The organism is Myroides fluvii (assembly GCF_009792295.1).
Classification (GTDB): Bacteria; Bacteroidota; Bacteroidia; order Flavobacteriales; family Flavobacteriaceae; genus Flavobacterium; species Flavobacterium fluvii_A.
In genome coordinates this window covers 2,641,690-3,103,062 of the sequence record NZ_CP039934.1, presented here as the reverse complement: position 1 = coordinate 3,103,062, position 461,373 = coordinate 2,641,690, and the positions used below count along the sequence as shown (strand labels likewise).

Here is a 461,373-nt window from a genome sequence, read left to right as displayed (position 1 = left end):
TTATGGGATTTGAGGATCGCAAAAGAGCCTTCCGCCCGCTCCTACCCGATGTAGATTTCATTCATTTCAACAGCGTAGAAGATTTAGATAAAATCACAACACGCACAGCGGGAATCATTTTAGAAACGATACAAGGAGGAGCTGGATTTGTTGAGCCCTTTGACGGTTTCTTAACGAAAGTGAGAAAGCGATGTGACGAAGTAGGTGCTTTGATGATTGTCGATGAAATTCAACCGGGATTTGGTCGTACAGGAACACTATTTGGCTTCCAGAACTACGATGTTGTTCCCGACGTAATTGTCATGGGGAAAGGGATGGCTGGAGGAATGCCCTGCGGAGCCTTCACTGCTAGTGATGCACACATGGACTTACTCTACGACAATCCCAAATTTGGCCATATCACAACCTTTGGAGGACATCCTGTAATTGCTGCTGCGAGTTTAGCTACGCTAAAAGAACTCGTAGAAACAGACCTGATGAAACAAACATTGGAAAAAGAAAAACTATTTAGAAGCCTACTTGTTCACCCATTGATTACAGAAATTAGAGGAAGAGGATTAATGATTGCTCCCATGACATTGAGCAGTGAGATTACCAACCGCGTAATCTTAAAATGTCAAGAAAAAGGACTAATTTTGTTCTGGCTCCTTTTCGAAGGAAAAGCAATTCGCATCACCCCACCGTTAACCGTTAGCGAAACGGAAATAAAAGAAGGATGTGCGATGATTCTAGAAGCTTTAGATGAGGTTCAAAAAGAGTTAGGCTTATAACTTTTTCATTAACGCACTAATAAAAGGCAATGGATTTCAATAAAAACGAAGAAGAAGAAAACAACTTATCACTAGCTCGTTTTGAGTCAATGCTCAAGACAAATAAGATCTTGTTTTTTGATTCGGAAGAGTTTGAGAATATCATACTTCATTACCTGGATTCAGGTAAGATTAACTTGGCCAAAAAAGCACTAAAATTAGCTTTGGACCAACACCCTACCTCTATTGGCTTAAAGCTTGTGGAAGTAGAAATATTAATTTTTCAAAATAAATTAGAAGCAGCCGATCGACTGCTTGACGAAATAGAACATGTAGAACCTCACAACGACGAAGTTTACATTCACCGAGCGAGTATTTGCTCCAAGAAAGGCAACCACATAGAGGCCATCAAAGCCCTAGAAAAAGCGTTGACCATCACAGAAGATTTAGCAGATATCTATTCGCTTTTAGGTATGGAATTTTTGTTTATTGACGAAATCGAAAAGGCTAAACAAAGCTTTATTCAGTGTTTAGAAAACGACGACGAAGATCAATCTACTCTTTACAACATCATCTATTGCTTTGATTTCTTAAATGAAAATGAAGAGGCTATTACCTATTTGAATTCCTTTATTGATAAGAATCCCTATAGTGAGATTGCATGGCATCAATTGGGAAGACAATATTACGCACAAAAGAATTACGAAAAAGCCGTTTGGGCCTTTAACTATGCCACGTTAATTGACGAGCAATTCTTAGGTGCATATCTAGAAAAAGGAAAATCATTAGAAAAGCTAAACCAATACCAGGAAGCAATTGATAATTACATGATTACGCTTGAGTTAGACGCTCCTTCTTCTTATGTATTGTTGCGTATTGGCATTTGCTATGAAGCGTTAAACAACTTCCCATTAGCTATTCAGTACTACAAAAAAACGGTACACGAAGACCCTATGTTGGACAAAGGATGGATTGCCTTAACGGATATATACATCAAAGAAAGTCAATTTGACAAAGCCTTGGTTACGCTTCAAAAAGCCATTAATATTGATGAGCTAAACGAAAGATACTGGATTAGATATGCCGTGTTAAACCGCAATTTACTGCAGTTTAAAGAAGCTGAAGTTGGTTATCGAAAAGCCACGGAACTAGGAGAATACATCCTGGATTACTGGATGGATTGGGCTGATATACTCTATCTATTAGAAGAATATGACAGCGCCATAGATAAATTGTTGCAAATCGAAGAAACACATCCTCATGCCGTGGAGATTTACTATCGTTTAGCCGTGTATCACTTGGCTTCTCATCAAAGCGAAGAAGCGCTAGTTTGGTTGGAAAAAGGATTTGCTGCGGATTTTGACAAAGTGTCTATCATTGCGTCCTTATTCCCCGCACAATGGGAGAATCCCATCTTACAACAAGCCATAAAGAATCACCCCTCATAAGCAAATAGCTATTCATTCCATTGAATAGCTGTTTCATTTTAATATCCATGCTATGATCAAGAAACAATACGGATTAATTGGAAAAGATATCGCTTATTCCTTTTCAAAAAATTACTTTACAGATAAATTCAAACAATTGCATCTCACGGATAGCGATTATAGCAACTTTGACTTGGCGAAAATTAGCGAGTTTAACGACGTTTTAGAGCGCTTTGACAACCTAAAGGGACTCAATGTTACCATTCCCTACAAACAGGCAATTATCCCCTATTTAGATAGCTTATCTAAAAAAGCGATCGCTATTGGCGCGGTAAACACGATTCGAATTACGAAAAAAAACAAGCTCAAAGGATACAATACAGATTGGTATGGCTTTTATCACTCCCTTAAGCCGTTGGTAAAAAAACACCATACCCAGGCTTTAATTTTAGGTACAGGAGGGGCAAGTAAAGCGATTGAATATGCCTTAAGTAAATTGGGGCTATCGTATAAATTTGTCAGTCGAACCAAACAAGATAATGAATTTACCTATGAGGAATTGACTTCTGAAATAATAAAGCAATACACCCTGATCATCAACACAACTCCCCTAGGCACATATCCAAACGTAGCTGAAAAACCAGCTATCCCCTACCATGACTTAACTGCTGAACATTTGGTGTATGACTTAATTTACAATCCAGAGAAAACGACTTTTCTACATTTAGCTGAACAACAAGGTGCAACCATCAAAAATGGACATGAAATGTTAGTTCTACAAGCCGAAAAGGCATACAAAATATGGTCTAAGCGATTTCAGCAAGACTAAAAGGGTGAAAACAAGATTATTTATTGCGTATTAATCCTGCCATTTCCTTTTACTTTAGATATTTTTTACTAAATTTGAGAATATTAGAAATATCCTTAGCGAGGATTATTGTTGTTAATTATAAGATTTTTTTACCTATGTTAGAACAAAAGAATGAAAACCTGCACGAGCTAGCAGATGGACAAAATCCGGAATCAACTACGCCTAATTCTGCAGATCTTGCTGAAAGAGAAAAAGCTCTAGATTCCATTACTGCATCAAATGCCGAAGAAGGTGAAGACAATGATGTCCATGAAAAAAATGACATCACAATCCTTGACTATGAAAAGCTGGATATGGAACAACTCACTACTGAGTTGCAAAAGCTTACTCAAAGCTATAAAATCACAACGATTAAGGATATTGTAGAAGATATTAAAAAAGAATTCTACAGAAAGTACAGCGATTTAATAGACGAAAAAAGAGAAGCCTTCTTAGAAGAGAATCCCGATGCCAACCCAGGTGACTTTGACTATAATCTTCCGTTAAAGGCAACTTTTGATTCTTTTTACAATGATTTTAAAGCAAAGAAAAATGCTTACTTCAAGGAATTACAAAACAACTTAACTGCAAATCTAAACAAACGCATCAACATCATTGATCGTATCAAAGATCTTGTAGACACAAGTGAAAATAAAGCGGATGCACTTAAATTATTAGGGGATCTAAGAGACGAGTGGAAAAATGCAGGAGCTATTCCAAAGGACAAATACAACCACGTTTGGAATAACTATCACTTTCACATCGAGCGCTTTTACGATCAACTACACTTAGATAGAGAATCAAGAGATTTAGATTTTAAACACAATTTAGATCAAAAGCAAAAGATAATTACCCGCGCCCAAGAATTACTGCACGAAGATGATGTTATCAAGGCCTTTAGAGAACTTCAAACCTTACACCGTATTTGGAGAGAAGAAATTGGCCCTGTAGATCGTGAAATACGAGAGGAAATCTGGGAGAAATTCAGTGAATTAACCAAGCAACTCCACGATAAACGCGAATTGTTATTCGAAAATTTACGCGAAGGTGAAAAAGAGAATTTAGGCTTAAAAGTACAAGTAATTAGTCAAATCGACATCTTGTCTAGACAAGAAATTACTTCGCATAGCCAATGGCAAAAAGAAATTAAAAAAGTAGAAGAACTTCGCAATCACTTCTTTTCTATTGGAAAAGTACCCCAAGAGAATAATGAAGAAGTGTGGGGCTTATTTAAATTGGCAACGCGAAACTTCAATGCCAACAAAAATAGATTTTACAAGGATCTGAAAAAGGTTCAGCAGAAAAATTATAACGACAAGCTCGCTCTTATCGAGAAAGCTCTTAAGTACAAGGATAGTGAGGATTTCGATAAGATAACTCCTATCATGAAGCAAATCCAAGAGGATTGGAAAAAAATTGGCCATGTACCAAGAAAGTATTCTGATCAATTGTGGAAAGATTTTAAAGATGCTTGTAACTACTACTTCGATCGTTTACATACCGTTCGAAATAGCGAAAACCAAGAAGGCAATGAAAACTACAACAAGAAAAAAGAATTCTTAGAAGAGTTAAAATCATTCACTTTGGTTGGAGAACACAAAGCGGATTTAGAAGCAATCAAGGAAAAAATTAATACGTGGAAAAGCCTTGGAAATGTACCACACAATAAACGCTTTATTGAAGGAAAATTCAATAAAATCTTGGATGTATTATTCGATAAACTTAGCTTGAGTAAAAGAGAAACTGAAGCAATGAAATTCTCTACTAAGTTGGATGATTTATTAGAATCAAATGACAAGCGAAAATTACAACAAGAGGCTATCTTCATCCAACGTAAGATTGAGGAGATTTCAAGTGGAATTTTACAATTAGAAAACAACTTAGCGTATGTTACTAATGCCACAAAAGACAATCCACTCGTTAAAGAAGTGAATAAAAACATTGAAAAATACAGAGATGAGTTGAAAATTTGGCAAGATAAACTACAACAAATTAGAAGTCTCAATGCATAATACAAAGAGGGGATCCTAAAAGATTCCCTCTTTCTTTTTTTATTATTTTTACTCCTAAACTCTCACAAAAAGAACTTCAAATATTCAATTCTCAAACGACTCTTCTTTCTTTTTAGACAGCCCCTTTTTTGTTTGTGTTGGGTGGTGAAATGTTCATTACAGAGGAAAAAACTACCTTCTCTTCTTTCTAATTCCATTTACGGTTCATCAAAAAACAAACGACACTTACGGGTAAAAAAACAGAAAACCAAAACAACAACTGCAGTATGCTATAAGCATCAAGCCAGGATACCCTTAAAAATTGTTGAGCACCTTGTATACCGAGTAACCCCTCTGTAAGTATAAATCCTAAACATAGACAAACACATCCTATTTTCGTCCAAAAGGTCAAGGAGATCTTTCCTGTTTGAATTAAAATCCACACGCCTAAAGCCGTAAAAATACCCAACATATTCAAATGAATGAATCCGACAACCCAGCCTCTTACTCCCTTTAGTGCTAACACTAACGGTTCGGCTAAGGTAAGTAATTGAAGGAAGAGACGAATAGCGATACAACTGATTGCCAATAAGAACAGGATATTTTTCCAGATAGAAGTTATGGATTGCTCTTTTATATGCCTCAATAGTAGCGGTTTCATGAGCATATACAAGGCTATCGCTTGCAACAATACGCCCCCTGCATTGAGGTAGTACCATAGCGAAGCTTCCGAAAACCAACCCACGGGTAATGCATAAGTTAATACAACAGAAACAATCCACAGTCCATACCAACTATTCAACGAATTTTGCTTTAGAGGTTCTGGAAAAGCATAGGCATAAAGCAACGCTATAAAGGCGGTAAAAAACCAGCCATCGAATTGAAAATGAAGAAAAAACTGAATACACAGTTGAAAAAAGGGACTAGCCTTCCCCATCATTCCAATAGCAGGGCCTAAAAACCAAACGCCAATAGTTGAGAATACCATAAAAAACAAAGCCGTTTTCATCCAAAGCGTTTGTTGCCTATCTCGCTCAAGGTAATTTCGTCCTAAGCGGTATACAAAGAGATAGGAGCAAATAATATGCAAGGTTGAAAAGAAAATAGAGGGAGCAGCATACCCTTGAAAAGGAAAAGTCAGTGCCATTCCAATAACAGCGCCTTGTGTCACCCAATACAACCGACGATAAAAACGCTCTTCTTCTGGTGTTTTTACAGCAAATTGATCCACCAATAGCACATACACCAATAAATACAACCACCCCAGCAAGGCCACATGGGAGTGTCCATGTAAGACATATAAAAACGTCATCCCTTCTATGGGAAAAACAAAAGCACCTCTCAACAAAAGCCCTAATAAAGCTGCGAGTAAAAGATTAAAAAAGGGAATACGGTAATAGATGGGCTTCATGGATCAAACATAAATACGACTAACGACTAAGGTAAGATTCTTCCGTTGGATGTAAAAGCTTTCTAAGTGTTTTTTGCACTTGTTTCCGATTTCTTTACACAAAAAAAGAGGCTGCAAATGCAGCCTCTTTAACAACTTAAAATCTAACGTCTCAACTTACAATTGGATTTTACTCACAATATCACCATTGGTATCCACTTGAGGTTCTTTTCCGTCCTCTTTTGGCATACGCTTTGTTTTATTTGTTATGTAAACTGTTCCTGTTTTTACATTTACGGCAACAGTATTAGGATGGGAGCCTGTTTCTAATTCCTTCACAACCTCATACGACTTACCGTCAACGATCGCAGTTTTACCGCTCTCTCTGTTTGCTAATACGATTTTATTCGCTGTTGGCGCATATTTCACCCCCAAAGATCCCCCTTTGAACTTCACTACTTTTAATAACTCACCTGAATCAGCATGTAAAATAGTCAATCCTGTAGAAGAATTTGTCACGAATAAACGGCGTCCTTCTTCATCAATAGCCACATTAATAGGACTTTCTCCTCCAGAAGCAAATTTCTTGATTACTTTTTTTGTTTTTGGATCGATGATGGCTACTTCATTTGTGCCCATATTCGTAGCATACAATTTATTTGTTTTAGTATCGAAAGCTAAACCTGCAGTAAAAACACCCGTATTTTCGATATAGCCTTCTAAAGTATCTTTATCTCCGTTGATTATCCAGATTCGCCCTTCTTCCTGTGTATCTGAGGCGTAAATGGTATTTGTGCTTGTATCAATAGCAATTTCTCTATTGTGCCCTTTTTCATGCGTACCCGGAATAACTTTAACCTCTCCTGTTTTTAAATGTACCACGGTCATTGCATTGGTAATCGTATTGGTTCCGTACAACTTTTGCGTCTTTTCATTAACCGCTATACCAAATACAGGATTTCCTTGTACATTAATCTCCTTTTCGACCGCTAAAGTATTGCCATCTAATTTGTAAATGATTCCTTCTTTATTTTTAAAATCGACAACTGACGCAACGTATACTCCGTTATCTCCGCTGTTGTACGCCAATTCATATAATCCTTTTCCAACGGCTTGGCTCTTGTCAATTGTTTGAGCAACAGCTGTTGTGGACAAAGCCAATATGCAGGCTCCTACTAAAGTAATTTGGTTGGTGTATTTCATTGTGTTTTGCTATTAAATTGATTATTTTCTATTATCATCCAAGAAAACGCTTGTTGCCAATACCAGGCTCCGTGTTTACCCATTGGATCTATTTTTATATTTTGTTGCAGTTGAAAGCGTTTTTTTAACTGCTGGGTGAGCGCTAGAACATCTTGATCCATGTGAACCACTTGCCCTTCCCCTATCTTGCGATTTTCTCTTCCACCAGCATAGAAGAAATAGTACTGTTGTTGTACCAATTGAATTTGCGCTGATGTAAAACCATCCATATAAGCTTGTAGCTGTTGTTGATCTTGCCAAAGCGAAGGAGAGAAAACCCCTACTTTACCAAATACTGCTGGATAGGTCAACCCTGCATACAAAGAAATCAATCCCCCTAAGGATCCCCCTGCAATACCTGTATTTTCCTTGTCTTTCAAAGTGCGGTAATTGGCATCGATATAAGGTTTGAGCGTATCGACAATAAAAGCTAAATACTGTTTGCCCTCCGCAATAGGAGTTTGACTCGTGGGGAAAAAGGCATATTCACTTTCTCTTCGATTCTTTTCATATTCGTGATCTATTCCTACAATTATATACTGATCGCCCAAGCGCTCAATGGTTTCATCTATTCCCCATTCTACAGGTCCTAGACGTCCCTCTGAACTCGCTTCGTCAAATAAATCTTGTCCATCGTGTAGATACCACACGGGATATACTGCTTGAGTTGTTTTATACTTCCTAGGTAGATAAATGCGAATCGTCCTTGTTCGATGAAGTTCGGGCATGATAAAATTCTCCAATACAATAAGGTCTTCTGGTGCTGTTGAGGCAGGATACGCATCACGCCAAGCAAAAATTGTGTTTTGAAGGGTTTTATCTTGTTGAATCACATCATCATGTACATTCATTAGTCGTCCCGTTGGAGAGCATTCTAACGTTTGCCAAGAACCACGGGAGAATTTATACTCCAATACCCCTTGCGGAATATCGCTTAATGTAATATGATACTCCCCAGTTTCTACCTTGGGTTCTAATTTATAACGTTCCTCTTTGGGATTCCATTGATTGAAATTTCCTGTTATATAAATTGCCTCCTTGGTCTCGGCTTGTTCCTTGACGTGAAGGCGAATTGCTACTGTATATCTTTTTTGAGCCTGTACATTCATGGTTATCATTCCTACTAGCATTACGACTAATACGCTTAGCTTCATTTTTTACTTTCTAATCACTTTAAATAATCCCTGCGGTTTTCCACCCTTTCCGATTGCAATTGATGGTTTCGCAGTCAGGAAATCACTAGACAATTCATAAAATCCCAATTTATTTTCACTTACCACGCGGATGAAGTGCTTATTGTCAATCTTAGAAACTCCCAATGCTGCGGCTGGTGTTTCTACTAAAGTTACTCCTTCAATAGCGATGGGTGTAACCGATTTTGTCTGAACGTCAATCACTACGTATTTCCATATAGGCGTTAAGTTAATCGACTGAGGGTCAGCCAAGGTTATTTCATTCACTAGCGTAATAATCTTTCCTTTTTCAACAAAGATTGTTGCGAATTTTCCTGAAGCTACTTGACTAAACAAGGTGTTAAAATCTAATTCCCAAGATGGATCCACTTGATTTGCACCATTTCTAATTCGCGCAATCTTCGAATGATCCCCCAATCCACCTGTTTTGATTCCTTGAGTGATTAGGTATAAGTCTCTATTTTCGTCAAAATAATACAGGGGATTCTCATCTACGAATGCGATATTACCTGTATTTTCTACAGCAGTATTCGCAATCCAAGCACCTGTTTTTAAGTCAATAACCGCTAGGTGAACATCGGGAGCCACTCCGTCAAACATTCCACCTTGAGCCCCTTGATTCTTACCGAAAGTAATATCCGCGTAGAGCTTATCTCCATTTACTGCCAAAAAATGCTGTCCTATTGCACGAAAATTCACTCCCCTCAACTGTAAGTCTGTTTCTAATTTTTGAATTTGAGCCGTATAATCTCCCAATTGACCTTTCTTGGTCATGGCAATTGGATCAAAAATCTGAATTGCTGTAGGGGAAGCTCCTTCAAAATAGTATCCTGTTTGATTGTCATTGGTCAAGGTAAAATTCCCTGAACCTGCAATTTTTGGTTCAACAGCTATTGATTTCGTTGAGTAAAATCCTTTCTCATCGAAGACGAATTGCCCTAAACTTCTCGCATTATTATCATCAAACATACGATACACGCGATCCCCATACTGGCGATATCCCCCCATTCCACCTGCAGCCGTGGTATTTCCTGTTGCATTGTCAATGGTTCCTGCTGGAAGTTGAGCATAGCTTTTAAGAAAACCATTTTTAACAGGCCCCTTTCCTTCTGCCAACGTCATCACAAAATAATGTGCTTCCTTATCAAGGGGTGGAAAAGGAGGCTCAGGAGTACCTTTATTATCATCAGATGAACATCCTGTCAAGACTAAAGGCAATATAAAAGCCAAGGATAGTATTCGTTTCATTGTTTGCATAGATTAATTGAGTTTATAATTGAATTTCAGATAGAAGCTCCTACCTGCTTTTTGAATTTTGTAATAATCATATAAATCTTGATTCAGTAAATTTCTTCCCTCCAGTCCTATAGACCACCCACTAGAAGGCCATTCATACACAATACCCGCAATTAAAGCAGTTTGATCGGGAACAATATTTTTCACATCCCCTTTACTCCGACCAAAGAGCCCGAGAAACCCACTAGGTTCCATCGATTTATCAATGGGTTGAATATAGAATTCGCGCACGAAGTTCGCCTGTGCGTACAGCGTTAATACGTCTTGTGTAGTCAAGAGCTGCTTCCATTTTCGTTCTCCTCCTAGATTGGCAAAGAAATACGGAATATTAGGCACTCGATTTCCCTTAAGCCATTGATCTGCTATGTTTTCAAAACGACCATAGCGAATACTTTGCCAAGTGAAATTACCGTAAATTTTAGTTGTTGGTGTAAATTGAAACGACAAATCTCCTTCAAAACCATACCCTACTGCTCGTTCTTTATTAATGAAAAGCGATAAAGGGGGGCTTCCTGCTGTTAGAACAATTATATCCTTGGTATGACGATAAAAGGAAGTAAAACTGTATTTCAATCGCCCCAGTTCATGTTCGATTCCCAAATTAAAATTCAAACTCTGTTCAGGTTTCAGGTCAAAATTAGATGCAATAAATAGATAATCCCCAAAGAGTTCGCTATAACCAGGTAATCGACGGGCATGTTCAATAGAAAAGCGAAGATTGATCTTTTCCTTTACTTGGTACTTGGACGCCATGGCCCATCCCCAGGCATTATTGGAAGTAGTATGCAGATCCTTTGTTCTCCAATCCACTTGATAGGCGGTATTGAGTCCTTCACTGGTATAGTTATACTTTTTCAACAAAAGTGTTGTTTCCAATTGGGCGTTCAACCATTGACTGGTCCATCCTAAAGCGATGACATTTTTCTTGTAATACGAAGGAACCTCCATAATTGGTTGTTGAGTTTCTTCTATTCTCTTGCCATAATCATCCGTACCGATTCTCTTGGCATAAGTATAGGTAGTGTTGAACCACAACTGTTGATTCTTATTCCACTGATAGCCCACCAACGTACGACTGGTAAAAAAAGTCATATCAATTTTCGCTTGCGTGGGATGGTCCCCTTCTCCTCTGAATCCTCTCGGAACAAATTCTCCTAACCAAGTATAGCGCCCTTGTAACGTATCTATCGTTTTGCTTTTCACGACGTTATAAGCGACAAATTGATCGATAGACAGTCGGTCTTGTACGAGTTTCTTTTTGTAGCGCAAAGTAGGTACCCAACTGTGTTGGCGCTCTTCAATTCCACCAAATGGAGTAAGCATCGTTGTGGGACTATGCTGAATTTGTTTATCTAACGCATAATAACTCAGATCAAATTGTAAAACATCAGCAATTTTTAAATGCTTTGCTCCTACATATGCATTGGTGTAATATTGTCTGTAGCGATTGTGAAATAAACGCACTTGAGCGACGTCTTGTGCTAGTTCTGGATTAGGCGTCTTAATTTTATAATCATTATCCGAATAGTTAGAGAAAAATTCCCCGCCAACGTAGATGTTATCATTGAGGTTGAAATGTCCGCGTACTGCGGTACGCCAAGTATTGAAAGAACCATATACTGTCGAAACTCTAAGTGTATTGGTCTGGTTCGTACTAGAAACAAAATTAACTGCCCCTCCTAAGACGTCACCTGCTAGATATGCAGGAATCACGCCTTTGTAAACTTCTACTTTGTTTAACACATCCAAAGGAATCGTAGCGAGTGTATAAGCACTTCCGAGATAATTAAGCGGAATTCCATCCTTAAAATAGCGAATGGCATGTCCTTGAAAGCCGTTGAGGTTGACATTTGTTTCTCCCCCTAGGCCTCCACTTTCTCTAACGCGTATTCCGGTTGTTCGATTCATCAAATCACTCAAAGATGCAGGTCGAAGTACTTGGCTTTTAGCATCAACTTCCAAAGCGCGTATAATACCGCGATTAACCTCCTTCTCTTCCGCTGCCTTAGCGATTTGAATATTGTCTAAAAGCGTCACTTCTTTGGTTAATTTGAGGGTATAAGCGCTGCCGTTGTATAGTTTCACTTCTTGTTGTAAGGGTAGATACCCTTCAGCATATACCATTACGCTTGCTTTTTGCTCTTCTTTTAATTCAAGATGAATACGCCCAGATAGATCCGCAGTATAGGTCGTTTGGTTGAGATAAAGTACAGCAGCTCGAATCGATTGCTGTTCTTGATCTTCAATCAAAAAAGAAATCTTATGTTGAGCCACTATAGCACTATAGGAAAGAAACACGCTATATAAAATAAGTTTACGCAACACTTTGTTTATTTATATTTAGTTTAAATAAAAACAAAAGTAGGGTAAAAAAGCTTACTAACAAGAATAATTCTAAATAAAGTAAAGATCACTTTCGATGGTTAAAGTGGGGTGCGCAATTTTTTTTGATTAAAAATAGTGGATTAGTCCAGTGTTTTTTATATTTTTGGGCCTCGAAAATTCGCTATAAACCATGATTTTACAGCGAATCTAGGACAGTTACAGCATGTAGACATCAAAAAAACAAAAACAAAACATCAAAAAAACAGAAAAAACAGAAAAAAACTCTACCTTTGCTCTGATTTTGGCAATTAAACAAAATTGTATAGCCTAGTAAATTTTATCACAGCTCTAAAACTGTGTTTATTTTTTCAAACCTTTACTACTGTTTTTGCATTTATCAAAAGGATAAATATTTTTTTATTTTCATTCGTAGTAAGTAGGTTTTTCAAAACAACTTTGCAACACACCGACGTTTCTCACAACAGGAGCGTTTAAAATGATGACTACTAATTTAATAATAAAGTGTTCTTCTGTATCGTGTAAACGATAACTATTTACAAACAAAAAAACACACAATAGTGTATTGATTCACTTATAATTCAATTAATGGCAGATTCATTTTTTAAGAAAGAGAACAACAAAAAAAAGAAGCAAAAACAAGACGAAAAATTAAAACGCAGAGAGGAGCGCAAACAAAACAACAACAAAGGAAAGGAGTTAGAGGATTTATTTGTTTACGTGAACAAGATGGGACAATTGACTCACCTTACACCTGAAGAACAAGCGGCTCAAGAGAAGAAGGAAACGCTGAAAATGGAAAAGATCACTCAAGAAGATCACGAAGGCATTATCAGCTACGTAACGGACAAAGGATATGCTTTTGTTATTGATTCAAAAACAAGAGAAAGCATCTTCCTTCACCAGAATGAACTGAACGTTCCCTTAGAAAAGGGACTACAAATAAGCTTTAAGCTAGAACAAAGTAAAAACGGAATACGCGCGGTGAATGCCGCTAAAAAAGAATAATTAATTTTTATACATTATGCAACAAGGAACAGTAAAGTTTTTTAATGAAACTAAAGGATTTGGTTTTATCACACCAGACGATAACGGAGCAGATATTTTCGTTCACACTTCAGGGTTAGTTGACCGTATTCGTGAAAACGACGTAGTTACTTACGAAGTTGAAAAAGGAAAAAAAGGATTAAACGCAGTTGAAGTTAGACGAGTTAGATAGTTTAAATTCTCTGTTTGCGGTTTTGCCGTAAATAATCTTAAAAAACCAATTCTCGCTGTAGAATTGGTTTTTTTTATTTTAAAAAATGATGGTTTATTCTAGCAACTCGATGAGAACATTCGAAAAAGTCAGACGTAACCATGGCGCATCAGCTTTCTTCTTATGCATCCAAGTGAAACTTCATAAGCATATTCTTTAAATTTGGCTAAAGCCTTGTTTTTAACCCTTTTTGCGGTATTAAGTACAAGTTCTCCACAGCGTATAAAAAAATGTTTTACTTCATACTAGTAAATCCTTTACACTTATTTTATATCCAATTAAAATCCTTTAAAATTAACAGTAGTAGAATTGGAGCGAATAGTATGGCCATCACAAAAGATTTAAGGGAATACAAATTAGGGTAAAGCGCTTTGTTTTTATTCCACAACTGCCCTTTTATACATGTATGGACGATCGTATACAGGCACAACAATACTAATACATAGACTAAAAATCGACTTATCATAGGTAGGGTAAAATAGCAAGGCATTCACTTTGTATTATCTACGCTTTGGTAAAAGCTCAGAAACAAATGCTAAAGGTACACATTACTCTTTCGTTAATCATGTAGATTTTTTTATTTAAAATAGGGTTTTTTTTTTACAGGAGATGATTTTGATTTGAAGAGCGGATCATCTTCAATCAGAAAATAAAATAGTAAATCGCTAAGGAGTTGAAGGGAGTAAAATTACGTAACAAGCGCAAAAGTTGAGGACTAAAAATATAGCTTTTGCGCTAAACGTAACATATATGATTTTTTCTAAATCAAGGAGATTCTTGTTTTAAAAACTACTAAAGTCAGTCGTTTTAAAAATAATAGAGAGTGCCTCAAAAAGGCACTCTCTGATTTATAGTATCTTTGTACATGTTATTTCCCATTTGAAATAGAACAACAAAACAACAAAACCAAATTCCTTACAAGTAGCCGCTCAAAAGAAATCTTAAAAATAAATCTATTTCAAAAACAAACATCCAAAGAACCATTTATTCTTTTCGAAGCATCCTAAAAAATGCCTCTCTTTCTTATTGAATCAAAGATACTGATTAATTCAGTGAAACCCAACATCAACATCTTCGCTTTTAACAATTATTATCCCAAAAAGATACTCTTTAGTCGCAATGAGTATATTAATTACACTATAAAAACTAAATTTAGTCAGATATAGTAGATAAATATACTAAAAAAACGTTAAGCCACTTGTCTTTTATCTACTTTTGCTTACATTAGCTTTCTATAAAGAAAGTTACTTTCTTAAAAGAAACCAAAAATGACAACGTTAGATCTTCATGCGATTCAACATACGCTTCATTCCATCAATGGAAAATGGAGAGTTCCTATCTTGGTAACCTTGTTTCATATCGATCGGGGGCGTTACTCCACCATACAGCAATGTTTACCTAAAATTGGAAGCAAGATGCTTACCTCTGAGTTAAAAATGTTAGAGCAATTGAATCTCATTGAGCGCATCATTACGGAAACACCTATAACAATAGAATATCAATTGAGTTCCAAGGGAAAATCACTTTATGCTATTTTAGAAGCACTTTCTGCTTGGGGTGAAAAAGAAGCTCCGAGTAGAGCGACACAATTAACAGATGAAAACAAACACGAAATCAATCATTCCTTAACCTTCAACATCTAATATCGAATGGATTTTATTCAAGAATTACTATATAAAAACGAAAGCACTACCGCTTTTTTAGACAAAAAAAGAATGGAGCAATTTACAGATACGCTATTCCATTTTTTATTTCAATTAGAAGACAAGCGATATCATTCTGAGCAAGCGATTAACATCCGATTAAACACGCTAAAGAATGAGATGGTCTCTATTTTATTTAGCATTAATAATTTAGAAAATCGCTCGCATCAAATTGCGACTGATTTTTTTGATGCACTCCCTTCTATTTATACTTTATTAAATACTGATGCCACTGCTATTTTAGAAAATGACCCTGCAGCTACATGCCTTCAGGAGGTACACATTGCTTACCCTGGTTTTTATGCAATTGCTATTTATCGCTTTGCTCATCAATTGCAGCAGCAGCAAGTGCGATTACTACCCCGTATTTGGACGGAATATGCACACAATAAAACGGGAATAGACATTCACCCTGCCGCTAGTATTGGTTCTCATTTTTGCATCGATCACGGAACGGGAATTGTAATTGGCGAAACTTGTGTGATTGGCGCCAATGTTAAGATATACCAAGGTGTTACCTTAGGTGCTATTTCTGTTTCTAAAGACAAAGCCAATACGCGTCGCCACCCTTACATTGAGGACAATGTTGTTATTTACTCAGGGGCTACGATTTTAGGAGGAGACACGGTTATTGGTCACGACTCTGTCATTGGGGGTAACGTATGGTTGACCAAAAGTGTAGATCCCAACTCTATTATTTACAGTAAAAGTAAGGTATATTCCAAGTATACAGACAAATATCCAGAACCTATCAATTTTATTATATAACGACACAAAAAAATATGTTTATGAAAGCACAGACAATTTTAGAAACTATAGGGCGTACCCCTCACGTAAAAATTAACAAGCTTTTTCCAGAAAATATCAATGTATGGATAAAGTTAGAAAAACAAAACCCAGGAGGAAGTTTAAAGGATCGCATTGCTTTAGCTATGATTGAAGATGCGGAGGCAAAAGGAATAATCAATAAAAACACGACTATTATTGAGCCTACTTCAGGAAATACTGGAGTTGGATTGGCCATGGTTTGTGCGGTTAAGGGCTATCAGTTAATTTTGGTTATGCCGGAATCCATGAGTATCGAAAGAAGAAAACTCATGGCTGCATTTGGAGCAAAATTCGTGTTAACCCCAAGAGAATTAGGCACAGCAGGTTCTGTTGCCAAAGCTACAGAACTAGCAGAACAAATGGAAAATGCATGGGTACCTCAACAGTTCAACAATTTTTCAAACCCAGAAATTCACCGTAAAACCACTGCTTTAGAAATCATCAACGATTTTCCAGAAGGAATTGACTACCTCATTACCGGAGTGGGAACTGGTGGACATATTACAGGTGTGGCTGAGGTGTTAAAAGAAAAATTCCCTAAGCTAAAGGTATTTGCAGTTGAGCCGAAAAACTCACCTGTATTAAGTGGTGGGCAACCAGGCCCTCACCCCCTACAAGGTATTGGCGCTGGATTCATACCAAAAGTAGTTAATACGGCTATTTTCGATGGGATTATTACCATTGATAAAGACGAGGCGTTTGCGTATACCAATCGCATCGCTAAAGAAGAGGGTATTTTAGCTGGAATCTCAACTGGAACATCACTTGCTGCTATTGCGAAAAAATTGCCTGAAATCGAAGCTGGCGCTACGATATTAACCTTTAACTATGATACAGGAGAACGCTATTGGTCTGTAGATGATCTATTTGATGAAAAAGCAGCCGAATACAAAGAATAAGTTCTCGTAATACACATCCATACTAAAACCTTTCTATCCTAAAATAGAAAGGTTTTTTATTGGTCCTCCCCTACCTTCTTTCACATAATTCATCCTATTCGAATTTTATATTGTACTTTTGTCTTTTAATAAATAGTAAATTCAGCCTATGTTAAAAAGAACTTTTCTTCTTGCAGGACTTCTAGTTTTATCTGCATGTAAAACAATCCCTTCAAGTCAAGTTACTTCAACAACCGATCCTTTACACAACATTGAAGTAAATGGTAAATTATACGCAGCCGTATTTCAACAGAATGCCGCTGAATATCAAGCCTTAGCTGCACAAGCCTTCAATATAGCTACGTTGAGAGTAGACGAAATCTTAACGCAACAATTTGACAAGCCTTTGGCTATTGTAACCGATATTGACGAAACATTTTTAGACAATTCACCCTATGCTGTTGAAATGGCACGCCAGGGTAAAGTATTCAGCGAAGAGACATGGAATACTTGGACTGCTAAAGGAGAAGCACTGCCTTTATTAGGGAGCTTAGCATTTTTCAATTACGCTGCTTCTAAGGGAATCGAAGTGTATTATATTACCAACCGCACGCAAAATGACAAGGCGGGTACCCTAAAGAATTTAAAGAAGTACAATTATCCTTTTGCCGATGAGCATCATGTGATTGTGCGCACCACAGAATCTAGCAAAGAAACAAGAAGACAAAAGTTAAGTGAAACTCACGAAATCGTTATGCTACTTGGCGATAACCTTTCTGATTTTTCTACTGCTTTTGACAAAAAAACACAAGAAGAGCGCTTGCAAAATGTAAAGCATAATCAAGCTTTATTTGGCAAGAGATTCATTGTTTTACCCAATACAGGATATGGAGATTGGGAATCAGCTTTGTTAGAATACAAACGCAATCTGACAACAGAAGAAAAAGACGAGCTTTACAATAAAAGTGTAAAGGGCTTTTAAACCGACAAAAATAAAAATTAATAACTCGACAAAATGAAAAAATTAGTAGCTATTTGCGCTTTTTTGGCTTTGCCATTTGCAATCAGTAGTTGTTCAAGCGATGACAATTCTGTTATTCGCAAAAAAAGTGATTACGAAGGAACATGGGTAACGGATAGTTTGTTTTATTCAATCCCTAATGGACCATCGATGAAACATAAATTTAAAGAATTCCCAGGAGAAGACGCTGTTGAAGAAGATGTATTAGTTTTAACTAGTGACAAAGCAGTACTAGTTGAAAAAAGAAAACAAAGTGGTGTTCAACCTGATGTAAAAGGGGAAATCAACGCGATGGTTATTACCTTCAATTCGGATGATGCTAGACTTACACCGAGAACGATACAAGCAGTTACAGCATCACAATTAACGGTGCTATACGATATCAATATGAGAGGATTCAATCTTCCTGTTAGAGTTACTTATAAAAGACAATAAGATCACATTAAAAAAAGCCTTCAAAATTGAAGGCTTTTTTTATGTCTTTGTTTATGCGTTGGTTTCTTAGACTTGAGCTAACGTACAGAATTCCTGTAAGGATATCGCTTTTGCATCGCAAATTTTTATTAAGGTGGTTAAGCTAATAGTATAGGTGCTATCATCTCTAATCAAGCGGACCATTTTCTCATCAATGTCGTGATCTCGAGCAAATTGACTGTTGTTGGTGTATTGGCTTAACCACTCATCTCGGATAAACTCCACAATTCTTCTATTCTTATTGGGCATAATAATTTTTTTATTTTTTTTCGGAAAAAAATCCGAGTTTTATTTTTTTTTCCTATCTTAGCAAAAGGATGATCACTACCGACTAATTATTTTAGTTCTCCGCGTATTGATTACCTAAAAGTAGCCAACGCTACATATGTTGCAGGAGGGGATCATTTCCTCGTGCAAACACCTCTAAACACAATACGTTATGTTTTTTTGGAGGAAGTATTTATTTTACGCGATTTTACACCCTAAAAGTAAATATTTTATCATTTTATTCCAAGTAAAAACAACGAATACAACGGGTTTTGTGCGAGGGAAATGCATTGTGATAGTTCGGTTTAAAACGAAAGATTCAAGCGCAAAATAGTCATAATAGTATCGCTATTGTGCTTCAACTATAACTTAGTTACACACTCCCAAACGACTAGGTCATAAAATACAGCATACAAAAGTCTAGGTTATTTGTATGTCTTTGATACTTCATCTTAACGTTTTTTTGTGTTTTCGTCACTTGTTCTAATCTTTGACCTGAGAATTATAATTACATAGCTATAAGGTAAGGCAAACTCTCTATCTGGATTGCACTTGTAGGCATGAATGCAAGAGATGATTATCTCGTTTTTTGTTTGTTTATCCTGCTCTGAGCACTGCTTATGAGCAGGTGAAACAACAGATCAGTATAAGTGTAAGTGTAAAATAAAAGTAATATCAACCCTATTAATTTTAAATTAAAATCATACACTATCTCAATCCCACAATACCTAAAAATCTCAACGTTTTAGCTATAGAACTGCAGTAAAGCGCTTGAGAAAAACCTTGTAAGGATTTACATAAAAGATTATATACCCGAGATAGTAGAAACAGTTTTTTCATCAACCTACGCCAATGCTACGGGATGCAGCAAGCGTGCAGACTTTAAACCTATTTCTCCGTATACGTGGAATATTGTTTTGGGAGACGCAATTTTTTATGGAAGCTGAGAAATAGTTTTTTGTTTTTTTATTTCAATTATAATTACCCCATATATCGCTCTAAATGCGCACTATTTTCATCGTGATTGTTGGATAGCATCCAATTGATTTTACTTGAATGTAGCACCTAAATTATCGTCAAACAACTTCGTTGTCATCTTGGAATACGTCAATGATATTTTGACTGTTCCCTAGATATCCGGCGAATAAAAGTGCCCCTAGATATAAAAACTTCATCCTTTTTTCGTTACTTGATTGACGATTTCCTTCAAGAGTGCTTTGCGTTTTTCTGCGGCTTCTTGCTCTTTCTGTTTTTTTTTCGCAATTTTATCTTTGACAATTTTGCGATTTGAAGCGGTGTTTCTACTCATTTTAGATCAAAAATTCACTTTTACCAAGGCCAAAGGTAGTAAAGTAATCTCAAATCCCCATGAGTATGCTATATTCTTCTAAGACAAAATCGAAGCGATTTACTTTCGAAAATCACCTTTTGAAGCTAGATGAAAACACACGATGCTAAAAGGTTTAATTCGAGGCAATACCATCCGTTTGATCCCCATCGACTGAATAAAACAGCCTGTCTTTATTGCTTTCAAAGCGGGTGAACTAGCCAAAAGTTTACTATATTTGTTTTCAAACACCGAAGACAACATGGATAATTACCTTATTGGTATTGGCAAGCGAATCAAAGAAATTAGGAAGCGAAATAAATATACAATTACTCAGGTTGCGACCAAAGCAGAAGTGAGTAATGGATTAATTTCCAAAATTGAAAACGGCAGAACAATACCCTCTTTACCTGTACTATTAAATTTAATACAAGCCCTTGATGTTGAGGTTGGCGAATTTTTTCAACATATCACATTAGCCGAGAAAGGGAATTATATATTGTGTAAGAAAGAGGATTATACCGTGATTGAAAAAGAAGAAATGGCGGTTGGTTTTGAGTATCGCTCTATTTTTTCTAAGCAACTGAATACTTGCGGATTTGAGACTGTGCTCTTAGAGGTTAAGCCAAATTCAAAAAGAGACAAAGTTGAAACGGATGCCTTTGAGTTTAAATATATGATCACAGGCGAATGCACGTATGTAATTGGAGAAGACGAGGTTGTTGTTCTAGCGGGAGATTCGATTCTATTTGATGGTAGAATCCCACATGTCCCCATCAATCGAACACAAGAAAGCTGTCTGATGTTGGTGGTTTACTTTTTTTATGATAAAAACGATTAAATACAATCAAAAAGGGATAGCTTTACTTCAAATGCCATCCCTTTTTTTGCTATAATCACTTTCTACACTAACAAATCTTGTAACTCCACGAGTGCATTAACAATGAGAGTTGGCTCGGCCGTTTCAAGTAAAGCTCTATTTTGAGCCCCTGTTAAAACACCCACTACCATTCCGCAGTTTGCATTTTTCCCTTCTTCAATATCAATGATGGAGTCACCCGCTTTGAGTACCTTTTGAGCATCAACGATATCAAACTGCTTCATCGCCAGTTGTATCATTTCTGGAGATGGTCTTCCCACCTTTACATCATCGGACGTAATTAAACCATCTATGGTAGTTCCTACTCGCCAATTCAACTTATCCAACAGTTTATTGGCTGTTTTGGCATCATACCCCGTGTTTAAAACCACTTTGATATTCTGCGCTCTTAACACTTTAAAAAAGTCCTCCATTCCATCAAACGTCTTGACTGGAAAAATAGTGTAGGCATCTTCCAATTGTTTTTTAAAATTTCTAAAAATCAAATTCGCTTGTTGCTCTACCTCTTTTTCGTCTGTACAGGCATGGAGAATATCTTTAATCGCTTGTAACTTTTCTTTTCCAGCTCCATGGATTAAGGTTTGCTCCAAATTCACTTCATACCCCTCCTCTCGAATTACCTTACACACGGTTTTGTAAACTAAATTATCTTCGTCAACCGTAGTTCCTGCCATATCAAAAACCACTAATGCTATATTTTTCATTTTTATTTAAATAACGTATTAATATTCTCTTTTGCATATCCTGCACTTCCTGTCATTCCTTTTCCCCCTATTCCCGTTACAAGGTGTATATTTTGACCGATGGTTTGATTAAAGATATCTGCATTTTTACATTGCGCATATACTCCAAACCAAGTGTCTCTAATTTCGTAACGAGGTAAATCAAATATTTTCTTGGCTTCTTCCTGCATAAAATCGTTGATTTCCTGTTTGATATCGAAGCCTAGTTCATCCATATGAGCAGCATCGGCGTATTCATGTGAATCTCCGATGATGATTGATCCATCTGTCGCTTGTTTAAACAAAATATGCACCCCCCATTTTTTCTCTAAACTATCTTTAGGCTCTCTTGCTTTAATTGCTTCAAAAGAAGGACATTCATAAAAAGCTTCGTATCGACGAATGGATAACCCTGTCAATATGGATCCCTTTAACTGATAGTTATTTGGTTGTGCAACCGTTTGCATCATTTGCAGTTTAGTCACCTCCATATCACTTTGTTCAAATACGCTGGGAAATAGCGTTTTAAACTCCGAACCACAACAAATAATTACTTTCGTTGCTTGGAGCACTTGCCCCTTTGCCGTTGTTATGGTTACTTGATCGGGTTGTTCCTCACAGTGAATCACTTGCATTTGATACGCGAAAGCAACACTTAAACGCTCTTGCATATAGCCGTGCAAACGATGAATCATGGTACGCGGTTCTACCGTCACCTCTTGTGGAAAGAACAAACCTCCTTTTACATAAGATGCTTTTACACCTTCATATCGCTGCAAACACGCTTGTTTCGTCAATAAGGTTGATTCATAATCATTTGCTTTATTTATTGCATGCAGCTCTTCTAACAAGGTTAATTCCTCTTCATTCGAAGCTAAATATACAGAGCCATTGTTGCGGACTGACAAATCAAATTGACCTTGTAGCTCTTTGTATAGTTGCAAGCTTTCTCTTCCATAATTTTGCCATTTGGTATTCATACCTGATGGAACCACTTGTCCAAAATTTCGAACCGTCGCGCTCATCGGTTGTTTATCTTTTTCAATCACCAATACACGCAATCCTTTTTGTGCTGCGTGGTAAGCGTGAAAGGTTCCTAAAACCCCTCCACCCACGACGATTAGATCGTATTTACTATTCATATCTACTGTATTATTACGCTGTTTAAACGGTTATATTATTTAAGATTGGTTTTTTTTCTATTTGCTTTTTAAAGAACCATACCACACCTAGTGCCACAATTAAAATCGCTAGAGCCGATTCGATATTCAATCGGATAAAGAAATCCGTCCATCGTTGTTCAAAACCGACTATTTCTTTCAGCAATAGGACAATTACACTGCCAAAATAGCCCAAGGAATCTGCGAAATAGAATAAAAACCCCACATTTCCTTTAAAGCTCAACAAGGCCACTAATCGCTCAAAAATCAAACAGTGGAACAAAATATAAGGCAGATAGACCCCAATGCCCGAAACAATCATCCACACAATTGCCGATACTTGTCCTTCTTTAAAGAGTATCGTTGTACTTACCATGGCTAAAGCCCCGGCTACCGTCAGGTAAATTCCAATATTAAACGCCCTTCTATTGTCTTTAATTAACACACAACAAGCCGCTATGACAAGTACAATGAGTGCCACGGGAATTTCCGTTAACGTAATCAGGTTAGGAGCCCCTGCTGCGCCTTGTTCTTCCCAGAATTCTACCACGAAATTATCTCTAAAATCTCGAACGATGGTTAGAATGACATAAATCAATACCAAACCCAAATACCCCAAACCATTGGCTTTCAAAAAAGCTTTGCGATCTTTTTTGTACATGGGTTTTCGCTCACTTCGAGCCTCAATATCATGTTGTGAAGGACCTTTACATTGATTCATAATAAAAGAACACAAGAGAAAGAGTGGAAAAAACAATAAACCCGTTAGAAAAGGCATATCATATTCATTTACCTCAAAATTGGCGATGAGCAATAAACCCACCGTTTTCACAAATCCTGTTGAAAAAATAAAAGTAGCACTTAAAGCAGCTGCTAAAAGCTCTGTATTCTTGCGTCCTTCAATATAGGAGAAAACGATTCCGAAAATCATTCCCAAGGGCAAGCCATTTAAAAACAAGGCTATAAACTTCCACTGAGAAGGCAAAATAGCAAAGAGCCCCAACATCGCTAAACCAAAAGTTGTTGCACCAATCAGCCAATATAATCGACTGCTTTTTGACATTTCGGAGACAATCTTAATTCCTACAAACTTGGAAATCATATACCCCAATACTTGGCTGATAACAAGTAAAATCTTAGGATCTATATTCAAAAACACATGCATATCTTCATATTGTCCTGCTAAGAAAGACTTGCGAACCGCATACATACCGGTATAACAAATAAAAACAGAAATCAATAAGAACCAGGTTTCCATATTTTTACTATTTGTAAACTTAAATAACTTCATCAGGCTATTATTTTATTATTTGTAAACAAATGTAATAGAAAGAATAGAAGCGAATATTACCGAATCGTAAACTTTAGGTTACCATTAAAAACCTCAACAACAACCTAAAAACAAAGTAATTACCTTTACAAAACCAATATACACAACAAAACAAGAGAGGATATTCCGGTTGTATTAAGGCAAAAATAAGCCGTTGTCCCCTCTTTATCACAAAACACAAATAGTTACAAATAGTAAAAATATGACAGTAAAAAATGCAACAGCATTTGTTTTTGATAGCAGCACAAAAACATTTGAATCCAAAACAATCACACTAGGCTCTACAGCAGAAGGAGAAACAGTTGTTGAAATCCTCTATACAACAATCTGCACAAGTGATTTACACACCTATTGTGGCAGGAGACCGTTGGACTCTCCCACCATATTAGGACACGAAATTGTAGGGAGAATTACACATCTTCCTACAAATACCACTCGTGATTACACCAATCAACCTTTAGCCCTTGGCGACCTCATCACTTGGTGTGTTTACACCTATGATGAGCATGATCCATTCGCTCAAAAAGGCTATCCACAAAAATCCATTTCTCTTTATAAATATGGGCATCATCCTTTTAAGAACAAGGAATTAAACGGAGGATTTGCCACGCACTGCATTTTAAAGCAAGGAACAGCCCTTTTCAAGCTGAATTCCAAATTAAGCCTAAAAGAAGCCGCTCCCCTTAATTGCACCCATGCTACCATTGCCGGTGGTATCCGACTAGCAGGTCCTCTCCGAGATAAAACCGTGCTGATTTATGGCGCAGGGATGTTGGGACTTTCAGCGGCGGCCCAAACATCAACCGCAGGAGCTAAGCAGGTTATCCTTTGTGACATCAATGCCGAACGCCTTGCTATAGCGAAAAAATTTGGCGCTCATTTAAGTTTAGACAGTACCTTACCGACAGAGGAAAAGAAAAAAATACTCGCTGATTTACAGCTAAGTATTGATATCGTGCTAGATACAACAGGAATTCCCGCGGTGATGCAAGAAAGCATTGAGCTTCTTGATATTGGAGGGATAAGCATATGGATTGGCGCTGTATTTCATCAGGACGCCACCCCCATTAATGCAGAACAACTTGTTCGAAAATTACTAACCATCAAAGGGTTGCACAATTATATCCCAGAAGATCTTGCTACAGCCATTCAATTTCTAGAAGAACACCATACTCATTTTCCCTTTGGAGCATTAGTTCATTCCGAATTTCACCTCAAAGACTTAGCTGATGCTTTTCAAACCGCTTCCACTGGACAACATTTTCGGGTAGGCATTACTCCAAATACGAAATAAAAAAAAGACCTGATTTCATGTAAAATCAGGTCTTCTTTTTTTTCTACTTTTCTTTTATAATTCCCACTTCAATCCTAGCATTCCCTTGATTCCGTAGTATTCTACTTGTAAAGGGCGACTAGAATCACCATAGTAATATTCTAATTTTGAGTTCAGTAAGTTATTTGCCTCAACGAAGAGGGTAAAGTTTTTACTCAACTTATAGGTAATATTTACATCTAAAGAGGCATAATTCCCATAATACACATCATCTCTTGACAAACCACTTGCTCCGTGTTCGGTAATATATTTTCCTTTGAAATTATAGGCCGCACGCACATTCAATCCCCCTTTTTCATAATACAATTGCGCATTAAACAAGTGTTTCGCCTGACGTGGCAGAGACGTAACCCCTGCTCTGGAAGGAATTTTCATTTCGGATTTGGTAAACGTATAGTTCGCCTGCATTCCAAATCCACTCCAAAAACCAGGTAAAAAGTCAAACTTCTTATTTCCGCTAATTTCCGCACCCAACAACCAAGCATTATCCCCATTTCTAGGTTGAGCCATTTCAACTCCGCTGATTCCATTATATGTCCCTTGTTCAGCATTAACAAAGATAGGGTCTGTAATTTTCTTATAAAACAATCCTCCTGAAATCACATCCAATTCGCCAAAATAATGCTCTGCCATTAGGTCAAAATTATAGGCATAAGTTGGGTTAACCGATGGATTTCCACCGATATATTGATTATCCGCCGCCAAATACGTTCCACCTGGGGCTAAATACCCAAAATCTGGGCGCGTAAATGTTCTCGTCATTGCCAGGCGAAGATTGGTATTGTCATCCATTGTATATTTCAAGTGCAACATGGGCAATAGAGACAAATAATCTTTTCTATCCTTTACCTTGGTTAGTTTCCCTTCCGTTTGCCCTTCGTCTTGTTGGTAATTATACCCTTCAATAGTCGTATTGGTATGCGTCGCTCTTAATCCTCCCAAGAACGTCAATTGGTCATTGATTTTATAAGTCAGCATTCCATATGCAGACGAATGTTGTTCTCTCACCTTAAAGTTGCGTCCTAGTCCACGTCCTTCTGCTAAAATTTCTGAATCGCCTTTCAACAAAGCCAAATCCCCATTAAAAAAGTGATTGTAGTAAAAATCTTGCATCCCTTCTTTTGACAATACTGGTCCAAAACTGTTGCCAATCGTTGTATTCAATGGTTTTAAATAATCCGAAGCCCCAGGTTGCCCCACCAAATAGGGTTGCTGATCAGCCAACACCGGAGCACTTTGCGCACCTGCCCATCCATAAAACTCGTCAGCAAACTCAGCCGATCGCTCTTTATCAACGAATTTAGCTCCAAATTTCCATTTCAATCGATTCGAAGATTCCCATTCGTAATTTACAGAAGCTACAATATTATCTCTTTCTTTTACCTCTACTTTATAAAGCTGAAAGTTCGTAAACTTCATTTTAGCTGGATCTTCCACAAAAGCAGCATCTCCCAAATAATCGAAGATATTATCCTGATTCAGAGCCCCTTGATCCGTTCCCCAATATGCGCGCATCCCCTTCCCTCTATCTTCTAAAAGAGCAGCATTAAAAGGAACTTGATCTTGAGTGTACATCATCGCTAAATAACTGTGATTGGCCTTATCTGGAATATTGCCATAATAAAACGCTGTTCGATAATGCCCCAAGCTCCAATCCAACTTTCCTTTAGTCAATTGATGTTCTCCACCTACTTCACCACCATAGAAATCAAAGTTCAAATCATTGACGATATTTTGCAATTCAATTCGCCCCGTATTCGTTGTTGCATTAAATTTATCAAATCGGATACGTCTTTTATAGTGTAATTCTTTATCCAATAGTTTCCCATAATTCAACCGGGCAAACAATTTAGAATTTTCACTCCATTTATATTCCAATCCTGTGTTTACCCCTGTTGTTTGACGTTCTCCCGTATAATCTCTCAACTCCAATCGATAGACACCTTCATCACCTGAACGCCTTGCTTCAAAGTTATCTGTAGCCCAGTTTCGATTCCATCGCGATGCGTTGACGATATAGCCAAATTTGCCATTCTTTGAACGATCACCCACTGTAAAACTACCGCTGTACACCCCTTTATTTGAAAGTTGATTGTACCCCATTCCTACAGCAGCATTTAATACAAAATCTGCAGGAGCCGTTTTGGTGATAAAATTCACACTACCCCCTAAAGCATCCCCATCAATATCAGGTGTTAATGCCTTAAAAACCTCCACATAACCGATTATTTCTGTTGGGAAGAAATCGAAAGCCGTTGCTCTACTCGCTCCTTCATCCGCAGCTGTAGGCAATCGATGACCATTCATTGTTGTGGAATTCCACTCAGCAGGTAAACCGCGAACAGCAACATAACGTCCTTCACCTTGATCGCGCTCAATAGAAACTCCTGGAATGCGCTGCACCGTTTCTGCTGCATTTCGATCGGGTAATTTACCAATCCCATCCGAGGCAATAACATTCACCAAGCTAATCGAATTCTTCTGCATATTAATTGCTTTAGCCTCACTCAATCGCTTCGCAGACGTAATGACAATCTCATCCAAATTACTTCCAGCAGCATTCATCTGAAAAGTATAGTTGTCTTGTTGAGTCAAATCCACCACTTCCTGCTTGTCGTTGTAACTGAAATATTTAAGCCGAATTTCATACTGTTTTTCATCCAAGTCCTGAAACAAAAAATAGCCATTCAAATCTGTTGCCGTGTGTTTATTCTCTTTCACAAGGGCTACAACAACGCCAGGTAAGGGCTCTGCTCCGTCTAATACTCTTCCTTTTAAGACTTTATTTTGAGCGATCATGGACACAAAACTCAAAGATAAAATTAGACATAGGGTAAACTTTGTATTCATAGTACCGTTTTATTTTTAGTATTTAACGATACAAAACTGAAAATAATTTTTACTATTTGTCACTATTTTAGATTAACAAAATTTTATATCTATATGAATAAAGCACAGTAAAAAATACATTACTATTACCAAATAGTTAATCTAAAGCTACTTAAATATTAATTTGAGCTAAATCGAAAGGAACGCTATTTTTACAAGGAGTAAAACAAACTCTTTTATTTTAAAAAGTTTACTATTTGTAAAAAATCAATAAAAGATGGCTTGGTTTAGAGTCCTCGATTATTGATTGATTTTTTAGCTTAGAAAAAGCGTATACCTATTCCTCGCGGGATTTAGTTTTATTACAACCAATAACTAGACAATGTATTCCAACAATTTTTATAATTCCCATCTTGTTATCAAACACAATATCCCTAATTCTATTTTCTGTTCAGCATTTTACAAGCCCCATCCGAAATAAGCAATAGCCCACCCGCAAGCATGATGCAATCTTTTAATACCAATCGGCCTGCGCCTGATAAATACGGAAAGTCATAATTTGGGGTAGGAAAATCCCCTCCTAAGTTGGGAACGTACACCTCTGGCGTAGTGAGCAAAAAACTCAGTGTAACCAAAGACATGCCCACTGTAAGCAGTCCCCCTACTACTCCAATCTTGGGAAACCAGATGCCTAGTAGTACCAAAACTCCAATCACACAAATTACGAAGCCTAAACCATAGGAAAAAAGATAGGTTCCATTGTGCGTATGCCAGTCTACGTTTTGTTTGACTGTTTTTCCCTCTGGGTTTTTATATAAATTGTAAGCCGCTACTTCTTTTCCATCGTCTGCCAACACGCGATCATTGGCGTGCTTATAGAAGAAGCTCATTAGAGGACTATTGGCTACAAAGGGTACGATGCCATCCGCTTCGTATTGAAATACTTTTAAACCGCCAATCCACACCATAACTAGGCAGATGGAAATGCGTAATCCGTTGAAAAAATTGTTTTGTAAATTGGCGGCCAGTTGAAGAAATTTCGTCATGTTTTTAATTCAAAAATACGCAGGTACCTCCAACAAAAACATGGACAAAATGGGGTATTACCTAGACTTTTTTGCCACAATAGAAATCCCAACCTCTTTTCGAAATTGGCTAGGTGATACGCCCGTTGCCTTTTTAAAGTAACGGCTAAAGTAAAACTCATCTTCAAATCCTAGAGCGGTAGCAATTTCCTTCATGGGTTTGGTTGTCAAATGCAGTAGTTTTTTAGCTTCCAACACCAAGCGTTCTTGAATGAGTTGAGTAGGCGTTTTTCCATATATTTTTTTGATCTTCTTGCTAAAACTAGCTAGGGCAATCCCATTTAATTCAGCGTAATACACCACGGATTTATGTTGAGCAAAGGACTGCTCCAACTGATGTTTAAACTGGAGGCAATCCTCTTCTAAGTTGTAGTCCCACTGGTGGATTTCTCGTTGCTTTTCTCTGTTAACTAAAGCCAAGATCAATTGCAAATAAGATTTTAGAATCGAAACATTATAGGCTAGATTAGTTTCCTCAACTTCCGCAATTTTAGTGAATAACGACTGAATTTCCTCGTAAAAAGTAGCTGAAACACCAATAAAAGGTGCATGGTAGATGTTATTGAATAAAATTCCATTGCAAGCGACTTCCTTTTTATGGTATTCAATGCAGTAAAAATCTCCGTGAAAACACAATATTGTTGTGCTCTTGCCCTTGACTTCTAACCATTCTAACTGTTGAAAAGGCGACATGAATAAGATGGTCTTTCCTTGACAGTGATAATTCTTTTGATCTAGCGAAAAAGCAAAGCCCCCATCCAATAAGAGGATGTAGTAATAGGGGGCTTGTATGTTTTCTACTTCACTTGTAGAGAAATAGTGGGAGATTTTAATTGTGCTGTTCAACGTGTTTTACTTTTATAATGGGCATCTGTTTTTAGAATTCTAGGATAAACTCTTCTTTTGGAACCCTCACCTTTTTCATCGGTGCAATCCAATCGTTTTCAGCATCTGCATACCCTACATACATTAAAGATACACTTTTTAAGCCGTATTGCTGTAAATCTAACACTTGATCAACCACTGCATTACTGAATCCCTCCGCTGGTGTAGAATCAACTTTTAATTCTGCCGCTTGTGCTAAAGCTAACCCCAATGCAATATAGGTCTGACGCGCTGCATGTGCAAAGTTGACTTCGTCGGGTTGATTTAAATAGATCTCTTTTAACTTCGTGGTATAACTCTCAAATCGCCCTCTTGGCAATCCTCTCTGATCAGTTGTAAAGTCATACACCGTATCAATCCTTTCTTGTGTATACGTATCCCAGGCTGCAAAAATTAATACATGAGAACAATCCCTCATACATTCAGGATTCAAAGCTCCTTCTGCCAACTTATCTTTTATCGCTTGATCTCTCACAACCAGCAATTTAAACGGCTGAAGTCCCGAAGACGTAGGCGCTAATCTCGCTGCCTCAATAATTTTATCGATCTGTTCTTCACTTACTCTTTTGGTTGCATCATACGCTTTTACGGCATGGCGCCATTTTAAATTTTCTAGTAATGACATAGTTTTATTATTTTAAAATTAGTAAACACAGTAGGGATAAAGAAATGGCTTGTCGTATTCTAGCCGAGATCTTTACTCCATACCTCCTTTTCATTTTTGTTTATTTAGAATTTTGGATACGATATTTTTTAATTCTAGGAGCTCACTTTCTGTCACTTGCATAGACTCCATTAGTTTTTGTGGGATATCTTTAGCCTTTTCTTTTAGCGCCTTTCCCTTTTCTGTTAAGGATAATTTTACCACACGCTCATCCTCCGGCCCTCTGGTTCTGATGACCAGTCCCTTTTGTTCCATTCTCTTGAGCAAAGGCGTTAGTGTACCACTATCTAGAAACACTTTTTCTCCCAACTGACCCACCGTTTGCTCTTTTTCCTTCCACAAAACCAGTAGTACAAGGTATTGCGGATAAGTAAGATCCAAGCATTCTAAGTGGGGACGGTACTGACTGACGATCTCCTTAGCTAACGCATATATCGGAAAACAAACCTGGTTTTCAAGCTCTAACGCATCTTTCATCTGTTTGAAATTATAAACTGTTAGACAAAGGTATACTTATTATATTGTGCACAATATAGTTTTACAAAACATTAATAGTTCTGCCTTTTTCCTATGCCCTTATACTATAAAAAAAAATCTCTCGTATTCCCTTGCTACTCTACCATTCGGATTGCTTATGTTCTGCTTTCTCCATCCAACATAGGAAAACCCCCAATTTTAGGGATAGGGTATCCTCCAATAAAAAGTTACCTTTACTCTTGAATAAGACTCAAAAGAAAATAAGGAGCCCTGACAACATGGAACGCAATCAAAACAGCACTGAATATCCAACGATGAGGATGAAAAAAAAGCATAGCCTACAACTAGCGTTAACTGCCCTGTGTATATTTCTGGGGGGTACAGCAAAAATTAACGCCCAAGAATCCCTTTTTGGACCTTCAATCAGCTATCAATACCAAAACAGAAGTATGTTCAAAGCGGGGCTTTACTATGCTACAGAACTCAATTCGAGTCATATCGTCAAAGTAGATGCTACGGCTAATTTGACGTGGGTTGAGGGTAAATTTGTTGTTATTCCTGAAGTAGCGGGAACTTACTATTCTGAAATGTACTATATCGGTTTATTCGGACGTGCGGAACTAACGCCCTATACCGTAACCCCGAAAGTGGGATTGTCCTTTGCGACCTTTGTTGAACTGGACTTTGGTTACGGAATATCGATCGCCAAAAAAGGCAACCTCCACCCCATCGAAGGATTTACTACGTCTGTGCGTTTTAATTTTCCAATCAACACCAAATTGTAATTGTACGGTATATAAAATCCATAATTCAACTGATCGCAAGGTACACTTTTGAATTCGATCAATCGTACGAGATACTTTATTACCTCCAAGTCCTGAAACAACAAGCAGTCATCCCCGCCTGTTGTTGTTTGTTTATTCTTTTAAAGAAACTAACTATTTTTCAATAACATCAACTTATATTCGCGTTTGTTGCTCTTTGGATTTCTATCTAGGAACTCGTAGTTTTCAAAGTCCGCTAATACCGCTTTAAATCTAGTCGTTGCTTCTTCTATACTCCAAGAGGTCGGAAAGTAAAAACCTTCAAAAACAGCATCAGTAATATGAGCTTGAAACTCGTGTATATACTCGTAAAATCCTCCATAAGCTAAAGCGATATTCCCCTCCCACTTGATATCCCAAGTACCCTGATCAAGCGGTGTAAAGACAAGTCGATGGTTCGCACATAAATCATGCCCCAACAAATAAATTCCAAAGGCTAAATCACTTTCTATTTTATCATCGGACAAGGGAAGCGCATCCAGCGAAAATACCTTATTATGCAAAGCATCAAAACGAAAAGATTCGCCTTTATCGCAAAGTAAAATCCCCTTTTCATCTGACCAATACACAGACGATAAGATACACTGGTGGTAGTTGTCCCAAACACTTTTAGATTGCCATTCCACTAGGCTTGTATAAGGAGTATCATCCTCTAGTTCTTCTTCTTCCTCTTCACTATATTCTTCTCCTTCACTTCGATAATAATCTTGTGTTTTAAGATGAAGGTCAAACCACAATTTTCCCGATTCATCCAATCGACCTGACCAAGTAAACGCTTCGATTTGATGCTCTTTCGGGTAGGCGCTAGCTATAAATTTTATTGTTCTCATTGTTATGCTGCATTACATTCCATTACCATATGGTTTGAATTCTTACACAAAAGTAAAGCTTTACAAGAAAAAAGAACAATTTGTTTTCGTATAAAAACGGAGGTATCTCTACTGCATCACGCCATGTTTCCAAGCTAGCAAAACGAAAAATCCCTGTGAATTTTGCACGAAGCTTCTGAATTTCACCTCTACACTAGGGAGTGTTGATTTGATAATCCACAATTACAAAGCTGAATCGAAGATGGAATGGAAGTATAATGCAATATAAAATTTTAAACAATGTGATATAAATTGCTTTTTTTACTACACTAATAATCAGCCTATTTTTAGCTGGTTTAAACTAATTATCTTTAATTTTACTACAACCAAAAAATAATCTCTTTTTGCAATTATGAATAAACAATCGCTAAAATATGCGCTTTATTCCACCTTCTATGCTTGGATAGCTATTTTCTTGTTCTTGTATTTTATTTATGGGGTTAAACTGCCACATACCCTCTCAAATGTAATGTATTCCATTCCCCTATTGAGTACTTTTTTAGCTGGCCTCTATCTCTTCAAAAGAATTAAAGAACCTTGGCTATTGGGAATTGCCCATTATTTACTCGCCCATGCATTTGTGTTTTTCTTGTTTGTTATGCTAACATTTTTGGAGGATTTTACAGAACAAGGTTTTTCTAAACACAACATAATAAACTCCTATCAAACTGGAGCTAAAGCTGTAACTTTTAGTTTATTTGGCATCCAACTTGTTTTACCTACTTTTGTACTTGGTGGCTATTTTTCTAAAAAGAAGATTAAGTAAAACAAGGCGCATTTACCTCAATCAAGGTTATAGCGACTGCTGAACGGCTTTTCTGGTTTAAGACTAATTTAGTAAATGCAAAGATTCTTATACAGACAAAGTAATTAATTGCTATTTTCACTGCCAATCATCCAGGAACCCCACCTTGTACCAAGGGCATTAACTTTCATCAATTCGACAAATTCATGCGACAATTCCTTCGAAAAAAAGACATTCAAATTTCAAGTAAGCGATACTTTATTGATGCTATGGGGGCTATGGCCTATGGCTTATTTGCCACTTTACTCGTGGGAACCATTCTCAAAACAATTGGAGAAGAATTTAATCTTTCTTTTTTAAAAGAGGTGGTTTGGCCTTTTGCGAATCAGGCGACTGGTCCGGTACTCGCCTTGGCTATTGCCTATAGCTTACGAGCGCCTCAATTGGTTTTATTTTCTTCTGCGGTTGTGGGAGTAGCCGCGTATCAATTGGGTGGTCCCTTAGGTGTTTTTGTTGCAAGTATTATCGCTGTAGAAGTAGGAAAAGCAGTGGCGGGAGAAACGAGACTAGATATTGTAATAACGCCCATCGTTACGGTTTTAGTGGGTGTAGCCTTGGCGCAATTAATCGGACCGAGTGTCAATCAACTGATGTTATGGATTGGACAAGTGATTATACTAGCAACGGCATCTAACCCCCTCATTATGGGCATGGTGATAGCCGTAGTCGTAGGTATGGTGCTGACCTTACCCATTTCCTCGGCCGCCTTGTGTTTGATGTTGCAATTGGATGGTTTAGCAGCCGGAGCCGCTACCATAGGGTGTTGCGCTCAAATGATCGGATTTGCTACCATTAGCTACAAAGACAATGGCATCAAAGGAGTACTAGCCCAAGGACTGGGTACCAGTATGCTACAAGTGCCCAATATTTACAAGAATTGGAAGATCTGGATTCCACCAACCCTAGCATCAGCTATACTAGGTCCCCTTGCCATTTTGTTTTTTGACATGCAAAATACAGCCTTAGAATCGGGCATGGGAAACTGCGGACTAGTGGGTCAAATCGGAACTTTTAACGCCATGAAAGACTCCTATTCCTCTTCTTATATTATCCTCACTATAGTAGGCCTACAGTTTATAGGCCCTGCGATTTTATCTTACCTGATTTACTATGTCATGAAAAAGAAACAGTGGATCAAAGAGGGAGATATGAAATTGTTTTAGTGCATGGAGGTGTCTCTATCTTCGATTAAAAGAAGTGTAATAATCAAAATAAAAAAGAAATAATACATTGATTTACACTATAATAAACCTATATTTGTATAATAAATACACAAGGTTTATTATATTGTTTTTAAGTTTATTATTAGTATGAAAAATCTACAAGAATACATCCATAGGGTCTTAGGAATCCAAATAGACCTACGTAAACTACCTGAGGAAACGCGAAGTAAACTACCGTTTTTTTTCAAAAGTAAGTATGAATTCTATATAACTAAACTGTTTGATCGCGAACTACTATTCCTAAAACTACCGGAAGAAGATCCATTTAATGCGAAGCAAGTAAGAAACCAAATTGAGGTAATTCGAAGCATACTTGATAATCCCGTTGTAGTAATTACAGAAGAGATTACAGCGGTAAATAGAAAAAGATTAGTTGACTATAAAATCAGTTTTATTTGTCCAGGAAAACAGCTATTTCTTGCTGAATTATTAATCGATTTTCAAAACATAAAGAAACAAGAAGGGGTTAGAAAAAAAGCTCAATTATTGCCCTCAGCTCAAGTAATTGTTCTTTATCATATTTTACATAGAGAAGATAACTTAAGTCAATACACCTTTAAGGAACTCGCAGAAAAATTTCAATATACCCAAATGGGCATTACAAAGGCTGTAAAAAATCTAAAAAATCTAGCCTTAATTGAAGTTGTAGGTACAAAAGAAAAGAGCATTGTATTTGATTCAGATGGTAAAGCATTATGGAAACAAGCAGAAGATTTTTTTGTCAATCCAATTTTTAAAACGGTTTATACGGATAACAAACCTGCACATTTCTTGCGTTCAAACCATACTGCTTTAGAAGAATATACCGATATGAATCCAAGTCATCAAGAGCATTTCGCAATCGATAGAACCCATTTTCATGAACTTGAAAAGAAAAATAAATTTATAAACCTCAATCAAGAAGATGGGAATTATATGATCGAAATATGGAAATATAATCCAGAAATAGTAGCAAAAGGCATTACACAACAGAACAATATAGATCCTTTATCCTTATATTTAAGTTTAAAAGACGGATTTATTGATGAAAGAACGGATATGGCACTAGGCCAAATAATAGAAAAATATATATGGTAAGAGGTTTAGAAATTTTCAGAAAGCAGTTCAAAGATTATTCAGATCATTATATAATTATAGGCGGAACAGCCTGTGACATTGCCTTGGACTCCTTTGGTTTAATTCCAAGAGCAACAAAAGACATTGATCTTATTTTAGTAGTAGAAGCCTTAACCCCTGCTTTTGTGGAGCATTTTTGGGATTTTATAAAAGAAGGTAATTATGAAGTAAAAGAGAAAAGTGCAGCAGATAGAAAATACTACCGCTTTCTAAATCCTCAAAATCAAGAATTCCCTTTTCAAATTGAATTGTTTTCAAGAACTCCAGACCTAATCGATTTAAGAGAAAATTCACATTTAACTCCAATCCCTATTAATGCAGAAATTTCAAGTCTTTCAGCTATTTTAATGGACGATGATTATTATACCTTTACCTTAGAAAACAGCAAATTAAATGAAGCCATTCACCTCGCTAATACAGAAACATTAATATGCCTGAAAGCAAAAGCATTTTTAGATTATACAACGCGCAAAAAAAATGGAGAAAGCATAGACGAACGTCAATTAAAAAAACACAAGACTGATATTTTTAGATTATTACTCCTGCTAAATTCAGAAGATCGATTTTCTATACCTCCTGTTATTAAAAAAGATCTCGAGGATTTTAATAAGGCTGTACATGGAGATTTACCTGACAAGCAAATCTTTAAAACAATGGGTGCAGGAAATGTAAATGTGGAAGACCTTTATCAATTGTTTCTAAAGACATTCAATTTGTAAAAAAGAATACCCCCACCCCCGAATCATCCAATTAAAAATCGACAGACACAACCTCATCCAGGATAATATAATCGCTCAAATCAGCAGCGTTAATTATTACTTTTTGTTGTTTATTTTGCCCACTTTTGTAGTTCACCTTTTCTACTAAGCTCCAATAAAACTTATTTTTATAAACAATTAAATCTAAATCCGCAGTAGGAAGGTTTAAATATTTTGCACCTAAATCATATAGCGCACAAACCGTCGTATTTTGAAAGGGTTTTATCTGTCCTTTGGGAAAATTATCCGTACTGATTATTTTCATTTTATCGTCTAAGGCAAAGCCAACACAGTATTTTACATTTTCAAGAGGCTCAAAATAATAATGAACCACATACTTAGCAGGACACTGTGTTAGATCCATTGTTGGAACGCGATATTTAAAATCCTCTACTCGATCCAAGTCAACGATTTCTAGCGTATAAAAATTCAAATGCGCTAAAAAGTACGCATTGGTTTTGCTCAAAACGCGATCTTTAATACGGGCTTCTACAGTCAAGTATTCGCTCTTTACTAAATTGATGTCGTTATGATCTAAAATATTTAAAACTTCAGTTGTATTATGGGGTGAAAAAGAATATTGATAAGCAGGGCAACGCAAAGAAAAAACAGTAGTATCAAAAGAACCCGTCAATATTTTTTGATCACATTGGGAAAATGAAGAGATAGAAAAAAAAATACTGATGAATAGGATACTGTATTGCATTGTCAATTGGGATTTGCTAGATAAGCTTTTGTTTGATTGCATGTCTTTTCGTTTTGATCAGTTAACTGATAAACTGCAAGATAAATTATAAATTAATATGTATCGGCTTTCAAACACCTTTTTTGACAAAATGCATCTTGTACTGCTATACTCCCCATTCGATGTCTTTTATAAAATCGGCGGTTTTAAAGTTGTACAAGCTTTATTTTAGCAACTCCATCTAAATTAAGTATTTAAATTTACAATCTCTTTTCTTCTTCGTATTTGAATCCTCTTACTTATCATAGCTATAGTCAGCGATATCTCTTCGCAATACTTCAATCAGTTTCATTTTTAAACTACCATTTTTCAGCGCTTCTAGACGATAGGTTGAAACGCTGTGAAAATTGAAATCAAGTGCATATTTTCCATCAAAAGTTAGCTCGTAAATTCCAGCCTCATTTACCTTCCATGCTCCTTTTTGTATGGATAAGACTCCATTACCACAATCATAGAATTCAGTCAAATCATCAAAAATAATTTCACCTGTATTTTTAAATTCCATTGCATAAAGTATGAAATAGTCTTTTGGCTTTTCAATTAACAACTCAAATCCATCAGATAAAAAATTTGAAAAATATACAACATAATACTTTCCAACTATCCGATCAGACACTCCCACTTCTACTGCTGTAGTTTTGATGGGTTCTGATTGGATTTCAATCTTTTCTTCTTCAACTGCGATATGGGTATTGGACTCTCTCTTAGTGCAACTGTAGAAGAGCATCATACCTGTACATGCTATTATTTTTAGGTACGCTTTCATATTCAAAAAGGCATTTTACTACGTTAGAGATGGACTGAAATAACTCCAGCTACAACTAGGCCTGTTTTGCATTTGAAATCCCCCATTGATTCATATTGGCGTATTCAAAGTCTTGTTTATATCGCTCTGGAATATTTCCTGCAAGCAAAGTTCCAACCGCTACAGAAGGAAAAATCTCTTCATACGTCAACATATCGTTCAATGAAACGCGTCTATAAATATGCGAGCGCGTGATATTTTTCATATCATCCAGTCCTGAAGCACCTAATAATTCTACAAAACTCTCGATTGTACCTTTATGATAATTGGCCATTCGCGTTTTTTTATCTGCAACATCCAAGCCTATCGTCAGTTTAGGATTCTGGGTGGCAATTCCGGTCGGACATTGGTTGGTATTACACAACAGCGCTTGAATACAGCCAATGGCAATCATCATCGCGCGAGCGGCATTACAGGTATCTGCACCTAAAGCCATGGCACGTGCTATATGAAACGAAGACGTTACTTTTCCAGAAGCGATAATCTTAATGTGTTGACGAATCCCCATTCCGGTTAAAATATTATGTACAAACGCCAATCCGTCCAACATCGGGGCTCCTATATAATTTGAAAACTCTTGAGGTGCTGCTCCTGTTCCTCCTTCTCCCCCGTCTACCGTGATAAAATCAGGATAGGTATCCAAATGAACCATCGCCTTACAAATCGATATAAATTCTGCTTTGTGTCCGATACACAATTTAAACCCTACAGGTTTGCCTTCTGACAAATCACGTAATTCCTTGATAAACGCAACTAATTCCAACGGTGAACTAAACGCCGAGTGATACGGTGGAGAAGCTACAATTGTATGGGGTTGCACATGTCTGATTTGCGCAATTTCTACTGTGTTTTTAGAGGCAGGAAGTATTCCTCCGTGACCAGGTTTTGCTCCTTGTGAAATTTTTAATTCGATCATTTTAACGTTAGACAATTTCGCCTTTTCAGCAAATAACTTCCCGTCAAATTTTCCTTTTTCATCTCTACAGCCAAAATATCCCGTACCAATTTGCCAAATCAAATCTCCGCCGCCTTTTAAGTGATACGGGCTTATTCCCCCTTCTCCTGTATTATGCGCAAAATTACCCAATTTAGCACCACCATTCATGGCTTCTACTGCTTGCGCACTTAAAGAACCAAAACTCATGGCCGAAATATTGAGAATACTGGCTGAATACGGTTGTTTACAGTCTTTATTACCAAACAATACGCGAGGATTGTGATCTAACGTATCAAATGCTTTGGGAGCAATCGAGTGACACATCCATTCATATCCTTCCGCATAAACGTCTAATTGTGTTCCAAATGGAATCGTTTCCAATTCTTTTTTAGCGCGTTGATAAATAGTCGCACGGTCAATACGACTAATCGGTTTACCGTCTGTATCGGATTCAATAAAATACTGATACATTTTTGGTCGAAGCTCTTCCATCACATAGCGAAGTCGACCAAAAACCGGATAAATACGCCTCAGGGTATGTTTCTTTTGATACATATCCTGATACCCCATAATCACAAATATTAAAACAATTACAAAAAAAATGCTCCAATTCTTATTTAAAAATACAGAAAGTAGAAGCAGGACAACCAAAAGTAAAGTTGAAAAAATAACGAATTGTTTGCGCATAGTTTACTTGTTTTTTTAATTCTAATAATAACAAATCAGCTAAAGAATGAAACTGATTCAAAATAAAAATAATACTAATTATTTAACCCTAAATTTAAAGATTAAAAACAAATAATAAAATAATATTAACCATTTGTCGTATAATTATTAATACGCAAACCTAAATCAAAAACTAGTTGCTATTCCGGTACGTTGTATAGGCTTCTTTAAAAATCACCCTTTTGACAAAAAAAATACACTTTAAAAAGAAATTCAAAAAGTATTCAAAATTACCCTCTAGTTTTGACTATCATTATTCCTCTTTTCAACAAAATAAGTTATGAAAAAACGCAGTTACCGAATCACCGTTTTTGTTTTTCTATTCTGCATATGCACCGCTTGCAAAAACGATGATGACAATCCGATTTGCAACATGCAGCATGCTGATTTTCAAATATATCCAACTGATAAACACCACAGAGCGGTTGATGGTTACTCCGTTTCTTGCAGGCACGTTTATTTTTTAGCGCTGTAGTTTTCATTAAACATTACTCTACTTCGCTTTGGATGATTTTCTTTGCATCAAAAAATTTCAACGCCTTCATTTTTTGCGCAAGCGTTTGCACTCCCTTATCATCTAAAGCATACAAAATAACAATAGGTCTATTCCCTTTATCGTAAAAACTCAAAAGTGTATGATCCGTTAGATCAGTAGGTGCTATTTTTGACAATTGCGGAAATAACTCCTTTAAAGCACTCAAAGTCTCTTGGTGATTTTTATTGATGACAATGACTTGTGTTTGGGTGCTATTTTTTAGAGATTCCAAGCTTTGTGGGTCTAAAATTGGAGACGATAAACTGATATGAGTCATTTGAAAATGGCTACCGAGTGCTGTTCTAATCTCCATTCGCTCCGTATTCGTTGCGGCATCACTATAAATAGAAACTCGATTGAGCAGGACGCCATAATCAGTTCGTGTATCGGGAAATTTCGCTGCAAATAAAGCAATGGCCTGATCAATAAAAGATTGATCTATTTGTTGTTGTTTGGCCATGTACTCCTCAACGGATGGATAGAGTTCTTTTGCAAATCCATTGATATATTCATTGTGGTACCAATCTGTTGTAGGTAGGCTCCCACTGATGTTTTTATGCACCCAACCGTTTCCTATTGCTGTGGCTAAGGCTTCATCAAAAAAGGTGTAAGCATAGTGTTTGTATGGAGAGGTACTCGCTTCAAACCACTGTTCTATTTGCTGTTGAAACTCTGGCGTTTGCTCATTAAATAGTGTATGACACATTTCGTGAAAAACAACCCCCATTCGTTCAATCCCTCGTGTATCATCCGTCAAAACACCAATACAAAGGCTATTGGCATGAGGCGTAGCTGTTGAAATTCCCCTTTGCCCAGGAATCGGATAAATACTCACAAGAAACGGAATATCTGCCGTCCAAGTTGAGCGATAAAAATGTCGAATCTTATCGAATAGTTCCGTTGACTGCGGGACGTAAGCCTCTAATTTTTCTCGTTGTTCCTCTAGTTTTTCTGCATGATCCTTCCAGATTAAAACATCGTAATAAGCAGCGGCTTGTTCAAGAAGAGTTACTAATTTCTGCTGCTCACTATGGGGTAAAATTCCGATCGACTTCTGCTTAAATTCAGCTATCGTATTTGCGTTTACTAAAGCAATAATCAGTAAGTCTTTCGTTGATCGGTAGGAATTTCTATTTGCTGGATAGCCCTCTAATTGATAGTGATAATCGAGTTTTAAATTTTTAAAATCAACACAAAGTTGTCTAAAAACACTATCCTTTGTGACGCTTGGCACGATGTATTCTCTCAAGGTTGGAGAAACTCCTTGTTGCGTCGTCATTGTTTCCATGAAATTAAACACACAATAGGGTTTACTCACTTTAAACTGCATGACTTCCTGTGCAATTGACAGTTGTACAAAAGCCAATAGGCACAATAAAAATAGTCGTTTTTTCATTTATCCTTTTTTAGAATAGAGCTGTATTGATGTAGATTAAACTAATATTAGTTCCAATTATAATCAAAAAGTTTACACAGTATCGGAAAAGTTTGAGAAATTTTATCTTCCTCCCACGGAGTTCCCGTCAATTTACTTGTCTTCATTCTCCCAATCCAAGTGTGGGAGATTATTTGTCCGTATCCACGTTGTGTATATACCAGCTTCTTTCTGAAATTTTGCGTAACTCATTGGCGTTTTTTTAAGTGCTCCACTAACAGAACTTATGATCGATAGCAAAAACAATTAGCTAATCAAACATAGGTAATTGTTTTTGCTTTTTGTGAAAATTCTGTAAAATAAACGCAAAGAAAAAGGATTCGTCTCTTTTACTTCATATGCTTTATCCATAGGGAGGTTCATTTTTTAATAGAGGTGAGCATCTAATTCAGAAAGTTTAAAACTTATGAACTATGACTGGAATATTTTGATTCTGAATCAAATATACTGTTTAATGATTTATTTTAAGGGGAAAGAGAATTTCTCAGTCTATCCATAAAATATACATTTTATCAATACGATTGATATTAATGTATAGGCCACTTATTCACGCTCTAGTTCTTTGTCAATTGTCCAATAGATTTTGGCTTCAAATTGAATTTGAACAAGACTCTCTTTTTTATCAAAAAAAGTCAAAGCACTGTCATAATGAAAACCAATACTGAATTTGTCATTTATTGGTGTTAAGTCAAAGGTAAAACTATTAGAACCGGTCGGAATATTACAATCTATGCCTTTAAAATAAAACCAGCCTCCCTAATGATGAAGCCCGTCATCTTGTCGACAATAATGACAAATTCTTGCAGTTTCAGTTTCACTTTCAGTTAACCCTCCTATTTATTGGAATTAAAAACGGCTTGTATTGTGCCCTTTACCGACGATTTTAAGTTGAGGAAGTTCCTGCTGTAGGCTGTGGAGCTCCTCCTCTGCTAGGTAGTTTGAGATAATATTCAATTCCTCCAACGTGTACATTTTAAAAATAGTAGGCGGTAAATAATCTAACTTCATCCACGTGATATACAATTTCTTGAGCTTGGGGAAGCTCGCAAAAATATCGGGCAGGGAATTTTTCTTTCCCTCGAAAGCAATTCGCTCCTTTTGGTTCTTTGGATACCAATTTCCGATATCTAACGTTTCCAGTTCTCCAAGTTGACATACCTGCTCTAAAATTTTTGAAAAAAGCGCAAACTTGGGTCTCAATTGCCCTTGTACTGTTTCACCATTCACTACGAGATGGCGCAAGTTAATTAAACCCGATAACGAAGGGAAATCTTCCAAATAAGTCATGGAGCATTTCAATTCCAATACGCTCAATTGGGTTAGATTATTAATTTCTTCACTGAGTACTGAAAAATTACACAACGTCAATTCCAACTGCTCTAGCTTGGTCATTTGATACACAAAAGCAGGCATTGGAATGGGAGGATCTCCTTTTTGATAGTAGTGAAGGGTCAAGCAAGTAACGGATGAATCTTTAAGGTCTTTTGGCACGCATAACAGCGCTTGATCACTTAGTGTTAGCTTCTTTAACTGCTTCATTTTCTTTGTGTTTTCAGGTAAGAAACAATTGGTATTTAGTTCTTCTAACTGTTGTAAATGAACAAGGTCCTCAATGGTATAAGGATCTTTCGAAGCAATAAAAAGTCTTTTTACTTGAGGAAATTTCGTTAAATCAACCTGAAAAGCAAAAGCATTATCAATAGACAACTCTTCTATTTCATTCAAATAAGGCTCATCGTACAAATCTGCCGTTGGTTTGCTAAAGATAACTAGTGCTTTACAACGTGCTGTATAAGTATACGTATGTTTTTTCATGTCTTATGCTCTTTTTTTAAGTTAAATAGATGCTAACAACTCCTTTACCTTTTGTGTATTGGGATTATTGATAGCAAGCGCTGAATTGTACGTTACTTCTGGTTCACTTATATAAGTTGCTAGCGCTTTCTGTTGTTCTTCCTGTGTTTTGTTTTTCCTTGGATCCGCATGATAGGCTCTTATTTTGTCTACAGATTGTACAAATTGATCTAGAGAAGCAATAATCTGTAAGGCTTCTGCTCCAGTTAACCTGATTTCCTTATTCTTTGGATTCATGTTGTATCTTTTTCCCTTTTTTTTCTAGAAGATTTACTGCCTGCAAAGTAAGGATAAAAACAACGGTTTTACCTCCCTGATTCTATTGATTTTTGGTGGTTGTATGGTAAAACAACGGTTCGCCTATGTTGTACAACCCTATCAACAATCTCTCTCTTTTACTTCACTTGTAAAAACCGAAATAAGCTTTAAAAGGTGTAATACAGCTCTCCATAAGGAACAAATCCTTATTTTCGTAAAGAAAACAAGAATACAGATGGACAAAAAGGCCAAAAACATACTTTTCAAAACGTATTGGAAAAGCGGATGGATCGACAAAAAAGATAGACACACGCCCCCGGCTGACCTTGCCTATGCCAAGGAAAAAGGACTAATGTTTGATCCCCGAACAATTTCGCATGACGCATGTTTGGCTCTGATACTCGACATACTTCCCAATATTTCCACACAGCACGTTGCCAAAGCTTTTCTGAGTAGTTTATCTACCCGACGATTAGATAGGCGTTCTGGTTTATCTTCTTATTTCATTGCCAAGCAACTAACGCCACACCAATACACCAAAGTGGTAAGTGGACAAAGTTTGGATCCACACGGAAATGTAACACACATCAGCTACACCTGTGGCGTATGTAGAGATTCGAAATATGGCATTATAGGAAATGAATGCTACGATAAGGTAGATCTAAATGTATTAAACTTTGAAAGAATAAAATGGGGAGGTGTCAGACACGGAGATCTGATCTACACCTTATTTGACTTAGAACAACTACAAGCAGCAGCTATTCCAGACCCCACAACAGAAGACATCGAGATTTTCAACAACATACTAACCGTTATCGAAAATTCTCAGCCGGATGACTATCCTAGTGCATTAGAGAAAAACCTCGCAGCCGTTATTAAATCAACAAAAGAGGAACGTCAGGTACTAATCGAAATACTAGCTTGCATCGACCTCCTAAAACCTACTTCCTATGACAGACCTACAAGGGGAAAACACGATTGGACTTTTGTTACCTACTGGCGTGGAGAAGATAAGTACAATAAGGAAGCTTTACAGCAGTATTTTGGTACGTATATGCTTTAATCTACAGGATCCAACAAAGGGAATATCAAATGCTGTAGGCCCTGCTCCTACGCTAAACTTGTCTTTGTTCAGCTTATTACTACGTAAAAAAATACAACATAGTTAGGCTGTTGTATTTTATCCTATGACTTAAAAGGGAGTAAAGTTCCTATTTGGGGTAAATAAAGAAAACCGATAACGCTCGTTATCGGTTTTCTTTACGGAGAAAGAGGGTTAGCCTCTTTTATGCCGTATGCTTTATAAATAGGGCTGTTCACTTTTTTGGATTGGAGTGAGCACCTTATTACGAAAGTTTTATGCTATGATGGAATCGTTTCGATTCTAAATACTAAAATACAAAAAATATTATAATTCTTCTGTCCAAAGCTATTTGATTATAATAATAAATATTTTACAACTATTGTCTACTTTTTAAATTTTCGTAAAGGTTTGAGCTTCTCTCCTGTTTTAATAGAAACATTTACATTATCAATAATTTTTTGTCCATCTAAAAACCTCAATCGTTGTTCAAATTTTTTAATTGATTTTCTACGCTTATCTTCTTTTGTTAATTCTTTTAATTTATTGTTAGAATCAGAATCAATAAGTCCTTGAACAATGTAGTTATCCTTTTCTATTAAATTTATTAGTTTATTAAATTTCTCAAAATCATCAAACTCGATATTTTGAAGAGTAGAAGCAACTAGATAAGTTGAGTATTCAAGATTTTTTTTCTCGTTTTTGTCATTAAATTCATTTTTTTGTAATAATGATATCATCTCATTGAATAAGCTTTCTAAAGGTTCTTTTAATGTTATAGAAGAATGATGAAATTCATACCAATGAGCTAAAATTTTATTCGCTCCATACGATGTATGAAGAAAAGATTTAATTTCAAGATATTTTTCCTCATTTGTATCTATAATAAATCTAAGAGCTTTATTAATATTTTCAAGATTAGTTTCAATTACTTTTAATCTATCGTTCATTGGAGTATTATACAGAGCTTGTATAAGGTAACCTAAACCAGCAGTATTAATTAAATATTCATGAAACTCTTGAGGAATTGAATTAGTTAAAATTTCATCAATCAATTCTGGTGAATCTTTAGTCATTCCTGCATAAAAAATTGCTACATTTTGCCACCAAATATCATTGAAGTTGTTTACAAAATTTGATTTTCCATTTGGTGTGGTACTATAATATTGGTAGGCAGTAAAATATTCTTGAAATGATAAGTGTTTAAATTCAATCTCACCTCTATCATTTTCGACCAAAATATTAATATTTTGCACTAGATCATCTATTAATTCATTAACATTATATTTATGTCCTCTTTCTTTTGCAAAAGAACTAATTTTTATAACTAAATCATGCTTACTTAAGCTTTTTAATTTATTAGAATGTAAATCTTCTGCTATATATGATAAAATACTTCTATGAATTCCTACTTTAAGTAGATCCAGATGACTTTCTTTGATATTCTTATTAAGAATTATTTCAATGAAATACTTATAGAGATCTGAAATAGTTGCTGGAATTTCATATCCATTTTCATCAAACAAGGATGTCAACAGAGTTAATGTTAAAGGTGTTTTTGGTAGTTTATCTAAAATTCTAGAATCTTTCAAAGACTTCACTAATCTTTTACATTTAGCTGAATCTTCTTCAAAGTATCTTCCCAAAAAACTTTCAGCTTGATTCATTGAGATTCCATTAATTTCAAAGTATTTAAATCCAAGTTCACGGCATACTCCAAGTAATGAATCAGAGTTTCTTGAAGAACATATAATTTGTAATTCAGGATTTTTTATGTTGAATGCTTTTACAACCTCTAAAGCCTTTTCTTTTGAAGGTTTATCTCCAATTTCATCTAAAGCATCAATAAATAATATATAATTTTTTTTAATTAATAATTCGTCAACATCAATTAATAAGGATTTAAAAGTATGTTTCTGAAAATAGTTCTTAATTGCAGTTTCTATATTAAAATTGGAAGATTTTAAATCGATAAACTTTAATATAATTGGAAAAAACTCATAATTATTTCTAATTGAATTTTCAAAAATAATATTATTTGATATTTGTTTAAAAAGAGTTGTTTTACCAGAGCCTGATTCACCGACTATTAGCTTACATTCTGTCACTTTATTTAAGTCTTCTACGTCAAACCATTTTCGTTTAAATTTCCCGTCAGTTTCGTCATAATAGAATTCAATCAGTTTTTGTTTAATAGTATTATCTAGAATTTTTTTAATATTTTTATCAGTAGTGGCTACTACTTTTGTAAAATCATCATGTTTATTATTTTGTTGAAAGATTTCAATATAGTGTTTATAAGTATTAGATCCTTCTAACCAAAATCTAGGATAGTATTTATCAATAAATTCTAACAAATTATCACCTGTCCAAAAAGAAATATTAGGTTTTTTATAAAACTCATCTTTATTAAATTTTTGTAATGCTCCAGAATTTATTTTTCCATTCGTTACAATTTTAACTTTAGAAATATTTATTCTATCATGTTTTAATGAATCAAAATGATAATCAAAGCATTCTTGAACTTGTGCTTTTATTTCCATATTTGTTTGAGAAGAACCTGTTAGGTCTCCTTTTTTAACAACAAATGCAGTCCATTCGAATTTATCTTCGATATCATCATATCTTGACGCAATTAAATCTTTTCCATATTCAGGTACATTTCCATTTTCATGAGTAATTAGGACATTTTTATATTTCATTTCATTCAGAAGTTCATAAAGCAAAGTATGAATATCTGTTTCTTTAGGTATCTCTTTTAATTTTTGAAGTTTATCTTTATCTAGCATATCGTTAGTTATAAGTTTAAATAAGGTTCTATAGTTTATTGACGTTATTGATAAATATATATATATTTTCTAAATTCCGAGTTTAATATAAAATTAAATTACAAATCGATACAAACAATTAGAATTAATACTTATTATAAATACCATAATAAATTCATATTAGGAGGTAAAAACATTAAGAAGTTAATTTAAGTTGTCTTCAAAGACATTTCGAATACATGCCAAACTATAAATAGAATCATTCCTCCATAGAATAAATAACCTTGGCTTGAAAAATACCTTTTCATACTTATTTGATTGATACTTGTTGCCTCCTTAAATGCTTTAATGGCAATCTGTATATATTCTGCATTGTTGCCAATATCATCATATCTTCCATTAATAATATCAAAATAACTATTATTATTATATAATGAACTGATAACATATTTTAAAAATTTCAAACCGCAAAAAATGCTAAAGACCCAACATACCACAGCAATTGCTAGTGGAATTTGATAAAAACTCAAATTCTGATTACTTGTTTTATGAATTGAGAAACCAATTGCTGAAACTGATAATGCAATTAAATAATATACATATCTCTCTTGTTTCTCTCGAAATTCCTTTTGAATGTTAAATTGTATTTCACTCATCTTATCAAATTTTTATATCTTAAGGAGTTTTTATTTCAAATTATCAGATTTTAAATATCTAATAATAAAAATGAGCATAATAATTGGTAATGATACTATCTTTAGATATATATCTTGTTTAGTATTATAATACAAAAAAGGTGTTACAATTATAAGAAACAGTATAACTAATGTGAAATACCATAATTGATTATACTTATTGATCTTCTTTTTCAAAAAAATCATTTCATTATTAAATTCACTATCATTATTTAATATTAAATTAATATCTTCTATAGTCAATAATGAAATAAATCGGTTTTTTATCTTAATGTATCGGTCATTTATTCTTTCTACATCTTCAATAGAAATTTTATTAGAGTACCAAAAATAAATATATCCAAGTAATAGTATAAAGAGACCAACTATAGTAGTTTTACTATTGAAAAGCAATTTCAAATTTTCTGATTTTGAAAATTCAAATATATAGTTAGTGATAAAAAAAGTTATAAAAATAAAAATAGTTTTTTCGAATTTCTTCTGATATTCTATTATAGCATTATTTATTAAAGAAATAATATTTTCTAATTCTTCATGTATTTTATTTCTTACATTTATAAAGTTCTCAACGTTTTCTTTGATGTAAATATTATTAGCAGTAATAATAGAATCAAATACATCTATAGCTATATTAGGAGTTTTTTCATTTAAATAATATATTAAAACATTCTTTACAATTCCAATCCTATCATTTTCTTTTGATGAATCTAAATAGATCCAATCTACTATTTTTTTATATACTAGATAGTTATCAAGATTTATATCTTTCCAGTCTAAAGTATACTTGATTGTCTTTTGATTACTTATTAATAAAGTTATTTTATTTTTACTAATGCTTGTTCTATCAAAAATAAACCCTAAACATAATACAAAATTTATTTTTGAATAAAAGTTTAAGACATGATCAGAACAATTATCAATATAGAAATCTAAATTCTCAGGAGATATTTTAAATTTACTATGATTAGAAAAATTATTTTGAAAATTTAAGTCATATCTATTTTGCTTAAAATCCAAAATACTATTATAGGCAATTTTATTAGAACTTAATTTTGCTTCTGAATCAATATTTTGAATATTGAGACCTTTCTGAATCCTAGGACTTAAATAGTCTAAATTGTCTTCTAAAGTAATACTATTAATATGTTGAAGAAACAGATCGCTATTTATTATAACTAAACTGTTCTTATTTTTAAAAAGTTCAAAATAAAAAGTTATTTCATTATCATCATTATCCTCTAGAGACTCTATGTTGAAATCACTATAATCAATATGATTTATTATATAATTGAACCCAATTTTTATTAACCATTCACACTCTAAAAGTTTTATTTTATTAGCAATTATATCATATTCACTTTTAGTTATTAAAAATTTTTTGATATTTTTCTTTTCAATAACTGCTTCTAATGAATACTTTTGAAAATTTTCGTTTTCTATTATACTAATAACTTCTTTTTTTGAATTGAAATTATTCAATAACTCTGTCATCATTAATTCTGTTAACCTCTATTAATTTTTGAATTTCATCATAACCCTGATCCGTATAAATCTTTAGTATCTTTGAACCTTCATCAATAAAAGGAACAATATGATTACTTAATGTGTTTATTGGGGCATTTTTAATAGAAATTGAGATATCCTCATTTACCTTAATTTTTCTATTTGTAGTTTTAGTAACTTTATCTTGTTTAATATTGAAATGGGTATCAAATTTCCCTCTTTTAGTAAGATTTTCAATTCTATCACTTATACTCGAAATAGGAAAAGATTTATTATGCGGTTTATACTCCTTGAAGCTTTTTAATAATTCATCAAATTTAAAAATTGTATTTGTTTTATAATAGGCTAATAAATGTTCTCGTAATGTTACAATATCAGTGTGATATGTATCATTTTGATTTAATAATATAGAATCAATAGCCTGATATGAGTTTTTTGTATTATCATCATCAGAAATTATTGGTTTTAATTCTAAGAAATCATCCCACCAAAACTTACTTAAGTTATTATCAAATATTTGCAATTCATTTACTTCTGGGCAATAAATAAAGGCTTTATAAATTTTATTGTTTGTATTTAATCCTTTTTCTTTTGTCAAGTATCTTTCAGTTAAAATTTCATCAAATTCAACCTTGGTTAGTATTACAAAGGTTTTGCTATCTAATTCTAATTGAATATGTATTAAACTTCCTTTTTGTACTTCTCTTTTTAATCTAGCTATTCTTTCTTGTGCTTTTGTTTCCTTCTCAAGTAGCCTTTTTGAGTTCTCATAAGTCAATGTAGCCTTATCAACTCCATTCAATATTTTAAGTATATTTGCAACTACTTGGGTACTATTAGACTTTATTTCAAAAAATCTATGATTTGTTTTAGAATCAAATAACTTAAGTAATATATTGTTAATATATTCATTAAAGTTATTTTCTAGTGCAACATTTTCAAATTCTTTTATTTCTTGTTTATCAATATCAATATGGTGAAGTGATACTTGGTTAATATGAAATTCCATGATATATGTTTGTGTGTAAGATATTAAAACACAAACATATGAAACCATTTTCAAAATAAGATACGGAATTCCGTAAACCCTCCAATATTTTGAGTCTATCTACTATTTCAACAAAAAACTAGCAACTTCGGAGTAGTTTTCTAGCCCTCTGCAAGAGCAAGTCGTTTTGAAAGCTCGAATCTCAATTTTGAGTGCCTCAAAACATAACTTGCTGTTACCTTTTCGGTAACTTTTTTAACTTATTTACAATATGTTTTTTCTAATGTAAATACTGTGTATAAACATATTAGTTAACGCCAAGTACGCCACTCAAATACCTTTTTTTCATTCTTTGTCTATATCTCTAGTTATTTGTCTAATCAATGTTTTGGTTGGACAAACGCAATATCGTAGCTATGACTTTACATAGTCCCCAACGATTAAACACACAAATAGATTGTTGATAAAATCTTTACACAGTTTAATGTCTGAAACACTGGAATTGCAACTAAAAGGACAGCATAATATTTAACTAACTACATAAATAGACAAAACTATAAACAGCTAAAAAACTAGAAATTATGAACGAAGAATTTAAAAAGAAACCTAGAATTGACGAAGAAGCGATGATGGCACTAATGGTTGACGGCGTAAGACTTAAGGGATTTACAGAGGCTGAACTGAATGCTCCTGGTATAAGAGATGAGCAAGAAGAAACAAAAGAAGAACCTAAGAAACAAAAGCGTGTAAAAAAAGCCCTCCCACTTACTAAAGAATATGATATCACGGAGTATGAAGACCTCTTTTTTAAAGATGTAAAAAGCATAGCACGTCATGGAAAATCGGTTTATATTGATCCTGAGCATCACAAGATACTTTCTCGAATTGTTCAGGTCATCGCAGATAATAAACTAACTATCTATGCTTATTTATACAATTTATTAGAGCATCATTTCAATGAGTTTGAACAGCAGATAACTACAAGTTTTAATGATAAGAATAAGCCTATATTTTAAATGCTGTATTTAAAACTAATTATGGATGAAGTTACAACTAAGAAAAAAAATTAAAGTTTTAGTCAAGTATTTATAAAGAAGACTCTCTTATTATCTAACGATTAAATATTACCTATCTTTAATCTCGGAAATTGAGATTTACTAAAATTTGTATCTTTGTATAAAATAGAAAAATGAATAAAGAGTTTTATATTCAGCACCTTACAGATAATATCAATAACAATATTGATAGATATTTTCCATATATTGATTCAAGAGATTTATATTCATTTTGTAGTTTGAAAACTCTTATAAATGAGAACATTAATTGTCTTCTTTTAAACAATTATATAGCAAGTATATGTGTTACAAATCATATACTTGAAAGATTTGTAAAGTTGTCAATAATTGAGCATGGAACAACGGGGTTAAATTATTCAGATGATAACCTTTACAACATTAAGTTATTAGAATCATATGATTTTGATAATGAAATTTTAAATAATACTTTAGCTAAGTTGAAAAATATTAATTTAATTAGTGATGTAGAATATAAGTGTTTAAAGGACTTTAAAAATAATTACAGAAATCCATATTCTCATTCAGAAACAAAAAAAATTATTAAGAATACAGCAAATTTTTTTTCAGGTAGAATGTACTCAATTAATGACATTTTAAATAATAATGGATTAGAGAATATACCATATGAAGAAAAAACTATTTCAACATTAAGTCCAGCTATAGCTCAATTACACATACAAGACCACGCTATTGATAATGCTTTTAACTATTTCAAAGAAGTATTTGATATTATTGTTATTGTAGATAAAAGACTTCAAGATATTAATTCCAATAAATAACAATTACTCCATTGAATAATGTTTAAAGAAAATATTACCACAATCTAGGTAGGGGTACCTTTTGGATTATTTTTACTTTAATTAATTACAAGAAAATATTAATAAAAAAATACTATAAATTATTTAACTGCTCATCTAATAGGTTTTTAACATCTAAGTTGTCTTGCTCTGAAACTTTTTCTTGTTTTGACTTTCCAAATGGATTATACCAATAAGATACTTCTTTAATTGGATATCCAACTCTGTTTATTAAATAACTGCTATTTAATGTTATTTTAGATAGATTTTTTTCAAAATGTACATCAAATATTAAAACTCTATTTTCTCTTAAATATTGTGAAGAACCATTAACCATAGCAGAATAGTTTACAATAATAGGAATATTAATATTTCCTATAACAGCTATGGAATCAGATATTTGAATTTTTGATTCTATATAACCTTTTACTTTACTACTTAAAATGTATTGATTTATACTATAAGGTTTAGTTTTTAAATCTAAAAAATTTGAAGTTACTTTATCTGGAAAAACAATTCTTAAACCTTGTAAAACTGCTTGATTAGTTAAATCAAATTTTACATCTATAGTATCACACTCTACTAATAATCCTGGGGTTAATTTAAATGCTTCTATTGTTTTGGCATAATTAAGAGCGTCTTTTGAAATATCACATGATCTTATACTAATAATTAAAGCAAAAATAGAAAAAACTAATGTTAGGATTGAGTTTGTGTTTTTATTTAGGTTCATGTTACTTTCAATTTGTTATCTTAAAAAAGTTTATAAGAACTTTTTTACAGAAATCTAGATATAAGGCTAAATGTTACATTTCATTTTTTAAGTTTTATTTTTTCTCTTCTATTAACCGTTCTAATTTTTCTATCATTTCTTTTTGTTGTTGTAACATGCGTTCATATAACTCTATCACCTTATCAATTGGATTAAAATTAGGTTGATAATTAAAAAAAGAGGGGTGTTGACAGTTCTCAAATGATACGGAATTAGATATCAAATTAATCGCCTGTTCTTCATCAAAACTCTCAATCGCTTCAACAGGTATTTTTAGCACCTTTGATATTTGCTGTAACAGTGAATGATCAATGACTTCTTTCTGTTCAAGTAAAGAAATTTTCTTTTGATTCCAATCTTCTCCTAAATCAAAAGCAAGAACCTCTTGTTTGATTCCAAGCATTTCTCTAAAACGCTTTACATTTCTTCCTTGATGTATTTTATGTTCCATAATGAATAACTGAGTTAAGAAGGCTCAAAGATAAAGCCAATGATTTAAAAAGATTGAATGGTAAAGTTAGAAAATTATCTTGTAAAATATCCCCTAATGAGAATATTATACTTCTTGATAGCATAGTTTACTCAATGAGTTCTATTGAATTTTAATCAAATCAAAAAAATAAATAATTATGAAAACAACTATTTTTCCTATCAACGACTTTTTAAGTAATCAGCTTAAAGAGATTATTACAGAGTTTCCTTCTGTATTAGAAATTTACTATTGTAGTAATACTATAGAGATGACTTCCTATTTACTTATACACCTAAATAATAGAAGTGATATTGACATTATTGCCAATCGCAAAGGAATTAAGAAACTATTTAAGAACTACGGTATCATCGTATTGTTATTTGATTATAATGCTTTGATATACAAGTTTAAACATGGTTATCCTCTAATAGAGCTTATCTACCAAGAAGAGCATCTAGTTTATCAGCAAGAAGGAATTGATTTTACTAAACTTGCTACAAGAAGCTTCAAAGAGTTTAATGATCAATACAGTATTTATAAAAAGAGATATTTCCAAGATCACGACCTTTTAAGTTCTGAACTTAATACACATAAGTCTTTAGACGCTGTTTCAAGCGTGTTTCTTCTTTACGAGCGTTTATTTGAATTACATCTACAGTATTTAGAAGAACTCTATATCGGACATACAACCTCCATCAATAACTTACATCAACGAATTAAAGCGATAAGCAAGTTTAATCCAGAGATTGAAAGTTTATTTCTTAAAAGAAACGAAGAGGAATACTACCTTATTGCTTTAATAAACAGAGTAAAAGAAGCAATAGAAGAGGACAGAGAAGTTTATTATCATGAGTGCTTTGAGGCTTTTAATACTATTGAAAACGTACTTCATAATTTTATTCAAGACCGCTTTCAGTCTTTAAAACGTTTAATCAAACACCCAACAACCATTCCTGCGATTGCAGAGGTAACTATAGAACTAAATAAACAAGATACTTTTCATGATATCATCATTGAAAGATGCTTAAATCAAAATCAGTGTATAGAAGAAATTTATCTGTACAAGACGTTAATTCTTTGTAACCAAACTATTTACTATCTTTTTATCATAGGAGATAAGTTTGAAAACGAACAGATTAAGAACTTGGAGTCACGTTTACAAGATAAGTTTAATAAGCAAACGAACTTTGTTATTATAGCCCATACGAAAATATGGATTCAAACAGAATTATACAGCTCACAAGATTTCTTTGCTAATATTATAAAAAAGGAGAACAAGATTTATTCATCTAGTAAATACAATGCATCACTACATTGGTTAGTCCCTCACACATCCTTATATACGGATCTATACTACTATAATTCAGTCACTAATAATACGGCTAAAGAACTCCTCAAGAATCTACAGAAACTAAAAAAGAACCAACAATGCAAGCCAAGTATTCCTTATCTACTATCACTTTATTTTATGTCATTTTGTAGAACATATATATTAGCTCATTTATCATACTTACCTAATTACTTATCTAGTTACTCTTTATGGTTACTTTGTGTAAATGTGAATACTGACTTAAATAAGTATCAATACTTATTTGATAAATTCGGTAGCAAGTTTTTTTCTTTATTAGATTTCTATAGAGTACTACATCAACGACTTATTAATTTTGATACAGAAAAAACAGAAGTACTGATAGAAATCATTACTCAATTACAAGCTGAGTTAAAAACAATAGTAGATCAAAGGAGCTAATAATCTTTTACGAACTACTAAGTTCTATACATGCACATTTAAAGCCCAGTATACTCTTTACCTTCCTACTACACTAATCTTATTATATCCATTTACCTTAGTTGTTTAACCTAAAAAACAACGATCATAGACAATCAAATCACCAAAGAAGATTTAAGATTGTTTGCTCAAACAATTATTGGAGAGCTCAAACAATTATTAGCTAAACAAAACAAAGTTCTCTTGAATGGGTAAAGGCTAAAGTAGCAAGACAATTACTCAGTATTTCGCCAGCTTAGAAACCATGATTAATAGCGAAAGCCAATAAATCAGATGAATTCTTTTGTAAGACCCAAGCAAGCTTTCCCTAACTTGGGTTAATCCTTATTCTTTATGCTTTTTAAGCTTGTTTAAAGTATCCTCAATCATCTCCATGCGTTTTTTTACTTTGTCTGCTGAAGCATCTAAAGTGTATCCCTCTTCCATTAGTTCTTTAATCAACAACATTTTTTTGATATTCTCGTAATTGTATCTTCTGTTTTTTCCTTCTTCTTCCGTTAAACTTGTAACGATTCCTTTCTCTTCCCAATATCTAATTTGACGTGTCGGAATCCCCGTAATTTGGGCAACCTCCCCTATTCCAACCACCAGCTTATCTAGAAAATCAAAGTCAAAAGACAAATCAGTCGTATCCTTACTTTTCTTCATTTTGTAATTTATTTACAATTAATGTTGTAAATATAAAATATAAGTCCTTCATTTGCAATTGTAAATTACTTACAATTAAAGTCACATATAAACATCTAATGTATGATACGAACATTTTTTATTCTAGTACTCGTAGTAACCACACTAAAAACAGCTAGCATGTCAGCACAAAATTCACCTTCACAACACACAAAAAACGAACTCATTAGTCTAGTGGAACGAACCTTCGCTCAAGGGGCTTTAAACCAATTGAATGTGGAACAAATGAGACAAGGCTTCCATCCTGCCTTTCATATTTTAGTTCCCCAAGGAAACGAAGTGTTTAAACTCTCTTTAGATCAGTGGATCGAGATTGTTCAAGCCTATAAAAACTCTGCTGAGAAAATGAGCTCAGGTATTCGGAATCTCAACTATACAATAGCAGTATTGGATCTAACGGATTGTACAGCTGTTGTTAAAACAGAATTTTTCAGAGACAAGGAACTAATTATAACCGATTATTTATCCTACATCAAATTTGACGATTCCTGGATGGCGGTATCTAAAATATCGAAAGAATATAGTACGAACCCTTTACATCTTGATTTATAATGAAAAAAGCATTTTTATTACTTCTAAATCTATTATTTATGAATACAATTCTAGCTCAAACTGCTGCAAAGTCTGCTTTAATTTTAATTGAAACGCAAAATGAATGGATGCATCCAGAAGGGAAGCTGAACAAAGCTTTAATTCAAGACACTCAAATGATGCTAAACGCTATTACTAACATTGAAAAGGTACTTCAGTACGCCCGAGAGAACAAAATGGAAGTCATTCACGTAGGATTGCGCTTTAAAAAAGGATATCCAGAGATGGGTAAAGCTGAAGCAGGGCTTCGCAAGGCTATTCCAAATGCAGGAACCTTTCAAGAAAATGAATTTGGTACAGCTTTTTTTGAAACAGTAAAACCTTTAGCACACGAGTTTGTAGTAACAGGTCGCACTGGAGCTAGTGGATTTACTGGTTCTAATTTAGATGTTTATCTAAGAAACAATAAAATAGATAACCTCTACCTTGTTGGATATGCAACACAGGTTTGTATTGAAAGTACCTTTAGAGATGCACATGAAAAAGGATATAATACGTTTGTCATCTCAGATGCTACCTCAGCTTTTAACCAAATGCAACAAGATTACTTTTTAAATGAAATTGTACATCACTTTGGCCAAAAACTAACTACAGATGAATTTAGGGGGTTAAGCTTTGAATAAAGCCCCCTAGATTACAAAGTCAAGTAGGCAAAAGTATTTCAACTCAGGCCTCTCACAGAACCGTACGTGAAACTCTCGTTTCATACGGCTCTTGTCATAAAAATCATATCGTTTTAAAAAGTTGCCAATGATAAAACAGTGTCGGATAGCAGATTTGTTCTATAACTAAAATAAAAATGTAAAATGATAAAAACAGAAACATTCAGTTAGCCGTAAATTCACTCTCCATTTTGCAATAATTTTATTGCTCAATATTTCGAATTTTTTTAGCCGGATTTCCTGCAAAAATTGAATTCTCAGGAACATCTTTAGTTACTACTGAACCTGCTGCAATAATTGAGTTATCTCCAATTTTAACTCCCCCAATTATTACACAATGACCTCCAATCCATACATTATTTCCAATTGTTATTGGTTTGGCATAACCCGTTTTATATCGGTCAACTGGATTAATATTATGACCTGCTGTATAAATCCCTACATTTGGTGCTATCAAGCAATTATCTCCAATTCTAACTTCCGCCATGTCAAGAATTGTGCAATTAAATCCTGCATAAAAATTATCTCCCACATGTATATTTTCACCTAAATCGCAATGAAAATTATGTTCAACAGAAATCCCCTCTCCTATTGTTCCTAAAAGTTCCTTTAAAACACCTATTTTATCTACAACGTTTTCATAATCTATTGAATTAAAAATCTGAAGAAGTTTGCCTGCTTTAATGAAACTTTCTTTTAAATTTTCATCATTTCTTACATATTCAATTTTATCTGTCTTCATATGACTAACTTGTTTTAGTTTGGAAAAAATTACAGTTAACTCTCAAATTTGGTGAAAGCTATTCGTTTATATTTGTTGTAAAATGTTTATTATTTTAATCAACAGCTAAATTAAAAATAAAGCCAATATTTCTAACATTGATTTTCTTTAATCTCTTTATTGGTGGCAATCAGTCGGTATATTCTCTTCAGGCTATCTATCATTATACATACTGTATTTGATTGTACGAAAAACACCTTTTCTTCCTTTGAAAATTCCACCTATTATTTCAAATCATTTTCGGAATATCCAAAAGTTGTTACTTAGTACTTTCATATCTGAATAAGAAAAACCTGTAAAACAACTGAAAACAAAGAGGTTTTCAAAATAAACAACACTAATATCTTGGATTTATTCACTTTTTTAGGCGTAAGCTATTAGGTAAGTTGTTTCTTATCAACAAGAAATTTAATTGATTTAAAGACATTTACAAGAAGCAGATCGAATCCTGCCACAACTAAAAATTAATGTTGATTTGTAATTCATTCTCAAACTTAAAACAAGTTATATTTTCCTTACCCTCTTTATCACTACCATAAGCTTTTACAGCACCATGGGCAATACATCCAATATAGCGACAGATTTCATTCTCCTGAATAAAAAAATCACCTTTTTTTAAGGATACAGCTTCAAAGAATTGGGAGGTGATCTTAATCTCTTCAACTTGCAATCCTCCAATTGAAAATAGATAATTTTCAAATATATCCATCTGCTCCATATGCTCCATTACTCCTATTTTTATTAGTACTCTTTGATCAACGCTATCCAAAATTCAAAGCTAAAAAATATTTTTAATTAACTCAGTCTTCTTAGGTTTATACTGCACAAAGGGATTAAAAGGAATAATTTGACCTCATAACCAATTCCGAGTGTCAAAAAAGACGAAATAAGCGTAAAATGAAATCGAAACGTAGTGTAGATTCATCGACCTCTCCTACGTCGAGGTGATTACGAACCGAAAATTGGACTATAATAAGACAAAACAAAATCCAAAAGAGCAGATCAAAGTTTTAATTACAACGAATATTTCAATAGCAAGACAATTTCCTTTGACATCATAACCAATTCCGAGTGTCAAAAAAGACGAAATAAGCGTAAAAAGGAAAAGCTGTTTGAGCGAAGTGAGTCCTTTTCCTTTAGCTTAGAAGTCTCCTTTTGACCGGTATTTGTTATTCGTCTTGATTTTTTGTTTCTTTTGTATCAAGACAAAAGAAAATATCATTTGAAAGAATAATTACGCTTGATACCTCGTTTCACTCGGTATGACAGTTGATACTTTCATTTTTATTGAAGAGAGGGATTGCATATCCCAAAGGGGGTAAATAGACACAAAGAAAACAGATACTTCGTTGCATTGGGTCTAACGAAAACATTTACGGGTTATACACAAGGGATTGCATATCCCAAAGGGGGTAAATAGACACAAAGAAAACAGATACTTCGTTGCATTGGGTCTAACGAAAACATTTACGGGTTATACAAAAGGGATTACATATCCCAAAGGGGGTTAATTGACACAAAGAAAACAGATACTTCGTTGCATTGGATCTAACGAAAACATTTACGGTTTATACAAAAGGGATTACATATCCCAAAGGGGGTAAATAGACACAAAGAAAACAGATAAGCTACGCTTATCCACTTTTTTATTTTGTAAAAAGAACGCAGAAAGCGAGCTTTCCGTTCTTTTTACAAAATAAAAAAACCGATAGTTACACTATCGGTTTTCTTTGCGGAGAAAGAGGGAATAACACGTATAGGTTTACTAAATCCTTTAATGTGTTATTTTACTACATATCAATAAGTTAAAGTTTTGGTCGTTCGTGTAAATGTAGTTAAATAGTATATGATGGTATAAAAATTGGGTGTATATTTGGGTGTAATACTTTTAGCCATGACTATAAAAAGAAAAATAACTTTCGCTATTGAAAAAAGAAAAAAGGACAATATTCTTGTAGTTGAGAATGTCCCTATCCGTGCTCGTGTTGTTTATAACGGTGGACGAGTTGAACTCTTTACAGGTTATCGCATCGATGCTTCTAAGTGGGATGAAGATAAGGAAAAAGTACGCAACGGTTCTACTAACAAACTTAAGCAAAGTTCCTCAGAAATAAACACCGCTCTTAGTGAACTTACTACCATTGTGGATAGAATATTTAAAGAGTTTGAACTAAAGAATGAAATGCCTTCTTTCGAACTCTTCAAAGATGAAGTAAAACGCTACTCTGACAAAGAGATAAAGTCAGCAACAGAAAAGAATCTCTTCACTGCTTTTGACGAGTTTGTAAAAAGTAGTGGTAAACGCAACGATTGGACGGATGCTACTTACACCAAGTTTAAAACAGTTCGCTCGCACCTTAGTACTTTTAAGAGTGATTTTCAATTTGCGGATCTTAATGAAAAGACACTCTTAGATTATGTTACTTTTCTTAGAGAAAAGAAACAAATGCGCAATAGTACCATTGAAAAGCAAATCAGCTTTGTAAAGTGGTTTCTTAAATGGTGTAGAAGTAATAACTATACTATCCCCTATAGCTTTGAGAGTTTTAAGCCCAAGCTTAAAGAAACCTCTAAGCGTATTATCTTTTTGACTCAGGAGGAATTAGATAAAATCAAAGCAAAAGATTTAAGCGATAAGCCTTACCTTGATAGAGTGCGTGATGTACTTCTGTTTTGTTGTTATACAGGGCTTAGATACTCTGATGCTTATAACCTGACTAAACAAGATATCAATAACGAGGTTATTGAGTTTGTAACCAAGAAAACAAATGATTACTTACGTGTAGAGCTAAACAAACACAGTAGAGCTATTTTAGAGAAGTATAAAGAAGTTCCTTTTGAAGATGATAAAGCACTACCTGTTATCTCTAATCAAAAGATGAATGAGTTTCTTAAGACTCTTGGAGAAGTAACAGAAATCAATGAGCCTATTAGAGAAACATACTATCAAGGAAATAAGCGAATTGAAGAGGTTAAACCCAAGTATGAACATCTTAGTACTCACGTAGGGCGAAGAACGTTTATCTGTACTGCTTTATCGTTGGGAATACCTGTACAAGTGGTTATGAAATGGACAGGGCATTCTGATTATAAATCTATGAAACCCTACATTGATATAGCGGATTCAATCAAGGCTAATGCAATGACTAAATTTGATACGATATGAGCGATACCATTTCAACTACTTTAAAGCTGAGTCAGTATTCTAAGACATTAGACAAACTCTTAGATGAGTTTAAATCTGATGAGTTTACCTATGATATTTGGCAATGTTACAAGCAAGAGTCTTATGCTACAGTTTCTAAAGAACTTGACGCAATAGACCTTGAAGCCTTGCTGATTGAAATAAGAAATAGCAACTTTTCTAAGGGAGCTTTAAACAATATCGCTTTACTTCTTGAACAGCTAAGTTTGTTATTTGACCAGCATAATACTAAGATGCAAAACCTTGATTTCTATAAGCTGTACCACAGAGTATATATTGTGCACCTATTTAACGATAAGATTGCGCTTGCTACAGAGGATCTAAAGCACGTTAAAGAAAGAGAGCTTCCCTTAGAAGCACCAAAGGATCTAAATGATGCTGATATTGAGTATTTCAGAAAAGAACTTTCTGACCTTTATACCGAAAAGGAAGTCTTTGAAAAAGAGAATACTTACCTACTAACCAATTATTACAACTCATTTAAAACACATATCACCAAAGCGAAAGATTGGATTACAACTTATTTCCCTGAGGAACGGTTAAACTTAGACGATGATCTTTTTACAAGTATGCAAGTTAATCTTCTATACGAAGAGTGTATCTTGATGCAGTGTTTTAGTACTGAGGATATAAGCTTTGAGGATTTCTACCTGATTTTAAACAGGAGAAAGCCCAAAGCTAAATTTACACAGCCTTTTAAGCAAGTGACCAAGTTTGCTAAAGAACTAAAGCCTTATACTGATAAAGTTGACAAACAAATTAAAGACCAGTGGCGAGAATTTGTTTGTACTGAGCTGAATTTGAACGTGAATACGATTAAGTCTTATGGGCATAATTAATATCGTAAAAATCTGTTTTTAAGTTTTTTAAAGGAATTTATTTTTTATAAAAGTAACTTTCTTCTTTTTTAATGCTTTAAAATTTTCTGATAATTCAGTATGTGGTAATGTCTCATAGATAAATAACCAATACCTATCAAAATCATCTGTTTTCAAGGACTTAGAAAGATCTTTATATTCTTTTAGATATGCATTCTTGTTATGCTTCTTATCATATAAGTAAGCTATCATTAAATAGATACAATCTAAAGAATCAATAGCGTCATTTTTAATCGTTGGAATTTCAAGTTTAAAATCATATTTAATAGCCCAATAAATAGCATAGGAACAAGCCTCATATATTTTCTTTTTACTTCCATACAGGTATAGGTCGTGAGCCATATTCTTAATAATATCCTTACTTATATCGTGAGGTTCAAATACCTTACTTTCTAATATATGTACTAAATAAGGATACAATAAAACCAAATGATGAATTTGCTTTATGTAATAATTTTTTGCGTTTTTATCTAAATGTTTATTAGAAATAATCTTGATTGCATAATTTAAAATTGAAACATCAGAATCTTCATCTAGCATTAATTCAATCGCAAAATCAATGAATCCTTTTAGCTCTTTAACTCTAATCGCTTCGACACTATTAACTTGATAGGTATTAGTAAAATTAAAATGATTTAATTTAGTAACCCATTTTTTAACACTTGCTTGAGGAAGAGGGATTATTTTTGATTTTTTACTATTTAAAGCTAGCTCATACTTCTTCAACTCTTCAGATAAACAAAGAAAAAACCTATCAGCTTCTTCATATGAATTTACATAACAAGTATAGTCATCAATATTTCTAATATAGTTGAATTTTTGTTTACTAAGCTCATTGTCAACTGAGACAAGTAATATTTCAGATATCAAATTAGAGGAATGCGGACCTATTAAAACACCATTAGTTTCTCCGTGCTTTAAGTTACGTGTATTAAAATCAATTGTATTAAACCATTCACTTTGGTCACTTGGTTTTGACTTAGACTTAGCAATACTTTTTCCCACTAACGCCCAAGATATTGAATGGCTATATATGCTTGGAAAGCAATTTGATATATCTGCTAATGCAACATACTTACTTTTTATAACAATATCTTGTTCTGGATCACCATCTTTTGAGAAATTCTTATAATTCATTTCAAACAATTCTGATCTATTTTCTAATTTACGTAGATGAATACGACTAATTTTAAATGCATTATCTTTAGTTTTTTCAAAGAAATAGTCCTGTAATTTATTCCAATTATTGGCTAAATATTTAGCTTGATTAGCGTAAGCAAAGGGTTCTGGAATTGCCATAGGTCTAAGTATATTGATATTTCTCATGCTTGAATATCTAATAAAATCCTTAGGTTTATTGTTAATTGGAAAAGTCATTGAATTAGTAAAATCTAAAAATTCAATGCTAGTCAAGAAATCAGGTATCTTTTCTGCAAAAAGACCATATCCTACCAAACCTTCATATAAATCAATGTCGGAAATTTCTTCTATATAACTACTATAATCTCTCATTTTGATAAGCCTTAAATTAATTATCTTCAATTGTTTCAATTATAGTTTGTAAAAAACTATTTGCTGTTATAAAATTTTTTTCTTGTTGATCAATATGTTGAATGTTTTTTATTCCGTGAAAAAGATTATTACGAAACCTATATACAATTATTGATATCGCTAAAACTACTTCATATTGAGTGTTAGTTTCTGTATAATTAGATATGTCTTCTCTATTTAATAGCACCCTTGCGACAAAATCTTTTCTATCATTTGGTCTAAGTTGTAAAAAATTGAACCGTTCGTTAATCGTGTTATCTTCTTGATTAACATAGCGGTTCTTGAAATAATCTAAATATGGTAGAAAGCAATCAATATCAATAACAAAATCTACATCTGTTAATATTCTTTCTAGTTTAATAATGCTAAAACTTGTTCCAAAAAACTTACCTTCAAATAGATTCCATATTAATGAAAAGTCTTTAATGCTTTGTATATTATTTTCTGTAAAAGAAGTGCCATATCTCTTATTTAACCAATTTATCATCTATAACTATTTAAAAAATTATAATTACTTGATTTTTATTATTTCAAAATCAGGTGAATTTAATCATTTCCTAACTATTAAGAGAATAAAGAATCTCTAAAACCAAAGTTTGCTAATATTTGTACTTATTTCAACATGAATTATGACTTTACAGTTTATTTTGGTGCAATAAATTTATAATACAACTTTAATCACACATTAAAACGCTTAATTAAACACAAATCATTAATTATTAGTGTTTTATGTTTTAATATATTTCCATTTATCACATACTATCACAGAGTTTGATAGGTAGTTTTACAATGTTCGAACGAAGCAATTGTACAACCTAAAAAACTTTATAGTATGTATTTAAACGAATTAAAAGAAAAGCCTGTTTGGCAAATGACAGGACAAGAGCTATTAGACTTACTAAAGGAAATAGCGATGAATGAATCTACTCATTCAAAAAAGCAATCCAATGAATTACCTACCAAACGCTACGTGTATGGTATTGCTGGTATAGCCAAATTATTTAGTTGCAGTATATCTACTGCTAACAAAATAAAGAAAGACGGTAAAATCAAACGTGCTATTTTGCAGTATGGTAGAAAGATCATTGTCGATGCTGATTTAGCATTAGAACTCTTTGCAAAGAAGTAAAAGGATAACCACTACAAATCATCCTTTGTAAGAATCACATTCAATTAATTAAAATCAAAAAGTATTATGTCCTTAGATATACCTTATATCCGAGTAGGGACTTCCTATTTTAAAATTATCGAAAAACCCTTAATATCAGGTGATAAAGTTAAAGTAAGAGTTCGTTGGAATCGTGAAACCATTGTATCGGATCACGGAAAGTCCTACTTGGAAAACGTTTTAAAACTCGATGGGTTCTGCTGTATTCCAGATCATCTAAACTATCAGCTCTTGGTAGATAACTTTTACAATACCTACCACGAGCTCACGATAAGACCAAGTGAAGATAATCTGAGTTTACAACAGTTAGAGAACAACATACCCAATTCTTTACACTTTGTAAAGCACATCTTCGGTGAGCAGTATCTCTATGGTTTAGACTACCTAAAGCTGTTATATGAACAGCCAACACAGCCCTTGCCTATACTTTGTTTGGTCAGCAAAGAAAGGGCAACAGGGAAGAGCTCCTTTATCAAGTGGCTTAAAACAATCTTTGGGCTTAATATGACCTACATCAAAGGAGATTCCTTTAGCTCTCAGTTCAATGCCGATTGGGCAAATATGCTACTTGTAGCTATAGACGAGGTCTTCTTTGATAGAAAGGAAATCACAGAACGCCTAAAGTATCTCTCCACCACCGATAAAGACAAAGTGGAGGCCAAGGGAAAAGACAGACAAGAGATTGAGTTCTTTGCCAAGTTTATCCTGTGCTCAAACAACGAGGACAACTTTATTCAAATAGATGAAGAAGAAATCAGGTTTTGGATCCGAAAGATTAAGCCCATTGAATCCGAAGATGTCTTTTTTGTAAATAAGCTCAAAAAGGAGATACCACACTTCATTGCGTTTTTGCTTCTAAGACCTTTAGAGTCGAAGCAAAAAACACGAATGTGGTTTACACCCAAACAGATACTCACCGAGTCATTGTTAAAGCTAATCAGTAAAAACAAAGTTGAAGTAGCGATGATAGAGCTAATACACCTTTGTTTTGAGAAGATAGACGAACAATTACTTTGTATTGCCCCAAATGATATACTGCTTTTGCTTCGAAAAATAAACCCAAAGCTTTTTATCTCTGCTAGTGAAATAAGAAAGACTTTAAAAAAGTGGGATTTCACTCCAGAGGATAACACCAAATCTTATCAAGGGATAGAACTTCTATCACACGGAGAGTTTGTAAAAGTAGAACGCAGAGGACGGTATTATACCATAGAAAAACCTTTTTTCTATAAAACATTTGATGCTTTGATGCAAGAATAGATTAAACAACTGATAAACAATACCTTGGCTTGCATCAAACTCTGCATCAAACTTAAAAAAGACCTTATTTGATGCAAGAGTGATGCAGAAAACAAAATCAGTTTGATGCAGTGATGCAAGATTGATGCAGATTACTTAATTGAATTTCAGATACATACACTCTTTCTGCATCATTGCATCAAATAAAACACACTTTTAACCCTTTAATCAAAAACTATGAATTGCGATACAGCCAAACAAATAAGAATAATTGACCTACTTGAAAAGTTAGGTTATAGCCCCAAGAGAATAGCTAGTGAAAGTTGGTGGTATATCAGTCCGTTTAGACAGGAAAAAACACCTTCGTTTAAAGTCAACTTAGCCAAAAACCTCTATTATGATTTTGGAGAAGGTACTGGCGGAACAACGCTCGATTTTGTGATGCGTTATAATAATTGTAATCTAAAATCTGCTTTGAGCATTTTAGACAACAATGTTTTTTCATTTGTTCAGCCGACTGTTTTAAATATCACCGCTCAAAGTGAAAAGAATTATGAAATAACAACCGTTACAGAGATAGTTAACCTTCATCTTATACAATATGCCAAAAGCAGAAAACTATGCCTTAAAGCGGTTAAGAAGTATTGCAAACAGATACACTATACGCTGAATGATAAATCGTATTACGCCATTGGTTTTAAAAATGATGTGGACGGATATGAACTTAGAAATAAGTATGTAAAAATGTGTTTAGGCTCTAAAGCAGTTTCTTATATCTGTAATAATTCTAAGAAGGTAATCCTCTTAGAATCTTGGAGTGATTTTATAAGCTTTCTGACTCTTTATCCAAATGTAGAATACCGATTTGATTATATCATACTGAATTCTGTTACTACGCTAAATAGTACATTACTGAATGAGTTTAATAAAATTAAATATAAATCAATCGTTTGTCTTTTTGACAATGATAAGGCAGGTGATTTAGCCACCGAAAAAGTGCTTGATACTTATGGAAATAATGCTGTTGATGGACGCTTATTGTATCAAGAGTACAAAGATTTAAACGATTATTTAAGAACTATTAATCCAAACAATTCGGTGTGAGAAGTACAGGATGTTATTTGACTTGTGGACTCTTGCAAAGGTGATTTGACCTGTGGATTTTACACTGTGATTTGACGTCCTAATTATCGAGATGTGTCTTTGTCCTTACAAATTGGAAATTTGACAGCCAAAGACCACTCGTTTTTCTCCCGAAGGTCGCAAAATGGGTAAGACGATGAAAAAAACAAAGAAGATAGAATTTAGAGTTACCCTTACAGAAGCTCTAATCATAAAAAACAAGGCAGAAAAAGTGGGTTGTAGCGTGTCGGAATACATCCGAAACACAGCACTTGACTATTCTTTAGCGTATAAATTAACTCCTGATGAAGTTGAAGTTTACAAACTGCTCAACAAATACGCTGATAATTTTAGGCGAATAAGCAACCTATTTAAGCTTGGCGATACAACAGGAGTTAAAGAACACTCCATTGAAACAGCTAATCTAATTCGTACTCACTTACAAAAACTACTGTAACTATGATAGCTAAAGCAAAATCTTGTGTTGGTGGTACAGCATTATTCAATTATGTAATTGATGCTAAAAAGGGATATGAACTATTGAGAAATAATCTTTCGGGGGAAACTCCGAAAGATATGTTTCAAACAATGCAGATATTACAAAATCAGAACAGCAAATGTAAAAACAACACAATATCAGCTGTTATATCTCCAACAATTACAGATAGTCAAAAGATGAGTGATAGAGATTTAAGAGCATTAGCAGTTGAGTTTTTACTTGGTTTACAAATCGATCCTACCAAAGCTCAATACATTGCTTTTGTTCATACAGAAAAAGAGCACAAGCATATTCACATCATCGCCAATCGCATAGATGAAAACGGAAAGGCTTTAAAAGATAATTATATTGGGTTTGAAGCTCAAAGAGTAGCTCACGAGATAGTACTTAAATACGGATGGACTTCTATAAGGCAAGAAAATGAGAACAAGAAGCAAAGAGCTGACAACACAAACTTAATAGCTAAAAACGCTATTAAATCAGCTCACAGGGAAGTTTTAGGACAGAAACCTAAAGATTTACAACAATACATTCGCTTAATGCTAGAAAAACAGATTGAGGTTAAGCCTACGATTAATAAACAGGGAAATATACAAGGGTATCGATTTATTCATTTACCAACAGGTACAAACCTAAAAGCAAGTGAAATTGACCGAAACATGAAACTCAATGACTTATTTAAAAATACCACAAGTGCAGAGTCTAAGGATGAAGTAAACAAACTATTTACTAATCAAGAAACATCCGAACCACAAATGCAGAATTGGAAAACAGATGTATCTGTTTTGTTTAGTATGCTATCTACTTTTCAGTTTGGCGGTAATGATGAAGACGATGAACAGAAAAAACGAAAACGAAGAATATTAAAAAGATAAACTATGGCAAAGAACCAACCAAAACTCACTGATATGACTGAAATATTACTTCAGCAAGTCATACAATTAGAACAAACGATAAAGCGAAGCGAAAAAGTTCATTTAAATACTATCAAAGAATTGAGCAATATCAAAGTAACAGTCAATGTTGCTGAACTCCGACAGATAGAAAAAGAACAACAGCAACGATTACAAGATGACTTCGAGCAATTTCATCGAAAGATAACAAAAAACAATGAGGAGCTTTTAAAGGTTCATAAGGCTGTTAGTTCTAAAAGATTGTTTTACTTTATTTTATTGAACATCTTCTTTATTTTAACAATAGGGTTTTCTATGTATGTAACATTTAAGAATACTATTGATAAATCGGAGTACCAGATACTAGTTAATGAGAAAGACGAATTAATCAATCAATTAGAAAATGTAAATCAGTTTTTCATTGAAAATCCTAAAACAACCAAGCTTTTCAAAGAGTGAAAAAAAAAGACTAAAATGTTAAGCAAAGTTATTTCCGTAAAATTTTTAGAGCTGTGAGTGCTCAAAATTTTACAGAATAACTTTGTTGGAATATTTTATGCTATTTTAAAAGAATTGCTAACGTTTTGCGTGTATGTGCAGTAGCGGATTAGAAGCACTTTCTTGTCCGTTTAGCACAAGGTTTCTTAGAAGCACAGACCTTCGATTTAGCACTTCAACCGCTATTGCTACATACACGCTGTTGGCTGCTGGCTTTCTTGTTTCAAAATGGTAAATCATCTTCATTATCGTCTATAATTTTTGAGCCTGTTTCTTCTGTAAACGCAAAATTAGGTTCAAATTCAACTTTGTTTGAGTTCAAATCATACGGCAAAATTACACTATTGAAGTTACCCGTTTTATGGTTACAATATGAAATCACACTGCAACTTAGACATTTGTTTGGGAAGGATATCCTATCTCCATCAATTTCAATTTGATTGTTTTTTTTAAAGTTATTGACTAGAGAAATAGCACGATTCAATTTATTTGAATTTATTTGACTGCTTTCAATCTTAGTCAATCTATAAGAACTGACAATAATTTTCTTTTTTATGCTTCCGTTGTCAGTCTCTATGTCTATTAATTGCCAATACCAAGTAATTAAATAACCAAATTTGACATTCGAATTTTTAAGTTCGTCAATAAAGGCATAATGCTTTACTAAGTCGCTTTCAAAAGGTGTCTGAGAATCCGCTAAATATTTGCTTGAAAATTTTTCGGTTATTGCAAATTTAATCCCTGAGCCATCTTCCAATATATAATCGGGCGCACCTTTTAAATCATTTGTTTTGTTAGAATAAATCGTAGGTTTTGGATTCGTGGCATTATTGACCCGAATCAATGAGTTGAACAAATAATCAAAATTGGATTTTAGGTCAGAATTAATGCTGATTTTACTGTCTTCAAAAGTTTCTTCGTAGCTTTTCGTTCTTTTAAAAATATTATGTCTATCAATGAAAAGCTTTTTCTCTCCTAGCCATTCATCTTTCTCCCAAGTCGTATTTGCTTCTATTTGAAAAGTTTCATTTATAGCAAAGGAAACAGGGCAAAATAAATAGTGGCTTAAATCGCTAACTAATGTTATTTTATCCTTTTTATAAATTTTACTAGGTGCTTTCTTAAGTCTTAGGTGAAACTCTTCTTGAAAGTTCTTTATATGTTTCGCTAATTTTACTCTAGAAATATAGTCATCAAAGGTAATGTCATCTAATATATGCTTTTTAAACTCCGATATTTTTGACTGCTTGAAATTCAATGATTTTAAACTAGCTTCTATGTAATCTGTGTATATATGAAGTTGGATTAATACATCTGCGTACCTGATAAAGTATACTTTCCTGTCGGCTGGGAAAGTTTGACCTTGATAATTGAAAACAGAATTACTAATAATCGATTGGTCTAATTTTAACAACCATTTGTAAGCATCGTAATAATTGTTTTCATAGCACAAATGCTTAACAACATTTAAAACGGTTTTGGTGTAAACGCTTGAAGTATACTGGTCATATTTATCAGCCCTTGATAATATATCTTCTGCGTCCTTGACTAAATCTGGATTCTGCCAATCCTTTATTTTTTCGCTATAGTCAAGCCATAATTTGTCGTTTTGTAAAGGTTTAAAATTTGGATATACCTTTTCTAACTCATTGTGAAGTTTTCTTGCTTCAGTATAATTGTCAGATTTACGTAGGCATTGAGCAAGAAAAAAACCATTCCATTCGTTTTTCTCCAATTCCCAAAGCTGTTTAAACAGGTTCAAGGCTTCATCAATGTAGCCTTCCTGCTTTTTCTTCTTGGCTAATGTTTTTATTTCGTCTGTTGTCATTTTCTTAAGCTTGCAGCCAACGGGAAACGCATTGGCGAAGTGGCGGATAAATTGGACGAAAAGTTCAATTTAGCAGTAACGTAGCCGATGTGTTTCCACAGAAGCTAAATTATTAAAAAAAAGCTGAATGTGGAACACATTCGGCGGAATAAAAAGCACAAAAGTTGAAGTTTGCACTTAACCCGCCATTTTGCCAATGCGATGTTACCAGCAGTTTTTGTTAAAAGTTCCACATATCATTTTGTTCTGTTTCGTCAGTATATTCAAAATGGTTTTTAGCAATTACTTCGTGAATTTTGCTTTGTATATCTTGTGGTAAATCAAGTAAATGTTGACTTATTTCTTCTTTAATTTTTAATTCTTTTGGATTGTTTGAGCTTGTAACTGCTGAAACTTCAGTAAAATTTCTTAATTCTAATCTCTTTAAAACAGAACTGTAATTTTTAGATAACTTATTTTCAATTTCATTAATTTTTTCCCATTCCACAATATTATCAATTTCTTGACTTTCTTGCCAACCTGTCATCAATTTAAATCTTCCTGTTTCAATTATATAATGAATAAGTATTAATTCATCATCTTTTAATTTTCCTTGAAGTATTAAATCTGTAAACTTTGAAAATAAATCAGTTTTATTTGATGTTTGATTAGTTGTAGGATTTTCTATGACTTTTCGTTCTTCAACTTTTTCATTTTTTTTAATAGGTTCTTTTATGTCAAGAATAGTGGACGTTGGTAGAGATGTTATAAAAGTTTTAATGTTACTAATATCAGCTAAAAACTTTTTAACACTTTGAGAAATGAGTAAATGATTTTTAGTTATATCGAAATCTTCTGATAATAATTGAATAAATGAAAGAACTCTGTCTTCATCATTTATATAAAAGCCAATTTCTCGTGGATCTAAAGCTCCATTTTGAAATTCTTTACTGGAAAGATTAAAATTTGGAGTAAAAATAGCTGCATGTTTATTCTCAATAATCCAAGCAGCTCCCATTTCATTTAAACAAGCAATACTTTGATAGTATTCTTCTGATAATAAATAAATTACAAACGGATTCTCGGTAATTTGCGACTTTAACCAATTGAAAATATTTTGTCCAATAGGAATTCCATAAGCAGTGTTACTTGTGTAGATTATTTCACTTTCTTTTATTCCAATATTTCTTAAAAGTTCAACAAGTTTTTCACCAAAATTTTTATTTTTTGATGAGTGGGAAATAAATATTTTCATTCTTAGTACGCTCTCTGTTAAAATTGCTGGTAACGGAAAAAGTATTGGCGAAGGACGGGCTACTTTGCAGACAATTTCAAAGGAAAACCGACCTGAGCAAAATGCTTTTTCAGATTTCTAAATTACAAAAAAAAAGGAATATGAAAAGCATTTTTGCGGATACTTTAGCTGAATTCTCAAAGACAATATTCACCCCGTCTTTTGCCAATACTATGTTGTAGGCAGTGCTTTTAATATACGACTGGTTCCATTCCCATTTTTTCTCTAATATAGTTTACTTTGTTAGTTTCAGATTCATTTTCTATTAAATCTTCAGGTGCAAAGATTATCTCATTTGAATCTGTGTCATAAATGAAAAATTCTTGTTTTTCATAATCATAACACATTGCTTTACCATCAATAAAATTCCTAATTTCCGAACCACTAATTGCAGGAACAATGATGTTACCTGCAAAATCCATTATTCCGTGTTTTATTAACTTATTTTCCCTTACAATAGTAAAATTGACCCCCGAATCGTAAGATTCAACAGTAACTTCACTTAATTCTGCGAAGTTGAGATAGTCGCCATTGATATTTAATAAATCGTAATTAAAAGGCAAAACAGTTTTGTTTGTAAAATCTACCAAACCATATTTCAGTTTGTCAAATGAAACAGTCAAATATTTCTCGTTACAAGATGATATATCTTTGTAAATAAATGGGAATAGAATTTCATTTTTATTGTTAATTAATCCTATTTTTCTGTTTTTGCAGACAAAAACTTTGTTTCCACGGAAATCATCAGCAATTCCTAAAATTGAATCATTTTTCATCCAATATTCACCATTCTCAAATTTATAATCTGCAATATTGTCGTATTCAAAAGGTATTACAATTTCGTGATTTGTGTCAATATAACCCCATTTGTTATTTTTTTTGACTCCAAGTAGACCTTCCGAAAATTTGATCATAGCGTAATCATAAACAAGCGGAATTACGATTTCCGCTTGTCTATTAATCGCACCATAAATTCCGTCAACAGAAACTACGGCTAAATTCGTTTCTTCGTCAAACAACGCAACTTGTTCCCAATCTATTGGATATTCACCTGTGTTCTCGAAATAGGTGAATAAATCATCATCGATTTCTCTCGGCTCAATTTTTCTCATAAAAATTTGCAAATTTTTCCAAGGTCGGTAGATATTTTTCTCTTTTGGACGGTTTGTTTAAGAATTGAGGATGATAAAAATGATTTTTATGATAATATTGTTCGTCAATTAAGAAGTCATCTTCCAAGTAATCAAATGCACTTTTTTTTACAAATTCGAAAATTTTAACTGCTGAATTCTTAAGAAAAGCAATATTTTTTGATTTTTTATTTGTGTAGAAGTCACCAAATCCAATGTATACGGGTTTCTTCTTGAAATCTAAAATCATTGCATCTACATCAGGTAGAAGAAATGGAGATTGTGTTTCATTACCTTTTTTATGTGCAAAATCTACATTGGGTGAACAAATATTGTATAAATTAAAAATTTGAATAACGCCATCAAGTTTAAAATTTTTGTTCACATAATTACCATTGAAAATTGGTAAAATATCTCTCATCGTCGGGTCACCATCGGAAACGAACCAACATTCTGAATTTATTTTTTCATTATAATATTTTGACAACTTTTCAGCAATTACATTATCGATTCCTTTTCCTGGCTTTGCACTTCCTGGATTTTTCATAACAATCGAACCAATTAAATCCCAAGAATCACCAAATTGCAGTAAAGTTCTTGTGCGAAATATTAACGATTCATCATTTATAAACTCTGCATAAACCTTCATATTACATTTTTTTCCAATCGTGCTGTCCTCCTGAAATACAACCATTAGATTTTGGCATTTTGTCCGTTTGTATTAAAGTTGAGCATTTTTTACATAAATAATTTGTATTTCCAACTTCTCCTAATTTATTCCAATCGTGTTGACCACCTCTTGGACATCCGTTAGATTTTGGCTGAGTTGAATTCTTAATCAAAGTTTCACATTTTTTACATTGATACCAATCTATTGACATATTTTAGAGTTTTAGTTATTTTACAAATTTACGTATTAAAGCGGTCAAATTGTGGCGGTATGCTGGTAGCATTGCCTACAACGTTTTGGGGCTTGGCGAAGTGGGGGAATTAGAAGCACAAATGTTCAATTTACCACAAATGTACAATAGAATTCCAAATGATCAATGTAGCACTTCTGCCCCCATTTTGGCAAACCACTGTTGTATGCTGTTTTTTTTATGGTCATAAATCAAATTCATAATCTCTTAATGATACAAATTTGTATGTATAGGATTTTAATATTTCAAGTTATGTCATTACATTATTTTTGAGATTTCTTTTCTTAATGTTGGCAATACCTCTTCTTGAAACCATTTATTTTTTGCCATCCATATATTATTTCTTGGTGATGGATGTGGCAATACAAAAAAATTGGGTAAATATTCGATTTAATTTTTTACCGTTTCGGTAAGTGTAGATTTAGCGTTGTCTTTCAAATAGTATTGTTGTGCATATTGTCCAATTAAAATGACCAGTTCAACAGCGTTGAACTGGTCAAAAATTGGTTGATGCCATAAAGGGGCACATTCTACTCTTGGTGGCAAATCGCCAGATTTTCCTGTACCAGGATAACAAAATCCCATGGGCATAATTCCAAAAATATTGGTATCATAAAATTGACTTTCGTCAACAGCTAACCACTCTCTTAAATTATCGCCACTTTTATCATTCCAAGGAATGCCAGTTTTGTGTACAATTCTGCCAGGTGCTTGCCCAATAATAATAATTTTACTTGTTGTACTTACAGAAATGATAGGATTAGGTTCGATAAATTTTTCACAAACCCTACTACACAGGATATATCGAGAAAATTCTCATATATCCTGTTTTTATTTTTAGCCAATTCATTGTTAATCTGAAAGATACACTTCACTAAAGTATTAATTCGTGTGGTTCGATAAATTTTTCCGTCAAACTCTAATTTTTCTGGAAATATCGAACCAATAATTTCTCTTTTGGTTTGAATACCTCCCTCAGCGTAGAGTACACCAAGGTTTACGACTTTATCTAATGCTCTATCAAGCATACTTTTTATATCTATCTTTTTATTTCCTTCTTCCTCAATTAATTGCTTTTCAAATTTTTCTATATCAATTTTACACTCCTTCTTTATTGCTAAATAATCATCATCCTCTAAAGTTCCTTCTAACAATTTATTTCGAGCTATTGACAGTTTATGATTAATCTTATCAATGTTTTCTAATATACTTTTCTTCTGACTTACTGGATTTCCAAAGACTTGATTATAACTATCTATAAGTAGCTTCTTCATAAAATTTTGCACAACTTTATTAATCTGAAGTTGTTTTAATCCATTTTCAAAAATCTCATTTGCTACACCAGCTTTTTGTCTAAAACCACAACTTGCTAAACAGTGATAGTAATAATACCTATTATTTCTTCCTGTAGAAGCACTACCTGTCAAATTCCTATTACATTTTGGGCAAACTAAAAAACCTCTAAGTGGGAGGTTTTCATCCGAAAGAATCTTTGTATTAGGTCTTTCTTTACGAACATTTCCATCTAATATCATTTGCACCTTATCAAATAAAGCTTCACTTATTAAAGCCTCATGTAATCCAGTTACAAAATATGCCTCCTCGTCTTTATATTTTGGAATAAAGATTTTACCACAATAAATTGGATTTCGTATCGCTACATGAAACGCTGTGCTACTTAATTTTCCTGCATTCATTCTATTCATCTCTAATCTTATTTGATTAGCAGAGAGAATACCTTTAGCTAATTCAGTAAATGCCCATTTCATTGCTTTACTCTGTTCTGGAATTAAAGCGATATACTTCTTTCCATCTTCTTTACTTTTATTTGCATAACCAAAAGGTGCATTCCCCATAACTCTGCCTTCTTTTTTAGCTCTACGCATTCCATAAAAAGTATTAAGAGCTCTTCTGTCATTTTCAACCTCTGGAGCAGCTAAATAAATAGCTAACATCATCTTGTTCTCTGGGATAGTTAAATCTAATGGTTGTTCAATAGCCTGAGGGTTAACACCAAGTTTGGTTAACATATTTATCATTTGATAAGCATCCCCAGCATTACGGCTAAAACGATCCCATTTAGTAAATAATACCAAATGAGTTTTTCCTTTATTTTTCTTTAAATTTTGAAGTAAACTATTCCAAGCAGGACGATTAAATGTTTTTGCAGAATGATCTTCATAAATCACATTTCCTACTTTAAAATTATATTGGGAACAATAACGACGTAAGCGTTCTTCTTGATCTCTTTGTGAGTATCCTTTGTCTGCTTGCTCATCAGTAGACACACGAATATACAAATCAGCTGTTTTCATAAGCTAACCATTTAATTATTAGACGATAAATTAAATTGGGAGATAACACAAAGATAGAAATAAGTTACTCTCTATCAAAGTATTCGCGAAAAACTATAGTAATTAATATATAGAGAAAATCGAGGATTTCAGATGCTTCCTCTTTAGTAACATCTAATCCATTTTTCTGAAAATAGTCTAATGACTCTTCTATACTAATTCGTTTTATATTTCTACGTTTCATAATATCCCTCTTTAGTTATTGACTAAACTAAAGAGGGATACTCATTTATTTTCTGAAATGTCTTTTTATGGTATATCTTGTCGTATATCAGTTATAAAGAAAGATTACACTATACTTTTATATCTATTAATTTTTCCATCTCTAATAACCTCTATACCTTTCTCTTTTTCAATGTTCCTAAGAACATTTGATATCTCTCCACTTTTAAGTGAAATATCAATTAACTTTTTTTCTAATAATTCTTCCTTTATATCAGCTACAGTTTTTGGGGTGTTGAAAAAATTCTCTGATATTAAGTTCCTTATCTTCATTGTTAACTTTATAGCTTTAGATCTTGTTTCTGTCAATTTTCTTTTAGGTGCTAAATCAATTTTCACATCTAATAATGATTGTAGTGATAATTCTACTGTCACAGCATAAAGGAAATAAAAGTCCATATTGGTAGTTTTTCCATTTTCTATCTTTATAATAGAACTTTTAGATATCTTAGTCATATATACAATATCTCCTTGTGTATAACCTAACTCTTCTCTTTTTTTCTTTAGTTTTTGTCCAATCTCTAATTTGTATGGCATAAAGCTTATATTTTTAATAAACACAAAAAGTGTTTATTTTAAAACTTTTTGTGTTTATTGATTATTTGTTTATATTTGTATCTAATAATAGACTGATTAAGCTATACGCTTAACAAACGATGTTATCTCGCGCCGTGAAGTCCTAAATTTGCTTGCGAGAGTAACCGTGCAGTCGCTCCATGCAAAAAAGTTTCATACTTTTGTCTTTGCATGTGAGCGGTACTCACGTATACTTTCAAAAGCATTGAGTTAAACTCAATAGGGTTTAGGACCCCTACGGCTTGAAAGTACGCGACCGCTCCTTGCTTTTTTACAAGGTTTGATCTATCATACTTAAACATCGTTCATATAATTTATGTGAGCGATTTTTTTGTTTTTACACTAAAAGCAATTATCTCTCTCATTAATAGTAGCAAAACAGGGATTCCCCTTTTTTACACTACTATTACCTTTACGTAATAGATAACTTTTAAGCTATTTAGGTTTTTTCTTTTTTGATTCGCACTCTAAAAGTAAATCCTTTCTTACAGTTCTCCAAAAGTAAAGGTCAGAAGATGTGATAGTCTGGTATGTATATACTGGACTATCCAAGGAACTAAAGCAAAAGAATTAATTATTCTTTGCTTAAAAATACAATAGACCTTTTATGTATGCTGTCTCCCAAACAAGCTCTAAAAGGTTTAAAAAACAAGGTTATATTGTTTTACATTCTATCATAGAAGATTAACAATACCTCTTCCTTAATGGACTTATCGAATGTTCTATTCGAGATTTTTTCAATTATTACATTTTATTACAAACAACAAAAATTAGTAACTAAACTCACATTTAGCTTATGATTAAACTTTAGTTTAACTAAATCTTATCGATGTAGATTAATTTGACATTAACGCTTTAATGTTAGATAGCTACACTATTACCTATTTAGTTAGAATAAACACACATTTTACGCAAAGTCTAAGTTAGTTTTTTAGATGCGTACAGGACTTCTATTGTCTACTAATTTGAAACGTATTGTTATCAATATATTCACTTTTAAGCCAATAGAGCAAATTGATTAGTTAGTAAGTAAAAAGCTATGAAGAGAATTTATTTACTGTTCTATTTATTAATCACACTTTAAAACTATTACACTATGGAGAAAAACGCTTACTACTTAGTTTATTCTAAATTGGTTAATGTAGAATTAAGCTATTAGTGAGCACTTAAACACACAACACAAAATATGGCTTAAAGGGATTTTAAGACATATAAAAGTCCATGACTATCTCCTTGCTCTATATCGCATTTTGGGAGACATGCTTTAGAGTAAAGGAGATGGTTTTAAAACTCAATTAACTAACCCCTTGATATAACAGACTTATCTAATACTACGGCAATAATAATCTTAATGATTTAAAGCTCTCTTATATCACTTCAATTATAAATATTATGAAAACTCAAATTTTAACCAATTATGGTTACAGGATAACTATGCTTTTAAGTTTCTTAATCTGTTATCCAAACTATGCCGTATCAAATAATTATTACTTATTTTTTACAATGCCAAATACCTTACCTGATAATAAGCAAAAAATTAAATTAATTGGAATTGTAAAAGACAGTCAAGGTGTTCTTGGTGGTGTACACATATCTACCAGTGACAATAAAGTCGCAGCAACTGATTTAAGCGGGAAATACACTATTGAGATAAGCGCAGGTGATAAAATTACTTTTTCAATGATAGGGTATAAACAGCAGACTATTACTTATTCAGATTATCACGGTTCTATATTAAATATTACTCTTTTAGAAGATAGTAGTACACTGGATGAAATTGTGGTTAATGCAGGATATTACAACGTTAAAGATCGTGAACGTACAGGAAGTATTGCTCGTGTAACTGCAAAAGACATTGAATTTCAACCTGTAGTTAATCCATTGCAGGCTATACAAGGAAGAGTTGCAGGGGTTGACATAACCCAAAGTAGTGGTGTCGCAGGAGGTGGAATGAATATAGAAATACGAGGACGTAACTTTTTAGATAGTTCTAATTCTGGAAGGAATAACCCAATGTATATTATTGATGGGGTACCGTTTATTTCGGAAAATTTAGGTAAGAACAATGGAAATTATGCAACGGAAATACTACCCAATAACATCTCTCCTTTAAATGCCATTAATCCATCAGATATTCTAAGTATAGAAATACTAAAAGATGCTGATGCTACAGCTATTTATGGCTCACGTGGGGCTAATGGCGTAGTTTTAATTACTACAAAAAAAGCCAATAGCGATAAAATGCGCTTTACTATTTCTTCCTCTACTGGTTTTAGTAAAGTACCAAAGTTTGTACAGATCATGAATACCGATCAATATCTTCAAATGCGTGAAGAAGCATTTAAAAACAGTGGTGTTACTTCTTACCCAATTAATGCTTATGATTTAAACGGAACATGGGATAGAAATCGCTATACCAATTGGCAAAAAGAATTAATAGGAAACACTGCTATTGATAAAAACATTGCTTTAAACACAAGTGGAGGAAATCAATATACATTATTTAATATCAATCTTAATCACAATGAAAACACTACTGTTTTTCCAACAGACAAAGGATATAAAAGAAATAACCTCCTACTTAGTTTAAATCACCGAAGCAAGGATGATCGCCTTGCAATAAACACAACCACTACCTACTCAACTCAGAGCAATAATCTTTCTGTTACAGATATAACTCAACAAGCAATTAAATTGGCGCCTAATGCACCAAAACTGTATGATGACAAGGGTAATCTTAATTGGCAAAACGGAACTTTTGAAAACCCAATTGCTCAATTAAATGAAACTTATGAAAACAAAACAAATACGCTAATCTTAAATGCTAATTTGTCTTATAATTTTTTATCTAACACTTATTTTAAAATAAATACAGGGTTAACCAATAATAACTTTGAAGAGTGGAAAATTAGTCCTTATACAATTAACAATCCAATCTATGGACTAACAAGTGATGATTCCTCAAGTAGTAAGGCGGATCAAAAATTCAATACTTATTTAGTAGAGCCTCAAATAGAATATAAAAAATCGATTAATAATCATTCTTTTAGTGTTCTTGTTGGAACAACCTATCAAACATCTACCAGTACTAATTCACAAATTAGAGGAGTTGGTTATTCTTCTGAATCACTGATTAGAAATATTGGCTCCGCTAAGCAAAAATATATAGGAAATACGTATAATTCAACCTACAAATATGTAGCCTTATTTACTCGATTAAATTACAATTACAGCAACAAATATATTTTAAACTTAACTGCTCGAAGAGATGGCTCGAGTCGTTTTGCAGAAAATAATAGATTTGGAAACTTTGGGGCTATTGGAGCTGCGTGGTTGTTTTCTAACGAGTCACTATTATCTGGTAATAGTTGGTTGAGCTTTGGTAAATTAAGAGGAAGCTATGGTGTTACAGGAAGTGATAATATAGGAGATTATGCGTACTTAAATACCTATAGTGTTGTTTCAACTTCATATAATTCTGAGAGCGGATTAACTCCTACATCACTTTATAACGCAGATTACAAATGGGAAAAGACAACTAAACTTGAAGGTGCATTAGAATTTAGTTTGTTTAAAGATCGAATCAATTCTTCTATTGTTTATTACAACAACCGTTCAACAGACCAATTAGTTGGTCTAACTCTTGGTTCTACCACAGGTTTTTCTTCTATTTTGACAAACTCTCCTGCTGTGGTTGAAAATAAAGGATGGGAATTTACTTTGAACACTCAGAACATAGTACATAAAGATTGGAAATGGACTACTAACTTTAATATCTCATTTCCTAAAAACAAACTGCTTTCTTATCCAGGATTAGAAGAAGGTACACAAAGTAGTTTTTATGTTATTGGAGAACCATTGAATATAGTTAAAACATACCAATACAAGGGAATTAATCCACAAACAGGTTTTTATGAGTTTACAGATTTTAACAATGATGGAAAAATAAATGCTCAAGATAAAGTACTTGTTCAAAATCTAAACCCAAAATTCTATGGAGGGATACAAAATACCATCTCTTACAAAAATTTTACCCTTGATTTTTTATTCTATTTCAAAAAACAAAAGAACTATAACATCAATAGACTATACAACCTTCCTGGTGCCGCAATCGTAAACTTACCATTTGAAATGACACAGCGTTGGTCTATCGATAATTTAAATGCGCCTTATATAGCTGCCAATACAAATTTACCTACTTCCAGTAGTAATACTCAAGCTTTTATAGATAGTGATAATTCTATTAGTGATGCTTCTTATCTGCGTTTAAAAAATATATCTGTCTCTTATGTTTTAAAAATACCTACTGTAAATATTGAATCATTACGAATATATCTACAAGGGCAAAATCTTTGGACAATCACTTCCTATAAAGGAATGGATCCAGAATTTGCAACTTATGGGTATTTACCTCCCTTGCGCACATATGCATTTGGAATACAATTAATTTTTTAAAGCTTTAAATCATGAAAAAATATATCATAACCCAACTACTTTTTTTGATACTGGTCATTTTAACCACCTCATGTGAAAGCATGATTGAAGTTGACTTACCTGAAAATAAAATCAATGAGAAAGATGTGTATCAAAATATAAACACCACTAAAGCAGTGTTATCAACTATTTATTCCAATATAAGAGATAAGTTCTTTCTCTCTAAAAACAGCAGTGGTTTAGCATATAGTCTTAGTCTTTACACAGATGAATTAGATTATTTAGGTACTTCTACCAATGATTTATACTTAAATACGATCAATGCAGATAACAATAGTAGCCGTTTATGGTGGGATAACGCATATCAAAGCATCTATACTATCAATGCTTTTATCAATGGTGTTAGCCAATCATCTGCTTTTGAAAAGCAAATAAAAAATCAGTTATTAGGAGAAGCATATACTCTTAGAGCTTTACATTATCAGTATCTAATACAACTCTATGGAGATATTCCTTACACAACTTCAACAGATTATATCTTTAATACAAGTATTTACAAAACACCGTATCATTTAGCACTGATTGAAATTGAAAAGGATTTATTACATGCTGTAGAACTTCTTTCTTATGAATACAGGGACAATCAGCGGTTTTATGTTAACAAAGCAGTTGCGGAGTTACTTCTTGTAGAGAATTATTTACTGCAAAAAAAATATAGTGAAGCTGAAAGCCTTGCTCAAAAACTGGTTTATAATTCGTTGTACAACATTGAAATGAATCTTGACCAAACTTTCAAGAAAACTGCAAAAAGTACACTATGGCAAATCAGTCCACTACAAAACTCTGCTGCTACACCAGAAGCAAATCTATATCTATTTACGTCAATTACCCCAACAACAACGGTGTTAAGTAAAAAGCTAATAGATTCTTTTGACACTAACGATATGCGTTTTAAGCATTGGATAAAAGAAGTGAAATCTAATGAAAGTGTGTTATATGGTGTTTATAAGTATAAAAACAAAACAAATAATACTGACGAGTACTCTGTTTTTTTCAGAATAGAACAAGCCAACTTTTTGTTAGCTGAAAGTCTTTATAGACAAGACAAAATTTCTGAAGCAGTACAAGTAATCAATACTGTACGAATCAAAAGAGGATTAAATGGTCTGCCTCTAAATATTACAAAACAAGAATTTGAAACACAATATCTTACTGAATCAAATAAAGAGTTTTTCACTGAATCTGGGCATCGATTCTTTACTTTAAAAAGACTTGAAAAACTACAGATACTTAAGGATGCTAAACCTAACTGGAGAGAATTTCATCAACTTTTTCCTATACCTGAGAAACAATTACTAATCAATAAAAATCTTAATCCTCAAAACAATGGATACTAATACACCTAAATCAATAACAAAACGTCTACCTATTTATCATTCATTGTTAATGCTTCTTTTAATTATGGGATGTAAATCACTTGATAAAACATCTCAACTAGCAGATAACAAAATAACAATACAAGGTAGAGTGACTGTAAAAGCAACGGATTCTGTACCACTTGGACTAACAACCATGAATATAAAGAACAAATGGGTGTGGAAAAACCAAGAACTACAAGTTTATGGAGAAAATGAAAGGGTGTTTGTAGATAAAAAAGGATACTATAAAATTCAAATAGAAAAAACAGATACTCTTGTTTTAATTCCAAACTATATCATTTATGGAAGGGACACAGCTGCTTATACTTTTACAGATTTCACAAAAGATGAAATACTAAATATCTCTGTTGAACCAAAGAATAAAGAATATGAGGCTCAAGTTAAAAATAATCCTACATTAAAAAATTACTTGGATAAGCATGTACAAACTGTAGATCCTGAAAAACTCATTACAATTAAGGGGAATATTTATAGTAAGAAAACACAAAAACCACTAAAAAACGTCGATGTAGGATCAGCTTTTAATAATAATACTGAAGGGACAGGTACTTATCATTTAACAGATACAAATGGTGCATTTTCTATAAAAGTACCAAAAGGATCTATGTGTAGCGTGTGGTCTTTATCTCCTAATGTTATTCGTTTTTATCCTCAAAATGATACCATTGTAAATCTTTATATGTAATTAGTTATGAAACATATTATAAATAGCATCTTGTTAGTACTGGCATTCTTGCAATTTGATTATGCAAATGCCAGTTTACAGCAAGATACTTTATCTATAGATGATAGATGGAACACTGTTTTTCCAAGTAAATTAAGTCCTGATGCTAAGTGGGGTCTTATCAGTAAAAGGTACCAAAACAAGTTCAATAAAAGCAAAGACTCTTTATTGTATATCAATACTTTAACTAAACAAAAAGTAGATATTGCTCACTTAAAAGATGTTTCCAATAATTTGCTTTACAATGATCTTGTTGTTGGAAAAGTTAATCAAGATATCATAATAGAAAAAATTGGATATCCATCAAGTAAATTACTTGTCAATAATATAAGAAAGTTTACAACCAAAGCTGTTGAAAATCAAAATCTATTAATCACTTTATCTTCTAACAATGAAATAAAAATTAGTATAATAAATAGTAAAGGACAGATTGACCGTGTTTTAATTAGTGATTTGGAAATAGGAAATTACTTTATAAACAGCAATAAAACAAAACTGGTATACCAGAAAAATGATACAGAACAATCGGTTTTTGTTGTTGATTTACAAACATTTAAAAATCAAAAGATTGATTCTTTTGACTACAAAATAGAAATGCTGTATTGGAACAAACAGCAAGATGTATTTGCATTTAAAGATACAAAAAACACAGTACATCTTGTTAACACTACAACTAATAGTGCAAAGTCCATAAAACTGAACGAAAAACAAATTGAGCGTTTTGAAATCAATTTTTACAGTAACAACGATGTGTTTGTCAGGTATAATGTTAAATCTGATAAGGAGATTCCTGCCACTGAGTATCTTGATATTTGGAATGGGAATTCAAAATTCTTATTTCCTAGTAATTTTAGAAGAAAGTATGAGATTATTTATAAAGCTTTTGTCTATAATTATCAACGTGATACTCTTGTAGAACTACACAGAACAAGAGAAAACGACTATGAATTTATTGATTTACCCAATCATCTCCTCGCTTATAATCCTTTTGATTTCCAGGACTTTGATAGTTACTTTGCAAAAATAAAGTACACACTTGTTAGAACAGATAACTTTGACTCTTTATTCTCAACTATTAGTAGAAGTAAACAATATTTAATACCTTCTCAAGACAATAAGTATGTTTTGTATATAGATAATAACAATTCAAAACAGTGGAAAATAGTGGATGTCCAAAGTAAAAAAACAATATCAATAACATCTGATACAGAGTATCGATTCATTCCTATGTGGTCGGAAAATTCACAGTTTGTTTTTTATGTAAATAATGATTTTCTAATTAAACTTAATGTGAAAAAGGGCACCCATCAAAAACTATTTAAAGTAAACAATCAATCACAGTTTACTTTTTTAAATAGTTTGACTAATAACAGTATTAACAATACTTTAGATACCAATAAACCAATCTTATTATTAACAAGTGATGAACAAGTCTCTTCAATTTATAAAATCAATAAAAACAAAATTGATACAATAGTAGAAATTAAAGATGATAATATTTCACAAGCTCGTTCAAGTTTAAAAAGTCTTACCAGTAAAGACCTTAGTACATTTATTTTTACTCAAGAGAATTACAATAAAGCAACTGATATTATGCTATTGAGAAATAATACGGTTTCAACATTACTATCAAGTGATATTCCTAAAGAGCTTTATTCTTGGAAAAAGAAAAAGAGTATCTTTTTTAAAGATAAATATCAAAAAGAGCTACAAGGAACACTTTATTATCCCAAAGATTTTGATTCAAATAAACAATATCCGATGATTGTATACACTTATAATTTCAATAGAACAGATACCAACATCTTTGAAGTTCCAACGCTTTTAAGTCAAATAGGATTTAATATTCCTTTGCTAACAGAACTGGGTTATTTTGTTTTTTATACTCAAACCTATGTTTCTGAGCAAGGTCCTGGAATATCTGCATTAGAGTGTATAACTAAAGGGATTGAAGCCATAACGCAAACCGAATCTTCTATTGATTCCAATAAATTAGGACTTATTGGGCACTCATTTGGTGGGTATAAAAGTAGCTTTATTGCAACTCAAAGCAATCTATTTAAAGCGGTTGTTAGTGGTGCAGCTGCTCATGACTTAATAGGAGGGCTTACCTATAGATATAGTAATATGAGAAATATACCGGATTGGTTCATGACAGAAAGTGCTCAATATGCATTTAATCAAAGTTATGCAGAAAATCCAGAAAAGTATTTGGCTAATTCTCCAATCTTACATGCACATAAAACAACTACTCCTATACTACTTTGGACAGGTCTTTTAGATGAAAATGTATATTGGGAAAATACCCGTAAAATGTATATTGCCTTAAAACGGTATCAAGTACCTACTATTGCTCTTTTTTACAAAGATATAGATCATGCCTTAGGATTAGATCATCCTATAGAATCCGAAGATTTAACAAAAAGAACTATTGATTGGTTTGATTACTTTTTAAGAGATAAAAAAGAAATTAAGTGGATAGAAAAGGGAATTAATTACGACAATACTTCTTGGAGTCCTTTGGATAACTTTTAAAATAAGAGAGCACCTAAAACATAGGTGCTCTCCGTTTTTACTTAATATTTACAATTCTGTAATTTCAAAAAGTGGCCTGTAATCATTTAAATTAGAATCCCAACCATACATTCTTGTTTGCTGGTTATTTACTTCTTCATAATAAGCAACTGTAGTCTCATCCAAAGTACAGTCTTTTCTATCTACAATAGTAGCTATTGGATAAGTACTTCCTACCTTATAGTGTAATGTACCAATGTATGGTGTTTGTGATTCAGCAATTTTTGTAGCTTCAATTTTATTATCAGCTTTATTACTAGCATTCATTGTGAATGCACCTACGCTTAGCATTGCAACAACGGCAAATGGCATAAGTAGGTTTTTTATCAAATGTTTCATAATGTTATCGTTTTTAAATTATATAACAAATCTCGTGTCTGTTATAAAAATGGTCGTCTTTTAAAGTTAATCTATGTCTCTTATTCACCGTAGTCGATTTATGTAGCTACCCTAAATCGAACTTTTCTATCCCTACTATACGTGTACAAAGTATAGTATTACAGCTTCAACTAAAAAAAATATAATCATGAAAAAATTCTTATGAGGTAAACTTACAACTCTTTGTAATTCAAAACAATACGTGTTTTCCGCATATTTTCATAGTATAATTAATTCTATCATTTAAGTAGTAGAGTATTATTTTTATTAATAATAGCACAAAGTTAGGCAATGCCTTGCGGTTCGCTAACAAGAAATTCCCCCATAAATGCTTGACTAAAGTCTGCGCTTTATTGCGTTGCTTCTTGCGCTCGCTAAGCCATTACCAATTGTGGTTCCATAATTAATTTAAAAATTTAATAGTATGGAAACTAAAGTTTTAAACAAAGAATGGCTTATCGCCTCAGAAGTAGAATTAATTTACAAATCAAAAGTAAAGGCTTCACAGAGACCTCAGATTACATCTTCTTACAGTGCTTATCAAATAGCATTAAAAGCGTGGGATGGTAATAAGATTGAATTATTAGAACAGTTTAAAGTCCTTATGCTTTCAAACAACAATAAAGTACTTGGAGTATTAGAAGTTTCCTCAGGAGGAATAACAGGTACAATAGTAGATTTGAGAATCATTTTTTCCGCTCTTTTAAAAGCGAACGCTGTGGGATTTTTGCTTATACACAACCATCCGTCAGGGAAATTAGCTCCAAGTGATGCTGATAGACAAATTACAAGAAAGATTAAAGAAGCAAGTAAAATACTTGATATTAATCTTTTAGATCATTTAATTATAACAGTAGAGAGTTACTACTCTTTTGCAGATGAAGGCATCTTATAAGGTGCCTTTGTTTTTTTAAAGAAGTAAAACTGTAAAAGTACTTTTACAGTTTTACTTCTTTAGTATTTTATTGAAATACTTAAAAAATAGGTTTGTTCTTTTCATTAAAGCTTGTGGTTATCTGTTGTTCGAACTCATTGAAATGATGTTCTAATAGATTATATAAATAAGCATAGATAGTAAGTTTATCTTCTGCGATGACCTGAACAATACGAGAAAGTACCTTATGATGCCCAGTATCTATATACACCGATTTCCCATGACGTGCTGTGCTTTTGACATCTTTAAAAAAGACTTCTTCATAATTTGTTGAATCGCATTCTTTAGTAGAGTTCTGTTCTTTTTTTACACGTCTTTTTTTCTTTGGTTCATCCACAGTATCTTCCTCTTCATCTCTTATACCAGGAGCATTGAGTTCAGCCTCTGTAAATCCATTAGGTCTTAGTCCATCAACCATTAGTGCCATCATAGCTTCTTCGTCAATAGCACGTTTCTTTTTAAATTCTTCTTTCATAATTACTCATTTTATATCTGTTTATTTATGTTATTAGTTAAATGTTATGCTACCTTTTGAGTTGCAATTCCAATGTTTAAGACATCAAACTGTATAAAGGTTTTATTAACAGTCAATTTGTGTGTTTGATCGTTGGGAGCTATGTAAAGTTATAGCTACGATATTGCGTTTGTCCAACAAAAATATTGCTTAGACAAATAACCAGAGATATGGACTCACTATTTAAAAACAGGTCTTTAAAGAGTTAATTTGGCGTTTACTTATAGGTGTATAAACAGTATTTATATTATAAAAAACATATTGTAAATATGTTGAAAAAGTTACCGAAAAGTAACAGCAAGTTATGTTTTGAGGCACTCCAAATAAGGTTCGAGCTTTCAAAACTACTTGCTCTTGCAGAGGGCTAGAAAACTACTCCGAAGTCGTGAGTTTTTTGTTTGAATAGCAGATAGACTCAAAATAATGTGGGGTTTACGGATTTCCGTAATATAGTTAGAGAAAGTTTTAATATGTTTGCTACAATTTTAGTTAAATATATTTGACAATGACGCTATATGAAATTCATAAGAATAATGAGATAAGCGTTCGCTCATACAATGTTTGTAGAGCTAACGGTATTGATAATATTAATACTTTAAAAGAATACTATTTAGCTAATGGTTCATTTGAGAAACTTCAAAACTGTGGATATAAGTCTAATAAGGAATTAATTGACATTTGCAATAAATTTCATTTAATTATTGAGCAAAATATGATCAAAGAATCATATAACGAATCGATAAATAAAATACAGCTTAATTTAACAAGGATACAAAGAGAAGTAATTAATAGCTTTATCTATGCTAATACAAATAGTCTTTCTGCAAGAACTAAAAATGCTATTTCACTGTTTTTAAATAACAACTTTAGTATTAGAAATTTCTCAGAAAAAATTTTATCTAATAAACACTTCAATATTGGCACTCTTGAAAATATAGGAAAAAAATCAATTCCTGAATTAGAAAATTATATTTCAATAATAAAAGATTTTATAGCTAACGTTAATGAATCTGCTGATGAGAGACAGCTAATAATATTAAAGAACAATTTTCTAATTCAACGAACGTTCTCCTTGCCACAAATTCCAAACGAAATTTTAGAATCAGAATATATATTTCTACTTACCAATTTCTTATTAGATAAAAATGTTTTATTTACTGAAAATCAAACAATTATATTAAAACAAGCACTAAAAATATATCAAGGTGAAAAAGAATTAAATCTTGAAGAAATTGCAGAAAGAAACAATTTAACAAGAGAACGAGTAAGACAAATAAGGAAAACTTGTATAGAAGAATTGTCTAATAAATTGTTATTTATCAAGAGTTTCAATGATAATTTGTTTCAAAACTATGGTTTAGACCTATCTGCTAATTTACTTGAAATTAAAGAAAATATAGTAAATAGAGTTAACACATTGAATAGAACAAACTTTTCTAAAGAATTTATTGGATATATACTTGCTGTTTATTTAAGTGATGATTTCTATTTATTAGGCAATATAGAAGATCTATTACTCCCTAAATTTTCCAACAGTAGAAGTCGACATAATTGGAGCAATTTTTATCTTATAAACAAATACCTTTCAATAATTGATTACACTTCATTTGTTAATGATGTAAGCGAAAGAATAAATGAACGCATTGAAGAAACTTATACTTTCAATTTCAAAAGCTATTTATCACGGTTCATTAAAGATTTCGATGTTGAGACTATAAATACAGCTCTACCGATAGCAGAAAAAATACTTATCGATGAATTTGGATTGTATCTAGATGTAAATGATAATCTTATATTTCAAAGAAATACAGTAAAACAGGTATTTGAATATGCTATTGAAGTATTAGAAAATATAGGAGAACCATCCAAATTAATAGAAATATATGATCTTCTTGAAAAAAACAATCCTGGAATTACTAAAAGCCATGATGCTTTAAGAGGTAGTCTGCAACGAACAACTGAAATTATTTATTTTGGACGAAGTAGTACTTATGGCTTAAAAAAATGGGAATCGGAAAGAAATAACATAAAAGGAGGCACAATCAAAGATATTGTGACAGAATACCTTAAAAAAAACAACGAGCCTATTCATATTTATGAAATTCTAGAAGAAATTCATAAATTTAGAGCAGACACTAATGCTAAAAATGTAATTACTAATTTAAAACTTGATCCTCAAAAACAATTTGTGATTTTTAATCAAAGTTTTATTGGGTTAAATAACAATAGTTACCATTCTAATTTAGTTGATTTGCCTAAATTTTTAGGTAAAGCGATAACAAAACATATAAGAAAAAATCACAGCATAGACATTGATACTTTAAATCACTACTATTGTGGATTATTGAATATCACTAATAAAAATATGAATTACATTATACAGCAGCTTATTGATAATAAATTCATTAATATAAACGAACAAAAAAAATTGACTGTATGAAAATACTAGAAAATAAAATACGCCAAACGTATCCACCCGAGCAACGACATATTTCATAACCTAATGTAAGATAGTAAGTTTGTCTCAAATAATAAAGAGATGAGCAAACAAGAAATGATGTACTCTCATGTAGAGGATTACAAAGCAAGTGGATTAACCCAATCAAGATACTGTGAAAGCGTAGGAATTAAATTAGCAACATTTAGTTATTGGGTAATAAAGTATAAGAATGAAAATATTCAAAATTCATCGAGTAACTTTATCACTATAAATAAAGAGCATATTACTGAGAGCAAAGAATACGATATTATCTATCCTAATGGAGTGAAACTTCGTGTAGAAACGAAAGATTTAAATGAACTCTATTCATTAGTGAACCTTGTCTAATGTTTAGTCTGAGTAGTAGTCACCAATTCCATTTATATAAATCAGCTTGTGATATGCGTAAGAGTTTTGATAGTCTGTGTGGCATTGTTCAAAACGAGCTTAATCAAGTAGCTCACAATGGCAGTGTGTACGTCTTTATCAATCGTCGAGGTAATCAGATGAAACTTCTGCACTGGGAAACAGGAGGTTTTGTGTTATATCACAAGCGATTAGAACAAGGTACTTTTGCCTTTCCATCTCATAACAAGTCACAGATAAGTTGGAGTGATTTAGTACTTATGATAGAGGGAATTCAAGTGATAAAAAGTAGTCAAAAAAGACGATTTTCTATGAAGTAAAACCGTCTTAATTCTTGTATAAACAAGGCTTTTGACGTATATTTACTTCATGGAAATAGACTTAGAAAACTTATCGAAACAAGAACTTTTGGCACTTATAAAACAGCAGTCAAAAACTATTTCCAAGCAAGAGAAAGTAAATACTAAGTTAGAAAAGAAAGCTACTGAGTTAGAAGAAAAGACCTCTAAACTAGAAGAAAAAAATACGATACTGGAATATCGAGTAAAGCTACTTGAACGCATGAAGTTTGGTCAAAGCCGAGAACGTTTTGAGGATCCTAATCAAACTCAGTTACCTTTGGATGTTGAACAAGCAGTCTTAGAGGAACAAGAAGAAGTAATCAAACAAGAGATTACCTACACTCGTGAAAAGAAGAAACATCCAGGACGAGCGAAACTTCCTGATCATTTACCTGTAGAAGAAATAGAAATTCACCCAGAAGGGGATCTATCTGATAAGGTCTGCATTGGTAAAGAAATTACAGATGTGTTAGATTATGTTCCTGGTTACTTTAAAATCAAGCGTTACATCCGATATAAATACGCGACCAAAGACAAAGAAGATACCCAAATTAGTATTGGATTACTCCCAGAGCGAATTATAGATAAAGGAATAGCTTCAGAAGGACTTCTATCAACTATATTGGTTGACAAATATGTAGACCATCTTCCTCTATATAGACAAAAGCAACGCTTTTCAAGAGAGAATATCGATATTGCTTCCTCTACAATAGATGGTTGGGCAGCTCAAAGTATGGATGCTTTGAAGCCACTATACCAAAAGCTGGTGATGGACATCAAAAACGAAGGTTATCTTCAAGTTGATGAAACCACCATCAAAGTCTTAGATGAGAAAAAGAAAGATAAATCTCATCTTGGGTATTATTGGGTGTATCACGCACCTATATCCAAACTCGTGATGTTTAATTACAGTCCTACTCGTGCTAGTAGTGCTGCATTACCCATATTAGAAAACTTCAAAGGATACCTGCAAACTGATGGTTATAGCGGGTACAAAGCCTATGGAAATAAGTCAGATGTTACACATCTTGGCTGTTGGGCACACGCTCGTCGTGAATTTGAGAGAGCATTAGACAATGATAAAATAAGGGCTCAGCATGTACTCGTAGAAATACAGAAATTATATGCTGTAGAGAAAAAAGCAAAAGAACAAAACTTAGCTCCTGACCAAATCAAAGAACTTCGTCTAAAAGAGAGTTTACCTATTATCAATGAACTGGGTAAATATATGTTCGCTCAGATGAAACTTACATTACCTAAAAGTCAAATAGGTAAAGCTTTTGCTTACTCACAAACAAGATGGGATAACCTTAGTGCGTATTTATACAATGGAAACTTACAGATAGACAACAACCTTGTAGAAAATGTAATTAGACCTGTAGCCCTTGGACGTAAAAACTATCTCTTTGCTGGTTCTCATGATGCTGCGCAAAGAGCAGCTATGGCCTATACATTTTTCGCTAACTGTAAAAAACATGACGTTAATCCATACCAATGGTTAAAGTATGTTCTTGAAAATATTCAATCCATAAACCACAAGAATATCACAGATCTATATCCTCATAATTATAAGAAGTTAATTACAAACATTGTAGAATAATAGTTACTCCTCACAAGATGTACTTGCTCGGGTGCATACCGCCAAACTGAAAGACTTAAAGAAATTTGTACAATTAAAGGTGTTGATTACACCTCTATAGAATCATTACTAGATTCTGTAAGAGCAAAAAAAATAAAACGTAATAACTACCATCAGCAAAAAATTGTTGATGTAATAGAAAGAGCTACAAAATGAAGTTTTCAAATATAATAATCAATAATTTTAGACAATATAATAAAATTGTAGATTTTGATTTATCTACAACTACAGAAAAGAATATTGTAGTAATTGGTGGTAAAAATGGTTTTGGAAAAACTAATTTTTTACTGTCAATTGTATGGTGTTTGTATGGTGAAAAAATTTCTCTGATAGATGATAATTTTAAAAAAGAAATCCAAAAGGAAAAAAATTATTCCTCTTTTATGCAACAATCAATTAATTGGACAGCACAAAAAGAAGGAATTAATACTTTTTCCATTAGTATAGTTGTTGAAGAAATTGAATTACCTAATAATTTTAACCTATCACCAGATGCTAATAAAATAATAATTACTCGATCAAGAAATACTTCAACAACAGAAGAAAAACTATCTATTATTGACACATCCTCAAATTTAGAATTATTTGATAATGAAGAAGATAAAATAAACTTCATTAATGATTATATCATTCCAATAGATGCTGCAAAATTTGTGTTTTTCGATGCTGAAAAAATTTCTGAAATAGCAAATTTATCAATAAAAGAAGAAGGTAGTTTTATAAATGATGCGCTTGGAAAAATATTAGGCTTAGACAATTATGAAACACTAATTGATGATCTAGAATTTTACATTAATACTTTAAAAAAAGAAGGAGCCACTAGAAATCTTCAAGAACAAATTATAGATAAGGAAAAAGCTATTGATCTATCATATTTGGAAATTGAAAAGCTTGAAGAAGATAATGCTGAAAAACTTAAAGAGATAGATGAATTAAAAAAGGAGATTAGAAAATTTGATACCTTAATTTCGCAAAACAGTAAACAAGGTAATTCCAATTTAGACAGAGAAACAATATTGTCTGAAATTGAGAAACTAAAAATAAAAGAAGTAGATCTAAATGAAAAATTCACAGAATTAAGTGAGGTTATTCCTTTGACAATATTAGCTGGAAAATTAGAAGAAGTAAAGGAGCATATTTCTATTCAAGAAAATAATGAGCTATCTCAAAAATTATTAAAAGAAAATGCAGCCAAAATAGATAATTTTATTGAATTGCTTTTCAATAAACCTCCCGATCCAGAAAATTCAACTATGTCTTTTAGAGATAAGAGTTTCTACTATGACAAAGCAAAACGTTTAGGGGGTGAATTATATAATAATGAAAATAACTATCAAGAATTAAAGTTCGAACATGATTTAAATAATGCTGAAAAAAAATTAATTTCTGATGCAATTATTCTTGTCAATACTCAATCAGGTGACTTATTCCAAAATACCATTGAAGGATTTAATAGTATCGATTTACGTAAATCCGAATTAATAAAAATTCTTAACAAAATTGATGCCGATTTAGTTGATGATATTGTATTAGATTACGTTGCAAAGAAAGAAACAGCTGAAAATAAAACTACTGAAAATAACAGAAAAATAGGAGAAAATACCCAACAATTAAACAAAATAAAGAAAGATATTACAAGGTTTAATCACGAACTCATAACCCTCAGAAACAATGTTGAAATCAATGCTCAAAATAAATTAAAAATTAAAGAAACAGAAAAATACATTGATACACTTCATACATTTTTAGAAGAACAAAAAAGCACACATAAAGATAGTTTAGAGAAAACTATTCTTAGTGAGTTAAGAATTTTAATGCATAAACTCTCAAGCGAGGAAAACAATAGTAGATTTATTGAAGATGTTAAAGTTACCATTCTAGCTTCAGGTCAAGGTATGAAAATCACATTACTTGACCAAGATGATAATGAAATTAAAAAGGAGAGCTTATCATCAGGAGAAAAGCAAATTTATATCTCTTGCTTAATTAAAGCTATTCTAAATGAATCAATCCAAAGCTTGCCAATTTTCATAGACACTCCATTAGGAAGGCTCGATGAAGAACACAGAGATAGTATCACAAAAAAATATTATCCTTCTTTATCAGAGCAAGTTGTACTTTTCTCAACAAATAGTGAGATTACCCCTAAACGATTTAGAGATATTTCAGAAAACATTGCCAAATCGTACCTATTAATAAACGATGGAGCTAATACCAATTTAAAGAATGGATATTTCAATACTGTAAACAATGATTAGATTTAAAATAGATTTGGAAAGCACAGAATTGTTGGACAGAATTACAACGATCTATAATTTTAAAAGAGATACTATAACAGGAAGAATAGCTCTTTCATTGAGCCTTGAAAAAGGAAAAAAATTTACTGAAGAAACTCTAAGTCTTGCACAAAATGGAAGAGAATATACCCCTACAAGTAATCTCTTCGGACGTCTTATTAATGATACAGATAATTTTGTTCTTTATAAAACTATCTTTGACCAACATTATAATAATGAGTTATCTGAAAATGAATTTATTCGATTATACAAATTACATTTAAAGGACGGACTTGACTTATGGAAACAGCAATTAGATAATAGTGACATAACTAAAGGAGAGCACATTTCAATACTATTAAAACCAATAAAAAAAGGACTAACTCTTAGATCAAATACACCACACATTTCGATAGATAGAAAAAAAACTGAAATCAAAGAGTTTAAAGATTTATTATCATTTGAAATTGGAAAATCTGAAAATAATGAACCTATTATTATTAAAATTAATGATCTTCGAGAATTCGACAATAGAAATATTGCAATTGCAGGAATGGCTGGATCTGGGAAAACCCAATTAATAAAAGATATTCTTTATCAGATTTCCAAAAACTCAAACGACGAACTTAAATTTATATTTTTTGATTACAAAGGAGAAGGAAATCCAGAACAACTAAAATCATTTCTAGAGGCAGCAAATGCTGAATTCGTTGATATTGTTAATGATGGAGGAGTAAATTTCAACCCTTTCTTATCAATCAATTTGGATGAAAGACAAAGACCATTTAGTATTCGTGCATTTGTAGATACTATTTCAACATTTGTTCCAAAAATGGGAGTTAGTCAAGAAAATATTATTATAAGTTTAATTAATGATTTACTAGATAGAAAAAATGGTTCATATCCTACTATTAACGAATTATTCAACGATTTAGAAAATTATTATGAAGAAAATGGAATTAGACAAGATACATTATATTCTGTGATAAGAGATTTATCAACTAATATCTTTAATTGTAATCCAAATAATCCAAGTATATTAAGTAAAAGCTTATATCTAAATTTACCTCCTGCTCTTTCAGATACATTACGTCAATTAGTTGTGTTTCTCTTACTAAGATTTTTTAATTCATATTTCACCTCTACAAATGATTGCGAACCTCAAGACCATATTTTTCCAATTAGATATGTAATTGTTATTGATGAAGCACATATTTATCTAAAAAACAAAAATGCAAGAAAAGCTTTAGAAGATCTTTTACGACTTTTAAGATCAAAAGGTGTTATTGTTGTCATGCTTTCACAAGGAGTTGAAGATTATAAAACAAAAGATTTTGATTTCGCTTCTCAAGTACAATTGCCAATATGTTTAAATATTCAGAACAAAGACTATAAAGCAATCAGTAATTTTGTAGGTACACCAAATAGTAGATATAAACTTGAAACAGAAATCAAAAAATTAGATTCTGGAAAAGGATTAATAAATATTGGGGATCCAAAAATAATAGAACTTAGACAATGGTGGAGAACAAAAAGAGAAGAAAATTTATGATAATCTACAAAAACATTTATAGAAATTAAAAAAATCAAATAGTATGATCTATATAACGAAATTCCTTTATTAAAACAATTACTAAAAACATTCAGCATCTTCAAGAAAGTTGTTCGATAATTGTCATTTAGGGACTAGTACATACAGGACATAAGGACATAGTCACGTAACTATGTCCTTTTTTATTTATCTATTAATATAGATAAATACTTATAAAATTTTTAACACCCAACTCACTTATGGTCACAGTGGATATTTCGGTCGGACCGTGCCACCTATTTCGGTCAAAATGTGCCTTTAGCTGCATTTAGATTTGCACCACTTAAACTAACACTTGTAGTTATTTCGGTTCAAACTACGTCATATAAATTTCACTAAATACTACAAACATTCCTTTGAGTTATAATAACAAAATATAACTATCTTAATCCAAATTTATAAAAATCATCCGGTAAAGATTTTTCATTGAATTTTAACTTACCTGCCCAATAGAGTTTATCAAAATCACCTTGTTCGTATGGAGAAAAGCTTAAATAAATATCTTCATTTTCAGCTAATTTTTTAAAGTTGGATGGATTCTGTAAATAGCAAGCACACACATCAAGTTCATCGATAGAATACATTCTATCATGCATTTGCCTCCTATAATCCAAGAAATCCAAAAAATTATTGATGTGATTTTTCGATTTTATCTGTAGCGTTTTCAAAAATATTTCTAAATCATCAATATAAACAGACCAAGGATAATCAACATCATCTTCCTTCTCTAACAATAAACCTAAATCAGTCTGTAAGCAACCGAATCTTTCTAGTGTTACAACAACTGAAAATACATTATTAATATTTAAAGGATTAATAACTTGTAATACTTTTTTACGATCATTTTTCAAATTAAAAACTTCCTCAGAATAAAAGAAATCTTCAACTCTCTTACATTGGTCAAAGCCATATTGAATAGCATTTTTAAAATCTGACTTTAATCTACCAATAGCCTTATCTACATCTCTAAAGGGTTCACGTAGCTTGGAAGCTTTGACTTCTACAATAATTGCATTTCCTCTATATAAGATTAACAAGTCTTGCTCGTGATTATCAATTACATAATAATTTTCAAAGAAATTGGAATCTTTACTAGCAAAGAAAGATTTAAATATATCATTCACTTTATCCTCCAAAGTATCTTCTCTATGTTTCCTTAATTTAACATTAGTACTTTTATTATTAAATAAATGAGCGTATATAATTTTATAAATAGAAATAGATAATTGTTTCCCGTACAAGCTTAAATAGTTGTCATCAGAAAGCTTCAAAAATGGTGTCGTTTCAAAAATACTTTCAGCAGTGTAATATCTGATAGAATTATCAGACACTGGTTCAATTGATACTAATTTTAAAAGTTTATCAACTTTTTGCGCATCTAACCTATGGTACAAATCAGATGATGAAAACATTAAAGATGCATATGATTTAGCATTAAAGGAATCGAAAGCTTTCTTAATATGTTCAGGTAGCATTTCATAAGAATCTGAGAAACATATAATACCATGTTGAATTCTATCATTAAAATCTCTAAATTCTTTAGTAAACATAAACTCCATCATTTGCTTACCACGAATTATGGAAATGAGCTCAATTTCCTTACAAACCTCAATTAAAAAATCAATATCAAAACCAAAATCTGAAATTATTTTTTCATCAAAGGGAGAAAACACTCTCCTTAATTTTTCTAAATCTTGTTCAACATAGCTTAAAACACCGTTATCAAAATGATTCCTAACGGCCATTTCGTGAATTACAGATTCTTTGGTATAATTATTTAAATCTTGCGGATATATAATTTTTTTAATTTCATCCAGCTTATCTGCAATTAGATGTAAATTATCGAATGGAAACTCAAACTTTTCCATTCCTTTTTTATCAGAAAATGCATTCAAAGAAATTAAGTAAAGAAAGTCTTTCAATTTAGAACCAAATCTATTTATTTCAATATCTGCCGCAGGATCAATATTTTTTTTAATAAAAAAAGCTAAAGATCCAGCAAAGCTTTCAGTGTCATATTGCGACACTAATTCTTGAAGCTCATCTATTTTACTTTCAATATCTATCATATCTTGCTAAATAATTTTTACTGGTTACGTCCGTGTAAATAAAAAGGAGTTATTTGTATGAATAACTCCTTTACTATTAGTTTAAAAAAGTGATACTATTTATACAGATAAAAATGCATTAAAAAGATTAGTCCACTTATCTATATACTCTTGCGGTATTGCATCTGCTTTCTTACTTTTTAATTGAGCTTTTGCCGCCATAGATATTCCAACTTTCCAGCCTTTTTCTAATTCAATTCCATTTGAATCAGCAAATGTTTCTATTTGAGAAACTACTGGAATTTCTTTATTATAATTATCTTCAAAATCTACTTCATCTAAAGAATTGAAAAGTCTGTCAACTCCTTTTTTTATTAATGAAAATGGAATCAAATCTTCCACCTCTGATTTTTCAATTTCGGTATAATCTTTAACATCTAATATTCTATTTTCAAACCCTTGGTACAAACCTGATAATAATCTTTTCTTCGCATCTTCGCCACTTTTATCAGAATCGATAATTAGATAAGGTATATCATCTGCCTTACTCGAAATCATACTCACAACACCAGGAACACCTTTTACACCACCTGATGGTACAAATACAATTTCTTGTTCCGGAGCAATAAGTTTTTCTCGAATCAAGAAGCCTTTAATAGCATTTAGATAAAACTGGTCAGATGGTCCTTCAACTACAATAGCTTGGCAACCTTGTAATAAAACATCTGAAACACTTAGTCCTAAAGCTGCGTGAACTGCATATATAGATTTTTCGTTCAGGGCATCACTACCTTGTCTTAAATTACTTGAAGCAACTGTATAGCCATCCTTATCCATAAAAACGACTCTGCATCTATCTATATTAGATGTATCAACAATAAATGGAGAATGCGTTGTATTGATTATCTGATTGCCTTTTGACAAATTATCAAAAAATAAAGCAAGGTCTTTTTGTGCTAAAGGGTGTAAAGTAAGTCCCGCTTCATCAAGCAATAAAATTGCCCCTTTGTTTTGTTCTTGACTTTCAACAAGGAAGATTAAATAAAAACTAATAAACCATTGAAGCCCTGTACTACGAAGTTCTAATGCTACTTCGTCCGTTCTTATACTATCAGATACCCAGATGCGGAAATAATCGCCATCTGCTTCAAACCTAAATTTATATTCTCCCTGTTTCCACCATTCTCTAAATTTCTTTGTCAAATCGCCTGAAGCTGACTGCAAGAGAATACTTCGTTCTTCCTTATCATTTTCTGCTTGCTTAATTTCCTCAGAAGTTGGTTGAGTATTACCATTTCTGCCATTCCTAAGCATTGCCATTTCTTTCGGATCTTGTCCTAGTTCCAAAATTTCTTTCGGGTCTAATTTCACAAATTCGAAAAGTACCCTGAGCGTACGAACCTGTTCCTCGTTTACATCTATTCCATCTACAGTTTCTCCATTTAGCCATTTGATAACATTTGGAAGATAGATTTTCGAAGATAAGTTTCCATAGTTTGAGTAATAGACAAATGGTGGTATTTCTGCGAGAATAGCTTTCTCCAAATCCAATTCAACAATTGGCACAATAATATCTTCTTCAATCGGTTCTTCGCCCTCTTCAAGTTCTTTAGTTACTTTTTCTGTTTTAGTCGATTTCGGGTTTCCACTTGGAAATTCAAATGTATAACTTCCATCATAAAAACGAGAAACTTTTACAGATTTATCTCCCTGAAGATTACATTCAACTTTAGATTCAATGCTCTTTATAGCTTCATCATCAAGCTCAAATTCCGCTGTAATAAACTTTACTTCTTCGGGAGTTTTACGATAAGTACTAAGTTTAGAAACTGGCATATCGTGTAAAATGTCAATACTTCCTTCTCTTGCTGGATTTAGCTTCCACAAAGCCAAAAGTAAGTTTGACTTTCCAGCTTCGTTAATTCCAACTAACGTTGTCACATTATCACAATCAATCCAGCCGCTATCAAGAACTGACCGAAAATTTTCTACTTTGTATCTTTTTAATATCATAATAGTTATAGAATATTAGGTTATTAAATTATATATTTTCTTTCAATTGTTTTCCCTTCAAAATTTTCACCTCCTTACATACACTACTTTTCTCTTGATGGGTAAGATCTTTTTAACTTTTATATTGACATGGTTTGATCTATAAACATTATCAAATTTGTATCACGTTATTATTTCCAAACCATTCTTTAGCTTTTGTTATTACTTGCGCACTTGGATTGTGAAAGAAAACCGATAAATTTTCTTTAGCCCTTGTACAACAAACATAAAATATCTTTTGAGTTCTATCCAATACAGTTGCCGATCCAGTTTCTAAGAAAAGATTACCAAAATTGTAATTATTCCAACCACCATTATCAAGTATGACTAAGACATTATCAAATTCTGCTCCTTTTGTTTTATGCTGTGTTGAAAACGGTGTTTGTCCTTCAAGGTATTCATATAATTTTTGAAATTCACTAAACTTAACATCCTTCACTCTATTATACAAATACTCTTTGTTCTCTTTAAAAGCAATCAGCTTATCATCAATCAAACAAATTCTCTTTTCGTCAGCGTTATTAATAACTTGTTCAATCGTACTATTCCCTACATTCACAAGGCTTTCAATATTTTCTTTTAAGGCTTTTTTGCTTGCAATATTTGTTATTTTAAAATGATAATCTGTGGCTCTTAAAAATTCATTGTACTTTTTATTTTGATACAAAGAAATATTATTCTGAATTTTAAATAAATGTTTTATAAGATTATCTCTTTTTGAGCCCTTCTTATTTTCATCATCTTCATCTTGCTTTTTATCATCAAGTAATTGGTCTTTGTCAACATACATTTTGGAAAATTCAAGAAACTTTAATGATTTGGCATAATTGTACAATTCGGCATTACTTTCAATAAAAATCTGCATTGCATTTGTTGGACTAACAGCATTTAAATCTCTGCCGCTTTTTCCTTGCTGTAATATTTCAATTACTTCTTCAAATGTATTGTCTGAAAAATCAATAGTTAGGTTATTATCTTTAATGTATTTCTTAATTCTATCTCTATAGCTTAATATGTGGTCTCTATCATAAATATCCATCAAGTTTCTAAAACCAGCCTTACCTGCTATTAAATTGTGAGTAAGGTTCAATTCTTTTGTTTGCTTTGAATTATTGAAATCCCAAGCATATTTTTCTGCTAAAAATTCTTCAACTTTATTGATATTCCCATCAGTCGAGTGCAGAAACAAAACCGTGCCTTGCTTTACTGCACCATCAATCATATTAGGGGCTTTCGGATCGGCAGATGGTTCTTGTGTTATTCCATCGGTACGAAGTTTATTCGCCAAATCAATAATAAGTTTAGGATTTCTTCTATTTTGCTTCTTTAGAATTTCGTTTACTTTTTCAGCTTCGACTCCTTTATAAACATCTAAGTTGCCAATACCATCTTCATAAATTGATTGCATAGCATCCCCAAAAAAACCTATGATATTCTTTCTTTCACTTTTCTTAAAATGTTCAAGGAATATTTCTACAACCACTTTGCTTGTATCTTGGTACTCATCTATGAAAATGAACTTATATTTATCTTTTACAATATTGCTAAGTTTGGGATATTTTTCAAAAAGATAGTTTGCTACAATAAGTAATTCATCGTGAGATATTATTCCTTCGTGTATTCTGACAAATTCTTTGTATTGCACTCCATCAGGCAAATCCGCAAAATAATTATCAGGAACGGGATTAACTTCTGTAATAGAAATTTTAGTTACTTCTGCATTATTTGCCAAGGAGATAAGAGCTCCTTTAAGCTCTTTTTGAAAATGTTTTATATTATCCCATAAGAAATCGTGTATCGTAGATACATTAAGATTTTTATGGTTTACCCTTTCTTCAATTTCTTTAACTGCTGCATTGGTATAAGTCATACATGCAACCTTAGCCGTTGGATTTTCAACTATCACCTGTTGAATTACATTTACTAAAGAATAGGTTTTTCCACTTCCAGCACCTCCACTTAATAGAAAATTTCTGCATTCATCAATTGATTGAAAAATTTCTTGTACTTCTGGTTCTAAATTCAATCTTCCTTCAACCATAATAATCCATTTTTAATATAAGCTGGAATATTCCAATTACTAAAATTTTCATCGCTATGATATAATATATCTAAGGCGAAATGGGTTTTCTTTTTGATACATCTATCTGCTAACACATATGCATTATTGCTACCAACATCAAATAGTTTACGATTTTGTAACCCTTGAAATCTATCTTTCTTTTCATTTACAAATGCTCTGTTGATGTGGATAAATGCATCTTCAAAACTCCTTGCGTGATAATTATCCTCTTCCTGTTGATAGCATAAACATATTGTTGAATTCTCAATTTTTATTGTTCGTTTTGCAATTGGTAAATTTTTTAAATCATCCCAAGAAGTACCTGCTAAAAAATAAAGTAATGCGCTATTGCTCGTTTCAACTCCTAGCCTTACTTCACAGGCTTCAATAACTGGATTATTTTGACTATCTTTATTACCAATATCTCCATTGGAATCAATGTCTGTGATTATTAAAGTTTTAATACCTAAAAATTCAATAAACTTATCAAATATTTGAGAATATGCACCTACTTCAATAATAGATATATTTTGAGAAAGCAGAGGCAGAAATGCATCTTCATTATTTTCAGCTAATAATCTAGCTTTCTCTTCTACATCAACTTTACGCATAAAGGTTGGTATCAAAATTCTTTCGGTATCTCCCTCAATAAGAATAGCTTTATCAGCAAAAAAGATTTCAGCTCGACTAATCGTTAAGTATTGCTTCAAAAATTGATATTGTTTTGAATCCTCTTCGTATTGGATTCTTAAATCTTTTAGATTTCTAGCAATAACATTATTTTTTGCAAGTGCTTTCAGATATTTTATATCATCAAAATCACTATCAGCAACAATGTGCGAAGAATGCGTTGTAATTATATATTGTAATGGGCGGTGTATCCTGTCGTCTTTCTTAATACCATCACCAAGAAGTTTCTTTATATTTTTTATAAAAACATATTGCATTTGAGGATGCGTATGCGCTTCTGGTTCCTCAATAATCAATAAATTAATATCAGCTGGTTTTTTATCTTTATCACGCTTAAAATCCTGAACAAGAATTTCAATTTCGAAAATCATACTTATAAGGTTCATATACCCTAAACCATTATAATGCTCAGGTAATTTATGATCATCATGAGTATATACAACTGTCGTATTACCTTCAAGTAGTTCTCTATGTTGTAATGTAGAAATAATTGCTATATCAGTATCATTAAATCTCACACCACCAAAATCTTGAACCTTTTTGATTACATCTTTAAATAAATCTTTATAAATATCACTCAATATATTGTCAGTTTCAGAAAGCTGATCTATAAAATTTTCAGTTGCTTGACTCTTGTCCGTATTATCTTCTTGTTTTTTATAAATACTTGAAGTTTGTCTTGATAATGTATTTTCTTTTTCTTTATTTGTTACATCTCTTTTAGCACTTATGTACTTAAAACTGATAATATCCTTCAAATTGATATTTTCTTTAACAAGATCAATCGGTGTAGTTTCAGTAATTTCCTTTATTATTGTATCAAATTCAAAAGAATATTTGTGGATTTTAAAATAATCTTCTAAATTTTGTTTTAAAAAATCTTTTAAGCTCTTTGGTTTGTATGTGTTCTTCTCAGTATACTTTAAATTTTCTCTCGTTTCGAAGGTTTTATAATCGGATTTTAATTTTAAAAAATCCTCATAATGCAATATGAATTCAAAACCTAAAACAATATTGTTATTGTCAGGGTCTAAATCCATCAATACTCTGCTAACATTAGATAAATCATCACTTTCATTATATTCAATATAAAGTTTAAGTTTAATCCCTTTTGATGCGAAGGCTTCAGGAACATCATTAGATATAATTAAATTTTCTAATTCATTTTTAAAATCTATATTAAAGTCATCGTAATAAAATTTAGTTTTTTCATTTAAAAATTTATCCAGAACTGAAAGAATTGAAGTTTTACCGGTATTATTCTTACCAATGACTAAAGATAGTTCATCTTCTAAATCCATTGAAAATTGTTTGAGTAATCGAAAATTTTCAACTTTAATTTGTTTTATTTTCATAATGCTGATTTATAACATATAATTACTTTATTTACTATTTATCCTTAAAACCTCACCATTTTATATTTACTTTAATCTAATAACCCGTTTTTAACGTTAGGTAAAATGGTTTATATCACTTTTGTAAAAGTATTTGAATCTTCCCCTCAAATATTACGGTTTTCCGTAGCATGAACAAGTTTTATTTAATTATTGCTAATATTAACATAAAATCAAATTTAAGTAAAATAATATAATGCTCCTCTAGTTAGTAAGACAATCTCAATTTAGTTTTTTGTCATTCAAAAGGAATGCAGAAACGTAACTTTTTATTTTGGCTGTTAAGGTGTGTAAATAAAAGAAGAAGAATTAATTTGTTTAGATTAAATTGGTTTTCTTTTTAATAACGAAAAAATAAAAAATATTTCTATTCAAAAACTGTCTATTAAGAAAACAGATAATTCATTATATTTTGTTAAGCAAAAGAACGATTAATATTATATAGAATTAGCTGTATTGAAAATAGAAGAAGGCAATCAATAAAAAATAAAAGAGAACTTCCTATTCCTTTATAAGATAATACAATATTTAGTATAATATAAAACCTACATCTCAGACTAAGATATAGGTTTTTTATTTCATCTCATACTTAAAACAATTCCTAAAAACGTTCTAAATCCTTAATAAAGTATTTCGATATATCTTCTCCATCGGCTGCAATTGTTAATATGGTTTAGTAATGTCTTCAATTAATACTACTTCTTCTTTATTCTATCTTTAAATAGTTTCTCAAACTTCTCAATTTTTGGTGTAATTACTGCATTGCAATAAGGTTGTTGTTTGTTATTATTATAATAGTTTTGATGATACTCTTCGGCTTTATAAAATTGTGTAAACGGCTCTAATGTAGTTACTATTTTATTATCATACACCTCTTTGTTCAATTGTGTTATTAAAGAGGTTGCTATTTCTCTTTGATGCTCATTGGCATAAAAAATGACGCTTCTATATTGTGTGCCTCTATCAGCACCTTGTTGGTTTAAGGTTGTAGGGTTATGTGTAGAAAAAAACACTTTAAAGATTTCATCTAAATTTGTTTTACTATTGTCATAGACTATTTTTACTACTTCGGCATGGTTAGTAGAACCTGTACATACTTCTCTATAACTTGGATTTTTTACATTGCCTCCACTATAACCACTTTCTACACTTATTACACCATCAAGCATTTCATAGATAGCCTCTGTACACCAAAAACAACCACCACCAAGTATAATACTATCTGTTTTACTAATTGGGTTTGTAGCTTCTTTGTTATTGTCATTACCTGCTGGTGCAAATTCTAATGAAACAGAATTAACACAATATCTTTTTCCTGTTTCGGTAGGGCCATCGTCAAAGATATGACCTAAATGGCCTCCACATTTTGCACAAGTAATTTCTGTTCGGTTCATACCATAGCTATTATCAGTAGTTTGTTTTATTTTTCCACCTGCTATTTCTTTATCAAAACTTGGCCAACCACAATGGCTATCAAATTTCATTTCATCAGTAAATAATTCAGTACCACATCCAGCACATTTATAAATACCTTTTTCTTTGTTCATGAGAAGTTTGCCAGTAAAGGCTCTTTCAGTACCTTTTTCACGAAGAATATAATATTGTTCATTGGTTAATTGCTCTTTCCATTGAGCTTCTGTTTTATTAATCATATTTGTATCTGTTTTTTCTTTTAATTCTTGATTAGTTGTCTGTGCATTAGTGCAAGAATTTAACATCAAATTAATAAATAATGAGGTTACGAATAGTGCATTTTTAAACCTTAATAGTACAACTGTTGAGAGCATTGTTTGTTATATAATTTAAATGTTATTTATTCAATTGAAAATCATTGTAAAATGTTTCCTAATTTCCATATTAATATAGTAATCAATAAGATATAGCATTTAATTTAAACACTATATCTTAATGATTTTTAGAATTTAATCTATACAATACTTTCTTTATTGCTTTGAATTTTTGCCAATGATTCTGAAGCTGTCCAAAGAGAAGCCCCTAACAAAACAAAATCTTTAACAAGAAACTGACCAGGTAAAGCTGAAATGAAAGGAAAGCTCCATCCTGTAGCAATTACACCAGGTGTAGAAAGCATAAATGATAAGGTTGATAAAAATGTAACAACTCCAAATAAACTACCGAAAAGTGAGAGCTTAGGAAATAGTTGATGCGAAGCAATTAATAAGCCTGTAGTAATTTCTAAAAAACCTAATAGATTTGAAAAACCTTGTGTGCTTAGAATTGAAAACATCCATGAAAAGAATGGACTGTTTTCGGCTAAAGGCCTTATACCCTCAGCCTCATATTGTGTGAATTTTAATATACCTATCCAAATTAACACTAAAGATAGTCCATAGCGGAGAAAGAAATGTCCTGAATTTGAAAGATAGGTGCTATATTCTTTTTTCATTTTGTTTATATTTTTGTTTTTCAATTAAGATTTTGAGCAACTGGAAAATCAATAGCTACTTTAGTAATAGCATGCAGGTAATTCATAGCTGTTTTTTCTGCTACTAACATTACTAATTCAACTACTTGCCCTTTGGTGTAACCTTGTGCAATAAAATTGTCAACCGTAGCCTCAGAAGCAAAACCTCTTTTTACAGTTACTTCTTTTGTCAAAGAAACTAAAGCGTTTAGTTTAGCATCAAAACCAGCACCACCTTTTCTAATTTCAATAGTTTGCTCTTCTGTAAGACCATTCATTTTACCCAACATGGTGTGTGCAGACTGGCAATAAGCACATTCATTCACTTGGCTTACTACTAAATTAATAGCTTGTTTTTCTTTACCCGAAAAACTTGTTTTAGCATTTTGAAAAGCTAAATAATTGGCAAGTGCTGTGTCAGAATAAGCCATTACAGCATACAAGTTAGGAACCATGCCTAAACCTTTTTTAAGATTATCAAAAATCTCTTGATTGTTTGCAGATACTTCTCCTCTGCTTGGAACTGAAAAATTCGTCATTGTATATTTATTTTAATTACAATGCAAAGGTGCGAACAAATGTATGTTCTATATTAGGCTATACTTCCCTCTATGTTGGCAATTATTCCTATTTAGCTATTTCTATATTCAGATGGACTTATTTGTTCATGGTTTTTAAAAAAACGACTAAATGTTTGTATGTCCTCAAACTCCAACTCGTAGGCTATTTCTTTAATTGACTTATCTGTGTATTTTAAAAGCCTTCTTGCTTCTAACATACGTCTTTGTTGAATAATTTGTAGAGGCGTAATGGTAGAGAATTTATGAAATAAATTAGCTAATGTTTTGGCAGATTTATTTAGTATTTCGGCATATTCTTGTACAGTATGTTTAGTTTTAAAATGTGATTCTACTAAATAATTAAACTCACGAATTATATCTAACTCACTTTTTATTAAACGAATTTGATTTTTTTGCTGTTTATAAATTCTTGTGCAAAGAATAATAAATCGTTTGAGCATTGTTTGAAGCATTTCTAATTGTAGCTCGTCTTTTGAGCCCATTTCAATTTCAAACATTTTCCATAAAATCTCAAATTTTTCTTCTTCTTCTTTAGGAATATTAATAAATGGCGTGCTATCTGGTGCATAAAACAAAAGCCCTTTACAACTAACTTCTTGGTCATGGTTCAAAACACAGTAAAATTCTTTATTGAATTTAATTATTCTGCTTTCCTTTAATGATAAAAATTTAAATTTGTGAAATGATGTAAGAGACAAAATGCTATTGCGGTTTAATTTCATTTCTACACCGTCAAGTTCAATAATTGAACATTCGTCTTTTATCCAAATAAAAATTAGCTCTCCTTCCATTAGATTATATTCGTTAGAACGATAATGTTCTCCGTTTTCTATAAGCTCTAAAAGTTCTCTGTTTTTTCCTGTATAATTTAATCGCATATTTGAAATTGTGTCGTCCTAAAATAGCATACAACGGTTTGGGTATTGCCGAAGGCGGGGATTTTTTTGCACAGAACTTCAATAGAAATACCGCAGTTCAAATATTACAGAAAAGTTGATTAGAATTCCTTCAGCCCCGCTTTTGGCAATACCTTGTTAGTGGCAGTGCATTTGATTTAAAGCGTTATAGGCATTATATCCCATTCGCTATTTAACAAACGGTGGATATAACAACGGTCGGCTTGTTTTATCAATTCTTCTTTCTGCTCTTCGGAAAGATTACCTTCAATAATCATTTTAATTTGAATAGTGGTTTTTAGCCCTCCTTCCCCTCTTGCTACTTCTTGCACTAGTTCGGCTGTTACATTCTCTATCTCCCAGTTGTTTTTGCGAGCAATAAAACGGACAGTTCCGACTTTGCACATTGCCAAACCGCTTAAAACAAGTTCTGAGGGTGCTAAACCTAAATCTGTTCCTTTACTTGTGATAGGTTCGTCACCAATAATGGTGTGCTTACCATTAGTGATAATACTTTGGAAGCCTTCTTCAATGTTTTTAATTTTAATTACTGTTGCCATTTTTATATAAATTTAGATTCTAAAAGTTTAATTTTATCAAATATAATAGGAGGATAATATGAATGTGCATCTGCACAAATAGTGCATTTTCCAGTTTTAATATTAATATCGTCATCAAGGTCTTGATAAGGAAAAATATTGAATAATAATTCGTGTTGCAAAAGAGTTCTATAAAATAAAATATGTTGTGATTTTGAAGAAATAGTATCAATGCGATTGAATAATTCTTCTGCACTTTTCAAAATACTTAATAATTCTCTTACTCCATCATACATAAGTACATCATCTGTATTATGAATATCTACTTTCATTTGTTCCAAATCATTTAAGAAACATTTTATGGCTCTTTTTCCATACAACAGTTGTTTTCCATTTGCATCAGAAAACTCATAACTGAAATTTTTTATTGTTTCTTGAAAGAAAGAATAAAAAGTCCGTATTTGTTCTGTATTGTGTTGTTGTTCTTCCTTTATATTGTCTTTTTCTATTTGATTTTGCACTATGCCATTTGCTGAAAGTTGAGCTTTTAACGCTAAATATAGAAGTATAGAGCCAATGAGTTGAGAAATAGGATTTGTTATACCGCCAATCGCATCGCCAACAACGCCAAAATTACCAATGCCTGTTTTATTGAGCAATGGAAGTAGTAATGGAAATAAAAATGTTAATAAAATACCAAAAAGCAAGAGCCATTTTGCATTTTTATCAAGACTATTTTTCATTCTTTATTTTTTAAATTGCTTCATTAAAAATTTATGTCTTCGTCCATTATTTCTTTAGTTTATCCTGATAAAGCGATTTTAATTTTGCTAATTTTGGATTTATTACTGCCATACAATAACCAGTTTCGCTATTGCGATTGTAATAGTCTTGGTGATTGGCTTCTGCCTTATGGAAATGTTCAAACATTTTCACTTCTGTTACTATCATATCATCGTAGGCAGATTGAACATCTTCAATGACCTTTAATGCTTGCATTTTTTCATCGTCTGTTCTGTAAAAAATAATGCTACGATATTGTGTTCCTCTATCAGCACCTTGTTTATTTATAGTCGTAGGATTGTGAGTAGTTAAATGGATTTTCACTAAATCTTCAAAGCTAATTTCAGAAGGTAAATAAGTAATTTCAATTACTTCAGCGTGACCAGTAGTTCCAGAACAGACTTCTCTATATGTAGGATTTATAATTTCACCACCACTATAACCACTCTCTACATTTACAACTCCTTTTAATTGCTGAAACATAGCTTCTGTGCACCAAAAACAACCACCACCAAATGTAACTTTTTTCTCATCAGATTTTACTTTTTTCAGAGCAACAGCATTTATGCAAAATCTCAATCCACTTGGCATAGGACCATCTTGAAACACGTGACCTAAATGAGCATCACAAGTGCTACAAGTTGTCTCTATTCGATACATACCAAACGTAACATCTTTGATATAATTGATTGTATTCTCTTTTATCGGCTGTGTAAAACTAGGCCACCCAGTTCCACTTTGAAATTTTTCTTCGCTGTCAAAAAGTACAGTGTTACAACAAACACAGGCATATTTGCCGGGTTCAAACAAATTGCACATTTCGGAGCTATGAGCTCTTTCTGTTCCTTTTTTACGAGTTACGTAAAATTGTTCTTCGGTAAGAAGTGATTTCCATTCCTCTTCCGATTTTTCTATTCTTTGGTCTGGGTTAAGATTGCCATTATTGGCTAATCTTATTACATCTATCCATTTTTGCATATAAAATTTATTTAATTGTTTGTAAAAATTCAATTGCTTTTTCGGTATTCAAATGAAAATCATTGAATACTACTTTTCCTTCTTGGTTTATAAAAATAAACCAAGGAGTTCCTCCTGTTCTATAATGATACATTACTGTTGAAATATTTTGCGTGCTTTCATCTCCTTCATCTTGTCCAAAAGGAATTTCCAACTTATACTGCTTTTGTGTTTCTTTTAGCTTTTCAAAAGTATTTTGATTTTTACCTTCAAACACTGATTGAATAGCAAAGAATTTAATAGCTTGGTTGTTTTTTAATGCAGTGACCATTTGTTGTAACGAAGGCAAGCCTATTTTATGACAGCCAGGACACCAACTTTGAAAACAATACAAAACAATAAACTTTTGTTTAAAATTAGATAATTGTATAGGTTCAGTATCTTTTCCATTTGCATCAATCCATTTAAATTTTTCCAGTTCTGGGGCATCAAATCCCTCTATACCATATTTTTATTATTCATTTACCATTTTTATTTATAAGTAATTTAAACACAGATTTCGCAAATCTAACATATTCATTTGCTTTTAAGTCAAATACTACCCATTTGTAAATGTTTCCATATGGACACAATGGAGCATTTGTTTCGCTTCCACTACGTAATTCGTATCTATTTGGATCTATATCATATTCTACTTTTCTTATCCTTTTCAATTCAGGTTTCATTGTTCCTTGTTTTGGCTTGGCATTGCCACTAACATTGTTATTTTACGAAATAAAATAAGGTGTAGTTTCGTAAAACAACACCTATATGCGCATTTCGTAAAATCTGTTACTAATATAATTATTTTTTTGTAAATTAGATACTTAGTAAGTTGTTTTTTGTGGATAGCGAAACAAAATAGGTTCAATTAGATTTATTTAAGTATGGATAGCGAAACAATATTAAAAACTTTACATGACCGATTGCAAGTGCAACGCTATGCCAATAATACCATAAAATCGTATTGTGGTTATGCACAAATATTCTTAGAGTATATGAATAAATATCGTACGCTCAACGAAATACCTATTGCTGAAATAGAGGGTTTTATTAATGAAAAAGTATTTCAAGACAATATTAGTGCATCTTATCAACGCTCTTTAGTTGGGGCAATTAAAAAGATTTATGAGTTGGTCAATAATCAAACGATAGAATTGAATTATTTATATCCTAAACGAAAATCAACCCAACTGCCTACTTTCTTTTCTCAAGAAGAAGTAAGAAAAATATTAAATGCTACAGAAAATTTAAAGCATAAAGCAATTCTTACCACTATTTACAGTTGTGGATTACGCTTAAGTGAGTTAATAAATCTTAAACTAACCGATGTAAAATCCGACAGTAATTTACTGTTAATACGACAAAGCAAAGGGAATAAAGATAGGCTGGTAGCTTTACCTGATAAGTTATTAAGTTTGTTGCGAGAATATTATATTGAATATAAACCCAAAATATTTTTATTCGAAGGAACTAATGATGAGCAATACAGCGAAAGAAGTGTTCAGTTAGTTTTGAAAAAGTCAATGAAAAAAGCCAATATTGCAACAAAAGGCAGTGTACATACTTTGCGTCATTCGTACGCCACACATTTAATAAAAAGCGGAATTGACATTCGGGTTGTACAAGAATTATTAGGACATAGTGATATTAGAACAACCATGATTTACACTCATATTACAGATATAGATAAGAAATCGACACCAAGTCCATTAGATTTTTTGTAACCTAAAATAAAAAACACCCAACTTTACATTTTTGGGTGTAAAATTGGGTGTTTATGTCTTAACTGATTAAGTATCAGTGTTTATTGCGGAGAAAGAGGGATTCGAACCCCCGGACCTGTTACAGTCAACAGTTTTCAAGACTGCCGCAATCGACCACTCTGCCATTTCTCCAGTAATCTGCGTTACTTCTGTATTGCGAGTGCAAATATAGCGCATTTACTGACTTTGACAAACAATAAGCCAATAAATTTTGCTCTTTTTCCCGTTTAAAATTGTAAGTCTTTTAGAACAAATTAATTACACCTCAAAAAAAATAGCACTTCTAAATGAAAGAAGTGCTATTACTATCGATTTGCGTTGAATGATTACGCGTAAATTCTCTTTTTAGCCGTTGCCCATAAATATACCCCTGCGAGGATGAATGGAATACTCAACCACTGCCCTGTTGACAAAAGCCCTAAGGTTTCTTCAAATCCACCTTGACTTCCCTTTACAAACTCTACGATGAAACGCACCATCCACAGCAATACCAAGAATACACCAAAGATGTAGCCACCATACTTTCTAGCATCCGTTTTCCAATACATGAAATACAAAATCAAGAACACAATAACATAGCCAAAAGCTTCGTATAACTGCGTGGGATGCTTAGGTAGTACCTCTGCTAATACGTGTGCAAATTGAGGATTGTGTTGAATCGCTTCATAGGCCGCATTGTGATTGTTGATCCCCGTAAGCTCCATCGCTTCACGTGGCGTAAAACGATCGCGAATAAAGCGAATTCCCAAGGCGCTTGTAGTTTCGTGTCCAACGATTTCAGAGTTGAAGAAATTCCCTAAGCGAACAAAAATCCCTCCTAGCGTTACAGGAATCACCACACGGTCTAAAATCCATAAAATAGGCTTCTGAATCACATTTTTACTGTAGTAATACATCGTTATGATAATTCCTATCGCTGCTCCATGACTTGCTAAACCGCTGAATCCCACAATTTCGAATTTTGGTGAAAAGCGAACCGGTAGGATAATTTCCATTAAATTGTGTTTAAAATAATCCCAATCATAGAAGAATACATGTCCTAAACGCGCACCTATCAAAGTTGCCAGGACCGTATAGATGAATAGCTTATCCAATTTATCAACGCTTAATCCCTCGCGGTCGTATATTTTTTTCATTACGAACCAACCTAAACCAAAGGCCACTACAAACATTAAGCTGTAGTAACGCAATTGCATAAAACCTAAATCAAAACCTTCCGAAGGATTCCAAATCATAGTATTCGAATTTGTTATGTTATTACTGCGGTTTCCCGCTTTTGTCAATACGTAAAAATAGAAAAATTATTTAACAATCAAGGGTAAAATTACATTAAGGTACCGGATCATAGCCTTTCCCTCCCCAGGGACCACAACTGCTAATTCGCTTAATTGCCAGCCAGCCACCTTTCAAAAGGCCGTGTTTCTTCAAGGCATCAATTGTATAATGCGAACAAGTTGGTGTATAGCGACACGTTGGTGGAAAAAAAGGAGAGATTCCCCCTTGGTAAAAGCGCACCAATAAAATAAATGGGGCAATGAGTATCTTTCGCAACATAGGCGTGAATTTAAGAAAAAAAAGCTATAGAATAACTCCTATAGCTCTTGTGTATTTTATAAAGAAAAGGATGTACCTTCTTTGCCGTCTTTTAATTGAATCTCCAGCTTGGCTAGTTCATCGCGAATGTGATCGGACATCGCAAAATCTTTATTTGCTCTCGCCTCATTTCGCATCTGAATTAACATGTTGACAACGCCTTCTAATTTGTCGTTGTTTGCCGCCATGACATTCGTTGATTCTAATCCCAATACATCAAATACAAAGGCGTGCATTAACGAAATAAACAGGGTTAAATCTTCTGCTGTGATGGTTTCTTTTCCTTCTTTGATGACATTCACTAAGCGAACACCTTCAAATAGATGAGAAATTAAAATCGGACTATTAAAGTCGTCATTCATCGCAGCATAACACTGTTGTCTCCACCCTTGGATATCCACTGTAGATTGAGCAGAAACGGGCAATTCACCCATGTGTTTAACCGCCTCCATCAAGCGATTGAATCCGCGTTCAGAAGCCAAGATTGCTTCATCCGAGAAATCCAACACACTTCTGTAGTGGGCTTGCAACATAAAGAAGCGAACCACTGCAGGAGCAAATGCTTTACTCAAAACAGCATTCTCTCCAGAGAATAACTCATTGGGCAAGATATTGTTTCCTGTTGATTTGGCCATCTTCTTGCCGTTTAGCGTCAACATATTCGCGTGCATCCAGAAGTTTACAGGTGTGTTACCCGTACAAGCTTCGTTTTGAGCAATCTCACATTCGTGGTGCGGGAATTTCAAATCCATTCCTCCTCCGTGAATGTCGAAGTGATTCCCCAAGTATTTTGTACTCATGGCTGTACACTCCAAATGCCATCCTGGAAATCCATCTCCCCATGGAGAAGGCCAACGCATAATGTGCTGAGACTCTGCATTTTTCCAAAGTGCGAAATCCAACGGATTGCGCTTGTCTGACTGCCCATCTAAATCTCTAGTATTTGACAGTAAATCTTCAATCTTGCGTCCGCTCAGGATTCCATAATGGTGTTCCTTGTTGTATTTTTCTACGTCAAAATAAACAGATCCATTTATTTCATAGGCAAATCCATTGTCTATAATCCCCTGGATGATAGCAATTTGCTCAATGATGTGTCCTGTTGCTGTAGGCTCAATACTCGGTGGTAAATTGTTGAATTGCTTCAGAGTATTATGGAAGTTTACCGTGTATTTTTGTACGATTTCCATTGGCTCAATTTGCTCCATACGCGCGCGTTTGGCAATCTTATCCTCGCCTTCATCCGCATCGTCAACAATATGCCCAACGTCCGTAATATTGCGGACATAGCGCACTTGATACCCTAAGTGTTTCAAATAGCGGAATACCAAGTCAAAAGAAATAAAAGTTCTACAGTTTCCCAAATGCACATAGTTGTAAACCGTTGGTCCACAAACATACATTCCTACTTTACCCGTGTGAATGGGTACGAAAACTTCTTTTTCTCCCGAAAGAGAATTGTAAACTTTTAATTGTTGTTCTTGATATAATGCCATAGTTCTATTTTAATAAATTGAAAATTAGAATTGTGTATCTAATTTAATATAATCTAAGAATTCTTTTCTTACGCTCTCTTCTTTAAAACGCCCACCGAATTCAGCCGTAACGGTACTGCTTTCGATGTCTTTAATTCCGCGTGAATTTACACATAAGTGTTTTGCGTCCATTACACAAGCTACATCTTCTGTATTCAATACGCGTTTCAACTCATTTACAATCTGAATGGTCAAACGCTCTTGTACTTGAGGTCGCTTTGCATAAAAATCAACAATACGGTTCATTTTAGATAAACCCACTACCGTTCCATTTGAAATATAAGCCACATGTGCACGTCCAACGATAGGCAATAAATGGTGCTCACAAGTAGAATAAACCACAATGTTCTTTTCTACTAACATTTCGTTGTACTTGTACTTATTGTCAAAGGTAGAAGAACTTGGTTTTTTTGCTGGATTTAATCCTCCAAAAATTTCCTTCACAAACATTTTAGCAACGCGATTAGGCGTTCCTTTTAAGCTGTCATCTGTTAGATCTAACCCCAACGTGTTTAAAATATTCTCAACGTCTTTCTTAATCGATTCTATCTTTTCTTCGTCTGTGCGATCAAACGCATCACTTCTTAATGGAGTTGCATCGCTAGAAGCAATGTGGTTATCTCCCATATCGTCATGAAATTTTTCGTCTAAACTCATTATCTAGATTTTAATACGGTTTTAGTTATTAAAAATAAACGCAAATATAAGTAATAAAACTAACATTTTAGTAGGTAAAATACTTTTTGCTCTTGCCCTTTGCGCTTTGTGAAGTTGTGAATTGGAGAGAAGAGAGAGGAAATCGAAACGTAGTGAAGATTCATCGAATACCAAAATAAATATAAACCTAATGAGATAAAGAAGAGAGAGGAAATCGGAGCGTAGCGAAAATCGCAGCGCAGTGAAAATCGAAACGCAGTGAAAATCGTAACGCAATGAAAATCGAAACGCAGTGAAGATTCATCGAACACTAAAACAAATATAAAATAGGTGAGATATATTCATCGAATACCAAAATAAATATTAACCAATGAGATAAACCTCACAAGAAAGTGAAGTTGCTTTTTTGCTCTTTGTGAAGTTTTAAATTCTCTACAGAGAACGAATTTCACAAAGCACAAATCGTAGCGTAGATTCATCGAATACCAATATAAAAGATAAACCTAACGAGATAAATAGTAACCAATGAGATAAACCCTACAATTAACCAAAAACCTACGTTTTATCAATTATTTTACGTAACTTTAATACCAAAATTTAATCTCATGAAAAAAACACTTTTAATTGCTAGTTTAGTAGGTATGTTTGCTTTTGTAAGCTGTCAAGAGAAAAAAGACCAAAAAGAGGGAACTGTTGAAGAAGTAAGCGTTGAAGAAACGATGAACCAAACAGAAACACCTGAAACAAAAGAAGTACAGGACATCGTAACCATGTATGTAGGCCCGAAACAAGTAGATTGTACTGGAGTTGGACCTATGAAATGTTTACAAGTAAAAGAAACAGAAGAGGGTGAATGGACTTTATTTTATTCTTCCATTCAAGGTTTTGAATACGAAGAAGGGTACAACTACAAGTTGGAAGTACGCAAAGAAGACGTTCCAAATCCACCGGCTGATGCACCTTCTGTTCGCTATATCTTAGTGAAAGAAATTTCAAAAACAAAAGCATAATTTAAAATTCAAAAAAGAGCACTAAGGTGCTCTTTTTTTATGGGTACTAGTTGTATTCTTTTACATAAAGTTTATGTTCTAAGAATGGATGATCTGAGGGAACTACTGGATGATTAAAATTTTTCACATACGTCATGCCACTTTTTATCATTACTTGTTCTGAAGGCTTGTTTGACACGGTAGTAAAAGCGTATACTCGATCCAGGTTCAGTTGCTCCTTGGCAAAGTCAAGGCAAGCTTTAGCCCCTTCTGTCGCATAGCCTTTATTCCAAAACTCGGGCAATAAACGCCAGAGGACTTCTATTGCTGGAGCAAAATCAACCTCAAATACAAATTGATTGAATCCAATAAAGCCAATAAACTTTTGCGTGGCCTTCTCCTCTACGGCAAAGGCTCCATATCCGTTTGCCTCTATACTGCCTTGCAGTTTTAGCATCATTTCCTCCGATTCTTCCGCCGTTTTAGTATTCAAAAAATAACGCATAACTTCTGGATCGCTATTTAAGCGAATAAAAGCTGTTAAATCCGCTTGCTTATACTGTCTTAATACTAATCGCTCTGTTTCAATATATACCATTATCCACTTTTTTAAACAAAAAGAGACTGGATTACTCCAGTCTCTTTGAACCAAAAATCTATAAAAACAAATATAACTATTTCGTGGAAATTTCTTATTGTTGTAAAGCTTTTTTAACAGCTGGTGCTACTTGAGTACCCAACAATTCAATGGATTTCATCATGGTTTGATGATCTGGCGCTCCTAAGTCCATATGCATCAGCCAACGCGTTAATCCAAACATTTCTTGGTGATACAAAATCTTATCCACTACTTGATTGGCATCTCCAATAAACAAAGCTCCATCTTTACTTCTTCCTCCTTCATATTGTTCATGCGTATAGGGTTGCCATCCTCTCGATGCCCCGATGCGATCCATCTGCCCTTTGTATAATTCAAAGTACTCTTTGGACAATTGCCCTCCATCTACTCCTAGTAAACCGTGCGAATGCGTTGCAATTTGCATCGCGTTAGGATCGTGTCCAGCGGCGAGATATTCAGCCTTATAATAATCAAAGAAAGGCTTGTACTGCTCGGGCATTCCTCCTATAATTGCAAAAACCAAAGGCAAGCCCAACTTCGCGGCACGCAAAACGGATTCTGGCGTTCCCCCTGCGGCAATCCAAACAGCTAACGGTTTTTCTGCTCGCGGAAATACTTGTTGTGCTTGTAAAGAGGCGCGGTGTTTCCCCGTCCAGGTCAGAGGTTCTTCCGTTGCATTGATATTTAATAGAAGATTTAATTTCTCCGTAAACAACTCACTATAATCCTCTAAATTATAACCAAATAAAGGAAATGACTCGATAAAACTCCCACGTCCGACCGTAATCTCCGCTCTTCCTTTGGATAGTAAATCAAGGGTTGAAAACGATTGATATACGCGAACAGGATCATTGGAACTCAAAACCGTTACTGCACTCGTCAGCTTAATTTTTTCCGTTACACTTGCGGCGGCAGCCAAAATAATATCTGGCGTTGACACAGCGTAATCCGGACGGTGGTGCTCTCCTATGCCAAACACATCAAGCCCGACCTGATCCATTAATTTGATTTCTTCCATCAATTCACCTAAACGCTGTTGTGGAGCTTGATACGTATTCGTTTGTTTATTCAAACGCAAATCTCCAAACATACTGATTCCTATTTCCATAACTTCTTGCTTTTTAGTATACTATAAAATTACAACATCTATAGCGATCCAATGCTTAACCTACATTAAGTTCAACAAAACAAAAAAAACCTTCTAACAAAGGAGCTAGAAGGTTTGATTAATATATATTTTACTCGGCAGTATCTTGCGTTTTTTCGCTTGCTCTGTCGGTTTATTTATCGTCTAAGGGTGCATCTTCTCCCTGGTCAGTCATATTCCCCTCTTTGGGATTGATGATACTTAAATTTGTATCCTCTTTAGGTCTTTTCAAGCTCCAGATAACCAAGAGCAATCCAACAATCATAAAGGGAATACTCAGAATTTGTCCCATATTCAAGACCATCTCGTTTTCAAAAGCAACTTGATTTTCTTTGAAATACTCCAAGATAAATCGAGCTGTAAACATAAAAATCAAGAAAAGTCCAAAAAGAAGCCCTTTATAACGGCTGTATTTCTTTTGATACAACACATACAAGATAACGGTTACAGCTAAATAAGCAAAAGCTTCATAGAGTTGAGTAGGATGTCTCGGAATCAAATCATCGCGTTGGAAGACAATTCCAAAGATAGAATCTGTGGGTTTTCCGTAAATTTCGGAATTCATAAAATTCCCAAACCGAATAAACGCGCCTGTTATGGGAATAGCGATAACTAATCGGTCTAGTAATTGCAGTAAATTGGTTTTATATCGCTTACAGAATAAAGCTAAGCTCAACAAAACACCAATGGCTCCACCATGACTCGCCAAGCCCATAAAGCCAACAAAATGATAGCTCCCCTCTACTTTGGCAATAGGTAAAATTATTTCTAAAGGATGTTGAGAATAATAGGCAAAATCATAAAATAAACAATGCCCTAAGCGAGCACCTACCACCGTTCCTATAACGATATAAATCAGGAGTTTATCCAAGTACTGAATCGCTATTTGCTCTCGGTTAAAAATTCGCTTCATGAATTGATAACTCAAAATCATTCCTATAGCGAATAACACTCCATAATAGCGAACGGCAAAATCCCCTATTCTAAAAATCTCTGGATCTACGTTCCACGTAGCTAAACTTATACTCATACCTTATTTTGTCTTTCTTTTTTACTCGAGTTTCCAAAAGTAGCGGAATTGAGAAGAAAAACAGAAAAGTTAACATTTTTTTGTAGCCTTGATTAGTTATGAGTGATCGGTTCTATGGCATAAACCTCACAAGAAAAGTGAAGTTGCTTTTTTGTTTTTTTGCGAAGTTGTAAATTCTCTACAAAGCACAACTATCAACCGTCAACTATCAACCGTCAACTATCAACCGTCAACCGTCAACTATCAACCGTCAACTATCAACCGTCAACTATCAACCGTCAACTATCAACCGTCAACTGTCAACCGTCAACTATCAACCGTCAACTATCAACCATCAACTATCAACTATCAACTGTCAACCATCAACTGTCAACCATCAACTGTCAACCATCAACTGTCAACCATCAACTGTCAACCATCAACTGTCAACTATCAACCGTCAACTATCAACCGTCAACTATCAACCGTCAACTATCAACCGTCAACTATCAACCATCAACCATCAACCGTCAACCATCAACTATCAACTATCAACTGTCAACCATCAACTATCAACTATCAACTGTCAACCATCAACTGTCAACCATCAACTGTCAACCATCAACTGTCAACCATCAACTGTCAACCATCAACTGTCAACCATCAACTGTCAACCATCAACCGTCAACTATCAACCGTCAACTATCAACCGTCAACTATCAACCGTCAACTATCAACCGTCAACTATCAACCGTCAACTATCAACTATCAACCGTCAACTATCAACCGTCAACTATCAACTATCAACTATCAACTATCAACCGTCAACTATCAACCGTCAACTATCAACTATCAACCATCAACTGTCAACTGTCAACTGTCAACTGTCAACTAAATCCCATGTTGCAACACATACACGTTTTGATACTTTTCTTTACGTGATTTACGAGGATGGAATACGATTCCAATTTTAGTATCTGAGATTGCGCTAATTGAAGAAACAGCCAAATCATTTGTATCGAGGCTTAGCACCTCTTGAGAAAGCAGGTTTTTGTATCCACTTTTATTTTTATTGTACACGAGTTCCACCAAACTATCGTTGCGCACCACTAACCAACCATTGCCGTGTTCTGTAGTAAACTGAATAGCGCTCGTTTCTTCATTGAGATGTTGAGGGTGCCAAGTTCCAAAAAACTCATCCCCTAAGTTGTATAACTCCGCATACAAGCAATTGCCTTCTTCGTCAATTTCAACTAAGCCTATCTCTCCATTTTCTTCACACAATAGATAGGATTTCTTATCAAAAGACAAGCTTAATGCTTCGTGCACAAAAGGAAAATCAAAGTCCAATACGCGATTGCGGATCTCTTGTCCACTTTCGTTAATTTGGCGGTGTAACCAACCCGACTCAACTTCTGTAATCAGGTGTATTTCATTGTTTTGAACACATACTTTATTGCCTTTAGGCATGGGAACCGTAATTTGCTTACATCCTGCAATAACGTGTTCATTGAAGGTTAAACAAGTCATAACGTCTTGTTTACTTTCTTTCCAGATATCTACTTCATAAAAAATGGTTGACGCTTTTGTACAACCAACAAAGCGTCCTGCCAAATCTTTATCAAAGCAAAATTGTTCTGTTTTCTCGCGTTTAAAGACGGGTAAAATTAAACGAGATTCACTTTCATCTTTCTCCCCCACTACTGCCACGCAATTTTCTCCCAATGGATTCAAGAACAAGGTAGGTAGGATTCCTTCAGATTCAACAATTTCTCGTTTAGCCCCCTCTTGATCAATCAAGGTGTATACTAATTCAAAAGCTGTTGGATCTTCCACATCAGTAAACACGTAGTTGGCTACTAACAATCCCTTTTTAGCCCAACAACTCCCCATCGCTTGAATAGCGAAAGGCACTTCTAATGTTGAGAGTAAACCAAATGATGTATTTTCATTCATAAAGCAAATTATTAGCTGTTAAACGTGGATACAAAGGTAAAAAAACTTAGCAGACAAAGGAGTGCCTTGCCTCCTTTTTTGTCTACTAAGTCTTTTCTTTCAATTATTGCTATTTTATTTTGCGTTTTATGCACGCATAGGAGCCAATTCTGGATGTCGATCAAATTGCGCTTTTACAAAGGGACACAAAGGCATAATCTTCACCTTTTTCTCTTTTGCAAAAGGCACAACCCCTTTGTTTAGGAGTTTTACACCGATTCCCTGTCCTTTGAAAGCTTCGTCTACATGCGTAGAATCAACGATAATCATGGAGGTTCCCGCTACGCTATAGGTCATTTCTCCTGCTTTTACGCCATCAATCCATGCAGAAAAAGCGCCTTTACTTTCAGTTTGTTCGTGTTTTATTTCCATTTCTATTTTAGTTTTGGATGGTTGTTTCAATATTTACATTTCCCGTAATGATTCGGTGTACGGGACATTTCTCTGCAATCGCTAGCAATCGCTTGTGTTGTGCTTCATCTAAAGCACCACCTCTAAACTGTATTTCGCGTTTAAAATTGGCGATTTTATTTGCTTTATCATCCTCCATTTCTACTTGTACCACAATCTCATCTACCTCCCATTTTTTCATATTCATATACATGCGCAAGGTAGCAGCAGTACAAGTCGCCAAGGAAGAAGCCAACAGTTCAAATGGATTTAAACCTGTATCTCCCCCTCCTAAATCTGTTGGTTCATCACTGATGATGCTGTGTTTTCCTGCTTTTACTTCCGTTTGATATAAGGTATTGCCCAATGTGGCAGTTACTTTTACTTCCATACTTTTTATTTAGCTTGTTTTATTTCTAAAATTTTTCATTCCCTCTGGAAAAGGCACATAAGATGTATCATCCCCCTCAATTAGAGGAAAAGCCTCGTAATTTTGATCAATCCAATCTTGTTTAGCCTTCTCTAAGCGCTCCACATCATGGGAAACGAAATTCCAAAGAATGTAGCGCTCTTCTGGCAAGGGATCCCCTCCAAAAATATACACTGTTGTATTGGGAGCCATTTCAAATTCACACAAAGTACTGTCATTCGAAATAAGGATGTTTTTATTTCCATACGTATGTTCGCCACTTTTCACCTCTCCTTCGAGGATATACAGAGCCGCTTCTCCAAATAGTCCTGCACCAATATTTATTTTTGCTGCATCTTTGGACTTTATTTCAATATAATACAAAGGGCTGTGAACAGGAACCGGTGATTCATGTCCCAGTGCTTTTCCCGCAATTAATTTATACTCCACCCCGTCTGCTGTCCAACTAGGCAATGCACTAGCTTCAATATGCACAAATGACGGCTCAACTTCTTCAAGCTCTTTGGGTAGTGCGATCCAAATTTGCAAACCGTGTAAAACCGTATCGGGTTTTTCTTGTCTGATATTTATTGGCATGCGTTCAGAGTGAACAACCCCGCGTCCTGCCGTCATCCAATTGACTGCACCAGGTGTAATTTCAACATGACTTCCCAAGTTATCTCTATGCATGATTGACCCTTCAAATAAATAGGTTAACGTAGATAAACCGATATGAGGATGAGGGTCCACATCTAAATTATCGTGTTCTTTGACGGCTGCTGGCCCCATGTGATCAATAAAAGCAAAAGGACCTACTGTTCGCTTTTGACGAAAAGGCAATAATCTTCCAACTAGGAAATTACCAATACTCGCCGCTCTTTCTTCAATAACTAAATCTACATTTGACATACTAAACTTGGTTTTAAATATTCATTTTTCTCTTGAGGTAAAGATACTCCTCTTTTTTACCGCTGTACTTAACCTACGTTAAGTCTTCTTCTAAAATACAACATTTTAACCGTAATTCGCCCATTTATGCTGTTAACTTCATAGAAATGAAGCCCCTTAATGCATTGTCGGTTTCTTTTTCGTCAATCGAATGGGTCGGGTTAACTCCCAATTCACTGCCTGACTGTTGCTAAGTTTACTTGGGCTACTTAAGCGATACAAGGACGACTGATAACTTAGTCCAACTGACAATGTGCTGGAAACGCTAATTTCTAAAGGCCAATCACATAGAGCGTCTTTGTCAAATAGCGTGGCACAAGACGTTAAAAGAAGCAAAAAAAATCTGAATCAAAACAAAAAAAAACAACTTGATTTTTGCGAAGGTTTCTCTCAAAAACTACGTGAAGTATTCGATCAAAAACCCGTATCTTAGGGCTTTTAATTTGATTTGATTTTAAGCATGTACAACAACCTACTTGATACCCCTATTGAATATTTAAAAGGCGTTGGACCTCAACGTGGTGACTTACTCAAAAAGGAATTAGGTATTTTTAAGTACAGTGATTTGTTGCATCTATATCCAAATCGCTACATTGATCGCACGCGTTATTACAAAATAAACGAGCTTGCTACGACCCTTGCCGAGGTTCAATTGGTGGGTAAGATTATTCACTTAAAAACAGTAGAACAAAAACGCGGCAAGCGATTAGTCGCCACCTTCACTGATGGTACAGGTCAATTGGAAATTGTATGGTTTCAAGGATTCAAATGGATTATGGAGAACATAAAGCTCAATACACCTTATGTTATTTTTGGCAAGCTAAACCACTTTAACTACATCTATTCCATGCCACATCCAGAGATGGAAACGGTGGAAGAACACAAAAACAATATCGCTTCAACCATGCAAGCGGTCTATCCCTCTACGGAGAAACTTGGGGCTCGAATATCCAATAAAGCGATGAACAAATTAATGCACCAATTGGTACAGGAAACGCATCCTTTGTTTAACGATTCATTACCGGAAGATTTTCGCACTAAATTGGGGCTAATGCCCATGAATCAGGCGATGATTAACATTCATTTTCCCAAGAATCCCGAAGAGCTAAACAAAGCGCAGTTTCGATTAAAATTTGAGGAGTTGTTTTACATTCAAATGCAACTTTTAATTAAAAACATTGCACGCAAAGGCAAAATTCAAGGTTTTCCCTTTACACAAGTCGGTGATTATTTCAATGCCTTTTACAAGCATCACCTTCCCTTTCCGTTGACCAATGCGCAAAAAAGGGTAATTAAAGAAATTCGCAAGGATGTGGGAGCGCCGGCACAGATGAATCGCCTCTTACAGGGTGATGTAGGGTCGGGAAAAACCATTGTTGCCTTTATCAGCACGCTATTTGCATTGGACAATGGTTTTCAGGCGTGTATTGTCGCTCCAACGGAAATTTTAGCTACGCAGCACTTTATTGGTATCTCCGAATTGGCCGCACCTCTTGGCATTCAGGTTAAATTGCTTACTGGCTCTACAAAAACCGCAGAACGCAGAGTACTCCATCAAGAATTGGAAGAAGGTAGTTTACAGATTCTCATCGGTACACATGCGCTATTTGAAGACAAAGTAGTCTTTAAAAACTTAGGGTTAGCTATTATCGATGAGCAACATCGTTTTGGTGTTGAACAACGCGCAAAGCTTTGGAAGAAAAATACAATTCCGCCGCACATTTTAGTGATGACCGCTACCCCTATTCCGCGAACCTTAGCCATGAGCCTCTACGGTGATTTGGATATTTCTGTGATTGATGAATTACCTCCAGGTCGTAAACCCATTGAAACTATGCATTATTTTGAAGGGAAGCGCTTAGCTGTTTGGCATTTTATCAAACAGGAAATAGCTAAAGGGCGACAGGTATATATTGTTTATCCACTCATTGAGGAAAGTGAAACACTGGATTACAAAAACTTAATGGAAGGTTATGAGGGCATCTCAAGGGATTTCCCCCTTCCTCAATATAGCGTAAGTATTGTACATGGTCAAATGACACCAGCTGAAAAAGACAAAGAGATGGATCGTTTTGCCAAGGGAGAAACGAATATCATGGTAGCCACCACCGTTATTGAAGTGGGGGTAAATGTACCCAATGCCTCTGTGATGATTATTGAGAGCGCTGAGCGCTTCGGACTGTCTCAATTACACCAATTAAGAGGCCGGGTAGGCCGAGGAGCAGAACAGAGTTTTTGCATCCTGATGACTGGGGACAAATTGAGTAATGACAGTAAAATTCGCATGGAAACCATGTGTCGAACCAACGATGGATTTGAAATTTCAGAAGTTGACTTAAAACTGCGCGGTCCTGGAAACATTATGGGAACTCAACAAAGCGGGACACTCCCACTCAAAATTGCCGATATCGTACAAGATCAGGAAATTTTACACTATGCCAGACATCAAGCGATTCAATTACTCAAAGAGGATCCTACACTAGAACAACCTCATCACGGTAAAATTAAAGACAAGCTAAATCGCCTGAATCAAAGCACAAGTATCTGGAATTATATTAGTTAATGGAAAGAAGAGAGAAGAAAGAAGTAAATTTTTCAATATTTATAAATATTTCTTCTTCTGCTGCTTTTTTGTTTTTTTGCTTTTTTGCTTTTTTGTAAATTTTCGTTTAAAAACGGTCAACCATATTTAGGGACGTTCACCTCTCTCCTCTCTCCTCTCTCTACTTATCATAACTAGCTACCTGATAATTCGCAACTGCTCTTTTTACCAAAGCCTCATCCAATTTCGTTTGTTTTTCCATGTGATATTCTACTCCTTCTTTTGGGACAGTTACTTTAAACTGCTCCACTTTTCGGTTGGGTGATAACACCGTTAAAATATCGTTTTCTAAATAACCGAGATTTTGATACGTAGCCAAGAAAGCGCGTTCTTGGTATTGTTTTTTATAAATATCTTGTCCAAAAAAACGAGATTCGTAAGAGAAGTGTAACAAGCCCAATAAAGTTGGCATCACATCAATCTGAGAGACTAAGCGTTTTTCTTCTTTTGGTAGAATAAAGCCCGGAGCGTAAATCATAGCAGGAATGCGATAGCGCTCCAAAGGCAAACTTGCTTTTCCTGCACTTGAGGCACAGTGATCGGCAAGGATGACAAAAACGGTGTCTTTGAACCAAGATTTCTCTTTCGCCTGTTCGATGAACGCACCAATAGCATAATCCGTATATTTCACCCCTCCCTCTCTCGATTGAGCATCACCGGCAATATTAATTTTGCCCTCCGGATACGTATAAGGTCTGTGGTTACTTACGGTCATGATATGACTGAAAAAGGGTTTTCCTTTTGCACTATTGTCATCAAAGATATTCAAGGCCTTTGCGAACATATCTTCATCACATACGCCCCAAATATTGCTAAATGTAATTTCACTCGACTCCAAGCTACTCTTATCTATAATTTCATAGTGATTTCCGCCAAAAAACGTCTTCATATTGTCAAAGTAACTATCCCCTCCGTATAGATATTGCACTTGATACCCCTGGTTTTTCAATACTTTTCCTATGGAGAATAAATCTGCATTATTTTCTTGTTTCACTAAACTCTCTCCCGCACTAGGTGGTCGAGATAAGGTAACCGCTTCTAATCCTCGAACGGTGCGATTTCCCACTGCAAATAAGTTGTCGAAAACCAAACTTTCTTTGGCCAATTGATCCAAATAAGGGGTGATTTGATTTGTATTTCCATAGCGCTCCATAAAGGAGGCGCTTAAACTCTCCACGGTAATTAACACAATATTCTTTTTACGCGCTGGTAGCGTATCTACAATTGTTTGTATATTTTTCATTCCCGTGCTGCTATACATCGTATTAACAATAGCTTGGGCTTGTTTTTCATCGAGTTTTTCATAAAAGTGATTGTAATCTAAACGACTGCTCTTAAATGCTTGATAAAACTTATATCCTCCATTGGCTTGCAATTCGTTATAATACACATTATCTGTAGCCTGAAACTTTGTGGTATAATTTAAAACTCCAATACAAACAGCCACAGCAATCCCGTACCCCAGGACCACGCTAATCTTTTGTTTGGACTCCATCGGTTGCTCAAAGGCGGTACGAGTGCCTCTTACCACCCAATACGTCAATACACCTGCCACTGCCACTACACCGGTGAGAATCGTTTTAATCGGATATGATTCTGCGATATTTCCAACAACCTCATTGGTATAGATTAAATAATCAACGGCAATAAAATTATAACGCACACCAAATTCATCCCAAAACAAATACTCTCCAAGTGCTACAAATTGCACTAAAACAACAGCATAAAGAAAGATAATCCCTACGTAAACTACATAACTCCAGGTGCTTCGAAGGTGCGGAATAAAAAGACGCAAGCCAAAACTTACCGTTTTATACAAGAAAAAACCTTGAGCAATAGTCGGTACTACATTGCCATACTCATGAAATATAGTATGGAAGAATAACACATAAAGAAGTAGCACGACATAAAATCCAAAAATAAGATAGCCCCAAGGTTTTTTATATTTGATTTGGGAAACCCCTAGTACTTGCAGTCCAAGAAACAAACAGGCGATTAACGTCAAACTACTATCGTTAATCATACCGAGTACACTCAATTTAAAGAGATAAAGTAAATTCAGATCCTCGCGCACCTGAAAAGCCAAAACCATACGGAGTAAAAAACCAATACTGACTGCAAGGACAATCATGCGTTTAATGGTGCGTCCAATTAAGTCAAAGCAAGAAATTGTGGGTACATTTTTCATATAATTTGCGCTCGTCATACTACTTTTAATTTTAAATTTAGTTGTACATTTAATTCATTCTATTGATTAGAATGTATACGCAAAAGGAAGAACTCATTTTGTAGAAAATTTGAATTTTACGAAAATTTTACTTTTTTTAATCGAATAATAACGATTAACCTGAAATTCAAAATTTCTATAAATTTGCCTCCTACCTTTGTTTCAAATTCATTTCTTATGAAACTATTACTTGTTGAAGATGAGCGTGAACTATCCCACAACATCGTTCAATTTTTAGAGGCCAATTACATCTGTGAGCAGGCTTTTACGTTCCATGAAGCCATGGAAAAATTGAAATTATACACTTACGATTGTATATTATTGGATTTGGGATTGCCTGGAGGGGATGGTCTTTTACTTTTAGAAGAAATAAAAAAATTGAACATCGACAGTTCGATTTTGATTATCTCTGCCCGCAATGCGTTAGAAGATAAAATTCAAGGGCTCGAATTGGGCGCAGACGATTATTTGGCTAAACCCTTTGCGCTACCTGAATTGAGCATTCGCATTCACGCCCAATTGCGACGTCGACTGGCGACTGCCACAAACGAATTAACTTCAGGTAATGTAACCATTAACTTATTGAGCAAACAAGTAACCGTAAATAATATTCCCGCTTTGTTGACCAAGTCGGAATATGCGTTACTTTTATTCCTTATTGGCAATAAAAAACGAGTCGTTTCAAAAAATGCAATTGCCGAGCATCTTTCAGGGGATATGGCAGATATGCTAGACAATCAAAACTTTGTTTATGCACACATCAAAAATGTAAAAGCAAAATTACAAGATCATCAGTGTGATTGCACAATAAAAACAATTTACGGAATTGGTTATCAATGGATTGAAGAATGAAGAGTTTATTAAATACCTATCAGCGCTATTTTATCCTGTACACGGGACTCTTATTATTTGGCTGCGCTCCTTTATTTTATTGGGTGATGGAATTTTGCTATGCGGAAGATTTAGATGAATTAATTGAATATCGCACCCATGATTTCACACAAAATCACCTGCCTAAATTCTCTATTCAGGAAATAGATCTTTGGAATAGATACAATTACGACTTGATGATTGTACCCCCTGACACTTCTATTGTTGTACATAAACCTCAACTGGTTTCTTTTTTCAACCCTGCAGAAGGTTATGAAGTGGGATACCGAACCTTGTATACCTCAATTGTCATTGAAGGACAGCCCTACCTCCTCCTCTCGAGAATTGCGATGGTTGAACCCAAAGATCTCCTCCATACGTTGATTTACGAATATGGGTTGGTCGTTTTGATTTTCTTTTTATCGATTGTCTTAATCCAAAAATTATTGGCCAAAAAACTGTGGTCTCCTTTTTACAACACCCTTAATCAAATTGAGAACTACAACTTAGAAAAGGGCAACGTCCCTCTTTTTGAACCAACTCAAACACTAGAGTTCAACCGGTTAAACTCCAATCTTCAGCATCTAATTGAAAACAACCTAACTGTTTACAAGCAACAACGAATATTTATAGATAATGCGTCTCATGAGTTGCAAACCCCCTTGGCTGTTTTTCGCTCTCAACTGGATTTACTATTACAAGAGACAGACCTTACACAAAAGCAAATGCACCTGGTACAATCGCTGTATAATGTCTCCTCTCGCTTTAATCGACTGAACAAAAATCTATTGCTATTAGCCAAAATTGAGAATAATCAATTTCAGCAATTTCAATGCATCAACCTCGCGGAGCTACTATCTACGCAATGGGGTTTTTTCGAGGAACTTGCGGCTGAAAAAGAAATTCATCTGACGCAAACGCTCGATGCAACAGTCAATGTCAAAGGAATTTACACCCTCATAGAATCGCTATTCAGCAATTTGTTGTCCAATGCTATAAAATACAGTTCTGCAGGTGGTCACATTCACTTAAAACTAGATCACTCAGGCGTGCAAATAACTAATACTGGGGAAATTGCATTAGATCCTGAGCGCATTTTTCTGCGCTTTAACCGAGCGACAGAAGAAAAAAACGGCACGGGTTTAGGCTTGGCAATCGTGCGAGAAATTGTCAAATTACATCAATGGGAAATCGCATATTCTTTTACTTCTTATGGTCATCGTTTTTCCATTTCATTTGAGCCAACCCCTATTGTATCTCAATAAAAACATAATACTTGAAACGATAATCTTTTATTAAAAAATCAAATGATGAATGATAATTCACTACTTTTATCATATTAATTCCTAATAAAAAAAAGTTTAGTATGAAAAAAGTTATCGGATTATTCCTTGTTTTTTTAAGTTTAACTACAGCTAGTATGGCACAAAAAGTAGATGTTTCCATTTTTCCAAAGCCAGAAAAAGGATACAAACAAATGGTTATTGAAGTGCCTCATTCCGCTCAAGATAATAACAAAAAAATTGAATTTCGAGTAGGAAAAATGATGGAAGTTGATGGATGCAACAACTATGGTTTAATGGGAACTTTAGAGAAAAAAGACTTGCAAGGTTGGGGATATGACTACTATGTTTTTCAAAGTAAAGGAGATGCATTTTCAACGCAAATGGCATGTCCTGATGCACCAAAAAGACATTTATTTGTATCTGGACAACCAGAAACTACACGTTACAATGGAAGAATGCCTATTGTAATTTACGTACCCGAAGAATTTGACGTGAAGTTTAAAATCTTTACAGCAGATCAGGATGAATACCAAGCACAAGAAATTCGCATAAAAAAATAAGACTATACTCAAAATAGTCCTTTTCAAACGGAGTAAAAGACAACTTTTACTCCGTTTTTTGGTATATACCCCTTTTTTATTCAATGCTTTACCTACTTTTGCCCGTTTAGTACAAAACAAGCAAAATAAATAGTACATTTACTCTGACAAAGGAATTTACCTAAATTAGGTCGATGGTAAGCAATTGCTTATAGCAATAACCAAATGATGCAATACACGTAAAAAGACTTTTTAATGAAAATTAGAACTCGATTGTCCCTCCAATTTTTGGGTCTATTTACCATATTACTTTCTATTGTATTAGTAGCAATCTATTTTGTAGTGGCCAACCATTGGCAAAAGAACTTCTTTAAACAATTAGAAGATCGAGCTTATATCGTTGGGCATAATTATCTAGCAGAGGATAATTTCACCTATGCAGAATTTCAGGAAGTACTGCGCAAATTTCCTCGTACCCTACCAAAAGAACAAATTCGAATTTACACCCTTGACTTCAATCCTATTTTTATTGAGGAACACGATTTAAAATGGGATAAAAACATTTTACAGGCCGTGGTTGATGACAACAAAGTATGGTTTAAACAAGGAGATAATTACGTTTTTGGTGTATTGTACAAGGACAATTCCGGAAACTATATTATTATGGCAAAAGCGGTAGATCAAACGGGATTAGATGCTTTAATGCAGTTGCGTTCTATTATGTTGATTAGCTTATTAATTGCCTTGTTGATTACATTCATGCTTTCTCGTTTATTTGCAGAATCTTTTTTGCAACCCATTAGAAAGATCATTCAACATGTGCAGTCAAGAAATGTAGATACGCTAGCTGAACCTATTTCTACCACTGAAATGTCTAAGGATGAAATCCGCACATTAAGCGAAGCAATTAATACCTTATTTGAGCGTTTGCACGAGTCCTTTGAAGGTCAAAAAGCTTTTGTTGCTCACGCTTCTCATGAGTTAAAAACACCCATTGCTGCCATTTTGGGTACAGCTGAGATAACCCTGACAAAAGAACGAGAACCCGAAGTTTACCAAGAGGCATTACAAGCTATCATTCAAGATACAATTTACACCGATCAAATTATCAATAATCTACTGACACTTGCTAAGCTAGATCAAGTAAACGGTGATTTATCTCCTATTTATTTTGAAACTTTTTGGTGGCAAACAATTGATAATTTAATGTTACACCACAGAGAACTCAAATTGAATTTTGTGGTAAAAACAACAGAGGAACTACACAAATTGCACGTCAAAGGCAATCAACAACTTTTGAGCTTAGCACTATCGAATATCGTTTTAAATGCAGATAAGTTTTCTTACAACCAAACTGTTGATCTTATTCTAGATAGTACAAGTACGGCTATTATAATACAAATTAAAGATTATGGCATTGGCATCAAGGCGGAAGATCTTGAAAAACTCACCTTGCCCTTTTACCGTTCATCGAATGCCTTTGCAATACCTGGCACTGGATTAGGTCTATCCTTAGCTTTTAAAATTATTAACATACACCACGGATCTTTAACTATTGAATCTCAATTTGGTCAAAGTACCACAGTAACAATTCAATTACCAAAAAGTTAACAACAACAACAACAACAACAACAACAACAACAACAACATATATTCATCCATGTTTTTCACCAAATCCCTCCCTTATTTTTATCTTGCTTTGATGTCTTTGTTTTTATTTGCAAGCTGTAACCACAAGCAAACGAAACACCAGACAGATATTGAAAACTTATATGCAATTAAACGCACACCGGCTCAAAAAGACAGTATTTCAAAAAAATACGAAGGAGATGTTGATAAAATTCTCCGTTTAACCAATACGGTTGCACACCAAACCTATATCGATAGCGTCCTTAATGGTTTGCGTTATGCCAGCAATCAAAAAGCTTTTTTTGCTATCACTGCTCTAGCAGAGCACGATGCCAAAAAAAAACACGACTTAAGTAGGCTAGCACAGATTTATGAAAAAAAAGCTGTTTATTATCACGATAATCAGCAATTGGACAGCGTGTATCACTACTATTTACAAGCAGAGCTCTTGTACAAAAAGACGTCAGATAGCTTGGCCTTGGCAGAGAATGTGTTCTATCAAGCGCGTCTGTTTTATGAAGCGGGTTTTGATAAGGAATCTGAGGTTAAACTTTACCAAGCTTTAAAAATTCTTCAAAAATACCCAAACAGTCCCATTCTCATTGAAGCCAATCAACTCAAATCGTTTTATTTAATCAGTTACAAAGAATATGAGGCTTCTTTATCTATCCTACTAGAAACCTATGAAACGTTAAAAAAAGACGAGGGCAAATACACCATTTTACCTGTTGAGAAATACAATTTAGCCTTGTCAAATCTACTGGGGAATATAGCAATGACTTACTTTGATTTAGAAGACTATAAACAGGCAGAACAATATGCCCTAGAGGCCTTAACTTATTATCGAAAATCGCCTACTTCTATACAAGTATACGCGCACATAAACAGTACATATCACCTGGCTTTATACTACCAAAATCAAGATAGTAACATCATTGATCGCTTAACTGAATCCTATCAGATATACACAAAATTAAATCATCCTTTTTACGCTATTGATGTATCTATATTTATATCTGATATCTATTGGGAGCGCAACCAAATGAATCAATCACAGGCTTGGTTGGAACAAGCCTATACCATTGCCAATGCAAATAACTTTTACAACCACAAAAAAGAAATTATTGAAAATATCTTAACGAAGCACAAAGACATACAGACCTCAAACTTGGTTAAAGAACTCATAGAGGTCAACTACCTACTTGATTCCATGCAAAAGGAAACACTTGAAAGTTTTGCCAAGATTGAATACAACACCCTTATTCTGGAACAAGAAAACGAAACACTAAAACAGCGTATCTACTTCGTTTATTTAGGAGCTTTTATCATCATTGGTACATTGCTCTTTATTTTAATTTACGTCCGCCTAAAAAACAGAAACAAGGATTTAGCCCACTCCAATAGTCAAAAATCTAAAAATGAACAAATTATGAATTTGTTGATTGAAAACAATACGATTGAAAACGTAACCATTCTAAAAGAACGCAACAGAATAGCAAAAGATCTACACGATGGTATTATCAATAGTATTTTTACCTTGCGATTTAACACCCAACTCTTAGAAATTCCCAACGAAACGCTTAAAGGGATGTTGGTGGATGAATTAGTGCATCTAGAGAATAAGGTAAGGGATATTTCACATTCTTTTTCACAGCAAAATATATTTCAAAACAAGTCTTTTGAAAAATTATTAACCGAATTAGTAGGCAAACAATCGAATAAAAATAGAACTAGTTTTTCTATTGCCTTTGAGTCGAATTTGTGTTTAGAGCATTTAACCACGGTACAAAAGGTAAACATTTATCAAATCATTCAAGAGGCTTTTCAAAATGTAAATAAACATGCTTGTGCGAGTCTATGCAAGCTAAAAGTTACAACAGAAAAAAATTGTATTGTTTTAAGTATCAAAGACAACGGTAAGGGAATTAAACCCTCTACTTCATTCCGTGGTATTGGTTTAAGCAACATGAAAGAAAGAGCTCAACTCATTGGCGCTCAACTTACTATAAATTCGGATTTTGGAAAGGGTACCGCCATTCACTTGTATTTAACCAACAACTAAGTAGCAATCTCGTTTTTTGGCGTTCCCACTACGATTAAAACACGTGTAAAGCAATATGTGCACAAGCCTCCGCATCAGCTAACGCATGGTGGTGATTATCGAGCTTAAATCCCAAATACTCCGATACTGTATTGAGCTTGTGATTCGGCAATGTAGGAAATACGCTTTTCGACTTTCGAAATGTACAATAGAATGGATTTTGATGAATCGGCAGATTATAACTTGCCAAGACTGCCTTTAAACAACTTTGATCAAAAGCACTGTTATGCGCTACTAAAGGTAAATCTTTAATGCGTGTCAACAAATAGTCCCATATTTCAGGAAATTCATCGGCTTGAGCCGTATCGCGTTGCGTCAATCCGTGTACTTGCGTATTCCAATAGCTATAAAAGTTTGGCGTAGGTTTGATCAACTCATAATACTTATCGACGATTTGTCTGTTCTCAACAAATACCAAACCAACGCTACATACACTACTTCTGTGTTGATTGGCCGTTTCAAAATCTAAAGCAACAAAGGAATTCATTCACGATTAACTTAGGTGGACGGCAAAGGTAGGACTTTTGTATGTGTGTTTTTCGCTTTTTTGCATTTTTGGAGGGTGTGATACTATGTTAAAAATAATAAATGAACGATCCAAAGTGCGATTCTCAATGCAAAAAAAGCCTTCTACTCAGAGAATAGAAGGCTAAAAAGCAAATCTCAGGTAGTATTAATACTGAGCAATTAAATAATTAATAAGGTCTGTTGTTGTAACAATTCCCACTAAGGTTTTGTTTTTATCCACTACCGGCAAGGAGTGGAATTGTTGTTCAACTAATAATTCGGCTACTTCTTTTATGGTTATATCATCCAACACAACAACAGGGTCCACTGTCATAATATCTTCTAGTTTATAGGCATCATAAATAGCATTAATAGCTTCTACATCCATATTAGCAGTGCTATATCCTATTTTTATAATATCATTACTCGAGATAATGCCCACCAATTTTTCCCCTTCTACTACGGGAATGTGTCTGATGTTGTACTCTGTAAATAATTGGTTGACTTCACTGATTTTTTTTGTAGTGGGCACTGCAATTAAAACCTTAGTCATGATTTGCGAAATGGGTACTCTTTGTTTCATCGTGTTTTATTTTTCTAGTATAAAGTTCCCCTTTAAAAAAAAGAAAAAGACTGATGATTAACAGTCTTTTTCTTCTTTCTTTTTCGTATCTTCCTATGATTTGCTTTGATAAATCAATTCATTACGCCCACTCTTTTTATAAAGTGGAGGGATTAACGCCAGACTTCTGCTTAAAAGGAAGGGAACATAAATGAAGATGCAGCCATCCATTTTATTGAAAAGCTCATTTTAATCAATAATCCAAGGTTAACCAACATTGCTCATCATTCAGAATAAAAATCGTATTTTTGCACCAAATTCAAGAGAAATGCAAACGTCCAAAGACCCGTTACACGGTAAAAAATTAGTGGAAATACTAGAAGAATTAGTCGATTATTATCAAGGTTTTGAAGGTTTGGGGAAACAGATTAACATTCGCTGTTTTACTGAGAATCCAACTATTAATTCCTCTTTAAAATTCTTGAGAAAAACACCGTGGGCAAGAGAAAAAACGGAGAGTTTGTACTTATATGTCCTTCGTCAAAAAGCAAAAAAGGACAAGGCGTAGTCCTCTTTTGCTCTGCTTATTTATTGAGCGATTTCCAATAATTCAACTTCGAATTTCAATGTACTATAAGGTCCTATTGCTTTGCTGATGTGTTCTTCTTTGTACGCATATTCTGGTGGAACTACCATAATAAAATGAGTTCCCATAGGCAATAAAGGTACTATTTCTTGGTATGCTTTGATTAGTTTATTGAGTTTAAATGTACTAGGTGTTCCTCGTTGAACTGAACTATCAAACACTTCTCCTCTTACATTCGTACCAGTATAATGACAAACAATTGATTGCCCCAATGTCGCTTTCAATCCCGCTCCTAAGGCAATAATTTCATAGGCAATGCCCGAGGGTAAGACAACAACACCTGCTCTTTGGGAAAAAGCTGCAAGGAAAACCGTTCCTTCTTCTTTATTTGTTTGTTCTAACTGTTCTCTTTTCTTTTTTAAAAGTTCTGCTACACCCATGGGTTCAAAATTAAATTCAAAGACAAAAATACTTATTTCTCTTTACACCCGATTACTATTCTTCTTCATGTTCTTGATAGGTATGCAATTGCCAAATATTTAAATTATCAATGGCTCTTGTGCATCCCACATACCATTCGAAAGGCGTGAATTGATCGGGTTTATCTACAATGAGAATCACATTTTTACGCTCTAACCCCTTATATTTCAACGCAGTTGTAAATTGTAATTTAGTTGGTTCTAGCGTTAAATTATCTGGTGTTAACTCTTCCATTTGTAGTTCCTCAATTAAATCTGCCACATTGTTTCTGCGTTGCCAAACCTTACTTTGCACCAAAACAATAACATCTTGGGCTTCAAGCGAAGAATGAGGATCATTAATACTGTCTATGACTTCTTTTATCGCTTTTTTTAGCACCTCTACCTCATCAAAGGAACGCAATGCTATGTCGTCGTATTCTGCTTGGTGATTGGTTATTTCTTCCCACTCTTCAGGAGATTCTTGAATGTGTTCTGCAATTTGGCGAATTTGCGATTTCTGTGCACTTCGCCTTATTTTATGCAATTTAAAATGCGTAAAATAGTCTTTTAAAAAGTAAGCATATTCCGTTACATCCCGACCAAATAGCGAAAAACTTTGGTCCAAATCATATAGTAACATCACATTACCTTGGGTTAATCCTTGGCCATCTCCACAGAGTTTATCGATCAACAAGGCTAGATTTCGGTCAAATAAATCTTGTGCTTCATCGATAATCATATAGTCATAATCTGGCAATTCCTCTATTTCTTCTAAATACTCTAGGGTTTCCTGTACCAACTTCGCACAAGCTAACGGCTTTAGATAATAAATTTCTTTTTCATTGACTTTGGGATGATATTTGGCGATAAATTGCTTAAATGTAATACAAGTTATCCGCACGTTTTTTTCTTTGAATCGCTGCTGATTGTATGCGCAGAGCAAGGCATTCCAACACAAATAGATTCCCTCGCGCTCTACCTGCATCTCGGCGTACGCCATAGCCATAGTCGTTTTTCCCGTTCCGGGTGATCCTTCAATCATCAAACGAGGATTTTCAGCTAACGAATATAAATAATCTAAGTTTCGTTCTTTTAGCCATTGATAGGAGTTGCGAGAAGCAAATACATTAGTATCCTGTACTTTTGGACTAAATGTATTGACAATGTAGTTCAGGTCGTTTCGCTTTAATTTTTTAAATGTAATAGGATGAACACTTTCTAATTTTTCTTTGGTGTACTTATAAATATGCAACAAAAAATGCTCGATGTTTTCATAGTCATTTTTTCGTGTATAATCACTGTAAATTAAGTTTTTATCGTAGATAGTGCTATCAATTGCTATTTTGGTAGTTGGAAAAGCCACAGCTTCACAAAACTGTACCTGTTTAAAATTAGGGAATACCTTATTCATCAACGTGTATTTGTAGCCTTTTACTTGTTCAAATGGATTTTGAGGTAACCATTTGGTATGATCGCCATCTTTAAAACAAAAGCGACCTTGGTCAATAAATACATTTCCTCCTTTAACTTCTAAAACAATAATCCCAAAACGAGAGACAATGATAAAATCGAGTTCTGCATCAGCCTTAGCCCGTTGAATTCTCGTATTATCGTGAAAAGGTAAACGCAAGCTGTACCAGACATACCAATCGTGTTCACTTTTACTCAGTGATTCCACCAAGTCTCCATAAATCAAAAATTCCCCGTAGGGTACCTTATTGCCATTGATAATTAGTTGTTCAAGTTCATCAAGGGGATATTCGGGATAAATCTTTAAAGCCATGCTGGTATATCCTTTAGCGTATTGAACTAATTTAGGCTTTTTTCATCAATACTACAGCATGGATACTCAAAAATAAAAAGGCATAAAAAAGCCAGTAGTTCGACAACACAGGCGAACTACTGGCAAAGAATTAAACTAGTAAATTATTTACCTAAAATCCAAGCAAATATTAGTGGGGCTACAATGGTAGCATCTGATTCAATAACATAACTTGGCGTATCTACATCGAGTTTTCCCCACGTTATTTTTTCGTTTGGAATACATCCCGAATAGGAACCATAAGAGGTTGTAGAATCTGTAATTTGACAGTAATATCTCCATTTCAAAACCTCGTTTTTCTCTAAATCTTGTACAAGCATTGGTGCTACGCACATAGAGAAATCACCAGCAATTCCTCCTCCAATTTGAAAAAATCCAATTCCATGTCCAACTGCATTTCGTTCATAAAAATCGGCCAACCAAACCATGTATTCAATTCCACTTTTTACAGTAGAAGCTTGTAGTTCTCCTTTAATCACGTATGAAGCGAAAATATTTCCCATTGTTGAATCTTCCCATCCAGGAACAACAATAGGTAAATTGCGCTCTGCAGCAGCTAACATCCACGAGTTTTTGGGGTCAATTTCGTATTCAGACTCCAACACACCACTCAACAACAATTTGTACATGTATTCATGTGGAAAATAGCGCTCTCCTTGTGCTTGAGCATCTTTCCATATTTTTTCAATATGATGTTGAATCTTGCGAAACGCTTCTTCTTCTGGAATACAAGTATCTGTTACGCGATTGTATTTGTTTTGCAATAAATCCAATTCATCTTGTGGTGTTAGATCACGGTAATTCGGTATTCTCTTGTACTGTGAATGCGCCACTAAATTCATGATATCTTCTTCTAAATTGGCTCCTGTACAACTGATAATATCCACTTTTCCTTGGCGAATCATCTCAGCTAAAGAAATACCAAGCTCGGCTGTGCTCATCGCACCTGCTAAGGAAATAAGCATTTTTCCTCCTGCAGCTAGATGCGCCTCATAACCTTTGGCTGCATCGATAGTTGAAGCAGCATTAAAATGTAAAAAATTACTTGCTAAAAATTGTGAAACGGGTCCTTTATTCTGTTCCATTTTAGGTTTTTATATTAAGGATTAAAAATTAAAAGCATGAATACGACAAAGAGCACCAAGTGCATCATTCCCATAATAGGTGTTGTTCGCTTGCCAATGAAAGTCATCAAACTCAGTAATAACGTAATCACAAAGAGTATGGTTTCGGTAGCTGTCATTCCAAACAACACTGTTTTTCCCGTGATTAGCCCCACGATTAACACAGCTGGAATTGTTAGCCCTACTGTGGATACAAAGGCACCATGGCACAGGTTAATCGCTCGTTGAAATTCGTTGTTTAAAGCCGCTTTAACCGCCGTCATCGATTCAGGCGTAAATACGATAATTGCAATTAAAACCCCACCTAATAAAGGAGGTAAATTAGCCGCTTTTATCCCGTAATCCACCACAACTGCCATATTATGAGAAAGTAAGACAATGGGTAAAATCATCCCTACCAAAATCAAGGTACGCATCCAAATCTCTTTCTTGTTTACTGGATCTACCGCCTTTATGTCTGTTTCTTTTTGCTCTGCTCCCTCCTGGCGTTGTGCAAATGGAATTTCCATATTTCCGGCCTTGGGTTGAATATACAAATGCTTGTATCCCTTCATCTGCAACAGCAAGAAAAATCCATAAAGCACGATAACTAATCCCGCTAATACAACCGCTTGAGTTGTCGTAAATTGACCTCCACCTGCTCCTTGTATAAAATTAGGCAACAACAAGCCTATTCCCCCAAGCATGATAATCATCCCCATATAGGATAAAGTTCCCTGAGCATTGTATTCTTGTTCGCCAAACTTTAAGCCTCCTAAGAGGATACACAAACCAATCACCAAGTTCATAATGATCATCATCACTGAAAAGATCGAGTCCTTTCCAATGGTTGGATTTTCACCAGGACCTAACATGACTGCCGCAATTAAAATCACTTCAATGGATACAATTGACAAGGTTAAAATCAAGGTTCCATAAGGCTCCCCTAACTTGTGGGCAAGCTCATCCGCTTCTTTCACGACGCCAAATGCCGCCCCAATAATAGTAAAGAGCAATACTAAAAATGTTCCTAAAGCAAGGGTACCTGTAATCGTGTCACCTAAAATACCTTGTCCAAAAATCAGGAATAAAACTACAATTAACCATACGGCAACTAGTCGAATTCTAGTTTTAGTTGGAAAAATCTCAGAGAATAGTAAATTTTTAGTCATCATTGTTTTTTTACTCTTTATAGGGTTAAATAACGAGGCAAAATTAAGGTGTACCTCTTAGATTAAATTTATCATAGGATAAATAATTGAGCGAATAAAAACGGCAGATAAATGCCCTTCAAAAATAAAATGTCCTGTTTTTAACGCTACTCACTATTAAAGATACAACTAATCTAAACAACTGAAACAGATTGCATTTTTCATTTTATCCTGCGCTAGCATCCCCCTTTCTAAAGCTAAAATGTAAAATAGTGCAAGCGCTATTTGACCAAAAAAAAGAGGATATATTTTGCAATATATCCTCTTTTCAAATAAAGTAAGACGTTGTTTATTTTAACTTCACGTTAACCGCCATTAAACCTTTTTTCCCCTGTTCAATATCATAAAGAACTGAATCATTTTCACTAACATTATCTACTAATCCAGTAATGTGAACGAAAATATCATCGTTTCCGTTTGCCTGTGAAATAAATCCAAAACCTTTAGATTCATTAAAAAATTTTACTGTTCCTTCGTACATTTTCTATTTAAATTATATAATTAATATTCTATTTTTTTACACGTATTCATGCGTCTTGATTGGCAAGGTAAACCCAATCAGTTTTTGTATGTTTTGCAAATCTTTTTTCTCCTCAGTCGCACAAAAAGAAATAGCCACTCCTTTTGCTCCTGCGCGCCCAGTTCGTCCAATTCGATGAACATAGGTTTCGGGGATATTAGGCAATTCGTAATTTACCACGTGAGGTAGTTCTTCTATGTCAATTCCCCTAGAGGCAATATCAGTTGCTATTAAAACCCGTACACGTCCTTCTTTAAAATCTTTTAATGCTCTTTGTCTGGCATTTTGAGACTTATTGCTGTGGATGGCAGCTGCTTGAATTCCAACTTTTATCAGCTGTTTTACTATTTTATCTGCACCATGTTTCGTGCGGGTAAACACCAACGATTGTTTCACTGAACGATCTCCTAAAACCGCGATCAGAAGGTCTAGCTTGTCGCTTTTCTCTACAAAATAAACGCCTTGTTGAATTGTTTGTGCTGTAGAAGAAACGGGAGTTACATTAATCTCTTCTGGTCTTTTAAGTATGGTTTGTGCAAATTTTCGTATTTCACTTGGCATTGTAGCAGAGAAAAACAAAGTCTGTCTTTTAGCGGGAACTTTAGTGAGTATTTTCTTCACATCCCTTACAAATCCCATATCAAGCATGCGATCCGCTTCATCTAACACTAATATTTCTACCTGAGAAAGCTCTAAACAATTCTGTTTTAATAAATCCAACAACCTACCAGGTGTTGCAATTAATATATCTACTCCTCTATTCAACTGCGTAATTTGCTTGCGCTGTGGAACACCTCCAAAGATAGCTAAATGTCTTAATTTTAAAAATCTACCATACGCATCAAAATTTTCATTTATCTGTATGGCTAATTCTCGTGTAGGGGTGAGAATAAGAGAACGTATTCCCTTTTTTGAAGTAGGTTTCTGATTTAACAGCTGTATTATGGGTATAGCAAATGAAGCTGTTTTACCGGTTCCTGTTTGTGCACAACCAATCAAATCCTTACCTGTTAGAATATGTGGAATCGTTCGATATTGTATTTCGGTTGCCTGACTATAACCCGCTTCATTTATCGCCCTAAGTATAGGCGTTATTATATTTAAGTCTTTAAAATTCATTGTTTTATTTGAGATACTACTTATTATATATGCTGGCAAGGTTTGTTGCTGTACTCCAGAATACATAGATTAAAAAATAATCATTTCTCATAGAAAGTGAAATCTAATGGAAATAAAGTGTATAACAAAGTTGCCAAAAGGCAATGAATTTTTACTACAAATCATTAATCCAAAAAACAGTCTTCTAAGAAGAATGGGGATAAGGAAGTTAATCCATTGTTTTGTCAGGAGTTCCATCTAGCTTCCCCACAAAACGGTTTAAAATTATAAAATTAAATAATAGCGTACTGAAGACGTAAAATTGACGATAACAAAAATCTTAAATTCTTCAATACAGATGCAAACAGCAACCCTTTGGTAACTGGGACAAAGTTAAGTCATTTATTTTGTTTTAAATAGATAAAAGTTAAAGGAAGCTCTTTTTATTTTTAGTATCTATTTTTCACTAATTCAAGTACAAAGCACAAAAAGATCACAGCGCAAAAGATCAAGGCGCATGGATTTGTACAACAAATAAAAAAATTGATATTTTAGACGCAAAGCACTATTTTTTCATACTTTAGTTTACGTAAACCTTAGGCTAACATCGCGTAATGAAAACACGACCACTTCTAGTTGTACTATTGAGTTCTTTTTCTGGCTGGAGCCAATCCAAACAAGCGGATCTTATCGACCAATACCTCACCCAAGGGGCCTACCGCTATCATTATACACAACAAGGATGGCAAGATCAGATTGATTTGGCACTTGCACAAGACGCTACGATTGCTGTTTTATGGCAAAACAAAGCGCTCCCCTATTGGAAAGCCAAAAAATATGAGCTTGCAGTAGCTTGTTACGATCAAGCCGTACGTTACGATCGAAAAGCGTATTTGGGAAGAAGAGGTTATCTTAAATGTATTTTCCAACGCGATTATAAAGGCGCTATTGCGGATATGCAAAAAGCAGAACAAGAATTTGGGTATGACTACCAAAATGATCACTCCTACGCCTTTTACATTGCACTGTGTTATTTGCAACTAAATGCGTTTGAACAGGCGAAAGAAATTTTAGAACAGGATCTAAATCGCACCATTCAAAAACACGGTGAATCCTGGCTCCACTACTTGGATCTTTTTTACATGGGTATTATTTACTACGAACTAAGAGATTATACTCAAGCGCAGCTATACCTCGATAAAGCCCTTGCAGAATATCCCAAATTTTCAGATGCCCAATACTATAAAGGAATGTGTTTTCTGGCTCAAAACAAAAAAAGGGAGGCTAGAAACATCATGCTAGAAGCTCAAACCAATGCCAAACAAGGCTATACGCTAAATGAAGATGATTCTTTTTATGAAGCGTATCCCTATCAGGTCAACTGGTATATGGCGCAATGGACAATTCCTCAGGATACCCCATAGCCAAACGCTTTTCTGCATCTTGTAGCACAGATTTAGTACCAATTGAAAACAACGATACAATGCACTGCTCTTTTTCTCAATGATGGATCATTATAGACCAGCATAATAAACAAAAGTAGTTGCCCACTTACCCTTATAAACGAAGTAAGGTAAAAGATCTCTTTCATTGAGTTTCTTTTACCTTACTTATTCTATAGATTAACCGTTAATTATAAACTATAATAACGCTGCTGCTTTTTGATCGAGAACATACTCTACATGCTCTAATTGTTGTAGAAATGTAGCTGGAACCTCAGGAGAAATTTCTCCCTTTAATGCTTTTTTAATAATTTCTGCTTTGCGTTCACTCAATGCCAATAAAAAGATTTGCTTCGCTTGAACTATGGTTTGAATTCCCATAGTAATTGCTTGCGTAGGTACGTGTTCTGCACCGCCAAAATCATCAGCTGCATCCTTGCGTGTGATGTCGTCTAACTGCACCAATCGCGTCATAGAACCCTGCAGTGATCCCGGTTCATTAAAACCAATATGTCCACTGCGTCCAATGCCTAATAGCTGCATATCCAACCCGCCAAAATCAGCAATTTTCTTTTCATATAAATCACAATACGCTTGTATCGCATTTAATTCAAGTGTTCCGTCAGGTATGTGAATTTGATTTTTTGGTACATCAATATGATTGAAAAGATTGTGTTTCATAAAAGACACATAACTCTGATCCTCAACCGGATGCATTGGATAATACTCATCCAAGTTAAAGGTGACTACATTTTGAAAACTCAATCCTTCACTTTGGTGCAGACGCACCAATTCTTTATATACCCCCTTAGGAGTAGATCCAGTTGCTAATCCCAAAACTGCAAGATTGCCCTTCTCTTGCTTTGTTTTAATGATTTGTGCAATTTTATTAGCTACATAAACAGATGCATCATCTGCATTTGAGTAAATTTTAATGGCTTGTTGTAAAGAATGTTCTAGCACTATATTTTTTCGATTCATTTTTTGTATCATCTCTAAAATAGAAACAAAATCCCCTTACACAAGATCGTTTTATTGCTTTTATTTTAGATTGGATTAACATTATTAATAATAATTCCATTCATAGATTAAAAAGAATCTTCTCCTTATTTAACCGACTTTCTTTTTCGTGTATCAAAAATACAAAAATTAAAAATAATTAACACATTTTTTTTTTGTTAACCCTAAGTAAATATAAAACATTTCATTCCTTTGCTTTTATCTCAGCCTACAGGTTTTAGTACCCTTTAGCGATATCATCTCCTCTAGGATCTGCACCTCCTTGATAACTACCATCTTCATTGACTAAAATACCCTCTACTTTCCCATAAGGCTTGCGTTCTTTGAGCACATATTTTTTATGTTGTAACGCTTTTCGGACTTTTACATCTATGGCCTGAGGTTCAAAATCGATTTGATCTGGTAACCACTGATGGTGAAAACGAGGAGCAGCAACGGCCTCCTGCATATTCATACCAAACTCCGTCACATTCAAAATGGTTTGAAAAACGGAAGTAATAATAGTAGAACCTCCTGGAGTACCTACGACCAGGTATAATTGTCCCTTTTTTTCTAAAATAGTCGGTGTCATTGAACTCAACATTCGCTTATTTCCTTCAATTGCATTCGCTTTCCCTCCGATTAAACCATACATATTAGGTGTTCCGGGCTTAACAGAGAAATCATCCATTTCATTATTCAGCAAAAAACCAGCCCCGCCAACAACAACTTTAGCTCCGTAAGAATCATTTAGTGTTGTGGTTGCAGATACCGCGTTTCCGTGTTGGTCAACAATTACATAATGCGTTGTTTCTTCACTCTCATATCCATCAAAAACCCCTGCTTCAATCGCATGACTTGGAGTAGCTTCTTGAAAACTCATGGATGCCATTCGACCAACGTTATAGGCTTTATTTGTCAATTCCGCTTGGGGAACCTCCCAAAAATCAGGATCACCTAGGTGTTTTGCACGATCTGCATAAACGCGTCTTGCAGCCTCCACCATCACTTGTATTGTTTGCTCTGATTGAAAGCCCCACTGTTGTAAAGGAAATTGCTCTACTGATTGAAGCAAAGCGGTGAGAGCAATTCCACCACTACTTGGAGGTGGCATTGAAATAACCGTTAAATCTTTGTATGTTGAGATGATAGGGGTACGCCAAATCGCTTCATACTGCTTCAAATCCTCCAAAGTCATCATGCCATTCCCTCTTTGCATTTCCTCAACAATGAGTCGAGCTGTTTCACCTTCATAGAAGCCACTTTTTCCATCCTGTTGTACTCGCTTTAGGGTTTGAGCTAAATCAGCTTGAACAAACAAATCGCCTTTACTCCAAATCACTTGACTTGTTAAGGCACTAGCTTGCGTACTATAAGTTTCGAATACCTCGTGATATTTGGTAAATTCACTCGCTTGCTTTTCCGTGAGTCTAAAGCCTTTTTCTGCTAAATCAATCGCTGGTTGAACCACTTCTTTCCAAGGTAACACTCCATATCTTTTGTGCGCTTGTACCATTCCCGCAATAGTTCCAGGCACTCCACTCGCTAATCCCCCCTTCATACTCAGCGCTGTAATAGGCACTCCTTTTCCATCCCAATACATATTTTCTCTTGCCTGAGCAGGGGCTTTTTCTCTATAATCTAAAGCAGCTGTTTGACCATCCGCACTTCGATAGATCATAAATCCACCACCGCCAATATTTCCTGCATTCGGATACACAACAGCTAATGCTAATTCAACAGCAACGGCTGCATCAATTGCATTTCCCCCCATTTTTAATATATCTACTCCTACCTGACTGCTTTCTGGATGCGCAGACACGACCATCCCATTTCTATAGGATATAGGATTTTGAGCCTTTCCGTTGACAAAAACTCCAAAGAACACAAAAAGGACGATTCCGATTTTTTTCATTACGATTCTCTTTTACAAACTAAACAATTCAATTTCTCTTACTACAAATCTAAAAAAACACTTTTTTATCTTAGCTATTTTTAACGAATGTTAAACAACGAAAAACAAAAAAGAGGAAGCAGTTTGCACTACTTCCTCTTTTGATTTTATATTAGTTCTAGAAAAACTATGCTTGTTCAGCAACTAATTCTTCTTGAGCTTCTTGGTGTAATCTTTCAATTTCCTCTTTGTCTTTTCTAGGCATTGTATCAACTAATACAGGCGTAGCAAGGAATAAAGACGAATATGTTCCTACAATAATACCAATTAACATGGCAAAGATAAATCCGCGGATTGAATCTCCACCAAAGATGAACATGATCAACAATACAAAGATTAAAGTCAACGATGTATTAATTGTTCTTGATAAGGTTGTATTTACTGAATCATTTACAATTTTATTGAAGTCACCTTTCGTTTTACCAGCGATAAATTCACGCACACGGTCAAATACAATTACAGTATCATTCATCGAATAACCAATTACAGTTAAGATAGCTGCAATAAAGTGTTGATCGATTTCCATATGCCAAGGCATAAATTTATAAGTCAACGAGTAAACTCCCAATACAAAAATTACGTCGTGCGCTACCGATACAATAGCACCTAAAGAGTATTGCCATTTACGGAATGAAATTACCAGGTAAATGAAAATAGCAGCCATAGAACCTAAAACAGCCCAGTATGCATTTTGTTTTACGTCTTTTGCAACACTTGGTCCGATTTTAGAAGCTTGAATAACTCCGTATACTTTCCCTTCTGTAGCATTAACGAATTCCTCATACGTAATATCTTTAGAGTAGTATGGTTTTAATCCGTTGTATAATTTTTCATTTACTTCTTGGTCAACAGCTGCACCTTCTTCCTCTACTTTGTATTTTGTAGTGATTTTTAATTGCTCTTTGTTACCAAAAACTTTTGCTTCAACGTTTACTCCAAATACTTCCCCTAATTTTTCACTAACATCGTTAGCAGAAACTTCCTTGTCAAATTTCACTTGGAAGGTTCTACCTCCAACGAAATCTGTTCCTTCATCAAATCCATTGATAAAGAATGAAGCAAAAGAAACCACAACAATTACAGCAGAAAGGCCATACGTTGCTTTCTTCATTTTCAAGAAGTCAAAGTTGAAGTTTGTAAACCAATTTTTCGTGATATTCGTTGCAAACATTAATGTTCTTCCTGCTTTCACATCTCTATCCATGAAGATACGAGCGATGAAAATTGAAGTAAATAATGAAGTAGCGATACCGATTAGTAAAGTAGTCGCGAATCCTTTGATAGGTCCTGATCCAAAAGCGAATAAGATAACCCCTGTTAGGATGTGCGTTACGTTTGCATCAACGATTGGACGCATAGCACCTTTCCAGCTATATGACTCCTTAATTGTATCCGCTAGACTCATTCCCTTGCGCAAACATTCTTTCGCACGTTCGGAAATAATGATATTCGCATCTACTGCAGTACCCATTGTTAATACGATACCGGCAATACCTGGTAACGTCAATACAGCACCTAAGCTTGCTAAAATACCGAACATGAACAATAAGTTAGCTAATAACGCAATATTTGCATACCAACCTGCTCTACCATAGTAGAAAGCCATCCATAACCAAACAACGATTAAACCAGCGATTGCAGAAAGCATCCCTGCGTCGATTGCTTGTTGTCCTAATGATGGTCCTACGATTTCAGACTGTACGATATCTGCACCTGCAGGTAATTTACCCGCACGTAAGATATTCGCTAAATCTTTTGCATCCGCAACTGTAAAATCACCAGAAATTGATGATCTACCGCCAGAAATTGGTCCATTAGTAACACCTGGTGCAGAATACACTACGTTATCTAAAACGATTGCAATATTTGAACGCTCAGTATACGCTTTTCCGGTTAATTCTTCCCAGATTTTAGCTCCTTTTGGACTCATCGTCATACCAACAACTGGGCGACCAAAATTATCATACTCATCTTGCGCACCTGTTACAACACTACCACTTAAAGGAGGAACTCCTTCACGGTTTGTTTTTAAGGCATATAATTCAACGATATCCGGGTCTTTTTTACTTGGTTTACCCCAAGCGAAACGAGCATATTTTTGATCAGCAGGCAACAAGTTTCTAACATCTTGACGCTTTAACAACCCGTTTACCTTTACTGTATCTTTCGTTTGAACATACCCTAAAACAGGGCTTCCTTGTTGTCCACCTCCAACGAATAGGCTAAATAAAGGGCCTAATTCTTGTAATTGATCCGTCTCGGTAGAATCAGCTTTGATTCCGCCTAATAATGCATCAACATCTGTTTTTGTTGAATCTTGAACTTGTTCTGTTTCTTTCGTTTCAGATTTAGTCGTTTTTTGAGTTGATTTTAAATACTCATTAGCCGAAGCTAAGTAGTTTCCGATTTCCTCAACTTTATACGTTTCCCAAAACTCTAATTGAGCAGTACTTTGTAAAAGATTCTTGATACGATCTACATCTTTTGCACCTGGCAATTCAACTAAAATACGCCCTGTATCACCTAGCATTTGAATATTGGGTTGTGACACACCAAATTTATCAATACGCTCTCTGAATACGCGGTACGCACTCTCAATAGATTCTTTTACTTTTTTGTCTAAGATAGCCTTCACTTGGTTATCTGACATCCCTACTGTAATCTCACTTAAATTTCTGTTTGCAAAAATATCGCCAGAAGCTAATTTCACACTACCTTTAGATTCTTTTTCAAAAGCAGCATAAAACGCATCAAGGTAACTTTGATTACCTTGTCTCATTGTCTCAGCCTCTGCCAATGCTTTATTAAAAACAGCATTTTTCGAATTATTCGCTAATCCCTTAAGGATATCTTTGATAGAGATTTGTAACGTAACGTTAATACCTCCCTCTAAATCTAATCCTTTGTTGATTTGTTTAGCTCTTACTTCATTAAATGTCTGTCCTAAAAAAACTGTTTGGCTACCAATAGAGTCTAAATAGTGTAATTCTTTCTCAGAATCCCCCTTAGCAAAAGCTTTCGCTTTGTCCTCATAATGGCCTGTAACAAAGGTGAAAGACAACTGGTAAATACTTACCAGAGCAAAAATTATTGCAAAAAATTTAACAAGTCCCTTGTTTTGCATTATTACTAAAAATTAATTAATTATTTTTTTAAAACGAGCAAATATAAAATATGATGCTAGATTAACCAATTCTTTTAGCAAGTTTATCGCTAAAAAAACAAGGATTTTCACTTCTATTTGCTCGACCTGTTAAAATTATTTTAGGAAAGTATGTTATGAAGTTCTTTATTCACTTCTTTAATAGCTTCCACACTCTTACTAAATTCTTCTTTTTCTTCTTTATTTAGCGCTATATCGACAATCTTCTCGATTCCATTTTTTCCAATAATACACGGAACGCCAATGAAGATATTTTGCTCTCCATATTCTCCTTCTAACAAAGTTGAACAAGGTATTAATTTTTTTCTATCATGTAGAATACTATCCACCAATTGTGCTACTGCAGCTCCTGGTGCGTACCAAGCTGAAGTTCCCAATAACTTGGTTAAAGTAGCTCCACCAACCATGGTCTGTTTTACCACTTCTTGTTGATCTGCCTCAGACAACAATTGAGAAACTGGAATTCCCTTGTAAGTAGCTAGGCGAATAAGGGGAATCATGGTTGTATCTCCATGTCCGCCGATGACCATTCCTTCGATATCTGCTACCGGTTTGTCTAATTTCTGACTTAAGAAATACTTAAAGCGGGCCGAATCTAATGCACCTCCCATTCCGATAATTCTATTTTTAGGCAAACCTGATATTTTCAATGCTGCCAAAGCCATGGTATCCATTGGGTTGGTTACAATAACAAAAATTGCATGAGGCGAAACGGTCAATGCGTTTTCCATTACACTTTTTACAATAGCTGTATTTGTTCCTATTAACTCTTCACGTGTCATTCCTGGCTTTCTAGGAATTCCGGAAGTAATCACGACAACATCGCTGTTTACAGTACGGGCATATTGTTTTGTTACCCCTTTGACTACAGTGTCAAAACCTGAATTAGCGGCGCATTGCATGATATCCATCGCTTTACCTTCAGCTAATCCTTCAGCAATATCGACAAGCACTACTTCACTTGCTATTTGCCTAAATGCGATAACCTCAGCGCATGTAGCACCAACGTTACCTGCTCCAATTACAGATACTTTCATAATTAAATGGCTTTAAAGTTTTCGTTAAACAAAAAAAGGTCAATGCAAATATGCTTGACCTTTTATTTTAGATATTTTTAATTAAGCATCGATTTTCGCATACGTTGCATTTTTCTCAATAAATTCTCTACGTGGCGGAACTTCATCCCCCATCAACATTGAGAAAACCAAATCGGCTTCTTTTAAATCGTCAATTTTAACTTGTCTCAAGATACGGTGTTCCGGGTTCATTGTTGTCTCCCACAATTGCTCCGCATTCATCTCTCCAAGACCTTTGTATCGTTGTACGCTAGATCCTGTTCCCATCTCTTCCATTAAAGCTAAACGCTCTTCATCGCTCCACGCATATACTTTTCGTTGTCCTTTCTTCACCATATACAATGGTGGCGTTGCAATGAATACGTGTCCATTTTCAATCAGTCCTCTCATATAACGGAAGAAGAAAGTAAGAATAAGTGTTGCGATGTGGCTACCGTCCACATCGGCATCACACATAATGACTACTTTGTGATAACGCAATTTCTCCAGGTTCAATGCTTTACTATCTTCCTCTGTTCCAATCGTCACTCCTAAAGCGGTAAAGATATTTTTAATCTCTTCACTTTCAAACACTTTGTGTCCCATTGCTTTTTCAACGTTCAAGATTTTACCTCTCAGTGGCAAAATAGCTTGAAAATTACGATCGCGTCCTTGTTTGGCAGTTCCACCCGCCGAGTCTCCCTCGACAAGAAACACCTCACATTTTGTCGGATCTTGTTCTGAACAATCCGATAATTTCCCTGGAAGCCCTCCCCCAGTCATTACCGTTTTACGCTGAACCATTTCTCGTGCTTTTTTAGCGGCATGTCTAGCTTGAGCAGCTAAAATTACCTTTTGCACAATGATTTTCGCATCATTTGGATTCTCTTCTAAGTAGTTTTCCAACATCTCAGCAACCGCCTGACTTACTGGTGAAACAACTTCTCTATTTCCCAATTTCGTCTTCGTTTGACCTTCAAATTGAGGTTCCATTACTTTAACAGAGATAATCGCCGTTAATCCTTCACGGAAATCGTCCCCATTAATTTCAAACTTCAACTTATCCAACAATCCAGAAGCGTCTGCATACTTTTTTAACGTACGCGTTAACCCCATACGGAACCCTTGTAAATGCGTTCCTCCTTCATGTGTGTTAATATTATTTACATACGAATAGATGTTTTCAGAATACGTATCATTATAAACCAAAGCAACTTCTACGGGAACATCACCTTTTTCAGATTCCATCCAAATTACCTCATTAATAATTGGCGTACGATTGCCATCTAAAAACTTAATAAATTCTTTCAATCCTTCTTTAGAGAAGAAAACCTCATTTTTAGTTTCTCCTTTTTCATTTACTTCACGAGCATCCGTTAAGGTAATTGTCAATCCTTTATTTAAGAATGCTAATTCGCGTAAACGAGAAGCTAATGTATCATACGAATATTCTAACGTTTGTGTAAAAATAGTTGGATCGGGCTTAAACATAACCGTTGTCCCCCTCTTATCCGTTTCACCAACAACTTTTACAGGGAATAAGGCTTTACCTTTCGAATACTCTTGCTCATAGATTTTTCCATCACGGTAAACAGTAGCTCTTAACAAATCAGATAAAGCATTTACACACGATACTCCTACCCCGTGCAAACCACCTGATACTTTGTATGAATCTTTATCGAACTTACCTCCTGCACCAATTTTGGTCATTACTACCTCTAAAGCTGATACTCCTTCTTTTTTGTGCATATCAACGGGAATACCACGACCGTTATCTTCAACAGAAATGGAATTATCCTCATTAATCATTACATTAATGGTATCACAATGTCCCGCTAATGCCTCATCAATAGAGTTATCTACTACTTCATATACAAGGTGGTGTAATCCGCGCACTCCAACATCTCCAATATACATGGAAGGACGCATTCTTACGTGCTCCATTCCTTCTAGTGCCTGAATACTATCGGCTGAATAATTTCCCTTATTTACTTCTTGGCTCATAATATTTTTCTAAAATAAGTAACGTACAAATATAGTTTTTTTAAAACAATTTATCAACTTCTCCACACCTTATCTCAAGGTTTTTCATGTATAATTTAAACATTTCTAACAAAAATATGGAGGTTTTCAAATTACGATAATAATCCATCTTTTCACAAAAAAACGCACTTTATTTTAAAGACAGTAAATCAATAAAAAAAAAGCAGATGTAAACGTAAGCTTACATCTGCTCTATATGAATTAATTCTTTAATTTACTCTAAAAAATTAACGGTAAAATCACAATTATTAAAAGAAAAAGAATCGTGTATTTGACGTCCCAAAAGTGCCTTAGCAATAGGTGCGTCCATAGAAACACCCAAAACAGATACATCACCTATTGTTACTTTAGGTAAGGCCGCTGCTAAAAACAAATAAACGGTATTTACTTTCACCACACATCCAAACTCAACTACTCGTGAATTTTTGTGCTCGTCAATTCGTTTCACAACCTCCCTTAACTCTAGGCTTTCTCTAATTTTTTTGGTTATATTTTCTTGTTCCAAGTGCATCATAGACAAAGCTGTTTCATGTTTATCTCCTGCAGAGCTTTTGGCATCTGATTGAGCATCTGTGGCTAAATCTTCTACAATATCTTGAAGAGCCTCAATCTTATCATCTAAGCGCTGTAAGAATGTAGCCTTTAATTCTTGTTTTAATGTCATTTTTAATTTCTTAAAATACCTTATCGGTTCTGTATTGCTGTTTGTTCGACAAAAGTAGTCCAATAAACTATGAAAAAAAATTAAAAAATGAGAATAAAACAATTTTAAACTAATAATATATGATTTTTAACAATATTTAAATCGTAATTACTCTCAAAAATCGAATTTATAAATAGCTCCCCCCATGACTTGAATACCTTGAGACATGAAATTACCCCATTGATTATAGTTTTCATTCAATAGATTATTCCCCTTCAAGAATACAGTCCAGTTTTTCGTAGGTCGATACCCTACCTTTAAACTTAAATCTGCATATCCATCTACTTTTTTCTCCATGTTTTTTGGTATAATAGCACTATCCTGTCCATAACCTTGATAACCTTGATCAATGAACCAATCTTTTCGCTCTCCTACATATTGTAAATCAACACCAGCAAACCACTGATCCGTAAAATTAATTAAAGCATCTGCTCCTAGCTTAAAATCAGGCAATCCCCACGCTTCTCCTGTGGTTGATTTGTAGTGATTGTACTCTCCTCTAATTCCCATAATCACGGTATTGTCCAAATCAAAACGCAACTCTCCAAAAAGATTAAACGTTTCTACTTCAGCATAAACTACATCCATCGCATTACCATACAAATAATTCAATCGATTGACATTTGAGGAATACGGAGTAGAAATAAATAGCGCTTTGTCATTTTCTTTGCGGTAAGATGCCTTTACATTATAAGAAACGGTATGATCTAACTTTCCTTTCATCCCTGCATAAAAATCATAGGTTTTATCTGTTGGCAACAATCCCGCTTCTGGTGAAACAAATGGGTTTTGATCCACAAAATCTTTGAATGTATTTTGCGTTAGACTTCCATCAATTCCAACATAAGCAATTACAATATTTGGCACTACGTTATAAGACGCCTTAACTTGTGGATAAAATTTAAAGGCATTCTCTGAATTACCTGCTATTTTTCCATTGTTATAGTACAGACCTACTCCCAATTGCACAAAGTAATCCTCTCCTTTAAACACTACACTAGGTTCTGCTCCAAACGTAAAATGCTGATCTTTTAACTTAACCGTTTGAATACTGTTGTTTGAAAAATTGACAGTTCCATCTCCATCAAAGAAATTTTGTTTTTTATAATCTGAACTCACATAATCCACAACAACATTTAACTTTGCTATGATATTTTCATCAATAGCAGTTTCCACTCTTGGCTTGAATACAAAGTGATTTTCAGCGCGATCAAAATCATCGCTAAAATTATTGTAGTACACATCAACTCCTTTGATTGGCAAATCTTCAAAAGACACTGACCCATCAAAATAGAACGATTTATACTTTTGTTTTGGATTGATGCTAACCACAGTACTCTGCGGAATCAAATCGCCCATTTCCTCTTGAGGTAAACCATACCAATTCAACGTTTGGTAAGATCCTCCTACTTCTGTATTCCATCCAATTTTCTTTTTTTGACCAGAGAAATTAATTCCCGCTTTCGTCTTAGAGAAATCATCATCTAAAAGCAAGTTCTTAATTCCCCCTTGAGAAGAGAAGTGATTCACAAATCCAGCGATATAACTATCCGGATCGAGTTGACTACTCAGAAACAATTCTCCATTAATATTGGTGTAATTACCAATAGCAAATAACGCATAGTTATCAAAACGCTCTAAATTTCGCTTTGCGTCCACTTTCGCTGCCTCTCCTTTAGTAGGTACGAAAGTAGAGGCTACTGGGAAAGAAGTAATAGTATAAACAACTTCTTTCTTTTTACTTTTAACATCTTCGTCTAAATTCGGCAATTCTCTTACTTTAAATGCCTCTGAAACAGTAGCATCATAGCGTCTTACTACATCAACAACCTCTGTTCCTAAATCACTTTTATTTTTATCTTGAGCTACCATTGTACCAACAAACAAAACACTGGATACAAAGGTTAAAATTTTTATCTGCTTCATAATTACTTTCTAATTCGATTAAACCTTACTGTATAACAGATGAATTGCTTTTCGCCTCTTGGCCTTTAATGGCATTCAATTCTTGTTGCGCTTCTGCCACAACATCCGCAAATTCTCCAAAATTCTTCATAACACTATCCAAGATATACGTTGCTTGATACGCATCTTTTAAGCTATAGAAATTTTTCGCCATTAACACTAATCCCTTTGCTCCGTAATACTTATGGGTTGAATAGTCTTTGGCCAATTTTTGAACACTTTCATTCGAAGCGTCAAATTTATTGTCCATACGTTTAAAGAAAGCATCGTAATACAAGGCTTCAGCAGCTAGTTCACCTTTTGCAATTTTAGCAACATCCGCATATCCTTTTTTTGCCTTGTCATATTGTTTATTTGCAAAAGCAGTTCGCGCAATAATAATTTGAGCATCACTTTTAACCTTATCGTCAATTTTAGTCAATTTCAATACCTGTTCAGCATAATCTAATGCATTTGTATAATCTCCTTCTTGGTAATACAACTTCATTAAATTTGATTTTGCAAAAACTTTGTTTTGTTCTTGAGCGGCTTCATTTTCCAATCGACTCAACATCAACAGCGCTTGATCCGTATCATTCTCTTTCAGATAAATTTCGGACAAACGGGATAAACTCACCTCTACATATTCATTTTTATTGCCTTCCACAACAGCTAAATAATGCGGTTGTGCTTTCTTCAGGTTATTGGAAGCGAAATACATTTGACCCAAATAAAAATGAGCATGTAATGCTTTTAACCCTTTAGGATAAGCGACTAAATACTTCTCAAAACCAGCAATTGCAGCTTGCGTATTATTTTGCATATACTGTTTTTCGGCTGACTCATAGGTATCTTTATCTAATTCTAAATCACTCACACTAACGAATGACAATCCTTTTACCCATACCCCATATTCATCCACTTTTCCTTGATCCACATAAACCAATCTAGCATTTTGAACCGCTTCGATTGCTTCTGCGCTAGTAGGATACTTCGCTACCACTTCTTTAAATTTCACTAAAGCTTCATCTGCTCTATTGGCATTGTAATGGATCAAGCCTTGGCGCAATAAAGCTTTAGACGCATAAGAGCTCTTTGAAAAATTCTTCAGCAATTGATCAAAAACAGGTGTAGCCTTTTGCGGTTGTTGCATCACAACATAAGTCATCCCCAACTCATACAAGGCATTATCCGTTAAGCTTGATTTTGGATAGTCTTTGGTAAAGGCAATTAAATCGTCTGCTTTTTTCTGTAAACGATCAACAAATCCATAAGCCAATGCTTTTTGAAAGCGCGCATACTCAACATCTACTTTATTCGCTTCGATTACTTTGTTGTACGCCTCCATCGCTGCCCAATAACTTCCCTCTACGAATTGACTATCTCCCAATCGAAGGTAAGCATCAATACGCCTAGCTTCATCTTTGGGTGCTGTGGCAATAAAGCTCTGAAATTGCTTCGAGGCATTGCTGTACTCCTTTTGCTTAAAATAAGTATATCCTAAACCGTAGTTTACATTTTTATATTCATTGGTATTTTTTGCTTGTGGACTTCCCATGAAACTCACATAAGAAGAAATAGCTTCCGTAAACTTATTCAGCGCGTAATTAGACTCTGCTTGCCAATAGTAAGCACGAGCTGTAAACAATCCATCTTGGCGCTCTACTAACGACTTTGTAAACATCGACAAAGCATCATCATACTTTCCTTCTGCGAACAACTCTAAACCGCGATAAAACGTTACTTTTTGATACGCTTCTTTATTGGCTGTTGTTTTGTTTTTCTCCAAAAGAACTAAAGCTTCCGCGAAGTTTTTAGAAGTAATATAAGAGTCAATCAACAATCCCTCCATTTCCTCACGATACGGAGAACCTGGATATTTTTCCATGAATCCACTAATTACTTTAGGCGCACTTTGGTATGCATTTCCAATATCATAACTCAATTTACCGTAATTTAAATAGGCATCCTCTTGAATACTCGCATCAAAACGCATTTCAGAAGCATTTTTAAATGCATTCAATGCCTGTGTTTTTTTATGGGTATGCAAATAACTTTCTCCCAAATGATAGTACGCATTTTGAGCAATCGAATTATCTCCGTCAATAATTTTGTTGAACTGTTCAATTGCCTTCTCATAATCTTTCGACTTATAATAGGCATATCCCAACTGATAGTAATCGGTATTATTCCACTTGCCATTCTTCCCTTTGTAGTCTACTAAATAAGGAAGTGCTTTATCATACTGTTTCAAGTTAAAATAACTTTCTCCTATGATTTTTGCAAGTTCTGATTTTTCTTGTGGATTCGATTTATTGATTTGCGATAAACCATCTGCAATGGCTTGTTCGAAATTTCCAGTTTTGAAATTCATATCCGCTTGGAAGTACCCCATTTTCTCCTTGTACTTTTCCTTGCTTTCAACTTTTTCAAAGAGTTTCTTCGCGTCGTCAAAATTATCTGTATCATAAGCAATATATCCTAAATAATAGGTTGCTTGTTCGCCCCATTCTCCTTTTTGACTTACTTTTTCTAAGTACTTTTTCGCTTCTTTTCTATTCTTCATATAAAAAGAACTATAGCCTTTTTCAAAAAAGAAACGATCTGCTACCTTCTCGGTTTCAATCACGTGGTCTTTTACCTTGGCCGCATAGTGAGCTGCTTTTGCAAACTGACCTCTCGAGAAATAATAATCCGTAGCTTCGATATACGCAATATTCTGTTTAGAACTCGTTGGATAATTAGCTACAAAATCGTCGATTTTATTTTCCGCACCACTTTGATCCAATCGAATTGCACAATTTGCTATATAATACGCGCAATCTGCTTCTATATCTTTGTTCTCTGAACTATTTTCTTTTTTAATTTTATCAAACAATAGCTGGGCAGCTAAATACTCTTGTTCATTATACAGTGCTACTGCATGATTAAACGTTGCATAAGGACCTGTATATACAGCTGTTTGCTGCGCATAAAGGCTCATACTCCCCACTAGTGCAGCTATACAAGCCAACCTATTAATTTTACGCATTGATTTTCAATTTATTTTAGTGTCAAATATAACGATTTATACCCTTTTTAAACAGCATCCCGCTATATTTTATTGTGCAAAAAAACGAAAAAGTTATCTGAGATCGGTTAGCGGTTAGCAGTTGGTTTTGGCTTTTTTGTTTTTTTGCTTTTTTGCTTTTTTGTACAAATTCTCGATGAATCCTCACCACCTCATCACCACACCTCACCACCACACCGCCTCACCACCTCACCACCTCACCACCTCACCACCCCAACAAAAAAAAACCACTCCCTACAAAGGAATGGTTTTTCTTATTTACAATTATCTTCCGTTAACTGTTAGCTGTTAACTGTCAACTATTTCACCCTTTCAAATTATCAAAATACGCTTTTAGTATTTCTTCTCTAAAATCAGGATGTGCAATTTCAGCCATAGCCGCTACACGTTGTTTTAGTGTTTTACCATATAAATCGGCCACACCATACTCTGTAACAATGTATTGTGCATGTGCACGCGTAGTAACTACCCCCGCCCCTTGACGCAAGAAGGGAACAATGCGATTATGCCCTTGATTGCTCGTCGAGGCCAAGGCGATAATCGCTTTTCCTCCCTCGCTCAACGAAGCACCACGCACAAAATCCATCTGCCCTCCTACACCCGAATACATTTTATGTCCGATGGAATCTGCGCAAATTTGACCTGTTAAATCGACTTCAATGGCCGAGTTAATCGCCACTACTTTTGGATTTTTTCTAATAATAGCTGTATCGTTGACATAACTCGATTCTTTTAGTACAATAAAAGGGTTGTTATCAACGAAATCATATAGTTTTTTTGACCCAATTAAAAAGGTTGCCAAGGCTCTTCCTTTGGCAATTTTCTTTTTCGAACAGTCAATCACACCACTTTTAATTAGGTCAATTACGCCATCCGAGAACATTTCCGTATGTAATCCCAAGTTTTTATGGTTATTCAACTGAGCTAAAACGGCGTTGGGAATAGAGCCAATCCCCATTTGAAGTGTACTTTCATCTTCTATTAAATTAGCCACAAATTTTCCAATTGTTGCTTCTTTTTCTGTAATTATAGTTTCTTTAGCCGCGTAAATAGGACAGTTATGATCCACCGCTAGGTCAATTTTAGAACTGTGCAATACGCTATCGCCAAACGTACGGGGCATTTGCGGATTAATTTGCGCAATAACCACCCTTGCTCTTTCCATAGCCGCCACACAAGCCTCAACTGATACACCTAAGGAGCAAAATCCGTGTTCATCTGGTGGTGATACTTGAATCAGAACCACGTCTACTTTTAGCACTCCTTTGCGAAAAAGCATCGGCACTTCACTCAAGAAAACAGGTGTATACGATCCATTTCCTGCTGCTAATGTATGACGCACATTCTTGCCAATAAAAAAAGAGTTCACATGAAAGCTTTCTGCCAATGCAGGATCCGCATAAGGCGCTTCTCCCTCCGTGTGAATATGACAAAATTCAACATTGCGCAATTCACTCGCCCTATCGCTAATCGCTTTGGTTAAAATATTGGGTGTTGCAGCGGCGGCATGTACATAAATTCGATCTCCAGATTTTACAACTTTCGCAGCTTCTTGAGCAGATACATATTTCATAGCTTCAGTATTTCTTACAATTATTTTTTGCTTTTTTATTTTGAATACAAATTACTAATTTTTAACACAGAAAAGAACTGATATTCATCATACCTATTAAAAAAATAAAAGTATTACCAATAAAACAAGAAAAAATGACTTAAACTCAAATAAATACAAAGCGGAATAAAAACCGTTGCATCTTTCTGAGCAAAAGGCGTATTTTTTATCTTTTTACCGATACCCACATACCTAAAATCACCTATAACTCGAAGTCCAAACAAGATTCCGATAACTAAAAAAGGCCACGTTCCCCAAGTAATCACCCCACTTGAAAATAACCCGGCTACAAACAAACAGCAAGCCACACCAACTGTTCCCTTTTTTCCAGGTTGAAGAACTCGCACCCCCTCAGCATTAGAAGGAAGAGCAGCGTTAAGTCCCCATTGTCCTCCAAACACCCAATACAGGTGAATGCCTCCTAAAAATAGAAATATCAAAAAATTGATTGCTTTAATCCCTTCAATACCACTCATTTTCTTTTTATTTATATCCAAAGGTAGAGATCCAGAAAAAAGCAGGCGTTCACTTAAGTTAACTTATTCCCTACTTAATCGCTTTCTTATTCGAGAGAGCGATTGTGGCTGGATGCCAATATAGCTAGCAATGTACTTTTGGGGTACTTCCTGTAAAATACGGGGTTGATTGGCCAGTAGTTGCTTATAGCGTTGCTCAGGAGTATGAAACAGCAAAAAGTCGATTCGTTCCTTAGCGGATAAAAAAATAGCATCTGACATTAATCGCCCCATTCTTTGCCAATAAAAAGAAGATTCGTAAAGATGAAATAGGTCTTTTTTTCGAATCAGCACCACCTGCGTATCTACTAGCGCTTGAATCTCCATTTTCGAGGCTTCTGCTGTAAGTAACCCTTCGTAATTGGTGAAAATATCCTGAGCAAGAAAAAACGAAAAAGACCGATCACTACCAGCAGCATCGATATAAAACATACGCATCGCACCTATTTCTACTCGCCCAACATAATCACACACCTCGCCGATTCGCAAGAGCGCTTCTCCTTTCTTGACCAACCGATGCTCCACTACTGAAGCCAATGTTGTAACTAACTCATCAACCCATACCGTGTTTTTCATTGTACTTTTCTTTCTATTCGATTTATATCGCTACGTTCAAAACAAAGATAAACGTTTCTTTTTCTACCTCCTCTACTTCCTATAAACTCCTCTTATCTTTATCCCTCTTCCTTCTTTTTTTCCATAAATAAGTAGTATTTTTGCTATATAATCTCATTATAACAAATGACATCGATTAACAAGAAGACTTTACAAGATTTAGAATTCAATACCGTTTTATCTTTCGTTTCTGACCGCTGCGTAACAGAAAGCGGAAAAGAGCTGGCGATGGAAATCGTTCCGTATAAAACCAAGGAAGAAACCCTACATGCCTTAAACCAAACCTCAGAATATTTAGCTTCTTTTACCAACAACAACGTTATCCCCAATCACTATTTTGACGGGATTGACTATGAGCTAAAATTTTTGGGTATAGAAGACAGTTTTTTAGAAATCAGCAGTTTTAAAAAAATATACAACCTCACTGAAACGACAAGCAACCTAATTGCGTATTTTAAAAAATTCAGCGATTATTATCCGCATCTGGCAGCAGATACGGCTACCTTAGTTTTAGAAAAGAGTATTGGAAAAGAAATTGACCATGTACTGGATAAATATGGAGAAATCAAAGACAATGCTTCTGTTGATTTAATGTCCATTCGCAAGAGTATTAATTTGGTTCGAGGAAAGATCAATCAAAGTTTTGGTTTTGCTTTATCTCAATACAACAGTGCGGGATATCTAGATGATATTCGAGAGACCATCGTAGATAATCGACGTGTTTTGGCAGTTATTGCTATGCATCGCCGTAAAGTAAAGGGAAGTGTTTTAGGTCAATCAAAAACAGGAAGTATCGTGTATATTGAGCCTGAAGCAACTTTAAATTTCTCTCGAGAACTCAGTAATTTGGAATACGAAGAGCGAGAAGAAATCGTTCGTATTTTAAAGGCACTAACCAATGCCATTCGCCCATTCAGAACCTTGTTATTCGAGTATACACAATACTTAACCTTAGTAGATATTACTGCAGGAAAAGCAAAATATGCATTAAAAATAAATGGGTTACTTCCAGAAATTAGCGAAGAAAAAACCTTGTATTTCAGAGAAGCTTACCACCCTATTTTGTGGTTAAACAACAAAGAAAAACGAAAAACAACCCATCCGCAAACCATTCAACTGGAAAAAAACAGCCGAATCATTGTGATTTCGGGTCCAAATGCGGGAGGAAAAAGTATTACGTTAAAAACAATTGGCTTACTTCAGCTCATGTTGCAATCGGGTTTACTGATTCCTGTTCACGAGCGCAGCCATACGTTTTTATTTGATCGTATTCTGACGGATATTGGCGACAATCAATCCATCGAGAATCACTTGAGCACGTATAGTTATCGATTAAAAAATATGAATTACTTTTTGAAGAAATGTAATTCAAATACCCTATTTTTAATAGATGAATTTGGAACGGGTTCGGATCCAGAATTAGGAGGTGCCTTGGCGGAAGTTTTCTTAGAAGAATTCTATGATCGCGAAGCCTATGGCATTATTACAACCCACTATACCAATTTGAAGATATTAGCTGATCAATTGCCCGATGCAACCAATGCGAATATGCTTTTTGATGAAAAATCACTGGAACCCCTTTACAAATTAAACGTGGGGCAAGCAGGAAGTTCTTTTACCTTTGAGGTTGCACAAAAAAACGGAATCCCCTTTAGCTTGATCAATCGAGCGAAAAAGAAAGTGGAAACCGACAAAGTTCGCTTTGACAAAACCATTACCAACCTTCAAAAAGAACGACATAAATTAGAGCGTACCTCGCAAAATTTAAAAGAAGAGGAAACAAAAGCAAGGGAAGAAAGCAAGAAATTAGAAGGCATCAATGCCAAAGTACAAGACAAATTAGAGCGTTACCAAGAATTATACGACTCCAATCAGCGCTTGGTTTACTTGGGACAGAAATTAGATGACTTATCAGAAAAATACTTCAACAACAAAAGTAAAAAAACGTTGTTTAGTGAACTTTTAAAGGTGGTGGAAATTGAAAATTCCAAACGCAAGAAAGTTACGTTAGTTGAAAAGAAAAAGAAAGAAGAAGAGCAAAAAGTATTACTCCAAGAAGTAGAAAAGAAAGTAGAAGTCATTCGAAAGGAGAAAAAAGAGAAAAAGGAAATACTAAAACAGCAGGAAGAGAGCAATAAAACGAAATTTCCTTTAAAAGTAGGTGATCGCGTTCGAATGCTAGAGGGAAGAGCTGTAGGAACAATAGACAGCATTGAAAAGAAAACCGCAACAGTAAACTACGGTTTCTTTACATCAAAAGTAAACATAGATCAACTTGAAATGGTAGAGCGTAAAAAATGATAGAACAACTCCCTAAGAACAAAAAAATCGTTCTTTTTGATGGCGTATGTAACCTCTGTGACAATGTGGTCAAAAAGGTAATAGACGCAGATCAAAAAGATCAATTCCGATTCACTTCCTTGGATTCAGAATTGGGACAGCAAATTTTACAGCAAATTGGCGTAGACCGAGAAAAAACGGATAGCATTGTGCTCTATATTCCGGGCGAAGCATATTACGTAAAATCACAAGCAGCTTTGATGATTGCTAAATATCTAGGGGGCTGGTATTCTCTCCTTCCCCTATTTCTTATTTTACCGACAAAACTAGCCGATTCGCTATACGATTATATCGCAAAAAACCGCTACAAATGGTACGGGAAAAAAGATCAGTGCATGATTCCCAGTGCCTCCATTCGCGAAAAATTCTTATAACCATCGGAAACGCTTATTTTAAATATTAACACCAAAATTATTTCACTTAAACTAAGGCAATCCGTATATTTGCCTTCAATAAAATTATTTTCGAATGCATATTTCATACAATTGGTTAAAACAATTCATTAAGCTAGATATCACACCAGAAGAAACATCAGAGATTCTTACGGATTTAGGTCTTGAAGTTGAGGGAGTTACTCAATATGAAAGTTTAAAAGGTGGTTTAAGAGGAGTTGTCGTAGGACATGTATTATCTTGCACCAAACACCCTAATGCAGATAAACTAAATGTTACAAAAGTTGATTTAGGAACAGGGGAACCTGTACAAATCGTTTGTGGTGCTCCAAACGTCGCTGCTGGACAAAAAGTACCCGTTGCAACAATTGGCACTGAGTTGTACGATGCAGAAGGAAATGCATTTCAAATTAAAAAAGGCAAAATCAGAGGAGAAGACAGCTTCGGTATGATTTGTTCTGCTGTTGAATTAGGCATTGGAACTGACGGCAGTGGAATCTTAGTTTTAGATGAATCTATTGCACCAGGTACACCTGCTGCTACTATTTTTGATGTTACTACGGATCAAGTTTTTGAAATCGGACTTACACCAAACCGTTCTGATGCAATGAGCCACTGGGGCGTTGCTAGAGATTTGCGTGCCGGTCTTTTACAAAACCCAAACATTGAAACACCACACAAAGAATTAATTACACCTGCTGTAAGTAAGTTCAAAGTAGAGCGAAGAACGCTTAAAATGGATGTAGTCGTTGAAGATTACAAAAAAGCACCTCGTTATTGCGGGGTTACCATCTCGGGAATTGAAGTTAAATCTTCTCCTGAATGGTTACAAAATCGCTTAAAAGCTATCGGTATCACACCTAAAAACAACATCGTAGACGTAACAAACTATGTATTACACGATTTAGGGCAACCGCTACACGCTTTTGATGCTGCTAAGATCAAAGGAAGTAAAGTAATTGTAAAAACAGTGGCTGAAGGAACGAAATTTGTTACTTTAGACGGTGTTGAGCGCACCTTACATCAAGATGATTTAATGATATGTGACGAAAACGGACCAATGTGTATCGCTGGTGTGTTTGGAGGATTGAAATCTGCAGTTTCAGAAAACACCACTACTATTTTCTTAGAAAGTGCTTATTTTAACCCTGTTAGCGTTAGAAAAACAGCAAAAAGACACAATTTAAACACCGATTCATCTTTCCGTTTCGAAAGAGGAATCGATCCATCTATAACAGAATACGCCTTAAAACATGCGGCTTTGTTAATTCAAAGTGTTGCTGGTGGTGAAATCACGTCGGACATCGTTGATTTATATCCTAAAAAAGTAGAGGATCATTCGGTATTCCTAAACTTCAACAACATCAACCGCATCTTAGGGGAAGATATTTCAAAAGAAACAATCAAAACGATTTTAGTTTCCTTAGATATTAAAGTACACAGCATGTCGGATGTTGGACTAGGAATCACCGTTCCTGCCTACCGTGCAGATGTGACTAGAGAAATTGACGTTATTGAAGAGATTTTACGCGTGTATGGATACAACAATATCAGTTTCTCTTCCAAACTAAATGCGACAATTTCGAATAGTTCAAGAACGGAAGATCACCGTGTTCAGAATATCATTGCGAATCAATTGGTTGCGCAAGGGTTTCATGAAATCATGAACAATTCATTGACTACACCTGAATACAGTAAGCTGACAGAAAGCATCAATAAGAGCTATCAAGTAGATATCGTAAACCCGTTAAGTGCAGATTTATCAGTCATGAGACAATCACTTTTGTTTGGTGGTTTAGAATCTATTTCATACAACATCAACAGAAAGAACAGCGATTTGCGTTTATTCGAATTTGGTAAAACTTACCACAAGATGTTGAACAATTTTGAAGAAGACAAGCATTTTGCTTTATTTGTTACAGGTAATAGCGCACCTTCCTCTTGGAACTCGAAACAAAAACCAAGTGATTTCTTTGAATTCAAAGGGTATATCTTAAGTATTTTAAACCGCTTAGGCATTTCTAAATTCACAACACAACCAACAGAAAGCGACCTATTTTCAGAAGGGATTACTTATTTTGTAGGTAAAGAGGCTATTGTTGATTTTGGTGTTCTTAAAAAGGGAATAACAAAGCATTTCGACATTAAGCAAGAAGTGAGCTATGCTGATTTTCGATGGGATACTATTTTAAAATTAGTAAGCAATAAAATCAAATTTACAGATTTGAATAAATTCCCTACTGTAAAAAGAGATTACGCTTTACTCCTAGATGAAAAAGTAACTTTTGACGAGATTTTTACTATCGTCAAACAAGTAGACAAAGCTATCATTAAGGATGTAACACTATTTGACGTGTACCAAGGCGATAAGATTGAAGACGGCAAGAAATCATACGCAATATCAATCTTAATGGAAGACAGTACAAAAACATTGACTGAAAGCCAAATTGAGAAGATTATGGGCAAGATTCAATACCAATTGGAAAATAATATTGGAGCTCAATTGAGATAATAAAAAAGCGGTCATTTGACCGCTTTTTTTTGTTTGTTGTGTATCCACTGTTGTGTCTCATCAAACAACAAACAATAAAAAAAGCCACATCAAACGATGTGGCTTTTTTTATATTTGAATCTAGGATATTATCCTAAAACTTCTTTTACTTTTTTCCCGATTTCAGCAGGAGAATCAACTACGTGGATTCCACATTCTCTCATGATTCTTTTCTTAGCAGCAGCTGTATCATCTGCTCCACCAACAATAGCACCTGCGTGGCCCATTGTTCTACCTACTGGTGCAGTTTCTCCAGCGATGAATCCAATAACTGGTTTTTTGTTTCCATCTTCTTTAATCCATCTTGCAGCATCAGCTTCTAACTGTCCTCCAATTTCACCAATCATAATGATTGCTTTTGTTTCTGGGTCAGCCATTAATAATTGTACTGCTTCTTTTGTTGTAGTTCCAATGATTGGATCTCCACCAATTCCGATAGCTGTAGTGATACCTAAACCTTCTTTTACTACTTGGTCAGCAGCTTCATAAGTTAAAGTTCCCGATTTAGATACAATCCCTACTGTTCCTTTTTTGAATACGAAACCTGGCATAATACCAACTTTGGCTTCACCTGGAGTAATTACTCCTGGACAGTTAGGACCAACTAATCTACAGTCTCTTCCTTGAATGTAATCATAAGCTTTAATCATATCAGCTACTGGAATACCTTCAGTAATACAAATAATTACTTTGATACCAGCGTCTGCAGCTTCCATAATAGCGTCTGCAGCAAATGCAGGCGGTACAAAAATGATTGATGTATCTGCACCAGCTTTTTCAACAGCATCCGATACTGTATTAAATACTGGACGATCTAAATGGGTTGTTCCACCTTTTCCTGGAGTTACACCACCTACAACGTTTGTACCGTATTCAATCATCTGAGAAGCATGAAAAGTACCTTCGCTTCCAGTAAATCCTTGAACGATTATTTTTGAATCTTTATTTACTAAAACACTCATGATCTTGTTTTTATTTATTTTTAAAACTTACTTCCTACAAAAATAAACAATTCTAATCAGCTTTGAAACTTTTTAGTTGCAATCTTCGTTAAATAAGCCTAACGATTAATTATCTACTCTTATCCCTCTATTCTATTTATGCTCTAATCGCTTTAGATCTTCTAAAATAGATGGTATTCTCTTGGTATTGGCTAACTGTTTCATTTTATCTCTAGCCTCTTCAGCAGGAGAACCAAAATAAACTTTGCCCCCTTCTAAACTCTTAGAAACTCCAGATTGTGCTAGAACAACAGCTTTTGCGCCAATTGTAATTCCACTAGTTGTTCCTACTTGCCCCCAAAGCGTTACTTCATCTTCAATCACTACACATCCAGCAATTCCTGTTTGAGCTGCAATCAAACAACGCCTACCAATAACGGTATCGTGTCCAATATGCACTTGATTGTCAATTTTAGCACCTTCTTTGATTGTAGTATCCCCTGTTACCCCGCGATCAATCGTACAAGCTGCTCCGATTCCTACGTTATCTTCAATTACTACTCTACCACAAGAAATCAAGGGATCAAATCCCTCAGGTCTCTTTTTGTAGTAGAACGCATCCGCACCCAGGATTGAACCTGCATGGATTACTACGTTATCTCCAATCACTGTACCATCGTAGATTACAACAGTAGGATGAATCAAACAGTTCTTTCCAATTACTACGTTGTTACCAACGAAAGCACCTGGTTGAATAACTGTTCCTTCTCCAATCACTGCATCTTTTGCTTGTAATTGTGTAGCGGGTTTGAATGGATTAAAATAAGTTGACAACTTATTAAAATCCCTAAATGGATCGTCTGAGATTAACAAAGCTTTTCCTTCTGGACATTCCACATCCTTGTTGATAAGGATAATGGTTGCGTTCGAATTTAAGGCTTTATCATAGTATTTGGGATGGTCCACAAATACAATCTCTCCCTCTTGTACGACGTGAATTTCATTCATTCCGTACACAGGAAAATCCGCGGATCCGACGAATGTACAACCGATTATATCGGCTATCGTTTGTAAGTCTTGAACTTTTGAAAAACGCATCTGCTCTACTTCAACTATTCTTTGATACGCTCAATATAAGAACCTGTAGCCGTATCAATTTTGATTTTATCCCCTTCGTTGATAAATAACGGCACGTTTACAGAAGCTCCTGTTTCAACTGTAGCTGGTTTAGTAGCATTCGTTGCAGTATTTCCTTTTACACCTGGCTCAGCGTATGTTACTTCTAAGATTACAGAAGCTGGCATATCAACAGCAAGAGGTAAATCCGTATCTGTATTAATTTGAACCATTACCATTTCTCCTTCTTTTAATAATTCAGGAGCATCCAAAATATCTTTTAGCAACGTAATTTGTTCATACGATTCAACGTTCATGAAATGAAACTGATCACCTTCTGGGTATAAATATTGGAATTTATGTGTTTCAACACGAACCGTTTCAATTTTGTGCCCTGCAGAAAATGTATTTTCTAATACTTTTCCATTTGTCAAACTCTTCATTTTTGTTCTAACAAATGCTGGTCCTTTTCCTGGTTTAACGTGTAAAAATTCTGTGATTTTGTAAATATCGTTATTATGACGAATACACAAACCATTTCTGATATCTGAAGTTGTTGCCATTTTTTCTAAATCTTTATTATATTATTAATACATTCCTGAATACCCACGCATAATTCCTCTTGAACTATTGCGTACGAACATCAAAATTTCATCTCGTTCTGGAGTTGCTTCCATTTCTGTTTCTATAATTTCGAGTGCTTGACTTGTATTATAGTTCTTTTGAAATAAAATTCTATAAATTTCTTGAATTTCTCTAATTTTTTCTGGTTCATACCCTCTTCTACGCAGACCAACTGAGTTAATACCCGCATAAGAAATTGGTTCTCTTGCAGCCTTGATATAAGGAGGCACGTCCTTGCGAACTAAAGTACCACCTGTTACAAAAGAATGTGATCCAATGGTACAGAATTGGTGTACTGCAACTAGCCCTGCTAACACAACGTAATCCCCAACTGTCACGTGTCCAGCCAAAGTACTTGAGTTTGAGAAGATACAGTTATCTCCAATAATACAATCGTGCGCAATATGGCTATAAGCTTGAATTAGGCAGTTTTTACCAATTACGGTTTTATATCTATCTCTTGTTCCTCTGTTGATGGTTACACATTCACGAATAGTTGTGTTATCCCCTATCTCAACAGTAGTAACTTCACCTTCAAATTTTAAATCCTGTGGTTCGGCAGAAATTACGGCGCCAGGAAAAATCTTACAGTTTTTTCCGATACGCGCTCCTTCCATAATGGTTACGTTAGAACCAATCCAAGTTCCTTCGCCAATTTCCACATTATTATGAATCGTAGTAAATGGTTCTATTACGACATTTCTAGCTATTTTCGCTCCTGGATGAACATATGCTAAAGGCTGATTCATACTATTTATATTTAATTTTTAACTTTTGATATTTGAGCCATTAGCTCAGCTTCCGCAACTAACTTTCCATTCGCGTAAGCATAACCTTGCATATGACATATTCCACGACGAATAGGTGTAATTAGCTCTAATTTAAAAATCAAAGTATCCCCTGGAGTTACTTTATTTTTAAATTTCACATTATCCATTTTCATAAAATATGTTAGGTAATTTTCCGGATCCGGAACTGTACTTAGAATTAAAATCCCCCCTGATTGAGCCATTGCCTCACAGATTAACACACCAGGCATAACTGGTGCTCCTGGGAAATGTCCTATGAAGAAAGACTCATTCATAGTCACATTTTTCAATCCTACTACGTGATTTTCTGACATCTCTAAAATCTTATCTACCAACAAAAACGGAGGTCTATGCGGTAAAAACTCCATAATTTTAACGATATCCATCAAAGGTTCTTGATGTAAATCATACATAGGCACTTGGTTGCGCTTTTCATTGCGAATAATTTTCGACATTTTTTTCGCGAACCCTGTATTAATAGCGTGTCCTGGTTTATTCGCAATCACTTTTCCTCTAATACGAGTTCCAATCAAAGCTAAATCTCCAATAACATCTAATAATTTATGTCTTGCAGCTTCATTTGGATAATGTAAAGTTAGGTTATCTAAAACACCGTTGGGTTTTACACTGATTTCCTCTTTACCGAAAGCTTTTTTCAAATGCCCCATTGTTTCTGTAGATATTTCTTTATCAACATAAACAATCGCATTATTTAAATCGCCACCTTTAATTAATCCATTAGCTAACAAAGCCTCTAATTCATGTAAAAAACTGAACGTACGCGCCTCAGAAATCTCCACTTTAAAGTCATTCATATCTTTTAAAGTAGCGTTTTGTGTTCCTAAAACTTTCGTACCGAAATCTACCATTGTCGTTACTTGGTAACTATCTGCTGGCATTACAATGATTTCACTACCTGTTGCTTCATCTACATAAGAAATCACCTCTTTCACGATGTATTCCTCACGTTCAGCATCTTGCTCAACAATACCTGCTTCTTCAACAGCTTCAACAAAATACTTGGAAGATCCATCCATAATCGGCGGTTCAGAAGCATTTAGCTCAACAATCACGTTATCAAGATCGCACCCTACAAAAGCAGCCAAAACGTGTTCTGTAGTTTGAACGCGAACTCCTTTTTTCTCTAAGTTTGTACCTCGTTGTGTATTAACAACATAATTTGCATCTGCTTCAATAACAGGATGCCCTTCTAAATCCACTCTAACAAAAGTAAACCCGTTGTTAATTGGCGCAGGTTTCAATGTCATAACAACATTTTGTCCTGTGTGTAATCCAACTCCTTCTAAGGTAACTTCACTTTGGATGGTTTTTTGCTTAACCATAATAAAATCTTTTTGTATTTCGATAGGTTATTATTTTTCGTTCTTCAGCTCTTCTAAATCATCTACGATTTTCGGCAGATTTCTAAAATGACTATATGATTTCAGAAAATCAGTATGTCCGATAGCCGGTGATCCTTGAACAGCAATATTAGATTCTAAATTCTTTGTAACACCCGATTGTGCTTGAATTTTCACATTATCTCCAATGGTCAAGTGGCCTACAATTCCAACTTGTCCTCCAATCATGCAATTCTTGCCAATTTTCGTTGATCCTGCTACTCCTGTTTGAGAAGCAATCACGGTATTTTCTCCTATTTCAACGTTATGAGCAATTTGAATTTGATTGTCTAACTTCACCCCTTTACGGATAATTGTCGACCCTAATGTAGCGCGATCAATGGTAGTTGCAGCACCAATCTCCACATTATCCTCGATAATAACATTTCCTATTTGAGGCACTTTACTATAGGTACCATCACCATTAGGTGCAAAACCAAATCCATCCGATCCGACAATAGTTCCCGCATGCAGTGTACAGCCTGATCCGATAATTGATTCAGAATAGATACGCACACCTGCAAACAGAACAGTATGATCGCCAATCACAACATTATCACCAATAAACGTATTGGGATAAACTTTTACGTTATTCCCGATTTTTGTATTTTTTCCTACGTAGCAAAAGCTTCCCAAGTACAAATCCGTTCCATAAGTTGCTCCTTCAGAAATCACACTAGGTTGTTCAATACCTGATTTCATCAACTTCACTTGGTTATAATATTCCAAGAGTTTTGAAAAAGCTTTATATGCATCATCAACTTTAATTAATGTTGCCTCTACTTCATGTTCGGGTTCAAATGTTTTATTTACAATGACAACCGATGCTTTAGTGGTATAGATATAGTGGGCATATTTTGGATTGGCTAAAAACGAAATAGAGCCTTTTGCACCCTCTTCAATTTTAGCTAATGTAGATACCTCTTCTTGAGGATTCCCAACTATTTCCCCTCCTAATACTGACGCTATTTGTTCTACTGTTATTTTCATCACCGCAAAAATATAAAATATAATTGAAAATTAACTTTCAAAAACGCTTTTTGGATAACAAAGAAAGTGCTTTGTCACGGGTTTAGTTAATGCTTTGAGATTTAATTGATCCGAAACGGATAAAACATCCGCAACTTGTCCGTCTTTTCTCACAATCATAATTGGCTCTTTATCCTTGCTATAAGCTTGATTCCTAACCTTTCCCTTAAAAACAAAGTAGCTCGCCCATTCTGCCGAAATTTTATTTTTGGCTTGAACGTCTTCTAAGCGTTTTTTCAATTTTTCTTTTACTAATTTCTTGTCTTCTATAATTTCTATGCGCAACAATTTTCGATTGACAATCATCTTACTCAGCTGAGACAAGACAAAATCGTCGTGAAACTGCCACGATTTTAATGCGCTAACGATATCTGAATCATCTAGCAAAGCAAACTGACTCAAAGCCGTTTGTTCAAAATCTTCAAATTCTCCTTTGTGTTCTAAGAAAAACAACAGGGCTTGACTTCCCCACAGTTGTGTTCCTTTACTTACTAATTCTTTGGCTCTCTTTAGAATGCGCACCAATATCAATTCAGCACATACACTGGTTTTGTGTAAATAAGCCTGCCAATACATCAAACGGCGACCTACTAAAAACATTTCTACAGAGTAAATGCCTTTTTCTTCCACGACTAATTGATCATCAACCACATTGAGCATTTGAATCAATCGTTCTGAATTAATATCTCCTTCGGCAACCCCGCTGTAAAAGCTATCTCTTTTCAAATAATCCATACGATCCATATCCAATTGACTTGAAATCAATTGCAACATAAATTGACGGTGATATTCTCCTTTGAAAATTTGAATTGCCAAATCGAGTTTACCCTTAAATTCTCTGTTTAATTGGTGCATAAAATAAAGGGAAATGGCCTCGTGATGTACGCCTTCTACAATACTTTCTTCCATTGCATGAGAAAAAGGCCCATGTCCTATATCATGCAACAAAATAGCAACATATAAAGCGGTTTCTTCTTCTTCTGAAATGGCGATGTTTTTAAAACGCAATACTTGTACTGCTTTTTGCATCAAATGCATACATCCTAAAGCGTGGTGAAAGCGGGTATGATGTGCCCCTGGATAGACCAAATAAGACACTCCCATTTGAGAAATCCTTCTTAACCTCTGAAAATAAGGATGTTCTATCAAATCATAAACAAATGAATTGGGAATAGATATAAATCCATAAATTGGATCGTTCAGTATTTTTAATTTATTGCTTGTAATCAACGATGATAAATTATTTTGTACTACATAAAAACAAAGATAACAATATAATAAAAAGCCACATCTCTTTTTTAGAAAAAGATGTAGCTTTTATATAAACGGTTTTAAAAAAACGATATTATTCTTCTAAATCAATTTGAAAGCTTCCTAAAAATGCAATTGTTTTTTCAATGTCATAATGCAAAATACGATCTTCTGAAACAAAAGAAACCTCTTCGCGATACGACTTAATAAACGACTCAATAAACTCACTTGATTTAGCCGGACGTCTGAACTCTAAAGCCTGAGCAGCATTAAAAAGTTCAATTGCCAAAATGCGCTCCAAGTTATCAATAATACGCAGTGTTTTAGTCGCTCCATTTGCCCCCATACTCACGTGATCTTCTTGCCCATTACTTGAAACAATACTATCTGTACTCGTTGGATTCGCTAAATGTTTATTTTGACTTACAATACTTGCCGCTGTATATTGCGGAATCATAAAACCTGAGTCTAACCCGGGGTTTGAAACCAAGAAAGCTGGCAATCCTCTTAGTCCTGAGATAAGTTGATAGGTACGTCTTTCAGAAATATTACCCAATTCCGCCAAAGCTATTCCCAAGAAATCAAAGGCCAACGCTAAGGGTTGTCCATGGAAATTCCCTCCAGACACTACTAAATCATCTTTATAGAATACATTTGGATTATCTGTCACTGAATTAATCTCCGTTTTAAACACCTTCGCTACATATTCAATCGCGTCTTTTGAAGCACCATGTACTTGTGGGATGCATCGAAACGAATACGGATCTTGTACGTGTTCTTTATGACGAGTAATCAATTCTGACCCTTCCAACACTTCATTAAAGAACGAAGCGGTTTCAATTTGTCCACGGTGTGGTCTTACATGGTGTATCAATTCGTTAAACGGTTCAATTCTTCCATCAAACCCCTCTAAAGAAATCGCTCCGATTAAATCTGCCAAATAAGACATTTTCTTAGATTTAATCATTACATAACATCCGTAAGCACTCATAAACTGTGTTCCATTCAGTAAAGCTAACCCCTCTTTTGATCTCAATTGAATGGGCGACCATCCCATCTTCTCTAATACTTTACTAGCAGGTTGTCTAATGCCTTCATATACCACTTCTCCTTCTCCAATCAAAGGCAACGTTAAGTGGGCCAAAGGCGCTAAATCTCCAGATGCTCCCAAAGAACCTTGCGTATATACCACAGGCAAAATATCGTGATTAAAGAAATCCACCAATCGCTCAACTGTTTCTAGTTGAACTCCTGAATTACCATAACTCAATGATTTCACCTTTAACAACAACATAATCTTCACAATCTCATTTGGCACTATCTCGCCCGTACCACAAGCATGAGATTTCATCAAATTTTCTTGAAGTTTTGTTAAATCACTGTCGTTGATTTTCACATTACACAACGACCCAAATCCTGTATTAATTCCGTAAATAGGATCTTTTTGCGTTTCCATTTTATTGTCCAAATAAGCACGACAATTGACAATATTCGCACGCGCTTCTTCCGAGATATCCAACTTTTGATTTTGCGTGATAATCTCATTTAATTTTTCAATTGTAAATACATCTGAACTTATATAATGTACTGTTTCCATAATTTTATTGGCTCTATTCTTTTATTTATTATCTTGTAAATATCAAATTCTTCGCTGAAGACTCTCCTTCACTCCACGCATATCCATCTAGATTGAACTTCTTTAGTCCTTCAACATCCTGGATATCATGATCGAGAATATAACGCACCATCATTCCCCTTGCTTTTTTAGCATAAAAACTAATTGTCTTTAGCTTTCCATCTCTCAACTCTTTAAATTCAGGAACTACAATTGTAGCTTTTAACTTCTTCTGATCGATTGCACTAAAGTATTCATTACTTGCCAAATTTACCAACACTTCTCCTTCTTCCATTTCTTTATTTAAGTAATCCACGATATAAGGTTTCCAAAAAGCAGGAAGGTTAGCCTTATCTCCGATTGGCATTTTAGTTCCCATCTCAAGGCGATAAGGTTCAATTTCATCCAGCGGGCGTAAAATTCCATACAATCCGGACAAAATACGCAAGCGTTCTTGCAAGCGCTCTATTTTATTTTCTGACAAGGTATAAGCATCTAATCCGACGTACACATCTCCGCTAAAAGCAAAAACTGCTGCCCTAAAATCGGCTTCATTTTTTTTCGACTTTTTATAGTTTCGCCCTTGATTTCGCTGCCAATTTAGGTCAGCCAAATTAGCAGAAATCTTCATCAACTCCATCAATTCTACGGGAGTTTTTTCTTTTAAAACCCCGTTTATTATTTTACTTTCTTTTACAAACAAAGGCTCTGTAGTAGCTGTAAAAGGCACTTTTGTATTATAATCCAAGCTCTTAGCAGGCGACACAACTATCTTCATCTTATTTTTTTTCCAAATATAGCCATTCTTCCTTTTAATCTTCTTTCAATCCAAAAATCTTTCGCCCAATTGACTTCAATAATTTAACTCCATCTCGTCTGTCTTTTTTGACTTCTTCCACATTCAATTCTCCTTTTTCATCAATATAGAACTTATAACTAAATGCAAACTGCACTTCGCCCTCCTCTTCTTTCAAAACACCAAATCGCAAATCATTAAAATAGATCTCATTATTCACTTCAGAAAACGTATAATACCCTTCGGAGATTCGCACTAATCGATGGATTAAATAATGCTTTTCCAAACTCCCAATTACTTCTCTATTTTTAGGATAGGTTTTAAACTCAACCGGACTAGGGTTCAACAAAGAATATTCTCCTATTAAAAAAGCATCTTTGGTTTCTACAATTGCCGTCCAAAGAATGGTATTCATAATAGTAGGCTTAACCGACATTGCTTTATATGAGATATGCTGCTGATCCAACGCATCAGTAAAACTATAGAAGGCCACCGCTTTTAGCAAAAGTGTTAACCCCAAATAAGCACTACTTATATAAAGTCCCAATCGATTTAGATATAAACGGCGTTTCACATTGGTTTTTTCCCGCATTGAACGCAGGAGAAAAAACAAAAAAGGCAGGGTATAAAGAGGATCAATCACGAAGATTGACTTAAAGGCAAAAGAATAATCAAAAGGCCACAAAACGCGGGTTCCCCAAGTTGTAAATACATCAAGCGCTGCATGCGTAAAGAATCCCCAAAAGAAGAGCCAAACCCCCTCTTCGTAGGTGACGCCTTTTTTCTTCTCAAACCAATACAGAAGAAATCCGAAAAGAAAAGCGCCAAAAATGGCAAATAAGACAGAATGCGTAATACCGCGATGAAATTCTAAAGCACTTATTGGATCAGTAAAAAAAACAGCCAAAACGTCTAAATCTGGTATAGTACCTGCTACTGCACCATATAAAACAGCTTTATTCTTTAATTTCTCCCCTAGTAACGCATTTCCAACGGCACCGCCTAAAACAATTTGAGTTAACGAATCCATTTTTAAAAAGTATAAAAAACGAATATAAAAAAAAACTGCACAAAGGCAGTTTTTATTCATTTACATTTTAAAAAATTGACTACAATTCTTTAAAAATTGTATGCATTAATCGTTTTTTGTCGTTGATACTTTCTTCCAAAGAAATCATTGACTCTGTTCTGTACACTCCATCAATATCGTCAATCATGTAGATTACTTCTTTCGCATGACGGGTATTTTTCGCTCTAATTTTACAGAATACATTGAATTTACCAGTAGTTACGTGAGCAACTGTCACATATGGAATTTCATTAATTCGTTCTAAAACAAACTTAGTTTGCGAAGTATTATGTAAAAATATTCCGATATACGCAATAAATGCATATCCTAATTTTTCATAATCAAGCGTCAACGAAGAACCTTGGATAATTCCAGCATCTTCCATTTTTTTCACACGTACGTGAACCGTACCTGCTGAAATTAATAATTTCTTAGCGATATCTGTAAAAGGCACTCTCGTATTATCGATCAGCATATCTAAGATCTGGTGGTCGATTTCATCTAAACGAAACTTACTCATAAATCAGTTATTTATGTTAATTCTAAATCTATATTTCAGTACAATAATAATAAAAAAAAATCTTATTTATTCAAAAAATAGCAATTATACCTCTTTTTTTAATAAATAATTAACCTCTTCAGCCGATAACGCTACAACATCCTCAAAATTCTGATCTAAAATCTGAAAGGGTTCTTTAATAAAAGATTTTAATAAACAATCTTTTTCTATTAATGCATGCGCAAATTTACTTCCTTTTTTATCAATATTCATAATAATAGGACAAAATTTAACACTTCCCTCTGCTAATATCTCTTTATATTGAATTTTCACTATAATTTTTCTTTCAGATGAAGGAATAATACCACTTCTCAATTCAACATCACAAAAGCTTTTAGTATTCTCAGGAAGTGCAAAATAATGTTCTAACGCATAATCGCCCCCCTTATGAGGATGTGTCAAAACATTCAATACACGCAATAAGCTTGCGCAAACTAACTCTCTTGTATTTTCTCTTTGATAATCCAGATCTAAATGCCCTGCCTCTATTAATATAGTAGGGATACCCATTGCTTGTGCATAATCTCCTATACAATTCAAATTAAATCCATCATCAAAGCGTCCTATATGCCCAGGAGCCATTTCCTGCGCAACCTCATTCATTGCTACAATCAGCTGAACAGCCTTCTTCCTTGTCTCATTCATCTCTCTATCTGCATTAAAAGCAGGTGCTAAAAATGACAGAGCAGCCGATTTCCCAGTATCCCCTACACCAAAAATACTGCGTTGATCGTGTAAATTAAATGCATAATCAGGTTGCTCCTCTTCCAACAACTGACGTAAAACTTTACTTTCAGGCTGACTTAAATCAACCGAATCTCGATTTAAATCCACTTGATTTGCGTTAACTCTTGTGTAGTAATGTGCTCCATCTGGATTTAAAATCGGAACGATAATCAGTGAAAATTCAGCCCTCCATTCAGCGATTTTATCCGCCGTAGATTCATTCAAATACCGAAGTAAGTCCAGCACCGCTTTAGTCGTTGTCGACTCATTTCCATGCATCTGTGACCACATTAAAATCTTGGTTTTTCCTTCGCCAAATTGCACCGCATAAATGGATCTATTTTCAACAGATTTCCCGATCACACTCACCTTAAAGTAATGGTTTAAGGTCGATGTAAAATCCGCTACATTTTTGTTGGTAATGTATCTTCCTGAAATTGTTGGTACTCGATACGTTTTAGCTAACTGTTGTTCGTTCATCCTCTTGCTCTTTTTACAATATTACAAATGTAAACATTTCATTTTTTACAAATGTAAACAGTGAATAGCGTTTTGTATTTTACAATTGTCAACAATAAACCTCCGTTCTTTTCCAAGGAACACTCTAAGATTTTACAAAAATATTTTAAAACAAAGTATTAATTAATAATCAATACTTTACACAGCTCTACTTAAACCTATAATACAGCTTATTGCTCTACTATTTTACATGTATACATTTGTTAATTCAATATTTTTATTACATTTGTAAACTATCTGATTTAAAAATACACATTTGTATCCATGGAGAATTTCGTAAACAGACTAGAGTTTTTACTCGAACATTTTGAGCTATCTGCTTCTGCTTTTGCGGATAAAATTGGCGTTCAACGCTCAAGTTTATCCCATATTTTATCTGGTCGAAACAAGGCTAGTTTGGATTTTATTTTAAAGATAAACGACACTTTTTCAGAACTAAATCTCGAGTGGTTAATTAAAGGTGAAGGTTCTTTTTCTGGTGAAAAAAAACAGGAAATAGCACCTTCCCAATCTGTCGATTTATTTTCAGATGAATCCAAAATTGAAACACAAAACACCCCTCTTTCATCCCCTACTTCAACGATAAAAAAAGAGGTCATTTCCCCTAAACCTATTCCTGATTTTTTCACCTCGTCTGACATAGAACAAATTGTTGTTTTTTACAAAGACGGAACTTTCATGACCTACAAGCCTAGATAGAAAAATACGATACGTTAACTTTTTATTTAGAGCTAGCTAAATAAAATAATTCACCTAAAATAAAAATGATCTTTGTTTCGAAACACCCCCACGTAAAGTTCGTATCAACCTCGGAACAATATCTTTTTTACGAAGTGTACTACTTCTTGACTTAAACTTAATCACAAGAAAAAAATTGGCTACTCCACTTCCTCTTGGCTTATAGCTCTTGTATGTATTTCCTCTTACCGCTACTCAGTGAACATTTTGTCTGCTTGAGTTAAATTTAACTCCTATTGAAAAACAAAAAAGAATAGTATTGTTCCTTTAAGTTTTATCTGAATGACTTTATTATTAATTTATTTGTTTTTAGCCTTAACGGTTTCTTTTATCTGTTCCATTGCAGAAGCAGTCTTATTATCTACCCCTCTTGCATTCTTACATTCAAAAACGGATCAGGGGGATACCAAAGCAAAAGCTTTGATTCACATGAAAAAGGATATTGACAAACCTTTATCTGCCATTCTATCTTTAAATACCATTGCACATACTGTTGGGGCTGCTGGTGTTGGCGCACAAGCTACAGTTGTTTTTGGAGAGGCTTATTTTGGGGTTATTTCTGCCCTTCTAACCTTGGTCATCCTGGTATTTACAGAAATTATTCCTAAAACATTGGGTGCAAACTATTGCAAAACCTTGTATAGCTCAACCGCTACTACTATTTCCAGCATGATTATTCTCTGCTATCCTTTGGTTTTACTTTCTTCTTTTTTAACCAAGCGCCTGAGTAAAAAACAACAAGAATCAAGTATTAGCCGCGAAGAATTAGCGAGTTTAGCTAGTATTGGTGAACAAGAAGGAATATTAGAAGGAAAGGAAACGAAAATCATTCAAAACCTAATCCAACTCAAAGACGTTTCGGTTGCAGCCATCCACACTCCTCGTATCATGATGATTCACGCAGATGAGGAGCTAAAACTTCAAGGTTTTTTAGTGAATAAGGAATTACTTCACTTTTCGCGTATTCCTATTTATAGTGGGCAAACGGAAAATATCGTTGGATATGTACTTCGCGACCTCATCTTTGAACACTTAGCTGCAGATCAATTTGACATTCAGTTGAAAGATCTTAAACGCAACATTCTTCAGTTCAACGAACGAACAAGTGTCTTAGAAGCTTGGAGTCGATTAACGGAAAAGCACGAGCACATTGCCATCATTACCAATGAGTACGGAGAGGTTCAGGGACTTCTAACATTAGAAGATATATTGGAAACCCTTTTAGGATTTGAAATTGTCGATGAAAAGGATAAAATTATCGATTTGAGAAAATACGCAGAAGAGAGATGGAAAAGCAAACAACGCAAATACCAGTTTATTGAAAACAATAAAAAGGTCGGAGACTAAATGTAGTGCAGTTTGCACTTCGTCTTCTCCACCAAAAAAAGAATCCATAATATTTTTATTTACCAATTTTTTTTTGTCAATTAGCGTATGACAGAAGGGCAACTTCTACCAACTAGGTACACTTTTTGCCTTTAGTTTATGTATCAAACAAATAATCACCTAAATTCAGTTAGTATGGACGAAAATTTTTCACAAGAAATAAAAAATGTTATTTCCTTTAGTAAGGACGAGGCATTACGTCTAGGTCATGACTTTATAGGAACAGAGCACTTTTTGTTAGCCTTATTGAGAATTGAGCAAGGTGAAGGATCGACAATTCTCCAAAATCTAGAAGTAGACCTTGATTTTTTACGTCATAAAGTTGAGAATTTAACACCTTATTCGGCTACAAAGACAGCAGTAAACGAGAAAGGATCACTATATCTTACCAAGCAAGCAGAAAGAGCTTTGCGTTTAACCTATTTGGAAGTGAAAGTCTTCAAAAATATTGAAGTAACTTCTGCTCATTTGCTCTTGTGTATTTTAAAGAACAATGAAGATCCTATTACTCAAATCCTCAACAAAATGAATGTGGATTACGAAAGTGTAAAGACCTATTATGTAGAATTTCTTTCTGAAGAAAAGAAAGAAGCGGATAGCGAAGATATATTCCATAGTCCAAAGGCGGAAACTTTCGAAGAATCCGGACAAAATGACAGCTCTAGTAGTAAAAAAGCTGACACGCAATCTACTCCACCAAATAAAAAGAGTAAAACACCGGTTTTAGACAATTTTGGTAGAGATTTGACAGAAATGGCGATTGATGGTAAACTAGACCCTGTTGTAGGGCGTGAAAAAGAAATCGAGCGTGTTTCACAGATTTTAAGTCGCAGAAAGAAAAACAATCCCTTGTTAATTGGTGAGCCAGGAGTAGGTAAATCTGCTATAGCGGAAGGTTTAGCTTTAAAAATCATCCAAAAGAAAGTCTCTCGTGTTTTATTCAACAAACGCGTCGTGACGTTAGATTTGGCTAGTTTAGTGGCGGGAACAAAATACAGAGGACAATTTGAAGAGCGCATGAAAGCTGTGATGAATGAGTTAGAGAAAAACACAGACATCATTTTATTTATCGACGAAATTCACACCATTGTTGGTGCGGGTGGAGCGACGGGCTCCTTAGATGCCTCTAATATGTTCAAACCTGCTTTAGCGCGAGGCGAGATTCAATGTATTGGTGCCACAACACTAGATGAATTTAGACAGCACATCGAAAAAGATGGTGCGTTAGAACGCCGTTTCCAAAAAGTATTGGTAGAACCGACTTCGGTAGACGAGACGATTATCATTTTGCACAATATTAAGGACAAATACGAGAGTCACCACAACGTAAGTTATACAGATGAGGCGATTGAAGCTTGTGTAAAGTTGACGAATCGCTATATGACGGATCGTTTCTTACCCGACAAGGCAATTGATGCTTTGGATGAAGTAGGCTCTCGCGTACATATCACGAATATCAACGTACCTCAGAACATACTAAACTTAGAACAAGAATTAGAAGAAGTTCGCGAGAACAAAAATGTGATGGTTCAAAAGCAGAAGTATGAAGAAGCTGCTAATCTAAGAGACAAAGAAAAAAGCATAGAAAAAGAACTGGACATTGCACAAGAAGCGTGGGAAAAAGAGGTAAAAAACAACCGCATTCTCATTTCAGAAGATGATGTTGCTGATGTAGTATCTATGATGACGGGAATTCCAGTAAACCGAATTGCTGCGAAAGAAATCACAAAATTAGCGAACTTACCTGCTATCATAAAAGGAAAAGTCATTGGACAAGATGAGGCTGTTGGTAAAATTGCCAAGGCTATTCAACGCAATCGCGCGGGATTAAAAGACCCGAACAAACCGATTGGATCATTTATTTTCTTAGGACAAACTGGAGTTGGAAAAACCCAATTAGCCAAAGTAATAGCCAAAGAGCTTTTTGATTCAGATGATGCTTTGATTCGCATTGACATGAGTGAATACATGGAGAAATTTGCGTTATCTCGTTTAATCGGTGCACCTCCAGGATATGTTGGATATGAAGAAGGAGGCCAATTAACAGAAAAAATCCGCAGAAAACCATACAGTGTTATTCTATTTGATGAAATCGAAAAAGCACATCCTGATATCTTTAATATGTTGTTACAAGTATTGGATGATGGTCATTTAACTGATAGTTTAGGACGCAAAGTCGATTTTAGAAATACAATTATTGTTATGACATCTAATATTGGGGTTCGTCAATTAAAAGATTTTGGACAAGGTGTTGGTTTTGGCACACAGGCGCGTAAGGAACAAACCGATCAACACAGTAAATCCGTGATTGAAAGTGCGTTGAAAAAAGCTTTTGCACCAGAGTTCTTAAATAGAATTGACGATATTGTGGTATTCAACTCCTTAGAGAAAGAGCACATTAACTCAATTATCGACATTGAATTAGCTAAATTATTCGAGCGCATTGACGATTTAGGATACAAATTAAACCTAACAGAAAAAGCGAAGAATTTTATTGCTGAAAAAGGTTTTGACAAGCAATATGGGGCACGTCCATTAAAACGAGCAATTCAAAAGTACATTGAAGATCCGATTGCAGAAGAAATTGTAAATGCAAAATTAACTGTTGGCGACACCATAACCTTGGATGCGCCAAAAGATGAAAAAGGAGAAGCTTTGCTTATCAAAATAAAAACAAAAAAACCTGCACATTAGCAGGTTTTTTCTTTTCATCCTTTAGTAGTTTTAAAACTAAAGATAATATCGATGTTATTTAAACGTTATTTTTTATTTTTTTATCTTTATTACATCATAGCAATTGCTTTAAAGTAGTACTTTCGCGATTGAATAATTAAATAGAATGGTAGATAAACTCATTGTTGGTAGTGAAGAATGGTGTTCTTTCTCTACATTAAATATCCCTGCGATTAAAGCGCGTGTAGATTCAGGTGCAAAAACTTCAGCCTTGCATGCGGTTAACATCAGTCCTTTTGAAAAAGACGGTGAAAAATGGGTAAAGTTTGATGTAAATCCCTTACAAAATAACGGCAAGACAATTATACATTGCGAAGCTAAAGTAGTGGACAAAAGAATCGTCAAAAGTTCTAGTGGATCTAGAGAATCTCGCTATGTTATCCGAACGATACTTGGTTTTGGAGAAACATCGTGGGATATTGAGTTAACCTTAACCAATCGCGACTCTATGGGGTATCGCATGTTATTGGGTAGAGAAGCGATGGGGGGACGTATTTTAGTTGACCCAGAGAAGCATTTTCTATTAGGTCAACCTACAGTTGAAAAACTAGATGAATACTACAACAAACCCAAAGAAGCAAAAAGTGGATTGAGAATCGGATTACTAGCCAGTAATCCAGAATTATACAGCAACAAGCGTATCATTGAAGCAGGAGAATTAAGAGGGCATGAAATGCATTTCTTAAATCTAAAATACTGTTATATGAAATTAGATGCCAATCAACCAGAAATTCATTATAGAGGAGGGCGAGTGTTAAACGACTTTGATGCTGTTATTCCGCGAATTAGACCCAGCATGACGTATTACGGATGTGCTCTAACGCGTCATTTTGAATCATTAAAAGTGTTCAGTTTAAATAGTGCCGCAGCTATTGCGCAATCCAGAGACAAGTTATTCTCTCTTCAATTACTTCTAAATCATGGCATTGACATTCCCACAACGGGATTTGCCAATTCCCCTTTAGACACGAATGATTTGATTAAAATGGTTGGAGGAAGCCCTTTAATTGTCAAATTACTAGAAGGTACTCAGGGAAAAGGAGTAGTATTAGCAGAAACCAAAAAAGCAGCTGAGAGTGTAATTAACGCTTTCAAAAGTTTAAATGCCAATATTTTAGTTCAAGAATTCATCAAAGAAGCAAACGGAAAAGACATTCGCTGTTTTGTTGTGGATGGCAAAGTTGTTGCAGCCATACAACGCGAGGCAGTTCCGGGCGAATTCAGAGCCAATATTCACTTGGGAGGAACGGCTTCCGTTATTAAAGTAACTCCAGAAGAAAAGCGCATTGCTATTCGCGCGGCAAAAGCGATGAATTTAAAAGTAGCTGGTGTTGATATCATTCGTTCAGCAAAGGGACCTTTATTGCTAGAGGTCAACTCTTCTCCTGGACTAGAGGGTATTGAAGGAGCTACAAATAAAGATATTGCTACAGAGATGATTAAAGCAATCGAAAAACAAGTTAAATGGTAAAGAAATAGCTTGAAGCTATTTCTTTACCTTCACAATAACGCATCTTGTATTTATGAACCCATCAACAACTGGCTGGATAAAAAAATACTTCGCTGAACAAGACAAATACGCTATTTTCACGGCTACTAATACAATAGAATTAGCGCATGAGATAAGAGCAACTGGATTTAGTTTTGGTCAGATAAACGCCAGCGGATTTCCTGAGATTTATACGACTTTTAAATACACTCAAGAGGAATTTGCCAAAATCTGCTTCTTGCAACTATTAGAAAAGATTTATTTCTTCCAATATCCCACAAATACAACCGATGAGTTTATCAGTCGATTATTGGATTTTTACCAATTATTTGTACCGCATAAAACCAATTTCTTCACTAATTTATTTGAGGATAAAAATACATATGCCCGTTTAGAACACCTTTTTGCCATCAAGTGGAAAGAAAACTTCTTTTCCCAATCGAAAAGCAACAATATTGTACTGAATTTACTCGTTTTATCGGTATATCTTTTGACGTTTGAAACCTTTTTAACAGGTAAAATTCACCCCAATCTATACCATGTGTATTTGGAAGATTTGATTCAGTCAATCCTGAATCACACCCAAGGTCAAAAAAATACTGAAGTTCATTTTACAGACAATCCCAATGATTTTGCAATAGAGGAGATTATGGAAGTAAAATCTTCCTATTTAGAATCTAGTTTATTGTTGGACATTGTGATGTGTAATTCGTGGAACAATGAGCTAAAGACGTTAGAATTACCTGATTGTTCTGTTGAACCTTTTAGCCGATTGGCTTTTACTACAGAACAGGTGGAGGATAGCCGAACTTGTTTTATGTTGTTCTTGCAACAAAATGACTACAATTATTTCTACTTAAAGTCATCGAATTTATTCAATAATATGATTAATAATTCAACGAATTACGTAGAATTTTTAGTTAGCCGAAATAAAGGTCGTATTTTAAAAGAGATTCAAAAGAACAAACAATTGATGCAGTTATTGATGGACTCTACCCATCGAAATTTAGATATGCAAGAAAAGAAATTGATCAAAAAACAGACCCTTGAGGTGATTAAAACCATTCCTTCTCTTGCGATATTTTTATTACCTGGAGGCACCGTATTGCTGCCTATCATATTAAAATTTATTCCTTCGCTCCTACCGTCTTCATTCAATGAAAACCTGGAGTCTGACGATTAAATTTTCTTAAATCGAAGTTGATACACTTCGTCAAGATCTTGATTACTCGTTACATTCACCTCTAAATCGGTCACATACCCCGAGTTTAACCCATAAACCCAGCCGTGAATACTCAAGTCTTGATTTCTTGCCCAAGCGCCTTGCACGATCGATGTTTTTGCTAGGTCGTACACTTGTTCTTGAACGTTTAACTCTACAAATCGATTGAATCGCTCTGTGGTATCGTCAATCCCATCTAACTCGACATTGTGCAAGCGATAAACGGTTTTGATGTGTCTAATCCAGTTGTCAATCAGTCCGTATGATTCGTTTTTCATTGCGGCCTCTACTCCACCACAGCCATAATGGCCACAGACAATAATATTGGTTACTTTAAGAATGTTTACCGCATAATCCAATACACTCAACATATTCATATCTGAGTGGATGACCATATTGGCGATATTTCGGTGAACGAATACATCCCCTGGTTCGGCACCGATAATCTCATTAGCTGGCACGCGACTATCTGAGCAACCAATCCACAAAACAGGTGGCGTTTGCCTGTGACAAAGGCGCTTAAAGTACTCTGGATTAATGGCTAGTTTTTCTTCTACCCAAGCTTTGTTATTTTCTAATATTTTTTTGTAAAATTCGTTGTGTTTCAAAACTTCTTTTTTTATTCAACAAACATTTCTTTGACAAAATCTACCTCTCCTGTTTCTACTTTATAGAAAGCCCCAACAATGCCGATTTCTCCTTTTTCATACATTTCGCAAAGGACATTACTTTTAGTTAGGATGTGATTGATGGTGTATTCTACATTGTAAAAGGCAACCATATCCACTCCTTCTTTTGATTTAATATCTAAATCGGGGTAATATCTTTTCACGTGATCCACGGCTGGTTCAACTTTGGCTAATAAGTTACTTAAATACCCTAATTTCACCTCTTTACAAGCTCCTGTAATTGCGCCACAGTGCGAATGTCCTAAGACAACAATCAATTTTGAACCTGCGAGTTTACAAGCAAATTCCATTGAACCGATAATATCCTCATTCAATACATTTCCGGCAATACGCGTACTAAACACATCCCCTAATCCTTGATCAAAGATCAATTCAGCTGACGTACGGCTGTCAATGCAGCTTAAAACAATAGCGAAAGGAAATTGGCTTTCTTTGGTTTCATTTACTTGTTCTAGTAAATTAGCATGGGCTTTCAGGTTTTCAACAAAGCGTTTGTTCCCTTCTTTTAAAAAAGACAGCGCCATTTGCGGAGTCATCGACTTTTGATCGTCTATATTATGTAGTCTCATTTTTACGCGATTAATACGATAATAATTCGAAACAAATGTAACTAAAAATGGCTTTTAAAATGTAAATAAAGCAATAAACCACCATATTTTTATCAATTTCAAAAAAACATAACAGTTTTTAAGGATTTTATATGCTCTTATGTTTCATATCCAATTCATATCAAGGTGTATTTGCTCGGGATTAGTAAAAATCACATAATCGTTAAGAGGAATATAAAAAAGGATAAAATTTGTATAGATTCAAAAAATAGTTGATACATTTGCAGTGAATTTCATAGGAGGAAAAATTTGTACTGATTGCAACCTCGGTAAAAAATGCTAAAGCAGAATATATTGTATCTTCACTTTAGCCATTTCCTCTTTTTTAAACATTTTAAAAAACATACCATATGGCTTATTACTTCACATCGGAATCTGTAAGTGAAGGACATCCTGATAAAATTGCAGATCAAATTTCAGATGCTTTAATTGACAATTTCTTGGCTTTTGATTTAGAATCAAAAGTAGCATGTGAGACTTTAGTTACTACAGGGCAAGTAATCCTTGCTGGGGAAGTAAAATCAAAAACCTATTTAGACGTACAACAAATTGCTCGCGATGTAATCAACAAGATTGGATATACGAAGAGTGAATATATGTTTGACGGTAATTCGTGTGGTATTTTATCAGCTATTCACGAACAATCGGCAGAAATCAGTCAAGGTGTTGAGCGCGCGAGTAAAGAAGATCAAGGAGCAGGTGATCAAGGAATGATGTTTGGTTACGCATCGACAGAAACGGAAGATTACATGCCGCTAGCCTTAGATTTATCGCATAAATTATTACAAGAATTAGCGGTAATCCGCCGAGAAAATACAGCCGTTACTTATTTGCGTCCAGACGCGAAGAGCCAGGTTACATTAGAGTATAATGACGACAATAAACCGGTTCGCATTGTAACGATTGTATTATCGACACAACACGATGATTTTATTCAAGCAGAAAATGCTAGTATGGAAGCTAAAATAGCTGCAGAGCAAGCCATGCAAGCTAAAATCAAACAAGATATCATCGCTGTTTTAATTCCTCGCGTATTGGCTAAATATCCGCAATATGAATATTTGTTCCAAAACAACGAAGAAATTGAATACTTAATCAACCCAACAGGTGTGTTCATCATTGGAGGACCACACGGGGATACTGGATTAACAGGAAGAAAAATTATCGTAGACACCTATGGAGGAAAAGGCGCGCATGGTGGTGGTGCTTTCTCAGGAAAAGATCCGAGTAAAGTTGACCGAAGTGCAGCTTATGCAACCCGTCACATTGCTAAAAACCTTGTTGCAGCAGGTGTTGCAGAAGAAGTATTGGTACAAGTTTCATACGCTATTGGTATTGCTAAACCAACGGGAATCTACGTTAATACCTATGGTACCTCAAAAGTAAACTTAACGGATGGTGAAATTGCGAAAAAAGTAAGTGAGTTATTTGATTTACGTCCTTACTTTATTGAGACAAGCTTAAAACTACGCAACCCAATCTACAGCGAAACAGCTGCTTATGGACACATGGGGCGCAAACCACAAGTGGTTACAAAAACCTTTACAAGACCAGGAGGAGAAACCAAACAAATGGAAGTTGAATTGTTTACTTGGGAAAAACTAGACCGAGTAGCCGATATTAAACAAGCTTTCCAATTATAAAAATATCCTATTATAGAAAAACGCTTAGCCTTTGCAGACTAAGCGTTTTTCTTTTTAAATCAAATTAACTTTCAAAAACTTACTGTACTTTATTCACTCCTTTATTCACTAATAGAGGTGGATTGCGATAGAGTGGAATTTCATCCGTAAAATTTAAGGTTACGGAGGCCGTTGTTGATCTGTATTCTTCCGTACTAATATCTACCCCTGTAGCGGGGCGTTTGTTTTTTATATCGTAATAAAACGTATAAGAACTTCCTCTATATCCTTCCACAGGTACAAATGTCACTTCTCCAGTATCAGTATCATAGGTAAACGTTCCTACTTTAGGCACCTCCAACTTAAATGGATCTGTATTAACAACATAACTTTTTGTTTTATCATCAAACACTTTAAATCGAAATGAAGATAAATCTAAAAACAAAATAGATTCGCTAGGTGGGTTTAATACCGAATACACATTCGAATCATATCCTATTGCGCTATATAAAGGTTTACTTACAAAGGGTCTATCATAGATTACATCGGGAATAACAATATCTTGCACCACAGGTGAAAAAGGCAAACTCAACGAAATATTTCGAATATGGGCTCGAATAGAAGCTGCCCCTGTTGCTCCGGTAAAACCCATCTTCATTGTTGTGGGAATAGTCAGTCCTAAATTTTTAATTTCTGAAGTTTGCAATCCTTGAATTAATTCTTCCTTATACTTAATACTTCCTGATTTTGGGACAAAGTAATTTTTTATTATAGAAGAATTATATATCCCATTTATTATATCTACAAAAATAAAAAAACCTTGTTGTCTAGTATAATCATCTTGTCCAGGCACAAAAGCTATGCGAATTTTTCGATATCCTATATCGCCTGGTTTAGCGTTCATTACCGCACTTCGAAGGCTAAATCGTTGTCCAACAAATCCTTTTTGCTTACTTATAGCTTGCCCTGTACTGCGATTCAAATATAGGTTTGTATTTTTTCTTGTTCCTATGGCAAAAAGAACGGGATAACCTTCATAGGGATTACTCGGATTATAGGGACCTCGTAAAACGACAAAATTTCCATCTTTTATCTCTGTTATACCGTTTCTTATTTCACTTCCTCCTCTTATTCTATTTTTATAATTTCCATATAAATCTAATCCCAATCCGAAAATACCTTTAGTAAAACCTGCTGTATGTACACCAGAATACTTCTGAGTATGTGCGTACCCTAAAGCACCTCCCTTATCTCCTAGACTAGGATTGGATTCAGCAGCATCAAAAAGAACCATACCAATACCATCTCCATATTTATCCTCCTCCATTCTCCCTATATCCAACCCAAATTCAAATTCTAAAATAAATCCTTTTTCTGTTGTGAAACTCAAATCATTCAGATACACTCCTGAATATTGATTTTGAGCATCTAATAGTTTAATTCCATTTTTACTGTACGTAACTAATCCAGATCTACTTTCACCCAACAAAGTAAAAGCATCCGCTTGCTGTCCTGAATTAAAGTAAGGGTATTGTGCAAAGATTTCCAAATTATTGGATAAACACAAAATAAGCAAGACTATTTTAATTGTTATACTTCTATCTCTTTCCATATGCATTTACTTTTAAATAGAGTTACCATTTACCATAATAATATCATTGCAATTGTATGTGAAATTTAATTTTATCATGGCATTATTTGATCGAAACTGTTCACCACCTAAATCAGTATTTCCTTGGATACTTTTCTTATTTTTGATATTAAAATAAACTTGATCTTCTTTTGCTACCATCCCGATTTTAGGCACAAATTCCACTTGCATAGTAACTGGATTATATTCATAACGCCCATTACTTGTTACTGCAATAAAGGGTTCAGTTGTCTTTACAAATTCCCCATTGACTAAAGTTGTAAATTGAAAACTATAGGGATCTAAATATTCTTTTTTACCTAAATCATCTAAGTTTTCTCCTTTTGAATACAAATTAGAATTAAAACCTACACTATGTTCCAAAACATCAAGTATGGTAGCATCATCTTTACACACTTGATCCACTTCTACTGTTTTAACTGAAGGAGAAAAGGGAAGGTAAATACTGATATTTCGAACAATATTTTTCTGATAGGCCGATCCAGTAGCCCCTATAAATCCAATTCTAAATGTTTGCGGCAGTACAACATGATTCATGACCAATGCATCAACAGTGTTGGTTTGCGCTTCATTATAAATAAGAAGTGCATTAGTCTGAATAAAATAAGAGTTTATTACTCGACTTGTTTCACTACCATGTACAATATCAACGTTTAAAAAAAAACCTGATAACGCATTCATCTTGCCTGGCAACATGCTTACTTCGACTCTTCTATACGAAAGATGTCCAAAACCAACATTGCTATCCATTTCATTATCACGTTCATTTTCTCTTAACTTAAACGAAAATCCTTTATTATCAGGAGCATCAAAGGTCGTTGAATATGCTCCTGTTTCCGCATCTAGTTGATATCTTTGGCCGATATCCCAAACACTTTGAGAAATCAATACAGGATATCCTGCTAATCCATCTCCTTGACCACGAACTGTCACATGATTCCCTTCTCTTCCATTAGTATAGATTCCATTTCTAAATTCTTCTGGATTAATAATACGACTTTTAAAATCACCGTATAAATCAAGTCCAATACTTAGCATACCCTTGGTTAATCCATTAACAGCATTTCCCGAACTTGTTGCCTTACGATAACTATATCCAATGCCCGATCCCGATGCTCCCATAGCAGGATTATCAACACTACCATCAAATAAAACCAAAGCAAGACCATTTCCCGCACCAAAAGGTGTTCCAGGTCCCTTTCCAGTCATAACATATTCAAAACGAAGAACAAAGCCACGATCGTTTGCAAACACTAGATCATTCAGAAAAAAACCTTTTGTTTGATTTTCTTTGGTAGTTAACTCAGCACCATATGTTTTAAAATCCACTTTATCTGAATTTGAAAATGGGCTAAAATCATCCCCTGATATCATCTGATTATGATAGGGAAACTGGGCATATAACACCGAAAACGGAAAAGAAATCAAGGTATATAAACCAAGAATATAATAGATTTTAGTCTTCATTATTTTTCACTATAATTATGTTCAAATAACTTGATGCGGTCATTTTATTTACATTTGACTTATACAGGAGATACTGTCTACCATTTTCGGTTATAATAGTAGGTACGGTATTAAAGGATGCCACATCATATCCTGTTACGACAAACTTCACTTCGTTTTCCTCCCAAATAGTCATGCCACTTGTGTCCCCTAATTGTTTGCTATATTCATCATATAAATACACTTTCTGTTCGGAGGCTTCATGCATTTTAATCGGAAAAGCAGGCATATATATCCATTGCTCACTTATTGCTGGAAATTGCAATCCTTGTATCTTTTGATTTATTTTCTCAATTTCTTCCGTTAAGGTCGAATCTAAAGCCAATAACTCCCAACGATTTCCCGACCAAAAATAAAACCCTTTGGTCGAAATACTTCCTTCTCCATTATTAAATACAACAACGCCTATAGGATTTGAACCGCCTGCTAAGACTGTTTCTTCACTCAAGGCTACTCTTGGAAACAAAACTCCTTTATCAGAAGCATCCAGGTCCAACAAAGCCGATTGATGAGGCTCTACAGTACCAATTCCTACATTTTCTTGTGCTTGTATGTTTCTTGTAACGAATACAAAAAGAATCATAGCTATTATTTTCTTCTTCATTCTTTTATTTTTTAATGGCACAAAGAAAGAGAAGAAGTAAAAAAGTAAATGGGTAAACTGTAAAAAAGTAAATGTAAACTCCCATTTACCTTTTTTCCATTTACGATATACACTAAATTTTAATAAAAAAAACACGACTAATCAGTTCGTATACTATAAGAATTTTTTCTACACACTATACTGAAATTCCAATAAACATCCAGCTTTACTGTGTTTTAGGTTGTTTCAATTTATTGGCAATCACGGGAAAACTTACCCTTTTAAAAAAAGAATTTTAGTTGAAATATATTTTACTTTATTTTTTATTGTTTTTATTTTTTGTGTCCGACAGGTCTTTTCGGTAGACTTATTTTTTTGTTTTACAGCTATAAAACATCCTATAACAGAAAAAACAAAGCTATTTTATTCTCTTTTTCTACTCGACTAGCACTATTAAGAGGATAAAACTTGACTGAGGATTGTGATTTTTATTCCAATATAAATTGAAAGTCAAAAAAAGTCAAAAAAAAAAGGAATGATTTTTCAATCATTCCTTTTCTATATCAAGTAAAGTTTGCGTCTAATTAGACTACTGCAGCTACAATATAATATACAATCATAGCGATGATAGCCGATACAGGGATGGTCAAAATCCATGCCCATAATAAGTTAATTGTAACTCCCCAACGCACTGCTGATACGCGTTTTGTTACACCTACTCCAATGATAGAACCTGTAATGGTATGTGTTGTTGAAACGGGAATACCCAAGTGTTCTGTAACGTATAGTGCAACTGCACCTGCTGTTTCAGCTGCAACTCCTTCTAGAGGTGTTACCTTGGTAATTTTACTTCCCATTGTTTTAACGATTTTCCATCCACCAGATAATGTTCCTAAACCAATGAATAAGAAAGAAGCTAAAGGTACCCACCACCAGTGCTCTACGAACACTTTAAACGTATCTACTCCTTCTACTAAATAATCAGGATCCATATCCACATTAACGTGATAGAAGATTACAGCAGCACCAATAATACCCATTACTTTTTGGGCGTCGTTTCCTCCATGTCCTAAAGAGAATAATGCAGAAGAAACTAATTGTAAGCGCTTAAACCACTTTTCACATTTGTAGTGGTTTTGATTTCTACAAATCCACATGATGGCGATGGTGATAAAATAAGCGAGGATTAAACCCAATAAAGGAGCACCGAAAATAAACAAGAAGATAGGAATTACTTTAGAATACTCCACAACATCTACTCCATCGATTGAGAAACCACCAGCATGAGCAACAGCAGCCCCGATAAAACCACCTATCAAGGTGTGAGAAGATGAAGAAGGAATACCTAACTTCCAAGTGGCTAAGTTCCAAATAATGGCAGCAATTAAACCTGCAAAAATAACTTCTAAGCTAATAAAGTTCTCGTTTACGGATTTGGCGATGGTATTACCAATCTTAAATTCACCAATAATGTATAAGGAGATAAAATAAGCTGCAAAGTTAAAAGCCGCAGCCCAAAGCACTGCTTGGAAAGGCGTTAAAACTCGTGTTGTTACAATCGTAGCAATTGAGTTTGCGGCATCGTGAAAACCATTGATATAATCAAATCCCAGGGCTAATACAATAATAATAATTAGCATTATCCCACTTTGATTACTCAATATTTCTGTAAAAAATTCCATATACTTGCGCTAGATCATTAAGAGTATTTAACGATAACAGTTTCTAAAACATTAGCAACGTCTCTACAACTATCTGTAGCCGTTTCTAATGCCACCATTACCTCTTTGTATTTTATAATTTCGATCGCGTTATTTTCGTTTTCAAAAATATCCGCTACGGCCTTATCAAAAACTTTATCCGCTTTTCTTTCTAAGCGCGAAATGTTTTTACATACAGTTGCTAACTCTTCTAGCTTTTTTAAATCTTTCAAATGTAATAGTCCTTTGTACACTTCACTACAAGCTTCTAAATTCGCTTCAGTCAATTTGCGCAAAGGCTTTGTAATTTTGTCAATTTGATACAATCTCATACGAGAAGCAGCATCAGATAAATGATCCGCTACATCATCAACCGCAGTAATTAAACTGTGAATATCTTCTCTATCAAAAGGAGTGATAAAGTTTTTTCCCAATTCAATTCTTGTTTTTTGTGCGATCGCTTCGATTTCCACCTTAATTACTTCAACATCTTTAAGTAATTTCTCTCTCTCCTTAGCTGGTGTATTCACAGCCTCATTCAGCGTTTCTGATAATTTCTTAAGCTTTACAGCTGCTTGTTCAAATAAAGGATAAAACGTTTTGTCCTTTGGAACTAAAAATTGAAAAATGTTATTCAATGACATTATATAAAATATATGTTATAAACAGCGACAAAATTACGCAATAAAATCAAGCGAATGTTTCCTTAACGTTAATTTTTACGTCAAAACATGGTTTATATCGGTTTTCCTTATACTAAACCCCTCTATTTACTGAATAACAACTACTTACAAAATTAATATTGGAAATAAAATTCAATAATCACTTAACATTAAGGTAACATTGAGATAATACAGTATACTATATTCTTAGCGCCAATCTTACACAACCTACTGAAATTCAGTATTTTTAACTTTTTATTCCCTATTCTTGATTCTTGACGATCCAACGGGCAATTCGATGTGCATTAAACACGAAGAGATAGCCCAAAACTAAATTGAATACACTAACAAACCAAAAATTGCCTGTTTGAACGTATTCGCAGGGGGTTTCTGTGGCTGTCGCTTTGAACCAAAACCAGGTATTGCTCAAAAATGAAGGGAGATGATGAATGAAAAGACTTACTCCCACAAAAAAGATTCCCAACTGTGCAAGCATAGCTAACGTAAGGGAAGCAGGCAAGGAAAGAACAGGATTAGAAAAGGCTTGTTCGATTTTTAGCCAATCCACTAATTTTCCTGCATATCGGAATAGCAGCACTAATAAGACCAAGGTAATCAATAAAGTTACCGCATTGGCTCTATTCGCTTCTAAAACATCGTAGGTTGTAGCCACTTCTATTGCGATAAAAGGAATGGTAGAAAAAAAGACATCGATTAACAAAACTAATACGACCAGTTTAATCACCAATACGAATAAATCTCGCACTTGCATATTCTATTTTTTTAGTTGACACTATAAAATTAACAAAAATACCGCTATTTATTTGATGCTCCCTTTGTTGATGAATTACTTTCTTTTGTATTGTCTTTTATATTTACGCATTCCTGAATATTAACGCTATTGTTATTCCTATATATTTTAATTTTGTACTTTAGCGAAAACTAATAACATTATACAACAACCTAGATAACTATGGACATTAACTTCAATAAAAACGAAGATCACAACAAGTTATTGCTTTCAGATTTAAAACGAAAACTAGCAAAAGTTAAACTTGGTGGAGGTGAAAAACGAATTGAAAAATTACACCAACAAGGAAAAATGACGGCCAGAGAGCGCATTGACTATTTATTAGATCCTAAGACAAATAGTATAGAGATTGGTGCTTTTGCCGGAGATGAGATGTATGAAGAACACGGAGGATGTCCTTCTGCTGGTGTTGTAGTCAAAATAGGTTATATCAAAGGAAAACAGTGTATCGTCGTAGCGAATGATGCTACAGTAAAAGCGGGTGCTTGGTTTCCCATTACAGGAAAGAAAAATTTACGCGCACAAGAAATTGCGATAGAGAATAAACTACCTATTATCTATTTAGTAGATAGTGCGGGAGTATATTTACCCTTACAAGATGAGATTTTCCCTGACAAAGAGCACTTTGGAAGAATTTTCAGAAACAACGCCATCATGAGTAGCATGGGCATTACGCAAATTGCTGCTGTAATGGGGAGTTGTGTTGCAGGTGGAGCTTACTTACCTATTATGAGTGATGAGGCTTTAATCGTAGATAAAACAGGGAGTATTTTCTTAGCAGGAAGCTATTTGGTAAAAGCGGCAATTGGAGAAAGTATCGATAACGAAACCCTAGGTGGAGCGACAACGCATTGTGAAATTTCAGGTGTTACCGATTACAAAGCAAAAGACGATAAAGACGCTTTAGATACCATCAAAAATATTGTAGATAAGATTGGCGATTTTGACAAAGCGGGTTACAACCGAATTGCAGCGAAAAAACCAGTTGCTGATCCCAATGATATTTACGGTATTTTACCTAAATCGCGTGCGGAACAATACGATATGATGGAAATCATTAAACGCTTGGTTGATGAATCTGAATTTGAAGAATACAAAGCGGGATACGGTCAATCGTTAATTACGGGATACGCTCGTATTGATGGATGGGCTGTAGGAATCGTTGCCAACCAACGCAAGGTAGTCAAAACGAAAAAAGGAGAAATGCAGTTTGGGGGAGTTATCTATTCCGACTCTGCGGATAAAGCCACTCGTTTTATTGCCAATTGCAACCAAAAGAAAATTCCATTGGTTTTCTTACAAGACGTAACAGGGTTTATGGTAGGTTCTAAATCTGAACATGGAGGAATTATCAAAGATGGAGCAAAAATGGTGAACGCCGTTTCAAACTCTGTCGTTCCTAAATTTACGGTAGTAGTAGGAAACTCATACGGAGCAGGTAATTATGCAATGTGCGGAAAAGCGTATGATCCACGTCTAATCTTTGCGTGGCCAAGTGCGGAACTTGCGGTAATGGGAGGAGCACAAGCTGCAAAAGTATTGTTGCAAATTGAAGCTTCTTCTTTAAAAGCAAAAGGCCAAGAATTATCAGCGGAAGAAGAACAAAAATTATTCGATACGATTAAAGCGAAATACGACAAACAAGTTTCACCTTATTATGCTGCTGCTCGTATTTGGACCGATGCCATCATCGATCCATTAGATACGAGAAAGTGGATTTCTATGGGAATCGAAGCGGCGAATCACGCGCCTATCGAAAAACCATTCAACTTAGGTGTTATTCAAGTATAAATATAAAAAAATCGGCAATTTAAAATTGCCGATTTTTTTTATTGTAAAGTTGTTGTTTTTTGCTCTTTGCCTTTGTGAAGTTGTAAATTCTCTACAAAACACAAACCTCACAAGAAAAGTAAAGTTGCTTTTTTGTTTTTTGTGAAGTTCTGAATTCTCTACAAAGCACAAACCTCACAAACAAACTATACATATAAGATATACGCTAAGGAACTTACCGAAATAAACACCCACAACAAGACACCTTCAATAAAGGGTTTTGCGCCTACGTTTTTCACGGTTCTAAAGGATAATGACGTACCGATTAAAAAGAGCGTTAGCGTCAAAGCGGCTTTGGATACTTCTACAATATAAGGGCCTAAAGGTTGAATAAAAGGGATATACGAATTAGCTAGCATGGCAAGGATAAACAACCCAATGAAGTAGGGTATTTTTACCTTTGATCCTTTGTTTTTGAAAAGCATCGTCGACAAAAAGGCAACCGGAATCACCCATAAGGCACGGGCTAATTTAACCGTTGTAGCGACTTCTAAGGCTTCATCACCATATTTTGCGGCTGCACCTACTACAGAACTTGTATCGTGAATGGCAATCGCTGACCATAGCCCAAAATCCACCTGACTCAACCCCAATGCATGTCCAATTGGAGGAAAAATAATCAAGGCGATAGAATTCAAGACAAAAACAATCCCCAGGGCCACGGAAATTTGTTTTTCATCTGCATCAATAACAGGAGATACAGCAGCAATCGCACTACCTCCACAGATAGCAGTTCCCGATGAAATCAAATAGGATATTTTCTTGTCTATTTTAAGGAGTTTTCCTATTCCAAATCCCAATACAAGGGTTAAGAAAATGGAAAAAATGGTCAAAACAAATCCGTCTTTTCCCGCGGCTAAAGCGCTGTAAATATTCATACCAAAGCCCAAACCTACCACGGCGACCTTTAGCAGTAATCCCGTCGCTTTTTTCGTTTGTTTGCCATAAGGATTTTCAAAAATCTGGGCGTATATAATCCCCAAGACTAAAGCTGTAGCGGATGAGATAAAGGGAAATAAACTCAAAACGGCCAAACCGATGAAAATGATTTTACTTCCTAGGGCTGTATTACTATTTTGTAGGGTCATACGGTATGTATTTTAACCCTACAAAGGTCAATCATCTTGAAAGGCGAAAAAAATACATAATAGTTATGGGCTATAACTTTAGGTTATATGATTTAATGAATCGAATAAACAGTTCTACTAAGGCACTCTCCTGCCCTTGGCGCTGTACAATGCTGAACTTTCTGCGAATATCCAATCCGTTAATATCGACAACGACCAATTCATTATACTTTAATTCCTTGAGAATGGCGTGAATCGAAAGAAAAGCGAAGCTATCGGAATGTTTCAGGTACATTTTAATACTCTCAGTACTAGAGAAATTCATTTCATTGCGCAATTGATTGAGCGAGATGCCCACTTGATTTAAATTGCTTTCAATAACATCCAAAGTTCCCGACCCTGCTTCTCTCAACAAAAAAGCGTACTCTTTCAATTCCTGCGGTTCAATCACTCCCGTTTTAAACTTAGGATTCTCTAATCGACAAACCAGAACAATCTCATCGTCAATGAAGTCAATGTATTTAATTTGTGGATTTTTGGAACATCCCTCCACAATGCCGACATCTATATTTTTACTCAATAACAACTGCTCGATAACGGCTGAGTTTTCAGATAATACATCCAAATGAATATCGTGTACTTTCCCTCTGAATTCCGCTAAAAGTGGTGGTAAAACATATTGAGATACGGTGGTACTCGCTCCAATGCGCAAGTTTCCATCCATTTTTGCATTCAAGGCATGCATGTCAAACTCTAAATTGCGATAAGTGGAGAATATATCTTCAGCATAGGTATAAAGCAATTGCCCTGATTCGGTTAAGCGAATAGTAATGCCATCTCGCACAAATAACTTGGTTTGATAATGGGATTCAATTTCTCGAATATGCTTGGATACAGCCGGTTGTGAAATCAACAGCTCTTTGGCTGCCTTCGTAAAGCTTTCTCTTTTGGCAACCGTATAAAAAACCTTCAACCGAAAATCAAACATAATTAACCTCTTTCTTTAAAGCTTCCTCCGCAGTATACATGGAAACCATTCCAAACAAAAATACTCAAAATAATGAGAGGGTGTTTTTGTTTTTTTGTGCTTTTGTGAGTTTGAGTTTGCCTCCCGTGATTCTATTTTTTGTTTGCATTTGACCACCCAGTATCAAAACATCTATTCCATTCGCAACAAATGGAGTTTCTCTCTTGTTAAACTACTGGATATCAAAATCTTTATAAAACCTATATTTACCTACTGCATCTTTTCTATAAACAGAAAAGCGATAGGTATTACTTTTTTTTGAAATAGAATCTCCTTCTACTAAATTCTGATTATTAGGAAGTGTAAGTACAATGTTGTTTGGGAAAAGATAATCATAACTTCGTCCTCCCGTCCAATTACTTCTTTTTTGAATGATATATGAATTAATCGCTTCTTTTCTAAAGGTAGTTCTTTCCCGATAGCTCTTTCTTTCACAAAAAATAATCAATCCAATCATGAAAAGGACAAAAAATATTACTGCTGTATTTTTTATATTTCTCATAGCATAACCTTAAGCTAAACCCTTATAAATCAAACGATCCATATCGAACATAAACGCCTTGCGTATTCTTTTTATAAATAGTAAACACTTTAGTATTCACCGTTTTAACAAGGGAATCTCCCACATGTATATTCCAGTGATCTACTGGCGTGTAATTGATTTCTAAACCACTTTCTAAATAATAGGTTATCGTTCTTTTTTGCCAATCGCTAGAATCTATTATTTTTTCATTTATTGCTCTTTCATAAAACTCCATTCTTTTTCTTTTACCTGTAATATGGAAATAGAAAAACACGCCAAAAATCAAGAGTAAAGGATAGAATCTCCAACTATGTTTAAATTTCATCTTGTTCATTTTTACGAAGACTGAGGCAATACCTTACTCTTTCTATTAGACTAATCAATGGCAAAAAACCTCCTCTTTCTTTGATTCTTTATCACTTCCCTATACTTAAGGATAAGAAGTGTTTTTACCCTACTTTCTCCTCTTGTTATTTTTAAAAATAAAAGTGAATACTTGTTTTGTATACTAAAGCTAATTCAAACATTTGAAGAATATTTTTTGGAGTGATTTGATTTGTTTTTAATTCATTCCACACCTGTTCTATTACCTGAAGATCCATAATATGTTCATCTTCAAAATCATCTATATTGCTTCCTGTTATTCGATTAATAGCAGTAAAAACTCCATCATTCCACAACTCTTCGAACTCTTCTTTTGTTAATTCAAGCTCAATCAATTGCTCAGATGCAGCGCAATCATAATTTAAAGCATCTTGTGCTGCTTGATCTTTTGGTACGGTGATTACTTTTGGCATATTAAATTTGTAAATGATAAACCTCTAGTTCTTTTGTCTTTCTTCCTCTTAGTTTTTAAGCAATAAAACAGGATAATTGTATCTCGTGCATTTTTGCAAAAGCTCCTGAATCTCTTGCGGGTTATTGAACGTGGCCCAACCTGTATACGGACTTTGTATGCCTATACTATTTGGTGTGATTGCTACTGCAAACTCTAACACAACACGACCTTTAGCACATAAAACTATTTTGTTCTGAACCGTCGCAACATCCGTATCTGTGTAGGTGAGTTTTTTACTTAAAAAATTAGAAATAATCGCTTGATCCGATATTTTCAAAATAGAATTGCTCTTAAATCCTTGTTTTACGAACGCATTATCCTCTCGGTTTAGCATCAAATAAATTGTAAAATCCGAATTTTCGCTCTGTTGTACTAAATCATTTAGCATAAACATTTCTCCTTTTTCCTTCTTCAACTGTTTACTAGTTAAAGGAAATAGATTTGGCTTCGTATAATCAAGTACAATTGGATGTATTGAAAAATAAACCAAACAAGATAAAAAGACAAAACCAATTATTTTCCACTTTGTTCTCATATTCCAAAGTCTTAGCAATTTACTTTGCATCAAAATCCAACCTAAAGAAAACAACCTTTAGATCTTTACTTCCATCTGTTTTGCGTTGTTTTTTAGGCAATAGCGTATAATATCCTTGAATTGAATTGACTCCTTGATCTTGGGGGGTAATTCGAACATTGTAAAAATCATCCCCATAGGAAAATATACTATCCTTAGTAAAGGATTTGAAATCACAATAATCAGCGTGATACACAGGATTATTAAATAAACACAAATACATAGTTCCTTCATATCGTGCCTTATCGTAATTGACCTTTAGTTCTAGCTCAAACGCTTTTTTTTGCCTAATATCAATTGAATCATAGACAAATTCATGCCAAAAACCGCTGTCTAACTGGGGTTCATTGTTATAAAAATGCTTAATGGTATTCATGTGATGGAGTCCACCACAATAGGTGATATAATTCACTATACTATCTATACCTTGATTTTTATTTTCAAAATACCAATCGCCAATCCTCTTAAATTTATACGTCCAACCTCGATCAACTCCCCCACTGTTATACGCGATAACCGTATAAACTGAATCTGACGTTTCCCTTAAAAAATAGCGTTTTAATTGTAGTTCGCTAATATGTTTAACTTCTATCGAACTGAAACTATAGTTTTTATCTACCTTGTTAAATCCCGTCACTACACTTTCATTACAAGCGGTAAAAAACAAAATTACTAGCCCAACAAAGCAAATAGGAATGAACTGCTCTACCCTTATATTATTTGATTTTTTACACTTCATTCTTGTTTTAGAAAAAATTTCATAGTCCCTAAATTTTCGCCTACAAGATAGTCAAATTAAGTATTTGGGGGCCTTTCATATCGAATCAATTAAAAACATACTTCAGTGGGAGTACAAGGCGTTCATCCTATACTTTTACTTTTAAAATAATCTACAATCATAATAAACACGAGAATCGTAGTCCCTATTGCAAAAATCAAAATCTTTAAATCATAACCAAAAAATAACACTCTCATTGAGTTATCACTTTGCTTTTTCCTTGCCTTTTTTCGCTCATGAAAGTAATACAACCAACAGACTAACGAAAGCAAGGAATATATTATTATCTTTTTCATCTGACTTAAAATATAGGTTTCAAAAAATCTAGTTCTAACTTGAAACTTCCTATAAAAATATAAAATTGATTGTAACATTCCTATTCTAAAAATAGACGTTTAACGGTTACCTCTCCAACTAGTATATCGTATTGTAGACGTTCTGGATGTGACCGATCTGATCGAATTACTATTTTATCTCGCTGAGTTATTATTTTGTTTTGGTGTTCGATGAATCTGCACTGCGCTTCGATTTCTTCTGTATGGAGGTGACATGCGGTATGTGGAATACCCGCAATAAAAATAAAAAATTCGGATTAAATACAATGCTCTCAAAAAGCAAAAAAAGCTAGGTTTCCCTAGCTTTACTTTATCTTGTTTTCAACCAACCCGTAATACTATAGCGGGGTTTGTGTACCGTTCGAACTTCGTGTTCGATGGATTTACTATCAAAAATAACCAATCGCCCAGGAAGAGCATAGACGATTTCCTCTCGTTCATTTCCTTCTTCGTCGGATAAGAACAGCACTAGTTCTCCACCATTAGCAGGGGTCCAATCATTCTCGTTTAAATACAATACAACGGACAAGGTACGACGGGTATCTTTGTGAAATACATCCAAATGACGCTGATATCCGGTTCCTACTGGATAACTGGCATAGTGAAACTCTCCTTCTTTAATTCCCAAGAAACAAGTGCGATTGACATAAGCGATAAATTCATTCATCTTTTCAAAATACATCGCCTCTACCTCATCGGGTGTCTGTTCATTGAGCCACAAAATAAAATCGCCTCTTACCTCTTCTACTATTTGCTCTTCACTTGCTTGCCCAATGGCCGCTTTTTTAAACTGCTGTAAATCTTGCTTCATAAAAAAATTAGCCCGTAAAAGGTCTATTTCTTTTTCTGTAAAAAAACAATCGACCACGGAGTAACCGCGATTTACTAAATCGTGTATTATTAACTCATAAAATGAATTTACTTCAAAGTCACCCATATATCTTTAGATAAAAACTAAGCAAAAATAACTTACAATACAAAAAAAATAATGCGAATAAGGTGCTTTTTTTTTGCTTGTAATTGTTAATTCTTTCTTAACAATACACAGATAAATGACGAGATAAGCGACAGTAAAAGAATAAGATAATGAGAAATTCACAAAAAAAGCACGCATTTTAAGCGTGCTTTTTTATACTATAAATAAAAATTACTATTTGACAATATAATTCTCATCTGGCAAGACCAAGGCAGGCAGAGGTAAATCTGAAATTTCCGAAAGGGAATAAGCGATATTGCCACACATTTGATCCAAGGCTAAATCGTTTTCCTCTTCGCCAAAAGGCTCTGCTATTTCTGCGACTACGGCATCCAAAGCGATGAAAGTATAGGCGACAAACGTCACAAAGAAAGGCATAGTCCATACAATCAAATCAATCAATCCAAAAGGAAGTAGAAAGCTGTATGCATAAACCGTACGGTGTAAGATAACAAAGTAAACAAACGGAATTTTGGTATGCACAATGCGTTCACACGCCCCTAATACCATCGATAGTTGTTCTAAATTTTGATCCATGCGCGCTTGTGTGATGGAGTCTATTCGCCCAGCTTGGTGCTGTTCATTCACCCATTTGGTTAATTCGCTCAATAAAAAAGCGGGCTTAAAGCGCTTGGTCATCATCTCTTGATACATCTCTTCCGTTAAATAGGAACGAACAACGGCCAAATCTGTTTTATTTCTCAATTGTTTATTGAGTGCATAACAAAAAGCAATTATCAGCTGAATCCCCTTTTGCTTATCTTTTAGCGCAAATTGCCCGTCTTCTTTGATAAAATGAAGCAATTGAAAAGCCAACGATCGACTGTGGATCACTAAACTCCCCCATTGCTTTCGCCCTTCCCAATAGCGATCATAAGCCGCACTATTACAAAAACCCAAAAAGATGGCTAAGGAAATTCCGACTAGAGCAAAGGCTCCCACGTTTAAAGGAATAATAACATCCGGAAAAAAGTAATGACTCCAATAGACCAACCAAGAAAAAAGAAAAATAGCCAACAAAGTCGGTGCAATTTTTCTCAAAACAGATCCTTTCCAAATAAAAAGCATTTGAAGGATATGCTTTTTGTCTCTAACTATCATAACCTATAAAATTAGTGTAAGACAAAATTAACCGATAGAAAATAAAAAACACCGTCTTCATCCAATAAATTCTAAACAACCATCTAAAATAAGATGTACTAGGTATTTAAATACAAAGACTAAATATTATTTTAGAGTAAACTAAATTTATATTTTTATTATACTAAATAAACTATACCTTTGTCCAATGTTATGACTCACTCACATAAGGGTGATAGACTAAATTACCCCTTCACCCTTTCATTGTAACACTCAAAAATAAAGGATAAAACCATGAAAATCAACTTACAATTACCTGAATTACCGTATCAAAAAAGTGCCTTAACCCCTTTAATTACGGAAGAAACTTTTGATTATCACTATGGGAAACACCATGCGACTTACGTAAATAACGTACAGGAGTTAGTGAAAGACAGTGCCCTTGCTGAACAATCAATTGAAGATCTTATTTTACACGGATACAAAACCCATGATGCTGTCCTCTTCAACAATGCTGCACAACATTGGAATCACACTTTTTTCTGGCATTGTTTAGCTCCTGATGGCGGTCAGCATCCAACTGGAAAAATTGCGGAACTCATCCTTCGTGATTTTGGAAGTTTTGAACAATTTAAACAACAGTTTTCAACTACAGCAGCTAAACTATTTGGCTGTGGATGGGCTTGGTTGGCACAAAATGACGAGGGAATACTTGAAATTATTCCGATGAAAGAAGCCAATACTCCGTTAACCCTAAACAAAACACCTCTTTTAACACTTGATGTTTGGGAACATGCTTATTACATCGATTATAGAAATGCGAGACCCAAGTTTATTGAAAGCTTTTGGGAGGTAGTGAATTGGGATTTTGCAAATCAAAACTTAAAATAAAATGAGTGATACCTGTATGAACCACCTAGAGCGGTATTGGAAAACATTAACCCTATCTAGCAATGAAAATTTTGTCAAGAAAAACTATCGAGAAGCGTTAGATGGATACACCGAAGCGTTATATCGAGCGGAAGTATTAAATAACCATTGGGAACAATGTGTTCGATTAAAGATTCCTGTCATACAGGTATACATCATTTCGTGTAACAATTTAGCTAATACGCATGAAGAGTTAAACGAACTACCTAAAGCACAGGCTTTTCTAAAACGCGCGATTTACTTCTTGATTCACTTACTTGAAACTACAACCACAACAAGTGACTGCATTCAAGGGGATCTTAAAAAAGCCCTGCTTACTTATGCTGATTTTTTACAGCGAACACACTATACCACTAAAGATGACCCAACTTTTCATGCACTCGTAGATGCAATAGTAAAGAACGAACCCAAAAAGCTATGATGATGGAATCTATTTTAAAAGAAAACAACGATCGCTTTGTTATTTTTCCCATCGAACATCACGATATATGGGATTTTTACAAAAAAGCAGAAGCTAGTTTTTGGACGGCTGAGGAAGTAGATCTCTCTTCAGATTTGAATGATTGGCACCACAAACTAACCGAAGATGAACGCTATTTCATTTCTCATGTTCTTGCTTTTTTTGCAGCAAGTGATGGGATTGTCAATGAAAATCTCGCCCTCAATTTCATCCAAGAAGTTCAATATGCCGAAGCGCGATGTTTTTATGGTTTTCAAATTATGATTGAAAACATTCACGCAGAAATGTATTCTTTACTCATTGATACGTATATCAAAATACCCCAAGAGAAAGATCGGCTTTTACGCGCGATGGATACTATTGATTGTGTACAGAAAAAGGCCCAATGGGCAGTAGCATGGATTGAAAGTGAAAACTTTGCAGAGCGATTAATTGCCTTTGCTGCTGTAGAAGGCATTTTCTTTTCTGGAAGTTTTTGTGCAATCTTTTGGTTGAAAAAGCGTGGATTAATGCCTGGTCTGAGCTTCTCTAATGAGTTAATTAGTAGAGATGAAGGTTTACATTGTGATTTTGCTTGTTTGCTTTATGTCAATCACATCCAACACAAACTTTCGGAAGAAACCGTTTATCGCATCATTCAAGATGCCGTAGTCATTGAAAAAGAATTTGTTACAGAAGCCCTCCCTGTTCGCTTAATTGGCATGAATGCAACCCTCATGTGCCAATACATCGAGTTTGTGGCTGATCGACTCCTCGTTACACTTGGTTATCCGAAAATTTGGAACGCCACCAATCCCTTTGATTTCATGGAATTAATCTCACTTCAGGGTAAAACAAATTTCTTTGAACGCCGCGTGGGAGAATACCAGAAAACAGGCGTCATACAACAAGATAAATCTCCCGTATCCTTCACTTTAGACGAGGATTTCTAAACCGAATCTCTTCCTTCAACAACAGATAAAACAAGTACACCATGCAAGTAATTAAAAGAAATGGCAAAAAGGAAGCTGTACATTTTGACAAGATTACAGCTCGTCTCCATAAATTGGTTTATGGATTAGAAATTACAGAAAATGACATTATTGAAATAAGTAAAAAAGTAATTCAAGGCATATACGATAACGTCACCACAACAGCCTTAGATAATTTGGCAGCAGAAACTGTAGCCGCTTATACAACAACACACCCTGATTTTGCCATTCTAGCTGCGCGAATATCAGTGAGTAACCTCCATAAAAACACTTTAAAATCCTTTTCAGAAACAGCAAAAAAACTCTATGAATATATTGATCCTATAACCCAAACACATGCCCCTTTATTGGCGGAAGACCTCTATCATATTATTCAACAACATGCTGATCGATTAAACAGCAGCATAATTTACGAACGAGATTACACCTTCGATTACTTTGGTTTCAAGACATTGGAAAAATCCTATCTCTTGCGCATAAATCAGAGTATCGTAGAACGACCGCAGCATCTTTTCATGCGAGTAGCTCTAGGCATTCACAAAGCAGATATTGAAGCTGCCATAGAGACCTATGATTTAATGAGCAACAAATGGTTTATTCATGCTACACCTACCCTGTTTAATGCTGGAACTCCTAAACCTCAAATGTCGTCTTGCTTTTTGTTAACGATGAAAGAAGACAGTATTCAAGGCATTTATGACACCCTAAAAAACTGCGCCTTAATTTCTCAATCTGCAGGAGGAATAGGATTAAGCATTCACCAGATAAGAGCGACTGGAAGTTATATCAAAGGTACTGGGGGCGTATCCAATGGTATTTTACCCATGCTCAAAGTTTTTAATGAAACCGCTCGTTATGTTGACCAAGGAGGAGGAAAACGAAAAGGAGCTATTGCCATTTATCTAGAGCCATGGCACGCGGATATTTTCGATTTTTTAGACCTTCGTAAGAATCACGGAAAAGAAGAAATGCGCGCTCGAGATTTATTTCCCGCGTTGTGGATTCCCGATTTATTCATGAAACGCGTGGCAGAAGATGCCACTTGGACTTTATTTGATCCCAATGAAGTACAAGACTTATGTGATGTATATGGAACTGCTTTTGAGACACGTTACCTAGCTTATGAAGAAGCAAATAAAGGTCGTCAAACCATACAAGCAAGAACACTTTGGCAAGCTATTTTAGAAACGCAAATTGAAACGGGTACTCCTTTTATGTGTTACAAAGATGCAGTAAATGAAAAGTCGAATCAAAAAAACTTGGGAACAATTCGCAGTTCTAATTTGTGTACCGAAATCATGGAATACACCAATTCCAATGAAATAGCCGTGTGTAATTTAGCCTCTATTGCTCTACCTCGCTATGTAGAAGAAGGTGTTTTTAATCTTCAACGGCTGTATGAAGTAACTAAAATCATAACAGTCAATCTCAATAAAATAATCGATCATAACTACTATCCTTTACCTGAAGCCAAAAACTCCAACCTAAAACACCGTCCCATTGGCATTGGGATTCAAGGATTAGCGGATGCGTTTATGTTGCTTCGTTTACCTTTTGAAAGCGAAGAAGCCAAACAACTCAACCGAGCTATTTTTGAAACAATTTACTTTGCCGCTTTAGAAACGTCTATGGAATTAGCCCAAGCAGATGGACCGTATGAAACTTTTATTGGATCTCCGCTTGCTGAGGGACTCTTTCAGTTTAATTTATGGGGAGTAACACCTTCTACTCGTTGGAATTGGTCAAAACTAAAACAAGATATCCTCGATTATGGGGTACGCAATTCCCTGCTGCTTGCTCCGATGCCTACCGCATCAACCTCTCAAATTTTGGGAAATAACGAATGCTTTGAACCTTATACAAGCAATATATACAACCGTCGCGTACTCTCAGGGGAGTTTGTTGTAGTCAATAAACATTTACTACACGATCTGATTGAGCTCAACTTATGGAATCCTACACTAAAAAACAAATTAATTGCAGCCAATGGATCTGTTCAATCCTTTGCAGAAATTCCGGAAGAGATAAAAGAACGCTACAAAACGGCTTGGGAAATCAAACAAAAGAATCTCATTGATATGGCTGCTGATCGAGGTGCATTTATCTGTCAATCACAATCGCTCAACCTTTTCTTAGCAGAACCGACAATCAATAAATTAACTTCCATGCACTTTTACGCTTGGAAAAAAGGATTAAAAACGGGAATGTACTACCTGCGAACAAGACCAGCCGTTGATGCGATTAAGTTTACCGTTGATACAAGCATCCTTCCTGATGGTATAGCCTCTACCTCTGCTTGTTCTTTAGATGATCCAGATTGTTTGTCTTGTGGAAGTTAAATAAGTAAACGCGATACAAGGATTGTTTTTGGTACAGTTTATGAGGTAAAATAAATCAATTCATTCAAAATTAAGTACTTTTACTTTTTAATTCATTTTTTAAACCTCATTCGAAATGCAAAAAAAACAAGCAAAGCCTATTTCCTTAACACAATCATTAATTCCTGTCGTATTACTCGTTGTTTTATTGGCTATCAATGTTTTTGTATTCCGGGATGATGCGTTATCGGGAACGAATCAGTTTATTTTACTTCTTGGAGGTGCCATTGCCATTATGGTAGGACTATACAACCGCGTATCCTATGACAAGATACTGGATCAAATCATCAATAATGTACGCGATACATCCAATGCCATCTATATTTTATTACTTGTTGGTGCGCTATCTGGAACGTGGTTATTAAGTGGTATTATTCCCAGTATGATTTACTATGGTTTAGAAATTCTACACCCTTCGATTTATTTGCCTGCTTGTGTGATTATTACCTCTGTCATTTCCATTGCAACAGGTAGTTCTTGGACTACATCTGCAACCGTGGGAATTGCCTTGGTTGGCATCGGAAATGCCTTGGGAATGCCCTTAGGAGTTATTGGAGGAGCGGTGATTTCAGGCGCTTATTTTGGTGACAAATTATCGCCTTTATCTGATACAACCAACTTAGCACCTGTGATGGCAGGTACTGACTTATTTACGCACATTCGCTATATGCTCTATACAACAGTTCCAACTTATGTTGTAACCCTCATTTTATTTATCATCTTAGGTTTTATCTACGGTGCCGATGGAAATGTAAATACCACAGAAACCCTAACAGCCATCAGCGATACCTTTACTATTACGCCCCTTTTGTTTCTTGTTCCCATCACGGTTATTGTGCTTATTGTGAAAAAAGTACAACCGATTGCCGCTTTGTTGATTGGAACTTTATTAGGTGCTGTTTTTGCGTTAATTTTCCAACCTTCCATTGTCGTTGGTGTAGCTGGCGGAGATTCCTTTACTTTTTACAATGCCTACAAAGGGGTTATGTTAGCCTTAACAACCGATATTCGAATTTTATCTCCCTTAGAGAGTCTCAACGGACTATTTGAAGCAGGTGGTATGGCAAGTATGCTAAACACTGTTTGGTTAATCCTTTGTGCGATGTTTTTTGGTGGTGCGATGGAAGCCATTGGAGCCTTGCAAAAAATATCCATGGCCTTATTGTCCATCGCTAATAATTTGTTTGGCTTATTTGCCAGTACAGTAGCCAGTTGTTTAGCCATTAATATTATGACTTCTGATCAATATTTATCGATCGTTGTACCCGGTAAAATGTTTGCAGAAGCCTATAAACAAAAAGGACTTGCACCAGAGAATTTAAGTAGAACCTTAGAAGACTCCGGAACGGTTACCTCTGTTTTAATTCCCTGGAATACCTGTGGTGCCTATCATGCTGGGGTATTGGGAATTCCAACACTAACCTACCTACCCTATGCCTTTTTTAATTACTTAAGTCCGTTTGTAACTCTACTCTACGCTGCTTTTGATATTAAAATTAGACGAATTATTAAAGGTGAACGGTTAACAGAAATCAGTTAACTGTGAACAGTTGAATTCTCTATAAAATACAAACTACACAAGAAAAAGTGAAGTCGCTTTTTTGTTTTTTGTGAAGTTTTGAAGTTCATCTCCAGTTTTAAACTGTTTGAAAAATTCATCAACAAACAACAAACAACAAACGACAAACGACAAAGCACAAACCTCACAAATCGAAACGCAGTGAAAATCGAAACGCAGGGAAAATCGAAACGCAGTGAAGATTCATCGAACACTAAAACAAATATAAAATAGGTGAGATATATTCATCGAATACCAATACAAAATATAAACCTAATGAGATAAATATTAACCAATGAGATAAACCTCACACCAAAGGCAATTCCCTTTTAGAGCGAAAAGCATGGGGAGCAATCCCCATTTCTTTTCTAAAAAACTTAGAAAAGTAACTCGGTGATGGAAAGTGCAATTCATACGCTATTTCTGCAATATCCAAATTGGAGTTAAGCAAGAGTAATTTAGCATACTCTAAGGTTACCTCATTGATGAATTGCTTAGCAGAACGCCCAATCACCTTTTTAATACAGCGATTCAAATAATTCTCCGAAATACACAATTGATGTGCATAATATCCTACTGATTTCTCTCGTATATGAGACTCAATCACTAACTCTTTGAACTTAAAGGCGATTTCTAAATCCCTGGAATTAAACGTATAGTTATCCGTATAATAATTCAAACGCGATAATATAGAGTAAAAAATCGGCACGTAAATACTAGGCCTATTTTCAATAAGCCCCAACTCCCCATACAATAAAAGCATACTCGCGGTTAAGGCTTGACTGTCGTAATAGTCTAACTTATAATAAGGCATGTACTTGATTTCCTCCTTTTTGTCGTGCATCAACAAATACTGCGTAAAAATATCCGACTCATAGAAAATAATGAATCCCTTAACATCCTCTGACAAATATTGCGTAGCCGTCCAGACTCCTTGCTTTACGTGCAAACACTCCCCTGCCTTAATGCGATAATTTTGAAAATTAATCAATTGCTCAAATTCGCCACTCGTAACGAAAATAATAAAACTAAAGGCTGTTCTATAAGGACTTACTGGCTTTACTATTCCCGTTAAATACTCTTCTATTTTATATACTTGAAGTGAGTTTGTGTTACTCAATATCGCGAAATCAAGATACGGAAGGTATCTTTTTTTATAATCATAACTAGATAAAATCGCAGCAATCTCTTTCATGTGAATACGGTAAAAAACACGCCTAAAGGTAAGTAAAAAAGCGATAGATTTTCATGGTACGAAAAAGGAAAGTATTCGCATGATATAGCTATTTACAACGGATAACAAAGAAACTACTTTTGTGCAAAACTTTAAGAACTATGTATTTAACTCACCAAGAAAAGGAGAAAATGCTTCTTTTATTTGCGGCAATTATCGCTAAAAATAGAAAAGAAAAAGGATTAAAACTCAGTTATCCAGAAGCTATTGCGTATCTATCCGGACATATCATCGAAGGCGCAAGAGAGGGAAAAACGGTGCAGCAGTTAATTGGAGAATGCAATCAATTGTTGACGAGTGAGGATGTTATGCCAGGAGTTCCTGAATTACTAGAGCAAGTACAAGTAGAGGCTATGTTTGTTGACGGAACAAAGCTGGTGTCCCTCAACAACCCAATTCCCTATACTTCATCTAATCATCCTATACCAGGTGCTTACGCTTTTGCTACAGATGACCTTGTTTTATCTGAGGGAAGAAAACGCATTCGCATCACAGTGATCAATACAGCGGACCGTCCTGTTCAAGTGGGGTCTCACTTCCATTTTTATGAATCAAACCCGGCTTTGTCTTTTGACAGAGAACAAACCAAAGGATATCACTTGGATATTGCCTCCGGTTTATCCGTTCGCTTTATGCCTGGTATTGAAGAAACCATTGACCTTGTTGAATATGGTGGAGACAAAATCATTCACGGTTTCACAGGTAAAATAAATGGTTCTATTTAATCTAAACGAAGAAGTAAAAATGAAAAAAATATCACGTAAAGAATATGCAAGCTACTTCGGTCCAACAACAGGAGATAAAATACGCCTAGCGGATACTGATTTGTGGATCCAAGTTGAAAAAGACTACACCACCTATGGAGACGAGCTTATCTTTGGAGGAGGAAAAGTAGTGCGAGATGGCATGGGACAACATCCTTTAGCAACCAAAGATCAAGTGCTGGATACCGTTATTTCTAATGCTATTATTCTAGATCATTGGGGAATTGTAAAAGCAGATATCGGAATTAAAAATGGCCGTATTGTTGGGATTGGAAAAGCGGGAAACCCCTTGACGATGGATGGAGTTTCACCCGATATGATTGTTGGTGTTGGTACAGAGTACATTGCCGGTGAAAATTTAATTGTAACAGCAGGAACGATTGATACACACGTACATTACATCTGTCCGCAACAATTTGATGTAGCGCTACAATCGGGAACAACAACTGTTGTAGGTGGAGGAACAGGTCCTGCGGCGGGAACCTTAGCGACGAACTGTACATCTGGAGCTTGGCATTTGCAACGCATGGCATTAGCAACGGATAAGATTCCAGTAAACTTTATCTTTTTAGCCAAAGGGAATAGCTCAAGTGCAACGGCTTTAAATGAAATTATCACAGCGGGTGCTGGTGGAATGAAAATTCACGAAGATTGGGGAAGTACACCTTATGTTTTGAATAAATGTTTAGAAGTTGCTGATGAAGCTGATATTCAAGTTTGTATTCACACAGACACCTTAAATGAAGCAGGATTTGTTGAGGACTCCTTGAATTCTTTCAATGGTCGATCGATTCACACCTATCACACAGAAGGTGCTGGAGGTGGACATGCGCCTGATTTATTAAAAGTAGTGGAATATGACAATATCTTACCTTCCTCTACTACTCCAACAAATCCATTTACCATCAATACCATTGATGAACATTTGGATATGATGATGATTTGCCATCATTTAGACAAAAATATCCCAGAAGATCTTGCTTTTGCCAAATCGCGTATTCGCGAACAAACCATAGCAGCTGAGGGAATTCTACATGATATGGGCGCTATTTCCATGATGAGTTCCGATTCTCAAGCAATGGGACGCATTGGTGAAGTGGTAACCCGTACGTGGCAAATTGCAGATAAGATGAAAAAAGATTTTGGTCCACTGCATCCCGATACGACAAGCGACAACTTTAGAGCCAAGCGCTATGTAGCCAAATATACCATTAACCCAGCGATAACGCATGGTATATCAGACTATGTTGGTTCGATTGAAGTGGGAAAAATGGCCGATTTAGTATTTTATCGACCTGCAGCCTTTGGCATTAAACCCGAAATGGTACTCAAAGGAGGCATAATTGCTTATGCGGGTATGGGAGATCCGAATGCTTCCATCTCTACACCTCAACCGTATATGTATCGCCCAATGTGGGGTACTTTTGGAAAGGTAGTAGGAGAAATTTCTGCCTTATTTGTTGCTCAACAAGCCATTGACTTTGGTGGATTACAAGAACTAGGAGTAGAAAAAGCCTTGATGCCTGTAAAAAATACACGGGAAGTAAAGAAATCAGACTTAATTCACAACGCAGCTCGACCTCAGATTGAAATGAATCACGAAACGTATGAAATTCACATTGATCAAAAACCAGTTGCTATACAACCATCACAATCTTTACCTTTAAGTCAACTATATCATATATAATTTTTTTGCTAAAACTGACTGTTCCTATCCAAACAGTCAGTTTTTTTTTAAAGGCTTTTTTGTTTCTCTTTTTTAAATAATACGATCACCCCCTATCCCCTTCATTTTATAACATATTCTTCACACCTCAGCTCATATATTATTCGTATATTTAGGCTTGTCGAAATTAGTTCTACAGGTTGTCGTAACTAAACTTTTATTTCTTTTTACTATAGATAAACCTTATAGTAAAATAAAAAACAATAATCAAAAATAATAGTATATACGAGATTTGTGCGCTACTTTTGTATTAGAAATTAAGAAAGGAAAAACAAATATTAACTTTTAAAAAATAAACATTATGTCTTTAGTAGGTAAAAAGTTTCCAAACATTACAGTAGATGCAATTTCAGAAATGGGTGATAATTTAAGAATCAACCTTTTCGAAGAAGCAACAAAAAATAACAAAAAAGTATTATTATTCTGGTATCCAAAAGATTTCACTTTCGTATGTCCAACAGAATTACATGCTTTCCAAGAGGCTCTTCCTGAATTTGAAAAAAGAAATACTATGGTAGTTGGAGCATCTTGTGATACAAACGAAGTACACTTTGCTTGGTTAAATACAGCAAAAGACAACGGAGGTATTGAAGGAGTTACTTACCCTATTATTGCTGATACACAAAGAAACTTATCTTCTGTATTGGGAATCTTAGACGTAGAGAGTGAAGTATACAACGAGGAGTTAGATTCAGTTCAAATTGAAGGATCAAACGTTACATACAGAGCGACTTATTTAATTGATGAGACAGGAAAAATTTTCCACGAGTCAGTAAACGATATGCCATTAGGAAGAAACGTAAACGAGTATGTACGTTTAATCGACGCTTACACGCACGTTCAAACACATGGTGAAGTATGTCCAGCAAACTGGGAAGAAGGAAAAGATGCAATGAATGCGGACAGAAAAGGTGTTGCTGATTACTTAAGCAAACACTAATTAGATACTAACGTAAAAACTTAAAAAAATGCTTTTAGAATTAGAACAAGATAACTTACAAGAAATTGTAGGTCAAAACGAAAAAGTAGTTGTTCAATTTTCAGCTACATGGTGTGGTAATTGTAGAATTATGAAACCGAAGTTTAAAAAGCTTTCAACAGAGAAAGAGAATATCACCTTTGTGATTGCAGATGCGGAGAAATTCCCTGAATCAAGAAAGTTAGCGGACGTAAGTAACCTACCAACATTTGCTACGTTTGTGAATGGTCAATTAGTAAACCAAACGCAAACAAATAAAACGGAAGTTTTACACGAATTAGTAGGAGAAATTGCTTAATTCTAAAAAACAAAGCACATGAAATTACCAGTTATCAAGCATTTGACTCAATTTATTGAGGATAATGATCAAGACTATATCATAGAAACATTGGAAGTATTGGAAAACCTAACGGAAGTTCCTTCATTAAAAGATGAAGAATTAGACGTAATCGGTGAATTAATCTCCAATATGTACGGGGCACTAGAAGTTCAGAAATTAATGAAAGAAGGTGCTACGCAAAAAGAAGCTTTAAACAGTTTTATGCAACGCGTACTTGGTTCTATCGACAAATAATATTTAAAAACTGTGAAACTAGCGTTTCACAGTTTTTTTTTATACTCCTAGTACGCTAATCCGTACAATACCCCTGCTTCTTATCCTAGATTAAGCAACTTTTCTGGTTTACCCCCTACCTTTGTATCACAATAAAACAAAGATTCAACCATGAAAATTACAGCCTTTGCTGCTACAAATAGCACGCAATCCATTAACCTAGAATTGGTAAAAAGCGCTTTAGGCAATCTACAAGAACACGATATACAAGTTTTAGATTTAAACGATTTTGAAATGCCTATTTATTCACCTGAACGAAATGAAAAAGGTATTCCAGAAAAAGCGTTGACATTTAATCAAATACTCAAAGAGAGCGATGCATTAATCATCGGATTAGCAGAACACAATGGCACATTCAGTACCGCTTTTAAAAATATCTTTGATTGGGGATCTCGTGCAGATAAAGCTTTATTTCAACAGAAGCCAATGCTCCTACTCTCTACCTCTCCAGGGCCAAGAGGGGGACAATTTGTAATGGAATCAGCCAAAACAATCTTTCCTTTCTTCGGTGGAAATATTGCATCTAACTTTTCTCTTCCTAGTTTTCAAGAGAATTTTAAAGAAGGGAATATTGTCAATGCCAATTTACAGCTAGAATTTGAAGCGCGATTAAACGATTTTAAATCAATGCTTCACCAAAACTAACAACTACTTTTTCAATAAAAGAGGTTATTCTTCAGGGGATAGCCTTTTTTGATTATGCCTTGTGCCATCGTCATTTTACCCTCTTTTTGTCCTCTCTTTTACTTGTTTCTTCTATTTTTAAACTGCAAATTGATTCGTATCTTTGCACTACCTTAAAAGTTGATTATGAGTGTCTTTTCTTCTTATGTAAGCCATTACTAATCCATGCAGTACAGTTTATTCATTATAAGCTGAAAAAACCAATTTAAATCATGACAAGTAACTTCTTCGTTCAATTCGTCAAACAAGAAAGTAAAAATTTATTTCAACTCAAACACAGTGATCGCTTATGGCATATTCCCTTTATGGCGATGTTTGCCATTGGAGTTCCCTTGTTAACGGGTTGGTATTTTGACAATTTACAAGCAGGGCTTCTCGCTTGTTTGGCTGGTCTAGTGATTCTATACTTACCGTCTAACTTACCCACTCCCCAACGGATGTTTATTATGTTGGTTTGCTCCTTTGGCTTTATGTTTTCGTTTGTTGTAGGCGTTATTTTTAGTTTTAACTTCGTCATTTCCGCCATCGTCTTTGGTCTATTTGCTACGGCAATACATTGGTTGTCGTTGTATTTTGCTATGCCTCCACCGGGAAGTTTTTTCTTTATTATGATTGCTTCCATGGCGAGTAATACTCCTTTTGATTTTGATACAATCGCCACTCGAATTGGGTATTTTGTTTTAGGAACCATTTTTGCTTGTACATTAGCTTTGATTTACAGCTTTATTGTAGGAAGAAAATACACTTCCAAAACACCGGTACGCATCATCTTACCCGTACCAATCAAAACACAGGTTGATTATTTTATCCGATCGCTTATTGTAGGAGCTTTTATGAGTTTGTCTTTGCTCCTTGGTCATTTACTCCATTTCAACAATCCCTATTGGATTCCGATTTCTTGTTTAGCGATTATGCAAGGGGTCTCGCTCTACCACGTGTGGCAACGAGCCTTACATCGCATTGCAGGTACCTTCATAGGAATAGGTTTGTGTTGGATACTTATTTCAATTTCTCAAGAACCTTTATACCTATGCCTTTGTATTATGCTATTACAGTTTATTATCGAAATCTTTATTTCTAGAAATTATGCTATTGCTGTAGTATTCATTACCGTGTTAACCGTTTTATTGGCCGAAACAGGAAGTCCGCTGATACATTCGCCAAACGACTTAATACAAGCGCGTTTAACCGATATTGTCATCGGAAGTTTACTTGGTGGAATTGGCGGTTGGCTTTTACACCATGAGTATTTACGTCATCATACCGTTGACCAGATTAGAAGTACTCGAATTGTTTTAAAAAGAGGACGAAAAAAAGCGTAATTTTCTTCTCTGTTATTTGATTACTACATGAAGCAACCACACCGTACACTCATTTGTAAACGACTACCTAAAAACATAGCCGCTATCACCTTATTTCCATTTATTATCTACAAAACGGCTTCTTATGCCGACGATCCTATTCTTGTTCATCACGAACGCATTCACCTCAAGCAACAGCTTGAATTACTTATTTTGCCTTTTTATCTTTGGTATGGCCTAGAATTTCTCATTCGACTTAGCGCACTGAAAGATAAAAGAAAAGCCTACCGCGCCATTTCTTTTGAAAGAGAAGCCTATGCCAATGAATCAAATCTCTTATATGCAAAACAGCGTAAAGCCTATTCTTTTTTAAAGTATATGTTTAAAAACCCCTAAACTAAAACCGTTTTTTTGTTCATATAAAACCCTAAAAAACAGGTTTTATTTTTAATACAACTTCTTATTTTACAACCCAATACAGCTAAATAAATTATCAACCTTTTACACTGAATTTATTTATTATTCTTAATTTGTGTTTTATTTCATTTATATTTTTAACTTTGCTTTTCAAAGTACTTTACAAATGAGCACAAAAGCAATTGAAGATTTACAACAAATCAAGGCAATCATGGAGCGCTCCACTAAATTTTTAAGTTTAAGTGGTTGGAGTGGCATCTGGGTAGGGATATGTGGTTTATTGGCTAGCGGAATTTTATATCGTTGGAGCGTAGATTTCAATTATACCGAAGATTCCAATTACAATGCTTTTAACCTTTTAGCCTTAGCACTTATAACTTTAGTTGTTGCATTGGCTGGAGGACTTTATTTTACCATTCAAAAGACAAAAAAACAAGGGGCTACTTTTTTTAATAAAGTAACCAAGCGATTGTTGCTTCGCTTTTCTTTTCCATTAGTGATTGGCGGTATTTTGTGTATTATTTTCTACACTAAATTTTTATTGCCCCTAACGTTACCATCAACCATCTTATTCTACGGCCTGGCTCTTTATGCGATTCAAGAAGATACGGTAAAAGAGATTAAAACCATGGCTTTACTAGAAATACTACTTGGCTTATTGGCGTTCTACTTTGTTGATTACAGTCTATTGTTTTGGGCATTAGGCTTTGGTGTTATTCACATGCTGTATGGTATTATCCTTTGGAACAAATACGATAAAGAACTAAAGTAGTCTTGGATGAAATTTGATATTGAAAAATTAAATAAAGTATTCGATAATCGCATTCGCGTTGGAATCATGAGCGGACTCATGGTGAATGAAACGTTGTCTTTCAAGGATTTAAAAGAATTTTTAGATCTGACGGATGGCAACTTGGCTTCGCATTTAAAAAATTTAGAAGACAGTCAGTATATTACCGTACATAAAGGATTTATTGGTCGTAAAACAAATACGGTTTACAGCGCTACAGTAGAAGGTAAATTGGCCTTCAAACAACACCTTGCCTATTTAGAAAATTTAATCAAAACATTAAAATAATTTTTTTTACCCTTTTACTTTGAAAAACAAAGTACTTTTAAAAACAAGAACACATGGAAAAAGAAACAAAAAAACACCTTTTTAAAGGGATTGCTATTGCAGCGTTATCATTGGGATTACTCATTTTAATTCCGATTATTGGTTCTATTATTTCAGAACGCACCCGCTTTCAAACGGACGTTATTCGGGAAGTATCTGAAAAATGGGGAGCCCAACAAACACTCTATGGCCCTTTTTTACTTATTGAATATCGAGCGCCAACCTTAGGAGATCATCAAGAAACGCTTTATCAACGCAAGCAAGCCATCTTCTCTCCTACGCTACAAACCATAACCGGTAATGTGGCAACTACGACGAAGAAAAGGAGCTTGTACCACGTTACTTTATTTAATACAGATCTGTTAATTGACGCTCAATTTGACCCTCAGGAAAAACTATTGGCTTCACTAAATATTGAGGACGAAGCTTTTGTTATCAGTAAGAAAATCATCTATGGCATTTCTGATACAAAGGGGCTTTCAGAAGAATTATCGTTAGCTGATTCACCAAATAAAACCTTTGCTTTAGATGACAATTCTATTCTCTATAAAATTCCATTTCTGAGCATTGAATATACCAAAGATGAGCAAACACCTACGAGAATAAAACTTCCATTAAAGCTCAAAGGCTCAGCGAATTTAAAGTTCTTAGCGAATGCTACAAGTACCAAAGTAAACTTAAGTAGTGATTATCACGATTTGAAATACATTGGAAATTACCTTCCAGATCAAGCAGATCAAGACAAAGAAGCCACGTCAAGTGCCTGGAATATTTATCAACCTTTACCAATCAATACAACAAAAATTGACGGTGTAGCGTTGGAAAACTATACCTTCGGAATTGAATTTTTAGAGCTCAATGATTTCTATACTAAAGTAGATCGTTCCATCAAATATGCTTTATTATTTATTGGGTTGACCTTTATCGTATTCTACTTTTTAGAAAACATTAAAAACCTCAAAATCAACTTGATTCAATATGCTTTAATTGGGTTTGCTATTTTCTTAAACTATATTTTATTACTTTCTTTTGCTGAATATGTAGGATTTACCCTTTCTTATGTGATTTCATCCTGTGCAACGATTCTCCTCATTGTCAGTTTTACTTGGAAAATTTCAAAAGATAAAAACAGTACCTCTACTATATTTGGTTTGTTATTCTTGTTATATGCTTTACTTTATTTCTTATTGGAATTAAAAGAAACCGCTTTACTTGTTGGAAGTATTAGCATATTCGTTATTCTAGCTGCCTTGATGCAGTTTTCTATCAAAATGACAGCATCAAACAAAGAAAATCAATAACCTAAAAACAGAAAGCCAGCGTTTTAATGCTGGCTTTCTGTTTTTAGGTTATTTTTATTTTCCCATCCGTTAGACGTTTTACACCGAATCCTTTCGAAAGGCTTCAATTTCCGCTACGGTGCGAATTAAGTCAGGTCCCAATTGACGGTATCCATTTTCTTGGATAAGGAAATTATCTTCAATTCGAATTCCACCAAAATTCTTGTATGTATTCAACTTTTCATAATTGATGAAATCGATATATTTTTTCTCAGCTTCCCAACGTTCAATTAGTTCTGGAATAAAATAGATTCCTGGTTCAACAGTAACTACATGACCTGCTGCTAATGTTTTCCCTAAACGCAGTGATTTTAATCCAAACAACTGGGTTTCTTTCGGTTCTTCTGCTGTATAACCAACGTACTGTTCTCCTAAATCTTCCATATCGTGTACATCCAATCCCATCATATGCCCTAAACCACATTGAAAAAACATCGTATGGGCATGGGCTTCTACAGCATCCGTTGCATTGCCTTTCATCAAACCTAAGTCAATTAATCCTTGAGAAAGTAACAAGGCAGCATGCAAATGCACCTCTTTAAACTTCACTCCTGCATTCAACTTGTTTTTTGCTCCTTCAAATGCCGTTAAAACAACTTCATATAGATCGCGTTGTTCTGAAGTAAATGTTTTATCTACTGGAAAAGTACGGGTTAAATCCGAGGCGTATCCCATGGGTGTTTCACAACCTGAATCATTCAGTACCAACTGCCCAGATTGAAGGGTATTTCCTCTATAATGATTATGTAATATTCCTCCATTAATGGTTACAATAGATGGATAAGCTAATTCACAAGCCTCTTGAGCGGCAAGGTATTGGATTGCTGCTGCAATTTCATATTCTTTCATGCCTGGCTTAGCCATACGCATGGCGGCCAGGTGCATTTTAGTAGAAATAGTCAGTGCTTTTTCGATTTCACTAATCTCCTGCTCTTCTTTCTTTTCTCTTTGTGCAACAACGGCCTGAATAAAGGCAACAGAAGGCTTTAATTCCACCAAAGTAAGCTGTAACAATTCACCCAGTAAAATCTTATTGCTTGGTTGATACGGAGGCAAATAGTGAATCGTGCGCTTCGCACTCCTTGCTGTAGTGAGATAAATAGCTAATTCTGCATACGGGCGGGTTTCAACAACACCTGCTTTTTCACATTTTGCCTTTAGTGTTTCTTGTCTTCCCATCCAAACCAAGGCGTCTATGGACATTTCATCTCCAAAGACAATCGTTCTATTTTCATCCAGATCCATAATAGCCGCTAAATGGGGCTGTTGGATTCCAAAATAGTATAAAAACGTACTATCTTGTCGAAAAGAAGACGTATTATCTTCAAAATTTATTGGATTCTCTCGATTTCCTAGAAACAAGATAATTCCCTTTGCTCCGATTGTTTCGGCTAGAACGGCTCTTCTATTGCTATAGGTTTGTTTACTAAACATCACTTTCCTTTTAATTCAGTGTAAGATACAATTAGTTCTGTATTACAAGTCGCATTTACATGTTAAAATCTTGCATCGCTGGCATATCAATTTCTTTCACACATGTAGCGGAACTTGTATTCAAAATAAATCGAATAGCTCCTAATACATCTGCTATTGGTATTAAAGTTCCTTGCGTTTCTTGGATTACTTTATCTGCTGCGACGGTATAATCGTATTCCGTTGCCAAATACCCCAAATTCAGAATACTTATGCCAATGGCGTGTTCCCTTACGGTCTCTCTTAAAGCGTGAACTACGCCGCGTAAAGCAAATTTAGATGCTGAAAAAGCGACTTCTTTCCCTTTGTGATTCTCCAATCCCCAAGTAGAGCCAATCAGAATTATTTTAGCATTTTCACTGTGTTTCAGGTTTTGAATACAGGCCTTCAATGCCAAAATACAAGAGGTTACATTCGTTTGTATGATTTGCATGATTTCTTCTTCTGAAGATTGTTCAAAATCATAGGTATCTGCAAATGCTTCTTGTTCCCATATACCTACATTGTAAATTAAATAATCCAAGGGTTTATCTTGAACAACGGCTTGCACGGCTTGTACAGATGCTTTTGGTTGTGCTAAATCGGCTTGTACCCAAACCATATTTTCTTTGGCATCGATTGGTTTAGATCGAGATACGCCTAGTACCACATCAGTTGATTGCGGAATACAATGTGCAATTGCACGTCCTAATCCTTTACTTATCCCGTATATTAAATATCTTTTTTCCATGGTATACTGATCTTTATACAAAGCTACACAAGTTGACCCACATTGCAATTGATCGGGCTACTTTACTTCCAAAATAGCGCGCAGTAATTGGCTTTCAAATTGCCTTCAACATCCTTTGGTATACCGCCCAAAAAAAGAATCTTTTTACCAAAGGTTACCCAAGTAAGATGCAAACCTAAATAAGCGAAAAAACGCTTTTATTTTTCTCCTTTTTAGTTGATTCATCGCTAGTTTTAGATTTTTATTAAAAAAGAGCTAAATATGAAAAAATAAGACATTTTAGTCTAAAAAAAGGGGAGTTCAAAAAATTATAAGTGTATATTTACCATAAAAACCTATTTATGATAAAGCATTTTCTAAAAATTAGTTTTCTTATTGGTTCACTTTGTTTTGCAGCAACTGGTTTTGCTCAAAGTAAAATTGTACTTAAAAATGTAGAAATTTTTAATGGAAAAGACAGTAAAACCCAAAAAGGTTCTCTTGTTATTGAGAAGAACAAGATTGTAAAAATAACAGCTGGTGAGGTATTGGCCTCAGATCTTGAAAACGCAAAAGTAATTGATGGACAAGGAAAGTTTGTGATGCCAGGTATGATTGATGCGCATTGGCATTCTTTTTTAGCGGCCAACTCCAATCAAGCGATTATGTTGGGCGATGAAAGTTTCTTATTTATCAATGCCGCAAAAGAATCAGAAAACACCTTACAACGCGGATTTACAACCGTACGCGATTTGGGTGGCCATGTCATGGGTATTAAGCAAGCGAATGATTACGGCATCAATAAAGGGCCTCGAATCTACCCAAGTGAAGCGATGATTTCACAAACAGGAGGACATGGAGATGCGAGTTTCCCTTGGTCTGAACCTCGAATGATTGATCACACCCCCCCGCGATTTCAAGTATTAGGAGGAAGTGTTATTGCAGATGGCGAACAAGAAGTAACCGTTGCAGCCAGAGAGCAGTTAAGAAAAGGAGCATCACAGTTAAAAGTAATGGCTGGAGGTGGTGTTGCTACTATTTATGATCCATTAGATGCAACACAATATACAACGAAAGAAATCAAAGCAGCAGTAGAGGCGGCAGAAAACTGGGGTACCTATGTTACGGTTCATGCCTATACACCGAAAGCAGTGCGTCAAGCGATAGATGCAGGTGTTAAGTGTATTGATCACGGACATTTACTCGATGAATCAACCATCAAATTGATGGCAGAAAAAAATCTATGGTTAAGTATGCAACCTTTTGATTTAGACGCAAGTGCTTATACAAATCCTGAGCAAGCTGCCAATAAGAGATTAGTGGGAACAGGAACTGAAAATGTATATACGTGGGCAAAAAAACACAAAGTAAAAGTTGCTTTCGGTACTGATTTAGTAGCTCCTCCAAAAAATCCATTGAGACAAAATGAATTGGTTGTTAACTTACAACAGTGGTTTAGCAACTTTGAAATTTTGAAAATGATTACGTACGACAATGCGCAATTATTAAAAATGAGCGGACCAAGAAATCCTTATCCCGCAGATTTAGGAACCTTAGCAGAAGGTGCTTATGCAGATATTTTGTTGTTTGACAAGAGTCCTCTAGAAGATATCAGCATTATTGGTGATCCTACAACCAATTTACTTTTGATTATCAAAGACGGTAAAATTTACAAAGATCAATTGGCGGGAAAATAAGCTTTCATCAGTAGGTTAGGATATTACATTTGAAAAAAAGACTCAAAATAGTTTATAAAAAAAAGGATAAATATTCAAATTTATCCTTTTTTTTATGCGTCTTTTTTACGACACCTTTTTCTTTATACGATACGCCATCAACGAACTACTCTTCGTTCACATTTAAATACCTCGATTTACTTAACTGATTAAACCCCAAGGTATAGAAATCCGCTTTACGCAACAATTCAAGTACTTGTTTACTATCGTTCAGCTCAACAGCCTCTTCGTAAAACACAAAATTATCACCTCCTGTAAACGCATCTACCTTCTTCTTATCCGATACTCCCAATCCAGCAAAGAAGAGCCATTTAGCTTTTTTGCCTTGTGAAGCTCCTTTATACATGCTGTATTCCTTCTGATTCTCTTCATCTTCTGCGTATTTGACTGATTCAACCCAATGCTCCATATACTTGGTTTTCGCTTGATCAGCAATACCTAAATCTTGGTGTTTACTCACGTAATTTTCAGGAAAGATCAGTCTTCCGATACCACTTATTACAAAGCGACTATAGCCAATAGTCCAAAAGAATCGCTCTTCTAAGTCCGCATTGAGTAAGAAAATCTTTTCTGAAGTCATCGACATATCATACGCTGTTCCCAAACCCGTAACAGCCGTTTTTCCACTAAAAACAACGCGTACTTCATCGAGGTGATTCCCCTCTATTTTGGCAATATACTTCGGCATCATTAATAAAGTATACAGTGCATTTTCTTCGAAAGAAGCCCTGTTATCATAGTGTCCAAAAGGTTTTCCTTCCTCATTTTTTTCGACTTTACTTCCGCCAAAACCAATGCGATCAATCGCAATAATATGAAACTTTTTATTGAGTGCTTCGTCCATAAAATAGGGCAACAGACTGGTAATAGAAGCCCCATTCTCAGGAATTAATAGGAGATATGGATTTCGAATACCTCCCAAATAATCGTATCCTTCAACATAATTATGTCGCTTATTACTCAAATAGCCAATTTTAAACTTGTTGATTACAACCGTATCATAAACAGGAGCGCGCATTTTTTTAGCTTCAAATAGCATCTCCATTTTTTCTGGATTGTATTCTTCATACATCCAATCATACTTACACCAAATAAACACATACCCCAGCAGCAGTAAAAGCACTACTCCCAAACCTATTTTTTTTACTTGCATACGCTTTTTCTCTTATTTTAACATTTTTTTACAAAAGTACAAGTAAAAAAAATAGGTCCCCTCATTTTCATACGCAAACGACGAAATAAATTGAAATTAAAAACTGTTTTCCTTTCTTTTCCCCTTTCTTTATTGCTAGATTTCCCGCTATTCCACCAATCTTTTCTAAACTTTTATACTTATATTTGTAGCTGTTTTTTCGATACATAAACAAGATGTAAACACGACTATACGATTCGTGTACGAGGATGCTTCTCTTACGAGAACAGCAAGGCAATTACCTGTTGAGAAACGCCTTGTACAAGTGATTGTTTCGAGATACGCCAAACCAATTTTAATCTAAAAAAGCGCATGATGAATCATCTACAACAAATTATTGAACACGCATGGAATGATCGTTCATTGCTTCAAAATCAAGATACACAAAGTGCAATTCGCGAAGTCATTGCATCCATTGACCAAGGTAAACTGCGCGTTGCGGAACCAACATCAGAGGGATGGCAAGTAAATGAGTGGGTAAAAAAAGCCGTAGTACTCTATTTTCCCATTCAAAAAATGGAAACTTTTGAGGTGGGAATTTTCGAATACCACGATAAGATGCCTTTGAAAACGCATTATGCAGAAAAAGGCATTCGCGTAGTGCCTAATGCCGTAGCGCGTCATGGGGCATATATTTCATCAGGTGTAATTCTCATGCCTTCATATGTAAATATTGGTGCCTATGTCGATGAAGGAACGATGGTTGATACATGGGCAACTGTTGGTTCTTGTGCACAAATTGGCAAACACGTTCACCTTTCAGGAGGAGTGGGTATTGGCGGTGTTTTAGAGCCTTTACAAGCCGCCCCTGTGATTATCGAAGATCACGCCTTTATCGGCTCACGTTGTATTGTTGTTGAAGGTGTTCGCGTGGGAAAAGAAGCCGTTTTAGGCGCTAATGTGGTCTTAACTGCCTCAACCAAAATTATCGATGTAACAGGAGAAAATCCCGTAGAAATCAAAGGTTACGTGCCAGAACGTTCCGTTGTTATTCCCGGATCCTATACCAAACAATTCCCAGCAGGTGAATACCAAGTACCTTGTGCTTTAATTATTGGAAAACGAAAACCTTCTACGGATTTAAAAACATCGTTAAACGATGCTTTGAGAGAATACAATGTTGCGGTTTAATTCAACACAACACCCCTAATACAATTACCACAGTTCAGCTTTGGACTGTGGTAATTTAGGTTTAAAATCACACGATTACGTTATGACTAAACTATTTTCTAAAAACACCAAGATTTTCACGTTGCGCTTCTTGCTTATTTTTGCTTTCTATCAATTGTGTAGATTCGGCTTTTATTGGTATAATGGTCATCTATTAGACCCTTTTGACGCCAAAGTAATTTGGGGCGGAATGCGCTTTGACTTAGCTGCATTGGGTTTTATCAATCTTCTTTTTGCCCTTTTACACCTATGGCCAGGCAAGTTTCAAACGAAAAAAGGATATCAGGCGTTTTTATTCTACAGTTTTTACCTCGTCAATATCTTTATTCTATGTCTAAATTTCGTTGATTACGAATACTTTCGCTTTATTGGCAGACGAAGTTCGTATGCTTTTCTTACAGCGTCAGGCATGGAAAATGAATTGCCGGGTTTGCTAAAAAACTTCATCGTTGACTATTGGTGGATTCCTCTTTTTATGTTGGGATCTTTCGTTTTCTTCTGGTTGATTTACAGAAAAATAGATTATAAAATATACGATTCTCGTTTTAATTTTCCACAAGCCATTGTAACAGTGTTGGTGGTGGGAATTCTACTCGTTTTAGGGCGTGGTGGTTTTCAACCCAAACCCATTCGCTTGGTTGATGCCGCTGGTTATGGAGGCCTCAAAAACACGGCCTTAGTATTAAACACCCCCTTTTCTGTATTAAAGACCATGGGTAAAAAGGAAACTCTACCTGATTATAATTTTTACAGTGAAGAAGAATTAGTACAGATTTTCAATCCTGTTCAAGTTTTCCACTATGACTCGATCAACAAGAAGAATGTGGTTTTATTAATTGTTGAAAGCTTTGGACGAGAGAATATGCATATTGGACTAACTCCTTTTATGGATTCATTGGCGCAAAACAGCTATTTCTTTGAACATGGATTTGCCAATGGAAAAGTGTCAATTGACGCGGTTCCCTCTTCTATTTCCAGTATTCCAAGTTTAATGGATCGCACATATATTACCTCGAGTTATGCCTTAAACGACGTTTATCCTCTACCCAAAATACTCAACGACAACGGTTATCACACGGCCTTCTTTCACGGAGCTTTTAACGGAAGTCAAAACTTTGATCAATATGCAAATGTAGCGGGATTTAAAGAATATTACGGAAAAAATGAATATGAAGGACCAGAAGCCTTTGACGGTTCTTGGGGTATTTTTGACGAAGAATTTTTACAGTTTTTTGCTGGTAAATTAGATGGATTTAAAGCTCCTTTTTTCTCTACTTTATTTACCATCTCGTCCCATAATCCTTATACAATTCCCGAAAAACACAAAGGTAAATTTCCAAAAGGAACAGGGGCGATACACGAATCCATTGCCTATGCTGATTATGCTTTGGAGCAATTTTTTAAAACAGCTCAAACCAAAGCTTGGTATAAGAATACGCTCTTTATTGTCGTAGCGGATCACACCTCTTCTGATGGACAGATAGAAAAATGGAAAACCAATGTGGGAAAATTTAGAATCCCCATTTTATTCTTTGCTCCTGGAGATACAAGCTTACCCGTGGCAAAAATTGAAAAAAATTTCCAGCAAATTGATATTTTACCCAGTTTAATGGACTATTTGAAAATCAATACTCAACTAGTTTCCTTTGGAAAATCCTATCAATCTGATCAAGACTTTGCTATTAGCTATTTGAACAATATTTACAACTATGAAGAAGGCGATTACTACCTGGCTTTTGATGGGACAAAGAGTTTAGGACTTTACAACTGGAAAATCGATCCTGAATTAAAAGACAATCTTCTAGGAAAAGATCCAGCTAAAGTAGAAGAAATGGAACGCTTTTTAAAAGCCTATATCCAAACTTTTAATTCTCGTGTAAAAAACAATCAACTAGTTGTTAAAAAAAAGCTATAATTTTAGCATCTTTACACGAGAAAGAGAACTCATTTAAATTGACCCGTTACAAAATATAACATACCATGGCAATCAGTGGATTAGTAATTACATTTAATGAAGAGAAAAATATAGAAAAATGCATCGATGCTTTATTTCAATACTGTGACGAAGTTATTATTATCGATTCTAACAGTACTGACAATACAGTAGCTCTTGCAGAAAGCAGAGGGGCGAAAGTCTACCTTCAAGCATTTTTAGGAGATGGACCGCAACGCACCCATGGTTTACAATTTTGTAAACACGATTGGATTATGAATCTAGATGCGGATGAGTTCTTAGATACAGATGCACTTGCTTTTATCCAAAAGAAAGGATATGAAAATAGCCCTTTTGATGGTTTTAAATTTAGAGTTAAAAACTTTTTAGGCGATAAATTAATTGATTTTTCAGGTTGGTATCCCGATTCAAAAGTTCGTTTTTTCAATAAAAAAACGGCGGGTCCTTCTGCAGACATCACCCATCAATACATTGTAACTACGAATGAAAAAAGCGTCAACGTACACATTTTACATTATGGTTGGCAAAATTACAAGCAAGTGATTGATAAAAAGAATCAATACTCTACGTGGGCAGCGCAACAACTATTTGAAAAAGGAAAAAAAGTATCCTCTTTTAAGCCCATTTTAAATGGAACAGTAGCTTTTATAAGATGCTATTTTTTTAAAAAAGGAGTGTTAAACGGAATTGATGGCTTAGCTTTTGCAATAATACAATCGTTCTTTTCGTTTATAAAATATGTAAAGCTCATTCGCTTACATAAATCTAAAAACTAAAAGCGCTTTCTTTAGAAAACAAACTAAATTGCTTTTACTTAATTATGAAAAAGAAGATCACTCTTTTAGTTCCCACAAAGAATGAAGAGTCCAACATTAGAGCCTGTATTTTATCTGCTAAGAATATAGTGGACGAAGTATATATTGTAGATTCATTCAGTACAGATAAAACAGTAGAACTTGCCCAAGAACTTGGTGCAACTGTACTGTGGCGTAAATTTGACAATTACTCCGATCAAAAGAATTGGGCGATTGAGCAAATGCCAAGTGACTGGATTCTCCTACTTGATGCTGATGAGCAGCTAACTCCAGAACTTGAACAAGAAATAAGAAGGTTGATTGAGGAGGATAAACTAAACGAACACGACGCTTATTGGGTGTATCGTAAAAATTTCTTTTTTAACCGTGAAATTAAATTTTCAGGCTATCAAAAGGACAAGGTAATTCGCCTGTTTAAAAAAGACGTGTCTCGTTATACCAATCGCGTTCACGAGTGTTTACAGGTAAAGGGAACCCTCGGTTTTTTATCTGCTAAATTGTATCACAACACCTATAGGGGATTTGATTTTCACATTGCCAAACTAAGTAAATATGCTAGTTTACAGGCAGAGGATTACAATCAAAAAACGGGAAAAATAACAGGATATCATTTCATCATAAAACCCGGCCTTCGCTTCCTCAAACACTATCTATTAAAACAAGGGTTTCGCGATGGTGTACCCGGTTTAATTCTTTCCTCTCTAAATGCTTATGCGACGTTTTTACGTTACGTAAAGCTCTGGATGCTAAGAAATAACATTGACAAATAATCCCGCTCTTGTTTCGTTTAATTTATTACATTTACCCCAAAAAGCAGTTATGAATACACTTCGGTTAATGATGTTCTTTATCGCCTTGTTCAGCCTTGTCAGTTGCCGAACAGATTTGGATTTTGAACCCTATACCCAACCGTTGCGTTTTTCTGCAGATACGGTCTATCTTGATCCTGTTTTTACTGAAACACAATCAAGTTCTCATCTGGTAAAAATCTACAATACGAGTAATAAAAACATTAAAATTCCACAATTAACCTTAGGCAAAGGCGAGCAATCGTATTTCAATTTATTAATTGAGGGTGTCTCTGCTAAGAAATTTACCAATATAGAGCTTCTTGCTAAAGACAGCTTATACGTTTTTGTTCACACCCTGGGTAAAGCAGATACACAAGCCAAAGATTTCATTTATGTCGATCAAATTCGCCTCTTGGGCAATAGCCAACCCCAAAGTATTGAACTGGTAACGTTAATCAAGGATGCTTATTTTTTACATCCAGGCAAAGGAGGAAAACAGGTATTACACACGGTTCAACTGGACGACAAAACAACGGTTGATGGCTTTTATTTCGGTGATTTGGAGGTTCATGCTGCGAATTCACTAACGATGAATGATACAAAACCTTACGTGATCTATGGTTATGCGATTATTCCCGAAAACAAAATCTTAACCTTACAGCGAGGCACGCAAATTTACTTTCACGAAAATTCTGGAATAATTGGTTTACCTGGTAGTGCAATAGACGCAGAAGGCACCTTAGATCAACCGATTCTACTGCGCGGTAATCGCTTGGAACCTGCTTATGCTTATACCGCTGGGCAATGGTCGGGTATTCGCATGCAAAACCCTAGTACTAGCATACTGAATCACGTGACGATTGAACAGGCAAAGATTGGCTTATACCTTGAAAATGCAACGGATTTTACCATCCGAAATACCAAATTATTCAATCACCTTTACTCTGCATTATATGCAAGCAACTCTAAAGTAGTAGGACAAAACATCATTGCAGCACACACGCAAAATGCAACAGTTGTTTTGCGCAATGGCGGAGATTACACCTTTCAACATTGTACCTTTAGCAATACGGGACTCCGTCCAGATCAAACGGCACTGCTTGTTGCAAACGCCACGGCAACTCCTTTTGAACACTTGACGATTCAAAACAGTATTTTACACACCTCAATAGCGCAAAGTTTCCTCTTCGAAACGAAAGACAACGCGAATATTCATTTTCAATCTACTGCTTTTAAAGATACAAGTAAGCGAAACAAGACGATTGAGATTTACAATTACGCCAATGAATCGATGTACAAAAACACGATTTTATTGGATACTCCTACACTAGCAACGATAGATTTTAAAAATCCAAAAAAGAACGAATTTCACTATTCTAGTCAAATGACACAGTTAATTGGCAAGGGAGATGCTGAAATTGCCCGTACTATTGCTCGAGATATCGACGGAAAAGACCGTAGTAAATCAGCAGATTTGGGTGCTTATCAACATATTGAAACTACAAAAGAATAATTTTTTAATTGTCTTTTTTTAGTATATTTTTGCATCTTACAACAACAACTAAAATAATCTTATCGCAATGATTTATTTCTTCGAAAACCCTTCGAAAAAGTTCTACGCTGTACAGGTGGAGAACATTTTATCTATTGAAGATATTCAAAAACTAAACTGGCTTTTTGGCAATGCAACGCACCTCGATCAAAAAGTAATTGACAAATCATTTATTGGTCCTCGCGCAACCATGATTACGCCTTGGAGTACAAATGCGGTTGAAATTACACAAAACATGGGGATTCTTGGAATTGCTCGCATTGAAGAATTTTTCGAAGCGAATCAGCAAGAATTTGACCCAATGTTGTCACAAGTGTTTGAATCGTTAAACCAAGATATATTTGCGATTAACATTCAACCAGAACCGATTATTTACATTGACGATATTGCGAAATACAACCAAGAAGAGGGATTAGCACTAAACGAAGAAGAGATTGGTTATTTAGAAGATTTAGCAACTAAAATTGACCGTAAACTTACAGATTCAGAAGTTTTTGGTTTTTCTCAAGTAAACTCAGAACACTGCCGTCATAAGATTTTCAATGGAACGTTTGTTATTGATGGTGAAGAGAAACCAACGTCTTTATTCAAATTAATTAAGAAAACATCCGAGACCAATCCGAATGATATTGTTTCGGCTTATAAAGATAACGTTGCTTTTGTAAAAGGGCCACGTGTTACACAATTCGCGCCATTATCTGCTGACAAACCTGATTTTTATGCAGAAAAAGAGTTTGATTCAGTGATTTCACTAAAAGCAGAGACGCATAACTTCCCTACAACCGTAGAGCCTTTTAACGGTGCAGCTACAGGTTCTGGAGGGGAAATTCGCGACCGTTTAGCTGGAGGGCAAGGATCATTGCCTTTAGCAGGAACAGCGATTTACATGACTTCGTACTCTCGTTTAGAAGAAAACCGTCCTTGGGAGAAGGCCATGGATGAAAGAGCGTGGTTATACCAAACCCCTATTGATATTTTAATCAAAGCTTCAAATGGGGCTTCTGATTTTGGAAATAAATTCGGACAACCGTTAATTACGGGGTCTATTCTAACTTTTGAACATGAAGAAGAGGCACGCAAGCTTGGTTTCGACAAAGTAATCATGCAAGCGGGTGGTATCGGATATGGAAAGTTAGACCAAGCAATAAAACACAAACCAGCGCAAGGAGACCAAGTAGTAATCTTAGGAGGTGAAAACTACCGTATTGGTATGGGAGGAGCAGCTGTTTCTTCTTCAAATACAGGAGCTTTTGGTTCGGGAATCGAATTAAATGCCATTCAACGTTCTAACCCTGAGATGCAAAAACGCGCAGCAAATGCAATTCGCGGATTAGTTGAAGCAGACCACAACCCTATTGTATCGATTCACGATCACGGTGCGGGTGGACACTTAAACTGTTTGTCTGAATTAGTAGAGGAAACAGGGGGGCACATCAATTTGGATCAACTTCCTATTGGAGACCCAACACTTTCTGCTAAAGAAACAATCGGAAACGAATCTCAAGAGCGTATGGGATTGGTTATTGGCAAGAAAGACATGGATACCTTAGCGCGCATTGCTGAAAGAGAACGCGCACCAATGTATGCCGTAGGTGAAATTACCAATGATCACCGCTTTACCATTGAATCAGCAAAAACAGGAGCTAAACCAATGGATTTCGCTATTGAAGAAATGTTCGGTAGCTCTCCAAAAACCATCATGGCCGATCAAACGATTGCCCGTGTGTATGCTGATTTAGATTATTCGGTTGAAAAAGTAGACGATTACTTAAACCAATTGTTGCAACTAGAAGCAGTTGCTTCTAAAGATTGGTTAACCAATAAAGTAGACCGTTGTGTGGGAGGTCGAGTGGCCAAACAACAATGTACAGGTCCTTTACAATTGCCTTTGAACAACTTAGGTGCTATGGCCTTAGATTACAAAGGAAAAGAAGGAATCGCTACCACAGTAGGACATGCTCCTGTTGTGGCTTTGGTTGACCCTACTGCTGGAAGTAGAAATGCCATTGCTGAAGCGTTATCCAACATTGTTTGGGCACCATTAAAAGAGCAAATGAAAGGGATTTCCTTATCTGCAAACTGGATGTGGGCATGTAATAACCCTGGAGAAGACGCTCGTTTATACGAAGCAGTTCAAGCGTGTTCAGATTTCGCTATTGAACTGGGAATCAATATCCCTACAGGAAAAGACTCCCTTTCTATGAAGCAAAAATACCCGAATGACGAGGTAATTGCTCCTGGAACGGTTATTATTTCTGCGGCAGCTAACTGTACAGATATTACCAAAATCGTAGAGCCTACTTTAAAGAAAAATGCCGGTTCTATTTACTATATTCGCCTATCACAAGACAGCTTTAAATTAGGTGGTTCTTCTTTTGCTCAGATTTTAAACAAAATCGGACAAGAAGTACCGACAATTCAAGATGCAGCCTATTTCAAAAAAGCATTCAATGCCGTTCAAGGATTAGTAGAAAACAACCAAATTGCAGCAGGTCACGATATTGGAAGTGGTGGTTTAATCACAACCCTTTTAGAGATGACTTTTGCAGATATCAACTTAGGAGCGCGTTATGATTTAACAGCTTTAAATGAGCAGGATACAGTAAAAGTTCTTTTTAACGAAAACATCGGTTTAGTCATTCAAGCACAAAACGACGAGACGTTTGAAAAAACGCTACAAGCAGCAGGTGTTGAAGCTACTAAAATCGGAACGGTTTTAGCTGAAGAAACCGTGTCTTTCCAAAACGGAAATGACAGCTTTAGCTATAGTGTTCCAGCCATCCGCGATACGTGGTATAAGACTTCGTATTTATTGGATCAAAAACAAACGAAAAACAACAAAGCGACAGATCGTTTTAACAACTATAAAAACCAACCGTTACAATTTGCTTTCCCAGCACAATTTGACGGAAAGAAACCCGCTCTTGATGCGTCTAAACCACGTCCAAAAGCGGCAATTATCCGCGAAAAGGGAAGTAACTCAGAAAGAGAGGTTGCCAATGCGATGTTCTTAGCTGGATTTGATGTTAAAGACGTTCACATGACGGATTTAATTTCAGGTAGAGAAACATTAGAAGATATTCAATTCATCGGAGCAGTTGGAGGTTTCTCTAACTCAGACGTATTGGGATCGGCTAAAGGATGGGCAGGTGCTTTCATGTACAATGAGAAAGCTAATACAGCCTTGAAAAACTTCTTTGCACGTCAAGATACACTATCTGTTGGTATTTGTAATGGTTGTCAATTGTTTATGGAATTGGAGTTGATCAATCCTGAGCATGCTGTTCACGGAAAAATGTTACACAACGATTCTCAAAAACACGAAAGCAACTTTACTTCAGTAACTATTCAAGAGAACAACTCCATTATGCTATCTACATTAGCAGGTAGTACGTTAGGGGTTTGGATTTCACATGGTGAAGGTAAATTCAATTTACCAGAAGCGGAAAGCAACTACAATATCGTAGCCAAATACGCGTATGATAGCTATCCTGCGAATCCAAATGGTTCGGATTACAATACAGCGATGATGTGTGACAATACAGGTCGCCACTTGGTGATGATGCCACACATTGAGCGTTCATTATTCCAATGGCATTGGGCGAATTACCCAGAAGGACGCAAAGACGAAGTTTCTCCATGGATGGAAGCTTTTGTTAATGCTCGTCAATGGATTGAAGCAAATAACGCTAAATAATAGACTACTAAAGCCCTTCTCGCGAAGGGCTTTTTTTTATGGTTCTTAACAGTAATTAGCACTCCATCAAGCCCTTTAATCAAAAAAAAGGTGTAGTTTTATAGGAAAGGCTTGAAAATCAAGTCTTGATTCAACCAAAAAAGTGCAATTAATTGTAGTATTATGAAATTAAGACCTATTCGTACGGAAGAAGATTACCACATGGCTATGATCAAAGTACAACTATTAGAAGGTAGTCCACAAAATAAAGATACTGTAGATGAACTAGAGGTATTGCAAATTCTAATTGAAAAATACGAGCGAGACAACGCTCCGATGGGCATGCCCGATCCAATTGACAGTATCAAAATTTACAATCAATACTTCTCCGATGAGAAAGAAGAATAAAAGAAAAACCAACCGTCATGCTAACGGTTGGTTTTTCTTTTATTTTTTTTGTCCCATCAATCGAATAACCGCTCCAGTCCCTTGATGAAAGTGTCCTTCTCGTAACTCGACTTCTTTTTCTTGTGCTAAATGAAATTGAAAAGAGGGAAAATCTTCCATCAACTGTTCTAACGGATAAAGCATTTCAAGTTCTCCAGGTCCGCCTATACTTCCTTTCGTTCTTTGCTCTATTTGTTTAGGGGAGAACGCTTCTAGAATAAGCATCCCTCCAAATTTTAGAGCTTGTGCCAAATGGCGGTGATACGCTCGACGCTTCTCCTGAGGAAAATGAGCATAAATCAAAACAAGTCCATCGTATTGGGCTTCGTTACTGGGCCAATCTTCTACAGTACAAACGTCATACTGTAATTCTACCCCTTGTTTAGAAGCTAATCGCATGGCTTTTTTCTTTGCTTCTGTACTTAAATCAAATGCATCAACCGTATAGCCCAATGTGGCGGCATAAACAGCATTTCTTCCTTCTCCTTCGGCTACAAACAACATTTTTTTGCCTTGTCCATCCAACGGCAATACTTCTTTTAGAAAAGCATTAGGTTCTATTCCATATACATAATCTTCTTGTTTATACCGCTCTTCCCAAAATTGTTGACTCATCTCTACTACTTTAATTGATTGATTACCTTGCGAACGCCTCCTCCATTATATACCTTTTGATAGCCCAACTGTTCCAATACTCTTTTGGCTTGTTGACTTCGTATACCACTTCTACAGAAGACGATTAAAGGGGTTTCCTTGCTATATCGATCACTTCTAGCAACCAATTGATCTAAGGGAATATTAACAGCTTTATTTGCGCTCCCACTGAGGTATTCTCCTTGAGTTCGAACGTCAATTAAAATCGCTCCTTCTTGCACTAAGGTTGCCAATGAAGTTTTATCCTCAGCTAAACCGAATATGTTTTTTAACCACTGTAACATTGTGTTTTATTTTGGGACGAAGATATTTCCTTTTCTGAAATCCTACAGTAACTTAAGTTACACCATTCTATTTTTTAATGAACTCATCTTGACTTTCTCTAATTGGTTAAAAAATTATTCTTTTGAGCCTGCTTTTTGCCATTTTTTCATTCCGTAACCCTGCTATGCAATTAAAAAATGCCTTTAATCAGTCTCAAAATAACTAATTTTCACTTCAATCAAAAAAATCAAGATGAGTTCAATCTTTAATGGCAAAAAAAGGATATACTTCTTCATAAAAATCATGCGTTAATGCCACATCGCGAATAAAACTGACAAAATCCATTTTGAAATCGTATCGCGTATGTGTCGTTTGAAGGACACTTGGCTGTAAAGCGAAAGCAAAATCTTTTTGTTGTTCAAGGTTTACATGATCATAAATATGCTTTAATAGCACGGTATCCACCGTTCGCGTGTTGCTATTTTCAATAAAAACACGATGCATCAACTGTTTGACCTGTTCTTGCCATACGCTCTGATTTTGGGTATTATTCAACGTCAACGCAAACCAAGTACTATAACTTTGATAAAAATCGGTAAATTTCTTGCTGTGATGAGAGATTCGTCTATCAAACGCTTGTATATCCAACATGATTTTTGAAAAGAGTTCATAAGCAATGGGCTTATCGATATTCACGGTTATAAAATCATTCACCGGTTCAAAAGCAATAGCCAGCGTATCCAATATTTTTTTAATCTTTACTCCTTCTAATGTTTTGCGTCTACCCGCTACAGCCTTAAACGTTTGCTGCATGATTTCCTCTACATATTCTACCGTATAATCTACTTTTTCTTGAGAAAAGGTAACGATAAACTGTTGTTCCAAGGTTTTATTTTTCTTAAATACTTCTACCAACCACTGCGCCAGTACTTCTTTACTTTGCTCTTGTACCAACACAGTACTCACCGTTTGTTTTGCCTTTGCTCTACTCTTTTTCACCAATTGAGTGGGTGCAACTTTCAATCCCTTTTGAGTGATTTGCAACAATACAGCCCCCTGATGAATACAAAGTCCACTTGTAGTTCCACAATCACAAGTCAGTTGTTTTATTTGTTGGTCGTCTAAATGAATTTGTACATCATAGGTTTCTTCCCCTTCATCGACAAAGGCCACAAAATGCCCCGCATCTTCCTCATCCAACTCGCGTACTTCCACTGCTTTAATTTGAGCTTTCTCTTTTGCTGTAAGTTGCTTCAGTCGTTCTTGTATATTCATTTCGTTTATTGTTTATCCAGTGCCTTTGCACCAATTTCAATCAGTTCCTCCCGCGTCAAAAATTGATTCAAATACACATCTTCATTTCTTGTTTAGCGTTTGTGTTACTACTGCTAAAACTTGCTTTAATTGGCGGGCTAAATCATCGGTATCTTGATACACAATTTGATAATCACTCAATCCCGCTAAAGTAGTAGAATGTGCTGCACTTTGTTTACGCAAATATACAACGGGTTTCTTTAAGGCTTTTGCATACCCTGCTTCTATCCCGATTCCAATGCCTTTATCTGTAGTTTCTGCCAGCAGAAGCACACTGTTTTCAATATCCTGCATGGCTTGTTGCATCATTTCTTTTTCTTGTTGTGCAGTAAATATATAATGCTCCACAAACACCCAAGGTTGATACTGATGTTCCAATAAAACGTTTTTAATGGTTTGTAATTCTTGCTCAAGAATTTTTCTCAAAGCAAAACTACAGGAAATATAAACTTGGTTGTTCATGGTTTGAAATTGTATTTTGATACAGTTTTGATTCTCTTTGTATTGAATAATCTGCGAGTAACAGCAAACTGCTTACTCCCCCCCCCTTTGATCTATAGACGGGTTTTCTTCTTTTATAATTAGGCGTACGGACGGCAAGTCCGCACGATCAGAGTAAATGTTGACAATTACTTTTCTTCTAGCGGTCTAATTGGCAACAAAGCTCCGTCTTGTAAATTCCAATACTTTTTTACTAAATCAGCATGTGGATAGAATTTTAAGTTATTCTCAAAATAATAGACTCCATCGGATTTCACAGTAATAATTGTATCGTTATACTCCAACAGAAAAGCAAAAATATAGGGAATAGGATCATCATTTTTTAATATCCTACTTTGATTAATATCTTTCATCAAAATTTTTATTGAGATCACTTTTCTATCCATTTTTTGTAAACATTACCTATTCCTTTTAGGTGATGGTATACTAGCGCTAGAAGGATACTTACTGCTTACTCCTCTTCTATACATGATATTTATTTAAAAATCGTACTTTAATTTCACTCAAATCAAAGTACGCTTCCTGATAACTTTTCTCTCTCAATACATTAGTTAGAAAAACTAGATTATCTTTATCATGATCAATTAATTCAGCTATAAAATCCAAGTATGACTCCTTAGCAGTTATCCTATATAAAGAAATACTTGCTAAAATTTGCTCTGATTGAAAATAATCTTTTGTATTCACGACCCTATTAAAAGAGCGAACAATTTCTTCGATATAATAATACTTAATAGTATTAGCGATATAGTTAATAGCTCCCAAAACGACATAGTTTTCATCTTTCGCCTGCTTTTCTATGATATTCAAAACTTTTAAATAATTAATATTTAGAGACCAATCTGTTGCAAAATACAATAGATCTGAAATAAACGCTGTATCCTCATGATCTAAATTCTCATTAATAAAAAGCTCTAAATAGGCTTTATCGTTATCATCAAACAAAATATACGTACTCAAAAATAAATCTACTAAGTCCTTATCTTTTAAACTTAGCATTTGCTTTATTTCATTCAAATTGATTTTAGTATCCGAATAACAAAACGCATGAATGATAGTATAAGCTTCTTTCCACGATAAAATATCAATTTTAGGTATTTTTTTTACAAAATCATCTTTTTTCATTGCTTTTATATTGTCTTGAGGCTTTTTATTCTGTTGTTTTCCCACTTGCTTTTGATTTTTCTTAGCTGTTAATTTTTCATATCCGCCCTTATATGCTAATCTCTATTGCGTATATTTTTTTTGTTCGTGAATCCAAAATAAACATTTGAGCTAATTCAGGCATTTCTAATGAAGGATAATAATAAAAGGCATAATAAACCCACGGGGACTCCACAAGTTGCCGTAATTCTTTCAACTTCTCAGTTCGTATTTCATTTCCGTCTTCATAACTTAAACACAGCAGAAATAACTCTTCTAAGTATTCACTAGGTGGTCCTTGTTTCCAATCGATTTTTTGCCATGAATGAGTTTCATTTTTACGAGGTATAATTTTAGCTGTTGGGTATAAAAAGTCCGTAACAACCTTTGGAGATACGCTGTATTCTTCTACTATAAACCCCTCTCCAAATCCTCCAAACTGATGATAACTGTCTAGCAATTTTATTTCTTTTGCCTCTATATTCAACATGTGGAGTATATCGGATTGAAAGGCCTTTCTTTGACAGGATATACCCATGAGTATTCCTATAACATAGATCCAAATTCTATATCGCATCTTTCCTTGTTTCATCCTCTCAATTTAATTCAGGCAACATAGCTACAATTCACTTTAAATCACAAGCAACTGCATCCTCTGCAACTAACAATCGTTTTACTTCTACATTAACTATTTGATTTAAAGACCACTAAAACCTGAATTACTATTACTTTTCATAGCCATATCGATTTAAAATTCGATAATATTTAGGTCCAGGCTGCTTTTTTGAACGATAGTCTCCTTGCGTCAGGAGTTCTATTTCATCGGGCTGAAGCAACCCTCCAAAATCACGAGCTTTATATACCTGCAATAAATCAAATTCGTATACCTCATTCTCCTTTATTTCTCTCCATCTCCTCTTCTTTCTTTCTCTAACCAAAACAGCAAGTTCCGGTGCGATTACATCCAATGTATCTTTTCCATTTATTCCCTTTAAGTGGTAATATCCGTTCTTAGAATTAATTTCTGTTATATGCAAATCAATGATTAGAAACACATAAGCGGAAGAAAACAGTTCTTTTTTCCTGGGATGAGAACCTGCCAAAACCTCTATTTCAACGAACGCATCCTTTGGCTCATGTAGCAGTTTTATACGTTGTGTTTCCTCTTCCCAAGATAACCACTGTTTATTCCGTTGATACCATTTTTTCCAGTCTTTTAAGTTCTTTTTCGTCAGGTAATAATCTATATCAACTGAAAAATCACAATCTACTTCAATCCCCGTCAATCGTACCATTTGGGTAATTTCATCCATTTGTAAGGGACTTCTCTTTTTGTAAAAATTTTCAATTTTATCGTATCGTTCTTGAAAGTCACGACACGCTTTTACATCCAATTGCTTCGTTGATTTACACCCCATTAGCAAACACAGACAAATAACTATAAGTATAGATTTCACGGTTACTCTTTTTCTTATTTACATCCAACAAACTTGTCAATCAAGGTTGTTCAAATCCAAATTTTATTTTTGTGATGACATGATCAGTAAGGGTACAGGTTAAAAAATAGGCTGGCATATTATATCGCTTTAAAAAAGAAGACTGACGATAATCATCGATTCGATACGTTATTTGATTTTCTTCTTGATCATAAGCACTGCCTTTAATTTCGACTAATTCCGCTAGAGAGAGTCCCAATTTTAAACCACTGCCTAGTACAAAAAACGACTCATCAACTTTTACCTCCCCTTTTGTTTGTCCTAAGTCTTTCGTATACCCTATTTCAAAGCAATCAAAAGCATAAGCCATAGCCCCCTCGTATTGATAAGCGAGCAAATAACTTGTATGGTCCTGATTGACAAAGACAAAAACAGGACTTTCTCTCAGTTTTTCTACAACGTTTTGGTCTTTTTTTTGAAGCATCCCTTGTACTATGCCATTGAAATCTCTTAACGCTAAACGGTTATTTACAAGTGTATCTGGCACAAAATGAACGGCCTGAACAACAGCGGTAGAATCTATCTGTTTTGTTTTACTCACATCGAGAGAAATTCCTTTTGAATTCCCTTCTGTTGTCCAACAAGAAGACAGCATTACACCACAGCCAATCCCCAAAAGGAGAAACTTCAAGCTTACTTTTATCCGACTACCTCTACGAATCATCTGAGCAAATATTACAATCTTTTAAACCTTATTTTAATTCGCTAAATAGCCATGAACAGCCTATTTTACTTTATAATATTTGTATTGATCATCCAATACAAATTTCGATTTCACCCATTTACCTTTTTCCAAATAACGCAATGATAGTCGTTTTAAATAATCATCTTCGATAGCCGTTTTGAATAATTTTTGTTCGTAATAATCATCTGATTCTTCATAGGAACCTTTTTCATAAATCATTAAAAAATCATCCTCAAAATAGTATGTACCATAATACGTTTCTTCCATTTCACAGCTGTAAAATTCAAATGTATCCGCTGTGACAAAACGATATTGATTCACACAATTCTCTGCTATTACACATTGCCATTTTGTTCCTTCTAAATCGTGTTTCGCTTCTTGAGCTAGGCTATTTAGCGTAAACAAACACAGCATTAAGCTCCTTATTTTCATTGTCAATTGCGCTTAAAAAAAACTACTAACTCTTCTTCCTTCTCTTTATAATTCGAGGAAGGTACGTGCTGCCCCTCTTTCAACCAGTAGATCAAGTTCTGTTTATCAAAATAAAACTGCTGAACTAAACTGTCGCTAATGGTCGTGGTTTGGTTTATTCCTAAAGGTTCCTCATAGACAAAAGTCTTCTCTTCTATCAACACGGGTAAACCATTTTTTTGGTAGAGTATAAGATGCTTTCTCCCAGTTTCTCCATAATAATCCATTTCCATTTTTACTGTATCTTTTTCTATATAAAAGCACCTGATCTCGCCCCCTTCTGCAGATTCAAAACTATCGCGTTGACGCATTGTCAATTTCTCTTTGAAAGATGCTACCTCTTGTTTATATTCTTCAATTTGTTTCACTTTATCCATTGTATCTAACAACTGATATTCAACCTTCTGAACCAATCCCACTTGTTTTTTCACTTTACCACACCCCATTACCAATACGGATACAAGCACTAAAATCAACACCCAGTTACTTCTCAAATCTCTATACATTTACGTCTATCAATTACTTTTATTGAAGGAAAATCAGCCATCTTCCTCTCCTTGAAAGATAATACTATTCCTTAAAAAAATTAACATTTTTAATTCTTTATTAGGTTGAAACATTTTAGTCAAAAAAGGGTAAAAAACAAACAAGGCAATATAGATTTCTATATTGCCTTGCCTATCCTATTATTTTAAAGTTGACTTTATTTACTGCCCCGAAGGCGTACTTCCACTTTTTCTCCTTGTTTCGTAAAAGCGAATAAACTCCTGACTATAATCGGAATCTGGTAGGTCTTCCGCTCGGTTATTGGTTGATTCTTTTTCTTCTTTTTTCTTCTTTTTCTTTTCTGATTGATTTAAAAATTTGGCAATCAATTCCTTCATCGTATCAAAATCCACCTCATAGGACAGTCCTACCCCTTGGGTATAGCCAATGCCCTCTCCAATATAGTTGATGTCATTTTCTCGGTTAAAGAAGCGCGCATTTAGTGTACCTTCTTCGTTGATGCGCAGTAGCACTTCTACATCTCCTACAATCACCGATTGCTCCACTCCTCCTACAGGTACGCCTAATTTTCCGTTTACTGAAATGCGATCATTTACCTTGGTGGTAAAAGTAACCCCTAAACGCCCTTCCGTTTGTGTATATGGATTTCGCTCTCCTTGAGCGTAATTCAATCCGACTTTAAACTTATCATCTACATCTGAGAATAAATCATCGAAAATACTACTCGCGCGTTCAAATAAACTTCCCGCTAAAGCAGAAGAAGAGTTATCCGACGAGAAGAAGGATCCCGTAGCCAATAAAGCCATTGCCTGTCTTTCACGGGTATCGCGATCACTCAATTTATAGTCCAATTCAGACTTCACAACCGAACTCACCGTTGGGAAATTAATATCGAAATCCACCTCTGGATTGCTCAAACTTCCATTCAATACGATGGCCACATCGGTAGGTACTTTTCTGTTAATGATGGAGTTGTCAATAATCACACTTGGATTCGCCTCGGTGTGATAAATGGCCTGTAAATCCAAGATGGCATTCATCGGGTTACCATCCCAGCGAATGGTTCCGTATTTTTTCACGACAAATTTCTTGTCGATTAACCCCCCATATTTGAAGTTGTATTCCCCTTCATACGCTTGGAAATCCCCCCACATATTGAACTTACCAAGGGTATTGATCTCCATGGTAATAAATCCAGCTCCTTTTCCGCGCATGGCGTGTCCAGATTCTCGATCGAGGATAATTTCAATTTCCGCCTCTGGCGTTACGTAAAACTCAAAATCCAACTCAATTCCACTATTGCGGTATTTATAAGGATCGTAATCGTTTCCTGTCAGGCGCAATTTCTTTTCTTGAGGAGATAAGAAGTGAATAAAGTTATTCTCTCCTGTACTTTGTGCTTCTTTCAGTGGAATTTTAATAGAGGTTCCCTTGTTGGAAGTTGCATTAATATTAATACTCAACATTTCTATCGGTCCTACGATATCTGCTTTTCCGTTGATGTAAGCCGTTCCATAGTACAAACTGCCTTCTGCGTATTGCGTATCCAAAGCCAATAAATTCGTTGAGGAAAGCGATAGATTCATCACCCAATCTTTGAATATCTTATGGGAGACGTTTCCATCCACTAACCCCCTTGTTTTGTATTTGGTATCGGTCAATCCAGCCTTGCGAAGGATAAACTGTTTGGTTGTTATGTCCAAAGGTGTTTCTTGATCAAAAGCATAGCTCACCCCAGTGAACTTCGACTTGAATTTAGTATCATTTAAATACAAGCGTCCGTTGACATCTGGATTTTTGGCTGTCCCTAAGAATGAAATTTTACCAAAAGCCGTTCCGGTCATATCACTGGCTACACTACTCAAAAAGGGTGCAATGGTACGCAATGGAAAATCAGTCAATCCGGATTCCATGTTGAAATGCGTTTGTTTATTGATTACATCGATATCCCCATTCAAGTAAAATCGCTCTCGTTCGTCGTCGTCCATCAAACTAGAGTGAACGGTAAATTTCTCTAATTTCTTATCTCCATCCACTTTGAAGAACATATCGCCCAAGTAGACGTTATTAATCAATAGGGAATCAATACTAATATTCGCCTGTGGATGATATACATCTTTCATTTGAGAGAAATTTACCTCTCCGTCAATTTTACCGCCAAAAGATAGATTCTCAATATCGGGTGTAATTTTATTCAAATCTACATTTCCGAAAGACAAATTCAATTTCTTATACGTAGAATCGCGCATGACCCCACTTAAATTAACCATTTGCTTGTTGTGTGAAATGGCTAAGGAATCAATGGTAAAATCCATCAGTTTTTTATTGAACACCAATTTATTGGCTTTGTCGTTATTCTCATTGATACTCCACTGAAAATCTTTGAAGAACACGTCTGATTTCTTGAATCCCACTACGGAGAGTTTTTCTTCGTTAATGGTGTGATACAAGTTCAATTCGTACTTATCTTTTAAGTTTTTACCCCCTTTAAATTCTGAACGCACAAACAACGTATCATTGTGGGTTAAGTTCAGCAAGTTAAAATCAGAAATATCGTAGAAATTCGTGTGTACACTATCAATCGATACATAGGTATTGTAAATGGGATTGGAATTATTGACATTCAACAAAATATTGAATAATTCCACTCCATTCACGGCAATACTTGGCGAATCGAAATTGAGTTTAAACAAATTCTCATCACTGTCAATTTCTCCATCTACGTGTGTACGTTCATTTAAGGTTAATTGGGGCAAGAAAACCTCAATCAAGCGATTGTGTACGGTAATATCAAAATCAACATATTGTCCTTTTTTCGTTTTATAAGGAGAGTAGTTCGTATACAAACTACCCAAAGCATTCGTAAACAGCATTTTAGATTCACCAAATAAGAATTTTCCTTTGATGTACCCTTGAATGGCTTCTTTAGAATTTAGTTTCAACAAGCGCTCATTATCTTCTGTAAAAGTAGATTCAATCGAAAATTCTTCAAATACATAATGGTCTTTACTGTTGTCGTAAATGGCATTATTCACTGTAAAGACTCCTTCTAAATCTTCTATGTTATTTCCTTTCGCTTTGAACTCGAAATCCCCTGTAAACTTAGATAAGGTATCATTGACAAACCCTAAAGCGTATAAATCGGCATAGTCAATCTGGGCCACGAAATCGTAGTTCTTTTCTTTAGTACTTAAGTCAATTGTTCCGTTGAAGTCGAGTTTCGCATTGGGATCGGCACTGTGTAATAGACCGCGATAATACGGCATTTTCATTAACCCATCTACTGCCAATTGGGTGTATTTATACTTGCCGAAAACAAAAGAGAAAATATCCCCTTTTACTGAGGTATTTAGTGATTTTTGATTGAATCCATGTCCATCTACATACAAATCAAAAGAGGTCAATCCAAATTGTTTATTGTCGATAAAATGACCTAAATCAAAGTGATCTAACTTTATATTTCCCTTATATGTAGCATGATTTGGATCATTCAACTGTTGAATGGCTATTTTGGCATTTCCCTTTCCGATGGAAGTTACGAGTTCTATATCCGTATCTAAGGTGCGCTTGGTCAACTCAATGTTTCCAACAATATTAACCAAGCCCAAGCCCTCCAATGCTGTAGGCAAGGTTTTGCCTAGTAAATCGGGCATTAAAGCCACTAAATTATAACGTGTCGTTTGCAAACGAGATAAATCTGCACGCATCCAAAACGGTTGGTGATCATCAAAGACATTTCGGAAAGCAAAGTGACCAATAATTTGCGAATTATTTTCATCTACCAAATTTGCACCTTCTAGCACAAAATCATTCATCACCCCTTTCATGTACCCTTTGAAATACACTTCTTTATTGGAAGCAAATTCATGGGCAAATACATTGATATCAGATGAATTTAATTTGGCTTTATTGATTTGAAAATCCCATTTTACCTTATCGACAAAATACTTCATATCGCCAGGCTCATAACTCAAGTTCAGCTGTCCTTCAATATCCGATTGATCCGTTACTAACTTCAAATCTTTCAATCCGATACTCGTTTGAGTATGAGAAAAATCCGCGGTCAAATTTTGTACATTCATTCCCCAGTGATCTTGGAAACTCACATTTTTCACTAAACCGTAAATTTCTGGACCTTTGATAAAGAAATTGTCCACTTGCCCTTGTAGGTTTCTAAAATCAACGGCAACTTTTACCTTGGTATTATCATCTGAGATAATTAATTGAGAATTTTTAATAAAGATACGAGAGGCTTTCAATCGAAACTTTCCTTCTCCTGGTTGGCCATCGTCAAAAACGGCAATAAGTTGATCTAAATTTGTTAGTTCAGCCCCTTCATACTTGTGAATATTCATGTACAAACCCTTGATTCGGCTTGTTCCCAAATATACTTTTCCTTCTCGCAATGCATTTAAATCAGCCAAACGCGTTTGAAAATGATCAATTCCAATTAAAATATTATGATGATCATCTCTTGCCTCTACTCCTCTAAGGTGAATGACTCCTAAAAAATCAATAGACAAACGATCAATATAGAAATCCGTTCCAAATTTCTCATTTACTTTTTCCGTTGCATAGCGTGCCAAATAGCTTTGAACAAAAGGTAACATCATAGACCCTATTGCCAATATTAGCAAGCAGAATACAGCCAAAAGCAGGCGAAAAACTATTTTTTTAAATTTTTTGATAACTATTAATGTTTTAAATTTGCCTTTAAAATCTTCTTTTCTTTACTACCTGAGTATAAGCAACAAATTTAATTAATTTTTAGGAGTGATTGACAAGAAAACGAAGATATAAATTAGCTTTAAATTAAATTAAACATGTCCATAAAACCCACGTATATATTAGCGATCGAAAGTTCTTGTGACGATACTGCTGCTGCTGTTTTAGCGGATAATAAAGTATGGTCTAACGTAGTAGCTCGTCAAGAGATACACGAAGAATACGGTGGTGTTGTTCCGGAGCTAGCCTCTCGAGCACACCAACAGAACATTGTACCTGTGGTCGATATTGCATTAAAAAAAGCGGGGATTACCAAAGAAGACCTCCATGGCATTGCCTTTACCCAAGGTCCCGGTTTAATGGGATCGCTTTTGGTAGGGGGATCATTTGCCAAATCCTTAGCCTTAGCATTGGATATTCCTCTGATTGCCGTGAATCACATGCACGCTCATATCCTTTGCCATTTTATCGCAGAAAGTGGCTATGATCAACCGACATTTCCCTTTTTAGCCTTGACAATTTCAGGTGGACATACGCAGATTGTGCAAGTGAATAGTTTTTTTGACTTAAAGGTATTGGGAGAAACGACCGATGATGCGGTAGGAGAAGCTTTTGATAAATCCGCAAAAATTTTGGGTTTTCCTTATCCTGGTGGTCCTTTGATTGACAAATATGCCAAGGAAGGTAATCCAAAAGCCTATCCTTTTACCAAACCTAAAGTGGAGGGATTAAACTTTAGTTTTAGTGGTTTAAAGACGCAATTTTTATATTTCATACAAAAACAAGTGGCGGAAAACCCAAACTTTATTGAAGAAAATAAGGCTGACATCTGTGCCTCGATTCAACATACCATCATCAAAATATTGATGGATAAGTTGAAACTAGCCGTCGAAACAACGGGAATTACTCAGATTGCCATTGGCGGAGGAGTATCGGCAAACTCAGGCATACGCGCCACTTTACAAGAAGCAGAAAAAAAATACAAGTGGAAAACCTATATTCCCAAATTCGAATATACAACCGACAACGCAGCTATGATTGGCATAGTGGGCTACTACCGTTATAGAGAATCCCTTTTTGCTGACTCTTCTGTTGTATCTAAAGCTAGAATTGAATTTTAAGGTCTTACGTTATGCAATTATTTTACTCCCCCTCCATTGATAAGGAACAAGCTACTTTCACTTTTGACAAAGATGAAAGTAAACACATTATACGCGTTTTACGCAAAAAAGAAGGAGATACCCTTTTTGTTACCAATGGTCATGGAACCTTGTTTGAAACTAAAATTTCCTTGGCTTCTGACCGCAGTTGTTTAACGGATATCACGGGATATACAGACCAGGTCCAAACGCCTTTTCGCCTGCATTTGGCAGTTGCTCCAACCAAGATGAACGAGCGTTATGAATGGTTTTTAGAGAAAGCAACTGAAATAGGCATTCACGAGATTACCCCTATTATTTGTGATCATTCGGAACGCAAAGTAGTAAAAATGGAGCGATTTGAAAAGATTATTCAATCGGCCATGAAGCAATCCCTTCAGTATCATCTGCCAAAATTAAATGATCCCATCACTTTAAAAGATTTTTTAAAACAAAATCATCAAGGGGCGTTGTATATTGCCCATTGCGAGGATGACAAAGAAAAAGAACTACTCAAAAACAGCATACAACCTCAAGAAAATTATCTCTTATTGGTTGGGCCTGAGGGTGATTTTTCTTTAACAGAGATTAAATTAGCTTTAGAAAAAGGTTTTAAACCTGTATCTTTAGGACATACAAGATTGAGAACAGAAACAGCTGCTCTTGTTGCTTGTCATAGTTTTGTATTCGCGAACGAATAAATGATTGCATATTGAAAGCCAAAGAAATTTCCAAAGGTATTATACGCGCCGTTCTCATTTTAAGTGGGATTGCGTTGAGCGTAGGGTTGTTATATCAAATCCGAACATTGTTTATCTATATTGCCTTAGCTTTCGTCTTAGCCTTAATAGGTAAACCTGTAGTAGATTTTCTACATCAAAAATGCAAGGTAAAAAAGATGTTAGCAATTAGCCTGACAATGAGTGTATTCATTGCGATTTTCATTGGTTTTTCTTTTATGTTTGTACCGTTATTTACCACACAAGCGAAGAATCTATCGGTTTTAAATACAGCACAGCTACAACAAGATTTCACAGGTTTAATTCACAAAATCGACCTTTATCTAGATGCTAAAGGGATTAGTTTAGACAAAGTTGTAGAAGAATCTCATCTAAAATCACAGTTTAACCTCGATTTTGTTCCCAATCTCCTCAATACACTGATCAGTATGTTGAGCGATATCGGTATTGGACTATTTTCTGTTTTGTTTATTGCCTTTTTCTTTCTGAAAGATCAAATTGTTTTGGAATATCAGTTTAAAAAGCTGTTTTCTAAAAAACACGAGAACAAAGTATTAAATTCCATCAACAAGATCAACAACCTCCTCTCTCGCTATTTTTTAGGGCTTTGTGTACAAATGTTTGTTATCTATGTTTTAGCCTTAACCGTATTGCTTATTTTTGGTGTTAATGGAGCTGCAACAATCGCTTTCTTATGCGCTATCCTCAATATCATCCCTTATATTGGTCCTCTAATTGGCAACATCTTAGCGGTCGTTTTCACTATGTTAACCTACATAGGTGATGATTTTATCGAAGTAACTATACCCAAAGCGATATCGGTAATGATTGGATTTTTAATTGTTCAATTGATTGACAATGTCGTCAACCAACCTTTGATTTTCTCCAATAGCGTAAAGTCCCATCCGTTGGAAATCTTTGTTGTTATCTTAGCGAGCGGTATGTTTAGTGGAATTTTCGGTATGATTGCCGCTGTTCCTCTCTATACCTGCTTAAAAGTAATTGGCAAGGAATTTTTCCCCAATGTTCGATTTATTCAAGTACTTACCAAAAAATTATAAGTGGATATTCAACTTTTATTACAGCCTGAAGTTCAAGCCTACATCAAAGCACATGGTCAAGATAATATAGCTGATTTGGCCTTTAAAAAGAATCCTTTTCCTGCTATTCCCCTGGCGGATATATTGACGCAAATCGAGAGTAAGCAGAAGTCCAAACACAAGTTGTCGAAATGGTATAACACAGATGCTATTGTTTTTCCGTCCAAGCTATCTATTGAACAAACGTCTTCAGAGGAGTGTGCCGCTTATAAAGCCTCTTTAGTAGAGGGCGATACTTTAATTGATTTAACGGGTGGATTTGGCATTGATTGCTACTATTTTGCACAACGCATCAAAGCGGTAACCCATTGTGAGATACAGCCTGAATTGAGTGCTATTGTACAGCATAATAACCGACAATTACAACAGGATAATGTTACGTGCATTGCAGGAGATAGTTTAGTATACTTAGCCAATAGCAAGCAGCAATTTGATTATATCTACCTGGATCCAGCTCGAAGAAATCAACAGAAAGAAAAAGTTTTTTTCTTGAGTGATTGTACACCTAATATTGTAGAACACCTCGATTTACTTTTAGCACATACCTCAACGGTTTTAATGAAAACATCGCCGCTTTTAGACCTCCAAGCAGGATTAAGCGAACTTAAATTTGTGCGAGAAATTCACATTGTAGCCTTGCAAAATGAGGTAAAAGAATTGTTGTGGGTTATCGATAAAGACTATGTAGGATCCATCCAGTTAATTGCTGTTAACCTAACCAAAACACAGCAACAACTTACTTCAATACCCTGGTCGGACGAATCTGAAGCTACTTTTTCTGAACCACAAACCTATTTGTACGAGCCCCATAGTGCTTTGTTAAAAACGGGAAAATTCAATGCGATTAGCGCGTATTTTAAAGTAAATAAACTGCACCAACACAGTCAATTATACACCAGTGAGGAATTGGTAGACTTCTCGGGCAGACGCTTTAAAATAAAGCATCATTTACCTTATAATAAAGCTACAGCCAAAGAATATTTACAACAACAAAAAGCGAATGTTACCGTGCGTAATTTCCCAATAAAAGTGGACGAACTACGCAAAAAATGGAAAATCAAAGATGGAGGTGATGTCTATATTTTCTTTACAACCACCTTATCCAATCAAAAAGTATTTTTGATTGCTGAACCCGTATAAAGATTCCATACTATTTAGCATCGTGAATCCAACACAGTTGGGAAAAACTATTCCACGTTATTTCTACTGTGGCATTTGGATGAACCGCCAATCCTACTTGATTCGCTACTAATAAGTAGCGTTTATTTTGATGTGCTATTTCAATAAGCGCTCGCTGTTGCGCATCATTTTGTATAATTTTCCCCGCGTGATCTGTGGCAATCACCCGTCCTACCGTTTTCAATTTGCTTTTTTGTACACGACGACGATCGAAATAAGGATACACCAAGTGAAAAGTCCAAACCAAAGGAATCAAACTCAACGTCATATTCAAGAAGAAATAAGCAAGTTGACGTGCTGTCCAGTCAAAGTTGTCAAAATTCCATATAATAGCACCAACAAGTGTCAAGGCAACTAACAATCCCGCAAAAGACAGCGTATCTGTTAGACAATGTCCTTTAGGACGCGGAAATGCCTTAGGAGTTTGGATCGCTTCTATCCCTTTGCATCGCTTACCCAAGGATCGAATAGCCATGTGATTTACCTGGTCTTGTAATCCCAATTCAATAGAAGGCTTGTATAAGTATTTCATGTTCTAATTATTTATAGTTAAAACAATTGACGAAAGCAATTATAAAAAAAAAGTTACAACGACAATGCTGGTCGGACCATAAAATAGTAACTAATTGGGATCAATAAATAGACAAACTTTAGGTTGAGAAAACAGAAAACACAGGGGTTTAATCGTTTCTCAAAAATCGCTTAAGATAGCATTGGTCCTTTTAGGCTATTGCATGTTGTAACCTTTTTTTTATTTTACTTCTCTTTTCTTTTTCACAAGTCGAAAGTACAACCAAAAAACAATATAAAACACAAACAATCAAATCCTTAACCATTTCATAATTCAATATTCACCTAGAAAACATTGGCTTTACATTATTGAAATATTAACTTCAAAAAGGAAGGGAGATTTACCAAAAAGCGTTGATTCCTCTTGTTAAATAACCGTTTACAACAATCGCTTATTCACTATAATTTCATTACTTTGTACCGCAAAAGCAAATTAATATTTCACATGAAAAGAAAAACGCTACTTGGTTTGGTTCTACTTTCAACTGTATCCATAATCAGTTGTAAACAAGAGAAGAAAACAACTCCTGTTATTGATCCATCAACGGAACAAATGGCTACACCTCAACCTCAGATTGAAGTCGATACGTTAGCTTTAAAAAAACAGATTGAACAAGAAAAAGAAACACTAAGCAAACCGTATAACGAAGAAGAAGATGCACAAGCAAAACTAAATGAACGAATTGCTCAAGCGAAGAAAGAAGGGAAATACGTCTTTGTACAAGCAGGTGGAAACTGGTGTATCTGGTGCTTGCGATTCAATGATTTTGTACAACAAACACCTGAATTAAAAGAGGTAGTAGATCAAAATTTCGTGTATTATCACTTGAATTATTCTCAAAAAAACAAAAATAAAGCGGTTTTTAATACATATACACCTAATGCGCGCAATCTAGGATATCCTTTCTTTTTTGTATTGGATGGTCAGGGAGAGGTGCTGAATATCATCTCTTCGGGTGAGTTAGAAGAAGGAAAAGGATATAGCACGGCCAAGGTGAAAGAAATGTTTTTAGAAAATGCCCCTAAAAAATAAGGAAAAGCTCAAAAAGACGTCTTTTTAGACATGCCCCAAAAAGTTAGACCCTTTTTGGGGCTTTTTTTTGATACTGTTCCATACGCTCAAACAACTCATATTTGTTCGCGTTGATCCGATATAAATGGAGGGTACTGTATCGTTTTACTCCTATTACCCCACACAGCCATTTCTGATAGGGTTTTTGAAGCTGTTTTTTTATAACCCTCTCCTCTCTAACTTGATATACAATTCCATAATACCCAGACTTAAAATGCTTCAACTCTACTTCCACTACCTCGTCCCAAGGTATTTTTAACTTTAAACGATGATCGATAAAACAAGTTGCTCCGACCTCAAGTGCAGGCATTTTATGGTAAACGAGATAGCAGGTCCTCCACTCGCACACAAGGAGATTCAAACCAATAATCATAAAGAACAACAATAATAAGGCAAGTAAAACAACAGGCTGATAGTAAACCAAAAAGAATAGACCTCCGATATACGTCAAAGTAACGCCAATTTGGATACGCGTCTTGCGCTTAAAATAGAATAAATGCGTCATGAAGTAAAGGTTATAAATGAAAGGTGAGTTGTATCCTACGCAAAATGTACAACCAAAGATACGTTTAAATCATAACCTGCGATTCTCTAAACTAAAGTTTTAAAAAACTCTTTTTTGGATATTGTTAAGGATTTAAACAGAACATCCTCAACAACTAAGCGTAATAAATAAAAATAGCTTTCTTTTTCAGGACACTATGTTAATATTTTAAATTTTAACCCACACAAACCCAATATAAATCATTTAATCCAATAACAAAGTTATGTTAAATACTATTATTACAATTTTACCCTTATTTACATTTGTTTTTCTCAACCACTAATATATTCAACCATGTTGATGACTACATTACCCTTAGGAGGAGTAGCACCATCTGAACTTATAGTTGTTGTTGCAATAGCTTTACTATTATTTGGAGGTAAGAAAATACCCGAATTAATGAAGGGACTTGGAACAGGAATTAGGGAGTTTAAAGAAGCTACACGTGAAACCAATGCAAATACTGCAGCTCCTAAACAAAAAATGACGAATGCTACTACTGAAGTAACAGAAGAAGTAGCTACAAAGTAAAAAAAAAGGTTGGATTAGATCCAACCTTTTTCATACTATCAAGTTTGATCTAGTGCTTGAAATCAAATAAAGGTTCTTAAACAACAGCCCCCAATTGCTTTCCCTGTGCTAATCCCTCTATCAACAAAGTTAGCTCTTCACAACGGGTAATTTTCCCTTCTTCAATTGTAAACTCAGCCATTACTTTGTGTTTGTAGCAGATACCATCCTTCAACACGGATGAGACTAAATGCTTAGTAAATACGGTATTGCCACGACTAGCTGTATTGAGGATGGTGATCTCTACGGATGCTATGAGTTCTTTTAGCTTGTGAATATGCTGTTTGAATCCTGCGAAATCCAATTGCACCTGATCGACAATTTGTTTGTACTTGGGACTAAAGTAGTGCTGTATATCGCGTTCATTATACGCTTGTCCTTCGATAATTGTGTGTAACATCGCTTCAACTAACTTTTCCATGTTCAGTGCTTTAAAATTATACTGTAAAGGTGGGCGATTGAAAAAGGATGAACGATAACAATTGTTAATTAACGCCTGTTGCGAATTCTACTGAGCGATACAGGTGTTATCCCCAAATAAGAAGCAATGTAATGTTGGGGAATCCGTTGAATTAACTCAGGTGCTATTTGCTGTAATTGTTTATAGCGCTTTTCGGGATTTTCTTTAATTCGCCCGATTACCATTTTTTGATAGGTTAATAAACGAGCAATTATATAGGAAGTAAAGGCTTCCAAAATTTGGATATTCTTTTGCATCAGCTCGTTTAATTGTTGTTTATCTAAAGCCAACAGCTCTACAGGTTCTAGGGCCTCAAGCGTATATTGACTTGGCTTATTATACCAGAAACTCTCTATACTACAGAAAAAGTCTCCCTCAAATACAAATTGAAATGTGACTTCTTTGCCTTCATGTAGCGTCCAACCACGTAATACCCCCTGTTTAACAAAGTAAAAGTGTTTCGAATATTGTCCTTCTTCCAATAAATTCGTTTTTGTTGGAAGAGAAATCGGGATAAAATACTCGCGTAAAAGAGCAAATAAAGGTTGTTCTGTTGAATGCATAATAAAAGAATAGTGATTCAAAGTTAATAAAGGAAAAGATAAAAATATCGAAATGGTTGTTTTCGCACTGCGTTTTTACTTCTCCTAATATCGAAAAAAAATGTCTTATTCTTTTATCTTTGTGTATAAACACGATTCAACATGAATATTATAACAAAATTTACGATAGCAACAGAAGAAGGATTAAACGTTCTTTTTCAATTAAGAGAAGCTCAAATTAGAGGAATGTATACTTCAATTGTAGAGGAAATGTCTTTCAATCAATACCTGGCACAACAACTCGATCACAAAGAAACCGTATTAGAGCTCAATGATTTAAGTACGCAAATGCTGACGGTGTATCAAAACGACATTCCCGCAGGATATGCGATGATCAAACCAGTCGATCAACCCGCCCAATTGGCGGACAAAAAAGCAATTAATTTAGCTTCCTTTTACCTTCAACCCGAATACAATCAGGAAGAAATAAGAGCTTCTTTGTGGAACAAAACCTTATCCTTAACTAAGCAATACGATGCGATTTGGTTGGAAGTTTTACAAGGCGATCCTTTACTTCCTCATTTCAAAAAGTGGGGATTTGAAATTTTAGAGGAGATTCAAATGAAACCTTTTGAACAACCTTCGTATCTTTTGGTTCGCTGGAAAGAATAACAAGCCCTTGATATGATGAACTATTTATTCAAATAGCATAGAAAGAGGATGATCTTTTGCATCATAGAAATGCCCCAAAAAGTTAGACACTTTTTGGGGCATTTTTTATGAATAGAAAACAGAAATATAATTTCGAATGTTCAAGCCTCAGGCGACTCATCTGCCTGTTTTGATAGCCTTATATTTTTTCGTCAAATTACATTTTTGCCAACGCGCGATTGATAAAATCAATTTCAGCTGGATTCAAAGCAATCTGCATTGCCTGTGCGTTGGCAATGGCTTGTTTGGCATTTCGGGCGCCTGCTAAAGTAACAGTTATTGCGGGTTGCAACGTGGTCCATCTTAGAACCAACTGGGCAAAAGTTGCGCGTTTTTCTTCCGCTAGCGGTCGAATCTCTTCTAGAAAATTCTCTACTTTTGGCAGATTGAATTGAGAGAAATAACTCGAACGGTGATCTCCTTCCGCAAATGCATTCGCTTTAAAGTATTTACCCGTTAGCAATCCTCTTTCCATTGGGCTGTACGCAATAATACTCAAATCATTCGCTAAAGCATAAGGAACTAATTCTTGCTCGATTTCTCGATTGAGCATGCTATACGGCACTTGATTACTGACAATTCCCAAAGTAGTTCTCGCTTCCTTCACCTGTTCTACCGTATAATTACTCACACCTGCTGCGCGAATTTTACCTTGTTGAATCAACAATTCCATCGCTTCCATGGTTTCTGCAATCGGAGTTGTTCCATCCGGCCAGTGCAGTTGTAACAAATCGATATAATCCGTACCTAAGCGCTTCAAACTATCTTCTACTTCTTTGATTACACTAGCTTTACTTGCGTATTTGTAAATATCGATATCTTGGCCTTGGTTATTTTGACTATGCATCACAAAAGTACCTTGAGGCTCGTTTAAGTCCCAACGCATGCCAAACTTAGTCAAGAGTTGTACTTTATCACGGCCCAATCCCTTTATGGCCTCTCCTACAATTTCCTCACTAACCCCTTGCCCGTAAATAGGCGCGGTATCAATGGTGGTTACTCCTTCTTGATGGGCTGCTTGCATCGCTTCTACCGCTTCTTTTCGGTCTGTACTTCCCCACATCCATCCCCCTGCCGCCCATGCGCCAAAAGTAATAGCGGATACTTCTATATCAGAAGCACCTAGTTTTCTAAATTCCATCTGTGTTTGTATTGGTTTACTTGAATATTAAACCTTAAAATCCATTCAGCTTATATTGAGATTTGCTGTTTCTTCATTTTAAGGACAAGCTTAAAGATAACAAAAAAAGACGGGGAACGCAAAATTCTCTCTTAAGAATAGGAAAAATTTAACACCGCTAAAAACTTCTATCTTCTTGTAAACCGAAGAGTTAGATACAAAAACACACTTACTCTTCAAGAGACCATAAAGGCTGTTGTTCTAACACAACGGTATATATGGGGCACGTTTCTGCATGTGCTCCTTTTAAATAGCCTATACTCATCAAAAACTCATTGACAATTTCACCTCCCGTAAAGCGAAAATGCTTTTTAAACAACTTGACCCATTCCTCCTTCGTTTTTGGATGATGGTGTTCTAACCACTGTTCGAATGACCCAAATTCTCGCTGAAGCTGCATTATAACTTTTGCATTTTCAATCGCTGCGTTAATCTTGAGGCGGTTTCGAATAATCCCAGCATCCTGCATCAAACGCAAGCGATCCTCTTCTGTATAAGCCGCTACCGCCTGAATGTCAAAATTACTATAAGCTATTCTAAACGCTTCTTCTTTTTTGAGTATCGTTTCCCAGCTCAACCCCGCTTGATTGATCTCCATCAATAAGCGTCCAAATAATTCATTGTCCTCGTGAATAGGAAAACCATACTGGTTGTCGTGGTAGTTCTTGTGGAGTATTCTTCGATCTCCGGCCAATAATTCAACGTGATCACAATATGACATACTTTCTCTTTTTTAAATTTTGCTTTTTGACCTTTCCCATTCCTTTATACCAACAAATGTAAAATATCTCACTGACAACTAGCTGTCAACAGAAACTTTCTTTTTTTCCTTTGCATTTGAATTCGCGAATTATTTATTATTTTTTTAGTGTATTTTTACGCCTTAATTTCTGAACTCATCTTGACTTTTTTGATTGAAGTGAAAATGAGCTCTTTTGAATCTGATTAAAGACATTTTTAAGTTGCATAGCAATACTACGGAATGAAAAAATGGCAAAAAGCAGGCTCAAAAGAGCAATTTTTAACCAATTAGAAAAAGTCAAAATGAGTTCTCTATTTGCTTTATAAAAAAATGCCACAAGAATTACTGCTCCAAGTGCTTCCTGAAGTTGCAGCTTCAGCTGAGTTATTAACTGCTCATGTTGCACAACACATTCGAACTTCAGTTTCCGATATTCAACATATTACAATTTTAAAGCGCTCGATTGATGCTAGACAGCGCTTGGTCAAAATCAACTTAAAAATACAAGTATTTTTTGCGGGTGAAGAAGTTGCACATAGACTAATCGATTTTCCTGCCTACAAAAATGTAAAAGACGCGAAACGCGTCATTGTTGTTGGTGCGGGACCTGCCGGTTATTTTGCGGCGCTGCAACTCATTGAACTAGGTGTAAAGCCCATTGTAATTGAAAGGGGAAAAGACGTGCGCGGACGTCGAAGAGACTTGAAAGCCATCAACATTGAACACCTTGTCGATCCCGACTCCAACTATTGCTTTGGAGAAGGTGGTGCGGGAACGTATTCTGACGGTAAATTATATACGCGTTCTAAGAAGCGCGGCGACATCAATCGCATCTTAGAATTACTTGTTGCTTTTGGTGCTTCACAAGATATCTTAGTTGAAGCTCATCCTCATATTGGCACCAATAAATTGCCAAAAATCATGCAAGACATGCGCCACAAAATCGAAGAGTTTGGCGGTGAAGTACTATTCGAAAAACGCGTGGTTGATTTTGTCTTAGCCGGAAGTGAAATGCGCGGAGTTGTACTCGAAAATGGCGATACCCTCGAAGCAAATAAGGTTATTTTAGCTACAGGGCACTCCGCTCGTGATATTTATGAATTATTGGATCGCAAGAACATCCTTATTGAAGCTAAACCCTTTGCATTAGGCGTTCGAGCGGAACATCCTCAATCGCTAATTGATCAAATTCAATATTCTTGTGATTATAGAGGAGAATTTCTCCCTCCTGCTCCCTACTCCATTGTAAAACAGGTCAACGGAAGAGGAATGTATTCGTTTTGCATGTGTCCAGGTGGAGTAATTGCACCTTGTGCCACGGCCCCCGGAGAAGTAGTTACCAATGGTTGGTCGCCTTCGAAACGCGATCAAGCAACGGCCAACTCTGGAATTGTGGTAGAACTTCGATTAGAAGACTTCAAACCTTTTGAGAAATTTGGTGCTTTGGCAGGCATGGAATTCCAAAAGTCAATCGAGCAACGTGCTTTCTTATTAGCGGGAGAAACACAACGTGTTCCTGCTCAGCGCATGGTCGATTTTGCACAGAAAAAAGTATCAACCTCGATTCCGAAAACTTCCTATTTACCTGGAACAACTTCCCTTGAATTAGGTGAAGTCTTCCCTAACTTCTTAACAGAGATTATGCGAGAAGGGTTTCAGGAATTCGGTAAATCAATGAATGGCTATTTTACCAATGAGGCCATTCTACACGCTCCCGAAAGTAGAACCTCCTCTCCAGTAAGAATACCTCGTGATGATCAATCACTAGAACACCCCCAAATCAAAGGACTATACCCTTGTGGCGAAGGAGCTGGTTATGCTGGAGGTATCATTTCTGCGGCTATAGACGGTGAAAAATGCGCCATTCTATGCGTAGAAAGTATGGGGATCGGTTGATTGTTGATGGTTGACAAACAACAAACAACAAACGACAAACAACAAACAACGAAAATATACAATGATAAGATAAACCAATCCTTTTTAGGGGTTGGTTTTTTTTTCGGCTTTTTTGCTTTTTTGTTAGGTCTTCTGATTTAAGGGTAATTGGCTATTCAGAAAATTTCAATCGATAACCTTTAGATTTGCTTTTTTGTTTTTTCGCAAGTTGTTTTTTTGCCAGATTATCGATTAAAGAATATATGTATCCTTAAATCAGATTAATCCATAACCTTAGATTTGCTTTTTTGTTTTTTCGCAAGTTGCTTTTCGTCAGATTATCGATTAAAGAATATATGTATCCTTAAATCAATAATTAACCCATAACCGATAACCTTAGATTTGCTTTTTTGTTTTTTCGCAAGTTGTTTTTTTGTCAGATTATCGATTAAAGAATATATGTATCCTTAAATCAGATAATTAACCGATAACCTTAGATTTGCTTTTTTGTTTTTTCGCAAGTTGTTTTTCGTCAGATTATCGATTAAAGAATATATGTATCCTTAAATCAGATTAATCCATAACCTTAGATTTGCTTTTTTGTTTTTTCGCAAGTTGTTTTTTTGCCAGATTATCGATTAAAGAATATATGTATCCTTAAATCATTAACCGATGATAACCCATAACCCATAACCCATAACCCATAACATAACCCATAACCCATAACCCATAACCCATAACCATAACCCATAACCCATAACCCATAACCCATAACCCATAACCCATAACCCATAACCCATAACCCATAACCCATAACCCATAACCCATAACCGATAACCGATAACCGATAACTGTTTTAATTAGGCCGATTTCCATCTATCTCTACATTAAATCCTCCCTCTCTAATTTATTTCCCTAACCAATGATAATTTATGACTTTCCTTGTTCCGCTAATAAATTCACAATCTCCATTTCACAAAACAACCATATAAAGCAAATAAAAAACATTTATAACAACAAATTAGCGAATTATAACAACTTATATATTCACATTACGCGAACAACCTTCTTTTCGTTATGTTAATTTATTTAGAATCTATTTTTTTGTTGGAAATAAAATCTAAATTGCGCCAAGAAGAGTTTTAAGAAAATTAAATATAAACACCCAAAACATATAAAATTTACCTATAAAATTCTTCTAACAAACAAAAATAAATCGAGCGCTTTAGAGCATTCACAAACTAATTCCATTTAAATTATGAAAAGACTATCGTATGTAGTAAGCTTTGTTTTGCTTAGTAGTTTAGCAGTTACCTCATGTAGTAGTGACGACCACAATTATTTAAAACCTGTAGATCCTACAGACCCTGTAGATCCTATTACTGTTACTCAATCGACGGGTACTTATTTAGGTAAAATAGAGGAGAAAGGAAATTTCGCTATTGTTTTAAAAACCAACAAAGGAGAATTTAATTTAAAATTCATCTCAGATGTTGTAAAAGATGAGAACTTATTAGAATCAACGCTAAAATCAGAAAAGTATATTGTTTCTGATACAGGAAACCTATACACGCTTTCAACTGGAAGTACAGTAAAAAATGGAGCGGTTGTAGCTAAAATTACTCAAGGAGAGCTTGCTGTAGTAAGTGCAAATGGCACCCATACTTTCAAAGGAACGCTACAAGATGAACAAGGAGTAAAATACGACATCAATTACTCAGAAGCAATCGATATCGAGCCAATCTACGATGTAACGTATGAAGTTCAAAACGGTTGGTACTGGGGAGACAACGTATTTGACCACCCCAATGTAGCAGAATACATGTCGTATTTTACACAAGGAGATGCAAATAAATATGGTGAATTAGAAGAAAAAGGAACGGGATACCATATTTCATTGTCATTCTTTGATCAAATGGCGCCAAAAGCATGGGAAGCAAAAATTCCTACTAAAACGTTTAAAGCTTCTACAAAATATGAAGTAGGTGCATTTAAAGTAGGTTCTAAAGAAGCGATTGAAAACGGAGCATACCATTATTCATTTGCTACATTCCTACACAGAGATCAAGTGGCAGGGATAGATAAAAAACTATACATCCTAGATGGTTCAATCAAAGTGATGGAGCACAAACAAGGACAAGAGATTCGCTTCAACATCTTGTTAGAAAATGGAACAAGACATCTTGGAAAATACGCAGGAACAGTAAAACAAGGAGATCAATACACCATTTCAACCTTAAGAGCTGATAAAGAAGTAAAGAAACTGACCCAAGGTTTTATGGAGTACAAAGGTAAATCGCCAATTACAGCAAAACAAAACAACCGTTGGAATCTTTATTTATACAGCGAAACCTTAACTCCTCATCCAGGTGAGTACTTCTGGGTTGAAGGTTCAGGTGAATGGATGCGTGTAACGCTTTATACGGATCTTAACGCAACAACAGATATTCCTGTAGGTGAATTCCCAATTGGAGAGGAAAATGCTGGAAATGCTGGTAAAGGTGGCGGTTCAGAGCCAGGATTAGACTGGGGGACTTGGTTCTTTGAGCAAACTATCGACAGAGATGGGGAGTCAGTAACGTCGGGCTTCGCTCCTACGCGTACGGGAACAGTAAAAGTTGAAAAAACAGGTGATCAATACACGATTACAGTAAATGCGATTGACGACAGAGAAAACAAAATTACCGCTTCTTATACTGGCGCATTAGCTTTCGTAAATAACGCGAGTAGAGCTGCAGCTTCTTCTGCTAAAGCAGTTAAGAAATCATATGGCAAAGGAAAAAAATTCGATACCGTTAAAAACAGTAGAAAATAGTTTTTAAGAAAATGATTGATTAAGCCCAATTGCAAATGCAATTGGGCTTTTTTTTTATTGTAGAACTAATACAATGCGACTCCTATTTTAAGCTATTTATTCCTACCTTTTTTTATTATATTTGAATAAGATGATTCACAATTAGAGACTTAGATGAAGCGACTTCAGACAATAGAGGGTATCCACAAGCAATTTTATGGGACAGGTATGAAACCCTTACTTGTTACTTGTGATGATATGCAAGATTGGGTCTGTAAGTATCATCGTTTTCCCAATAACTTATTAAAAGAGTATATTGGTTCTGCTTTTGCTAAATCTTGGAACATAAAAACACCTGACACAAGTTTTATCACTGTCTTAGAAGAACATATAGATTTAGATCAATATCGAGGTTTACAGTTAAGCTGGTTTAAACAGGATTGCTTTGGTTCTCTTTTTTTGAATAATGCTGAACTCGTTACAAATGCAATACTTCCGTCTTTTTATGATCCTATTTTCAGAACTAAAATTAAAGATAAAGCAGATTTCTTATGGATTGCGTTATTCGATATCTGGATGGCTAATGAAGATCGCCATCACAACAATTACAATCTATTATTAAACGCTGTTGATACTGCATCTTACTTCTTTTATACTATTGACCATGATACCCTGTTCAATTCCTCTTTTCTAGAAAGAGACTTATATTAAATAACTGAAGATGAAACAATTATAAACACCGAAATAGCGAAGCTATTATTTCGCTCCAAGAATAAAACCAAGCAAATTGTAGAAGATTTGGTTCAAAATTTCTACCTTTGCACTGACAAATGTGAAGAAGAATTAGAAACTATTATCCAGTTTATTCCTGAATCTTGGAGCATTAATACGGAACAATTTACAGATCGACTGAAACAACGTCTATTCTCTAAAGAATGGAAAAGTAAATGTGAAATCACATTTCGAATGTATGTACAAACCTTTTTAATCAATTAACCATGAAAACAATTTATAGTTTACTCTACGTTAATTTGAATGTAGCTTTGAATGAAAAAGTATGCATAGGGCTTGTTATGTCTGATGGTGAAACATTTTTTTATCAATTCTCTGCTAAAAAATTAAGTTTCATTGCTCCTCTATTATCTACTGAAAAGAAAAGCTTTATTAAGCATTACCTAAAATCCTTAGAGAAGGATATACAAACGAGTAAAGCGAATACAAACAAACTTTTCTCACATTTGAGTTATGCTGAACAATGGGCTAAAGAAGAGTATTTAAATTACCTCTCCAATTACGCCAACAATTTAGTTTCTTTCAGTGCTCCAAAAACAATTGCACTAGCCAATAATTTAGATAATTTTAAAGCATTATTCAATAAATACGTACATATCTATGAAGAAGTTAGTCCTAAATTAGATGAGGACGAGCAAACACCAATTGGAATTAAAGATCAAGTCAATCGTCAGTTCTATCCCCAAATAAAAGCTAGGGTGAATACAAATATCACATTAAATTCTGCTGATTTTGAAACAATACTAGTACCTGTTCACATTGGTTTTATCGGAAATAATGATATTCCTGTTTTAGGTCAAACCTTAGATTTTACAAAATCTATTCAGCATGTACAACACGATATTACAAGTTATCTTTCTTTAACTATTTCAGTGGAAGAGAAAGAACAAAAAAAAGGAAAGTATTTTGTACTTGGAAAAGAACCAGCAAAAGGAGATAAAACCCATAATTTTTGGCAAAACTTAAGAACATCTCCTATTGTAGATTATATTGAATTGGATGAATTTGAAAAAATAACGAAATATATGGAAGAACACAATGTTCAACCTTATTTTGAAAAACAACAATAAAATAGAGGGACAGTTTAAAGACTCCCACTATGCTGAGCCCAATTGCATTTGCAATTGGGCTTTTTTTTATTGTATGCTGTTTTTAAAATGCTGTTATTTATCATCTTATTCTTTTATTTTTACTTGTACTTTTGGGTATTAACCAAAAAATGAATGAAGATGCCTACGGATACTTTTACTTGGAAAAACAAGATTACTGCACTTCTACAAACCCAATATCCCATTATTCAAGCCCCTATGTTTGGCGTCGCTACCCCTCAAATGGTTGCCGCTGCAGGAGAAATTGGCGTTTTGGGTACACTGCCTTTGGGCGACTTACCCGCATCTAAATGTATAGAATTGATTCGAGCAACGAAGCAATTAACGGATCGTCCTTTTGCAGTAAATGTGTTTTTAAATCCCTTACCCGAGCGTACAGCTGAACTAAAAAAGCAATATACCCGTACGAAAAAATACCTGGAAGATTTTGCCAAACAAGTTGATTTAGAGGTGAAATTGGCAGATTACGAACAAGTTGTATACACGGATTACCGCGATCAAGTAGATGCAATTATTGCCGAAGGCTGTAAAATTGTTAGTTTTACTTTCGGTGTATTTGACGAGGCAACAATTGCAAAAATGAAACAACATAACATCATCCTTATTGGTACCTGTACTGCTGTGGCGGAAGCCCGAGTATTGGAACAAAAAGGCATCGATCTTATTTGTGTACAAGGCATCGAAGCGGGCGGACATCAAGGTACTTTCTTAACCGAAACACTACCTGAAATTGGGGGATTATCCTTATTAGCTCAAGTAAAAGATGCTGTAAAAACACCGCTCATTTACGCAGGTGGACTCTATAATGCTTCAACCATAGTAGCTATTAAGGCACTTGGTGCACAAGGTTTTGCCATCGGCAGTTTACTCATGGGATCGGAAGAGAGTAACCTAGCTGAATTTGAAAAAGAAGCCTTGCGACAGGCAAAAGAGAGTGATTTGGTGTTAACCAAAAGTTTCTCCGGTCGCTATGCAAGAGGCCTAAGCAATACCTTCACGAATCAACTTGATCATTCCGACTATATTCTTCCCTATCCGTTTCAAAACAAACTGACCATTGGCTTGAGGATTGCCGCGAAGACAAATAAAAATCCTGAGTTCTCAAGCTTGTGGACGGGACAGTCTCGTGGTCCTTACAGTGGAGCATCGATCAAAGTCATTCTCTCTCAATTAATTCAAGAAGTAGAAACCTATAAACCGTAAAAATTAGCAGGTTAATTTTATATCTATATTCAACTAAAAGCGAAAATTATTGCGCCTTTAGTTTTTCTTCTGTAGTAAAGGTACATACTTTTCATACCCCTGTACTTTCATCTCTTCTTTGGGAATAAAACGCAAGGACGCTCCATTAATACAATAACGCAATCCGCCAGTTTCAGCAGGTCCATCGTTAAACACATGTCCTAAATGAGCATCTCCGGTAGCACTTCTCACTTCAGTTCGTTGCATACCGTGGGTATGGTCTTCTTTTTCTTCAATCAACTTGGTGTCAATTGGCTTGGAAAAACTCGGCCATCCACAACCCGCATCGTATTTATCAGTCGAAACAAATAAAGGTTCTCCTGTTGTAATATCCACGTAAATCCCCTCTCGAAACTCCTTCCACAGCTCATTGCTGTACGCTCGTTCTGTGCCGTTATTTTGGGTTACTTCGTATTGTACCGCACTTAGCGTTTGCTTTAAGGTTTCTTTCTCTTGGCGTTGATACGCTTGTTTCTTTTTGGGATTTGCCTTACGCGCTAGCTCAAATAAGTCTGCTCCAATGTGACAGTATCCACCTGGATTTTTATCTAAGTAGTTTTGATGATAGGTTTCTGCATCGTAAAAATTGCGCAAAGGCTCTACTTCCACTACTATGTTCTGCGTATACTGTTTGGCTAATTCATTTATTTTTTGGGTAATGATAAATTGATCTGCACTATCCGAATAGTAAATTCCAGAGCGATATTGGGTTCCCACATCATTGGCTTGTCGATTTAAGGTGGTTGGATCAATCGTCTGAAGAAATAAATCAAGCAACAATTCAAAATCTACTTCTTTGGGGTTATAGGTTACTTTTACTGCTTCCGCAAAACCCGTTGTTCCCGTAGTAACCTGCTTATAGGTTGGATTTTTAGTATTTCCATTGGCATATCCTACTTCTGTAGCTACTACTCCTCTCACCTGTTGAAAGAAGTGTTCGGTTCCCCAAAAACATCCACCTGCAAAATAAATAACCTTGGTATTTTTGTCTTTTCTTTCTTCCATAGCTTCTCCTTCTTTTACACCTGTTGTATTTTGATGAAAGCATGTACTATTTGCTAACACAAGTCCACTAAACACCAATAAAGTTATTACAATTGCTTTTTTCATCTCACTCTATTTTATCTGTTTAACATCTTCTCTTCTAACTTGTTGCAAAGTAGCAAAAAAAGAAACATCAACGCGTTAAAACAAGTGAACCAAAAACAAAAAAAGAGCCTTAAAATAATTTCAAAGCTCTTTTTATTGCATTTTCGTTGGAGATTCATTGGGTTCCACTTTCTCGATCGTAAATTCATCCTCCACATTTTTCAATCCTTCCGGTGAATGAAGTTCAATAAAGAAGTTTTCCAATTCTTTTAAATCTAATTTTTCAATATGTAATCTATTTTCTGGTTTATAAAAATCATACGGGTGATTTGTATCTTCAACACCTCCATACTTTTTTAAAATCCCTTTCATTTCAGTAACTTTTTCTCGATATTCTTGTTCCGTTAACTGAAAACCTAAATCATTTTTGTTTTTTTCATCCTCTTTACTACATCCCGTAATAAAAATTCCAGTACTTGCTAAAAAGCAAACGAGTAATTTTTTCATCTTTATAAATTTTTTAATGATTAATATTTTATAAAAATAAAAAAATAAAAGTCTAAAAATCAAACACTTAAAACCCAATTTCATACTATATTCAAACATCCCTTTTATACGAATACAACTAAAAATGTGATTCTATGTTACCTCGCAGCCCAGATTTCAATTTCAATCGCAATCTCAGGTAATCCTAAAGCGGAAATATAAGCGACAGTCATCGAGGGATAATGCGTGCCAAAAACACCTTCCCAAACGCGATCAAAGTGATCCCAATCAATTTCTTTTATTGACCATATATTCACTTTGATAACGTCCTCTGCCGTTAATCCTTGACTGGCTAATAACCCTTGGATGTTGTCAAAAGTCAGATTGACTTGTTCGTTAAAATCAGCTGGAATCACACCTTCCGCATTGATGCCTATTTGACCTGAAAAAGTATATAAACTTGCTTCTTTGGGAATCACAGTTACATGAGCATATTTACCAACTGGATGAGGTACAGTAGTCGGGTTCATTCGAACAATTTTGTTTTGCATAATTTTCTCTTTTACAATTATACTGCAAAACTAAAGTCAATGAAATTTCTAAAATTGGATAAAACCGACAAGGTTAAAAATTAGTCTTCTTCCTCTTTTTTCCACGCTGGAAAATTGGATAATTTCTCTTCTGAATACTTTAAAAACTGGGTGGGATTATTTCCTGTAAAGGTCTTAAACTCTCGAATAAAATGCGATTGATCAAAGTAATCTTGTTGGTAAACTAGCGTCGTCAATGTATTGAAATCGGTAGTTTTCAACAATTGTAAGCTCGTTTGAAAACGCATAATACGAGAAAAAAGTTTAGGCGTCATGCCCACATGTTGTTTTATTAAACGCTCCAACGTTCGTTCTGATAAGTTCATTTGCGCCTGAACCTCAGCTAAAGAGCGTCCTCTTTGTAACAACGTAGAGGCAAATATCGCTTTTTGATTAGCATAACGCAGGGTTTGAACTTGTTGTAGAACAAAGTCTGAAAGCAATTCTATCTTCTCTTGTGTTGTTGGCGCCTGTTGTAATTGATCAAGTAAGGAGGTGGAAACTAAATCATCCAATGGCACATTCTGATTGGCTAATTCTGAAGCATCAAACTTGAAAATGGCTTTTAAAGCAGTGGGCTCAAAATAAGCACCAATGATTCGAAAAGGTCCATCTACCAACTGATTGGTATAGGTTGTAAAAGCTCCATACACATACAATTGGGGCGTATATTGCCTCTGTTCATCTCGAAAGCGATTGGGGGTATCCTGATAAATCAAAGCGGGAATCCCATCGGGTAATATCTTAAACTGTTTGCTCCCAACTTGCTCTTCTCCACTCTCCAATACCCAAAAGTAACGGATATAGGCTTGTAAAGCCGGAAGGGGAAGGATTTCTTGGTAGCGCATAGTGATGAGTTTTGTCTATCAAAGATAGGGATTTAAATGTTTGTTGTTGGGTGTTTGTTGTTGGGTGTTTGTTGTTGGGTGTTTGTTGTTAGGTGTTTGTTGTTAGGTGTTTGGTGAGAGGGTGTGATGGTGAGAGGGTGTGATGGTGAGAGGGTGAGAGGGTGAGAGGGTGAGAGGGTGAGAGGGTGAAAGCTTCGTTTAAAAGAATGCATCCTCTTTTTTCGCTTTTTTGTAAGGGTAGATTGTCATTTAAAAAAACGGTCAACCTCATTTAGGGACGTTCATTTTCTTTAATCGATAATCTGGCGAAAAAGCAAAAAAACCAACCCCTACAAAGGATTGGTTTTCTTTTATCGATAATCTTCTGATAATCGTTAACTGATCACTGTTAACTATCAATCTAGCTCCATTTCGAGAAACTCGCCATATATGGATCTGTAATACTGCTTTTTCCATTTTCAATATGACCTGCATATTGGTACATAAAGTTCTTGTAATCGGCTAGTGTAACCACTACATCATACCACCCTTTATAGTCTGCGTAATCCAGTTCAATTAGTTGTTCTGCCTTCGCGTCCACCAATATTTTTTGATTTGTTTTTACATACACCACGTCTTGTACAAAAAAAGACAAGGCTTTACTCGACTTATTTTTCAAGACAAGCTGTACCATTTGATTGGGCAACACGGTAAAAGTAAGTTCTACTTGAGGATCCGTTACATGTCCTTTAAAATTTCGATAGAAACCGTTAAAACTATGCACACTAAAGTTATACAATCCACCTTCTAGCGCTTGTTTTGCCCACGCATAGGAAATCGGCTCTTTCTCATTTACGCTAAAATTCCAATTCATTCCTGTTTTCTCTTGGAACTTTTGGTGAGCATATACTTGAATAGGAGCCAAATAGTCTTTGTTTTTCAACTGATTAGACACTATTGCGAATTGCATTTGTACTTCCTTGGCATTCACTTTAATATTGGCATTTACATGATAGGGCAACCCGCATGCTTTTTTGACTCCTCTTTCTTGTTTTGGAAAAGTTTTAAGATCATTCCACATGGTGTGTTGTTGTAAATCAGCGGCCTTGTATTGCGCAAAGCCATGAGGTAGATTTTTATTTCGAGCAGATAAAATGCGCTCCACATAAGTATTGCGATCAACAAAGTCAATCTCCAGTTTTTTCAACTCATTTGCAGGTTGGAAAACCGAAGTCATATTACTACACGTTCCTCGTCTCCATTCAGAAATATTTTCTTCTATCACTTTCTTACCTGTTTTCTTTTCGATGAAATACTCCAAAAACTGTAAAGTAGAGGTTAAATCACATACTTCCGAATTGACCCATCCTCCTCTTGTCCAGGGCGAAGCCACCACCATCGGAACGCGATACCCTAATCCAATCGGACTGGCCAAATTGCTTTTAGCATCTCTAGCTTTATCTTGGGCTAACGTTACCCATTCATCTTGGGTATCTATTGCACTAGATACTTTTCCTTGTTTTGGGTCTGTACTCAGCGGAGGTACAAAAGGAGCCACGTGATCAAAATAGCCATCATTTTCATCATACGTCAAGATAAAGATGGTTTTCTTCCAAACCTTTGGATTTTTTGTCAAAATATCCAATACCTCAGAGACATACCAAGCCCCAAACCAAGGTGCACCTGGGTGATCGGAGAAATTACAAGGTGCAACCAACCAACTAACCATAGGTAGTTTATCTTCTGTGACATCTTTTCTAAACTGATAGAGAATATCTCCTTTGGGAACTTCTACTTTTTTTGTTTCTCCATTTTCCTGATACTCAATTTCTTCTAAAGTATGATACGCAGGATCAGCAGTATTAGTCGCAAAGGCTTTATGGTGAATTTGTTGCTCAAAATCAGATAATTTCGCAAAAGATTCGGCTCCATATTGTGTCAAATATTCCTCTAAAAATAGGCGTTCTGCTTGTGCTTTTTGCAAGGCCTCCTCTGTTAATGTCCCTTCTTCAATCTTTTGATTGAGGCGTTTCAGTTCCAATGCTTTGAATTGAATATGTGCCTTGTGAAAACGAACATTGTACTGTTTGTAGAATTCAAGGTTATTATCCGTAAAATTGGCCAACCAGGATTCTTCCATATCTGTAAATCCAACAGGTACACTCAACTCGTTTTGGTATACTTTCCACGAGATATTATGTTCTTCCAGGCGTTCAGGATAGGTTTTCCAGCTTACATCTTTGTAGTTGATTTGACCATTATTCACGTGAGCTACTGAATGGGGATCACGGGGATTTTCGCGAATAGCACCGGCCCAAAAATACGATCGATTGGCACTTGTTCCCGTTAAGGAAGAACAGAAATGCTGATCACATACGGTAAATGCATCCGCAAACGCATAGTAAAAAGGAATATCTTCTCGGGTAAAATACCCCATCGTTAGGGGCATATGTGCATATTCCTTATTCCCTGGTTTTTTGGCAATTAACCATTGATCCATTTTCCCGTCATTTCTCGCTTCCACCATATCTTTCCAACTGTGTGGTAAACTACCCATCCACGTAATTTTGGTATTTTCAATATCCAATCGGAAGGGGCCGTATAGGGACTGATTCTGGTCTGCCTGAAACCAAACGGGCAATTGATTCGGTTGTCGAATGACGCGAGGATCATTAAATCCACGAACCCCGCTTAATGTTCCGTAACAATGATCAAACGATCGATTTTCTTGCATTAAAAACACAATGTGCTCTGCATCGAGAAAAGTTGTTCCTGGATCGGCCTCAATGCTCAATGCGCGCTGAATAGACGAAGGCATGGCGTTTAAAAGCGTCATCCCTCCCATAAAAAGGGATGACGATTTGATAAAATCTCTTCTAGTTGTACTCATAATCTCTTATTTTAACCACCAACTGATTCCTCTAATATGATCTGAACCACTAAATTGACGATCTAGTGCTTTTTGCAAATTTTCTTGGTTTCGATTGTACTCCGAACTTGGGTATTGCCATCTTGTTGGAGCTGTAATTCCTTGTTGAATTTTCAACTCTGGGAAACCTGTTCTCAAGTAATCAAAATAAATACTCATTCCCGCTTGGTGAAACATAATCAAATACTTTTGAGTAAGAATTTGTTTTACTTGTTCCGAGAGATTTCCTCCTTGATAGCTCACCTTGGGTTGTTGTACATACTGCTCCAATGCTTCGCTCGTAAAATAATGACCTAATCCTTTGGCATATTGCGCATAATAATCAAAATTCCCTTTGATTCCCTTGAGGTAAAACTCTTCTGCATTACCTGCAATCCACCCTCTTGCTACGGCTTCAGCTAAAATAAATTGAAGTTCAGCATAGCTCAAGATTACATTGGTTTCATTTGTTGGGTCTTGGTAGTATCTGCTTCGTACTTTTGATATATTTTTTCCCTGGACCAATTTTTCATTTTCCGCATAGGGAACAATTGGATCTCCTCCGTTATAGGCCGAAAAATCATTTTCTGCCAAGCCTTGTTCTAAAGCAGAAGCTGTACGTTGTGCAATAGCAAATAAACGAGGGTCTTTCAATTCTTTCATCAAATTAATAAATGTTCCTGACATATACATACTCGATCCATATGAACTTGAATTGAATTGAGGATAACGACTCCCCGCTTGATCAAAGAACGTTAGTTGACCGTTATCGTTATTATCCATCATTAAAATTCCCTTTTGATAGATTTCATTAAAGCGTTGAGCTACATCAATCCCTCCTACTTTTTGTTTTTTTGACAACGTGATCAAAACTTTTAATTTATAAGATTCGATTAATTTTTCCCAGCGGTTTACATCTCCTTTATAAATGATATCTCCTTGAATAGTCCCTTCTTTTTTCAATGTTTTTGACGCTTGTTCTAATTCTTCCAAAATCCCAACAAACACGGCTTCTTGGGGATCATATTGAGGAAATTGAATCTTTCCTTCTCCTTGTAAAGCTTCTGAAAATGGAATATCACCAAAATTCATCGTCAATTCAAAAAACAAATGAGCCTTTAAAAAATGTCCAAGCGCGAGATATTCAACTTTTCCCGTACGCGTTGCTTCATCCATCATTTTTTGTGTCTGCAGTAAATCCTTATAGCGATCAAATCCCTTGCTTCCCCATTTCAAATATTGATAGGTACTTTCCCCATCGGTTTGAATAATCATACGAGCGGCATACTCTTTATCGATATTCTGTAGTGAAAAAGCTGATTTCTCCACTTTTGTTAGCAACAAATAAGGATCTGTTTCTTTGATTTTATTTGGATCTTCATTCAGTTGATCTAAATCGTGACATCCTACTACAGTTAATGCCAAGGTAATTGCGTATAGCGTTTTTAAGTATTTTTTCATGACTATGAGTATTAGAATTTCACATTTAATCCTAGTCCAATCCAACGGGTTGAAGGATCTTGGATATCGTTCTTATTTGCTGTATCGTAATCAGGATCTGAGTACAATCCTTTAGATTTTTTCCACATCAACAAGTTATATCCCGTTAACGAAGCCGATAGTTGCGCAATTTTTGTTGATTTCACCATTGGAGTAAAATCATACGACAAACTCAACGTTCTCAACTTAAAATAGGTACGATCAAATACGTTGGCGAACAATTTGCTTTCTTTCTCTGTTACTCTAGCGCGATAGGGATAATTTTGAGCCCAACTTTGCCAATTGACAGCGCCTGTATGTTCCTTAAAAACGCGTGTATCTGAAATGACATTACCTTGTACATCTGTTACTAATTCTCCAGAGACTAGATTTACACCACTAGGAATAAATACAGGATTTCCTGTTGAGTACTCTTCATCTCTATAGCGAACAGATTCTGGATGTTTACCTCCCCACCACATTTTTTCCACTACTTCAGAACGCATCACACCGCCCCAAATACCGTCAATTCCGATATTCAATCCCCAATTTTTATACTTGAAACTGTTGTTCCATCCCAACGTCCATTTTGGATCTTTGTGTCCTAAGTAAGTTGCTTGCTTATTTGCTGTTGGCATCCCTGTTTTCTCATCTAGGATAACTTTGCCGTCTGGCGATTTCATCCATTCAGTTCCATAGTAAGAATCCACGCGATCATTCAATCGCAAATCGCCAAATTTCTCTGCGTCTTCATGGATTTTCGTTAATTTTCTCGTTCTAGCACTCCAGTTGATGGCTGAATTCCACTGGAAGTTGTCGTTTTTCACTACAGCTCCCGTTAAGGAAATCTCCCATCCATTCGTCGTGTACTCATTTCCGTTTACCTTCATATTGTTGAATCCCGAAGCTTCTGATACAGGATAATCAATAATAAAATTCGAATCCAATACGCGATAATACGTTACATCCACATTTAAGCGCTTTTTGTAAAAGGCACTTGACAAACCAATTTCATAGGTTTTTGATTTCTCAGGAAGTAAATAAGGATTTAAAATTGCATTGGGATATTCTACCATTTGATTGCCGTTGAAAGAGGGATTGATTGGAGAATAAGTTGATTGCAATTGATAAGGAGTTAAATCACTCGATACATTCGCCCAAGAAGTGTACATTTTTAAATAGTCTATTTGCTCTGGCATTTCCACTAAATTAGAAACAACCACACTCAAGGATGCAGAAGGGTAGAAATACGAACGTTGGCTTTTTGCTAAAGCTGAAGACCAGTCGTTACGACCTGCAAAACTCAAGAAAAACGCATTGTATAAGTCGAATTCAATCGTTCCGTATACACTGTTCACTGCTTTCTTTTCTAGGTAATCTCTTGCTGTAACAGGTCCTTTTGAGTTTCCTAAATTGTGTACACCTGGTACAGTTAATCCATCGGCGGCGGCAGAAGAATTTGTCAAGCGATAATAACGAGAAGCAGCTCCTGCATTCACATTAATGGCAAAATTATCCGTGATACTTTTGTTGTACATCGCCAAGAAATCATAATCAACATCTAAGCGATCGTTTTTCTCTAAACTATATCCACCTTCTCTTGAAGTACTATAATTAAAATACGATTTTGGGCTTTGTAATTCGGTATTGTTATGGGTAGAAATCATCGAAGCTCTCCCTTGCAAGACTAGATCTTCTGTTGCTTGATAACTCAAGCTCAATTGTGCATTGGTTACGTCTTTATTCCAGATGCGCTTAAAATATTCTGATCCAAACCAAGGGTTATTGTACCATGCATAGTTGTAACTAGCTTGTTTATACCCTTCCATCCCTGGGGTCCATAAATTGTTTTTCAAATCACGCCCATTTACGTCATCTCCCATCCAAATTAAGATCGTATACATGTGTCCGCTTGGGTTGTAATCGTAATTCGGCACATTAGGGGCATGTACTCTACTATAAGAAAGCTTAGAATCTAGGGTCAACTTATCTGTAAGATAGGTTGTAGATTTAAAATTTAAACTTCCTCTGTACATACTTGTATTGGGTACTCTATCCTTATTGTATGAAAAATCTCCTCCTAAGCGATAGGATCCTTTTTCTGTCTTATTAGAAACGGCAAAATTTGTACGTGAGATAATTCCCGTTTCCATGAAGTTCTTTAAGTTATCGTGGTATTCCCAAGCGATAGGTACTCTTTCGTAACGCGACTTATCATTGTATTGCGTTCCTTCTACGTTTCCATACCACGGAATTACGCTTCCGGTTTGTTTATCTCGAATGGGGCTATTCCACTGTGCAATTTTCACTCCAGGTTCAAACTTAGGCCCCCAAATCATATCTCCATCACTGATTCCTCCATCTTTTCCATCCCAAAACTCATACTTTCCATTTGATCCACTTCCATATTCATGTTGCGTTTTCGGAAACAAGGTATATCCCGCACTCACCATTAAGTTTTGTGACACTTCAACTGTAATTCCTTCTGTCTTTGCATTTTTGGTGGTAATCATAATCGCACCATTACGTCCTAATGAACCATAAAGTACAGAAGCACTTGTTCCTTTTAGTACGTTAATATTGGCAATATCTTCAGGTGAAACATCGTAAAAATCAGTAGTTACGGGAATTCCATCAATTACAATAAGTGGATCTTTTCCCCTCAAGGAAAATTTAGGTGCTTGCAGCATTCCCGGAGGATTGGATACTTGAAGTCCCGCTACTTGTCCACTCAACAGACTTCCCATATTTGGAGTAGCTACTTCTTGTACTTTCTTGACATCTATATTTTGAGTAGCATAACCAATTTTTTTCTCTGCTTTTGTAATCCCTAAAGCCGTGATCACTACTTCATCTAAAGCAGCTTGTTCAGGAACTAACACAAAAGCAAAATCAGTGGTTTTTTGAACGGATTTCTCACTGTTTCTATATCCTATAAAAGAAACGACAATCAAATCTTTCTCTTCTACTTCTAGTGTGAATTTTCCATTTAAATCGGTCGTTGTTCCTGCTGTTGTTCCTTTGATTACAACAGAGGCTCCTGGCAACTCTACTCCCATTTCATCTTGTACCACTCCTGTGATATTTCGCTTTTGTTGCGCATACGTTAGGCTGACACATAGTAGAAATACGGTATTCCAAAATAGTAATTTCTGTCTCATGATTCTCTTGAATTAAGTTGAGACAAATATTGTGTTTTCAAGGCGCTATCGTATTACGCAAAAAACAAGAATCCCCCTATTTACTTTAACTAATTATTAAGAATACAACGACGGTGCAACATTAAGATAACAAAAAGAATAGTACACTATAATTCAGGTCTTTACCTATACAACAGAGGTACACAAAGAGAAATTACCTGTTTACAGCAGAAAATCATGCTGTTGGTCTTAATTTAATTCCTAAAAATTAACGTTATTCAGTATAAAATTCTAGTTGATTTTCAAGGTTGCTCCCAAACGCTTTTAGTAATTTTGCGTAGAATTTTCATCCAAAATATACCTAGTCAAACAAGTCGCAGTCATTTTTGGTTGCCTAGCTTTTATTCTCATCAGTTGCTTTCGTTTTAAATTATTATTAAATTCAGAGCTGGAAACCATCCGAAATAAAGCATTTTGACTAACTTTATAGAAAATAATGCTACTAAAAAAGAAAAAGAAAAACTAAATCTAAGCCACTACAACTATGCTTCAAAAAGCAAGAAAATATACTGACAATACTCATTTAGCAGATTCGTTAAAAATCACCATTTCGGGCGTTATTCCCTTCCTAGTGTTTATGCCCACCCAACAATTTGATTGGGCATTTGCAATGGCAGTTGGTGCTTTATTAACGGCTCCAGTAGATATTCCCAGTAACCTCAAGGACAAAATAAACGGTATTCTCGTAGGAGCCTTACTCGTTCCTTTTGTTACCTTACTTTTATCCTTGACTCAAGGAAATTGGTATTTCTATCCTGTTTTCATCTTTATTATTTTTAGCTTAGGGATGATTTCAGTCTACGGACACCGTGCTAACATGCTTTCCTTTAGTGGATTATTAGCTGCCAGTTTGGGATTGGCACATAGTTATACAGGCAAAGATTTATGGATGCACGGATTACTTCTACTCTTAGGTGGTTTACTCTATTTGCTGGTATCCTTAGCTTTTTACTTCATAAGACCTCGACGTTATGGCGTCTTACAGACTTCAGAGTGCATGGACTTGACATCGGATTACCTCAAATATCGATCACAATTGTGGACTCCGGGTGTCAATGCAGATAAAATCGTTGAAGAACAACTCAATATTCAAATTAAACTGAATGAAGTACACGAAAATTTGCGAGAATTTTTGGTACTCAATAAAGCCAATACTGGAAACTCCTCGAATAACAGACGTTTACTCGTAGCCTTTTCTACCTTAGTTGAAATTTTAGAAATTGCCGTTTCTACGTCTTTTGATCATAAAGAATTGCACAAACTCTTAGATGATGATCCCTCAATTATTCGCGATTATCAGGCTTTAGCCGAAGATTTTGCAACAACGATTAAAGAGATTGGAGACTCCCTAAATATGGGATTGAATTACAAACCCAAATACGATTTTGATCGCAAATTAGTAGCCCTACAGGAAAAATTAACTGCCTTTATAGCAGATAGTAAATCGCCAACTAAAGTAGAAGCTGTCCTTTCTTTTTCTAATGTATTGCACTACGCACAAAGTCAGATTGACAAAATCCACATCTTAGAACGCATCTTAACAGAACAAACATTTAGTGAAAACGTAGAAGATCGCTTCAAAGAGTTAGAAAAATTCTTAACTCCCGTACACTATCGTTGGGAGACACTCATTGTCAACCTCAACTTTACCTCAACGATTTTCAGACATGCTACGCGTTTAACATTGACCATTTTAATCGGTTTAATTATCAGTAATATCTTCAACCTACTCAATGGATATTGGATTTTACTGACGATTGTCGTAATTATGAGACCGGGATATGGCTTGACAAAAACCCGCTCTTTTGAACGTGTGATTGGTACTGTTTTGGGTGGGTTGATTGCGTTTGGGCTATTGTTCATCCTTCAGGACAATCATACTTTAATTGCCTATTTAACTATTTTAACCATGATTTTGGGGTATTGGTTTTCTCATACCGACTACAAAATTGGGGTAACTTTTATCACCATGTATGTGGTTTTGATTTATGCTATCCTTACGCCTAACTTTATGGATTTATTAATTTATCGCGTAATTGACACCTTGATTGGAGCCCTATTAGCGTTGGGTGCCAACTACTTACTTTGGCCTTCTTGGGAGTTCCTGAACGTCAATGTGCACTTGTCTAAATCTATTCAAGCTAATCAACAATACGTCAAGGAGATAAAAGAGATTTACAACCAAAAGAATGACCCTTCTCTAGCCTATAAATTAGCGCGAAAATATGCTTTTATTGAAGTTGGAAACTTAATGGCTTCCTTTCAGCGTATGATTCAAGAACCAAAATCTAAACAGCGTTTGCGTTCGGAAATCTATGAGTTAGCTGTATTGAATCACACCTTCTTATCTACTGCGGCTTCTATTGGTGTTTATGTACAATCCCGTCATACTACCAAAGCATCTGAGTCCTTTAATATGGTCATGGATTACATTGATAAAAACTTGCAATTGACGAGTAACTTACTCAACAATACTCCTACAGAAGAGGATTTAATCACAGCCGAGGATCACGAGAGTTATCGCGTAAGTATGAGCTATTTACAAAATATCAGAGAATACGAGCTAAAAAAATCGTACTCGGACGATTTGCAAATCAAAAACTTAATGGAAGAATCTACCATGGTTATTCAACAATTGACCTGGCTGGCTCATTTATCTGAAAAGATATTGAAAATCAGTAAAGTAATTCGAGATAAGCGCGAAGAAATGCAACAGAAAAAGCTCGTTCTAAATCCCACGATTTTGTTTAAAAAAGGATAAACTTTATTTTTTAATAGTTCCATAAAAAGAGGTGTTTCTTGGTTTTTAAATTGATGTAAAAACCAAGAAACACCTCTTTTCATTATGAATATTCAACGTAAATTAATCATCCAGTAGCAGATGTACTTCTATTTTTTTAAAAGTTAACAACTTTGTACGACTTTGTACTAGAATCTCTTTTTTTTTCGTATTTTGCAATAACTAATTAATTATGACGATGATGAATCCAACTAGACTTTTTGATATACCTTATTTCCAACACGAACATTTTCCATTGGAAAATGCACTGGTAACCAAAGTTAACGGTGTTTGGGAAAAGACGTCATCCGCAAGTTATCTCCAAAAGGCAAATACTTTATCCAGAGCCCTTTTGAGATTAGGTGTTCAACCCAATGATAAAATCGCTATCATCTCTAGTAATAACCAAACCAAATGGAACTTATTGGATATTGGTATTCTGCAGATAGGAGCACAAAATATTCCCGTTTACCCCACGATTGCTCCAGAGGACTATCAATTCATTTTAAGTCATTCAGAAGCGACGTATTGTGTGGTATCTGATCAAGAAATCTACGATAAATTGATGTCAGTAATTGATCAATTACCGTTGATCAAGGCCGTTTATTCTTTTGATGTAATTACAGGATGTAAGAATTTAGATGAGTTGTTTGAATTAGGTCGTGATGATTCTAATCAAGAACAAGTAGAACAACGCAAGGCAGCAGTAACTCCAGATGATTTGGCTACCTTGATTTACACTTCTGGAACGACAGGTAAGCCCAAAGGAGTCATGCTTTCACACAACAATATTCTTTCCAATGTTTTGGGTAGTAGTGAGCGTGTGCCCTTTACCAGAGAACAGCATTTCAAAGCACTGAGTTTCTTGCCTTTGTGTCACGTTTTTGAACGCATGTTAATCTATCTATACCAATATAGTGGTGTGGGAATTTACTATGCAGAATCCATTGATAAAATGGGAGAAAACATGAAAGAGGTACAACCAAACGTCATGACTGTTGTTCCCCGTCTTTTAGAAAAGGTATACGACAAGATTTTCGCAACTGGTTCTGCTTTAACAGGAATCAAAAAGAGCATCTTCTTCTGGGCTTTAGAACTGGGTTTCAAATATCAACCGTACAACAGAGGGTTCTTCTATAATCTACAATTGGGTATCGCGCGTAAATTGGTGTTCAAAAAATGGCAAGAGGCCTTGGGAGGAGAGATGAAAATCATCGTTTCAGGAAGTGCTGCCTTACAACCTCGTTTATCACGTGTATTTAATGCAGCTGGAATTCCCGTAATGGAAGGGTATGGATTAACTGAAACCTCTCCCGTAATTGCAGTAAACGACGAACGCAATAGATCCATGAAAATTGGAACCGTTGGAAAACCACTGAGTAATGTGCTCGTTAAAATCGCGGAAGATGGTGAAATTTTGTGTAAAGGACCTAATGTTATGTTGGGGTATTACAAAGATGAAGAACGCACGAAAGAAGAGTTAAAAGACGGTTATTTTCATACAGGGGATATTGGAACTATTGATGAGGAAGGTTTCTTAAAAATTACCGATCGCAAAAAAGAAATGTTCAAAACCTCTGGAGGAAAATATGTTGCACCACAAATCATTGAAAACACACTGAAACAATCGCGTTTTATTGAGCAAATCATGGTGATTGGCGAAGGAGAAAAGATGCCTGCAGCCTTGATTCAACCGAATTTTGAATTTGTAAGAGAATGGGCGAAACGCAAAAACATTGCCTTGGGCAATACCAATGCAGAACTTATCAAAAACGAACAAGTGCGCAAACGCATTGAAAAAGAAGTAGAATACGTAAACCGCAAGTTCGGAAAATGGGAGCAAGTGAAAAAGTTCGAATTAACACCGGATGTTTGGAGTATTGACAATGGACAACTCACTCCAACATTAAAATTAAAACGACGAATTATTTTGGAAATCTACAAAGATTTGTACGAAAAAATATATAGAGAATAAAAAAAGGAAGCCCAGGGCTTCCTTTTTTTATAAGAATTGTAAAGGATAGGGATTAACTGTCAACCGTTAACCATTCGTCTTCGCCACAATCGCATAAACCATCGGAATTTTGTTATCCAAATGTTTAATGCGGTATTTATTGGGTTCAAACTCCACTGTATGTTGAAAACACGCATAAGGTGAGTAATCGTATTCCTCCAAGCCTTGTATCATCAGACCATTTTGCAATAAACTAGTTACCACTTCACTCATGCTGTGATTCCAACAAACATAGGATTGGCTGATAGCTGCTTCTTTATCTGCATAGGTACCACTTTCAGTTTCTACAATAGCTGCTGCATTAAAATAATTGTACGCCACTTTGGAAAAATCATCATCAAACATCCATATAACAGGGTGAAATTCTACAAAAACCAATTGTCCCCCTGGTTTTAAAAAGGTCTGAATCACCTTTGCCCATTTATCCATATCAGGCAACCAACCGATTACCCCATAACTGGTATAAACCATATCGAATTGCCCTTGTAAATGATTGGGTAAGTCGTAGACATCACAACAAACAAATTGAGCTGTTGACCCTGTTTGCTCTGCTAATTGTCTCGCATTCTTAATGGCTTCATCAGATAAATCTACTCCTGTTACTTCTGCGCCTAACCTACTCAACGAGATGGTATCTTGTCCGAAATGACATTGTAAATGCAATATTTTCTTGCCTTTGATATCTCCTAATAGATTGAGCTCAATCTCATTCAAGGAGCTCTTGCCTTTTACAAACCCTTCCACATCATAAAAATCTGATTTTAAATGAGTTTCGGTACGGTTATTCCAAGAGTTTCGGTTTATTTCAATATAATTTAATTCTGGTTTCATTTTTGGTATTTTTATTTTTTATACTCGTATTCTTTAATCAACTCGATTGCTTTTTCTAACAGTTCATCTCGCTGTTCCCGTACGCCTTTCCTGGTTCTTTTCACTTCAATATCAGGAATGATTCCTATTCTTTGCGTCGGTTCGCCATCGGGATAATACACGCCTAAACCTGAAATAATCGTCCACAATCCACCAGGTAAAACCACCTGAGATGCATCGCCATCTGCACCTGCTGTTTGACTACCGATGACCGTTACATTACGTCCAGCGCGAAAAGCCATGGTAGTGTACTCAGCTGAACTTTGGGTACGCTCATCAACTAATACTATTACTTTTCCTTGATAGGGTTTGGTATCGGGTTCTATTATTATCGGATCCATAAATGAAAATTCACCGGGATTATTGTAATTCACTGCCGTAAATTTCACAAAAGGAGTTGGTTGATTTACAAAATAACTTCCCAAGGCAAAAGGCATAAAAGCCGAAGGGTAATTGCGAATATCAAGGACAATTCCCTTGGTATTGCTGGGTGATGGTATTTCAAAAAACCCCATACTCGCCCTAATAAGGCTAGGTTATCAATTTGATTGGCATCTAAAGTTGGAAATACAAGAGAAGAACCGTTGTCAAAGGCTTTGTCTTCATTAGCAGGAAATTTAAAAATTTCTGCTTTTGCAACCTCTTTGCCGTCTATTGTTACTTTAAAATCGTCCATCCAAACTGTTCCCTTACCTAAAATATAGGCTCCAATTATAATTTGTTGCGTTTGTTTTGGCTTTAATTCTACCGTTAGCTCATATTTTTTCCAATTGGTAGTTCCCGTTATCTGCTTTGGCAATTGGACAAAATCTAACATCGGATCTACGCGAATAATAGGCGTTGCCAGAAGATACCCCTCTCCTTTGGTTTTGATGTAACCCGACAACACCAACGTCTCTCCCTTATAGGAAGGAAGTACTTTCGTCACGGCAAACATAGGAGTTACTCCGTCCGTGTCTGCCATCTCCAAACGCAACGAAGCTTTTCCTTCTTTAAAATTCTTAAAATCTTGAACGGGGATAAAAACACGTTCTCCGTCGATAGACCAACCAACAGGTCCATTGGCATCAAACGTTTCAAAATTGTAATTTGCAGGCACTTCTTGGGCTATAGAGATCCACGATATCGCAGAGCACAAGAGTACAGCATGCAGTTTCTTTTTTAGCGTAAACAAATTTTACATGTTTTTAGTTGATGTTCTAAACGTACAAAATCTATGTTAATTAAAAGGGATTTTTTGGTTGGAAGTGGGGAATTTATTTGTTTACCGTTGACGGTTGACGGTTGATGTAAACCGTCAACGATAAACCAATTAAATAAACCACCCTTTTCTTCCCTTGTACAAACGAAAAGAACCTGGCCCAATCATGGCAATAGCTAAAGCACCTGTTAAGTACAGTAAATTTAATTCTGCGCCAAGACCTCCCGTTGTTGCACTAAGGGCAAATGATCCACCTCCTTTTACTAACACCATAGACATCACCATGGTAAAGGCAATTAAAACGCTGGATAGCCGTGTAAAAGCGCCCACAATTAACAAAATTGGCGCTATAATTTCTCCAACCGGAACCCCCAACCACAACCAAGTTGGAAAACCTTTAGCTGCTAATTGTTCCATGATCATATCGTGTCCGTGGATAATTTTGTGAATTCCATGAAAAATCATCAATCCCCCCACACCGAGTCGTAAAATAAATTTTCCTAAATCTTGCATATTCTTTTTTTATAAGGGTTAACTTGTTTTTAAAGGTCGAATCTCAATCTTACTTGGCAGCGCACGTGGGTTCATTTTCAATAAGTCTACCACCAATTCTCCAATATCTTCGGGTTGAATCTTCCACGCATCCTTCTCATTGGGTTCGTGATTGTTAAAATGACTGGTTACCGAACCTGGTAAAATGGTGGTTACTTTTACGTCATGTGCTCTCAAATCTAACATAGCCGCTTGGGTGAACCCCACAACACCAAACTTACTTGCATTATATCCACTGCCCGTGGCAAAGAAATTAATTCCCGCTAAACTCGCCACACTGATATAGTAGCCTTTGTTTTGTTTTAGTTGCGCAACGGTAGCTTTCAAAGTGTGAAAAACCCCCGTAAGGTTGGTGTCAATCATGGTATTCCAATCGTCAATCGACAGCTCTTCGATAGAGGCAAAAATCCCAACACCCGCATTGGCAATCACTACATCTAAACGACCGAATTTCTCAACAATTTGCGCTACGGCTTTTACTTCATCTTCATATTGTGTGACATTAGAAGCAAGTGCTAAAACCTGATCTGACGTTCCCAATTCACGAGCTACTCGCTCTACTTCCGCTAGCGAACGACCCGAAATAGCCACTCGATATCCTGCTGCTAGTAAGGCTTGTGCTATTCCTTTTCCTATTCCTTTTGTCCCGCCTGTAATGTAAACGACTTGATCTTGTTTTGTTGTCATACTTCTTTTTTAACTTTTAATTTTCACTAAATTAAAGAATAAAAAATACTTTTTCATTTATTATAGATTAATAAATCAAAGAAGAAAAGACAATATCCATCACTATTCAAACGTTATATGTCAGATCTCCTCTCTCATTAACTAAATTTAAGCTATATTACATATAATTTCACTTTTATTTAAGTGAGTAAAACATGGGATTTTAGTACCTTAGTAGTGCAAATTACCTAAACGAATTCATCTAATCTGGGAGTAATTACAATACTATTCTTAATTACTTCAAAAAACGTTAAATTATGGCTGTTAAAATAAAAGGTTCGGGGAGTTATATTCCTACACAAGTTGTGACCAACAACGATTTTCATCAGTTCGACTTTCGCGATGAAAACGGGCAACCTTTGAAAGATTCCAACGAAAGAGTGGCAAAAAAACTGGAACAGATTACAGGGATTCAGGAAAGACGCTATATCACTGAGAACTTAACAACCACAGCTATTGGCACAATTGCTGCGCAACGCGCCATCGAAAATGCAAAAATAGACCTTGAAAAGTTAGACTATATCATTTTTGCCCACAACTTTGGGGACATGAAATTCGGTACAGATCAATCGGATTTGGTTCCGAGTTTAGCTGCCCGCGTGAAGCACAACCTCAAAATTAAGAATCCCAATTGCGTGGCTTATGATGTGCTCTTTGGATGTCCTGGATGGTTACAAGGCGTCATCCAAGCTTATGCTTTTATGTCGTTGGGCATTGCAAAATATTGTTTGGTGATTGGAGCCGAAACGCTCTCTCGCGTAATTGATTTACACGATAGAGATTCGATGATTTACGCCGATGGTGCAGGAGCCACCGTGCTAGAAGTAACGGATGAACCTGGAGGGATTATTGCTACGAAAAGCTGTAGTTTCACTGCAGATGAAGCTTACTATATCCACTTCGGAGAGTCATACAAAAAAGAACCACAGCAAGACACGCGCTACATCAAAATGTTAGGTCGAAAAATATATGAATTCGCCTTGATTGAAGTGCCACAAGCCATGAAGGCTTGTTTGAATGACAGTGGTGTACAAATTGATCAAATCAAGAAAATCATCATCCACCAAGCCAATGAGAAAATGGATGAAGCCATCGTCAAACGCTTTTACGAGCTATACGACCGCGCCATGCCCGAACATATCATGCCGATGAATATTCAGAAATTAGGCAATAGCAGTGTGGCCACATTACCCACCTTATATGATATGATTGTCAATAAGCAACTGGATAATCACAGCTTCGAAAAAGGCGATTATTTGTTATTTGCCTCTGTAGGGGCAGGAATGAATATTAATGCGTTTGTGTATCAGGTGTAAAAAAGATAACTAATTTTTATTAAAATATAGTACGGGTGCATGATCATACACCCGTACTACATTTTAGCACCTTCTATTACCGATGTCCCAACTGTAACGACAAAAGTAACTTCATCATACGCAATTTACCCAATAGAATTGAGTCTCATCTTCCCTTCTACTACTTCTCCAAAAAAATGGTTATTCTTCACACAACAGCTGGTTACAAAATATAATCCATTACTACTATAATCATATCCTTTGAAACGAATAGATGTTCTATTTTTTTCTGAATTAAATAATTTCATAATTTATTTTTATTCCCGTAATGTGTCCCATATAATCGATCATTCTTTTTCATTAAAATATATTTCTTCTAGAATAAGGGCACATTAAAATTGCACTATTTACTCATTTAATTAAAATAACACTCATTTTCAATGTGATAGATAAAAAAAACTTTTAACTGTTTCTAAAACATTTTATTAGCAAAACTATCTATTGCGTTTATATCCTTTTTATTTTTTTTGTTTTTAATTGAATTTTTATCAATAAAAACACGAAATAGAAAAACATACTATACTAAAAAGTAATAATTTATTTTATTTTTTATATAAAATTCTGTTTATGTTTGTCCTGCAAATGAGAAGAAAGAGAAAATAGTTAGTCATTTAAAAACAAATAAAAAGCTATGAAAAAGAAAATTTTATTGTGCACCCTAGCAGGGTTTTTCCTGTTTAGCACAGCATCATGCAGTAGTGATGACAGTAGTAATTCTACTGTAATTGAGAAAGAAAAAGAAGTTCCAAACACCTTAAAAGACAATTTTTTTGACATTGAAGGAGCTACTTTCAAGGAAGGAACCCTCCTAGCAGGGGAAAAAGATGTGATTTCAGAAATTAATGTCAATAGTTTTGTAATCAACGGTGGAAAAGCGATTATGTCGGTTACAAGTACGGCGGAGTTAAAATCTATTTTAGTTGGGTTAAAAGGACATGAAGGTTTTTATGAAGTACTAACATCAAACGAAATCCAAACCAGGGATTTACTATACCGCTACGAAGTAATTTTAGATTTATCTCAAAAGTTAGATTTAGAAATTTTTGAACTAGAAATTGTAGGATATATTACAGATGGTACACGAACCGTAATTTACTACAGAGAATTCCATCTGATTCCGGCAGGAACGGGTGAAATGCAAGTTTCCCTGTCTTGGGATCAAGAAGATGATGTGGATTTACATCTAGTAAAAAACAATAGTGGCCGTGTCTACTACGGCAGTAAACACTTATTCAATTCAGAAGGCACAGAAATTGCCGAACTAGATATTGATTCTAATCCTGGTTGTAGTATTGATGGAATTAAAAACGAAAACATCTACTTCAAACACTTAGAAGATGGAGAATACGCCATTTACGTTGATTTATACCGTAAATGTCCAAACACCACTGCAGGTAGTAAGTACATTGTCAATGTAATTTACGGAGGCACAAGTATACGATTATCAGACCATATGATGGGCAAATTTGCTGATGATTATCGCGGCAGTGGAAATACGCCGAGTAAACATGTATTGATTGGTACATTCTCCATTGTTAATGGACAATTCTCTTCTGTTGTAAGTCCAGAAACAGCTCCATCCATTCATACTTTCCGTTTAAATGAAAAGTTAGTTTACAAAAAATAGTACGTCCCTTCCCTTACACTAGGATAATTTCTTCTTAGTAGAGTCGTACTATTGAATTGAAATTTAAAATATTTGTCTTTAATTTTCAATGATTTACGTCAAAACGCCAGTGAAATACTTCATTTTTTACTGGCGTTTTTTTTATTTGATTCAAAGGAAATTACTACTACAAAATGAGAAATGGAATTCCCGTTCTGCCGTATTAAATCTAAACAAATTTGAGTATTTTTGTATCAACCCAAAAAAGCGATACAGGTGGACTTTATCAAAATTACAGAACAGCCCTCTGCTTATGATCATTTAGAACAAATGTCTATTCAAGAGGTATTGACAAATATCAACAGCGAGGATCAATCGGTTCCGTTGGCTGTTGAAAAGTCCATTCCTCAAATTGAAGCCGCCGTTCAAAAAATCGTGGAGCAGCTCAACAAAGGAGGGCGCTTGTTTTATATAGGGGCAGGGACTTCGGGTCGATTGGGTATTTTAGACGCTTCTGAATGTCCTCCTACGTATGGAGTTTCTCCAGATTTAGTAATTGGATTAATTGCTGGTGGAGACCACGCCATACGCCATGCCGTAGAAAACGCAGAAGACAATCCCAACCAAGGATGGACAGACTTACAAGCGCATCAGATTAACGAAAATGATTTCGTTGTAGGCATTGCAGCTTCTGGTACAACCCCTTATGTAATTAAAGCCTTAGAAGCTTGTCAAGCGCATCATATTCCAACCGCTTGTATTAGCTGTAATCCCAATAGTCCGTTAAGCCAAGTAACACCATTTCCTATTGAAGTTGTTGTGGGTCCTGAATTCGTAACGGGAAGCTCGCGTATGAAGGCAGGAACAGCACAAAAACTCGTGCTCAATATGATTTCTACCTCAACCATGATTCAATTGGGACGAGTGAAGGGCAATCGCATGGTGGATATGAAGATGACCAATGCTAAGTTAATTCAACGTGGTATTGCTATGTTACAAGAAGAACTGCAAGTGAGTAAAGAAGAAGCGACTCAACTATTAAATCAGTATAAAAGTGTGCGTGCAGCACTCGATCACTATAAATTATAAACACTATGGAACCTCAAGGTACAAATCGAAAAGTATTACAAAAAGGAGTTAAATATCTTGCTATTACCTTGCCTTTATTGTTTCTTGGCCCCATTGTAATTCACAGCGCGTTAAAAAACCAAGGAAATCCGTTTTTTATTCCAGTCTTTGGATTAGGATGCATCATTTGTTTATCCTCTATGTTTTTACTTTTTAAAGGTATTAACACCATTATGAAATCATTATTTGGGAAATAATTATTCTATGAAAACTAAACTATTCTACCTTTTACCTTGCTTCGCCTTGTTTGCTTCTTGCTACCAACAGGAACGCGATTGTGCAAACTTCCGAACAGGAAAATTTGAGTTTGTTACCGAAATTGACGGTGTTGAAAAAAGATCAACTTTTATTCGCACAGCTGAATATGAAATTGAGGAATTTGAAGGAAAGATCGACACCTCTAGCATTCGATGGATTAACGATTGTGAATTTATTTTACAAAAAAAGAATCCCAAAAATATGGCCGAGAAGAAAGCAGTGGGTATCAAAATCATTACAACCGATGGCGATAGTTGCGTTTTTGAATATGGTTTAGTGGGTGACGCAAGAAAAGAGCGCGGAAACCTTAAAAAAATCGGAGAACTATAATCCTATCTCTATATGGAAATTTTTTTAACTGCTGACGCTATTGTAGCGTTTATTACACTAACCTTTTTGGAAATTGTCTTGGGAATTGACAACATCATTTTCATTTCAATTGTAACGGGTAAACTCCCGGAAGAGAAAAGAAAAAAAGCAACTAAAATTGGTTTGTTTTTAGCGATGTTTATGCGAATAGGCTTACTATTTGCCATCACTTGGCTAATCAAAATGAAAGCAACACTCTTTAGCGTTGATTGGGGCTGGTTCAGTGCTCATTTTAATGGTCAAGCACTTATTTTATTGGCGGGAGGAATTTTTCTGATTTACAAATCCACCAAGGAAATACACGAGAAGGTAGCCCATGTCCAAGTCGCTGAAGACATTAGTTCTACCCCTAATGCCAAACAAATTGCAACGAAGTCATTCGGAAACATCCTGGTTCAAATTTTATTGATCGACTTGATTTTCTCTGTAGACAGTATCCTTACCGCAGTGGGAATGACCAACGGTATCGAAGGTGCGTTGTACATTATGATTGCGGCAGTTATTGTTTCGGTAGCGGTAATGATGATTTTTGCTGTTCCTGTAGGAACCTTTGTCAACAACAACCCTTCTATTCAAATCTTGGCGCTTTCTTTCCTTATTTTAATTGGTTTTATGCTGACGACTGAAAGTATGCACTTATCGGATGCAAAATTAGCAGGACAAGATGTAGGTGCTGTACCTAAAGGGTATTTATACTGTGCCATTGCCTTTTCACTCGTTGTTGAGTTTATCAATATGCGAATTCGAAAAAGAGCGAAATAAGGAGATGGTGAGTCGATGAGATGGTGAGTCGATGAGATGGTGAGATGATGAGATGGTGAGATGATGAGATGATGAGATGAAATAATACAAAAAGGGTTCAGTTTTTAAAAAAACTGAACCCTTTTTGTATGTATGTTTGATATGCATTTTTCGGCGCAAACCGTTAACTGTAAACCGTTAACTGTAAACCGTTAACTGTAAACCGTTAACTATAAACCATTCAAAAAACGCTCAGTTACGAAATCAATATCCTTAATTGACTTTCTTGCCCAATCAATTCGCTTGACCAATAATTCCTCTTCCGTCAATTGCCATTGAACATCTGATTCTCTCAATCGCGTGGTTAAGCTTTGAATAATAATCGCTGCAGAAACAGAGATATTTAGGCTTTCGGTAAAGCCTACCATAGGAATCGTAATAAAATCATCCGCTTGTTCAATTACCTCAGGAGATAATCCTGATTTTTCTGTACCAAAAAAAATAGCTACAGGCGCTGATAAATCAAATTTATCTAAACTTTGTGCTGTACCATGGGGAGTAGTCGCAACAATTTTATATCCTTTGGCTTTGATTGCGTCAATGCTTCCTTGTACGGAATTATAACGGTGAATATCCACCCATTTCTCTGCACCAAGGGCAATTTGCTTATCGATCCGCTTGCCAAATTTTTGTTCTACCACATGGAGTCCTTGTACACCAAAGACTTCACAGCTGCGCATGACAGCGCTAGTATTATGCAATTGATACACATCTTCCGCTACAACCGTAATATGATTGGTTCGATTCGCTAAAACTTCTTTAAATCGCTCTACTCGGTTCTCTGTTAAAAAAGTTTCTAAATAAGCTAAGTATTCCTTGTCTTGAAATAGCTTGTTTGAAATATTCATTATATCTTTCGTTTTATTCAAAATGCAAAGGTAAGAATATTATGGAAAAACGTTTAGTGGTGCTTTCAGGAGCGGGAATGAGTGCAGAAAGTGGAATAAAAACCTTTCGCGATGCTGATGGGCTATGGGAAGGCCATGATATTATGGAAGTGGCTTCTCCCCTTGGTTGGGCCAAAAACAAAGACATGGTTTTAAAATTTTACAACGATCGTCGTCGTCAGTTGTTGACTTGTGAGCCCAATAGGGCGCATAAGGCTATTGCGGAACTACAACAACATTTTAAGACCACCGTAATCACACAAAATGTCGATGATTTACACGAACGCGCAGGAAGTAAAGATGTCATTCACTTACATGGTGAATTACTCAAAGTACGCAGTGAAAGTAACGAGCAACTCGTCTACCCTTGGACAACTGATTTAACAGCTTTAGATCGCAATGAACACGGGCATAGTTTACGTCCGCATATCGTTTGGTTTGGCGAAATGGTTCCCGAATTAGAACGCGCCATCCCTTATGTAGAAGCAGCGGATGTTATTTTGATTATCGGAACTTCATTGCAAGTATATCCAGCGGCTTCCTTACTCGATTTTGCACAACCAGATGCTTTGGTTTACTATATAGATTTGCACCCTGCATCTACCAAACACTTCAATCGCAAGATTGAAGTGCTCGCCGAAAAAGCTTCTGTTGGCATGATACAGATCCAAGAAACATTAATCGAATTCAGTCAAATGATATAAAAAAAGCGGTTGTACAAACCGCTTTTTACTTTATTCTCGCTCGAATTCTACTCAACGAAATCGGAGATATCCCAATATAAGAAGCAATCTGTTTCAACGAAACCCGCTGAAATAGCGTCTTATCGTGTTTCATTAAATGAAGGTATCGATCTTCTGGGGTTAAGACCAGAATATCGATCAATTGCTTTTGAGTTTTAATAGCATTGAGTTCGGTAAATTGTCTAGCCCAATTGCATATTTCAAGAGATTCATAAAACAGTTGCTTCATCGCCTCTAAATCAATTTGATAGAGCGTGGTATCCTCCAACAATTCGAAACACTCATAGCTAAGAGATTGATAAAAATACCCCAATGAGGTACTTAAAATGTCTTTTTCTCTAGCAAATTCAAAGGTTATTTCTTTGCATTCTGTCGTAACAAAAATACGAACGATTCCCTTTTTAATAAGATAGGCATGCTTGCTCCCTTCTTTATCCTCTAACAAGCGATAACCTTTAGGCAACACAATAGGAGTAAGCGTTTGCTCAATCAGCGCAACGCTAGTATCACTTAACAGTTCTTCTAAAGGTAAATCGACTCGACTAAAGAATGACATCTTATTTATATTCCATCACAACTTCTCGTTCTCCAGTTGACTCATCTAGCTTTTCTTCAACAACAACAAAACCTTGTTTCTCGTAAAAGGCAATTGAATTGGTGTTTTTTGCATAAACGCCCAACTCCAACGTTGATCGTTTTTGCTTGATGAACTGCATTAACTCCTTGCCTATTCCCTTTCCTTGTTCATTTGGAGCAACGAATATCGCTGCGATATAATTCTCTACCAAAGATACAAAACCTACTATACAATGCTCTTGTTCATAGACATAAGTTTCACTGCTCGGTATGTAAATTTGTTCCATATCCGCTTTTTTCTCCTGCCAATAACTGGCGTCAATAAAATCATGTGCAAGGATCGATGCTTCATACCAAAGGTCAACCACAGCCCTGCTGTCTTCTGTTTTAAATAATCGTATCATGTTATTTTTTTATACGACAAAAGTAAAGAAGACTAGTTGGATTATACTTTACTTAAGTTAAGAAGGGATTTAACAGTTGGTGAAATTGTTTTTTTGCTTTTTTGTTGTTTGTTTTTTTGCCAACGCTTTCGATGAATGAACAATTTGACTACTCAGAAGATCTCAACCGTTATCTGTGACGTTGGTGAGATTGTTTTTTGGCTTTTTTGTTGTTTGTTTTTCTGTCAACGCTTTCGATGAATGAACAATTTGACTACTCAGAAGATCTCAACCGATCTGTGACGTTGGTGAGATTGTTTTTTGGCTTTTTTGTTGTTTGTTTTTTTGCCAACGCTTTCGATGAATGAACAATTTGACTACTCAGAAAATCTCAACCGTTATCTGTGACGTTGGTGAGATTGTTTTTTTGCTTTTTTGTTGTTTGTTTTTTTGCCAACGCTTTCGATGAATGAACAATTTGACTACTCAGAAGATCTCAACCGATCTGTGACGTTGGTGAGATTGCTTTTTTGTTGTTTGTTTTTTTGCCAACGCTTTCGATGAATGAACAATTTGACTACTCAGAAGATCTCAACCGTTATCTGTGACGTTGGTGAGATTGTTTTTTTGCTTTTTTGTTGTTTGTTTTTCTGTCAACGCTTTCGATGAATGAACAATTTGACTACTCAGAAGATCTCAACCGTTATCTGATAACCGTTATCTGATAACCGATAACTGATAACTATATAACGTTGGTGAAAGGATGAAATTCTTGTTGAAAGAAAACATATTCTTGTTGCAACAAAACCTCCCCTTCTCTTCTATCCTCTGTCTAATAAAAAAAGGAAGCTTTTTGCTTCCTTTATTATATTAGTTTAAGACTTTTACGCCTTTTAGAAAAATCCATTTCACACAGATTTTATCTCCTTCATCCGTTTTAAAAACTTTAAATTGTGGAGCGAAAACAGTTGCTACAACAGCACTAACAACAGGTAACCATATACCCGATAAATCGGTAAAATACATCAACCCGGTTCGCGCTAAAAGAAATAGCACGGCAAAGCTCAAAAATTGAAATAGTATTGTTTTAGTTGCTACACTCATTTTTTTTTAATTTTGATCCATATATTTTCCTTTTTTACTCCCTTCATAGAGCTCGTATTTGGCAAAACGCGCTTCTAATTTACCATTAAATAATTTAATTTTTCTCGAAGGGCGTAAACCTACATATTTCAATGCTTCAATATTAGCGGTAATAAACCAAGCATCTGTTCCTGGATACCCTTGTTTTAGGGTATCACCTATCTCGCGATAAAAACGCTCTAAGTTGATATCTAAACGCTCACCATAAGGAGGGTTAAATACCATATGTAAAGGTCCTTCCACCTCTTTTGAAGTATCAAAAAAGTTTAAATTTTCAATTTTGATATATTCTTCTAGGTTTGCATTACGCACGTTATCTTGGGCTTTCATCACTGCAGATGGTGCTTTGTCATAACCTTGAATTGTGTAGTGAAATTCACGTACGCGTTTAAGTAAGGAACTTTGAATCACTTCAAATAAATCAGCATCCCAATCATTCCAACGTTCAAAAGCAAATTCTTTTCGGTTGATATTTGCTGGAATATTACATGCAATCATGGCTGCTTCAATCAATAATGTTCCAGATCCACACATCGGATCCATGAAATGACTTCTACCATCCCATCCAGACAACAACAACATTCCCGCTGCTAATACTTCGTTAATAGGCGCAATATTCGTTGCTGTTTTATATCCTCTTTGGTGCAAAGAAGCACCTGATGAATCTAATGACACCGTACATAAATCACGTTGAATATGCACATTAATACGCAAATCTGGATAGTCCTTATCCACATTCGGACGCTTGTCAAATTTATCTCTAAACTGATCGACAATCGCATCTTTCGCTTTTAAAGACACGAATAAACTGTTGTTGAATTGATCTGAGAATACGGTCGAATCAATCACAAAGGATTGATGTGCACCCAAATATTCACTCCAATCAATACTTTGAATTCCTTTATAAAGATTGCTTTCGTTATAGACAGCAAATTGTTTAATTGGAACTAAGATTTTCAAAGCTGTACGCAAAGCTAAATTTGCTTTGTATAAAAAGCCTTTATCACCTTCAAAACTCACCATACGAGTTCCTTCTTTCACTTTTGTTGCTCCTAAAAGCTGTAGTTCTTTCGCTAAAATCTCTTCTAAACCGAAGAAAGTCTTGGCTACCATTTTAAAATTTTCCATTTTTCTATATCGCTATAAGGAATAATTGCATTCGTTATCTAGATGTGCAAAAATAAAGTAAATTTGTAAGCTAATAAAAGATTTAAATTAAAACTATGTCTGAACAGAAGAAAGCTTGGTACGCATCGTGGTTTGATACCCCTTATTATCACATTTTATATAAGGATAGAGATTATGATGAAGCACAACTTTTTATCGATAATCTTACCCATTATTTAAACTTAGCCGAAAACTCTAAGGTATTAGATTTAGCTTGTGGCAAGGGTCGTCATGCTATTTACCTCAACAGTTTGGGGTATGATGTGGTGGGAGCAGATTTATCTGCCAACAGTATTGAAGCTGCTAAAATAGCAGAAAATGAGACCCTACACTTCGAGGTACACGATATGCGTGAGCCTTTAGAAAAAAAATACGAGGCTATTTTTAACTTATTCACGAGTTTTGGTTATTTTAGTAATCCAGAAGATAACATTCAAGTATTAAAAGCCATGCACAATAGCTTATCTGATTACGGATTAGCAGTACTTGACTTTATGAATGTCAATAAGGTTATTGCTAATTTAGTTCCCTCAGAAATTAAAGTTGTCGATGGCATTGAATTTCATATCGAGCGCAAAGTAGAAGAGGGTTATATCATCAAAGACATTCGCTTTCAAGCAGATGGAGAAGATCACGCTTATTCAGAGCGCGTAAAAGCATTTACCTTAGAAGACTTTGAAAGGATGATGAGTGAAAATGATATTTACTTACTTGATATTTTTGGCGATTATAAATTAAGAAAATTCTATCCAAACGAATCTGATCGATTAATCATGATCTTTAAATAAGCCAATGGCGTATCTCGTACCTTTATTAGCTGTAATTATTGGATATTTAATTGCACTACTTATTCAACCGAAAAACAAAAAACACCTCAAATTACTGATGGCGTTTAGCGGTTCTTTTCTACTTACTCTAACGGTAACCCATTTGTTACCGGATGTATATCAGGCAGCTGTTGGCGACCTAATTACAGGTGGGGAACACCTACACGATCACAATCACGATCACAGTGGTGCAGGAAGAATCGGTTTTTTCATCATGGCAGGTATTGTATTTCAAATTATCTTAGAATATTTCTCTAAGGGAGCTGAACACGGACACGTTCATGGACATGAAAAATTAGAGCGTATTCCTTGGTTGTTGTTCATCAGTTTGTGTATACACGCTTTGTTTGAGGGAATGCCGATCAGTCAACACAGTGAGTTGGCCTTGGGAATCGGAATTCATCATTTGCCAATTGCCATTATTCTAACGGCCTTTTTTATCAATGCCCAAATGAATAAAAAAATGGTTTTTGCCTTTATGATGCTATTTTCCATTATGACACCTCTAGGTACTTTAATTTCGAGTAACGTCCCTGTTCTGAGTACGTACTATGCCGAAATATCAGCAATTGTAGTTGGAATCTTATTTCATATTTCTTCAACTATTATCTTTGAAAGTAACGAAGATCACAAATTCAATATCAATAAGCTAATAGCAATATTACTGGGTGTAATTGCGGCTTACTTCATATAAAAAGTCGGAAGGTTTCTTCCGACTTTTTACTTTCCCTTCATTTTATTTTCACTTATTTACAAAACCAATCCCAAGTATATAAATCGTTTGGTTTGTTTTTAGTATTTTTGGTGCTGTTTACAATCTGTAAGACTTACTCTTTTATGAAAAAAATACTGGTTATCACCTCTTTTCTATGTCTCGCTGCCTTTGTTTTTGTAGCGTGTGAAAAAGATGATATATGTGGCAAAGAAGAACCTACAACTCCGAATTACAAAATTCAATTCTTCAATTACGAAGATCAGGAAGTTACAAAAAATGGTCTCGTTGAGGCCTATGCAATAGGAATACAAGACACTATTCGAAGTAATGGTAACACGCTATTACTTCCTCTTCGCTTGGATAAACAAGAAACGGATTGGGTATTGCAAATCAAAGAAACAAAGGGAAAAGAAACCTTAATTATTCGTGATACACTAACACTAAAATACAGAGTAAATACTACTTATTTAAACAAAGCTTGTGGTTATGTTTCCACCTTTTCCTTATTGCAAGACGGTAGTTCTCCCCTTTTAAATGGAAAAGCCAGCACAACGAAAGGCAATTGGATTAAGCTCTATACTACGGAAACAAACGAAATAGACAACAATTTAGAAAACCCAGAAAATGAAAAGGAAGCTCATTTTAAAGTATATTACTAGTAGTGTGATTTTGTTGTTTTCTATTGTGAGTTTAGCTCAAAAGAAAACAGGCGAAACACAAAAAGAGACAGATAATACGCACATGGCAACCCCAACTCCTCCTAAATACCCACAGCGATACGGATTAAGAGTTGGTGCTGATTTGTTTCGAATTACCCGTTCGATGTATGACAAAACTTACAATGGATTTGAAGTTGTTGGAGATTATCGATTGACAAAAAAACTTTTTGCCGTGGCAGAATTTGGACACGACAAACTCAATAAAACAGAAAGTACTTACGGCTATACAACGAATGGGACTTATCTACGCCTTGGAGTTGATTACAACCTGCATGAAAACTGGTTGGATCGAGAGGATATGATTTATGTGGGAGGGCGCTATGGTTTTGCTACATTTTCTCAAACCTTAGATTGGTATAAGCCCTACACCACTAATCCGTATTTTGAAAATACCGCTATTCCTGTAAATAAAAAATACAGCGGTTTATCTGCGCATTGGGTAGAATTTGTTGCAGGAATAAAAACAAGAGTTTTTAACAATGTTTTCATGGGATTCAGCCTTCGATTAACAGGTTTAATCACCCAAAAGCAACCAGATGATTTCGAGAACTTATTTATCCCAGGGTATAATCGAAAATACAGTGGAGCAATTGGAGTTGGCTTTAATTATACCGTGAGTTATTTCATCCCATTGTATAAGTCCAACAAAAAAGCATTTACGATTCCTGAAAAAGACACCAAATATGATCTAGAAGGGAATAAAATGGAGTCAGAAGACTTAAAAACGATTCAAGAGAACAAACAAAAAGCTGGAGAATAGCTAAAAAAAAATAAGTAAAAGCCCCTATAGATTGCATCTATAGGGGCTTTTTGTATCGTTCTTCTTGTCTTTTTTATACTGATTTACCTGAATAAAGAATAGTATGATTTCCGATGGTAAACGCGAAGTACAGGTAAATGAAAAACAGGGTTCATAGGATCTCAAACAAAAGAGAAAAGTTACATGCCCCTTTTAAAAATATTAAGATCCTTTTGTGTTATAACTTTTCACTAACTGCTTTAAAAAAGCCCATTGTTTCAAGGTTGTTTTTGCTTCCAAAGCAGGATAGCCCAAAACTGTTTTTCCTGCCTCAACGTCTCCTGTTACCCCAGAACCTGCACCTACTACTACTCCATCTCCTAAAGTAACGTGATCTTTAATTGACGCACTACCTCCAATAACCACAAAATTACCTAAAGTTACAGATCCAGCTAATCCACTGTTTCCTGCCATAATACAACATTTACCCAACACAGAATTATGACCGATCTGAACTAAATTATCTATTTTACAACCATCACCAATAATAGTCGCGCTGAATTTCCCGCGATCCACACAAGAATTTGCACCGATTTCAACGTAATTCCCTAGGATAACATGTCCAATTTGAGGAATCTTTACCAATCCTTTTTCTGAAGGACAAAAACCGAATCCATCTGCACCAAGTACAGCATTAGGATGAATAATACAATGATTTCCGATTTGTGTGCGTTCGCGCACCACAACACCAGACCATAAAACCGTATCACTACCAACAACAGAATGATCTAAAATGGTAACATTAGGATATACCACAACATTTTCTCCCAAAACAACATGCTCTCCAATATAACATCCAGCCCCAATCTGTGTTCCTTTTCCTATTTTTGCTGTAGCATCAATTGTTGCGCTAGGATGTATTCCCTCTTTTACTCGTGGTAATTCGGGTGCAAAAAAAGCAAGTAACTGAGACATCGCTAAATCCACATTATCCACTTTGATAAAGGCGCGATCCTCTCCAGGTGCGATCGAAATATCGCGATTAACAATTGCAATACTAGCTTTAGAATTTGCCCATAAACGCTCGTATTTTTTATTTCCTATGAAGGAGATTTGACCGTCTTGTGCTTTGTCTAATTGCTCTGCTGCGTGAATTTTTTTCACTGTTGTTCCTATTATGCTTCCGTTTAAAATATCATTTATTTCATTTAAGGAGTACGTTTTCATAATCTTTTTTTAGTTTCTTTGTTTGTACCAAAGAAAACGAAATTTTATTAACCATATTGCAACGAAATGTTATTTTATTTAAAAATAATAAGCAATAATGATTTTTTCATTGATAAATGAACAAAAACCACCATTACCAAAAAACAATAAATATTTTGTTTTATTAAAAACAATGACCATATACTCTGTTTTTTAACAAAAAAAAAGACGTAAAATCACTAATTACTCTTATTTTTAAATTAATACACAAAACGAACTTTTATCTTACCATAAATTCGAACATGCGTCTTTTTCACCCATAAAATGACGAAAAAAAGGCTATGACTACTTTGTCTTGTGTATTTTAAATCCTTTTATGTATCTTATACTACCACAAAAAACCACAAAACATGAAAGATTTATTTAAAAGCATTGGAAATTTTATTTCCGAAGAGGACTTTGATGCTTTACACCGTCTACAAGTAGAGAAACCAAAATGTTTCAACTGGGTAACGGAAATATTTGAAGGGATCCACGTAAGCGAAACTCCTGATAAAACAGCGCTACTATGGACCGATGGACTGAAAACGGAACACTATACATTTCAAACGTTATATAACCGGTACAATCAACTTTTAAATTTCCTTCGAGAAAAGGGAATTCAACAGCAAGATGTAATTCTGACGCAAATGATGTTACAGCGCATCAACTGGGTCACGCATTTAGCCGCTATTAAAGGAGGTTTTCGCTTATCTCCTGCCGCGAGTATATTAGGAGTAAATGACTTAAAATATCGCTTTGAAAAAATTAATCCTCAAGTCATTATAGCCGATGCGGATAATGTAACAAAAATAGATGAAGCGGAAAAAGCTGCCAACCTCAATATTCCGATTAAAATTATCATTGATGGGCAACGCGAAGGTTGGTACCCCTTGTCCGTATTAGATGAACAAAGTACAGAGGCCGAAGCTGCAGAAACGAAACCCGATGACAATCTATTCTTATTTTTTACCTCTGGCACAACTGGAATGCCCAAGATTGTTTGTCATACTCAACTAAGTTATCCTATCGGCAATTTAACCACAACAGCTTGGATTGGCTTAAAAAAGGACGATATTCACTACAATATTTCTCAACCTGGTTGGGCTAAATTTGCTTGGAGTAGTCTATTTGCACCTTGGAATGTAGGGGCTACTATCTTTGCTTTTCACACCAAGGAGCGTTTTAATGCCGCAAAAACACTTGCATTAATTGAACAGCACAAAATCACAACACTTTGTGCTCCACCGACAGTCTTGCGCTTCTTTATCCAAGAAAACTTATCCGCTTATACATTTAGTCTACGTCAATGCGTAGCGGCTGGAGAGCCTCTTAATCCCGAGATTATTGAAGAATGGCATGAAGCAACGGGCCTATACATTCGCGACGGATTTGGCCAAACTGAAAGTACGTGTATGGTAGCCAATTATCCTACTGCTACACTGAAATACGGATCTATGGGGAAACCCACTTTTTTGTATGATATAGTCATTGCAGATGACGAAGGACAAGAACTAGCCAATAACGAGGAAGGCAATATCTGCGTCAAAACAAATACAGGCAAAATTAACGGCATTTTTAAAGAGTATATGTATGACAAAGAACGTCAACAACAAGTGTTTAAAAATGGTGTTTATTTTACGGGGGACAAAGCCTATAAAGACGATGATGGTTATATTTGGTTCATCGGGCGTGATGACGATGTAATCAAGGCTTCAGATTACCGTATCGGTCCTTTTGAAGTGGAGAGTATTCTACTAGAACACCCTGCAGTAATCGAATCCGCAGTTGTTGCAAGTCCACATGAAGTCAAAGGTTTTGAAGTGAAAGCTTTTGTTATCATCAAAGACATTCAGCACGCCCATGCAGCATTAGCGGATGAACTTTTTCAATTTTCACGCCGACATCTTGCCCCCTATAAAATGCCTCGTCGAATTGAATTTGTCACGGAATTACCAAAAACAATCAGCGGTAAAATCAAACGCGTAGAACTTCGTGCCTTACAAGCCGAACGCCTAGCGAAAAAGATAGAGGTACCTATGGAGTTTGTTTATAAACAATAGAATGGAGAGAAGAGAGAAGAAAGAGGAAAAGGGTAGATTTTCAATAAGAAGAAAATGTTTTCATTAATTTTATATTTCTTCACTTTTTTGTAAAAATCCCCTCCTCTTTATCTCATTCGGTTTATATTTTATTTTGGTATTCGATGAATCTCCAATTTGTATTTTCGCTTTTTCGCTTTTTTGCTTTTTGAAAATTTATTCGATCAAAGAACAAACCATCTTATTTTAGAAAAAAACACCGATTTCCTCTTTATCTCATTCGATTTATATTTTATTTTGGTATTCGATGAATCTCCAATTTGTATTTTTGCTTTTTTGCTTTTTTGCTTTTTGAGAATTTATTCGATGAAAGAACAAACCATCTTATTTTAGAAAAAAACACCGATTTCCGATTTCCTCTTTATCTCATTCAGTTTATATTTTATTTTGGTATTCGATGAATCTCCAATTTGTATTTTCGCTTTTTTGCTTTTTTGCTTTTTTGCTTTTTGAAAATTTATTCGATGAAAGAACAAACCATCTTATTTTAGAAAAAACTACCGATTTCCTCTTTATCTCATTCGGTTTATATTTTATTTTGGTATTCGATGAATCTCCACTTCGTTTCGATTTTCACTTCGTTACGATTTCCCCTTTCCCTTTTTTGTTGTAACTTTCTGCTACCAAAACAAAAAATCACTGTTATGCTATCGGAGAGTTACGCTTCTTTTACTCGTGAATTGGAAAAACACCTTCCTCCACAACAAATTATTACAGATCCCTTACAGACTCTTGCTTATGGGACGGATGCGAGTTTTTATCGATTAACTCCTCAAGTCGTTGTTGAAGTAAGAAATGAAGCAGAAGCCATCGGTGTAATTGCATTGGCTCATCAAAAAAAGTTACCCATTACCTATCGAGCGGCAGGGACGAGTTTATCTGGACAAGCGATAACAGATTCTATCCTGTTAATTGCTACGCATCATTGGAAAGAATACAGTATTGACAACAAAGGGTTACGCGCTACTTTTCAACCGGGTATCATTGGAGGAAGAGCAAATATTCTACTTGCTCCTTATGGTCGTAAAATCGGCCCCGATCCAGGTTCAATTAACGCAGCTATGATTGGTGGAATTGCCGCTAACAATGCGAGTGGAATGTGTTGTGGAACAGCGCAAAACTCCTATAACACTGTTGCTGATATACGCCTTGTTTTTTACGATGGTACAGTCTTGGACACTGCAGATGCTGTCAGTCGCCATGCATTTGAAATTAAACACCCAGAAATTCTAGCTGAAATTCTAGCAATTCACCAAGAAATACAACAAGATACCGTATTATACGAGCGAATCAAACGCAAGTATAAAATTAAAAATACAACAGGATACAGTCTAAATGCATTTATCGATTATCAAGATCCATTTGACATCCTCAAACACTTGATGATTGGTTCGGAAGGAACACTTGCCTTTATATCGACCATTACCTATCACACTGTTGTGAACTATCAAAAAAAGGCATGTAGCTTGCTTGTTTTCGACTCTATTACAGCAGCTTGCCAAGCAGTTCCCTATTTAAAAAAGAGCCCTGTTGCCGCTGTCGAGCTATTAGACCGCAATAGCATTCGCTCGATTGAAGACGAACCTCAGGCTCCGGATTATTTTAAAACCTTGCCAGAATCGGCTTGTTTATTACTTGTAGAAATACAAGCTAATGATACGCACGAACTCATGCAAAAAGAGGAGGAAATTCGTCAGGCCATGGCTTCCATTTCCACTCTAGCTCCTTTTATCTTTACTTCAGATCCAAAAGAATATGCCTTTAATTGGAAAGCGCGCAATGGTTTATTACCAACTACTGGAGCATTAAGAGCCACAGGAACAACGTGTATTATTGAGGATGTTGCCTTTCCTTTAGATCGATTAGCAGAGGCAAGTTTGGCCCTACAACAACTATTTGCTCAGTATCATTATGACGATGCGGTCTTATTTGGACATGCTTTAGAGGGTAATTTACACTTGGTTTTTTCTCAAGACTTTAGCTCGAAATCTTCTATTCAGCGCTATGCTAATTTAATGGATGATCTTGTTCATTTGGTGGTGGTGCAATTTGATGGTTCTTTGAAAGCGGAGCATGGTACAGGACGCAATATGGCTCCTTTTGTTGAAAGAGAATGGGGAGAACAGGCTTATTCTTTCATGCTTCGAATTAAGCATATATTTGACCCGCATCACGTCATCAATCCGGGGGTAATGATCAACGCCAATCCCACTATTCACTTAGAAAACCTAAAATCGACACCTGCAACCCATCCTATTATAGATACATGCATTGAATGTGGATTTTGTGAATCTCATTGCGTATCGGAGGGATTGACATTATCACCGCGTCAACGTATAGTAGTTGGAAGGGAGATTGCTCACTTAGCACAAACACACGAAAACCCAAAGTTATTAGAACACCTTCGCAAACAAGCAAAGTACTACGTAGATGATACTTGTGCTACCGATGGGTTGTGTGCAGTGGCTTGTCCGGTTAAAATTGACACGGGCAAATATGTCAAAAGTTGGCGATCGAATCACTTAACCGTTAAAAATCATCAAGACGCGCTCTATTTTGCAGCACATCTCAATCGCATTACCCAATTAGGCCGTTATAGTTTAAAATTTGTTCGATTTTTTCAAAATACCTTAGGTGATCGCATCATGCTTCGTTTGTCTACGAAAATGAGAGCTTGGAGTAACAATAAACTCCCCCAGTGGAATACAGCCATGCCAACTGGAACTAAAACAGCGATAAAGCCCTTGCCCTTAACTGAACACAACGACCATAAAGTTGTTTATTTTCCTTCTTGTATCAATCGCACAATGGGAAAATCAAAAGATTATACAAAACAGGATTTAGACCTCAAAGATTTAATTGTACTCCTTTTACATCGGGCTCGATACGAAGTCATCTACCCCGAAAATGTAACCAACTTATGCTGTGGAATGCCATTTAGCAGTAAGGGATTTCATGATGAAGGTCTTCAAAAATCTACGGCCTTAGAGGAAGCATTAGTAATAGCCTCAGAGCAAGGAAAATACCCTGTTTTATTTGATATGAGCCCTTGTTACTATACCTTTCACGATCAGCATGATCAAAGTATTGTTCCATTTTACGATCCTATTGAATTTGTATTAGATTTTGTTCTTCCATCCTTATCAATTACAAAAATGCGAGATGAAATAACAATTTTCCCCGTTTGTTCTGTGAAAAAATTAGGTTTAGAAAAAAAATTAGTAGATATTGCTAAACAATGTGCTAAAAAAGTAAACTATATTGATAGCAATTGTTGTGGTTTTGCTGGAGACCGTGGATTTACTTTTCCAGAATTAAATCAACATGGTACAAAAAACATCACACAGCAAATACCGACGACCTGTTCAGGGGGGTATTCAACAAGTAGAACTTGCGAAATTGGTTTAACCGCACATAGCAATCAGCGTTTTCAATCGATTTTCTATTTGATTGAAGAAGTAACAAGATAAGATTGAATTTTACTTTACTACATAAAATTGTTTTACAAAAAAGGCATCTAATTTAATTTTAGATGCCTTTTTACTTATAGTTACATTACAATTCTATGTTATAAAGTTTCATTTTATTATAGAGTGTTTTCCGATCAATACCCAATAGCTGAGCTGCTTTGGTTTTATTGAATTTCACCTTCTCTAGAGCGGTGCGTATGGCTTGTTCTTCATTTCGAGAAGAGAACAATTTTAAATCTCTTTCTTCTTCATTTTGACTATCTGAAACAAGAGGTTTAGGGGCGAACATTTCATCTGGTAAAACTTCTTTTTCGATATAATCTCCTTTTGTCAACAACACCGAACGCTTGATGATATTTTTCATTTCGCGCAAGTTTCCTGGCCAATCATACGTCAAGAAAATACGTTCTACTTCACTGGAATAACCTTTGACATTTTTTTCTAATTCTTGGTTAGAATGTTTTAAAAAATGTCTTGCAAACGAAAGTACATCACTTCCCCTATCCGTTAATCGAGGAGCTACAATCCCAAATTCATTTAGACGGTGATACAGATCCTCTCTAAATTCTCCATCTCTTACCGCTTTAGGCAAATCTTCATTTGTTGCTGCAATTACGCGAATATCCACATCTATCTCCGTACTACTTCCTACTGGTTTTACCTTTCTTTCTTGTAAAGCGCGTAGCAATTGAATTTGGACTTCATATGACAAGTTACCAACCTCATCTAAGAAAATGGTTCCCCCGTTAGCTGCTTCGAAATGCCCAATTTTATCCGTAACAGCTCCTGTAAAAGATCCTTTAATATGTCCGAAGAACTCACTAGAAGCTAAATCTTTTGGAATTGCGCCACAATCTACAGCGACATAAGGCTTTTTACTTCTCTTACTCAATAAGTGTATAGAATGGGCTATATTTTCTTTACCTGTCCCACTATCACCAATAATCAGTACTGACATATTCGTTGGTGCGACTAATTCGATATATTCTTGTAATTGTGAAGATACTTTACTTTCCCCTTTTACATATTCTTCTAAGGCTACTTCTCCAATATTTACATCGCTTGACGTTGATTTCGATGTTTCGCGTTTAACCTTTTCATCTCCTTTGTTTTTTTTATCAAGGGCTTGTTTTATGGTCAAAACAATTTCGTCTGGGTTAATGGGTTTAGCCACATAATCAAAAGCTCCCAATTTCATAGCATTCACAGCAGTTTTGATTTCAGTATACCCTGTCATTAGAATGACTTGAGAAGAAATACATTTCTCTTTAATATATTTTAATAACTCGATTCCATCACTATCCGGAAGTCTGACATCTGTCAATACAATATCATAACAAGTATCGTCTATTGCTTTTTTTGCATCTAAAGAATTAAAGGCATTCACAACAGCAAAACCTTTTTTTGTCAAAAAGGCTTTCAACATTTCGCAAAATGGTACATCATCGTCTATAACAAGAACTTTATGACTCATATTTTTATCCGTCTTATTTTTGGGCTAAAGACAAATTTAATATAATTATTTTGGAGAAACTAACAAGTATTAAAACTTTAACCTCCTATAACAGTAAAAGGGAGCCTAAGCCCCCTATTTACCTGAAGATTTCTCTTCTTCACCTTACTAACGATCTAACCTATTACCTCGTTTGGTAATAAAATTTCTTTAAAACAAACACTTAATTTTCTTTTTCTAGCAATTAAAGTTGATAACTCAACTCATTTGTTTTTTTGTATAACACCTTACGTTATAGTATATAGAAAAAAGCGTGCCAAAAATACAATTTTCTGCTCAAATTAAATAATTTATTATTTATCAATCACTTAAGATTATTTGCATTTGTCAGTTAACTCCCTTTTTTTTAAGATTGCTGTCACAAAGTGTGTAGATATTCCCCAAACATTAGAATGGATACCCAATTGCAAGATTAAACATCAGGTTGTCTTTTCTCCATTTTCCGTTTCCAAAATTAATATCTTTTACGACCCAACGTTCACCTGGTTCATTATAAGGTACTCGAAGAGGAAAGGCAAAATCAAAACGAACAACCAAAAACGTAATATCAAATCGGAGTCCCGCACCTGCACCTAGTGCAATTTCTTTGTAAAAATCACCTGATATCTTTCCTCCTGGTCGATCGGATACTTCATTCAAATTCCAGATATTTCCACCATCTACAAAGAGTGCTCCATGAATAATACTCACTAATTTTTTTCGATATTCAAAATTGAATTCCAATAACATATCTCCTGATTGATCCGGAATAAACTTAGCTTCAAATGAATTTGGGTCAAAATTACCTGGTCCTAAAGTTCGCGCTCTAAAGGCTCGGATACTATTAGAGCCTCCCACATAAAACTGTTTGGTATAAGGTAAGTTTGTTGAATTTCCATAAGCATATCCGATTCCAGCGTGAATACGACTTACTAATTGTGCGGTTTTACCCAACTTTAAATAATGCCTAAAATCGTGTTCTGTTTTCACATATTGACTAAACGGCACACCTAAAATTGCTTTTTCTTTATCTTTTTCAACATCAGCTCCCATGAATAATCCCGTAATATTTCCAGAAAAATCCAAACCTCCTCGGTAATAGATGGTGTTTTTCTTATACTTATTCATTGTATTGGTATACGTATAGGTATACGTAGGGCCAAAAATCAACTGTTTGTCTAGTACGCGTTCCAACGAAGGGTTACCTGTTGCTGTTTCACGATATAAATCTGTGATATTCTGAGGAGTAACGTAATTTACTTCTAAGGCATTAAATTGATGTTCTTTTCTGACATTCTCTTTCCACAAATATCCCCATGATCCTTTAAAAGAAATGAGTGAATACAACTGGCTTCTTTCTAAGTATTCTCCTCCTATCATGGCTCGTGTTCGCGGAATATAACCACTAGAAGAATGAAAGTTTCCTGGTGCAATTAAGCGTGGCCAGGTTAAACTAGCTTCCAAACCTCCTTTATATACATTGTACCCTTTGTTTTTTGACGACATCTGAAAATCTGCTCCACCATAAGCAGATACTGAGAATAGCTCTGCTCCTTTCAAAAAGTTCTTATGGCTCCAGTTTACATTCAATTCTGCTCCATTATAACTGGCGGAATTCGTTTTCCCTAACAATTCCAAACGAATTGATTTGGGACTATCAGGGGTAAGGAAATAATAAACATCTAATTTATTTGTTATGGAGTCAGCTAATTCAAACTGATTTTTCACATATTTAAAAACACCTAAATTCACCAATCGATTTAGTGATAAGTTATGGTCATTTCTATTGTAGAGTTCTCCTTCTTCCAAATAAACGGTACGATCATAAATGCGCGATTTGAACTTATTTTTGGGGTCTACAATTTCAAATCCCTTATATGATTGTGCTGTCTGTATATCGCGTTTAATATCTGTATCAGCCAAAGAATAATCGGAGAAAATATACACTTTATTAATGGTATACGCTTTCTTTGCCATTTCGGGTGTATCTTCTTTTACTTTGACAAACAAATTGACCTTGTGATTGCCCACTGCACTATCTACTTGTACCAATAGATTATTAGGGCTAAAATAAAAATAACCTTTATTTTTTACGTAATTATCAAAGCGAACGCGTTCCTCTTTGATCTGTTCTAAATTGTATGGTTTGTCCTTTTTCAGTCGCGTCCATCTATTTCCTGCCTCATAAATAGTTTGTTGCAGCGGTGTAGAATCGTTCAAGAAGGTTACTTCATTAATGGTAAATTGGGCACCTGGATTAATGGTATATTGTGCGGCTTTTTTCTTTTCATTTATTGTCAATGTATCAGGTTGTACGCGAACATTGAAGTATCCATCATTTTCCATTCTATTGACCAAAATAGCTTGATTGTGTTCCAAATCCACTTGACTGAAAAGCACAGGAGGTTCACCCAAAGAATTTCGCATCCATCGTCTTACCTTGCTTGTTTTAGCGGGGTCTCCTCCTAAATTATGGAAAAACAATTTGGGGCGAAACCCTAAAAAAGAACTGTTGGGTTCTGGGCGTAAAAGTACTTCCAGCGCCTCTTCTATCTCTTTCTTCTTGGATTTGCCCAATTCCGTTCCTTCTATTTCCACGATACCTTTGGTATAAAGGGCTTCGCCTTCCGGAATGTATTTGGTAGAACTACATGAACTTAGAAAGAAGCCTGCAATTCCAGTTATAGTCCATAATAGAATACTATTGTTCTTTTTTAGCTTCATCTCTTATCTGTTTTTTCAATTGTCTTTTGTCTTTAGAGCGTTCAAACAATTCTCTAAAATGCTCATAACTCATTGTGATAATAAAACCTAATCCTGTTTCTACTACTTGTCCTTGAAGTGCCACTTCATATTGATTTTTACGATACACACGCATTAGATAACGCCCGTCTTTAGATAACGCATATTCTAATTCAATATCACCTGCAATATTCGTTGCTTGTTCATTTTGTCGTTGATTTCCTTCAACCTCAAAGCTACTTCCCACCGTTACTTTCAAACGATCAGAAAACAAGCGTTTAGATACAGCGATATTCAAATCAGTTCTATTTTCTTTAGTCCCTGAAGAAAAATCTTCCGTTGATTCTAAGTTGAAATTTAACTCTACTCCCTGAATCAAGTTGCTTGCGAGGTTATTCAATTGATCGGATAATAATCGGTTTACACTTTGGCGCGCCATCGTTCCGGCACTTAATCCTCCCATACTACTTTCAAAAGGGTTATCACCAATAAAATGGTTCAACAACAACAGGGCAAATACTTGTTTATTTAGTTCTGATTCATTTGCTCTAATCTGTTCTAATCTGGACTTAGTATTGGAAATCACATCTCCTGACGCACTAGTAACCCCTTCTTTCAATCGGATATCAAAAGTAATTTCTGGTTTCAACAATTCCCCTTTCATCATTAACAAGGCTTGGAAAGGCAATTGTTGCTTATACATATTCTGTTGCGTTGGAGAAAGTGCTGCCAATTGATTTTGCAACAAATCAATTGGCGCCGTTTTTGTTTCATAAATAGCGGTTAAATTGAGGATTGCATCCGTTGGATCACCAGCAAATGTAATAGAACTTCCTTTTTCGACTAGGAACTTTCTTTTTATGAAGTTAAAAGACAAATCATAAGATCCCTCTGAAAATTCATAGCGTCCTGTTAGAGAAACTTTTCCTGAAGGGTCAATTCCTCCAACGATATCGCCTTCTCCTTTTAGCACGACCTTATCCCCACTACTCTTATCCATAATCATAGTAAAAGTCGCTTCTTTATCTACGATAATCGATACAGAAACATCCATCCCTTTCAACGTAGATTGGTTGAAATCGTCTTGGTATTTTAACAGCTCTGTTTGCCTTAAACTCTCTTCATCAATAAACTCAACTATGCCTTCTCGATCTGCAATAGAAGGATCTTCTTGTGGCATAACCATTGTAAAATCAGTCTTTTTTCCGATGCTGATTTGCCCGTTTACTTTCGGTGTATTCAGATCTCCTCTTATTTTGAGGTTTGAGTCAAAAAGCAGTGTTCCATAATACATATCATTGTCTTTGACCGTTGAATTTACTGCTTTAAAATCAACTGCTTTAACATCCAAGTTGAATTTAAAATCGGCGTATGTTTGGGTAAGGATTTGTCCGTCAATAACCAACAAATTACCATCTGCATCCGTTACACTAAATTTATCTAATTCGATACCACGAGCTGTAAAAGCTATTTTTTCATTGATATCTTTAAAATCTGCATTAATAGGGTTAACGTGAAATCCGATTGCATTAAAATCAATACCACCCAAAATAGTAGGCTTATCATATTTTCCACCTAAAGTTAATTGCCCTGATAAATCTCCTTGTGTATGACTCAAATTCCCCATACTAAAGTGTTCCAATGCAGCTAATTGGAATTTATCTATCGCTAACTTCAAATCTAAAGTTTGTTGATCCACATCAGTTAAACCAAATAATCTGATTTTATTTTCCTTCCCTTCTAAAACAATATTAGCGGCATATTGACTTAAAGATTGGTTGGAAACACCAATATGCAAATTACCTAATCCAATTTCATAAACTGCCAAGTTGGAAATATCAATATCCGAAACAAATCGAAAATCAGAAGATAAATCCTTCAAGCTAATTTCTCCGTTAATTGTACCTGCTGCTAGCAATTTATCCTTCTGGATCATCTTCGTAATAGATTCAATACTAAAATTATCGAAGTTTACTACCAATGGGCTATTCATCTTTTCTTCTGCTGAAGCTAATCGAATGAGGCTTTTTTGATACCCCAGTTCAAAGTCTTTTGCATAAAGTCCTTTTGCACCAAAAACAATACTGTTCGTTGGATTTACCGTCCATGGGGCATAATCTAAAACAAAACCACCTTCTTTAATTCTAAACTGTTGTTGTTCGTTTATTGCAAGAAGTTCCGCACCGATTAAGTAGCAAATTTTATCTTGTTTATCCAACAATTTAAAATTGAAATCCAATTTATTATCCTTGGCAAATCCATCCAACACCATTCGCCTAATACCAAAAGAGGCATTTGAAATACTCTTAATTGCCAATTTGTAATCCAAAGTGGATTGTTTTGGCTGTACGTTTAATGTAATGGCTTCAATCGTTAGATCTCCATATTCTAAAGCTGGAATTTCACCATTTAACGTGAGGTAATCGTCTAGTTGTCTATAGACACCCCCTAGCACAATCGGTTGTATTTCCTTTAATTCTGGTGCTATTTTTTGGAAGATAGGATCGTTTTTAATAAGCAATTGATACGTGAAAGCTTGTTGCTTTTGACTCTTTTTTTCCTTTTCCTTTTCTTTTTTATCTTCTGTACTAATTTTATAGTAGGTATTGATTGTCTGTGTAATAGCATCTCCTAATTGAGTCAAGAGATAATCACCTTCCATCTCAAAATCTAAGACTTGAGAACTTAGATTCATCTTGCGATGCGAAGCTTCTGCTTCTGCTACGAACTGAATGGGTTGCAATTTAAACGAACGACTTAGGGCATTAAAACTCAAATCGCTAATTTTTGCTGTTCCCACCAAACTATCTGGCAAGATATTAGCCATTGCTACCTCCACGCGTCCTGAAACAGTAGAAGGTTCTTCATTTAAACGCAACTCATACAAATCGATCTTCTTTAAATCAGCAAGTAGCTGCAGACTTAATGCTGTATCTGTCCATGTTCCGGCGGCTTCTAAATCGAAATCCAAATTGGGATCCGCATTGTGGGTAGTCACTGCATAATGACCATTCGCTAGATGTCCATCCAACTGAATATCTTTATAGGTATAGCCATTATACTCTGCCTTATCTAATTTAATAAAAGCATTTGCTTGTGCCTTTGCTGGCTCAAAACCAACACCTTCAATTTTTGCTTGTAAACTCAATATACCAATCGAATCATTTTTAATTAGACGACCTACATTTAATTTATCAATCGTAAAATTCGCACGATACTTCTCTTTGTTCTTTACTCGTTGATTAAACGCTCCATCAAAGTCGATAGTTCCTAAGCTTGTTTTTAGTTTAAATGTACTCACTAAATCTTGTTGCGTCCCTTTGACTTTTCCCGTAAAACGAATTAAAGCGGGAATTTCGATATTTTCAGGTAACGCCTTAGGAGGAGCGATTAAACGCAGATCTTTAGCTGTTGTTTGAAAATCTTTGATTGTAATATCTATCGATGCTTTGGCTACCTCGGGGAGATTTTTAACTTTTCCCTCTGCATTTAGGAAGGTAGATCCCAGCATATTCACATATAACTTTTCGATATTCAAATCACTGACTACTCCTTTGGCTATAAGCGCTACGTCTATTTTTTCCTGGCTTAATTTAGTCAGGCCATTGGCTTTAAAAACATCAGGCATCAACAAATAGGCATCTTTTAAACCGAGATGAGAATTTGAAATGACAATATCCGTTGAAAGTTGTCCTAATTCGTCTTTTAATTTATCTAAACTTCTGTAATTGAAAACGGCCGTCGTATTAAACTGCGTATTAGGTGTTTCTATGCTTAAATTCTTGACAAAAGATGCTTGTTGGCCATATTGAAAATACGCTTTTACGTTATCTAAGGTAAAACCACTTTGTTCTTTAAAAGAAAACTGTTGTAAATTTCCATTGAGTCCCGCATCAGTATATTGAAAGTCTTTAAGGCTAAAATTTAACGCTTTTATACCGATGTGATTAGCATCCAAGCCTTCTGTTAATCGCTTGTGGTTTTCATCGTCGTATTTCGCATTAAAGTCCTTAATCCCCAAGTTTTGAATCGCGAGATTCCAACCTATATTTCCTTGTGTTTCTGCAGGTAAGCTATCACTTTTGGCTACTGAAGTTTCAGTAATTACTTTTCGAGGTAAAAATCGAACTTCAGCGCTTGTTTTGTTCAATAAGATATCTTCAATATCAATTTGTTGTTTTTCGATATTTAGCTTATTCAGGGCTATTTTAAAATCCGCTATAGACAAAAAGGCTTGTATATAATCCTCAATACTTTGGTAGTCAATTTTTGTCTGTGTTAGTTCAACGACTCCCACACTTAAATCAATTGGTTTTGCGGGTATTTCCTCAACCTTTGTAGCTTCTTCTTGAGGCAGATCTTCTCGAATTCCCCATGGTTTTTCCTTGTGGTACACTAAATTTAGTCCATCAGAAGAAACAACAGGCAGTGCAAATCTCATTTCATCAAGATTAAAATCTCTAAATCGCGTAACAAACTGATTGAGTTTAAAATCAACATGGTGTCCATCATATTGATCGTCATACTTGACTGCCACATTACTCAGATTAATTTGACCTACGGAAATCGTCATCGCAGATGGGGTATCTTCTTTTTCGTCTTCTGATGCAAAGGCATCTATAATATAATCGAAATTAAAGCGCTGCAAAGTATCCCGTTGAACATTTGCCGTTAATCCATTTAAGTCAATCGCATTCACGTTGACCTGGCTGTTTAACAGTCCCCATAAACCAATGTCAACCCCGAGGTGATTGACATAAACTAAAGTATCTTGTTCTTGAGATTCTAGATATAAGCCTTTGATTACTATTTCTTTAGGAAAGGAAATAGTTATTCGATCCAATTGAACAGGCGTTCCAATTTTACTTTCAACAAAAGATATTGCTTTGTCTTTTATTGCGTTTTGAATAGACGGTATTTGCACTAATACGATTAAAAGTATCAGTAAAACGAGGATTGAAAACACAATCCAACCCACTATTTTACTTATTTTAACAAGTAGTTTCTTCAAAGTCTTATATTTTTACTCAAAAATAACAAAAACATCCTGCATTTCAGGATACAAATCACGAATTTTTCACCGCTAGTGTGAATTCTAAATCTTACATCAGAAAAAAAACAACAATTCCTCTCACTGGTTGTTTTTTCTTTTTTATTGCTCAAAAAACAATCATACCATTGAAACACAAAATTAAAAAAGACAAAGAAAGGCTGTTTTTATTTCAAAAATTAAACGACTAGACAACGCAGTCATCATCAAGGATGAAATGATTTTCTTCAAACAAAAAGAAAAAAAATACATTTTTTAACGCTTTTAAGTTAAAAATAAAATTATTTTTAGTAATTTTACAACAACAAAACAACACTTACAATTTAATTCTATCAAAGCCCCTTACAAAATTTGATTGTCGTTCTTAAAAAGTAGTCGAAAATGAAAAAATTATTTTTCAATCAACAAGGAATTGAGCAGAAACAACAAAACATGGCTCAACTTTCTTCTCAACAATTACAAGAGGAGCTTTTAATTATGCTGTATGATACGAAAAGTTGGGTTATTTCTAACTTTGTTTTATCTAAGCATCAATTAGAAAAACTAGAAAATGCACCAGAAGCATTTTTAAGAAATTTTAGCCTTACATCGATGAATATTGTTTGCAATTAATCGATTGACCTAGGTTTAAGTAAAATTTACAAATAAAAAAATCCAGAAATTACTTTCTGGATTTTTTTTTACTTCTCATTTTTCTCTAAGTAGGTTCTAAAATAACCACATTCGTTCATTACCTCTTGGTAATATTTTGTATCGCTATATAAGGTTGCTAATTCGTGGAATCCCTTCCATTTTTTAAACATTGGATCATCCCATCCTGCTCCCCAGTAGTAATCTTTGTTTTGGTATTGTTTTGCATAAAATTCATTGCGTTCCACTTTTGCTTCTAAGTAGGCCATTTTTGCTCTCTGTTCATTTGTTGTAGCGGCCTTTTTAGCGATGCTGTAATACTTCTTCGCCAGCTCCATATTGAGTAAATACTTGCGCTCTGAAGGAGAAATAAAATTGCCATACTCATTCACTAAGGCATTGTAGTAGAATACACGTGCATTTCCATAGTACGTTGCATTGTAAAAAGCATTTCCTATTAATAATGCATTATTGTATACCTCTTCACCTTTGGTAATTTTATCCTGCATTTCTTTCATTTTTTCCAAGAAACTCAACTTGGTGTATTTGACCGATTGTTTTGCCATATGATCACAGTCATTACAATCTTGAATTTTTCCATTAAATGGATTTCCCAACAACTCAGTATTCTTATAGGTTTTTACATAAGATTCTCCATTATAGGCGTATTCAGCTGTTATAGGTTCAGCTTTTTTCATTTCAACAATTGCTTGTTCTATTTTATCTTGATAGAATAAGTTAATGGCTCTTCTTTCGTAAATATCACTTAAGTTAAATTCATATTTATCCACCATTAACTGTTCGAATTTAGTTTTTTTGGTGGTTAACAAAAATTTCTCCATTTTTATGGTATTGTCAACACTCCCGTAAAAATCTAAGTTGGTAAACACAATTTCGCTCATCACCTTATTTCCTTGTTCTGCATAAATAGCGGCTAGATATTGGCGTACCCAATGCAATGCATAATCATAACGAAAAGGATCTTCCCAAGTGGCCTGTGGCATAATATCATGGTATATCCATTGCATATCACTTACAATAGCCTCTTCTGCCTTGGCATCCATTTTCTTGATTTGAGAAACGCGATTAATCAATCCAAACAAGCGAATCTGATTTTCGATTAAAACATTTCCATTGGCTTCTTTTTTCGCTTTTGCCAAGGCTGTTTCCGCTTCTGTATAATCCCCTTGAAAAATAGCTAAATATCCACTTGCCAAAAGCCACAATGCGGGATTATCTACTTTTTCAGGTTGCTTGGCTATTTGTGTAATCCAGGCTAACCCCGGTTGATCAATCGTTTTCTTTAAGCTTGCGAAGTATTCTTTACTGCTTTGAAAGGATTCTTCTCTAAATTTGAGCACAGCGGCTTCTTGTTGATTTACCCAACGGGTCAATAAGAAATTCGCATGTGGACTTTTGCTGTCCACAGCCATAATTTCCTTTAATGCATCAATGGAGTTGGTATAATATCCTTGCATGGCCCAAAGTGCTGCTTGAATTTCTTTAGACGAAAGGTTCGCTGCCACTTGCTTTGCGTTTGAAGTCTCCATCGGCTTGTAATTATACAGCGCTATTTGACGCAAAGATGCATTGCCATTAAACACTTCGGCATACAGGGCATTGGATTGTTTAAAATCTCCCGCTTGATAGTAAGCACCCGCTACATATCCCAATCCTCTATAGTACAAGGTGTTCTTGGGTTGTTTATTTGCACTTTCATTAAAAAAAGCAATAACACTCTCTCGATTTGTTGAATAGAATTTTGCTTTTAATACTTGAAACCACATTCTATTGGTGTAAAAAGTATCCTTACTTTTCAGGTTTTTGAACACTTTTTCTATTTTATCTGCTTGGCTTTCTTCCATTAAATTAGCCACATACGACTCATAATCCCAATAACTATAACTATCGTTTGAATAATTTTCTATGGCTTTTGCATAATACAAGAACGAAACAAAGTTTTGAATTCGCTCGTCTTTTAAGTTCCAGGTTGTTTTCTTTTTCCCTTTTAAATTGGCATATAACTGATCTATTTCCCCTCCATTTTCTCGGCTGGATAGCAAGTATTTCTTCACTTCTGCAGCTTCTAATTTTCCTTGCAGATAAGCGGTCCATTCATTGACGATGTCCTCGTTAAACATTGAACTATTATCCATATAACCTCCATTGTAAAAACGATCGTATGGCGCAAAAAATAGGGGTTTATAAGATTCATCCGCAAAGGCTTCTGGCGTAAAATTGGAAATACTAGAATAACTCCACCAGCCATCGGCACAACCATACGTATAGATACCCGAGCCTAACAATGCGGCAAGGCTACTTACAACGTACCATTTCTTTAAAGATTTCTTGATCATAGGAATTGATGTTTTTTGAATTTAAGTCGTATAAAATTATTTCGTTGGGACATGTACCACTAGCTCGATACAAATCGTCTGTCATTTCTTGTATTTGTTCAGCAGAAACACGTTCTACTTTAAGTAAATCACCGGGTTGAAAAACAAAACCAAAAGCTTCCATTTCTTGTGTAACGACAAATTGGTGTTTTCCCAGCTGTTTTATATTTTCTTGTTGTTTTAAATCACCTTCTCTTAAGCGACTAATTAGTCGAATTACTTGATTTTCTCTGCTGTGTACGACCCAAGAGTAAATGGGTAATGCATAGTCCAAATGAAGGGGATAATCACGCAATCCGCCCAAGTATTTTTGTGCAATTTGACGATCGTAAATAGAGTTTAGAGAATCAGCGGCTATACGTCCCATATTATAATACATCAACACGCCTCGATCTACATTGGGAATTCCTGTTTTCGATGCAAATTTAACTTGATGCAGCCGAATAGTAGCCGATATTTTCATCTCTGTTTCCTTGTGTAATTGATCAATTAAAGCAAAGAAACGCTCTTTACTGTTTACAGTCCAATCACAATCAATTTGAATTTCCTGACTATCAATATTGTTATGCTCATTAATTTGCAACACAAAATCGACCAATTGATCAGCTAGCTTTTTTACGTCTAATTGCTCGCTGAGCACCACTTCGTTTTTGATATAAATAACAGGAACAACCTCAAGTAGCGGAACGGCATCCTTAAAAACAATAGGTGTAATAGGAACGGCTGTTCCATTTTTTAACCCGATATCGAAATAGCGAATATACAACTTGCTCACAGCAAGATTATCTAGTGTTTCTCTTTCCACCTGGTCCAAAGCAAATGTTGTTTTCCAATAGTAAAAGGAAAGCTTAGACTGAGTGTTAGAGGAGGTATTTACACAGGAGATACAAAACAGGAGCAGTATCCCTAAAATCATTTTTTTCATAGCTTACACGAGGTCCTCCAACCTAAAAAATAAGATCATCTTCTTGTAACAAATGTACAGATAAGTATGTATGTACACCAAGTACACCTCGACTATTTTTTGGCTAACCGCAATATTTTATACAACAAAAGGTCTAAAAAGATGAATCCTTTTAGACCTTTTGTTTTGTTGATTTGAATTGCTTAGTTGACTTTTTCTTCCGTCAGCTCAAATCCCCAATTTTTTCCTTTTAAAACAGCAGGAACTCCTTTCACCATCCAAACAGGCGCTTGTGCATCTTTCAGATAATAGTCGAAAAACTGTTGTTGACGAATTTGGATATCTTTTCTGTTTTGACGTTTCATTAGGTTATGCTCATCTCCATTGTAGTTTAACATCCACACTGGTTTCTCTAAACGACGCATTGCCATAAACATCTCAATCCCCTGGTACCAAGGCACAGCTCCATCATTGTCATTGTGCATAATAACCAAAGGCGTTGTAATAGCAGGCACTTTAAATAATGGCGAATTTTCAATGTACAAATCATATCCTTCCCAAAGTGTTTTTCCAATTCTACTTTGGGTTTTCTCATACTGAAACTGACGACTCATTCCCGTTCCCCAGCGAATTCCACCATAAGCAGAAGTCATGTTCGCCACTGGAGCTCCAGCCCAAGCAGCAGCATACTGATCAGTTACTGTGACTAAATGCGTCACTTGATAACCTCCCCAACTTTGTCCTTGAATTCCAATTTTACTTCCATTGACCCAAGTGTTTTGCTTCAGAAACTCCACGCCAGAATTAATAAATTCTTCAGCAGCTTTTCCTGGGTAACCGTCTGTATAGCTAATATCTGGTGTAAAAACCAAATACCCATTACTCACAAAATAAGGAATATTTAAACGAGAAGGAGTGGGTGCTGGTGCTTCGTATCGATTTAGGTTATCCGATAATTTCTCATAAAAATACACAATCATTGGGTATTTTTTAGTTGCATCAAAATCTTCTGGTTTAAATAAAACTCCCGTCGCTTCATATCCATTAGGGGTAGTCCAATGCACTAATTCATTAGTTCCCCAGTTGTATTCTTCCTGTTGTGGATTCAATTGACTAAGCTGCGTCATTTGATTCAATTGCGCTCCTACATATAAATCATTTGAATGTAAAAAATTCCCTTTCGTAACGGCGTATATTGAAGCATTTTTTGCTTTAGACAAGGAGGTAAATCCACCGTAATTTTCAACTATAATTTTCGTTGGATTCTCTCCTGTTTTTAAATTTACGTAAAAATACCCTGCGTCTTTGGTTTGATTATCAAATACAGCTGCAATCACTTTTTCATTTCTATCGAATGATTTTTTTTCTTCATCTAGCTGCAGTAAATCAAACGTAAGATTATGTTGACGCCCATATCCATTGGTAATCATGCGAGCGGCTTTATTTCCTTTCAGGTAAAACTCCCATACATCATATCGATCGCCAATCAACACAGATTCATCGTTATCTGTCCAACCTTTTATTCCATATGCAGAAGGAAGATCGGGCATATCAAATTCTTCTTCAGCAAAAGATACAGATACGCCTTTATTCAATTGTTTTCTAACTCCAGTTTTTACTTCATACACATACCAATTTGCCTCTTGACTGTTGTAATATACTACAGCAGTTCCTTTAGGAGATATAGACGCTCTTCCGGGTAAATCTTTGATAATCTCTTTGCGTGCACCTGTGCGAACATCGACAATATAATACGAAGTTACCCCCGAGATATCCCATTGTTTCTCTACTCGTCTTCCATAATCAGAAGCTTGAAATACAATAGTTGCATCTCCCTCATCTACCAGAGAAGTGTAATTTGATGTTTCATCAGCTAATGCAACAATTGCGTTTCGCTTAGCTAAATCTACAGTAGCTAAATACGATTTCTTCAGGTCTTTATCAAGATTAACGAGTTGCTGAGGCTGTAAATAATCTTCTTTATAATGCCAAACATCAACTATGGCGTGATCATCAGCGATTAAGGTGGTATCCTTCGCAATAGACTGCGGTGCTATTCCGAAGTATAATCTTTTTCCATTTTTACTAAATTGAGGCGTATAATTTTCTGAAACCACCCAATTTTTAGGCATTCCTTTTATTTTATCCGCAAGAAGTAGTTTTGCTTCTTTAGGCAATTGAGCCTGATAAATAGCATACGTTTTTACCAATACCTTTTCTTCGTCCTTTGTATAAGTAAAAACCATCTGTTTCCCCTCTTTATCGAAGTTAAATTGAGAAAATGTACCTTCTCCCTTAAACACAACCGATTCTTTGTTTGTTTCCAGGTTCAGGGCATAAACACCATACGCTTGTTCCGCAATTTTCGTTTCTTGTATTGAAGGAACCGAATCTTGAACGGCCTCTCCTTTATCTTCTGTTTCCTTTTTCTTCTTTTTGTTCGGATCGGTTGTTACATACACTAAGTAATTCCCCTTTTCATCAAAGAAGTAATCCGTTACATTGGAAATACGACGTTCTGTTTTCGTCTGCAAATTGAACACAACTAAATCCAAAGGCTCGTTCTTATCTGCTTTTTTAGCTATTTTAGTGCCTTTTGCTTTGGTTGTATCCTTTTCTTTCTCAAGTAAATAAGCAAGTGTATTACTTCCTTTTAATGGTATTTTAAAAGACTTGACACTCGGAATTTTTACTATTTCTTGTGTAAAAAGGTTGAAAATACCCAAAGAGTCTTTTGCAATTTCATCTTCTTTCTTCTTTTTATTTTTCACAGCCTTTACATCACTGTAAAAGGGGCGAATTGAAAAAATAGCATATCTCGAATCAGAAGTAAAAACAGCTTTTTCACCACGATTAAAAGTTTGGCTTTTATTATCACTCAACCTATTAATTACCAAATCCTTATCTCCTTCTTGAGGAACCACTTGATAGATAATTGCTTGTCCGTCATTGGAAAGCTGTTTCATTGCAATGTTTTCCCAACGATCATACACACTGTGATCTAATGGTTTTTTTTGTCCATAACCCAAAGTAGCAGTCAGCATAAAAACACCGAGGCTAAGTTGTTGTAATTTAATCATTCGATTCATCTTGAAAATGAGGGTTTAGTATTAAGTATCCATCGAAAGGCACAAGATATTGCATTGTGGAAAATATAGCAAGTGTTTAACACCTCAACTACTCTTTCCTCTTTTTTATTTACTCGACAATCAAGGATTTAACTTTTTTTGGTATACCTTCTGTCTAAAATAAGAGTATTGTACAAAAAAAAGGAATAAAAGCTGCGCTCTCATTCCTTCTTTATTCTATTTTTTTACATTTAACCTTGTAAATCTTTTATAAAAGCTTCTACATCTGCATCGAATGTAGTTTCTTGTAGCAGTTCCAAAGCGAGTGCTGTCATTTTTTTGAAGTGAACCTTTGTATAACTTCGCCCAAAGCTTGTTTTACAAAAATCACCCACAATTCCAAAAACACCATTGATTTCCTCTTGGGTAACTTCCTTTTTGTCTGCATAACGCCCTCTTAGTACCGCTGCACCAACATAGGCTCCAACTTTCACCACCAAATCTGTATTTAAGACTCCTTTTTTATCCGCTAAATACAACAATTCATCTAGGTTGTGATGAATCAGTGTCTTTATATCCATAAGCTACGTTCTATATTAAAACACAAAGTTATAAAAACAATCTGGAAAATTTAGTCAATAAAAAAAAGCTTCTATCAAAATAGAAGCTTTATATCTTTTAATTCTTTTTAAAGTACAAATAAACTTTTTCACCTTTCGTACGAGTATAATCAGATAAACGATCTTCAATTCTGAGATATCCCGCTTGAAAACCTATTTCTAAATTTCCACTATAGTGCATTTTGCGTTTATATTCTTTGTTCACTTCTTCTTCTTCTGGTGCTTCACCTTCTCCAGGAACTTCACCTTCTCCAAGTACCTCTCCCTTCCCGTCTTCATCCTCTGAGGTAGTTCTAGGAATTTCTTGTAAATAACCATCTTGAATTCTTGTTTCAAGTATTCCCACCTTTTTTAATACATTATTATCCATTAAACGAGGAAATTTGAATATACTAATACACTGTTCTTCATTGTCAATAATATCCCTACGATAGTTATTGTATGTTATAGAATCGAGCACTGCACCATTTCTATGTACATATAAATAGTCATTATTTTTACATTGCGTAGACTCATTTACTAAACCAACATTTCGATCTCCAATTTTATTTCCTACATAAGTATACTTCCCAACAGCTAATTCATCTAAACTCTTTAACTCCGTATAAGGTTGAGAAAAAACGGGATCATTGCTATTCGATTTATTGTCATCACTTGAACAAGAAGCAAATGCAATACCTACAAATAGTACAGCTAATATCTTTTTCATTTCGCTTTGGTTTTATTAATTAAGAAAACAAATATATTCTTTTTTGTTTGACGGCAACAAAAAAAGAGTCTAAATAGACATTTAGACTCTTTTTTTAACATATTTTAATTTAAACTATACGTGTAATGCGCGATTCTCTGTAGCTGCTAACGCTGCTTCTTTGATTGCTTCTGCAAATGTTGGGTGCGCGTGAGACATTCTTGCAATATCTTCAGCTGAAGCTCTGAATTCCATAGCAGTTACTGCTTCTGCGATTAAATCAGCAGCGCGAGCACCTACCATATGGATACCTAAAACCTCATCCGTAGTTTGATCCGCGAGAATTTTCACTAATCCATCCAAATCACCACTAGCACGAGAACGTCCTAAGGCTCTGAAAGGGAAACTTCCAACTTTATAAGCAACACCTTCTGCTTTTAATTGCTCTTCTGTTTTACCAACAGCCGCAACTTCTGGCCAAGTATAAACTACACCTGGAATCAAGTTGTAGTTGATGTGTGGTCTTTGACCTGCTAAATATTCAGCAACTAAAACACCTTCTTCTTCCGCTTTATGTGCCAACATTGCTCCACGAACAACGTCACCAATAGCATAAATATTAGAAGCTGTCGTTTGCAAGTGATCATTTACTTCGATTTGACCTCTTTCAGTCACTTTTACTCCTGCTTTTTCAGCATTTAATCCGTCTGTATAAGGACGACGACCTACGGCTACTAGCGTATAATCACCTTCTAATGTGATGATTTCTCCTTTTTTATTTTCTGCAGAAACTTTCACTACATCTCCCTCACGTACAACACCTTGTACTTTGTGAGACGTATAAAACTTCATCCCTTGTTTCTTTAATACTTTTGTCAATTCTTTAGACACTGCACCATCCATAGTAGGAAGGATACGATCAGCAAATTCTACAACCGAAACTTGTGCTCCTAATCTCAAATAAACTTGACCTAATTCTAATCCGATTACCCCTCCACCAATGATGATTAAGTGTTTTGGTACTTCTGGAAGTTTTAACCCTTCTGTTGAAGTAATAATACGCTCTTTATCTAATTGGATAAATGGCAAAGTTGACGGTTTAGAACCTGTAGCAATAATGGTGTGTTTTGCTTCAAATTGTTCTACCGACCCATCGTTTTTAGTCACATTAATTGTAGTTGCATTTTCAAATGATCCAACTCCTTCGAATACTGTAATACTATTCTTGTCCATTAAGAATTTAACTCCTGAACAAGTTTGGTCTACAACTGCTTGTTTGCGCTCAATCATTTTAGCTAAATCCACTTTTACATCTCCAGCGATTTCGATACCGTGTTCTGCAAAGTGTTTCATTTCTTCCACCATATGAGAAGAAGCTAATAAAGCTTTAGATGGGATACAACCAACGTTTAAGCAAGTTCCACCTAATGTTGCATATTTTTCTACGATTGCAGTTTTAAAACCTAATTGGGCACAACGGATTGCTGCTACATATCCCCCAGGCCCTGAACCAATTACAACTACGTCAAATGAATTCATATTTTTTTTAACTTTTTGATGTTTATATACGATGTACAAATGTACACTTTCTAAAATAACTCTTTACACGATCAAGTGTTGTTTTTATTATAAAAAAACCATTTTTGTCCTAACAAATAACTTTTAAGCTTTTTTGTGCAACCTCAATTACGAAATGATTGGTATTAAATTCGTAATATTCGCCATCAATTTGTGCTCCATTTTTTGGGCTGTTGCTAATTTCAACCTCAATTTTTGTCGTTTGCACATAATCAGTTCGCCTAAATTTTTCTGTTTTTTTCAGTAAAACATATAACCCGAAGGTCAATTGTTTTAAGATACCTATTTTAGGTACCATTAAATAATCTAACAATCCATCCGTCAAACTGGCTTTAGGCGTTAAACTCATGTTGTACCCCATTTCATTCGAATTCGAGATAAACAGCAACAAAGGATTTACTTCTTTTGTGATACCATTATACGTAACGCGCATTTGCTTGGCTTGATAGTGTTGAGCCGAATTCAAGGCTGCTCGAATATAGGATCCCAATTTTCGCTTGCCTGATTTTTCATACTGCTCAATAATACTAGCATCAATCCCAAATCCCATATTACTAAAAAAATACGCTCCATTTAAGACACCAACATCCATCGCAATCACAGATTCTCTTCGAATCACCTCAAATGCCTTATCAATATCTTTGGGAATCGCTAGATTAGAGGCTAATCCATTTCCTGAGCCAACGGGTACCACACCAAAAAGCACTTCTTTGTGCACCAATTCAGTTGCTACTTCGTGAATCGTACCATCTCCACCACAAGCAACAATGATTGTTGCACCTTGATTGAGCGCTAATTGCGTCAATTGAATGGCGTGTTTTTTATGCGTTGTTAAATGCACTACAACATGGTATTTTTCGCTGGGGAAAAATTTTTTTATGTGTTCTTCTGTAATATTGTGCTTCCCTTTTCCTGAGATGGGATTAACAATAAAATGAATATGAGTCATAGAATAAAGACAGTAAGGGATTGATACAAATACACGAATGATTTGTATTTTATTTTTATTGTAACAAAAAAGTCAACATAAGTTGACTTTCTATACGGTTGGACCTTCCCATTCCGTAATTCCTCCAAGTAAATTAAAGGTATTTTCAAACCCTAATTGGTTCATCAACATACACGCTTGGTTACTTCTACCTCCTGCTTTACAGTATACGTAATAATTCTTCGTTTTATCCAATTGCTCTACTGCATCTAAAAATCCTTGTCCTTTATAGATATCAATATTCATGGCATTGGGAATTGCTACTTCTTCTACCTCTTCATCTGTGCGAACATCTAAAATAACAGCATTGCTATCCTTTTGATATTGTTCCCACCATTTTTCTTGTGTTAAATCCATTTCTTACTACTTGTTATAATAGCTTCAAAGATAAAGTTATTTTGTGTTTTATCTATTATTTCGTCCTAAAAAAAGACCGTTAGTAGGATTTATTGTTTTACTTTGTTCGTTCAAATTACAAGAAATAATTTATGTCCTCACATCACATCGTTCGAGATGATCAAGAACCTGCGTTAATTATTGCCAATGGGGCAGCCTGTAGTCAAGACTTATTAGATCAATTGTTAGAATGGTCGCCTTATATTGTTGTATTAGACCAAGCGATTGAACGCGTTATCGAACTGAATATCAAAGTAGATGTATTGATTGGAGATTTTGACCGAGAATTCGATCCAAACGTATATTTAACCAAACAATTTCCGCTGGAAATTGTGCACAGTCCTGATCAAGAAACAACCGATTTAGAAAAAGCGTTAAATTTCTTATTAACCAAAGGAATAAAAGCAGCCAATGTAGTTTGGGCTACGGGTAAAAGAGCCGATCATACTTTTACAAATATTACGACCTTAGTTAAGTATCGAGATAGCATGAAAATAGTGATCCTCGATGATTACTCCAAAATTTTCCGCTTGCCACATACCTACAAGAAGTGGTATACTAAGGATACTATTTTGTCGTTAATTCCCGTTGGAAAAGCGGGTGGAATTACGACTTCTAATTTGAATTATCCGCTGCAAAATGAAGAGTTAGAACTAGGTCGACGAACCGGCTCTAGTAATAGTGTGAGCGAAGATGGAATTGTAAATATCACCTACGAAAGTGGAGATTTGTTGTTAATGGAATGTACGGATTAGTGGTTGTTTGGTGAGTTGATGAGGCGGTGAGTTGGTGAGGCGATGAGTTGATGAGATGATGAGAGGGTGAGATGATGAGAGGATGAGATGATGAGATGATGAGATGATGAGAGGATGAGATGATGAGAGGATGAGAGGATGAGAGGATGAGAGGATATGAGGATGAGATGATGAGAGGGTGAGAGGGTGAGATCTCCGTTTAAAAAAGAACAAATAATCTTTCTACTGATAACCCATAACTGATAACCCTTTAGATTTGCTTTTTTGTTTTTTCGCAAGTTGTTTTTTTGCCAGATTATCGATTAAAGAATATATGTATCCTTAAATCAGATTAATCCATAACCCATAACTGATAACCCATAACCCATAACCGATAACCCTTTAGATTTGCTTTTTTGTTTTTTCGCAAGTTGTTTTTTTGCCAGATTATCGATTAAAGAATATATGTATCCTTAAATCAGATTAATCCATAACTGATAACCCATAACTGATAACCCATAACTGATAACTGATAACCCATAACCCATAACCGATAACCATAACTGATACCCCATAACTGATACCCCATAACTGATAACCCATAACAGATAAGGGTATTCCATTGCTGAAATACCCTTTATGCTATTAAAATCTAATTTCTACTTCTTATTTTCCTAAGAAAATTTGGAAACCAAAGGCAATACCTAATCCATTTTGAGCGGTAGCGTTTGCTTGGTTTGATTTACTGTAGTTGTACCCTGCAATTGCTTCTAAAGCAACATTGCGACTTACAAAGTGAGAATACCCAGCATTGATTGCAAAGGCAAATGACGTATCACTTGTAGCTCCATCAGTTCCAGAAATACCAACTCCACCTTGTCCAAAGAAACGACCTGTTTCACTCGCTCCTTCTGGGAAATAGTAACGAACGAAAGGCATTACTTTGTAACTCCATTCGTTTTTCATTGGCTTTTTATGCGTAGTAAACCCCGTACCTAATTCAAGTCCAACCGCAATTCCGTCTGAGATGAAGTATCCAGCTCTTGGCGAAATATTAATATTAAAACTCTCATCTTCAAAACTGTATCCAGTAGATCCTAAAGCTCCCCCTACAATCCAATTTCCTTTTTTGATTGGTGTTTCTCCAACTTTCTCAGATAGTTTTGGCGTTTCTACTAATTTTCCTTTTTGTGCGTGTGCAATTGTCATACTTCCTAACAATACTGCTGCAATCAATGTAATCTTTTTCATCTTTTTTGCTTTTTTTAATTCTACCTATTTTTCTTAGCTATCTTCATCAAGATTGGGATAAAAACTCCCGTTTTAAGACGAACAAGCTCTTATTCGTCCTGATGAGACCGTTAATTAAATATTGTCTGAGTTCTTCTATATTGGAATCCGGGATGTATTTCGCCCACTCATCCGAAAGAAGTACTTTTTTAACTTCGCTAATACGCTTTGCCGTGTCTTTGGCATTTCTGCGAAACGAATTTCTCTCGTTTAGACTTGCATAATGATTAAACGTCACTTCTTTTTGCAAAAAATTAACATTTATAACGTAATTATTTTCTTTTTCATCATTGGGATAAAAACTAGACCAAGTTGCATATCCAACGGTATAGCCTTGGTTTACATGTGTCTCAGAGATCAACTTCCATCTACAATTTGCCACTCTCCCCCAATGATTAGCATATCTAAAAATACCTTCTTGATCAAAGAAATAGCAACTTCCTTTCTCACTTTTAAAATTAGGTTTTTTATCTGTTATTACTTCTAATGGAACTTCTATCCATTCACAATACGTATGTTTAAAAAAATTGGTTGCGTTGTACTTTTTCATTTACACTTTTAATTCTTCACTCGTATTGACGATGACAATCTCGTTTTCTATCAGCGTTTTCTTTGCTTGTTGAAGGTTTTCTTTTGAAATTGGCTTAGTAGCAAAATCCAAGAAAAAAGTATCAAATCCGGCCTTTTTAGCATCCATTGCCGTATAAAAAACGCAATATTCAGCAGCTAATCCACAGACATATACTTCGGTTACCTTTTTATCTTTTAAAAAACCTAGAAGCCCTGTTGAATCCATTTTATTGTTATCATAAAATCCACTATAGGAGTCGATCTGCTTATTCATTCCTTTTCGAAATACAGCAGAAACCACTGTACTATCCCATGCTTCGCTAAATGTAGCTCCTACCGTTCCTTGCACACAGTGATCAGGCCATAAGACCTGTGGTATTCCATGCAACGTTACCACGTCAAACTGTTGTTGATTGGGATGCTGAGAGGCAAAACTTTGATGGTCCAAAGGATGCCAATCTTGGGTTGCCACAACCAAATCAAAACGATTTTGTATTGCATTGATACTCGGGATAATTAAATCTCCTTCTTTCACTGCTAAAGCTCCGTCAGGTAAAAAATCAAGCTGTAAATCGACTACCAGTAAAGCTTTCATAAGTTACTACTTTTATTTTGAAATATAACAAGAGAAGAAACAAAAACACAATGTTTTCTGTTATTTCTCAAATTCTTTTAATGTTTTTACGATAATAGAAACACAATCCAACAATTGTTCCTCATCCATTACTAAAGGTGGTGCAAAGCGAATAATATTTCCATGTGTTGGTTTAGCTAATAAGCCGTTATCTCTTAATTTCAAGCAGATATTCCAAGCCGTATCACTATCTTCTGTATCGTTAATTAAGATGGCATTCAACAATCCTTTTCCGCGTACCAATGTACAGATGTTACTTGTTTGAATGTACTTTGTCAATTCGCTTCTGAACAATTGCCCTAAGCGCTCTGCATTATCTGCTAATTTCTCGTCTAATACAACGTCTAAGGCTGCAATAGCAATGGCTGCTGCCATAGGGTTTCCTCCAAATGTAGATCCGTGTTGTCCTGGTTTGATTACATTCATAATTTCATCATCTGCTAATACCGCTGAAATAGGGTATGCTCCTCCAGATAAAGCTTTACCTAAAACTAGGATATCTGCTTTTACATTCTCGTGTTGAATCGCCAACATTTTTCCTGTTCTTGCAATTCCCGTTTGCACCTCATCTGCAATGAATAACACATTGTGTTGCTCACACAGTAATTTTGCCTCTGCTAAATATCCTGCTTGAGGAACGTAAACACCTGCTTCCCCTTGAATTGGCTCTACTAAGAATCCCGCAATCGTACTGCTGTCTTTTTCCAATGCTGCTCGTAAAGCATCAATGTTATCATAGGCTACACGAATAAAACCTTCAGTATAAGGACCATAGTTTTTTCTAGCTTCTTCATCATTTGAAAAAGAGATGATTGTGGTTGTTCTTCCGTGGAAGTTATTTTCACAAACAATTATTTTGGCTTGATTTTCAGCAATTCCCTTCTTCTCATATGCCCATTTACGACAAACTTTTAACGCTGTTTCTACTGCTTCTGCACCAGAGTTCATCGGTAATACTTTATCATATCCCATCAACGTTGTAATCTTCTTTTCGTATAATCCCAACTGATCATTGTAGAAGGCACGAGAAGTCAACATTAACGTATTGGCTTGCTTCATCATTGCCTCAATAATCCTAGGATGACAATGTCCTTGATTTACTGCTGAATAAGCAGATAAAAAGTCGTAATATTTCTTCCCTTCAACATCCCAAACGTACACTCCTTCTCCTTTTGATAATACAACGGGTAATGGGTGATAGTTATGTGCTCCGTATTGATTTTCTAAAGCAATCGCTTGTTCTGAAGTTATTTTTCCTGACATAGTAGTATCTTTTAATTCATCTGCAATTTACTGCTTTTTATGCACATAATTCGAAAAATACATTCATCTACCCTATTTTGGATTCATTTTGACAATAGAAACCGAAGGGTTATACTTTAAAATTTCAAACAAATATCATTCAAACAAATAAAACTCTTAACTCAATCTATTTATTTTGTTCTATTTTTTCATCAATACACTCAATCTATTGTCAAAATCACAATGTGAATTGCAAAAAAAAATGACCCCTTGAACTGGAATCACTTTTTATTTTTTATTTCAATTTTGCTTCTATTTCCGTCCATTTGGTTGGATCTTGTTTGATGTCTATATAATAATCATGTAACATACGTGTTAACTTAATTTCTACACGCTGTCCTATCATTTCATTCAAAGTAAAATAACCGTAAAATTCGTTGCCTTTTTTAATTAGGGGCGGTTTTTCTGCGCGTGAATTCCAGGGTGAAAAATTACTCTTATCATCTCCATAGACTCCATACTTGTTCCAAATCGACTTTTTATTGTATTCATTGCCGTAAATTCCGTTAGAATTCCATACTGAATTTTTATTTTCCGATGGGCAATTCAAGCAACCTAAATATTCTTGCGCTTTATTATTGCTGTAAATTTCTAACGTTTGGGCTTTTAAATTAAAGGAAACAAGACAATATAAAGCCACTAGTACATTAATTTTCTTTCTCATTGTTTTTCGTTGTTTTGCTACTTGCAAATTACAACATATTTTAAACTCTAACCACATCGTACTTCGTCTTATTTGTTAAATTTCAACACGATATAACGCATTTTTCGTTTAAACTATATTTTAACAGCATAATCTTTTACTTTTACTAAACACTTCCACTCTTTCTTGTTTAAAAAACAAGAAATTGAGAATTACTTTATATAAAAGGAGTACATTTAGGGTTTCTAAACTAAATTGTATTATTAATAATGGAGACTATGCAAACTCAACGCTTGTTGCTTACTAGACTTGATCATCAGGACAATGCTTTTTTCATTGAACTTGTCAATACACCTGGCTGGTTAAAATTTATAGGTAACCGCAATATATACAGCGCTTTGGATGCACAGCAATATATCCAAACTATACTAGACAATTCACAATTCACCTATTGGATTGTGCGTTTAAAAAGCGATCAAACCCCAATAGGAGCTGTTACCCTCATCAAAAGAAGTTATTTAGACTCTCACGATATTGGTTTTGCTTTTTTACCAAGCTATATGAATATGGGGTATGCCTATGAAGCGGCTCATTGTGTTGTAGAGCAAGTGAAAGCGCAACAATTGCACTCGGTTTTATATGCAACTGTTCTACCAGAAAATAAGAGTTCTATCAAATTATTAACTCGTTTGGGTTTAACGTTTAAAGAGGTTATACATCCCGAAGAGGAATTGTTGCATTTGTTCCAATTAATCATATAAAGTATTCTAATCCTGATACATCGCTTGTTTTTCACTGCGTACTCTTTATGTCTGGTTTATAATGTTTTCATGTAAAACCAACTATCTTTGTGAATCTAATGCTTTTTAAAGTGCTTTTGTTTTATGGAGTGTATCTTATGTCAAAATCTCTTAACACACAAAATTGATTCTCACTACTATCACTGTGATACTTGCTTTGCTTATGTCAAAGATGTTCGCTATTACTTTTCAGCAGAACAAGAGAAACAACACTATGAGTTTCACAATAACGATGTAAATGACATCGGCTATCAAAAATTCACCTCTCCCATTACCAACGAAATTCTGGCGCGTTTTGAGCCTAATACGTTGGGATTGGATTTTGGCTGTGGCAAAGGGCCTGTTATTACCAAGCAATTAGTGGATCGCGGTTATGCGGTCCGCTTATATGACCCTTATTTTCATCCTGATAAATCCTATGTCAATCAACGTTATGACTATATTTTTAGCTGTGAAGTTTTTGAGCATTTTTACCATCCACATCAGGAAATCATGCATTTAAAAAAATTACTAAAACCAAAGGGCATATTACTTATTATGACTCATCTCTATGTCGATCAAGTTCCATTTGAATCGTGGTATTACCGCAAAGATGAAACACACGTTTTTATTTATACCCCAAAAACTTTTGAATATATCGCTCAACGCTATCATTTCAATATACTAAACAGCACAGAACGCTTGATTGTTTTAGAATCTACAACTACATAAAATAGCTGTGTGTAGTAAAAAGCAAAAAAAAAGGAGCGCTCAATAGAACTACTCCTTTTTCAAATACTGCTTGTTGCCAAGCAGTCAGAACAATAAAAAAATTATGACACCTTTATATCTTTAGAAAAATCGAGGGGCGACTTTTCTCTTCTTTTTGTTTGAGAGTTCAAACTTCATGAATATCTCATGAGAGCCCGAATGATAATTTTTTAATTTACTTGTATCTGCATCATATGTATAGCCGACAAATAATCCATCTGTCACTTGAAAACCTGCTAATCCACTTACAGCAGCATCCCAGCGATAGGCTGCACCTAGGGTAAACTTCTCGTAAAACAGAACATTCGCCGTAAGATCTACTTGCAATGGTGCTCCCGGCACGACTTTAACCAAAGCAGCGGGTTTGAACTGAATCTCGTGATTCAAGTCAAATACATAACCTCCCATCAAGTAAAAGTGCGCTTTTTCGTTCATTATTTTATACTCCTTATCATTGTATCTATTACTCGACAAAATCATCGGAACAGATAATCCTACATAGGCTTTATCTGAATATAAATACACCCCAGCTCCGACATTTGCGGAGAATTTATTGCTGATATTTTTCTCGGTAATAGGATCCGTACCATCGTAAATATGCAATTTATCGTAATTCACATCCAAGAGAGATCCTGCTCCTTTCAGTCCGAAGGCTAATTTATAGTCATAGTTTAAATTCACTGTATAGGCTAAGTCAATAGCCAAGCTATTTTGATCTGTTACCCCTAAGTGGTCATTCTTAAAGTGAAAACCCATCCCCAAACCCGTATCTGTCAGCGGAGTCGTTACGGATAGATGAGTCGTTTTAGGCGCTCCTTCTAGCCCTACCCATTGAGTGCGATACTGTCCAAAAATCTGCACTCGATCTACACTTCCAGCATAAGCGGGGTTGATGGTTGCGGGATTATACATGTACTGGGTATATTGTGGATCTTGTTGTGCGTTTATTTGTTGAAAACTCAATACACTTAAACTAAATAGTATCGCTGTTTTTATGATTTTTTTTCTTTGCATGGTTTTCATTGTTAATTGGTTTCAAGGTGTAAATTCGCGGCCTTTTTAATCATTCGACTTCCATTGGCATCTTTGTATTCGTAAGTAATAACATAGTAATACGTTCCGCTTGGGAGTTTCGTTCCTTTGTCTATCGTCACCTTACCTTCTGAATATCCTTTAAATACATTGCTACTGCCATCTCCTTTTGGATCATATCCCGTAGTTTCATACACACGAGCCCCCCAACGGTTAAAAATTTCTACTTTATTATTAGGATAATTTCGAATATTTTCAATGATAAAATAGTCATTTTTACCATCGCCATTAGCCGTTACCAAGTTGTAAATCACCACATCACCCTCTATCATCCAGTCTTTCTTAACAGCCGCTAAGGTGAAAAAACCATATCCTCTTACTGTAGCCACGGTTGTTACTTCTTTCGTAGACATATCCACTACCCCTCCTTCATCTACCCATAACTGCTGTTTGGGATCCCAACGAACAATGTGCAATTCTTCTTCGGGATTAGTTAGGATGTCAGGGGCGGTTGTGGATTCATCCCAACTCAAGGTCAACAAGACATCACTTTGTTTGTCGTTGCCCTTTTCGATAATCCAATACTCTTGATCATTGAGTTTTTTCACAACGCCCACTGCATGAGGGCGCGCTTTAAAAAAAGCAGGATCCTGATATACATATTGCCCAACAAAAACGGCATTTTCTTCTTTAGGAGCAGAAATACGCGCAGGACGATATTTTCCTTCATCTCCACTAGGATAAGTAAAGATATCATTCCCAATTTTTTCAATTGCCCCCCGAACATGAGAAGCATCACTTACATTCACCGCATTGGCTCCTTTCTTGAACGTCAGCATTCCATGAGATACTTTAGTTTTGGGATTATACGTTGAATCCACGAGGATGATTCCCTGTTGAAAATCAACGATTCCCGAAGCTTCAATATTATTTTTCAAATCAAAAGCAACCTGATCTACAGGGCTATCAAATGCTATATTATAAAAGGAAGCCAGTTGATTTCCTGAAATTTTCTTTGCCTCTTGTGGGTTCCCAACAACCGTAAATATCGTTGTAGAAGTCGTTTTATTGGCTGTCATTCCATACGATCCATTGTTGATAAAGTCGCGAAAGTAAACCACGGTTCCATCATTAGTAACATGGCCCGATTCTACATTTTCGAACGTTCCCTCAAAGGATACTAAATCTCCAGGAGATACAATAAATAATCCCTCATTAGTAATTACGGAAGGAGCTTGCCCATATAATAGTATACTCGTACAACTTGCTACTAATGCGGTGGAAATTTTTCTTTTTCTCATACTTTGTTATTTATAGCGAAAACAATACTGCTGTTTCTCAATCAATCGCAAGACACTCCATTTCTTTCGTGCTCTTCGTCTCTCATTTAGCGATTACATTTGAATTCGCAGTGCAGTTTTCTATACTGTTATACTTAATCTTGATTTTTGCTTAACCAATCCAACTCATTGGCTTTGGACTTAGCTCGCTCTAGGACCTTTTCTAAGTAATGCGTCTCAAGCCATCGCTTGCGTGAATTTCCTTTTAGGAGCGGCATTATTACTTGAAAACAGGAACCCTATGATTTATTTGAATATTTAAACAAAAACCACTATTCACAAAATATCAAGCATTGTGCCAAAAAAATCTCAATATTGGCTTTTTTATTAGAATTAAGCCAAAAACAAAACACAAAAAACTAACAATCAGTATTTTAAGTTATATTAAAATTTTAAGTATTTTTATAAAAAAAAGATTTTTAGCTATACAAAAGATCTTCAAGCACTCATTCCGCGGTTTAATTCATTTGAAAACAATACGTTTAATCTTGGTGTTTCACAGCGATTTTCACCTTTTCATGGAGTAAAAAAAAGAGGAGTAGTTTTAAAAACTAATCCTCTCTTACACTACAATAAATCACTTTAATTTTAGGTAATCCAGTTTCAATTGTATCACCTATCAGGTCGTGCACCTGATTATTATCTTATTCTTTGACGAACCATAGGATTGGCAATCATCCATTGATTAACTTTTAAGGGAACAAAAGTGTGATTTGGTCGATTGGGATCATATCCTGGGTCTGTTGGGGTTAATGGCTGAGTAGGTACAGAAGTTGTTTCAATTTCTTCATCCAATACTGTGTCTACGCCTTTTACTGTTGCAAGGTTATACACTCCTTTTTGGGCTATATCGGCAGGAGTTAGGATATAAGTAAGCGTATATACCCACGTTTCTCCCACCTGCAAAACGTCGTCAGCATTGATACTTTTTTCAGGGATTTCCGTTATGACCCCACCTAAAAGCGGGTCAATTACCTTGATATCCGAAATGTTTGTTTTTCCTGTATTTGTTACTTTTACAACATAGGTTATCATTTCTCCTACTTGAGCAAAGCCATCGTTATTTATGTCTTTAAAATACCCCTCTTTAATCAAGATAAATGAGGCTTCGCTATAGCGAACGGCTGTATTTGTTTTTATATTGTTACAAGGTATTCCCAAACCATTATGTTCACATTCATAATGAGGGTCGGTAGGGGGCCTATTTTCCTCTTGATTGGTTGCATCGGGATCCATTACATCTGTTGGACGCAAAATAGCTGCTTCCACAGCAATAGGTCCAACAGTGGGATTGTTTACTTTTATCGTAATAGTATAAGTAATCTCACATTGATTTGCCAGGTTTACTTGGCTGGTATACTTGTTTTTTTCTTGGTCAAAGGCGAGTGCTTGACTTTCACTTCCACACGTTCCTGTATTCCCTGTTGTTTGTACTGGTTCAAAACCCAGAGGAATTTGAAATGAAAATGTAGCATTCTCGACCGCATCAGGCCCGTTATTTTTCACTCTAATTGTATACGTAACTTCTTCCCCTTGCTTTACTTTTTCTTTATCAGATTGGACGGCAACCACTTCTAAATCTGCCTCTTTAATCTGTACATCAAAGCTAGTGGAAACCACATCTCCTTTAATAAAAGTCCAAGTATCAATTCCATGCTCATCACCAAAAGTACTTGACGTCTTATCTGTTGCCACTCCCCAAATATGACCATTCACTCTACTTGAAATACCTTCTGGTATGACGGTATGACTGGCATTACGCGGATTAGATTTCGATCCAAAATTTCCTCCTCCCTCACCTATTGTACTGTCATTCCAATATACTTTATCTGAACGCACGGATTGTGTGTCCTTCGAAAGTAATTCAATAATAATTCCGTTTTCATTGAGCTCCATATCGATATAAGGAAAATGCACTTCTCCTCCATGCAATTGTAAATTGACCTGCATCTCAACCCTTCCTGCGGAAACATTGCGACCTGTTCCATCTTTTCCATCCCAATAAATTTTATTGTTCCCTATGATTGTTACTCCCTGTAATACGCGTTCTGCAAACGTATTCCCATTTTTAGGTTTAATGCGAATGGAATATTCTCCTCCATTTTCATTTGTAAACCGGATATAAGCTCCTTTTCCTCCTTGATTTTCTGCACCTCCTTCAGCTCCTTCTACCCTAAGATCTGTTACATGCAGTTGTTTTTCTTGTACTTTTAACCAAGTTTTTCCTCCATCCATAGCTGCTACGGCTTGTTCGGGCATCTTGTCATCTGGAACATTGTAAAATATTTTTTGAGTTACCACAACATCTGTATCGGCTTTACGCGGATCATGATATCGACTTTGAATATCGAGCGCTTTAGTTGATGGAACACTTTCATAAGCAGGAGTATTAGGATCTCCTATTTTATGAAATCCTTGGTTATTTACCATAAAGGTAAAAGCAATTCCCTGGCTTCCGTTATTATCTACACTATAGACATACCCATCTTTGGTCAAAACTTTAAATACCCCATAAAATCCACTATTGGGAAGAAATTGATTTTGTTTATTATAGGAAGGATTATGCAAAGCCATAGCGGTAGTAAACACACGTCCGGTTACCCAATTCCAACTATTATCTATTTTTTTCGCTACTGAAATATCCCAAGCACTTAAATAATTCCCTCCACCTACATTAAACGCGGCTGCGGCTGCGGTATACTCCATGCCCAATACATTTCCTGTGGTCTTGTCACTTGAACTAATAAATTCAACTCGATACACTCCAGCACCTCCTGCAGGTACTGTATAATAAATGGGGATATACCTACTCTCTCCTGCTCGTTGACCAGGTAGTCTTGGGCCTGCTACTTCCACCTCTCTTTTATAAATAAATCCATTATTCTTTTCGAAAACAAGTGTCACTTCATTACCATCAGGTGCATATAATAAAATCCTCTTATTTAATGCACTTTGAGCACTTGAGGCTAATGTAATTTGCTCTCCTTCTTCTGCATAGACATAATGGGTTCCCAAAGTTGGATAAGGATAAACGGCAGATTCTGTAGTTGAAGCTCTTAGATAGGCTCTTCCTCCTTTAGCATCAACGGGATATAAATCTTTCGAGCCTTCTGCCCAAGCATTTCCTATATTTAGCAAGAGACAAAGTACAACAATACATTGTACTTGAATTTTTCTACCAATCCTATGCTTTTTACTGATCATTCCTTTTCAATTTTTCTCGTTATACTTTTTTATTTTTAAACCAACCACTAATCTATGTTTTTACTAAACTCTTTCTGGCTATATGTTCGCTTATCGTACTACTTTAGGCTACACGGTTATTTGAATTCTTAAACAAATTTTAGTGTTCTCAAAATATCAAGTATTGTGCCAAAAAAATCTCAATATTTACCATCTATCCCTAAAAAGATTTTTTTTAAATCACAAAACACTAGAAATCAAACTAATGAACACTTCTAAGTCAACTAAAAAAGAGCACTCCATCATCCCTCCTCTTTCTAAAAAAACGGAGTTTTACTTCTAATACAATTGAGTATTATATGTTTGTTATCCTCTTTTTTTTAGGTGTAAAATCAACAAAAAAGGCTAGCTCTAAGAGCTAACCTTTTTCCAAATGAAAAAATCACCTTATGCTGTGTTTAAAAATCGAATCGATTCAAAACAATACACATCTTTCCTCTGTTGAGAGGGTCTTCGGCATTAGAGCCTGAGCCCCCTACTACTTCATCCTTTGACGAATCATCGGATTAGATATCAATATTTTACCAACAATCAAAGGAACAAAAGTATGATTTGGTCTAGTTGGGTCATATCCAAGATCTCCTGGCGTCAGTGGCACCGTTGGTATTGATGATATTTCAATGATTTCACCCGTAATACTATCTTTCCCCTCAACCTTTGCTTGGTTATAAACACCTTCATTTTGAATATCTGCAGGCGTTAAGGTATACGTTAAAGTATACGTCCACGTTTCATCTGCATCCAAAACAGCATCTGTATTTTTACTCTTTACAGGATTGACCGTAACAACTCCTCCTAAAAGAGGGTCACTGACTACGATGTCTTCAATTTTAGCTCTTCCCGTATTCGTTACATTTAAAATATAGGTTAGTGTTTCTCCTGCTTGTGCTGAACCGTTGCTATCATCATCATTAAAACGTCCATCCTTAATCAGGATAAATGCTGCATCACTGTATTTAACCTCGGTATTTGTTTTTATATTATTACAAGGAACTCCCAAACCATTATGATCACATTCGTACTGTGCATTAGTAGGTGGTACCAAAGGATCTGTATTCGTTGCATCAGGATCTACCACGTCTTTTGGACGTAAGGTGGCTGCTTCTACTGCAATAGTTCCAAGTATAGGGCTAATGGCCTTCATCGTGATTTCATACGTAATCTCACAACCATTTAACAAATTAAGCTTTGAAGTATAAGCATAATTGGTACTATCATATGCTATTACTTGACTTTCTGTACCACAAGTAGTTGCAATGAACGTTGCTCGCACTGGATCAAAACCACTTGGAATATCAAAGGTAAAAACAGCATCTTTTACATCACTGGGTCCATTGTTTTTAACCTTAACGGTATAGATAATCTCTTCATTTTTGTGTAGAATTGTTTTATCAGGTACAACCGATACTACTTCTAAATCAGCTACTTTAATATCAACATCAATGCCTACGGAAATAGCATCTCCTTTGATAAAGGTCCAAGTATCTATTCCTTGATTATCCCCAAAAGTACCATTCGTATTATTGGATCCAAGCCCCCATATATGTCCATTAAGGTTACTAGAAGTACCCTCTGGCAAAACAGTATGACTTGCATTTCTAGGATTTGACTTCGATCCCATACTTCCTCCTCCGTTACCTATTAGGGTATCATCCCAGAAGACAATATCCGATCGCACCGATTGTAAATCCGTTGACAGTAGCTCAATAATAATTCCGAATTCATTTAATTCGATATCTAAATACGGGAAATGCACTTCCGCCCCGCGAAGCTTTAGATCGACGTTTAGATCTACCAACCCTGGGGATATTACTAGACCATCTCCATCTTTTCCATCCCAGAAGATTGTATTCTCACCGATGATAGTTGGCCCTTGTATGAGGCGTTCTTTAAAATAATTTCCTGGTTTAGGACTGATTGTGATATAGTAATTCCCATCAATTTCATTCGTAAATTTGATGTAAGCTCCTTTATTTCCAACTTGGTTCAAACTTCCTTCTGCTCCTTCTACTCTAATATCATCTACATTCAGTTTTTTTTCTTGTACTCTTAACCAGGTTTTTCCTCCAGCTAATGCTCCAACAGCCTCTTCAGGCATGGTGCTATCTGGTAGGTTATAGAATATTTTTTGGGTCGTTACGAAATCCGTATCTGCCTTTCGAGGATCGTGGTATCTATTCTGCACCTGAGCGGCCGTACTAGCAGGAATACTTTGATACGATGATGTTTTAGGATCTCCTACTTTATGAAACCCTTGATTATTCACCATAAAAGTAAATGCCATTCCTTGATTGCCATTGTTATCCACCTTATACACATACCCATCTTTAGTCAATACAATGAATTTTCCATAGAATCCACTATTAGGTAAGAATGTAGGACTCGTATTATGTGGATAGGAGGCATTAAACATTGTCATCTGTGTGGTAAAAACACGTCCTTTAAGCCAATTCCAAGTTCCACCAATTTGCCTCGCAACAGAAATATCCCATGCAATTAAATAATTACTCGTCATTGCGGTAGGCCATGCTATTGCTGGGGAATAACCATATCCTAAATAATCCGTATCTGGTGTTCTAGCATTTCCTAAAAAAGTTACTCGATATATTCCACTACCTCCTACCGGAACGGTATAATAAATCGCTTCATATTCATTGTTATTCCTAGCTTGCCCTGGAAGCCCTGGTCCTGCAAGTTCCGCAGCTCGATTGGGAATATTCCCTGTATTTACATTATTTCGTGCAGGCGTAACTTCGCTCCCATTGGGTGCATACAAACTTATTTTTTTAACCGTTCCTATTTGTGCATCGGATGCCAAAGCAATAACTTCTCCTTCCACAGCATACACAAAATGTTCTCCGTTATTAGAGAAAGGAAACTGAGAGGCTACTCGATTAGTAGCTCTTAAATAGGCTCTACCACCCTTTGCATTTTCGGTATATAAATCTTTAGATCCCTCTGCTCGTATTTCGCCTATATGTAAGAACAGGCAAAATACAAACAAGAACAAAACTTGTAATTTACTTCCAATATTGTATTTTTTATTTTTCATGCTTTTCATTTTTGATCAATACACTTTTGTTTTTAGACTAACCTTAGCTGTAAAAACAACTAAGGTTTTTTGTGTTTTGATTACTTGATTACAAATACAATATTCATATATGAGCTTGGCGTAGCGCCTGCTTTTACAGTATAAGTTAATTTTCCATCTGCACTAATAACAAGATTTTCAAAAACATCCTCATCAAAATATGTCACATAATAGTACAATTCATGATTTTCAAACACTGCAATATCTGCTGGTGCTCCAGCACTTCCAACAATTCCACCACCATATTGTATTGGTGTTGTACCTGCTGGTCCATGTGAAATAGGATACGGTACAGGACTGTTTGAATTGGCGGATCCACCAGTAAACTGGTTCACATATTCTTCGTATAAATCACGTGTTGCAGTTCCCGTTGCAGCAGTATCAAAAATAACAGCTGGCATATAGAAGAATTGAGGAGCCATTTTTCCTTGATCTTTCCATACTGGTTTTTTGTCTGCTCCCGTAACTAATACTTGATTGGCATTAGCCTCTGCCAAGTCAATTGGTTGAATCGTACCATCTTTGATATGTTCTGTTGTGATAACATCCTGGTTTAACGATAACTTCAGCGATTTTAACACTGCTTTTTCTACGCTATTCGAAGTAGTTCCTCCATGTACTGTTACCCCTATAACCCCGTCAGTTTCAAGCGTTTCTCCGTTATTTTGAACTAATTCTTTTAATGTAATTTCTTTTGTTTCATATACATCTCCATTCTTAATAGTTACATAGAACTTGTCATCTTTATACGTAACATTGCCCTCTACCTCTTCGGTGATATATTTATTCAATATATTTTTAACTTCCTCGTTTTTAATGATTTCTTCGAAGTTGTTTTGAACATCCGAAACTATATTGATTGTAACTCCAGCTCCACCTGTTTTGATAGCCTCTTCATTCTTATACACATAAACACCTCTTACTGAAGGAATTAAAACTGTATTAGTTTCTTTCGCTTTAATTTCCTCTGTAATATTGAAGCTATTGGTAGCGGTTTTGATGATGATATCACCATTATCGCGAATCACTGATACATCGCCTGTTGCTATAGTAATAAATTGTTCCAATAAGTCTTTAACTCTATTGTCATTGATGATAGTTCCAAAATCGTTGATGATATCTTGGGTTACTGTAATCACAACATCATCGCGATTGCCTGTTTCGTCCACAAAGTAATACTCAATCATTGTATTGGCATCTACTCCTTTTTCTAATGCAGTTAAAGTCTCGGCAAATGCTATATTGGTTGTGTTTTTTCCATTATTAAATACAAATCCACTTTTCACCTGATCGGCATTGGTTGTAGTATCCGTTAAAATAAGCGTAGATTCGACTGAATTATTCTTGATGATCGTTTGAAAATCCAGATTATCGCCTAACTTAGTAATGAAGTCGTTGTTATTGGCGATGTTTTCAACAAAGGTTTTGTTATTGGCCAATTCCGTAACAGCTAAATAAACGCTATTCCCGTCTGAATCCGTTACAATCAACTGATCGTTGTTCAACGTAAAGCTAACGTTTACCGTATTTAATGCTTCCCAATCAATCTCTTGTCTTTGCTCGTTTTCATCAAAATAATAGAATGAGTTATTCGCAACATCGTAACTTACGTTTCCGTAGGTTCCCTTTAGCATGTTAACAATATCTTCTATAAACTGCTCGTTGTTGGTGATGTGATTGATGAAATCCAGATTATCGCCTAACTTAGTAATGAAGTCGTTGTTATTGGCGATGTTTTCAACAAAGGTTTTGTTGTTGGCCAATTCTGTAACAGCTAAATAAACGCTATTCCCGTCTGAATCCGTTACAATCAATTGATCGTTGTTCAACGTAAAGCTTACGTTGACCGTATTTAACGCTTCCCAATCAATCTCTTGTCTTTGCTCGTTTTCATCAAAGTAGTAGAATGAGTTATTCGCAACATCATAACTTACATTTCCGTAGGTTCCCTTTAGCATGTTAACAATATCTTCTATAAACTGCTCGTTGTTGGTGATGTGGTTGATGAAATCCAGGTTATCGCCTAACTTAGTAATGAAGTCGTTGTTATTGGCGATGTTTTCAACAAAGGTTTTGTTGTTGGCCAATTCTGTAACAGCTAAATAAACGCTATTCCCGTCTGAATCCGTTACAATCAACTGATCGTTGTTCAACGTAAAGCTAACGTTTACCGTATTTAATGCTTCCCAATCAATCTCTTGTCTTTGCTCGTTTTCATCAAAATAATAGAATGAGTTATTCGCAACATCGTAACTTACGTTTCCGTAGGTTCCCTTTAGCATGTTAACAATATCTTCTATAAACTGCTCGTTGTTGGTGATGTGATTGATGAAATCCAGATTATCGCCTAACTTAGTAATGAAGTCGTTGTTATTGGCGATGTTTTCAACAAAGGTTTTGTTGTTGGCCAATTCCGTAACAGCTAAATAAACGCTATTCCCTGCTGAATCCGTTACAATCAACTGATCGTTGTTCAACGTAAAGCTAACGTTGACCGTATTTAACGCTTCCCAATCAATCTCTTGTCTTTGCTCGTTTTCATCAAAATAATAGAATGAGTTATTCGCAACATCGTAACTTACATTTCCGTAGGTTCCCTTTAGCATGTTAACAATGTCTTCTATAAACTGCTCGTTGTTGGTGATGTGATTGATGAAATCAATGTTATCGCCTAACTTAGTAATGAAGTCGTTGTTATTGGCGATGTTTTCAACAAAGGTTTTGTTGTTAGCCAATTCTGTAACGGCTAAATAAACGCTATTCCCGTCTGAATCCGTTACAATCAACTGATCGTTGTTCAAGGTAAAGCTTACGTTGACCGTATTTAACGCTTCCCAATCAATCTCTTGTCTTTGCTCGTTTTCATCAAAGTAGTAGAATGAGTTATTCGCAACATCGTAACTTACGTTTCCGTAGGTTCCCTTTAGCATGTTAACAATATCTTCTATAAACTGCTCGTTGTTGGTGATGTGATTGATGAAATCAATGTTATCGCCTAACTTAGTAATGAAGTCGTTGTTATTGGCGATGTTTTCAACAAAGGTTTTGTTGTTAGCCAATTCTGTAACAGCTAAATAAACGCTATTCCCGTCTGAATCCGTTACAATCAATTGATCGTTGTTCAACGTAAAGCTTACGTTGACCGTATTTAACGCTTCCCAATCAATCTCTTGTCTTTGCTCGTTTTCATCAAAATAATAGAATGAGTTATTCGCAACATCATAACTTACGTTTCCGTAGGTTCCCTTTAGCATGTTAACAATATCTTCTATAAACTGCTCGTTGTTGGTGATGTGGTTGATAAAATCAATGTTATCGCCTAACTTAGTAATGAAGTCGTTGTTATTGGCGATGTTTTCAACAAAGGTTTTGTTGTTGGCCAATTCTGTAACAGCTAAATAAACGCTATTTCCTGCTGAATCTGTTACAATCAACTGATCGTTTTTCAACGTAAAGCTTACGTTGACCGTATTTAACGCTTCCCAATCAATCTCTTGTCTTTGCTCGTTTTCATCAAAATAATAGAATGAGTTATTCGCAACATCATAACTTACGTTTCCGTAGGTTCCCTTTAGCATGTTAACAATATCTTCTATAAACTGCTCGTTGTTGGTGATGTGATTGATGAAATCAATGTTATCGCCTAACTTAGTAATGAAGTCGTTGTTATTGGCGATGTTTTCAACAAAGGTTTTGTTGTTGGCCAATTCTGTAACGGCTAAATAAACGCTATTCCCTGCTGAATCCGTTACAATCAACTGATCGTTGTTCAACGTAAAGCTAACGTTTACCGTATTTAACGCTTCCCAATCAATCTCTTGTCTTTGCTCGTTTTCATCAAAATAATAGAATGAGTTATTCGCAACATCGTAACTTACATTTCCGTAGGTTCCCTTTAGCATGTTAACAATATCTTCTATAAACTGCTCGTTGTTGGTGATGTGATTGATGAAATCAATGTTATCGCCTAACTTAGTAATGAAGTCGTTGTTATTGGCGATGTTTTCAACAAAGGTTTTGTTGTTGGCCAATTCTGTAACAGCTAAATAAACGCTATTCCCTGCTGAATCCGTTACAATCAACTGATCGTTGTTCAACGTAAAGCTTACGTTGACCGTATTTAACGCTTCCCAATCAATCTCTTGTCTTTGCTCGTTTTCATCAAAATAATAGAATGAGTTATTCGCAACATCGTAACTTACGTTTCCGTAGGTTCCCTTTAGCATGTTAACAATATCTTCTATAAACTGCTCGTTGTTGGTGATGTGGTTGATGAAATCAATGTTATCGCCTAACTTAGTAATGAAGTCGTTGTTATTGGCGATGTTTTCAACAAAGGTTTTGTTGTTGGCCAATTCTGTAACAGCTAAATAAACGCTATTTCCTGCTGAATCCGTTACAATCAATTGATCGTTATTCAACGTAAAGCTTACGTTTACCGTATTTAATGCTTCCCAATCAATCTCTTGTCTTTGCTCGTTTTCATCAAAATAATAGAATGAGTTATTCGCAACATCGTAACTTACATTTCCGTAGGTTCCCTTTAGCATGTTAACAATATCTTCTATAAACTGCTCGTTGTTGGTGATGTGGTTGATGAAATCCAGATTATCGCCTAACTTAGTAATGAAGTCGTTGTTATTGGCGATGTTTTCAACAAAGGTTTTGTTGTTGGCCAATTCTGTAACAGCTAAATAAACGCTATGATTCTCAGTATCAGTAATAATTAAAGATTCCTTACCATTACTTGGATCCACTCCAATAGTAAAAGTGTTATTCTTTCTGTCAATAATCATCTCACCCGAAAGTAAAGGTGTCCAAACATTTGATTTCCAATAATAAAATCCAGCTTTCAAATTAGAGTTCCCAATATGGTAAACCAATAAACTCTCCACAATATCTCCTTTAATAACAGAGTGATCGTCAATTGCTACTAATTTAACACGCGGTAACAATACTCCTTTCTCAGTAGATACAATATCTAATTGAGCTGAGCTATTTGCTTTTGGTGTTCCAATACCTACTTGAGCCATTGCAGAACCACTCATCACCAACACGATTAAGGGAACTATTTTTCTTATCATAATTTTATTATTTTTTATTATTTTTTAAACACTTCAAATTTATACAGATTAAACATAATTTAACAATACTATTTTATTTTTGAATATTCTTTATTTTAATAACAAAAAACAAGACAAATAATTATTTAAATTAAAAATAACCAACATATAAAGTAATTCAATAAAAACATCATTATTCGCGTAAAATCACTTTTTATCCACACTACCTTCATTAAAGCAGAATACTAAAATTCATTTTGTAAAAATGAAATCAACATAATCACATTCTGCGTTCTTAGCGAGTTCTAACCAAAATTTGATTTTTATCATTTATTTATACTCCCTTTTCAACTTAAAAAGACATTAAAAATGAAAAAAACGTTAACTAAGCCTCTATCTCTAATTTTTATGGCGTACAAAAACAACAACTTACTAATTACACTACCTCTTTTCTAACATCCTTTATATTCTTTTTCAGTCACCAACATTATTTGAATAGTATATGTTTTTCTGATGCTCTCAAAAAATCAACTATCGTGCCATAAAAATCTCAATTTGAAACTTTTTGTCAAAAAAAGAAACCAACACAATGCATATCAATTAGTTAGATTTTTATAAAAAACATTATTTTTTCAATAATAGTTTAATAAAAGCGAACTTTTGATCAAACTATTTGCTCTAAAAAAATAAGTTTAGTTTAGTTTTCATCTTTTTTTATTCTTTATAAGAAGTTCGAATAACAAGAAGTTCGAATAAAAAATAAAGCAATCCTCAAGTATTGGACTAAACAAAATGTGGAGATAAAACACATCACTCCCTACTGCGTTGTATACCACCGAAAATCCTTGGTTATACACTTAAACACCTGATTAAACAAACAGGTTCTTATAAAATGAACGCCACCGTTCTTGCTGTCACTAATAAATTCCAAATCAGTTAAGCGTAATTTTTTCTTTTGTGTATAAGCCAATCAAAACGTATCAAGCACAAAAAAGTGAGTAAAATAAAATAGAGGATACTTCTAAGAAGCACCCTCTATTTCGTTTTGAATGTATAAAAATACGCTCATGCAATTGGATCAATACGCCACAATTATGCTTAAAAATGAATTATAAATTCAAAATAATAAACTCACTTCGACGGTTTTCTTCGTGCTGTTCATCTGTACAGTCTACTTTATTGCTACAGTGATTGACTAGCTGGCTTTCTCCATAACCACGTCCAGTTAATCGACTGGCCTTCACTCCTTTGCTAATCATCCATTGGATGGTTGCTTGCGCACGGCGTTCAGATAACTTCATGTTGTATCCATCATCTCCACGGCTATCCGTATGCGATCGAACATCAAGCTCCAATTTCGGATGCTCTAGCATGGTATTGACTACCTTCATTAATTCAATGGCCGCATCTGGACGAATCGTCGAGGAGTCGAAATCAAAGTGAATCGGAGAGAGTTTCAATTTCTTGAATAGGTCATCTCCTTTTTCGATGATTTCCAATTCGATATTCACGCGTTGTTGGATTTTTCGATCCACCGCTACAGTGAAATCTTTCGCAAAATAGCCTTCTTTACTCACGTGAATGCGATATTGCTGTCCGCAGGCTAACTTTTCTGAATGGTAATACCCCAGTTCATCCGCCTGTACAACATCGATTTGTTTTTCCATGTGGTCGTAAATAGCAATTTCTACATGGCTAATTGCCTTGTGTGATTCAAGGTCTGTGACCACTCCGTCAATCATTTGGAAACAAGGCTTTTCCACAAATAGATAAACATCATCACTGCCTACGCCACCCGTTTTATTGGAGCTCACAAATCCTTTTTTCGTGGCTGCGTCAATATAAATACCAAAGTCGTCAAACGCACTGTTGATATCCGATCCTAAGTTGGTCGGAACACCCAGTTGTCCGTCGCGATTGATTTTTACTTTGTACAAGTCCAACCCTCCAAATCCAGGATGACCATCACTGGAAAAGTACAACATATAATCACTCGAGATAAAAGGAAAGGTTTCTCGTCCTGCGGTATTGACTTTATCGCCCAAGTGTTCTACGGTTCCAAAGCGTCCCGTATCGTAGAGACTCACGCGAAACAAATCCGACTGACCTAAACTTCCTTGGCGATCCGAAACGAAATACATCCACTTCTCATCGGGTGTCAACGCCGGGTGCGCCGTGTTATATCCATCCAGGTTAAAGGGCAAGGCTTCTAGGGTTCCCCAAGTGCCATCGCTTTGTTTGCGGGTTTTATAAATCTTCAACAAGGAAGACTCCTCCTCGTTGTATTGGGCTTTTTTACCTCCTACACTACCGTTGTTACTGGTAAAATACATCGTATTGCCATCTTTGGTAAAAATAGCAGTTCCCATATTGAGCTCTTTCGAGGCAATTTCCTTGGCAAATAACACGGGATCTCCAAAACTACCGTCCTCGCCAATAGTCGTTGCATACAACTTGGTATAGCGTTGATTGGTCCAATTGTGTACTTTGTTTTTCATCTCTTCACTCGCTCGTGCAGAAGTAAAAATCAAGCGATTGCCCAACAAAGAAGCACCATAATCTGAAGATTCACTATTGGTAGAGAGATTCATCAGCGTAAAACGAGAAGAGGCAATGGTTTGCTCTACCAATTCACTATTGGTGATAAACAGTTGTGCTCTAGAATCATTCGCTTTTAATGCAGCAAACTCCTGTAATACAGCATCTGCTTTTTCCAACTGATTCACCGCTTTGAGCGTTTGACCATAGCGGTAGTAATACTCTTTGTCTAAAGCCCCTATATTCTTATCGGGATAACTCCCTTGAAACAACTCATCGTACCATCTATGGGCTTCGACAAATTTGCCATTGAAATAGTAAGAATCCCCTAGCTTACTCAAAATAGAGGTATTGATCTCGCCTTTTTCTACCATACCTTCATAAAACTTGATGGCATCAACATAGGCAAAATTATCGTATTCGCGATCGGCTTTGCGTTCTTTTCTGGTTTGACCAAACCCAACGAGGCTGGAAAACAAGAAACAAAACAAAAGGCCTTGGTATATATTTTTTCTAATCATATAGGCTGGTCTTTAGAAAAATCGAGGTGCGACTTTTCTCCTGTTGTTATTAAATAGTTCAAACTTCATAAAGATCTCGTGAGATCCCGAGTTGTACTTCGAGAGTTTGCTGGTATCCGCATCGTACGTATACCCTACAAATAATCCGTCCGTGATTTGGAATCCAGCCAAACCACTTACAGCGGCATCCCAACGATACGCCGCTCCTAAAGTAAATTTATTGTAGAACAAGAAGTTAGCCGTAACATCTACCTGCAAAGGAGCACCGGTCATTACTTTTACCAAAGCAGCGGGTTTGAACTGGATATCGCGATTGATATCAAAGACATACCCTCCCATTGCGTAAAAATGAACTTTCTCTTTCATTACTTGATAATCGCTATCGTTGTAAATCGTGCTAGAGAAAATCATAGGTGCAGATAATCCAACATAGGCTTTATCCGAATAAAGGTAAACCCCAGCCCCTACGTTTGCTGAAAACTTATTTTTTATATTGTTTTCTGAGATGGGATCTGTGCCATCATAGATATATAACTTATCGTAATTTACATCCAACAAAGACCCTGTTCCCTTTAGTCCAAAAGCCAATTTATACTGGTGGTCTAGATCTACTGAATAGGCCAAATCAAGGGATAAACTGTTGTCATCCATCACCCCTAAGTGGTCGTTCTTAAAGTGAACGCCCAAGCCTAATCCGTTATCGGTAAGCGGCGTTGTAGCTGAGAGATAAGCTGTTTTTGGAGCTCCTTCCAATCCTACCCACTGGGTGCGATACAACCCAAAGAGTTGCAAGTGATTCACACTCCCTGAATAAGCAGGGTTGATCGAGGCAGGATTATACATATACTGCGTATATTGAGGATCTTGCTGTGCGGAAACGTGTTGTAAACTCAACAAACCTAACACACACATCAAGACCTGCTTTATTGTGTTTCTTCTTTTCATTACTTGTGTTTTTAATTGGTTTCAAGGTGTAAGTTGGCCGCCTTTTTTATCATGCGACTGCCGTTGGCATCTTTGTACTCGTAGGTAATTACGTAGTAATACGTACCGCTTGGCAATTTACTCCCTTTGTCAACTGTGACTTTTCCTTCAGAATAACCTCTAAAAACATTCGTGCTTCCGTCGCCTTTCGGATCGTAATCCGTCGTCTCATACACACGAGCTCCCCAACGGTTGAAAATCTCTACTTTGTTGGGATAGTTCTTGATGTTGTCAATGATAAAATAATCGTTCTTCCCATCGCCATCTGCTGTAACTAAGTTGTAGATTACAATATCCCCATCTAAAATCCAGTCCTTTTTAACGGTTCCCAAAGTGAAAAAACCATAACCTTTTACCGTTCCAATAGTCGTCACTTCTTTGGTAGACATATCGACAACACCACCTTCATCCACCCAAATCTGTTGTTTGGCATCCCAACGCACAATGTGCAATTCCTCTTCAGGATTAGTCAATACAGCTGCAGAAGTTGTTGATTCATCCCAAGTTAAGGTCAACAAAACATCACTTTGCTCGTTAGTACCCTTGTCTACAATCCAATATTCGGTATCGTTGATGCTATTGATCACCCCAACTGTATTTTGACGAGCGTTAAAAAAAGCAGCATCATTATACACGTATTGACCTAAAAAAACATCCCCTACTTCTTTAGATGCTGATATTCGAGCTGGGCGATAGCGCTCTTGATCCCCTATAGGGTATACAAAAATCTCATTTCCTATCTTTTCAATCGCACCCTCTACGTGAGAAGCGTCACCCATATGCTGAGCTGTAGCTCCTTTTTTGAAGGTAAACATCCCATGTGAAACTTTCGTGATGGGATTATATGTCGAATCCACGACAACGATTCCATTTTGAAAATCAACCAAACCAGCTGCATCGATATTGTTTTTTAAATCAAAAGCAACTTTGCTCACTGGGCTATCAAAAATGATGTTGTAAAACGAAGCCAATTGATTTCCAGCAATTTGTTTCGCTCGCTGAGGATTACCTTCCACCGTAAATACAGTGGTCGAAGTAGTCCCTTTGGTGGTAATTCCATAAGCGCCATCGTTGATGAAATCGTGAAAATAAATCACCATGCCATCATTGGTTACATGCCCAGATGCTGTGTTCTCGAAATTTCCCTCTATCGAGACTACGCCTTCTGGAGACACGGAGAAGAGTCCTTCGTTGGTAATCAACGAAGGGGTTTCTTGTCCATAGAGTAGTACACCACTTAAACTGAGTACTGCTACAGTATATAATTTTATTTTTGTCATGTTTTTCTTTTTTAAGATCAATCTGCCTTGAATATACTTTGAGCTAACGTTTGTAAAAGTTAGGGAGGTGCTTGTTAACAATCCTCCCTAAACTTTATCCTATCGTTATAAGATATTACCTTTTATCGGCTTGTTCAATTGCCCAAGCAAATGCATTTGCAGTAAAAACAGCGTTGTATACATCCGTTCTTGAACTTCCATAAGCTGTTCTTGCTATAGGTTGTCCATTGCCATCTACTTTTAATGGACAAATAGTAGAACCTGCCCCATTACTGGCATTATTTGAGTTAAATCCTCCATCACCTACCCAAATAAAGTTTAAGGTTTTATGTTTAAAAATCACTGCATTATTTCTACTATCACTACTTAAAACATCTACATTACTTAGTTGTCCAGCAGGGACACTTGCCGTTGTTGAAGCATCTTCACCCCAGTATTTCCCTCTAATATCTCCAAATGGTCCATTCAATAATGGATTGTTGTTCGTGTTAAATGGATATACAGTTCCTGCTCCACCTGAATAGACGGTATTAATTGAATTATTGAAAACGGCACGCAGTAAATTATTAGATGATTGATCATCTGCTCGGTCACAATAAGCAAGCAATACTCCTCCATTATCTAAGTACTGTTTCAACATAGCAGCCTTATTCACACTGATATAGGTATCATAACCTAAAACTACAATATCCACAGGTTTAGAACCATCTAATCCAAGCCAGCTTCTAAAAACATTTTCTGAAGCAATTCCAGCATTTCCGCCTTGTATAACTTCTGTCCAGCCTTGGTATAGTATGGTACTGCTATCTAAGGTTCCAAAATTACCTGGACTGTAAATCAACTTGTAGGATCCTGTATCTGTAGCACCATATTGTGCAAAAGTATATCCATACGTATTTCGCAACCCTAAGGCTAATACTCGTTTACTTCTGTACATTACCTTCACACGTACATCACACGTAGTTGCATTCGCATTACTTTCTACAGTAAGTTGCATCGATTTGATTCCCATTGCAGTTGGCGTTCCTGTTCCCATTAATTTCACTGTATGGGTTCCTGGAGTTTTGAAAACACCACTTCCACTAAAGGAAATACCGTCCACAGTATTTGTCGTAATAGACCATTTTCCTGGTTTAGAAACAACAACAGTAGTTGATAAGAAATTATTTGCGTGTAAAGGCACACGTACAAAATAATCTCCTGCAACTGAAATCGTATTACAAGTTAATGATATAGCACTATTTCCTACTTTTACAGGAATTTCATAATCACATCCTGTTATTGTTATAGCTTCTTTTGGATAAGACGAATCATACTCATGTGCTCCTCTGGAGGTTACTTTCAATCTCACTACAATATTTTTGTCTCCTACTGTAGGTTTTCCAGTGCCTTCTTTTGGTACTAATATTACATTTTGTACATCATCTCTCAAATCATTGAATACAAAATCCGTTAAAGGCGATTCAAATTCTATTTGCTCCACTTGGTTGTCGTAAATTGAACCTGTTGTTGCCTCTACGACACCCGTTACAATTCCTCGTCCTGGGGCTAAAACTTTAAGAGGAACATGAATTTTATTATCTGCTGTTAACGCAGTAAAATATTCATATACTCCTTCATGACTAATACTAGGAAGTCCTGTATTATTACAATAAAACTCAAGATCTAAGGGTTCAATGCTAACTGTATAAGGGAAAGAGTCCGGTGACTGTCCTAATTCCACTTGAACGTGAGAATTCGTAAAGAATTCTAAAGGTGTATTGCGTGGTACTGCTGGGGTTCCTTCTCCTTTTAATATCACTTGGACTGTTCCGGCAGCAATTTCCGAATTGGTAAGTACATGTCTTCCAGAGAATCGAATACCATTATTATCTAGTGTGTTAATTTCCACAGTTCCTCCCATGGTGATATTAACAAGCGTGGCTACTAATTTTCCACTTCTTGCATTCGTTAGGGGCACACCTATATAAAACTTTTCTATAGGATCTATTCGATCAATTTTATATTTCAACGATTCTTTTTCAACGAAATTATAAATAGTACAAGTAGATTCTTTTCCGTTCAATACGAATTTTATTGTATCTCCTTGACTCGTTGGCGCTCCATTTCCATCTCTGGTATATCCTTCTATAGGCGTTCCTGTTCCTCTTAGTACAATGTGGTAATTTCCTGCTTCAGGAAAAATCCCTGATCCTTGAAAAGTATATCCATTGGGATTCCCACCATTATAAGCCGTTGCTTCTACCTGATAGGTTCCAGGTGTAGAAACACTTACTTCTAAAAAAATAATATGGGCTCTTTCTTTTAAGAAAACACCTTCAAAATAGTTGCCTTCGATTTGAATTTTCGAACACTTACTATCTGGAATAACAAAAGTTGCGGGTTCTATTTCACCGCATAGATTTAACCATCTATTGCGTCCTTGATTATAGAATTCCATACAATCAATTGTTGTATTGTATATCATTAATCCTTGTTGCAAATCTGCTTGAGGAATATTGCGTCTTTCTTCTGTTGTTAGACGAGGAAGTAAAAATCCTCTTTCTGCTGAACTTAAATCCAACAAACTAAAAGGCAATACTTCCGTATTGGTTGTACTAACAGAATTATCAGTCAACTTAGCTCCTAAATGCTGTCCATGAACCGTAGTTAGACTAAAAAAGATAGCTAATACTAGATAATACAATACCTTATATCGTTTCATTTCAAAATTCATATGCTATTTTTTTGATTTAAGAAGCTGAAACTTTTATTGAGTTTCAGCTTCTTTATAATTAGTTAGTTACTCGGTTTATTTTCCTTCACATATTCTATTGCCCAAGCCATAACGTTTGCGTATAATACACTGTTGTAAACGTCTGTTCCTTGATAGTATGGTTTTGCCACAGGCGTACCATTGGCTAGGAATTTTGCTGGATAAATAGTATTACTTGTATTGGTCGTTGTACCAATAAACCATCCTCCATCACCAAAGAAGGCAAATCCTAAGTCGTTGTGTTTTAATCCCCAAACAGATGAAGCGTCATTTTGTTTAGTCACTAACGGAACTAATGTATTGGGTAAATTGCTGTAATACCATCCATTAGTTGCATCGTTTCCGATGTATTTTCCACTTAAGTTTCCAAATGGCCCATTGACAATTGGATCATTATTTGCACCACTCGCTACAGGATTTAACATCGTATAGTGATTATTGTAGGCAATACTACTTGAAGTCAAAGATTCAATAAAGCTCTTTGTTGTCGTATGTACACTATTCTCATCGCTAATAATCAATACTCCTTTTTCCTCTCTAACGAATTTGAGTAACACTTGATTCGTAGCATCCGTAGCATTATATCCAATAACATTAACAATAATATCTACTTTATTTGAACTAATAAAGTTGCGCAAGCTTTCTCCTTGTACAGCAGTATTGACAATTCGAATATTGTTTATTTTCACCTTTCCTGTAGGGCCAAAATTCACTCGACTATTTAAAATTGCTCCCCCTGCATAGGTGTTAGATGTTGAAGGTCCATAGGCATTTGATCCTAATCGCAAGACAACAATATCTCTAAATCGAACATCTACCATAGCCGAACAAGTCGTTGTACCAGCCTGACTATTCGTGGTAATAGCATAAGCTAAATTTCCACCATCTACATATTTTCCTGAAGGTGCTAAGCGAATTGTTTCTCTTCCTTGACCTGCAAACGTACCGCTAGCACTAAAACTAACTCCATTTAATTCGTTCGTACGAATGGTATACGGCCCAGGATAATCTACATTTACTTGTAGTTCCATATAGTGGTTCGCACCTAAATTTGAATCTACCGTATACGTTCCATGTACTTTAACTGTATTACATAGGATGCTATAACGGATGGGTTGCACATCAACCGTAATTTCAGGGAACGTAGCACAAATTGCAGCAGTTCCCGGTGTAAGAGTTGTAAATTTAATCGCTGTTGTTCCCTTAGGGATCATGATCTCATCTGGATAAAGCGTAACAAATTGAATATTATTTCTACTTGCATTAAAAGCTAAATTGACATCATTTGCCTTGAAACTAATTGGCATAGTAGTACTACCACCTACAAAAGTTCCTTTTAACTCTATTGAAGTTGTACCAGGTGCTAAAACTTTCACTGGAATTAGAATTGAATTTACTTGTGACAACTTCGTATCTTCTTGATAATTTCCTCTAATTTCAATTTTGTTGTTTGCATCATCACACACTAACTCAAAAGCAACCGGTTTAACATGTACCGATAGTTTTGCATTGGTTGGATTAGCATTTAAAACTGAGTTTGTGGTAAAAGTAAATACGTTAGGCGTAGACACTGGCGTTGAAACGCTTGGTGTACCCTGTCCTACTACTTCAATACGCTGTCCTCCTTCTGCAGTGAACTCTCCTGATCCACTAAAAGACATTCCATTTACTGTGTTCGTTTGTACTCTCCAAAATCCAACAGTAGTAACATGAACATCAAGTGTCACCTTATTGTCATTGGCATTTAAAGGCACACCAATGTATGCATTCCAACTCGCAGTTACATTTTGTGGTTCATTAATACTGAAATTCAAGTCTGACGGTTTCACCTTAATACGAGTCGTTGTACAAGCCGTACTTTCTTTACCATTAATTGAAAATTTCAGTAAATCTCCTTGAATTTCATTTCCTACTAAAGGAGTTCCTAATCCCTCTAATGCAACGATATACACACCAGGTGCATTAAATGTTCCACTCTTGCTAAAAGAATATCCATTCTCTGGGTTTGGCGTTGCAGTAATATGATAGGAACCTGCTTCTTGTACGTTTAATTGTACATATAAAATATCCGTGTCTTTCAAAAACTTTCCTTGTTCTAAGTAATCGTTCCCTGAAGCACTTAAGTTAATTTTACTACATTCCGTTAGATCTAAGATGGCCGGTGGCAAAGTTCCACATAGACTCAACCAACGATTCCCTTCTCTACTGTAGTAGTTGATACAATCCGTATCGGTATTGTAAATTACCAACCCATTACCGCGAACAACATCTGTAATACTAATTGCATTTCGCTGTATGGTTGTCATACGCGGCAATAAGAAACCTTTTGTAGAACTCTCAAGTTCCAATAAGGTTGCTGGTGCCGCCGTAACCTCACTCTGGGCTACTGAACCATCCTTAATCTTTGTCGTATAAAGATTATTTTGTCCGAATACAGTAGCTATATTTAAAAATAAAGCTACCATCATCCATACTATATATCGAATAGATTTTACATTAATTTTTTTCATCAATAAACATTTTGACTTATACAATTACTTATTTTAAAAGCGCTTCAATGGCTTCTAAACGCTCCGTTAAATCTCTCACTTCATTTTTCAACACTTGAATTTCATCTGCCTTTTGATCTAACTCTTTCTTCTGTTCAATTACGTGTAAGAACAATTCTTCTGTTTTTTCTAGTAACTGAATCGATAATTCTGACACATTAAAAGAATAACCCGATGCTGTTTTTTCTAACTCGCTAATTGGCGTAATTCCCGGTAAGTGTCTGTTTGTCTTAATGTAATGATCAACTGTATTCAAATCATTAAAGGAATAATCATACTTTAACGATGAATACCCATCAAAATAATTTTCAAATACATAATCCGCATAGTAACTATTCGTAGCGGTAATACTACCATTTACACGTAGTCGCTCATTTGGTGCAGTAGATTTTGTTTTGTACCCAATACCTACCCATCCCATGGTGTATATATCTTGATCGTTTTGCGTTGCTTGTACATCACTTCCCGTATACCAAGGCTCTTGCACAAGATCATTGAATGAAATAATATTCGCTACTTGTTCCTCATCCGTGTAGATTAATTCACGGGTATCCAGCTTAGCTTCTAGTTTAGTTAAGCTCTCCGAGTGATCCAAAATATCTTTGATGTAAATGGGACTTTTTGCTCGTTCCTCATTTTCATAAACTAAGGCTTTTCCAACTCCACCGTAATTGTCTTCTAAGGTTAAAGAAGTTACTGTTTCTAGGTTATTGCTTCCGGTTGGTCCAAATAAGTCGGTCCCTTTTATCTCGACATCTACATCTTCCTCATTATTGTAAACAAACTTCGTCCCTTCATATTTTCTTGCCCAGTATTCTCCTGGACGTTCTACCTCTTCATGTACTTCTAAATCCCCATCGATGTAAACAAATACGTCATATTTCACAGGGGTTAGTGTAGTCTTCGTTTCTTTACTCTTAATTTCAGTTGTTAAATTAAAAATGTCAGCAGCCGTTTTGATGATAATATCACCCGCGGCATCGCGAATTACTGATACATCTCCCGTAGCAGTGGAAATAAACTGTTCTAATAAGTTTTTTACAGTTGTATCGTTAATAATGGTACCAAAATCTGTGATAACGTCTTGGGTAACTGTAATTTTCATCATTGCCTCTTCGCCCGTTTCATCTACATACGTATATTCAATCTTTTGGTCCGCATCGGTTCCTTTCGTTATACTTGTTAGCGTTTCTGCAAATAGTTTTGAATCGGTATTTTTACCATCGTTAAAGGCGAATCCAGCTTTTACTTGATTTTCATTCACCGTTGTTAATCGCAAGGATGCTAAGAAGGAATTATTTCGAATTAACTCAGTAATATTGACCTCTTTTTCAACTCCTCCTTCATTGATGATAAAATAAGTATCCCCATTTTTTTCTTCTACTCTAATATTAGAAACATTTTGAGTAATGTATTCATTCAGTATTGTCTGTACGTTTGAATTATCAATAATCTCTTGGAAGTTATTTTGAACATCAGCCACTACATTTATAGTAATTCCCGCTCCATTTGTTTTAATCGCTTCCTCGTTTTGATACACATATACGCCTGCTCCTTGTGCAGTTAAAAGCGTATTTGTTTCCTTCGCTTGGATTTCATCTGTTAGGTTAAACGCATCACTAGCTGTACTAATAACAATGTCTCCATTCGTATTTCTTACCACAGAAACATCTCCTGTTGCAGTAGAAATAAATTGTTTTAATAAATTATTTACGGTTGTATTATTGATGATCTTCTCAAAATCGTTAATGATATCTTGAGAAACTTGAATGGCAATTGGATCGTTTTCTCCTGTTTCATCTACAAAGTAGTATTCTGTGAATCCCTCTGCATCTGCACCTTTAGCCATCGCGGTTAGCGTTTCCGCAAACGCAACTGTCGTAAGATCTTTACCGTTATTAAACGTAAATCCAGCTTTCACTGCCTCTGCATTTATCGTTTTATCGGTTACCACTAAAGTGGCTTCTGCCGAATTATTTTTAATAATGGTTTGGAATTCATTGTTATCTCCTAACTTAGTGATAAACTCATTGTTCTCAACTAATTCTGTGATAAACGTACTGTTGTTGGCAATTTCTGCTACATCCAAACGAACGCTGTTCTGATCTGAATCGGTTACAACTAACTGATCTGCAATCAATTCAAATCTTACGTTAGTTGTGTTTAAAGCAGACCAATCAATTGCGTGTTCAACACCATGCTCATCATAGTATACGAATGTGTTTGTTACTGGGTTGTAATTTACATTTCCGTATTTCCCTTTTAGCTTATTGACAATGTTTTCAATAAATTCATTGTTGTTGGTAATGTGATTGACAAAATCAATGTTATCACCTAATTTAGTAATGAACTCGTTGTTCTCAGCTAAATTCGTCACAAACGTACTGTTGTTCGCAATCTCTTTTACATCCAAACGAACGCTGTTCTGATCTGAATCGGTTACAACCAATTGATCGTTAACTAAAGTAAAACTTACGTTAGTTGTATTTAAAACGGACCAATCGATTGCGTGTTCAACCCCATGCTCATCATAGTATACGAATGTGTTTGTTACTGGGTTGTAATTTACATTTCCGTATTTCCCTTTTAGCTTATTGACAATGTTTTCAATAAATTCATTGTTGTTGGTAATGTGATTGACAAAATCAATGTTATCACCTAATTTAGTAATGAACTCGTTGTTCTCAACTAAATTCGTCACAAACGTACTGTTGTTGGCAATTTCTTTTACATCCAAACGAACGCTGTTCTGATCTGAATCGGTTACAACCAATTGATCGTTAACTAAAGTAAAACTAACGTTGGTTGTGTTTAAAACGGACCAATCGATTGCGTGTTCAACCCCATGCTCATCATAGTATACGAATGTGTTCGTTACTGGGTTGTAATTTACATTTCCGTATTTCCCTCTTAGCTTATTGACAATGTTTTCAATAAATTCATTGTTGTTGGTAATGTAATTGACAAAATCAATGTTATCACCTAATTTAGTAATGAACTCGTTGTTCTCAACTAAATTCGTCACAAACGTACTGTTGTTCGCAATTTCTTTTACATCCAAACGAACGCTGTTCTGATCTGAATCAGTTACAACCAATTGATCGTTAACTAAAGTAAAACTAACGTTGGTTGTATTTAAAACGGACCAATCAATTGCGTGTTCAACACCATGCTCATCATAGTATACAAACGTGTTTGTTACTGGGTTGTAATTTACATTTCCGTATTTCCCTTTTAGCTTATTGACAATGTTTTCAATAAATTCATTGTTGTTGGTAATGTAATTCACAAAATCAATGTTATCACCTAATTTAGTAATGAACTCGTTGTTCTCAGCTAAATTCGTCACAAACGTACTGTTGTTCGCAATCTCTTTTACATCCAAACGAACGCTGTTCTGATCTGAATCAGTTACAACCAATTGATCGTTAACTAAAGTAAAACTAACGTTGGTTGTATTTAAAACGGACCAATCAATTGCGTGTTCAACACCATGCTCATCATAGTATACAAACGTGTTTGTTACTGGGTTGTAATTTACATTTCCGTATTTCCCTTTTAGCTTATTGACAATGTTTTCAATAAATTCATTGTTGTTGGTAATGTAATTCACAAAATCAATGTTATCACCTAATTTAGTAATGAACTCGTTGTTCTCAACTAATTCTGTAATAAACGTACTGTTGTTGGCAATTTCTTTTACATCCAAACGAACGCTGTTCTGATCTGAATCGGTTACAACCAATTGATCGTTAACTAAAGTAAAACTAACGTTGGTTGTGTTTAAAACGGACCAATCGATTGCGTGTTCAACACCATGCTCATCATAGTATACAAACGTGTTTGTTACTGGGTTGTAATTTACATTTCCGTATTTCCCTTTTAGCTTATTGACAATGTTTTCAATAAATTCATTGTTGTTGGTAATGTGATTGACAAAATCAATGTTATCGCCTAATTTAGTAATGAACTCGTTGTTCTCAACTAATTCTGTGATAAACGTACTGTTGTTGGCAATTTCTTTTACATCCAAACGAACGCTGTTCTGATCTGAATCGGTTACAACCAATTGATCGTTAACTAAAGTAAAACTAACGTTGGTTGTATTTAAAACGGACCAATCGATTGCGTGTTCAACCCCATGCTCATCATAGTATACAAACGTGTTCGTTACTGGGTTGTAATTTACATTTCCGTATTTCCCTCTTAGCTTATTGACAATGTTTTCAATAAATTCATTGTTGTTGGTAATGTAATTGACAAAATCAATGTTATCACCTAATTTAGTAATGAACTCGTTGTTCTCAACTAAATTCGTCACAAACGTACTGTTGTTGGCAATTTCTTTTACATCCAAACGAACGCTGTTCTGATCTGAATCGGTTACAACCAATTGATCGTTAACTAAAGTAAAACTAACGTTGGTTGTGTTTAAAACGGACCAATCGATTGCGTGTTCAACCCCATGCTCATCATAGTATACAAACGTGTTTGTTACTGGGTTGTAATTTACATTTCCGTATTTCCCTTTTAGCTTATTGACAATGTTTTCAATAAATTCATTGTTGTTGGTAATGTAATTGACAAAATCAATGTTATCACCTAATTTAGTAATGAACTCGTTGTTCTCAACTAAATTCGTCACAAACGTACTGTTGTTCGCAATTTCTTTTACATCCAAACGAACGCTGTTCTGATCTGAATCGGTTACAACCAATTGATCATTAACTAAAGTAAAACTAACGTTGGTTGTATTTAAAACGGACCAATCGATTGCGTGTTCAACCCCATGCTCATCATAGTATACGAATGTGTTTGTTACTGGGTTGTAATTTACATTTCCGTATTTTCCTCTTAGCTTATTGACAATGTTTTCAATAAATTCATTGTTGTTGGTAATGTAATTGACAAAATCAATGTTATCACCTAATTTAGTAATGAACTCGTTGTTCTCAACTAAATTCGTCACAAACGTACTGTTGTTCGCAATTTCTGCCACTGAAAGATACACACTGTGATTCTCACTATCGGTAATCACTAAAGATTCTTCGCCGTTTTTTGTTGGATTTCCTGCAATAGTAAACGTTTTATTTTGACGATCAATAAACGTATCACCAGAAAGTAAAGGAGTCCATGCATTGGACTTCCAATAATAAAATCCTGCTTTTAAATTAGTATTTCCTATATGATACACTAATAAACTTTCTACTTGTTCACCTTCTATAGGAGAAAATTCAGTACTATTTTTCAGTTCTACTCTAGGCAACAAAACTCCTTTTTTCAAAGCAACTACATCTAATTGAGCTGAGCTCGTTGCTTTTTGAGTACCTATACCAATTTGAGCCATTGCTGAACCACTTAACACAAGGGCAACTAATGGAATTAATCTTCTTATCATATCCAATTTTTTTTGTTATACAACTCCTAAAATATTGTCTTACAAAGTTAAGCACATTATATTATCTTTATTAATGATGCATAATTTTTACAAAAAACATCAACAAAAACCCAATAAACAAAGATATAATATACAAAATTATGCTAAAAAAACATTTTCAACACAATTGATTTATGCCTAATTATTCGCGTAAAATCACTTTTTGAATCTATAAAAATCCAAAGAACAGAATTCATTAAGCTTGTAATAGGTTAGAGCCCGACAAGAATCTCGAAATGAGTAGTCAAATTGAAACAGAAAGAATTAAACATTTCGTATCCTGATTTTTTCACTTTCCAAGGATTTATTATGAAAAACTTAAAAAAAAACGTCAGGTTGGATACTAAAATGAAAAAACAACAAGTATCTTTTCTTTTCCATTCATAATAGGAAAAAAGCGCGCTAATTCATTTAAATTAACATAATACACAACTGTCAATGCTTTAACTATTGAATAAAACGAGATAGAGAAGGAACATTTAGTCCCTTAAGTATAGAGAAGACACTCCTTGTTGCTGGTTTAATTCTTGGTAAAAGCTCCCCCTAGTGATTAGGGGGAAAACCTCGCTGAATGAGTAGTACCAAGCCTAATGGTAATTCAAATTGAGACCGTGTGAAAAATCTAATCTCTATTTGAGAATTACTAATAATCTGTCAAATTTTTAATATTCGGCAAGAATGCGCCGCGGATACAAAAAACTTCTCGGATGTCCTTAGGATCTACTAAGAAGGAATCAAAAGCTGGATTATCACTAATGAATAGCAATTCACCTTCTGGGGTATAACGCTTAAAACGATAGCATAAAATTCCCTTTCCTTCTACAACTAGTAAATAAATGTGCCAAGGTTTAATTTCACTTAAATCAATTTGTTTCGTCAATACATAAGAACTGACTTTAATTGTTGGATACATGTTTTCTACCCCTATCTGGAAGGCCATATCAATTTCTTCTTCCGTTGGAAAAACACAAGTAGGTGAAGTACCACAACATTTTTCTGCATTTAAAAAATATTCAATGTGATGATCCACCGAGATCATTTTCACACGTCTATTTTCTAAATCTACATTTAAAACTGAATTGGGGTGAGCCAAAAATAAATCGTTCAAATCGATTTTATGTTTTTTGCAGATTGCAATAATTTTATCATAACGCATGGTTTCACGCACTTTCCATGAGGATAAAGTATTAGGCTTAATTCCCAATAGGTTAGCTAACTCTAGATCATTCTTGTATCCAAGTAGTTGCTTTAATCTTTTAATTACTTCGTTTGCTTGTAACATAACTTTCTTTCTTTTTCTTAATTCTACATCTTCTTCTGTTCTCTAAAAATCAATTATCTTGCCAGAAAAATCGCAATTTTTGTTTTTACTCTAAAAAACCTTTAATAATGGTTTTAAAATAAATACTAACAATTTGATATAGTGATACATAACAAAAAAACTTCCGCTTTTTTATTTAGCTTTTTATTAACATAAAAACTTTTAGTTATCAAATAAAAATCAGGCTTTAGTACTACTGAAAACCTCAAAAAAGGATATAATTTACCTTGAATAAGTCGCAAACTATATTTCTAAAACCATCCGAAATACGAGTTTACCGACTTTTGGAATACAGAAAATCTTATATTGAGAGTAAAATATACCCTCATTGATACGAAATAAGAACAGCTATGCTATTTCACGCATAGTGATCATGAATCTTCCCTTCAAGTGCAATTAAGCAAATTTACACATTACACAAAACAAATACATTATCGCAACTATTTTTACTATTAAAACCTATTTTAATATAAAAAACAATAACAATTAAATATAAATTAGTAATTATAAACAAAAACAAACAGTTTAAAACTGTTCTAAAAACACGAGATTTACCACTTTTGGTATTGATATTTTCTCGTATTGAGGATTATCAGTTTATTTTCTCCCTAAAAAAAGCTAGATATGACATATTGTAAGTAAAAATGCTACCTCTCTTATTTTACGAAATTCGAATCCTTTTTTGCAAAAGAAAATAATAATTTTAGATAAATTCTTCTCAATAGAAAGCAGAAATAGCACTAAAAAGACTAGTAGGCTTTTTCTGTTTCCTTTCTTAAGGAGGTGGAGTACCTCATTTAAAGACAGCTTTTTAAATAATTATCACCTCAACGGGTGAACATAAAAAAAGCGTCAAGTAAAAACTACTTGACGCTTGTAAAAATACATTTATTTTTCTTATTCTAATTCAAAACTAATCGAAACGGATGTATTAATTTCAATTTCACCAACAGCTAGTGTTTGATCCATTGCTTCATCAGCTGCCGCTCCTTTCAATGCATACATTGGTCTGAATACAGGAGGCATTGATCCCCCTCCATCAGTTACCACTAATACTTTTCCTACTTTTTGACCTAAAGCCGTTGCATAATCAGTAGCTTTTTTCTTTGCCTCTTGCACGGCTAATTTTCTAGCTTCTGTTTGGTAAGAAGCCAACTGAGACGATTTGTACTCGACTCCGTCAATGCGATTCACCCCTTTTCCCATTACTCCAGCAACTAATACTTCGTATTTTGATAAATCTTCTACTGTAAGCGTAATCGTTTGACTTGCTTGGTAATAGTCTTTCTTATCTGTATAGTCTTTGTACGAATAAAAGCTTATGCGTTCGGTTTGAATATTCTTTTCCGGAACTTTCGACTCTTTTAAGTACTTTAAAACACTTGCAACAATTGCATCATTTGTTTTCTTAACTTCATCTGCTGTTTTACCTTTGTTTTCAATTCCCAATCGAATAATTGCTTGATCGGGAACTGCTTTTATTTTTCCTACCCCTTGCACTTGAATTTGAGGGATGTTATTTGCTGTTGTTGCCATTTGTGCCTGAGCTGTTAACCCCATAGCCACACAAGCACCTGCTACTAAAATACGCTTTTTCATCTTGTATATTTTCTTAATCGTTTCTAACAAATATAGCGAACTCCCCCACAAAAATGCGTACATCCTTTCTTTTATAATAAACCTTTAACAACTATAGTTTATTTGTTTTAGCTAAAATTAGGAGTAATACAATGGGAATCAACAATAAACCAATTAAAAACAATTGTTGCTGTATCAACTCTGGATAGCGAATTAACGTCAAAACTAATCCGCCAATTGCCCCGCCAAAATGGGCTGCATGTCCAATATTATCGCTTTTCTTTTTCATTCCGTATAAGCTGTACAACAAATAGCCTAAAGCAAAAATATACCCCTTAATGCCAATGGGAATAAAAAACAGGTATAATTTCAAATCAGGGTACAACAAAATAGACGCATACACAATACCTGTAACTCCCCCGGAAGCTCCAACAGCATAATATTGTCGTTGTTTAAAATACAACTGATAGGTCAATATATTGCCAATCACAATACTCAATAAGTAAATCAACACAAAATAAAAACTTCCACTTAAGGCTACTACAATCCCAGAAAACATATAAAGTGTAAACATATTAAAGGCAAAATGCATCCAATCTACATGTAAAAAACCAGCGGTAATCATGCGATAAACTTCCCCTTTTCGGATGCGATCTAAATCAAAATTGTATTTGGCGAAAAAAGAATAGTCTTGCAATCCTTTATAGGTAACAATTCCCGAGGCGATTAAAATAATTAAAACAATAGGTGCTACATCCATATTTAAATCTGTTATTTGTTGTAATTTATGTGGTTATTTTCGGGCTAAAAATAGTCTAAATCGAGTATCTTTGCTAGTAATTAAACCAAAATAATGAAGTTATTAATTTACTATATCGCCTATCCTATCTTATGGCTTATTTCTAAATTACCTTTTCCAATCTTTTACTTTGTATCCGATTGTTTTTTTGTATTGCTCTATTACATTGTGAGATATCGTCGCAAAGCTGTTACAGCAAACATCAAATTGACAATGCCACACTTATCGGATCAGGAGGTTAAAAAAACAGTTAAGCAATTTTACAAACACCTTTGTGATACGTTCTTAGAAATGATTAAAACCATTACTATTTCTGAAGAAGAACTCAAAAATCGCTTTCAATTCACCAATCTAGACACCATATTAGAGGTGGAAAAACAAGGTAAAAGTGCGTTGCTTTTTTGCGCCCACTATGCCAATTGGGAATGGCTGATTATTTTAGATAAGTTTATCAGTTTCCAGGGCTATGCTGTATATAAGAAATTGGGCAATCCTCATTTTGACAACTTATTTTTGAAGATTCGCACGCGATTCAATACGCGTTTAATCGAAATGAAAGAAACAATACGCGTGATTCGCCAAAATGAAGTGAGTAAAAACCACGGAATTTATGCGTTTATCAGCGATCAATCTCCCATGATTGGCGATGCCAATTACTGGCAAAACTTTATGGGAATCGAAGTTCCTGTATTCACTGGTGGCGAGGCCTTGTGCAAAAAGTTTGCTATGGAACCGATGTATCTCAAAGTCGAATACGTCAAACGCGGCCATTATCAAGCTACGTTTGTTCCACTGCGCAAAGAAGGTGAAAACATCAAGGACATTCCCAACTACGAATTGACCAATCGCTTTTTACAAGAGGTTGAAAAACAAATACACCAAGCCCCTGCTTACTATTTTTGGACACACAAACGATGGAAACACAGAGGTAAAAAACCAGCAAATATCAAGTCCTTTCAATAAATACCTCGGGGATCTTGACTTTTCCCCTGGTAAAACAAGTGAATTATACCAGGTATAAAAATTGCATTTCGTACCTTTAACTGAAATTACGCATATTATGACACATATAGAAAAGCTAAGCGCTATGCGTTCTTTGATGAAAGAACAAAAAATAGACGCCTATATCATTCCTTCATCGGATCCTCATATTAGTGAGTACTTACCAGAATACTACAAGTGTATTGCTTGGACTTCTGGTTTTACAGGTTCGGCCGGAACATTAGTTATTACACAGCAATTTGCTGGTTTATGGACAGACTCTCGCTATTTTGTTCAAGCAAATGATCAATTGGCAAACAGCGGTTTTGAATTAGTGAAATTAAAAGTTCAACACATGCCTGAATACGTAGACTGGATTGCTAGTCAATTTGAAACGGGTGTTGTTGCTTTTGATGGAAATTTAGCTTCTTTAGCTGTCGCCAATGCCATTCAATCTACTTTGGCTCCGATTGGATTCACAATTAATGGCCATGTTGATTTATTGGGCCCTATTTGGAAAAACAGACCTGCTTTACCTACAGAAAAAGCATATACTCTACCGTTGACTATTACAGGTCAAAGCACCACGGATAAGCTGGCAAAAGTAAGAGCAATGCTCAAACAGAAAAGAGCTACTTGCCACCTTATTTCATCTTTAGATGATATCGCATGGTTGTTAAATATTAGAGGAACCGACGTTCCTTGTAATCCAGTTACCTTGAGCTTCGTTTATCTTGATGCGGAAAAAGCAACCTTATTCATTGATGCGAATAAATTAGAAGAGACAATTAAACAAGAGTTAAACAGCTTCGGTATCGGTCTTGCAGCATACAACAGCCTACCGCAAGCGATTGCCGCTATTCCTGCAGGAAGCACAATCCTACTTGATCCTAAACGCACTTGTTTTGCAACGTATGACAGCGTACCTGCTACTGTACAGATCAAAGAGGATATGAATCCTTCTACGCTATTAAAAGCGATTAAAAACGACGTTGAAATTGCTCATGAAAGACAAGCCATGATCAATGACGGTGTTGCCATGACTAAATTCTTTAAATGGATAGAAGAAAATGTAGCTACAGGAACCCTAACGGAGCTAAATATCGCAGACCATCTCTTGGGATTGCGTGCTGCTCAACCAGGTTTTAAAGACATTAGCTTCAATACCATTGCAGGATATAAAGATCACGGCGCTTTGCCTCACTACTCTGCTGATGAAAAAAGCAGTTACGACCTAAAAACTGAAGGGTTATTATTGGTAGACTCAGGAGGACAATACGAGACAGGAACAACAGATATTACTCGTGTTGTTGCTTTAGGTGTTCCAACACAAGAAGAGAAAGACGATTATACCATCGTTTTACGAGGTACTATTGAAGGCTCAATGGCCATTTACACCAAAGGTACACGCGGTTATCAAATCGATGCCATTACAAGAAGACCTATTTGGGCTACTTTGAGAAATTACGGGCATGGTACAGGACACGGTGTTGGGTTTTTCTTGAACGTTCACGAAGGACCACACATATTCAACCCTACACCTACAGATATTGCAATAGAAAAAGGAATGATTACCTCAATCGAACCTGGGCTATATCGAGAAGGAAAACACGGAATCCGAATTGAAAACTTGGTTTTAGCAAAAGAGTTAGATTCAAACCAATTTGGAGATTTCATGGATTTTGAAACCCTAACAATCTGTTATATCGCTACAGATTTGGTCGATAAAAAATGGCTCGAGCAAACGCATATCGATTGGTTAAACCAATACAACGAATGGGTGTACAACAGCCTAAAAGATTTGTTATCTGCTGAAGAAGCCGCTTGGTTAAAAGAAAAAACCAACGCAATCTAAATAAAAAAAACCGTCTAAAATTAGACGGTTTTTTTTATTTTTATACGTGCCAATCAATTGGCAAGCGACCTACACTACTTAGGTATTCATTACTTTTAGAAAAGGGTTTACTTCCATAAAATCCTCTATAGACAGATAAAGGAGAAGGGTGAGCCGTTTCTAAGACCAAATGCTTTGTTCGATCGATCATTTTTCCCTTTTTTTGGGCATAGCTTCCCCACAAAATGAAAACAACGTGCTCTAATTGAGTTGCCACTCGTTCAATCACTGCATCTGTAAAGGTTTCCCATCCTCTTTTTTGATGTGATCCTGCCTTCGATGCTTCCACAGTTAAAGTTGCATTAAGCAACAATACTCCTTGTTTCGCCCAACTAGATAAATCTCCATTGTGAAGATTCTTAATGCCTAAATCATCCTCTAATTCTTTAAATATATTCTTTAAACTAGGAGGAAACTTCACGCCTTTGTGTACTGAAAAAGATAAACCGTTAGCTTGAAATTCTCCATGATAGGGATCTTGTCCCAAAATCACCACTTTTACATCAGAAAAATCAAGGCTTTCCAACGCTTGAAATACTTGTTCTTGAGGGGGATAAATTGTTTTTGTTTTTCTCTCTGCAGCTACAAAATTTTGTAAATCCTCAAAATAAGATTGAGCAAACTCCTCTTGTAAAACTGCATTCCAACTGGTATTCTGTAATCTAAAATTCATTATTCTATATAAACCGTTCTTCGATAAGACACGACTTGTGTTGCGTCTCTCGCTTCTATTAATATTTGATTATATTCGTTCAAGCCTTTCTTTGGTTTGACAATTTGTTGACGCACAACCCAAAAGAACTCTTTTTTATCGGGGTCGAATTCGAAAGACACAAAATCAACAGGTTCAAACTTCGTCCCTGTTTCTCTGGCAATTTGCGCTATTTTACACAAATCTAAAGAATAATCTAAGGCTAGTTTTTCTTGTGTTTCAGGTAATTTCAAAGGAGAAATAATTTGTTGATAATCGTTTAATGCAATCCCCACACAATAACTCACTCCTGCTACAGGTTCAAAATCATAGTAAAAGAAATATTTTGTCATACACTTACTCATATCGACAACTGGATATCGCGATTCAAATTTGCGTATGCTGTCATAAGCACTAATACTCACTCCTTTAAATTTTAATTTACTCACCATCTCAGAGCCAACTTTGGTAACCAAAAGATCTTCTAAATTCTGTTTTATGGCTGCAAATCCTGCCGGAGCGAGATTAATCGGTCGATTATTGTAATGATAACCTGTTGAGGACACCTCAGCATCAACGAAGTAATTATAATAGGGACAAGCATCAATAAATAAATCACTTTCGTAACTTCCCCCTACTTTTACTTTATTTTTATCTAAGCATTGGGCTTGAATTTGAACAATACTTAAAAAAAGTAAAATGACCGATAGATATAACTTCATGTTATTAATATTTTATTAAGAAATCAAAAATATAAAACTTTTCATATATTCCTTACTTTATGCGATTTATTTTATTTTTAGAGGAGGGGGTGAAGTTGTTTGTTGTTTGTTGTTTGTTGTTTGTTGTAAAATTTCTTCGTTTAAAGAATATACCTTCTTATTTCAGCAAAATCAACCGTTAACTGATAACCGTTAACTGATAACAAAAAAACCACATGCTTCTCAACATGTGGTTTTTCTTTTATTTCTAAGCGCTTACAGGCGTTTCATTTGTTCTTTCATCATTTTGATCTGATCTTTCAGCATGCCTTGTTTATCCAACTTCTGCGCTTCTCCTAACAACTTCTGCGCTTCTAACTTTCTGCGTTTCGTCATTGAGATTCCCGCCAATTGCAATTTGGCCATCGCTAAATCTTGATCCATATTTAAACCTAATTCGATTGCTTTCTTCATGTATTTTTCAGAAGCATTCAAATTCGTTTGAGAAGTCATAATTCCCATTAAGTAATTATAATACCCATTTTGCTTTCTCACTAAAGCTGTTTCAGGATTCTTAATTTTTTTCAACCATTTCTCAGCTCCTTCAAAATCTTGTTTTCTCAATTTTAAGAAAGACAACAAGATGAATTCATTTTTAAAATACAACAGTATTACAAGCCCCATTAAGAACAATAAGAAAATTCCATTTCCAATATTCGATTCAGAAAACTGCCAAACAGCCATTGCTAATACTAGTGCTGCGATACCTAATTTAATATACCTATGAAACATATGCTATAATTAACTTCATTAAGAATGCAAAATTAAAAAAATAAGCGTAGTATAAAAATTATTCCGCATAAACCTATTTTGCTTTTTGCTTTTTTGTTTTTTTTTTAGCACCTCTCTAGTAGAGAGAATACCTCCTTCTTGTAGAAAGAACTACTGCTTACTTTTGTTTGTTGACTGTTGATTGTTGACTGTTGATTGTTGCTAGTTGATTGACAAACGACAAACAACAAACGACAAACGTCAAACAACAAACGACAAACAACAAACTTTAAATTACTTCACAAAGTTCATAAGGTGACATAATTCGCGTGTATCAAAATTCAAAAAGGATTCAATAACAGCATCAGCCGTACTATAATCTTGTTGTTTTGAATTTTGACTCTTATATCCTAGTACTTTTATACCTGCGGCATTCGCGGCTTTTATTCCATTAGTACTATCTTCGATAACCAAACAATGTGCTTTTGTTGAAACTTTAGCTAAAGAAGCAGCTTGATTAAAGATCGCAGGATCGGGTTTCGATTTAGGAAAATCCTCTCCGCTTACAATATGAGTAAAATAAGGAAATAGTTCAAAACGGTTAAACACCCGGTGAATAGTACTCTTCGAAGCGGATGATCCCAAGATTAGCTCAATATCTTGTTGATGGAGCTGCACGATTAAATCTCGAACGCCTTCAATTAGTTCTAAATCGGGTTTTGTATCAAAAGACTCATTGAACAAGGCACGCTTGCGCAAAACCAAATCGGAAACCTCTTGTTCCAATTGAAAGTGTTCTTTTACTTTTTGATAGGTGTTTTTGGTAGAAAACCCAGTAAAGGAAGTATACATATCTTCAGGCACTTCAATTCCCAATTCGTCAAAATGTTGAAAATAGGCATAACGATGAACAGGTTCTGTATCCACAATTACCCCATCCATATCAAAAATAACCGTACGTAACATATGTTCTATTTTTGTGCAAAGGTAAGGGGTTTTTCACTATACCTACTAGTCTACACTAAGGATTTGACCTCATACGACTAAATAATGTTTAAAATTTAGGTGTGACTTCAACTCTTTTTATTATTTTTACGTTTACATCTCACCTCAAATTCAAATACATACTCATCTTGTCAGCGTCGGAAGAAGAAGAATTCGTGCAACAACTGCAACATATCGATACCAAAGACAATGCTTTTCGCAACCTTATCGCGCAAAACAAGACGATGTTGTATTACCATATTCGGTCAATTGTTATCCAGCACGAAGATGCAGATGATATTCTACAGGAAACCTTCATTAAAGCCTATGAAAACATTGCTTCCTTTAAAGGTCAGAGCAAACTTTCTTCTTGGTTATACCGGATAGCAACCAACCAAGCCCTTGATTTTTTAAAGCAAAAAAGTCGCTTAAAACAAGTCACCTCAGAGGAGTATAACCAACTGGTCATTGACCAAATAGAGGCTGATCCATTTTTCAATGGAGATGAAGCCACTGTGCTCTTGCATAAAGCCGTCGCTACCCTACCAGAGAAACAACAATTGGTTTTTAAAATGCGTTATTTTCAAGAACTAGATTACAACAGTATTGCTGCTATTTTAGACACATCTGTTGGGGCTTTAAAAGCGTCCTATCACCATGCAACAAGAAAAATAGAACTTTTTTTACGGGAGCATTAAACCTTTGTATTAAAAATCAGTCTAAGTAAATAGAAGTACATATAACATGATAACGAATCACAATTCTCAACACACCAGAAACGACGGTTTCAACGTTCCGGAAGGCTACTTTGATACAATAGAACAACGTCTTTTTGAACGATTAGACGGGAATGTACAACTCCGCCATAAAAATAAGCGCATTCGTCAATTGACGCCTATTAAAATGCTTGTTACTTTGGCTGCTGCAGTTGCACTCATTATGGGTATAGGTCTTTTAGTAAAACAACAAAATACCCCATCTCTTAGCAATGAAACGTTAGAGCATTACTTGGAATACAATTCGTCCTATACCTTGTCCAATGAATTTATTCAAGCTTTTGACGAAAAAGACCTCCAAGAAATGGAACAAGCGATTCAAGTGAATCAACAAGAGCTCAACGAATACGTACAGACGAATATTGATTTAGATTATTACTTAAATTACTAATTATACAATGAAAAGATTTCTATTGCTATTGATCTTCTTGTGTTTTTCGAATTTCAGCCAAGCACAACAATCATCAGATCAAATAAAATCCTTAAAAATCGCCCACTTGTCTTCGGTTTTAAACCTGAGCAGTGAGGAAGCTGAAAAATTTTGGCCGGTATACAATACGTACGACAATAAACTTTCTAAGCTGAGACATTCTGAAATCATCCACTACATCAAATCAAATGAAACGCAAGACATTGAGGGGCTAACTGAAAAACAAGCAACAGAAAAAGTACAAGCTTTACTTAGTTTTGAAGAAGATTATTGTGCACTTAAAAGTCAGTTTATTTTAGATTGCAAAAAGATTTTATCAAATAAAAAAATCCTCTTGTTGAAAAAAGCAGAAGATGACTTTAATCGAAAGTTACTTAAAAAGTATAAAGACAAAAAATAAGCTATTGAATAAAAAATAGCAAAACCTACTCCACCAAGCCTACAAAAGACCTATATTTGTAGGCTATTTTATTTATATATATAATGAGATTACACAGAAACTTAGTTTTTACCGTTATTGACTCTATCTTATTAATTTTCAACGAAGGGGAATATGCAGACAAAGTGGTTGCAAAAGCCTTGAAAAAAGACAAGCGTTGGGGAAGTGCAGACCGCAAATTCGTAGCGGAAACGATTTACGAAATTGTACGTTGGAAAAGGCTGTATACTGAAATCGCAGAAGTAAAAGAACCTTTTACTCGCGATGATGCATGGCGTATTTTTACCGTTTGGGCTGTATTAAGAGGGTACAACTTACCGGATTGGAAGTATTTCGAAAATGCTCCTATTCGCCGAATCAAAGGTAGATTTGATGAACTAAGTAAAATCAGAAAATTCAAAGAAGCGATTCCAGATTGGATGGATGAATTGGGCGTAAAAGAACTAGGTGAAGAACTTTGGTCTAAAGAAATAACAGCGCAAAACCAACAGGCACAGGTTATCTTACGTGTCAATACATTAAAAACAACACGTAAGAAATTACATGCTATTTTGATGGATTTAGATATTGAAACCATTCAGCCTGAAGAATATCCAGATGCACTAATTTTAAAGGAAAGAGCCAATGTATTTTTAACAGATGCGTTCAAAGAAGGCTTATTTGAAGTGCAAGATGCCTCTTCTCAGCTGGTAGCTCCTTTCTTGGGGATTCAACCAGGGATGCGCGTAGTAGACACTTGTGCTGGTGCTGGAGGAAAAACGTTGCACATGGCTGCCTTAATGGAAAACAAAGGGCAAATCATTGCTATGGACATCTATGAAAGTAAGCAAAAACAGCTAAAAATTAGAGCAAAAAGAAATAGCGCATTCAATATAGAATACCGCATCATTGAAGGAACAAAAACCATCAAAAAATTACACGACAAAGCGGATCGCGTATTGATTGACGCTCCATGTAGTGGTTTAGGGGTTATCAAGCGAAATCCTGATACCAAATGGAAGTTACAGCCTGAATTTATAGAGGAAATCAAACAAGTACAACAACAAATCCTACAAGATTATTCAAAAATCGTTAAAGTGGGTGGAAATGTAGTATATGCTACGTGTTCTATCTTGCCTTCTGAAAACGAAAAGCAAATTGAAAAATTCTTGGCTTCTGAACACGGACAGAATTTCAAATTCGTTAAAGACCACAAAGTATTGGCACACCAATCTGGTTTTGATGGATTCTACATGGCGTTGTTAGAAAGAATTAAATAAGAGCGAAGTCGATTACGATATGGAAAAGCATTTCATCGTTGTTTTGTTCGCTTCTTTACTCCTTGGTTGTAGCTGTACAAAAAACAAAATACAACCTACCTCTGGTTTTCATCCAGAGGAAACAATACAAACAGGAGCTACTGAAACAAAACAAGGGATTACTTATGCAATTCCTCAATCGTTAAAGGCCTACTATAAGGAAATCAATTTTTCCGAGTCTAGTTTGACTTTACAAGAGGATTTAGGTCAATTAACAACGCAAAAACACACCCATCGTCTTACGTATAATGAGTTGTGGGATGTGCTGAAAATAACGGATTTAACCGCAGCTGCCAATGAAGTGTATTTACTTTATGGCGAAAAGGGAACGCTTCAAGGAAAAAAGGCCTACGTTCGAGGAAAAAATCAAAACGGAGGACGCCAACATCAATGGAATAGAGAACATGTGTATGCGCGTTCTTTGGGCACACCTAAGCTAGAGCAATCCAGTACTGGAGCCAATGAGGATGCTCATCATATCAGACCGGCGGATGTGCAATGGAATGCGCAACGCGGCAATAAGAAATTTGCGCAAGGATCGGGAGCAGCAGGAGATGTAGAAGGCGGATGGTATCCTGGCGATGAATGGAAAGGCGATGTAGCGCGTATGATGTTTTATATGTATATCCGCTACCCCAAACAATGCTTGCCTTCTAACGTTGCTGTAGGAGAAACGAATAAAACGGATCGCAACATGATTGATCTACTCTTACAATGGAATACAGAAGATCCCGTTTCAATCATTGAAATACAACGCAATGCATATTTGAGTAATCCTGAAATTCAGGGTAATCGAAACCCATTTATAGACAACCCTCATCTAGCTACCCGTTTATGGGGTGGCCCTGAAGCAGAGAATAAATGGCAAACAAAACACGAGTAAAGAGCAAGTAATCAGTTAAAATCTTGCATCAATACAGCATAGAAAAAGACAACAAAGAGGTCGTAGTATTTCCTTTTTTGTTGTCTTTTTTTTATACACAGCTGAAAACTTCACCCCACACATCTTTGGCAAACTATTTGGACAATCTTCTGCAAAACTCACAAAATGCAACAATACAACCAAACTTCTGCCCAAGCCTTTTCTCGAGCTATTTTTCAGGCTTTATTTCTATTTTTTCTCGCATTAGGTTGCTCCAAGAGCGACTCTAACTTAGGTGATGAACCTCAACCTATCGCTCTACTTCCCAATGGATCGGTTGGTCTGTATTATCAATCGATTGACTTTACAAAAAGAGGAATAGCACTAAAACAACAATTAACACAACTGCTTTCGTCCACCCATCACCCCTTAGAGCACTATACCCCTGATCTTTGGAACGCCTTGTTAGTCACCGATATAAACCCAGATAATTCCGAAGAGATTATTCAACTTTACGGTCACCCAAAAGGACAAGAACAATATACCTATCAACAACGTACACAAAGTAAGTACAACAATAATATACACGCCTATACCAGTAGCCTCGATCGCAAGTCAGTATGGGAACGGGAGCACGTCTTTGCAAAGGCAAATGCCGCCCCTCGTTTGGCCACGACTATAAAAGACAAACAGTACAACCCGCATTTTCCCACTAGTCTCTTTGCGGGTCTCGATGCTCATCACTTACGGGCAGTCAATGGGTATATAAACAATAGTCGCAGCAACCTAAGATTTGCTGCCGGATCTGGTCCTGCTCAAAAATCAAATGGCGGTTGGTATCCCGGAGATGAATGGAAAGGCGATGTCGCTCGAATGATGATGTACATGTATGTTCGATACGGAAATCAATGCTATCCACCCTATAACGGACTCGGAAACATCAGTAATCTCGATGGCATGTTAGATCTCTACCTACAATGGAATGCAGAAGACCCCGTCTCCGATTTTGAACGTTTTAGAAATGAATACCATGGAAATCCCAAAAATCCCTATTCACAAGGAAACAGGAATCCCTTTATAGACAACCCTTACCTCGCTAATGCAATTTGGGGTATGGATGGTCAATATACAGCAAAAAATGAATGGTCAAAAAGGTAAACAATTGATGCATAACATGCGCCAATCGCTATAAGCTTCATTTTTTACTAATGCGGTGAAATAGATAGCGAGGAGCTAAATATTCAAAAAAAAAGTCCAGAACAACATACCGCTTATAAAAAAAGAAGTACGAGGTTCTGAACGAATAAATTATAATGGGTATACTCCGAAAACAATAACAGACAAAAGAGGAATATACAGGCCCCAAACAACAGCAGGTTAGCCTTTAGTTCGTCTTTCTAGATAGGGATGCTCAAAATAGGCTCGCCTGTCCTTGCTATTTATCTTATCAAATTTCATCTATCTGAACTACTTTTCTAGCTAAGATAAAAGATTTACCATTTTAACACCACACTCCCCCAAGTAAAACCACTTCCAAAAGCAGCTAAAACTACTACATCTCCTGTATTAATCTTGCCTTGCTCCCACGCTTCTGTCAAAGCAATCGGCACAGAAGCTGCTGTTGTATTTCCGTATTTTTGGATATTATTGTACACTTGATCATCTGACAATCCAAACTTTTGCTGAATAAACTGAGAGATGCGCAAATTGGCTTGATGCGGAATCAACATATCAATATCAGAAACTTGTAACTTATTTGCTTCTAGCCCTTCCATGATAACTTCACTAAAACGCACCACGGCATTTTTAAATACGAATTGACCATTCATATGAGGTAAATAACTCAAATCATCTGGGTTGTTGTCTTTCAAAATATCAGACACCCATCTTCCCCCCATTCCTGGCGCAAGTAAAGCCAATTCTTCTGCATGTTCTCCTTGCGAGTGAATGTGTGTAGATAAAATTCCAGTTTCATCTTCAGAGCGCGTTAAAATGGCTGCTCCTGCTCCATCACCAAAAATAACAGATACAGCTCTTCCTCTAGTAGTCATATCCAAACCTGCTGAATGTACTTCTGACCCGACAACTAAAATAGTTTTATACATACCGGTTTTGATGTATTGATCCGCTACAGATAACGCGTAAATAAAACCAGAACACTGTGCTCTAATATCTAAAGCAGCTACTGTATTTAGACCTAGTTCTTTTTGTAACATCACACCAGGTCCTGGAAAATAGTAATCTGGACTTAGTGTAGCGAATACAACAAAATCAATATCTTTAGCTTCTACTCCAGCTCTTTCCATCGCTTTTTTAGCTGCTTTCACTCCCATTCCCGAAGTAGTATCTTCTTCCAAAACCTTATGTCTACGCTCGTGAATTCCCGTTCTTTCAACGATCCATTCGTGATTTGTATCCATTATTTTTGACAAATCGTCATTGGTTACTACGTTATCGGGTACATAATAACCTAGACCCGAAATCTTTGATCTAAACATATTTATCTGATTTAATTTGTTGAAGCAAAGGTAAGTTTTTTGTGTATTTTAAAAAACACCAACTAAAAAAAGCGTTTATTTTATAAATATTCCACGTATATTGCTCGGATAAACTAAAACAATCTAAAATGAAGATTTTAAAAACTTCTTTATTCTCTCTCTTTTTAATTACATCTATGTTTGCACAAGAAAATGTAACCTACCAAAAGCCTTCACAAGAAATTTTGCAATTGGCAGAATTTGAGCGTGCTCCTTCTATCTTTATGGATAGCAAGATGGAGTATATGCTTTTGAGTTACCGCAGTACGTACAAAACATTGGATGATTTAAATGTGGAAGAGATGCGATTAGGCGGTTTACGAATCGATGTAAACACCAATATCTCCAGTACACTTACGTATATTGAAAACTTAAAAGTTAGAAAAGTAAAAGACAAAACGGAAATTCAAGTCAAAGGCTTACCCGCTAATCCGAGAATTTCGAATTTATCGGTTTCACCCGATCAAACGCAAATCGCTTTTACCAATACAGTTGCTACTGGGGTTGAATTATGGGTTCTTGATTTCCGTACAGCGGAAGCCAAAAAGCTAACGGACGCAAATTTAAACGCCAACCTAGGTAATCCTATTACGTGGTTAAGAGACAATCAACAAATTTTGGTAACTGTTATTCCCGCCAATAGACCTGCTTTAGTAGATACGAAAAAGAACTTACCAACGGGTCCGATTGTTTCTATTAGTGAAGAAGGTATTGTTTCACAAAACAGAACCTACCAAGATTTGCTAAAAAACAAAACGGATGAGGCCAATTTTGAAACTTTAGTAACGTCTGAATTATACCTTGTTGACTTAAAAGGCAACAAGAAGCTATTCAAAGAAGCTGCTTTATATGCGAGTGAATCGATGTCACCTGACGGGAACTACATTATGTTAACTACCTTAGAGAAACCGTTTTCTTACCTCGTTCCTTTGAGTCGTTTTCCGATGAAAACTAAGGTATACAACATGGATGGAACCTTAGTAAAAGAAGTAAATGATGTACCTTTAAATGAAGTCATGCCAAAAGGATTCATGGCTGTCCGAGAAGGAAAGAGAAGCATGCAATGGCGTGCGGATCAACCTGCTACTTTATCTTATGTTGAGGCCTTAGACGGGGGTGATCCTGCAAAAGAGGTTGAATATAGAGATGAATTATTCACTTGGGATGCTCCATTCACTACTACACCTCAATCTATCGTTAAATTATCACAGCGTTATGCCGGCATTACTTGGGGAAATAATCAGGTGGCTTTGGTAGCAGACCAATGGTACGATACACGTAATATCAGACAATTCTTGATTAATCCATCTACTTTCAACGCAAACCCTGCAAAGGTTGAAGATAGAAATTCACAAGATGTTTACAGCGATCCAGGAACTTTTGAAACAAAAAGAAACGAATATGGTCGTTATACCTTAGCGATTGACAACAATAAAATGTACTTGATTGGGGAAGGATTTACACCAAAAGGCCAATTTCCTTTTATTGATGAGTTTGATTTAACTACCTTAAAGACAAAACGTTTGTACCAATCCACGTACACAACGAAAAAAGAAAGTATCCAATCAATTGAGGATATAAAAAAAGGATTGGTATTGGTATCGATTCAATCAGCAACGGAATATCCGAATTACTACTTCAGAAATATCAAGAAGAAAAACGATATCAAACCGATTACAACTTTTAAAAATCCATTTGAAAGCTTAAATGGGGTATACAAAGAAGTAATTACCTACAAAAGAGCAGATGGCTTAGAACTATCTGGAACATTGTATTTACCTGCGAATTACGACCGAAAGAACAAAACAGAGAAATTACCTTTATTAATTTGGGCTTATCCAACAGAATATAAAGATAAAAATAGCGCTGGACAAGTAACGTCTAATTCAAGTGAATTTACTTTTCCATACTATGGATCATTTGTATATTGGGTAACGAAGGGGTATGCGGTATTGGATGATGCGGCTTTCCCAATTGTGGGTGAAGGAACGGAAGAGCCAAACGACACCTATATTGAGCAATTAGTTGCCAATGGTAAAGCAGCTATTGATGCTGTTGATGCTTTGGGTTTTATTGACCGTTCAAAAGTAGGCGTTGGTGGACATTCGTATGGTGCATTTATGACGGCTAACTTATTAACGCATTCCGATCTATTTGCAGTAGGTATTGCTAGAAGTGGGGCGTACAACAGAACGTTGACTCCATTCGGATTCCAAACGGAACAACGAAACTATTGGGAAGTTCCTCAGGTTTACAATACCATGTCTCCTTTTATGAATGCGGACAAAATGAAAACACCGATGTTATTAGTACACGGTGAGGCAGATAACAATCCAGGAACATTCACTTTGCAAACGGAGCGCTATTTCCAAGCGTTAAAAGGATTAGGAGCACCGGTTCGAATGGTTATCCTACCGAAAGAAAGTCACGGTTATGTTGCCAAAGAAAACATCCTACATTTGTTGTGGGAACAAGATCAATTCTTAGAAAAATACCTTAAATAAAAAAAAGCTCCTAAAAATAGGAGCTTTTTTTGGAGAGAGGAAAAGAGAAAGGAGAAAAGAGTGGATTTTCGGATTAAAAAAATCTTCTTTTAATCGGAAAATCCACCACCTCACCGTCTCAACAAATAACGAATATAAAAAAAGCTTGCGTTTCTAAACGCAAGCTTTTTTTATATTGTTAATTTCACTTCTCTCCTCTTTATCTCACCGAGTTACTATTTTATTTTGGTATTCGATGAATCTTCACTACGTTACGATTTACGCTACGCTCCGATTTCCTCTCTCTTCTTTCTTCTCTCCTCTCTCCATTAACCTATTCGTCAACGCGTTCTATTTTCGCTCCTAATGCGCGTAAACGCTCATCGATTCGTTCATACCCGCGATCAATTTGATCAATGTTTTGAATCACGCTGGTTCCTTGGGCAGATAGTGCTGCAATTAATAAGGAAATCCCTGCGCGAATATCCGGTGACGACATACGGGTTGCCTTCAACTGTGATTTAAAATCATGTCCAATCACTACTGCGCGATGTGGATCACAGAGGATAATCTTCGCTCCCATGTCAATTAATTTATCTACGAAGAACAAACGGCTTTCAAACATTTTTTGGTGAATCAATACCTCACCTCTCGCTTGTGTTGCAACAACCAAAATAACACTCAACAAATCAGGTGTTAATCCGGGCCAAGGAGAATCGGCAATCGTCAAAATCGAACCATCGATAAAACTCTGTATTTCGTATCCTTGTGTATGTGCAGGAATATAGATATCATCTCCTCTTTTCTCAAGTTGAATTCCCAATCTCCTAAATGTATTAGGAATAACACCTAAATGCTCCCATCCTACATTTTTAATGGTCAATTCACTTTTAGTCATTGCTGCTAAGCCAATCCAAGAACCGATTTCAATCATATCAGGTAAGATACGATGTTCACATCCTGATAATTTTTCTACCCCTTCAATAGTCAAGAAATTAGAACCAACTCCTGTAATTTTGGCTCCCATGCTGTTAAGCATTTTACACAACTGTTGTAAATAAGGTTCACAAGCTGCGTTGTAAATCGTTGTTGTTCCTTTGGCTAAAACAGCAGCCATTACGATATTAGCCGTTCCTGTAACAGAAGCTTCCTCTAACAGCATATCTGTACCAATCAATTGCTCTGCTTCAACTCCATAGAAATACTCTTCTCTATTGTATCGAAACGTAGCTCCTAAATTGATAAATCCTTCAAAATGGGTATCCAAACGACGTCTTCCGATTTTATCTCCACCTGGTTTTGGGATATACCCTTTACCAAAACGTCCTAAAAGTGGCCCTACCATCATGATAGAACCTCTTAAAGCCTTTCCTCCTGCTTTAAAATCTTCTGAAGTTAGATACTCCATATTCAGATTATCTGCCTGAAAAGACATTTTATTTGGAGCTAATCTTTCGATTTTCACCCCTAAAGACTCCAATAATTCGATCAATTTATTGACATCAATAATAGCTGGAATATTGGAGATTATTACTTTCTCATCTGTTAACAACACAGCACAAAGCACCTGTAGTGCTTCGTTTTTAGCACCTTGTGCATATACTTCACCTTTTAGTTGGTGACCGCCTTCAATTCTAAATGTACTCATTGCTTTTTACCTTTTGCTTGATAATTCTGCTTGCTATACTTTTTATTGTTGTTATTATTGTTGTTACTTCCTTTTTGATTATTCGAACTACTTGGGTTGTTGTTATTTGAATAATTGCTTTTATTGGATTGTTTTCGATTCACCTGAATCAGGTTCGCCGTAGTAGACAACTCTTCTTCTTGTTTAGATAAATTAATTTTTCCGTCTGAAAGCTCGCTTAAATGCTCGAAAATCACTTCGTCTTTCACATTGTCCTTATTCCAGCTTAAGTAACTTTTTTTCATGTGATTTGCAATGACAATAATCAAAGCATCTCTCATTTCACCTTCTTCAAATTTCAAAGCTTCTGCTATCATACTTTTGATATTATTGCCGTAATAGCGATAACTCAGCTGTTTTTTTGGATAGGGTAAAATTTCTGGTTTTGCATACACCGTTTCTCTTGTCGCAATGGGAAATGGACAAGCAACATCCAACTTAAAATCAGAAATCATAAAAAGTTGATCCCATAATTTATGCTGAAAATCAGGAACATCACGCAAATGTGGGTTCATATCCCCCATCACGCGAATAGCGTAATTTACGGCTTTATTTCGCTCCTCTTGATCTTCCATCAAGGTAATTTGCTCAATCATCATCTGAAGATGACGTCCATAATCGGGGATGACTAATTTATTAGCGGCTGTATTATAGCCTAAATGTGTTACTGCTTCTGCGGAGTTAAATTTCATCTAATTGGTGTTTACAAAGTTTGGCTATCTGCCTGAGTTATAAAAATATAAAACTTTCTAGGATAAAGCAATTTTTACAGTGATAATAACCCTTCAATAGTTGATAGTTCAATATACTTATCAACAATGGCTTGTGCACTAACCATGTGCACTCTTATCGATACACTGGTAAAAGTACCTTTACTCGAATTTCTGAAGTTAATTACGGGATTCATTCCATCAAAAGCACGTTCAATTTGAGCAATCTTACGCTCGTCTGCAGGAACAATAAATTTATACAAATATTCATTCGGCCAAGTTCGCTCAAACTCCAGCTTTTCTTTCAAGCTTTCGTAAAATTCTTTCGTCTTAGTATCCATACTTTCTTTTGGTGCAAATATACGCATTTTGATTGGTAAATACTGTATTGGAAAGAGGAAATCGAAGCGAAGCGGATATTCATCGCTTACCAAAAATACAATAGTAATTCGGGGAGAGAAAGAAGAGCGAAGTTACCTTTACTCCTGTTCTCGTTGCCATACTAAAAAAACAAAAACAACTGTACAATACTCCCTTCCGTATTCTTCCCATTTTGGGATAAAAAAGGTATAAATCTCCTTTTTTGTCCAGTAAAATAAAACATAACCCACTTATAATCAATACCGTAAAAAACATTCACTTGTAGTTCCTTTTGGGTTTGTTTTGGGTTTGCTTGGGGTTTGCTTGGGGTTTGCTTAGTTTTAGGGCCTTTTACCAAACAAACACATAACAAAGAGAAAACAAACGCATAACGAAGATTTAATGGATCCTAAGAAGAATCTCACTAACCACAGGGTTTATTGAAAATCAAATGATGAAAACATCTGCCTTGCGCCAGCCTTACCTTGGTTACAAAACAAGGCGTATACCAACCAACCTAAGCCTTCCTTAGATGTATTCCACGACCAAGCTAGTCATTCAAAATATGGATTGAGCAACGTCATACTCACTCTTTTGGGAAGAGTTACAACTAGTTCCACACTGGATTCTACTAATACTAATAATGATACAACAACTGATACAAGTAGCGAACAACAACCGACACAAGTGGCGAACAAGAAGTGGTACACATATTAAAACAATATAAACATAATAAACGAATAAACAATACCAAAGATTTAAAAAAATTATTCCAATTAAAAAATAAATTTTATGAGCCCTACTTTTGTTGTTTACTGTAATTATCTGTGAACGTTATAAAAAGTGAGGTAGTGATACTTTTTTGTGAAGTCGTGAAGGGGTGAATTTCCTTATTTCACAAAATTCTCCGCTCTCCGTTCTCCCATTTGCCATATCCCATTTTAACCTTATCTTACCATAAAGAATTTGAGAAAAGGCGTACTATCCCGACTTTTTATCTTACTTTTGCCCCTTCTTTATTTTTAGGTGGAATGAATACAAAACTCGTTTTAATAATCGGTGGCCCAGGATCTGGTAAAACAACTATAATCAATGAATTAATTACAAAAGGTTATACGTGTTATCCTGAAATATCGAGAGAAGTTACTCAAAAGGCGCAAGAAAAAGGAATTGATCAGCTTTTTTTAGCAGAACCTCTACTATTTAGTCAACTTTTACTAGAGGGTAGAATTGATCAACATAAAAGTGCGGCTGAAGAAGATGCCTCTATTGTCTTTATTGACCGTGGGATTCCAGACGTACTGGCGTATATGCATTACAAAGGAGATACGTATCCAGAAAGCTTTGACCTTGCGTGCAAGAACCATTTGTATCATCAAATTTTTCTACTACCACCTTGGGAGAACATCTACATTAGTGATGAACAACGCTATGAATCGTTTGAACAAGCCAATTTAATTCATCGTTATTTGGTAGATACCTACAAAAGTTATGGGTATGATTTAATAGAAGTTCCAAGGGAAACCATCGCCAAAAGAGTAGAATTTATCTTAGAAAGAGTATAATATAAAAAAGGATTGTTGTAGCAATCCTTTTTACATTTTTGACTACCTTAGTCAAAAGCAAAACTTCCATTTCAATGACTAAAAAGCCGATCGATTTACTTCAACACTACTGGAAACACAATTCTTTTCGTGAACCACAAGAAGCTATTATCGAGTCTGTTTTACAAGGAAAAGACACCTTTGCTTTACTGCCAACTGGTGGCGGAAAAAGCATTTGCTTTCAGATTCCCGCGTTACTTCTTCCTGGTACCTGTTTGGTCATTTCTCCTTTGGTTGCCTTGATGCAAGATCAGGTCAATAATTTAAGTGTTTTAGGGATTAAAGCGGCAGCTATTATTGGTGGCACATCCCTAACGGATATCGATGCTATACTAGATAACTGTCTTTATGGAGCGTATAAATTACTGTATATCTCTCCTGAGCGCTTAGAGCAAACGTGGCTATTGGAGCGCATTGAAAATTTAAAAATCAGTCTAATTGCTGTAGATGAAGCGCATTGTATTTCTCAATGGGGGCACGATTTTCGCCCGGCCTATCTCAAGATTAACCAATTGCGTAAACTATTTCCCCATGCTCCTGTTATTGCTTTAACAGGATCTGCCAATGAACGCGTTATTGACGACATTTGCACCAATTTAGAGCTACGTGATGTTGCGCTCTTCAAGAAGAGTTTTTACCGCAGCAACTTAATCTACGGGGTATACCAAGTAGAAAACAAAGAAATTATCGTCGAGCGGATTCTCCAAAAGAATCCCTCCCCTGCCATTATTTATGTCCGCAGTAGAAAAGAGACTCAAGTCTTAGCCCAACAATTAAATCAAAAGAACTTCAAAGCAAATTTTTTTCACGGGGGACTTAATACTTTTGAGAAAAAGAAACGCTTAGCGGATTGGGTTGCTGAGAAAACACCTATCATGGTAGCTACCAATGCCTTTGGAATGGGAATTGACAAGAAGAATGTTCGCAATGTCATTCACTTACAACTTCCAGAAAACCTAGAAAACTACTACCAAGAAGCAGGACGAGCAGGGCGAGATGAGGCCAGAGCTTTTGCTTCTTTACTCCTTGCTCCCAACGAACCTAAAACTGTTGAAGAATGGTCTAAAGACAATCTCTTTGATAAAAGTTTTTTAAAACTCGTTTACCGCAAACTCAACAATTATTTGAGTATTAGCTTAGGTGAAGGTTATAATACCTCCTATTCTTTTAGTTTCAATCAGTTTTGTGTACACTATAAATTTCCCTATACTTTAACCTATAATGCGCTGCAATTTTTAGATCGCCAGGGCATTTGCAAATTGACCCCCAATTCCAACAACAAGACACAAGTTCAATTTACTGTTAGCAGCAGCGAATTATTGGATTACGTCTACGACAATGAACGACAAGAAAATATATTACTGCAGATTATTCGTCACTACCCCGGTATACACGAATATCAGACCCCTATTAATTTGGCCTATATCAGCGAACAAGCAGCCGAAGAGATCACCTATATACAAGAATGCCTACAACTCTGGCATCAAGAAGAACTTTGTGTCTTTACCCCTGAGGAACACGACTTAGAAATCACCTTTCTCGAAGCTTGGGAAGAGGATAAAACAATCTACAGGACCTTTCCTTTTTTGGAGCAACAAAACAATCTTAAACTTGAACAATATCGCGCTATTTACTTTTACGCACAAAATGACGATATTTGTAAGAATAAAGTTATTTTACATTATTTCAATGAAACTTTAGTGCGAAATTGCGGGAGTTGTTCCACTTGCTTACAAGCCAATCAAAACAAACCTGCTGATGATTTCACAGCGCTTCGGGAAAAACTAATTTTATACTTACAACGTAAACAAGCTGCTTCTGCCAATGAGATGCAATCCGATTTACCTTTTGAGATGCAAGATATAATCATTATTTTACAACAACTATCTGAGCAACAGAAAATTAAATTAAATAACAAAAATCAATATATTTTACTATAATGAAAGACTTACGTATCATATTTATGGGAACCCCTGATTTTGCAGTTGGAATTCTCGATGCGATGTATCAACATAACTTCAATATTGTTGCTGTAATTACAGCACCCGATCGACCAGCTGGAAGAGGTCAAAAACTAAAGTATTCTGCAGTAAAAGAGTATGCCTTAGCGAAAGAACTCCCCCTTTTGCAACCCACCAATTTAAAAGACGAAGCTTTTTTGGAAGAATTAGCTTCTTATCAAGCGAATTTACAAGTGGTGGTTGCATTCAGAATGTTGCCTGCTGCCGTATGGCAAATGCCTGCTTTAGGGACATTTAATCTACATGCCTCTTTATTGCCAGATTACAGAGGTGCTGCCCCTATTAACTGGGCGATTATCAATGGAGAAACCACAACGGGAGTTACCACCTTCTTCATTGATGAAAAAATTGACACTGGAGCTATTATTCTGAAAAAAGAAACAGCTATTGGCGCAAAAGAAACAGCAGGTGAGCTTCATGATCGTCTGATGGTTTTAGGTGCTGAAACCGTGGTTGAAACGCTAGAATTAATTCAAAAAGGAGACGTAAAAGTAGTTCATCAGCCCGCTGAAGATACCAAAACTGCTTATAAATTAAACCGTGATAATTGCAAAATTGACTTTTCAAAGACAGGATTCGAAATTGAACAGTTAATCCGAGGTCTAAGCCCTTATCCAGCAGCATGGTGTAGGTTAGAAGACCGTGCTATACCACAAGAATGGGACATCAAAATACACGAAGCGCATTTCGAAAAAGAAGAACACCATTTACCTATAGGTCAATTAGTTACAACCAAAAAAACCATTAAAATTGCAGTCTTAAATGGCTTCCTAAATCTGGTCAAATTACAGCTACCAGGCAAGAAAATGATGCTTGTAAATGAAGTATTAAATGGACAAAAATTTAGCGAAAACACTATCGTTTTATAACTCATTCCCCTTCAAAGGAATACTTCATATAGAACCTTAACACAAAAAAAGATATTGCCTTGCGTTTTTTTTTTATAAAAAGCTTGTTTTATAACTTTATAACCCTAAATTTGTAATAAGAACGTTAATAAAGTTAACCTTTAAAAAAAATTATTATGAACAAAACAGAATTAATTGATGCTATCGCAAAGGATGCAGAAATCAGTAAAGTTGCAGCTAAAAAAGCTTTAGAATCTTTCTTATCTAACGTTGAATCTACATTAGCTAAAGGAGACAAAATTTCATTGGTAGGTTTCGGTTCATGGTCAGTATCTGAGAGAGCGGCTAGAGAAGGAAGAAATCCTCAAACTGGAAAAACAATCAAAATTGCTGCTAAAAAAGTAGTTAAATTTAAAGCTGGATCTGAATTAGAAGGATCTGTAAACAAGTAGTTACTGACTTTGTTTATGTAATATAAACAGATCAAAATAGTAAAAATTTGAAAAAGTCTTATTATATTGTATAATGAGACTTTTTTTATGCCTTATTGTTATGACAAAACACGAGATTAATAAAGGAGATTATTTAGTTGCACTTCCTTCTGCATACAACCCAACAGATATAGAATTCAATCAATCAGTCATTCTGTTAACAGATCACAACATTGATGGCTGTATGGGTTTTATCTTAAATAAACCTACCCCCTATTTGTTGAGCGAATTAGTACCAGAAAGCAATGGTGCTTTCACTGTTTATCACGGAGGTCCTGTTGAATCAGATCGCTTATTTTGCATTCACAAATGCCCTGATCTCATTCCAGATAGCATTGCAATCACTGATCAACTGTATTGGGGTGGCGATTTTAATGCTATTTTCAACCACATTGAAATGGGACTGCTCACCCATCTGGACGTGCGTTTCTTCATGGGATATTCTGGCTGGGACAACGGACAATTAGAAATGGAATTATCCGATCAACATTGGGTAAAAACCCCTTCTCTTCCCTTCAATCTATTTGAACAAGCTACAAAATCGTACTGGAAAAAAGCCTTGCAAACGCTAGGTAAGGACTTTAGTATTTGGTCCAATGCCCCTGAAAATCCGAATTTGAATTAGTTGATTGTTGATTGTTGATTGTTGATTGTTGATTGTTGATTGTTGATGGTTGATGGTTGATGGTTGATGGTTGATGATGGTTGATGATGGTTGATGATGGTTGATGATGGTTGATGGTTGATAGTTGATGGTTGAAATCTTCTGAGTTGACAAATTGTTCTCTAATCGAAAGAGTTGACAAAAAACAACAAACAACAAAGCAAAATAGTTATCAGTTATCGATTATCAGTTATCGGTAGAGATCTTCTAAAGATTGAGAATTTCTACAACAAACAACCCACAACAAACAACCCACAACAAGCAACCCACAACAAACAACCCACAACAAACAAAAAAAACCACTCCTACAAAGGAATGGTTCTCTAGTATTGATTATCTTCTGTTAACCGTTAACCGTAAACAGTTAACGATCTCCCACCTACATCAATCGAATTTTCGCATTCAAGCGATCTAGTAAATCTTTCGCGACTTGAGTAGTAAAGGTTTTCTTTCTGTATTTTGTAACGGGTTGTATTCCCGCGATTACGTTCGTAATAAATATCTCATCTGCTTTTTGCAATTCAAATGGAGAGATAGTCCCTTCTTCTAACGTATAATCAGGGTGTTTTCCGATGAGTTCTATGATCTGCTTACGCATTACGCCCTTAATACATCCTTCGTCCAATGAAGGGGTTTTAATTGTGTTTTGACTCACCACAAATAAATTGCCATTCACCGCTTCAATGATATTTTTCTTATCATTGACCAATAAGCAGTTTTGATAGTCGTTTTCTGCTGCAAAAATACTAGCTAATACATTCACTGCACGATTGGTAGTTTTTACCGTTGACAGTAAATTAGCAGCTATATAAAAGTCTTTATACAGCTCCACTTCATACGGTTGATCCTGGAAGGGGTAAACCGCATCTTCTAGCATTTCTGCCGTTGCAATAAATCCGATTGTTTTATTCTCTTGAGGGAGGTACTTGCCTACTGCCTCACGGTAGACAGTGAAACGCACGCGAAAGGCTTTTGCTTTGGTTGCACTAGCGTCGACTGTTTTTATAATTTCTGCCTGAAAATTTTCTAGGGTAAAATGCATGGGAATTTCCATACGCATGATTCGCATGGAAGACATCAACCTAAAATAGTGGTCTTCAGCAAATAACACATTATTATCTAAGACTCTCACTGTTTCAAAAACAGCATCTCCATATAAGAAACCGCGGTTATTTTCTATCGCTAGGGCTGTAGTAGAAACAAGTTTGCCGTTAACATTAATCATAGTTCTAATTTGTGATTACTATTAACGGCAAATATAAGTTATATTTTGTGGAAATTAGGCAGAACCCAACACTTGTTTTAAATCCATGATTTGATTTTCCCACAATTGTTTTGATTCATTTATTTCGTCTGCTTCTGCAAAATCAGTTACAACGATTGTCACATCTTTTGTCAGTTCATCGCGTATTATTTTTATTTCAAAGTAATATTCCGTGTCATCTCCATCTTCATCTAACCATCTGTAACGTACTCTTTCGTCTGTTTTTCTTGTAACTACTCTTGCTTTTTCTTCCGAATCCCCCCATATAAAAGAATAAACCTCTCCTCTTGAGTTAACATTGTCAGCAAACCACTCACTTAATCCTGAGGGATCTGACACGTATTGATATAACAATTGAGGTGATGAATTTATTGAAAATTCTAATTCATATTTTTCTTTCATAGCTGTACTTAAAAAGTTATAATTCCTCGAATATAATCATATTTTTGTAATAAAAAAATATTTTTTAAGAAGCCCATCGTTTGCTTTATTTCAAAATAATAGTAACTTTGCATTCGCATTCTAGAAATAGAACAAAAACCAACAATTGGCGAGGTAGCTCAGTTGGTTAGAGCGCAGGATTCATAACCCTGAGGTCACGGGTTCAACTCCCGTCTTCGCTACTGCATAAGGACATAGTCACGTGACTATGTCCTTTTTTATTTATATACTTATGCAAATACATATCTGTAAAATATGAACCAATTAAACAGGTTTTTTTAGTAAATTTCAATACTTTATATTTTTACTAAATAATGAAACAAGATTCCCAAATAGCCATTTTAAAAAACCTCTTTCAAGGGAGAGAAGATGTATTTGCTATTCGCTGGGAAAAATCAGGCAAATCGGGATACATGCCAGCTTATCAATACGATATTTATCATTATCGTGTACACAAACTAAATGGAGGTACTTTTCAGAACTATCCACATAAGACTTATTTACCTTTTTCAGAATACGAAATCAATAAGCACCTAAATGGTGTTCAACAAATAGGTATTTATCCTTTACTACAAGATAATACCTCTCACTTCTTAGTAGCGGACTTTGACAAGCAGAATTGGAAAGAAGAGGCTGTTAGTTTTTTAAATACTTGTAAAGAGAAAGGAATATCTGCTTACTTAGAGCGTTCACGTTCTGGAAATGGAGGACATGTGTGGATCTTTTTTGACAAACCTTATCCTGCTATCAAAAGTCGAAAAATCTTCATTTCATTATTAGAACAATCGGGAGTGTTTTCAATGTTTGATAAAAGTTCAAGCTTTGATAGACTTTTTCCTAATCAAGACTTTCTTTCTGGCAAAGGCTTAGGCAATCTAATAGCTCTACCATTCTTTAAACCAGCAATGCAAAATGGTAATAGTTGTTTTATTAACCCCGATACATTTGAACCTTATGACAATCAATGGTCGTTTATAAACGAAATAACACGAGTTGAAGTGGGTATTTTAGATAACTTATCTTCTTACAAAGAACCTACGTTACAACTTGAGTCTAACAAATTAACTATTACACTCAAACAAAATATACGCATTCATAGAAACGGGTTAACACTTCCATTAATTAATTTTCTAAAAGAGGAGTTGAATTTTGCTAATGCAGATTTTTTTGTAAAAAAGAAATCAGGCAGGAATACTTTTGGTACTGAGCGTTACTTTAAATTTGTAGAAGAAAGTAAAAGTGAAGTCTTAGTCCCAAGAGGGTTTATAGGTAAACTATTGCGTTTTTGTAAGGACAATAGTATAGACTATATCTTTCATGATCAGAGAGAACAAAAAGATATTGTTCCTTATATATTTAATGCTGTTTTACGTAGTTATCAAGACAAAGCGCTTGAGGTAATATCAAAAAAAGATATAGGAGTTATTGTTTCACCCCCTGGTTCTGGTAAAACGGTAATGGGATTAAAGATTATAGCCAATAAAAAGCAACCTGCTTTAATTGTTGTTCATCGCAAACTATTATTAGAACAATGGCAAGAAAGAATTCAAGCCTTTCTTGGTATTCCGAAAAATGAAATAGGTATAATTGGTCAAGGAAAAGTTCGAATTGGTAAACAGATTACAATAGCTACCATACAAAGCTTACCTAAACAACTTGAACATATTAAAAGTATTTTTGGTACAATTTTAATAGATGAATGCCATCATGTTCCAGCCGAAACATTTCGTAATACTATTGAGAAATTAGATACATTTTATTTATATGGTCTAACAGCAACGCCTATTCGAAAAAACAATGATGACAAACTTATCTTTATTTTTCTTGGAGATATAATATCTGAAATTAATACCAATGAGATTGAAAACTTTAAACATCCTCAAATCACAGTTAGAACAACTAAATTAAATGTACCTTTCAATTCCAAAACAGATGATTTTGAAACACTTTCAAAAGTACTAATTCATGATTCTCAACGAAATCAGCTAATCTTAGAAGATATCAAAACAGAACTTTCTAAAGGAAAAAGAATAGCAATTATTACAGAACGAAAAGAACACATTGAAATACTATATCATTTCTTAAAGCACTTTTGTGAAATAGTGACATTAAGTGGAGACGATTCGGTAAGTAGTAGAAAATCTAAATGGAACACCTTACAAGAAGGCAATTTCCAAGTTTTAATTACTACTGGACAGTACTTTGGAGAAGGTACAGATCTATCAAATATAAATTCTCTCTTTTTAGTATATCCTTTTTCATTCAAAGGTAAGCTGATACAATATATTGGCCGTGTTCAACGTTCAGAAATCAGCCCAACTATCTATGATTATCGAGATATCAAGATTGATTACCTCAATAAGCTTTTTTTGAAACGAAACACTTATTATCGTCAGATTACTAAACAAATAACCTTGTTTGATGAACCATTAGAATATATACCTGTGAAACAAAACTTAGTCATAGATAAGAAAATTAAAGTAGCTATAGAAAATTTAGATTTTAGATATAGTAATATTGGATTTCAATATATTGACAAGGACAATAACCAACAGCTTGATTTTGAAATTGAAAATGAAGAATTTAGACCCGAATACGAAGTATTAAAATCTTATTTCTCTAAAGTTTTAAAATCAAAATACGTTCAAATTGACATTTATGCTGAAATAGAAAATGGTGTAATTTTGTCGCAATTAGCTACTTCAATTGATCTTGATAACATTAATAAAGAAATCATTGAGAGCGTTAAATTTTTGTTTCTCAACAAAAGTTTTATTCACCAAACTTCGACTTCTAAACAAAATATTCTTACCACTACTGAACTTCCTAAGAACCAAAATCTTTACATTGATGGAGAAAATATTCTGGAAGATCTAATAAAAGGGAGGAAATACAAACACTCACGACATATTCAATTCTTAGCTGAAAGGCATGAATATAGAACTATGAAATTGAGATTTGTATTACAGCCTTTCTCTTTTATATTTTTAATTGCTGGTGAACAAAACTATCATGTCATTTTAGAAACATTAGATACTGAAGAAGCTACTTATATTTGGCATACATCTAAAGACAAAACAGTACTAATTGAAACAATAAAATTAATCGACAAAGAGTTAAATATTATTCGTGAACAAGGAAGACAAGCATATATAGATACTACTCCAAATAGTTTTTCAAGAATTGTTCATGATTACTCTAACGATAACAAAGGGTTTACTTCTTGGAAAGATTTGTTAGAGGAACGGTTAACCTAACTAACCAATTACAACATTCCATAAAGCATAATCTAAAATATATAAGTACAATCAACTTTATTTTTACTGAAGTTTCTCCAAATCCTTAATGAAATATTTCGATATATCTTCTCCATCGGCTACAAAGACTTAATCGAAAGATTAGGTCTTTTTTTTGTTTACAAATGAAATCATCCCAATTGTGGTGGAAGCTGCTTTTGCTTCATACTTTCAACAATTTGATTGATGCGTTTCTGTTTCGTTTCTTCTCGCTTGGCAAGGACAATCCAACTTAATATTATTTTCCGCGTCGACTTACTCAAACTGAGGTAATAATCTTTTGAACCGTTATGTTGAGTGAACGCTAGTTCCAACTCTTCCGGGATAATCAATTCTTCTACCTCATCCAAAATAGTCCAAGAACCGTTTTGCTTGGCAACCGCTATACTTTCAAACCCCGCTTTCGTCATTTGGTTGTTGTCAATCAACAACTGAACAATCTCTTTATTTACTTTAGACCAAATACTCTTGGGCTTGCGCTTGCTAAAGTATTGGATAGATGAAGAATCATCTACTTTTTTTCTTGTACTGTCAATCCACCCAAAACAAAGCGCTTCATCTACTGCTTCTCGCCAACTGATTGACGGAATTTTAGATTTTTTGCTGTAATACACTAACCAGATAAATTGTTTTGATTCATGGTTCTTCTCTAACCATTGCCTCCATTCTGCTCGGCTTTGTGGATAAAAGGTTTCTATTTCTTTAAGCATGTTGTTGTTTTAACCATTTTAAAATTGCCTGAGTCGTTTCTTCTGGTTTTTCTTGTTGAATCCAGTGACCACAATCCAATCTTACAATATCCAAATTAGGAACGCTATTTTTTAGATTTTCACTTTCAGGAATTGTATCCTGCTCACCATATATCATAAGCGTTGGTTGAGGAATAATAGGCGTTATATCTGCCATGAAATGCCAGTTTCTATCAAGGTTTCTGTACCAATTTATACTTCCTGTAAAACGGGAGGATTCAAAGGCAGAAACAAATACAGCTAGTTCACTTTCCTCCATTAAAGGTTCCCCCAATGGATGTTCTGCTTGTGCAAGATCTATCATCAACATTCCAGGTGCTGATGGCGCGAGCGGTATATTTTTGCGGAATATATTGCGGAGGAACTGAGCTGCGTTTTCATTCATGATAGCATCTGCAACCCCTACTTGTCGATTGAAGTGAACAAAATAGAAATCCTCTCCAAATATTGCTTCCATAAACTCAAGCCAAGGCATTTCACCTCGCTCTTGATAAGGCAAAGCTAAGTTTATAATTTTACTTACTCGTGCTGGGTGTAATAGCGCCAGATTCTAAACGACATTTGCTCCCCAATCGTGACCAACAAAAACGGCATCTTCATATCCAAAGTGATCAAGTAATGCTACTAGGTCCCCTGTCAGGTGTGCGATATCGTATTGAGTTACTTCGGTTGGACTCGATGAGTTGCCATACCCTCTCTGATTTGGAATAATAACATGATAACCAGCTGCAACAAGGGCTGATACCTGATGACGCCAAGAAAAGGCATGTTCTGGAAAACCATGACAGAGTACAATAGGCTTTCCAACATGCTGTTTACCTGCTTCAAAAACTTCCAATTCCACACCATTGACCGAGATAAGCGTAGGTTGAGGAAAATTGATTGAGTTAATTTCGTTTATCATTTTTATTCTTTTAAAGATTAATCAATGATGCAAACTTACACCCACCTAGTGACATCCGTATGTCAGGAGTTGTAAAATTAATGTTCTCTTTCGACCTATTTTTGTAAGGTCATTTTGTGAGATTCAAACCGAATTTCAATTCCCGTATGGTACGCTTAAAAGTAAAATTGTAAAGAAAGTTTTTGCGCAAATGAAAACTTTCAATTCCTATAGGGTACGATTAGAAGTTGATTTTTGTCACTCAAGAAATTCCTTCAGAAACCAATTTCAATTCCTCTAAAAAGACATGCCCTATTTCCTCACCACAAAACGCTTTCCATCTATAGGTTGAATATGAGAATATTGAAATGGCACAAGTACAGTTCCTTTATCATTGACAACTCCGTATTTCTCGCCTTTTTTCCCAATGATTACTTCTTTAAATTGAACATTATCCTCACTCAAATCCATATCTTTTAACTCGATTCCTTTAACGGTATACTTCTTTTCAAAGTTGAAAAACTTTTCATTAAAATATCGAGGTATTTCTCTGTGTTTACAAGGAATTATCACATTCAAATGCTTATCGACAATACCCGAATTACTACATTCTAAAACCACAAAAAAATCGGTGTTTTTCTCATAAGTAGCCGTTGTTCTATTAAAGGTATCCATATAAGCAAAGCTGTAATTAGCATTGAGATTTGTTTTATGAATCTTGTGTTTTTTATATTCTGATCGATAGGTCACTTTACTCCATTCACCATGTTCTAAAAACAGTACAGAATGTGCTGAAATAGGAAATATATCTTTGTACATCACCTCCAATAACTTCTTACTTCCTTGAATGAAAAGCCCTTGTTTATCTTCCTTCGTTACAAGATAGAATACATCAAATAGCGTTGTTATATCATCGTATTCAAAATCGAGTACAACCCTTCCATCTTCAGTTATAACTCCCATTTTTCCATTTTTATTCGCTATGATCTCATTAGAAATTCCTTTTGTTAATGAATAGTATTCGAAGGGGATTTTTTGATTTCCATAAAAATCAAAAGCTCCACACAAATTAAAAATCTCTCTTTTTTTCGCATAGTTTGAAGAAACTATAAAAGGCTTTCGACATTCTTCTGTTTGTTTTACAAGATCAAAATCCATGACCTCTTCTTTTTCAGCTATTAGCTCTGGGTAAATATGTTCAACTTCATCAAATGATTTTGCTAATATTCTTGTTGAGCTGAGTGTTATGTTGCGATAAATGGGAGGCACTATTTGTACACCTTTTGCATCTAACACCCCAAGAGTTTCGCCTTCACTAATAGTAATCAACTGCTCTGATATATTATTAATTCGATCATAGGTAGGGAGTAAAATAGTATCACCTTGTTTATTTAGTATTCCACATTTTCTCCACATATCGATTGCGGCAATTAAATCATTATTTAGAGGTAACAATTCTGTGAAATTTGTGTTTGTAATTTCCCTTGTCTCTAAATTAACCATTTGTCCAAATCCATTATAAGCCATCAAGTATTGTCCGTCAAACAAATAAGGTCTGAATTTCAAATATTTAAAATCTGTAAGAGGTTCAAAAACACTAGAATTTAATCGATATAATGCTCGACCTCTTCCATTAGAAATAGCTAATAAAGGAACCTGTTCCTTATACAAACCATAATCATCCCTTACTTTTTCAATATTTCTATATTGGAAAGGAAGTTTTACCTCTTCTTTTATAGTAATAATACCTGCTAAATCAGCATAGGTGTAATCAACACTATCTCTCAGTGGCACAGCAATAAATAGGTCATCGACATAATGGCCTAAATAGAAATATTTGTTTTTTAAAATTTCTCCTTTACCAACCTCGTAAATTGTATATTCATTTTGTTGCGCAAACAACACTCCTCCCAAAAAAAGAAAAAATGCTTGTAACAATATCTTCATACCTTGTCTTTATTATGAGCAGTCGGCTATATTTCAAATCAATTCCTCCCGCATTTCCAATCACATTGATTTACAACATCAAACCATATCTCTTGTTAATTAAACAATTAAACTCAAAGTTATAATTTTCGTCCTAATTTTATATAGTGGTCATTTCCATTCCGCTTCACCTAACTACTTCCCTTTTCCTCTTTTTAGACACTAGATAGCTTCCCTGCTCCTAGAACCTGTTTTCGTCCAAGCCATATCATGATTGAGAATCATTTTGATCTATCCCAAATTCCAAGCGCTAAAAACAGAATAAAAAAGACAAGAAGATTGGTTACAAAGAGCGGCACATGATTTCCATCCCTAATTATAACGAGACGTTTGGTGTTTAAACGTTCTTTTTTTACGTTGAATCAAATCATTATCGTGCTTTGCTGTGGGCATAGTAGCCATAGGCGAATACGCAACTTCAGATGCCGTGGGATTTACAGACAAGCTCCTCGTATCTCCCTCGCTGGAATGAACAGTCCAATAGCGACGAATATCCAAAAGTCGCTTAATGATAACAAAGAGGAAGTATAAACCGTAAATCAATATAAAGATAGAAAAAGCTTCCGCTTCTTCTTCATATCCGAAGATTCGATGCTGATAAAACACAACTAGGATATACCCAAAGAGCAACATCCGCATGGGTTTAATCAGGAAATGAACGCCTTTTCTGATATGGGCGGCAGTTTGATTTCCTATAACAGTCACCCCCTGTAAAACCAATAAGACTAAAAATACAGCGATTCGAAAAGCTAAAAACGCTACAACGAGGATAGCATACGCAATAAGCAAATCTTCATACGTCAACCAAAACGAACCTCCTTCAGCATCCATTAGCACCGCTTGATCGATATCCCAAAACAAATCATAGGTAATCTCATCCAAGCGTTCTGCCGGAATAAAGACGGCATCTCCGTTCCTTTGCTCAGCAGTTACACCAACAGATACAACACCGCGTTCGTCCACTACGCGCTCAATAGGCCCAGTATACAACTTCCCTTTTACAAGTGCTTGCCCCATTTGAAGGGGAATCGCGGTTAGCGTAGATAGCCAAGCGTTTCCAATCGAAAATAGTATTAATACAATTGCAATGGGAATTATATTGATTTTTTTACCGTGGTTTACCTTCATTTCTATCTGTTTTTTATTTTCCTATTCGAGCTAAACAAAGCTAGTTTCAATATAATCAGCAAGATACCACAATAAAAATTAAGGGTATAAAAAAAGGGATGAATTACGACATTCATCCCTTGTATTTTTTTGCTCTTACTTACTCGCCTTTGATAAAAGTAAGAAACTCATCATAATACTGTGCTAAAAGAATTTGATATCCTTCGCTTTGATCTACTTTGATTTTATTTGTATCAGGTTGAGTAACAAAATAAATAACAAAAGCATCCACGTGATATTCTGGTATTCCCAAATCCTTCATCAGTTCTTCTCTTGGGTATTGCTTGTAAAAAGACATCATATTATTTTCTATCTTTTCGTATTCAATCATTTTTAAATCGCGTTTTCGCGTTCCATTCAACCGATTGATAATACCATCTATGGTGATTCCCATTTTCAAATCTTGCGTCGCCATGAAAATGCGATTATTTTTATTGTATCGCTTTTCTGCAGGTGTAAGCTTTTTGCCTCCAAAATCCATTTCACCTTCGCCAAACTCTTTTTTTACGATTACGATTTCTTCCAGTTTTTGTCCTGGTTTCACTAGTACAGGTGTAATGCGCTTGGTTTGTAAATCTCCTTCATCAATGACATATAACATCGTTGCACTATATTCACTTGAGAAACGCAACGTATCACCTAAATGAGTTTGAATTAAAAAATACCCCGTCTGATCGGATTGGGTTTTCTCTTTAGTATTTTTATTTTCAATGACAACTGGAATAATTTGTCCATTGTACAATCGAACACGCCCATCTATTAAAGTAGATCGTTGAGCATAGGAGGTCAATCCGATACACAACATACTCAATAGCGCCAATAAGTTTTTCATAGTGCACTAGTTTGTTTTGATAAAGATATAATTACTTCAAAGAATAAAAAAAATTATTCCTCAGCCATTGTATTTATTTTTTCCAAAACATAAGGAGGAGGCATAGTCGGACGACCTGATTTCATGTCGACAAACACTAACATAGAATATCCTGTTGTTAATAACTCGTTATTTTCGTTATATAATTCATAATCGAATTCTATTTTTACACCACTACATGTTTTGAATATAGTTCGAATACAAAGGTTCTCATCATATTTAGCTGGCTTTTTATAGTTCATCGTTAGCGATACAACCGGGAGCATAATTCCCAACTCCTCCATCCGCTTATAAGAGATCCCCAAGTTGCGCAACCATTCAACTCTCCCTATTTCAAAGTATTGGGCATAGTTGCCGTGATATACCACGCCCATCTGATCAGTTTCCGCATAGCGCACACGTACAGTGTGATCGAATTTTTTCATATTCTTTTTACTTTTATTTGACTAATTGAATTATAAATGTACTTACCATTTTTTTTTGAATTTTACAATGACCTAATCGTTTTTTTATCCAAAAAATTGTTCACATATTTGCCATCTGATTCGACACCGACATCAATCCAAAAAACATTCAAAAATAGTAACTGTTTTTTTAAAAATCTAACCAAAAATGCACGAATACAAAGACATGACAGCGCAATCTGCTTGGAATGCTTGTCTTGAATTCATAAAGGACAACATAGGCGAACAAGCATTCAAGACTTGGTTCATGCCTATTAAAGCCATTGAATTAACTGAAGACAAGTTATATATACAGGTGCCTAGCAAATTCTTCTATGAATGGCTAGAGGAGCACTATGTAAGCATATTGAAAGTTGCGTTGACAAAAGTGTTAGGTGGCAATGCGAAGTTACTATATAAAATTCAAATGGAAAATGTATCTGGTAACAAGCAACCATTTACAGAACAGTTACCCAGTTCACAACGAGGACCTGTAAAACCACAAGAATTAGATGTCCCAGTTCAGAATAAAAACCCAGAATTAAAAAATCCTTTCATCATACCGGGTATTCGAAATGTAAAAATTGAGTCGCAATTAAACTCTAATTATTCATTTGACAATTTCTTAGAAGGAGATGCAAACCGCTTAGCGCGTTCTGCAGGTATGGCTGTGTCTAAAAAACCAGGAGGAACTTCATTCAACCCTTTATTGATTTTTGGTGGTGTTGGATTAGGTAAAACTCACTTAGCTCATGCTATTGGTGTAGAAATTAAAGAATACTTTCCCGACAAAACAGTCCTTTATATTTCTGCGGAAGTATTTACGCAACAATATGTTGATTCAGTGCGTAAACAAACGAGAAATGATTTCATCTATTTTTATCAATTAATTGATGTATTAATTGTCGATGATATTCAATTCTTATCTGGTAAGTCTGGAACGCAAGATGTGTTTTTTCACATTTTCAACCACTTACATCAAAATGGAAAACAAGTTATCTTAACTTCAGATAAAGCACCAGTTGATATGCAAGATATTGAGCAACGCTTATTATCTCGTTTTAAATGGGGATTATCTGCAGAAATTCAAACACCTGATTTTGAAACTCGCGTTAAGATTGTTAAACATATTTTATACCGCGATGGTGTGACAATGCCAGAAAACATCATCGATTATATGGCTAAAAACGTTTCTACTAACGTTCGTGAATTAGAAGGTGCCATCATTTCACTGATTGCACAATCATCATTCAACAAACAAGAAGTAACGATTGATTTAGCTCGTCAAGTTATTGAGAAATTCATCAAGCATACGCAAAAAGAAATTTCAATTGACTACATCCAAAAAGTAGTTTCCGATTACTTTGAAATGGATATTGAAACACTGAAATCAAAAACGAGAAAACGCAATATCGTACAAGCAAGACAATTGGCTATGTTTTTTGCAAAAAAATACACCAAATCGTCTTTGGCTAATATTGGTTCTCAAATAGGAAAACGCGATCACGCTACCGTATTACACGCATGTAAAACAGTAGACAACCTATTGGAAACAGACAAGGAATTCAAGAAATTCCACGATGAAATTAACCAAAAGTTCAATATGTAATGAAAGTAAAAGTACTCATGGTATGTTTAGGAAATATCTGTAGGTCTCCTTTGGCCGAAGGTATTTTACAAGCTAAACTTCCCCAAGAAGACTTTTTAGTAGATTCTGCAGGTACTGGAAATTGGCATGTAGGTGAATTACCTGATCAACGTTCCATTGCAGTAGCTAGAAAATACGGCATTGACTTAACCACACAAAGAGCTAGACAATTTAAAAAAAGTGATTTCACTGCTTTTGATTATATTTTTGTGATGGATCAATCGAACTACAACAACGTCATTCAATTGGCTGAAAATCCAGAAGATGTACAAAAAGTTCGCTTGTTATTAGACATCACCCATCCAGGTAAAAAAGCAGAAGTTCCCGATCCGTATTACGGAGGTCCAGATGGATTTGAACATGTTTTTCAATTAGTCGATGAGGCGTGTACGCTTATCGCTCAAGATTTAAAATCTTAGTAATTTTATATAATAGATTCAAGGAGGAAATTGCATTTCTTCCTTTTATTTTTTCTAAACTGCTTTACTTACCTTTGTAGTTTAAAACACAGTTCCAAAATATTATGGATAAAGCCACTCAAACAGGAACCCTGTACATGATTCCCACAACATTGGGAGACAATGAACCCATGCAAGTACTTCCGCAAGCTGTTAAAGATACCATCAATCGATTGGATATTTTCATCGTTGAAAACGAAAAAACAGTTCGCAAATTCATCAAGCGAATTGCACCAGAAAAGAAACAATCGGAATTGATTTTATTTCCTTTAAATAAACACACGGATCCGGCTACACACAAGCAATATATACAACCACTACTAGAAGGAAAAGATGTAGGTGTAATCAGTGAAGCTGGTTGTCCGGGGATTGCTGATCCTGGTGCTACTATTGTTGAACTAGCACACAAACAAAACATCCGTGTACTGCCGTTGGTTGGTCCATCTTCCATTCTATTAGCGCTGATGGCTTCAGGAATGAATGGACAGAGTTTTGCCTTTAACGGTTACCTCCCTATTGATAAAAATGAGAAAAAAGGAGCACTAAAAACATTTGAACGCTTGTCTTTTGAGAAAAGTCAATCGCAAATTTTTATTGAAACACCTTACCGAAATAATCAATTACTCGAAGATTTAATCCAAACTTTACACCCTAATACACTCTTGTGTATCGCTTGTGATATTACGCTTGAAAGTGAATTGATACAAACGAAACCAATTTCGGCTTGGAAGCGAACAACAATTGATCTACACAAAAGACCGTGTATTTTTATTTTGCATAAAAATTAATTGGAAAGAAGAAAGAGGAGAGAAGAAAGCACACCCTTTCTGCTCTCCTCTCTACCTCACTGAGTTTATATTTGGTTTTGGAGTTCGATGAATCGCTACTTCGCTCCGATTTCCGCACTATTTCACTTTAATCGAACATCCAATCGCCACAGTTGTTGTCTGTTCGATTGCTTTTCCCGTTAATAAAGCATCCACGGCTTTTTCTACATATTTATCCGACACTTTTGTTGCATCTTCATAATTATCATCAATCGCTCCGATATACTTCACTATTAGCTTTCCATCTTCTTTTTGCAACACATAAACATGTGGTGTTTTCGTTGCTCCATATTGTGGGTAGATTTTTTGTCCTTCATCCAACAAATAAGGAAATGTAAATCCTTTTTCCTTCGCTCTTATCTTCATCAATTCCAATCCGTCTTCGGGTTGAACGACAGGATCATTGGGATTAATAGCTACGACAGGATATCCCAATCCTTTGTATTTTTGATCTAAAGCGACAATACGCTCCTCATACGCCTGGGCATATGGACAGTGATTACACGTAAAAATAACGATATACCCTTTTGCCTCAGCCATACTAGCCAAACTGTGTTTTTGCCCATCTGTTCCAATTAAACTAAAATCAGTTGCCACCTCTCCAATCTTATACCCTAAAACCTCTTTAAAGTCGTTTACAGGCTCAATTACCTCTTCTATTGGATCAATAGCTTCTATTTTATTTGCGTCTTTCTTACAAGCGATAAAAGCAACACTACACAGCATTGCGAAACAAATTTTTTTCAACATAATTCTATGGTTTATTGGATTAATTTTTTGAGTTCTTCCTCGGTTACTATTCCCTCGTGGAAATAAATTTGTTTCCCATTTTTATAGATTGCGGTTGCGGGAATGGCTCCACTCCACGTTTTATCAATGGCGGGAATCCATTCGTTCATGCGCTTCACATCGGCCAACAAAACCACCGGAGGTGTTAATTGATGTTCAGCAATAAAAGGTTTCACTTTTGTTTCAAAATCACTGGAGCGATCCAAACTAACCAAAACCATTTCAAAATCAGTTCGCTCTTTATTTTCATTGTACACCTGTACAAAATCCGGAAGCTCTTTGACACAAGGCACACACCAAGTTGCCCAAAAATTCACGACGTACATTTTATCATCTTGATGATTTACCGCCTCTAAAAGTACATGATAATCTTCGATTACTCCTTCTAATGCAAAAGGTGTTGATTTTGTATTTTCTTGTTTACAACTTAGTGTCAGCAAGAAAAGTAAAACTAGTGTTAGGTATTTGTTCATGGAATTTGTACTTGTTTAAACAAATATAATTTTTTTTTGTCAGTTGTGATGTTGTTAGAGGAGAGTGATATACTGGGTGTAATAACGAGCGTTGAGTGACGGATGCAGCCTATCTCACGGAGTTACTATTTTATCTCACTGGAACTATATTTTATTTTGGTATTCGATGAATCTTCACTACGTTTCGATTTTCACTTCGTTGGGATTTGTTTTAGAATTAAAGGTAAGAACTTTCTTTAATCGAAAATTCTTACAACCTCACAAAGAACAACCTCACGAAGAACAACCTCACGAAGAACAACCTCACGAAGAACAACCTCACGAAGAACAACCTCACAACACTTCACAAAAAAACCACTCCTATAAAGGAATGGTTGTGTTATTATTGATGAACTTCCGTTAACTGTTAACCAATCTATTCTTTTGCTTTTCCTTTGGGATAAATAAATCCTAACCCCACGCGCGTCAACATTTTTTTCACGAAGTTCCAGAAGAATTCGCGTTGACCAAATAAAGTACCAATACATATTAGGATAACTTTATACATGGGAAAAATAATTAAAACATACAACACCCAATATAGCACAGGGTGTGTCAATCCTCGCTCTATTCCTAAATACGTTAAGATAGGTTTCGAAATGAACGCAGCTGTGGAGCCCGTAATTGCAAATACAACTAATATGATTACAACTTGAAAATTAGAAGTAAGTCCCCAACGTTGCTTTAACTTTTCCATTTATTTATTTTAAATCTAAACAAAAGTAGTTCTTTTTTGAGTAGTAAAAAACTAATTTTTACTTAAATATAAAAGCCACTCGGAGAATGGCTTTTTATCTTTTTACAGTTCAATTTGATTCAGTGTTTCCAATACATATTCATGCATTACTTCACGATAATCGAGATGCGTAACGATGCGCAACCATCCTTTTCCGATTTCGCTAATCAAGATATTCTTTTGTTTGAGTTTATCTAAAAAGGGTTTAATATTCGCATCATCTTCCAATCGGAATACCAAGATATTCGTTTGCACAGGCAAGATTTCTTTCACCCATGTTTTTTTATTGAGTAACATTTCAATTTGCTTAGCGCGATAGTGGTCGCGTTGTAGTCGACTCACGTTATTTTTTAGTGCAAATAAGGCTGCAGACGTTAGGTACCCCGTTTGTCTCATCCCTCCTCCCATTACTTTTCGCAAGCGAATAGCGCGTTGGATCAGTTCTTTAGACCCTAAAAGCACAGAGCCAACAGGAGCCCCCAAACTCTTGGAAAAACAGACAGAAATAGTATCGAACAGAGCACCAAATTGCGTTGGATGCTGAGATTTAGCTACTAAAGCATTCCACAAACGAGCTCCATCCAAGTGTAATTTTATAGTACGTGCTTCACAGACTTCTTTAATGCGTTCGATTTCACTCAACTCATAGCAAGCGCCCCCTCCCATATTGGTTGTATTTTCCAAACAAACCAATTTAGTGATTGGCAAATGTATATTAGTAGGATCTGTATAGTGATAGAGCACATCTTCTGCAGTAATTCGCCCGCGATCTCCATCAACTAAGGCACTACTTACGCCGTGATTTACCGCAGCTCCTCCTCCTTCAAATTGATAAATATGTGAACTTCGATCACAAATTAATTGATCTCCAGGCTGTGTGTGTAATTTGATAGCAACTTGATTAGCCATAGTTCCCGAGGGGAAAAACAAAGCAGCTTCCATCCCAAACAACTCAGCTACAGCCGCTTCTAGTTCATTGGTACTACCATCTTGTTTATAAACATCATCTCCTACTCTTGCTTTTAACATATAATTCAACATTTCGGGAGTAGGCTTTGTAATTGTATCGCTAATTAAATTAATTTCCATAAATCGGCAGGAATAAGTATTTTTGCATGTAAAAGTATTAAAAATTATGGTAACCACAGAACAACAAAAGGACATTATTGATCGCCTTGGTGCGTTAAGGAGGTATCTTTGACGTCGATAAGAAGTTAATTGAGATCGCCAATGAGGAGGAAAAAACATTTGCTCCTGACTTTTGGAATAATTCAAAAGAGGCGGAAATTATTGTAAAAAATCTAAAATCCAAGAAAAAATGGATTGAGGATTACGAACAAGCCAAAAATTATTTGGAGGAACTTCAGGTATTAATTGAATTTTACAACGCCAAAGAAGTAACGGAGGATGAAGTTGTCGAGCAATATAAAAATACGCTGGAGTTAATTGAGAATTTGGAATTCAAGAACATGTTATCGGACGAAGGAGATAATATGAGTGCTGTCTTGCAAATCACAGCTGGTGCGGGTGGAACGGAGAGTTGCGATTGGGCTGCTATGTTGATGCGTATGTACATCATGTGGTCTGAGAACAGCGGTTATAAAGTAAAAGAGCTCAACTACCAAGCAGGTGAGGTTGCGGGAGTAAAAACCGTTACCTTAGAAATTGAAGGAGAGTTTGCCTTTGGTTATTTAAAAGGAGAAAATGGGGTACATCGTTTAGTTCGCATCTCCCCTTTTGACAGTAATGCCAAACGCCATACTTCTTTTGCCTCGGTTTACGTGTATCCGCTAGCTGATGACACTATTGAAATCGAAATCAGTCCTTCAGATATTTCTTGGGAAACGATGCGCTCTAGTGGTGCAGGTGGGCAAAACGTAAACAAAGTAGAAACTGCGGTTCGTTTGCGACACCATCCAACGGGTATTATCATTGAAAATTCTGAAACGCGTTCTCAGTTAGATAATAAAATCAAAGCCATGCAGCTCTTAAAATCTCAACTTTACGAAATTGAGTTGAAGAAAAAACAAGCCATGCGCGATGAGATTGAAGCCAATAAGAAAAAAATTGAATGGGGATCGCAAATTCGAAACTACGTCATGCATCCGTATAAATTAGTCAAAGACGTACGTACAGGCCAGGAAACAACCGATGTTGATTCAGTCATGGACGGTGAAATTGACGCTTTCTTAAAAGCGTATCTCATGATGATGGGACAACAAGAAGAATAAACAAAAAAGGTGCTAATCGAAAAGGTTGAGCACCTTTTTTGTCGTTTGTTGTTTGTTGTTTGTTGTTTGAAATCTCACCACCTCACCATCTCCCACCTCACCATCTCCCACCTAACACCTCCCAACTAACACCTCCCAACTAACATCACCCAACGAACACCTCAATTCACCTTCTTCATCACATCTTTCAGCATGTGGCGGATTTCTTGGAACATCGCTTTCGTATCTGCTTCTCCCAGATCTTCGGGTTTAAATTCTTCCGTAGCTATACTACAGGCATATTCCCAAATTTCCAATATATCATGGGCCTTAATGCGATAAGGTTCATAGAACGTATTGTCTGAATGCAATTCATAGGTTTCTTGATCAATGCGATACACGCGTTTATACACTACTCCTTCATTCGCCGTCATAACAATATAGGTTCGCCCATTGCGGATATACGCTAATTGTTCGACATAACTACCTATAATAAATGACCCTTCTTGGTGAGGGGGCATCGAATCTCCCTCAATGGGAAAAGCTCTGTATTTACCTTCTCGTAAAAAAGGCAAAGAAATCTGATCGAGGTTCTGAATAAATTCTGGATCTGCATAACCGGATAAGTATCCAGCTCGAGCTTTATGCGGAATAATTTCAATAAAATTATTCCCATTAGGATCAACCATAATAGGCAATAAGATGCGATTATCCTCTAATTTTAATAAATCCTGCATAGGCACCTTTCTCAAATCAACCGAAATGAGTAAATCTACACTCACGTGAAAATAACGAGAGATTTTCAACAAAACTTCCAAAGGAGGTTCAGAGGCACCTTCTTCATATTTTGAATAACGGGCACGTGTAATGAGTAGTGCATCCGCTACTTTTTGCTGAGACAATTCCTTCTGTGCTCGTAAATACCTGATGTTATCTGATAAGTATGACATTTGCTATTATTTATAGCATCAAATATACTAATAATTGCTAACATACGTAGTAAGTTTGTTTAAAATAATTTAATTTCAGGAAGATGCAGCGCGCTATTGTACATTTAGATTTGGACAGTTTTTTTGTTTCTTGTGAGCGGTTAACCAATCGACAACTCACTGGTATTCCCCTTATTATAGGCGGAGGAGATCGCGGTGTAGTATCGAGCTGTTCGTATGAAGCTCGCGCCTTTGGTGTGCGTTCTGCTATGCCAATTCGCATGGCCCTGCGTTTGTGTCCACAGGCCAAAATTATCAAGGGTGACATGGAATTATACAGCAAAATGTCGGCGGAAGTAACGGAAATTATCGCTGAAAAAGCCCCGGTAATGGAAAAAGCGAGTATTGATGAATTCTACCTCGATTTGACGGGAATGGATCGATTTTACAGCATCAATCAATGGACTTCTGAATTAGCCGCAACCATTCAAAAGGAAACACACCTCCCCTTGAGTTATGCCTTATCTATCAATAAAACCGTATCGAAGATGGGAACCAATGAAGCTAAACCGTCAGGTGCGCTTGTTATTTCCGAAAGAGAAGTAAAACCATTTCTCAATCCGTTATCGATTCGAAAAATCCCTATGTTAGGACAAGCTACTTATGATTCCTTAGCTCGTTTGGGGATTCGAACTATTGAGACGCTCTCCGCTATGCCTTCGGAAATCTTGTTTCAATTATTGGGAAAAAATGGGTTAGATCTTTGGAGAAAAGCCAACGGTATTGATTGCTCTCCGGTAGAACCTTATCGAGAACGCAAATCCATCTCTGTAGAGCATACATTTGCTCAAGATACCATGGATATAATTTTGCTAAAAACGACTTTATTGGGTATGGTAGAACGCCTCGCTTTTCAGTTGCGTTCGGAAGGCTGGTTGACTTCTGTTGTCTCGGTAAAAATTCGCTATACAAATTTCGATACAGAGACCAAACAGTGCAAAATCCTCCATACTTCAGCGGATCACCTCCTCAATGCCTATGTGTTGGACTTATTCGAGAAACATTACCAACGGCGTATGCGCTTGCGGTTAATTGGCATCAATTTCAGCGGCTTAGTCCGCGGAAGTTATCAGATCAATTTATTTGAAGATTCACAAGAAATCATGGCGCTTTATCAAGCCATGGATTACATCAAAAAACAATACGGCATGCAGGCAGTTCACCGTTGCTCTAGTGCCATACTAAAATCAAAACAGAAATAGCTATGTTGTTAAATTGTCATTCTTACTACAGTTTGCGCTTTGGCACTATTCCCCTAGCGCAATTGGTTAATGCTGCTAAAGATTTAAAAATTACCGCATTAGCCCTTACAGATATTCACACTTTTTATGGTGTATATGACTTCATTCGCCTTTGTCAACAAGTGGGTATCCATCCTCTTATTGGGGCTGAATTTCGCGTGGATCAACAGCTGCAATATATCGGAATTGCCAAAAGTCAAGCTGGTTTCACTGAGATGAATGAATATATTACACATCACAATAAAACCAAACAGCCTTTTCCAAAAAAAGCGCCTGCTTTTGAAGATGTATTTGTTATTTATCCACTAGAGAACTGCCCTCCTACCCTTGCTGATCACGAATATATTGGCGTTAAGCTCAATCAACGCAATGTACTGTATCAGGAACACTGGAAGCAACGGATACACAAAATGGTCATTCTTCATCCTGTGACACTCCTACAACCGGAAGATTATGAATTACACCGCATCCTTCAAGCCATTGATCAAAATACGCTCTTGAGTAAATTAGACCCCAATACTTGTGCTGCTCCAAATGAAATGTTAGTAGCAGAAGAAGAATTGTATCGTCATTTTGAATCATTTCCCGAGTTAATTGCCAACACCCAAAAAATAGTAACAGAAGCTAACTTTGCATTTACTTTCAAAAAAAGTAGAAATAAACGGTGTTTTACCGACAGTAAAGCTAGTGATTTACAATTGCTAACGTCTCTTGCACAAGAGGGATTGACCCGTATTTATGGTGGCGAACACGAGCAGGCAAAACAGCGTTTACAAAAGGAATTAGACGTGATCGAAAAATTGTCTTTTGCCAGTTATTTTTTAATTATTTGGGATATTATCACCTACAGTACCCAACGTGGTTTTATGCATATTGGACGTGGAAGCGGTGCTAATAGCTTAGTAGGCTATTGCATCGGCATTACGAATGTATGTCCCTTAGAACTCGATTTGTACTTCGAGCGATTCCTGAATGTCAATCGAAAATCTCCACCAGATTTTGATATTGATTGGTCCTGGACGGACCGCGATGCTATTATCGACTATATTTTTGAAACGTATGGAGCAGAACACGTGGCCTTTTGTGGAGCCATGTCTACCTTCAAAAAGCGTTCTATTGTAAGAGAAATTGGCAAAGTATTCGGTTTAGCTAAAGAGGAACTCGATCAGCTGAATAACCGCTATAATCCCAGCAACGACAATAATTCTATCGTACAACTGATTCACCAGTATGGTCAAAAACTAGAAGGTTTTCCCAATCAACGTACCATGCACGCTTGTGGAATGATCATTTCAGAAGAGCCAATTACGCATTTTACCGCTTTGGATTATCCTCCCAAAGGCTATGCTGTAGCTCAATTTGACATGCATATTGCAGAGGATATTGGTTTTGAAAAATTCGATATTCTCAGTCAGCGCGGCATTGGGCACATCAATGAAACAGTAGAACTAATTGAACAAAACCAACAAATCACCCTTGATATTCGAGATATTTCGCTTTCCAAAAATGAAGCAAAATCCAACACCTACTTACAAGCAGGTAACACCATAGGGTGTTTCTATATTGAAAGTCCCGCTATGCGAGGATTATTGAGAAAATTAAAGTGTAATGATTATAAAACATTAGTAGCAGCTTCTTCTATTATTAGACCTGGAGTTGCCCAAAGTGGTATGATGCAAGAATATATTTTTAGACATAACAACCCCCATCAATTTGACTACTTTCACGAAGTATTCCAAGATCAATTGGGAGAAACCTATGGGATCATGGTTTACCAAGAGGATGTAATTAAAATTGCCCTTCACTACGGGGGCTTACCCGCAGAAGATGGCGATATCCTTCGCCGTGCCATGAGTGGGAAAAATCGTTCAAAAGAGGGACTACAAGCCGTACGTGAACGCTTTCTTACCTTGTGTGAAGCAAAGGGACATCCCCAAGCACAGAGTGAAGAAATTTACCGCCAAATCGAATCTTTTGCAGGATATTCTTTCTGTAAAGCGCATTCCGCCTCTTATGCCATTGAAAGTTATCAAAGCCTGTATCTAAAAGCACATTATCCCTTGGAGTTTATTGTCGCTGTAATCAACAACCAAGGGGGATTCTATCGCACTGAAGTCTATGTACACGAAGCTAAAATGTCGGGCGCCCGTGTATTTCCTCCTTGTATCAACCGCAGCAATCAAGGAGCAACCTTGAGAAAACGAGATATTTTCTTAGGTTTTCAATTGGTCAAAAATTTAAATACGGCTTTAATCGAAACGATAGTAACAGAACGTCAACAACAGGGAAATTACACCTCCTTAGCCGATTTTATTCAACGTGTAAACATCCCGCTGGATGCTTTAGAAACGCTTATTTTTATTGGTGCCTTTCAATTCACCGGACTCCAAAAGAACGAATTGCTCATTCAAGCTAAATTATTGTACAATAAAAATAAATCCAATCCCACGTGGCAATTGTTACAAGAACCGATAAAGACCTTTACTTTTCCTCAGATGAAGCGAACCAAAGTAGAGGATGCCTTTGATGAATTAGAATACCTGGGTTTTCCCGTTACCTCAAGTCCGTTCGACTTATTACAAACGAAATTTAGAGGCGAAATCACCACCAAGGACTTCCTATATCACAAAGATAAAACGACGCGTCTAGTGGGCTATTTAATCGCCTTAAAGCCGATTCAAATCAAAAGTGGAGTAATGTATTTCGGTACGTGGATTGACTCCAATGGAGACTATTTCGACAGCGTACACTTTCCGCATAGCTTACAACAATATCCTTTTCAAGGAAGTGGATGCTATTTGTTGTTGGGAGATATTCAAATTGAATACGACGTGCCAACGCTACATATGCTCAAAATGGCGAAACTTCCGTATAGGGCAGATCCGAGATATGTGAATAGTTGACGGTGAACTGTTAACAGTTATCGGTTATCAGATGAATTTTCTGATTTAAGGATCTATTTTCTTTAATCGATAATCTGGTGAAAAAGCAACTTGCGAAAAAGCGAAAAAACAAACCTAAAGGTTTACGGTTATCAGATGAATTTTCCGATTTAAGGATCTATTTTCTTTAATCGATAATCTGATGAAAAAGCAACTTGCGAAAAAGCGAAAAAACAAACCTAAAGGTTTACGGTTATCAGATGAATTTTCCGATTTAAGGATCTATTTTCTTTAATCGATAATCTGACGAAAAAGCAACTTGCGAAAAAGCGAAAAAACAAACCTAAAGGTTTACGGTTATCAGATGAATTTTCCGATTTAAGGATCTATTTTCTTTAATCGATAATCTGATGAAAAAGCAACTTGCGAAAAAGCGAAAAAACAAACCTAAAGGTTTACGGTTATCAGATGAATTTTCCGATTTAAGGATCTATTTTCTTTAATCGATAATCTAACGAAAAAGCAACTTGCGAAAAAGCGAAAAAACAAACCTAAAGGTTTACGGTTATCAGATGAATTTTCCGATTTAAGGATCTGTTTTCTTTAATCGATAATCTGACGAAAAAGCAACTTGCGAAAGAGCAAATCGAATCCAAAAGAATCTCGTAGGGGGCAAATGGTCATTTGCCTTATATATTGAAAAATTGACAAAAAAGAAGTCCATTATTTTTAGACAAAAAAAAATCCCCTAGAAAGGAGATCACATAAGAAAAAAATGGCAAGCTACCTACATCGCACCGCTACAACCACATACCTTTGCTGCGTTCCCACCCTGGAGGATTCTGCAGGAGCTGGTCGTGTAGGACTTGCCAGTGCAAATATACAACCATTTTATATTTTTCCAAGTGTTTACAACTATTATAATAACTTTTGTATATTGTAATAAAATTAAAATGACCAATGAAAAGATCTAACATGCTTATACCCTTAGCCTTATCTTTTGCTATTTTCAGCTGTTCTGATAAAAATAATTTAGAAAAAAATGTAATTTCTTTAAATACAACCGAATTAAAACAGGTTTACAACGATAAAGAGGCTATAAAGTTAAGCTTAAACCTCGCGCCAAACACCGAGCTTGACTCTGTCGTTTATCATTTAAACGATATTCGTTTAGGAGCCGTAAAGGGAAATGAAGTACTAACAGCTCCTTTAAAAGGACAAAAATTTGGCCAATATGTAATCAAGGGAACGGCTTATAAGAATAAAGAAAGTATCGACGTTTCTTCTCATGTAACTCTTCTTTCTTCCGTGGCTCCTCAAATGCTTAATTACACCATTGTCAATACCATTCCACATGATATCAAAGCCTATACCCAAGGACTGGAATTCCACAACGGAATCTTATTTGAAAGTACGGGTAATGGAGAAGGAATAGGAACAGGAACCAAAGGCGTATCCAGTGTACGTCAAATCAATCCTAAAACAGGTGAGGTAATCAAAATTAAAGAACTCCCTGCTGAAATATTTGGCGAAGGTTGTACGATTCTCAACAACAAGTTGTACCAATTGACCTATAAAAACAATGAGGCTTATGTGTACAATCCCGATACATTCGAGAAAATTGCCACAATCCCGTACTTCAAAAAAACAGAGGGCTGGGGCTTGTGTAACGACGGTACTCACCTCTATATGACAGATGGTTCTGAAAAGATTTACAAATTAAATCCGGATACTTTTGAAAAAATAGACGAAGTAGCCATCGCCACACAAAAGAGTCTTATACCGCAAGTCAATGAATTAGAATGGGTAAATGGCAAAATTTACGCCAATTTCTACGGACAAAGTGCAGTAGCAGTTATTGATCCAATAACTGGAGCTGTAGAAGGTGTCCTAGATCTTACACAACTCTTCGATTTTGTGGAAAGACACCCTGATTTAGATGTATTGAACGGTATTGCGTACAACGCTAAAACAGATACGTTTTTCGTTACAGGAAAAAACTGGAATAAAATGTTTGAAATTAAGATTATTAAATAGGGAAAGAAGAGAGAGGAAAAGGGTGAATTTCTCAAATGAAAATACTTCATTCTTTACATAACCTATTTCATCACATAATAAAAGAGGATCGTCATGAATGGCGATCCTCTTTTTTTCATTTTTGCTTTTTTGCCTTTTTGTAAAGTTGTGAGATTCTAGTTTAAAAGATAGAATATACTTACTTCAGAAAATTCACTCTCCTTTTGGTTTTTTTGTTTTTTTGTGAAGTTGTTAGATTCTAGTTTACAAGAAAGTATTTCCTTCCTACAGAAAACTCATTCGCATTTTTGTTTTTTCGCATTTTTGTGAAGTTGTTAGATTCTAGACTAAAAGAAAAACTTCCTTACTTCAGAGAATTCACTCTTCTTTCTCCTTTATCTCACCTATTTTATATTGGTTTTAGTGTTCGATGAATCTTCACTACGTTACGATTTCTTCTCTCCTCTTTCTTCTTTCCTCTTTCTTCTTTCCTCTTTAACCTTTATTAACCTAAAACAAGACCATAAAAACACACCAAATAAAAAACAATACTCATTTAAATTATTTTTTACATTATATTTATATAATTTTATTTAAAAAATGTAAAAATGATTAAAAACAAAAAACATAGAGTACTTTTTTTAACTACTATTTTAACATTCGTTTTTATTCCAATTCTAGTTTTATCTTTAAATAAGACAAACGAATATACCGTACTGAATCAAACACTAAACGAAACAGAGGACTTGGATTGTACACAACCCTTTACCTCTTTCCCATTTATAGAATATTTTACTTCTAATAGTGAATCGGTTTCTTGCTGGTCTGTTGCTAGCCCAATCACCAGCAGAGTTACATGGAAAATAGATTCTCCAACCGCTGATCCAGCAACCGGTAGAAACTCAGCTAATATTCTAATCAACAATGATCTCACTCAACGAGAAGATGCCTGGTTAATTTCTCCAAAAGTAAAACTAACCGGAAATCAACGCCTTCGCTTTTTATATAAAATAGCTGGCGCTACTCAGGATCAACCTACACCCAGTCGTTTTGCCCAATTCAATTTCAAAGTATTGCTTTCTACTACAGGACCGTTAGAAGAATATTTTACACATGAGCTTTTTTCTGTCGATCACTTTGATGCTTATGGAGGTCCTTATCAAGAAATTGTTGTTGACTTAAAAGACAATAACAATCAAGCTTTTACTGGTGATATCAATCTAGCCTTTCGAGTAGTAGATAACAGAAGTGACAACTGCAGGTTTATCATCACCAATGTCATTATCGAAGATATTCCACCAACACAATCTGTGGTGACTCCCGTCAATCTTCCTTATTTTACCGACTTTGAAAATGAGTCTTCCTTTGCTTTTATCCATGACGACACCAATGCTTGGCATATTGGTACCGCTACGAATAATGGTGGAAACAAATCCTTATACATATCTAATAATCAAGGACAAACCAATACCTACATCACAACAAAAGAACAAGTATCTTACACCTATATTCCATTTAATGTTCCACGAGATATCACTGCATTCTACCTTGATTTCGATGCCCGTGTCTTGGGTGAAGTAAGCAAAGATATACTCAAAATATATGTTATTCCTCCTACAAATGCTCTCATTCCTAGAGTCCCGATAGAAAACCGTTTAATTATTAACCCTGGTGGTATTTTCCCCCAGTCATTTACTATACATAGTAATGAATTTACCCCTTTCTCTATCGAAGTAGATACTGCTTTTCTATCTTCAGGTGGTATATTCTCTCACTTTTATCCTTGGGGTAGCTCCGTATTATACCTTATTTTTGAATGGCGTAATGATCATGAACAGGGTGAACAACCTCCTATTGCCATTGATAACTTAAACATCAGCTACTCTAATTGCCTAAATTCTGATGCAGCAATTACGGCTGTTACACCTACTACAGCTCAAATCAGTTCAGCGGATCTTGCCTCTACCTATGATTTAATAATCACACCTTCTATTACTCGTTTAAATTTAAATCAAAATAGCACACCAACTCAGGTTGGTGTAACATTTCCTTACCAAATTGAAAATTTAACACCGAATACTATTTATACCGTTTACTATCGAAAAATATGTGCGAATGGAAATAAAAGTCCTTGGTATAGTGCGCGAATATATACCGAACAAGTCCCAGCCTCTCTCCCTTATTTTGAAGATTTTGAAGGAGAGAATAACTGGCTTCCAACGAATAGTCCACCCTTAACTCAACCAGGAAATCACTGGATTATAAGCAATGTCATAAGTAGAACGGGGAATAAATCCTTGCATATCGCCAACGACATCACTCCCAACTACAACTATTCCGCTTTACTAGATCACTGGACGAGTACGCATAGGGATATTTTAATTCCTGAAGACGCTCTTGAAATAGAGGTATCTTTTGATTATCACGTAGGGGGAAGAATGATAAACAATCTCCCTAAAGATTACTTTAAACTGAGTTACTCCGCCATGGGATCTAATACCCGAACGGATATTGGTCAACCCTATTATCTCAATTCAAATGGATGGCAAACAGAATCCTTTGTAGTCAATGCAAGTCAATGGCAAGGTCGAGTGATGCGCTTGCATTTCCAATGGTTCACTGGGTTAAACTTCCCTAGTCAGCCTCCAATTGCCATTGACAATTTAAAAATAAAGGTAACAGACTGCTTAAGTCCTACGGATTTACAAGCAAACTTCATCAATCAAAATACAGCTGTTGAGCTTTCTTGGACCCCTCAAGGGGGAGCTACCCAATGGGAAGTTTTTATTACAGAACAAGGTCAAGCACCTCCTACAGAAACAAGCACGGGGATTTTAGTGGATAATGACCCTGTGCTGCAAGTAGAAAACCCTATAGAAGGACGTTACTATACTTACTATGTCCGCTCAAGGTGTGAAAACCGAGTAGACGGTAAAAGTATTTGGTCTATCCCTAAAACCTATGGTTATTTCAATACATATAGCTGTGCTGACCTTCAAGCAAGCAAAGTCGATTTACCTCAAAATGAAAACAACCAATACATTTTATGTGGTAAAGAAACGCATAAACAAACACTTACTATTGACTATGCACAAGCAAGAAAAACGGATGACTATGTAATTGAGTCGATCCCTTTTAGTCCTCCCTATCCCTTTTTTGGAGCAGAAACAACTGAGCTAAGTGCAGCAAACACTTGGTCTTCTGTCATTGATTTAGGTTTTGATTTTTGTTTCTATGGTCAAACGTATAACAAGGCTTTACTATCACCTAATGGAGCGATTACGTTTAGCATAGCGGGTACCACAACAAATGGAAGATATACACCAAACAGCAATGCCCCCCTGGTGTTAAATCAACCGATTCCAAATGCTAGTACGGGAAGCGAAGCTCCTTATCTCAATGCGATATTTGGTGCCTTGCAAGCTATTGACACTACACAAGCTATTGCAGATTATTCGATTAACTACAACACATACGGCGAATATCCTTGTCGTTCATTTGTTTTTAATTTATATCAAGTACCTCTAGCAGAGCAGGATCCAATATCAGTGTATTTTGAGGATTTACAGACCATCCAAGTAGTCTTATATGAAGGAACTAATAGCATCGAGATGTACCTAAAAAACAAACCTTTAGTAATAGCAGATGATAGCAATACAAATATCAACAGTTTACTCGGTATGCAAAATAGCGATGGAACCTTAGCCCATGTACCCTATCAACGCAATACAAACCAATGGAGTACTACTGAAGAAGCTTGGCGATTTATTCCTCACGGCGAGTCGAGTGTGGATTTTAAGTGGTACAAAGATGGAGTAGTTTATTCTACTGATAAAGAAATTACTATTTCAGTAGAGGAAACTGTTAACTATACAGCACGAGTTACGTATACCTCTTGTCAAGGATCTGATCGCATACTAGAACGCGTATATAGCTTTATCAAAGATGATATTACCTTACCTCCTTTACCTGATTTCTATACCTGTAGCACAACTACAGAAGGCGAAGTTGCTATTGAAATCGATTCACATAAAGCAGCGATAGCAGCCACTTTACAAACAATTGAAGACTTTGATTTTCAAGTAGAGTATTACCTTGACCCTGAACTAACACAGCCCTTACCAAGTTCTTTACTGGTTCAAAATAGCCGAACAGTTTATGTCAAAATCACAAATCTTAATACAAAATGTATAAAGACCGGCTCATTTGAAGTTATTCGTCAACTGCCGATAAAAATGAGTCAGTTGGAGCATATCGAAGCTTGTAGTCAATACATTCTACCTCAACTAAAAGAGAACGAGGCTTATTTCAGTGCGCCTCAAGGACAAGGAAGAAAGTTCAAAAGCGGAGACCGCTATGATATTTTAGGACTGTCAACCTTGTATATTTACCTTGAAAATAGCGAACACGATTGCATCAGTGAAACTTCATTCTCTCTCCTACTACATCCTGAAATAGAAGTGGATTATATAGAAGATCAAGTAGTACAATGTAAGAATTTCATCCTCCCTCCACTCAGAGTAAATAATCACTATTACACAGAGTCTAATGGTCAGGGAATTGAATTATTTGCAGGAACAGAAATAACAAGTAGTACAACCTTGTATATCTACGCAAAAGACGATACAACAGATCTAGGGTGTACCAATGAACATTCCTTCACAATTCAATACAAGGATTGTCCTATTCCAAAAGGTTTCTCTCCTAATGGAGATGGAAACAACGATACGTTTGATTTGACATACCATCAAGTTGAATCCATCAAAATATACAATCGAAATGGTTTGGAAGTGTATCGCCATGGCAAGGGATATACCAAACAATGGGATGGAAAAGACAAATCAGGTAAGGTTTTACCAGCAGGTACTTACTTCTATATCCTTGAAAGTGACGGAAAAACAAAAAGTGGATGGGTACAACTTAGTTATTAAAATACCCTAAGAACAAAGAGGTCTAAGATGTAACATCTTAGACCTCTTTGTTATGCATTTTTGTTCTTCTGTCTTTTTGTGAAGTTGTCAAATTCTAGTTTAAAAGAACGTATTTCCTTCCTACAGAAAATTTACTCCTTTCCTCTTTATCTCACCTATTTTATATTTGTTTTAGTGTTCGATGAATCTTCACTTCGTTACGATTTCTTCTTTCCTCTTTAACCTTTATTAACCCAAAACAACACCACAAAAACACAACAAACAAAAAACAATACATTTTTAAATTATTATTTATATTATATTTATATAATTTTATTTAAAAAATGTAAAAATGATTAAAAACAAAAAACATAGAGTACTTTTTTTAACTACTATTTTAACATTCTTTTTTATTCCAATTCTAGTTTTATCCTTAAATAAAACAAACGGGTATACTGTACTAAATCAAACATTAAATGAAACAGAGGACTTGGATTGTACACAACCCTTTATCTCTCTCCCATTTATAGAATATTTTACTTCCAATAGTGAATCGGTTTCTTGCTGGTCTGTTGCTAGTCCAATCACCAGTAGGGTTACATGGAAGATAGATTCTCCAACCGCTGATCCGACAAACAACCCAAACTCAGCTAATATTCTAATCAACAATGATCTCACTCAACGAGAAGATGCCTGGTTGATTTCTCCAAAAGTAAAACTAACCGGAAATCAACGCCTTCGATTTTTATATAAAATAGCTGACGCTGTTCAGGATCAACCTACACCTAGCCGTTTTGCCCAATTCAATTTTAAAGTATTACTTTCTACTACAGGACCCTTAGAAGAATATTTTACACATGAGCTTTTTTCCGTTGATCACTTTGATGCCTATGGAGGAGATTATAAAGAAATTGTTGTTGATCTGAAAAACGAGAACAACCAAGCATTTACTGGTGATATCAATCTAGCTTTTCGAGTAGCAGATAACAGAAGTGAAAACTGCAGATTTATCATCACCAATGTCATTATCGAAGATATTCCACCCGCTCAACCTGAGCCAACACCTATAAACCTCCCTTATTTTACCGACTTTGAAAATGAATCTTCCTTTGCTTTTATCCATGACGATACCAATGCTTGGCATATTGGTACCGCTACGAATAATGGCGGAAATAAGGCCTTATACATCTCAGATAATCAAGGGCAAACCAACACCTACACCACAACAAAAGAACAAGTATCGTTAACCTATATCCCCTTCAATCTACCAGAAAACATTACAAGTCTTTACGTTGATTTTGATGCCCGCGTATTGGGTGAGGTAGACAAAGACAAACTAAATATCTACGTTGTCCTTCCGGGTAATAATTACATTCCTCGCGTTCCTATTCGCAATCGTCTCATTCATCGTGTTAAACAATTTTCTCCCTCATTTCATGAACAATCAAACACTTTTATTCCCGTTTCCTTAGAAATTCCCGTGACTAGAAACGAGTTTCCGTTTCCTTTTTGGGATGTTAGCCCTCATTACTACTTAATCTTCGAATGGGTTAATGATAACACCAATGGAGAGCAACCTCCTATTGCCATTGACAATCTAAAAATCAGTTATTCTAATTGCAGGAATACTGATGTATTTATTAATTCTATTACATCAACTACAGCACAAATTAGTTCAGCGGATCTTGCCTCTACCTATGATTTAATTATCGCAATGGGTGCTTCAAATCTAACCTTATATCGAAATAGCACACCAACCCATGCTGCTGTGACGTTTCCCTATCAACTCGAAAATTTAACACCAAATACTATCTATACAATTTATTATCGAAGGATATGTGGCAACGCAGGTAAAAGTGTATGGTATAGGAAACAATTTACTACAGAACAAACCCCTGCTACCCTCCCTTATTTTGAAGATTTTGAAGGAGAGGATAACTGGTTTCCTACGAATAGTCCACCCTTAACTCAACGCTATAATCACTGGATTATAAGCAATGTCATAAGTAGAACGGGGAATAAATCCTTGCATATCGCTAATGACATCACTCCCAACTACAACTATTTTGCTTTACTAGATCAATGGACAAGTACGCATAGGGATATTTTCATTCCTGAAGACGCTCTTGAAATAGAGGTATCTTTTGATTATCACGTAGGGGGAAGAATGATAAACAATCTCCCTAAAGATTACTTTAAGCTGAGTTACTCCGCCATGGGATCTAATACCCAAACGGATATTGGTCAACCCTATTATCTCAATTCAAATGGATGGCAAACAGAATCCTTTGTAGTCAATGTAAGTCAATGGCAAGGTCGAGTGATGCGCTTGCATTTCCAATGGTTCACTGGGTTAAACATGCCTAGTCAGCCTCCAATTGCCATCGACAATTTAAAAATAAAGGTAACAGACTGCTTAAGTCCTACGGATTTACAAGCAAACTTCATCAATCAAAATACAGCTGTTGAGCTTTCTTGGACCCCTCAAGGGGGAGCTACCCAATGGGAAGTTTTTATTACAGAACAAGGTCAAGCACCTCCTACAGAAACAAGCACGGGGATTTTAGTGGATAATGATCCTGTGCTGCAAGTAGAAAACCCTATAGAAGGACGTTACTATACTTACTATGTCCGCTCAAGGTGTGAAAACCGAGTAGACGGTAAAAGTATTTGGTCTATCCCTAAAACCTATGGTTATTTCAATACATATAGCTGTGCTGACCTTCAAGCAAGCGAAGTCGATTTACCTCAAAATGAAAACAACCAATACATTTTATGTGGAAAAGAAACGCATAAACAAACGCTTACTATTGACTATGCACAAGCAAGAAAAACAGATGACTATGTAATTGAGTCGATCCCTTTTAGTCCTCCCTATCCGTTTTTTGGAGCAGAAACAACTGAGCTAAGTGCAGCAAACACTTGGTCTTCTGTCATTGATTTAGGTTTTGATTTTTGTTTCTATGGTCAAACGTACAACAAGGCTTTACTATCCCCTAATGGAGCGATTACGTTTAGCATAGCGGGTACCACAACAAATGGAAGATACACACCAAACAGCAATACCCCACTGGTGTTAAATCAACCGATTCCAAATGCTAGTACGGGAAGCGAAGCTCCTTATCTCAATGCGATATTTGGTGCCTTGCAAGCTATTGACACTACACAAGCTATTGCAGATTATTCGATTAACTATAACACATACGGTGAATATCCTTGTCGTTCATTTGTTTTTAATTTATATCAAGTACCTCTAGCAGAGCAGGATCCAATATCAGTGTATTTTGAGGATTTACAGACCATCCAAGTAGTCTTATATGAAGGAACTAATAGCATTGAGATTTACCTGAAAAACAAACCTTTAGTAATAGCAGATGATGGCAATACAAATATCAACAGTTTACTCGGTATGCAAAATAGCGATGGAACCTTAGCCCATGTACCCTATCAACGCAATACAGACCAATGGAGTACTACTGAAGAAGCTTGGCGATTTATTCCTCACGGCGAGTCGAGTGTGGATTTTAAGTGGTACAAAGATGGAGTAGTTTATTCTACTGATAAAGAAATTACTATTTCAGTAGAGGAAACAGTAAACTATACTGCTAGAGCAACCTATTTTTCATGCTTAGGGGATAAACGAGTATTAGAACGCGTATATAGCTTTATCAAAGATGATATTACCTTACCTCCTTTACCTGATTTCTATACCTGTAGCACAACTACAGAAGACGAAGTTGCTATTGAAATCGATTCACATAAAGCAGCGATAACTGCCACTTTACAAACAATTGAAGACTTTAATTTTGAAGTAGAGTATTACCTTGACCCTGAACTAACACAGCCCTTAACTAGTGACTTGCTAGTTAAAAATAGCCGAACAGTTTATGTCAAAGTCACAAATATTAATACAAAATGTATAAAGACCGATTCATTTGAAGTTATTCGTCAACTGCCGATCAAAATGACTCAGCTAGAGCATATCGAAGCTTGCAGTCAATACATTCTACCTCAACTAAAAGAGAACGAGGCATATTTCAGTGCGCCTCAAGGACAAGGAAGAAAGTTCAAAAGCGGAGACCGCTATGATATTTTAGGACTGTCAACCTTGTATATTTACCTTGAAAATAGCGAACACAATTGCATCAGTGAAACTTCATTCTCTCTACTACTACATCCTGAAATAGAAGTGGATTATATAGAAGATCAAGTAGTACAATGTAAGAATTTCATCCTCCCTCCACTCAGAGTAAATAATCACTATTACACAGAGTCTAATGGTCAGGGAATTGAATTATTTGCTGGAACAGAAATAACAAGTAGTACAACCTTGTATATCTACGCAAAAGACGATACAACAGATCTAGGGTGTACCAATGAACATTCCTTTACAATTCAATACAAGGATTGTCCTATTCCAAAAGGCTTTTCTCCTAATGGAGATGGAAACAACGATACGTTTGATTTAACATACCATCAAGTTGAATCCATCAAAATATACAATCGAAATGGTTTGGAAGTATATCGCCATGGCAAGGGATATACCAAACAATGGGATGGAAAAGACAAATCAGGTAAGGTTTTACCAGCAGGTACTTACTTCTATATCCTTGAAAGTGATGGAAAAACAAAAAGTGGATGGGTACAACTTAATTATTAAAATACCCTAATCAAAAAGGTCTAAGATGTAACATCTTAGACCTTTTTGATTAGGGTATTTTGCCTTTTTGTTTTTTTGCGAAGTTGTCAAATTCTAGTTTACAAGAAAGTATTTCCTTCCTACAGAAAATTCACTCTCCTTTTGGCTTTTTTGTTTTTTTGTGAAGTTGTTAGATTCTAGTTTACAAGAACGTATTTCCTTCCTACAGAAAATTCACTCCTTTCCTCTTTCTTCTTTCTTCTTTCCATTACTCATATAAGCTCACTCCATTGACATCGGTAGTCAATACTTCAGACATATAGTCAAAGAAGGGTTTCATCACTTCAAAAGTTTGAATAACTTCGTTTATAAAGTCAGGTTGGATTAGTTCCTCATCGGTAAACGAACGCATAACCAAAAACTGTTTTTTGCGCAGTAAATCAATGGCAGGATGTTCTTTATCAAAGCCCTTAGGAGCCGTTTTCAACTCCTCGCCCATTAAACCTCCAAAGGTTTGAACAAATAGTGGATGACTTATAATTTCGCGCAATTCAGAATCATCCAAGGCAATTTCTTTTCGAATGCGCAATAAATCATCTTTATTCGGTTCCCAAAACCCTCCACCAACAAAACTCTTTCCGGGTTCTATATTCAGGTAATATCCACCTCGAAGTAAAGGTTTCTTTCTTCCAATATGCAAGCCAAAATAAGTTTTATAGGGCGTTTTATCCTTTGAAAAACGCACATCTCGGTATAAGCGGTGCACGTGAAATAGCTCTACCTCATCCACGACAGCCATTTGATCAAAAACAGCCTTAAAAAAACCCTTTACCTCCGTAAAAACGGCGTCAATTTGCGGTTTATTTTCGGTAAACCACGGTTTGTTATTATTCTTTGCAATAGTCTCTAAAAGGGCTATATGCTCTTGTTTCAACTGATTCATATACTTTCTTTCCTACGATTGAATGACAAATTTACTCTAAAATTACGGTATGTTTAGCGATATACGCCTGACGCTGTGCATCTGAAATATCTAATCCATCTTTGATATATGAATCCATCGAGCCATATTTTGTTTCTATAGCCGCAAACATCGCCTCTAAATAATTGGGCTTAATCCACGAAAAGTTCTCAATTACTTCATAGTCTATTTTCGGAAAGAGAAACTTCCCAAATTTCGCTAATTTCATTCGACTTGACACATCGTCCACACGCCCGTTATTAGATAATAAATACTCTTCCATAATCGTTTCTCGATCAACGTTGAGAATACTCAATACAATGGCACCAATCATCCCCGTGCGATCCTTTCCTGCTGAACAGTGAAATAGAGTAGCTTGATCACTATCCAACATGCGCACAACAATCTCGCGAATCTTCTGCGGGTTATCCAATACATAAATACCGTAAAAATCCTCGACTGCTTTATTTGATTCTTCAACTGTGACACGTCCTTTCAAAACTTCTTTTCTAGCTTTACTAAACATATCTTCAGAATCATCAAAGGCTTGTTCGTTGTAATATTGAATAGTTGAAGGTAAGCGATCGGGATGCTTTTTAATCTCTCTGTCTGTCCTTAGATCAATGACTTGTGTAATATTATATTGTTCTAACGTTTTGAAATTCTTCTTTTTTAATTTACCCAGATGACCACTGCGGTAAAAATGTCCTGCCTTAATTACGCGTTGATCCTGGGTAATAATACCACCTAATTCGCGCACATTGGCTACATCTTGAATGGCTACCTTTTCATTTACGCCTTGATATAATTCTTTTTGCTCTTTCTTAGGTATATAGTTCGTTTCTTCCCCGCTTGCATAACGCTCGGTCAAAGCCTCATAATTGGCTGTTGTATCTAATTTAGAAAATACAATTGGTTGATACGCGTGTTTATACGAACAACTACTCAACAGCAACATTCCACCTACAACAAACAGTAATTTATACTTTTTCATAATTCATTTTGGATTAACCTTTCTCAAAGTTAAGCATTTCTAACCTATTTCTCTTTCAAATGCGTTTCCATAAAAAAAGCAATGCGGTATTGCATTGCTTTTTTATCTTCCGATTCAAATTGAAACTAAATTCCCATAAATTGGAATGGTTTACTCTCTACTAATTTGTCATTCGATAAACCAAAATATTGTTGTCTTTGTGAAACATCAAGTTTTTTCACTTTGTTTTTCTCGCCAAAATCCAATGTTTTCAAATCCAACCACAACGGTGATAAAGTCAAGGGATCTTCGTAATAGTACACTAAATTTTTCTGATCTGATACTGCTCTCCATTTGGTTGAAGATAAGTTCGGGTATCCCTCAATGTGAACACCATAAGGAACCGAACAGTTGCGAATCACACTAAATGCCGATCCAAGGGCTACCATTGTATCGTCACTTTGATCTACAGCCGTAGCATAATATGATGCACGAGCAAAGCGATCTTCTGATCGTCCTGTTCCTGGCAATACTTGATTTCCTGGTAAGAATGCCCAATAATCGCGAATAGCTAACTGTTTATCATACGTTGGTGAATTTGTAACTACTGTGTACGAAGGATCGTGGTAGATTTTTAATTTTCCATCGATGTACTCCAACACCGCATTGTCTCCTTTTGCATCTGACATGGTTAAGTGTACTGTAGCTAAAGTTGTACGTCCGGGTGTATTTGCAGTAACAACAGCGATTGGATTTTTCTGTAAATCAGTAACTGCTTCAGCAACTGTTGCATAATTATCCAATACATATTGTGCCCAAATCGCCAAACTCATCCCTTTTTGCTTTCCATTTGGATCATAATCAGGATATTGAGATTCAACTAACCACAGAATATTCGCTACTAGACCTTTTTCATTCATTCCATCTGTTGTCGCGATATCAAAAGCAGAAACAATCACACTGCCGTACTTTGATTTCCATTTCGCAGAAGCTTTTCCAACTTCCCCTGTGCGTTCCATTCCTCTTGGAAACACCCAAATATTCGGATCAATTTCATCTTTCCAATCCATCGAACGCGCGGTGATAATTGTATTTTTAGGCCCTTTGTATACCACTCGGGTACACGCATAAGCATCTGATGCTACTGGTAGTAAAAAGGCTGCTAAAGCTAAATTAGCTACCCAAATTTTCCATTTTTTCATAGTTAAAGGATTTTATAAGTTTTTATTTCAATGCTTGTTTAAAAGCCAGTAATGCTCGTTCTCTCGCGAATTTATGTTCTACAAGAGGGTCAACATACGTATCCGTTTCATATTCGGGTACCCATCGTTTGATATACTGTTTCTCTTTATCGAATTTCTTTTGTTGTTCAGCTGGATTAAAAATTCTAAAATACGGTGCTGCATCACAACCACATCCTGCGGCCCATTGCCAATTGCCTACATTAAGTGCTAAATCGTAATCTTTTAATTTTTGCGCAAAATACGCTTCTCCCCAGCGCCAATCAATCAACAAGTGCTTCACTAAAAAACTAGCGACAACCATGCGTACTCGATTGTGCATATAACCTGTGTCATTTAATTCTCGCATTCCTGCATCTACTAGAGGATAGCCTGTTTCTCCTTTACACCAAGCCTCAAACTCCCCTTCATTATTTCGCCATTGGATATTTTCATATTCCTTTTTAAAACACATTCGCGCCGAATGTGGATAATGATATAAAATAGCCATGAAAAACTCTCTCCAAATCAATTGACTCAACCAAGTTTCATTGTTATGCAAAGCCTGTCTCACACAAGCGCGGATAGACACTGTTCCAAAACGCAGGGCAATCCCCAAACGCGTCGTGGCATCTAAGGCTGGAAAATCGCGATTAGCTGTATAATTCTGAATAATAACCGAATCAAAATCAGGCGCTTCAAACGAAACCACTTCCCTTTCTAAATAACCTAACTGCTTTAAACTAGGCCAAATTTGACCTTCTTTTTTAGCGACAAAATAATCCGATTTGAACGCTACTGTCCAAGCGTGTAAATCCTGTTCCGTCAATCTACTTCGCCATAGTTTTGCATAAGGTGTATAGACTTTATAAGGCGTATGATCACTTTTCAGCAGTTCATCCTGATGAAAAATCACTTGATCTTTATACTTGTAAAAAGGAATATTCTTTTGCGCTAGTAGCATTTGAACTGTGTTATCCCGTTTCATTGCTTCAGGTTCATAATCAGTATTGGTATAAACAGCCGAAATAACATGCGTTTGTATCAATTCTTCAAAAACAGCCAACACGGAATCGTGATAGACAAACACTTGACTATTATAGCCATCCAACTCGCGATTGATGTGTTCTAAAGCACCATAAATATAAGGAATACGTTTATCCTCTTTTGAGGGAAATTGTTCAAGAATAGCTGGATCAAAAATGAATAGTGGCAGTACTTTTTTCCCTGATTGAACGGCATGATAGAGGCCTACATTATCATGCAAACGAATATCCCTACGAAACCAAAATAAAACAATTTCTTCCATATAGTAAGCGCTACTAAAAAGACCCTTTATCAATAAAATAAAGGGTCTTTAAAGATAACTTTTTTATTTAAAAATAACCAATAATACTCAGCCAAGTTGTTCCTACAACTAAATAAATAGCTAAGAGCAATAATCCGATAATCAACCCATACATCCACCACGCCTTCAATTCGACATATCCACTTCCGAAGAATACAGGAGCAGGTCCGTGTCCATAATGTGTCAATGTACCGTAGATAGACCCCATGTATCCAAGCGTTAAGGCTAATAACATTGGCGGCACCCCTAGTGACACGCCAACTCCGAGCAGCGCCGCATACATTGCAGCAACGTGAGCCGTTGCACTGGCAAAAATATAATGACTAAAGAAGTAAACAATAACAAGTAAAGGATAGGCATAATGCCAATCAATTCCTCCCATTTGCGCTTTGACTAGATCACTAAACCAACCGATAAATCCGAGGGTATTTAAAGAACTTGCCATCATAACTAATACGGCAAACCACACAATCGTATCCCAAGCGCCTTTTTCAGACTTGACATCCTCCCAAGTTAACACAGAGGTCAACAATAAGATTGACAGTCCAATAAAAGCAGTAGTTGTTGCGTCAATAGTAAATAAATCTCCTGTTATCCACAAGAAAAGCAAGATAAAGAACGTCAATAACATCAACTTTTCAGGTAAAGTCAACTTTCCCATTTCTTTTAATTTCGCTGCAGCTATCTTAGGAGCATCACCTGTTTTCTTTAATTCAGGAGGATAAATTTTATATAAGACCAAAGGGGTAATGATAAAAGCTACAACACCAGGTACAAAACCTCCGACTGCCCAATTCATCCAACTGATATTGACTCCAATATCTGCAGCAAACTTCTGACACATTGGATTACTTGCTGTTCCGGTTAAGAACATAGCTGAAGTAATGAGGTTCAGATAATAGCAGTTCAAGGTCAAGAAAGAACCTACTTTTTTCTTGGTTTCTTCTTTCGTTGGGTCAGAACCAAAATTCATGGCCATCGATTTCATAATAGGGTAAATGATTCCCCCACCACGAGCCGTATTACTTGGAATTGCGGGAGCTAATACTAAATCAGCTAATCCTAATCCGTAAGCTAAGCCCAAGGTACTTTTTCCAAAAGCGCGGATAAATAAATAAGCAATGCGATTACCTAAGCCCGTTTTAATAAACCCTCTAGCAATAAAGAAGGAAATTCCAATTAGCCAAATAACTTTATCCCCAAATCCCTTTAAGCTCAAGGTTATCGATTGTCCTGCATTTCCAGGAGCTAACAATTGAAAAAAGGCAGTAAGTCCCACGGCAATCATACACATGGTTCCCATTGGAGCGGCTTTGAGGATAATTCCCAAAATGGTACTCACAAAAATCGCAAATAAATGCCAAGCTTCTGGCGTCACTCCCTCTGGGATGGGACAAAACCACAATAATATCCCGATTACAACGGTTATTCCGAAATTTTTTAAATTTACTTCTTTCATAGAAGGAGTTTTTTAGTGTTGTTTGTTGTTGTTTATCGTTGTTTGTTTATTGTAATCGACACTGAAATTGAATAAAGGCAAGGTTTGAATTGTAAGACTTCGTCCCTTCGATATTCATTTTATAATTATCTATTTGCATTCCCACTTGCAAACGCGCACCGTAATTCTTTAAAAATTCTAAACTCACCATAGGCACCCAGCTTTGTCTACCATTGGAATTGAGGTGTGCACTGCCATCTAAATATTCATAACGACAAGCAAACTCAATAGTTTGTAGGCGTTTTTTGCCTAACTCATAACGAATATTCGGCAAAACATAAAAACTCTTCATCAGATAATCGTCTACCTCTCCAATGCGTTGATCTACAGGTTGTGTATAATACAACTGATGATTGGTTCCTTGTTTAGCTTCTAATTGAAAATCAATACTCCAGCGGTCTCCCATAGGAAAAAATGCCGTCGCTTCTGCTCCAACAGCATAGACTGTTTGTCGTTGCACTTCGCCAATACCACCACTTACGCCTACATTAATTTTGTGTTTAGCATCTACATTAAACAACAATCTACTCGAATAGTGTTTACCATCGTCGTTATCTGTTTTATTTTTACCATTTCCGTTCGTTACAGAAACCCCGTAGCTCATGGGAATAGGTCCCAAATCCACGCTTCCGGTAATAGCCGCTCCAACTTGGAAACTCGTCCAACCATTATCTCCAAACATATAGTAGGAATTAGAGTAATCGATTGACTTTACTACATCAACAGGATAGGTTTCTTCCATACCAAACAACGGTCTAAACTGTCCTACAGTAAACTGTAAATAACGATTGAGTGTATATTTCGCGTAGGCATTTTCCAATACTTTAGTTTTGGGGTCTGACTTAAAATCAGCGAGATTGACCAACGCGACCACTTCTAGATTTTCTGTTACTTTGGCATTCATCGAGACACGCATACGCTTAATTTCAAAGGAGTTATTCGTCCCCTCTACATCGCCATAGTGCAAGCCATTGATGTCTACGCCTCGTTTGAAATTATCTAAATATCGCGCTTGAAAAACTCCTCCTACTTTAAATTGAGGATAGGTCTGCGTCGCATCATTCAAGATAATTTTATCTTCAAATATTCGTATCGTGTCTTGTGCAACTGCTAGGTCTCCTTTGAGAGCACTTTCTTGTGCTATACTGTCGATTGGAGACAATAAGCCTATTCCACAGAGGAATAGGCTTGATATAAAACCGAATTGATGTTTCATTTTACTTCTTTTTAAACTTGAGAAAACTAGCGCGATTGTACTCGTAGTTCATACGAGCAATATTCAACACGGAAATTCCCTGCGGACATTCTACCTCACAAGCCTCTGTATTCGAACAATGTCCAAATCCTTCCTCATCCATTTGCACAATCATATTTAATGCGCGTTCTTTTCGCTCTTGTTGCGACTGAGGTAACAACGCCAATTGGGTAATTTTTGCTGAAGTAAATAAAGCTGCACTACCGTTTTTACACGTCGCTACACAAGCACCACAACCAATACAAGCTGCCGAATCAAAGGCGGCTTCTGCCGTTTCATGTGATACGGGGATTGTATTTGCTTCTGGAGCTTGCCCTGTATTAACAGAAACATATCCCCCGGCAGAAATAATTCGATCAAACGCACTTCGATCTACTTTTAAATCTTTTTTGACTGGAAAACCCGCCGCTTTAAAAGGTTCAATCAAAATGGTTTCTCCATCTTTAAATTCTCTCATGTGCAACTGACAAGTCGTAGTGTTCTCTAGAGGTCCGTGTGCATTTCCGTTGATTACAACCCCGCATTGCCCACAAATTCCCTCTCTACAATCGTGATCAAATTCAATAGGATCTTCTTTTTTCGAAATTAATTGTTCATTTAGGGTGTCCAACATTTCTAAAAAAGACATATGTGTATTTACATTATCTATCGCATATTCCACAAGTTTACCTTGTGATTTGCGATCTTTCTGTCTCCATATTTTAAGATTCAATTTCATAGCCTCAATTATTTATAACTACGGATAGTCGGTTTTACGTATTCAAATGTTAGTTCTTCTTTATTCAAAATAGGTTCTTGATCTAGCGATCCTGGCCATTCCCATGCAGAGATAAACTGGAATTTCTCATCATTACGAGCAGCTTCTCCTTCTTCGGTTTGGTACTCCTCTCTAAAGTGAGCGCCACAAGATTCATCACGCGTTAAAGCATCATAACACATCAACGTTCCTATTTCTAAATAATCTGCCACACGTCCCGCTTTTTCTAATTCTGAGTTAATTGTCTCATTGGTTCCTGGTACGTGCACGTTTTTATAAAATTCATCTCTTAATTTCTTAATCTCTTCGATTGCAAATTCCAGCCCTTCTTTTGTACGAGCCAAACCACAATAATCATAAAGTAATTTACCTAGCTTTTTGTGGTAATAATCTACGGTTTTATCGCCTTTAATATTCAATAAGTGCTCTAATTTCTCTTTCACTTCCTTTTCAGCTTGCTCAAAGGCAGGATGATCCGTGGCAATTTTGCCAATTCGAATCTGATCGGCTAAATAATTGGCAATGGTATAAGGCGCAATAAAATAACCATCAACCGAAGCTTGTAATAAAGAGTTCGCTCCCAATCGATTCGCACCATGATCAGCGAAATTCGCTTCTCCTAAGGCAAATAAACCAGGAATTGTCGTCATTAATTCGTAATCTACCCAAAGTCCACCCATCGAGAAGTGGGCAGCAGGGGAAATCATCATGGGTTCTTTGTACGCATTGATTCCAGTAATTTTCTCATACATTGTGAATAAGTTACCGTACTTCTCTGCAATTTTAGCTTGTCCTTGTTCGCGAATAGCTTTAGAAAAATCTAAATAAACCGCATTTTTAAGGGCTCCTACTCCATGTCCAGCATCGATACGTTCTTTTGCTGCACGAGAGGAAATATCACGTGGCGCTAAATTTCCAAAAGCAGGATAGCGTCTTTCTAAGTAATAATCTCTTTCTTCTTCTGGAATATCATTAGCGATTCTGGTTTCATTCAGATTTTTAGGAACCCAAATACGACCGTCATTTCGCAAGGATTCAGACATCAACGTCAATTTAGACTGATAATCTCCGGATTGAGGTAAAGAAGTAGGGTGGATTTGCGTCCAACTTGGAGAAGCAAAGAAAGCTCCTTTTTTATGTGCTCTCCATATAGCAGAGCCATTACATCCCATAGCAAGCGTTGACAAATAATATATTTTACCAAAACCTCCTGTTGCTAAAACAACGGCATGTGCTGCATGTCTTTCAATTTCTCCTGTTTCTAAATTTCGCACAATAACCCCACGGGCTTTTCCGTCAACCAGCACCAAATCCAACATTTCGTGTGAAGAATACAACTCCACTGTTTTCTTGTTTACTTGACGCATAAGCGCTTGATAGGTACCTAACAATAATTGTTGTCCCGTTTGTCCACGAGCGTAAAAGGTTCTACTCACTTGAACACCACCAAATGATCGATTGTTCAAATAACCTCCATACTCTCTACCAAATGGAACTCCTTGTGCTACAGCTTGATCAATTAAATTCACCGAACATTCAGCCAAACGATATACATTCGCTTCTCTTGCTCTAAAATCACCTCCTTTTAACGTATCCACAAACATTCTGTAAATACTGTCTCCATCATTTTTATAGTTTTTAGCTGCATTCACTCCCCCTTGAGCCGCCACTGAGTGCGCACGACGAGGAGTATCTTGAAAGCAAAATGATTTTACATTATATCCCATTTCACCCAAAGAAGCCGCTAGAGAACTACCAGCTAATCCAGTTCCTATTACAATAACATCCAATTTCTTTCTGTTCGCAGGATTGACTAAACGAGCGGTTTTTTTATAGTTAAACCATTTTTCTTCTAATGGTCCTTCAGGAATTTTTGCATCTAATTTCATAACAACTTGTATTAATGGGTGATATAAATATAAATAGGCATTAAAGCGAAACCAACACATAAGATAACCGAGTAGGCGATTCCGACTATAGTAATCCATCGTACGTATTTAGGATGGAACAACCCCAAGGTTCTAATTCCACTTGCAATACCGTGAATCAAGTGATACGCTAAGGCAATCATCGCTATAACGTATACAACAACAAGCCAAAGCTCTTGAAAGGCTGTCACGACAACCGTATACAAGTCTTTATTGCCGTTTGCATCCACGCCAATCTCACCAAATTTATAGACGTACCAAAAGTTTTGAAAATGAAGGACGAGAAAGATTAAAATAATGACACCTAAGACTCCCATATTTCGGCTATACCACTTACTGGCTCTGCCTCTGTTGTCCCGTTTGTAATTTCCACCCGCCTTTTGGTTCTTCGAAGTAATAATTAACGCGTAAATGGCATGTCCTAAAATGGACAAATAAAGCACATAAGACACGGCTTTTACCAAAGGATTCCCAGTTAAAAAATGGGAATAGGCATTAAAACTTTGCTGTGCATGTTCAGGTTCTAGAAATAACTGTGTATTACCTAAAAAGTGAATAAGTAAAAAGAAACACAGAAACAATCCAGTCCCCGCCATTACAATCTTTCTTGAGAGTGTATTCATCTTATTTTTGTTTTAATAATTAATTCTTTACATCATACGATAACCTAAATTCCTTGTTCCTTGAGATTAACCACATGAATAATACCAAAAAAAGTATCCTATCCCCCTCTCAATTACAAACAAAAAACAAAATAGATAGCATTTTAGAACTTATAGTTATAAATACTTTTAATTTGTACTAAATTTAATAATTATTTCAAATAATTATTAAAAAAAAGATATGTTTAAAAGATCTTACTTATAATACAGAATGATTATAAATTATCGTTTTGTTTCTTTATAACGTAAAAATCTTCCTTTCAAAAGAAAGCGCTATCTTGAAAAAATTGAAATTAAAAAAAAACAAGACTAAAAAATGTAACAATTATCATATTTGATCAACTAATTACAATATGAAACAAAATAATTTAGAGCAAGAATTCATCACCTTATTGGACGAGAATCAAAATCTCATCCATAAAATCTGTCGCTTGTATACAGATGAGGAGTCTGCACACAAAGATTTGTTTCAAGAAATTTCGATTCAACTATGGAAAGCCTATCCTAGTTTTAGAGGAGAATCTAAATTCACCACTTGGGCTTATAGAATCGGCTTAAATACCGCTATTTCACTTTTCCGGAAGAAAAACAGACAAATTGCCACGACGAGTTTTAATCCTATAATTCACCATTTCGAATATCAGGAATACAACGAAGAGGAAGAACAACAGCTCAAATTGATGTATCGTGCCCTGCATCAATTGAACGATATTGACAAAGCACTCGTTTTTATGTATCTCGAAAACAAATCCTATGAAGAGATAGCAGATACACTAGGGATAAGCGAAGTCAATGCCCGAGTAAAAATGAATCGAATTAAAAGTAAATTAAAAAAAATATTAAATCCGTAAGGATTCACTATAGCATGGATGAACTTGACTTATTAAAAAAACACTGGAATGCCAATCACAACTTTCCAAAAGTGTCAAAGGATGAAATACAAGGGATGATTCACAAAAAATCATCTTCAATTGTCATGTGGATTTTCATCATTAGCCTCGTTGAGTTTTTACTGCTCAACCTCGCTAGTCTTTTCCTGTTTAATGAAGACAGTGAATTAAAAAACAGCAATAGCCCTATTTTTGAATTCATTGTGAATAATATTGACTACGTTAGCGGCGCTATTTCTGGGGTATTCATTGTTTTATTCTACATCAAATATCGCAAAATTCGCATAGCGGATAACACGAAAAATTTAATGCGACACATTCTTCAAACGAAGAAAATGGTCAATTACTATATTGCTATCAATATTTCCGTTATTTCACTTATCTCGCTCTATGCTGCTATCAGCGTATTGAGCATGGATAATGACCCTACACATGGTTGGAAGTATTACTTGTTTATTATCGGTATTTTTACGGTTTTATTTCTTTTGTTTTTTGGCGTTATTTGGCTTTACTACCGCCTTGTTTACGGTATTCTAATCAAGCGTTTAATGAAAAATTATCAAGAACTGGAAAAGATAGAGGATTAATATTGTATCTTGGATACTCATTTTACTTTTCATCCTTTTTAAGCTATGACTATTACTCAACTATTATATGCCTTAGCTGTTGCTGAACATAAAAACTTCACCCTTGCAGCAGAAAAATCATTTGTTACTCAACCAACATTGAGCATGCAAATTCAAAAATTAGAAGATGAATTAGGCGTTCAAATTTTTGATCGCACAACCAAACCCATTCAACTAACTACCATTGGCGCTGTTATTATTGAGCAAGCGCATAAGATAGTCAATGAATCGAACCGAATTAAAGACATCATTGATCAAGAAAAGGGATTCATTGGTGGAGAATTCAAACTGGGAATAATCCCCACGGTTACTCCAACACTACTCCCAATGTTTATCAAAACATTCATCTCAAAATACCCTAAGGTACACTTAATCATTGAAGAATACACAACCGAAGAAATCATAACACGACTGCGTGGCGGATACCTAGATGCCGCCATTGTAGCAACGCCTTTAGCCTTAGAAGACATTCGAGAAAAAGTATTGTATTACGAGCCTTTTGTCGGTTACATCCCTTCAGAATTTCAACGTGAATTTGGAGAAAAAATAACAACAGATCAGCTGGATTTAAAACAACTTTTATTGTTGCAAGATGGACATTGTTTCCGAGATGGAATTATCAATATTTGCCAAAATAAAAGTGAGGAGACCGATCGACCTTTTTCACTAGAAAGCGGAAGTTTCGAAACCTTAATTCAACTGTCTAAGGAAGGTTTAGGCTACACGCTTTTACCTTACTTACACACACTTCAACTCACACAAGACGATCAAAAAAACTTAGTGCAATTCGCTTCCCCTCAACCTGCAAGAGAAATTAGTTTAATTCACACAACTAACGACTTAAAGCTCCAAATTATTCAAGCTTTACACGAAACTATATTGGGTATTATTCGCGGTGCAATCGCCTTTCAAGATGTAAAAATTATTAGTCCAAAGAAGAACTAGTTTCGCTTTTTTGTTTTTTGTTTTTTTCGATTAAAGAACGATTAATCTTCTCAGAAAATTAAAACCGATTACTATAATAAAAAAAGGAGTAAGAAAAAATCTTACTCCTTTTATTTTATACAAAGAAAAGATTACTCTTCTCCTTCTCCTTTTACTACTAAACGGAATCCTTCTCCGTGAATATTCAAAATTTCAACAGCTTCGTCTAATTTCAAATACTTTCTCAATTTTGCAATATAAACGTCCATACTACGAGAAGTAAAATAATTATCATCTCTCCATATTTTCGTTAAAGCAACTTCTCTTGGCATCAAGTCGTTCTCGTAAATTGCCAATAGTTTTAGCAGTTCATTTTCTTTTGGGGACAACTTAATTGGCTCTTGGTCTTGGAAAGTCAAGAATCTCAATTTAGAATTCAAATGAAACTTACCAATTTGGAACTCAAATTTTGTATTATCCGTTTTAACTTCAGATGTTTTTCTATGAATAATCGCTTTGATTTTCATCAATAACACTTCTGAATCAAAAGGTTTATTTAAATAATCGTCTGCTCCAACTTTATACCCTCTTAACACATCCTCTTTCATTGATTTTGCAGTTAAGAAAATAATAGGCACTTCCTTATTTTTATCGCGAATTTCTTTGGCTAATGTAAATCCGTCTTTATAAGGCATCATGACGTCAAGGATACAAAGGTCAAAAGTATCGCGTTTAAACTTTTCGAATCCTTCCATTCCATTTTTAGCTAATGTAACTTCAAAGTCATTAATCGCTAAATAATCTTTCAAGATCGCTCCAAAGTTTGGATCGTCCTCTACTAATAAAATCTTTTTGTTGTTTGTTGTTTCCATATATATTGATTAATTTATTAATGGCATTTTTATAATGAACGTACTTCCTTTACCTTTCTCACTTTCAACATATACCTGTGCATTGTGGTCTTCAACTATTTGTTGAACGTAGGCTAACCCCAATCCATGTCCCTTTACATCGTGTAAATCTCCTGTATGCTCACGATAGAATTTATCAAAAATTCTCTTCTGTGCATTTTTACTCATTCCCACTCCCTGATCGACTACTTTTATCAAGATAAAATCTTTGATATTTTCAGTATATACATCAATGATAGGTCTTTCTTTTGAGTATTTAATGGCATTATCTAACATATTCACCATGACACTAGTCAAGTGAAAATCGTTTCCTAAAATATCCGATCGCCTTGCATCGAGATGAAGATTTATCTCTCCTCCTCTATCTTGGACAATTAAACTGACATGATCCACAGCTGATTCAATAACCTCGTGAATATCTACGGCTTCTTTATCCGATTCAAACTCTTTCTTTTCGAGTTTTGAAATTCGAAGCACATTTTCAACTTGTGCATGCATGCGCTTATTCTCTTCCCGAATCATATTGAGGTATCGCTCAACCATTTCGGCGTTTCCTATTACCTTCGGGTTTTTAATTGCATCCAAGGCTAGGTTTATTGTAGCTATAGGCGTTTTAAACTCATGCGTCATATTATTAATGAAGTCCGTTTTCATTTCTGAAATTTGCTTCTGTTTAATCAATTGATTAATCGCATTTAAGTAGGCGGCAATAATTACAACCGTAAATAAAATAGACAAAAAGGTTATTCCGATTAAAGAAGAAAACAAATATTTACTCTTTTCTGGAAATGTCACATACAAGTGATACTTACTTTTTCCGTCATTACTTTTTAAAACGGGAACTCCATAAGTTGATCCTTCACTGTATTCAAAATCATCTGACTTTATTTTTGTTGCTAATCCTTTATTGTAGACGCCGAATTCATACTTGGCATTAACGCCATATTGATGTAATTCGTTTTTGAGCAATTCATCGAGTTTCTCTTTCGAAATTCGCTCGTCTACGCGTTTTAACGCAACAATATCTTTGAAATATATTTCAAATTGCGCCTTGTCTAGTACGTCTAGATTTCCCGATTTCTCAATTACTTCATCCGGATAGTTTTGATGTAAATTATCTCCACCCCGATCAAAAGAATTTCCTTTGTGGATTTCTGTTTTACGCCTAGCTACAAAGCTCTTGATGTTTGTACTATCGGCTCTTTTATCAAAGAACGAACTTCGCAAATTAAAATCTTCAAGAACCAATGTGTTTGAGTAAAAAACCGACTCATTTGTTCTTGGATTGCGCTCATAAAAAACGATCTCTTTTAATTCACTTTGTTTTGGCGGTTCGCCAATACTATCCTTCAAGTTATTGTACATCTTATAAAACTCCATCGCTTCATTCTGCTCAATGGCGTTTGCTACATTTCCAATAACTTGTTGAACATGATACTTGAACTGTTCTTCGTTATTATTATACGAACTAACAATCCAATATAATTGTACGATGATGATTCCAATTAATGAAAAACTCATTATACCGACAAGTACTCTAAATCGTAATTTATTCATCGCAATTCAAAATTATGATTAATAATGTATATTCCCTAGTAGTTAACATAAAATTAACCGATTAAATTAAATGATTTTTTAAATTAATATCACGTATTATCGAAATAATATCACTTTCAATTGTTTTTTTGTTATTATTTTCAATTATATACTGACTTCTTCCTATCTTTTCTTCGTCTTTCATTTGATTATCAATAATTTTCAATACTTGTTCTTTTGAAACACCATCTCTTGCCATAACTCTTTCAATTCTAACCTCTTCTGCTGCAACGACAAGAATGACTACATCACAGTCTTTTTCTAGTCCATTTTCAAACAAAATTGCACTTTCTTTAATAACGAAAGGGCTGTTGTGCTGTGCTGCTAGCCAATCTTCAAAATCTTTTTTCACCCGTGGATGCACAACCTGATTGAGTTGCTCCAACAGTGTTTTATCGTCAAAAACCAAGGCTTTAATTCGAGCGCGGTCCAATAATCCGAATTCATTAATAACGGAGGTCTTGAAGATTTGTTGTACTGCTTGTACTACTTCGGGTTGATCCATAATCATTCGCGCGCGTTCATCTGCAATATAGATAGGAACTCCGTGCTTTTCGAACAATTTGGCAACGGTGGTTTTTCCACTGCCAATTCCACCTGTTAAACCTACAATAATACTCATCTGCTTTGTTGTTATTTAAAAAACATTTCTGGCATTCCTTTTTCTGGTTTTTGTCTTAAGATATGCAAGATGTAATTTGATTTGACAAAACCTGTACCATAGCCATAAAATTGCATAAAAACAGCACACATTGACAAAACTGAAACCTTAAAACTCTTTTCTTCCTTCAAAGATATTACAAAAACTAAGAAAAAATATAACAGATAAAGCAAAAAAGGCAAATAAAAGCCAAACAATAGGAATAAAAGACTTATAATCAATCCTCCCATAAAAAGGCTTGGAAACCAATACGTCATTTTGGCATATTCTGGATAGCGTTGATTGAGAATAGGTCGTGCTTTTCCAAATTTATGAACTTGCGTATAAAATCTCTTCCAGTCGATTCTCCTCTTGTGATAGACATAAGCATCGGGAAAAAGCTCTGAACGGAAACCTAAATTCCACAGCCGAATGGTTAAATCAGGATCTTCTCCTGGGTGAATTTTTCCAAATCCTTCAGACAGGGAGAAGGCTTTTTTAGAAATTCCCATATTAAAGCTACGGGGTTGAAACTTGCTCAAGCGTTCCGAACCTCCTCGTATCCCTCCAGTGGTCAGAAAGGAAGTCATCGCAAAATTTATCGCTTTTTGTACAGCAGTAAAACTAGCTAACGCGCGATCTGGACCACCAAAACAATCGACGTATTTTTCTTGTAAATACAAATCTACTACACGCAAATAGTCTTGAGGTATGATACAATCCGAATCCAAGATGATATAGTAGGTCCCTTTTGCTTTGTGCATGCCGTAATTTCTAGAATCTCCAGGACCTGAATTGCTTTTGTAATAGTACGATATATCGAGTTGATCTTGGTATTTCTCCACGATAGATCTCGAATCAACAGTTGATCCATCTTCTACAATTACCACCTCAAAGTCACCTTGAAACGTTTGCTTAGTTAAACTAGCTAACAATTCATCTGTTTCATCGGGCCGATTGTAAACAGGAATAATAAACGAGTAATACATTAACTTCTTAAATATCAACAAAAATATCGCTTCCTAAATTGGAATACAAAATTTACTCCCTATATTTATATGTATATTTATATTTTTTACGTTATTAACTGTAATCTTTCGAATAAAAAGACATACAGCAAACTGTACAAAATTTAAATTGTTGAACTTTTATACTATGAATGCAATTAATATACTCTGGGTTGATGATGAAATTGATCTATTAAAACCGCATATTCTCTTTTTAGAAAAAAAAAATTACGCTGTTACAACGGCGACTAATGGTGCTGATGCGATAGAACTCGTTAGTCAACATCATTTCGACATTGTCTTTCTAGACGAAAACATGCCTGGCCTAACGGGGCTAGAAACCTTAAATGAAATCAAAAGCATCAAAAACAGCCTTCCTGCTGTAATGATTACCAAAAGTGAGGAGGAATACATCATGGAAGAAGCCATTGGTGCTAAGATTGCAGATTATCTTATCAAACCCGTTAATCCCAATCAGATTTTATTGTGCTTAAAAAAGAACTTGGACGATTCGCGTATTGTCTCTGAGAAATCATCCTTAAGCTATCAAAAGGAATTCCGAAATATCGCCATGGATTTGATGGCAATTAACACCTATGAAGACTGGATTTCGCTCTATCGAAAACTGTTATTTTGGGAGAGTAAGCTCGAAGATATCGAGGATCAAAACCTCATCAATATTTTAGAAGGTCAAAAAAGTGAAGCCAACAGCTTATTCGGTAAATTTATTGAAAAGAAATACGAAACCTGGATCAATTCAACTTCAGACCGACCGACATTTTCTCATGAAATATTCAAAAAATGGGTGGTACCTGAATTAAAAAAGGAAAATAATAAGATTCTATTTTTAGTCATCGACAACATGCGATACGATCAATGGAGATCGTTTGAGCCTATTGTTTCCAACTATTATAAAATAGAAACTGAACACACCTTTTTCTCCATTTTACCAACTACAACGCAATACGCTAGAAATGCTATTTTTTCAGGATTAACTCCTTTACAAATGGAACAAATGCATCCCAATTGGTGGAAAAACGACATCGATGAAGGAGGAAAAAATTTACATGAAAACGACTTTTTACAGGCCCAATTACAGCGCTTGCGCTTAACTGTTCCCAATGAGTACTTTAAGATTGTCGGACAAAAAGACGGTCGAAAGCTCGTGGATAATTTCAATGCAATCAAGCACAATCAATTGATTACGATTGTCTATAATTTTGTTGATATGCTGTCTCATGCCAAAACAGAAATGGAAGTAATAAAAGAACTGGCGTCCAACGACAAAGCTTACCGTTCTTTAACGACCAGTTGGTTTAAGAACTCTACCCTGTTAGATGTTATTCAACAAGCACAACAAGCAGGTTATAAACTCATCATCACAACAGATCACGGAACAATTAATTGCAATACACCGTCAAAGGTTATAGGAGATAAAAACACAAGTCTAAATCTTCGCTATAAAACGGGCAAAAGTTTAACTTTCGAAAAGAAAGACGTCTATGTGGTGAAAGATCCAAAAAAGATTCAGTTGCCCGCGATAAATCTAAGTAGTTCCTTTATTTTTGCAAAAAATGATTGTTTCTTAGCCTATCAAAATAATTACAATTACTACGTATCTTATTTTAGAAATACCTACCAACATGGAGGTATATCGCTCGAAGAAATGATTGTTCCTTTTATCATATTAAACCCAAAATAAATGGAATTCACTTATCAACTGGAAGATATTGATAGCATTGCTGCTAAAATTTTGCCGTTACTCACGCATAAAATTGTATTATTTCGCGCGCCAATGGGAGCTGGAAAAACGACTTTTATCAAAGCATTAGCCAAGCAATTGGGCATAACGCAAATGACGAGTAGTCCTACATTTTCTATTGTCAATGCCTATGAAATTCCCAGTTCTACCGCTTCTCTATACCACTTCGATTTATATCGCATCGAGCAAGAGGAAGAAGCTTATGATTTTGGATTTGAGGAATATCTATACAGTGGAGATTGGTGTTTTATTGAATGGCCTGACAAAACGCCCAATTTAATTCCCGAAAATCACAGCACAATAGAAATCGTGATCTTGGCTACCCTAGAGCGACAATTAACACTTACAAATGCATAACGAATAACCTATGTCTAAAATGTATCCTTTTTCAAAAAAGACCTTACTTCCACAAGAGGAATGCTTACTTGTAGAGCCACGCAAAGGTGAATTATTCATTGGTGTACCAAAAGAAAACTTCACAGTTGAAAAGAGAATTTGCATCACACCTGAAGCGGTGCAAACACTTCATGCCTACGGACATCGTGTCTTGATTGAAAAGGGAGCAGGAGACGCTTCTAGTTACAGTGATTTAGAATACAGCAAGGCAGGAGCAGAAATTACAACTGATGCGAAAAAGGTATTTGGTTGTCCAATTGTCGTTAAGGTTGTTCCCCCTACGTTGGACGAAATCAAGCTTATGGTTCCGCATAGTGTATTGTGGTCAACCATTCAGTTAAAAACACTTGATCCAGCCTATTTCAAAGCGTTGGCAAAGAAAAAAATATCGGCAATTGGCTTTGAATTCATTCAAGACACGCACGGTTCTTTTCCCGCAACCAGTATTTTAAGTGAACTAGCGGGCATAGCGTCCATCCAAATTGCCTCAGAGCTAATGACAACTACCAACAATGGCAAAGGTTTATTAATGGGTAATATCACGGGGGTCGTTCCCACAGAAGTTGTCATCTTAGGAGCGGGAATTGTAGCTGAATATGCGGCTAAGACAGCTATTAGCATGGGAGCTAACGTTCGAATTTTCGACAATTCTATACAAAAATTGAGACGTTTACAAAACAACTTGCCCTTTCCTGTTTCAACTTCTACGATTCAAGATAAAATTCTTTTAAAAGCCTTGATGCGATGCGATGTTGCTATTGGCGCTATTCGCGGCAAAAATCGAGCCCCTGTTGTCGTTACGCAAACCATGGTCGAGAGCATGAAAAGAGATGCGGTGATTATCGATGTAGCCATTGACAATGGAGGATGTTTTGAAACTTCAGAACTGACCACACACGAGCAACCAATCAAAAGAAAATATGAAGTGATTCACTATGGTGTACCCAATATTACTTCGCGCTATTGCAAGACGGCTTCTATGGCTATTAGCAACGTGATCACTCCTTTTCTTTTAGAATTTGCAGACAATGGCAGCCTAGAAGGCACCGTATTTACAGATAATGTCTTAAAATCTGGTATTTATACCTATAAAGGTTTAATTACAAATAAGGTGGTTGCGGATTGGTTTAACTTGGATTACAAAGACATTCGACTTTTTGCCTTCTAATTTTTTGCCAATTATTTAGTTTTACAACGCGATATTGCTACTTTTGTACAAATTTTAAAGAAATGAGTTTTATACAAAGACTTGCGTATTATTTGTTTGGCCTATTGATTGGCTGCATGTTTTTATTTTACTTTTTTGGAGAAAAGAAAACAGAGTTTTGCTATTTACCCAATTGTAGAGTATTGAAAGATTTGAGAAGCAAGCCTGTGCACTATAGTTCAGATGCCGAATTTAAATTAAAAGAAGGCTGGGTAGTCGAAGACGATATCCGAAAATCGCTGCAATACGGGAAAGTTGACTTTGATCAAAGTAATGTTGATTTTGAAAAAGGCAAGCTTTATATCATTAAGGGTCGAAATGCAAACGAAGATCCAATCACAATCAAAATTGTGAATTATACCGATAAGATTAAACTTTTAGATATAACAAAGCCCTAATTTTTAGGGCTTTGTTCTTTTTATAGCAGATCAATTTGCGTTCTATGATGGGGCATCACTTGTTTAAATGCCGTGGGAGTCATTCCCGTTATCTTTTTAAATTGTGCACTTAAATGGGCTACACTACTGTAATTTAAACGAAAGGTTATTTCTTTTAATGTCAATTCACCATACGTCAGCAATTCTTTTACTCTTTCAATCTTCAATTGAATAAAATATTGCTCAATTGTCGTGGATTCAATTTGAGAGAAAAGCTGTGTCAAGTACAAATAATCTCTATTTACTTGTTCCGCTAAATATGAAGACAAAGGAGTTTCTAACGTCCAATGCTCCGATTGCAATAAACGGATTAATAATGATTTTATTTGAGCCACCAACTGACGTTCTTTGTCATCGAGAAGCTCAAATCCGATGGCTTCTACTTGTTGGCGTAACTGTTCTAGTGCTTTATCATCGAGTTGCTCTTGTATTTCTACTTTACCTAATTGAATGTCAACAACGGTGTAATTCAGCTTTTGAAGAATCTGTTCTACTGCGAGGATACAACGATGACAAACCATGTTTTTTACATATATCCTCATCCTCTATTCTCATTTATACCGATTTGCAGTTCGTTTGATTTGCTCCTTTTCCTTCTTGGAACTGAGGCATTTACTTTACTATTTATATGGAAGTATCTATTCATTATAGTATTCATTTTATCTCAAAGGTAAAGAAAAGGAGATGATTATGACAAAATCAACGAATTTACCCTTCCAGCAGGCATAAAAAAAGCCATCTCATTTGAGATAGCTTTTCATTTTATACGTTTAATAAATGTAGAGAATCGCTTAATTCAGGTTTTTCTTGTACAAAGCTGTTCACCCATTTACCTAATTGTTCAACATCATATGGAACTAAATGATTTAGTGCTTTTTGTAACTCTTTATAAAACAATTTCGAGTCAAAACTTACGCTTTCTAAGATAGTCGTTGCATAGTTCAACATTATTCTTGTTTTCATAACTCTATATTTTAAATCTTATGTTGTATAAACATACTCCTTTTTTTAATCAAATCAAGTGCACAGTCTATATTTTAATATTTTTTTAATACTTCATGTTTTTAGGCTAAATACCCCTATAAAACGCAAAAAAACACAGCTTATTATACGAAGTACAACAAAAGTTTCTTTTTATTATGAATAATAGAATTCTACCTCTATATATCCAGGTAATCCCAAAAAAAACGCAGTCTAATACAAAATAAGTTGTACTTTAATCCCTGAACATTTCAATCTATTACGATCTATTCAAACCTTTGACAATGAAGTTAAAATCAAATTTTTCACGTGGCGCTGTGCTTATTTTAACGATTATATTCTTAATTACTGCGGTTACTTTTGAAATTTTCGAACTCAGTTCGCTACCAGCCCAATTTTTCGGCACCTTATTGGGTGTTGTTATTACCGCTATTATCACTGTTTTACTTTTACAAGGACAAACAAAAAGCGAAGAATCACGAGAGCGAAACTTAATGGTTTTTGAAAAGAAACAAGAGGTTTTCTTTCATTTCCTTACCCAATTAAACACTATTCTACAAAAAGAAAAATTGACTTTACACTTAAGTCATGACAAAACCCTAGAAAGAGAAGTCAACAGTTTACAAGATTTGCTTTTTGAATTTGGTTTTTTACAGATGCACACCTCAACGGAGACCTTTGATCAAATCTTGGTGTGTGTTGGAAATTTAATGGAAGAAAGCAAGAAAATCAAGCGAATTGAGGATAAAACCGAAAGGGATTTTGAAGGCTATTACAAAGTTTTAGCTACTGATTTCTTTGCTATTGTATCTCTTTTGAAATTAGAATTATACAATGCAGCTCCGATTGATATCAATAAAAAACAATTGGACCGCATCATTAAGCTATCCTTTTAAAAAAACAGGAGATTGAAAATCTCCTGTTTTTTTTTATTTATTCTTTTAATTTCCTAGGGCAACCTTAATTCTCCTTGTCGCTTCTTCGGTTGTAATTCCCGTATAAAAATCATGCACTAAATCATTGTTTTCTTTTTGATGTAAGTAAATAAAAGGTCGTCCTCTTTCATTATCTACTTCTACATTAGTACCAATTCCCATACAAGTTTCGAAGGGATAAGGTGCTATATGATTATTAAACCACCCAAAATAGGTTGTCTTAAATTCCTTGTTGTCATAATTATCGCAATATTCTTTAAAGCTCTTTTCACTGAGTGAAACCCAAACGCCATAGTCTAAATCTTGACAAGCATCTACTACAGTTTGAATCAATACTACTCGAACAAAATAGTAGGTATCTGTTGGATTTTGAATTACACATAAATCGCTAGTTAATTCGGCTTTTTTTTTCTCTTCGTCGGTTAATTCTGCATAACTCAACGGCGTTGGATAGACTAATGCTGGCCAATCATCGTGTTCTTGTCCACAATTCGCACAAGTATAGTTCATTTTTTTTTACAATATTACGCTTTTTTTTATGACTGTTTTTAGGGAGGTTAGCGGTAAAAAATCGAAAATCAACGAGCAGACATAGTAAAAACCAAGGGCTAACTGTTTGTATTAGCGCAAAGGGGTCTCTTTTCAGAAAACCCTTTTACTCTAACCTAAAAATAATTATTCAGCCCAAATTAATTTGGTGCTCATGAGATCTCCTCCCATTCTTGCAGCTGCAGCATCTTTATTCGCTTTATTAACGAGGTTTAGATTGGTTGGATATGTAACACGTCCAGGCAAATCAGTCAGTCCATTTAGAGGCGTAAAGATGTATTCCGTTTGTTGTTGAGGTCCTGGAGCAATTAGCTCGTGAGTTTGTCCAGGAAATAAAAGGGTTTTAGGATATGTTGTTCTTCTATATTCTGCCCATGCTTCATAGGGTTGTAGGAATAAAGCGATGTATTTTTGGGTGAGTATTGTTTCTTGATTAACCGTTAGTGCGTTGGATAAATAGCTATCAATATCAGTAGGATCTACCTTCCATTTTTCCATGGAGGCTTTGATTCCATTGATGTAATTTGCTTGTGGATCCACCCCTAATTCAGCCAAAATAAAAGCTACTTCGGCATATTCCATCAATAGCTCTGTAGCATCGGCTTTATACACTGTGCCGCCAAATTGAGAAGCAAAATCGGCCTGACTTCCCGTATAAGCATCTGTAATTCCGATAGGCATACCAATATAAAAATCGGGAGTACGATCGACGTAATCATTTTTCTCAATGCAAGGTTCTGGTTTAGAAGCATCATAGTAAAAAGCCAATGTTACCTCTGTTTGTTTACCACTTTCATCTGTAACGAGTTGACTAATTGGAGCTACCATTTTATACAATCTCGGATCAACGATATTGGCAAAAGGATTCGGGTGTGCGGTTTTTGTTTCTCCTTTTAGCAATTCTACAAACGTATTAGTTGGTGAAAAGTCGTTCCTTTTCGAGACGAAAGCATCAAGGTAGAAAGGAGCTGGTTTCACGGGGTCATTTTGGAATTTTTGCCCGACATTATCCTCATTCGACTGCATCAAATTTGCTGTATTTGCAGTTAGTTCAGCAATATGCGTTTGAGCCATCGGAATAATCGTTTTCACTCGATTAGCAATTCTCAAGCGCAATGAGTTGGCAAATTTCTTTAATTTTGAAGGAGAGCCAAATAAAAAATCTCCGGAGTTAAAAATATTCGATGCTTCCATGTTAACAGATTCAGCAGCTTCCTTTAGTTCCTTCATTAAATCCGTATAGATTTTATCTTGAGGTGCAAATTTAGGCGTTGCTATTTCTTGATCCGTTCCCAAGGTCATGGCTTGAAAGTCGGGATCTTTAGTTCCGTAAGAATAGTACGGAACATCGCCATACATATCCACCAATTGCAATTGTGCATAAGCAATCATAATACGCGCTGCGGCTAATTGATTTACGGGGTCACCATACGTAGCTACTTTCGATGCATTAACAGGATTTTCCACGATATCGATGATTTGCTTATACCCTTTTACGGCTAAAAAGATATCGGTATACAAGCTATTATTTACTTCGCCTCTAAATTGATAGCGATCTTCTGCTGTGTAATTTCTTTGGGCGGAATATTGAATCCAAGGAAGCGCCATACGTCCAGAGGGCATACCTCTCCTTGTTCTGGTCATCAACTCCTTATTCGTATTGTTAAACAATCCATTAGTTGTTACCTCTAAGGGTTGATTTGGATTAACATTGATTTTGTCTAAATCGCGATCACAACTTATACACAAAATCAGATTCATCACTACTACAGTTTGAATGATATATTTTTTCATGTGATTCAATTATATTTTAAATTTGACATTCATTCCATAACTTCGCGTTGAGGGCAATGATGCTCCTTCGATGGCTTGAATATTCCCACTTCCATAAGAGGCCATTTCAGGATCCATTCCTTTCCAAGCCAAATTCCATGTAAATAAATTACGCGCATACAAGGAAATCGTTATTCCTTTGAAAGGCCCCAACCACTTCATTGGCAAATCGTAGCCTACCGTTATTTCTCTCAATTTCACATAGTCTGCATCAAATATATTTTGTGCATCTACTGTTCCATTAAACCCCTTTGCCCAATCTACAGCGCTAATACTTTTATCATTCTTTGTGCCGTCTTCTTTTACCCCTTCCAAGATTAATCCGGTTTCCCTAATATTATTTGCAGTAGTTTCGTCTAACATCCCCGAAAACATGCCGTACATATGCGTTGTTGAATAATATTTCCCTCCTTTTTGCACATCGATTAACACACCTAGATTGATGTTTTTATAGCGAAAACTAGTTCTAATTCCCATATTGTAATCGGGTAAATAAGATCCCAAGGCTTTCACTTCAGATGCTTTATACAATCCATCTTCTCCTATCACTTTATTTCCCTTGTCATCGTAAACGTAATCTGTTCCATAGATTTGTCCATACGTTTCTCCCATTTTTCCTTGTAGTGAAACTCGGAAAGGTGCACGAGCAATCTCTACTGACTCTACTCCTTCTGCTAATCGGGTTAGTTTATTTTTATTCTTTGCTATATTCCAGGTGATTTGCCATGAAAAATCACTTGTTTGAATAGGAGTTAGATTTAAGGTTGCTTCAACTCCTTTATTCTCCATATCTCCTGCATTCATCCATCGGTAGGCAAATCCCGTAGCGGCATCATATTGTACCTTTGTAATTAAATCCTGCGTATCAATTTCATAGTAAGACACTTCAATTCCAATTCGATTGTGGAGAAAAGCAGCTTCCAGTCCAATTTCCTTGGTTGTCATCAACTCCGGTTTTAAGTCAGGATTATTCGCTGTATTGTCTAAGGCATACGTTGGTTGATCCAAGAATGGACCATTTACTCTATAGTAGTCTTGGGTTCGATAAGGATCGGTATCATTTCCCACTTGTGCCCAACCGAATCGAATTTTACCAAAACTCAACCAATCTACATCATTTAGTACATTTGAAAAGATAAACGTTCCCGTTAATGAGGGGTAGGTTACAGATTTTTTAACGGTAGAAAACCAATCCGTACGCACGGTACCTTCTAGGAATACAAATTCTCTATAGTTGACACTAGCGGATCCAAAAACAGAATTAGTACGCGAATGAACAAACGTATTGGTTCCTTTCGCTGGAGAAACGCTATTATCCAGATTATACAAATTAGGCAAATTAAGTCCTCCTACGCTTTCGCCTTTCACGAAGTCATTGCGTTTTTCACTTCTATTTACACCGATAAAAGTATTCAGACCAATGTCATTAAATTGGTCATCATAGTGTAGACGTCCTTCATAATTGTATTCAGAAACATTTCTCTTGGTCAATTGATAAGAAGACGTTTTTTGAGAACCCACGGCTACGCGTTCCTCAATGGCAAGGTTATATTGATCGGCGTAGACTGTTCCTACAGCATATATATTATTCGCAAAATTATACGTTAGCTTTGCGTTTCCAAAGAATCTATTTCTCACATCTTGGGACGTATTTTCGTACGTTACCCAATAGGGATTATCAGAATAAGCGGGCATTCCATTATCCCAGGACATTCTATTCCAAGAGCGTTGATTTCCATTGGCTAATTTATAGTCTTTTAGCTTATTGAAATCTAATTGGCGTTGTCCCCACTGAAAGAATCGCTCTGCAACAGAATTATCGCCATAGCCAATTTCGGGGCGGTTAAATCCCTTTGTATAGACAAAATTGACATTGGTTTCCGCTTTTAACTGTTCGCTCATTTGCGTTGAAGCATTAACCGTAAAATTATTGCGTTGAAGTTTTGAATTGGGAACGATGCCTTCCGTTACGTTATTGTTAAAAGCCATTCGAATATTGCTTTCCTTGAATGACTTGGCAATCGACACCGATTGATTGTGCGTTACTCCTGTTTTAAAAAAGGATTTGACATCGTTTTTCGATTTGACCCAAGGAACTTCCTTCATGTAGTCACTTCCGAATTCGGGATCAAAAGCATACCAGGGGAGATAAGGCGTTCCGTCGAATTTAGGTCCCCAGCTTTCATCTAGAATATACTCAGGCAGGTTGTATGTTTTTCCGTTGATTTCTTGTTGTCTAAACGTTTCTGTTGATCCACCTCCATATTGATTTTGCAATTGAGGCATGATGTTGACTGATTCGAAGGCTAGCCCCGAATTAAATTCAATTTCAGTTCGCCCATTTTGGGCTGATTTGGTGGTATAAATAATCACGCCATTTCCTCCTCTATTACCGTAAAGTGCTGATGCAGGCCCACCTTTCAAAACGGTTACTGATTCAATATCATCGGGGTTAATATCAGCAGATCCATCACCATAATCGCGTCCACCTGCTCCTCTTTGCATATCATTATCTGCAAAGTTGCTGTTATCCAGGGGAATTCCATCAACGACAATCAGCGGTTGATTATTACCCACCACAGATTTGACACCACGCAAGACAATACGCGCAGATCCCCCCATGGTTGATGGGGCGGTCACTTGCAAACCAGCAACATTTCCCGAGAGCGCATTTACCGCATTCGATTTTCCGGCACTGGCGAGATGCTCTCCTTTCACTTCTTGGGAAGAATACCCCAATTTTTTCTTGTCCCTTTTAATACCCAAAGCCGTAACTACAACTCCTTCTAGCCTATTTTCTTCAGCCTCCATTTCTAAGTTATACACACTCGCTTGCGTTACCTTGTATTTTATTTCTTTCATCCCGATGAAAGAAAATACAAGTACATCCCCTTGTTTTACTTTTAGGGTGTATTTTCCGTCTAAATCTGTTTGAGTACCCTGTTGGGTTCCCTCCAGGAGAACCGTTACACCTGGTAAAGGCACACCGCCTTCTGTAACCGTTCCCGAAAATTCTTTCTCTTGTGCATGTGCTAGTTGAATAAACAAGCAACACAAAAAGAGAGCGATGTACTTCAATTTTGCGTTCATTCTATCCTTTTGATTAATTTATTCTACAAAATTAACGCAGTATTTCCCTTAAAAAATTAAGAAAACAAAGAAACAATCAATAAAATAAAACATAAAATTCAAAATACAAACAACATACCCTATAAATATGTATATTTCAATTATTATTCACCCTAATTATGCGAACAAGAAGTAAATAACACCATTACTTTACACTAATTTTAAGATTCAAACTTCCGATTTAAGTGAAATTATGGCAACGAAAGACTAAATTTATTTCTTTTCTTAATATAGTTAAACGTTTAATAATTCGAGAGACAGCAAAAAATAAATTGTAGAACTTTACCTATTAAATTCAAACCTTATGCAATCACTTCAAGATCTATATCGATTTTCACAGCAGTTATCCTATAGTGAGCACTTAATGCCCGCGTTATTTATTGGACATGGTTCGCCGATGAATGCAATTGAGGATACGCTATTTTCTCAAAATTGGCACAGCCTAGGGCAAAGCTTCCCTACACCAAAGGCCATTGTTGTTATTTCTGCTCATTGGTTGACCAAAGGCAGTGCGATTACTGCTATGGATTTTCCGGAGACCTTACACGATTTCAGGGGGTTTCCGCAGCCTTTATTTGAGGTTGAATATCCTGCTCCTGGGGATCCAGTACTTGCAAAAGACATTCAAAAGTTGGTTCATACCGATCTTCACTTGGATCACGATTGGGGTTTAGATCACGGTACCTGGTCCATTACTCGACATATGTTTCCACAAGCAAACATCCCCGTTTTACAGCTGAGCATTGACTATGATAAACCCTTGGATTACCATTATCAATTGGCTACCCAATTGCGTGACTTGCGCAAAAAAGGGGTGTTGCTCATTGGCAGCGGTAATATGATTCACAATCTGCGTTTGCTTTCCTGGGATAAGATGGAGGACAACTACGGGTTTGACTGGGCGATTGAAATCAATGCAACACTTCAGCAATTCGTTGTGGATTACGATGTAAAACGCCTCATTGATTACGAAAAAATACACCCGCATATTTCGCTAGCTGTGCCTACCTTAGAACACTATATTCCGATGCTTTACACCTTGGGATTAAAGGAAAAAAAGGATGATTTACTGTTTTTCAATGACGCCTATGTGGGAGGATCATTGAGTATGACTTCCTTTATGTACTACCAATAAAAAGTAAGAGCGCTCGAAATCGAGCGCTCTTGTGGGCTATGCTGCTTGTTTTAAATCCTACAGCAGGATCATCGAAAAAAAATTGTTTTTGTTGTTTTGCTTTGTGATTATATTACATTTCAATAATAATAAATTCACTTCGTCTGTTTAACTGATGTTCTTCTGCTGTACATGGTACGCCATTACTACATTTGTTTAGCAATTGACTTTCACCATAACCGCGACCTGTTAAGCGACTTGGATCGATTCCTTGTTCAATCATCCATTTGATAGTTGATTTCACACGGCGATCAGATAGACTCATGTTATACGCATCATTACCTCTACTATCTGTATGTGAGCGCACATCAATCTTCATACTTGGGTATTCTTTCATTACCTCTACTACTTTCACTAACTCAATCGAAGCGTCTCTACGGATATTCGATTTGTCAAAATCAAAGTAAATAGGTTGAAGGTTTAACTTCTTAAATAAATCGTCGTTTACTTCCAGTGGTTTTTCCGTTTTTTCTAATCCGATATTCACGGTTTTAACTCCTGGTTCTCGATTTACGTTAAAGGCAACCTCAACGGTATTATACCTTTTCTTCTCTGCTTTGATGCGGTATTTGTGACCACAATCTAACAAAGAAGTGATGTAATATCCTTTGCTATTCGTATAGATTGTATCTGATTTTTGATACATTGCATCAGAGATTACCACTAGGGCATCAGCTAACACTTCATTTGTATCTTTGTCATATACGGTACCTTCGATACTTTGTTTACACGGTTTTTCTGCCAAGAAATAAATATCATCTGATCCTTTTCCATCTGCACGGTTTGAACTAACAAATCCTTTGTTTTGCTTTGGATCTAAATAGAATCCAAAATCGTCCATGCTACTATTAATTGGCGTTCCCATATTCACCACCGGTCCAAAAGTTCCGTTGGGATATAATTTTGCTACAAAGATATCCATTCCTCCTAAACCTGGATGTCCATCAGAGGAAAAATAGAGTTGAAAATCCGAAGATATAAAAGGAAAACTTTCTCTTCCTTCTGTATTAATTGTTTTTCCAAGGTTTTCTACGGGTCCGTATCCTCCATTTTCATACAGTGCTACGCGAAATAAATCCGATTGTCCGATTGTTTCTTTTCTATCCGAAACAAAGTACAACCATTTATCGTCAGGAGTTAAAGCAGGATGGGCTGTATTGAAATTATCCGAATTAAACGGCAATTCCTCTACTAGTCCCCACTTCCCATCCGCTTGCTTTACTGTCTTGTATAATTTTAATAAAGAGGTTTTATCTTTATTTTGTTTGCTTCTACCACTGGTTTTGGAGTTGTTACGCGTAAAATACATCGTATTGCCATCTTGCGTAAATACGGCTGTTGCGTCATTTACCTTCGATTCAATCTCTGGTGCAAAAAGTACGGGTTCTCCAAAGCCCTTTTGATCAATCGTAGAGCTATATAAGCTCGTGTAACTTTCGTTGGTCCAGGCGTGTATTTTACTTCCACTTTGGTGTTCTGTTGCACGTGCGGAAGTAAAGATGAATTGATCTCCGAACATTGTACCACCATAATCCGAATATTCTGTATTGATATCTAATAATTTGATATCATAACGATCAGAACGGTTTTCGATATGTTCTAAGTAATCGCGGTTTTTATTGTACAACGCTGTTCTGGAATCTTCTTGCTCCAAGGCTGCAAAGCGCCCCATCATCTCTTGTGACTTTGCGTAATCTTTAGTAGCCTTTAGCGTTTGTGCATAGCGATAGTAATATTCAGATGATAAAGCAGTAAGGTCTTTATCTTCGTAAGTACCATCAAATAGCTCTGCATACCATTTATTCGCCTCTACCAATTTTCCGTTAAAGTAATAAGCATCGGCTAAATTTTGCAAAATGGATGTATTGACAAATCCTTTATCTGCAATGCGTTCATATACTTTGATTGCATCGATATACGCTAAGCGATCAAAGTTTTTATCCGCTTGTTTTTCTTTTTTAATCTGGCTGTATCCCGAGAAGCTAAAGCTTAAAGCTGCACTCAGAATACCCAGTTGTACTATTTGTTTTACCATACTTATAACAATTAGAAGAACCTTGGCGCAGTTATACGCTTGTAGCTGTTAAACAATGTAAATCGCATAAAAATCTCGTGAGACCCCGAATTATAACGGGCTAACTTTGTTGTTTCGGCATCATAGCTATATCCAACAAAGATATTGTCTGACACTTGAAAACCAACTAAACCACTCACAGCAGCATCCCAACGGTAGGCAATCCCTGCAGTAAATTTATCTACAAACATGAAGTTAGCGGATAGATCTACTTGCAACGGTGATCCTTGTTCCATTTTAATCATCGTAGCGGGTTTAAACTTGATATCGGTATTGATATCAAATACATATCCCCCTGTCAAGTATAGGTGCATTTTTTGACGTAGTGTTTTCACATCATTGTCATCATAACGCGAGCGCTTTAACAACGTAGGCACGGATAAACCAACATAGGCTTTGTCTGAATACAAGAATAATCCAGCCCCTATATTGGGTGTGAATTTATTTTTGATGTCGTCTTCTGCCACGGGATCCGTTGGGTTATAAATATGCAATTTACTGTAATTTACATCCAATAAATTGGCTGATCCTTTTAATCCAAAAGCCAATTTAGTGTGGTAATTCAAGTCAACTGCATAAGATAAATCTACCGATAGTGTATTGTCATCCATTACCCCTAAGTGGTCATTGACAAAGTTCACCCCTAAACCTAAGCCTGAATCCCCTAAAGGAGTATTCACCGATAAGGTTGCTGTTTTAGGTGCTCCTTCTAATCCGACCCATTGCGTGCGGTATAATCCAAAGATGTTTAACCCTTCTCTACTCCCTGCATAAGCGGGGTTGATGTTGGAATGGTTATACATGTATTGGGTATATTGTGGATCTTGTTGCGCATAGGCTTGCGTCATGCTGAACAAGCCTATACCGCCAAGAACAATTGTCTGTATTGTGTTTCTTAGTTTCATCTAGTTTTGATTTAATTAGACTCCAAATGTAAATTTGCAGCTTTCTTAATCATACGACTACCATTTTGGTCTTTGTACTCATACGTTACTACGTAATAGTAGGTTCCACTTGGTAATTTCTTGCTCTTATCGATCGTCACGCGACCTTCTGAATATCCTTTGAATACATTGGAACTTCCGTCTCCAAGTGGGTCATATCCTCTAGTTTCGTATACTTTTACCCCCCAACGGTTGTAAATCTCTACGGTATTGTTTGGATATTTTTTGATATTATCAATGATAAAGTAATCGTTTTTACCATCTCCATCTGGTGTTACTAAGTTGTAGATGACGATATCACCATCTAAGATCCAATCTTTTTTCACGGTGGCTAAGGTAAAGAATCCATATCCTTTTACCGCAGCTACTGTCGTAACTTCTTTGGTAGACATATCCACAACTCCCCCTTCATCAACCCATAGTTGTTGTTTCGCATCCCAACGCGCAATGTGCAATTCGTTTTCTGGATCTGCGAGTAAAGACGCAGGCGTCGTACGCTCATCCCAACTCAAGGTTAACAAGATTTCACTTTGGGTATCTACACCTCGATCAATCAGCCAATATTCGTTTTTA

Annotated in this window: 384 protein-coding genes, 2 tRNA genes, 1 other RNA gene and 2 pseudogenes (2 of these 389 cut by a window edge); 155 read left to right on the top strand and 234 right to left on the bottom strand. The window is 35.5% G+C overall.

Annotated elements, in window-relative coordinates; genetic code table 11:
• The 4 genes from FBR08_RS13855 to FBR08_RS13840 form a co-directional block, all read left to right on the top strand.
• Positions 1–770 carry the 3' portion of an aspartate aminotransferase family protein gene (locus FBR08_RS13855; protein WP_158963256.1) on the top strand. 424 nt of this gene lie to the left of the window's left edge, so 770 of the gene's 1,194 nt are visible here — the last part of the coding sequence; its start codon lies off the left edge, out of view; it ends in the stop codon at positions 768–770.
• A 29-nt stretch (positions 771–799) separates the two neighbouring features.
• The gene (locus FBR08_RS13850) at positions 800–2,197 is read left to right on the top strand and encodes a tetratricopeptide repeat protein (RefSeq protein WP_158963255.1); all 1,398 of its coding nucleotides are present in this window, start codon (positions 800–802) and stop codon (positions 2,195–2,197) included.
• Positions 2,198–2,249: 52 nt separating this feature from the next.
• The gene (locus FBR08_RS13845) at positions 2,250–3,005 is read left to right on the top strand and encodes a shikimate dehydrogenase family protein (RefSeq protein WP_158963254.1); all 756 of its coding nucleotides are present in this window, start codon (positions 2,250–2,252) and stop codon (positions 3,003–3,005) included.
• A gap of 137 nt (positions 3,006–3,142) precedes the next feature.
• Entirely contained in the window at positions 3,143–5,038 is a 1,896-nt protein-coding gene (locus FBR08_RS13840; protein WP_158963253.1) for a DUF349 domain-containing protein, read from the top strand.
• Between the two features lie 187 nt (positions 5,039–5,225).
• On the opposite strand, the gene FBR08_RS13835 is transcribed toward FBR08_RS13840, so the two are convergent.
• The 5 genes from FBR08_RS13835 to FBR08_RS13815 form a co-directional block, all read right to left on the bottom strand.
• Positions 5,226–6,428 carry a hypothetical protein gene (locus tag FBR08_RS13835; RefSeq protein WP_158963252.1) on the bottom strand — a complete coding sequence of 401 codons (1,203 nt, stop codon included), beginning with the start codon at positions 6,426–6,428 and terminating at the stop codon, positions 5,226–5,228.
• Between the two features lie 156 nt (positions 6,429–6,584).
• Complete coding sequence (locus FBR08_RS13830) at positions 6,585–7,610, bottom strand: YncE family protein (RefSeq protein ID WP_158963251.1); 1,026 nt, start codon at positions 7,608–7,610, stop codon at positions 6,585–6,587.
• The gene (locus tag FBR08_RS13825) at positions 7,607–8,803 is read right to left on the bottom strand and encodes an alpha/beta hydrolase-fold protein (RefSeq protein ID WP_199268604.1); all 1,197 of its coding nucleotides are present in this window, start codon (positions 8,801–8,803) and stop codon (positions 7,607–7,609) included. Before FBR08_RS13825 ends, FBR08_RS13830 begins: the two co-directional genes overlap by 4 nt.
• Before the next feature lie 3 nt (positions 8,804–8,806).
• Complete coding sequence (locus FBR08_RS13820; RefSeq protein ID WP_233266122.1) at positions 8,807–10,090, bottom strand: hypothetical protein; 1,284 nt, start codon at positions 10,088–10,090, stop codon at positions 8,807–8,809.
• A gap of 12 nt (positions 10,091–10,102) precedes the next feature.
• Positions 10,103–12,388 (bottom strand): TonB-dependent receptor domain-containing protein, encoded by a 2,286-nt coding sequence (locus FBR08_RS13815; RefSeq protein ID WP_233266121.1) that lies wholly within the window; start codon positions 12,386–12,388, stop codon positions 10,103–10,105.
• 681 nt (positions 12,389–13,069) lie between these two features.
• Here FBR08_RS13815 and FBR08_RS13810 point away from each other — a divergent pair.
• The 7 genes from FBR08_RS13810 (at position 13,070) to FBR08_RS13780 (ending at position 18,604) form a co-directional block, all read left to right on the top strand.
• A complete protein-coding gene (locus tag FBR08_RS13810) occupies positions 13,070–13,489 on the top strand; it encodes a cold-shock protein (protein WP_158963248.1) in 420 nt (139 codons plus the stop codon).
• A 16-nt stretch (positions 13,490–13,505) separates the two neighbouring features.
• The gene (locus FBR08_RS13805; protein ID WP_002991706.1) at positions 13,506–13,700 is read left to right on the top strand and encodes a cold-shock protein; all 195 of its coding nucleotides are present in this window, start codon (positions 13,506–13,508) and stop codon (positions 13,698–13,700) included.
• Between the two features lie 1,307 nt (positions 13,701–15,007).
• Complete coding sequence (locus tag FBR08_RS13800; RefSeq protein WP_158963247.1) at positions 15,008–15,382, top strand: winged helix-turn-helix transcriptional regulator; 375 nt, start codon at positions 15,008–15,010, stop codon at positions 15,380–15,382.
• Between the two features lie 6 nt (positions 15,383–15,388).
• A complete protein-coding gene (locus FBR08_RS13795; protein WP_158963246.1) occupies positions 15,389–16,210 on the top strand; it encodes a serine O-acetyltransferase in 822 nt (273 codons plus the stop codon).
• A gap of 20 nt (positions 16,211–16,230) precedes the next feature.
• Positions 16,231–17,169: a cysteine synthase A gene (cysK, locus tag FBR08_RS13790; RefSeq protein WP_158963245.1), complete on the top strand. Its 939-nt coding sequence runs from the start codon at positions 16,231–16,233 to the stop codon at positions 17,167–17,169.
• 148 nt (positions 17,170–17,317) lie between these two features.
• Entirely contained in the window at positions 17,318–18,130 is an 813-nt protein-coding gene (locus FBR08_RS13785; protein WP_158963244.1) for a 5'-nucleotidase, lipoprotein e(P4) family, read from the top strand.
• Between the two features lie 33 nt (positions 18,131–18,163).
• Complete coding sequence (locus FBR08_RS13780) at positions 18,164–18,604, top strand: hypothetical protein (RefSeq protein ID WP_158963243.1); 441 nt, start codon at positions 18,164–18,166, stop codon at positions 18,602–18,604.
• Between the two features lie 66 nt (positions 18,605–18,670).
• Here FBR08_RS13780 and FBR08_RS13775 read toward each other — a convergent pair whose 3' ends face one another.
• Together FBR08_RS13775 and FBR08_RS16780 are read right to left on the bottom strand one after the other, a co-directional pair.
• Positions 18,671–18,892, bottom strand: coding sequence for a helix-turn-helix domain-containing protein (locus FBR08_RS13775; RefSeq protein ID WP_158963242.1), 222 nt, complete (start codon positions 18,890–18,892; stop codon positions 18,671–18,673).
• 1,189 nt (positions 18,893–20,081) lie between these two features.
• Positions 20,082–20,219 (bottom strand): hypothetical protein, encoded by a 138-nt coding sequence (locus FBR08_RS16780; protein ID WP_199268603.1) that lies wholly within the window; start codon positions 20,217–20,219, stop codon positions 20,082–20,084.
• A gap of 280 nt (positions 20,220–20,499) precedes the next feature.
• Here FBR08_RS16780 and FBR08_RS13770 point away from each other — a divergent pair, with 280 nt between their 5' ends.
• Entirely contained in the window at positions 20,500–21,078 is a 579-nt protein-coding gene (locus FBR08_RS13770; RefSeq protein WP_199268602.1) for a helix-turn-helix domain-containing protein, read from the top strand.
• A gap of 62 nt (positions 21,079–21,140) precedes the next feature.
• On the opposite strand, the gene FBR08_RS13765 is transcribed toward FBR08_RS13770, so the two are convergent.
• Genes FBR08_RS13765 through FBR08_RS13755 form a run of 3 tightly spaced genes read right to left on the bottom strand, consistent with a single transcriptional unit; the run spans position 21,141 to position 24,290 of the window.
• Entirely contained in the window at positions 21,141–21,821 is a 681-nt protein-coding gene (locus FBR08_RS13765; protein WP_158963241.1) for a phosphonatase-like hydrolase, read from the bottom strand.
• A 2-nt stretch (positions 21,822–21,823) separates the two neighbouring features.
• Complete coding sequence (locus FBR08_RS13760; RefSeq protein ID WP_158963240.1) at positions 21,824–22,981, bottom strand: TIGR03364 family FAD-dependent oxidoreductase; 1,158 nt, start codon at positions 22,979–22,981, stop codon at positions 21,824–21,826.
• Positions 22,982–23,003: 22 nt separating this feature from the next.
• A complete protein-coding gene (locus FBR08_RS13755; RefSeq protein ID WP_158963239.1) occupies positions 23,004–24,290 on the bottom strand; it encodes a DUF5690 family protein in 1,287 nt (428 codons plus the stop codon).
• A gap of 241 nt (positions 24,291–24,531) precedes the next feature.
• Here FBR08_RS13755 and FBR08_RS13750 point away from each other — a divergent pair, with 241 nt between their 5' ends.
• On the top strand, positions 24,532–25,623 hold the full coding sequence (locus FBR08_RS13750) for a zinc-binding dehydrogenase (protein WP_158963238.1): 1,092 nt from the start codon (positions 24,532–24,534) through the stop codon (positions 25,621–25,623).
• A 54-nt stretch (positions 25,624–25,677) separates the two neighbouring features.
• Here the strand turns inward: FBR08_RS13750 and FBR08_RS13745 are convergent, their stop codons facing one another.
• The 5 genes from FBR08_RS13745 to FBR08_RS13725 form a co-directional block, all read right to left on the bottom strand.
• Positions 25,678–28,512 carry a TonB-dependent receptor gene (locus FBR08_RS13745; protein WP_158963237.1) on the bottom strand — a complete coding sequence of 945 codons (2,835 nt, stop codon included), beginning with the start codon at positions 28,510–28,512 and terminating at the stop codon, positions 25,678–25,680.
• A gap of 419 nt (positions 28,513–28,931) precedes the next feature.
• Positions 28,932–29,537 (bottom strand): DUF417 family protein, encoded by a 606-nt coding sequence (locus tag FBR08_RS13740; protein ID WP_158963236.1) that lies wholly within the window; start codon positions 29,535–29,537, stop codon positions 28,932–28,934.
• A gap of 57 nt (positions 29,538–29,594) precedes the next feature.
• The gene (locus FBR08_RS13735) at positions 29,595–30,422 is read right to left on the bottom strand and encodes a helix-turn-helix domain-containing protein (RefSeq protein WP_158963235.1); all 828 of its coding nucleotides are present in this window, start codon (positions 30,420–30,422) and stop codon (positions 29,595–29,597) included.
• 31 nt (positions 30,423–30,453) lie between these two features.
• Entirely contained in the window at positions 30,454–31,086 is a 633-nt protein-coding gene (locus FBR08_RS13730) for a nitroreductase family protein (RefSeq protein WP_158963234.1), read from the bottom strand.
• Between the two features lie 90 nt (positions 31,087–31,176).
• Positions 31,177–31,602, bottom strand: a complete 426-nt coding sequence (locus tag FBR08_RS13725) for a MarR family winged helix-turn-helix transcriptional regulator (RefSeq protein WP_158963233.1) — start codon at positions 31,600–31,602, stop codon at positions 31,177–31,179.
• 320 nt (positions 31,603–31,922) lie between these two features.
• Between FBR08_RS13725 and FBR08_RS13720 the strand changes: the two genes are divergently transcribed.
• Positions 31,923–32,387 (top strand): hypothetical protein, encoded by a 465-nt coding sequence (locus FBR08_RS13720; protein ID WP_233266120.1) that lies wholly within the window; start codon positions 31,923–31,925, stop codon positions 32,385–32,387.
• Between the two features lie 149 nt (positions 32,388–32,536).
• Here FBR08_RS13720 and FBR08_RS13715 read toward each other — a convergent pair whose 3' ends face one another.
• Positions 32,537–33,256, bottom strand: a complete 720-nt coding sequence (locus FBR08_RS13715; RefSeq protein ID WP_158963232.1) for a hypothetical protein — start codon at positions 33,254–33,256, stop codon at positions 32,537–32,539.
• Between the two features lie 391 nt (positions 33,257–33,647).
• Here FBR08_RS13715 and FBR08_RS13710 point away from each other — a divergent pair, with 391 nt between their 5' ends.
• The 4 genes from FBR08_RS13710 (at position 33,648) to FBR08_RS13695 (ending at position 37,158) form a co-directional block, all read left to right on the top strand.
• Positions 33,648–34,061, top strand: a complete 414-nt coding sequence (locus tag FBR08_RS13710; protein ID WP_158963231.1) for a hypothetical protein — start codon at positions 33,648–33,650, stop codon at positions 34,059–34,061.
• Positions 34,062–34,246: 185 nt separating this feature from the next.
• The gene (locus FBR08_RS13705; RefSeq protein WP_158963230.1) at positions 34,247–35,263 is read left to right on the top strand and encodes a PTS transporter subunit IIC; all 1,017 of its coding nucleotides are present in this window, start codon (positions 34,247–34,249) and stop codon (positions 35,261–35,263) included.
• Positions 35,264–35,410: 147 nt separating this feature from the next.
• Positions 35,411–36,400: a MarR family transcriptional regulator gene (locus FBR08_RS13700; protein WP_158963229.1), complete on the top strand. Its 990-nt coding sequence runs from the start codon at positions 35,411–35,413 to the stop codon at positions 36,398–36,400.
• Positions 36,394–37,158: a nucleotidyl transferase AbiEii/AbiGii toxin family protein gene (locus FBR08_RS13695; RefSeq protein ID WP_158963228.1), complete on the top strand. Its 765-nt coding sequence runs from the start codon at positions 36,394–36,396 to the stop codon at positions 37,156–37,158. The genes FBR08_RS13700 and FBR08_RS13695 overlap by 7 nt, the downstream gene beginning before the upstream one ends.
• A 31-nt stretch (positions 37,159–37,189) precedes the next feature.
• Here FBR08_RS13695 and FBR08_RS13690 read toward each other — a convergent pair whose 3' ends face one another.
• From FBR08_RS13690 to FBR08_RS13660, 6 genes are all read right to left on the bottom strand, one after another.
• Positions 37,190–37,945: a hypothetical protein gene (locus tag FBR08_RS13690; RefSeq protein ID WP_158963227.1), complete on the bottom strand. Its 756-nt coding sequence runs from the start codon at positions 37,943–37,945 to the stop codon at positions 37,190–37,192.
• 232 nt (positions 37,946–38,177) lie between these two features.
• Entirely contained in the window at positions 38,178–38,708 is a 531-nt protein-coding gene (locus FBR08_RS13685; protein WP_158963226.1) for a hypothetical protein, read from the bottom strand.
• A gap of 55 nt (positions 38,709–38,763) precedes the next feature.
• Positions 38,764–40,371, bottom strand: a complete 1,608-nt coding sequence (locus tag FBR08_RS13680; protein WP_158963225.1) for an FMN-binding glutamate synthase family protein — start codon at positions 40,369–40,371, stop codon at positions 38,764–38,766.
• 527 nt (positions 40,372–40,898) lie between these two features.
• A complete protein-coding gene (locus FBR08_RS13675) occupies positions 40,899–42,341 on the bottom strand; it encodes a hypothetical protein (protein WP_158963224.1) in 1,443 nt (480 codons plus the stop codon).
• An 885-nt stretch (positions 42,342–43,226) separates the two neighbouring features.
• Positions 43,227–44,195, bottom strand: a complete 969-nt coding sequence (locus FBR08_RS13665; protein WP_158963223.1) for a leucine-rich repeat domain-containing protein — start codon at positions 44,193–44,195, stop codon at positions 43,227–43,229.
• Positions 44,196–44,216: 21 nt separating this feature from the next.
• Entirely contained in the window at positions 44,217–44,471 is a 255-nt protein-coding gene (locus tag FBR08_RS13660) for a hypothetical protein (protein WP_158963222.1), read from the bottom strand.
• A 256-nt stretch (positions 44,472–44,727) separates the two neighbouring features.
• Between FBR08_RS13660 and FBR08_RS13655 the strand changes: the two genes are divergently transcribed.
• Positions 44,728–45,555: a hypothetical protein gene (locus tag FBR08_RS13655; protein ID WP_158963221.1), complete on the top strand. Its 828-nt coding sequence runs from the start codon at positions 44,728–44,730 to the stop codon at positions 45,553–45,555.
• Positions 45,556–45,959: 404 nt separating this feature from the next.
• Here the strand turns inward: FBR08_RS13655 and FBR08_RS13650 are convergent, their stop codons facing one another.
• From FBR08_RS13650 to FBR08_RS13635, 4 genes are all read right to left on the bottom strand, one after another.
• On the bottom strand, positions 45,960–48,362 hold the full coding sequence (locus tag FBR08_RS13650; RefSeq protein WP_158963220.1) for an NACHT domain-containing protein: 2,403 nt from the start codon (positions 48,360–48,362) through the stop codon (positions 45,960–45,962).
• A gap of 188 nt (positions 48,363–48,550) precedes the next feature.
• Entirely contained in the window at positions 48,551–48,997 is a 447-nt protein-coding gene (locus tag FBR08_RS13645; protein ID WP_158963219.1) for a hypothetical protein, read from the bottom strand.
• Positions 48,998–49,027: 30 nt separating this feature from the next.
• Positions 49,028–50,530 carry a hypothetical protein gene (locus FBR08_RS13640; protein WP_158963218.1) on the bottom strand — a complete coding sequence of 501 codons (1,503 nt, stop codon included), beginning with the start codon at positions 50,528–50,530 and terminating at the stop codon, positions 49,028–49,030.
• Positions 50,508–51,548, bottom strand: coding sequence for a nucleoid-associated protein (locus FBR08_RS13635; RefSeq protein WP_158963217.1), 1,041 nt, complete (start codon positions 51,546–51,548; stop codon positions 50,508–50,510). Before FBR08_RS13635 ends, FBR08_RS13640 begins: the two co-directional genes overlap by 23 nt.
• A 560-nt stretch (positions 51,549–52,108) precedes the next feature.
• Between FBR08_RS13635 and FBR08_RS13630 the strand changes: the two genes are divergently transcribed.
• Positions 52,109–52,543, top strand: coding sequence for a DUF3408 domain-containing protein (locus tag FBR08_RS13630; protein WP_158963216.1), 435 nt, complete (start codon positions 52,109–52,111; stop codon positions 52,541–52,543).
• 173 nt (positions 52,544–52,716) lie between these two features.
• A complete protein-coding gene (locus FBR08_RS13625; protein ID WP_158963215.1) occupies positions 52,717–53,382 on the top strand; it encodes a hypothetical protein in 666 nt (221 codons plus the stop codon).
• Positions 53,383–53,494: 112 nt separating this feature from the next.
• Here the strand turns inward: FBR08_RS13625 and FBR08_RS13620 are convergent, their stop codons facing one another.
• Together FBR08_RS13620 and FBR08_RS13615 are read right to left on the bottom strand one after the other, a co-directional pair.
• The gene (locus FBR08_RS13620; RefSeq protein WP_158963214.1) at positions 53,495–54,133 is read right to left on the bottom strand and encodes a hypothetical protein; all 639 of its coding nucleotides are present in this window, start codon (positions 54,131–54,133) and stop codon (positions 53,495–53,497) included.
• Between the two features lie 94 nt (positions 54,134–54,227).
• Entirely contained in the window at positions 54,228–54,623 is a 396-nt protein-coding gene (locus tag FBR08_RS13615; protein WP_158963213.1) for a helix-turn-helix domain-containing protein, read from the bottom strand.
• A 178-nt stretch (positions 54,624–54,801) separates the two neighbouring features.
• Here FBR08_RS13615 and FBR08_RS13610 point away from each other — a divergent pair, with 178 nt between their 5' ends.
• Both FBR08_RS13610 and FBR08_RS17085 read left to right on the top strand, forming a co-directional pair.
• Positions 54,802–56,394 (top strand): hypothetical protein, encoded by a 1,593-nt coding sequence (locus FBR08_RS13610; RefSeq protein ID WP_158963212.1) that lies wholly within the window; start codon positions 54,802–54,804, stop codon positions 56,392–56,394.
• A gap of 126 nt (positions 56,395–56,520) precedes the next feature.
• A pseudogene (locus tag FBR08_RS17085) lies at positions 56,521–56,669 on the top strand (DNA-binding protein); the annotation flags it as partial.
• Between the two features lie 88 nt (positions 56,670–56,757).
• Here FBR08_RS17085 and FBR08_RS13600 read toward each other — a convergent pair.
• Complete coding sequence (locus FBR08_RS13600; protein WP_158963211.1) at positions 56,758–57,081, bottom strand: MerR family transcriptional regulator; 324 nt, start codon at positions 57,079–57,081, stop codon at positions 56,758–56,760.
• A 102-nt stretch (positions 57,082–57,183) separates the two neighbouring features.
• On the opposite strand from FBR08_RS13600, the gene FBR08_RS13595 reads away from it, so the two are divergent.
• Positions 57,184–57,672 (top strand): nuclear transport factor 2 family protein, encoded by a 489-nt coding sequence (locus tag FBR08_RS13595; RefSeq protein ID WP_158963210.1) that lies wholly within the window; start codon positions 57,184–57,186, stop codon positions 57,670–57,672.
• Between the two features lie 38 nt (positions 57,673–57,710).
• The gene (locus tag FBR08_RS13590) at positions 57,711–58,334 is read left to right on the top strand and encodes an isochorismatase family cysteine hydrolase (protein ID WP_233266119.1); all 624 of its coding nucleotides are present in this window, start codon (positions 57,711–57,713) and stop codon (positions 58,332–58,334) included.
• Positions 58,335–58,575: 241 nt separating this feature from the next.
• Here FBR08_RS13590 and FBR08_RS13585 read toward each other — a convergent pair whose 3' ends face one another.
• Both FBR08_RS13585 and FBR08_RS13580 read right to left on the bottom strand, forming a co-directional pair.
• A complete protein-coding gene (locus FBR08_RS13585) occupies positions 58,576–59,115 on the bottom strand; it encodes a sugar O-acetyltransferase (RefSeq protein ID WP_158963208.1) in 540 nt (179 codons plus the stop codon).
• A 496-nt stretch (positions 59,116–59,611) separates the two neighbouring features.
• Complete coding sequence (locus FBR08_RS13580) at positions 59,612–59,881, bottom strand: cyclic nucleotide-binding domain-containing protein (protein WP_233266118.1); 270 nt, start codon at positions 59,879–59,881, stop codon at positions 59,612–59,614.
• 1,167 nt (positions 59,882–61,048) lie between these two features.
• Between FBR08_RS13580 and FBR08_RS13575 the strand changes: the two genes are divergently transcribed.
• A complete protein-coding gene (locus FBR08_RS13575; RefSeq protein WP_121965711.1) occupies positions 61,049–62,320 on the top strand; it encodes a site-specific integrase in 1,272 nt (423 codons plus the stop codon).
• Positions 62,317–63,198, top strand: a complete 882-nt coding sequence (locus FBR08_RS13570) for a hypothetical protein (protein WP_121965712.1) — start codon at positions 62,317–62,319, stop codon at positions 63,196–63,198. Before FBR08_RS13575 ends, FBR08_RS13570 begins: the two co-directional genes overlap by 4 nt.
• A gap of 27 nt (positions 63,199–63,225) precedes the next feature.
• On the opposite strand, the gene FBR08_RS13565 is transcribed toward FBR08_RS13570, so the two are convergent.
• Together FBR08_RS13565 and FBR08_RS13560 are read right to left on the bottom strand one after the other, a co-directional pair.
• Positions 63,226–64,749 (bottom strand): RNA-directed DNA polymerase, encoded by a 1,524-nt coding sequence (locus FBR08_RS13565; protein WP_143824809.1) that lies wholly within the window; start codon positions 64,747–64,749, stop codon positions 63,226–63,228.
• Positions 64,750–64,765: 16 nt separating this feature from the next.
• Positions 64,766–65,275: a hypothetical protein gene (locus FBR08_RS13560; RefSeq protein ID WP_121965714.1), complete on the bottom strand. Its 510-nt coding sequence runs from the start codon at positions 65,273–65,275 to the stop codon at positions 64,766–64,768.
• A 345-nt stretch (positions 65,276–65,620) separates the two neighbouring features.
• On the opposite strand from FBR08_RS13560, the gene FBR08_RS13555 reads away from it, so the two are divergent.
• The 6 genes from FBR08_RS13555 (at position 65,621) to FBR08_RS13530 (ending at position 70,168) form a co-directional block, all read left to right on the top strand.
• The gene (locus tag FBR08_RS13555) at positions 65,621–65,917 is read left to right on the top strand and encodes a DUF3853 family protein (RefSeq protein ID WP_121965715.1); all 297 of its coding nucleotides are present in this window, start codon (positions 65,621–65,623) and stop codon (positions 65,915–65,917) included.
• Positions 65,918–65,983: 66 nt separating this feature from the next.
• On the top strand, positions 65,984–67,216 hold the full coding sequence (locus tag FBR08_RS13550; RefSeq protein ID WP_121965716.1) for a primase-helicase family protein: 1,233 nt from the start codon (positions 65,984–65,986) through the stop codon (positions 67,214–67,216).
• Between the two features lie 216 nt (positions 67,217–67,432).
• Positions 67,433–68,299, top strand: coding sequence for a CHC2 zinc finger domain-containing protein (locus FBR08_RS13545; protein WP_121965717.1), 867 nt, complete (start codon positions 67,433–67,435; stop codon positions 68,297–68,299).
• A 175-nt stretch (positions 68,300–68,474) separates the two neighbouring features.
• Positions 68,475–68,774 (top strand): plasmid mobilization protein, encoded by a 300-nt coding sequence (locus tag FBR08_RS13540; protein ID WP_158963207.1) that lies wholly within the window; start codon positions 68,475–68,477, stop codon positions 68,772–68,774.
• Between the two features lie 2 nt (positions 68,775–68,776).
• On the top strand, positions 68,777–69,691 hold the full coding sequence (locus FBR08_RS13535; RefSeq protein ID WP_158963206.1) for a relaxase/mobilization nuclease domain-containing protein: 915 nt from the start codon (positions 68,777–68,779) through the stop codon (positions 69,689–69,691).
• 3 nt (positions 69,692–69,694) lie between these two features.
• Positions 69,695–70,168 (top strand): hypothetical protein, encoded by a 474-nt coding sequence (locus tag FBR08_RS13530; protein ID WP_158963205.1) that lies wholly within the window; start codon positions 69,695–69,697, stop codon positions 70,166–70,168.
• Positions 70,169–70,430: 262 nt separating this feature from the next.
• Here the strand turns inward: FBR08_RS13530 and FBR08_RS13525 are convergent, their stop codons facing one another.
• The 9 genes and pseudogenes from FBR08_RS13525 to FBR08_RS13490 form a co-directional block, all read right to left on the bottom strand.
• Positions 70,431–72,035, bottom strand: coding sequence for a tetratricopeptide repeat protein (locus FBR08_RS13525; RefSeq protein WP_158963204.1), 1,605 nt, complete (start codon positions 72,033–72,035; stop codon positions 70,431–70,433).
• A 220-nt stretch (positions 72,036–72,255) separates the two neighbouring features.
• Positions 72,256–73,269 carry a toll/interleukin-1 receptor domain-containing protein gene (locus FBR08_RS13520; RefSeq protein WP_158963203.1) on the bottom strand — a complete coding sequence of 338 codons (1,014 nt, stop codon included), beginning with the start codon at positions 73,267–73,269 and terminating at the stop codon, positions 72,256–72,258.
• A 230-nt stretch (positions 73,270–73,499) separates the two neighbouring features.
• Positions 73,500–74,420 (bottom strand): WG repeat-containing protein, encoded by a 921-nt coding sequence (locus FBR08_RS13515; protein WP_158963202.1) that lies wholly within the window; start codon positions 74,418–74,420, stop codon positions 73,500–73,502.
• A complete protein-coding gene (locus FBR08_RS13510) occupies positions 74,407–75,087 on the bottom strand; it encodes a hypothetical protein (protein WP_158963201.1) in 681 nt (226 codons plus the stop codon). Before FBR08_RS13510 ends, FBR08_RS13515 begins: the two co-directional genes overlap by 14 nt.
• Before the next feature lies 1 nt (position 75,088).
• Positions 75,089–75,319: a hypothetical protein gene (locus FBR08_RS13505; RefSeq protein ID WP_138983284.1), complete on the bottom strand. Its 231-nt coding sequence runs from the start codon at positions 75,317–75,319 to the stop codon at positions 75,089–75,091.
• A gap of 297 nt (positions 75,320–75,616) precedes the next feature.
• Positions 75,617–76,159 (bottom strand): annotated as a pseudogene (locus tag FBR08_RS13500) (uracil-DNA glycosylase family protein).
• A complete protein-coding gene (locus tag FBR08_RS13495) occupies positions 76,102–77,673 on the bottom strand; it encodes a recombinase family protein (RefSeq protein WP_158963200.1) in 1,572 nt (523 codons plus the stop codon). The pseudogene FBR08_RS13500 and the gene FBR08_RS13495 overlap by 58 nt, the downstream one beginning before the upstream one ends.
• Before the next feature lie 64 nt (positions 77,674–77,737).
• Positions 77,738–77,896: a hypothetical protein gene (locus tag FBR08_RS16775; RefSeq protein ID WP_006260699.1), complete on the bottom strand. Its 159-nt coding sequence runs from the start codon at positions 77,894–77,896 to the stop codon at positions 77,738–77,740.
• A gap of 104 nt (positions 77,897–78,000) precedes the next feature.
• Positions 78,001–78,471 carry a helix-turn-helix domain-containing protein gene (locus FBR08_RS13490; protein ID WP_158963199.1) on the bottom strand — a complete coding sequence of 157 codons (471 nt, stop codon included), beginning with the start codon at positions 78,469–78,471 and terminating at the stop codon, positions 78,001–78,003.
• Between the two features lie 1,431 nt (positions 78,472–79,902).
• On the opposite strand from FBR08_RS13490, the gene FBR08_RS13485 reads away from it, so the two are divergent.
• From FBR08_RS13485 to FBR08_RS13470, 4 genes are read left to right on the top strand one after another with little or no spacing between them, the layout of a single operon-like run.
• Positions 79,903–82,965, top strand: coding sequence for a SusC/RagA family TonB-linked outer membrane protein (locus tag FBR08_RS13485; protein ID WP_158963198.1), 3,063 nt, complete (start codon positions 79,903–79,905; stop codon positions 82,963–82,965).
• 11 nt (positions 82,966–82,976) lie between these two features.
• Positions 82,977–84,341: a RagB/SusD family nutrient uptake outer membrane protein gene (locus tag FBR08_RS13480; RefSeq protein ID WP_158963197.1), complete on the top strand. Its 1,365-nt coding sequence runs from the start codon at positions 82,977–82,979 to the stop codon at positions 84,339–84,341.
• Positions 84,331–85,068 (top strand): hypothetical protein, encoded by a 738-nt coding sequence (locus FBR08_RS13475; protein WP_158963196.1) that lies wholly within the window; start codon positions 84,331–84,333, stop codon positions 85,066–85,068. The genes FBR08_RS13480 and FBR08_RS13475 overlap by 11 nt, the downstream gene beginning before the upstream one ends.
• A gap of 6 nt (positions 85,069–85,074) precedes the next feature.
• Positions 85,075–87,642, top strand: a complete 2,568-nt coding sequence (locus tag FBR08_RS13470; protein ID WP_158963195.1) for a prolyl oligopeptidase family serine peptidase — start codon at positions 85,075–85,077, stop codon at positions 87,640–87,642.
• Between the two features lie 48 nt (positions 87,643–87,690).
• Here FBR08_RS13470 and FBR08_RS13465 read toward each other — a convergent pair whose 3' ends face one another.
• Positions 87,691–88,020, bottom strand: coding sequence for a hypothetical protein (locus tag FBR08_RS13465; protein WP_158963194.1), 330 nt, complete (start codon positions 88,018–88,020; stop codon positions 87,691–87,693).
• Between the two features lie 463 nt (positions 88,021–88,483).
• Here FBR08_RS13465 and FBR08_RS13460 point away from each other — a divergent pair, with 463 nt between their 5' ends.
• The gene (locus tag FBR08_RS13460; protein ID WP_158963193.1) at positions 88,484–88,954 is read left to right on the top strand and encodes a JAB domain-containing protein; all 471 of its coding nucleotides are present in this window, start codon (positions 88,484–88,486) and stop codon (positions 88,952–88,954) included.
• A 79-nt stretch (positions 88,955–89,033) separates the two neighbouring features.
• Here the strand turns inward: FBR08_RS13460 and FBR08_RS13455 are convergent, their stop codons facing one another.
• On the bottom strand, positions 89,034–89,468 hold the full coding sequence (locus FBR08_RS13455; protein WP_158963192.1) for a DUF3408 domain-containing protein: 435 nt from the start codon (positions 89,466–89,468) through the stop codon (positions 89,034–89,036).
• A 544-nt stretch (positions 89,469–90,012) separates the two neighbouring features.
• On the opposite strand from FBR08_RS13455, the gene FBR08_RS13450 reads away from it, so the two are divergent.
• The 6 genes from FBR08_RS13450 (at position 90,013) to FBR08_RS13425 (ending at position 98,160) form a co-directional block, all read left to right on the top strand.
• Positions 90,013–91,947 carry a sigma factor-like helix-turn-helix DNA-binding protein gene (locus FBR08_RS13450; RefSeq protein ID WP_158963191.1) on the top strand — a complete coding sequence of 645 codons (1,935 nt, stop codon included), beginning with the start codon at positions 90,013–90,015 and terminating at the stop codon, positions 91,945–91,947.
• 99 nt (positions 91,948–92,046) lie between these two features.
• Complete coding sequence (gene tnpA / locus FBR08_RS13445; protein WP_131540868.1) at positions 92,047–92,334, top strand: IS66 family insertion sequence element accessory protein TnpA; 288 nt, start codon at positions 92,047–92,049, stop codon at positions 92,332–92,334.
• Entirely contained in the window at positions 92,334–92,672 is a 339-nt protein-coding gene (gene tnpB / locus FBR08_RS13440) for an IS66 family insertion sequence element accessory protein TnpB (RefSeq protein ID WP_115660758.1), read from the top strand. Before tnpA ends, tnpB begins: the two co-directional genes overlap by 1 nt.
• 49 nt (positions 92,673–92,721) lie before the next feature.
• Complete coding sequence (tnpC, locus tag FBR08_RS13435) at positions 92,722–94,293, top strand: IS66 family transposase (RefSeq protein ID WP_158964099.1); 1,572 nt, start codon at positions 92,722–92,724, stop codon at positions 94,291–94,293.
• 191 nt (positions 94,294–94,484) lie between these two features.
• On the top strand, positions 94,485–96,590 hold the full coding sequence (gene dndD, locus FBR08_RS13430) for a DNA sulfur modification protein DndD (RefSeq protein ID WP_158963190.1): 2,106 nt from the start codon (positions 94,485–94,487) through the stop codon (positions 96,588–96,590).
• Positions 96,583–98,160 carry an ATP-binding protein gene (locus tag FBR08_RS13425; protein WP_233266117.1) on the top strand — a complete coding sequence of 526 codons (1,578 nt, stop codon included), beginning with the start codon at positions 96,583–96,585 and terminating at the stop codon, positions 98,158–98,160. The genes dndD and FBR08_RS13425 overlap by 8 nt, the downstream gene beginning before the upstream one ends.
• Before the next feature lie 419 nt (positions 98,161–98,579).
• On the opposite strand, the gene FBR08_RS13420 is transcribed toward FBR08_RS13425, so the two are convergent.
• The 13 genes from FBR08_RS13420 to FBR08_RS13360 all read right to left on the bottom strand — a co-directional run bounded on the left by FBR08_RS13420 (position 98,580) and on the right by FBR08_RS13360 (position 113,351).
• The gene (locus tag FBR08_RS13420; RefSeq protein WP_233266116.1) at positions 98,580–100,268 is read right to left on the bottom strand and encodes a hypothetical protein; all 1,689 of its coding nucleotides are present in this window, start codon (positions 100,266–100,268) and stop codon (positions 98,580–98,582) included.
• A gap of 99 nt (positions 100,269–100,367) precedes the next feature.
• Positions 100,368–102,260: an AAA family ATPase gene (locus FBR08_RS13415; protein WP_158963189.1), complete on the bottom strand. Its 1,893-nt coding sequence runs from the start codon at positions 102,258–102,260 to the stop codon at positions 100,368–100,370.
• A 151-nt stretch (positions 102,261–102,411) separates the two neighbouring features.
• Positions 102,412–104,340 carry a UvrD-helicase domain-containing protein gene (locus FBR08_RS13410; protein WP_158963188.1) on the bottom strand — a complete coding sequence of 643 codons (1,929 nt, stop codon included), beginning with the start codon at positions 104,338–104,340 and terminating at the stop codon, positions 102,412–102,414.
• Positions 104,322–106,406 (bottom strand): ATP-dependent nuclease, encoded by a 2,085-nt coding sequence (locus tag FBR08_RS13405; RefSeq protein ID WP_158963187.1) that lies wholly within the window; start codon positions 106,404–106,406, stop codon positions 104,322–104,324. The genes FBR08_RS13410 and FBR08_RS13405 overlap by 19 nt, the downstream gene beginning before the upstream one ends.
• Positions 106,407–107,140: 734 nt before the next feature.
• Positions 107,141–108,232 carry a bifunctional methionine sulfoxide reductase B/A protein gene (locus FBR08_RS13400; protein WP_199268601.1) on the bottom strand — a complete coding sequence of 364 codons (1,092 nt, stop codon included), beginning with the start codon at positions 108,230–108,232 and terminating at the stop codon, positions 107,141–107,143.
• A gap of 140 nt (positions 108,233–108,372) precedes the next feature.
• Positions 108,373–108,852, bottom strand: a complete 480-nt coding sequence (locus FBR08_RS13395; protein ID WP_158963186.1) for a YkgB family protein — start codon at positions 108,850–108,852, stop codon at positions 108,373–108,375.
• Between the two features lie 20 nt (positions 108,853–108,872).
• A complete protein-coding gene (locus FBR08_RS13390) occupies positions 108,873–109,409 on the bottom strand; it encodes a carboxymuconolactone decarboxylase family protein (RefSeq protein WP_158963185.1) in 537 nt (178 codons plus the stop codon).
• A 92-nt stretch (positions 109,410–109,501) separates the two neighbouring features.
• Positions 109,502–110,329, bottom strand: a complete 828-nt coding sequence (locus FBR08_RS13385) for a helix-turn-helix transcriptional regulator (RefSeq protein ID WP_158963184.1) — start codon at positions 110,327–110,329, stop codon at positions 109,502–109,504.
• A gap of 176 nt (positions 110,330–110,505) precedes the next feature.
• Positions 110,506–110,907: an OsmC family protein gene (locus tag FBR08_RS13380; protein WP_028123739.1), complete on the bottom strand. Its 402-nt coding sequence runs from the start codon at positions 110,905–110,907 to the stop codon at positions 110,506–110,508.
• 2 nt (positions 110,908–110,909) lie between these two features.
• The gene (locus FBR08_RS13375) at positions 110,910–111,629 is read right to left on the bottom strand and encodes a hypothetical protein (RefSeq protein WP_028123740.1); all 720 of its coding nucleotides are present in this window, start codon (positions 111,627–111,629) and stop codon (positions 110,910–110,912) included.
• A gap of 46 nt (positions 111,630–111,675) precedes the next feature.
• Positions 111,676–112,647 carry a peptide-methionine (S)-S-oxide reductase MsrA gene (gene msrA / locus FBR08_RS17070; RefSeq protein ID WP_069797541.1) on the bottom strand — a complete coding sequence of 324 codons (972 nt, stop codon included), beginning with the start codon at positions 112,645–112,647 and terminating at the stop codon, positions 111,676–111,678.
• A 7-nt stretch (positions 112,648–112,654) separates the two neighbouring features.
• Positions 112,655–113,086 carry a peroxiredoxin family protein gene (locus FBR08_RS13365; protein ID WP_262885177.1) on the bottom strand — a complete coding sequence of 144 codons (432 nt, stop codon included), beginning with the start codon at positions 113,084–113,086 and terminating at the stop codon, positions 112,655–112,657.
• A gap of 58 nt (positions 113,087–113,144) precedes the next feature.
• The gene (locus tag FBR08_RS13360) at positions 113,145–113,351 is read right to left on the bottom strand and encodes a hypothetical protein (protein WP_069797536.1); all 207 of its coding nucleotides are present in this window, start codon (positions 113,349–113,351) and stop codon (positions 113,145–113,147) included.
• A 201-nt stretch (positions 113,352–113,552) separates the two neighbouring features.
• On the opposite strand from FBR08_RS13360, the gene FBR08_RS13355 reads away from it, so the two are divergent.
• A complete protein-coding gene (locus FBR08_RS13355) occupies positions 113,553–114,392 on the top strand; it encodes a tyrosine-type recombinase/integrase (protein WP_158963183.1) in 840 nt (279 codons plus the stop codon).
• An 86-nt stretch (positions 114,393–114,478) separates the two neighbouring features.
• Here the strand turns inward: FBR08_RS13355 and FBR08_RS13350 are convergent.
• The 5 genes from FBR08_RS13350 to folE all read right to left on the bottom strand — a co-directional run bounded on the left by FBR08_RS13350 (position 114,479) and on the right by folE (position 118,216).
• Positions 114,479–114,563: transfer RNA gene (locus tag FBR08_RS13350), tRNA-Ser, on the bottom strand.
• A 194-nt stretch (positions 114,564–114,757) separates the two neighbouring features.
• Positions 114,758–115,666, bottom strand: a complete 909-nt coding sequence (lgt, locus tag FBR08_RS13345; RefSeq protein WP_158963182.1) for a prolipoprotein diacylglyceryl transferase — start codon at positions 115,664–115,666, stop codon at positions 114,758–114,760.
• Positions 115,667–115,760: 94 nt separating this feature from the next.
• Complete coding sequence (yidD, locus tag FBR08_RS13340; protein WP_158963181.1) at positions 115,761–115,985, bottom strand: membrane protein insertion efficiency factor YidD; 225 nt, start codon at positions 115,983–115,985, stop codon at positions 115,761–115,763.
• A 56-nt stretch (positions 115,986–116,041) separates the two neighbouring features.
• Positions 116,042–117,520 (bottom strand): cysteine--tRNA ligase, encoded by a 1,479-nt coding sequence (gene cysS, locus FBR08_RS13335; protein WP_158963180.1) that lies wholly within the window; start codon positions 117,518–117,520, stop codon positions 116,042–116,044.
• 24 nt (positions 117,521–117,544) lie between these two features.
• Positions 117,545–118,216: a GTP cyclohydrolase I FolE gene (gene folE / locus FBR08_RS13330; RefSeq protein WP_158963179.1), complete on the bottom strand. Its 672-nt coding sequence runs from the start codon at positions 118,214–118,216 to the stop codon at positions 117,545–117,547.
• 605 nt (positions 118,217–118,821) lie between these two features.
• On the opposite strand from folE, the gene FBR08_RS13325 reads away from it, so the two are divergent.
• Positions 118,822–119,226 carry a DUF4377 domain-containing protein gene (locus tag FBR08_RS13325; RefSeq protein WP_158963178.1) on the top strand — a complete coding sequence of 135 codons (405 nt, stop codon included), beginning with the start codon at positions 118,822–118,824 and terminating at the stop codon, positions 119,224–119,226.
• Between the two features lie 46 nt (positions 119,227–119,272).
• Here FBR08_RS13325 and FBR08_RS13320 read toward each other — a convergent pair whose 3' ends face one another.
• From FBR08_RS13320 to lgt (FBR08_RS13310), 3 genes are all read right to left on the bottom strand, one after another.
• On the bottom strand, positions 119,273–119,803 hold the full coding sequence (locus FBR08_RS13320; protein WP_158963177.1) for a GNAT family N-acetyltransferase: 531 nt from the start codon (positions 119,801–119,803) through the stop codon (positions 119,273–119,275).
• Between the two features lie 94 nt (positions 119,804–119,897).
• The gene (locus FBR08_RS13315; protein ID WP_158963176.1) at positions 119,898–120,932 is read right to left on the bottom strand and encodes an LLM class flavin-dependent oxidoreductase; all 1,035 of its coding nucleotides are present in this window, start codon (positions 120,930–120,932) and stop codon (positions 119,898–119,900) included.
• 172 nt (positions 120,933–121,104) lie between these two features.
• Positions 121,105–122,001, bottom strand: a complete 897-nt coding sequence (lgt, locus tag FBR08_RS13310; protein ID WP_158963175.1) for a prolipoprotein diacylglyceryl transferase — start codon at positions 121,999–122,001, stop codon at positions 121,105–121,107.
• A 151-nt stretch (positions 122,002–122,152) separates the two neighbouring features.
• On the opposite strand from lgt (FBR08_RS13310), the gene FBR08_RS16770 reads away from it, so the two are divergent.
• Positions 122,153–122,875 (top strand): hypothetical protein, encoded by a 723-nt coding sequence (locus tag FBR08_RS16770; protein ID WP_199268600.1) that lies wholly within the window; start codon positions 122,153–122,155, stop codon positions 122,873–122,875.
• On the opposite strand, the gene FBR08_RS13300 is transcribed toward FBR08_RS16770, so the two are convergent.
• The 4 genes from FBR08_RS13300 to FBR08_RS13285 all read right to left on the bottom strand — a co-directional run bounded on the left by FBR08_RS13300 (position 122,872) and on the right by FBR08_RS13285 (position 125,683).
• Positions 122,872–123,936, bottom strand: a complete 1,065-nt coding sequence (locus tag FBR08_RS13300; RefSeq protein ID WP_158963174.1) for a hypothetical protein — start codon at positions 123,934–123,936, stop codon at positions 122,872–122,874. The genes FBR08_RS16770 and FBR08_RS13300 overlap by 4 nt on opposite strands.
• Before the next feature lie 126 nt (positions 123,937–124,062).
• Entirely contained in the window at positions 124,063–124,347 is a 285-nt protein-coding gene (locus tag FBR08_RS13295; protein ID WP_158963173.1) for a GNAT family N-acetyltransferase, read from the bottom strand.
• Positions 124,348–124,354: 7 nt separating this feature from the next.
• Positions 124,355–124,756 carry an OsmC family protein gene (locus tag FBR08_RS13290; protein WP_158963172.1) on the bottom strand — a complete coding sequence of 134 codons (402 nt, stop codon included), beginning with the start codon at positions 124,754–124,756 and terminating at the stop codon, positions 124,355–124,357.
• 9 nt (positions 124,757–124,765) lie between these two features.
• Positions 124,766–125,683, bottom strand: coding sequence for a pirin family protein (locus FBR08_RS13285; RefSeq protein ID WP_158963171.1), 918 nt, complete (start codon positions 125,681–125,683; stop codon positions 124,766–124,768).
• Between the two features lie 499 nt (positions 125,684–126,182).
• On the opposite strand from FBR08_RS13285, the gene recG reads away from it, so the two are divergent.
• Entirely contained in the window at positions 126,183–128,285 is a 2,103-nt protein-coding gene (recG, locus tag FBR08_RS13280; protein ID WP_158963170.1) for an ATP-dependent DNA helicase RecG, read from the top strand.
• 160 nt (positions 128,286–128,445) lie between these two features.
• Here recG and FBR08_RS13275 read toward each other — a convergent pair whose 3' ends face one another.
• On the bottom strand, positions 128,446–130,530 hold the full coding sequence (locus FBR08_RS13275; RefSeq protein WP_158963169.1) for an LTA synthase family protein: 2,085 nt from the start codon (positions 130,528–130,530) through the stop codon (positions 128,446–128,448).
• A gap of 198 nt (positions 130,531–130,728) precedes the next feature.
• On the opposite strand from FBR08_RS13275, the gene FBR08_RS13270 reads away from it, so the two are divergent.
• From FBR08_RS13270 to FBR08_RS13250, 5 genes are all read left to right on the top strand, one after another.
• On the top strand, positions 130,729–131,403 hold the full coding sequence (locus FBR08_RS13270) for a response regulator transcription factor (protein WP_158963168.1): 675 nt from the start codon (positions 130,729–130,731) through the stop codon (positions 131,401–131,403).
• Complete coding sequence (locus tag FBR08_RS13265) at positions 131,400–132,686, top strand: sensor histidine kinase (protein WP_158963167.1); 1,287 nt, start codon at positions 131,400–131,402, stop codon at positions 132,684–132,686. Before FBR08_RS13270 ends, FBR08_RS13265 begins: the two co-directional genes overlap by 4 nt.
• A 101-nt stretch (positions 132,687–132,787) precedes the next feature.
• Positions 132,788–133,267, top strand: a complete 480-nt coding sequence (locus FBR08_RS13260; protein WP_158963166.1) for an ecotin — start codon at positions 132,788–132,790, stop codon at positions 133,265–133,267.
• A gap of 234 nt (positions 133,268–133,501) precedes the next feature.
• Positions 133,502–134,857 carry a sensor histidine kinase gene (locus FBR08_RS13255; protein WP_158963165.1) on the top strand — a complete coding sequence of 452 codons (1,356 nt, stop codon included), beginning with the start codon at positions 133,502–133,504 and terminating at the stop codon, positions 134,855–134,857.
• Between the two features lie 49 nt (positions 134,858–134,906).
• On the top strand, positions 134,907–136,937 hold the full coding sequence (locus FBR08_RS13250; RefSeq protein WP_158963164.1) for a sensor histidine kinase: 2,031 nt from the start codon (positions 134,907–134,909) through the stop codon (positions 136,935–136,937).
• 34 nt (positions 136,938–136,971) lie between these two features.
• Here FBR08_RS13250 and FBR08_RS13245 read toward each other — a convergent pair whose 3' ends face one another.
• Together FBR08_RS13245 and FBR08_RS13240 are read right to left on the bottom strand one after the other, a co-directional pair.
• The gene (locus tag FBR08_RS13245) at positions 136,972–137,463 is read right to left on the bottom strand and encodes a 3'-5' exonuclease (protein WP_158963163.1); all 492 of its coding nucleotides are present in this window, start codon (positions 137,461–137,463) and stop codon (positions 136,972–136,974) included.
• A 186-nt stretch (positions 137,464–137,649) separates the two neighbouring features.
• Positions 137,650–138,066, bottom strand: a complete 417-nt coding sequence (locus FBR08_RS13240; protein ID WP_158963162.1) for a CBS domain-containing protein — start codon at positions 138,064–138,066, stop codon at positions 137,650–137,652.
• Positions 138,067–138,373: 307 nt separating this feature from the next.
• Here FBR08_RS13240 and FBR08_RS13235 point away from each other — a divergent pair, with 307 nt between their 5' ends.
• Positions 138,374–138,613, top strand: a complete 240-nt coding sequence (locus tag FBR08_RS13235; protein WP_158963161.1) for a VF530 family protein — start codon at positions 138,374–138,376, stop codon at positions 138,611–138,613.
• A gap of 20 nt (positions 138,614–138,633) precedes the next feature.
• On the opposite strand, the gene FBR08_RS13230 is transcribed toward FBR08_RS13235, so the two are convergent.
• The 6 genes from FBR08_RS13230 to FBR08_RS13205 all read right to left on the bottom strand — a co-directional run bounded on the left by FBR08_RS13230 (position 138,634) and on the right by FBR08_RS13205 (position 144,867).
• Positions 138,634–139,071 (bottom strand): FKBP-type peptidyl-prolyl cis-trans isomerase, encoded by a 438-nt coding sequence (locus FBR08_RS13230; protein WP_158963160.1) that lies wholly within the window; start codon positions 139,069–139,071, stop codon positions 138,634–138,636.
• 55 nt (positions 139,072–139,126) lie between these two features.
• Positions 139,127–140,875, bottom strand: coding sequence for a nuclease-related domain-containing DEAD/DEAH box helicase (locus tag FBR08_RS13225; protein ID WP_158963159.1), 1,749 nt, complete (start codon positions 140,873–140,875; stop codon positions 139,127–139,129).
• Between the two features lie 143 nt (positions 140,876–141,018).
• Complete coding sequence (locus FBR08_RS13220) at positions 141,019–141,999, bottom strand: deoxyhypusine synthase family protein (RefSeq protein WP_158963158.1); 981 nt, start codon at positions 141,997–141,999, stop codon at positions 141,019–141,021.
• A 14-nt stretch (positions 142,000–142,013) separates the two neighbouring features.
• Positions 142,014–143,192 carry a calcium:proton antiporter gene (locus FBR08_RS13215; protein WP_158963157.1) on the bottom strand — a complete coding sequence of 393 codons (1,179 nt, stop codon included), beginning with the start codon at positions 143,190–143,192 and terminating at the stop codon, positions 142,014–142,016.
• Between the two features lie 325 nt (positions 143,193–143,517).
• Positions 143,518–143,709 carry a cold-shock protein gene (locus FBR08_RS13210; protein ID WP_158963156.1) on the bottom strand — a complete coding sequence of 64 codons (192 nt, stop codon included), beginning with the start codon at positions 143,707–143,709 and terminating at the stop codon, positions 143,518–143,520.
• Between the two features lie 36 nt (positions 143,710–143,745).
• Complete coding sequence (locus tag FBR08_RS13205) at positions 143,746–144,867, bottom strand: DEAD/DEAH box helicase (protein WP_158963155.1); 1,122 nt, start codon at positions 144,865–144,867, stop codon at positions 143,746–143,748.
• Between the two features lie 593 nt (positions 144,868–145,460).
• On the opposite strand from FBR08_RS13205, the gene FBR08_RS13200 reads away from it, so the two are divergent.
• The gene (locus FBR08_RS13200) at positions 145,461–146,270 is read left to right on the top strand and encodes a tetratricopeptide repeat protein (protein WP_158963154.1); all 810 of its coding nucleotides are present in this window, start codon (positions 145,461–145,463) and stop codon (positions 146,268–146,270) included.
• Positions 146,271–146,486: 216 nt separating this feature from the next.
• On the opposite strand, the gene nagB is transcribed toward FBR08_RS13200, so the two are convergent.
• The 11 genes from nagB to FBR08_RS13145 all read right to left on the bottom strand — a co-directional run bounded on the left by nagB (position 146,487) and on the right by FBR08_RS13145 (position 163,922).
• On the bottom strand, positions 146,487–147,269 hold the full coding sequence (nagB, locus tag FBR08_RS13195) for a glucosamine-6-phosphate deaminase (protein ID WP_199268599.1): 783 nt from the start codon (positions 147,267–147,269) through the stop codon (positions 146,487–146,489).
• 256 nt (positions 147,270–147,525) lie between these two features.
• A complete protein-coding gene (gene ggt, locus FBR08_RS13190; RefSeq protein WP_158963153.1) occupies positions 147,526–149,202 on the bottom strand; it encodes a gamma-glutamyltransferase in 1,677 nt (558 codons plus the stop codon).
• A gap of 166 nt (positions 149,203–149,368) precedes the next feature.
• Complete coding sequence (gene secDF, locus FBR08_RS13185) at positions 149,369–152,365, bottom strand: protein translocase subunit SecDF (protein ID WP_158963152.1); 2,997 nt, start codon at positions 152,363–152,365, stop codon at positions 149,369–149,371.
• Between the two features lie 140 nt (positions 152,366–152,505).
• The gene (locus tag FBR08_RS13180) at positions 152,506–153,441 is read right to left on the bottom strand and encodes a malate dehydrogenase (RefSeq protein WP_158963151.1); all 936 of its coding nucleotides are present in this window, start codon (positions 153,439–153,441) and stop codon (positions 152,506–152,508) included.
• An 81-nt stretch (positions 153,442–153,522) separates the two neighbouring features.
• Entirely contained in the window at positions 153,523–155,463 is a 1,941-nt protein-coding gene (gene gyrB / locus FBR08_RS13175; protein WP_158963150.1) for a DNA topoisomerase (ATP-hydrolyzing) subunit B, read from the bottom strand.
• Between the two features lie 253 nt (positions 155,464–155,716).
• Complete coding sequence (locus FBR08_RS13170) at positions 155,717–156,166, bottom strand: hypothetical protein (protein WP_158963149.1); 450 nt, start codon at positions 156,164–156,166, stop codon at positions 155,717–155,719.
• A gap of 153 nt (positions 156,167–156,319) precedes the next feature.
• The gene (locus tag FBR08_RS13165) at positions 156,320–158,131 is read right to left on the bottom strand and encodes a TonB-dependent receptor (RefSeq protein WP_158963148.1); all 1,812 of its coding nucleotides are present in this window, start codon (positions 158,129–158,131) and stop codon (positions 156,320–156,322) included.
• A 25-nt stretch (positions 158,132–158,156) separates the two neighbouring features.
• Positions 158,157–161,180, bottom strand: a complete 3,024-nt coding sequence (locus tag FBR08_RS13160) for a tetratricopeptide repeat protein (protein WP_158963147.1) — start codon at positions 161,178–161,180, stop codon at positions 158,157–158,159.
• A 343-nt stretch (positions 161,181–161,523) separates the two neighbouring features.
• Positions 161,524–162,792 carry an acetyl-CoA hydrolase/transferase family protein gene (locus tag FBR08_RS13155; RefSeq protein WP_158963146.1) on the bottom strand — a complete coding sequence of 423 codons (1,269 nt, stop codon included), beginning with the start codon at positions 162,790–162,792 and terminating at the stop codon, positions 161,524–161,526.
• Between the two features lie 113 nt (positions 162,793–162,905).
• The gene (locus FBR08_RS13150; protein WP_158963145.1) at positions 162,906–163,307 is read right to left on the bottom strand and encodes a DUF3995 domain-containing protein; all 402 of its coding nucleotides are present in this window, start codon (positions 163,305–163,307) and stop codon (positions 162,906–162,908) included.
• 63 nt (positions 163,308–163,370) lie between these two features.
• The gene (locus tag FBR08_RS13145; RefSeq protein WP_158963144.1) at positions 163,371–163,922 is read right to left on the bottom strand and encodes a Crp/Fnr family transcriptional regulator; all 552 of its coding nucleotides are present in this window, start codon (positions 163,920–163,922) and stop codon (positions 163,371–163,373) included.
• Positions 163,923–164,087: 165 nt separating this feature from the next.
• Here FBR08_RS13145 and FBR08_RS13140 point away from each other — a divergent pair, with 165 nt between their 5' ends.
• From FBR08_RS13140 to pheT, 3 genes are all read left to right on the top strand, one after another.
• Positions 164,088–166,262: an endonuclease MutS2 gene (locus FBR08_RS13140; protein WP_158963143.1), complete on the top strand. Its 2,175-nt coding sequence runs from the start codon at positions 164,088–164,090 to the stop codon at positions 166,260–166,262.
• Positions 166,259–166,675: a thiol-disulfide oxidoreductase DCC family protein gene (locus FBR08_RS13135; protein ID WP_158963142.1), complete on the top strand. Its 417-nt coding sequence runs from the start codon at positions 166,259–166,261 to the stop codon at positions 166,673–166,675. Before FBR08_RS13140 ends, FBR08_RS13135 begins: the two co-directional genes overlap by 4 nt.
• 94 nt (positions 166,676–166,769) lie before the next feature.
• Positions 166,770–169,205 (top strand): phenylalanine--tRNA ligase subunit beta, encoded by a 2,436-nt coding sequence (pheT, locus tag FBR08_RS13130; RefSeq protein WP_158963141.1) that lies wholly within the window; start codon positions 166,770–166,772, stop codon positions 169,203–169,205.
• 128 nt (positions 169,206–169,333) lie between these two features.
• On the opposite strand, the gene sucD is transcribed toward pheT, so the two are convergent.
• From sucD to FBR08_RS13070, 12 genes are all read right to left on the bottom strand, one after another.
• On the bottom strand, positions 169,334–170,206 hold the full coding sequence (gene sucD, locus FBR08_RS13125) for a succinate--CoA ligase subunit alpha (RefSeq protein WP_158963140.1): 873 nt from the start codon (positions 170,204–170,206) through the stop codon (positions 169,334–169,336).
• A gap of 132 nt (positions 170,207–170,338) precedes the next feature.
• Positions 170,339–171,283 (bottom strand): UDP-3-O-(3-hydroxymyristoyl)glucosamine N-acyltransferase, encoded by a 945-nt coding sequence (locus FBR08_RS13120; protein WP_158963139.1) that lies wholly within the window; start codon positions 171,281–171,283, stop codon positions 170,339–170,341.
• Between the two features lie 14 nt (positions 171,284–171,297).
• The gene (gene efp / locus FBR08_RS13115; protein WP_115090728.1) at positions 171,298–171,864 is read right to left on the bottom strand and encodes an elongation factor P; all 567 of its coding nucleotides are present in this window, start codon (positions 171,862–171,864) and stop codon (positions 171,298–171,300) included.
• Positions 171,865–171,888: 24 nt separating this feature from the next.
• On the bottom strand, positions 171,889–172,674 hold the full coding sequence (gene lpxA, locus FBR08_RS13110; protein ID WP_158963138.1) for an acyl-ACP--UDP-N-acetylglucosamine O-acyltransferase: 786 nt from the start codon (positions 172,672–172,674) through the stop codon (positions 171,889–171,891).
• 11 nt (positions 172,675–172,685) lie between these two features.
• Positions 172,686–174,077, bottom strand: a complete 1,392-nt coding sequence (locus tag FBR08_RS13105) for a bifunctional UDP-3-O-[3-hydroxymyristoyl] N-acetylglucosamine deacetylase/3-hydroxyacyl-ACP dehydratase (RefSeq protein ID WP_158963137.1) — start codon at positions 174,075–174,077, stop codon at positions 172,686–172,688.
• A gap of 30 nt (positions 174,078–174,107) precedes the next feature.
• Positions 174,108–175,124 (bottom strand): UDP-3-O-(3-hydroxymyristoyl)glucosamine N-acyltransferase, encoded by a 1,017-nt coding sequence (gene lpxD, locus FBR08_RS13100; RefSeq protein WP_158963136.1) that lies wholly within the window; start codon positions 175,122–175,124, stop codon positions 174,108–174,110.
• Between the two features lie 30 nt (positions 175,125–175,154).
• Positions 175,155–176,393 carry an HD domain-containing protein gene (locus FBR08_RS13095; protein WP_158963135.1) on the bottom strand — a complete coding sequence of 413 codons (1,239 nt, stop codon included), beginning with the start codon at positions 176,391–176,393 and terminating at the stop codon, positions 175,155–175,157.
• 115 nt (positions 176,394–176,508) lie between these two features.
• On the bottom strand, positions 176,509–178,011 hold the full coding sequence (gene hutH, locus FBR08_RS13090; protein ID WP_158963134.1) for a histidine ammonia-lyase: 1,503 nt from the start codon (positions 178,009–178,011) through the stop codon (positions 176,509–176,511).
• Between the two features lie 28 nt (positions 178,012–178,039).
• Positions 178,040–178,807 (bottom strand): peroxide stress protein YaaA, encoded by a 768-nt coding sequence (yaaA, locus tag FBR08_RS13085; protein ID WP_158963133.1) that lies wholly within the window; start codon positions 178,805–178,807, stop codon positions 178,040–178,042.
• A 34-nt stretch (positions 178,808–178,841) separates the two neighbouring features.
• Positions 178,842–179,855 (bottom strand): metal-dependent hydrolase, encoded by a 1,014-nt coding sequence (locus tag FBR08_RS13080; RefSeq protein ID WP_158963132.1) that lies wholly within the window; start codon positions 179,853–179,855, stop codon positions 178,842–178,844.
• Between the two features lie 79 nt (positions 179,856–179,934).
• Positions 179,935–180,414: an Lrp/AsnC family transcriptional regulator gene (locus FBR08_RS13075; protein WP_002985664.1), complete on the bottom strand. Its 480-nt coding sequence runs from the start codon at positions 180,412–180,414 to the stop codon at positions 179,935–179,937.
• Between the two features lie 84 nt (positions 180,415–180,498).
• A complete protein-coding gene (locus tag FBR08_RS13070) occupies positions 180,499–181,659 on the bottom strand; it encodes a M14 family zinc carboxypeptidase (RefSeq protein ID WP_158963131.1) in 1,161 nt (386 codons plus the stop codon).
• A gap of 303 nt (positions 181,660–181,962) precedes the next feature.
• Here FBR08_RS13070 and FBR08_RS13065 point away from each other — a divergent pair, with 303 nt between their 5' ends.
• From FBR08_RS13065 to FBR08_RS13045, 5 genes are all read left to right on the top strand, one after another.
• Positions 181,963–182,397: a helix-turn-helix transcriptional regulator gene (locus FBR08_RS13065; protein ID WP_158963130.1), complete on the top strand. Its 435-nt coding sequence runs from the start codon at positions 181,963–181,965 to the stop codon at positions 182,395–182,397.
• Positions 182,398–182,718: 321 nt separating this feature from the next.
• On the top strand, positions 182,719–183,783 hold the full coding sequence (locus FBR08_RS13060; RefSeq protein WP_158963129.1) for a CNNM domain-containing protein: 1,065 nt from the start codon (positions 182,719–182,721) through the stop codon (positions 183,781–183,783).
• A gap of 174 nt (positions 183,784–183,957) precedes the next feature.
• The gene (locus tag FBR08_RS13055; RefSeq protein WP_158963128.1) at positions 183,958–186,516 is read left to right on the top strand and encodes an ATP-dependent Clp protease ATP-binding subunit; all 2,559 of its coding nucleotides are present in this window, start codon (positions 183,958–183,960) and stop codon (positions 186,514–186,516) included.
• A gap of 145 nt (positions 186,517–186,661) precedes the next feature.
• Complete coding sequence (gene rimK / locus FBR08_RS13050; protein WP_158963127.1) at positions 186,662–188,026, top strand: 30S ribosomal protein S6--L-glutamate ligase; 1,365 nt, start codon at positions 186,662–186,664, stop codon at positions 188,024–188,026.
• Positions 188,027–188,078: 52 nt separating this feature from the next.
• Positions 188,079–189,227, top strand: coding sequence for an LETM1-related biofilm-associated protein (locus FBR08_RS13045; RefSeq protein WP_158963126.1), 1,149 nt, complete (start codon positions 188,079–188,081; stop codon positions 189,225–189,227).
• On the opposite strand, the gene FBR08_RS13040 is transcribed toward FBR08_RS13045, so the two are convergent.
• On the bottom strand, positions 189,224–189,874 hold the full coding sequence (locus FBR08_RS13040; RefSeq protein WP_158963125.1) for a carbonic anhydrase: 651 nt from the start codon (positions 189,872–189,874) through the stop codon (positions 189,224–189,226). The two genes, FBR08_RS13045 and FBR08_RS13040, sit on opposite strands and share 4 nt — an antisense overlap.
• Before the next feature lie 11 nt (positions 189,875–189,885).
• Positions 189,886–190,524: a carbonic anhydrase family protein gene (locus FBR08_RS13035; protein WP_158963124.1), complete on the bottom strand. Its 639-nt coding sequence runs from the start codon at positions 190,522–190,524 to the stop codon at positions 189,886–189,888.
• Between the two features lie 389 nt (positions 190,525–190,913).
• On the opposite strand from FBR08_RS13035, the gene metK reads away from it, so the two are divergent.
• On the top strand, positions 190,914–192,206 hold the full coding sequence (gene metK, locus FBR08_RS13030) for a methionine adenosyltransferase (protein WP_158963123.1): 1,293 nt from the start codon (positions 190,914–190,916) through the stop codon (positions 192,204–192,206).
• A gap of 79 nt (positions 192,207–192,285) precedes the next feature.
• Here metK and FBR08_RS13025 read toward each other — a convergent pair whose 3' ends face one another.
• From FBR08_RS13025 to FBR08_RS13000, 6 genes are all read right to left on the bottom strand, one after another.
• Positions 192,286–193,797, bottom strand: coding sequence for a hypothetical protein (locus tag FBR08_RS13025; RefSeq protein ID WP_158963122.1), 1,512 nt, complete (start codon positions 193,795–193,797; stop codon positions 192,286–192,288).
• Between the two features lie 12 nt (positions 193,798–193,809).
• The gene (locus FBR08_RS13020; protein ID WP_158963121.1) at positions 193,810–195,303 is read right to left on the bottom strand and encodes an L-type lectin family protein; all 1,494 of its coding nucleotides are present in this window, start codon (positions 195,301–195,303) and stop codon (positions 193,810–193,812) included.
• Positions 195,293–195,946 (bottom strand): hypothetical protein, encoded by a 654-nt coding sequence (locus tag FBR08_RS13015; protein ID WP_158963120.1) that lies wholly within the window; start codon positions 195,944–195,946, stop codon positions 195,293–195,295. The genes FBR08_RS13020 and FBR08_RS13015 overlap by 11 nt, the downstream gene beginning before the upstream one ends.
• Positions 195,947–196,509: 563 nt before the next feature.
• Complete coding sequence (locus tag FBR08_RS13010; protein ID WP_158963119.1) at positions 196,510–197,607, bottom strand: inorganic phosphate transporter; 1,098 nt, start codon at positions 197,605–197,607, stop codon at positions 196,510–196,512.
• Between the two features lie 17 nt (positions 197,608–197,624).
• Positions 197,625–198,269: a DUF47 domain-containing protein gene (locus FBR08_RS13005; protein ID WP_158963118.1), complete on the bottom strand. Its 645-nt coding sequence runs from the start codon at positions 198,267–198,269 to the stop codon at positions 197,625–197,627.
• A gap of 280 nt (positions 198,270–198,549) precedes the next feature.
• Positions 198,550–199,059, bottom strand: a complete 510-nt coding sequence (locus FBR08_RS13000) for a hypothetical protein (RefSeq protein ID WP_158963117.1) — start codon at positions 199,057–199,059, stop codon at positions 198,550–198,552.
• 201 nt (positions 199,060–199,260) lie between these two features.
• Between FBR08_RS13000 and FBR08_RS12995 the strand changes: the two genes are divergently transcribed.
• A complete protein-coding gene (locus FBR08_RS12995; protein ID WP_158963116.1) occupies positions 199,261–200,889 on the top strand; it encodes an acyl-CoA carboxylase subunit beta in 1,629 nt (542 codons plus the stop codon).
• 185 nt (positions 200,890–201,074) lie between these two features.
• Here FBR08_RS12995 and FBR08_RS12990 read toward each other — a convergent pair whose 3' ends face one another.
• The 9 genes from FBR08_RS12990 to FBR08_RS12950 form a co-directional block, all read right to left on the bottom strand.
• Complete coding sequence (locus FBR08_RS12990; protein WP_158963115.1) at positions 201,075–202,016, bottom strand: YeiH family protein; 942 nt, start codon at positions 202,014–202,016, stop codon at positions 201,075–201,077.
• A gap of 70 nt (positions 202,017–202,086) precedes the next feature.
• Positions 202,087–202,983 carry a LysR substrate-binding domain-containing protein gene (locus tag FBR08_RS12985; RefSeq protein WP_158963114.1) on the bottom strand — a complete coding sequence of 299 codons (897 nt, stop codon included), beginning with the start codon at positions 202,981–202,983 and terminating at the stop codon, positions 202,087–202,089.
• A 211-nt stretch (positions 202,984–203,194) separates the two neighbouring features.
• Positions 203,195–203,524 (bottom strand): hypothetical protein, encoded by a 330-nt coding sequence (locus FBR08_RS12980; protein ID WP_158963113.1) that lies wholly within the window; start codon positions 203,522–203,524, stop codon positions 203,195–203,197.
• Positions 203,525–203,546: 22 nt separating this feature from the next.
• Positions 203,547–203,870 (bottom strand): hypothetical protein, encoded by a 324-nt coding sequence (locus tag FBR08_RS12975; RefSeq protein WP_158963112.1) that lies wholly within the window; start codon positions 203,868–203,870, stop codon positions 203,547–203,549.
• 151 nt (positions 203,871–204,021) lie between these two features.
• Positions 204,022–204,342, bottom strand: a complete 321-nt coding sequence (locus tag FBR08_RS12970; protein ID WP_158963111.1) for a hypothetical protein — start codon at positions 204,340–204,342, stop codon at positions 204,022–204,024.
• A gap of 48 nt (positions 204,343–204,390) precedes the next feature.
• Entirely contained in the window at positions 204,391–204,918 is a 528-nt protein-coding gene (locus FBR08_RS12965) for a hypothetical protein (RefSeq protein ID WP_158963110.1), read from the bottom strand.
• 19 nt (positions 204,919–204,937) lie between these two features.
• Positions 204,938–205,696 (bottom strand): hypothetical protein, encoded by a 759-nt coding sequence (locus FBR08_RS12960; protein ID WP_158963109.1) that lies wholly within the window; start codon positions 205,694–205,696, stop codon positions 204,938–204,940.
• 684 nt (positions 205,697–206,380) lie between these two features.
• On the bottom strand, positions 206,381–207,007 hold the full coding sequence (locus FBR08_RS12955) for a 2OG-Fe(II) oxygenase (RefSeq protein ID WP_158963108.1): 627 nt from the start codon (positions 207,005–207,007) through the stop codon (positions 206,381–206,383).
• A gap of 213 nt (positions 207,008–207,220) precedes the next feature.
• Positions 207,221–208,147, bottom strand: a complete 927-nt coding sequence (locus FBR08_RS12950) for a bestrophin family protein (protein ID WP_158963107.1) — start codon at positions 208,145–208,147, stop codon at positions 207,221–207,223.
• Between the two features lie 273 nt (positions 208,148–208,420).
• On the opposite strand from FBR08_RS12950, the gene FBR08_RS12945 reads away from it, so the two are divergent.
• The 5 genes from FBR08_RS12945 to nhaC all read left to right on the top strand — a co-directional run bounded on the left by FBR08_RS12945 (position 208,421) and on the right by nhaC (position 214,405).
• Positions 208,421–209,017: a superoxide dismutase gene (locus tag FBR08_RS12945; protein WP_158963106.1), complete on the top strand. Its 597-nt coding sequence runs from the start codon at positions 208,421–208,423 to the stop codon at positions 209,015–209,017.
• Position 209,018: 1 nt separating this feature from the next.
• Positions 209,019–209,477 (top strand): tetratricopeptide repeat protein, encoded by a 459-nt coding sequence (locus tag FBR08_RS12940; protein ID WP_158963105.1) that lies wholly within the window; start codon positions 209,019–209,021, stop codon positions 209,475–209,477.
• Complete coding sequence (locus FBR08_RS12935) at positions 209,477–210,448, top strand: ribonucleotide-diphosphate reductase subunit beta (RefSeq protein WP_394350560.1); 972 nt, start codon at positions 209,477–209,479, stop codon at positions 210,446–210,448. The genes FBR08_RS12940 and FBR08_RS12935 overlap by 1 nt, the downstream gene beginning before the upstream one ends.
• A 41-nt stretch (positions 210,449–210,489) precedes the next feature.
• Positions 210,490–212,826 carry a ribonucleoside-diphosphate reductase subunit alpha gene (locus FBR08_RS12930; protein WP_158963103.1) on the top strand — a complete coding sequence of 779 codons (2,337 nt, stop codon included), beginning with the start codon at positions 210,490–210,492 and terminating at the stop codon, positions 212,824–212,826.
• A gap of 115 nt (positions 212,827–212,941) precedes the next feature.
• Positions 212,942–214,405 (top strand): Na+/H+ antiporter NhaC, encoded by a 1,464-nt coding sequence (gene nhaC / locus FBR08_RS12925; protein WP_158963102.1) that lies wholly within the window; start codon positions 212,942–212,944, stop codon positions 214,403–214,405.
• A 325-nt stretch (positions 214,406–214,730) separates the two neighbouring features.
• Here nhaC and FBR08_RS12920 read toward each other — a convergent pair whose 3' ends face one another.
• Complete coding sequence (locus FBR08_RS12920; RefSeq protein WP_158963101.1) at positions 214,731–215,618, bottom strand: helix-turn-helix domain-containing protein; 888 nt, start codon at positions 215,616–215,618, stop codon at positions 214,731–214,733.
• A gap of 140 nt (positions 215,619–215,758) precedes the next feature.
• Here FBR08_RS12920 and FBR08_RS12915 point away from each other — a divergent pair, with 140 nt between their 5' ends.
• The 11 genes from FBR08_RS12915 (at position 215,759) to creD (ending at position 224,559) form a co-directional block, all read left to right on the top strand.
• The gene (locus FBR08_RS12915; RefSeq protein ID WP_158963100.1) at positions 215,759–216,382 is read left to right on the top strand and encodes an urease subunit beta; all 624 of its coding nucleotides are present in this window, start codon (positions 215,759–215,761) and stop codon (positions 216,380–216,382) included.
• A gap of 19 nt (positions 216,383–216,401) precedes the next feature.
• A complete protein-coding gene (ureC, locus tag FBR08_RS12910) occupies positions 216,402–218,108 on the top strand; it encodes an urease subunit alpha (protein WP_158963099.1) in 1,707 nt (568 codons plus the stop codon).
• A gap of 340 nt (positions 218,109–218,448) precedes the next feature.
• A complete protein-coding gene (locus FBR08_RS12905; protein ID WP_158963098.1) occupies positions 218,449–219,087 on the top strand; it encodes a peroxiredoxin in 639 nt (212 codons plus the stop codon).
• A gap of 28 nt (positions 219,088–219,115) precedes the next feature.
• The gene (locus FBR08_RS12900) at positions 219,116–219,424 is read left to right on the top strand and encodes a thioredoxin family protein (RefSeq protein ID WP_158963097.1); all 309 of its coding nucleotides are present in this window, start codon (positions 219,116–219,118) and stop codon (positions 219,422–219,424) included.
• An 18-nt stretch (positions 219,425–219,442) separates the two neighbouring features.
• Positions 219,443–219,700 (top strand): DUF6952 family protein, encoded by a 258-nt coding sequence (locus FBR08_RS12895; protein WP_158963096.1) that lies wholly within the window; start codon positions 219,443–219,445, stop codon positions 219,698–219,700.
• Between the two features lie 150 nt (positions 219,701–219,850).
• Positions 219,851–220,384: an NADPH-dependent FMN reductase gene (locus FBR08_RS12890; protein ID WP_158963095.1), complete on the top strand. Its 534-nt coding sequence runs from the start codon at positions 219,851–219,853 to the stop codon at positions 220,382–220,384.
• Between the two features lie 251 nt (positions 220,385–220,635).
• Positions 220,636–221,745, top strand: coding sequence for an FUSC family protein (locus FBR08_RS12885; protein ID WP_158963094.1), 1,110 nt, complete (start codon positions 220,636–220,638; stop codon positions 221,743–221,745).
• A 27-nt stretch (positions 221,746–221,772) separates the two neighbouring features.
• Entirely contained in the window at positions 221,773–222,120 is a 348-nt protein-coding gene (locus tag FBR08_RS12880; RefSeq protein WP_158963093.1) for a hypothetical protein, read from the top strand.
• A 187-nt stretch (positions 222,121–222,307) separates the two neighbouring features.
• Positions 222,308–222,913: a hypothetical protein gene (locus tag FBR08_RS12875; protein ID WP_158963092.1), complete on the top strand. Its 606-nt coding sequence runs from the start codon at positions 222,308–222,310 to the stop codon at positions 222,911–222,913.
• 6 nt (positions 222,914–222,919) lie between these two features.
• Positions 222,920–223,219 carry a winged helix-turn-helix domain-containing protein gene (locus FBR08_RS12870; RefSeq protein WP_158963091.1) on the top strand — a complete coding sequence of 100 codons (300 nt, stop codon included), beginning with the start codon at positions 222,920–222,922 and terminating at the stop codon, positions 223,217–223,219.
• 53 nt (positions 223,220–223,272) lie between these two features.
• Complete coding sequence (creD, locus tag FBR08_RS12865) at positions 223,273–224,559, top strand: cell envelope integrity protein CreD (RefSeq protein ID WP_158963090.1); 1,287 nt, start codon at positions 223,273–223,275, stop codon at positions 224,557–224,559.
• Positions 224,560–224,637: 78 nt separating this feature from the next.
• Here the strand turns inward: creD and FBR08_RS12860 are convergent, their stop codons facing one another.
• Both FBR08_RS12860 and FBR08_RS12855 read right to left on the bottom strand, forming a co-directional pair.
• Positions 224,638–226,032 (bottom strand): aminopeptidase P family protein, encoded by a 1,395-nt coding sequence (locus FBR08_RS12860; protein WP_158963089.1) that lies wholly within the window; start codon positions 226,030–226,032, stop codon positions 224,638–224,640.
• A 55-nt stretch (positions 226,033–226,087) separates the two neighbouring features.
• Positions 226,088–226,801: an SDR family oxidoreductase gene (locus FBR08_RS12855; protein WP_158963088.1), complete on the bottom strand. Its 714-nt coding sequence runs from the start codon at positions 226,799–226,801 to the stop codon at positions 226,088–226,090.
• Positions 226,802–227,142: 341 nt separating this feature from the next.
• Here FBR08_RS12855 and FBR08_RS12850 point away from each other — a divergent pair, with 341 nt between their 5' ends.
• Positions 227,143–228,477, top strand: a complete 1,335-nt coding sequence (locus FBR08_RS12850; protein WP_158963087.1) for a metal-dependent hydrolase family protein — start codon at positions 227,143–227,145, stop codon at positions 228,475–228,477.
• Positions 228,478–228,622: 145 nt separating this feature from the next.
• On the opposite strand, the gene FBR08_RS12845 is transcribed toward FBR08_RS12850, so the two are convergent.
• Entirely contained in the window at positions 228,623–229,669 is a 1,047-nt protein-coding gene (locus FBR08_RS12845) for a hypothetical protein (RefSeq protein WP_158963086.1), read from the bottom strand.
• A gap of 354 nt (positions 229,670–230,023) precedes the next feature.
• Between FBR08_RS12845 and FBR08_RS12840 the strand changes: the two genes are divergently transcribed.
• The 7 genes from FBR08_RS12840 (at position 230,024) to FBR08_RS12810 (ending at position 240,074) form a co-directional block, all read left to right on the top strand.
• Entirely contained in the window at positions 230,024–230,839 is an 816-nt protein-coding gene (locus FBR08_RS12840; protein WP_158964295.1) for a 2,3,4,5-tetrahydropyridine-2,6-dicarboxylate N-succinyltransferase, read from the top strand.
• A gap of 82 nt (positions 230,840–230,921) precedes the next feature.
• Positions 230,922–232,793: an LTA synthase family protein gene (locus FBR08_RS12835; protein ID WP_158963085.1), complete on the top strand. Its 1,872-nt coding sequence runs from the start codon at positions 230,922–230,924 to the stop codon at positions 232,791–232,793.
• Positions 232,794–232,858: 65 nt separating this feature from the next.
• Complete coding sequence (locus FBR08_RS12830) at positions 232,859–233,608, top strand: glycosyltransferase family 2 protein (protein WP_158963084.1); 750 nt, start codon at positions 232,859–232,861, stop codon at positions 233,606–233,608.
• A 44-nt stretch (positions 233,609–233,652) separates the two neighbouring features.
• Positions 233,653–234,417 (top strand): glycosyltransferase family 2 protein, encoded by a 765-nt coding sequence (locus FBR08_RS12825; protein ID WP_158963083.1) that lies wholly within the window; start codon positions 233,653–233,655, stop codon positions 234,415–234,417.
• Between the two features lie 49 nt (positions 234,418–234,466).
• Positions 234,467–235,951 carry a right-handed parallel beta-helix repeat-containing protein gene (locus FBR08_RS12820; protein ID WP_158963082.1) on the top strand — a complete coding sequence of 495 codons (1,485 nt, stop codon included), beginning with the start codon at positions 234,467–234,469 and terminating at the stop codon, positions 235,949–235,951.
• A 67-nt stretch (positions 235,952–236,018) separates the two neighbouring features.
• Entirely contained in the window at positions 236,019–239,687 is a 3,669-nt protein-coding gene (gene purL, locus FBR08_RS12815; RefSeq protein WP_158963081.1) for a phosphoribosylformylglycinamidine synthase, read from the top strand.
• 162 nt (positions 239,688–239,849) lie between these two features.
• Positions 239,850–240,074, top strand: a complete 225-nt coding sequence (locus FBR08_RS12810) for a hypothetical protein (RefSeq protein WP_158963080.1) — start codon at positions 239,850–239,852, stop codon at positions 240,072–240,074.
• 39 nt (positions 240,075–240,113) lie between these two features.
• On the opposite strand, the gene FBR08_RS12805 is transcribed toward FBR08_RS12810, so the two are convergent.
• From FBR08_RS12805 to FBR08_RS12750, 12 genes are all read right to left on the bottom strand, one after another.
• Positions 240,114–240,728 carry a class I SAM-dependent methyltransferase gene (locus FBR08_RS12805; RefSeq protein WP_158963079.1) on the bottom strand — a complete coding sequence of 205 codons (615 nt, stop codon included), beginning with the start codon at positions 240,726–240,728 and terminating at the stop codon, positions 240,114–240,116.
• 5 nt (positions 240,729–240,733) lie between these two features.
• Positions 240,734–241,051, bottom strand: coding sequence for a rhodanese-like domain-containing protein (locus tag FBR08_RS12800; RefSeq protein ID WP_158963078.1), 318 nt, complete (start codon positions 241,049–241,051; stop codon positions 240,734–240,736).
• 238 nt (positions 241,052–241,289) lie between these two features.
• The gene (locus FBR08_RS12795) at positions 241,290–242,306 is read right to left on the bottom strand and encodes an SWIM zinc finger family protein (protein WP_158963077.1); all 1,017 of its coding nucleotides are present in this window, start codon (positions 242,304–242,306) and stop codon (positions 241,290–241,292) included.
• Positions 242,307–242,387: 81 nt separating this feature from the next.
• Positions 242,388–242,807 carry a nucleoside 2-deoxyribosyltransferase gene (locus FBR08_RS12790; RefSeq protein ID WP_158963076.1) on the bottom strand — a complete coding sequence of 140 codons (420 nt, stop codon included), beginning with the start codon at positions 242,805–242,807 and terminating at the stop codon, positions 242,388–242,390.
• Positions 242,808–242,974: 167 nt separating this feature from the next.
• Positions 242,975–243,199, bottom strand: coding sequence for a hypothetical protein (locus tag FBR08_RS12785; RefSeq protein WP_158963075.1), 225 nt, complete (start codon positions 243,197–243,199; stop codon positions 242,975–242,977).
• 109 nt (positions 243,200–243,308) lie between these two features.
• Positions 243,309–244,016, bottom strand: coding sequence for a hypothetical protein (locus FBR08_RS12780; RefSeq protein ID WP_158963074.1), 708 nt, complete (start codon positions 244,014–244,016; stop codon positions 243,309–243,311).
• Positions 244,017–244,059: 43 nt separating this feature from the next.
• Complete coding sequence (locus FBR08_RS12775) at positions 244,060–244,581, bottom strand: hypothetical protein (protein ID WP_233266114.1); 522 nt, start codon at positions 244,579–244,581, stop codon at positions 244,060–244,062.
• A 133-nt stretch (positions 244,582–244,714) separates the two neighbouring features.
• Complete coding sequence (locus tag FBR08_RS12770; RefSeq protein WP_233266113.1) at positions 244,715–245,407, bottom strand: hypothetical protein; 693 nt, start codon at positions 245,405–245,407, stop codon at positions 244,715–244,717.
• A 79-nt stretch (positions 245,408–245,486) separates the two neighbouring features.
• Entirely contained in the window at positions 245,487–246,149 is a 663-nt protein-coding gene (locus FBR08_RS12765; RefSeq protein ID WP_158963072.1) for a hypothetical protein, read from the bottom strand.
• Between the two features lie 60 nt (positions 246,150–246,209).
• Entirely contained in the window at positions 246,210–246,602 is a 393-nt protein-coding gene (locus FBR08_RS12760; RefSeq protein ID WP_158963071.1) for a hypothetical protein, read from the bottom strand.
• 2 nt (positions 246,603–246,604) lie between these two features.
• Entirely contained in the window at positions 246,605–247,147 is a 543-nt protein-coding gene (locus FBR08_RS12755; RefSeq protein WP_158963070.1) for a hypothetical protein, read from the bottom strand.
• Between the two features lie 201 nt (positions 247,148–247,348).
• Positions 247,349–251,761, bottom strand: a complete 4,413-nt coding sequence (locus tag FBR08_RS12750; protein WP_233266112.1) for a translocation/assembly module TamB domain-containing protein — start codon at positions 251,759–251,761, stop codon at positions 247,349–247,351.
• A 210-nt stretch (positions 251,762–251,971) separates the two neighbouring features.
• Between FBR08_RS12750 and tsaD the strand changes: the two genes are divergently transcribed.
• Genes tsaD through FBR08_RS12730 form a run of 4 tightly spaced genes read left to right on the top strand, consistent with a single transcriptional unit; the run spans position 251,972 to position 255,992 of the window.
• Complete coding sequence (tsaD, locus tag FBR08_RS12745) at positions 251,972–252,994, top strand: tRNA (adenosine(37)-N6)-threonylcarbamoyltransferase complex transferase subunit TsaD (RefSeq protein ID WP_158963069.1); 1,023 nt, start codon at positions 251,972–251,974, stop codon at positions 252,992–252,994.
• An 11-nt stretch (positions 252,995–253,005) separates the two neighbouring features.
• On the top strand, positions 253,006–253,713 hold the full coding sequence (locus tag FBR08_RS12740; RefSeq protein ID WP_158963068.1) for a 16S rRNA (uracil(1498)-N(3))-methyltransferase: 708 nt from the start codon (positions 253,006–253,008) through the stop codon (positions 253,711–253,713).
• Between the two features lie 11 nt (positions 253,714–253,724).
• Positions 253,725–254,813 carry an AI-2E family transporter gene (locus FBR08_RS12735; RefSeq protein WP_233266111.1) on the top strand — a complete coding sequence of 363 codons (1,089 nt, stop codon included), beginning with the start codon at positions 253,725–253,727 and terminating at the stop codon, positions 254,811–254,813.
• Positions 254,814–255,992: a class I SAM-dependent methyltransferase gene (locus FBR08_RS12730; protein ID WP_158963067.1), complete on the top strand. Its 1,179-nt coding sequence runs from the start codon at positions 254,814–254,816 to the stop codon at positions 255,990–255,992.
• A gap of 10 nt (positions 255,993–256,002) precedes the next feature.
• Here FBR08_RS12730 and FBR08_RS12725 read toward each other — a convergent pair whose 3' ends face one another.
• Positions 256,003–256,563: a hypothetical protein gene (locus FBR08_RS12725; protein WP_158963066.1), complete on the bottom strand. Its 561-nt coding sequence runs from the start codon at positions 256,561–256,563 to the stop codon at positions 256,003–256,005.
• A gap of 483 nt (positions 256,564–257,046) precedes the next feature.
• On the opposite strand from FBR08_RS12725, the gene FBR08_RS12720 reads away from it, so the two are divergent.
• The gene (locus FBR08_RS12720; protein ID WP_158963065.1) at positions 257,047–257,634 is read left to right on the top strand and encodes a thioredoxin family protein; all 588 of its coding nucleotides are present in this window, start codon (positions 257,047–257,049) and stop codon (positions 257,632–257,634) included.
• 43 nt (positions 257,635–257,677) lie between these two features.
• Here the strand turns inward: FBR08_RS12720 and FBR08_RS12715 are convergent, their stop codons facing one another.
• Complete coding sequence (locus FBR08_RS12715; RefSeq protein WP_158963064.1) at positions 257,678–258,178, bottom strand: hypothetical protein; 501 nt, start codon at positions 258,176–258,178, stop codon at positions 257,678–257,680.
• Positions 258,179–258,511: 333 nt separating this feature from the next.
• Here FBR08_RS12715 and FBR08_RS12710 point away from each other — a divergent pair, with 333 nt between their 5' ends.
• Positions 258,512–258,748 (top strand): Sec-independent protein translocase subunit TatA/TatB, encoded by a 237-nt coding sequence (locus tag FBR08_RS12710; RefSeq protein ID WP_158963063.1) that lies wholly within the window; start codon positions 258,512–258,514, stop codon positions 258,746–258,748.
• Positions 258,749–258,824: 76 nt separating this feature from the next.
• Here the strand turns inward: FBR08_RS12710 and FBR08_RS12705 are convergent, their stop codons facing one another.
• Both FBR08_RS12705 and FBR08_RS12700 read right to left on the bottom strand, forming a co-directional pair.
• On the bottom strand, positions 258,825–259,208 hold the full coding sequence (locus tag FBR08_RS12705; protein WP_158963062.1) for a nuclear transport factor 2-like protein: 384 nt from the start codon (positions 259,206–259,208) through the stop codon (positions 258,825–258,827).
• Positions 259,209–259,276: 68 nt separating this feature from the next.
• The gene (locus tag FBR08_RS12700; RefSeq protein ID WP_158963061.1) at positions 259,277–259,810 is read right to left on the bottom strand and encodes a Crp/Fnr family transcriptional regulator; all 534 of its coding nucleotides are present in this window, start codon (positions 259,808–259,810) and stop codon (positions 259,277–259,279) included.
• Positions 259,811–259,951: 141 nt separating this feature from the next.
• Here FBR08_RS12700 and FBR08_RS12695 point away from each other — a divergent pair, with 141 nt between their 5' ends.
• Positions 259,952–260,461, top strand: coding sequence for a hypothetical protein (locus FBR08_RS12695; RefSeq protein ID WP_158963060.1), 510 nt, complete (start codon positions 259,952–259,954; stop codon positions 260,459–260,461).
• A 196-nt stretch (positions 260,462–260,657) separates the two neighbouring features.
• Here FBR08_RS12695 and FBR08_RS12690 read toward each other — a convergent pair whose 3' ends face one another.
• Together FBR08_RS12690 and FBR08_RS12685 are read right to left on the bottom strand one after the other, a co-directional pair.
• Complete coding sequence (locus FBR08_RS12690) at positions 260,658–261,641, bottom strand: aldo/keto reductase (protein ID WP_158963059.1); 984 nt, start codon at positions 261,639–261,641, stop codon at positions 260,658–260,660.
• 208 nt (positions 261,642–261,849) lie between these two features.
• Positions 261,850–262,401, bottom strand: coding sequence for a DNA-3-methyladenine glycosylase I (locus FBR08_RS12685; RefSeq protein WP_158963058.1), 552 nt, complete (start codon positions 262,399–262,401; stop codon positions 261,850–261,852).
• Between the two features lie 351 nt (positions 262,402–262,752).
• Between FBR08_RS12685 and FBR08_RS12680 the strand changes: the two genes are divergently transcribed.
• Entirely contained in the window at positions 262,753–264,318 is a 1,566-nt protein-coding gene (locus FBR08_RS12680) for an NAD(P)/FAD-dependent oxidoreductase (protein WP_158963057.1), read from the top strand.
• Between the two features lie 636 nt (positions 264,319–264,954).
• Here the strand turns inward: FBR08_RS12680 and FBR08_RS12675 are convergent.
• Positions 264,955–265,173 carry a hypothetical protein gene (locus tag FBR08_RS12675; protein ID WP_158963056.1) on the bottom strand — a complete coding sequence of 73 codons (219 nt, stop codon included), beginning with the start codon at positions 265,171–265,173 and terminating at the stop codon, positions 264,955–264,957.
• A 382-nt stretch (positions 265,174–265,555) separates the two neighbouring features.
• On the opposite strand from FBR08_RS12675, the gene FBR08_RS12670 reads away from it, so the two are divergent.
• The 4 genes from FBR08_RS12670 to FBR08_RS12655 all read left to right on the top strand — a co-directional run bounded on the left by FBR08_RS12670 (position 265,556) and on the right by FBR08_RS12655 (position 270,195).
• Entirely contained in the window at positions 265,556–267,112 is a 1,557-nt protein-coding gene (locus FBR08_RS12670; RefSeq protein ID WP_158963055.1) for a hypothetical protein, read from the top strand.
• A gap of 153 nt (positions 267,113–267,265) precedes the next feature.
• Entirely contained in the window at positions 267,266–267,802 is a 537-nt protein-coding gene (locus FBR08_RS12665) for a HipA family kinase (protein ID WP_158963054.1), read from the top strand.
• 287 nt (positions 267,803–268,089) lie between these two features.
• Positions 268,090–268,953, top strand: coding sequence for a hypothetical protein (locus FBR08_RS12660; protein ID WP_158963053.1), 864 nt, complete (start codon positions 268,090–268,092; stop codon positions 268,951–268,953).
• Between the two features lie 159 nt (positions 268,954–269,112).
• Positions 269,113–270,195 carry an NAD(P)H-dependent flavin oxidoreductase gene (locus tag FBR08_RS12655; RefSeq protein ID WP_158963052.1) on the top strand — a complete coding sequence of 361 codons (1,083 nt, stop codon included), beginning with the start codon at positions 269,113–269,115 and terminating at the stop codon, positions 270,193–270,195.
• 57 nt (positions 270,196–270,252) lie between these two features.
• Here the strand turns inward: FBR08_RS12655 and msrB are convergent, their stop codons facing one another.
• From msrB to FBR08_RS12620, 7 genes are all read right to left on the bottom strand, one after another.
• Positions 270,253–271,344: a peptide-methionine (R)-S-oxide reductase MsrB gene (msrB, locus tag FBR08_RS12650; protein ID WP_158963051.1), complete on the bottom strand. Its 1,092-nt coding sequence runs from the start codon at positions 271,342–271,344 to the stop codon at positions 270,253–270,255.
• Between the two features lie 132 nt (positions 271,345–271,476).
• Positions 271,477–271,830 carry a hypothetical protein gene (locus FBR08_RS12645; protein ID WP_233266110.1) on the bottom strand — a complete coding sequence of 118 codons (354 nt, stop codon included), beginning with the start codon at positions 271,828–271,830 and terminating at the stop codon, positions 271,477–271,479.
• 137 nt (positions 271,831–271,967) lie between these two features.
• Positions 271,968–272,360 carry a RidA family protein gene (locus FBR08_RS12640; protein WP_158963050.1) on the bottom strand — a complete coding sequence of 131 codons (393 nt, stop codon included), beginning with the start codon at positions 272,358–272,360 and terminating at the stop codon, positions 271,968–271,970.
• Positions 272,361–272,440: 80 nt separating this feature from the next.
• Complete coding sequence (locus FBR08_RS12635) at positions 272,441–273,247, bottom strand: DUF6597 domain-containing transcriptional factor (RefSeq protein ID WP_158963049.1); 807 nt, start codon at positions 273,245–273,247, stop codon at positions 272,441–272,443.
• A 400-nt stretch (positions 273,248–273,647) separates the two neighbouring features.
• Entirely contained in the window at positions 273,648–276,116 is a 2,469-nt protein-coding gene (locus FBR08_RS12630; RefSeq protein ID WP_158963048.1) for a phosphocholine-specific phospholipase C, read from the bottom strand.
• Positions 276,117–276,122: 6 nt separating this feature from the next.
• Positions 276,123–277,595 (bottom strand): SusD/RagB family nutrient-binding outer membrane lipoprotein, encoded by a 1,473-nt coding sequence (locus FBR08_RS12625; RefSeq protein ID WP_158963047.1) that lies wholly within the window; start codon positions 277,593–277,595, stop codon positions 276,123–276,125.
• Positions 277,596–277,606: 11 nt separating this feature from the next.
• Positions 277,607–280,774, bottom strand: a complete 3,168-nt coding sequence (locus tag FBR08_RS12620; protein WP_158963046.1) for a SusC/RagA family TonB-linked outer membrane protein — start codon at positions 280,772–280,774, stop codon at positions 277,607–277,609.
• 523 nt (positions 280,775–281,297) lie between these two features.
• On the opposite strand from FBR08_RS12620, the gene FBR08_RS12615 reads away from it, so the two are divergent.
• Complete coding sequence (locus FBR08_RS12615) at positions 281,298–283,574, top strand: FUSC family protein (RefSeq protein ID WP_158963045.1); 2,277 nt, start codon at positions 281,298–281,300, stop codon at positions 283,572–283,574.
• A gap of 217 nt (positions 283,575–283,791) precedes the next feature.
• Positions 283,792–285,567 (top strand): AMP-dependent synthetase/ligase, encoded by a 1,776-nt coding sequence (locus tag FBR08_RS12610; RefSeq protein ID WP_158964287.1) that lies wholly within the window; start codon positions 283,792–283,794, stop codon positions 285,565–285,567.
• A gap of 66 nt (positions 285,568–285,633) precedes the next feature.
• Here the strand turns inward: FBR08_RS12610 and FBR08_RS12605 are convergent, their stop codons facing one another.
• The 5 genes from FBR08_RS12605 to FBR08_RS12590 all read right to left on the bottom strand — a co-directional run bounded on the left by FBR08_RS12605 (position 285,634) and on the right by FBR08_RS12590 (position 288,916).
• Positions 285,634–286,437 (bottom strand): class I SAM-dependent methyltransferase, encoded by an 804-nt coding sequence (locus tag FBR08_RS12605; RefSeq protein ID WP_158963044.1) that lies wholly within the window; start codon positions 286,435–286,437, stop codon positions 285,634–285,636.
• Positions 286,438–286,448: 11 nt separating this feature from the next.
• Positions 286,449–286,913 carry a S41 family peptidase gene (locus tag FBR08_RS16945; protein ID WP_233266109.1) on the bottom strand — a complete coding sequence of 155 codons (465 nt, stop codon included), beginning with the start codon at positions 286,911–286,913 and terminating at the stop codon, positions 286,449–286,451.
• On the bottom strand, positions 286,883–287,650 hold the full coding sequence (locus FBR08_RS16940) for a hypothetical protein (protein ID WP_233266108.1): 768 nt from the start codon (positions 287,648–287,650) through the stop codon (positions 286,883–286,885). Before FBR08_RS16940 ends, FBR08_RS16945 begins: the two co-directional genes overlap by 31 nt.
• 138 nt (positions 287,651–287,788) lie before the next feature.
• Complete coding sequence (locus FBR08_RS12595) at positions 287,789–288,190, bottom strand: DoxX family protein (protein WP_158963043.1); 402 nt, start codon at positions 288,188–288,190, stop codon at positions 287,789–287,791.
• Between the two features lie 18 nt (positions 288,191–288,208).
• Positions 288,209–288,916: an SDR family oxidoreductase gene (locus FBR08_RS12590; RefSeq protein ID WP_158963042.1), complete on the bottom strand. Its 708-nt coding sequence runs from the start codon at positions 288,914–288,916 to the stop codon at positions 288,209–288,211.
• Between the two features lie 296 nt (positions 288,917–289,212).
• On the opposite strand from FBR08_RS12590, the gene FBR08_RS12585 reads away from it, so the two are divergent.
• The 6 genes from FBR08_RS12585 to FBR08_RS12560 all read left to right on the top strand — a co-directional run bounded on the left by FBR08_RS12585 (position 289,213) and on the right by FBR08_RS12560 (position 294,433).
• Entirely contained in the window at positions 289,213–290,271 is a 1,059-nt protein-coding gene (locus tag FBR08_RS12585) for a 3-oxoacyl-ACP synthase III family protein (protein ID WP_158963041.1), read from the top strand.
• Positions 290,272–290,941: 670 nt separating this feature from the next.
• Complete coding sequence (locus tag FBR08_RS12580; protein WP_158963040.1) at positions 290,942–291,937, top strand: hypothetical protein; 996 nt, start codon at positions 290,942–290,944, stop codon at positions 291,935–291,937.
• 255 nt (positions 291,938–292,192) lie between these two features.
• Complete coding sequence (murQ, locus tag FBR08_RS12575) at positions 292,193–293,005, top strand: N-acetylmuramic acid 6-phosphate etherase (protein WP_158963039.1); 813 nt, start codon at positions 292,193–292,195, stop codon at positions 293,003–293,005.
• A 5-nt stretch (positions 293,006–293,010) separates the two neighbouring features.
• Positions 293,011–293,241, top strand: coding sequence for a DUF6095 family protein (locus FBR08_RS12570; protein WP_158963038.1), 231 nt, complete (start codon positions 293,011–293,013; stop codon positions 293,239–293,241).
• A gap of 7 nt (positions 293,242–293,248) precedes the next feature.
• On the top strand, positions 293,249–293,632 hold the full coding sequence (locus FBR08_RS12565) for a DNA topoisomerase IV (RefSeq protein WP_158963037.1): 384 nt from the start codon (positions 293,249–293,251) through the stop codon (positions 293,630–293,632).
• Positions 293,633–293,644: 12 nt separating this feature from the next.
• A complete protein-coding gene (locus FBR08_RS12560; protein WP_158963036.1) occupies positions 293,645–294,433 on the top strand; it encodes a TerC family protein in 789 nt (262 codons plus the stop codon).
• A 209-nt stretch (positions 294,434–294,642) separates the two neighbouring features.
• Here FBR08_RS12560 and FBR08_RS12555 read toward each other — a convergent pair whose 3' ends face one another.
• Complete coding sequence (locus FBR08_RS12555; RefSeq protein ID WP_158963035.1) at positions 294,643–295,320, bottom strand: TrmH family RNA methyltransferase; 678 nt, start codon at positions 295,318–295,320, stop codon at positions 294,643–294,645.
• Positions 295,321–295,361: 41 nt separating this feature from the next.
• Here FBR08_RS12555 and FBR08_RS12550 point away from each other — a divergent pair, with 41 nt between their 5' ends.
• Positions 295,362–296,063 carry an SIR2 family NAD-dependent protein deacylase gene (locus tag FBR08_RS12550; RefSeq protein WP_158963034.1) on the top strand — a complete coding sequence of 234 codons (702 nt, stop codon included), beginning with the start codon at positions 295,362–295,364 and terminating at the stop codon, positions 296,061–296,063.
• A gap of 25 nt (positions 296,064–296,088) precedes the next feature.
• Here the strand turns inward: FBR08_RS12550 and FBR08_RS12545 are convergent, their stop codons facing one another.
• The 4 genes from FBR08_RS12545 to FBR08_RS12530 all read right to left on the bottom strand — a co-directional run bounded on the left by FBR08_RS12545 (position 296,089) and on the right by FBR08_RS12530 (position 299,332).
• Positions 296,089–296,658 carry a Crp/Fnr family transcriptional regulator gene (locus FBR08_RS12545; protein ID WP_158963033.1) on the bottom strand — a complete coding sequence of 190 codons (570 nt, stop codon included), beginning with the start codon at positions 296,656–296,658 and terminating at the stop codon, positions 296,089–296,091.
• Position 296,659: 1 nt separating this feature from the next.
• Positions 296,660–297,082 carry an N-acetyltransferase gene (locus FBR08_RS12540; RefSeq protein ID WP_158963032.1) on the bottom strand — a complete coding sequence of 141 codons (423 nt, stop codon included), beginning with the start codon at positions 297,080–297,082 and terminating at the stop codon, positions 296,660–296,662.
• An 849-nt stretch (positions 297,083–297,931) separates the two neighbouring features.
• The gene (locus tag FBR08_RS12535; protein ID WP_158963031.1) at positions 297,932–298,165 is read right to left on the bottom strand and encodes a hypothetical protein; all 234 of its coding nucleotides are present in this window, start codon (positions 298,163–298,165) and stop codon (positions 297,932–297,934) included.
• A 6-nt stretch (positions 298,166–298,171) separates the two neighbouring features.
• Entirely contained in the window at positions 298,172–299,332 is a 1,161-nt protein-coding gene (locus tag FBR08_RS12530) for a THUMP domain-containing class I SAM-dependent RNA methyltransferase (RefSeq protein ID WP_158963030.1), read from the bottom strand.
• 95 nt (positions 299,333–299,427) lie between these two features.
• Between FBR08_RS12530 and FBR08_RS12525 the strand changes: the two genes are divergently transcribed.
• The 4 genes from FBR08_RS12525 (at position 299,428) to FBR08_RS12510 (ending at position 302,392) form a co-directional block, all read left to right on the top strand.
• The gene (locus FBR08_RS12525; protein WP_158963029.1) at positions 299,428–300,159 is read left to right on the top strand and encodes a class I SAM-dependent DNA methyltransferase; all 732 of its coding nucleotides are present in this window, start codon (positions 299,428–299,430) and stop codon (positions 300,157–300,159) included.
• Positions 300,160–300,163: 4 nt separating this feature from the next.
• Positions 300,164–300,892: a ZIP family metal transporter gene (locus FBR08_RS12520; RefSeq protein WP_158963028.1), complete on the top strand. Its 729-nt coding sequence runs from the start codon at positions 300,164–300,166 to the stop codon at positions 300,890–300,892.
• Positions 300,893–301,035: 143 nt separating this feature from the next.
• Positions 301,036–301,572: a DUF6452 family protein gene (locus tag FBR08_RS12515; protein ID WP_199268598.1), complete on the top strand. Its 537-nt coding sequence runs from the start codon at positions 301,036–301,038 to the stop codon at positions 301,570–301,572.
• Positions 301,538–302,392: a DUF6048 family protein gene (locus FBR08_RS12510; protein ID WP_158963027.1), complete on the top strand. Its 855-nt coding sequence runs from the start codon at positions 301,538–301,540 to the stop codon at positions 302,390–302,392. The genes FBR08_RS12515 and FBR08_RS12510 overlap by 35 nt, the downstream gene beginning before the upstream one ends.
• Positions 302,393–302,593: 201 nt before the next feature.
• Here FBR08_RS12510 and lpxD (FBR08_RS12505) read toward each other — a convergent pair whose 3' ends face one another.
• The gene (gene lpxD, locus FBR08_RS12505) at positions 302,594–303,598 is read right to left on the bottom strand and encodes a UDP-3-O-(3-hydroxymyristoyl)glucosamine N-acyltransferase (protein ID WP_158963026.1); all 1,005 of its coding nucleotides are present in this window, start codon (positions 303,596–303,598) and stop codon (positions 302,594–302,596) included.
• Between the two features lie 389 nt (positions 303,599–303,987).
• On the opposite strand from lpxD (FBR08_RS12505), the gene FBR08_RS12500 reads away from it, so the two are divergent.
• Together FBR08_RS12500 and FBR08_RS12495 are read left to right on the top strand one after the other, a co-directional pair.
• On the top strand, positions 303,988–305,679 hold the full coding sequence (locus FBR08_RS12500; RefSeq protein ID WP_158963025.1) for an acyl-CoA synthetase: 1,692 nt from the start codon (positions 303,988–303,990) through the stop codon (positions 305,677–305,679).
• A gap of 683 nt (positions 305,680–306,362) precedes the next feature.
• Positions 306,363–309,188 (top strand): FAD-binding and (Fe-S)-binding domain-containing protein, encoded by a 2,826-nt coding sequence (locus FBR08_RS12495; RefSeq protein ID WP_158963024.1) that lies wholly within the window; start codon positions 306,363–306,365, stop codon positions 309,186–309,188.
• Positions 309,189–309,273: 85 nt separating this feature from the next.
• On the opposite strand, the gene FBR08_RS12490 is transcribed toward FBR08_RS12495, so the two are convergent.
• The 3 genes from FBR08_RS12490 to FBR08_RS12480 form a co-directional block, all read right to left on the bottom strand.
• Positions 309,274–310,662 (bottom strand): sigma-54-dependent transcriptional regulator, encoded by a 1,389-nt coding sequence (locus FBR08_RS12490; protein WP_158963023.1) that lies wholly within the window; start codon positions 310,660–310,662, stop codon positions 309,274–309,276.
• Between the two features lie 426 nt (positions 310,663–311,088).
• Positions 311,089–313,404, bottom strand: a complete 2,316-nt coding sequence (tamL, locus tag FBR08_RS12485; protein ID WP_158963022.1) for a translocation and assembly module lipoprotein TamL — start codon at positions 313,402–313,404, stop codon at positions 311,089–311,091.
• A complete protein-coding gene (locus FBR08_RS12480; protein ID WP_158963021.1) occupies positions 313,382–318,433 on the bottom strand; it encodes a translocation/assembly module TamB in 5,052 nt (1,683 codons plus the stop codon). Before FBR08_RS12480 ends, tamL begins: the two co-directional genes overlap by 23 nt.
• Before the next feature lie 420 nt (positions 318,434–318,853).
• On the opposite strand from FBR08_RS12480, the gene FBR08_RS12475 reads away from it, so the two are divergent.
• A complete protein-coding gene (locus tag FBR08_RS12475) occupies positions 318,854–319,084 on the top strand; it encodes a hypothetical protein (RefSeq protein WP_158963020.1) in 231 nt (76 codons plus the stop codon).
• A 68-nt stretch (positions 319,085–319,152) separates the two neighbouring features.
• Here the strand turns inward: FBR08_RS12475 and FBR08_RS12470 are convergent, their stop codons facing one another.
• The 8 genes from FBR08_RS12470 to FBR08_RS12435 all read right to left on the bottom strand — a co-directional run bounded on the left by FBR08_RS12470 (position 319,153) and on the right by FBR08_RS12435 (position 329,701).
• On the bottom strand, positions 319,153–321,459 hold the full coding sequence (locus FBR08_RS12470) for a hypothetical protein (RefSeq protein ID WP_158963019.1): 2,307 nt from the start codon (positions 321,457–321,459) through the stop codon (positions 319,153–319,155).
• The gene (locus tag FBR08_RS12465; RefSeq protein WP_158963018.1) at positions 321,419–322,423 is read right to left on the bottom strand and encodes a hypothetical protein; all 1,005 of its coding nucleotides are present in this window, start codon (positions 322,421–322,423) and stop codon (positions 321,419–321,421) included. Before FBR08_RS12465 ends, FBR08_RS12470 begins: the two co-directional genes overlap by 41 nt.
• Before the next feature lie 182 nt (positions 322,424–322,605).
• Positions 322,606–325,482 (bottom strand): alpha/beta hydrolase family protein, encoded by a 2,877-nt coding sequence (locus tag FBR08_RS12460; protein WP_158963017.1) that lies wholly within the window; start codon positions 325,480–325,482, stop codon positions 322,606–322,608.
• A gap of 239 nt (positions 325,483–325,721) precedes the next feature.
• A complete protein-coding gene (locus FBR08_RS12455) occupies positions 325,722–326,051 on the bottom strand; it encodes a hypothetical protein (protein WP_158963016.1) in 330 nt (109 codons plus the stop codon).
• Positions 326,052–326,148: 97 nt separating this feature from the next.
• Positions 326,149–326,799, bottom strand: coding sequence for a hypothetical protein (locus FBR08_RS12450; RefSeq protein WP_158963015.1), 651 nt, complete (start codon positions 326,797–326,799; stop codon positions 326,149–326,151).
• Between the two features lie 114 nt (positions 326,800–326,913).
• Positions 326,914–328,317: a dihydrolipoyl dehydrogenase gene (lpdA, locus tag FBR08_RS12445; RefSeq protein ID WP_158963014.1), complete on the bottom strand. Its 1,404-nt coding sequence runs from the start codon at positions 328,315–328,317 to the stop codon at positions 326,914–326,916.
• Positions 328,318–328,426: 109 nt separating this feature from the next.
• On the bottom strand, positions 328,427–329,305 hold the full coding sequence (locus FBR08_RS12440) for a diacylglycerol/lipid kinase family protein (RefSeq protein ID WP_158963013.1): 879 nt from the start codon (positions 329,303–329,305) through the stop codon (positions 328,427–328,429).
• Between the two features lie 90 nt (positions 329,306–329,395).
• Entirely contained in the window at positions 329,396–329,701 is a 306-nt protein-coding gene (locus tag FBR08_RS12435; protein WP_158963012.1) for a rhodanese-like domain-containing protein, read from the bottom strand.
• 131 nt (positions 329,702–329,832) lie between these two features.
• Between FBR08_RS12435 and FBR08_RS12430 the strand changes: the two genes are divergently transcribed.
• Positions 329,833–330,495, top strand: coding sequence for a thiamine diphosphokinase (locus FBR08_RS12430; RefSeq protein WP_158963011.1), 663 nt, complete (start codon positions 329,833–329,835; stop codon positions 330,493–330,495).
• A 645-nt stretch (positions 330,496–331,140) separates the two neighbouring features.
• On the opposite strand, the gene FBR08_RS12425 is transcribed toward FBR08_RS12430, so the two are convergent.
• From FBR08_RS12425 to FBR08_RS12405, 5 genes are all read right to left on the bottom strand, one after another.
• A complete protein-coding gene (locus FBR08_RS12425) occupies positions 331,141–331,725 on the bottom strand; it encodes an outer membrane beta-barrel protein (protein WP_158963010.1) in 585 nt (194 codons plus the stop codon).
• Positions 331,726–331,771: 46 nt separating this feature from the next.
• A complete protein-coding gene (locus FBR08_RS12420; RefSeq protein ID WP_158963009.1) occupies positions 331,772–332,314 on the bottom strand; it encodes a hypothetical protein in 543 nt (180 codons plus the stop codon).
• On the bottom strand, positions 332,315–332,929 hold the full coding sequence (gene pncA, locus FBR08_RS12415) for a bifunctional nicotinamidase/pyrazinamidase (RefSeq protein WP_158963008.1): 615 nt from the start codon (positions 332,927–332,929) through the stop codon (positions 332,315–332,317).
• Positions 332,930–332,989: 60 nt separating this feature from the next.
• The gene (rocD, locus tag FBR08_RS12410; protein WP_158963007.1) at positions 332,990–334,231 is read right to left on the bottom strand and encodes an ornithine--oxo-acid transaminase; all 1,242 of its coding nucleotides are present in this window, start codon (positions 334,229–334,231) and stop codon (positions 332,990–332,992) included.
• 274 nt (positions 334,232–334,505) lie between these two features.
• The gene (locus FBR08_RS12405) at positions 334,506–334,934 is read right to left on the bottom strand and encodes a hypothetical protein (RefSeq protein WP_158963006.1); all 429 of its coding nucleotides are present in this window, start codon (positions 334,932–334,934) and stop codon (positions 334,506–334,508) included.
• A gap of 257 nt (positions 334,935–335,191) precedes the next feature.
• Between FBR08_RS12405 and FBR08_RS12400 the strand changes: the two genes are divergently transcribed.
• Both FBR08_RS12400 and FBR08_RS12395 read left to right on the top strand, forming a co-directional pair.
• Complete coding sequence (locus tag FBR08_RS12400; protein WP_158963005.1) at positions 335,192–335,674, top strand: GNAT family N-acetyltransferase; 483 nt, start codon at positions 335,192–335,194, stop codon at positions 335,672–335,674.
• A 123-nt stretch (positions 335,675–335,797) separates the two neighbouring features.
• Positions 335,798–336,424 (top strand): class I SAM-dependent methyltransferase, encoded by a 627-nt coding sequence (locus tag FBR08_RS12395; protein ID WP_158963004.1) that lies wholly within the window; start codon positions 335,798–335,800, stop codon positions 336,422–336,424.
• Between the two features lie 120 nt (positions 336,425–336,544).
• Here FBR08_RS12395 and FBR08_RS12390 read toward each other — a convergent pair whose 3' ends face one another.
• From FBR08_RS12390 to FBR08_RS12325, 14 genes are all read right to left on the bottom strand, one after another.
• Positions 336,545–337,477, bottom strand: coding sequence for a PorP/SprF family type IX secretion system membrane protein (locus FBR08_RS12390; RefSeq protein ID WP_158963003.1), 933 nt, complete (start codon positions 337,475–337,477; stop codon positions 336,545–336,547).
• An 11-nt stretch (positions 337,478–337,488) separates the two neighbouring features.
• Positions 337,489–338,796 (bottom strand): gliding motility-associated C-terminal domain-containing protein, encoded by a 1,308-nt coding sequence (locus tag FBR08_RS12385; RefSeq protein ID WP_158963002.1) that lies wholly within the window; start codon positions 338,794–338,796, stop codon positions 337,489–337,491.
• Positions 338,797–339,474: 678 nt separating this feature from the next.
• Positions 339,475–342,039 (bottom strand): DUF7507 domain-containing protein, encoded by a 2,565-nt coding sequence (locus FBR08_RS12380; protein WP_158963001.1) that lies wholly within the window; start codon positions 342,037–342,039, stop codon positions 339,475–339,477.
• 517 nt (positions 342,040–342,556) lie between these two features.
• Positions 342,557–345,130, bottom strand: coding sequence for a DUF7507 domain-containing protein (locus FBR08_RS12375; RefSeq protein WP_158963000.1), 2,574 nt, complete (start codon positions 345,128–345,130; stop codon positions 342,557–342,559).
• Positions 345,131–345,210: 80 nt separating this feature from the next.
• Positions 345,211–350,253 carry a hypothetical protein gene (locus FBR08_RS12370; protein ID WP_158962999.1) on the bottom strand — a complete coding sequence of 1,681 codons (5,043 nt, stop codon included), beginning with the start codon at positions 350,251–350,253 and terminating at the stop codon, positions 345,211–345,213.
• Positions 350,254–351,341: 1,088 nt separating this feature from the next.
• Entirely contained in the window at positions 351,342–353,291 is a 1,950-nt protein-coding gene (locus tag FBR08_RS12365) for an OmpA family protein (RefSeq protein ID WP_158962998.1), read from the bottom strand.
• Between the two features lie 12 nt (positions 353,292–353,303).
• Positions 353,304–354,236 (bottom strand): PorP/SprF family type IX secretion system membrane protein, encoded by a 933-nt coding sequence (locus FBR08_RS12360; RefSeq protein WP_158962997.1) that lies wholly within the window; start codon positions 354,234–354,236, stop codon positions 353,304–353,306.
• 11 nt (positions 354,237–354,247) lie between these two features.
• Positions 354,248–355,555 (bottom strand): gliding motility-associated C-terminal domain-containing protein, encoded by a 1,308-nt coding sequence (locus FBR08_RS12355; protein WP_158962996.1) that lies wholly within the window; start codon positions 355,553–355,555, stop codon positions 354,248–354,250.
• 115 nt (positions 355,556–355,670) lie between these two features.
• The gene (locus tag FBR08_RS12350; protein ID WP_158962995.1) at positions 355,671–358,271 is read right to left on the bottom strand and encodes a hypothetical protein; all 2,601 of its coding nucleotides are present in this window, start codon (positions 358,269–358,271) and stop codon (positions 355,671–355,673) included.
• 62 nt (positions 358,272–358,333) lie between these two features.
• Positions 358,334–360,820, bottom strand: coding sequence for a hypothetical protein (locus FBR08_RS12345; RefSeq protein ID WP_158962994.1), 2,487 nt, complete (start codon positions 360,818–360,820; stop codon positions 358,334–358,336).
• 28 nt (positions 360,821–360,848) lie between these two features.
• Positions 360,849–366,257 (bottom strand): hypothetical protein, encoded by a 5,409-nt coding sequence (locus FBR08_RS12340; RefSeq protein WP_158962993.1) that lies wholly within the window; start codon positions 366,255–366,257, stop codon positions 360,849–360,851.
• 682 nt (positions 366,258–366,939) lie between these two features.
• Positions 366,940–367,578: a LexA family transcriptional regulator gene (locus tag FBR08_RS12335; protein ID WP_158962992.1), complete on the bottom strand. Its 639-nt coding sequence runs from the start codon at positions 367,576–367,578 to the stop codon at positions 366,940–366,942.
• Positions 367,579–368,514: 936 nt separating this feature from the next.
• Positions 368,515–369,216, bottom strand: a complete 702-nt coding sequence (locus FBR08_RS12330) for an SIMPL domain-containing protein (protein ID WP_158962991.1) — start codon at positions 369,214–369,216, stop codon at positions 368,515–368,517.
• Between the two features lie 91 nt (positions 369,217–369,307).
• Positions 369,308–369,955 carry a rhomboid family intramembrane serine protease gene (locus tag FBR08_RS12325; protein ID WP_158962990.1) on the bottom strand — a complete coding sequence of 216 codons (648 nt, stop codon included), beginning with the start codon at positions 369,953–369,955 and terminating at the stop codon, positions 369,308–369,310.
• 93 nt (positions 369,956–370,048) lie between these two features.
• On the opposite strand from FBR08_RS12325, the gene FBR08_RS12320 reads away from it, so the two are divergent.
• Both FBR08_RS12320 and FBR08_RS12315 read left to right on the top strand, forming a co-directional pair.
• Complete coding sequence (locus tag FBR08_RS12320; protein ID WP_158962989.1) at positions 370,049–370,957, top strand: lysophospholipid acyltransferase family protein; 909 nt, start codon at positions 370,049–370,051, stop codon at positions 370,955–370,957.
• A 97-nt stretch (positions 370,958–371,054) separates the two neighbouring features.
• Positions 371,055–372,830 carry an aminopeptidase P family protein gene (locus tag FBR08_RS12315; RefSeq protein WP_158962988.1) on the top strand — a complete coding sequence of 592 codons (1,776 nt, stop codon included), beginning with the start codon at positions 371,055–371,057 and terminating at the stop codon, positions 372,828–372,830.
• Between the two features lie 40 nt (positions 372,831–372,870).
• On the opposite strand, the gene ung is transcribed toward FBR08_RS12315, so the two are convergent.
• The 4 genes from ung to FBR08_RS12295 all read right to left on the bottom strand — a co-directional run bounded on the left by ung (position 372,871) and on the right by FBR08_RS12295 (position 375,998).
• On the bottom strand, positions 372,871–373,542 hold the full coding sequence (gene ung, locus FBR08_RS12310; RefSeq protein ID WP_158962987.1) for a uracil-DNA glycosylase: 672 nt from the start codon (positions 373,540–373,542) through the stop codon (positions 372,871–372,873).
• The gene (locus FBR08_RS12305; protein WP_158962986.1) at positions 373,542–374,282 is read right to left on the bottom strand and encodes a hypothetical protein; all 741 of its coding nucleotides are present in this window, start codon (positions 374,280–374,282) and stop codon (positions 373,542–373,544) included. The genes ung and FBR08_RS12305 overlap by 1 nt, the downstream gene beginning before the upstream one ends.
• A gap of 255 nt (positions 374,283–374,537) precedes the next feature.
• Positions 374,538–375,053 carry a DUF2892 domain-containing protein gene (locus FBR08_RS12300; RefSeq protein WP_158962985.1) on the bottom strand — a complete coding sequence of 172 codons (516 nt, stop codon included), beginning with the start codon at positions 375,051–375,053 and terminating at the stop codon, positions 374,538–374,540.
• Between the two features lie 273 nt (positions 375,054–375,326).
• Positions 375,327–375,998, bottom strand: a complete 672-nt coding sequence (locus FBR08_RS12295; RefSeq protein WP_158962984.1) for an HAD family hydrolase — start codon at positions 375,996–375,998, stop codon at positions 375,327–375,329.
• A gap of 167 nt (positions 375,999–376,165) precedes the next feature.
• Between FBR08_RS12295 and FBR08_RS12290 the strand changes: the two genes are divergently transcribed.
• The 6 genes from FBR08_RS12290 to FBR08_RS12265 all read left to right on the top strand — a co-directional run bounded on the left by FBR08_RS12290 (position 376,166) and on the right by FBR08_RS12265 (position 380,979).
• Positions 376,166–376,714 (top strand): RNA polymerase sigma factor, encoded by a 549-nt coding sequence (locus FBR08_RS12290; RefSeq protein ID WP_158962983.1) that lies wholly within the window; start codon positions 376,166–376,168, stop codon positions 376,712–376,714.
• Positions 376,715–376,760: 46 nt separating this feature from the next.
• Positions 376,761–377,183, top strand: coding sequence for a hypothetical protein (locus tag FBR08_RS12285; protein ID WP_158962982.1), 423 nt, complete (start codon positions 376,761–376,763; stop codon positions 377,181–377,183).
• Positions 377,184–377,190: 7 nt separating this feature from the next.
• Positions 377,191–377,622: a hypothetical protein gene (locus FBR08_RS12280; protein ID WP_158962981.1), complete on the top strand. Its 432-nt coding sequence runs from the start codon at positions 377,191–377,193 to the stop codon at positions 377,620–377,622.
• An 83-nt stretch (positions 377,623–377,705) separates the two neighbouring features.
• A complete protein-coding gene (locus FBR08_RS12275; protein ID WP_158962980.1) occupies positions 377,706–378,920 on the top strand; it encodes an RsmB/NOP family class I SAM-dependent RNA methyltransferase in 1,215 nt (404 codons plus the stop codon).
• 19 nt (positions 378,921–378,939) lie between these two features.
• The gene (locus FBR08_RS12270; protein ID WP_158962979.1) at positions 378,940–379,842 is read left to right on the top strand and encodes an endonuclease I family protein; all 903 of its coding nucleotides are present in this window, start codon (positions 378,940–378,942) and stop codon (positions 379,840–379,842) included.
• A gap of 165 nt (positions 379,843–380,007) precedes the next feature.
• Positions 380,008–380,979: an endonuclease I family protein gene (locus tag FBR08_RS12265; RefSeq protein WP_158962978.1), complete on the top strand. Its 972-nt coding sequence runs from the start codon at positions 380,008–380,010 to the stop codon at positions 380,977–380,979.
• A gap of 335 nt (positions 380,980–381,314) precedes the next feature.
• Here FBR08_RS12265 and FBR08_RS12260 read toward each other — a convergent pair whose 3' ends face one another.
• Positions 381,315–382,319, bottom strand: a complete 1,005-nt coding sequence (locus FBR08_RS12260) for a 3-oxoacyl-ACP synthase III family protein (protein ID WP_158962977.1) — start codon at positions 382,317–382,319, stop codon at positions 381,315–381,317.
• A 128-nt stretch (positions 382,320–382,447) separates the two neighbouring features.
• Between FBR08_RS12260 and FBR08_RS12255 the strand changes: the two genes are divergently transcribed.
• Positions 382,448–384,862, top strand: coding sequence for a S9 family peptidase (locus FBR08_RS12255; protein WP_158962976.1), 2,415 nt, complete (start codon positions 382,448–382,450; stop codon positions 384,860–384,862).
• A 313-nt stretch (positions 384,863–385,175) separates the two neighbouring features.
• On the opposite strand, the gene murA is transcribed toward FBR08_RS12255, so the two are convergent.
• The 3 genes from murA to FBR08_RS12240 all read right to left on the bottom strand — a co-directional run bounded on the left by murA (position 385,176) and on the right by FBR08_RS12240 (position 387,606).
• On the bottom strand, positions 385,176–386,489 hold the full coding sequence (murA, locus tag FBR08_RS12250; RefSeq protein ID WP_158962975.1) for a UDP-N-acetylglucosamine 1-carboxyvinyltransferase: 1,314 nt from the start codon (positions 386,487–386,489) through the stop codon (positions 385,176–385,178).
• Positions 386,486–387,220, bottom strand: coding sequence for a DUF4290 domain-containing protein (locus FBR08_RS12245; RefSeq protein ID WP_158962974.1), 735 nt, complete (start codon positions 387,218–387,220; stop codon positions 386,486–386,488). Before FBR08_RS12245 ends, murA begins: the two co-directional genes overlap by 4 nt.
• A gap of 74 nt (positions 387,221–387,294) precedes the next feature.
• Positions 387,295–387,606 carry a DUF493 family protein gene (locus FBR08_RS12240; protein ID WP_158962973.1) on the bottom strand — a complete coding sequence of 104 codons (312 nt, stop codon included), beginning with the start codon at positions 387,604–387,606 and terminating at the stop codon, positions 387,295–387,297.
• 1,023 nt (positions 387,607–388,629) lie between these two features.
• Here FBR08_RS12240 and FBR08_RS12235 point away from each other — a divergent pair.
• The 5 genes from FBR08_RS12235 (at position 388,630) to FBR08_RS12215 (ending at position 393,187) form a co-directional block, all read left to right on the top strand.
• On the top strand, positions 388,630–389,163 hold the full coding sequence (locus FBR08_RS12235; RefSeq protein ID WP_158962972.1) for an AAA family ATPase: 534 nt from the start codon (positions 388,630–388,632) through the stop codon (positions 389,161–389,163).
• A gap of 74 nt (positions 389,164–389,237) precedes the next feature.
• On the top strand, positions 389,238–391,142 hold the full coding sequence (locus FBR08_RS12230; RefSeq protein WP_158962971.1) for a RecQ family ATP-dependent DNA helicase: 1,905 nt from the start codon (positions 389,238–389,240) through the stop codon (positions 391,140–391,142).
• Positions 391,142–392,092 carry a methionyl-tRNA formyltransferase gene (fmt, locus tag FBR08_RS12225; RefSeq protein WP_158962970.1) on the top strand — a complete coding sequence of 317 codons (951 nt, stop codon included), beginning with the start codon at positions 391,142–391,144 and terminating at the stop codon, positions 392,090–392,092. The genes FBR08_RS12230 and fmt overlap by 1 nt, the downstream gene beginning before the upstream one ends.
• A 155-nt stretch (positions 392,093–392,247) precedes the next feature.
• A complete protein-coding gene (locus FBR08_RS12220) occupies positions 392,248–392,523 on the top strand; it encodes an HU family DNA-binding protein (protein ID WP_002986040.1) in 276 nt (91 codons plus the stop codon).
• A 100-nt stretch (positions 392,524–392,623) separates the two neighbouring features.
• Positions 392,624–393,187, top strand: coding sequence for a YqgE/AlgH family protein (locus FBR08_RS12215; RefSeq protein WP_158962969.1), 564 nt, complete (start codon positions 392,624–392,626; stop codon positions 393,185–393,187).
• Here FBR08_RS12215 and FBR08_RS12210 read toward each other — a convergent pair.
• The 3 genes from FBR08_RS12210 to FBR08_RS12200 form a co-directional block, all read right to left on the bottom strand.
• A complete protein-coding gene (locus FBR08_RS12210; RefSeq protein ID WP_158962968.1) occupies positions 393,144–393,368 on the bottom strand; it encodes a hypothetical protein in 225 nt (74 codons plus the stop codon). The two genes, FBR08_RS12215 and FBR08_RS12210, sit on opposite strands and share 44 nt — an antisense overlap.
• Positions 393,369–393,605: 237 nt before the next feature.
• Entirely contained in the window at positions 393,606–394,451 is an 846-nt protein-coding gene (locus tag FBR08_RS12205) for an aminotransferase class IV (RefSeq protein WP_158962967.1), read from the bottom strand.
• 54 nt (positions 394,452–394,505) lie between these two features.
• Positions 394,506–394,892, bottom strand: coding sequence for an START-like domain-containing protein (locus FBR08_RS12200; protein ID WP_158962966.1), 387 nt, complete (start codon positions 394,890–394,892; stop codon positions 394,506–394,508).
• A 147-nt stretch (positions 394,893–395,039) separates the two neighbouring features.
• On the opposite strand from FBR08_RS12200, the gene FBR08_RS12195 reads away from it, so the two are divergent.
• Both FBR08_RS12195 and FBR08_RS12190 read left to right on the top strand, forming a co-directional pair.
• Positions 395,040–395,113, top strand: a tRNA-Met gene (locus FBR08_RS12195).
• Positions 395,114–395,245: 132 nt separating this feature from the next.
• Complete coding sequence (locus tag FBR08_RS12190; RefSeq protein ID WP_233266107.1) at positions 395,246–398,188, top strand: DEAD/DEAH box helicase; 2,943 nt, start codon at positions 395,246–395,248, stop codon at positions 398,186–398,188.
• Between the two features lie 170 nt (positions 398,189–398,358).
• Here FBR08_RS12190 and FBR08_RS12185 read toward each other — a convergent pair whose 3' ends face one another.
• The 7 genes from FBR08_RS12185 to FBR08_RS12160 all read right to left on the bottom strand — a co-directional run bounded on the left by FBR08_RS12185 (position 398,359) and on the right by FBR08_RS12160 (position 404,308).
• Complete coding sequence (locus tag FBR08_RS12185) at positions 398,359–398,937, bottom strand: YdeI/OmpD-associated family protein (protein WP_158962965.1); 579 nt, start codon at positions 398,935–398,937, stop codon at positions 398,359–398,361.
• On the bottom strand, positions 398,930–399,451 hold the full coding sequence (locus FBR08_RS16765) for an alpha/beta fold hydrolase (RefSeq protein WP_199268597.1): 522 nt from the start codon (positions 399,449–399,451) through the stop codon (positions 398,930–398,932). Before FBR08_RS16765 ends, FBR08_RS12185 begins: the two co-directional genes overlap by 8 nt.
• 75 nt (positions 399,452–399,526) lie before the next feature.
• The gene (locus FBR08_RS16760; protein ID WP_199268596.1) at positions 399,527–399,880 is read right to left on the bottom strand and encodes an alpha/beta fold hydrolase; all 354 of its coding nucleotides are present in this window, start codon (positions 399,878–399,880) and stop codon (positions 399,527–399,529) included.
• Between the two features lie 291 nt (positions 399,881–400,171).
• A complete protein-coding gene (locus FBR08_RS12175) occupies positions 400,172–401,806 on the bottom strand; it encodes a WG repeat-containing protein (protein WP_158962964.1) in 1,635 nt (544 codons plus the stop codon).
• A gap of 351 nt (positions 401,807–402,157) precedes the next feature.
• Entirely contained in the window at positions 402,158–402,973 is an 816-nt protein-coding gene (locus tag FBR08_RS12170) for a hypothetical protein (RefSeq protein ID WP_158962963.1), read from the bottom strand.
• Positions 402,974–403,112: 139 nt separating this feature from the next.
• Complete coding sequence (locus FBR08_RS12165) at positions 403,113–403,844, bottom strand: hypothetical protein (protein ID WP_158962962.1); 732 nt, start codon at positions 403,842–403,844, stop codon at positions 403,113–403,115.
• Positions 403,845–403,897: 53 nt separating this feature from the next.
• Positions 403,898–404,308 carry an acyl-CoA thioesterase gene (locus FBR08_RS12160; RefSeq protein ID WP_158962961.1) on the bottom strand — a complete coding sequence of 137 codons (411 nt, stop codon included), beginning with the start codon at positions 404,306–404,308 and terminating at the stop codon, positions 403,898–403,900.
• 187 nt (positions 404,309–404,495) lie between these two features.
• Here FBR08_RS12160 and dnaA point away from each other — a divergent pair, with 187 nt between their 5' ends.
• From dnaA to FBR08_RS12145, 3 genes are all read left to right on the top strand, one after another.
• Positions 404,496–405,935 carry a chromosomal replication initiator protein DnaA gene (gene dnaA, locus FBR08_RS12155; RefSeq protein ID WP_158962960.1) on the top strand — a complete coding sequence of 480 codons (1,440 nt, stop codon included), beginning with the start codon at positions 404,496–404,498 and terminating at the stop codon, positions 405,933–405,935.
• Entirely contained in the window at positions 405,935–406,393 is a 459-nt protein-coding gene (locus tag FBR08_RS12150) for a low molecular weight protein-tyrosine-phosphatase (protein ID WP_158962959.1), read from the top strand. Before dnaA ends, FBR08_RS12150 begins: the two co-directional genes overlap by 1 nt.
• Positions 406,394–406,497: 104 nt before the next feature.
• A complete protein-coding gene (locus FBR08_RS12145) occupies positions 406,498–407,220 on the top strand; it encodes an SAM-dependent methyltransferase (RefSeq protein WP_158962958.1) in 723 nt (240 codons plus the stop codon).
• A 117-nt stretch (positions 407,221–407,337) separates the two neighbouring features.
• On the opposite strand, the gene FBR08_RS12140 is transcribed toward FBR08_RS12145, so the two are convergent.
• Both FBR08_RS12140 and FBR08_RS12135 read right to left on the bottom strand, forming a co-directional pair.
• Positions 407,338–408,009, bottom strand: a complete 672-nt coding sequence (locus FBR08_RS12140; protein WP_158962957.1) for a thioredoxin family protein — start codon at positions 408,007–408,009, stop codon at positions 407,338–407,340.
• Positions 408,010–408,020: 11 nt separating this feature from the next.
• Positions 408,021–408,521, bottom strand: a complete 501-nt coding sequence (locus tag FBR08_RS12135) for a TlpA family protein disulfide reductase (RefSeq protein WP_158962956.1) — start codon at positions 408,519–408,521, stop codon at positions 408,021–408,023.
• A 166-nt stretch (positions 408,522–408,687) separates the two neighbouring features.
• On the opposite strand from FBR08_RS12135, the gene FBR08_RS12130 reads away from it, so the two are divergent.
• Positions 408,688–408,924 (top strand): hypothetical protein, encoded by a 237-nt coding sequence (locus FBR08_RS12130; RefSeq protein ID WP_158962955.1) that lies wholly within the window; start codon positions 408,688–408,690, stop codon positions 408,922–408,924.
• A 12-nt stretch (positions 408,925–408,936) separates the two neighbouring features.
• Here FBR08_RS12130 and FBR08_RS12125 read toward each other — a convergent pair whose 3' ends face one another.
• Positions 408,937–409,257, bottom strand: a complete 321-nt coding sequence (locus FBR08_RS12125) for a DUF6787 family protein (RefSeq protein WP_158962954.1) — start codon at positions 409,255–409,257, stop codon at positions 408,937–408,939.
• A gap of 102 nt (positions 409,258–409,359) precedes the next feature.
• Entirely contained in the window at positions 409,360–410,385 is a 1,026-nt protein-coding gene (locus FBR08_RS12120) for a threonine aldolase family protein (RefSeq protein WP_158962953.1), read from the bottom strand.
• A gap of 46 nt (positions 410,386–410,431) precedes the next feature.
• On the opposite strand from FBR08_RS12120, the gene prfB reads away from it, so the two are divergent.
• A protein-coding gene (gene prfB, locus FBR08_RS12115; protein ID WP_158962952.1) for a peptide chain release factor 2 occupies positions 410,432–411,527 on the top strand; the annotation gives its coding sequence in 2 pieces (ribosomal slippage) (positions 410,432–410,494 and positions 410,496–411,527; 1,095 coding nt in all).
• A gap of 161 nt (positions 411,528–411,688) precedes the next feature.
• Here the strand turns inward: prfB and FBR08_RS12110 are convergent.
• Positions 411,689–412,456, bottom strand: a complete 768-nt coding sequence (locus FBR08_RS12110; protein ID WP_158962951.1) for an XRE family transcriptional regulator — start codon at positions 412,454–412,456, stop codon at positions 411,689–411,691.
• A gap of 83 nt (positions 412,457–412,539) precedes the next feature.
• Between FBR08_RS12110 and dinB the strand changes: the two genes are divergently transcribed.
• Together dinB and FBR08_RS12100 are read left to right on the top strand one after the other, a co-directional pair.
• Complete coding sequence (gene dinB / locus FBR08_RS12105) at positions 412,540–413,697, top strand: DNA polymerase IV (protein WP_158962950.1); 1,158 nt, start codon at positions 412,540–412,542, stop codon at positions 413,695–413,697.
• Positions 413,698–413,699: 2 nt separating this feature from the next.
• Positions 413,700–416,639, top strand: coding sequence for a DNA polymerase III subunit alpha (locus FBR08_RS12100; protein WP_158962949.1), 2,940 nt, complete (start codon positions 413,700–413,702; stop codon positions 416,637–416,639).
• 752 nt (positions 416,640–417,391) lie between these two features.
• On the opposite strand, the gene ffs is transcribed toward FBR08_RS12100, so the two are convergent.
• An RNA gene (ffs, locus tag FBR08_RS12095) (signal recognition particle sRNA small type) lies at positions 417,392–417,490 on the bottom strand.
• 88 nt (positions 417,491–417,578) lie between these two features.
• On the opposite strand from ffs, the gene FBR08_RS12090 reads away from it, so the two are divergent.
• The 3 genes from FBR08_RS12090 to FBR08_RS12080 all read left to right on the top strand — a co-directional run bounded on the left by FBR08_RS12090 (position 417,579) and on the right by FBR08_RS12080 (position 428,204).
• Complete coding sequence (locus FBR08_RS12090) at positions 417,579–418,655, top strand: glutaminyl-peptide cyclotransferase (RefSeq protein ID WP_158962948.1); 1,077 nt, start codon at positions 417,579–417,581, stop codon at positions 418,653–418,655.
• 587 nt (positions 418,656–419,242) lie between these two features.
• Entirely contained in the window at positions 419,243–423,565 is a 4,323-nt protein-coding gene (locus FBR08_RS12085; RefSeq protein WP_158962947.1) for a T9SS type B sorting domain-containing protein, read from the top strand.
• A 331-nt stretch (positions 423,566–423,896) separates the two neighbouring features.
• A complete protein-coding gene (locus FBR08_RS12080; protein ID WP_158962946.1) occupies positions 423,897–428,204 on the top strand; it encodes a T9SS type B sorting domain-containing protein in 4,308 nt (1,435 codons plus the stop codon).
• A gap of 247 nt (positions 428,205–428,451) precedes the next feature.
• Here FBR08_RS12080 and FBR08_RS12075 read toward each other — a convergent pair whose 3' ends face one another.
• The 9 genes from FBR08_RS12075 to FBR08_RS12035 all read right to left on the bottom strand — a co-directional run bounded on the left by FBR08_RS12075 (position 428,452) and on the right by FBR08_RS12035 (position 438,746).
• The gene (locus tag FBR08_RS12075; RefSeq protein ID WP_158962945.1) at positions 428,452–429,126 is read right to left on the bottom strand and encodes a DUF2461 domain-containing protein; all 675 of its coding nucleotides are present in this window, start codon (positions 429,124–429,126) and stop codon (positions 428,452–428,454) included.
• Positions 429,127–429,157: 31 nt separating this feature from the next.
• Positions 429,158–430,138 carry a tyrosine-protein phosphatase gene (locus FBR08_RS12070; RefSeq protein ID WP_158962944.1) on the bottom strand — a complete coding sequence of 327 codons (981 nt, stop codon included), beginning with the start codon at positions 430,136–430,138 and terminating at the stop codon, positions 429,158–429,160.
• Positions 430,139–430,263: 125 nt separating this feature from the next.
• Positions 430,264–431,319 carry a linear amide C-N hydrolase gene (locus FBR08_RS12065; protein ID WP_158962943.1) on the bottom strand — a complete coding sequence of 352 codons (1,056 nt, stop codon included), beginning with the start codon at positions 431,317–431,319 and terminating at the stop codon, positions 430,264–430,266.
• A gap of 22 nt (positions 431,320–431,341) precedes the next feature.
• Positions 431,342–432,646 carry a cryptochrome/photolyase family protein gene (locus FBR08_RS12060; RefSeq protein ID WP_158962942.1) on the bottom strand — a complete coding sequence of 435 codons (1,305 nt, stop codon included), beginning with the start codon at positions 432,644–432,646 and terminating at the stop codon, positions 431,342–431,344.
• A 67-nt stretch (positions 432,647–432,713) separates the two neighbouring features.
• Positions 432,714–434,144 (bottom strand): anion permease, encoded by a 1,431-nt coding sequence (locus tag FBR08_RS12055; RefSeq protein WP_158962941.1) that lies wholly within the window; start codon positions 434,142–434,144, stop codon positions 432,714–432,716.
• A 46-nt stretch (positions 434,145–434,190) separates the two neighbouring features.
• Positions 434,191–435,399 carry a porin gene (locus tag FBR08_RS12050; RefSeq protein WP_158962940.1) on the bottom strand — a complete coding sequence of 403 codons (1,209 nt, stop codon included), beginning with the start codon at positions 435,397–435,399 and terminating at the stop codon, positions 434,191–434,193.
• Between the two features lies 1 nt (position 435,400).
• Positions 435,401–436,156: a succinate dehydrogenase/fumarate reductase iron-sulfur subunit gene (locus tag FBR08_RS12045; protein WP_158962939.1), complete on the bottom strand. Its 756-nt coding sequence runs from the start codon at positions 436,154–436,156 to the stop codon at positions 435,401–435,403.
• Between the two features lie 8 nt (positions 436,157–436,164).
• Positions 436,165–438,084 carry a fumarate reductase/succinate dehydrogenase flavoprotein subunit gene (locus FBR08_RS12040; protein WP_158962938.1) on the bottom strand — a complete coding sequence of 640 codons (1,920 nt, stop codon included), beginning with the start codon at positions 438,082–438,084 and terminating at the stop codon, positions 436,165–436,167.
• Between the two features lie 11 nt (positions 438,085–438,095).
• Entirely contained in the window at positions 438,096–438,746 is a 651-nt protein-coding gene (locus FBR08_RS12035) for a succinate dehydrogenase cytochrome b subunit (protein ID WP_158962937.1), read from the bottom strand.
• Positions 438,747–439,138: 392 nt separating this feature from the next.
• Between FBR08_RS12035 and FBR08_RS12030 the strand changes: the two genes are divergently transcribed.
• From FBR08_RS12030 to FBR08_RS12020, 3 genes are read left to right on the top strand one after another with little or no spacing between them, the layout of a single operon-like run.
• The gene (locus tag FBR08_RS12030) at positions 439,139–439,636 is read left to right on the top strand and encodes an RNA polymerase sigma factor (RefSeq protein WP_158962936.1); all 498 of its coding nucleotides are present in this window, start codon (positions 439,139–439,141) and stop codon (positions 439,634–439,636) included.
• Between the two features lie 14 nt (positions 439,637–439,650).
• Entirely contained in the window at positions 439,651–440,262 is a 612-nt protein-coding gene (locus FBR08_RS12025; protein ID WP_158962935.1) for a hypothetical protein, read from the top strand.
• Between the two features lie 45 nt (positions 440,263–440,307).
• Positions 440,308–441,246, top strand: coding sequence for a LysR family transcriptional regulator (locus tag FBR08_RS12020; RefSeq protein ID WP_158962934.1), 939 nt, complete (start codon positions 440,308–440,310; stop codon positions 441,244–441,246).
• Positions 441,247–441,377: 131 nt separating this feature from the next.
• Here FBR08_RS12020 and FBR08_RS12015 read toward each other — a convergent pair whose 3' ends face one another.
• The 4 genes from FBR08_RS12015 to FBR08_RS12000 all read right to left on the bottom strand — a co-directional run bounded on the left by FBR08_RS12015 (position 441,378) and on the right by FBR08_RS12000 (position 445,361).
• Positions 441,378–442,097, bottom strand: coding sequence for a response regulator transcription factor (locus tag FBR08_RS12015; protein ID WP_002986137.1), 720 nt, complete (start codon positions 442,095–442,097; stop codon positions 441,378–441,380).
• A 9-nt stretch (positions 442,098–442,106) separates the two neighbouring features.
• A complete protein-coding gene (locus FBR08_RS12010) occupies positions 442,107–443,693 on the bottom strand; it encodes a sensor histidine kinase (protein WP_158962933.1) in 1,587 nt (528 codons plus the stop codon).
• Positions 443,694–443,754: 61 nt separating this feature from the next.
• The gene (gene coaE / locus FBR08_RS12005; RefSeq protein WP_158962932.1) at positions 443,755–444,354 is read right to left on the bottom strand and encodes a dephospho-CoA kinase; all 600 of its coding nucleotides are present in this window, start codon (positions 444,352–444,354) and stop codon (positions 443,755–443,757) included.
• Positions 444,355–444,365: 11 nt separating this feature from the next.
• Positions 444,366–445,361, bottom strand: coding sequence for a glycosyltransferase (locus FBR08_RS12000; RefSeq protein WP_158962931.1), 996 nt, complete (start codon positions 445,359–445,361; stop codon positions 444,366–444,368).
• A gap of 166 nt (positions 445,362–445,527) precedes the next feature.
• On the opposite strand from FBR08_RS12000, the gene porX reads away from it, so the two are divergent.
• The 4 genes from porX (at position 445,528) to FBR08_RS11980 (ending at position 449,142) form a co-directional block, all read left to right on the top strand.
• Positions 445,528–447,081 (top strand): T9SS response regulator signal transducer PorX, encoded by a 1,554-nt coding sequence (gene porX, locus FBR08_RS11995; RefSeq protein ID WP_158962930.1) that lies wholly within the window; start codon positions 445,528–445,530, stop codon positions 447,079–447,081.
• Positions 447,082–447,498 (top strand): tRNA (adenosine(37)-N6)-threonylcarbamoyltransferase complex ATPase subunit type 1 TsaE, encoded by a 417-nt coding sequence (gene tsaE, locus FBR08_RS11990; protein WP_158962929.1) that lies wholly within the window; start codon positions 447,082–447,084, stop codon positions 447,496–447,498.
• 10 nt (positions 447,499–447,508) lie between these two features.
• Positions 447,509–448,705 carry an alanine dehydrogenase gene (locus FBR08_RS11985; protein ID WP_158962928.1) on the top strand — a complete coding sequence of 399 codons (1,197 nt, stop codon included), beginning with the start codon at positions 447,509–447,511 and terminating at the stop codon, positions 448,703–448,705.
• A 62-nt stretch (positions 448,706–448,767) separates the two neighbouring features.
• Complete coding sequence (locus tag FBR08_RS11980; RefSeq protein WP_158962927.1) at positions 448,768–449,142, top strand: DUF4258 domain-containing protein; 375 nt, start codon at positions 448,768–448,770, stop codon at positions 449,140–449,142.
• Between the two features lie 20 nt (positions 449,143–449,162).
• Here FBR08_RS11980 and FBR08_RS11975 read toward each other — a convergent pair whose 3' ends face one another.
• Both FBR08_RS11975 and FBR08_RS11970 read right to left on the bottom strand, forming a co-directional pair.
• Positions 449,163–449,723: an AraC family transcriptional regulator gene (locus FBR08_RS11975; RefSeq protein WP_158962926.1), complete on the bottom strand. Its 561-nt coding sequence runs from the start codon at positions 449,721–449,723 to the stop codon at positions 449,163–449,165.
• 220 nt (positions 449,724–449,943) lie between these two features.
• Positions 449,944–450,144 (bottom strand): hypothetical protein, encoded by a 201-nt coding sequence (locus tag FBR08_RS11970; protein ID WP_158962925.1) that lies wholly within the window; start codon positions 450,142–450,144, stop codon positions 449,944–449,946.
• Between the two features lie 302 nt (positions 450,145–450,446).
• On the opposite strand from FBR08_RS11970, the gene FBR08_RS11965 reads away from it, so the two are divergent.
• Positions 450,447–451,058: a hypothetical protein gene (locus FBR08_RS11965; protein WP_158962924.1), complete on the top strand. Its 612-nt coding sequence runs from the start codon at positions 450,447–450,449 to the stop codon at positions 451,056–451,058.
• 45 nt (positions 451,059–451,103) lie between these two features.
• Here the strand turns inward: FBR08_RS11965 and FBR08_RS11960 are convergent, their stop codons facing one another.
• The 3 genes from FBR08_RS11960 to FBR08_RS11950 all read right to left on the bottom strand — a co-directional run bounded on the left by FBR08_RS11960 (position 451,104) and on the right by FBR08_RS11950 (position 456,569).
• Positions 451,104–451,607 carry a DUF2199 domain-containing protein gene (locus tag FBR08_RS11960; protein WP_158962923.1) on the bottom strand — a complete coding sequence of 168 codons (504 nt, stop codon included), beginning with the start codon at positions 451,605–451,607 and terminating at the stop codon, positions 451,104–451,106.
• 165 nt (positions 451,608–451,772) lie between these two features.
• Complete coding sequence (locus FBR08_RS11955) at positions 451,773–453,440, bottom strand: SusD/RagB family nutrient-binding outer membrane lipoprotein (protein WP_158962922.1); 1,668 nt, start codon at positions 453,438–453,440, stop codon at positions 451,773–451,775.
• Positions 453,441–453,449: 9 nt separating this feature from the next.
• The gene (locus FBR08_RS11950) at positions 453,450–456,569 is read right to left on the bottom strand and encodes a SusC/RagA family TonB-linked outer membrane protein (protein ID WP_158962921.1); all 3,120 of its coding nucleotides are present in this window, start codon (positions 456,567–456,569) and stop codon (positions 453,450–453,452) included.
• A 343-nt stretch (positions 456,570–456,912) separates the two neighbouring features.
• Here FBR08_RS11950 and ygiD point away from each other — a divergent pair, with 343 nt between their 5' ends.
• On the top strand, positions 456,913–457,743 hold the full coding sequence (gene ygiD / locus FBR08_RS11945) for a 4,5-DOPA-extradiol-dioxygenase (RefSeq protein WP_158962920.1): 831 nt from the start codon (positions 456,913–456,915) through the stop codon (positions 457,741–457,743).
• A gap of 112 nt (positions 457,744–457,855) precedes the next feature.
• Here the strand turns inward: ygiD and FBR08_RS11940 are convergent, their stop codons facing one another.
• The 3 genes in view from FBR08_RS11940 to FBR08_RS11930 are tightly spaced (at most 11 nt apart) and all read right to left on the bottom strand, a layout consistent with a single transcriptional unit that may run on beyond the window.
• Positions 457,856–459,817, bottom strand: a complete 1,962-nt coding sequence (locus tag FBR08_RS11940) for an OmpA family protein (protein ID WP_158962919.1) — start codon at positions 459,815–459,817, stop codon at positions 457,856–457,858.
• 11 nt (positions 459,818–459,828) lie between these two features.
• The gene (locus tag FBR08_RS11935) at positions 459,829–460,761 is read right to left on the bottom strand and encodes a PorP/SprF family type IX secretion system membrane protein (protein WP_158962918.1); all 933 of its coding nucleotides are present in this window, start codon (positions 460,759–460,761) and stop codon (positions 459,829–459,831) included.
• Positions 460,762–460,772: 11 nt separating this feature from the next.
• Positions 460,773–461,373: the end of a gliding motility-associated C-terminal domain-containing protein gene (locus FBR08_RS11930; RefSeq protein ID WP_158962917.1), read on the bottom strand. 722 nt of this gene lie beyond the right edge of the window; the window shows 601 of its 1,323 coding nt (coding positions 723–1,323); its start codon lies off the right edge, out of view; the stop codon is at positions 460,773–460,775.

Bases quoted from the DNA above. Each gene is read 5' to 3' on its own strand.
- FBR08_RS13850 (WP_158963255.1), top strand. From the start codon at position 800: ATGGATTTCAATAAAAACGAAGAAGAAGAAAACAACTTATCACTAGCT.
- FBR08_RS13845 (WP_158963254.1), top strand. From the start codon at position 2,250: ATGATCAAGAAACAATACGGATTAATTGGAAAAGATATCGCTTATTCC.
- FBR08_RS13840 (WP_158963253.1), top strand. From the start codon at position 3,143: ATGTTAGAACAAAAGAATGAAAACCTGCACGAGCTAGCAGATGGACAA.
- FBR08_RS13835 (WP_158963252.1), bottom strand. From the start codon at position 6,428: ATGAAGCCCATCTATTACCGTATTCCCTTTTTTAATCTTTTACTCGCA.
- FBR08_RS13830 (WP_158963251.1), bottom strand. From the start codon at position 7,610: ATGAAATACACCAACCAAATTACTTTAGTAGGAGCCTGCATATTGGCT.
- FBR08_RS13825 (WP_199268604.1), bottom strand. From the start codon at position 8,803: ATGAAGCTAAGCGTATTAGTCGTAATGCTAGTAGGAATGATAACCATG.
- FBR08_RS13820 (WP_233266122.1), bottom strand. From the start codon at position 10,090: ATGAAACGAATACTATCCTTGGCTTTTATATTGCCTTTAGTCTTGACA.
- FBR08_RS13810 (WP_158963248.1), top strand. From the start codon at position 13,070: ATGGCAGATTCATTTTTTAAGAAAGAGAACAACAAAAAAAAGAAGCAA.
- FBR08_RS13805 (WP_002991706.1), top strand. From the start codon at position 13,506: ATGCAACAAGGAACAGTAAAGTTTTTTAATGAAACTAAAGGATTTGGT.
- FBR08_RS13800 (WP_158963247.1), top strand. From the start codon at position 15,008: ATGACAACGTTAGATCTTCATGCGATTCAACATACGCTTCATTCCATC.
- FBR08_RS13795 (WP_158963246.1), top strand. From the start codon at position 15,389: ATGGATTTTATTCAAGAATTACTATATAAAAACGAAAGCACTACCGCT.
- cysK (WP_158963245.1), top strand. From the start codon at position 16,231: ATGAAAGCACAGACAATTTTAGAAACTATAGGGCGTACCCCTCACGTA.
- FBR08_RS13785 (WP_158963244.1), top strand. From the start codon at position 17,318: ATGTTAAAAAGAACTTTTCTTCTTGCAGGACTTCTAGTTTTATCTGCA.
- FBR08_RS13780 (WP_158963243.1), top strand. From the start codon at position 18,164: ATGAAAAAATTAGTAGCTATTTGCGCTTTTTTGGCTTTGCCATTTGCA.
- FBR08_RS13775 (WP_158963242.1), bottom strand. From the start codon at position 18,892: ATGCCCAATAAGAATAGAAGAATTGTGGAGTTTATCCGAGATGAGTGG.
- FBR08_RS16780 (WP_199268603.1), bottom strand. From the start codon at position 20,219: ATGAGTAGAAACACCGCTTCAAATCGCAAAATTGTCAAAGATAAAATT.
- FBR08_RS13770 (WP_199268602.1), top strand. From the start codon at position 20,500: ATGGATAATTACCTTATTGGTATTGGCAAGCGAATCAAAGAAATTAGG.
- FBR08_RS13765 (WP_158963241.1), bottom strand. From the start codon at position 21,821: ATGAAAAATATAGCATTAGTGGTTTTTGATATGGCAGGAACTACGGTT.
- FBR08_RS13760 (WP_158963240.1), bottom strand. From the start codon at position 22,981: ATGAATAGTAAATACGATCTAATCGTCGTGGGTGGAGGGGTTTTAGGA.
- FBR08_RS13755 (WP_158963239.1), bottom strand. From the start codon at position 24,290: ATGAAGTTATTTAAGTTTACAAATAGTAAAAATATGGAAACCTGGTTC.
- FBR08_RS13750 (WP_158963238.1), top strand. From the start codon at position 24,532: ATGACAGTAAAAAATGCAACAGCATTTGTTTTTGATAGCAGCACAAAA.
- FBR08_RS13745 (WP_158963237.1), bottom strand. From the start codon at position 28,512: ATGAATACAAAGTTTACCCTATGTCTAATTTTATCTTTGAGTTTTGTG.
- FBR08_RS13740 (WP_158963236.1), bottom strand. From the start codon at position 29,537: ATGACGAAATTTCTTCAACTGGCCGCCAATTTACAAAACAATTTTTTC.
- FBR08_RS13730 (WP_158963234.1), bottom strand. From the start codon at position 31,086: ATGTCATTACTAGAAAATTTAAAATGGCGCCATGCCGTAAAAGCGTAT.
- FBR08_RS13725 (WP_158963233.1), bottom strand. From the start codon at position 31,602: ATGAAAGATGCGTTAGAGCTTGAAAACCAGGTTTGTTTTCCGATATAT.
- FBR08_RS13720 (WP_233266120.1), top strand. From the start codon at position 31,923: ATGAAAAAAAAGCATAGCCTACAACTAGCGTTAACTGCCCTGTGTATA.
- FBR08_RS13715 (WP_158963232.1), bottom strand. From the start codon at position 33,256: ATGAGAACAATAAAATTTATAGCTAGCGCCTACCCGAAAGAGCATCAA.
- FBR08_RS13710 (WP_158963231.1), top strand. From the start codon at position 33,648: ATGAATAAACAATCGCTAAAATATGCGCTTTATTCCACCTTCTATGCT.
- FBR08_RS13705 (WP_158963230.1), top strand. From the start codon at position 34,247: ATGCGACAATTCCTTCGAAAAAAAGACATTCAAATTTCAAGTAAGCGA.
- FBR08_RS13700 (WP_158963229.1), top strand. From the start codon at position 35,411: ATGAAAAATCTACAAGAATACATCCATAGGGTCTTAGGAATCCAAATA.
- FBR08_RS13695 (WP_158963228.1), top strand. From the start codon at position 36,394: ATGGTAAGAGGTTTAGAAATTTTCAGAAAGCAGTTCAAAGATTATTCA.
- FBR08_RS13690 (WP_158963227.1), bottom strand. From the start codon at position 37,945: ATGCAATCAAACAAAAGCTTATCTAGCAAATCCCAATTGACAATGCAA.
- FBR08_RS13685 (WP_158963226.1), bottom strand. From the start codon at position 38,708: ATGAAAGCGTACCTAAAAATAATAGCATGTACAGGTATGATGCTCTTC.
- FBR08_RS13680 (WP_158963225.1), bottom strand. From the start codon at position 40,371: ATGCGCAAACAATTCGTTATTTTTTCAACTTTACTTTTGGTTGTCCTG.
- FBR08_RS13675 (WP_158963224.1), bottom strand. From the start codon at position 42,341: ATGAAAAAACGACTATTTTTATTGTGCCTATTGGCTTTTGTACAACTG.
- FBR08_RS13665 (WP_158963223.1), bottom strand. From the start codon at position 44,195: ATGAAAAAACATACGTATACTTATACAGCACGTTGTAAAGCACTAGTT.
- FBR08_RS13660 (WP_158963222.1), bottom strand. From the start codon at position 44,471: ATGAATCCAAAGAATAAGGAAATCAGGTTAACTGGAGCAGAAGCCTTA.
- FBR08_RS13655 (WP_158963221.1), top strand. From the start codon at position 44,728: ATGGACAAAAAGGCCAAAAACATACTTTTCAAAACGTATTGGAAAAGC.
- FBR08_RS13650 (WP_158963220.1), bottom strand. From the start codon at position 48,362: ATGCTAGATAAAGATAAACTTCAAAAATTAAAAGAGATACCTAAAGAA.
- FBR08_RS13645 (WP_158963219.1), bottom strand. From the start codon at position 48,997: ATGAGTGAAATACAATTTAACATTCAAAAGGAATTTCGAGAGAAACAA.
- FBR08_RS13640 (WP_158963218.1), bottom strand. From the start codon at position 50,530: ATGATGACAGAGTTATTGAATAATTTCAATTCAAAAAAAGAAGTTATT.
- FBR08_RS13635 (WP_158963217.1), bottom strand. From the start codon at position 51,548: ATGGAATTTCATATTAACCAAGTATCACTTCACCATATTGATATTGAT.
- FBR08_RS13630 (WP_158963216.1), top strand. From the start codon at position 52,109: ATGAACGAAGAATTTAAAAAGAAACCTAGAATTGACGAAGAAGCGATG.
- FBR08_RS13625 (WP_158963215.1), top strand. From the start codon at position 52,717: ATGAATAAAGAGTTTTATATTCAGCACCTTACAGATAATATCAATAAC.
- FBR08_RS13620 (WP_158963214.1), bottom strand. From the start codon at position 54,133: ATGAACCTAAATAAAAACACAAACTCAATCCTAACATTAGTTTTTTCT.
- FBR08_RS13615 (WP_158963213.1), bottom strand. From the start codon at position 54,623: ATGGAACATAAAATACATCAAGGAAGAAATGTAAAGCGTTTTAGAGAA.
- FBR08_RS13610 (WP_158963212.1), top strand. From the start codon at position 54,802: ATGAAAACAACTATTTTTCCTATCAACGACTTTTTAAGTAATCAGCTT.
- FBR08_RS13600 (WP_158963211.1), bottom strand. From the start codon at position 57,081: ATGAAGAAAAGTAAGGATACGACTGATTTGTCTTTTGACTTTGATTTT.
- FBR08_RS13595 (WP_158963210.1), top strand. From the start codon at position 57,184: ATGATACGAACATTTTTTATTCTAGTACTCGTAGTAACCACACTAAAA.
- FBR08_RS13590 (WP_233266119.1), top strand. From the start codon at position 57,711: ATGAATACAATTCTAGCTCAAACTGCTGCAAAGTCTGCTTTAATTTTA.
- FBR08_RS13585 (WP_158963208.1), bottom strand. From the start codon at position 59,115: ATGAAGACAGATAAAATTGAATATGTAAGAAATGATGAAAATTTAAAA.
- FBR08_RS13580 (WP_233266118.1), bottom strand. From the start codon at position 59,881: ATGGAGCATATGGAGCAGATGGATATATTTGAAAATTATCTATTTTCA.
- FBR08_RS13575 (WP_121965711.1), top strand. From the start codon at position 61,049: ATGACTATAAAAAGAAAAATAACTTTCGCTATTGAAAAAAGAAAAAAG.
- FBR08_RS13570 (WP_121965712.1), top strand. From the start codon at position 62,317: ATGAGCGATACCATTTCAACTACTTTAAAGCTGAGTCAGTATTCTAAG.
- FBR08_RS13565 (WP_143824809.1), bottom strand. From the start codon at position 64,749: ATGAGAGATTATAGTAGTTATATAGAAGAAATTTCCGACATTGATTTA.
- FBR08_RS13560 (WP_121965714.1), bottom strand. From the start codon at position 65,275: ATGATAAATTGGTTAAATAAGAGATATGGCACTTCTTTTACAGAAAAT.
- FBR08_RS13555 (WP_121965715.1), top strand. From the start codon at position 65,621: ATGTATTTAAACGAATTAAAAGAAAAGCCTGTTTGGCAAATGACAGGA.
- FBR08_RS13550 (WP_121965716.1), top strand. From the start codon at position 65,984: ATGTCCTTAGATATACCTTATATCCGAGTAGGGACTTCCTATTTTAAA.
- FBR08_RS13545 (WP_121965717.1), top strand. From the start codon at position 67,433: ATGAATTGCGATACAGCCAAACAAATAAGAATAATTGACCTACTTGAA.
- FBR08_RS13540 (WP_158963207.1), top strand. From the start codon at position 68,475: ATGAAAAAAACAAAGAAGATAGAATTTAGAGTTACCCTTACAGAAGCT.
- FBR08_RS13535 (WP_158963206.1), top strand. From the start codon at position 68,777: ATGATAGCTAAAGCAAAATCTTGTGTTGGTGGTACAGCATTATTCAAT.
- FBR08_RS13530 (WP_158963205.1), top strand. From the start codon at position 69,695: ATGGCAAAGAACCAACCAAAACTCACTGATATGACTGAAATATTACTT.
- FBR08_RS13525 (WP_158963204.1), bottom strand. From the start codon at position 72,035: ATGACAACAGACGAAATAAAAACATTAGCCAAGAAGAAAAAGCAGGAA.
- FBR08_RS13520 (WP_158963203.1), bottom strand. From the start codon at position 73,269: ATGAAAATATTTATTTCCCACTCATCAAAAAATAAAAATTTTGGTGAA.
- FBR08_RS13515 (WP_158963202.1), bottom strand. From the start codon at position 74,420: ATGAGAAAAATTGAGCCGAGAGAAATCGATGATGATTTATTCACCTAT.
- FBR08_RS13510 (WP_158963201.1), bottom strand. From the start codon at position 75,087: ATGAAGGTTTATGCAGAGTTTATAAATGATGAATCGTTAATATTTCGC.
- FBR08_RS13505 (WP_138983284.1), bottom strand. From the start codon at position 75,319: ATGTCAATAGATTGGTATCAATGTAAAAAATGTGAAACTTTGATTAAG.
- FBR08_RS13495 (WP_158963200.1), bottom strand. From the start codon at position 77,673: ATGAAAACAGCTGATTTGTATATTCGTGTGTCTACTGATGAGCAAGCA.
- FBR08_RS16775 (WP_006260699.1), bottom strand. From the start codon at position 77,896: ATGAAACGTAGAAATATAAAACGAATTAGTATAGAAGAGTCATTAGAC.
- FBR08_RS13490 (WP_158963199.1), bottom strand. From the start codon at position 78,471: ATGCCATACAAATTAGAGATTGGACAAAAACTAAAGAAAAAAAGAGAA.
- FBR08_RS13485 (WP_158963198.1), top strand. From the start codon at position 79,903: ATGAAAACTCAAATTTTAACCAATTATGGTTACAGGATAACTATGCTT.
- FBR08_RS13480 (WP_158963197.1), top strand. From the start codon at position 82,977: ATGAAAAAATATATCATAACCCAACTACTTTTTTTGATACTGGTCATT.
- FBR08_RS13475 (WP_158963196.1), top strand. From the start codon at position 84,331: ATGGATACTAATACACCTAAATCAATAACAAAACGTCTACCTATTTAT.
- FBR08_RS13470 (WP_158963195.1), top strand. From the start codon at position 85,075: ATGAAACATATTATAAATAGCATCTTGTTAGTACTGGCATTCTTGCAA.
- FBR08_RS13465 (WP_158963194.1), bottom strand. From the start codon at position 88,020: ATGAAACATTTGATAAAAAACCTACTTATGCCATTTGCCGTTGTTGCA.
- FBR08_RS13460 (WP_158963193.1), top strand. From the start codon at position 88,484: ATGGAAACTAAAGTTTTAAACAAAGAATGGCTTATCGCCTCAGAAGTA.
- FBR08_RS13455 (WP_158963192.1), bottom strand. From the start codon at position 89,468: ATGAAAGAAGAATTTAAAAAGAAACGTGCTATTGACGAAGAAGCTATG.
- FBR08_RS13450 (WP_158963191.1), top strand. From the start codon at position 90,013: ATGACGCTATATGAAATTCATAAGAATAATGAGATAAGCGTTCGCTCA.
- tnpA (WP_131540868.1), top strand. From the start codon at position 92,047: ATGAGCAAACAAGAAATGATGTACTCTCATGTAGAGGATTACAAAGCA.
- tnpB (WP_115660758.1), top strand. From the start codon at position 92,334: ATGTTTAGTCTGAGTAGTAGTCACCAATTCCATTTATATAAATCAGCT.
- tnpC (WP_158964099.1), top strand. From the start codon at position 92,722: ATGGAAATAGACTTAGAAAACTTATCGAAACAAGAACTTTTGGCACTT.
- dndD (WP_158963190.1), top strand. From the start codon at position 94,485: ATGAAGTTTTCAAATATAATAATCAATAATTTTAGACAATATAATAAA.
- FBR08_RS13425 (WP_233266117.1), top strand. From the start codon at position 96,583: ATGATTAGATTTAAAATAGATTTGGAAAGCACAGAATTGTTGGACAGA.
- FBR08_RS13420 (WP_233266116.1), bottom strand. From the start codon at position 100,268: ATGATAGATATTGAAAGTAAAATAGATGAGCTTCAAGAATTAGTGTCG.
- FBR08_RS13415 (WP_158963189.1), bottom strand. From the start codon at position 102,260: ATGATATTAAAAAGATACAAAGTAGAAAATTTTCGGTCAGTTCTTGAT.
- FBR08_RS13410 (WP_158963188.1), bottom strand. From the start codon at position 104,340: ATGGTTGAAGGAAGATTGAATTTAGAACCAGAAGTACAAGAAATTTTT.
- FBR08_RS13405 (WP_158963187.1), bottom strand. From the start codon at position 106,406: ATGAAAATAAAACAAATTAAAGTTGAAAATTTTCGATTACTCAAACAA.
- FBR08_RS13400 (WP_199268601.1), bottom strand. From the start codon at position 108,232: ATGCTCTCAACAGTTGTACTATTAAGGTTTAAAAATGCACTATTCGTA.
- FBR08_RS13395 (WP_158963186.1), bottom strand. From the start codon at position 108,852: ATGAAAAAAGAATATAGCACCTATCTTTCAAATTCAGGACATTTCTTT.
- FBR08_RS13390 (WP_158963185.1), bottom strand. From the start codon at position 109,409: ATGACGAATTTTTCAGTTCCAAGCAGAGGAGAAGTATCTGCAAACAAT.
- FBR08_RS13385 (WP_158963184.1), bottom strand. From the start codon at position 110,329: ATGCGATTAAATTATACAGGAAAAAACAGAGAACTTTTAGAGCTTATA.
- FBR08_RS13380 (WP_028123739.1), bottom strand. From the start codon at position 110,907: ATGGCAACAGTAATTAAAATTAAAAACATTGAAGAAGGCTTCCAAAGT.
- FBR08_RS13375 (WP_028123740.1), bottom strand. From the start codon at position 111,629: ATGAAAAATAGTCTTGATAAAAATGCAAAATGGCTCTTGCTTTTTGGT.
- msrA (WP_069797541.1), bottom strand. From the start codon at position 112,647: ATGCAAAAATGGATAGATGTAATAAGATTAGCCAATAATGGCAATCTT.
- FBR08_RS13360 (WP_069797536.1), bottom strand. From the start codon at position 113,351: ATGAAACCTGAATTGAAAAGGATAAGAAAAGTAGAATATGATATAGAT.
- FBR08_RS13355 (WP_158963183.1), top strand. From the start codon at position 113,553: ATGGATAGCGAAACAATATTAAAAACTTTACATGACCGATTGCAAGTG.
- lgt (WP_158963182.1), bottom strand. From the start codon at position 115,666: ATGATTTGGAATCCTTCGGAAGGTTTTGATTTAGGTTTTATGCAATTG.
- yidD (WP_158963181.1), bottom strand. From the start codon at position 115,985: ATGTTGCGAAAGATACTCATTGCCCCATTTATTTTATTGGTGCGCTTT.
- cysS (WP_158963180.1), bottom strand. From the start codon at position 117,520: ATGGCATTATATCAAGAACAACAATTAAAAGTTTACAATTCTCTTTCG.
- folE (WP_158963179.1), bottom strand. From the start codon at position 118,216: ATGAGTTTAGACGAAAAATTTCATGACGATATGGGAGATAACCACATT.
- FBR08_RS13325 (WP_158963178.1), top strand. From the start codon at position 118,822: ATGAAAAAAACACTTTTAATTGCTAGTTTAGTAGGTATGTTTGCTTTT.
- FBR08_RS13320 (WP_158963177.1), bottom strand. From the start codon at position 119,803: ATGGTATATATTGAAACAGAGCGATTAGTATTAAGACAGTATAAGCAA.
- FBR08_RS13315 (WP_158963176.1), bottom strand. From the start codon at position 120,932: ATGGAAATAGGAATCAGTATGTTTGGAGATTTGCGTTTGAATAAACAA.
- lgt (WP_158963175.1), bottom strand. From the start codon at position 122,001: ATGAGTATAAGTTTAGCTACGTGGAACGTAGATCCAGAGATTTTTAGA.
- FBR08_RS13300 (WP_158963174.1), bottom strand. From the start codon at position 123,936: ATGAATGAAAATACATCATTTGGTTTACTCTCAACATTAGAAGTGCCT.
- FBR08_RS13295 (WP_158963173.1), bottom strand. From the start codon at position 124,347: ATGGAAATAAAACACGAACAAACTGAAAGTAAAGGCGCTTTTTCTGCA.
- FBR08_RS13290 (WP_158963172.1), bottom strand. From the start codon at position 124,756: ATGGAAGTAAAAGTAACTGCCACATTGGGCAATACCTTATATCAAACG.
- FBR08_RS13285 (WP_158963171.1), bottom strand. From the start codon at position 125,683: ATGTCAAATGTAGATTTAGTTATTGAAGAAAGAGCGGCGAGTATTGGT.
- recG (WP_158963170.1), top strand. From the start codon at position 126,183: ATGTACAACAACCTACTTGATACCCCTATTGAATATTTAAAAGGCGTT.
- FBR08_RS13275 (WP_158963169.1), bottom strand. From the start codon at position 130,530: ATGACGAGCGCAAATTATATGAAAAATGTACCCACAATTTCTTGCTTT.
- FBR08_RS13270 (WP_158963168.1), top strand. From the start codon at position 130,729: ATGAAACTATTACTTGTTGAAGATGAGCGTGAACTATCCCACAACATC.
- FBR08_RS13265 (WP_158963167.1), top strand. From the start codon at position 131,400: ATGAAGAGTTTATTAAATACCTATCAGCGCTATTTTATCCTGTACACG.
- FBR08_RS13260 (WP_158963166.1), top strand. From the start codon at position 132,788: ATGAAAAAAGTTATCGGATTATTCCTTGTTTTTTTAAGTTTAACTACA.
- FBR08_RS13255 (WP_158963165.1), top strand. From the start codon at position 133,502: ATGAAAATTAGAACTCGATTGTCCCTCCAATTTTTGGGTCTATTTACC.
- FBR08_RS13250 (WP_158963164.1), top strand. From the start codon at position 134,907: ATGTTTTTCACCAAATCCCTCCCTTATTTTTATCTTGCTTTGATGTCT.
- FBR08_RS13245 (WP_158963163.1), bottom strand. From the start codon at position 137,463: ATGAATTCCTTTGTTGCTTTAGATTTTGAAACGGCCAATCAACACAGA.
- FBR08_RS13240 (WP_158963162.1), bottom strand. From the start codon at position 138,066: ATGAAACAAAGAGTACCCATTTCGCAAATCATGACTAAGGTTTTAATT.
- FBR08_RS13235 (WP_158963161.1), top strand. From the start codon at position 138,374: ATGCAAACGTCCAAAGACCCGTTACACGGTAAAAAATTAGTGGAAATA.
- FBR08_RS13230 (WP_158963160.1), bottom strand. From the start codon at position 139,071: ATGGGTGTAGCAGAACTTTTAAAAAAGAAAAGAGAACAGTTAGAACAA.
- FBR08_RS13225 (WP_158963159.1), bottom strand. From the start codon at position 140,875: ATGGCTTTAAAGATTTATCCCGAATATCCCCTTGATGAACTTGAACAA.
- FBR08_RS13220 (WP_158963158.1), bottom strand. From the start codon at position 141,999: ATGGAACAGAATAAAGGACCCGTTTCACAATTTTTAGCAAGTAATTTT.
- FBR08_RS13215 (WP_158963157.1), bottom strand. From the start codon at position 143,192: ATGATGACTAAAAATTTACTATTCTCTGAGATTTTTCCAACTAAAACT.
- FBR08_RS13210 (WP_158963156.1), bottom strand. From the start codon at position 143,709: ATGTACGAAGGAACAGTAAAATTTTTTAATGAATCTAAAGGTTTTGGA.
- FBR08_RS13205 (WP_158963155.1), bottom strand. From the start codon at position 144,867: ATGAATTTTAAAGACTTAAATATAATAACGCCTATACTTAGGGCGATA.
- FBR08_RS13200 (WP_158963154.1), top strand. From the start codon at position 145,461: ATGAAAACACGACCACTTCTAGTTGTACTATTGAGTTCTTTTTCTGGC.
- nagB (WP_199268599.1), bottom strand. From the start codon at position 147,269: ATGAATCGAAAAAATATAGTGCTAGAACATTCTTTACAACAAGCCATT.
- ggt (WP_158963153.1), bottom strand. From the start codon at position 149,202: ATGAAAAAAATCGGAATCGTCCTTTTTGTGTTCTTTGGAGTTTTTGTC.
- secDF (WP_158963152.1), bottom strand. From the start codon at position 152,365: ATGCAAAACAAGGGACTTGTTAAATTTTTTGCAATAATTTTTGCTCTG.
- FBR08_RS13180 (WP_158963151.1), bottom strand. From the start codon at position 153,441: ATGAAAGTATCTGTAATTGGAGCAGGTAACGTTGGTGCTACATGCGCT.
- gyrB (WP_158963150.1), bottom strand. From the start codon at position 155,463: ATGAGCCAAGAAGTAAATAAGGGAAATTATTCAGCCGATAGTATTCAG.
- FBR08_RS13170 (WP_158963149.1), bottom strand. From the start codon at position 156,166: ATGACATTAAAACAAGAATTAAAGGCTACATTCTTACAGCGCTTAGAT.
- FBR08_RS13165 (WP_158963148.1), bottom strand. From the start codon at position 158,131: ATGAAGCAGATAAAAATTTTAACCTTTGTATCCAGTGTTTTGTTTGTT.
- FBR08_RS13160 (WP_158963147.1), bottom strand. From the start codon at position 161,180: ATGCGTAAAATTAATAGGTTGGCTTGTATAGCTGCACTAGTGGGGAGT.
- FBR08_RS13155 (WP_158963146.1), bottom strand. From the start codon at position 162,792: ATGAAATATGTATCTGCTCAAGAAGCTGCGAAAGTTGTAAAATCTGGA.
- FBR08_RS13150 (WP_158963145.1), bottom strand. From the start codon at position 163,307: ATGAGTGGTATTGAAGGGATTAAAGCAATCAATTTTTTGATATTTCTA.
- FBR08_RS13145 (WP_158963144.1), bottom strand. From the start codon at position 163,922: ATGAAAAACACGGTATGGGTTGATGAGTTAGTTACAACATTGGCTTCA.
- FBR08_RS13140 (WP_158963143.1), top strand. From the start codon at position 164,088: ATGACATCGATTAACAAGAAGACTTTACAAGATTTAGAATTCAATACC.
- FBR08_RS13135 (WP_158963142.1), top strand. From the start codon at position 166,259: ATGATAGAACAACTCCCTAAGAACAAAAAAATCGTTCTTTTTGATGGC.
- pheT (WP_158963141.1), top strand. From the start codon at position 166,770: ATGCATATTTCATACAATTGGTTAAAACAATTCATTAAGCTAGATATC.
- sucD (WP_158963140.1), bottom strand. From the start codon at position 170,206: ATGAGTGTTTTAGTAAATAAAGATTCAAAAATAATCGTTCAAGGATTT.
- FBR08_RS13120 (WP_158963139.1), bottom strand. From the start codon at position 171,283: ATGCGTTTTTCAAAAGTTCAAGACTTACAAACGATAGCCGATATAATC.
- efp (WP_115090728.1), bottom strand. From the start codon at position 171,864: ATGGCAACAACTTCAGATATCAGAAATGGTTTGTGTATTCGTCATAAT.
- lpxA (WP_158963138.1), bottom strand. From the start codon at position 172,674: ATGAATCAGCCTTTAGCATATGTTCATCCAGGAGCGAAAATAGCTAGA.
- FBR08_RS13105 (WP_158963137.1), bottom strand. From the start codon at position 174,077: ATGGTTAAGCAAAAAACCATCCAAAGTGAAGTTACCTTAGAAGGAGTT.
- lpxD (WP_158963136.1), bottom strand. From the start codon at position 175,124: ATGAAAATAACAGTAGAACAAATAGCGTCAGTATTAGGAGGGGAAATA.
- hutH (WP_158963134.1), bottom strand. From the start codon at position 178,011: ATGGAAACAGTACATTATATAAGTTCAGATGTATTTACAATTGAAAAA.
- yaaA (WP_158963133.1), bottom strand. From the start codon at position 178,807: ATGAAGATAGTTGTGTCGCCTGCTAAGAGCTTGGATTATAATACAAAA.
- FBR08_RS13080 (WP_158963132.1), bottom strand. From the start codon at position 179,855: ATGGATTCGTTAACTCAAATTGTTTTAGGCGGTGCCGTTGGAAATGCG.
- FBR08_RS13075 (WP_002985664.1), bottom strand. From the start codon at position 180,414: ATGAGTAAGTTTCGTTTAGATGAAATCGACCACCAGATCTTAGATATG.
- FBR08_RS13070 (WP_158963131.1), bottom strand. From the start codon at position 181,659: ATGAACGAACAACAGTTAGCTAAAACGTATCGAGTACCAACAATTTCA.
- FBR08_RS13065 (WP_158963130.1), top strand. From the start codon at position 181,963: ATGGAGAATTTCGTAAACAGACTAGAGTTTTTACTCGAACATTTTGAG.
- FBR08_RS13060 (WP_158963129.1), top strand. From the start codon at position 182,719: ATGACTTTATTATTAATTTATTTGTTTTTAGCCTTAACGGTTTCTTTT.
- FBR08_RS13055 (WP_158963128.1), top strand. From the start codon at position 183,958: ATGGACGAAAATTTTTCACAAGAAATAAAAAATGTTATTTCCTTTAGT.
- rimK (WP_158963127.1), top strand. From the start codon at position 186,662: ATGGTAGATAAACTCATTGTTGGTAGTGAAGAATGGTGTTCTTTCTCT.
- FBR08_RS13045 (WP_158963126.1), top strand. From the start codon at position 188,079: ATGAACCCATCAACAACTGGCTGGATAAAAAAATACTTCGCTGAACAA.
- FBR08_RS13035 (WP_158963124.1), bottom strand. From the start codon at position 190,524: ATGAGACTACATAATATAGACGATCAAAAGTCGATGACTCCGCAAATG.
- metK (WP_158963123.1), top strand. From the start codon at position 190,914: ATGGCTTATTACTTCACATCGGAATCTGTAAGTGAAGGACATCCTGAT.
- FBR08_RS13025 (WP_158963122.1), bottom strand. From the start codon at position 193,797: ATGGAAAGAGATAGAAGTATAACAATTAAAATAGTCTTGCTTATTTTG.
- FBR08_RS13020 (WP_158963121.1), bottom strand. From the start codon at position 195,303: ATGAAGACTAAAATCTATTATATTCTTGGTTTATATACCTTGATTTCT.
- FBR08_RS13015 (WP_158963120.1), bottom strand. From the start codon at position 195,946: ATGAAGAAGAAAATAATAGCTATGATTCTTTTTGTATTCGTTACAAGA.
- FBR08_RS13010 (WP_158963119.1), bottom strand. From the start codon at position 197,607: ATGGAATTTTTTACAGAAATATTGAGTAATCAAAGTGGGATAATGCTA.
- FBR08_RS13005 (WP_158963118.1), bottom strand. From the start codon at position 198,269: ATGTCATTGAATAACATTTTTCAATTTTTAGTTCCAAAGGACAAAACG.
- FBR08_RS13000 (WP_158963117.1), bottom strand. From the start codon at position 199,059: ATGCAAGTGCGAGATTTATTCGTATTGGTGATTAAACTGGTCGTATTA.
- FBR08_RS12995 (WP_158963116.1), top strand. From the start codon at position 199,261: ATGGACATTAACTTCAATAAAAACGAAGATCACAACAAGTTATTGCTT.
- FBR08_RS12990 (WP_158963115.1), bottom strand. From the start codon at position 202,016: ATGACCCTACAAAATAGTAATACAGCCCTAGGAAGTAAAATCATTTTC.
- FBR08_RS12985 (WP_158963114.1), bottom strand. From the start codon at position 202,983: ATGTTTGATTTTCGGTTGAAGGTTTTTTATACGGTTGCCAAAAGAGAA.
- FBR08_RS12980 (WP_158963113.1), bottom strand. From the start codon at position 203,524: ATGAGAAATATAAAAAATACAGCAGTAATATTTTTTGTCCTTTTCATG.
- FBR08_RS12975 (WP_158963112.1), bottom strand. From the start codon at position 203,870: ATGAAATTTAAACATAGTTGGAGATTCTATCCTTTACTCTTGATTTTT.
- FBR08_RS12970 (WP_158963111.1), bottom strand. From the start codon at position 204,342: ATGCCAAAAGTAATCACCGTACCAAAAGATCAAGCAGCACAAGATGCT.
- FBR08_RS12965 (WP_158963110.1), bottom strand. From the start codon at position 204,918: ATGAGAACAAAGTGGAAAATAATTGGTTTTGTCTTTTTATCTTGTTTG.
- FBR08_RS12960 (WP_158963109.1), bottom strand. From the start codon at position 205,696: ATGAAGTGTAAAAAATCAAATAATATAAGGGTAGAGCAGTTCATTCCT.
- FBR08_RS12955 (WP_158963108.1), bottom strand. From the start codon at position 207,007: ATGGGTGACTTTGAAGTAAATTCATTTTATGAGTTAATAATACACGAT.
- FBR08_RS12950 (WP_158963107.1), bottom strand. From the start codon at position 208,147: ATGATAGTTAGAGACAAAAAGCATATCCTTCAAATGCTTTTTATTTGG.
- FBR08_RS12945 (WP_158963106.1), top strand. From the start codon at position 208,421: ATGAAAATCAACTTACAATTACCTGAATTACCGTATCAAAAAAGTGCC.
- FBR08_RS12940 (WP_158963105.1), top strand. From the start codon at position 209,019: ATGAGTGATACCTGTATGAACCACCTAGAGCGGTATTGGAAAACATTA.
- FBR08_RS12935 (WP_394350560.1), top strand. From the start codon at position 209,477: ATGATGGAATCTATTTTAAAAGAAAACAACGATCGCTTTGTTATTTTT.
- FBR08_RS12930 (WP_158963103.1), top strand. From the start codon at position 210,490: ATGCAAGTAATTAAAAGAAATGGCAAAAAGGAAGCTGTACATTTTGAC.
- nhaC (WP_158963102.1), top strand. From the start codon at position 212,942: ATGCAAAAAAAACAAGCAAAGCCTATTTCCTTAACACAATCATTAATT.
- FBR08_RS12920 (WP_158963101.1), bottom strand. From the start codon at position 215,618: ATGAAAGAGATTGCTGCGATTTTATCTAGTTATGATTATAAAAAAAGA.
- FBR08_RS12915 (WP_158963100.1), top strand. From the start codon at position 215,759: ATGTATTTAACTCACCAAGAAAAGGAGAAAATGCTTCTTTTATTTGCG.
- ureC (WP_158963099.1), top strand. From the start codon at position 216,402: ATGAAAAAAATATCACGTAAAGAATATGCAAGCTACTTCGGTCCAACA.
- FBR08_RS12905 (WP_158963098.1), top strand. From the start codon at position 218,449: ATGTCTTTAGTAGGTAAAAAGTTTCCAAACATTACAGTAGATGCAATT.
- FBR08_RS12900 (WP_158963097.1), top strand. From the start codon at position 219,116: ATGCTTTTAGAATTAGAACAAGATAACTTACAAGAAATTGTAGGTCAA.
- FBR08_RS12895 (WP_158963096.1), top strand. From the start codon at position 219,443: ATGAAATTACCAGTTATCAAGCATTTGACTCAATTTATTGAGGATAAT.
- FBR08_RS12890 (WP_158963095.1), top strand. From the start codon at position 219,851: ATGAAAATTACAGCCTTTGCTGCTACAAATAGCACGCAATCCATTAAC.
- FBR08_RS12885 (WP_158963094.1), top strand. From the start codon at position 220,636: ATGACAAGTAACTTCTTCGTTCAATTCGTCAAACAAGAAAGTAAAAAT.
- FBR08_RS12880 (WP_158963093.1), top strand. From the start codon at position 221,773: ATGAAGCAACCACACCGTACACTCATTTGTAAACGACTACCTAAAAAC.
- FBR08_RS12875 (WP_158963092.1), top strand. From the start codon at position 222,308: ATGAGCACAAAAGCAATTGAAGATTTACAACAAATCAAGGCAATCATG.
- FBR08_RS12870 (WP_158963091.1), top strand. From the start codon at position 222,920: ATGAAATTTGATATTGAAAAATTAAATAAAGTATTCGATAATCGCATT.
- creD (WP_158963090.1), top strand. From the start codon at position 223,273: ATGGAAAAAGAAACAAAAAAACACCTTTTTAAAGGGATTGCTATTGCA.
- FBR08_RS12860 (WP_158963089.1), bottom strand. From the start codon at position 226,032: ATGTTTAGTAAACAAACCTATAGCAATAGAAGAGCCGTTCTAGCCGAA.
- FBR08_RS12855 (WP_158963088.1), bottom strand. From the start codon at position 226,801: ATGGAAAAAAGATATTTAATATACGGGATAAGTAAAGGATTAGGACGT.
- FBR08_RS12850 (WP_158963087.1), top strand. From the start codon at position 227,143: ATGATAAAGCATTTTCTAAAAATTAGTTTTCTTATTGGTTCACTTTGT.
- FBR08_RS12845 (WP_158963086.1), bottom strand. From the start codon at position 229,669: ATGCAAGTAAAAAAAATAGGTTTGGGAGTAGTGCTTTTACTGCTGCTG.
- FBR08_RS12840 (WP_158964295.1), top strand. From the start codon at position 230,024: ATGAATCATCTACAACAAATTATTGAACACGCATGGAATGATCGTTCA.
- FBR08_RS12835 (WP_158963085.1), top strand. From the start codon at position 230,922: ATGACTAAACTATTTTCTAAAAACACCAAGATTTTCACGTTGCGCTTC.
- FBR08_RS12830 (WP_158963084.1), top strand. From the start codon at position 232,859: ATGGCAATCAGTGGATTAGTAATTACATTTAATGAAGAGAAAAATATA.
- FBR08_RS12825 (WP_158963083.1), top strand. From the start codon at position 233,653: ATGAAAAAGAAGATCACTCTTTTAGTTCCCACAAAGAATGAAGAGTCC.
- FBR08_RS12820 (WP_158963082.1), top strand. From the start codon at position 234,467: ATGAATACACTTCGGTTAATGATGTTCTTTATCGCCTTGTTCAGCCTT.
- purL (WP_158963081.1), top strand. From the start codon at position 236,019: ATGATTTATTTCTTCGAAAACCCTTCGAAAAAGTTCTACGCTGTACAG.
- FBR08_RS12810 (WP_158963080.1), top strand. From the start codon at position 239,850: ATGAAATTAAGACCTATTCGTACGGAAGAAGATTACCACATGGCTATG.
- FBR08_RS12805 (WP_158963079.1), bottom strand. From the start codon at position 240,728: ATGAGTCAACAATTTTGGGAAGAGCGGTATAAACAAGAAGATTATGTA.
- FBR08_RS12800 (WP_158963078.1), bottom strand. From the start codon at position 241,051: ATGTTACAGTGGTTAAAAAACATATTCGGTTTAGCTGAGGATAAAACT.
- FBR08_RS12795 (WP_158963077.1), bottom strand. From the start codon at position 242,306: ATGAATATACAAGAACGACTGAAGCAACTTACAGCAAAAGAGAAAGCT.
- FBR08_RS12790 (WP_158963076.1), bottom strand. From the start codon at position 242,807: ATGAACAACCAAGTTTATATTTCCTGTAGTTTTGCTTTGAGAAAAATT.
- FBR08_RS12785 (WP_158963075.1), bottom strand. From the start codon at position 243,199: ATGAAAGATATTAATCAAAGTAGGATATTAAAAAATGATGATCCTATT.
- FBR08_RS12775 (WP_233266114.1), bottom strand. From the start codon at position 244,581: ATGAAACAAGGAAAGATGCGATATAGAATTTGGATCTATGTTATAGGA.
- FBR08_RS12770 (WP_233266113.1), bottom strand. From the start codon at position 245,407: ATGGGGTGTAAATCAACGAAGCAATTGGATGTAAAAGCGTGTCGTGAC.
- FBR08_RS12765 (WP_158963072.1), bottom strand. From the start codon at position 246,149: ATGATTCGTAGAGGTAGTCGGATAAAAGTAAGCTTGAAGTTTCTCCTT.
- FBR08_RS12760 (WP_158963071.1), bottom strand. From the start codon at position 246,602: ATGAAAATAAGGAGCTTAATGCTGTGTTTGTTTACGCTAAATAGCCTA.
- FBR08_RS12755 (WP_158963070.1), bottom strand. From the start codon at position 247,147: ATGTATAGAGATTTGAGAAGTAACTGGGTGTTGATTTTAGTGCTTGTA.
- FBR08_RS12750 (WP_233266112.1), bottom strand. From the start codon at position 251,761: ATGATGTTACCTTTTGTTCAAAGCTATTTGGCACGCTATGCAACGGAA.
- tsaD (WP_158963069.1), top strand. From the start codon at position 251,972: ATGTCCATAAAACCCACGTATATATTAGCGATCGAAAGTTCTTGTGAC.
- FBR08_RS12740 (WP_158963068.1), top strand. From the start codon at position 253,006: ATGCAATTATTTTACTCCCCCTCCATTGATAAGGAACAAGCTACTTTC.
- FBR08_RS12725 (WP_158963066.1), bottom strand. From the start codon at position 256,563: ATGAAATACTTATACAAGCCTTCTATTGAATTGGGATTACAAGACCAG.
- FBR08_RS12720 (WP_158963065.1), top strand. From the start codon at position 257,047: ATGAAAAGAAAAACGCTACTTGGTTTGGTTCTACTTTCAACTGTATCC.
- FBR08_RS12715 (WP_158963064.1), bottom strand. From the start codon at position 258,178: ATGACGCATTTATTCTATTTTAAGCGCAAGACGCGTATCCAAATTGGC.
- FBR08_RS12710 (WP_158963063.1), top strand. From the start codon at position 258,512: ATGTTGATGACTACATTACCCTTAGGAGGAGTAGCACCATCTGAACTT.
- FBR08_RS12705 (WP_158963062.1), bottom strand. From the start codon at position 259,208: ATGGAAAAGTTAGTTGAAGCGATGTTACACACAATTATCGAAGGACAA.
- FBR08_RS12700 (WP_158963061.1), bottom strand. From the start codon at position 259,810: ATGCATTCAACAGAACAACCTTTATTTGCTCTTTTACGCGAGTATTTT.
- FBR08_RS12695 (WP_158963060.1), top strand. From the start codon at position 259,952: ATGAATATTATAACAAAATTTACGATAGCAACAGAAGAAGGATTAAAC.
- FBR08_RS12690 (WP_158963059.1), bottom strand. From the start codon at position 261,641: ATGGAATTTAGAAAACTAGGTGCTTCTGATATAGAAGTATCCGCTATT.
- FBR08_RS12685 (WP_158963058.1), bottom strand. From the start codon at position 262,401: ATGTCATATTGTGATCACGTTGAATTATTGGCCGGAGATCGAAGAATA.
- FBR08_RS12680 (WP_158963057.1), top strand. From the start codon at position 262,753: ATGCCACAAGAATTACTGCTCCAAGTGCTTCCTGAAGTTGCAGCTTCA.
- FBR08_RS12675 (WP_158963056.1), bottom strand. From the start codon at position 265,173: ATGGAAATCGGCCTAATTAAAACAGTTATCGGTTATCGGTTATCGGTT.
- FBR08_RS12670 (WP_158963055.1), top strand. From the start codon at position 265,556: ATGAAAAGACTATCGTATGTAGTAAGCTTTGTTTTGCTTAGTAGTTTA.
- FBR08_RS12665 (WP_158963054.1), top strand. From the start codon at position 267,266: ATGAAGCGACTTCAGACAATAGAGGGTATCCACAAGCAATTTTATGGG.
- FBR08_RS12660 (WP_158963053.1), top strand. From the start codon at position 268,090: ATGAAAACAATTTATAGTTTACTCTACGTTAATTTGAATGTAGCTTTG.
- FBR08_RS12655 (WP_158963052.1), top strand. From the start codon at position 269,113: ATGCCTACGGATACTTTTACTTGGAAAAACAAGATTACTGCACTTCTA.
- msrB (WP_158963051.1), bottom strand. From the start codon at position 271,344: ATGAAAAAAGCAATTGTAATAACTTTATTGGTGTTTAGTGGACTTGTG.
- FBR08_RS12645 (WP_233266110.1), bottom strand. From the start codon at position 271,830: ATGAAAAAATTACTCGTTTGCTTTTTAGCAAGTACTGGAATTTTTATT.
- FBR08_RS12640 (WP_158963050.1), bottom strand. From the start codon at position 272,360: ATGCAAAACAAAATTGTTCGAATGAACCCGACTACTGTACCTCATCCA.
- FBR08_RS12635 (WP_158963049.1), bottom strand. From the start codon at position 273,247: ATGCGCTACCAAGAAATCCTTCCCCTTCCGGCTTTACAAGCCTATATC.
- FBR08_RS12630 (WP_158963048.1), bottom strand. From the start codon at position 276,116: ATGAGTACAACTAGAAGAGATTTTATCAAATCGTCATCCCTTTTTATG.
- FBR08_RS12625 (WP_158963047.1), bottom strand. From the start codon at position 277,595: ATGAAAAAATACTTAAAAACGCTATACGCAATTACCTTGGCATTAACT.
- FBR08_RS12620 (WP_158963046.1), bottom strand. From the start codon at position 280,774: ATGAGACAGAAATTACTATTTTGGAATACCGTATTTCTACTATGTGTC.
- FBR08_RS12615 (WP_158963045.1), top strand. From the start codon at position 281,298: ATGCTTCAAAAAGCAAGAAAATATACTGACAATACTCATTTAGCAGAT.
- FBR08_RS12610 (WP_158964287.1), top strand. From the start codon at position 283,792: ATGATGAATCCAACTAGACTTTTTGATATACCTTATTTCCAACACGAA.
- FBR08_RS12605 (WP_158963044.1), bottom strand. From the start codon at position 286,437: ATGAAACCAGAATTAAATTATATTGAAATAAACCGAAACTCTTGGAAT.
- FBR08_RS16945 (WP_233266109.1), bottom strand. From the start codon at position 286,913: ATGCCTTTTGCCTTGGGAAGTTATTTTGTAAATCAACCAACTCCTTTT.
- FBR08_RS12595 (WP_158963043.1), bottom strand. From the start codon at position 288,190: ATGCAAGATTTAGGAAAATTTATTTTACGACTCGGTGTGGGGGGATTG.
- FBR08_RS12590 (WP_158963042.1), bottom strand. From the start codon at position 288,916: ATGACAACAAAACAAGATCAAGTCGTTTACATTACAGGCGGGACAAAA.
- FBR08_RS12585 (WP_158963041.1), top strand. From the start codon at position 289,213: ATGGCTGTTAAAATAAAAGGTTCGGGGAGTTATATTCCTACACAAGTT.
- FBR08_RS12580 (WP_158963040.1), top strand. From the start codon at position 290,942: ATGAAAAAGAAAATTTTATTGTGCACCCTAGCAGGGTTTTTCCTGTTT.
- FBR08_RS12570 (WP_158963038.1), top strand. From the start codon at position 293,011: ATGGAACCTCAAGGTACAAATCGAAAAGTATTACAAAAAGGAGTTAAA.
- FBR08_RS12565 (WP_158963037.1), top strand. From the start codon at position 293,249: ATGAAAACTAAACTATTCTACCTTTTACCTTGCTTCGCCTTGTTTGCT.
- FBR08_RS12560 (WP_158963036.1), top strand. From the start codon at position 293,645: ATGGAAATTTTTTTAACTGCTGACGCTATTGTAGCGTTTATTACACTA.
- FBR08_RS12555 (WP_158963035.1), bottom strand. From the start codon at position 295,320: ATGAATATTTCAAACAAGCTATTTCAAGACAAGGAATACTTAGCTTAT.
- FBR08_RS12550 (WP_158963034.1), top strand. From the start codon at position 295,362: ATGGAAAAACGTTTAGTGGTGCTTTCAGGAGCGGGAATGAGTGCAGAA.
- FBR08_RS12545 (WP_158963033.1), bottom strand. From the start codon at position 296,658: ATGTCATTCTTTAGTCGAGTCGATTTACCTTTAGAAGAACTGTTAAGT.
- FBR08_RS12540 (WP_158963032.1), bottom strand. From the start codon at position 297,082: ATGATACGATTATTTAAAACAGAAGACAGCAGGGCTGTGGTTGACCTT.
- FBR08_RS12535 (WP_158963031.1), bottom strand. From the start codon at position 298,165: ATGAGTGTAGCAACTAAAACAATACTATTTCAATTTTTGAGCTTTGCC.
- FBR08_RS12530 (WP_158963030.1), bottom strand. From the start codon at position 299,332: ATGGAAAATTTTAAAATGGTAGCCAAGACTTTCTTCGGTTTAGAAGAG.
- FBR08_RS12525 (WP_158963029.1), top strand. From the start codon at position 299,428: ATGTCTGAACAGAAGAAAGCTTGGTACGCATCGTGGTTTGATACCCCT.
- FBR08_RS12520 (WP_158963028.1), top strand. From the start codon at position 300,164: ATGGCGTATCTCGTACCTTTATTAGCTGTAATTATTGGATATTTAATT.
- FBR08_RS12515 (WP_199268598.1), top strand. From the start codon at position 301,036: ATGAAAAAAATACTGGTTATCACCTCTTTTCTATGTCTCGCTGCCTTT.
- FBR08_RS12510 (WP_158963027.1), top strand. From the start codon at position 301,538: ATGAAAAGGAAGCTCATTTTAAAGTATATTACTAGTAGTGTGATTTTG.
- lpxD (WP_158963026.1), bottom strand. From the start codon at position 303,598: ATGAAAACGTACTCCTTAAATGAAATAAATGATATTTTAAACGGAAGC.
- FBR08_RS12500 (WP_158963025.1), top strand. From the start codon at position 303,988: ATGAAAGATTTATTTAAAAGCATTGGAAATTTTATTTCCGAAGAGGAC.
- FBR08_RS12495 (WP_158963024.1), top strand. From the start codon at position 306,363: ATGCTATCGGAGAGTTACGCTTCTTTTACTCGTGAATTGGAAAAACAC.
- FBR08_RS12490 (WP_158963023.1), bottom strand. From the start codon at position 310,662: ATGAGTCATAAAGTTCTTGTTATAGACGATGATGTACCATTTTGCGAA.
- tamL (WP_158963022.1), bottom strand. From the start codon at position 313,404: ATGAAGCTAAAAAAGAACAATAGTATTCTATTATGGACTATAACTGGA.
- FBR08_RS12475 (WP_158963020.1), top strand. From the start codon at position 318,854: ATGAAAAAATTATTTTTCAATCAACAAGGAATTGAGCAGAAACAACAA.
- FBR08_RS12470 (WP_158963019.1), bottom strand. From the start codon at position 321,459: ATGATCAAGAAATCTTTAAAGAAATGGTACGTTGTAAGTAGCCTTGCC.
- FBR08_RS12465 (WP_158963018.1), bottom strand. From the start codon at position 322,423: ATGAAAAAAATGATTTTAGGGATACTGCTCCTGTTTTGTATCTCCTGT.
- FBR08_RS12460 (WP_158963017.1), bottom strand. From the start codon at position 325,482: ATGATTAAATTACAACAACTTAGCCTCGGTGTTTTTATGCTGACTGCT.
- FBR08_RS12455 (WP_158963016.1), bottom strand. From the start codon at position 326,051: ATGGATATAAAGACACTGATTCATCACAACCTAGATGAATTGTTGTAT.
- FBR08_RS12450 (WP_158963015.1), bottom strand. From the start codon at position 326,799: ATGAAAAAGATATTAGCTGTACTATTTGTAGGTATTGCATTTGCTTCT.
- lpdA (WP_158963014.1), bottom strand. From the start codon at position 328,317: ATGAATTCATTTGACGTAGTTGTAATTGGTTCAGGGCCTGGGGGATAT.
- FBR08_RS12440 (WP_158963013.1), bottom strand. From the start codon at position 329,305: ATGACTCATATTCATTTTATTGTTAATCCCATCTCAGGAAAAGGGAAG.
- FBR08_RS12435 (WP_158963012.1), bottom strand. From the start codon at position 329,701: ATGGATTTAACACAAGAAAAATGGTGGGAACAATATCAAAAGGATAGC.
- FBR08_RS12430 (WP_158963011.1), top strand. From the start codon at position 329,833: ATGTCCTCACATCACATCGTTCGAGATGATCAAGAACCTGCGTTAATT.
- FBR08_RS12425 (WP_158963010.1), bottom strand. From the start codon at position 331,725: ATGAAAAAGATTACATTGATTGCAGCAGTATTGTTAGGAAGTATGACA.
- FBR08_RS12420 (WP_158963009.1), bottom strand. From the start codon at position 332,314: ATGAAAAAGTACAACGCAACCAATTTTTTTAAACATACGTATTGTGAA.
- pncA (WP_158963008.1), bottom strand. From the start codon at position 332,929: ATGAAAGCTTTACTGGTAGTCGATTTACAGCTTGATTTTTTACCTGAC.
- rocD (WP_158963007.1), bottom strand. From the start codon at position 334,231: ATGTCAGGAAAAATAACTTCAGAACAAGCGATTGCTTTAGAAAATCAA.
- FBR08_RS12405 (WP_158963006.1), bottom strand. From the start codon at position 334,934: ATGAGAAAGAAAATTAATGTACTAGTGGCTTTATATTGTCTTGTTTCC.
- FBR08_RS12400 (WP_158963005.1), top strand. From the start codon at position 335,192: ATGCAAACTCAACGCTTGTTGCTTACTAGACTTGATCATCAGGACAAT.
- FBR08_RS12395 (WP_158963004.1), top strand. From the start codon at position 335,798: ATGGAGTGTATCTTATGTCAAAATCTCTTAACACACAAAATTGATTCT.
- FBR08_RS12390 (WP_158963003.1), bottom strand. From the start codon at position 337,477: ATGCAAAGAAAAAAAATCATAAAAACAGCGATACTATTTAGTTTAAGT.
- FBR08_RS12385 (WP_158963002.1), bottom strand. From the start codon at position 338,796: ATGAGAAAAAGAAAAATTTCCACCGCATTAGTAGCAAGTTGTACGAGT.
- FBR08_RS12380 (WP_158963001.1), bottom strand. From the start codon at position 342,039: ATGATCAGTAAAAAGCATAGGATTGGTAGAAAAATTCAAGTACAATGT.
- FBR08_RS12375 (WP_158963000.1), bottom strand. From the start codon at position 345,130: ATGAAAAATAAAAAATACAATATTGGAAGTAAATTACAAGTTTTGTTC.
- FBR08_RS12370 (WP_158962999.1), bottom strand. From the start codon at position 350,253: ATGATAAGAAAAATAGTTCCCTTAATCGTGTTGGTGATGAGTGGTTCT.
- FBR08_RS12365 (WP_158962998.1), bottom strand. From the start codon at position 353,291: ATGATTAGAAAAAATATATACCAAGGCCTTTTGTTTTGTTTCTTGTTT.
- FBR08_RS12360 (WP_158962997.1), bottom strand. From the start codon at position 354,236: ATGAAAAGAAGAAACACAATAAAGCAGGTCTTGATGTGTGTGTTAGGT.
- FBR08_RS12355 (WP_158962996.1), bottom strand. From the start codon at position 355,555: ATGACAAAAATAAAATTATATACTGTAGCAGTACTCAGTTTAAGTGGT.
- FBR08_RS12350 (WP_158962995.1), bottom strand. From the start codon at position 358,271: ATGAATTTTGAAATGAAACGATATAAGGTATTGTATTATCTAGTATTA.
- FBR08_RS12345 (WP_158962994.1), bottom strand. From the start codon at position 360,820: ATGAAAAAAATTAATGTAAAATCTATTCGATATATAGTATGGATGATG.
- FBR08_RS12340 (WP_158962993.1), bottom strand. From the start codon at position 366,257: ATGATAAGAAGATTAATTCCATTAGTTGCCCTTGTGTTAAGTGGTTCA.
- FBR08_RS12335 (WP_158962992.1), bottom strand. From the start codon at position 367,578: ATGTTACAAGCAAACGAAGTAATTAAAAGATTAAAGCAACTACTTGGA.
- FBR08_RS12330 (WP_158962991.1), bottom strand. From the start codon at position 369,216: ATGAAAAAGCGTATTTTAGTAGCAGGTGCTTGTGTGGCTATGGGGTTA.
- FBR08_RS12325 (WP_158962990.1), bottom strand. From the start codon at position 369,955: ATGGATGTAGCACCTATTGTTTTAATTATTTTAATCGCCTCGGGAATT.
- FBR08_RS12320 (WP_158962989.1), top strand. From the start codon at position 370,049: ATGAAGTTATTAATTTACTATATCGCCTATCCTATCTTATGGCTTATT.
- FBR08_RS12315 (WP_158962988.1), top strand. From the start codon at position 371,055: ATGACACATATAGAAAAGCTAAGCGCTATGCGTTCTTTGATGAAAGAA.
- ung (WP_158962987.1), bottom strand. From the start codon at position 373,542: ATGAATTTTAGATTACAGAATACCAGTTGGAATGCAGTTTTACAAGAG.
- FBR08_RS12305 (WP_158962986.1), bottom strand. From the start codon at position 374,282: ATGAAGTTATATCTATCGGTCATTTTACTTTTTTTAAGTATTGTTCAA.
- FBR08_RS12300 (WP_158962985.1), bottom strand. From the start codon at position 375,053: ATGTTTCATAGGTATATTAAATTAGGTATCGCAGCACTAGTATTAGCA.
- FBR08_RS12295 (WP_158962984.1), bottom strand. From the start codon at position 375,998: ATGTTACGTACGGTTATTTTTGATATGGATGGGGTAATTGTGGATACA.
- FBR08_RS12285 (WP_158962982.1), top strand. From the start codon at position 376,761: ATGATAACGAATCACAATTCTCAACACACCAGAAACGACGGTTTCAAC.
- FBR08_RS12280 (WP_158962981.1), top strand. From the start codon at position 377,191: ATGAAAAGATTTCTATTGCTATTGATCTTCTTGTGTTTTTCGAATTTC.
- FBR08_RS12275 (WP_158962980.1), top strand. From the start codon at position 377,706: ATGAGATTACACAGAAACTTAGTTTTTACCGTTATTGACTCTATCTTA.
- FBR08_RS12270 (WP_158962979.1), top strand. From the start codon at position 378,940: ATGGAAAAGCATTTCATCGTTGTTTTGTTCGCTTCTTTACTCCTTGGT.
- FBR08_RS12265 (WP_158962978.1), top strand. From the start codon at position 380,008: ATGCAACAATACAACCAAACTTCTGCCCAAGCCTTTTCTCGAGCTATT.
- FBR08_RS12260 (WP_158962977.1), bottom strand. From the start codon at position 382,319: ATGTTTAGATCAAAGATTTCGGGTCTAGGTTATTATGTACCCGATAAC.
- FBR08_RS12255 (WP_158962976.1), top strand. From the start codon at position 382,448: ATGAAGATTTTAAAAACTTCTTTATTCTCTCTCTTTTTAATTACATCT.
- murA (WP_158962975.1), bottom strand. From the start codon at position 386,489: ATGAGTACATTTAGAATTGAAGGCGGTCACCAACTAAAAGGTGAAGTA.
- FBR08_RS12245 (WP_158962974.1), bottom strand. From the start codon at position 387,220: ATGAAATTTAACTCCGCAGAAGCAGTAACACATTTAGGCTATAATACA.
- FBR08_RS12240 (WP_158962973.1), bottom strand. From the start codon at position 387,606: ATGCGTATATTTGCACCAAAAGAAAGTATGGATACTAAGACGAAAGAA.
- FBR08_RS12235 (WP_158962972.1), top strand. From the start codon at position 388,630: ATGAATACAAAACTCGTTTTAATAATCGGTGGCCCAGGATCTGGTAAA.
- FBR08_RS12230 (WP_158962971.1), top strand. From the start codon at position 389,238: ATGACTAAAAAGCCGATCGATTTACTTCAACACTACTGGAAACACAAT.
- fmt (WP_158962970.1), top strand. From the start codon at position 391,142: ATGAAAGACTTACGTATCATATTTATGGGAACCCCTGATTTTGCAGTT.
- FBR08_RS12220 (WP_002986040.1), top strand. From the start codon at position 392,248: ATGAACAAAACAGAATTAATTGATGCTATCGCAAAGGATGCAGAAATC.
- FBR08_RS12215 (WP_158962969.1), top strand. From the start codon at position 392,624: ATGACAAAACACGAGATTAATAAAGGAGATTATTTAGTTGCACTTCCT.
- FBR08_RS12205 (WP_158962967.1), bottom strand. From the start codon at position 394,451: ATGATTAATGTTAACGGCAAACTTGTTTCTACTACAGCCCTAGCGATA.
- FBR08_RS12200 (WP_158962966.1), bottom strand. From the start codon at position 394,892: ATGAAAGAAAAATATGAATTAGAATTTTCAATAAATTCATCACCTCAA.
- FBR08_RS12190 (WP_233266107.1), top strand. From the start codon at position 395,246: ATGAAACAAGATTCCCAAATAGCCATTTTAAAAAACCTCTTTCAAGGG.
- FBR08_RS12185 (WP_158962965.1), bottom strand. From the start codon at position 398,937: ATGCTTAAAGAAATAGAAACCTTTTATCCACAAAGCCGAGCAGAATGG.
- FBR08_RS16765 (WP_199268597.1), bottom strand. From the start codon at position 399,451: ATGCCTTGGCTTGAGTTTATGGAAGCAATATTTGGAGAGGATTTCTAT.
- FBR08_RS16760 (WP_199268596.1), bottom strand. From the start codon at position 399,880: ATGATAAACGAAATTAACTCAATCAATTTTCCTCAACCTACGCTTATC.
- FBR08_RS12175 (WP_158962964.1), bottom strand. From the start codon at position 401,806: ATGAAGATATTGTTACAAGCATTTTTTCTTTTTTTGGGAGGAGTGTTG.
- FBR08_RS12170 (WP_158962963.1), bottom strand. From the start codon at position 402,973: ATGAAGGTAAACCACGGTAAAAAAATCAATATAATTCCCATTGCAATT.
- FBR08_RS12165 (WP_158962962.1), bottom strand. From the start codon at position 403,844: ATGAAAAACTTATTGGCGCTATTGAGTATGTTGTGTATCGGATTGACC.
- FBR08_RS12160 (WP_158962961.1), bottom strand. From the start codon at position 404,308: ATGAAAAAATTCGATCACACTGTACGTGTGCGCTATGCGGAAACTGAT.
- dnaA (WP_158962960.1), top strand. From the start codon at position 404,496: ATGCACGAATACAAAGACATGACAGCGCAATCTGCTTGGAATGCTTGT.
- FBR08_RS12150 (WP_158962959.1), top strand. From the start codon at position 405,935: ATGAAAGTAAAAGTACTCATGGTATGTTTAGGAAATATCTGTAGGTCT.
- FBR08_RS12145 (WP_158962958.1), top strand. From the start codon at position 406,498: ATGGATAAAGCCACTCAAACAGGAACCCTGTACATGATTCCCACAACA.
- FBR08_RS12140 (WP_158962957.1), bottom strand. From the start codon at position 408,009: ATGTTGAAAAAAATTTGTTTCGCAATGCTGTGTAGTGTTGCTTTTATC.
- FBR08_RS12135 (WP_158962956.1), bottom strand. From the start codon at position 408,521: ATGAACAAATACCTAACACTAGTTTTACTTTTCTTGCTGACACTAAGT.
- FBR08_RS12130 (WP_158962955.1), top strand. From the start codon at position 408,688: ATGAATCTTCACTACGTTTCGATTTTCACTTCGTTGGGATTTGTTTTA.
- FBR08_RS12125 (WP_158962954.1), bottom strand. From the start codon at position 409,257: ATGGAAAAGTTAAAGCAACGTTGGGGACTTACTTCTAATTTTCAAGTT.
- FBR08_RS12120 (WP_158962953.1), bottom strand. From the start codon at position 410,385: ATGGAAATTAATTTAATTAGCGATACAATTACAAAGCCTACTCCCGAA.
- FBR08_RS12110 (WP_158962951.1), bottom strand. From the start codon at position 412,456: ATGTCATACTTATCAGATAACATCAGGTATTTACGAGCACAGAAGGAA.
- dinB (WP_158962950.1), top strand. From the start codon at position 412,540: ATGCAGCGCGCTATTGTACATTTAGATTTGGACAGTTTTTTTGTTTCT.
- FBR08_RS12100 (WP_158962949.1), top strand. From the start codon at position 413,700: ATGTTGTTAAATTGTCATTCTTACTACAGTTTGCGCTTTGGCACTATT.
- FBR08_RS12090 (WP_158962948.1), top strand. From the start codon at position 417,579: ATGAAAAGATCTAACATGCTTATACCCTTAGCCTTATCTTTTGCTATT.
- FBR08_RS12085 (WP_158962947.1), top strand. From the start codon at position 419,243: ATGATTAAAAACAAAAAACATAGAGTACTTTTTTTAACTACTATTTTA.
- FBR08_RS12080 (WP_158962946.1), top strand. From the start codon at position 423,897: ATGATTAAAAACAAAAAACATAGAGTACTTTTTTTAACTACTATTTTA.
- FBR08_RS12075 (WP_158962945.1), bottom strand. From the start codon at position 429,126: ATGAATCAGTTGAAACAAGAGCATATAGCCCTTTTAGAGACTATTGCA.
- FBR08_RS12070 (WP_158962944.1), bottom strand. From the start codon at position 430,138: ATGAAAAAGTATAAATTACTGTTTGTTGTAGGTGGAATGTTGCTGTTG.
- FBR08_RS12065 (WP_158962943.1), bottom strand. From the start codon at position 431,319: ATGAAAAAATGGAAAATTTGGGTAGCTAATTTAGCTTTAGCAGCCTTT.
- FBR08_RS12060 (WP_158962942.1), bottom strand. From the start codon at position 432,646: ATGGAAGAAATTGTTTTATTTTGGTTTCGTAGGGATATTCGTTTGCAT.
- FBR08_RS12055 (WP_158962941.1), bottom strand. From the start codon at position 434,144: ATGAAAGAAGTAAATTTAAAAAATTTCGGAATAACCGTTGTAATCGGG.
- FBR08_RS12050 (WP_158962940.1), bottom strand. From the start codon at position 435,399: ATGAAACATCAATTCGGTTTTATATCAAGCCTATTCCTCTGTGGAATA.
- FBR08_RS12045 (WP_158962939.1), bottom strand. From the start codon at position 436,156: ATGAAATTGAATCTTAAAATATGGAGACAGAAAGATCGCAAATCACAA.
- FBR08_RS12040 (WP_158962938.1), bottom strand. From the start codon at position 438,084: ATGAAATTAGATGCAAAAATTCCTGAAGGACCATTAGAAGAAAAATGG.
- FBR08_RS12035 (WP_158962937.1), bottom strand. From the start codon at position 438,746: ATGAATACACTCTCAAGAAAGATTGTAATGGCGGGGACTGGATTGTTT.
- FBR08_RS12030 (WP_158962936.1), top strand. From the start codon at position 439,139: ATGAAACAAAATAATTTAGAGCAAGAATTCATCACCTTATTGGACGAG.
- FBR08_RS12025 (WP_158962935.1), top strand. From the start codon at position 439,651: ATGGATGAACTTGACTTATTAAAAAAACACTGGAATGCCAATCACAAC.
- FBR08_RS12020 (WP_158962934.1), top strand. From the start codon at position 440,308: ATGACTATTACTCAACTATTATATGCCTTAGCTGTTGCTGAACATAAA.
- FBR08_RS12015 (WP_002986137.1), bottom strand. From the start codon at position 442,097: ATGGAAACAACAAACAACAAAAAGATTTTATTAGTAGAGGACGATCCA.
- FBR08_RS12010 (WP_158962933.1), bottom strand. From the start codon at position 443,693: ATGAATAAATTACGATTTAGAGTACTTGTCGGTATAATGAGTTTTTCA.
- coaE (WP_158962932.1), bottom strand. From the start codon at position 444,354: ATGAGTATTATTGTAGGTTTAACAGGTGGAATTGGCAGTGGAAAAACC.
- FBR08_RS12000 (WP_158962931.1), bottom strand. From the start codon at position 445,361: ATGTATTACTCGTTTATTATTCCTGTTTACAATCGGCCCGATGAAACA.
- porX (WP_158962930.1), top strand. From the start codon at position 445,528: ATGAATGCAATTAATATACTCTGGGTTGATGATGAAATTGATCTATTA.
- tsaE (WP_158962929.1), top strand. From the start codon at position 447,082: ATGGAATTCACTTATCAACTGGAAGATATTGATAGCATTGCTGCTAAA.
- FBR08_RS11985 (WP_158962928.1), top strand. From the start codon at position 447,509: ATGTCTAAAATGTATCCTTTTTCAAAAAAGACCTTACTTCCACAAGAG.
- FBR08_RS11980 (WP_158962927.1), top strand. From the start codon at position 448,768: ATGAGTTTTATACAAAGACTTGCGTATTATTTGTTTGGCCTATTGATT.
- FBR08_RS11975 (WP_158962926.1), bottom strand. From the start codon at position 449,723: ATGAGGATATATGTAAAAAACATGGTTTGTCATCGTTGTATCCTCGCA.
- FBR08_RS11970 (WP_158962925.1), bottom strand. From the start codon at position 450,144: ATGAAAACAAGAATAATGTTGAACTATGCAACGACTATCTTAGAAAGC.
- FBR08_RS11965 (WP_158962924.1), top strand. From the start codon at position 450,447: ATGAAGTTAAAATCAAATTTTTCACGTGGCGCTGTGCTTATTTTAACG.
- FBR08_RS11960 (WP_158962923.1), bottom strand. From the start codon at position 451,607: ATGAACTATACTTGTGCGAATTGTGGACAAGAACACGATGATTGGCCA.
- FBR08_RS11955 (WP_158962922.1), bottom strand. From the start codon at position 453,440: ATGAAAAAATATATCATTCAAACTGTAGTAGTGATGAATCTGATTTTG.
- FBR08_RS11950 (WP_158962921.1), bottom strand. From the start codon at position 456,569: ATGAACGCAAAATTGAAGTACATCGCTCTCTTTTTGTGTTGCTTGTTT.
- ygiD (WP_158962920.1), top strand. From the start codon at position 456,913: ATGCAATCACTTCAAGATCTATATCGATTTTCACAGCAGTTATCCTAT.
- FBR08_RS11940 (WP_158962919.1), bottom strand. From the start codon at position 459,817: ATGGTAAAACAAATAGTACAACTGGGTATTCTGAGTGCAGCTTTAAGC.
- FBR08_RS11935 (WP_158962918.1), bottom strand. From the start codon at position 460,761: ATGAAACTAAGAAACACAATACAGACAATTGTTCTTGGCGGTATAGGC.